This is a genomic window from Citrobacter sp. LJND-P06, from assembly GCF_058188415.1.
In genome coordinates this window covers 2,358,842-2,817,987 of record NZ_CP187317.1, presented here as the reverse complement: position 1 = coordinate 2,817,987, position 459,146 = coordinate 2,358,842, and the positions used below count along the sequence as shown (strand labels likewise).

The following is a 459,146-nucleotide window of genomic DNA, read 5'->3' as shown; positions in this document are numbered from 1 at the left end:
ATTAAAGTTTTAAATGAAAAGTCATTACCCTGCATGGATAAAAAAGACATAAAATGGGCACGAATAGTTTGTGAAAAATTAACTGATGAAGATGAGAATGGTTTAATGAAGATAGCTTGTGCAAAATGATATGGGTAATTTAATTAATTACTCATTATTTAAAATTGAAGTCGGCTACATTATAACCGCCACCGCTATTACAACCCGCAACAAAGACGGTATGTCACGCAGGATCCGATTGGGTTGAGGGGGGATGAAATTTATATGGGTATCCGCTCAATCCGCAGCAATTTGTAGATCCGTTGGGCTTGTGTGTGGAGGACTTATGTATAATTGAGGGTGGCATATTTTTATCTTTCCTTTTAGGTGCTGGCTCAACGGTTCAGACTCAAGAATCTCAACAGATCAATATCGATCAATATGGACGCAAAGTTAGCCCTGAGGCGGATAAGTTAACAAGCGAGCATAAGTCTGGCTTTAATTCCGGTTGGAATTGTACACCAGAGGATCTTAATGACTTACAAAGTGAGAAAAATAGGTTATGTAATCAATCTAGAGCTTGTTCCCCGCAAATGCCAAAAAATGAGCTTTTGAGGAGATGTGAAGTTAATTTGGCATGCGCTTCGGTTAGAAAGCAAATTAATAACCAATGCTTTGGTGGAGGTGATAAATCTCATATGGAAGAAGAAAATAAAGCATATAAAACAGCTTCTGATTGCAGTGGGTTGATAAAATGAAAAAAATAAATTACCTAAATAAAAAAGAAGTATATGATGTACTTCAGAGTGTTTTTCCGATGCAACCAATTCCAGTCTTTTCAGAAGATATGAGAGGATTAAGTGATCCTGAACTAGTGTATGTTTTTTTTCGGGGAGACAATGGGATGAAATTGCAGATAATTTGAACTTAAAAGAGGATTCTTATGCGCTGGAACTTGGCCTTTCATTTATTTCAGAGTGTGATTTTTTCTATTATATACCTCTATACATCTATGCTTCCTTATACAATAAAAATGAATTCTGGGTTTTTGAATCCGATTTTGTTCAACAATATCTATGCCCTGAATACCGAGATTGTGATGATTTTTTAAATTTTATACTTAAATTTTCTGATGCCCAATTATTAATTTTAGCTCAATTCATTGCTTACGAATCAGATATATTGAAATTTTCTTATGCAAGCAAAGCTTGTAGGGATTTTTGGGACAGTTATTTATAGAGAGGAATAACGGTCTATTTGATATTAACGAAGATAGTTCTGAAGGCTTCAATCCTAATGGGATAGACACAAAAACGGTTATGAAAGGTTAAATAATGACTGCTAACTCTGAAACTCGTGGGCGAAAACTGTGCAGATAGTATAGCCAGTTACCGTTTACCGTGCGGGAGTATGCGGGTGTGAAACGTCTGGAAGATAACTTCAGGGCGGGAGTCCTGTCGGAAAGAAGCCGCGACTGGCTGGAGTTTACGAATATCCCTGCCCAGCTTATGGCGATGCAGTTTGACTCGTTGTCGGTGGTTAATAACCGAAAAGTCCATCTTTATCTGTGTGACCACCGGGGACTACCGCTGGCGTTAACCGATGTTAACGGGGAAATTGCGTGGAGCGCAGCGTTTGATGAATGGGGGAATATGCTGCGGGAGGACAATCCCGACAATCTGCAACAGCTTATCCGTCTGCCAGGACAACAGTATGATAAAGAGACGGGGCTGTATTACAACCGGCACCGTTACTATGACCCGTTGCAGGGCCGGTATATCACGCAGGATCCGATTGGGTTAGTGGGGGGATGGAATAAATATAAATACTCATTTAATCCTGTACAAAATATCGATCCCTTGGGATTATGGGTCGGTGTTGATGATGCTGTATTTTCTGGTTTAGGGGCGCTCGTAGGGCTGGCAGGGCAAGGTATTAGTGACTTACTATCTTGTGAATTAAGTGGATGGGAGGATTATGCAGGTTCGGCTATAGGCGGAGCTGCCGGCGGAGAGGCTTTATTATATACTGGCCCTATTGGTGCGGGACTTGCTGCTGGAGCAGCAACTAATGCAAGCAAACAGATTCTGAAGAATATATCAGGCAAGCAATGTGGATATAACTGGCTAAGTTTTGCTACGGACTCTGTTATTGGTGCGGCTACAGGATTTATTCCCGGGATGGGGATTGCGGGTGTTACTGCTGGTCGGGGAAGCTTCAATGCAATATTTAAACAAATGACAACAAAAGCATCACAGGGCATGATTTCATCGATGCAAACCAAGACTGCTGCGAAAATGTTTGTAGGTAGAGCCGTAGATACCGCTTTGGTTCCGGGTACTGCGGCTGGTGCGGCTGGTGGTATTGTTGAATCCAAAGTGCTGGATAAATTGAATACACCAACATGTGAGTGCCAATAATGTGAATATATCAGCAGCACGTTCAACATATGTAGTAATATTTATTGTTTTCGGATGGCCATTTTTAAGTGTTTTAGCTTTGTTATTATTTAAAGGTATAGTGCCCGGCATATTCCCCATGCTATTTATTTCATTTTTATTGATAAGCAGCGCTGTTCTTTGGATTTTTATGTTTAAGATAAAAATAGAGAGCGGAGTAATATTTTACCGTTGTTTGTTTTCTGGGAAAACCTGTATTAGCTTATCAAATATTGATTCGGTAGTGCATAAAACAGGATTTAAAGAATACAGTGAAAGATTTCTACCATTTACTCGTCTGGAGATAAAAGAAAAACAAGGGAGGAAAATGATAATAAATTTAAAAATTTTCGATAAAAATAGTATGCGCTTGTTGGGAAAATATCTTGAAGAGTGCGCTATTAAAAACTTACGTTCCTTTGAACCTCTGAGTGTGGAGAAATCAGACTGAGTGCTGAGACATATCTCTGGCTGAATCCCACCCCCGAAGTCACATGGTATGGCTGGGAGGGTGACAGGCTGACCACCACACAGACAGATGCCACCCGTATCCAGACGGTGTATCTGCCGGGGAGTTTCACGCCGTTAATCCGCACAGAAACCGCGACAGCAGAACGGGCTAAAACCTACCGCCGCACGCTGGCGGAAAAACTCAGCCAGGATGCGGGCATGGTGTTTATGCCGGAACTGGTGGCACTGCTGGATAATCTGGAGCGGGAGCTGAACACGGGCCAGGTCAGCGAACAGAGCCGGCAGTGGCTGGCACAGTGCGGGCTGACGCCGGAGCAGATGAAAAACCAGATGGAGCCGGAATACGTGCCGGTGAGGAAAATCCACCTGTACCACTGCGACCACCGGGGACTACCGCTGGCGTTAACCGATCTTAACGGGGAAATTGCGTGGAGCGCAGCGTTTGATGAATGGGGCAATATGCTGCGGGAGGATAATCCCGACAATCTGCAACAGCTTATCCGTCTGCCAGGACAACAGTATGATAAAGAGACGGGGTTGTATTACAACCGGCATCGTTACTACGATCCGCAACAGGGACGGTATATCACGCAGGATCCGATTGGGTTTAATGGTGGTTTAAACCCATATACCTATCCATTGAATCCATTACGATCAATAGATCCATTGGGTCTGAACAATATCGATATTATTGTCAATAATAATGGAATAGGCCATGTTGGCTTGCATATGGGAACTGGGGAGGATGAATTATTATATGATCCGGGTGGTTCCTACGTTACACCTGCCGGGATACCTTCCGGTAGTGGGGGTGTTTTTGGTGCATCAGATGCTAATTTGAATAATTATTTAAAATATCAATATGCGGATGGTTCTAAAGTCTCTATCTATAGTTTTGAAATAACACCGGAGGAAGATAAAAAAATTAGAGATGCGATAGATCATATGGGAGGATGTGCACCGCTCAAGTGTGCGATATGTTCCAGCAGTGTTTTGCAGGGAATTGGTCCTTTCAAAAAACTAGAAATGGCTATAAGTCCGTGGGGAATGGGAGATGCTATGCGCGATATTCAGCATCCCAGCCCCTTTGGTTCTTTTTTTGTTTCTCCTGCATATTAAAAGGTAACACGAATGAAAATCGGAATGCCTAGTCTAAAAATGTTTATTTTACTCTGTGCATTCATTGTACATCTTACTCTTGTTTATAATTTTTCATTTACAGCGCTCCATCGCTATTTTTGGATTTATATTTTTTTATTTTATATGTTTTTAACTGGTATTTTTATACTGAAGTATGTTTTTTTTCGTAACTCACAGAGTGGTAGGTTTGTTTTTTTTATTCTGGGGCCTTATTTTTCTTCTGTCTTGGCTGATATATTTGTGATGATTATCTATTTTTTTGATTTTTTTACTGGTAATATATTAAATAACCTTATAGGTAGTTTTTTTGTACCTTACATAGCTTTGTGTGCATGGTTTGTGTCTATAGTGTTTTTATTTTATTCGCATATAACTCGATGAGAACGTTTCTCAAAAATATCATACATATAACTTGGCGCAACTATTGCGCCTGCCGGGGCAGCAATATGACGCGAAAAGTGGACTGTCCTATAATCGGCATCGTTACTACGATCCGCAACAGGGACGGTATATCACGCAGGATCCGATTGGGCTTAATGGTGGTTTAAACCCATATACCTATCCATTGAATCCGGTCACAGAGGTAGATCCGCTGGGGTTGTTGGCTTTCGTGATTCCAGCCATACTTGAAGGTGTTAACTGGTTATTCTGGGGGAGTGCTGTCGCGGGTGGTGCTGTGTTGACCACCTCCGGGGATTCGGAAAAATCAAAAACAGAAAATTTGACTAAATGTGAGGAGAACAAACCTTGTCCACCTTGTAAAACGATTAGTGGAAACATAGTACTACGGGGAACTATCGGGTATCGTCATGATTTGGTCCCACCAGGAAAGCCTCATCATCCATATACAGGTGATCATTATAACTTATACAAAGCCAATCAGAATCCCAAGAACTGTCGATGTTTCTGGACCGAAAGTGGTGCTGCTGATGCTGCTAACGATCTTCCACCTCCAGCAGGTTCTATACCTATAGAACCATTTGCCCCTTAAAAGGAACGAATATGAAATATTCTGATGGTAGTAATATTTTACTGGGGGATGTCGTCACTCTTGGAGGAGGAATGACCGGAGTGGTTGTTTGCAATTTTGATAACAAGGAGTTCGCTAAAGGTTTCGATAAAAATGAATGGGGGAATTTTAAAACAGGGATAATGGTGGAGTCTCCACAAGGTGGTCTTGTATATTATGCAGAAGATTGTATTGATTTAACTTTGATAAAGAGAGGTGCGTTACACCTCTCCCATAAAAAACTACGAAATTATAAGTAAAAGAACACAATATTAACCTGTTGTAATGAAGGTAACTTAACTGCTACCAGATAAATTCTGTAATGGGTTTGCTGGGTACAGACTAACGGAAGCGCAGATGCGGGCGCAATTGGAGCCAGTACCAGCCGTAGAACGAACCCGTTCAGTTCACTGCGACCGTCGCGGGTTACCGCTGGTACTGGTGAACGCGGAAGGGGCCACGGTATGGTGCGAGGAGTATGATGAGTGGGATAACCATCTGAATGAAGTGAACCCAGACAACCTGCAGCAGCTTATCCGGCTGCCAAGACAGCAGTATGACGAGGAATCGGGACTACACTATAATCGGCACCGGTACTATGATCCGCAGCTGGGGAGATATATCACGCAGGATCCGATTGGGCTGAGAGGTGGGTGGAATTTATATCAGTATCCAATTGTTCCAATTAATAAAATAGATCCTCTTGGACTAGCTGTATGGGAGGACGCAAAATCTGGAGCATGTACGGAAGGGATATGCCAAATATTTTCACCTTTTACTGGTCCTGATAAATTTTCAAATCCAGATGACGCCGCGTTGGATGCATTAACAAAAATAAATGGAAAATCTATATGTCAGAGTGCCGAATTTGCAGGTTTGGTTTGTAGAGATAGTAATAATAAATATTTTTCTACACCTCCTAAAAAAGGGTTAGAGGATACCTCTTATCCTTTTGATAGCCCTTGTCCAAGCGGCACAAACGCTACCGCCATTTATCACACACATGGTTCAGCTAGTAATGGAAGATATATTGATGAAGAATTTCCTCCTGCTGATAAATCTCTTTCGGCAGGTAAAGGTATTCCGAATTACCTCGGAACACCTGGCGGGTCATTTAAGAAGATAGAATCTAATGGTAACCAATCTATAAATAAATCTGGATTACCAAACCAATGCAGGATACATGCAAACGGGGACATATACTGATGAAAAATATTTTTGTAGTCGCGTTTTTTATTTTTTTTCCATCTATATCTTTTTCTCAAAATACATCACCCATGTGTTTGTCAGAAAGTATCAACAATCAAATGCCCTATTTGATAAATGATAAGATTATGGCGAAAAATTTAGCTGAAATATATGTAAGAGAACGTTATGGAGAGGATAATGCACAACGAGAAAAACCATATATCGTTGAAGATAAATGTGAGTTCTGGAAAGTTAGTGGAAGCATGGAACCAAATGCAACGGGCGGTGTTTTTATAATTGAAATAGATAAGTTAAATGGAAGAATAAGATTATTTGAACATGGGAAGTAGATTTTCTATTATATGCCACTGCGACCATCTCGGTACGCCGTTGGCGTTGATTGACCACAAAGGTGAGATCGACTGGCAGGCTGAATTCGACGAATGGGGCAACCTGCAACGCGAGCATAATCCGCATAACCAGCAACAGCTTATCCGTCTGCCGGGACAACAGTATGATAAAGATACGGGGTTGTATTACAACCAGCACCGTTACTACGATCCGCAACAGGGACGGTATATCACGCAGGATCCGATTGGGCTTAATGGTGGCCTTAACTTGTACCGCTATCCGCTGGATCCAATAAAATATATTGATCCATTGGGACTGAATGAAGCAGCAGGAGCATACGTTGTGAGTCGAGATTTATCAGCTTTAGGTGATCAAGCTAGATCTCGATGGAACCCACTTACACACACATTTACGGTAACTATTGACGATTGTGGAAATATACTTCATACATACAGTTGGGGAAATGATACAAATTTGAAAGATTGGAATTTGGATCAGCCGATTGATTTGAAAGCGGCTAAAGAAGCATTTGGGACTGGTCTGGCTGAGCCAACTGGGGCATCTAGTAGATGCGTAGAAAAAGCGTATGCCCAATTAAATAAAAAGAAAATGAACATATTAATTTATTTATTGCAAGAAATTGTAAGTATGAAACAAATGAATTTTTATTCAAAGCAATGACTATTTGTAAAAATAATAAATGGGGCGCATCTCCATTCGCGCCTAATCCTGGAATCTATGGGTATTCATACTAATGATAAAAATATTATTAATACTTGTGGTGGGTACAGTAATTAGTGTTTTTTCGAAAGGTATCTACGCAAAATTCATTATGCTACCAGACGGTTATGAACGTTTCTTTTATGCCAGAGTGTTTTTTTATCAAGTATTATCGCAGGAGGAACGATAGGATCGTTATTAATTTATAAAATAAGTAACAGAAATATTACTGATAGTATAACTTATGGCGTTATTACATGTTTGGTTATGTTATTCACAATTGGTTTTTTGCTTGTAAATATATATGGGGTGTGGTTTTTTCATATGGTTAAAATATATACATAACGAGCACTGAGAAGCTCGCAGATTAAATCGGTGCGCCATGACCTGGAGCAGTGGACCTTCGCCGACCCGGCGGGTAACCGGACTGCGGCGCGGGATAAATCCCCGGTGTTGCCGGAAGCCTGGCAGGATAACCGTATCACTCAGGACGCTGATTACTTTTATCATTACGACGAACACGGCAGGCTCACGGAAAAAGACGAGCGACGTATCCACCCGCAGGGCAGTCTTTCGCATCTTTACCGCTATGACAACCAGCACCGGCTGGCACATTACCGCCAGATGCAGCAGGGCAACCTGCTGGCGGAAAGTCGCTATATTTACGACCCGCTGGGCCGCCGTGTCGGTAAGCGGGTGTGGAAGAGCCAGACTGAGCGCAGCCTGAAAGGTGAGACGCATCTCTGGCTGAATCCCACCCCCGAAGTCACGTGGTATGGCTGGGAGGGTGACAGGCTGACCACCACACAGACAGATGCCACCCGTATCCAGACGGTGTATCTGCCGGGGAGTTTCACGCCGTTAATCCGCACAGAAACCGCGACAGCAGAACGGGCTAAAACCCACCGACGTACGCTGGCGGAAAAGCTCAGCCAGGATGCGGGTATGGTGTTTATGCCGGAACTGGTGGCACTGCTGGATAATCTGGAGCGGGAGCTGAACTCGGGCCAGGTCAGCGAACAGAGCCGGCAGTGGCTGGCACAGTGCGGGCTGACGCCGGAGCAGATGAAAAACCAGATGGAGCCGGAATACGTGCCGGTGAGGAAAATCCACCTGTACCACTGCGACCACCGGGGACTACCGCTGGCGTTAACCGATGTTAACGCTGATGAATTTATCCTGGTCGTACTCATCAGGCGAAATAAAACCGTACTTTCGTACGAGCTCTTTCTTAAATATGGCGGTGAGGGGGGATTGACTCGCTTTGCTCGCCCTATGGGCAGCCCACTCACTGTGTTCGTGGTCTGTCCAACTGGCTGCGCCAGTTGTCGAACCCCGGTCGGGGCTTCTCATCCCCCCGGCATGTGCAACATGCGAAAAAAAAGCCCGTACTTTCGTACGAGCTCTTTCTCAAATATGGCGGTGAGGGGGGGATTGACTCGCTTTGCTCGCCGTTACTCGGCCCGTCCCTGGGCCTCGCCCCTACGGGGCCAGCGTAACCGCTGTTCAAAATTGCTCCCGGCAATTTTGTGCGGGGCAGCCCACTCACTGTGTTCGTGGTCTGTCCAACTGGCTGCGCCAGTTGTCGAACCCCGGTCGGGGCTTCTCATCCCCCCGGCATGTGCAATATGCGAAAAAAAAGCCCGCACTTTCGTACGAGCTCTTTCTCAAATATGGCGGTGAGGGGGGGATTCGAACCCCCGATACGTTGCCGTATACACACTTTCCAGGCGTGCTCCTTCAGCCACTCGGACACCTCACCATATTGTTGTTCCCGTGTTGCTGGAACGGGCGCTAATGTAAGGAAATACGCCTTTTACGTCAATCACCTTTTCTAAAAAATCGTGCGTTTACACAAACTTCAAGCAACATGAGGCTTAATTAAGCAGAAACTGCTTTTTTTGCCAGCAGGCCTAAATTTGTTATGCTGATGATCCTTATGAAAATGATGATGATAAGTGCGAGTAGATTCCGCATAACAATACGCAGGAGACAGTATGGAGATAATTTTCTATCACCCGACATTCGACACGCCATGGTGGCTGAACGCGCTGGCAAAAGCGATTCCTGGGGCGAACGTTCGCGAATGGAAAGAAGGGGATAACGCCCACGCGGATTATGCGCTGGTATGGCATCCTCCGGTGGAAATGTTGGCAGGTCGAAAGTTAAAAGCCGTATTCGCGCTGGGGGCCGGTGTCGATTCCATTCTGAGTAAGCTGAAAGCACATCCAGAAATGCTGGCGCCGTCCATTCCGTTGTTCCGCCTGGAAGATACGGGAATGGGGTTGCAGATGCAGGAATATGCCGTGAGCCAGGTATTGCACTGGTTCCGTCGTTTTGATGATTATCAGGCGCAGAAGAATGAATCCGTGTGGAGGCCGCTGGCGGAATATTCTCGTGAGGAATTTACTATCGGCATTATGGGGGCGGGCGTGTTAGGCGCGAAAGTCGCCGAAAGTCTACAGGCGTGGGGATTCCCGCTTCGTTGCTGGAGCCGTAGCCGCAAATCCTGGCCTGGTGTGGAAAGTTTTGCGGGTGAAGAGGAACTCGCTGCATTTTTGAGCCAAACCCGGGTGCTGATTAATCTGTTGCCAAATACCGCAGAAACGGTAGGCATTATTGATGGCGGACTGCTGGCGCAGTTGCAGGATGGGGCGTACGTGCTTAACCTGGCGCGTGGTGTTCACGTTAATGAAGACTGTCTGCTGGCGGCGCTGGAGAGTGGTAAACTTAAGGGCGCAATGCTTGATGTGTTCAGTCGTGAACCCTTACCAAAAGAGAGTGCGCTCTGGAAACATCCGCGCGTGGCGATGACGCCGCATATTGCGGCGGTGACGCGACCCGCCGAAGCGGTGAAATATATTTCCCACACCATTTTGCAGCTGGAAAACGGTGAACCCGTGACGGGGCAAGTGGATCGCCAGCGAGGCTACTGATGGAAACCCGGTTAGCGCCGGGTTACGACTAAAAAACGGCGACGATTCCTGCTATCCTTGACGTAAAATGAATACAGGAGGAAGTAATGTATCCCGTTGACCTGCATATGCACACCGTCGCCAGCACCCACGCTTACAGCACTCTGAGTGATTATATCGCGGAAGCCAAACGTAAAGGTATCAAGCTGTTCGCTATTACGGACCATGGCCCGGATATGGCTGATGCCCCGCATCACTGGCATTTTATCAATATGCGTATCTGGCCGCGTCTGGTTGATGGGGTAGGTATTCTGCGTGGCATTGAAGCCAATATTAAAAATATTGAGGGTGAGATTGACTGTACAGGCCCAATGCTCACGTCCCTGGATTTGATCATTGCCGGGTTCCATGAGCCGGTGTTTGCGCCGCACGATAAAGACACCAACACCCAGGCGATGATTGGCACCATGGCCAGTGGTCATGTGCACATTATTAGCCATCCGGGAAATCCCAAATATCCTGTTGATATTACGGCGATCGCACAGGCCGCCGCGAAATATCAGGTCGCACTGGAAATCAACAACTCCTCCTTCTTACATTCGCGTAAAGGCAGTGAAGAGAATTGCCGTGCCGTGGCTGCCGCAGTGCGTGATGCCGGGGGCTGGGTGGCTTTAGGATCTGACTCCCATACGGCGTTCACCTTAGGGGAGTTTGCCGAGTGCCGGAAAATTCTCGACGAGGTGAACTTCCCGGAAGAGCGGGTTCTCAACGTTTCGCCAAAACGGTTGCTGACATTCCTGGAATCGCGTGGTATGGAACCTATCCCGGAATTTGCTGAACTTTAATTGTTAATAACTGGAATACCTAAATGAACGAGTTTTCTATCCTGTGTCGCGTGCTGGGATCGCTGTATTACCGCCAACCACAGGACCCTTTACTGGTTCCGCTGTTTACGCTGATTCGTGAAGGTAAATTGTCAGCCAATTGGCCGCTGGAACAAGATGAGTTGTTGGCCCGGTTACAGAAAAGCTGTGATATGGCGCAACTGGCGGCTGATTATAATGCCTTGTTCGTCGGTGATGAGTGTGCGGTGCCGCCTTATCGTAGTGCATGGGTAGAAGGCGCTGCCGAGTCTGAAGTCCGGGCATTCCTTTCAGCTCGCGGAATGCCTCTGGCAGATACCCCGGCCGATCATATTGGTACGTTGCTGTTGGCGGCATCATGGCTGGAAGATCAGTCCGCTGAAGATGAAAGTGAAGCGCTGGAAACCTTGTTCGTTGAGTATCTGCTCCCCTGGTGCGGAACATTTTTGGGCAAGGTAGAAGCGCATGCAGCGACGCCGTTCTGGCGTACGATGGCGCCGCTGACGCGTGATGCGATCAGCGCAATGTGGGACGAATTGCAGGAAGACGCCGAAGAGTGAATGTGATGTAAATCACCATTTACTGCAAGTCTATTATGTTGCTTGCATAATTTGTGTGCGTGATCGCATTCGGATGCGCTTTTTCTGCTATCATGCGGCCCATGAACATACTTCTCTCCATCGCAATTACAACGGGCATCCTCTCCGGTATCTGGGGATGGGTGGCCGTGTCTCTTGGCTTGCTCAGTTGGGCCGGTTTTCTGGGGTGCACCGCCTATTTTGCGTGCCCTCAGGGCGGTTTGAAAGGGCTGGCGATGTCGGCATGTACGCTATTAAGCGGCATGGTATGGGCACTGGTGATCATTCATGGCAGTGCGCTTGCACCGCATCTTGAGATTGTCGGCTATATCATGACCGGAATTGTCGCGTTTCTGATGTGCATTCAGGCTAAGCAACTGTTGCTCTCCTTTGTTCCGGGAACCTTTATCGGGGCATGTGCGACGTTTGCAGGGCAGGGGGACTGGCGGCTGGTTTTGCCTTCGCTCGCCCTGGGGCTGGTTTTTGGTTACGCGATGAAAAACAGCGGACTCTGGCTGGCTTCCCGCCGGGAGCGAGGCACATCGCAAGCCGTACCCAGCAAGTAAAACAAGCAAATAAAAAAAGCGTGAGGATCTCCTCACGCTTTTTTTTTGCTTTAAGTATCAGGATTCCGGAGGGACTGACAGATGGCGATATTTCACCAGAATGTCGTTCTGACTCTCTGATTTATCCTGCAGATCCCACAAACCGCGATCGATACCGTCATTAATCAGGAAGATAACGCCTGTTTCAATAGCAGACATCAGACATAGCATGACCGGTTCGTTAGAGGTGTAACCAATCTCACCTTCCAGCAAACGTTGATAATCGATGAAGCGGAATACCCCTGCCTGAACTTCATAAGACAGGATGGTCTTGCTGGTGTTTACGGAGGAGAGGATCTCACCGGTACTGACGTTAACCACGCGCAGGTTGACGGCAATTTGATCAAGCTGGTACTGCGTGTCCGCACCAATACCAAAGTACCGGGCGCCCACACCACCTGATTTCACATTACTTTCATAGCCGATGATCGACCCTTCAACCATGATATTTGCCGCAGTCAGAGATTGCAGCGGTATACGGTTGTTGATGGCAACGGTGCCATTTTCTTGCGCTGCGCGAATGATTTTACGTTCGTTCAGCAGGTTTTGCAGTCCCTGACGTTCCAGCGGGACGAACCAACGAGAATCTTTCAGCGCCGTCACCAGCATGGCAGTCGCGCTCTGTGGCACCGCGGTTGAAAAGTTACTTGCCGGATAAGGTTTGAATTGTCCGGTTTCATCCTGGATATTGTAAACCGAGACAAAAATCTTACCTGTCGGCATAGGCAAATGCGTCAAGTCTTTATAACTTTGCGCACGGGGCATTAATGTCGGCTTAGCGGCTTCTTTAGGCGGGGCGGTTAAGCATCCGCTCAGTAAGCATACGGCAACCAAAATCAGTAAGCGCTGCATGATTATTGTCCTTTCGTGGCTGATGCTTAAAAATCGGTTGAATTTGTTTGTAAACCTGACACCTCAATGGTGGAGACTTTACCTGTTTTTCTGTCTGTGACATTCAACTGCAGTTGACCATCGGTATTGGATATATCAATAATGAAATCACTGGTTACCATCCTGCCGGGTTGTCCGGTATTAATATTGGTGAGTAATCCCCCCAGTATTTGTGACTGAATAGCCTGGGTGAAGTTATCTAACGCGGATGGTGTTTCAATCCCAAAGTCGTCATCGAAATCAGGGTCTTTATAGGAGTTCTGCGCCTGGGCGCTGTTTAATAGAAATGCCCCATTATTGGGGTTTCCGCCAAAGTTAGGATTTCGGAACTGGAATGTCATATTGCCAGCCCAACTGAGTGGCGAAATAATCATGAGTATAACTACTGCATGTTTAACACGCATGACAGCCTCCGGACAAAGAATATGTATTAGAATTCATCACGCGCTAAATCACCGGTGCCTAATAGCGTTTGGTCTATTTGCCGGCGATTTAATGCATCCTCAGTTTCTGTTAGTGCGAAGACAACCGTTCGCTCGAAGTCTTGTTTCGTCGGGAATAAAAATGTCTGGAAGATAACGTCCTGGTTTACCGTTATGGTGATCCAACTTCCCCAACGCGCACTAGGTCTTTCATTTATGGTTAAGTTGCCTGTGTATTCACTTTCCCACTTGTCGCTAAAGGCTCGATAAAAATCATGCCCAATAGACGAAACCGTGTGGTCAGTTAACAACCCGGGAATCTCGACTTCAACTGCGTGTAGATTCCCGGCGGCAAGGAATAATTCAGCCGCTACAATCCAGGTCAGATAGCGTTTCATGGCTTTACCGCCTGAGGTTATCGTTTGCCCACGAAACCGCCTGTGTCCGGTTTTTGACTGCTATCTTCTTGAAAAGATTATAAAGGTGCGTCTTGACCGTGTTTTCGCTGATAAACAGCGAACGAGCGATTTCAATATTTGACGCGCCGATACGTAGCTTATTTAGGATCTCTTTTTCGCGGTGTGTAAGAAGTGCCGACTCTGTGCTGTTATAGCGATAGTTTCCTGAATGCGTTATCAGGTAACTGGCCAGTTTCTGCGAAAAGTAGCATTCACCGCGCAAGACCCCTTGCAGTCCGTTTACGACACGCTCTTCATCTTCTGCTGCGTAAAACACGCCATTGATATGAGGCCAGTTTTCGATATCCCTGTACGGATAATCGTCGGGAGTATTCAACAATAATGTTTTTAAATTATTGTTTTTCCGGCTTAAGTTGTCTTGCCAGTAATGGATGAGCTTTTTATCGGCTTCCATCATATCCAGTAAAACAATGCAGCTGGCAGAGATATCATCCAGAGAACGTTGAATATTGTGCAGTTTTCCGGTTAACGCCAGAGATTGCTTTAAGTGTTGCAATAGGGCCGTAGCTTGCAGGGACGGTTTAGTGATCAACAGTAATGTATGACCATGAATACTATGGACTTCATTAAACATGATGCAACCCCACTTTTTTAGTCGCACACCTGACAGCTACCTCTACTAAAATAGAGGCACCAGAAGTACTGACAGATGTTGCACTGCTGTTTGTAGAAATAAATCAGCCCTAATGGGCAAAATATAAAACTAATGGACTACATCTGATTTCAATCTAGTCATTACAAACCTTAAAGCAAGTGTTAAACTTGTAACTAAATGTAAAATTATATATTAATATGTTAATCATAAGGTTTTTTTAAGATTAGATTTGATAAGAAAGTTGTACATTTTGCCGTTATTGCATAGATTTAAAAAATCATACAAATTATATTAACTTATTGATTTTAAATAATTTATGTAATTTTGACTTACGACTTTTTTCATTTTTTATTTTAGAAAAAACGTCCTGGAATCCAGCGATCGTTTTTACGTGCAAAAAAACGCTGCTTGTAACGACTCGCGCTGCCTGGCTTTCTTTTGCGCCCCTGAACCCCATTAAAATGTACAGGGAACGGCATTTTCCTCCTTTGCATAGAAATGCAATGTGTCCTGGCGTTGAAAAATAAAAACGACGGAAATAACAGCGGGATTAGTGGCTAATTAGCACTTTGGTGTGAACCTAAATATCAAAATACCACTCGTGGGTGAGTTATTTAAAATGTTTCCGCAGACATACTCTTCATCGTAACGCGTCGTTAACAAAAAACGCATCGCGTTAACAATAAATTTGATAAGTTTTTTAATTTTTCTTCATGTACGACCAGGTCCAGGGTGACAACATGAAAAACAAATTGTTATTTATGATGTTAACGATACTGGGTGCGCCTGGGATTGCAGCCGCGACAAGTTATGATATGGCAGCGTCAGAATATAACTTTGCGGTAAATGAATTAAGCAAAACTTCATTTAATCAGGCAGCCATTATTGGTCAAGTTGGCACGAATAATAGTGCAAATGTTCGCCAGGACGGCTCAAAACAGTTGTCCGTCGTTTCACAAGAAGGTGGAAATAACCGGGCGAAGGTTGACCAATCAGGAGCTTATAACCTTGCGTATATTGATCAGAAGGGTAACTCTAATGATGCAAGTATATCGCAAGGTTCATATGGTAATACAGCGATGATTATCCAGAAAGGCTCTGGAAATAAAGCAAATATTACTCAATATGGTACGCAAAAAACAGCAGTTGTGGTGCAGAGACAGTCGCAAATGGCTATTCGCGTTATTCAACGTTAATACTATTTGCGACGTTTAAATCAATCCGATGGGGGTTTACCATGAAACTTTTCAAAGTGGCAGCTATTGCAGCAATCGTAGTTTCTGGCAGTGCTCTGGCTGGTGTTGTTCCGCAATTTGGCAGCGGCGGTAATGGTGGTTGGCCTGGACATGGCGACAACGGCCCGAATTCACATTTGAGCATTTACCAGTACGGTGGCGGTAACTCAGCTGTTGCCTTGCAATCTAATGCTAAAAACTCTGATCTGACGATTACTCAGCACGGCGGCGGTAACGGTGCAGATGTTGGTCAGGGTTCTGATGACAGTTCTATCGATCTGCTGCAAAAAGGCCACGGCAACAGCGCGACCCTCGACCAGTGGAACGGCAAAGACTCCACTATGTCTGTTAAACAGTTCGGTGGTGGTAACGGCGCGCTGGTGGATCAGACTGCTTCTGGCTCGGATGTGACCATCAGACAGGTTGGCTTTGGCAACAATGCGACAGCCCATCAGTACTAATACAGAATCTGTATTATAGAAAAACAGGGCGAATGCCCTGTTTTTTTCGGGAGGACATTATGCATACGTTATTACTCCTTGCAGCGCTGACCAACCAAATTACCTTCAACACGACTCAGCAAGGTGAAATATACACCATCATCCCTCAGGTTACGCTGACGCAGCCCTGTATGTGCCAGGTACAAATTGTCTCTATGCGAGAGGGGGTTTCGGGGCAAAGTCGCACACAGCAGAGAAAGACGCTTTCTTTACCCGCGAATCAACCGATTGATTTAACAAAACTGAGTTTAAATATTTCGGCGGGGGACTCCGTTAAAATTGTCGTGACCGTTTCGGACGGACAAACACTGCATTTATCTCAAGAATGGCCGTCCTCTGCGACATCGTCATAATCATTTGATTTATTAATATTAATGATATGGCAGGGGAGCGATTGTTGTTCTATCAATATAAAGAGGCGTCCACACTCCTGGTGTGAACCTCCCTATCAGCGGTAAAGGAAAACACCTAACCCTCAAGGATGAATATTCATTGAGGAGCGTTATCATGTTTTCACATTGGCCCAGGCATTTTCTGATGACGAGCATGACAGCTCTTATTCTGTTCTCCACCCCGACAATGGCTAAGCAAGTAGTACAAGGCGGTATTATTCATTTTCGCGGCGAAATCGTTGAGCCGCCTTGTGATATTTCCGCCAGGCAGCAGCAGGTTTTCCTCTCTTGCGCGCATAATGGCGCGATGCAAACCAACCAGTTTGCCCTCCAGCAGGTGTCGACAGTACCTCAACAGATTCAGCAGATTGCCAACGTGAAAATGCATTATCTTAATGCGCAAAAAAATATGGCGATTGTGAGTATTGAGTACAGATAGGCCGCTAAAACGGTAACAACGCAAACTGCCATTAAAAAGCGCGATTTCATTGAAACCCCTGCTGTACACTTAGAAGATAGACTCAGGTTAGGGGGATTTATGAAATCGCGTGTTCATGTTCTACAGGGTGACATTACGCAGGTGGCTGTCGATGTGATAGTGAATGCCGCAAACTCTTCATTACTGGGGGGCGGGGGCGTTGATGGCGCAATTCATCGTGCCGCAGGGCCGGCACTGCTCGAGGCGTGCAAAAAAGTAAGGCAGCAGATGGGCGAGTGCCCTGCGGGTCATGCGGTTATCACCCTGGCGGGCGATCTCCCCGCTAAAGCTGTGATCCACGCAGTGGGCCCGGTCTGGCAGGGGGGAGAGCACCGTGAAGCAGAGCTGCTGGAAGATGCATATATGAATAGCCTGCAACTGGCGCTGGCCAACGGTTACAACTCCATTGCTTTTCCTGCCATCAGTACCGGTGCGTATGGGTATCCGCGTGCCGCGGCTGCCGAGATTGCCGTGAAAACGGTGTCGAAATTTCTTATCCGTCGCGCCTTGCCCGATCAGGTGTACTTCGTTTGTTATGATGAAGAAAATGCTCACCTGTACTCACGCTTGCTGACTCAACAGGGTGATGAGGAAACCTTCTGAGATGACGCGACTTGAACGAGCGGTCGCGCCTCTTTGTTCAAGCCATCCGGGTGAGTGCGGAATTCTTGCGCTGAGTGATGGCCTGGATGCCTTTGCCGCCCGTTACCGGCTCACTGAAATGGCAGAACGCACCCTGGATGTGCAGTATTACATTTGGGAAAACGACATGTCCGGGCGTTTGCTGTTTTCCGTGTTGTTGGCAGCGGCAAAGCGGGGCGTCCACGTTCGCCTGCTGTTAGATGATAACAACACCCCTGGCCTTGACGATACGCTCCAGTTGCTGGACAACCATCCTAATATTGAAGTCCGCCTGTTTAATCCGTTTTCGTTTCGCACGCTGCGTGTGCTGGGATATTTAACCGATTTCGCGCGGCTGAACCGTCGTATGCACAACAAAAGCTATACGGCGGATGGGGTCATCACGCTGGTCGGCGGGCGAAACATTGGTGATGCCTATTTCGGCGCAGGGGAGGAACCGCTGTTTTCCGACCTTGACGTGATGGCCGTTGGCCCGGTGGTGAAAGAGGTGGCCGATGACTTTGAACGCTATTGGCATTGCGGATCGGTTTCTACCCTGCAAGAGGTGCTGGAACTGCCCGAACGCGAACACCCTCACCACATCGATTTTCCTGAATCCTGGTATAACGACGATATGACTCGCCGTTACTTAAATAAGCTGGAAACCAGCCAGTTTATGTCGCACCTGGATGGCGGTTCGCTGCCGTTGATTTGGGCGAAAACCCGGCTTCTTAGCGACGATCCTTCAAAAGGCGAAGGAAAAGCCCAGCGTCATTCGCTGCTGCCGCAACGATTGTTTGATGTGATGGGCTCTCCGTCAAAGCGTATCGATATTATCTCAGCCTATTTTGTCCCGACCCGCGCCGGTGTTATTCAGCTCCTGCAACTGGTCAGAAAAGGTGTAAAGATAGCGATTCTGACCAATTCTCTGGCGGCGAATGATGTGGCGGTCGTCCATGCGGGGTATGCGCGCTGGCGCAAAAAATTACTTCGCTACGGAATTGAGTTATATGAACTGAAACCGACCAACACGCGTGACACAGCGCTTCACGATCGTGGGTTAACGGGAAATTCTGGCTCCAGCCTGCATGCCAAAACCTTCAGTATTGATGGCAATAAAGTGTTCATCGGCTCGCTTAATTTTGATCCCCGCTCGACGTTGCTGAATACTGAAATGGGATTTGTAATAGAAAGCGAAACCCTGGCGTCGCTGATTCATGAGCGTTTTATACAACGGCAGCGCGATTCCGCCTGGCAACTGCGTCTGGATAAATGGGGGCGCGTCAATTGGGTCGATCGCCAGCAGAGCGAAGAAGTGGTACTAAAAAAAGAACCCGCCACAGGATTCTGGAAGCGGGTTCAGGTGCGACTGGCGTCGTTATTGCCGATTGAATGGCTGCTTTAAACGACATCCCACATCGCGGGAATTAGTTGGCCACCGCATCGTTTTTATCACGTTTAACCGGTGGTTTGCCTGAAAACAAAAATTTCAACAACGGTATCCGTAAATGGATTTCATACAGAATTAACGCAATACCAATAACAAAAATCAGACCGCATAAAAAGCCGACCAGGTTAGATGAAATGTGCGGGGTGATATAGGCCCCGAAAAACAAGGTTAAGGGGTGATGCACCAGGTAGATAAAGAGCGACGCATTAACAAAATAGGTGACGCGAGCCGATTGAAAATTCAGTAAACGGTGCCCCAGAGAAAAGACCACATTCACCATCCACAGCCCCATCACCATGGTAATGACATACTCCGTTTCATACATCCAGGCATCGCCGTTGCCGTAGTGCTGGTTCAGCAGATAGGCCGCAAAAGCAAGGCCTGCGGCGATGGTGCATCCACGCGAAGGCGTCGTGAAGAGCGCTTTCAACTGCGGCGAGATAAACGCCAGCGCGCCCAGCATGAAAAAGGGAACGTAAAACAACGTTTGCATGACGATGAAATTGAACAGACCGTCACTGAGTATGGGCGGATAAAAGATAAGAAGAGTGCGTCTGACGACCGCGTAACCCACACCGAGTAAGAAAAAGATGAAGGTCAGTTTCGGCATGGAAATAGTGGTCATCCAGGTGTTTTCAGCGGTGTTCACACGTTTTTTAATTTGGGTAAATACCCACATGCTCAGCGTCGTTAATACCACCAGTACCAGCAAAAACCAGAGATGAGAAATTAATTCCCAGGCCAGCGCATTATATTTATCGTAAGCCGAGAGGGTGTGCCAGCTATCCGCCTTTCCTTTGACATATTGCAGCATAATAAATTGCGGCAATGTGAGTAGCGGAATAGCGGTCAACATGGGAATTCCCACGCGTTCTACACGCACTTTCCACCAGCGTTTTAAGGGATAACGCAGGAATAACATGTACGAAAAATAACCCGAAATAACAAAAAAGACCTGCATACGAAACGCATGAACAAAGTCATTAAACAGCGTAAGCCACCACGACGGCTCCGCACTGTTCACATGCCATGTATGACCTGAATATATCAGTGAGATATGAAAGGGGATCCCCAACAACATCAGCCAGGCGCGGATGGAGTCAAGAAAGTATTCACGTTGCTGGGGTACTGGATTCATAGATGGACACGCATTCTCAGACTTTTCGTCTTATCCCGAAGACAAATTGGGGTTACATTCGAAGGCAACCCTACACCAAGTCCAACAACCTGTCTCCAGGATAAGCACTGAAAATGAAAATGGGCGTATGAACCTGCTTAATCCATGAGCCAGCGCGCTGAACGATGGCTCGATTCAGTTGTCGGAATGCCTGATTATCCATTAAAATGGATCGGATCGATATAAGCACACAAAGGGGGAAGTGCTTACTTATTATGAAACATAAACTACAAATGATGAAAATGCGTTGGTTGAGTGCGGCCGTCATGTTAACGCTGTACACCTCGTCGAGCTGGGCGTTCAGCATTGATGATGTGGCGAAGCAAGCTCAATCCTTAGCCGGTAAAGGCTATGAGGCGCCGAAAAGTAACTTGCCCTCCGTTTTCCGCGACATGAAATATGCGGATTATCAGCAGATCCAGTTTAATCACGACAAAGCCTACTGGAGCAATCTCAAAACCCCATTCAAGCTCGAGTTCTACCACCAGGGTATGTACTTCGACACGCCGGTCAAGATCAACGAAGTGACCGCGACTGCGGTAAAACGAATTAAATATAGCCCAGATTATTTTAATTTTGGCGATGTGCAGCATGACAAAGACACCGTAAAAGATCTCGGATTTGCCGGGTTCAAAGTGCTGTACCCGATCAACAGCAAAGATAAAAACGATGAAATCGTCAGCATGCTCGGCGCCAGCTATTTTCGTGTGATTGGTGCAGGTCAGGTTTATGGTCTGTCCGCCCGTGGTCTGGCGATCGATACCGCTCTGCCGTCTGGTGAAGAGTTTCCCCGCTTCCGCGAATTCTGGATCGAACGACCCAAACAGACGGACAAACGTCTGACTATTTATGCATTGCTGGACTCTCCGCGTGCGACCGGGGCTTATCGTTTTGTGATAATGCCTGGGCGTGACACCGTGGTGGACGTGCAGTCGAAAGTCTATCTGCGCGACAAAGTCGGCAAGCTGGGCGTTGCGCCATTAACCAGTATGTTCTTGTTTGGGCCCAACCAGCCGTCGCCGGCAACGAACTATCGTCCGGAACTTCACGACTCTAACGGTTTGTCCATTCACGCCGCTAATGGCGAGTGGATTTGGCGTCCGTTGAATAACCCGAAACATCTCGCGGTGAGCAGCTTTGCGATGGAAAATCCGCAAGGGTTTGGCCTGTTGCAGCGTGGCCGCCAGTTCTCTCGTTTTGAAGATTTAAACGACCGCTACGACCTGCGTCCAAGCGCCTGGATCACGCCGAAAGGTGATTGGGGCAAAGGGAAAATCGAACTGGTTGAAATTCCAACCAATGACGAAACCAATGACAACATCGTGGCTTACTGGACGCCGGATCAATTGCCAGAAGCTGGCAAAGAGATGAACTTCAAGTACACCCTGACGTTCAGCCGTGACGAAGACAAACTTCACGCGCCGGATAACGCCTGGGTGCAGCAGACTCGTCGTTCAACCGGGGATGTGAAGCAATCTAACCTGATTCGACAGCCTGACGGCACCATCGCATTTGTCGTGGACTTCGCCGGTACGGACATGAAAAAACTGCCGCAGGATACCCCGGTAACGGCACAAACCAGTATTGGCGATAACGGTGAAATCGTTGACAGCAGCGTGCGCTACAATCCAGTTACCAAAGGATGGCGTTTAATTCTGCGCGTGAAAGTGAAAGATGCGAAGCAACCTACTGAAATGCGTGCTGCATTGGTCAATGTCGATCAGCCGCTGAGCGAAACCTGGAGCTACCAGTTACCTGCCAATGAATAACACTACTGAGTATATTGACGCGCTGCCGCTTTCCGATATTGAGAAAGCGGCGTTGCCGAAAACTGATATCCGCGCCGTACACGAGGCGCTGGATGCTGAGCATCGTACTTACCCCCGAGAAGACGATTCGCCGCAGGGATCGGTTAAAGCGCGCCTGGAGCAGGCCTGGCCGGAGTCGCTGGCTGAAGGGCAACTGATTAAGGATGATGAAGGACGCGAGCAGCTACAGGCAATGCCGAAAGCGACGCGTTCCTCAATGTTTCCCGATCCCTGGCGCACCAACCCCGTGGGACGTTTCTGGGATCGTTTGCGCGGACGCGACGTTACCCCGCGCTATCTTTCCCGTCTGACGAAAGAAGAGCAGGAAAGTGAACAAAAGTGGCGTACCGTCGGCACCATCCGTCGCTACACGCTTTTATTGCTGACCCTGGCGCAAACGGTGGTTGCCACCTGGTATATGAAGACCATTCTTCCTTATCAGGGCTGGGCGTTTATCAACCCTTCCGACATGATCGGGCAAGATCTGCTGGTTTCCTTTATGCAGTTGCTGCCGTACATCCTGCAAACCGGGATCCTGATCCTGTTTGCCGTGTTGTTCTGCTGGGTCTCTGCGGGATTCTGGACAGCGCTGATGGGGTTCCTGCAACTGCTCATCGGTCGTGACAAATACAGTATTTCGGCGTCAACGGTAGGGGACGAACCCCTTAACCCTGAGCACCGTACTGCGTTGATCATGCCTATCTGCAACGAAGACGTTGACCGTGTATTCGCAGGTCTGCGCGCCACGTGGGAGTCGGTTAAAGCAACCGGCAATGCGGAACATTTCGATGTCTACATTCTGAGCGATAGCTACAACCCTGACATCTGCGTGGCAGAGCAAAAAGCGTGGATGGAACTGATTGCAGAAGTGCAGGGCGAGGGGCAGATCTTCTACCGTCGTCGTCGTCGTCGTGTTAAGCGTAAAAGCGGAAACATCGATGATTTCTGCCGTCGCTGGGGCAACCAGTACAGCTATATGGTGGTGCTGGATGCTGACTCGGTAATGACCGGTGAGTGTCTGACCGGACTGGTGCGTTTGATGGAAGCGAACCCGAATGCCGGGATTATCCAGTCTTCGCCGAAAGCCTCCGGGATGGATACCCTGTATGCGCGCTGCCAGCAGTTTGCGACCCGTGTTTATGGGCCGTTGTTTACTGCCGGGCTGCACTTCTGGCAGTTGGGCGAGTCGCATTACTGGGGTCATAACGCCATTATCCGCGTGAAACCGTTTATTGAACATTGCGCACTGGCACCGCTGCCGGGTGAAGGTTCGTTTGCGGGTTCTATCCTCTCTCACGACTTCGTGGAAGCGGCGCTGATGCGTCGTGCAGGGTGGGGCGTCTGGATTGCCTACGACCTGCCGGGATCTTATGAAGAACTCCCGCCAAACCTGCTGGATGAACTCAAGCGGGACCGTCGCTGGTGTCATGGTAACTTGATGAACTTCCGCCTGTTTTTGGTGAAAGGGATGCATCCGGTTCACCGTGCGGTGTTCCTGACCGGGGTGATGTCTTATCTGTCTGCGCCGCTGTGGTTTATGTTCCTTGCGCTCTCAACCGCATTGCAGGTGGTACACGCCTTGACGGAGCCGCAATACTTCCTGCAGCCGCGTCAGTTGTTCCCGGTCTGGCCGCAGTGGCGTCCTGAACTGGCCATCGCCCTGTTTGCCTCCACCATGGTGCTGTTGTTCCTGCCTAAACTGCTGAGTATTTTGCTCATCTGGTGTAAAGGAACAAAAGAGTACGGCGGCTTTATTCGCGTGACGCTGTCGCTGTTGCTGGAGGTGTTATTCTCCGTGCTGCTGGCGCCTGTGCGTATGCTGTTCCATACGGTGTTCGTGGTGAGTGCGTTCCTCGGCTGGGAAGTGGTCTGGAACTCGCCGCAGCGTGATGACGATTCCACCCCGTGGGGCGAAGCCTTTATGCGTCATGGTTCTCAGCTACTGCTGGGCCTGGTGTGGGCTGTCGGCATGGCCTGGCTGGATTTACGTTTTCTGTTCTGGCTGGCACCGATTGTCTTCTCGCTGATCCTGTCACCGTTTGTTTCGGTTATCTCCAGCCGTTCAACGGTGGGTCTGCGAACGAAGCGCTGGAAGCTGTTCCTGATCCCGGAAGAGTACTCACCGCCGCAGGTGCTGGTGGATACTGATAAGTATCTGTCGATGAACCGCAGCCGTTCGCTGGACGATGGTTTCATGCATGCCGTGTTTAACCCGTCATTCAATGCGCTGGCGATGGCGATGGCAACGGCGCGTCACCGTGCGAGCCAGGTGCTGGAGATTGCGCGTGACCGTCATGTGGAACAGGCGCTGAACGAAACGCCTGAGAAACTGAATCGCGACCGCCGTCTGGTGCTGTTGAGTGACCCGGTGACAATGGCGCGTTTACACTACCGCGTCTGGAATTCACCTGAGCGATATTCGTCATGGGTGAATTACTATCAGGGAATTACCCTGAACCCGCAGGCGCTCAGGAAGAAGTAAACGAAGCGAGATAAAAATACCGGCCTGGTGCCGGTATTTTTTTGGACTCAATAAACGATTGATGAGGTATCCGGTGCGAACACTGGCCGTTGGCATCATGGTGCTGTTACTCAGCGGTTGCGGCAGCATTATCAGCAGAACCATTCCCGGTCAGGGGCATGGCAACCAATACTATCCCGGTGTGCAGTGGGATGTTCGGGATTCGGCATGGCGATACGTCACCATTCTCGATCTGCCCTTTTCCCTGGTGTTTGATACGCTGTTGCTGCCGCTGGATATCCACCACGGCGCTTATGAGTAACTAGCGCTCATCCCATTCATCGGCGGCGGTTTGCCCCTCTTCGGTATCAAGTGGCGGTTCAAGCTGGAATTCACCTTCATCCCATTCATGAAGGGTGTTTTCCTCCTGCCACTCCTGTCGAATCTCAATCTCATCATAATCGCCGTCAAAGACACTTTGTGCCGCGTCGCCGCTTAACATGGGCAGACATTCACCTTCTTCACCTTCGTCGGCAAAAAATTCGACCTGCCACATGATGTCGCCATCCTGCAGTATGTATTTTTGCACGTTGAGCTGTTGAACATTCGCTTCATCTTGCTCGAGTCCGGTATCTGCCAGAAATTCTTCACGGGCTGCGTCGATGGCTTCTTCGAGCGTGGCATACATGGTCATCAGTGTCTCCCTTTGATTTGACGAGGTATTCAGGGAAATAATAGCTGATTCTTTGGTTTTGCAAGTATGAATGCGCAAAAATCATTCAGATGTCTGAGATGCGGCATGTTCCTGACACTTACCGGCGTCGTTGCAGGCAGTTCCAGGAATAGAGGGCGTTGAACAGCACCACGCCAGCGGTAACGCAAAATACGGCGCGGAAACCGTAATTTGCTGAGATTGCGGCGCCCATCAGCGGGCCGGTGACATTGCCGATATCGCGAAATGACTGGTTGTAACTGAAGATCCGACCCGCCACCTGGTTCGTTGAGTTATACACCAGCAGCGTCTGGACGGCAGGAAGCAGGGCGCCATCCGCAGCGCCCAGTAAAAAGCGCAGGATCCCGAGTTGCCAGGGGGTTTGTACAAAGGACATTGGGATCAACAGTAACACCGAAAAAACCAGCGCAACGATCAGGATTTTCTCCGGCCCAATTCGGTCGCCAAGTTTACCGAGTCGGGGGGCGCTGAGTAAGGCTGCGACGCCAGGGACTGAAGCAATCATGCCGCTAATAAACGCAATATTGCTGACATTGCCCGCTAACTCACGCACATACAGCGTGAGGATCGGCGCAATAGAGCCGGTGGCAACCTGAATAATCAGGGTGGTGACGAACAGACTCAGCACTAATCGTGGGTTCTTAAGTGAGGCGACGACCTCGCGAAGACGGAGCATCTCTTTTTTACTGACCGGCTGAAAATGTTCGCGAATAAAAAAGAGCGTCAGTAAAAAACAGCAAAACAACACACTGGCGGTCATGAAAAAAACGGGACGTAGACCGTAATGATCCGCCAGCAATCCGCCCGCCAGCGGGCCGAGTAATGCACCGCTGACGCCCCCGGTAGAGAGCGTACCGAGTGCCCAGCCGCTTTTATTGCGGGGAACTTGCGTGGCGATCAGCGCGTTAGCGTTAGGGATAAAGCCACCCAGCAGACCCAACAACGCCCGCAGGACGAGAAACTGCCAGATATTCTGCGCCAGCCCCATAAACACCATCACGACGGCCATCCCCAACGCGGAACGCAGCAGCATGATTTTACGACCTTTACGATCCGCCAGTCCGCCCCAGAAGGGGGAGGCAATGGCGGAAAACAAAAAGGTGATGCTGAACACCAGACCTGACCACATGTTGAGGGCGCTGTGGCCCGTCACGCCGAGTTGTTCGACGTAAAGCGGTAAGAATGGCATCACCAGACTAAATGCTGCCCCGGTTAAAAAACAACCAAGCCAGGCGACGGTGAGATTGCGTTTCCAGTTAATGGGAACATCATCTGAGGGTGACATAGCTTTCCGCAGTGCGAGGCGCGGTGGCGCGTTGATGAATAAAAGTGAGCACGCTAATTATGCGCCTGCATTATGGGCGCTGCAATGGATGGGCGCTTTTAAAGCTAAAAGGCGAGATGTGCAGCCCATGAAGGGCTGCATGTGCCGTTTAATAGCGGGAGGGGACGCCTTCGGGGCGCGTCTTGAAGCGACGATGCAGCCACATATACTGCTCGGGTGCCATCATGATGCACTTCTCAACCACGTTATTCATCCAGGCCGCGGTGGTTTCGGCATTGTCCAGAGGCGGAGAACACTCTGGCGGTAACATAATCAGTTGATACCCTTTGCCGTCAGGTTTACGGCGCGGAACAAAAGGCACCAGACAGGCATTCGACATACGAGAGAGCATCCAGGTTCCGGACGTGGTAGCGGCTTGTTCTACCGCAAAAAAGGGAACAAATACGCTGGATCGCGGGCCGTAGTCATGATCCGGTGCATACCAGACGACTTCCCCTTTTTTCAGCGCTTTGACCATGCCTTTCAGGTCTTTACGGTCAAGCATGGATTTATTGGAGCGCAGACGACCCCAGGTTTGCAGCCAGTCCAGCAGCGGATTGTCGTTGGGGCGATAGACGCCGATACCCGGCTCCTGTAGGCCAAACATACGGGCCCCGATCTCCAGGGTCAGAAAATGCATGCCAACCAGCAAAATCCCGCGCTTTTGCGCCTGAACGTCGCGAATATGTTCCATGCCGATCACTTCAGTCCAGCGGGATATTCGACGATCTGACCAAAACCAGGCCATGCCGGTTTCCATCAATCCCATACCCACGGACTCAAAATTTTTGACCACCATCTGGTGGCGCTCTTGCTCACTCATTTGCGGAAAGCAGAGTTCCAGATTGCGGTACGCCACCCTGGTGCGTTGCTTCATAAATCGTAGCGCCAGATGACCTAATCCGCCGCCCAGTTTGTGGATAATCGGGTAGGGCAGTTGTACAACCAACCAAAGAACGCCTACGCCCAGCCAGGTTAACCAATAACGTGGATGGAGTAATGCGGCGGAGAATTTGGGTAAATTCGTCATGTCTATCCTGTCTATAAACGAACAATTCCCTGTATTGTTGCATTTTTTCGCGCGTAGCAAAAATTTGCGGCTATAGGATGGTGATAAAAACGGCAATTGTTGGTGGTTTTTTAAATGCGAAGCATGAAATGTAGCGCAAAATGTGTGGATGTAAATTGGTGAGGTTTGCTTTATGATGCCGCCCGATTTTCATTTTTTATTAATCGCAGGATACGTACACCATGCCAGTGTTACACAACCGCATATCGAATGATGCGCTCAGAGCCAGGATGCTGGCTGAAACAGAACCGCGTACCACGATCTCCTTCTACAAATATTTCACTATTGCACAACCGCAAAGTACGCGTGATGCGATGTACCAGATGTTCACCGCGTTGAATGTCTTTGGGCGCGTTTATTTGGCTCATGAAGGAATTAACGCGCAAATCAGCGTTCCGCAAAGTCATGTGGAAGCCTTCCGTGAACAACTTTACGCGTTTGACCCCGCACTTGCCGGTCTGCGCCTGAACATTGCGCTGGATGATGACGGTAAATCATTCTGGGTACTGCGTATGAAGGTGCGCGACCGGATTGTGGCCGACGGCATTGAGGATGAAAGCTTTGATGCCAGCGACGTGGGAGACTATTTGAAGGCGGCTGAAGTGAACGCCATGCTGGACGATCCCGACGCGGTGTTCATCGATATGCGTAACCACTACGAATACGAAGTGGGTCATTTTGAGAATGCGCTGGAAATCCCCGCAGACACGTTCCGCGAGCAGTTACCGAAAGCGGTCGAGATGATGCAGGAACACAAAGACAAAAAAATTGTGATGTACTGCACCGGTGGCATTCGCTGTGAAAAAGCCAGCGCCTGGATGAAACATAACGGTTTTAGCAAGGTCTGGCATATTGAAGGCGGCATTATTGAATATGCGCGCCGGGCGCGTGAACAGGGGCTTCCGGTTCGCTTTATCGGGAAGAATTTTGTTTTTGATGAGCGTATGGGAGAGCGAATCTCCGAAAAGGTGATTGCCCATTGCCACCAGTGCGGCGTGCTGTGCGACAGTCATACCAATTGCCGCAACGATGGCTGCCACCTGCTGTTTATTCAGTGTCCTGCCTGCGCTGAGAAATATCAGGGCTGTTGTAGCGATCTCTGTTGTGAAGAGAGTGCGTTACCGGAAGAAGAGCAGCGTCGTCGGCGTGCAGGCCGTGAAAACGGCAATAAAATCTTCAATAAATCACGCGGTCGCCTGAATACCAAACTGGGCATCCCGGATCCGGCAGAATAACGTTTAGCCGGTCTGGGATACATGGCGTGATGCCCGATAAGCGAAGCGCCATCGGGCATCACGCCTCTTTTACTTCTGCTGAACGCCTTCGACCGAGATAATCAAATCGACTTCCTGGGACGCCGGGCCGAGATCGGTAGTGATGTTGAAGTCCTTCAGCTTAATTTTTCCTTCCGCTTCAAAGCCTGCGCGTTTTCCACCCCAGGGATCATCACCCTGACCTATCAGTTTCGCTTCCAGTGTTACCGGTTTGGTCACGCCGTTGAGCGTCAGGTTGCCGGTGATATCCAGCTCATCGCCGTCTTTCTTCACACTGGTAGAGGTGAAGGTCGCCTGTGGGAATTTTGCGACGTTGAGGAAGTCGGCGCTACGCAGATGCTTGTCACGTTCAGCGTGGTGGGTATCAACGCTATTGGTGTTAATCGTCACATTGACTTTATCCGCGGCCGGATTTTTTTCATCGAAGGTGAATGTTCCGTCGAAATCTTTAAAAGAGCCGTATAACCAACTGTAACCCAGATGCTGGATGCGGAAGTTAACGAAGGCATGTTGCCCCGCTTTATCAATCTTATAGTCTGCAGCAACGGCAGTACCGGCGGTGAACAACAACGAGGCGAGAGTGATTCCCAGCAGGCTTTTTTTCATTTTTGAACTCCATAGTCAGATGACGACTTTCCCAACATGCGATTCAGGGTGTCGTCTTTATCGATGAAATGATGTTTGAGGGCCATCAGCCCGTGTAGCAGAGACAAAATCACAACGCCCCAGGCAAGCCACAGGTGCAGACTTCCGGCAAGATCGGCCTGTGCGCCGGCATCGGCAAGGGTGGCCGGGATGTCAAACCAGCCAAACACGCTAATCGGCTCGCCGTCTGCGGTGGAGATCAGATAACCGCTGACCACGATGCTAAACAGCAGAGCATACAAGGTGATATGTCCAAGCGTTGCACCGAGGCGCGTCAGGCGTGAGTAGCTTTTCAGGGCCGCGGGGGGCGGCGAGATAAACCGCCAGATAACCCGGATGACCAGTCCCATCATCAGCAGGATCCCGATGCTTTTATGCAGCTCCGGCGCCTGATGGTACCAGCCGTCGTAATAGCTAAGCGTTACCATCCACAGACCCAATGCGAACATGCCATAGACTACGACGGCTATCAGCCAGTGCAGCGCAGCAGAAATCACGCCATAGCGTTGTGGGGTATTAGTGAATTGCATAGACACACCAATGAATATCTCAAGAGTGAATGAAAATGGCGTGTTGAAGGAATTATTGCAACCAAAAAATAACAATATGAATGATATTTATTTTTGTTTCAATAAATTTGATTTAATCTGAATTTCAACATCAGAACTTTCGAGAGACTGTGCGAAAATTCTCATTGTTTGTGCGGGTTAGTGGGCTTTGCAGTTATTCAAATTATCTAAACTAAATTTAGAGAAATATCAATTTTTGTCAATTTACGTCAATGGTTTCAGCTTAGAAAAACAGGATATAAATAACGTCCATAATGGCCAGCAGCGACCACAAAATAACGTAAAGCATAAAGTGTTCGCGAATATTGTTGACCAGATAATGAAATAAACGAAGCACAGGCGGAAACCCCTTAAAAAGAAATGGCCTCCATACCGAGGCCATTAAGTCATTATTCCGTAAAGCGTGAAAGTCGAAATGGCGTTAGATCAAAGGCAGACGGTTTATCCTGCGCAAAATCAGCCGCAATCTCTCCCAGTACAGAGGCAAACTTGAAACCATGACCGCTGAGTCCGGTGATAATCAGCGTATTCTCGTGCCCTGGCAGGGTGTCGATAATAAAATCTTCATCAGGGGAGTTGTCGTACGTGCAGGAAGCACCGTGCAGACAACAGCCAACGCCCGGCAGAATGGTGCGCAGGAATGGGAAGGCTTCTGAACCATCGCTGGCGACGGCAGCAAACGGTTTACGCTCTTGCGGGGCGTGAATCAACTGGCCGCCATTATGCTTACCGATTTTCAGTTCGTCATTTTCGCCAGGAAAACCGTAATACTGATCGCCATTCGGTAATTCGCCGGTAAATGCCGGGAAGTTATTTTTGATACTGTAGCGACCATCCGCCTGATACCACGCGAACACTTTGCGCACCGGTTGGATAGGCAGTTCGGGGAGCAGGGACTGAACCCAGGTACCGGCGCTGATCAGCGCTTTCTTCGCGTGATATTCCCCGTCGGCGGTCACCACCGTCACGCCGTCATCATGATGATGAATGGCAGAGACAGGGCAGTTAAAGAGTTGCGCGCAGCCGGCTTCTTCTGCGAGGCGAACCCAGGTTTTAATGGCTAATTCACTACGCAGAAACCCGGAATCTGCTTCAAATAACCCGATGTAGTTCTCCGGCACGCGCAGCTCAGGCCAGCGGGCCATCATCGCGGCGGCGTCCAGTTGCTCGACGTTCAACTGCCACTGTTGCGCGCTCTGCGCCACATTGGCCAGAAAGGTGGAATCGGAAGGGCCGAAATTGATAACCCCTGAGCGTACAAAGATGGGATCTTCATTGTGCGTTGACAGTTCGTCCCACAGCGCTTGCGCCCGCAGCACCAGCGGAACGTATTTTTCGCCTTCACCATAGGCGTGGCGAATTAATCGGGTGTCGCCGTGGTGGCTACCCTGCTGATGTGGCGGCATGTGCGCATCGGTCATCAGCACGTTTAAGCCAGCACGCGTGGCGTAATATCCGGCGGCCGCGCCAACGGAACCGCTGCCAATAATGATTAAATCGTAGTTCATCAGCTTCTCTCTGCTATCGCGATAAATGCAGGGTAAATAACTGACCGGCGTTATTCAACCAGGAATTAAAAAAGGCACCGTGAAGGTGCCTTTGAGAGGAGGTTCTCGTCAGGTTAATGACGACGATACTCATTAACCTGGTAATCGCCAGATTCAATTTTGGCGATGCCTGCTTCTAAAATCGAAATAAATTGTCTGGCAACATCAGTGGTTAACCAGAGCGTCTGACCAACTTCAGTTCCTTCCGGGTCAGGGCGATTCGGGGTCTGGTAGTGCAAACGCAGCATCAGCGCATCATAGCTATCAACGGTGCTGATGTCCCACCCTACAAGCGGGTGAGTCTGAATGACTTCATTATTCTTTTCCATCATGCCCCCTAATACGTGTTACTAGACAACGGTTTTCGAGGTTCAATGCGTGTTTTATCTGAAGCAACTTCAGTATATCAATAAATAAGGGTATTCACTGAAAATTTAAAGAGGGGGCAGCATAAATTTCTGCTTTTTAAGAATTAGATGAACAATAAAACAGCATGTAGTTCATGCTTTATTTGCATATTGTGCATTTAAGTTGAGGAAGAGATTAAAAACCGAACAGTTGTGTAAATAAAAAAAGCCGGGGCGACCCGGCAAAATGAAGATTACTGCATATCATTTTTTATTCGTTGATAAACCAGTCATCTGCGCTTTCCCACGTTTCTTGCAGAATTTCGCTGATGCGCGCTTTATCTTCTTTTGTCGCGCCAATGACCGACAAATTGTTAGCGGCGGCATAACGGACAGTGACGTTGCCTTCGTTATCCGGAAAATAGTGGTGAATACGACGGGAGAGTTCACCGGCCAGCGCGTCTATCGCGCCAGCAGGTAAAGGAGAAGTTTTGGCAATAGTGACTTCAATACGCATAATGGCCCCCTGTTGAATATACTGGATATTTATACAGTCAAAGTAGTCCAGTGACAACAGTTGGCCACACTTTTTTTATTTTTTTACCGACCAGCGTACCGTTTCGCCACCCAGGAAAGGCACCAGCGTATCGTCTGTCAGGGCGATGCTTTCCGGGATGTGTTGCTCTTCGCGTACCAGTTCAATGTAAGTATCGTTGACGGGCAAACCATAGAACTGAGGGCCGTTCAGTGAGCAAAATGCTTCAAAGTGTTGTAACGCATTCATCTCCTCAAAGACGGTCGCATAGCTGCCGAGCGCCGTTGGGGCGTTAAAGCAGCCCGCGCAGCCACAACTGCTCTCTTTACGATGACGCGCGTGCGGCGCCGAGTCTGTTCCCAGGAAGGCACGGTGACAACCGCTGGCAACCAGTTCACGCAATGCCTGCTGGTGGACATTGCGTTTGAGGATCGGCAAACAGAACAGGTGCGGGCGAATGCCGCCGACCAGCATGTGGTTGCGGTTAAACATCAAATGTTGGGGCGTAATCGTTGCCGCCAGCAGCTCGTTGCCGTCGCGAACATACTCTGCCGCGTCTTTGGTCGTGATGTGCTCGAAGACCACTTTGAGCGACGTCAGGCGTTGGCGCAATGGCTCCATGACGCTGTCGATAAAGCGAGCCTCACGATCGAAGATGTCGATCTCCGCATGAGTGACTTCGCCGTGAACCAGCAGCGGCATCCCCAGTTTTTCCATGCGCTCAAGAACGGGCATGATAGCGTCGGTGGACGTTACTCCGTGGCTTGAGTTGGTGGTGGCATTGGCCGGGTAGAGTTTTGCGGCGGTGAAAACGCCTTCATGGAATCCGCGTTCAAGTTCATTGGGATCCAGGCTGTCCGTGAGATAGCAGGTCATCAACGGTGTGAAATCATGTCCTTGCGGTACCGCATCAAGAATACGCTGGCGGTACGCGATGGCCGCGTCAACGGTGGTGACGGGCGGCGCCAGGTTAGGCATCACGATCGCGCGACCATAGGTTTCACTGGTGTAGGGCACGACGGTTTTTAACATGTCGCCATCGCGAAGGTGAACGTGCCAGTCGTCTGGGCGGCGGATCTTTAAAACCTGGGATGGTGCTGTCATTAATATGCTCCGGCTGAGGGATGGTCTTTTTGCCGGAAACAAAGGATATGCGGAATCGTTTTCGTTTGCACGAAAAAAAAGGGCGCTAATGCGCCCCCGGAATGTTAATTGGTGAACGGGATGACAATTTCACCCGGTTTCACCTCAATCCCTTTGGCATATTTTTTCGCTAACGCTTCGCCTTCGCTGCTGTCTTCCCGCAGAACATAGGCCGGTTGCTGATTAAAATAATTGCGCAGCGACTGGTTGAGATACGGCATCAGCGTTTGTAATACCGACTGCATTTTCTCCGGCGTGACCGTGACGTCCACCACTTCCATCTCTTGCAGGAAAATAGCGCCTTTCTCTTTGTTAAAGACCGGCAACGCTTTCAACTTCAGTTTCATGGTGGCTTTTTGGTCGCCAAACAATGAGCTCATATCGAGATTCGCATCGCCGGTAAGCGTCACTTTATTGGGCTCTTCCCGACCGATCTGGCTGCTCAGGTTGGAGAGCACAATATGCGCGTCGGCAACGCCGGGTAAGCCAATATCTTTGGAAAAGTTATTCCGTTTCTCCAGTGCCTGGTTAATCTCTTGTTCACTGATCGTGTACTGTGTGAGTTGATTACAGCCAACCAACAGGCCGCTAACCAATAACGCAGCGGCAAAAAAAATCTTTTTCATGGGGTTCCTCAACATGATGCCCGTGTTGTAATCCTGACACAAAGCAGCATGTGGCACCAGCACGCAACGCGCCAGCAGAAAAAACTGAAATAACGGCCGTCCGATGCAACCGCCGTTTTTTTCAGCAGCGAACCGGGCATCTATCAGGCTCCCGGCTCCAGCATTCCGTTCGGGGTGCGTTTATGGCTAAATTGCCATCCCAATGCCAGAAAGGTGATAACGCCGATAATCGCCAGCATGACCCAGGGCAGTTCAGGTTGATCCATGATTTTGCCCATATCGAACAACCAGCCGCCGCCGATATAGCCAATCGCGCCGCCAATGGCGAGCCCAAGACGGCTAAAGCCCATATAGCTGCCGCGCGCCCGCGCATCTGAAAGTGACGCGCTGAGCGTTTCACGGGCGGGTTCCGCAATAATTGAACCGATGTAGAAAATGCAAATCAGCGTGAAGAGTTGCTGCAAATCACTCACCAGTCCAATCGGCAGCATACTGAGCGACATGAATAACAGGCCAGCCATCAACCGGTGTTCGAGACGGAAACGTTTTTCACTCCACCGCGCAATGGGGTAGAGAAGGGTCAGGGACAGGCAGGCTTCAATGGCGTACATCCATTTCACGGCGGCCGGAGATCCTGCGATATCATTGACCATGATGGGTAGCATTAGCATTACCTGAACGGCCAGCATGTAATATCCCGCCAGCGTCAGAACATAGGTGACAAACCGTTTGTCCCGCATCACGCGCCCCATCCCTTCACGGACGGGGGTACGCACGGTGGAAAGCTTCCAGGCCGGGAGTAGCCAGGCGTTGAACGCGGCGCAGAGAATAAACAGCACCGCGCCGGTCGCGCAGACCAGGCGAAAATCGTACTGCAACAGCCAACTGCCCAGTAAGGCGCCAATCACCGCGCCTGCGCTGTCCTGCATCATAAGCAATGAGAAGAAGCGTCCACGCTGTTCCGGGCGGATCAGTTTGACCACCAGCGCGGAGCGTGGCGGATCAAACAGTGTGCCGCCCAGACCGGAAAGGAAGCAGGAAAACCACAACAGCCAGGGATCCTGGGCAATGCCCATGGTGGCGAATCCGGCAGCGCGCATCAGCATACCGGTGACGATCATCGGTTTGGCGCCAAAGCGGTCGGCGATGGCCCCGCCAAATATCCCCAACCCTTGTTGAATAAACTGGCGCAGGCCGAGCGCAATCCCCACCATGACGGCGGCCCATCCCATTTGATCGACGAATCGTATGGAAATCAGCGGGAACACCACAAAAAAGCCCAACACCACCAGCATATTATCGATGAGCAGGAAATATTTACCCAGGTTCCTCGCCTGCGAGACGCGCGACATTTCCCCTCCCGGGAAAAAAAGATGTGCGCCTACTATTCTGCGGTGTTACCGGGGCTTTTCCCACCCTCGCGGGGACAATATTTTTTTATCAAGAGTCCGTCTTGATAGAGAGATTTCATCAAAATGTGTGAATAATCGAAAAAATGGCGATTTGCACTTTTCACAGAGTGCGTGGCCGCAGGTATAGTAACGTTATCAGGGGTGTGAAGACGTTACGGGAAGGAGTGTGTATAGAATGTTTGGCTATCGCAGTAACGTGCCAAAAGTGCGCTTAACAACCGACCGTCTGGTCGTGCGTTTAGTGCATGAGCGTGATGCCTGGCGTCTGGCAGATTATTACGCAGAAAATCGTCATTTTTTAAAACCCTGGGAACCCATCCGCGATGAAAGTCACTGCTTTCCGTCGGGCTGGCAGACGCGGCTGAGCATGATCGCTGAGTTTCATAAACAGGGTACGGCATTCTATTTTGCGCTGCTCGATCCGGACGAAAAAGAAATTATTGGCGTGGCGAATTTTTCCAACGTGGTTCGCGGTTCGTTTCACGCGTGCTATCTGGGCTATTCCATTGCGCAGAAGTGGCAGGGTAAGGGGCTGATGTTCGAAGCCTTAAGCTCGGCAATTCGTTATATGCAACGCACGCAACACATGCACCGGATTATGGCAAATTATATGCCGCACAATAAACGTAGCGGCGATTTACTGGCGCGACTCGGTTTTGAAAAAGAAGGGTACGCAAAAGATTACCTGTTGATTGATGGGCAATGGCGCGATCACGTGCTGACGGCGTTGACAACATCTGAATGGACCCCCGGACGTTAATCCTCTGGACGCGATGGAGAAAGACAATGAAATATGAATTAACCGCCACTGAAGCGCGAGTGATTGGCTGTCTGCTTGAAAAACAGGTGACGACGCCTGAACAATATCCTCTGTCGGTGAACGGCGTGGTGGTGGCCTGTAATCAAAAAACCAACCGTGAACCGGTGATGAACTTATCGGAGCATGAGGTTCAGCAACAGCTCGATAACCTGGTCAAACGCCATTTTCTGCGCACGGTAAGCGGGTTTGGCAATCGCGTCACCAAGTATGAGCAACGCTTTTGCAACTCCGAATTTGGCAATTTAAAGTTGAGTTCGGGTGAAGTCGCCGTCGTGACCACGCTGCTCCTGCGCGGCGCGCAAACGCCGGGTGAACTGCGCAGCCGTGCCTCCCGTATGTATGAATTCAGCGATATGGCAGAAGTGGAAGCCACGCTGGAGAAACTGGCCTCCCGGGAAGATGGCCCGTATGTGGTGCGTCTGGCGCGTGAACCGGGTAAGCGTGAAAGTCGCTATATGCATCTGTTTTGCGGCGAGGTGGATGAACAGGTTGCCCCGGCGGATGAACCGCAGGTGCAGGCGGGGTCTGCCAGTCTGCACGCCCGCGTAGAGGCGCTGGAAAGTGAAGTGGCGGAGCTGAAACAGCGGCTCGACTCGTTGCTGGCGCATCTGGGAGACTAAGGTGAAAAAATTGCGGATTGGCGTGGTAGGGCTGGGCGGGATCGCGCAAAAAGCCTGGCTGCCGGTGCTGGGAACCTCCGGCGACTGGACGCTACAGGGCGCCTGGTCCCCCTCGCGGGACAAAGCATTACGTATTTGCGAAAGCTGGCGGATACCTTACGCCGACTCGCTGGTGAATCTGGCCTCAACCTGTGACGCTGTGTTTGTTCACTCCAGCACCGCCACCCACTACCCGGTGGTCAGCGAATTACTCAATGCCGGGGTACACGTTTGTGTCGACAAACCGCTGGCGGAAAATCTGCGTGATGCCGAGCGGCTGGTCGAACTGGCGGCCCGCAAAAAACTGACGCTGATGGTCGGGTTTAACCGGCGGTTTGCGCCGCTGTACCGCGATTTAAAGGCACAACTCGCAACGGCGACCTCTTTACGCATGGATAAACACCGCACTGACAGCGTAGGGCCACACGATCTGCGTTTTACGCTGCTCGATGATTATCTGCACGTGGTCGACACGGCGCTGTGGCTGGCGGGGGGCGCATCACAACTGAAAAGCGGCACGCTGCTGACCACGGAGGCGGGGGAAATGCTGTACGCCGAGCACCATTTTGCGACGGAACGGATGCAAATCACCACCAGTATGCATCGACGTGCCGGGAGTCAGCGTGAATCCGTACAGGCGGTGACCGACGGGGGTGTTTATGACGTCACAGACATGCGTGAATGGCGTGAAGAGCGTGGGCAGGGCGTGGTGCATAAACCGCTCCCCGGCTGGCAAACCACCTTAGAGCAGCGTGGATTTGCCGGGTGCGCACGTCATTTTATTGAATGCGTGGAAAATCAGACGGTTCCGGAAACCGCCGGTGAACAGGCGATTCTGGCGCAGCGCGTGGTGGAGAAACTGTGGCGTGATGCGATCAGTGAATAGGGTGACGGTTTTTTCAGGCGCTCAGAAAACACAGGGTCTGCAGACCCTGTAACATCTGGCGGTAGTAATTCATCTTAATCCAGGTAGACTATACCCCACTTGATATTACGCCTCTTCCAACGCCTGCTTTGCAGGCGTTTTGCCGTTGAGTCTGGAATTAAACATAGATGAATTTATTAAAATCACTGGCTGCCGTTAGCTCGATGACCATGTTTTCACGTGTGCTCGGTTTTGCGCGTGACGCTATTGTCGCCAGAATTTTTGGTGCCGGGATGGCCACCGATGCCTTCTTTGTGGCATTCAAACTACCCAACCTGTTGCGCCGAATCTTTGCCGAAGGGGCATTTTCCCAGGCGTTTGTGCCGATTCTGGCGGAATATAAAAGCAAACAGGGTGAAGACGCGACCCGGGTTTTTGTTGCCTATGTTTCTGGCTTGCTGACCCTTGCGCTGGCGGTAGTGACCGTGGCGGGTATGCTTGCCGCGCCGTGGGTGATTATGGTCACCGCCCCAGGGTTTGCGAATACGGCAGATAAATTCGCCCTCACCACCCAACTGCTGCAAATTACCTTTCCTTATATCTTGCTTATCTCGCTCGCGTCATTAGCCGGGGCAATCCTCAATACATGGAACCGTTTTTCGATTCCGGCGTTTGCGCCCACCTTTCTGAACGTCAGCATGATCGGCTTCGCGCTGTTTGCGGCGCCGTATTTTGACCCGCCGGTTTTAGCGCTGGCCTGGGCGGTAACGGTTGGCGGTGTTTTACAACTGGTTTATCAACTGCCGCATTTGAAGAAAATCGGCATGCTGGTATTGCCGCGTATTAATTTCCGCGATGCGGGCTCGATGCGTGTGGTGAAACAGATGGGGCCGGCGATCCTCGGGGTCTCCGTAAGCCAGATCTCGCTTATCATCAACACCATTTTCGCCTCGTTTCTGGCGTCCGGTTCGGTCTCCTGGATGTATTACGCTGACCGACTGATGGAATTTCCGTCCGGCGTACTGGGCGTGGCGCTCGGGACGATTCTGCTGCCATCGCTGTCGAAAAGCTTCGCCAGCGGCAATCACGATGAATACAACCGCCTGATGGACTGGGGTTTGCGCCTCTGCTTCCTGCTGGCGTTGCCGAGCGCGGTGGCGCTGGGCATTCTGTCGAAGCCGCTGATCGTATCGCTGTTCCAGTACGGTAAATTCACCGCGATGGATGCGGCGATGACGCAACGGGCGCTGGTGGCCTATTCGGTCGGTTTGATCGGCTTAATTGTGGTGAAAGTGCTGGCGCCCGGATTCTATTCGCGCCAGGACATCAAAACGCCGGTCAAAATTGCCATCGTGACGTTGATTATGACGCAGCTAATGAACCTGGCGTTTATTGGACCGTTGAAACATGCGGGGTTGTCGCTGTCCATTGGTCTGGCGGCGTGTCTGAATGCGTCTCTGCTGTACTGGCAGCTACGTAAGCAAAAGATTTTCACCCCTCAACCGGGCTGGATGTGGTTCCTGACTCGTCTGGTGATTTCCGTGCTGGTGATGTCAGCGGTGTTGGTCGGCATGTTGTCTATTATGCCGGAGTGGTCGCAAGGAACCATGCTGTGGCGGCTGTTACGCTTAATGGCGGTCGTGGTGGCGGGTATCGCGGCCTATTTTGCAGCGCTTGCCATTCTCGGATTTAAAGTGAAAGAGTTTGTTCGCCGGACGGCGTAACAAGTGAAATGATGCCTGATGGCGCAACGCTTATCAGGCCCACATCCCCCAAAGACCGGATTAGGCGGAACGCCGCCAACCGGCCATCAGATAGAGATTTTTTTACCGCCGCGCAGGGAAGAGGATGTCTGACCGTTGGCGCTATACAGCGCCGGTTCCTGATGGGGTTTGAGCACGTCAAGCGCCTGCTGATTGCGGGCGATTTGCCCTTCCAGCAGCCAGCCGTTGTGTCGGTTTTGGTCGCGAAGGTGCTGCGTTTTCTCAGTAATAACCTGCCAGCGCTCGGCAAAATCATCATTCGCGCTTTTCTGCACCGCTTGTTCATGACGACGCTGTTGTTCCAGATAATCCAGGGTAGCCAGCAACGAGCTTTTTTCTTCTGTGATACGTTGTAATTGGCTACCGTTAATCTGACCCGCAGATAAGTGCTGCTGCTCGGCATCCATCACCGTTTTCAGGTCATTGAGGACGGCCGTCATATGATCCAGTATTTCTGACAGACGAGTCATACGTTTATTTACTCTGCAGGTAGCTCTGTGTTTCACGGATCAACGCGTCGGCAATTTTGCCGGTGTCCATTTTGAGTTCACCGTTACGAATCGCTGTTTTCAGTGCTTCGACGCGTTCCATATTGATATCGCTGGAACCTGGCTGCATCAGCTTCGCCTGAGCATCGCTTAACGTCACACTGGCACTCTTCGTCGTCGATGTTTTTTCCTGACGCGTTTTTTGTACCTGCGTGTCGCCGGTGTCGCGCGGTTGGACAGTGCTAACGGGTTTCAAAGGTGAGGTACGGTCAATGCTCATGTTATTTTCCTCATCGAGGGGTTGCGTTGTAGCGACCAGCTATCATCATTTTGTTGATTATTCATATCGGCAGCGACAACAAAATCTTTAACGTATTATAGATTAATAAGAATATTCCCATCAGGGTCGACGGTTCCATTGACCACCTGACCTGACAGCATGCGCACACGCGCATTTTGCGCAACGGCGGCATTGTTCAATGCCTGACCTTCCGCATTGACGCTAAATCCATCGCCGCTGGCGACCACCACCACGCGCTGACCGGCTTTGATTCGCCAGGCCTGGCGCAACTGGGTGAGCTGTACAGGCTGGCCGGGCGCCAGATCGCGCAAACTGACGGCATCCTGAATCTGATTGATATCCAGCACCGTGCGCGGCGGCAACTGATCCAGACGTCCGCGTTTTAGCGTCACGCTTGCTGGGCCCAGTTTTCCGCCCCGGGCGACGGGAACGGCGGCCACGACATAATTGCCGGTCGCCTGGACGTTAACCTGCAGGTAACGTTTTTCATTGCCGCAGCGCGCCAGCACGTTCACATTACCCCATAATTTTGCACTGCCCGGCACACTCAGCGCCGGTTGCTCACACTGTGCCGGTAACGTGGGCGATGTGCGAAGGGTGACGACCACCTCATCGCTAAATCCCACCAGCCGCACCGAAAACCAGTCAGTTAGCTGCGCATTCAGCTCTTGTGCCATCGACAACGGGCTGAAGAGCAGCGCCATCACAGCGATTCCCCGTTTTAACGTTTGCATCGTCATCTCCCGCCTGTGGTAAGCAATGGCAGGATTCTACCTGTGTGCCACCGTCATCAACGCAACAAATAGCGACGCATTTTGCGTTTATTCCGGCGATAACGCGCGCGTGATGGGATTTAAGCTGTCGGCTGAATTTTGTCATTTGCGGGGGAGATATGCTCGACAAGCTCGATGCCGCCTTACGTTTTCAACAAGAAGCGCTCAATTTGCGTGCCCAACGTCAGGAGGTGCTGGCGGCGAATATCGCCAACGCTGATACGCCGGGGTATCAGGCGCGAGACATGGATTTTGCCAGTGAACTCAAAAAAGTGATGGCGCAAGGACGGGCCGAAACCAGCGGTGTTTCACTGGCGCTGACCTCTGCACAACACATTCCGGCCCAGACGCTGGCGTCTCCCTCTGCGGATCTTCTCTACCGTATTCCAGACCAGCCTTCTCTCGATGGTAACACCGTCGATATGGACAGAGAGCGTACGCAGTTTGCCGATAACAGTCTGAAATACCAGATGGGGCTCACCCTAATGAGCAGCCAAATCAAAGGCATGATGAACGTGCTACAGGGAGGAAATTAATCCGTGGCGCTGTTAAACATTTTCGATATTGCGGGCTCGGCGCTGACGGCGCAGTCCAAGCGGCTCAACGTCGCCGCCAGTAACCTGGCGAACGCCGACAGCGTGACCGGGCCAGACGGTCAGCCGTACCGCGCAAAACAGGTCGTTTTTCAGGTTGATGCCGCACCCGGTGCGGCGACGGGCGGTGTGAAGGTGGCGGATGTCATTGAAAGCCAGGCGCCAGACAAACTGGTGTTTGAACCCGGCAACCCGCTGGCCGATGCCAATGGCTACGTCAGGATGCCGAATGTGGATACGGTTGGCGAGATGGTGAACACCATGTCGGCGTCGCGCAGCTATCAGGCAAACGTCGAAGTACTCAACACCGTGAAGAGCATGATGCTTAAAACGCTGACACTTGGCCAGTAAAGGAGGCGCGTATGTCTATTGCCGTCAATATGAATGACCCGACGAACGCGGGCGTCAAATCTGCCAGTAGCGGCAGTTCGTTAACCGGAAGCAATTCCGCCGATCTGCAAAACAGTTTCCTGACCTTGCTGGTGGCGCAGTTGAAAAACCAGGATCCAACGAACCCGATGGAAAACAACGAACTGACCTCGCAGTTGGCGCAGATCAGTACCGTCAGCGGAATCGAAAAATTGAACACCACGCTGGGGGCGATTTCAGGGCAGATCGACAACAGTCAGTCGATGCAGGCCAGCACCCTGATTGGTCACGGGGTGATGATTCCGGGCACCACCATTTTGGCGGGCAAAGGAACCGAAGAAGAGGCCATCACCACCACCACGCCGTTTGGCGTTGAGCTACAGCAACCTGCCGATAAAGTCACCGCCACGATCACCGATAAAGACGGCAAAGTGATTCGCACCATTGATATCGGTGGACTGAAGGCGGGCGTTCACACCTTTACCTGGGACGGGACGCTGACCGACGGCACCACCGCGCCGAACGGTTCCTACAACGTGGCAATCACCGCCAGCAACGGCAGTACGCAACTGGTCGCACAGCCTTTGCAGTTTGCCATGGTACAGGGCGTTATCCGCAACAACGGCGGTAACACGCTGGATTTAGGGACTTACGGAACCACCACACTCGACGAAGTACGGCAGATCATCTAAGCCTTCACACTTATCAGGAGTAAGACATGGCCTTTTCTCAAGCGGTCAGCGGCCTGAACGCTGCAGCCACCAACCTCGATGTCATTGGTAATAACATCGCCAACTCCGCCACCTACGGGTTTAAATCCGGGTCGGCCTCATTTGCCGATATGTTTGCCGGTTCCAAAGTAGGGCTGGGCGTTAAAGTGGCGGGGATCACCCAGGACTTTACCGATGGCACCACCACCAACACCGGCCGTGGCCTGGACGTCGCCATCAGCCAGAACGGTTTTTTCCGGATGGTGGACAGCAACGGATCTGTTTTTTATAGCCGTAACGGCCAGTTTAAGCTCGACGAAAATCGCAACCTGGTCAACATGCAGGGTCTGCAACTGACCGGTTATCCGGCCACCGGCACACCGCCGACGATCCAACAGGGCGCGAATCCGGCACCGATTACCATCCCCAATACGCTGATGGCGGCAAAAACCACCACCTCCGCGTCCATGCAGATAAACCTGAACTCGACCGACAAAGTACCGACCAAAACGCCATTCAGCCCAGGCGATGCGGATTCCTACAACAAAAAAGGCACCGTCACGGTATTCGACAGCCAGGGTAATGCCCATGACATGAACGTCTTCTATGTCAAAAATTCCGACAATACCTGGGAAGTTCATACTCAGGATTCGACGACCGGCGAAGCCGCGAAATCGGCGGGTTTTATGCGCTTTGATGAAAATGGCGTGTTCCAGGGGGTGAGCGCGACGGCGACAGAAGCCGTTCCTGTTCCTCCGGCAACCCCGTGGCCAACGCAGATCAACGTCGCCACCGGCGTGGTGAACGGCGCTCAGCCTGCCAATTTCTCCCTCAGTTTCCTGAACTCCATGCAGCAAAACACCGGCGAGAGCAACATCGTTGCCACCAACCAGAACGGCTACAAGCCGGGCGATCTGGTGAGCTATCAGATTAATGATGATGGCACCGTGGTGGGTAACTACTCCAACGAGCAGAAACAGGTTCTGGGGCAAATCGTACTGGCTAACTTCGCCAATAACGAAGGGCTGGCCTCGCAGGGGGATAACGTCTGGGCCGCTACACAATCTTCGGGTGTTGCACTGCTGGGAACGGCGGGTACCGGTAACTTCGGTAAGTTGACCAACGGCGCGCTGGAAGCCTCTAACGTCGATCTGAGTAAAGAACTGGTGAACATGATTGTCGCCCAGCGTAACTATCAGTCTAACGCGCAGACCATCAAGACCCAGGATCAGATCCTCAACACGCTGGTCAACCTGCGCTAAGCGCCTGACAGGATGGCTTAATGGATCACGCAATTTATACCGCCATGGGGGCGGCCAGTCAGACGCTGAATCAACAGGCGGTGACGGCCAGCAACCTGGCCAATGCCTCAACGCCGGGCTTTCGTGCGCAGCTCACTGCGCTGCGCGCGGTGCCGGTTGAAGGGCTTTCGTTACCGACGCGTACCCTGGTCACGGCCTCTACTCCGGGGGCCGATATGACGCCCGGGCAGATGGATTACACCTCACGCCCGCTGGATGTCGCGCTGCAACAGGACGGCTGGCTGGCCGTACAAACCGCCGACGGCAGCGAAGGGTATACCCGAAACGGCAGTATTCAGGTGAGTCCGACCGGTGAACTGACGATTCAGGGGCACCCGGTGATTGGCGAAGCGGGGCCGATCGCCGTGCCGGAAGGCTCAGAAATTACCATCGCGGCGGATGGCACCATTTCGGCGCTGAATCCTGGCGATCCGCCGAATACGGTGGCACCGGTGGGGCGTCTGAAACTGGTCAAGGCGATGGGCAATGAAGTGCAGCGCGGCGACGACGGCATGTTCCGTCTGACCGCGGCGACACAGGCGACCCGTGGCACGGCGCTACAGGCCGACCCGTCCATTCGTATCATGTCAGGCGTCCTGGAGGGCAGTAACGTCAGTGCCGTCTCCGCCATGAGCGACATGATCGCCAGCGCCCGTCGTTTTGAAATGCAGATGAAAGTGATCAGCAGCGTTGATGACAACGCAGGCCGCGCTAACCAACTGCTGTCGATGAGTTAATACAGGACATTTTATGATCAGTTCATTATGGATCGCCAAAACCGGTCTTGACGCCCAGCAAACCAATATGGATGTGATTGCCAACAATCTGGCAAACGTCAGCACCAATGGTTTTAAGCGTCAGCGCGCGGTGTTTGAAGATCTGCTTTACCAGACGATTCGCCAGCCTGGCGCCCAGTCTTCAGAGCAAACAACATTACCCTCCGGCCTGCAAATCGGTACCGGTGTTCGTCCTGTCGCCACGGAACGTCTGCACAGCCAGGGCAACTTGTCTCAGACCAACAACAGCAAAGACGTCGCCATCAAAGGGCAGGGCTTTTTCCAGGTCATGCTGCCGGATGGCACGTCGGCCTACACCCGTGATGGTTCATTCCAGGTCGATCAAAATGGTCAACTGGTGACGGCGGGCGGTTTTCAGGTTCAGCCTGCGATCACGATTCCTGCGAACTCACTTAGCATCACCATCGGCCGTGACGGCGTGGTGAGCGTGACGCAGCAGGGGCAGGCGGCACCCGTTCAGGTGGGCCAGTTGAACCTGACCACCTTTATGAATGACACCGGTCTGGAAAGCATCGGCGAGAACCTGTACACCGAAACGCAATCCTCGGGCGCGCCAAACGAAAGCACGCCGGGTTTGAACGGTGCGGGTCTGCTGTATCAGGGCTATGTCGAAACCTCCAACGTGAACGTCGCGGAAGAGCTGGTGAATATGATCCAGGTTCAGCGCGCTTACGAAATCAACAGTAAAGCGGTGTCGACGACCGATCAGATGCTGCAGAAACTGACGCAACTCTAACGTGTTGGCCGGCGGGGGAAACCTCGCCGGCACACTGATTTTGAAGATGAAGGCAATGCGAAAATACGCGCTTCACCCTTACCCGATGATGGCCCTGCTGGTGGTTTCACTGACAGGATGCGCCTGGATCCCCGCCACGCCGCTGGTGCAGGGCGCGACGACGGCACAACCCATACCTGGCCCGACGCAGGTGGCGAATGGCTCCATCTTTCAGTCTGCACAACCGGTGAATTACGGCTATCAGCCGCTATTCGAAGACCGACGCCCGCGTAACATTGGCGATACCTTGACGATTGTCTTGCAGGAAAACGTCAGCGCCAGCAAAAGCTCCTCAGCCAATGCCAGCCGCGATGGCAAAACGAATTTTGGCTTCGACACCGTTCCTCGCTATCTGGAAGGATTATTCGGGAACGCGCGTGCAGACGTAGACGCATCCGGCGGAAACTCTTTCAATGGCAAAGGCGGCGCGAACGCCAGCAACACCTTTAGCGGCACGCTGACGGTTACCGTCGATCAGGTGCTGGTGAATGGCAATTTACATGTGGTGGGTGAAAAACAGATAGCCATCAACCAGGGCACTGAATTCATCCGCTTCTCCGGGGTCGTGAATCCACGCACGATCAGCGGCAGCAATAGCGTTCCGTCAACGCAGGTTGCGGATGCACGCATAGAGTATGTCGGTAACGGCTACATAAACGAAGCGCAGAATATGGGTTGGTTGCAGCGTTTCTTCCTTAACTTGTCGCCGATGTAAGCGAGGTTTCCTGTGTTTAAATCTTTTATTGGCGTCGTCCTGTTGCTGGCGATGAGCTTCGCACATGCCGATCGTATCCGCGATTTGACCAGCGTTCAGGGCGTGCGGGAAAACGCGCTGATTGGCTATGGACTGGTGGTCGGGCTGGACGGTACGGGCGACCAGACCACGCAAACCCCGTTCACGACGCAAACGCTCAATAACATGCTCTCTCAGTTGGGCATTACCGTCCCGACCGGGACGAACATGCAGTTGAAAAATGTGGCGGCGGTCATGGTCACCGCCAGTTTCCCGGCGTTTGGTCGCCAGGGGCAGACCGTCGATGTGGTGGTTTCTTCGATGGGCAACGCCAAAAGTCTGCGTGGCGGGACACTGCTAATGACCCCGCTGAAAGGGGTCGATAGTCAGGTCTACGCGCTGGCGCAGGGGAATATTCTGGTCGGTGGCGCCGGGGCGTCTGCCGGAGGCAGCAGCGTCCAGGTGAACCAACTGAATGGCGGGCGTATTACCAATGGCGCAGTGATTGAGCGCGAACTCCCGAGCCAGTTTGGCGCTGGTAATACCCTCAATCTGCAACTCAACAATGAAGATTTCACCCTGGCGCAGCAGATAACCGACACCATCAACCGTTCCCGGGGTTTTGGCAGCGCGACGGCGCTGGATGCGCGTACGATCCAGGTGCGGGTGCCGAGCGGCAACAGTTCTCAGGTGCGTTTCCTCGCCGATATTCAGAATATGGAAGTGAACGTCACGCCGCAGGACGCGAAAGTGGTGATCAACTCGCGGACAGGCTCCGTGGTGATGAACCGCGAAGTGACGCTGGACAGTTGTGCTGTCGCGCAGGGCAACCTGTCAGTGACGGTCAATCGCCAGGCGAATGTCAGCCAGCCGGATACGCCGTTTGGCGGTGGGCAAACGGTCGTCACGCCGCAAACGCAGATCGACCTGCGCCAGAGCGGGGGTTCACTGCAAAGCGTGCGCTCCAGCGCTAACCTGAACAACGTGGTGCGGGCGCTTAACGCCCTGGGCGCGACGCCGATGGATTTGATGTCCATTTTGCAATCGATGCAAAGTGCAGGGTGCTTACGGGCGAAACTGGAAATTATCTGATGATTGGAGAAAGCAAACTGCTGGCCAGCGCAGCCTGGGATGCCCAGTCGCTCAACGATCTGAAGGCCAAAGCCGGGCAGGATCCGGCGGCGAACCTCCGCCCGGTCGCCCGCCAGGTGGAGGGGATGTTTGTGCAGATGATGTTGAAAAGTATGCGGGAAGCGCTGCCGAAAGATGGCGTGTTTAGCAGCGATTCGACACGCCTGTATACCAGCATGTACGACCAGCAAATTGCGCAACAGATGACGGCAGGTAAAGGTCTGGGGTTGGCGGAGATGATGGTCAAACAAATGACCGAAGGGCAGGCTCAGCCTGCCGATGACGCGCCACAGATACCGATGAAGTTCTCACTGGAAACGGTGACCAGCTATCAAAATCAGGCGTTGACGCAACGGGTGCGCAAAGCGATACCGCAAATGCCCGAGAGCCACGATGAACCGCTCTCGGGCGACAGCAAAGCGTTTCTGGCTCAGCTTTCGCTCCCCGCGCGTCTGGCAAGCGAGCAGAGCGGCGTCCCGCATCACCTGATTCTGGCGCAGGCGGCGCTGGAATCCGGGTGGGGGCAACGGCAAATTCGTCGTGAAAATGGAGCGCCCAGTTTTAATATTTTTGGGGTTAAGGCTTCGGGAAGCTGGAAGGGCCCCACCACGGAAATCACCACCACGGAATTTGAAAACGGTGAGGAGAAAAAAGTGAAGGCCCGGTTCCGCGTCTACAGCTCGTATCTGGAAGCGCTGTCGGATTATGTTGGGCTGTTGACCCGTAACCCGCGCTACGCGGGCGTGACGTCAGCATCCAGTGCAGAGCAGGGCGCACAGGCCTTGCAAAATGCGGGATACGCCACTGACCCGCACTATGCGCGCAAACTCACCAGCATGATCCAACAACTGAAGTCGATGAGCGAAAAAGTGAATAAAACGTACAGCACGAATCTCGACAATCTCTTCTAAATAGCTCAAGTCCAGCAAGCCGCTGCCGATAATAACCTGTATTGAAGGATGAAAAGGAATCTCCATGTCCAGCTTGATTAACAACGCCATGAGTGGACTTAACGCGGCCCAGGCTGCGTTAAATACCGCCAGTAACAACATCGCCAGTTATAACGTTGCGGGATATACCCGACAAACCACCATTATGTCGCAAGCGAACAGCACGTTAGGCGCGGGTGGTTGGGTCGGCAATGGCGTGTATGTCTCAGGCGTGCAGCGCGAGTACGACGCGTTTATCACTAATCAGCTACGCGCAGCCGAAAACCAGAGCAGCGGGTTGACCACCCGTTTTGAGCAAATGTCGAAAATCGACAACCTGCTTTCCAGCAAAACCAGCTCAATTTCGACCTCGATGCAGGACTTTTTCACCAGCCTGCAAACGTTAGTCAGCAACGCGGAAGATCCCGCCGCACGTCAGGCGTTGATTGGAAAAGCGAACGGGCTGGTAAACCAGTTTAAGACCACCGATCAATACCTGCGCGATCAGGATAAACAGGTCAACACGGCTATTTCGTCCAGCGTTGAGCAGATCAACAACTATTCGAAACAGATTGCCAGCCTGAATGACCAGATCTCCCGTCTGACTGGCGTGGGGGCAGGGGCATCGCCAAATGACCTTCTTGACCAGCGCGACCAACTGGTGAGCGAGTTAAATAAAATTGTCGGCGTTGAGGTCAGCGTTCAGGATGGCGGCACCTATAACCTGACGATGGCAAACGGATATACTCTGGTACAGGGCAGTAATGCGCGTCAACTCGCAGCAGTACCGTCCAGCGCCGATCCTTCGCGAACCACGGTTGCCTATGTTGATGCGGCGGCCGGAAACATTGAAATTCCAGAGAAACTGCTCAATACCGGATCGCTCGGCGGGCTGATGACGTTCCGTTCTCAGGATCTTGACCAGACCCGCAATACCCTGGGCCAGTTAGCGTTAGCGCTTGCCAGTGAATTTAACACCCAGCATAAAGCGGGTTTTGATGCCAACGGTGATCCCGGTAAAGACTTTTTCGCGATCGGCAATCCTTCGGTTATCGGCAATGCCAAAAATAGCGGTAATGCGGTATTAACAGCGAAAGTGGATGACAGCACAAAAGTGCAGGCCACGGATTATAAAGTGGTGTACGACGGCAGTAAGTGGCAGGTCACGCGTCTTGCGGATAACACCACTTTTGAAGCGAAACCGGATGCCGACGGTAAGCTGGACATTGACGGTCTGAAAGTGACGGTCAGCGGAACGCCGGGGGCGAAAGCCAATGACAGCTTTACGTTAAAGCCGGTCAGTGACGCCATTGTCAACATGAAGGTCATGGTCACCGATGAGTCGAAAATCGCCATGTCCAGCCTCAAGGATTCCGGTCAGAGCGATAACCGTAACGGTCAGGCACTGCTGGATCTGCAAGGCAAAGCTACCGTCGGCAATAAAACCTTTAACGATGCTTACGCCACGCTGGTCAGTGATGTGGGGAATAAAACGTCCACGCTGAAAACCAGTAGCACCACCCAGGGCAATGTGGTGACTCAACTGACAAACCAGCAGCAGTCAATCTCTGGCGTCAATCTTGATGAAGAGTATGGCAACCTGCAACGCTATCAACAGTACTATCTGGCGAATGCGCAAGTCCTGCAAACGGCCAGTTCGATGTTTGATGCACTGATGAACATTCGCTAAAGGAGAGGGGCTTAAATGCGTATTAGTACCCAGATGATGTACCAGCAGAATATGCGTGGCATCACCAATTCCCAGGCCGAATGGATGAAGTACGGCGAACAGATGTCCACCGGCAAGCGGGTGATTAATCCGTCGGATGATCCGATTGCCGCTTCGCAGGCTGTTGTCCTGTCGCAGGCACAGGCGCAGAACAGTCAGTTCACGCTGGCGCGTTCGTTTGCTACGCAGAAAGTGTCGCTGGAAGAGAATGTGTTAAGCCAGGTGACTACGGCGATTCAGAGCGCGCAAGAGAAAATCGTCAGTGCGGGCAACGGTACGTTAAGTGACGATGACCGTGCCTCGCTGGCGACAGACCTGCAAGGGATCCGCGATCAGCTGATGAACCTGGCGAACAGTACCGATGGTAATGGGCGCTATATTTTTGCCGGTTATAAGACTGAAAGCGCGCCGTTTTCCCAGACGGACGGCGCATACCACGGTGGTAGTGAGAGTGTCACTCAACAGGTCGATGCGTCCCGTACGATGGTGATTGGTCACACCGGCGATCAGATTTTTAATAAAATCACCAGTAATGCTGTGCCGGAGCCAGACGGAACTGATTCTGAAACCAGTCTGTTCAAAATGCTGGATAGCGCTATCGACGCGCTGAACACGCCTGTGGCGGGGAATGATGCGGACAGAGATAAAGCGTCGGCGGCGATTGATAAAACCAGCCGGGGCTTAAAAAACTCGCTGAATAACGTACTGACGGTGAGGGCAGAACTGGGAACGCAACTGAAGGAGCTTGATTCACTGGATGCGTTGGGAAGCGATCGCGCGTTAGGCCAGACGCAGCAAATGAGCAACCTGGTCGACGTGGACTGGAATGCAGCAATCTCTTCGTATGTGATGCAACAGGCGGCGCTTCAGGCGTCTTATAAAGCGTTTACCGATATGCAGGGTATGTCGCTGTTTCAGCTTAACCGATAACCTTTTTTAAAACATACCGCGAAACCGGGTATGTTTTATCTGCCCGCTCCATCACCCCGGAGCGGGCTTTTTTTTGCGCCTGATCCAGCATGAATAACGTCGTGATAAGACAAAACCGCGCACGGCGGTTATGCGTCATCCGCAGCGTGAACATTACCGCGCCACGTACCTGACTAGCCGCAGCGACCGAATTAAGGATAAAAAAAAGCCGACCTGAAGGTCGGCTTTCGCGGTGTTGCTTGCTTATTCTATCGGCTGAGGACGCGTCGGTTGCGCAGACGCCTGATGCGTTGCACTGTGACCCCCGGCCGCCCCTTTACCGTCAAAGGCAAACTCAGGACGCTGCCAGTCGCTGTGACGCGGCGCTTCCGGAACATATTCCGGTGCAGGCGCACGGGTCATTGGCGCAGTGGCATGCTGGCGTGCAGGCACAGATTCAACGGCGACAGGCGCTGTCTCTTCAATGACTTCTGCCGCGACAACAGGTGCAATCACCTCGACTTTCGCTTCTTCTTCCACCACAACGGCAGGTTCAGTAACCCCGGCAACCACTTCGGGTTCAGCGACAACGTTCGCAGGTTCGGTGATTACGGTTTCCTGAACCTCTTCCACTGCTTTCGCTTCAGAAATGATCTCTTCGGCAACAGGGACATCCGCTTGTGCGATAACCTGTGGCTGTTCAGCAACGGCCGTCGCGATGACTTCCGGGTGCGTTGTTTCCACAACCGCAGTTTCCACAACCGCAGTTTCTACAACCATGGATTCCACAACAGCAGGCTGCGGCTCGACAGCGACCATTTCGGTCTGAACTGGCGCTTCGACAATCTGCTCGACGGCAACGGCTTGCGGCGCAATCGCGGCGGTTTGGGTGACTACCGGTGCGATCTCTTGTTCACGCTGCTCTTCAACCTGCACATCCTGAGGACGAACAACCGGGTAACGGATCCACACTTTTCCAGAGGCCATTTCCGGAGACGCACAGGCGATGGTCAACGGCATCGGTGACTGAACCGGGTAGCGCTCATCACGGTAGCGACGACGACGTTGGCCGCTGACGCGCAGGTGACGAGGTGAACGACGTGAGCGACGCGGCATACCGTTGTTGTCGCGAGCGTCGGTGTTCTCTTCCTGTTCTGCGGTAACGTCGGCGACAACCGGTAGATCCAGTTTTGCCAGCTCAGTACGTTGAACCGGTGCGGTTTGCTCTACAGCCTGGGTCGCTACATTCTCAACGACCGCAGAAGCCGCGAGTTCGACGTCAACCGCTGCGCTCTCACCGTAACGCACTTTCTGGTTCAACTGGCGCTGTTTACGACGCGGTTGAGGCTGACGAACGCGTTCTTCCTGTTCCGTTTCCTGTACCGGTTGCTCATCAAGGTTGAGTGCTTTAACTTCCTGCTGCGCCTGACGTTTGTCGTCGCTACGACGACGATTACGCTCGCGACGCGGCGCTTGCTGCTCATCACCGGATTTGGCTTTTTCGCTAACGTCATTACCCATCGGCTGACGGTTGTCGCGCGACTCGGCATTTTGCGGCGAAGGCTGACGGCGGTTACGACGGTTCTCTTCGCGGTTTTCACCGCCTTCTGAACGGTCGTTACGATCGCTGCGGTCACCACGATCATTGCGGTTATCACGGCGGTCATTACGATCGCGGCGATTGTTCTGACGCGGCTTGCGGCGATCCTGCTGACGTTCCGGTTTCTCTTCCGCTTTAGGTTCTGCTTGCTCAACCGGTTTCGCTTCTTCACTGCCCGCGAACATGGATTTCAGCGCGCCAAAGAAACGGCTTAACAGACCCGGCTGCGCGGCGGCGGCTGCAACGGTCACTGCGGCGGCTTTCGGCGCAGCGGCTTTAACAACGGTTTCTGTAGGTTCTGGTGCAGGCGGAACTTCTGGCATGGCAAAGGTCGCCAGCGCCGGTTGCTCAGGGCGTTTACGCTCGGCGTACTCTTCTTCAGAAGGTAATGCCATGGCCTCTTCATGCAGTTTCGGCAGCATATAGCTCAGCGTCGGTGTTTCTTCGCCTTTACGGACACGCAGCACGGAGTAGTGCGGAGTTTCCATCTGATCGTTTGGTACGATCACACAGCGAACGCCATCCTGACGCGTTTCAATCGCATTTACCGCGTTACGTTTTTCGTTCAGCAGGTACGAGGCGATCGGCACAGGAACAATCGCGTGTACTTCCTGGGTGTTTTCTTTCAGCGCTTCTTCTTCAATCAAACGCAGAATAGACAGGGACAGCGATTCATTATCACGAACGGTGCCGGTGCCGCTACAGCGTGGGCAAACGTGATGGCTGGATTCACCCAGAGATGGGCTCAGACGCTGGCGGGACATCTCCAGCAGGCCAAAGCGGGAAATATGGCTAATCTGAATACGCGCACGATCCTGGCGTACCGCTTCACGCAGACGGTTTTCAACCGCGCGCTGGTGGCGAACCGGGGTCATATCAATAAAGTCGATAACAATCAGGCCGCCGAGGTCACGCAGACGCAATTGACGAGCGATTTCATCCGCCGCTTCCAGGTTGGTGTTGAACGCAGTCTCTTCGATATCACCGCCGCGCGTGGCGCGAGCTGAGTTGATATCGATAGCGGTTAACGCTTCGGTGCTGTCGATAACGATGGAGCCGCCGGAAGGCAGACGGACTTCACGCTGGAATGCAGATTCGATCTGCGATTCGATCTGGTAGTGGCTAAACAGCGGAATTTCACCGGTGTAGAGCTTAATTTTGCTGCTGAAATCCGGGCGACCCAGCGCTGCGATGTGCTGGCGCGCCAGTTCGAGCACTTTCGGGTTATCGATGAGGATTTCACCGATGTCCTGACGTAAATAGTCACGGAAAGCACGAACGATAACGTTACTTTCCTGGTGGATCAGGAACGGAGCAGGGCGGCTCTCAGCGGCTTTCTGAATCGCTTCCCAGTGTTTAAGACGGAAGCTCAGATCCCACTGCAGCGCTTCGGCAGATTTGCCGACGCCAGCGGTACGCACGATGAGCCCCATGCCATCAGGCAGTTCCAGGCTCGCCAGCGCTTCTTTTAACTCGGTACGATCGTCGCCTTCGATACGACGAGAGATGCCGCCCGCACGCGGGTTGTTCGGCATCAGAACCAGATAGCTCCCCGCCAGACTGATAAATGTCGTCAGTGCAGCACCTTTGTTGCCACGCTCTTCTTTATCAATCTGAACAATAACTTCCTGGCCTTCGCGCAACACATCTTTAATGTTTGGACGACCATGGGCGTTGTAATTGGCGGGGAAATATTCGCGGGCAATTTCTTTTAACGGGAGGAAACCGTGACGTTCAGCGCCGTAATCAACAAAAGCGGCTTCCAGGCTCGGTTCAATACGGGTAATTTTGCCTTTATAGATGTTTGCTTTTTTCTGTTCATGTCCAGGACTTTCGATATCCAGGTCGTACAGACGTTGCCCATCTACAAGGGCGACACGCAACTCTTCCTGCTGAGTTGCGTTGATTAACATTCTTTTCATCGTAACTTACTCATTATTCTTACATTGACGACTAAGCTGCGGGCATAGTAACGCCTTTCCGGGTGTGAACCGATGGCCTCGTGACTATTCGCGTCGCCAACCTCACGGTTGTCGTCTGCTCAAAGAGGCGCAGAGTGTCGGTTGCCTGTATTTCAAACGGAAACACAGCGCAATTATCAGGGGAACAGTCTGGGTATTACTCTCCAGAGAAGATCCTATCTACCGGTAAGGACTGCAACCCGCAGCCCGCTAACTGTCTGAAAGATCAATACGTCTTACGCCATTGCTGCGTTGATGATCGGTCAGACAAAATGGGTTATTCCGTAAAAGTTCTTGTTTTAGCAAGTTTCAACACGGAAACAGCCTCATTATTCCACTGCTAACCTTGTTATAGCAAGATGACTTTTACCATTTATCACCCGGTTACTCACAGTTTTTTCACTTCTGCAGAGTGATTGGTTTAATAACCGCCAAATTGAAGAAGTGGACGGTGAGTGAACGGGTGTAAAAGTAAATATAAGCATAGAAAAATGAGTGGCGCTAATCTCAATGGCTATTTAGAATCGCCCACCATGAAAACAGAGACTCCATCCGTAAAAATGATTGCCATTACAGCAGACGAAGCTGGGCAACGAATCGACAACTTTTTACGCACGCAACTTAAGGGCGTGCCAAAAAGTATGATTTATCGCATTTTGCGTAAAGGCGAAGTGCGGGTGAACAAAAAACGCATCAAACCCGAATATAAGCTGGAAGCCGGTGATGAAGTGCGTATTCCGCCAGTGCGTGTTGCCGAACGTGAAGAAGAGGCGGTTTCGCCGCATCTGCAAAAAGTCGCGGCATTGGCAGATGTCATTCTCTATGAGGATGAGCATATTCTGGTGCTGAATAAACCTTCCGGTACGGCTGTGCATGGCGGAAGCGGGCTCAGCTTCGGGGTGATTGAAGGTTTGCGCGCACTGAGACCAGAAGCGCGTTTCCTGGAACTGGTACACCGCCTTGACCGTGACACTTCCGGCGTATTGCTGGTGGCGAAAAAGCGCTCTGCTTTGCGTTCGCTGCATGAACAGTTGCGCGAAAAGGGAATGCAAAAAGATTACCTGGCGCTGGTGCGCGGTCAGTGGCAGTCGCACGTCAAAACGGTTCAGGCACCTTTATTAAAAAATATTCTGCAAAGCGGTGAGCGCATTGTTCGGGTAAACCAGGAAGGTAAGCCGTCGGAGACACGTTTCAAAGTGGAAGAACGCTACGCGTTTGCTACGCTGGTGCGTTGTAGCCCGGTCACTGGCAGAACTCACCAGATTCGCGTTCACACTCAATATGCCGGACATCCTATCGCATTTGACGATCGTTACGGCGACCGTGAATTTGATAAACAACTGGCGGGAACAGGGTTATCGCGACTCTTTCTCCATGCCGCCGCGCTGAAGTTTACGCATCCCGGCACCGGGGAAGTGTTACGTATCGAAGCGCCGATGGATAACCAACTGAAGCATTGTCTTCAGGTATTACGTAACAAAGCCTAAGGCGCTTTGCTTATCTGGCCTACGGAGTCATCTCTATTCCAGGCCAGATAAGACGCATACGCGTATTATCAGGCAGACCCGCTAGGCCTTCAGCGGGTTCATCTCTTCCCGGCGCAGCATCTGACACAGCGCAATCAACGGTAATCCAATGAGCGTGTTCGGATCTCGTCCCTCTAAGCGCTCGAAAAGCGCGATGCCGAGTCCTTCGCTTTTAAAGCTCCCCGCACAGTGCAATGGGCGTTCCTTGCGCACATAGTCCTCGATTTCCGTTTCGCTCAGATGACGAAAATGGACATCGAAAGGCTCGACTTCCGTTTGCAAGTGACCGGTTGCGGAATGATAAAGCGCAAGCCCGGTATAAAACGTCACAATATTCCCGCTGGCTTTCGCTAATTGCTGTCGTGCATTTTCTTCGGTGAGCGGTTTACCGGTGATTTCACCGTCCAGAACGCAGATCTGATCGGAACCAATGATCAGGTGATTTGGGAAGCGGTGGGCGAGAGATTGGGCTTTTTCTTGTGCCAGACGCAATACCAGATGTCGCGGCGCTTCGCCTAGCTTCGGGGTTTCGTCGACGTCCGGGGCGGCGCATTCGAAGGGAATACACAGCTTTTCAAGCAATGCGCGACGCCAGGGTGACGTTGAAGCGAGAATCAGTTGCGGCATATTTTTTTCCCCAGATATAGCGTAATGATGTGAGCCATTTTAAACTATGCGCCGGGTCGTTCAAGCGAGCCTCAGCGGCTTGTCCTGATTGATTTTAAGACTGTGACTCGCAATGTGTGCGAATTATTGGCAAAAGGCAACCGCACGTTGCCTTTTTCTTTGACTATATGACGTTACAAAGTTAATATGCGCGCCCTATGCAAAAGGTAAAATTACCCCTGACTCTTGATCCGGTTCGTACGGCTCAAAAACGCCTCGATTACGAAGGTATCTTTCCTTCCGATCTGGCAGAGCGCGTCGCCGATTCTGTAGTCAGTGTGGACAGTGATGTGGAATGCTCCATGTCGTTCGTTATCGATAACCAACGTCTCGCCGTTATTACGGGTGATGCGAAGGTTTCGGTTACGCTCGAATGCCAGCGTTGCGGGAAGCCGTTTCCACACCATGTACACACAACGTATTGTTTCAGTCCTGTCCGTTCTGACGAACAAGCTGAAGCACTCCCGGAAGCGTATGAGCCGATTGAGGTTAACGAATTCGGTGAAATCGATCTGCTTGCAATGGTAGAAGATGAAATTATCCTCTCCTTGCCGGTAGTTCCGGTGCATGATTCTGAACACTGTGAAGTGTCCGAGGCGGACATGGTCTTTGGTGAACTGCCTGTTGAAGTGCAAAAACCAAACCCATTTGCCGTATTAGCCAGCTTAAAGCGTAAGTAATTGAGGAGTAAGGTCCATGGCCGTACAACAGAATAAACCAACCCGTTCCAAACGTGGCATGCGTCGTTCTCATGACGCTCTGACCGCAGTCACCAGCCTGTCTGTAGACAAAACTTCTGGTGAGAAACACCTGCGTCACCACATCACTGCCGACGGTTTCTACCGCGGTCGCAAGGTAATCGCTAAGTAATCACGCGTTACTCGACGGATTTCGTATTTCAGGAAACCGGCAAGCGAGAGGATCCCCACTGCACAGGTTACTCTGCCCTGGGGTGAATAAGCGCGGTCAGTGCGCCTGCGGTGTGAATGCCGAAGAGTACAAGCGTGATGAAGCTTAGTGAGGATTTCCCCGTGTAAGCGGGGAAACACCTAACCGGGCGGCGACGATACCTTGACACGTCTAACCCTGGCGTTAGATGTCATGGGGGGAGATTTTGGCCCTTCCGTGACAGTGCCTGCAGCATTGCAGGCACTGAATTCTAATTCGCAACTCACACTTCTTTTAGTCGGGAATCCCGATACCATCACGCCATTACTTGCCAAAGCTGACTTTGAACAACGTTCGCGTCTGCAGATTATTCCTGCACAGTCAGTTATTGCCAGTGATGCCCGGCCTTCGCAAGCGATCCGCGCCAGTCGCGGGAGCTCCATGCGTGTGGCCCTGGAGCTGGTGAAAGAAGGTCGAGCTGAGGCCTGTGTGAGCGCCGGTAATACGGGCGCGCTGATGGGACTGGCGAAATTAATGCTCAAGCCTCTTGAGGGGATTGAGCGTCCGGCGTTGGTGACGGTTTTACCGCATCAGCAAAAGGGCAAAACGGTGGTGCTGGATCTGGGCGCCAACGTGGATTGCGATAGCACGATGTTAGTGCAGTTTGCCATTATGGGCTCCGTTTTAGCGGAGGAGGTGGTTGGCATAACCAACCCCCGAGTGGCGCTACTTAACATCGGCGAAGAAGAAACCAAGGGTCTCGACAGTATTCGGGATGCCTCAGTAGTGCTAAAAACAATCCCTTCCATCAACTACATCGGCTATCTTGAAGCTAATGAATTATTGACGGGAAAAACCGATGTTCTGGTATGTGATGGATTTACAGGTAATGTCACATTAAAGACAATGGAAGGTGTTGTCAGAATGTTTCTCTCACTGCTGAAATCTCAGGGTGAGGGCAAAAAACGGTCGTGGTGGCTGCTGTTATTAAAACGTTGGTTACAAAAAAGCCTAACGAGGCGATTCAGTCACCTCAACCCCGACCAGTATAATGGCGCCTGTCTGTTAGGATTGCGCGGCACGGTGATCAAAAGTCATGGTGCGGCCAATCAGCGAGCATTTGCGGTCGCGATTGAACAGGCAGTGCAGGCGGTGCAGCGACAAGTTCCTCAGCGAATTGCCGCTCGCCTGGAATCTGTATACCCAGCCGGATTCGAATTGCTGGAAGGCGGCAAAAGCGGGAGTTCGCGGACACGCAAGTGATGATGTGGCCGTCTCGCTGTTAACGCACCAGCAGTTTGCATGTGGTGGTATATAACCGAAAAGTGACTGAGCGTACATGTATACGAAGATTATTGGTACTGGCAGCTATCTGCCTGAACAAGTGCGTACTAACGCCGATTTGGAAAAAATGGTCGAGACATCTGATGAGTGGATCGTCGCTCGTACAGGTATCCGTGAACGCCATATTGCTGGGCCAAATGAAACAGTCGCGACGATGGGCTTCACTGCCGCAAACCGCGCACTTGAGATGGCCGGCATTGATAAAGAACAAATTGGTTTGATCGTGGTTGCGACCACATCGTCAACACACGCATTCCCAAGTGCCGCTTGCCAGATTCAGAACATGCTGGGCATTAAAGGTTGTCCGGCGTTTGACGTTGCGGCGGCGTGTGCGGGTTTTACCTATGCCTTAAGCGTTGCCGACCAGTATGTAAAATCGGGTTCCGTAAAACATGCGCTGGTGGTGGGGTCTGATGTTCTGGCTCGCACTTGCGATCCGACCGATCGTGGGACGATCATTATTTTCGGTGATGGCGCTGGCGCGGTTGTTCTGAGCGCATCCGAGGAACCGGGCATCATCTCGACGCATTTACATGCGGACGGACGCTACGGTGAATTGTTGACGCTGCCTAATGCCGATCGCGTGAATCCGGAAAACTCGATTCATCTGACGATGGCGGGTAACGAAGTCTTTAAAGTCGCGGTAACTGAACTGGCGCGCATCGTTGATGAGACGCTGGAAGCCAACGGTCTTTCTCGCTCCGACCTGGATTGGCTGGTGCCACACCAGGCGAACCTTCGCATCATTTCCGCAACGGCGAAGAAGCTGGGGATTGATCCAGACAATCTTGAAGAGAAAGTCGTCATTACGCTTGACCGTCATGGCAATACTTCTGCTGCATCTGTACCGTGCGCGCTCGACGAAGCCGTGCGTGACGGGCGGATCAAAGCCGGTCAGTTGGTATTGCTTGAAGCCTTCGGGGGTGGATTCACCTGGGGCTCCGCGCTGGTTCGTTTCTAGTATAAGGAATTAAACATGACGCAATTTGCTTTTGTGTTCCCTGGTCAGGGTTCTCAAACCGTTGGGATGCTGTCTGATATGGCGGCAGCCTACCCCATCGTAGAAGAAACGTTTGCAGAAGCTTCTGCGGCGCTGGGCTACGACCTGTGGGCGCTGACGCAGCAAGGCCCTGCAGAAGAACTGAATAAAACGTGGCAAACTCAGCCCGCACTGTTGACGGCGTCCGTTGCACTGTATCGCGTATGGCAGCAGCAGGGCGGTAAAGCCCCCGCGCTGATGGCGGGACACAGCCTCGGTGAATACTCTGCGCTGGTCTGTGCTGGCGTCATGAATTTTGCTGATGCGGTTCGTCTGGTTGAACTGCGCGGTAAATTCATGCAGGAAGCAGTCCCGGAAGGGACGGGCGGCATGTCTGCTATTATTGGTCTGGACGATGCTTCCATTGCCAAAGCGTGCGAAGAGTCTGCGCAAGGTCAGGTCGTCTCGCCGGTTAACTTTAACTCGCCGGGTCAGGTGGTTATTGCCGGACATAAAGATGCGGTAGAACGTGCTGGCGCAGCCTGTAAAGCCGCAGGTGCGAAACGTGCACTTCCGTTGCCGGTTAGCGTTCCGTCACACTGTGCGCTGATGAAACCCGCAGCAGAGAAACTGGCTGTTGAGTTAGCGAAAATCACCTTCAACGCGCCGACGGTTCCTGTCGTGAATAACGTTGATGTGAAATGTGAAGCTGATGCTGATGCAATTCGTGATGCACTGGTACGCCAACTGTATAATCCGGTGCAGTGGACGAAGAGCGTAGAATTTATCGCCGCGCAGGGTGTTGAACACCTTTATGAAGTGGGCCCAGGTAAAGTCCTCACTGGTCTGACAAAACGTATTGTTGACACCCTGACAGCCTCGGCACTGAATGAGCCAGCGGCGCTGTCTGCGGCGCTTGAGCAATAAAAGAGGAAAACCATGAGTTTTGAAGGAAAAATCGCGCTGGTTACCGGTGCAAGCCGTGGCATTGGCCGCGCAATTGCTGAAACACTCGTTGCCCGTGGCGCGAAAGTTATCGGTACTGCAACCAGCGAAAGTGGCGCTCAGGCCATTAGCGATTACTTAGGTGCAAACGGTAAAGGTCTGATGTTGAATGTGACCGACCCTGCATCTATTGAATCTGTTCTGGAAAATATTCGCGCAGAATTTGGTGAAGTCGATATCCTGGTTAATAATGCCGGTATCACTCGTGATAATCTGTTGATGCGAATGAAAGATGATGAGTGGAACGATATTATCGAAACCAACCTGTCATCTGTTTTCCGTCTGTCAAAAGCGGTAATGCGCGCTATGATGAAAAAGCGTCATGGTCGTATTATCACTATCGGTTCTGTGGTTGGTACCATGGGAAATGCAGGTCAGGCCAACTACGCTGCGGCGAAAGCGGGTTTGATCGGCTTCAGTAAATCACTGGCGCGTGAAGTTGCGTCCCGTGGTATTACTGTAAACGTTGTTGCTCCGGGCTTTATTGAAACGGACATGACGCGTGCGCTGTCAGATGATCAGCGTGCGGGTATTCTGGCGCAGGTTCCTGCGGGTCGCCTCGGCGGCGCTCAGGAAATCGCCAGTGCGGTTGCATTTTTAGCCTCTGACGAAGCAAGTTACATCACTGGTGAGACTCTGCACGTCAACGGCGGAATGTACATGGTTTAATCACGATGAAAAAGATTTGCGTTATTAGAGCGAATGGCCTCAAAATAACGTAAAATCGTGGTAAGACCTGCCGGGATTTAGTTGCAAATTTTTCAACATTTTATACACTACGAAAACCATCGCGAAAGCGAGTTTTGATAGGAAATTTAAGAGTATGAGCACTATCGAAGAACGCGTTAAGAAAATTATCGGCGAACAGCTGGGCGTTAAGCAGGAAGAAGTAACCAACAATGCTTCCTTCGTTGAAGACCTGGGCGCAGATTCTCTTGACACCGTTGAGCTGGTAATGGCTCTGGAAGAAGAGTTTGATACTGAGATTCCGGACGAAGAAGCTGAGAAAATCACTACCGTTCAGGCTGCCATTGATTACATCAACGGTCACCAGGCGTAAGTGAACATCTCCAGGCGGTCACTCGACCGCCTGAGTTTTATCTTTATTTTGTCCCACTAGAATCATTTTTTCCCTCCCTGGAGGACAACCGTGTCTAAGCGTCGTGTAGTTGTGACCGGACTGGGCATGTTGTCTCCTGTCGGCAATACCGTAGAGTCTACCTGGAAAGCTCTCCTTGCCGGTCAGAGTGGCATCAGCCTGATCGACCATTTCGATACTAGCGCCTATGCAACTAAATTTGCTGGCTTAGTAAAGGATTTTAACTGTGATGACATCCTCTCGCGCAAAGAACAGCGCAAGATGGATGCCTTCATTCAATATGGAATTGTCGCTGGCGCTCAGGCCATGCAGGATTCTGGTCTTGAAGTGACGGAAGAGAACGCAACCCGTATTGGCGCCGCAATCGGCTCCGGTATTGGCGGTCTCGGACTTATCGAAGAAAACCATACCTCACTGGTAAACGGTGGGCCGCGTAAGATCAGCCCGTTCTTCGTCCCGTCGACGATTGTTAACATGGTGGCAGGACACCTGACCATCATGTATGGCCTGCGTGGGCCAAGCATCTCTATCGCTACAGCCTGTACGTCTGGCGTACACAACATCGGTCATGCCGCGCGTATCATTGCATACGGCGACGCAGATGCGATGGTTGCGGGTGGTGCTGAAAAAGCCAGTACCCCGCTTGGCGTGGGTGGTTTTGGCGCGGCTCGTGCGCTGTCTACACGTAATGAAAACCCACAAGCGGCAAGCCGCCCGTGGGATAAAGAACGTGATGGCTTTGTGCTGGGCGACGGTGCAGGCATGGTGGTACTGGAAGAGTACGAACATGCGAAAGCGCGTGGCGCAAAAATTTATGCTGAAGTTGTCGGCTTTGGTATGAGCAGCGATGCTTATCACATGACGTCACCGCCGGAAGATGGCGCAGGCGCGGCGCTGGCGATGGTCAACGCGCTGCGTGATGCCGCACTCGAACCGGGTCAGATTGGCTATGTCAATGCACATGGTACGTCGACGCCGACAGGCGACAAAGCGGAAACCCAGGCCGTGAAATCGGTATTTGGTGATGCGGCGACCCGTGTGATGGTCAGTTCCACCAAATCCATGACTGGCCACTTGCTGGGCGCGGCTGGCGCGGTAGAGTCTATTTTCTCTATCCTGGCGCTGCGCGATCAGGCTGTTCCGCCGACCATTAACCTGGATAATCCAGATGATGGTTGCGATCTGGACTTCGTTCCGCACGAAGCGCGTCAGGTCAGCGGAATGGAGTACGCATTGTGTAACTCCTTCGGCTTTGGCGGTACCAACGGCTCGCTTATCTTTAAAAAGATCTGATGCAATTCAGGCCAGCCAGTGCGCAGGCCTGTTCATTGCAAAGCACCGTTCGGTGATATGACTAGTCCTGATATAGGTTGACACTTTTCAGCCTTAAAACGCCTGATGAACTTCATCGGGCGTTTTGTATTTTAACGACAGATGGGGTCGCCGTGTGTTGTAAATCTCTACCGACTCCCTGACCATCTTTCTCGCCTGCTCAATATCTTCTGGCCTGACGAGAAGATATTCCATTTTTAATATCCCGTTTACCCGTTCCGCCAGCGCATTCTGATAGCAGTCATATCCATCCGTCATCGAGCAGATGACGCCGTAACGTTCATGCAGCGCCTGATATTCTGTTGAACAGTACTGGATACCCCGGTCTGAGTGATGTATCAGTGGGGCTGTTGTACGCCTGCTCACCAGTGCCATTTTGAGTGCGGTGGCCACATGCCGGGTATGCAGACTTTCATGTACATGATATCCCACTATTTTTCGCGACCAGACATCGGTTACCAGACTGACATACGCCGTTCCCTGACGCAGTGGAAGATACGTGATATCCGCGACCCATATCTGTTCCGGATGGCTGGCAACAACCTGATGTTCACCTGACTTCAATAAGTTAGGGTGACAATAAAAGCGATGATGGCTGTTCGTCGTTTTATGATAGGCCCGCTTCGGCATCACCAGTAAATGCGAGCAACGCAGTATCCGGAACAGACGGTCACGGCCAACATACAGCGCCGGGTCTGCTTGTTGTCGCAGCAGATAATGCAATTTACGCGTGCCCAGCCGGGGCTGTTGCAACCGGATGGTCGTCACCTGTTCAATGATGTTCCTGGCCTGAATTTCCCGGCCACGCTCACGCTGCAAAGACTGATACCATGCCTGCCGGCTAATCCCCAGGAACCGGCAGGCACGTGTTACTGTGAGTCCCGGCGTTTGTGTTTGCGTGATAAGACGTCCAACTGCTTTTTTGTCAGAGTCGCTCCGAACTCCGTATTCATAACTTTCACAACCGCTTCAAAAAACTGTGCTTTGATTTCTGATTCAGCGAGTTGCTGCTCGAGTTCTTTAATTCGCTGTTCGGGGGTGAGAGGCATTTTAGGCATGTTAACTCCGCATGCTCTGACAGGAGAGGAGGAACGCCAGTCGAGTTGACCATATTTGCGCAGCCATGCCATGACTGTGTAGCTACCCTGAATACCGTAGCGATCTTGCGCCTGGCGGTAAGTCATTTCACCTTTTTCGACCTGTTCAACAACGGCCAGTTTAAAGGATAGTGGGTAATCGCGTTGTGTGCGTTTAATGTATTGGTTCATCACATTCTCCTCAGTGTGCGAGTTAAATGTGTCAACGCTATTTAGGACGGGTCAATAAAAACAAAAAAGGCTCGCCACGGCGAGCCTTTTTTATTCCGTTTTCTTCCCTTGTCCTGCGTTATCCATCCTGCCAAACTATCCGACCATGCATAAGGAGCCACCATGTTCTTGATTAATGGCCGTGAGCAGGAAACCCTTGCCGCCAGTGACCGGGCGATACAATTCGGCGATGGTTGCTTCACCACGGCGCAAATCGTTGGGGGACGCGTCTCCCTGCTGAATGCGCACCTACAGCGTTTACAGAATGCCTGCGAGAAGCTCCTGATCCCTTTCGGTGAATGGGATCAGTTGCAACGAGAAATGGTGCAACTGGCCGTGGGTCATGAGCGTGGCGTATTGAAAGTGATCATCAGTCGTGGCAGCGGTGGCAGAGGGTATAGCGCTGCGAACTGCACGGCAGCCACCCGGCTTCTTTCAGTTTCTGCCTGGCCTGCCCATTATGATCGTTGGCATCGTGAAGGAATTACCCTGGCGCTAAGCCCGGTTCGTCTGGGACGGAATCCTTATCTCGCCGGCTTAAAACACCTGAACAGGCTGGAGCAGGTGCTAATCCGCTCTCATCTTGAGCAGACGAACGCGGATGAGGCGCTGGTTCTTGACAGTGAGGGATGGGTTACGGAATGCTGTGCCGCGAATCTGTTCTGGCGTATCGGAACCCGGGTGTATACCCCGCGTCTGGACCAGGCCGGAGTGAATGGCATTATGCGACAATTCTGTATTCGTATGTTGGCACAATCGCCTTTCGAGGTTGTCGAAGTGAATGCCAGAGAAGAGGAATTGATGCAGGCTGAAGAGATGGTCGTTTGCAACGCCCTGATGCCTGTGGTTCCCGTGCACGCCTGTGGTGACAGGCTGTTGTCTTCACGCACATTGTATGATTTTTTAGCCCCACGTTGTGAGCACCCGAATTAGCCATGAAAAAATTGTTATACGTTTTCCTTCTGATGCTGGTTGTGCTGGGCATTGCCGCTGGAGTGGGAATGTGGAAAGTTCGCCAACTGGCGGACAGCAAACTGTTAATCAAAGAAGAGACGGTCTTTAGCCTGAAGGCCGGGACGGGCCGCCTGGCGCTGGGGGAGCAGCTTTATGCTGATAAGGTCATCAACCGCCCTCGCGTGTTCCAGTGGTTATTGCGCATTGAGCCAGAGCTCTCACATTTTAAGGCGGGGACGTATCGACTCACGCCTGATATGACCGTCAGGGAGATGCTTATCCTGCTGGAAAGTGGGAAAGAGGCGCAGTTTCCGTTACGCCTGGTTGAAGGGATGCGGCTGAGTGATTACCTCAAACAGCTAAGAGACGCCCCTTATATCAAGCACACCCTGAGCAACGACAAGTATGAGACGGTCGCGCAGGCGCTGAAGCTGGAGAATCCTGAATGGGTGGAAGGTTGGTTCTGGCCAGATACCTGGATGTACACCGCCAACACAACCGACGTCGCGCTACTGAAGCGCGCCCATCAAAAGATGGTCAAAGCCGTTGAAGATGTCTGGAAAGAGCGGTCGGAAGGGTTACCCTATCAAGATCAGAATCAGCTGGTGACCATGGCCTCCATTATCGAAAAAGAGACGGCGGTTGCCAGTGAGCGTGACCAGGTGGCATCGGTGTTTATCAACCGTCTTCGTACGGGGATGCGTCTGCAGACCGATCCGACGGTTATCTATGGGATGGGGGAGCGCTATAATGGCAAACTTTCCCGTGCGGACCTGGAAACCCCGACCGCGTATAACACGTATACTATCTCAGGGTTGCCCCCAGGGCCGATTGCCATGCCCGGTGAGGCATCTTTAAAGGCTGCCGCACACCCGGCTAAAACCCCGTATCTCTATTTTGTGGCCGATGGCAAAGGCGGTCACACATTTAATACCAATCTTGCCGGCCATAACCGGTCAGTGCAGGACTACCTGAAAGCGCTTAAGGAAAAAAATGGGCAGTAATTACATCGTCATCGAAGGACTGGAAGGCGCGGGTAAAACCACGGCGCGAAATGTCGTGGTGGAGACGCTCGAGCAACTGGGTATTCGCGACATGGTTTTTACCCGTGAGCCTGGCGGTACGCAGCTTGCGGAAAAATTAAGAAGCCTGGTGCTGGACATCAAATCGGTCGGCGATGAAGTGATTACAGACAAAGCTGAAGTACTGATGTTTTATGCCGCCCGCGTGCAACTGGTGGAAACGGTGATCAAACCTGCGCTGGCTAAGGGAACCTGGGTGATTGGCGATCGCCACGATCTCTCCACCCAGGCGTACCAGGGCGGAGGTCGCGGTATCGACCAGCGGATGCTGGCGACGCTGCGTGACGCTGTACTGGGGGACTTTCGCCCGAATCTCACGCTCTATCTGGATGTCACCCCCGAAGTCGGTTTAAAACGCGCCCGCGCGCGTGGTGAGCTGGATCGCATTGAGCAGGAGTCTTTTGACTTCTTCAACCGAACCCGTGCCCGTTATCTGGAGCTGGCGGCGCAGGATGCCAGCATTCGCACGATTGATGCGACCCAGACGCTGGAAAAGGTCATGAGTGATATTCGCGCCACCGTCACCGAGTGGGTGAAGGAGCAGGGCGCATGAAATGGTACCCATGGTTACGACCGGACTTTGAAAAACTGGTAGCAAGCTATCAGTCGGGTCGTGGTCACCATGCGCTACTGATTCAGGCACTGCCTGGCATGGGCGACGATGCGCTGATTTATGCCCTGAACCGCTATCTGTTGTGTCAGCGCCCGGAAGGGCATAAAAGCTGCGGACACTGTCGGGGCTGCCAGTTGATGCAGGCTGGAACGCATCCGGATTACTACGCACTGATGCCCGAAAAAGGGAAGAGTACCCTTGGGGTTGACGCCGTCCGTGACATCAGCGAAAAACTGTACGAGCGCTCCCGTCTTGGCGGCGCGAAGGTAGTCTGGATCCCCGATGCGTCATTACTGACAGAGGCTGCCGCCAATGCGCTGTTAAAGACTCTGGAAGAGCCGCCGTCGCAAACCTGGTTCTTCCTCGCCTGTCGGGAACCCGCGCGATTACTGGCCACATTACGCAGCCGTTGCCGACTTCACCACCTGGCGCCCCCGGCAGAAAACTATGCCATTTCCTGGCTTGCACGAGAAGTGACAGCGTCACAAGAGGCGTTGCTCACGGCGCTGCGCCTGAGTGCGGGGTCTCCTGGCGCCGCCTTGACGCTGCTTCAGGAAGAGAGCTGGGCGCATCGCGGTGCGCTCTGCGAGGCGCTGGCTAACACTCTGCAGGCCAACGACTGGTACATCTTGCTCTCTGCTCTGAATCATGAGCAGGCGGCGACCCGTCTACACTGGCTGGCAACCTTACTGATGGATGCCCTGAAGTTCCGCCATGGTGCTTCGTACCTTACCAATGTGGATGTCCAGACGCTGGTTCCGCTGATAGCACAACGGTTATCGGCGGCCCATATTCAGGCAATCCTCAGCGATGTTTGCCATTGCCGCGAGCAACTTATCAATGTGGTCGGGGTAAACCGCGAACTGGTACTGACCGATCTCATTCTCCGTATTGAACATTATCTGCAACCGGGCATCGTGTTGCCCGTTTCCCATCTTTGAGAGAGACATTATGTTTTTAGTCGACTCACACTGCCATTTAGATGGCCTGGATTATCAATCTCTGCATAAGGACGTGGATGACGTGCTGGCGAAAGCCGCCGCACGTGATGTGAAATTTTGCCTGGCGGTGGCAACAACGCTGCCGGGGTATCGTGGAATGCGTGAACTGGTCGGTGACCGCGACAATGTGGTTTTTTCTTGCGGCGTACATCCGTTAAATCAGGATGAAACGTATGATGTCGAAGAGCTACGTCGCTTCGCCGCAGAAGAGGGCGTTGTCGCGATGGGAGAAACCGGGCTGGATTATTTCTACACGCCGGAAACGAAAGTGCGTCAGCAGGAATCTTTCATTCACCATATCCAGATTGGCCGTGAGCTGAATAAGCCGGTCATTGTCCATACCCGCGATGCACGCGCTGACACGCTGGCAATTTTACGCCAGGAAAAGGTGACGGATTGCGGTGGCGTACTACACTGTTTTACAGAGGACAGAGAAACGGCGGGTAAGTTACTGGATCTCGGATTTTATATCTCTTTTTCCGGTATCGTGACGTTTCGTAATGCTGAGCAGTTGCGTGATGCTGCTCGCTATGTGCCGCTGGACAGGCTGTTAGTGGAAACGGATTCGCCATATCTTGCTCCGGTGCCGCATCGTGGTAAAGAGAACCAGCCCGCGATGGTTCGCGATGTTGCAGAGTATATGGCTGTTTTAAAAGGTGTTGCCGTTGAAGAACTGGCGCAGGTAACCACCGATAACTTCTCCCGCCTGTTCCATATCGACGCGTCTCGCCTGCAATCCATCGGCTAACAGAGTTTTTTTTAAGCTCGTAATTAATACGCAAAGCGCGTAGAGTTCACCGCCACAAAATGGGCGGTGAATGGTCAGTTTGAAACATTCAGATACGTGTATCGACAGTATTTGACGATATTGACATGGGCTACAGCTGAAACGTGATAGCCGTCAAACAAAATTGATCTGAATTATTTTACTCTGTGTAATAAATAAAAGGGCACTTAGATGTCCTGTCCACGGCGGGGTTCTCCCCCCTCGCCAATGCGTGAGAACGTAGAAAGCACAAAATACTCAGGAGCACTCTCAATTATGTTTAAGAATGCATTTGCTAACCTGCAAAAGGTCGGTAAATCGCTGATGCTACCGGTATCCGTACTGCCTATCGCAGGTATCCTGCTGGGCGTCGGTTCCGCAAACTTCAGCTGGCTGCCAGCCGTAGTTTCACACGTAATGGCGGAAGCAGGCGGTTCTGTTTTTGCCAATATGCCACTGATCTTTGCTATCGGTGTTGCACTCGGTTTTACTAACAACGACGGCGTATCGGCGCTGGCCTCGGTGGTTGCTTACGGCATCATGGTGAAAACCATGGCTGTGGTAGCGCCGCTGGTTCTGCATTTACCTGCTGAAGAAATCGCAGCAAAACACCTGGCGGATACCGGTGTTCTCGGGGGGATTATCTCCGGTGCGATTGCAGCGTATATGTTCAACCGCTTCTACCGTATCAAGCTGCCTGAGTATCTGGGCTTCTTCGCCGGTAAACGCTTTGTTCCTATTATTTCGGGTCTGGCTGCCATCTTCACCGGTGTCATCCTGTCCTTCATTTGGCCGCCGATCGGTACTGCTATTCAGACGTTCTCTCAATGGGCTGCCTATCAGAACCCGGTGGTTGCGTTCGGTATCTACGGCTTCGTTGAACGCTGCCTGGTGCCATTCGGTCTGCACCACATCTGGAACGTTCCTTTCCAGATGCAAATTGGTGAATACACCAACGCAGCGGGTCAGGTGTTCCACGGCGATATTCCGCGTTATATGGCGGGTGACCCGACTGCAGGTAAACTGTCTGGCGGCTTCCTGTTCAAAATGTACGGTCTGCCGGCGGCTGCGATTGCAATCTGGCATTCTGCTAAACCAGAAAACCGCGCGAAAGTGGGCGGTATCATGATCTCCGCAGCGTTGACCTCGTTCCTGACCGGTATTACCGAGCCGATCGAGTTCTCCTTCATGTTCGTTGCGCCGATCCTGTACGTGATTCATGCGATTCTGGCTGGTCTGGCGTTCCCGATCTGTATCCTGCTGGGTATGCGTGACGGTACTTCCTTCTCTCACGGTCTGATTGACTTCATCGTGCTGAGCGGTAACAGCAGCAAGCTGTGGCTGTTCCCGATTGTGGGTGCTGGTTATGCGATTGTTTACTACACCATTTTCCGTGTACTGATCAAAGCGCTGGATCTGAAAACGCCGGGTCGTGAAGATGCCACCGAAGACAGCAAAGCTGGCGCGACCAGTGAAATGGCTCCGGCTCTGATTGCGGCATTTGGCGGTAAAGATAACATCACCAACCTCGATGCCTGTATCACGCGTCTGCGTGTCAGCGTTGCGGATGTGACGAAAGTGGATCAGGCTGGCCTGAAGAAACTGGGTGCTGCAGGTGTTGTCGTGGCAGGCTCTGGTGTTCAGGCAATTTTCGGTACTAAATCCGATAACCTGAAAACTGAAATGGATGAATACATCCGTAGCCACTAAGCCGTAAGATGTTGGGGAGAACTAAGGCAGCCTTATGGCTGCCTTTTTTACGTCTGACGAAAAAAAGAGAGACTGACGTCCGCGAAGGCGGATTTTTACTTTGTGTGGGGCACGGCGCGCCGCTACACTATCAGCAGATCGACTTTTCGCATTCGCGTCATCAGACACTGGAAAAGCATGGAAACGAAAAAAAATAACATTGAGTACATCCCTGAATTTGAAAAATCATTTCGGCACCCTCGCTATTGGGGAGCCTGGCTGGGCGTCGCCGCGATGGCGGGCATTGCGCTAACGCCAGCGTCAATTCGCGATCCGCTATTAGCCAAACTGGGTCGTTTTGCCGGACGTTTGGGGAAGAGTTCTCGTCGTCGTGCGCTGATCAATTTGTCGCTTTGCTTCCCACAGCGCAGCGAAGCCGAGCGTGAGGCGATTGTCGATGAGATGTTCGAGACAGCGCCTCAGGCAATGGCCATGATGGCCGAGCTGGCGATGCGAGGCCCTGAAAAAGTGCAGAAACGCATCGACTGGCAGGGGCTGGAAATTATCGAAGAACTGCGCCGCAACAACGAGAAAGTGATCTTTCTGGTGCCGCACGGGTGGGGTGTTGATATCCCGGCGATGCTGATGGCATCACAAGGGCAGAAAATGGCGGCCATGTTCCATAATCAGGGCAACCCGGTATTTGACTACGTCTGGAACACCGTACGCCGCCGCTTCGGTGGTCGTTTGCACGCCCGTAATGACGGCATTAAGCCGTTTATCCAGTCAGTTCGCCAGGGATATTGGGGATACTATCTGCCGGATCAGGATCACGGTGCGGAACACAGTGAGTTTGTTGATTTCTTTGCGACATATAAAGCAACCTTGCCGGCTATCGGTCGCTTGATGAAAGTGTGCCGCGCCCGCGTGGTTCCGCTGTTCCCTGTCTATGATGGCAAAACACACCGGTTAACGATTCTGGTGCGCCCGCCGATGGACGATCTCCTGACCGCGGATGACAACACCATCGCCAGAAGAATGAACGAAGAGGTGGAAATCTTCGTGGGGCCGCATCCTGAACAATACACCTGGATCTTAAAACTGCTGAAGACGCGTAAACCGGGTGAAATTCAGCCGTATAAGCGTAAAGATCTTTATCCCATCAAATAAAAAAAAGCCTCTCGTCAGAGAGGCTTTTTACTTTCCGGCGTCGGGAAATTACTCGACGGTCAGAATACGGGTGGTGTTGGTCGAGCCGATGGTGCTCATCACGTCGCCCTGGGTGACGATCACCAGATCGCCGGACACCAGATAGCCTTTGTCACGCAGCAAATTAACCGCTTCGCTCGCTGCCACAACGCCGTCTGCCGCGCTGTCGAAGTGTACCGGCGTAACGCCACGATACAACGAGGTCAGGTTCAGCGTGCGCTCATGACGAGACATTGCGAAAATCGGCAGACCCGAACTGATACGCGAGGTCATCAGTGCAGTACGCCCGGATTCGGTCATGGCGATAATGGCCGTTACCCCTTTCAGGTGGTTTGCGGCATACATTGCCGACATGGCAATGGCTTCTTCGACATTATCGAACTGCACGTCGAGGCGGTGTTTAGAGACGTTAATGCTGGGGATTTTTTCTGCACCCAGACATACGCGTGCCATCGCGGCTACCGTTTCAGCCGGATACTGACCGGCGGCGGTTTCCGCTGACAGCATCACGGCGTCGGTGCCATCCAGCACGGCGTTGGCTACGTCCATAACTTCTGCACGGGTCGGCATCGGGTTGGTTATCATCGACTCCATCATCTGGGTGGCGGTAATCACCGCACGGTTCAGTTGACGGGCGCGACGAATCAGGGCCTTCTGAATACCGACCAGCTCTGGATCGCCAATTTCAACGCCCAGATCGCCGCGAGCCACCATTACAACGTCGGAAGCCAGAATGATGTCATCCATCGCATTCTGGTCGCAAACGGCTTCGGCACGTTCGACTTTGGCGACAATTTTTGCATCGCAGCCAGCATCGCGTGCGAGGCGACGCGCATAGTTCAGATCTTCGCCGCAGCGCGGGAAGGAGACGGCCAGATAATCAACGCCGATTTGCGCGGCAGTGACGATATCCGCTTTGTCTTTTTCGGTCAGCGCTTCGGCAGAGAGGCCACCACCGAGTTTGTTGATGCCTTTGTTGTTGGAGAGTGGGCCGCCGACGGTCACTTCGGTAAAGACTTTCATGCCCTGAACTTCGAGGACTTTGAGCTGTACGCGACCATCGTCCAGTAACAGGATATCGCCAGGAACCACATCAGCGGGCAGGCCTTTGTAATCGATACCGACTTTTTCTTTATCGCCTTCGCCTTTCCCCAGGTTTGCGTCTAACAGGAATTTATCGCCGATATTCAGGAATACTTTGCCTTCTTTGAAGGTCGATACGCGAATTTTTGGTCCCTGGAGATCGCCCAGGATAGCTACATGACGCCCCAGTTTTGCGGCAATCTCACGAACTTTATCAGCGCGTATTTTGTGATCTTCTGGCGATCCGTGAGAGAAGTTCATTCGTACGACGTTCGCACCCGCAGCGATAATTTTCTCAAGGTTGTTATCGCGATCAGTTGCCGGGCCTAACGTGGTAACGATTTTGGTTCTGCGAAGCCTTCTGGACATGTAATACTCCGTTGACTGAAACAACTTGGTGTTGCGTGAACATTGATCCGGATATAACGCCGGATGACGAAAAGAGTGTGCTTGTTTTTGCTTTTAGCGGTCATCGCTCCTTATGAGCAGTTCTTTATCAAAACGCGATTCCTTAAGCGCTTCCTTGACGCGCTTCAAGTTATCTCTGAATTTTGCCCCGCGACGCAAAGTAAATCCGGTTGCCAGCACATCTATCACGGTCAGTTGAGCAAGTCGAGAGACCATAGGCATATAAATGTCAGTATCTTCCGGTACATCAAGTGTAATCGCTAATGTGGCCTCGCGCGCCAGTGGCGTTCCGGCAGAGGTCAGTGCAATCACCATCGCATCGTTTTCTCGCGCCAGTTGCGCCAACTCCACCAGACTTTTGGTTCTGCCCGTGTGCGAAATGAGCACAACCACGTCGTCATCGCTACAATTCATACAGCTCATGCGTTGCAGGACAACATCATCGGAGTATATGACCGGAACGTTGAAGCGGAAAAATTTGTTCATGGCGTCATGTGCCACGGCGGCGGAAGAACCCAGGCCGAAGAAGGAAATTTTCTTCGCTTGCGTCAGCAGGTCGACCGCGCGATTCACCGCAGATTTATCCAGCGACTGGCGGACATGGTCGAGACTGGCCATCGCGGATTCGAAGATTTTTCCCGTGTAGGACTCAACGCTGTCATCTTCATCCACATTGCGATTAACATAGGGCGTGCCATTTGCCAGACTTTGCGCCAGATGCAGTTTAAAATCAGGAAAGCCACGCGTGTCCATGCTGCGACAGAAGCGGTTTACGGTCGGCTCACTGACATTCGCTTCCAGAGCCAGCGTCGCAATACTCGAGTGGATGGCCTGGTCAGGAGAAGCAAGAATAACATCGGCGACTTTGCGTTCTGACTTGCTCAGATGTTCCAGTTTTACCTGGATTTTTTCCAGCATATTCATGATGTAGAAAACTCATGGTGACGACGATTTCTGAGATACAGGAAATCGAGAGGCAATTTTGTTAGATATTACCCCCGGGTGCCCATTAAGGGGGCAAAATGGATAGAATAGTTGTTGTTTTTTTTCATTACATGATCGGCGTCTGATTTTAGCTGTCGGCTACGTGTGTGAAAACGACGACTTTTTTATCCGTTTTGTGGCTGAACATGCCGCAAAATGCCTGACAAGCCGGGATCGCACCGGTGGATAAGTGTTTACGGTTTCCGGAATCACGTAAAAGCAGTACAGTGCACTGTAATAAAATTACAACTATAACCTGGCAGAAGTACCAGGATAGTTAACTGAGGAGAATGACATGGCGGTAACGCAAACAGCCCAGGCATGTGACCTGGTCATTTTCGGCGCGAAAGGCGACCTGGCGCGTCGTAAATTGCTGCCTTCCCTGTATCAACTGGAAAAAGCCGGTCAGATAAACCCGGATACCCGCATTATTGGGGTTGGTCGTGCTGACTGGGATAAAGAAGCCTACACGAAGGTGGTACGCGAAGCGCTCGAAACCTTCATGAAGGAAAAAATTGATGAAGGTTTGTGGGATACCCTGAGTGGTCGCCTGGATTTCTGCAATCTGGATGTCAACGATACCGCGGCCTTTTCCCGTCTGGGGGAGATGCTGGATCAAAAAGCGCGCACCACCATTAACTATTTTGCGATGCCGCCCAGCACCTTTGGCGCTATCTGCAAAGGGTTAGGCGAAGCGAAGCTGAATGCTAAGCCTGCGCGAGTGGTCATGGAAAAACCGCTCGGCACATCACTGGCCACCTCCCGTGAAATCAACGACCAGGTGGGTAACTATTTTGATGAGCGTCAGGTTTACCGTATTGACCACTATCTTGGCAAAGAGACTGTTCTGAACTTACTGGCGCTGCGTTTTGCCAACTCCCTGTTTGTGAATAACTGGGACAATCGCACCATCGATCACGTGGAAATCACCGTGGCGGAAGAGGTGGGTATTGAAGGTCGCTGGGGCTACTTTGACCAGGCCGGTCAGATGCGCGACATGATCCAGAACCACCTGCTGCAAATTCTGTGCATGATCGCCATGTCACCGCCGTCCGATCTGAGCGCTGACAGTATTCGCGATGAAAAAGTGAAAGTGCTGAAATCGTTGCGTCGTATCGACCGTTCGAACGTCCGTGAAAAAACGGTTCGTGGTCAGTACACCACCGGTTTCGCGCAAGGTAAAAAAGTGCCCGGTTATCTGGAAGAAGAGGGGGCGAATAAGAGCAGCAATACCGAAACGTTCGTCGCCATTCGTGTCGATATCGATAACTGGCGCTGGGCGGGCGTGCCGTTTTACCTGCGTACCGGCAAACGACTGCCGACCAAATGTTCTGAAGTGGTCGTCTACTTCAAAACGCCGGAGCTCAACCTGTTCACAGAGTCCTGGCAGGATCTGCCGCAGAACAAATTGACGATCCGTCTGCAGCCGGATGAAGGTGTGGATATCCAGGTGCTCAATAAAGTTCCGGGTCTGGATCATAAACATAACCTGCAGATCACCAAGCTGGATCTGAGCTACTCCGAAACGTTCAACCAGACGCATCTGGCGGATGCCTATGAACGTTTGCTGCTGGAAACCATGCGGGGCATTCAGGCGCTGTTTGTTCGTCGTGACGAAGTGGAAGAAGCATGGAAATGGGTCGACTCCATCACCGAAGCCTGGGCGATGGATAACGACGCGCCGAAGCCTTATCAGGCGGGGACGTGGGGGCCGGTTGCTTCAGTGGCGATGATCACCCGTGATGGCCGTTCCTGGAACGAATTTGAATAAAACTTCATCTACCACGACGGCGTTATTTTACCGGTAACATGATCTAACACAGATTGTAGAATAATTTTTGCACTTTTAAGCCCCGCGTGGATTCACCCGCGGGGCTTTTTTTATTACACTGACTGAAACGATTTTGCCCCTGAGCTACGGCTAACCGGCGTTTCAGCATTGTTTAACCCTGATGAAACACATTGGTAATCCTGCGGCCCGGACAGATAAATTTTAGGAGCCTCTATGAATCCGAATTTGTTACGCGTAACACAACGTATTATCGAACGTTCTCACAAGACACGTTCTGCCTACCTTGCTCGTATTGAGCAGGCGAAAACGTCGACGGTTCACCGCTCCCAACTGGCGTGCGGAAACCTGGCGCACGGATTTGCGGCGTGCCAACCCGACGATAAAGCGTCGCTGAAAAGCATGTTGCGTAACAATATCGCGATCATTACCTCCTATAACGACATGCTGTCTGCGCATCAGCCTTATGAGCATTATCCTGATATTATCCGCAAAGCGCTGCACACGGCGAATGCGATAGGCCAGGTGGCAGGTGGCGTGCCTGCGATGTGCGATGGTGTGACCCAGGGCCAGGACGGAATGGAGCTGTCACTCCTGAGTCGCGAAGTGATTGCCATGTCGGCGGCGGTCGGGCTGTCGCACAACATGTTCGATGGGGCGTTATTCCTCGGCGTGTGCGACAAAATCGTCCCGGGGCTGGCGATGGCGGCGCTCTCGTTTGGTCATCTGCCGTCTATTTTTGTGCCGTCTGGCCCAATGGCCAGTGGCCTGCCAAATAAAGAAAAAGTCCGTATTCGCCAGCTTTATGCCGAAGGAAAGGTTGACCGTATGGCGCTGCTGGAATCCGAAGCCGCTTCTTACCATGCGCCAGGTACCTGCACGTTTTACGGCACCGCCAACACCAACCAAATGGTGGTGGAGTTTATGGGGATGCAATTACCGGGCTCCTCTTTTGTGCATCCCGATGCGCCGCTGCGTGAAGCGCTGACCGAGGCGGCAGCCCGTCAGGTGACACGTTTGACCGGCAACGGCAACGAATGGATGCCAGTCGGCAAAATGATTGACGAAAAAGTGGTGGTCAACGGGATTGTCGCGCTGCTCGCAACGGGCGGTTCAACCAACCACACCATGCACCTGGTGGCGATGGCGCGCGCCGCGGGTATTGTTATCAACTGGGATGACTTCTCCGACCTTTCCGATATCGTCCCGCTGATGGCTCGCCTCTACCCGAATGGCCCGGCGGATATTAACCACTTCCAGGCGGCGGGCGGGGTGCCTGTCCTGATGCGTGAACTGCTGAACGCGGGCTTGCTGCATGAAGATGTCAACACCGTGGCGGGCTTTGGTTTGTCTCGTTATACCCTGGAACCGTGGCTGAACAATGGCGAACTGGACTGGCGTGAAGGGGCGGCGAAGTCGCTTGATAGCAATGTTATCGCCACCTTTGATAAGCCGTTCTCGCACCACGGCGGGACGAAAGTGCTGAGCGGCAACCTGGGACGTGCAGTGATGAAAACCTCTGCGGTACCGGTTGAAAACCAGGTAATTGAAGCGCCAGCCATTGTCTTTGAGAGCCAGCACGACGTATTACCGGCATTTGAGGCTGGATTATTGGATCGTGATTGCGTAGTGGTTGTGCGCCATCAGGGACCAAAAGCGAACGGAATGCCAGAATTGCACAAACTGATGCCGCCACTTGGTGTATTATTGGACCGTTGTTTCAAAATTGCGTTAGTTACCGATGGACGGCTTTCCGGTGCTTCAGGTAAAGTGCCTTCTGCAATCCATGTTACGCCGGAAGCTTACGATGGCGGGTTACTGGCGAAAGTGCGCGATGGCGACATCATTCGTGTGAACGGACAGACAGGTGAGCTGACGTTGCTGGTCGATGAAGCGGAACTTGCCGCTCGCCAGCCTCACATCCCGGATCTGAGCTCATCAAGAGTAGGGACAGGGCGTGAGATGTTCAGCGCGTTGCGCGAAAAACTCTCCGGTGCGGAGCAGGGCGCAACCTGTATCACTTTTTAAAACGAATAATTTTGTAATCAGTCGAGAGAAAAACTCTGATGAAAAACTGGAAAACAAGTGCGGAAGCAATCCTGACCACTGGCCCGGTTGTCCCGGTTATCGTGGTAAATAAACTGGAACACGCGGTGCCGATGGCAAAAGCGCTGGTTGCAGGTGGTGTGCGTGTTCTGGAAGTGACCTTACGTACCGCATGTGCGATGGATGCTATCCGCGCAATTGCCAAAGAAGTACCTGACGCGATTATCGGTGCGGGTACCGTACTGAACCCGCAGCAACTGGCGGAAGTCACTGAAGCTGGCGCGCAGTTCGCTATCAGCCCGGGCCTGACTGAGCCTCTGCTGAAAGCGGCGACCGAAGGGACGATCCCGTTGATCCCGGGTATCAGCACCGTTTCTGAACTGATGCTGGGTATGGACTACGGTCTGAAAGAGTTCAAATTCTTCCCGGCGGAAGCCAACGGCGGCACCAAAGCGCTGCAGGCAATTGCGGGTCCGTTCTCTCAGGTGCGTTTCTGCCCGACTGGCGGTATCTCTCCGGCTAACTACCGTGATTACCTGGCGCTGAAAAGCGTGCTGTGTATCGGGGGTTCCTGGCTGGTTCCGGCTGACGCGCTGGAAGCGGGTGATTACGACCGTATTACTCAACTGGCTCGCGAAGCGGTAGAAGGCGCGAAACAGTAAGTGAATGAAAGGCCCGGTGGTATACCGGGCGTTGACATAACGGGCCATTAGGCCCGTTTTTTTATGCGTTGACTTTTATCTGAGCGGCGGCGTCTTTCGCGCGAGCGATGGCCTCTTCAACGCTCACGCCGGTTGCCAGCGCGACGCCTAAGCGACGGGTGCCGTCGATCTCTGGTTTGCCAAAGAATCGAACCTGCAGACCGGCGCCAACCGCCGCCTGTACATTCTCAAACGTCACATTCTGGCTGGTGAGTTGTGGCAGGACAACGGCCGAGGCGGCAGGGCCATACTGGCGAATCGCGCCAACGGGCAGGCCGAGGAAGGCGCGCACGTGCAACGCAAATTCCGACAGATCCTGAGAGATCATTGTCACCATCCCGGTGTCGTGTGGACGGGGGGACACTTCGCTGAAAATAACCTCGTCGCCGCAAACAAACAGTTCGACACCAAATAAGCCGTGGCCGCCTAACGCCAGCACCACTTTACGGGCAATTTCCTGCGCCCGCTCAAGGGCCAGCGGCGTCATTTGCTGTGGCTGCCAGGATTCGCGGTAATCGCCATCTTCCTGACGGTGGCCGACGGGGGCGCAAAAATGGACACCATCAACGGCGCTGATGGTCAGCAGCGTAATTTCAAAATCGAAATTCACCACCCCTTCGACGATCACCCGGCCCGCACCGGCGCGCCCGCCTTGTTGCGCATACTCCCAGGCCTGCGCCAGTTGTCCGGCAGAGCGAATAAAACTTTGCCCTTTGCCTGAAGAACTCATCACCGGCTTAACGATACAGGGAATACCAATCTCTGCCACGGCGTCACGGAAGGTGGCTTCACTGTCCGCAAAGCGGAACGAGGAGGTCGGTAACGCCAGTTCTTCCGCTGCCAGCCGACGGATCCCCTCACGGTTCATGGTCAGTTGGGTCGCCCGGGCGCAGGGGACGACATTCAGCCCTTCCTGCTCCAGTTTCACCAGCATATCGGTGGCGATCGCTTCAATTTCCGGCACGATATAATGCGGTTTTTCCAGTTCAACCACGCGGCGCAATGCGTCGCCATCCAGCATGTTGATGACATGCGAACGGTGAGCAACGTGCATTGCTGGCGCGTCGGGATAACGATCGACGGAGATCACTTCGACGCCCAAACGCTGGCATTCAATCGCCACTTCCTTACCCAGTTCGCCTGAACCTAACAACATCACCCGCGTCGCTGCCGGACGCAGCGCTGTGCCTAATAACGTCATAAACATATCCCCTGATTTATCCGGGCGCAGTATATACGAAAACGTTTGCGTCTGTCTTTATTGCCAGGTTGATTTCAATGCCGAAAAGTAATATACTGTACAAAAATACAGGTATATTGAGAGGCTGCAAAATGGCGGTTGAAGTTAAATACGTAGTCATTCGGGAAGGTGAGGAGAAGATGTCTTTTACCAGCAAAAAGGAAGCCGATGCATACGACAAAATGCTCGATACAGCAGATTTGCTCGACATGTGGCTTGAACAGTCTCCGGTCGCCCTGGAGGATCAACAACGCGAAGCGCTGTCTCTCTGGCTGGCTGAACAGAAGGATGTGCTGAGTACGATCCTGAAAACCGGCAAATTACCTTCTCCACAGGCCGTCGATAACGCGGCGTCCTCAGAGGAAGATACCCAGGCTGCCTGAATCTGACTTGCGCTCCTGACGTTTTGTACCATGCTTTTCCTGAATCATGTGCTAAGGAGAAAAGTATGAATAAGAGAGGAGCGCTGTTGAGCCTGCTGTTGTTATCCGCCAGCGTATCGGCCTTCGCCGCCAATAATCCCGACAGCAAATCGGTGACGTTTCCGAAGTGTGAAGGTCTGGATGCTGACGGTATCGCCGCGAGCGTAAAGCGTGATTATCAGCAAAACCGCATTGTGCGCTGGACTGATGATCAAAAAACGCTGGGGCAAATCGATCCGGTGGTATGGGTAAATGCGCAGGACATTGTGGGCAAAGAGGGTAAATGGTCAGTGCCGCTGACCGCGCGCGGTAAAAGCGCCGATCTTCACTATCAGGTGAGCGTCGATTGTGGCGCAGGAAAGGCGGAGTACCAATTGCGCTAATCACCGAATTTGCGCATCTTTTGCGGATATAGACACTTCCTGACATCCCCTCGGGTACGCTTGGACGACAAATCGTCTGTACTTGAGGGGGCTACATGGCTAACTGGCTGAACCAATTACAATCTCTTCTCGGGCAAAAAGGGTCTTCGTCATCGTCTTCTGGTGATCAGGGGCTCAGTAAACTGCTGGTGCCTGGTGCGTTAGGCGGCCTGGCGGGGTTACTGGTCGCCAATAAATCGTCTCGCAAACTACTGACCAAATACGGCACCAGCGCGTTGCTGGTGGGCGGCGGCGCTGTCGCCGGCACGGTGTTATGGAATAAGTACAAAGATAAAGTCCGTACGGCGCATCAGGATGAACCGCAGTTTGGCACACAGTGCACACCGCTTGACGTGCGTACCGAACGACTGATTCTGGCGCTGGTCTTTGCGGCGAAAAGCGACGGACATATCGATGCGAAAGAGCGGGTGGCTATTGAACAGCAACTGCGAGAAGCCGGTGTGGAAGAGCAGGGACGCAGACTCATTGAGCACGCCATTGAACAACCGCTCGACCCGCAGCGGCTGGCGCAGGGGATCCGTAATGAAGAAGAGGCGCTGGAAATTTACTTCCTGAGCTGTGCGGCAATCGATATTGACCACTTTATGGAGCGCAGCTACCTCAACGCGCTGGGCGATGCCCTGAAGATCCCGCAGGACGTCCGGGAAGATATTGAGCGGGATTTACAACAACAAAAACAGGCGTTACCGGGTTAATCTACCTTGTGACGTCGCATGTTTCGCTTGCATTGCGCGTAACTTTTGCCACACCTTATAGAGTGTATATTGCAAAAGAACAACGACATGCTACCAAAAGCGCACAAAATTCCTCACGCCATGACCGTGCATGGCGACACCCGTATCGACAACTACTACTGGCTGCGCGACGACTCCCGTGCGCAGCCTGATGTACTGGATTATCTGCATCAGGAAAATGCTTACGGCCACAAGGTCATGGCTTCTCAACAGGCGCTGCAAGAGCGTGTGTTAAAAGAAATTATCGACAGGATCCCCCCTCAGGACGTCTCTGCGCCTTACATTAAGAATGGCTACCGCTACCGGCATCTTTATGAGCCGGGGGGCGAATACGCCATTTACCAGCGACAATCCGCGTTCGCTGAAGAGTGGGATGAATGGGAGACGTTGCTGGACGGCAACCAGCGCGCGGCACACAGCGAGTTTTATACGCTGGGCGGGCTTGCGATTTCCCCCGACAACACCCTTATGGCGCTGGCAGAAGATTATCTTTCCCGCCGCCAGTATGGGATCCGCTTTCGCAACCTGGAAACCGGCAACTGGTATCCGGAACTGCTGGACAATGTTGAGCCGGAACTGGTGTGGGCGAATGATTCACAGACCTTCTATTACGTGCGTAAACACGCCGTCACGCTGCTGCCGTACCAGGTGTGGTGTCACAGCGTTGGAACGCCGACATCCAGCGATGAACTGGTCTACGAAGAACAAGACGATATGTTTTATGTCAGTCTGCATAAAACGACGTCCCGGCATTATGTGGTGATCCAACTCGCCAGCGCGACGACCAGTGAAGTACGCCTGATCGACGCTGAGCTTGCCGACGCTGAACCGTTTGTGTTTTTGCCGCGCCGTAAAGATCATGAATACAGCCTCGATCACTACCAACATGCGTTTTATCTGCGTTCAAATCGGCAGGGTAAAAATTTTGGGCTGTACCGCACGCGTGTTCGTGATGAAAACGCCTGGGAAACGCTGATCCCGCCGCGAGAGGCCATCATGCTGGAAGGGTTCACGCTTTTCACCGACTGGCTGGTGGTGGAAGAACGTCAGCGCGGGTTGACCAGTCTGCGGCAAATAAACCGTAAAACAGGTGAAGTGGTGGGGATAGCGTTTGACGATCCGGCCTATGTGAGTTGGATTGCCTACAACCCGGAACCGGAAACCTCACGCCTGCGCTATGGCTACTCGTCGATGACGACGCCGGATTCGTTATTTGAACTGGATATGGATACCGGTGAACGACGGGTGCTTAAACAGACCAGTGTGCCTGGATTTGACGCGGCGAACTATCGCAGCGAACACGTGTGGGTAACTGCCCGTGACGGCACCGAGGTGCCGGTTTCACTGGTTTACCATCAAAAGCATTTTCGCAGACATCATAACCCGCTGCTGGTGTATGGCTATGGTTCCTACGGCGCCAGTATGGATGCTGATTTCAGCAGCAGTCGACTAAGTCTGCTGGATCGGGGCTTTGTCTACGCCATCGCGCATGTGCGCGGCGGCGGTGAACTGGGGCAACAGTGGTATGAAGACGGTAAGTTTCTGAAAAAAGAAAATACCTTCAACGACTATCTGGACGCCTGTGACGCCTTAGTCAATCTGGGGTACGGTTCGCCTTCATTGTGCTATGGCATGGGGGGAAGCGCAGGGGGAATGCTGATGGGCGTTGCGATTAATGAGCGGCCTGAACTTTTTCACGGCGTGATTGCGCAGGTTCCGTTTGTGGATGTGGTCACCACCATGCTCGACGAGTCGATCCCGTTGACCACCGGAGAGTTTGAAGAGTGGGGCAACCCGCAGGATCCTGAATATTACGCTTACATGAAGCGCTACAGCCCTTACGATAACGTCCGCGCGCAGGGCTACCCGCATCTTCTGGTCACCACCGGCCTGCATGATTCCCAGGTGCAGTACTGGGAGCCTGCCAAATGGGTGGCAAAACTGCGGGAACTCAAAACCGACGAGCGCCTGCTGCTGCTGTGTACGGACATGGATTCCGGCCATGGCGGTAAGTCAGGACGCTTTAAATCGTATGAAGGCGTGGCGCTGGAATTCGCTTTCCTGATTGCGCTGGCACAGGGGACTCTGCCCGGACAGGCCGACGTTTAAGCGTTATCCAGATAGTGTTTTAGCGTTAAACGCAGTTCCGGGCTCATGCTGTCAAGATTGTTGAACAACCAACGCAGATAGCCCGGATCGCGTTGCGCCACTTCAGAAACCGCTTTACCGCGATACTTGCCAAACGTAAAGGTGGTGAGAAGCGCAGGGCGACCGGTGATGTCGGCCATCTGTTCTGCCGACCAGCCTGAGGTGTTGATAATATCGATGAGCAGAGCCGCCGTGATGTAACAGTCATACAGCGCGCGGTGATGGTGAAGCCCCGGCGGTGTCTGCACGCTCAGCTTGCGTGATTTATACAGCGCCATGTTGCTGTATTTAATTCCCGGCCATAACCGACGGGAGAGTTTCATGGTGCAGATCCACTCGCCGGGCATCTCCGGCAAAACGCGACGGTCAAAACTGGCGTTATGCGCGACGTACCATTCACTCCCGTGATAGAGCGGAATAATGTCTTCAATCCACGGTTTGTCAGCCACCATGGCCTCGGTAATGCGGTGGATAGCCATCGCCTGCGGGCTAATGGGGCGGTCAGGACGCACCAGATGGCTCATGGGATTCACTATTTTGCCGTCTACGACGTCAACTGACGCGATCTCAACAATTCCACCCTGCAGGCCACAGGTTTCTGTATCTATAATGCGCAACATGGGAGGCTCCTGACCAAAACGCTTAGCGAAGTGGAATGATATCACCTTGCCAGCCCCGTGCGGTACGCTGACCTGTTAACAATAACGAACCGCGGTCAGCACGGACGATAAGCTGACCGCTTTCGTCCCATAATGCGCTGCTTCCACGCGCATTTGCCATCAAAACGGCAATCGCGAATTGATGCGAAAAGCGCTGTAATCGGGAGGTGGAAGCCTGCAGGTTAGGTTCACTCACGCTTTGACCGGTGGTGAATAGCGAAAACGCCGGATCCATATCCATGCCTTCAGGTTGCTCGTCGACAACGTTGATGGTCTTTAGATGCCGGGCAATACAGGCGCCATGGCTTTGATGAAAGGTTAACGGCGAAGAGAGCCAGGGACTAAACACCGCAATACCTTTAACGAAACGGGAGTGATGCTCCACCGGCAAACCAGTGATGATCGTCATGCGGTAGGTGGCGGCGGCGTGAGTTAAAGGCTGTAATAACGCGCTGTCGGGCGGAGCGGGCAGCGAATCATCCTGATCGGTGCATCCCAGCAGCGACAAGGAAGGAAAGACCAGCAGTTCACATCGATGACTGGCGGCTTTCTCAATAAATTTCAGGTGGTGCGCAACGTGTTCCGCCAGGCTGGTTTGTAGGGGTTCGTACTGTGCTGCGGCGATTTTCCAGTGTGACATAATGACTTCCTTTTCATAGTGTCTACAATCATCCTTAAACCAGGGCTTAAGAATGCTCTTATACTGTAGCAATTGTCATGTAAGGAAGTGTAACGTTATATAAGCTTTATTTAACTTTAGGCTCGTAAGGTAAACGTGAAAGCGAAACGGAGGCCAGACGGTGTGCGATCAGCCGTTCGCGAAACCATCCGCGTAAATGTTCTGGTTGCTCGCGCTCGACAACTTCGGCAACGACCGGCATGTTGTAGCGCTCTTTAAACGCCACACCCGCAGCGGCCAGGTCGACGTTGACCTTATCCATTTCAGCCTGTTCAAGTAGGGCCAGATTTGTTTTCATGCGCTTCTCCTCATCAAGTGCGCGCAAAAGTTACTAACTCCCAGGCGCAATGGCAAGCCACAATTGATGATTCTCGACTCAATCATTATTGAAGGTTATTCTCATAGGGTTAGACATAACAAAAAGGAATATTTGATATGGTTTTTGCTGCACCATCGCTGCGTTATGCATTTATCTTTCTTCTCTCAACGCTGATTGCTCCTGCCGCCTGGGCCCATGCGCATTTGACACACCAGTATCCTGCCGCGAATGCTGTGGTTGACTCGACTTTGCAAACCATTACGCTGAATTTTTCTGAAGGTATTGAACCGGGGTTCAGCGGGATAACGGTAACGGGATCAAAACAGGACATCATTAAAACGCAAAAAGCGAAGCGCAACGAACAGGATCAAAAACAACTGGTCGTCCCGCTTGACCAGCCTCTGAGCCCGGGAACTTACACGGTGGACTGGCATGTCGTCTCGGTGGACGGGCATAAAACCAAAGGGCAATACACCTTTAGCGTGAAGTGACTATGCTGACATTCATCTGGATAGCGCTCAGATTTATCCATTTTACCGCTCTGATGCTGGTGTTCGGCTGTGCGTTGTATAGCGCATGGCTGGCGCCGTTTTCGATACGCCGTTTGATGGCGCGCCGTTTCCTGCGTCTGCAAAAACATGCCGCGACGTGGAGTTTTATCAGCGCTGGGCTGATGTTTATGGTTCAGGGCGGAATCATGGGCTCCGGCTGGCCGGATGTCTTTTCCGTCCCCGTGTGGGGCGCGGTCTTGCAAACGCAATTTGGCGGCGTCTGGCTATGGCAGATTATCCTGGCCTTCGTCACGCTGGGTGTGGTGCTGATTGTGCCGCGTAATTTGCCGCGTTTGCTGCTGATCCTTACGCTGGGCCAACTGCTTTTCCTCGCAGGCGTAGGGCATGCCGCCGTACATCACGGCGTGCTGGGTGGGCTGGTAAAAACAAACTACGCCCTGCACCTGATCTGCGCGGCGGCCTGGTTTGGCGGGCTGCTGCCCGTTATCTACTGTATGCGCATCGCAAGAAGCCGTTGGCGCGAACAGGCCATTGACACCATGATGCGTTTTTCCCGTTATGGGCACGCGTTTGTGGCGGGCGTATTACTGACCGGTATCTTTAATCTCTTGTTTATTACCGGATTTACCGCGCCATGGCATACCGCGTACGGGCAGTTACTGGTGCTAAAAATTGCGCTGGTATTGCTAATGGTGGCAATTGCGCTGACGAATCGGTATGTTCTCGTACCACGGATGCGTGAAGAAAATCACCGCGCAAATCTTTGGTTTATCTGGATGACTCAAATTGAATGGGGAATTGGGGGCGTCGTGTTGGCCATTGTCAGCCTGTTTGCGACCCTGGAACCTTTCTGATGGACAGGCAAAACGTATGAAAAAAATGATTCTTTCTCTGCTGCTACTGGCAAGTTCAGGAGCAGCATTGGCAGCTCCTCAGGTGATCACCGTAAGCCGCTTTGAAGTTGGTAAAGATAAGTGGGCCTTTAACCGTGAAGAAGTGATGCTGACGTGTCGGGCGGGGAATGCCTTGTATGTGATCAACCCCAGCACGCTGGTGCAATACCCGCTCAATGATATCGCGCAGCAGCAGGTAAGCAGCGGAAAAACCAATGCTCAGCCGATTACCATTATTCAGATTGACGATCCTGCGAAGCCTGGCGAAAAAATGAGCCTGGCGCCGTTTATCGAAAGAGCAGAAAAACTCTGTTAATTGTCAGAAATATCTTTCTGATTTCCAATAAAAAACCGCAAGTTTCTCGCAGAAGAACTTGCGGTTTTTACGTTGTAGCGGGTAACAAGCGTCCTTTTTTTCCAGCCACTTTAGCCACGGACTGGAAAACCTGGCGTCGTCATCTATTCTTAAAGGGCAGGGCGACTTAGCCTGCATTAATGCCAACTTTTAGCGCACGGCTCTCTCCCAAGAGCCATTTCCCTGGACCGAATACAGGAATCGTATTCGGTCTCTTTTTATCTGGCTTAAATTTCAGGCGTTTAAGACATCATGTCCGAAAAATCCCGAAATTTTCCCGAATTTCAACATCCGGTCATTTCCCGTTATACCACCCGACATTAACATTAACAATTCATTTACGCCGAAAAAAAACCGATCATCACATCCTCTTTTTTCTGGTATCCAGGTACTTCTCTGTCATTTTCCCGACTGATATCCCCGTTGTTTTTGCGCAAAACCCTTGCCGAATTCATTCTCTTACCGGTGCCCGGCCCGGCTTTATTTCATGATCTGAGAGGTGTTCAGGCTGGCCGCAACAAAAATGCCTGATGGGCCAGCTCTTATGGATTAACGCATCAATAGTTGACGAATAAAGCCCACATGCAGTTTTACACCTACCTGCAAGGCGGCCTCATCCAGTTTAAAGTAGGGATTGTGCAGGCCATGGGTGGCGCCGATAGCCTCATTGCCGCAGCCGATAAACAGAAAGCAGCCTGGCCGTTTCGCCTGATATGACGAAAAATCTTCCCCGCCAAACAGTGGAGTATCAACCTCCTCCAGAGCGTTAGGGCCTAAAGCATCTGCCACCACCTGGCGGGCGATAGCGCACGCATCAGGATGGTTATCGCCGCTGGAAAAACCCCGTGTCCAGGTAATTTTGTGGCTTGCTCCATGGGCCTGGCAGATACCTGCGACGGTCTGTTCCACCAGTTGTGGCACTTTCTCGCGAACCTCGCGGCTATGCGTACGCAGTGTCCCGGCCAGACGCGCACTATCGGGGATCACGTTGTAACTGGCACCGGCCTGGAAAGTGGTGATGCTCAACACCGGCACCGTGAGCGGGTCGATTTTACGCGCGACGATATTCTGTAATGACGTGGCAACTTCGGCGCCAATCACAATAGGGTCGATGCAATAATGCGGTGTCGAACCGTGGCCGCCTTTGCCCTGAATCACGATGTCGAAGTTGTCACAGGCGGCGCTGAAAATCCCCTGCTTCATGTTGACTATCCCGGTTGGAACCGTCGGGAAAACATGCAGCCCGAAAATCATGCTCACATCGTCAAGATACCCGAGATCAACCAGCTCCTGTGCGCCGCCCGGCGGCAACTCCTCCGCATGCTGGAAGATAAAACAGACCGACCCCGTTAATTGCCCCTGCATCTGAGACAACACGCGCGCGGCACCCAACAGCATCGCCGTGTGGGCATCATGACCACAGGCGTGCATCACCCCAGGATTGGTCGAGCAGAACGGCTCGTCATTTTTTTCCTGTAATGGCAGGGCATCGATATCAGCGCGTAATGCATAGCATGGCCCCGCAGCAACACCTTGCAGATACGCGACTACACTCGTTGCTGTCGGACGGCTGATTTTAAGCCCGCCAAAACGCGTAAGCTGCTCCACGATATAGTCGGCCGTTTTATGCTCCTGAAACGACAGCTCCGGGTTGGCGTGGAGATGACGACGCCATGTCAGGACGTCCTGTTCCACGTCAGCGATGAGTTGTTCAGCATTCATTTTCAGATTCCTTCAGGTGAGAGTTGGTGACGTGATTTGCCCGCCAGCGGTAAGACAATTAACCCGGAAACCACCATAGCCATGGCTAAAAAGAGAAAGGTCGTCGTGTAATCACCGCTGAGGGTGACTAAATAGCCGATAACAATCGGCGCGATAAAGCCTCCGAGTGTTCCCCCAGTGTTAATCATGCCCATACCCGCGCCGATAACGTTGGTCTGCAGGCGTTTCATTGGCAGCGTGAAGACGGTGACAAATGAACCCATCAGGAAGATATAACCAATAAACAGGAACACGCTGGAAACCAGTGCCGTTTGACTGATAAATACCAGCCAGATGCACAATGCGCTGAGTAGCGAGCTACAACAGACAAACAGGGGCTCACGTCCTTGCAGATAGCGCCCGACCAGCCAGCCGCTACCGAGTGAGGAAATCCAGATCCCAAGACCACCCGCTGCAACCACCAGACTGGAAGTCCCTATTGGCATCCCTCGTTGCTGAACGAGGAATTTCGGTAACCAGGCCAACAGGCCATAAGCAGGGATGTTGATACAAAAAATAGAGATAAACAGCAGGATTACGATAGGGTTTTTCAATAAGCCCTTATAACTCACCGCGGCTGCCGCGGATTTTTCATCTGCTGTTTTTGGTGGATTTGGCACCAGCAACAAGACGGCTATCATGATGGCGAAGGCGACCAACCCGAGCCCGGAAAATGAGCCACGCCAGCCAAGATGCGCCAGTAAATAGACGGCGATCAGCGGCCCGACGGTCATCGCCAGTCCGGCAGAAGAGAGCAGAATTGATTGGGTAAACGTACGCTGTTCGAGAGGAAAATTTGCGACGACAGCTTTGGCGCACGCCGTTGGATAACCTGAGTGCCCCATACCGGAAAGAAAACGAAAAGTGACCAATAGGCCCAAACTGAAGCCCAGCAAGCCAAAGCACAGAGCAAATCCGCCCAACAATAACAAAGAACAGCAGAGGACTTTCTTAAAACCAATACGATCGTTTAACCAACCTGCGGGAACCTGAAACAACGAGTAGGCGAGGAAAAACATCCCGGTAATATAACCGAGTTGCTCAGGCAGTAAATGAAACTCTTTTTCTATAGGTAGCAGTGCAAAGCCGATAATCGTTTTATCGAGATAAACCACGGCATAACCCATAAACAGCAAAAAAACCATCAACGAACGATTTTTCATCGGATGTATTCCTTTTAATTATCACCCGGAAAACCAATGAATAGGGTGGCGTCTGTTTTTGCGTGACTTGTGTCACTTTATGATGTTGATAACCAGTGCTTGCACCATCGAAATTATCGACTTTATTGAAGGGGCATAAGATACTAATTTTTAATCAGTGATGTTTTTTTCTGATAGGGATCAGAATGCGCTACTTACCAAAGATTCAGCAGTTGAAAGTCTTTCAGCAGGTGATTCGTAGTGGCAGCATTCGAGGGGCTGCGCGGGCGCTTGGGCAATCACAACCGGCGGTGAGTCGGACTATTCGGGAACTGGAACAGGTATTGCAAACCCAGTTAATCATTCGCAGCACTCATGGAATGACACTCACCGAAACGGGGCTGGCCTTTTCGCGCCGTATGCAGTTGATCCTTGAAGAGCTCCAGCGCGCCGCTCATGAAATTCAACAACTCGATCAGCTTAAGCAAGGCAGTGTGGCAATAGGTTGCTCCTCTTTACTTTCCCTCACTGTGTTACCGGCGCTGGTGGATGCGTTTCGCCAATCCTTTTCGCAATCCAATGTATTCATTCATGAAGCACAACTTTCTACGCTGTTACCCGCGTTACGGGAAGGGCGACTGGACTTTGCCGTCGGTACTGTGAGTCCAGAATTGCCGCTCGATGATGTGATCTGTGAGCCACTGTTTAGCGCCAAATTTTGCATTATTTCTCACAAAGATAATCCGTTGTCCCGGTCTTCAACATTCGCTGAGCTGACAGAGGCGAAATGGATATTGCCAAAAACGGATATGGGGTATTACCAACAGGTACAGTTGGAATGGAGTGAACTTTATCAGCATCTGATCACGCCAGCAGTACATACTGACTCATTTATTAGCGGCATGAATATGGTACTGGAGACGGGGTATCTGGTGGTGGTTGCCAGAGCGATGGTGCGCTCAATTTGGTTTCAACAACAACTGGCAATATTGCCGATCGACAATCTGCCGCAGGCACAATATTGCGTTCTCTATTCACAAAAATCGCCCCTTACCAACACCGCCCGCCGTTTTCTCGATCTCTTGCGCGATCATTGCACGCGATATAACTGGTCGTAGCGGCGCAGTAAATCTGCTCACCTCAACAGGGGTGTATGCTCATTAACGAATTACACACCTGTGGTGTAAATGAATGTCCGATTTTGGCTGTGAGTGAGGAGCGGCAACTTCAGGTCTTGTCGCTTATGGAATTGCGCTTACGGGGATCAAATCCCGTGTCCTGCATTCGAAGATCCCTACGCTTATCACCAGTTAATTTATTGGTCAATTTTCCAACGAAACTTCAACCCGTTGCTTAGCTGGATGGTGGGCTCATTTATAAAATTCTCTTCTCATATAACAGAGAATATTAAGAATGAGGAATATTCTATAATACATATATAACAAGTTCATTTAAAATCATACTAATTTATTACATAAAGCAATGACGTCTCTGACTATAATATTGTTAGAGGTGAAAATATGAATACGAACTTATTGCTCTCAATATCAATGGTTCTGCTAATTGTCTCTTACTTTGTTTCTAAAGGAGCAGAAAACAAAAGCAACACATCCATGAAAATCATTCATGGAATTAGTAAGACTGTGTTTTTAACTGGTTGGGCAATGTTCTTTGCAGCAATTATTACTTTGTTTCTACCTGCTTTTCAGACGTTAAGCATTGAACCACTCAATATCAACGATCTTAATAATTATATATCTAAGACAAACGATGTCCTTAAATGGTCATGGGTTTTGACTCTTCTTGCTTGCATGTCAATACTTTTATTTGCATGGCTAACGCAAATGCAAATAAGTAAAGTTATAGTGGAAAAAGAAAAGAAACTATTCAAATACATAAGCATTATAAAAGGTGTGTTTTCTATATTGGCGTTCTTCACATTTGTAGGTGGTGATTTACATGGTCAACTTACCCGTAACATTGAAAAGGCAAATAGCGCTAAAGTTTGGGTACAGGAAGCTCAGTTGCAAGTAGTCAATAAAACAGAAGCATTTATTTTGCGCGAAGTGCTAACTTCCACTATTTCATCACTTTCTCAAGAAAACGCATCCGTTAGTACAACCTTATCTGCTTATAGTCATGTAAGCAAAATAATTACACCACCAATTCATAACCAATCCGCGCCAGAAAAATTCAGTAATCATCAACCCGGAGAGTTACCGGATCTCTCACTGGCACAGATTAAAGAAGTTGAACAAGTGCTTGATAAAGCGAAAACGGAAGGGCAGGAAAAAATTATTGTTGAACAAATTGTTGGCATCTTATATGACAATTCAGTATCCAACCCAATCAAAAACTATCTTTTGGAATCCCAAAATCCAATCATTTCCGGAATTATAAGTGCCATAGCAGATCCGGCTTTATTTAACCCACTAAAAAATAAACTTGCTACAATTGCATTGTCATTTCTGCAAAAAAAAATAGATATGCAAACTGTTTTCCAACAAGCACACGATGAAGGCATCCAGCAAAGCAAAGCAATAGGTATGAATATTGACCCCCATTTTACAGAACCAACATTTGATGAGAAATTTGGAAACGAAGATTGGGATCGAGTTCGTCTTGAAATGGCCAAAGGTGTAGAAAAAGGACTGTCGGGGAAATCAACTGACATACAAAATATGGCGAGAGAAATGGAGGGGCGATTTTTAGAATTCAGGCGTAACATGAAAATATTATACGGAAACTCGACACACAAGAATACTTTACAAGAAGCTGGATTTGTTGATTACCTGAATAAGAACCCGGACTTCGCTGCTTTATGGGGATATGCTGCTATTGCACTTACTCCCAGTAGATTACAAACGGAGTTAGAAGGAATTGCTACTAAAAACATGCCAAAAGATATAATTCCGGAGATAAAATTTTTAGCTAATGACCCTGGTGATGACGCGCAAAAAGCGCTGGGGGAAATTGGTTTATCCTCAGAAATAGTTAAAACACTCAATGACCAGGAACTTATTTCTGCTATCTATTCTGCTCGTGGCGCTCATCCAGTAGATGGATATGAACTTTATTTCAGTGATGTTGCATCTTCTAAAACAGGAGAGGCTATAACTTATTACAAAAGTGAACCGGTTGCTAAAAATGTGGAGAGATTTTGTCCGTATCCTCATTAATTCAATAGTTATATATATTGAATTTAGATAAGGTTTGGAATATCAATTATTTTTTGATTAAAGTGGTATGGGTATATTTAAAATGCTACGGCATTCTTGCTGATGGCTGCTGTGTGTTTTTGATTATCCGTACCAGAAGCGTTTAGCCGCTGAGTTTGCCGCCACGGCGATAAATAGATTAACCCTTCAGAGAAAAAATCATTTCAGCACAAATTGAACGTTCCTTATGCTTCATTCAACAGTAATATCTTAGCGTTTCACATTTCCGCTTTCACTCTGGGTTTGACTGGAATGCGGATATAAGGATGTCGGAGGTTCCGCTTACTGCTACTGAGTTCTGGTACAGGACGTAATCCGACCATACGAAAATGGAGAAGATATGAGTAAACAATATCAGGCGCTCATCATTGGCGCATCTCGGGGAATCGGGCTTGGTCTGAGTCAGGAGTTGCATCAACGGGGATGGGCAGTCTCTGCAACGCGCAGGCAGTATGCTGGAGCAGAAATGTATCCAGCAATAACGTGGCTGACTCTCGATATTAATGATGTGCAGCAAAGCACCGCTTTCGGTCAGTTGCTACAGCAAGGGCAATATGATGTCGTTCTGATTAATGCTGGCGTGCAAGGGCCGCAGCATCAGTCAGTCAGTTCCGCGACGCCAGAAGAGCTTTTGTCGTTGTTTATGACCAATACGTTCTCGCCTATCAGGTTAGCAAATTTAGTGCTTGATGCCGTTAAGCCGGGAACCGGCATCCTGGCTTTCACCAGTTCAATACTTGCCAGCCTGAACGAAAACACGCAGGCTGATTTACCTCTTTACTCGGCAAGTAAATCTGCCCTGAACATGCTGACACGTGCCTTGTTACCGGAGACAGATTCTCGTGGTCTGACGCTTCTGTCACTGCATCCGGGCTGGGTGCAGACAGATTTGGGTGGCGCGCAGGCACCGCTTACGGTTGCAGAAAGCGTGAAGGGATTGGCTAACGTTCTTGAAAGTTATCAAGGAAAAGGTGGTCACCATTTCGTGGACTACACCTCAACGCCGCTGACCTGGTAGCCACAATAAGCCACTTTGCCCATTCAGGAGACAAAACCTGAATGGGTATCTGTATTTTTCAGCCTAAAGCCTGACTGACAAATTCTGCGATAACAGCAAGTTTCCCTAACACACTGTAATAAATTTAATCAGATTAGATTTTATTATCTATTTTGTGTGCCATACAGACTGTTTTATTGATTGCTATCAATAATTATTGTAGCAATTAGTATGCTAATGAATGTGTTATTAATTTAACTTAAGGGTGTCAAAAGGCATGGGGTATAGATTGATTATAACATCGTAAATATATCCGATTTTAAAACAGTTTATAAATATTGTATGCGTGACGTAGAAATGACCAACGAAGGTTTTTATGGTTGGTGGCCGGGGTGTTATTGCATCCTCGCAGGAACAAAGTCCTCCATAACGCCTTGCTGGATACTAAAGAATAAAAAATAGACAGTTGGTGATATATCGTGTCGAATTCAAACTCTCGACTTTATTTATATGCAAAATTATCTCTGGGCATCGGTATCTGCATTATCTTTCTCACAATTGTCGTGATTGTGCAAAACTATCAGAGAAGTGCGCATCAGACCCTCAGCAATTATAGCCAGATGTTGAAAACCCTCGATAACGTTTATCTGCAAGATATGGTGGAGGAAAGTGAACGGCAACTTATAGCCCTGAGCGACAGAGTGGATCGCAATACCATTCATCGTGGTGAGTTCGTACAGGATTCAACCTGGGAAGTCGTGCATCTCATCAAGAAAGAGGCGCATTTTATCTATTTTTATCATGTCACTGACCATCGTCTGGAATGCTACCCTCCGTGGATACCGCCCGCTGATTATGACGCATCCCGACGTCCCTGGTATTCCGTACTGAAAGAGCAGGGGGAAGTCATTCGATGGGTCGGCCCTTATTCTGAATACATTACCGGGCAGAAAGTCCTTACGATTGTTCGTCGCTTTCAGGGCGCAAAGGGTGAAGGCGTGGGCCTCATGATGGTGGATATGTCACTTGACAGGATTAACAAAATTCTGGAAAGGGCATTAGGGAAAAACCCAGGGACTTTGTATCTGCGTAAACGCAATGGCCCCATGATCTCCGTAATAAAACCACAATGGCTGTCGAAAATAGACACGGTAATGAACGCTAAAAATGAGCAGAATATGTTCAGGCTGCTCTATGACGGTATGTTGTTTCACCGGCCGCTCTCCTATGTTGATTGGGATCTTGACCTGTATCTGCCACCGCAGACATTTCTGACCATTCTGTATAAAGAATTAGCGCGTGCGCTATTGCCGCTCGGGGCAATCTGTATTGTCGCCTTATTCGGAATTCGTTCTCTGCTGCGCATAGTCAGAAATGAGATGCGTATTGTGGAAAATGGACTGCGCATCATCGACCGTCAGAATGAACTGAAACCCCAGCGACCGCAGCATGAGGCATGGTTCGTTGACAAAACGCTGACAGAGCTTGAGAGCATTCGGCAACGTTATCACGAATACCATCAGGCGCTGCATATCGATCCGCTCACCGGGATTTTCAACCGGCGGGCGTTTGATAACGTCATGGGAAAATTAAACAGCGGGAATGAGCCATTCGCGTTAGTGCTGATAGATATTGATAATTTTAAGATAGTTAACGATACCTACGGACATCAAACCGGCGACGTGGTTTTACAGCACGTTGCATCCACCATAATGCGTGTTCTTGGGCAGGGTTACCGTATTGGTGGTGACGAGTTCGCCGCCCTGTTGGTAATGGAAAGAGATGAGCTGGCGAAGAATCTTGATCAATTAATTAAGCAGGTCAGAAGTCATTCTCTGGAGGAAACAACGTGCAGAGTGACATTGAGTATCGGTGTGGCAATGGGGCCGGAGAGTCAATTATTTCAAAAAGCGGATGCGGCGCTTTACCATCGTAAGGCTGCCGGGCGAAACGGCTGGACAATGTGAAGCGAGCATTGCGCCTGGTTATGAACAATAGCGATATTTTCTGCCTGAACATCATTCACTATGAGATGTTCAGTCATATGCCTGTGAAACGGTGATGTCGCAAGGCTATCGATTGTGGCGCGCTGCTATTCGTGATGAATTTTTGCCGCGCCCCGACGGGATGTCTTCGCCCTGGGGGCGGAAACTCGCGGAAAAAACGCGTTTTTGCTGTTTTATTCTGTTTCACCACTGGGGTAATAAATACGCTGTCATTTCCTGGCACAAACCTGCGCCACACGCTGTACTCTTTTTAAACTATTCCATACTCCGCCCCTCAATTGTCCTGGTTTTTTCCTCTGGGCGGTGTGTTGTATGGGGGAGGAGGAGAGATGAAACGGCCTGAAAATGTCTACCTGCGCATTGAGGGAAAACGGTGGCGGCACGTCTGGATAGTGGGCGATCTCCACGGATGCTTCGCCTTGCTGATGACCAAATTACGCGAATGCCATTTTGATCCCTGGCAGGATCTGCTGGTCTCGGTGGGCGATGTTATCGATCGTGGGCCAGACAGCCTGGGCTGCCTCCGGTTACTGCGCAAAAACTGGATGGTGGCGATCAGAGGGAACCATGAGCAAATGGCGATGGATGCGCTGAAATCAGAAGAGCCTTCGTTATGGTCGATGAATGGCGGGGTCTGGTTTAAGGCGTTGCCGACCTTACAGCAGGCACAGGCAAGGCGCGCGCTGGAAGATTGCTGTGAGCTGCCCTGGATTCTGGAGCTACATTGCCAGAATGGCACGCACATTGTGGCGCATGCTGATTATCCGAATGATGAATACCAGTGGCAAAAGCCTGTCGACTTACACGAGGTATTATGGAGCCGAACGCGTCTGAGTGAACGACTGGCGGGACGCGGTGGCGGTATTTCAGGCGCAGATCACTTCTGGTTTGGTCATACCCCGTTACGTCATCGCCTGGATATGGACAACCTGCACTATATTGATACCGGTGCCGTGTTCGGTGGAGAACTGACGTTGGTTCAGTTGCAGTAATCAGAAATCGCTGTATTTCTGGGCCGGCAGCCAGAATCCATCGATGAAGTCTTCTATCGGGAAGCAGCCACCATGGCGAATTCGCTGATCGTCCATTGAGTACAGGCACTGTTGCTCAGTATTGTAGACATCCACCACGATATCCTCGCAACCGCCATCCAGGTAGCAAACAAAAAGTACCAGTGCGAACATTCCATCCTCAAATTGTATTGCCGTACCGTTAGTGTAGGAGAGGTTATCGTCACAGGGAAAGGGAGAAATAAATAACCCGTCTGGCGACGGGTTCTTTTTGAGTCAGGCAAGACGCATGACCCAGGCATCGGAATGGCGATCGTAGCGGGTACGGAATAGAACAGAATGTTCTCCATTGAGGAGGGCGGGGATGCTGATTTCGTCGTCCCAGGCATCCAGTTGCATACACAAATCGGGATCGGATTTACACGGAATGGTTAACGTTCGATCCCCCGGTGATTCACCGTGTAACTCACCGTCATCAATTTCAAAAGCGCCAATACGCACACTGGTTTTCATCATTTGCTCTCCGTTGAAATACGCTGATTGTGGTACGACCAGTTCGATCGCCCAATTTTCAGCGTAGTCAACGACGGCAAAAGCGCCAGTTAAAAAGTGCGTTATTTTTATGCGCCCTCAGGCATTACCGCTAAACAACTTACCGTCGCGCACCAGTTCGCGGGGATAGCTATTTTTCAGGCGCGAGCCAATGCGTTTTGCCAGACCTATCGGCTGATGCTGGAAAGTCACCAGAACATCGTCGGTGGCAGGAGAGGTTTGCGGATAAACATCGCGACCGCGATACCACTCTTCTGCTTCTTGCGGCGAAAGTTCAAAGGCATTTTTGTGCTCAGGGTCGGCCAGCGCAATAACCGCTTCGTGTTGCCAGCGGAACCCTTTGTTATGGGTTTCCGCTAATTTCAGGCCGAGTCGCGAGAAGCGCACTTTGCCAATCATCCCTTCGACAGCCGCCGGGAAAAGCCAGATCTCTTTGTCACGTTGCCAGAGGCGCAGGTTTTCATCCCATTGCAGGCCGCTGGCGCTGGCCGCCTGGGTAATCTGTGCCGATTCGCGACCTTTCACCGGCGTAAATGGGAAATTGCCGACTTTATATTTTGGCGCGGGTAACGCAGGGATAGCCTGCGTTTTGCGTAAACGCGCAACGAAGAAGCCTTCACAGTCAAAAATCTGTGGGAAGACATGCAGAAAACCTTCTGGCGTCAATGCCCGCGTTGCATCAGGAAATAGGTCATCTAACGGGAGGAATTCAACCGCGTCCGGCCAGGTCTCTTTTAGCCACAGACAGACGGCTTCGTTTTCATCGCGATTGAGCGTGCAGGTGGAATAAACCAGCGTTCCGCCGGGGCGCAACGCGTGGAATGCACTCTCAATCAACTCGCGCTGGGTGGCGGCGATGTCAAGGTTACTCTCAATAGACCAATTTTTGAGCGCATCAGGATCTTTACGTACTACGCCTTCGCCTGAACAGGGGGCGTCCAGCAAAATGGCATCAAACATTTCTGGCAGTGCGGCACCGAACACGCGACCGTCAAAATGGGTCAGCGCGACGTTACTGATCCCGCAGCGACTAATATTCGCATGCAGCACTTTGACGCGGCTGGCAGAAAACTCATTAGCCAGAATCGCGCCCTGGTTATGCATTCTGGCGGCGATTTGTGTGGTTTTAGAACCTGGAGCGGCAGCGACATCCATGACCCGCTGTGGGCTATTTCCGTCGGCAAACAGTGCCGCGACCGGCAGCATTGAGCTGGCTTCCTGAATATAAAACAGACCGCTTAAATGCTCCGCCGTGCTGCCGAGCGGCAGTGACTCTTCATCATCACGCTCTATCCAAAAACCTTCCTCACACCAGGGGACGGGCGTCAGCGACCAGCCGTAAGGGGCCGTCAGCTCGAGAAACGCAGAGACGGAGATTTTCAGGGTGTTGACGCGAATGCTGCGGCGTAGCGGACGCTGGCAGGCGGCAAGAAAATCATCAAAACAGAGTGTGGACGGCATTATCTCACGCATTTGCGTCAGAAAATCATCAGGAAAATAAACGGCGTGTTGAGCCACAAGAATATACCACCGGCAGTAAAACAGGCGCGCAGTGTAGCACAAACGCTCCGGCGCGGGCACGCCGGAGCTCTGCGGTTAACGCGGGAGCGCGGTTCCCCATTCGCGCCACTCTTTGGGCTCGACTTCCAGCAGCAGGAAGTGTTTGCCTGCCTGTGCTTTAGGCGCCAGCGGCGTGCCTGGCGGGGTGGCGAACGCGATACCGCCACGAACGAACTGATTGAAGGTGCCTGTTTTCACGACCCCGCCGGTCAGACCAAAATCGAGGCTGTAGCCGGACGCCAGCCAGAACACGGAGTTGTTGCGCACGAGGTGCTGATAACGCTGGCTGATGCGCATAGCAATCATCACGCGGTCAGACAGTGTTCCTAAGGTCATTCCCGTCACCGTACCCACTTCAATCCCCCGGAACAGAACCGGCGTACCGATGTTCAGCGAACCGGCTTCAGGGGCTTCAACCACGATGCTCAGGCCATCAAGATAACGAGAATCCGTAATGGTGGTTTCCTGTAGCTCGAATTCGCGACGTGGGTTGCCGCGTCCCGGTTCAACGTTGATGTAAGGCTGCAAAATCGTATCCAGATGCTCGACGCCCGCGGCAGAGATTTGCGGGGTGATCACCGAGAAACGGGTGCCGCCCCGGGCGAAGGTTTGCACGTACTCTGGGTAGAGTACCGCTTTGGCCTGAACTTCATTGCGCGCAGTAATTAACTCCAGCGTCTGAATCTGTCCTATGTCGATGCCGAGGTAACGAATCGGCATACCGGCGGCGAGTTTTCCCGCGTCGAAGGCGTGTAAGGTGATTTGGCCGCCGACCGCGCGAGCTGCGGTTTCCGACGCATACAGGATCCGTTTGTCGCCTTTACGCTGGCTGGCGCTGGCGCCGCTCAAGTTATCGAAGCTGATAGCTCCTTTTAGCGCACGGGAGAGCGGGGAGGCTTGCACGGTAAGGCCGCTGCCATTGAGCTGAACTTTCGCGCCGCCCTCGGCCCAGAACACGCTGTTGCTGGTCAGCAAATTGCGGTATTCAGGTTTAATATGCAGATCAATGTCAAAGGCATTGGCGCGCGGACGCACGGTGATCACTTCACCCACGTCAAATTTACGGTACAGCACGACGGAGCCAGCCTGTACATCCGGGAGTGTTTCAGCGCTGAGGCTGACGGTGGTTGTCGGCAAGTCGCTCAGGCTATTTTCGACGGCTTTTTCCAGATTAGCGAACAGCGGATAACTCTCCTTCATTTCGCCTTTGGTGCCGGGCAAAATACGAATGCCGCCGCTTATCCATTCACTGGCGCTGGCGCCGAGAAACTCAATGCCGTCCAGACCGACTTTGACATCGACGCGGCTATTGACCACGAATTTGCTGTCGCCCTGAACCAAAGAGCGATGTTGTGGATCGATAGCGACAATAAAGGTAACGCCTTTACTGGTGAGTTTACGCTCAATGACCTGACCCACCTGTACCCCATGCAGAATAAGCGGCTGTCCGGCATCAATGCCGTAGCTTTCCGGTGCGGTGAGGGTAAAGGTCAGCACATTTTGCTCATGAAGCAGGGCTTGTTCGCCCGGCACCACCACAAACGCGCTACGCGGCTCGCCTTCACCGGGCACCAGTTCGAAGGTTTTTCCGGTGAGTAACGCACTGAGGTTGGCATCGCTGAGCGAGAGTTTCGGGTTACGTAACTCGATGCGTGTCGAATCGCGCAGCAGCGTCACAACGCCAGGATCCACCGTCATTTCACCGGTCACTTTACCCTCAGGGTTGAGATGCAGTTTGGTTAACTGACCCACTTCCAGCCCCTGATACATCAGCGGCGTCGAACCGGCCTTCAGACCGTCGCCGCTGGGCAACTCAAGTTTTACCAGCACGCCACGTTGACTGTGCGCGAGATCCTGGTACAACCCGAAAGCATCGTCCTGCGCGGCGGGTTGAGAGTTGTCCGGGGAGTCAAACGCGATAGCGCCGTTCACCAGCGCCGCCAGACTTTCCAGTTTCACTTTTGCGCCGCTGAGACTGATATCGGCATTCACCCCCGAGACATTCCAGAAACGGCTGCCTTTTTTCACCAGATTAGTGAAGCGTCGTTCAATCAGCACATCAATGGTGACCCCCTGTTTGTTGGGGTTGATGGCGTAGTCATAGACGCGTCCCACGGGAATTTTACGAAAATAGACCAGCGCACCGCTGTTGAGCGAACCGAGATCCGGTGCCTGAAGATGGATCATTAACTCGCCGTTGTTCAGGCGATATTTCGGTTGTGTATCCAGCGCCACAAAGTGATCGCTGGGTTCACCTTTTCCTGGCATCATGCCGATATAGTTGCCGCCGACCAGCGCGTCCAGGCCGGAAACGCCCGCCAGCGACGCTTTAGGCGTGACCAGCCAGAACTGCGTATCTTCACGCAGTGCATCTTTCATGTCGGCCTTGATACTGACGCGAACTTTGATTTTGCGCAGGTCTTTGCTCAGATTGATATCCTGCACCGTGCCGACTTCAACCCCTTGATAACGCACGGGGGTTCGGCCAGGAACGATGCCATCCGCCGACATAAAATCGATGGTGACAGTGTTACCGCGATCTTCATAACTTCCCCATACCAGCCATCCGGCGATCATCAGGGCAATGAGCGGCAGCAGCCAGAAGGGCGAAATACGGCGTTTTGTTTTAATCTGCGCTTCCGTCGGCGAAGCGGGCGTTTCCTGACTCATGTGCATCCCAAAGTAAGCGGCTATCCAGCCATTCGACTGAAAGAATAGTCAATATTACCGCTGCACCGAAGTAGAGCGCAGCCGGTCCCATAGTAAAAGCCAGTATCTGATCGCGATTAATCAGAGACATCGTTAATGAAATAACAAAGAGATCCAGCATCGACCAGCGACCAATCCAGGTGACCAGACGCAGAAGCCGAATACGCGTTTGCAGCCCCAGCACAGAGTTGAAATGGATACTGGTCAACAGTGTAAACATCACAATGATTTTGGTAAATGGCACCAGAATACTGGCGATAAAGACCACGGCGGCCACCGCAACATTGCTGTTAGCCAGTGACATAATACCTGAAAAAATAGTGTCTTCCTGACGCCCGCCATTGACATAAATGACTGAAATGGGCATCAGGTTGGCCGGTAGCAAAAAGACGATAGAGGCTAATAACGCGGCCCAACATTTTTGAATGCTTTGATTTCTGCGCAACCGCAGTGGGATATGACAGCGAGGGCAACGCCCACGGGGATCGGGGTAGCCCGTAAAATGACAGCCAAGACAAACGCGAAGTTTTTCATCGGGGCGCCGGGCGGGTTTCTGCGGGTAAAAGCGTTCCCATAACTGCTCAACATTGAGGTGGGATAAGGTTAGAATACTGAGGAGAACCAGTGCGATGAAGGCCGTCAGCCCGACACCGGGCAGCAAAAAAGCATAATCCTGCACTTTAATCGATGCCACCGCGATACCGACCAGGTAGATGTCGAGCATGACCCACTCTTTTAACCTTTCCAGCATTAACAGCACCGGACGCAGGTTCATCCCCAGAATGTTGCCAAACCACAGGTAGGCGATAGACGTCACCAGCACCAGCGGCGCACCAGCGACGCAAAAGAGCACCATCGCGCCGGTTATCGGGTCGCCCTGTTTTGTCATCTGCCAGATACCCTGCATGACGTTGGCGTCAATACGCACCCCGAGCAAATAGATATGCAGCAGCGGTTCGCCCCAGGCAAAAGGCATCAGCAGCAGCATTGTGATGGCCATTGCCGCCAGTCGTGTCAACGACCAGTCGCGTCCGTCGCGGATTTTGGCCTGACAGCGCGGACAATACGCGCTCTGGTACGAGCGCATTTTGGGCAGGCTGAACAGCAGGTCGCACTGAGGGCAGCGTTGATAATGTGCTCGGGGCAATGCCTCGCCGATGGATCTGACCGCTAATTTTTTCGTTGGCGTGATAGGTGGAGTTTTAAGAGCCATGTATCGCGAATCAAAGTGTTAGATTTATGTAATCTTAACTCATGACGGGAATGATCTTGAGCATTAACGCATTTAATGCTTATTTTAATAGGCTGCAATATAAAGTAAGACAACCAAGTGATTATAAAATGAACAAAACAGAGTTATACACGGATCTTAATCGCGACTTTCAGGCATTAATGGCAGGTGAAACAAGTTTTCTGGCAACGCTCGCAAACACAAGCGCATTGTTGTATGAACGACTTTCAGACGTGAATTGGGCGGGGTTTTATCTGCTTGAAAACGACACGCTTGTATTAGGGCCGTTCCAGGGGAAAATCGCCTGCGTGCGTATTCCTGTTGGGCGCGGCGTCTGTGGCACGGCAGTCGCGCAGAACCGCGTTCAGCGTATCGAAGATGTTCATGCCTTTGACGGGCATATCGCGTGCGATGCTGCCAGCAACGCCGAAATCGTACTTCCGCTGACGGTAGGGAATCGGACTTTAGGGGTGCTGGACATTGATAGCACGGCATTTGGTCGCTTCACTGAAGAAGACGAACAGGGTCTGCGTCAGCTTGTCGCTCAGCTTGAAGCTGTGCTTGCAATGACGGATTACAAAAAATTCTTTGCGGCCGACGCAGGATAATCAACGGATAACGTAGCAATTACTGATGACGTCATTATAATGACGCCTGTTCATGCCTGCGGCTAGTTGGCTACGTCCGTTGTAATCAGGAAATTTCATGGAAAATCAACCTAAGTTGAATAGTAGTAAAGAAGTTATCGCATTTTTGGCCGAACGTTTTCCTCACTGTTTTAGTGCGGAAGGCGAAGCGCGCCCGCTGAAAATTGGCATTTTTCAGGATCTGGTAGAGCGCGTTGAGGGCGAAATGAACCTTAGCAAGACGCAACTTCGCTCCGCTTTACGTCTTTACACTTCAAGCTGGCGTTACCTCTACGGTGTGAAACCGGGTGCAACGCGTGTCGATCTCGACGGCAACCCTTGCGGTGAGCTGGATGAGCAGCACGTTGAGCATGCACGTAAGCAGCTTGAAGAGGCAAAAGCTCGCGTTCAGACGCAGCGCGCAGAACAGCAAGCGAAAAAACGCGAAGCTGCCGCTGCTGCAGGCGAAAAAGAAGGCGCCCCGCGTCGCGAACGTAAGCCGCGTCCTGCACCACGCCGCAAAGAAGGCGCTGAACCTAAAGTTCGCGCTGAGAAACCGGCAGCGAAAGCACCTCGTGCACCTCGCGAAGAGCAGCACACCCCGGTTTCTGACATTTCAGTCCTGACGGTAGGGCAGTCTCTGAAGGTGAAAGCAGGTAATAATGCGATGGATGCCACCGTATTAGAAATCACCAAAGATGGCGTCCGTGTACAGCTGAATTCGGGTATGTCTTTGATTGTACGCGCAGAACACCTGGTGTTCTGAAACGGAGGCCAGGCCGGGCATGAACACTTTTTTTAGGCTTACCGCGTTAGCTGGCCTGCTTGCAATAGCAGGCCAGTCATTTGCTGTGGACGACATTACGCGTGCCGATCAAATTCCTGTACTGAAGGAAGAAACACAGCATGCGACAGTGAGTGAACGTGTGACGTCTCGTTTCACACGTTCCCACTATCGTCAGTTCGATCTGGATCAGTCGTTTTCGGCGAAAATATTCGATCGTTATCTGAATTTACTCGACTTCAGCCACAATGTGCTGTTGGCGAGCGATGTCGAGCAGTTTGCTAAAAAGAAAACCGTGCTGGGCGATGAGCTGCGCTCGGGCAAGCTGGATGTCTTCTACGATCTCTATAATCTGGCGCAAAAACGTCGATTTGAGCGTTATCAGTATGCGTTAAGCGTACTGGAACGTCCGATGGATTTCACCGGTACCGATACGTTTAACCTTGATCGCAGCAAAGCTCCCTGGCCGAAGAATGAAGCTGAACTGAATGCGCTGTGGGATGGCAAAGTAAAATTTGACGAGCTGAGCCTGAAGTTAACGGGCAAGACCGACAAAGAAATTCGTGAGACGCTGACGCGTCGCTACAAATTTGCCATTCGCCGTCTGGCGCAGACCAACAGCGAAGACGTGTTCTCGCTGGCAATGACCGCTTTCGCGCGCGAAATCGATCCACACACCAATTACCTTTCCCCGCGTAACACCGAACAGTTTAATACCGAAATGAGCCTGTCTCTGGAAGGTATTGGCGCTGTGCTGCAAATGGATGATGATTACACGGTCATCAACTCCATGGTGGCCGGTGGGCCGGCAGCGAAAAGCAAAGCTATCAGCGTTGGCGATCGCATTGTGGGCGTCGGCCAGAACGGTAAAGGCATGGTGGATGTGATTGGCTGGCGTCTGGATGATGTCGTTGCGCTGATCAAAGGGCCGAAGGGCAGTAAAGTTCGCCTTGAAATCCTGCCTGCTGGCAAAGGCACGAAGACCCGAATTGTGACGCTGACGCGTGAACGTATTCGCCTTGAAGACCGTGCCGTCAAGATGTCGGTGAAAACCGTCGGCAAAGAAAAAGTGGGCGTGCTGGATATTCCAGGTTTCTATGTTGGCCTGACGGATGATGTCAAAGTTCAACTGCAGAAACTGGAAAAACAGAACGTGAGCAGTATCGTTATCGATCTGCGTACCAACGGCGGCGGCGCGCTGACAGAAGCGGTTTCGCTCTCTGGCTTGTTTATCCCTTCTGGCCCGGTTGTGCAGGTGCGTGACAACAATGGTAAGGTTCGCGAAGACAGCGACACCGACGGTGTTGTCTACTACAAAGGCCCGCTGGTGGTGTTAGTCGACCGCTTTAGCGCATCCGCATCTGAAATTTTTGCCGCGGCAATGCAGGATTATGGGCGTGCGCTGATTGTGGGTGAACCCACCTTCGGGAAAGGCACCGTGCAGCAGTACCGTTCACTGAATCGCATTTACGACCAGATGCTGCGTCCGGAATGGCCTGCGTTGGGTTCGGTGCAATACACAATCCAGAAGTTCTATCGTGTCAATGGCGGTAGTACTCAGCGTAAAGGTGTTACACCGGATATCCTCATGCCGACAGGTAATGAAGAGACTGAAACCGGCGAGAAGTTCGAAGATAACGCGTTGCCGTGGGACAGTGTTGATGCGGCAACCTATGTGAAGTCAGAGGATTTAACGCCATTCGGCCCGGAATTGCTCAAGGAACACACTGCGCGTATCGCCAGCGATCCTGAATTCCAGTACATCATGAAGGATATTGCCCGTTACAACGCCATGAAAGATAAACGCAACATCGCGTCTCTCAATTTTGCGCAACGTGAAAAAGAGAATAACGAAGATGATGCAATGCGCCTGGCGCGTGTCAACGACCGCTTTAAACGCGAAGGCAAACCACCGCTGAAGAACCTGGACGATCTGCCGAAGGATTACCAGGAGCCCGATCCGTATCTTGATGAGACGGTGAAGATAGCGCTGGACCTGGCCCATCTTGAGAAAGAGAAGCCTGCGGAGCAACCCGCAGTCACGCAATAACCTGAACAGGCACAAGAAATTGTGCCTGTTTTTTTTAACATATGTGGGTGGCCGTCAGACTATAGCTATCAAATGTAAAGTTGTGTCTTTCTGGTGACTTACCGCCCATTGATGCTTGAAAATAGCGATAAGACCCATACGATGTGGGTAATCGCATAGTGCGTTTTGTTAAGTTGAGGTTAAAAGAAGATTATGATGCGAATCGCGCTCTTCCTGCTGACGAACCTGGCCGTGATGGTCGTTTTCGGGCTGGTGCTGAGCCTGACGGGGATACAGTCGAGCAGCGTGCAAGGTCTGCTGATCATGGCGCTGCTGTTTGGTTTTGGTGGTTCCTTCATTTCGCTGCTGATGTCCAAATGGATGGCGCTGAAATCCGTTGGTGGAGAGGTCATCGAGCAACCACGTAATGAAAGAGAACGCTGGCTGATGAATACGGTCGCGACGCAGGCCCGCCAGGCGGGGATTGCTATGCCGCAGGTGGCTATCTACCATGCGCCAGACATCAATGCGTTTGCTACCGGTGCTCGCCGTGATGCGTCTTTGGTCGCCGTAAGCTCGGGTTTGCTGCAAAACATGAGCCCGGACGAAGCTGAAGCCGTTATTGCGCATGAGATAAGCCATATTGCGAATGGTGATATGGTGACGATGACCCTGATTCAGGGGATTGTGAACACGTTTGTTATCTTTATCTCACGTATTATTGCGCAGATTGCCGCAGGCTTTTTGGGCGGTAACCGTGAAGAAGAAGGTGAGGGCGGTAATGGTAATCCGTTGATCTACTTCGCTGTTGCGACAGTGCTGGAGCTGGTCTTTGGTATTCTGGCGAGCATTATCACCATGTGGTTCTCTCGTCACCGTGAATTCCATGCCGATGCCGGTTCGGCGAAACTGGTCGGTCGCGAAAAAATGATTGCCGCGTTGCAGCGTCTGAAAACCAGCTATGAGCCGCAGGAAGCCAGCAGCATGATGGCATTCTGTATCAACGGTAAGTCTAAATCGCTGAGCGAATTGTTCATGACGCACCCACCGCTGGATAAGCGTATTGAAGCGCTGCGCAGCGGCGAATATCTGAAGTAACCGACATCAGTATGCCGGGGAGCTAAACACGCTCTGCGTAAAATCTGACTGTTAAAAAGCGCGTCTGATGACGCGCTTTTTTATGCGCCAGCCCGGGGTTGTGTGATCCGTAAACCACTCACAATGGCCGCCAGCGTAGCCATAATACCGGCAACTATCAGCGCGATGTGGGTTTCGCCATCGCCGAACAGGTTCAGCATAAGCGCCACCAGTGCGGCCCCCGAACTTTGCCCCAGTAAACGTGCCGTTCCCAGCATCCCACTCGCACCGCCGCTACGTTCGCGGGGGGCTGAGGTAATGATCGTATGGTTATTGGGCGACTGGAATAAACCGAAACCGGCACCGCACAGGATCATCGGCCAGATAATACTGATGTCAGAGGGGGAGGTCGGCAACAATACCAGGGAAAATAGGCCTGCCGCCATCACCGCCAACCCCAATGCACCCAGCAGACCCGCGTGTACCTTTTCGATCAAGTAACCGGCAAGCGGCGCCATCACCATGGTGGCTAGCGGCCAGGGCGTTAACAACAGGCCGGTTTCCACTTCGCTTCGGCCTAAAACGGTTTGCAGGTAAAAAGGCAGGGACACCAGGGCGAGCATTTGCGCGCAGAATGAACAAATCGAGGTGCCAATAGAGAGGGAAAAGAGTGGGATTCGCAGCAAGTCTACCGGCAGTAAAGGAACCGGAAGCGAGAGCTGGCGGCGGATAAAGAAAAAACCGACAACAAGCATGATGGCTGCCTCGGCACCGATTAACAGGAGTGACTGCCCCTGGGCGAATCCACTCAGTGCTGTGATCAGCAGTCCAAACGTTAAGGCGTTCATCACGGCGCTCGGCAGGTCAAAGCGCGGTTTCTTACTGCGTGAGGCGTTGGGCGGCAAAAAGCGCATTGCCAGTAGCAATGCCAGAATGCCTAACGGAACGTTAATCAGAAATAACCACTGCCACGACGCGACTGAGAGGATGGCGGCAGCCAGCGTGGGGCCTGCCGCTGATGATACCGCGACGATGAATGAGTTAATGCCCATTCCCCGTCCAAGTTGGCGCTGGGGAAATATAAGGCGAATGAGCGCGGTGTTGACACTCATCAGCGCCGCCCCGCCAAATCCCTGGGCGACGCGCGCCATCGTCAGCATTTGCAATGAGTCAGACAAGGCACAAAACAGCGATGCCAGCAGGAAAATAACTAACCCGCATTTGTATATTCGTCGATAACCAAACATATCCCCCAAAAATGATAGAGAGAGCAGGGACACCACAATGGCAATTTGGTAGGCGTTAACCACCCAGATAGAACTGGCGGGTGAAGCCTGAAGGTCGGTGGCTATCGTTGGGAGCGCGACGTTCGCAATTGCACCGTCGAGGACTGCCATCGAAATACCAATAACGATGGTGAGAATGGCACCGTACCGTTGAGGAACGGGCAATCCATCTGTCTGGCATTTTTCCATATGAATTCAGAGTCTTTTGGGGATTATGATCAGAGTAATTATTTTAGCATTGATATTCAGGGCTTATGTCGCAGAATTGTCACTAAGTGAGCAAAGATGGATTGCGGGCAATGTAACGGGAAATTATAATAAAAAATTGTTCTGATTTTTATAAAACACTCGCAATGAGGTGATAAATGGCTATCGCAGATCTGGATAAACAACCTGATTCTGTATCTTCCGTGCTGAAGGTGTTTGGCATTTTACAGGCGCTGGGGGAAGAGCGCGAAATTGGTATTACCGAGTTGTCGCAACGTGTCATGATGTCGAAAAGCACCGTTTATCGCTTTTTGCAGACCATGAAGACGCTGGGATATGTGGCTCAGGAAGGCGAATCAGAAAAATATTCACTGACCCTGAAACTGTTCGAATTAGGCGCACGTGCGTTACAGAATGTTGATCTGATCCGTAGCGCTGATATTCAAATGCGTGAGCTTTCGCGTCTGACGAAAGAGACAGTACACCTCGGTGCGCTGGACGAAGACAGTATCGTTTACATTCACAAAATTGATTCTATGTACAATCTGCGTATGTACTCGCGGGTTGGACGTCGTAACCCGCTGTACAGTACCGCGATTGGTAAAGTGCTGTTGGCCTGGCGCGATCGTGATGAAGTCAAACAGATTATGGAAGGGGTTGAGTATAAACGCAGCACTGACCGTACTATAACTTCTACTGATGAATTGCTGACATTGCTGGATAAAGTCCGCGAACAGGGTTATGGCGAAGATAACGAAGAGCAGGAAGAAGGTTTACGCTGTATTGGCGTACCGGTATTCGATCGCTTCGGGGTTGTCATTGCGGGTCTGAGTATCTCCTTCCCGACGCTGCGCTTCTCAGAAGAGCGTTTGCACGAGTATGTTGCCATGCTGCACACGGCGGCACGCAAGATCTCCGAACAAATGGGCTATAACGACTACCCGTTCTAAGTCGCGATCGCTTCCTGATATTAAAAGCCAGACAGCACAGACAGGTGGCTGGCTTTTAATATATGACGTAACCGTTTACCGCTGGGATCTTTTCACGAGTAGAGAAGTACATATTAGTGAAGCTTAATTGGATGAACAAAAAATAAATAAGGCATAACAGGGTTATGCCCTGGTGAAATATTCGACAAACAGATTTAGTTATTATCAACCACAACCGTACTTTTTCGTAATACAGGGCAATCTGTCAGACCGATAATACCGCTATTAGTGTGAATATACTGTGCCGTGCTGGTGCCCCGGGCGGTCAGATAGTGGCATTGCAAGCCCAGACCCGCCGCATTCTCCTGACTCCCAATCAAAATCCCATAACCGCTGAGGAGTAAACCTATCCATACCAGAGCAAGCAAGACAATCGCGCGAATGATCAAACGCATTACAACCTCTTTTTCTTTTTTCGTTATAATAAGAGTAGCCTCTACATCTGCTGATACAAGTGAATCATTCCTAAAAATACATAATGCCGCTACAGTTAGCCCCGGTTTAGGTAACGCATGGTAATTTAGAGTCATAAGATGTGGATTCGGAGAACGGAGTGAAAAAGTTTCGGTGGGTATTCCTGATAATTGGCGTGCTGGTTTGCCTGCTGCTTTGGGCGCAGGTGTTCAACATCATGTGCGATCAGGATGTACAATTTTTCAGCGGTATTTGTGCCATCAATAAATTTATTCCCTGGTGACCGCATTTTTACAATAGGTGATTACCTTCTCGTGAGCTGTAACCCTATACCTGTTGAGATTGAAAAATAAACTGATCAGGTATCATCAGGTCTGTGGTGGTGAAAAATGAGGCCGTGCCGATAATTGAGCCCCGGTGGGAGTAGACAGACCTGGCGGCACCAGGGATGGCGGCCACCTTCAGCGTATCATTCAATACAACTGATGAATAAACGGTCTTAGTGCAGGAATTTTGCCGTCTTCTACTCACTCAGGCACAACGCCATTTAAATTTTTGAAAGAGCAGTCGTACAAATCTGTACTCATATAAATGCCCACCCCCATATAGGTTACAGTTGTTGTGTAGCAGTGCTAAAATGCCCCGTCTACATTGAGGTGGTAAAATGAACGAAGTTCTGAACTCTGGCGCGCTGACTTTCGCGTCTTTAATGGTATCGGTGGTGGTTCTGGTTGTTGGACTTGTTTTATGGTTTTTCGTCAACCGCGCAAGCTCGCGCACCAATGAGCAGATCGAATTGCTCGAATCCTTGTTAGACCAGCAAAAACGTCAAAATGCGTTGTTGCGCCGTCTGTGTGAAGCAAATGAACCAGAAAAAGCGGCTGAGGCGACCCCTGCAGCAAATGCGCAGAAAGAGGACGATGACTTCATCCGTCTGGTAGCGGAAAGGTAACCAGAGTGACAGGATGCGAGTTTGTCAGTACAACCTGTGGACACGCCATCCTGTCATCCTTCGCGAGGACGCACCGTTCTGGTGCAAGTGCGCATTTTGAGTATCGTCTGCTCTAGAGCCCGCCAGCGTAATATTTTATCGAACAATGAATATCTTATCCCTCCCTGGATTAATTAATGTTCTTCTCTACGACTAATATATGATTATGCTTTTTTTGTGATGGCGATCGTTTTTATTATTAACGAAACGTTTCTCTCACTTTTTTTGTGCATTGTCATCGTACCTTCATTATTTTGGTGCATAACGTCGTCGGAGAATGTTGGCGCATTAATCCATTCAAAAATCAGTCATTCCTATCTGTTTTTTTTCAATTAATGTGTTTTTGTTATGTGACAATTTATGCATTACAAAGCATAAAAAGTGATATCTGTCACTTGTGGCGATAAGTTAATCAACTTGCCTGGAACAACCGAAGTTATTGAGCTATGGTAGAAAAGCATCTGTTCTGACTGCGGTCTGTCAGCGCAGACGCAGAGAGGCGAAAATATATCTTCAGCGGATTTAGCGCATAACTGTGCAGTCGCGCTTTGCCGTCTTTCGGGATTTGTGCGACTGATCGAGACACGTTTAAAAATGGCTTGCCATATTTTACGTTGTATGTGATAACACGGCTTGGGTTAAACGAGGTACAGTTCTGTTTATGTGTGGCATTTTCAGTAAAGAAGTCCTGAGTAAAAACGTTGTCGTTGAATACCGCTTCTCTGCCGAACCTTATATTAGTGCCTCAAGCAGTAATGTCTCAGTTTTATCTATGTTATGCCTGCGGGCGAAGAAAACAATCTAAGGAATTTTGCAAATGGCAAAGATTAAAGGTCAAGTTAAGTGGTTCAACGAGTCTAAAGGTTTTGGTTTCATTACTCCGGCTGATGGCAGCAAAGACGTGTTTGTACACTTCTCCGCTATCCAGGGTAATGGCTTCAAAACTCTGGCTGAAGGCCAGAACGTTGAGTTCGAAATTCAGGACGGCCAGAAAGGTCCGGCTGCTGTTAACGTAACAGCTATCTGATCGACACCACTGATTTGAAGCGTTCAGGCGCATCAACCTCAGATATAAAGCCTCGCAAATGCGGGGCTTTTTAATTCAACTTGCGTCAAAACATTTCTGAATGCCCTCCTGTTTGCGCTTTGTTGCAAAACCGCGAAGTTCGTAGCATTGTTTTTCCCGTTTCCCCTCACTATTTTTCGTTAAATCAATCACCTGAAAAGTAAGTTTGCTGGAGAGCAGGTGAAAAAGAAAAGTGACGGCGCTGTGGCTAATTTTACCCCCGTGCGTTTCGCGCTGCTTTGCGCGGCAATAGTGGTCAGTATGGGGTTATTACTCGGGCGCCTTGCGTGGTTGCAAATTGTCACGCCGACCAACCTGGTCAGACAAGAGGATATGCGCTCGCTACGTGAAGTCACGACGGCATCTGTGCGCGGGATGATTACGGACAGGGAAGGGCGTCCGCTGGCCGTCAGCGTGCCGGTGAATGCTGTCTGGGCCGATCCTAAAACCATCATCAGCAAGGGCGGTGTGGGATATAACGAACGCTGGCAAGCATTGGCAAGTACGCTGCATCTGTCGTTAAGTACGCTGGCAAAGCGCGTTAACAGTAATCCGGCAGGGCGATTTATCTATCTGGCGCGCCAGGTGTCCCCGCAACAAGCACAATGGATAGACAAACTTAACCTTGCGGGGATCAATCTGCGCGAAGAATCACGTCGATTTTATCCTGCCGGACATGTTGCGGCTAACCTGATTGGTTTTACCAATATAGACGGACAGGGGATTGAAGGGGTTGAGAAAAGTTTTAATTCGCAATTAACGGGAAAACCGGGCTCGCGTCTTGTCCGTAAAGACAAGTTTGGCCACGTGATTGAGAACATCACGGAAGTCACGTCTATTCCGGCGCACGAGTTGCAACTCAGTATTGATGAGCGTTTGCAGACCGTGACGGAAGATGCTTTAGACAATGCCGTCACCTGGAACAAAGCGGAGTCGGGCGCCGCGGTGCTGGTCAGCGTCGCCACCGGCGAAATTCTCGCGATGGCAAGCTTCCCGGATTTTAACCCGAACAATCGCGAAGGGGCGGTGCTGGACGATTTTCGAAATCGAGCCATTAGCGATACCTTCGAACCCGGCTCGACCGTCAAACCGTTAGTGATCATGACGGCGCTAAAGCAGGGGATTGTGCAGCCAGACAGCGTGATCGACACGCATCCGTTTATTCTTGATGGTCATCGTATCCGTGACGTGGGCTTCTACCCTGAGCTCTCTTTAACCGGCATTTTGCAAAAATCGAGTGACACGGGGGTTTCGCATCTCTCACTCGCGATGCCGGTTCAGCAATTGCTCGATACCTATAAACGCTTCGGATTTGGTACGCCAACAGGTCTGGGATTAACCGGGGAGAGTCGCGGTTTGCTGCCTCAACGCCGTTACTGGAGCTCCCTCGACCGGGCAACCTTCGCTTTCGGTTATGGTCTGATGGTGACGCCGCTACAACTGGCGCATGTTTACGCGACGATCGGCAGCTTTGGTATTTATCGGCCGCTCTCCATCACCCGTATCGATCCCCCGGTGATGGGCACCCGGGTGATGTCGGAAAGCCTGGTTCACGAAGTGGAACATATGATGGAGAGCGTTGCGTTGCCTGGCGGCGGGGGAACCAAAGCGGCGGTGAGAGATTATCGTGTCGCGGTGAAAACCGGCACGGCGAAAAAAATTGGCGATGATGGAAAGTACATCGACAAATATGTGGCCTACACGGCGGGCGTCGCTCCGGCGAGCGCCCCGAAATTTGCGCTGGTGGTGGTTATCAACGATCCGCAGAATGGCGCTTATTATGGCGGGGCGGTTTCGGCTCCGGTCTTTAGCCAGATTATGGGCGACGTATTACGCCTCGAAAACGTTAAGCCTGATGGTATGCCCGCCGACTCAGACCATTTGCTGGTCATGCACGGCAACCGTGCGCCGTCGCCTGCACACGAAGAGCGCCGGGTTACATGGCCTGCGGGCCAGCATTCAGGGCGTTAGCGCGCGTTGTTTTGCAACGTGAATTACTGAGAGTATATTTTCCCGGGGCGCAATTCGCGTTACACTTGCGCCCCGAAGTTTTCAGCCGGAGTTGTCATGTCGTTTTCTTGTCCTCTTTGCCACCAGCCTCTTGCGCAAGTACAAAACAGTTTTATCTGTCCGCAACGACATCAGTTTGACGTGGCGAAAGAAGGATATGTCAACTTACTGCCGGTGCAGCATAAACGCTCGCGTGACCCCGGTGACAGTGCGGAAATGATGCAGGCGCGCCGGGCGTTTCTTGACGCCGGGCATTATCAGCCGCTGCGTGACGCTATCGTCACTATCCTCAATGAACGTTTACTTCCCCATGCGACGTCGGTTCTCGATATTGGCTGCGGCGAAGGGTATTACACCCATGCGTTTGCCGATGCGCAGCCAGGCATTACCGTGTTTGGGCTGGATGTGGCGAAAGTGGCGATTAAGTCTGCGGCAAAGCGTTATCCGCAGGTGACGTTCTGCGTTGCCTCGAGTCACCGTCTGCCATTTGCTGATGCGTCAATGGATGCCATCATCAGGATATACGCGCCGTGCAAAGCAGAAGAGTTAGCCAGAGTTGTCAAACCGGGTGGGTGGGTTATCACCGCAACGCCGGGGCCACGCCATTTAATGGAACTCAAGGGGCTGATTTATGATGAGATTCGACTGCATGCGCCGCACACGGAGCAGATCGACGGGTTTACGTTACAGCAAAGCGTGGCGTTGAACTATCCGATGAGCCTTAGCGGCAGTGAGGCTGTGGCGTTGTTACAGATGACGCCTTTCGCATGGCGGGCAAAACCCGAGGTGTGGGAAGGGCTGTCAGCCAGGAAAGTATTTGACTGCCAGACCGATTTCAGTCTTCACCTCTGGCAGCGCGACAGTTAGCCGTAAAAATGGGCCCAGAGGATCTGGGCGCCAATGCCAATCAGCACGATCCCGCCTAAAATTTCAGCGCGTTTGCCCAGCATTGGGCCAATGAATCGGCCGATCATCATTCCCAGCGTCGACATGCAAAGCGTCGCGCAGCCAATGGCCAGCGCCGTCGCAATGATATTTACCTGCAGGAAGGCTAAACCGACCCCCACAGCCATGGCATCCAGACTGGTGGCAATGGCTGTTGTTACTAACAGCCAAAAGCTGTGACGGCGCAGGGGCTCTGCGTCTTCGTCATCGCTATCACGAAAGCCTTCAATGATCATACGCCCGCCGAGGAAAATCAGCAGCAGGAAGGCTATCCAGTGGTTCCATTCGAGAACGAATTTACTCGCCAGCATCCCCATGCCCCAGCCAATCAGCGGGGTCAGCGTTTCGACAGCGCCAAAAATAAGGCCGGTGCGCAGTGCTTCGGAGAATTTGGGTTTATGCAGGGTGGCACCTTTACCAATCGACGCAGCGAAGGCGTCCATCGACATGCCAAAAGCGAGAAGAATTGTAGCGGTAACATGCATGATAGCGTCCTGACCGGGGTTTCCATAAAACACATCACCGCCCCCAGCAAACATGCCCCTGACGCGCATCTGTAAATACAGAATTCGCATTTTGGTGGCATAGCAGTTGATGTGCATATGGTCTCGCCTGACTGAGTGTGTTCAGTCCGTACGCGCCACGTTTTTCAACGAGTATGTTGACACGTACATTTCCGGAGTCTGGAAATCGGCTACTCCCCAAATGACGGCGCAACCTTAACATATTTTGAGAATATAAAACAACAATGAGGAATTAATATTTGACTTCTAACTGAAAACGATTTTCATTTAGATTTAAATATCAATGAAAGGTTAAGAGGAATAATAATTTTAGCTATTAAAATATAGCCTGAGCTATGTTTTTCGTTGGTTGATATACCGGGATATAGTTCAGGCTATATTATTAACTCATTGAGCAGAAACGAGAAGTTTATATATTCTTTCCAGATCGTCTATATTTCGTACGCGCACCAGTAATCGGCGTTGTTCTAATTGCATAACCAGCACGCCATCCTCGGATAAATTCATTTCTTTAACCCGGTTATATTCTATCCACGCATTGGCGAAGAAGAAGCCTTTTGGCTTAAAGATGATTTTGGGCGCCCGGATCCAGAACAGATACACCCCCATTAATACCAAACCACATAATAACCATGTGGTGGTTTGTGGCCCGTGGCTGGTGGCGTTGTTATAGATAAGAATGAGGACCAGGCCAATAAAGATGACACTGTCCACACGACTGCGACGCAACAGGGGAACAGAAAGCAGGGTAGAGCCGTGACGGCGGGGCATGATGAACTGATCGTAAAGGGCAAATGCCAGCAACACGGCAATAAAGAGAACCAGCACCAGGTCCGTGATTGTCATGAATCCTCCAAATAAAAAACCGGGGGCAGGCCCCCGGTAAAGTACCACGTTATTACAGACCCAACAGACCTACAGAGTAACCTGCGATACCGATGACGAAGAAGCCAACGATGATCCACAGGGCGTTTACTTTTTTACGCAGCAGCCACATACAGGCGAAGGTCAGCAGCAGCGGCACCAGACCCGGCATCAACTGGTCAAGGATGGTCTGCACGGTGGTCACGCGGGTTTGTCCATCCTGACCGGTGATGGTCGACACCACCAGCGGGATGTTGACGTGCGTCCACTTGTTAACCAGCGCCCCCATGACAAACAGGCCGAGAATTGACGCCCCCTCAGTCAGTTTCTGCAGGAAACCGCCGCCCATATCAGAAACGATATCGACACCTTTACGATAACCGTAGGCCACGCCGTAGTAACGGGTTGCCAGACGTACGGCGTTGAACAGGATGAAGAACAGCAGAGGGCCGAGCAGGCTACCGCTCATCGCAATACCGGCACCCAGCGCGGCAAACACCGGACGCACCGTTCCCCAGAAGATCGGGTCGCCGACGCCCGCTAACGGCCCCATCAGACCGACTTTGATACCGTTGATGGCACCATCGTCAATCTCCGCGCCGTTAGCGCGTTGTTCTTCCATTGCCAGCGTAACGCCCAGTACCGGAGCCGCCACGTAAGGATGGGTGTTAAAGAACTCCAGGTGACGTTTAATCGCTTGTTTGCGCTCGTCGTTGTTCTCAGGATACAAACGGCGGATGGCCGGTATCATCGAGAAGCAGAAGCCCAGCGCCTGCATACGTTCGAAGTTCCATGAACCCTGAAACAGGTTAGAACGAATGAACACGCCACGAATGTCACTCTGAGTGAGTTTTTTCTCGGTAGTTGTTTTAGTCATATCAACCATTTCGCTCACCTGCTAGTCCAGTTCATTATCGAGAGAGTTATCACCAGCAGCCTGAGCTGGCGCACCCGCTACGCGGTTATATTTCGGGCTCAACTGAATGTAGAGGATGGCCATAACTGCGCCAATCACACCCAGAGCGACCAGGTTGAAGTTAGTAAATGCGGCGGTCACAAAGCCGAGGTAGAAGAACGGCATCAGGTAGCCCGCACGCATCATGTTGATGACCATTGCGTAACCGACGACGACGATCATACCGCCCGCAATATTCAGACCACCGGTAACAACTTCCGGAATCGCATTAAGCATGCTCTGCACTTCACTGGTACCGACAGAGATAGCCACGATAACGGCCGGAATGGCGATACGCATTGCTTGCAGGAACAGGGAAGAGACGTGGATCCAGGACAGCGCCGTGAGGTTGCCGTTTTCGGCTGCCTTATCCGCTGCGTGCTGGAATGCCACGGTGATAGTACGCACGATGATGGTCAGAACCTGGCCTGCCGCTGCTAGCGGAATAGCCAGCGCGATACCCGCACCAATGCTTTGGTGACCGGCGATAACCAGAACGGTTGAAATAATGGACGCCAGTGCGGCATCGGGTGCAACGGCAGCACCGATGTTCATCCAGCCCAGAGCGATCATTTCCAGGGTACCACCGATGATAATACCGGTTTTCATATCCCCGAGAACGGCGCCGATCAGCGTACAGGCTATCAGCGGACGGTGGAACTGAAATTCATCAAGTACCGACTCCATACCCGCGATACATGCGACGATGAACACCAGCACAATCTGAAGAGTGGTAATCTCCATTGTACTTCTCCTATTGCTATACAGACTTAAGTGTGAAAGCTAATTAATGATGACGGGTTACTTCGCCACTTTGGCGATCAAGTCCATCATTTTCAGTTTCTGATCGGTGGACACTTTACGAACTTCAAGTTCGATACCGCGTTCGTTGAGTTTTTTGAAAGCGACGATATCTTTCTCATCGACGGAAACTGCATTGTTAACCTGCGTTTTGCCCTGGCGGAAGGCCATACCGCCAATGTTCACGGAGGTGATTTTCACGCCACCTTCGACGATACGCTCCACATCAGTAGGATTGGTGAACAACAGCATGACGCGATTGCCGGCGTATTTCGGGTTGTTGTAGACGCGAATCATCTTCTCGACATCGACAACGTGTGCCGTTACGCCCGGAGGTGCGACTTGTGTTAACAGGGTTTTACGAACGTTATCCGCAGCCACTTCATCGCTTACCACGATAATGCGGGTCACGTTAGTCTCTTTGGTCCAGCGCGTTGCCACCTGGCCGTGGATAAGACGGTCATCAATACGGGCCAGGCCGATGGTCATATAATCATCAGGCCCCATGGGTTTCGCCGATGCGACGGTTTTGGGTGCTGTTGCAACCGGAGCGGGCACTGCTTTTTCAACCGGTTTTGCTTTCAGCGCTTTCACACCTTCACGTCCGGTTTCAACTGCCACAGCAACTAATTCGTCAAAGCTCGGGTTGTCATCACGGGCCATAAACGTTTCCACCAACATGGGAATGTTAACGCCTGCGACAACTTCATAATGCTCTTTGTCAACGACAATGCGGCTGGCAGCGTTAAACGGACTGCCTCCCCATGTATCGACGAGAAATAGCACGCCTTTACTGGTATCGAGTTTTGCCAACTGAGCGTTGTACTTTTCGATAAGCGTCTCGGCATTTTCGCCTGGAACGAAATCGATCCAGCCGACATTTTCCTGCTCGCCTAACAGCATTTCGGCTGTTTTAAGCAACTGCTCTGCAGCCCAACCATGTGTGCCTATCACAATAGCAATGGTCACTTGCTACCTCCTTTATTATTGTTAACACATCGACGCAAAATGTAGTTTGAATCGCCGTCCGCAATCGAATCGATTCAGATAAGGGTTACAATAGAAAACTGCTGATTTTCGGGAATTATTTTAGTTATCGAAAAAAATATTTTATGTGATGGATGTCCGTAATTTGGGTTTCGGTTACGAGAAATTTCGTGGTGTAAAATATCTCGGTCACATCTCTTTGCAAAGGACCGTAAATCTTTGCCAAAAAGATATTGTCTCTGTTATGTTTATGATCTGTTTCATTTCTAAGGAGTATAGGGCAGTAGCCCGATGTATGGATCGTCACCGACGTCATTTCACCTTCAGGTCGCTTTGCGCCTGCCATTCTGGCAACGTTTGCCACAATCTGAATTTGCACATTGCTTTATCGCCTGAGATGTTCAGCGCGCCGTCTGGCTATTCCTTAAGCAGGAGCTTGTCATGGAATTCTTAATGGACCCCTCAATTTGGGTGGGGCTGCTCACGCTTGTTGTTCTCGAAATTGTTCTGGGTATTGATAACCTGGTCTTTATCGCGATTCTGGCTGACAAACTGCCACCAAAGCAGCGCGATAAAGCACGTCTCATCGGTTTGTCACTGGCGCTATTCATGCGTCTTGCGTTGCTGTCCATCATTTCGTGGATGGTGACCTTAACCAAACCGCTCTTTACCGTTTGGGATCTCACCTTCTCGGGGCGTGACCTGATCATGCTGCTTGGGGGGATATTCTTGCTGTTTAAAGCCACCACGGAACTCCATGAAAGGCTGGAAAATCGCGAGCATGATTCCGGGCACGGTAAAGGCTATGCCAGTTTTTGGGTGGTAGTTACGCAGATTGTGATTCTGGATGCGGTCTTCTCGCTGGATGCGGTCATTACCGCTGTCGGTATGGTTAACCACCTGCCAGTGATGATGGCGGCCGTGGTCATTGCGATGGCGGTGATGCTGCTGGCCTCTAAACCGCTGACACGTTTCGTGAACCAACATCCGACGGTGGTCGTGCTCTGTCTGAGCTTCCTGCTGATGATTGGTTTGAGTCTGGTGGCTGAAGGTTTCGGCTTCCACATTCCGAAAGGGTATCTGTACGCGGCGATTGGCTTCTCGATTATTATTGAGCTGTTTAACCAAATTGCCCGACGTAATTTTATTCGCCATCAGTCGACGTTACCGCTGCGTGCGCGTACCGCTGACGCGATTCTGCGCTTAATGGGCGGAAAACGGCAGGCGAATGTGCAGAGTGAATCGGATATTCCGGCGGTGGTTCCCGTTCTGGAAGGCGCCTTTGCCGATGAAGAGCGTTACATGATTAACGGCGTGTTGACGCTGGCGTCGCGCTCATTACGCGGCATTATGACGCCACGCGGTGAGATTAGCTGGGTTGATGCGAGTCTGAGCGTGGACGAAATCCGCGAGCAATTGCTCTCTTCTCCGCACAGTTTGTTCCCGGTGTGCCGTGGCGAGCTTGATGAAATTATCGGTATCGTCCGTGCGAAAGAACTGCTGGTGGCCCTGGAAGAGGGCGTCGATGTTGCGGCCATTGCCTCCGCATCGCCGGCCATTGTGGTTCCGGAAACGTTAGACCCGATCAACCTGTTGGGCGTATTGCGTCGTGCTCGCGGTAGCTTTGTTATCGTCACCAACGAATTTGGCGTTGTGCAGGGACTGGTGACGCCGCTGGACGTTCTGGAAGCGATTGCCGGTGAGTTCCCGGATGCGGATGAAACACCGGAAATCATTACCGACGCGGACGGTTGGCTGGTGAAAGGTGGCACCGATCTCCATGCGCTACAACAGGCGCTGGCGGTCGATAATCTGGTGGACGATGACGATGAAATCGCCACGGTCGCGGGACTGGTTATTGCGGTAAACGGCCATATTCCACGCGTGGGCGATGTGATTGAGGTCGCGCCATTGAGCATTACGATTGTCGAAGCCAATGACTATCGGGTTGATCTGGTTCGCATTGTTAAAGAGCAACCCGCGCATGACGAAGATGAATAAACAGGGTTAACGGAACGGTATGGCGGGCATCATATGCCCGTTATGCTGGGCGGGCGGCGGTGAGCTGCCCGCCAGCCACTGTGGAAAATCACGTAATGGCATCGGTTTCGCATACAGATATCCTTGCAGTATATGTACGCCGTGTCGGCGAAGATGCTGCGCCTGCGCGGGTGTTTCTACCCCTTCCGCCACCAGTTCGATATTCAACCGCTGTCCGAGGGCAATGATGATATCGGTCACGGTCGAATTCACCGCATCGGTGCCGATAGCGCCGGTAAACGACTTATCTATCTTCAGTACGTCCGGCCGCAGTTTTTCCAGCCACGACAGTGAGCTGTTTCCCGTCCCAAAATCATCAATCGCGAGTTTGACACCTTTACGGTGAAGTTCGCGAACCATGCGATAGTCCACATCAAGCAACGCATCCCGCTCCGTGAGTTCAAGAACGAGTTTCTGAATGGGTTGCGCTTTAAACCAGTAGTGGTTGAGATCTTTTAACAATAGGCCATGCCGAAAGTGGCTGGCCGCCACATTGATCCCGATGTGAAACTGGCTACTCATCGGAAAAAAATGCCGCTGGCGAACCGTCTCCGCAATCACGTAGCGGGTTAGTGGGGCAATGAGATGGTGCTCTTCGGCAATCGGAATAAACACATCCGGAGAGATCCAACCCTGTCGGGGATTATTCCAGCGCAGCAGAATTTCTACGCCAATACATTGCTGTGTACGGGCGTTCACTAACGGCTGACAAAAAAGCTCAAACTCTCGCCCGGCAAGGGCCAGATTGATCTCCCAGGAGAAACTCATTCTGTTGGCGGTCGCCAGCCACGTGAGATACCCCACCAACAGACTCAGCATCATGGCGAGCGGGAGCTGAGAAGGGAGATGCTTTAGCGCCAGCTCTTCCGCCCCAGGGCCGGTCGCGCTAATGGTGAACGGAAAAGCGGGTGAGGAAAGCTGGTAACGTTGTTCGCCATTGAGCGGAGGTAACGTGTCGACAACCCCTCTGCCGTAAAGGAAGTGGCGATTGCCAACCGACAAACTCGCGCTGGTGATTTGCGGCTGTTCGGGTTCAAGAAGCATATCCGCCAGCAAATCAATGTTCACTATCATCAGTACCCCGTCTTTGCCGCTGGAGGATGACGGATACCACTGGATAAGAATAGGACTGCCCTTAATCAGCGAGCGGTCGATGGAGAGAAGCAGTAAAGGCTCGGGCGTCGGAAGGTTGGTATGCAGGTGGCTGACCGGCACATTGCGATAGCCGAAGATACTGGAGCAGTACAACACGCCCCCCTGAACCAGACCAATGGAACGAACCGTTTGCAGTTTGGCCGCCTGTTTACGCAGCGCTAAATGGGTGACGGAGCAGGGCAGGCCAATCAACGGCAACATCACATCGCGGCCGGACTTGAGGGGCCGCAGGACATCATCCAGCGCGCTAACCGCATGACTGGCGAACGACACGGTACGATGATGATTAAAATTTCGCTCCGACATAAAGCGGACGCATAACGTCAGGATGAGCGTGGTCAGCGCACAAATCGTGCAAACAATGAAACGGTTACGACGGTATTTTTTAATGATCCGTTGAGCTGTTTGCATGCGAGCTGCCCGATAAGCCGTTGGCAACAAAAGCCAACCGCGACAGAGCAAGTGTAGTGGGGAAAATTACCGTAGACGAGGGCGATGCGTAAAATTCGCCCATCCGTTGCAGATGGGCGAGGTTCAGGTATTAGTCACACTGCACTTTGATGGCCAGTCCACCACGCGACGTTTCACGGTACTTGGCGTTCATGTCTTTGCCCGTTTCGTACATGGTTTCGATGACTTTATCCAGCGAGACACGCGGTGCGCTGGTACGACGCATTGCCATACGCGCGGCGTTGATCGCTTTTACCGAGGCAATCGCGTTACGTTCGATACACGGTACTTGCACCTGACCTGCAACCGGATCGCAGGTTAAGCCCAAGTTGTGTTCCATACCGATTTCGGCTGCCACGCAGACTTGCTCCGGGCTGGCGCCCAGCAGCTCCGCCAGACCCGCAGCGGCCATGGAGCAGGCCACGCCAACTTCACCCTGGCAGCCGACTTCAGCACCAGAAATAGAGGCGTTCATTTTATACAGTGCGCCGATAGCGCCAGCGGCCATAAAGTAACGGGTATAGATGTCCGGGCTGACTGACTCAATAAAATGATCATAATACGCCAGCACCGCAGGGACGATACCGCAGGCGCCGTTGGTTGGTGCTGTCACCACCCGACCACCCGCCGCGTTCTCTTCGTTAACGGCAAGGGCGAACATGTTCACCCAATCGATAACATTCATTGGATCGCTGGAGAGCTTGTCGCTGGAAACCAGCATCCGGCGTAACGCCGACGCACGGCGCGGAACGCGCAGCGGGCCAGGCAGAATACCTTCGGTGTTCATGCCGCGATCGATACAGGCTTGCATGGTCTGCCAGACATTGGCGAAATACTCTTCAATCTCTTTCTTGCTGTGCAGCGCCAGTTCGTTTTGCATCACCATGCCAGAAAGCGACAGGCCGGTGCTGTTGCAATATTCCAGCATTTCGGTGGCTGATTTGAACGGATAAGGCACGCTCACATCACCCGTTGCGTCCTGACCAAAATGCTCTTCATCAACGATAAAACCGCCGCCGATGGAATAATACGTTTTGCTGTAGATGACGGTTTCGCCGTTCCACGCATGGATCTGCATTCCGTTCTCATGCAATGACAGATTGTCATTATGAAAACGCATCCCGTTATCGTGCGGGAAATCCACTTCATGCCGACCCTGAGCCAGCAACAGGCGTCCGCGCGTTTCAACGTCGCGGATAAAACCCGGGATGCTATCAATATCAACGGTGGCAGGTTCGTTCCCCGCCAGACCCATAATAATGGCGATATCCGTGTGGTGACCTTTACCCGTTAATGACAGTGAGCCGTATACATCCACGGCGACACGGGTAACGCTATCCAATAATCCTTTTTCGACCAGGTCATCGACGAACTGTTTACCCGCCTTCATAGGCCCTACAGTATGGGAGGATGAGGGACCAATCCCTACCTTAAACATGTCGAATAGACTAATCACGATAATACTCCTGACAGGGTAACTGGGGGTTCCAGTAACGATGTAATAACTTTGCATAGTGTAAGAGGGAATAGGCCTATCAGCTTAACTATTCACATGAATTAAACTAATAGGTAACCTTGCTTTTACTAATATTGGGCGTGGAGTTTCAAGTCGTGTTGGGTACGTGTAAAGTTAAGTATAGTCAGGGTCTCATGCCAATTTGCAGCGCCAGCTCACGAATAATTCCGGCCGTCATGCCCCAGACGAAATAATGCTCATACCACGAAAGCCAGACGCGATGAGAGTCCCCGCGACGATACACATCCAGTGGATGATATCGCCTGAGTTGCAGCGCTTGCGCCAGCGGCATTTCAAACACGGCAGACACTTCATCTTCACTGGCGTGGTAATGAAGATCGGGTGGGATGATGCCCACGACGGGCGTCACCCGAAACCCGGTAACGCTGTCCACCGGAGGGAGTACCCCAATCACCTCAACGACCTCAGGCGGGATAGCGACCTCTTCGTGGGCTTCGCGCAGCGCAGCGGCGATAAGTGACGCATCGCTACTGTCTACCGCGCCGCCGGGAAAGGCCACCTGACCGGCGTGTTTACGCAGATGAACCGAGCGCTGGGTGAGCAGCAGTCCAGGCTGGGGGCGACGAACGACGGGGATCAGTACGGCGGCCTGACGGTTATTCAGCGTTTCACGATTCACCTCTGGGCGTAAAAGTTGAAACCGTGATAAAAAATCATCGAGCGTCAGGCTGCTGTTATCCACGTCTTAGTTCTCCAGTTGATGCAAAATACGATTCACTTTATCAAACGTTTCCTGATATTCCGCCGCTTCCTGGCTGTCCGCCACAATCCCGCCGCCTGCGGAACACGACAGTTTTCCCTGGGTCGCGCTCAGGGTGCGAATGGTGATGCTGGTATCCATATTGCCGCAAACGCTGAGATACCCGATGCTGCCGCACCAGGCATTGCGTCGCTGGGGCTCCAGCTCATCAATAATTTCCATCGCGCGGACTTTCGGCGCGCCGGTGATCGAACCGCCAGGGAAGGCGGCACGCAGCAGATCGGTGGCGTGCAGGTGGTCGGGCAATTGTGCGGTGATGGTACTGACCAGATGGTGTACCGCCGGAAACGGCTCAACGACAAACAGTTCGGGTACCCTGACAGACCCCGGCACGGCGACGCGGCCAATATCATTACGCATCAGATCGACAATCATCAGGTTTTCCGCCCGGTCTTTCGGTGAGCTGGCGAGTTTTTGCGCCTGCTGGCGATCATCGTGCGGATCTTCCAGACGCGGAAGCGTCCCTTTAATCGGTCGGGTCTGAATGTGTCCGTTCGCGAGTTGAATAAATCGTTCGGGCGAAAGGCTCAAAATTGCGCCATCTTCCAGACGTAAAAAGGCGCTGAAGGGGGCGCGGTTGGCCTGATTGAGGCGCACAAACGCTTGCCATTCGTCGCCCTGATAGTCCGCCTGAAAACGCTGGGCAAGATTCACCTGATAGCAGTCGCCGCTGTGCAGATAGGCCTGCACCTGGCGAAATTTTTCACCATACTGCGCGCGTGTCATGTTTGACTGCCAGGCGGAGGTTAATCTGAACGGCTCATGCACTGGTGCCTGTTGGCTTTCCAGCCAGTCGAGTCTTGCGAGTGCGTTCGAATGGCTGAGCAGCGACACGGTCTGTTTTTGGTTATCGACAATCAGCGCCCAGTCGTAAATTCCCACCGCCATATCCGGCAACGTGATATCGTGTTGAGCGATATCGGGCAGCGATTCAAAACGGCGCCCCAGATCGTAGCCAAAAAGCCCCAGAGCTCCCCCCTGAAACGGCAAATCGTCACTGTGCGATGGGGTCATCGCCAGAGATGCCAGCGCTGTCTGCACAACGTTCAGCGGATCATCCGTCGTTGTGGTGCAGTGATGCGCATCGCAGACCCGTGTTTTTTCTCCCTGTGTGACCAGCGTCGTGATGGGATCGGCCACCAAAATGTCAAAGCGGTTATGCGGATGATCCGCGTGACCAGAATGCAGAAGCATGGCCCAGGGGGTATGACTCAGCGGCGTAAAATAGTGTTCAGCGGCGTCCTGACGCCAGGGTAACTGAATTACAGCGGGAGATAACGTCTTCATCTGTCCTGACTCGTGACTACTCTACTGGCTATGTGCCGGGTAGCATGAAATAATTAGCGTTAACAATTTAGCAGGAGTTCATCATGTTTGCAGGTTTACCTTCACTCACGCACGATCAGCAGCAAAAAGCGGTAGAACGCATTCAGGAACTGATGTCACAAGGAATGAGCAGCGGGGAGGCGATTACGCTGGTAGCACAGGAGTTACGCGCCACCCATACCGGCGAGCGGATCGTGGCGCGTTTTGAGGATGAAGACGAATAACGCAGGCTTAGACAGCCGCGATAATTTTAATCTCAACCTTATATTTCGGGTTCATTAACCCAGCCTGTACCGTGCAACGTACAGGCGCATGTCCGGCAACAACCCAGGCGTCCCAGGCTTTGTTCATCGCCGCGAAATCACTTTTATCGGTAATAAAAATGGTCGCATCCAGAATGCGCGCTTTATTGCTGCCTTGCTTTTCCAGTACGGCATCGATTTGTGCCAGGGTATTGGCCGTCTGCTCGAACGCGTCAGCGTCCAGGTTCTCAGGTACGCCGGTGTAGTACAGGGTATTATTGTGGATAACAACATCAGACCAACGGTCTTCGGCATCAATACGGACAATAGTCATCAATTACTCCTCGTTAGCGTTTAGATTCCATTTTTACGCGGCAAGACTGCCACATTGTTATGCCGTCGTCACCTCTTCAACTGGCGAAAGATCCTCTGGCCTGACATAATCCCTGTTCAAATGAACAGGGGGTAGTGTGTCGGACGATTTTGCCGTAGACGGTCAGTTAGCGAAAGCGATAGCGGGTTTTAAGCCGCGCGAACCACAGCGACAAATGGCCGTTGCCGTGGCCCATGCGATTGAAACCTCGTCCCCTCTGGTCGTTGAAGCCGGGACAGGCACAGGGAAAACCTACGCCTATCTTGCGCCTGCGCTGCGCGCCAAAAAGAAAGTGATTATTTCAACGGGCTCGAAAGCGTTGCAGGATCAGCTCTACAGTCGCGATCTCCCGACCGTAGCAAACGCCCTGAAGTTCAGCGGTAAACTGGCGCTGCTGAAAGGGCGCTCAAACTACTTGTGTCTGGAGCGTCTCGAACAGCAGGCGCTGGCCGGCGGTGACTTGCCGGTGCAAATTTTGAGCGATGTCATCTTACTGCGTTCCTGGTCCAATCAAACCCTTGATGGCGACATCAGTACCTGCGTCAGCGTGGCGGAAGACTCCCAGGCCTGGCCGCTGGTCACCAGCACCAACGACAACTGTCTGGGCAGCGATTGCCCGCTCTACAAAGAGTGCTTTGTGGTCAAAGCGCGTAAAAAAGCGATGGATGCCGATGTCGTGGTGGTCAACCACCATCTTTTTTTGGCTGACATGGTGGTGAAAGAGAGCGGTTTTGGTGAACTGATCCCCGAAGCGGAGGTGATGATCTTCGACGAAGCCCATCAGCTTCCCGACATCGCCAGCCAGTACTTTGGTCAGTCACTTTCCAGCCGACAGCTTCTTGATCTGGCAAAAGATTTTACCATTGCGTATCGCACGGAACTCAAAGACACCCAACAACTGCAAAAATGCGCTGACCGTCTTGCCCAGTGCGCGCAAGATTTCCGTTTGCAATTAGGCGAACCGGGCTATCGCGGGAACCTGCGCGAGCTTCTTGCCGATCAGCGTGTTCAGCGGGCTTTTCTGTTGCTCGATGACACGCTCGAACTGTGTTACGACGTGGCGAAACTCTCTCTGGGGCGCTCGGCGCTTCTGGACGCCGCCTTCGAGCGAGCCACGCTGTATCGCACCCGCCTCAAACGTCTGAAAGAGATCAATCAGCCAGGCTACAGCTACTGGTATGAATGTACGTCGCGTCATTTTACCCTGGCGCTGACGCCGCTGAGCGTGGCGGATAAATTCAAAGAGGTGATGGCGCAGAAACCCGGTAGCTGGATTTTTACCTCAGCGACCCTGTCGGTGAATGACGATCTCCACCACTTTACGGCGCGACTGGGGATTGAAGCGGCAGAATCCATGCTGCTTCCCAGTCCGTTTGATTACACGCAGCAGGCGCTGCTGTTAGTGCCGCGAAACCTGCCGCAGACCAACCAACCCGGCGCAGCGCGCCAGTTAGCCGCAATGCTAAGGCCCATCATTGAAGCGAACAACGGGCGCTGCTTTATGCTGTGTACCTCGCACGCCATGATGCGCGACCTTGCCGAACAGTTCCGCGCCACCATGACCCTGCCGGTGCTGCTGCAAGGCGAAACCAGCAAAGGTCAACTGTTGCAACAGTTCGTCAGCGCGGGCAACGCGCTGCTGGTGGCGACCAGCAGTTTCTGGGAAGGCGTCGATGTGCGCGGCGATACCTTGTCGCTGGTGATTATCGACAAGCTGCCGTTTACCTCACCGGATGACCCGTTACTCAAAGCGCGAATGGAAGACTGTCGACTGCGCGGCGGCGATCCTTTCGATGAGGTTCAGTTACCGGATGCGGTGATCACCCTGAAGCAGGGGGTGGGGCGTCTAATCCGTGACGCTGACGACCGTGGCGTGCTGGTGATTTGTGATAACCGGCTCGTGATGCGCCCCTATGGCGCAACGTTCCTTGCCAGTCTCCCGCCTGCGCCGCGTACCCGGGATATTGCTCGCGCCGTCAGGTTTCTTGCCCTCCCATCGGTTAAGTAATTTGTTACGGAGTATGGTAAGATACGCGCCATTTTATTGATCTAAGCACGAAGACCCATGCGAATTCTGGCTATCGATACCGCCACAGAAGCCTGTTCTGTTGCCCTGTGGAATGACGGTAATATCAATGCTCAATTTGAGCTTTGCCCACGAGAACACACCCAACGAATCTTGCCGATGGTTCAGGATATCCTGGCTACCAGCGGCACAACGCTTGCCGACGTTAACGCGCTGGCCTTTGGCCGCGGGCCGGGGAGTTTTACCGGCGTGCGTATTGGTATCGGTATTGCGCAAGGTCTGGCGCTGGGGGCTTCTCTTCCGATGATCGGTGTCTCGACGCTGGCAACAATGGCGCAGGGCGCCTGGCGTAAAACCGGCGCGACCCGCGTTCTGGCGGCGATTGACGCCCGGATGGGCGAAGTCTACTGGGCGGAATATCAGCGCGACGAAAATGGCGTATGGCACGGCGAAGACACCGAAGCGGTGTTAAAACCGGACGCGGTTATCGCACGATTAAAACAACTTTCCGGCGAGTGGGCCACGGTTGGCACGGGCTGGCCTGCATGGCCTGAACTGGCAAACGAGAGCGGTCTGGCGCTGCGTGATGGCGACGTCTTGCTGCCAGCGGCAGAAGATATGCTGCCGTTAGCCAGTCAAATGCTGGCGGCAGGAAAAACCGTCGCCGTTGAACATGCCGAACCGGTTTATTTGCGTAACAACGTGGCGTGGAAGAAACTTCCCGGTAAAGAATGAATCTCAGTAGTATTAGTCTGATGCAGTGATATGCGCTGAGAAAAAGGAGTCGCATTATGGCGGTTCACAAACAGATTGTTAAAGGAATGCTGGCGGCAGCCGTTGCGCTTATGCTGAGTGGCTGCGTCACCGTTCCGGATGCCATCAAAGGGTCGAGTCCCACGCCGCAACAGGATCTGGCGCGGGTGATGAGCGCGCCGCAACTGTATGTCGGCCAGGAAGCGCGTTTTGGCGGCAAAGTGGTGGACGTGCAAAACCAGCAGGGGAAAACCCGTCTGGAAATCGCCACGGTGTCTCTGGATAGCGGCGCGCGACCGGCGCTGGGCGAAGTATCACGCGGGCGCATTCTGGCAGACGTGAACGGGTTCCTTGACCCGGTTGATTTTCGCGGTCAACTGGTCACCGTCGTCGGCCCGATCAGCGGGACGGTTGACGGTAAAATTGGTAAAACCCCGTACAAATATATGCTGATGAATGTGACGGGTTTTAAGCGCTGGCGGGTTACGCAACAGGTTATGATGCCGCCTCAGCCGATTGATCCGTGGTTTTACGGCGCTCGCGCCAGACACTATGGCTATGGTTACGGCTATGGTTATGGCGGATGGTATAACCCCGGCCCCGTCCAGGTTCAGACGATAGTAACAGAGTAACTTATTGTTTTGTCGATAAAAGAAACAGCGGCTCGTCCGCTGTTTCTGCATTAATACGGATAGAAGAAAAATAAATAGTGACGCGCTTCGCAACCTTTCAGTTGAGTAATTAATAAACTGGTACGCTGAGTTAATATTATGTTAACGGCTTGTTTATTTACTGGGGTTGTGATGACGACGAACACGCATTTTAGAGGTGATGTTTTGAAGAAGGTTTGGCTTAACCGTTATCCCGCAGATGTCCCCGCGGAGATCAATCCTGACCGTTATCAATCCCTGGTGGAACTGTTTGAACAGGCTTCGGCGCGCTACGCCGATCAGCCTGCGTTCGTCAATATGGGGGAGGTGATGACCTTCCGCAAACTCGAAGAGCGTAGCCGGGCATTTTCGGCGTATTTGCAGCAGGGGCTCGGGCTTAAAAAGGGCGATCGTGTCGCGCTGATGATGCCGAACCTGTTGCAGTACCCTGTCGCACTGTTTGGCATCCTGCGCGCCGGGATGATCGTGGTCAACGTCAATCCCCTGTATACTCCGCGTGAACTGGAACATCAGCTCAACGACAGTGGCGCGACGGCCATCGTGATTGTCTCCAACTTTGCCCATACGCTGGAAAAAGTGGTTGAGAAAACGGCGGTAAAACACGTGATCCTGACCCGTATGGGCGATCAGCTCTCAACGGCGAAAGGCACGCTGGTTAACTTCGTGGTGAAATACATTAAGCGTCTGGTGCCGAAGTACCATCTGCCGGATGCGATTTCATTTCGTAGCGCGTTACAAAACGGCTATCGCATGCAATATGTGAAGCCTGAGGTGGTGCCTGAAGATCTGGCATTCCTGCAGTACACCGGCGGTACGACCGGGGTGGCGAAAGGGGCGATGCTGACGCACCGCAATATGCTGGCAAACCTCGAACAGGTACATGCCACCTACGGGCCGCTGTTACATCCAGGCAAAGAATTGGTGGTCACCGCGCTGCCGCTGTATCACATCTTCGCTCTGACCATGAACTGCCTGCTGTTCATTGAGCTGGGCGGACAAAACCTGCTGATCACCAACCCGCGTGATATCCCAGGCCTGGTCAAAGAGCTGGCGAAATACCCGTTCACCGCCATGACGGGCGTGAACACGCTGTTTAATGCCTTGTTGAATAACAAAGAGTTCCAGCAGCTCGATTTTTCTACGTTGCATCTGTCGGCGGGGGGCGGAATGCCCGTCCAGCAAGCCGTAGCGGAGCGCTGGGTGAAGCTGACCGGGCAATACCTGCTGGAAGGCTACGGACTGACCGAATGTTCACCGCTGGTGAGCGTTAACCCGCATGATATCGACTATCACAGCGGCAGCATCGGCTTACCGGTTCCCTCCACCGAGGTCAAACTGGTCGACGATGATGACAACGAAGTGCCGCCGGGAGAGCCGGGCGAGCTGTGCATCAAAGGGCCACAGGTGATGCTGGGTTACTGGCAGCGTCCCGACGCGACGGATGAAATCGTCAAAGGGGGCTGGTTGCATACCGGCGATATCGCGGTGATGGATGACGAAGGATTCCTGCGCATCGTTGACCGCAAAAAAGACATGATTCTGGTCTCCGGCTTCAACGTCTATCCGAACGAGATTGAAGACGTGGTCATGCAGCATCCTGGCGTTCAGGAAGTGGCAGCGGTGGGCGTACCGTCCGGCAGCAGCGGCGAGGCGGTGAAGATTTTTGTGGTGAAAAAAGACGCGTCCCTCACCGATGAGGCGTTGGTCACTTTCTGCCGTCGCCATCTGACGGGCTACAAAGTGCCTAAGCTGGTGGAATTCCGTGACGAGTTGCCAAAATCTAACGTCGGAAAAATTTTGCGACGAGAATTGCGTGACGAAGCGCGTGGCAAAGTAGACAATAAGGCATGAGCTTTAAATGAGTCGCCAGACGCCGGTTAAGCCGGCGTTTTTTTTGGCGCAAACCTAAGAGAACACGATTTGAATTACCAAATGATCACCACGGACGACGCGCTGGCAACCCTGTGCGAAGCGGTTCGTGCGTTTAAGGCCATTGCCCTGGACACTGAATTTGTCCGCACGCGCACCTATTATCCGCAACTGGGTCTTATCCAGTTGTTTGATGGCGAACACGTTGCGCTGATTGATCCGCACGGGATCACCGACTGGTCGCCGCTGCGCGCCATTTTACGCGATACCACTATCACCAAATATCTGCATGCGGGCAGCGAAGATCTGGAAGTGTTTCTGAACACCTTTGGAGAACTGCCGCAGCCGCTGATCGACACGCAAATCCTCGCCGCATTTTGTGGGCGTCCTCTGTCATGGGGATTTGCGTCCATGGTGGAAGAGTATACCGGCGTCGCGCTGGACAAGAGTGAATCCCGTACCGACTGGCTGGCCAGACCGCTAACGGAACGTCAGTGTGAATACGCGGCGGCCGATGTCTGGTATCTATTACCGATCACCGCAAAACTGATGGCGGAAACGCAAGAGAGCGGTTGGTTACCTGCCGCGCTGGACGAGTGTCGTTTGATGCAGCAACGCCGTCAGGAGATCCTCGCGCCTGAAGACGCCTGGCGTGAAATTACCAACGCCTGGCAGTTGCGTACCCGTCAACTGGCCTGTCTGCAATTACTGGCCGACTGGCGCTTGCGTAAAGCGCGTGAGCGCGATCTGGCAGTCAATTTTGTGGTGCGCGAAGAACATCTGTGGGCTGTTGCCCGCTATATGCCAGGCAGTCTGGGGGAACTCGACGGTCTTGGACTTTCCGGCAGTGAAATTCGTTTTCACGGTAAGACGCTGATTTCGCTGGTGGCACAAGCGCAGGCGCTCCCGGAAGAGAGTCTTCCGCAACCCTTGCTCAACCTGATGGATATGCCGGGCTACCGCAAGGCATTCAAAGCCATCAAGGCGCTGGTTGCCGACGTCAGTGCGACACATAATCTCAGCGCCGAGCTGCTTGCATCCCGCCGCCAGATAAACCAGTTGCTCAACTGGCACTGGAAGCTAAAACCGCAGGCGACGTTACCGGAGCTGATTTCCGGATGGCGCGCGGAGCTGATGGCCGAACCGCTCAACCGTCTGCTGCAAGAGTATCCCCGCTAAGCCAGACGAAAACGGGAGCCAGGCGCTCTAATGCCAATAAGTTAAGCACTGGCACACCGAAAGGGCTGAGGTATTTATCCCGAAGAAGCAACACGCTGGTTTTGCGAAGGGTTCCGTTCACCTTATGTTCTTCGCTTCTCTGGCATTTCATGTCCCGTGAACGGGCTAAGGGTGCTATCGCCGCACCCTTAGCAATCCCGGCTCCCGGCAGGAAAATTGCCGCTTCGCGGTCCCCTCCGTTTATTCCTCCAGGCTACCGGGTCGGGCGCGAGGTAACGTCCCTGTAAAACGCGCCCTGAACCCGCATCCCGGCGGGTTCCCCCGGCCTTACGAAAACACGTCGGCAATTTTCGGCCGGACTCTCCCCACACCTGACCACCGGAGTTTTTGGTTAAACAGCTAAACAGAAATCACTGAAAGTCAGAATGCGAAAGCGACACCACAGTCCGGCTGAAAATCGATGAGACGTTGACGGCTGACCGGGGCCGCCCGCAGGGATGCGGGCGGAGGGGACGGCCTGCAGGGATGCAGGCTCGACCCCGACCCGAAAGGCAGACGGAATAAGGCGAATATATCGCGAAGCGACGATTTTCCCGCCGGGAGCCAGGGTTGCAAGGGAGGCGGCGGTGAGCCTCCCTTGCACGTTCACGGGTAGGGTGGTTTCAGAGAAGCAGTGGACATAGGGTGAACGGAACCCTTCGTCAGAGTGACAGGTTCTACCTAATTTCTTAACTGACCAGCATTAGAGCCAGGTGCTCCCGTTATTCGACCGCGAGATCATAAGTCCAGCACCAGCCGCTTACCTTTGGCGCGTGAGCAGCAGATAAGCATACTTTGCTGGCTGGCTTTTTCATCGTCACTGTAATACTGATCCCGGTGATCGGCTTCCCCTTCGAGAATCGCCGTTTCACATGTGCCGCACACTCCTTCACGACACAAACACTCCACCTTCGCCGCTTTGTTATTTTCGATAACCTGTAAAATCGTCATCTCTTCGGGAACCACAAACTCGCGTCCCGAACGGGCCAGCACGAGGGTAAAGGCATCGCCCGCCTTATCTTCAATAGCAAATTGTTCAAAATGCAGAGCATCATTGTCGATGCCGAGTGCGGCAGCCTCACGTCTTACGGCGTCGTTAAGCGCCGCCGGGCCGCAGGTATAGATATGGGTACCCGGTTCAACATCCGCCAGCAGACGCGCCAGTTCCAGCCGCGTGCCTTCTGACGAAAGGTGCAGATGAATACGGGAGGCATTGATGTGCTGAGATAACTCACTGTGAAACGCACAGCTTTCCCGGCTGTGGGCACAGTAATGGAGCTGCCACTGCGCCTGGCGTTGTTCCAGTTCGGGTATCTGAGAGAGGAATGGGGTGATCCCAATCCCTCCGGCGATCAGCAGATGTTTTTTCGCCTGGGGTGCGAGAGCGAAGAGATTCTTCGGCGTGGAAACAGTGAGCGTGTCACCGGCTTTTACCTGTTGATGCAGATAGCGGGAGCCCCCCCTGGAGTCCTCCTCCCGCCGCACGGCAATTTGCCAGTGAGAGGTATCCAGCGGGGAACTCATCAGCGAATAGGCATTGCTGTAGAGCTGATCGCCCTCGCGCATTTGCACAATAATATGACTACCGCCGCTGAAGGCGGGTAACGCGTCGCCCGAGGCGGCAACTAAGGTAAAACGCTTTACATGCGCGGTGAGGGTGTCAACCTGACTCACCCGCACCTGATGCATTTGATATTCAGACATCGCAGCACTCCCTTAAAAATCAGCCCGACGCTGCGCATTGATGACAGCGCCGGGACGAGTCATCGTTATAGCCCCTGGCAGAGGTATTTCATCTCCAGGTAATCTTCAATCCCGTATTCTGACCCTTCGCGCCCCAGCCCCGACTGTTTGACGCCGCCAAACGGCGCGACTTCATTGGAGATGAGGCCGGTATTGATCCCCACCATCCCGTACTCAAGCTGTTCTGATACGCGCCAGATTCGTGCGGCATCATTGGTGTAGAAATACGACGCCAGACCATAAATGGTGTCATTTGCCTGACGGATAACATCCTGTTCATCGTCGAATTTCACCAGTGCGGCTACCGGGCCAAAGATCTCTTCCTGTAACAGTTGAGAGCCGGGCTGCACGTTGCCTATCACCGTGGGGGTAAAGAAATTGCCGCCTGCCGCATGACGCTGGCCACCGGTTAACAGCGTGGCGCCACGGGTCAACGCGTCGTCGAGCAGCGACTGCACTTTTTGCACGGCATCATTGTTGATCAACGGCCCGGTCTGTACGCCAGGCTGACTGCCGTCGCCCACCCGCAGCGCCGCAACTCTGGCGACGAACTTCTCGCAAAACGCGTCGTAAATGGCGTGATGGATATAAAAACGGTTTACGCAAACGCAGGTTTGCCCGGCATTACGGAATTTGGCGACCAGCGCGCCTTCTACGGCTTTATCGAGACAGGCATCGTCAAAGACGATAAACGGCGCGTTGCCGCCCAATTCCAGCGACACCTTTTTAATGCTGTCGGCACACTGGCGCATCAGGACGCGGCCCACTTCGGTTGACCCGGTGAAGGAGAGTTTGCGCACGCGCTCATCACCGGTGAATACCGCCCCAATATCGCGGGATTTACCGGTCACGACATTGATAACACCGGCCGGGATCCCCGCCTGTCGCGCCAGTTCCGCCAGCGCCAGCGCGGTGAATGGCGTTTCATTCGCCGGTTTGAGCACCATCGTACAACCTGCGGCGAGCGCAGGCCCGGCTTTGCGGGTGATCATCGCCGCAGGGAAGTTCCACGGCGTGATGGCGGCACAAACGCCAATTCCCTGGCGGATCACCATCAACCGTTTATCAGCGGATGGGGAGGGGATAACGTCGCCGTTGGTGCGTTTTCCCTGCTCGGCAAACCACTCGATAAACGACGCGGCGTAGGCAATTTCCCCTTCAGCCTCCGCCAGCGGTTTGCCTTGCTCAGCGGTCATGATCTGCGCAAGCGCAGAGGTGTTGTCGAGGATCAGACGATGCCAGGCTTTGAGTAACATACCGCGCTGAGCGGCAGTCATCGCCCGCCAGGCGGGTAAAGCCTGTGCGGCGGCGTCAACCGCCTGACGCGCTTCCTCTGCGCCCATATTGGGGATTTTCCCCAACGTCGCGCCCGTTGCCGGGTTCGTCACCGTCAGCGTGGCGTCATCATCGGCATCTTGCCAGACGCCAGCAATGAACGCTTGTTGACGAAAAAGTGAAGACTGAAATACGGACATGGCTCTCTCCCTGCATGATTAATTCTGAAACACCTGGGCGACCAGATTATGGAAATGGGCGATACCGTGCTCGGAAATTCCGCTCCCGCTGGCATCCGCCATAATGCGCCCCTGACCGCGATAGCCGCGTGATTTCAGCCCTTTCTGTACGCTTTCCACCAGGCGTAAATCTTCCGGGCGGAACACGTCGCGATACCATTCGATCAGTGACTTCTGCTCATCCGTTAATTCTTCGTTGGTAAAGTAGATATCGTAGTTTTGCAGGGTGGTTTCCGCATCAACCGGGAATTCATAGATAACCGTCATCATCCCCTTGATAGGGGTGACATTGAGCATGGTGCAGGGCCACAGCCAGAAGCCGTGGAAGGCGGCATCCACACCCTCTTCGAATTTGAATGACTGCTCGGAAGGTTTGGCGAAACCGTATTGCAGCGTCCAGTTGCCATGCATGGTATGCCAGTAACGATCCACCTGTACGGAATCAGAGAAGCCAGGGTGTGCCGGGCCGCAGTGGTAGCACTCCAGATAGTTGTCGACGATATTCTTCCAGTTTGCCGGGGTGCGGGTGGTAAAACGGGCCGCGAGTTTCAGGTCATGAACCTCCGGGCACGCCTCCACCACTTTTGCCGCCAGGCCCGGTAACTGCTCCTCAACGCTGGGCGCATTCGGGTCCATGTTGATAAAGACAAAACCGGCATACTCTTCAAGACGAACCGGGGTGAGGTGGGCCTTTTCGCTGTCGAAATTGGCGACGTTTTCGCAGTTACGGGCGTGCGCAAGATTGCCATCCAGTTTGAAAGCCCAGGCATGGTACGGGCAGGTAATCACGTTTTTCGCTTTCCCTTCGCCGCTCAGTAACTGATGACCGCGATGCGGGCAGACGTTATAGAAAGCGCGCAGAATATTGTCGCGACCGCGCACCAGGACGATATTTTCACCGATGATCTCACGGGTCACATAATCATTCGGCTTCGCCAGTTCGCTACTGTGCGCGACGCAAATCCAGCTTTTGGCAAACACGTTCTCTTTTTCATGTTCGAATGCCTGCTGGTCGGTGTAAAAGCGTGCCGGAATGGTCCAGGCATCCTGCGGGTTTGCACAAAAGTTGTCAGGCAAAACAAATTCAGGGCTCAGATTGCTCATAGGGTTACCTTTTATTTTTTGTCAGTAAGAGGATGTTGGCTCGTGGCGCTCAGTGGTCGCCTTTGAGTATTGTCCCGGCGGGCAGCGTGGGCGTTGATACGGGCGCGCTCTCCTGCGTTTCGGGAAGACTGCTTTCAATTTGATGGGCAGGGACGTGGGCATAGTCCTGCTTTAACCAGCGAATAAAGCCAAAGACCTTCACCAGTAAGATGGCGAGGAACGGAAGCGCTGTCAGTACCACGGTAGTTTTCATTGTTTCCAGCGAGGCACCGGTAAACAAAATTGACAGCGGAATCAGGGTAATGACCACACACCAGAAGAGACGCAGCCCACGTTCAGGATCTTCACCTTCCTGCAGGTTTCGCGTGCTGGTTGCCGCCATGGTATAGGCCACCGCATCCATGTGGGAGGCGAGGAAAATAATCATCACCGCCAGATACGCCGCCAGGAACAGCTTACCGGCCGGGAGTGACATCAGGACTTGCTGCACGGCGGTTTCGCCACCCAGCGTTTGCATAATCTGCGGAACGTTGATCACACCGTTAATAAACTGATGGATGGCATAACTTTCCATCACGCCGAAGAAGAACCAGCAGCCGACGGTGCTGCCGAGGATCAGCGCCCAGATGACCTCTTTAATCTTACGACCACGCGACACGCGGGTCACGAACATCGCTACGCCCGGGGTATAAGAGATCCACCACAGCCAGTAAAACACAGTCCAGTTGCGGGTAAACGAACCGTCGCCAAGTGGGTCAGTGAACAGACTCATTTGCAGGAAATTCTGCGTGGTCAGGCCAATGGCGTTGATGATGCTGTTGGTAATAAACTCCGTTGGGCCAACGATAAGCACCAGCAGCGGCAGCAAAAATGCGCCCCAGCCGACCATTTTGCTCAAACGTTGCAGGCCATTGTTGATGCCAATCCAGGAGCTAAGGCAGAAAATACCGCCGGAAAGCAGGATAACGAAAGCCTGCACCGTGAAGTTATCCGGTAATCCGGTCAGCGCAGACAACCCGCGAGTAAAGGTGGCGGCGGTGACGACCAGAGAGATGGTCAATGCGCCGACGGTGGCAATCAGGAACATCAGGTCAACCAGACGGCCCCAGACGCCTTGCGGGTGCACGCCGGTGATGGCGGCAATAATCCCCGAGAGGCTTAACCCTTTGTTTTTACGCACATGAAAATGGTAGGCCATGATTAATGAGGCCAGGGTATAAGTTGCCCACGCGCTGATCCCCCAGTGGAAGAAGGAGTAGGGGATGCTAAATTCGAGGGCTTTTTGCGAGTTCGGTGCGATATTCAGACCCGGAGTCTGGTAGTAATACGCCCATTCCGCCACGCCCCAGTAGAGCGTGGAAGAACCTAATCCGGCGCAAATAAACATGAATAACCAGGAAAGGGTGCTGTACTCCGGTTTTCCTTCCCCCAGGCGAATATTGCCGTATTTACTGGTCGCCAGATAAATGACCAGTCCCATTGCCAATAGCACCAGAACCTGAACCGCGGAACCGAGCATCCGGGTAACGCCGTTAAAAATAGTGTTTGCTGCTTGCGCAGACTGTTGGGGGAAGAGGCTTAATGTTGCTGCGATAAAAAGGATGGCCAGTAAGCTGATGGCGATCAGCGGCACATCTTTTTTCTTTTTTACATTGCTCAACATGGGTGATCTCCTGGGCGTCGTCGCCCGTATTTGGCATTGGCCTGTTGTTGTAATCACGCTGTAGGGTCAAGACTTGTTACTGCTGAATTAACAATTTAATTATTTGGCTGTTACATGAATTAAACAATTAGCGGATGCGTGAAGCAATAAAACACGGAACGGAAATAATAAAAGGTGAAATGACGCAGGAATTTACCGGGGAGAATGAATAAAAAAAGCCGCGTCAGTGACGCGGCTCTTATTCTGTGGTTTGACCTCAACGCAGGATAGCCTGACAAATGGCGTCACCCACCTGTTGCGTGGAGGCAACGCCTTTCATATCGGGCGTTTTAGGCCCGCTGGCAATCACCTGCTCAATGGCCGCCAGAATGGCATTGTGTGCATTATGGAAACGCTCATCACCATTACCGAGGAAATCCAGCATCATGGCGCCAGCCCAAATGGTCGCAATGGGGTTGGCGATGTTTTTACCGTAGATGTCCGGTGCTGAACCGTGTACCGGCTCGAACAATGACGGGAACGTGCGCTCAGGATTAAGGTTGGCAGAGGGCGCAATGCCGATGGTTCCGGTACAGGCCGGGCCCAGATCGGACAAGATATCGCCGAACAGGTTAGAGGCGACCACCACGTCAAAGCGTTCTGGCTGTAAAACGAAGCGGGCGCACAGTACATCGATGTGCTGCTTATCCCAGCGGATCTGCGGGTATTGCGTGGCCATCGCCTCAACGCGTTCATCCCAGTACGGCATGCTGATGGCAAGACCGTTAGATTTGGTGGCGGAGGTGAGCGTTTTGCGTGGGCGACTTTGCGCCAGCTCAAAGGCGTAACGCAGAATACGATCCACACCGCGACGGGTAAACACCGACTCCTGGATAACCAGTTCATGCTCCGTCCCGGCGTTGACGCGTCCGCCCAGCGAAGAGTATTCGCCTTCGGTATTTTCGCGCACCACGTAAAAATCAATATCCCCCGCCTGTTTTCCGGCCAGTGGACACGGAACCCCCGGGAAGAGACGTACCGGGCGCAGATTGACGTACTGATCAAACTCGCGGCGAAACTTCAGCAGTGAGCCCCACAATGAGACGTGGTCAGGCACCGTTTCTGGCCAGCCGACGGCGCCAAAATAGATGGCATCATAGGACTTAAGTTGCTCGTGCCAGTCATCAGGCATCATTTTTCCGTGATGGGTATAGTACTCACAACTGGCCCATTCGATCGGCTCAAAGCTCAGCGACAAGTCCCAGCGCTCAGCGGCGGCCTGCAAGACGCGAATACCTTCAGGCAGAACTTCTTTACCAATACCGTCTCCGGGAATAGCGGCAATACGATAGGATTTCTTCATACCAGCTCTCACTTATCAGCAACCAAAATTGACTTCCCCTTTATCCTATAATTGACTGATTGATAGTTAATCCCCCTAACTGGTGAAACATAAAACACAGATCATGAATAATCTGCCGCTGCTAAATGATTTACGCGTCTTTATGCTGGTTGCCCGTCGTGCCGGATTTGCCGCCGTGGCGGAAGAGCTGGGCGTTTCCCCTGCCTTTATCAGCAAGCGCGTCGCGCTGCTGGAACAGACGCTGAACGTCGTGTTATTACACCGAACCACCCGACGGGTCACCATCACCGAAGAGGGGGAGCGCATCTACGAATGGGCGCAGCGCATTTTGCAGGATGTGGATCAGATGATGGATGAACTGTCCGACGTGCGGCAGGTGCCGCAGGGTATGCTACGGGTAATCAGCAGTTTTGGTTTTGGACGTCGGGTTGTCGCCCCGGCGCTCTCTGCACTTGCAAAACAGTATCCGCAACTGGAAGTGCGCTTTGATGTTGAAGATCGGCTGGTGGATCTGGTCAATGAAGGGGTCGACCTCGATATTCGCATCGGGGATGATATTGCCCCGAATTTGATTGCCCGCAAACTGGCCACCAACTATCGGGTTTTATGCGCATCGCCAGAATTTCTGACGCAGCACGGTACGCCGAAACAACTTTCTGAGCTGGCAACCTATCCATGTCTGGTCATTAAGGAGCGCGATCATCCGTTTGGGATATGGCAATTGCGTAACAAAGAGGGCGTACACTCGATCAAAGTGACCGGCGCGTTGTCATCCAACCACGGCGAGATTGTGCATCAGTGGTGTCTGGATGGGCAGGGGATTGCGCTGCGTTCATGGTGGGATGTGTGCGACAACATTGCCAGTGGTCATCTGGTTCACGTGCTGCCGGAGTATTATCAGCCCGCCAATATCTGGGCTGTTTATGTTTCTCGTCTGGCGACTTCGGCAAAAATCCGTATTACGGTCGAGTTTTTACGCGGTTATTTTCAGGAGCGTTATCCAAAGTTTAAACTGGAATAAACGTGTCATGCTGAGTTTTTGGCTGGCTATCGAAAATAAAAAAGGCAGAGTTATCTGCCTTCTATAATACATGCGCTATTTGTGCAGAGTGTTATCGGGACTCTTCTGCTTCAGGTAACGTCACGTTAAGTTCGAGGATAGAAATATCGCCGTCTTTTTGTTCAAGCTGCACGGTGACCATTTCCGGATCTATTTGCACATATTTGCAGATAACCTCGAGAATATCCTTTCTCAACTGCGGTAAATAATGCGGCTCGGCGTCACTGCGACGGCGCTCCGCGACAATAATTTGCAGTCGCTCTTTTGCGATGTTAGCTGTACTCTTTTTCCGCGAGAGAAAAAAATCCAGTAATGCCATAACTTATCCTCCGAACAGGCGTTTGAGGAAACCTTTCTTCTCTTCTTCAATGAAGCGGAAAGGACGATCTTCTCCCAACAGACGTTCCACAGTATCTGCATATGCTTTGCCTGCATCCGCGTTGATATCGAGGATGACCGGCTCGCCCTGGTTAGATGCGCGTAATACGGATTGATCTTCCGGAATGACGCCCACCAGTTTGATACGCAGGATCTCAAGCACGTCTTCCATGCTGAGCATATCGCCTTTGTTGACGCGGCCAGGGTTGTAGCGCGTTAACAGCAGGTGTTCTTTGATAGGATCTTCACCATTCTCTGCACGACGTGATTTTGAGGCCAGAATGCCCAGAATACGGTCAGAGTCACGTACCGAGGAGACTTCCGGGTTGGTGGTGATAATCGCTTCATCGGCAAAATAGAGCGCCATCAGCGCGCCGGTTTCGATACCTGCCGGAGAGTCGCAGACGATGAAATCAAAATCCATCGTTTTCAGATCATCAAGCACTTTCGCGACGCCTTCACGGGTCAGTGCATCTTTATCGCGGGTTTGTGATGCCGGAAGAATGAAGAGATTTTCAGTCCGTTTATCTTTGATTAACGCCTGATTGAGTGACGCATCGCCCTGAATCACGTTCACGAAATCGTAAACGACGCGACGTTCACATCCCATGATCAGGTCGAGGTTACGCAGGCCGATATCAAAATCAATAACGACAGTTTTCTTTCCCTTCTGGGCCAAACCTGTAGCGATGGCCGCGCTGGAGGTGGTCTTGCCAACGCCCCCTTTACCCGAAGTAACAACAATAATGCGTGCCATAGAAATTCCTTGTTAAAAGGGATCAATTCAACGGTTGAACTGTCAAAGCGTTCTCTGCGAGCTGCAGACGAGCCGCTTTGCCATAGAATTCTGCTGGGATTTTATCACTCAGCCAATAAACACCTGCGATAGACACCAGTTCTGCCGTCAGATGTGTACAAAAAATTTGCGCTTCCCGATCGCCGTTTGCGCCTGCCAGCGCACGGCCTCTCATCATACCGTAAACGTGAATATTGCCGTCGGCAATCAACTCCGCGCCAGCACTGACGTGACTTGTAACAATCAGATCACATTGTGGAGCATAAATACGCTGGCCGGAACGAACCGGTACATCAATTAATCGCGTTTTTGTGATAGGAGTAACGTTTTGCGGTGGGGGAATGGGCGCAGCGACTTCAACGGGAGCAGAACGAACCACTTTCTCTTTACCCTCGGTCAGTAAAGGGAGGCCCATCCCGTCGATTTCCGCTTTCAGTCGGGCATCTTTGCATCCGCTAACCCCGACAATACGCAGACCGGTGGACGCAACGACCTTTTGTAGAACCGGCCAGTTTACCGGGCTTTCAAGACCGCTGACATTAACCACGACAGGAGCATGTTTTAAAAAAGCAGGTGCCTGCGCGATTTTGTCTTCTAACGCCTGACGAATAACCTCGGGTTCTGCTTCATGCAAATGAACCACTGATAAGGTGAAGCTACTGCCTTTAAGCTCGATTGGCGTGTTTGACATCCTGGCCTTACTCAATTTGCTATTTATCATCTCCAGTGCGGAGCGATATTCCGAAGTCCAGAAGGCATGTTATAGTCAGTATTATATTGAGGCAAGTCGCCATCCCGTTAATTCAGAGTAAAATGTATGTTTTGTGTGATCTACAGAAGTACTAAGCGCGATCAGACCTATTTATATGTCGAAAAAAAAGACGATTTCTCACGGGTTCCTGAAGAACTGCTGAAGGGATTCGGTCAGCCCCAACTGGCGATGATCCTGCCGCTCGATGGGCGTAAAAAACTCGCTAACGCCGATCTTGATAAAGTAAAACAGGCGCTTGCTGAACAGGGCTATTATTTACAACTGCCGCCGCCGCCGGAAAATTTGCTGAAACAGCATCTCTCGGTCGCCGGAGAAAATAAATCAGACGCTAAACGTTAAACTGTATCCGGCCGCGTCATGCCTCGTCGATGCAGTTCCTGAAGTCCACGATTACGTTAGGGGAAAATAATGTATCAACACCATAATTGGCAAGGTGCTCTGCTTGATTACCCGGTGAGTAAAGTGGTTTGCGTAGGCAGCAATTATGCAAAGCATATTAAGGAGATGGGCAGCGCGACGCCGGAAGAACCGGTACTTTTCATCAAACCAGAAACCGCATTGTGTGATCTGCGCCAGCCGCTGGCGATCCCTGCAAACATGGGGTCTGTACATCACGAAGTCGAACTGGCGGTATTGATTGGCGCGACGCTACGGCAGGCGACGGAAGATCATGTGCGTAAAGCCATTGCCGGTTATGGTGTCGCCCTTGACCTCACGTTGCGTGATATTCAGGGGAAAATGAAAAAGGCCGGGCAACCCTGGGAGAAAGCGAAGGGATTTGATAACTCATGCCCGCTGTCCGGGTTTATTCCGGTGACCGAGTTCAAGGATGACCCGCAGAACACCATGCTCAGCCTGAGCATTAACGGCGAAATGCGTCAGCATGGCACGACGGCGGATATGATCCACCCGATTATTCCGCTGATTGCCTATATGAGTAAATTTTTCACGCTGAAAGCCGGTGATGTGGTGCTGACCGGCACGCCGGAAGGGGTGGGGCCGTTACTCAGTGGTGATGAACTGACCGTCAGTTTTAATGGTCAAACGCTGAGCACCCGGGTGTTGTAATCTCTGCTTGCCGCCTTTTTGGGCGGCAAAACTTGCATCAGCCTGCCAGACTGGTTATAAGGTGCAGCTTTATTGCAATGGCGGATACCCGAATGAACGACTTACCCTTCTGGCAACGTAAATCCCTGGACGACATGACCGATGCTGAGTGGGAGTCGTTATGCGATGGCTGTGGTCAATGCTGTTTGCATAAATTAATGGATGAAGACACGGATGAAATTTATTTCACCAACGTCGCCTGCCGTCAGCTCAACATCAAAACCTGCCAGTGTCGTAACTACGAACGTCGTTTCGAGTACGAACCTGATTGCATCAAACTTACCCGCGACAATCTCCCGACCTTTGAATGGTTACCGATGACCTGCGCCTATCGGTTACTGGCTGAAGGAAAGGGTCTACCAGACTGGCACCCGCTGGTGGCTGGTTCAAAATCCGCCATGCACGGTGAGCGTATTTCTGTGCGCCATATTGCGGTGAAAGAGTCCGACGTTGTGGACTGGCAGGATCATATCCTCAACAAACCCGAATGGGCACAGTGAGTCGTTGAAATAAAAGGTATTGCTGCTTACTCGTTTGGTGCGGCAATAAAATTTGGGTTTACTCCAGCACGTAATGCTCTGTACCCAACTGTGTGTCCCGATTGCGTTGATTTTCTCGCTTTGACGACTCCCCGCCTGCATTGGGCGAGGAGCGACAGGTCACGGGTTAATCATCCGTAACGGTCAGTCAGGGTCTGAGCGAATACATTTTATTTGTTTTGCTTACTCTTGCCTTTGCCCTTTGTGGAGTCAGCGTCATGGTGCTCGACCTTGACGTTATAGTCATCATCGTCATCATATTTGTTCTTGTTTTTGTCGTGCCCCTTACCGGGGTTATTGTCGCCGTGGACGCTGCTGTTCCCTTTGTTCTTGCCGCTACAACCGTCGCTGGTGACTTTGACGCCGCCGATTGTGACTGATGAGCACTCATTCTTGTGCTTATTTTTCCACTCATTGATCTCGTCTTCTCGATCCATACTGACCCGAATACCATCGGAATTGATGCTGACGTCTGCCAGGGCAGGCGCTGTCATCAGTAGGGAGAGTAGCAGTGCAGTATTTTTCATTAATAACCTCAAATAATGGGCTCATGCATAGCGCATAAGCCTGTTCAGACAGACATCATGGATAAATAAAAACGCGTACCTTGTTGTTCTCAAACAGCGGTACGCGTGGCGATTTGCCGATAATTGCCCAGCAATGCACGTGGGTCAAGGCAGCACAGCACGATCGGCAACTTCCTCCTGGCCGGTCACTCAACGTACGCGCATTTTTTACTGCTGCCGGGCCTCAACAAACCCGAACGGACACAGTGAGTACCTGAAGTAAAAGGCATTTTCCTTTACCCGTTAGCCCGTATAATAAAGCCATTATTAATTGTTTAATGAGGCGCAATGAAGCTCCGGATCTATTACGTATTCTGCGCAATAACGGCACTTATTCTGCTCGGTGGGCAGTCATTTTTCGGTATTCTGCTAATTACGCCGCGAGAGGTGGGAGGGACGCTATTTGGCGGAATATTTTTGGTTCTGATCTGTTTAGGTGGCTGGCTGCTGACCACCGCCGGTTTGGCCGCGACCATCCTGGCCCGTTTCGCAGGGGCAAGAGTGGCGTTATTGTGCGCCAGCGCTATTCAGGTGATTGCCGGTCTCTGGTCACTGTTCAACTATCCGGATGATGCAGGCGGCAATCTCATCTTCAGTCCTGCGCCAAATGAAATTTACGGGATGATAGCCGTTGTCGGGTTGCTGTTATTCATCAGCGTTTACCTGATTGCACAGAGGCGTCTGCGGCCCAATAACGCCCGGTTTTAACGGTCATATTTTGTGGCAATTTATTTTCATAGCGGATTGAAGAAGTAAGAGAAAAATGGCAAAAGCCAGCACTTTCAATCAAGCAAAAGAATGTGTCTTAAACCTATAATTTTAGAACGTCGTATAGGCGTGATGAATATTTTAGAGGGTTGATAATGAAGAAGTTTGCGTTGATGCTGCTGGCTGCCACCTCCTTGATGACCATTGTTCCTGCGCAGGCTGAAACCCAGCAGGCTGGTCAGCGCCGTGATGCCAGGGAAGTTCGCCAGGATACGCGTCAGGTTTCCCGTGAAATTAAGCAAGAATGCCGCGATGGCGTTGTCGGTAATGCCGATTGCCGCCAGGATCATCGCCAGAACAAACAGGAAGGGCGCGAGAAGGCTCGCGATATCAAGTACTAATCGATGTGTAAGAAAACCCGACCTCAGTCGGGTTGAATATTATCTTGCCCAGTTTGTTTGAGCATTTATCGCTGATCCTGAGATGATGTCCGTTGTCATCACACTCAGCGCTCCCGAAAGAGCGTGATGTTATCGACCGAACAGATCGCGCTTTTTAGGCTTAAACGGCTGGGCAATGACCACCAGAACGGCCACGACGAGATACGCGGCAAAAATCCCCAACAGCCACTGCGGCATTTCCAGCGTTAAAAACTCCCACTGACGCTGTGCGCAATCACCAGAAGCGACGAACACCTGCGGCAGCCATTTGTCCAGCGGCAGCCAGCTCGGGAAGCGCGCCATAAAATCACAGGTCAAGAAGGGCGAAGGGTGAAGTTGGATCATGGTGTGTTCATACGCCAGCTGTAAGCCGCGCCATGCGCTGTAAATCCAAATCACCAGTGCCACATAGCGTAACGGCGATTTTGGCGCAATCGCGCCAACCAGACCCGCGCCCATAATGCCGAATAACGCGCAACGTTCATAAATGCACAGGACGCAAGGCTTAAGCAGCATGACATGCTGGAACCACAGCGCCACCATTTCGAGCGCCAGGGCGGTTAACGCCATCAGTAACCATGCGCCCCGACCCCGGGAGCACTGGTTCAAAAATCGTAACATAATAATTTCCCTGCAACATGCGTAGAGTCGGCAGTGTAAACCAATTCAATTTTGACGCCACTAGCGGAAAATGAAATAAAGTGTAATTGGATAATTATCATGCAAAAAGTGAAACCGAGCAGTGATTTGCTCGGTTTAATGTTATTAAAGTGTAGCCAGCCAGCCTAATTGCGTCATCCATTCTGTTACTGGTGTTAACGTATATTCAATGCAGAATAAACCGACCAGGGTCAGTACTATCGTATACGGTAACGCCATCCAGACCATCCGACCGTAGGAAAGACGAATGAGGGGAGCCAGTGCCGAGGTCAGCAGGAACAAAAATGCCGCCTGACCATTCGGTGTCGCAACGGAAGGCAGGTTGGTGCCGGTATTAATGGCGACGGCCAGCAACTCATACTGATTTAAGCTAACAATGCCACTTTCCATTGCCGCTTTGGCTTCGTTGATATAAATCGTTCCCACAAAGACGTTATCGGAAATAGAAGACAGCAGACCGTTGAAAAGATAGAACAGCCTTAATTGCGTATGCTCAGGCGCCTGTAAAACGAACTGAATAATCGGGGCGAACAGGTGCTGGTCGATAATGACCGCGACCACGGCAAAGAACACGGTCAGCAGCGCGGTAAACGGCAGCGACTCGGTGAACGCTTTACCAATGGCATGTTCATCGGTGACGCCGGTCAGTGAGGTCGCCAGGATAATGACCGACAGACCAATTAATCCCACTTCCGCCAGATGTAATGCCAGTGCGATAACCAGCCAGATACCGATAATGGTTTGCACAATCAGGTTCAGCTTATCCTGACGAGTACGCTGTTTGCGGCTTTGATCGTCAAACTCTTGCAGGATGCCGCGCACTTTTTCTGGCAAGGTTTCGCCGTAGCCAAACCAGCGCATTTTCTCTACCAGTGCGCAGGTTAATAAACCGCAAAAGAGTACCGGTACGGTGACGGGCGACATGCGCAGGAAGAAGTCACCAAAATGCCAGCCTGCGGCTTTCGCGATGATCAGGTTTTGCGGTTCGCCCACCATGGTCATCACGCCGCCTAATGCGGTGCCTACGCCTGCGTGCATCATCAAACTACGCAGGAATCCGCGAAACTGTTCCAGCACGGTTTTGTAGTGTTGGTCGATGTGACTGTCGTCAAGCAGGTCGTTATCTTCCCCACGCGCCGAGGCGACACGGTGATAAATACCGTAAAAACCGACGGCAACGCTGATCACCACGGCGACCACGGTTAAGGCGTCGAGGAAGGCCGAGAGGAACGCCGCCGCAAGACAAAAGGCGAGCGACAGGATGGTTTTAGAGCGGATGTTGAGGAGCAACCGGGTAAAAATGAACAGCAGAAGCTGCTTCATAAAATAGATACCCGCCACCATGAACATCAGCAGTAACAGTACCTCAAGATTGGCGGCAATCTCCTCACGGACGTGTGAGGCGCTGGTCATACCGATGATTACGGCTTCGATCGCCAGTAATCCACCGGGCAGCAGCGGGTAGCATTTCAGCGCCATTGCCAGCGTAAAAATAAACTCAGCGACCAACAACCACCCAGCAACAAACGGGTTGATGATGAATATCAGTGGGTTGACGATTAAGAAGATAATGAGTGCGAGTTTATACCAGTCTGGTGACTGGCCTAAGAAGTTGCGCCATAACGCGCGCCCCCAGGAGATCTCCATGCAGTTTCCCTTACCGTGAAATATGAAATAGCGTTTTTATGTAAGGCGCAAAGCTTACGGGCAGGGGCGCGTGCAGGCAAGTCCTTGTGCAAAGAGTGTGGTGTCGGGAAATGCAGAAAATGAAGCCTTGATCCCTTTTTTCTTTATTATGTCTGCTATCAGCCATGAAACCCGTCTGGTATGATGAGTACAACTATGTTTTGCTGTGTAATGGAAATCTCACTATGGTCATTAAGGCGCAGAGCCCGGCGGGTTTCGCGGAAGAGTACATTATTGAAAGTATCTGGAATAACCGCTTCCCACCTGGCACTATTTTGCCTGCAGAACGTGAACTCTCCGAGCTTATCGGGGTAACGCGTACCACATTACGTGAAGTGTTGCAGCGCCTGGCGCGAGACGGTTGGTTGACCATTCAGCACGGCAAACCGACAAAGGTGAATAATTTCTGGGAAACCTCCGGGCTCAATATTCTTGAGACGCTCGCGCGACTCGATCATGAGAGTGTCCCGCAGTTGATCGATAATTTGTTGTCGGTGCGTACCAACATTTCCACGATCTTTATTCGCACCGCGCTTCGTCAACACCCGGAGAAAGCACAAGAAGTGCTGGCGACGGCAAATGAAGTGGCCGATCACGCCGATGCGTTTTCCGATCTGGACTACAACATTTTCCGTGGTCTGGCATTTGCCTCCGGTAACCCCATTTACGGTCTGATTATTAATGGGATGAAAGGGTTGTACACCCGTATTGGTCGTCACTATTTCGCGAATCCTGAAGCGCGCAGCCTGGCGCTGGCGTTTTACCACAAGCTGTCAACGTTGTGTGAGCAGGGAGCTCACGATCAGGTTTATGAAACGGTGCGTCGCTACGGTCATGACAGTGGTGAAATCTGGCATCGTATGCAGAAAAATCTGCCCGGTGATTTAGCGATTCAGGGCCGCTAAGCGGCTCCCCGAATCATCGGCGAAAAGAGTAACCGGCCCCTTCATGATGAAGGGGCCTTTTTTTTACAGACTGTTCATGCGCGCAGGGCAACGCTCCAGAAGCTCGACGCTTCCGTCCTCATTTTGCTGTTCCAGCATCACATCAAATCCCCATAACCGATGCACATGTTTCAGAACCTCTTTACGCCCCTTGTCCAGCGGCGCGCGGTTGTGCGGAATGTAACGCAATGTCAGAGAGCGATCGCCCCGCAGGTCAACATTCCAGACCTGAATATTCGGCTCCAGATTGCTCAGGTTGTACTGCGATGAAAGACGATTGCGAATTTCGCGATACCCCTCTTCATTGTGAATCGCCGAAATCTCCAGGTAATTGTGTCTGTCGTCGTCCAGCACGGTGAACAGGCGGAAATCACGCATCACTTTGGGCGACAGGAACTGACTGATAAAGCTCTCGTCTTTAAAGTCGCGCATCGCAAAATGGAGCGTTTCCAGCCAGTCGGAACCCGCGATGTCCGGGAACCAGTATTTATCCTCTTCGGTGGGTGACTGACAAATGCGTTTGATATCCTGGAACATGGCAAAGCCGAGCGCATAGGGGTTAATCCCGCTATACCACGGACTGTTGTACGGCGGCTGGAACACCACGTTGGTATGGCTGTGCAAAAATTCCAGCATAAACCGTTCGGTCACTTTGCCCTCATCGTACAGATGATTGAGGATGGTGTAATGCCAGAAGGTCGCCCAGCCTTCGTTCATCACCTGTGTCTGTTTCTGCGGGTAGAAATACTGGCTCACTTTACGCACGATGCGCAGGATCTCTCGCTGCCAGGATTCGAGCAGCGGGGCGTTTTTCTCCATAAAGTAGAGCAGGTTTTCCTGTGGCTCAGACGGATAACGGCGCGCCTCGGCGATGGTTTTCTCTTCTTCGCGTTTCGGCAGGGTGCGCCACAGCATATTGACCTGACTTTGCAGATACTCTTCGCGGCTCTTCTGCCGGGCTTTCTCTTCCTGTAAGGAGATTTTTTGCGGTCGTTTGTAACGGTCGACGCCGTAATTCATCAGTGCGTGGCAGGAGTCGAGCAATTTTTCCACCTCATCCACGCCGTAGCGCTCTTCGCATTCGGTAATGTATTTCCGCGCGAAAATCAGGTAGTCGACAATCGAACTGGCATCCGTCCAACTGCGGAACAGATAGTTGTTTTTGAAAAACGAGTTGTGCCCGTAGCAGGCGTGCGCCATCACCAGCGCCTGCATGGTGATGGTGTTCTCTTCCATTAAATAGGCAATACACGGGTTAGAGTTAATCACGATTTCATAGGCTAACCCTTGCTGACCATGTTTATACAGTCGCTCGGTTTCGATAAATTTTTTGCCAAACGACCAGTGAGGGTAGTTGATCGGCATGCCGACGCTGGAGTAGGCATCCATCATCTGTTCGGAGGTGATCACCTCGATTTGGTGCGGGTAGGTGTCCAGCCTGTAGAGTTTCGCCACGCGGTCTATTTCCGCCAGATAGATATCCAGCAGATCAAACGTCCAGTCGGGTCCATCGCTCAAACGTGTGGTGTCCTTATTCATGGAATCAATCGTAGCCATTCGCGCACCCTCATTGTTAGCGGCGCTCTCTGTCTGGAGCACCTCATCTCAAGCATAGAACACCGTGTTAAAAAGCGTGCTGGTGAGGAAAATTTTTCTTTGCGATTTCACGTTATTGGGATGCCGTATAACGCAGGTGTCACAGCATTTTATGCTGGATAAAAATGACGCGCAGCAGGAGATCCCAAACCAGCAATATGCCTGACATAAGAGACATATGTGAGGTACGTCACCATAAAAAAGCCATATGTTGAATAATATTTTCATCTGAGTTATCAAGATGTAATTAGATGATTGTTCTTTTACCTACTGTTAACGGAGTGGCTATGCGAGTTGTCATACTGGGAAGTGGCGTTGTCGGCGTGACCAGCGCCTGGTATCTGAGTCAGGCTGGACATGACGTGACCGTCATTGACCGCGAACCCGGCCCGGCGCTGGAAACCAGTGCTGCGAATGCGGGGCAAATCTCCCCGGGGTATGCGGCGCCGTGGGCGGCACCCGGTGTTCCATTGAAGGCAATTAAATGGATGTTCCAGCGGCACGCACCGTTGGCCGTTCGCCTTGACGGGACGCAATTTCAACTTAAATGGATGTGGCAAATGTTGCGTAACTGTGACACAAGCCATTACATGGAAAACAAAGGACGCATGGTACGTCTGGCGGAATACAGCCGTGACTGTCTGAAAGCGTTGCGCGCATCAACCGGCATTCAGTATGAAGGCCGTCAGGGCGGAACTCTGCAACTGTTCCGCACCGAGCAGCAGTACGACAACGCGACCCGCGATATTGCCGTACTCGAAGACGCAGGCGTTCCGTATCAGTTGCTGGAGTCCAGCCGCCTGGCGGAAGTCGAACCGGCACTGGCGGAAGTGGCGCACAAGCTGACCGGTGGCCTGCGGTTACCGAATGATGAAACCGGCGATTGCCAGCTATTTACCCAACAACTGGCGCTGATGGCGGAGCAGGCGGGCGTGAAATTCCGTTTCAACACGCCGGTGGAAAAGTTGCTTTATGAGGGCGAGCAGATTTATGGCGTGAAGTGCGGCGAGGAAATTATTAAGGCCGATGCGTATGTGATGGCGTTTGGCTCTTACTCGACGGCGATGCTGAAAGGGATTGTCGATATTCCTGTTTATCCGCTAAAAGGCTATTCGCTGACCATTCCGGTGGCGCAGGAGGATGGCGCGCCGGTGTCTACGATCCTTGATGAAACCTACAAAATTGCGATTACCCGTTTTGATAACCGCATCCGTGTGGGCGGGATGGCGGAAATAGTGGGCTTTAATACCGAACTGCTGCAACCGCGTCGCGAAACCCTGGAGATGGTCGTACGCGATCTCTTCCCACGCGGCGGGCATGTTGAACAGGCTACGTTCTGGACTGGGCTGCGACCGATGACGCCAGACGGTACGCCAGTCGTCGGGCGTACCCACTTCAAAAATCTGTGGCTGAACACCGGACACGGCACGCTGGGGTGGACGATGGCCTGTGGCTCGGGGCAATTGCTGAGCGACATTCTTTCCGGGCGGACGCCGGCTATCCCTTACGATGACCTGAGCGTTGCGCGTTACCAGCCGGGATTTACCCCCTCACGTCCACGACATTTGCATGGCGCACATAGCTAATAAGGAATCCGGATGACTCGTCCTATACTGGCCAGCCTTGACCTGCAGGCGATGAAACAAAACCTGGGGATTGCGCGCCAGGCAGCACCGAACTCCCGTATCTGGTCGGTGGTAAAGGCCAATGCGTATGGGCATGGCATTGATCGCGTCTGGTCGGCTCTGGGCGCGACCGACGGCTTTGCCTTGCTCAATCTGGAGGAAGCGGTCACCCTGCGGGAACGCGGCTGGAAAGGGCCGATACTGATGCTGGAAGGTTTTTTCCACGCAGAGGATCTGGCGTTGTACGACAAATATCGTCTGACGACCAGCGTACACAGCAACTGGCAGTTGAAGGCGCTACAGAATGCCCGATTAAACGCGCCGCTGGATGTCTATCTGAAGGTCAATACCGGCATGAACCGCCTGGGGTTTCTGCCGGAAAGAGTGCAAACCGTCTGGCAGCAACTGCGTGCGTTGCCGAATGTCGGCGAAATGACGCTGATGTCGCACTTTGCGGATGCCGAGCATCCGGACGGCATCCGTGACGCCATGGCCCGGGTATCTCAGGCCACGGAAGGACTGGAGTGCCGTCGCTCGTTGTCCAACTCGGCGGCCACGCTCTGGCATCCTGAGGCGCATTGTGACTGGGTGCGCCCGGGTATCATTCTGTATGGCGCGTCGCCGTCAGGAGAGTGGCAGGATATCGCCAATACCGGGCTGAAGCCGGTGATGACCCTTCGCAGCGAAATCATTGGCGTACAGACCCTGAAAGCAGGCGATCGGGTGGGGTATGGCGGGCGTTATACCGCCCGTGGCGAACAGCGCATCGGTATTGTCGCTGCCGGTTATGCGGACGGCTATCCGCGCCATGCGCCGAGCGGAACCCCCGTTCTTGTCGACGGTGTACGCACGGGAACGGTGGGGACGGTATCAATGGATATGCTGGCGGTGGATCTCACGCCGTGTCCGCAGGCGGGGATTGGCACACCGGTGGAGTTGTGGGGCAAAGAGATAAAAATTGACGACGTTGCCAGTGCGGCAGGCACGGTGGGCTATGAGTTAATGTGCGCGTTAGCGCTACGTGTACCGGTTGTGACGGTGTAACGTTTCGTGCCGCCGGATGACGATGCTGAGGCGTATCATCCGGCCTATCACCAGATGCCCGTTGCCGGATTAGCGTTAGCGACATCCGGCAACGGGTTCTGTTATTCCGCTTCATCCTCCGCGACACGCACACCGACCTTCAGTACCGCATTGTCTTCTTTTTCCGCCACTGTCCAGATCATGCCAGCAAACTCCACCTGGTCACCCACCACCGGGGCGGCGCCAAGCAATTGCTGAACAATTTCACCCAGCGTCTGCTGCTTATCGCGGTACTCTGTGCCATCGTCCAGCCCGTAAATCAGCGCCACATCAGCATATTTGGCGCTGGCTTCCAGAATAAAGTCGCCGAAGAAGCGCTGATCCAACGCCACGGGCGGCGACTCGCTGAACAGTTTCCCCAATGCGGGCAGGTCACGCTCGCGGCCAATCACGCACAGAACGTCGCCTTCACGCAGGCGAGTACTGCCGGTTGGATGAAACAGGGCATTATCGCGAAACAGGGCGGCAATGCGGGTATCCTCTGGCATGTGCAGATCGCGCAGCGCCGCGCCAACGCACCATTTGTCGGCGCTAAGCTGATAAACAAACTGCTCCCAGGGGTTTTCCGGGTGGATGTCCAGCCCCATGCGAGAGACGGGCCAACCGACAGGGGGAACCACCACTTTGGCTTTTTTGGCCGCCCAGGCGAGCGACGTGCCCTGAAGCAGCAGGGAGATCAGCACCACGAAGAACGCGACATTAAAGAACAACCGCGCATTCTCCAGTCCGGCCATCATCGGGAAGACCGCGAGGATAATCGGCACCGCCCCCCGCAGGCCAACCCAACTGATGAACGTCCGCTCGCGCAGATTAAAGCCGCGAAAGGGCAGCAGCCCGGCGAAGACCGACAACGGGCGGGCAACGAAAATCATCCAGGCCGACAATAGCAACGCCGGAACGGCAATCGGTAGCAGATCCGAAGGATTGACGAGCAGCCCCAGCACCAGGAACATGGCGATTTGCGCCAGCCAGGCGAGGCCGTCAAAGTTTTGCAGGATCCCAAACCGGTTGCGAATCGGGCGATTGCCGAGCAGGAATCCACACAGGTACACCGCCAGTATGCCGCTGCCTTCCAGCGCGGTGGTGACGGCGAAAATCAGGATCCCGCCGCTGAGCGCCAGCAGAGGATACAGACCGGTGGGCAGCGATATGCGGTTAATCATCTGTAAAAGCAGGTAGCCGCCGCCTAAGCCGAGCATAATCCCCAGGCCAAACTGTTGGATAATATGGACTGCAAACATCCAGCTCAGACTCGTCTCATGATTCTGGATCATCGCAATCAGCGTAATGGTCAGAAACACCGCCATCGGATCGTTACTTCCGGACTCGATCTCCAGCGTAGACCCCACACGTTCGTTTAGCCCTTTACCGCCCAGCAATGAAAATACCGCCGCCGCATCCGTTGAGCCAACAATAGCGCCAATCAGCAGCCCTTCGATGAGATCAAGGTGAAACAGCCATGCCGCCATCATTCCGGTTAATCCGGAGGTGATAAGAACCCCCACGGTGGCCAGCGATAAGGCCGGCCCCAGCGCAACGCGAAAAGAGCTGGCCTGTGTGCGCATCCCGCCATCCAGCAAAATGATCGCCAGCGCAAGGTTACTGACCATGTAAGCAAACGGGTAGTTATCAAAGGGGATACCGCCCACGCCGTCCACGCCTGCGAGCATACCGATAGCGAGAAAAATAACCAGAATAGGGATGCCGAGGCGGGATGAGAATGAACTTAATAAAATACTGCAGGTTACGAGAACTGAACCCAAAATAAACAGACTAATGATTGCTGCGGCATCCAACGTTCGGTTACTCCTGAATTACGCTGTTTCTTAATAATAAACCCTAACACAAAAACGACAGAAACAGCGCTTTGCTGAAAGCCTGACGGGTCAGGCTCTGCGCTTTCGGACCGATTTTTTACGATTTGAGTACAGGGTGACCCGATATCGTGAGTTGGGTCGTTTCTTTTGTATTTTTCAGTACCGCGTGTGCGCCTAATGGCAGGGTCACGGTGCGTTGCTCATGACCAAAATCCAGACCCGTCATCAGCGGCACGGACAGACGTGAGCGCAAAAAGGCGTATACCGCGTCGAGGCTGTAACCCGCATCATACTCGTTTGGCGTACTGCCGCTAAAGCTGCCCAGCACTATCGCGTTTTGCCGATTTAAAATACCGGCATCAAGCAGTTGCAACAGCATACGCTCAACGCGGAAGGGATGCTCATTAATGTCTTCCAGCACCAGGATGCCGTTTTCAATTTTCGGCATCCACGGTGTGCCGATGAGCGAAATCAACATCGCCAGATTGCCGCCCCACAGCGTTCCTTCGGTCTGACAGGCTGGCCCCAGGCCTTGCCACTCCACGGTATATTGCGCGTTGCGTAGCGCGAGCCAGAAATGGTATTCCGTGAAGGCGTTCATCTCTTCAGCGCCAAAGTTGGCCGCCAGCATCGGGCCGCTAAAGGTGATGACATTGCCCTGGGCGAGTAAACCAGACTGAATGGCGGTAAAGTCGCTGTGCCCGCAGATCAGTAACGGGTTGTGCTGCTGTCGGGCTGTCAGGGCTTGCCAGTCAATGTTCTCCAGCAAACGGCTGGCGCCATAACCGCCACGCACCGGCATCACAATCGTATCGGCCGTGGTCAGGCTGGCGAGGGAATTAACGTCGTCCAGCCGTTCTGCTTCCGTTCCGGCAAAGCGCTGTTCACGGCGATGGATGACGGCGGCGTTATTTACCTGATGCCCCGTTTCCCTAAGACGCGTAAGCCCGCGTAATGCGGCTTGTTGGTTGATGCAGTAGCCCGATGGCGCAATTAAATGAAACAAAGACATGGCAATTCCTTGCTGACAATAGAATGCAAATGTATATCATGCCGCATATATTAGAACGTTTTGCCGGATAGCGCTTTGCTTATCCGGCCTGCTGAAGTTTCAGCGTAACGTTGTGTTGTTGTCACCTCAACGATGGATTCCGGCGAAAAGGATAGACGAAGTGAAATTGAGATGGTTTGCATTTTTAATCGTGTTACTGGCGGGTTGTAGTTCAAAGCAGGATTATAAAAATCCGCCCTGGAATGCGGAAGTTCCGGTCAAACGCGCGATGCAATGGATGCCGATCAGCGAAAAAGCCGGTGCGGCCTGGGGCGTGGACCCGAAGCTTATCACTGCGATTATCGCGATTGAGTCCGGCGGTAATCCTAATGCGGTCAGTAAATCGAATGCCGTAGGATTGATGCAGTTGAAAGCCTCTACCTCCGGGCGGGATGTCTATCGCCGGATGGGGTGGAGCGGCGAGCCGTCGACCAGCGAGTTGAAAAACCCGGAACGTAATATCTCCATGGGCGCCGCCTATTTGAGTATTCTGGAAAACGGGCCGCTGGCCGGCATCGAAGATCCGCAGGTGATGCAATACGCGCTGGTGGTTTCCTACGCGAACGGGGCTGGCGCGCTGCTGCGTACCTTCTCCTCTGACCGGAAAAAAGCTGTCAGCAAGATCAACGATCTTGACCCTGATGAGTTTATCGACCATGTTGCCGATAACCATCCTGCGCCACAGGCACCGCGCTACATCTGGAAACTTCAGCAAGCGCTGAATGCCATGTAACCGGGACTGATGTTACTCGCGCACTTTATTCGCTTTTTCCCGCGCTTCGCGCTCCAGCGAAAAGATAATCCGCTGTAATTGCCGCTCCACCGCCGGGCTGACGTTAAGAAAACGCAGACTCAGGCGGGGAGTGGTGATTGTTTCATTTTTCCCGTCGATCACTTTACGCTCGCTAATCGAGATGAGCTGCGCGTCAAAATGGAAAATGCCCCATTCGCCCATGTTGAGTTCAATCTGAGAAAATCGCATTCCCTCTTTTAACCCTTCGGGTTTCGCGCCTTCCAGCAGTGCACCCATGCCCCCGAGAGAGAGATCGAATAAGCGAAAACGCAGCGTGCTGTTGTCCGGCATTTTTGCTGAGCAGATGTAGGGAGGATGCAGCGGGGCGCAGATACGGAAATATTCGCGTCGTTGTACGAACCACAGCGCGGGCGGTAGCGCAGTGATAAATGCCGGAAGCTGTTGGTATTCACCGCTCTGCAACTGCGGTAGCGTAAATTCGACTTTTGCGCCCTGAGTTTCGGCGGTAATGGTGATGTGTCTGGCGCGCTGAGCCGCGAGGTTTTCATTCTCCTGACTGCCGAAATCCATCACCAGACTCTCCGGGCTGACCGCGAGAATTTTGCTGATGAACTGGCCTCCTGACCACGAAATGCGCAACGGAACCTGATGTTTATTGAGATCACGAAGAACGCCTAACACCGCCAATGGATTTTGTTTCAGGAACTGCTCATGGTAATGACTCACGCCTAATGACTCCTGGATACCTGACAGACTGTCGTCAGTTATCGGCATCGCGCGACAGAACTTAATACAAATGGGTGAAATTTTTTTTCAAACTGAACGAATTAAGGCGGCGTCCAAAAGCGCAGAATCGTGGCTTGCCTATACTTAGGGTGCGAGTGCAAGAACGTCTTGCGCATGCGTTCACTGGAAAGAGGGCCTGAAAATGGGAATTATTGCCTGGATTGTTTTTGGTCTGATTGCAGGTGTTATCGCCAAACTGATCATGCCGGGCCGTGATGGTGGAGGTTTTATCCTGACCTGCATTCTCGGTATCGTGGGTGCGGTTGTCGGTGGATGGTTGGCGACCATGTTTGGTATTGGCGGCAGTATCAGTGGATTCAATTTTAATAGTTTCCTGGTGGCCGTCGTTGGTGCGATTCTTGTGCTGGGCGTCTTTCGACTCCTGCGGCGAAATTAACAGAACGGCTCCTGCGGGGGCCGTTTTTCTTTCTGCTGGTTCCATAACTACGTGAATGTAAAGGGGGAGGTATCGCTTGATTTGTTAATGAAAATGCGAATAATTGTCATTCCATTTTTCATATAATAATTCACCCATGAAAACCACCCGTTGTTTTACATTGCGCGCACTCTCTGGATGTATCACCCTGGCACTGACACTCCCGTCTTATGCCGAAGAATCAACCATTGTCGTGACAGCCGCCGGTCAGGAGAGTCTGCTGCCCGCCTGGACCAACAGTGCCACCAAGTCGGCTGTGCCGGAAAGCAAAACGCCGCAGGTCATTAACACCATCGACAGTAAAGAGATCGCGCAGCGCCACGCGAACTCGGTGAATGAGATCCTACGCTACGCACCGGGCGTTTCTACGGAGGTACGGGGCAGTACTTCGTACATGAGCGAGTACAAAATTCGGGGCTTTACGGTCGAGCAGGAGTACTACAACGGCTTACAGCTCCCCTATAACGTGACCGGTAATACCAAAGCGCGGATCGATCCTCTGCTGATTGAAAGCGTGGATATTCTGAAAGGTCCGGCATCGGTGCTTTATGGGAATGGATCGCCCGGCGGGCTGGTTAACATCCAGGGGAAAAAGCCGCAAGCGGAACAAAAAACGGAAATGGGCTTGACGACCGGAACCCGCAATTTGAAAGAAGGTTATCTGGACTCGACCGGGCAAATCAACGACAGCGACTGGAACTACCGACTGCTGGGCAAAGCGACGGAAGGCGACGATCAGCCGCACACCACCCGTTATGAAAACTATCTTGTCGCGCCGTCAGTGACCTGGCAGCCGGATAATAAAACGCGCCTGACCATCGATGCGCTGGCGCAGAACACGCCGTCGTTGTCGCCTTCCAACCCGCTGCCCATTGCCTATTTGCGCTCAGGTTATGCCGATTCCCGGGACTATGCCGGGGATGAGTGGAGTGGCTTCAAACAGCGGCAATGGATGCTGGGATACAGTTTTGAACACCAGTTTGACAGCGGCTGGGGCTTTACGCAGAAAGCCCGCTATTTTGATGTCGATACCCATCAGCGCAGCGTCTACTCAACCGGGAATGGCACGAATCCGGTGTGGGAGTTAAATCGTTTTGCCTACACTACCGATGAAGATTTGAAGAGTTTTAATATCGACAACCAGGTGACCAAAACCTTTGCGCTGGGTGACTGGAAACACCATTTGCTGGCGGGTTTTGACTACCAAAAACTCGACAGCCATTACTTGTATCGTTATGCCAGCAATACGCCGGGGATCGATATGCGCGATCCGAATTATGATCAAATTCACAGCGATGAACTCGGGCTTTATACCGCGCAGAAAAACCGACTTTCCTACCAGCAGAATGGCTACTATTTGCAGGATCAGGTGGAATTTGGCGGGCTGAATCTGCTGGCGAGCGTGCGGTATGACGACTACCGTTCCACGACCACGGATGATATGCAAAATGGCGAGAAAACATGGATCTCGCAGGATCGCGTCACCAAACGTCTTGGCGCGCTGTACGCCTTCGAAAATGGTATTTCCCCGTTCATCAGCTATTCCGAAGGTTTCAAACCGATTTCGCCACAAGGCACATTGACGGGAAAAGATGTGAAGCCGACCACCAGCAAGCAGGTGGAGGGCGGGGTGAAATACCTGCTGGCAGAATATGCCACCACGCTTACCGCCTCGGTGTTTAACATTCGCCAGAAAAACGTCCTTTCCGCCACGCCAACCTGGGATTACCGTCAGACCGGCGAGATAGAGTCGAAAGGGGCTGAGGTGTCTGTCGTGAGCCGCCCGGCGGATAACATCACGCTGATCGCCAACTACGCCTATACCCATGCCATCAATACCGAAGATGAGACTTACGAAGGTAAACGCCCGACGCAGGTACCCGAAAATGCGTTTAACCTGTGGGGCGACTACACCTTTGATGAGACGGTTCTGCGAGGGCTGAACATTGGTGCCGGGGCGCGTTATACCGGGCCGATGGAGATCTCGCCGGATAACAAAGGGGGCAAACTTGGCGGCACCACACAGTACGATATGGCCGTATCGTATCGTCTGGGAGAAGCGCTGCCGTCGCTGACTGGCGTCACGTTGAAAGCCAGCGCGCAGAACATCACCAACAAAGAAACTTTTAGCTGTTATGACAGCACCAACTGCTGGATCGGGCGCGATCGCACGGTTCAGGTCGGCGCGAGCTACAGTTTCTGATAAAAGCTGACCCGGCGTTCTGCCGGGTCAGTTCATCCTGTTTACGGATTTCAGGGCGTGGTCTGTTTTTGTGGCGCAGGCGCAGCGGCGTCTGCCGGTGTCGGGCGCGTTGCGGGGACGTTGTCGCACGGTTTTTCTTTCGGGCAGATAATATCGAGCATTTTCAGGGTCACGCCGTTAGTCCAGCCAAACCCATCCTGTAGCGGATACTCACCGCCGCCGCCACCCGTCCCGGTGCTGCTGACATCATACTTCTCGACCAGCTTTTTCTCGCGCTCCCAGGTGTGTTGAACATTGGTCAGAAAACGCCAACTGACATCCATGGCAACTGTATCCTGACCATAATTCTGCAACCCTTCGGTCGCGACCCACTGTAACGGCGCCCAACCATTGGGCGCATCCCACTGTTGTCCGCTTTTTACCGAGGTTGTGGCAAGGCCGCCAGGTTGCAGTAAATGCGCCTGGGTTGCCGCCGCCACTTTACTGGCCCGATCGTTGGCCGCGGCATTCACATACAGCGGGAACAGCGTCGCCGCCGTCAGTTGATTACGGACTTTCTTGCTCTTCAGATCGTAGTCAGCGTACCACCCCTCTTTGGCATTCCACAGATGGTCTTCGATCCCTTTTTGTCTCGCACTGGCGAGGGTTTCGTACTGGCTGGCTTTGGCATCGTCACCGGCGGCTTTACTGGCGCGGGCGAGAATTTTTTCCATTTTATACAGCAGCGCATTGAGGTCGACAGGGACGATACTGGTGGTGCGGGTGGTACTGAGTTGTTGCGGATCATCCATCCAGCGTGAGCTAAAATCCCAGCCGGAGGCGGCCGCCGCTCGCAGGTCACGATAAATTTCCGTGGCTGGGCGATTCGGGTTGCTCTTCGCGGTGGCGATGTCTTCTACCCAGGATTCCGGACGCGGCGTGTCACGCTCATCCCAGTAACGGTTCAACACCGTGCCATCGTCAAGTTTGACCACCCGCTTATGTTGTTGCCCCGGCTGAAGAGACTCTGCGCCTTCCATCCACCAGGCATACTCTTTTTGCAACTGCGGCAGATATTTTTTCAGGGCATCATCGCCTTCATGTTGCGCCAGCAACTCCACCATAAATGCGAAGAAGGGGGGTTGTGAACGGCTTAAATAATAGCTGCGGTTGCCGTTGGGAATATGCCCCCAACTGTCAATTTCGTAGCCGAAATTGGCGACCATATTCGCCACGTTATCCCAGTGGTCGCTTTCAGCCAGTCCCAGCATCGTGAAATAACTATCCCAGTAATAGATCTCCCGAAAGCGCCCGCCGGGCACGACATAAGGTTCAGGCAGCGGCAGCAAAGAGTCCCATTTCCCCGCGCTTTTTGTCGAGCGGGTCAACACCGGCCACAGCCCGTCAATATGTTCACGCAGTGATTGTCCGTCCGGAGGAACGTATTTTTCCCCCTCTTTGGGCAGCGTAAAATTCACGTCGACAAAATGGCGTAAATCAAAGCCAGACTGACTTTTTTGCATACGATAATCGGCAAGGATCGTCAGGGGATCGCTGTTGGGAACGGCGTCGGCAAACGTTTTCTGATCGGGGAATAGTTTGGCGGTCTGCACATCATTGAATAGCGGGCCTAGCAGAATATCCGGGGGTTGCGGCAGACTGTCATTCTGTTCTTGTGCGTGAACAGACAGCGAGGCGAGCGTCAGAAACGTCCCCGTCAGGGCCAGTTTAATCATGAAAGACAGCCGGCCTGGTTGGTGAATAGCTGGGGTTATCATTGAGGTTCCTCCTTAGCGGTGTGCCTGAGTTAACGGCATTTACCTTGAGAAAACCTTAGTCCACGATTGCCCTCTGCGCGTGATTGAACCGACATTTTGGGAACTCACGGGCATTTCTCGCCGTAGGGCATGACATGAATAGCGCGGCCTTTTCCGGGCAAGGACGCGCTATTTATGGGGTTACTCTGAGCGCAGAATACGGCGGTTGGCGAGATCCAGCGTGATCGTATCTCCGGTCTTCAGCGTACTGACTGACTCACCCTGCTGACAAAGCCAGCCGATGCCCATCTCACGGGCGATGAGCGCGGAGTGCGACATCTCGCTGCCGGCACTCAGACCGATCCCTTTCACGCATTGCGGGTCGAACAGCACCACGGTGGACGGGAAAATATTGTCTGCGAGCACAACCGTCGGGCGAGTGAAGAGGGGCATTTGTGCCTTTATGCCACTCAGATGCTGAAGCGAACGGTGGAGCAGATCGTCAATGTCGATGTAACGCGCCTGCAAATAGGCATCGTCAAGATGTTGATACTGCTCTCTGAGGTCGTTCAGTACACGTTGCCACGCCGCTTCTGCGCTATAGTGCTGATGAAGAATGAACTCGCTGGCCATGTCATACAGTTCCGGGTCGTCCAGCAACGTGTGGTGCCCGGAGAAAATAGCGGCCAGATCCGCGGAGTATTTTTCTTCCGCCAGCGCCGTCAATGCGCTGAGGTCGTCGAGCGTAATCCGGATGGCGGCGCGAAGACGCTGCTGTTCATACTGCACAGAGGCGGTCGTGCTACTGGCGATGTCTGGCAGGACGGGCGCATAGCAAAACGCGGTGCCGGTCACCGGATCGGGTAACGGGTGCGTCGGATCGCCAGACCCGCTCTCTTCCAGCGCATCGCCAAAATTCTCAGCGGCAAGCTGTTTGAACGCCGCCAGCGCCTCGTCTGCCTGTTCCCCTTTGGCAATCAGCCGCAGGGTGTCGTTACTGCGTATTTGCAGCAGGGCGATTTGATTCAGGCTATCTGGCGTGACGCATTTACCGTTTTTTTCCAGCAGCATGTCGGCGTTAAAGCCCGACAGGGTGGCGACCAGCCGTGAAGCGGGTCTTACGTGGAGTCCGTGACGATTTTTGATGACGACGGCAAGCGAACGCGCTTCACTGTCGTGGACGGAGAATGCCGTCGTGGGGTTGTTTGCTTCGAACGGCGAGGGTAAACCCAGTTGCTCACGTTTGGCGTCAAGGGCGTTCATGGCGTCACTAATGACTTTATCGATACCGGCGCCTGTTGCTGCGCTCACGGTCGCCGCGAGCGTTCCCTCAACCAGCGGCGCGGCACACAGACGCACTTTCGCCGCAATAGCCGGATCGAGTAAATCCAGCGCCGTTTCTGCGCTCAACAGCGCGCTGCCAATATCCATCATCACCAGCACGTGGTCTGTGTCAGCCACGGACTCAATGGCTTCCATCACTTTGATGGGGTCGGTGCCAATGGGGTTTTGCGGGTCATCAATACCCGCAGCAACCGCGAGTTTGCAGCTTCCCCCCATCAACATCTGTCGGGCTAACTCCCCAACGCCTTCGCCCAGTTGGGCGCTATGAGAGACAATGACCAGGTTTACCATCGTATTCCCCTTACTCTCTGGCGGCGGTCGCCAGACATTGCATCATAAACATGACGGAAGTCGCTCCCGGATCCTGGTGACCGATACTGCGTTCGCCAAGGTAGCTGGCGCGACCTTTGCGCGCCTGCATGGCGATGGTGCTTTGCGCCGCCGCTTGTGCCTGATGATGGGCGGCCTCCAGCGCTGCCGGTACGGACAGCGCCTGTTCGCAAGAGTGGCGCAAGGATTCCACTACCGGTAGCCAGACATCGCACATCGTTTTATCACCCGGTTCGGCTTTGCCCCGGCTGACCACTCCCTCAGCGCCCTCGCGCACCATTGCATAGACCTCGTCGAGAGTCAGACTTTGATGAGCCTGAGTCACCTGAGCGGCGCGAATGAAAAAGGTGCCAAACAGTGGGCCGCTGGCCCCCCCGACGCTGGAGAGCAGCACCATGCCGGTATTTTTCAAAATGAAACCGATATCTTTGTCGGCAATCGCGGGTAATTTTTCGACCACTTTGCTGAATCCGCGATGCATGTTTAAACCGTGGTCAGCATCGCCAATTTCTCTGTCGAGCCCGGTGAGAAAATCCCTCTCTTTGGTGAAGATTTCACCGCACAGGTAGAGCCAGTTAACAATTTGCGTTCTGTTGAGCGACATAAAAAATCTCCTTATTTACCCCAGTTGAGGGCCGGGGTATGTACCGGGGCATCCCATAATGCCAGCGTCTCATCGTCCACTTTTAAGAGGGTGATGGAAAATCCGACCATATCCAGGGAGGTGCAGTACGATCCGATCAGATTGCGTTCGATGCGAATGCCCGCGTCCTGACAACGGTTTTCGAGTCGGTTATAGACCCCGAATAGCTCGGATAACGGCGTCGCGCCAAGATTGTTGACCAACGCAATCACGCGATCGCCGCGTTGCAGCGGTTGCTTGGCCTGTTTGTCTTCTTGCCATACGCCCTGAACGGGATCCCAGTGGCGTAACGTACGGCTGTAGGCACCGTTTTCCAGCAAGGTGTCGAACATTTCATCGACGGTTTTATCGAGAGAGGTGAAAGCCCGACGGTCAATACCCGGTTCGCCGTGAATACCCACGCCAAACTCCATCTCATTATCCTGCAAGGTAAACGAGGGTTTCCCGGCGGCAGGCACCGTACATGCACTCAGCGCGATGCCAATGGAGTGGCCGAGGTTGTTGAGTTTACGTCCCAGTTCTGCGCAGGCTTCCAGCGAATCACCGCGTTCTGCCGCCGCCCCGACCAGTTTTTCAATCAAAACTGTGTTTGCCACTCCCCGGCGACCGGCGGTATAGAGGCTGTCTTTGACCGCCACATCATCATCAATGACGACGGTCGTTACCTTCACACCACTGTCGTGCAGAAGCTCGGTGGCCGTTTCAAAATTAAGAATGTCGCCGGTGTAATTTTTGATAATCAGCAGAACACCTTCACCGCCGTCGATACGCATCGCGCATTCAAACATTTTGTCCGGCGTCGGAGAGGTGAAAATTTCACCCGGGCAGGCGCCGGAAAGCATCCCCTGACCAATGTAGCCGCAGTGCATGGGTTCATGTCCGCTACCGCCGCCCGACAGCAGCGCCACTTTTCCTTGCACAGGGGCGTCTGAACGGGTGACATACACCGGGTCTTGATGCAGCGTCAGTGTAGGAAAGGCTTTTGCCATACCGGCCAGTTGTTCATTCAGGACATCTTCGACACGGTTAATCAATTTTTTCATTTTTTGTGCTCCGTAGGTCGTCATGAGATGGCTGCGCAAGGGGACGCATTGCAGGCATCTGAGTGGGTGTATCGGTTATGGACAACGACACGGCGACCACATGCTGCCGATACGATCATTGTGCCGTAGCGACGCGAAAAGAAAATTCCACAAATAAATGTTTCAATACGGAACATATATTTCTGTTTATGTTTCATAATGGAACGCGAAGATGAATTTTTCGGCAAAAATGAGAGATTCAACCCTCTTTGCCGCCGCTAAAGGCGAAAAAGGTTCCCGGTCACCGGGACGTGGAAAGGTGCGCCTGGGCGCGCGGAGAAAACATGGCGACTCTACATCAAACCGACGACAACGCCGTTTCTGGCGTTCTTAGCGCCTCGTGGCAACGCTGCAGCACAATGATGCAGCGGGAGCCCTGGGTAGCGCCGCATCAGGCACAGGGGCTGACGTTTGACTCTATTTGCCGGCGAAAGACCGCACTGCTGGCGTTGGGGCAAGCGGCGCTGGAGGATGCCTGGGAATACATGTCTCCCCGGGGATGTGGGCTATTCATTCTTGATGAGTCGGCCTGCATTCTGAGTCGCTGCGGCGATCCGTTCACGCTGCAACAGCTTGGCGAACTGGGGTTTAACAACGGCGCCTACTGTGCGGAAAGTCTTATTGGCACCTGTGCGCTCTCTCTGGCGTCTGCGCTTGGACAGCCGATTCAAACGTCTGGCGAACAACATTTCAAACGGATGCTGTCTGGCTGGAGTTTCTTCGCCACGCCTATTTTTGATAACCACGGTCGCCAGTCGGGTTCCATCGCCTTGTGTTGTCCCGTTGGGCAGGAGGCGGCGTCCGATCTGCCGCTGACGCTGGCGATAGCGCGTGAAGTGGGCAATTCGCTGCTGACCGACAACCTGCTGACCGAGTCTAATCGCCATCTGAATCAGCTATACGGCCTGCTCGAAGGGATGGTCGACGGCGTGATGGCCTGGAATGAGCAGGGAACGCTGCAATTTCTGAATGCGCAGGCCGCGCGATTACTGCATCTGGATGCCCAGTCGAGCCAGGGAAAAACAATCACTGAGCTGGTCACGCTGCCTGCCGTTTTACAGCGTGCAATCCGGCAAATGCGCCAGCTTAACCATGTCGAAGTCACGTTTGAAAGTCAGCATCAATTTGTGGATGCGGTCATCACCCTGAAACCGATTATTGAGGCTCAGGGGGCCAGTTTTATTCTGCTGCTCCATCCTGTCGAACAGATGCGTCAGTTGATGACCAGCCAATTGGGAAAAGTGAGCCACACCTTTGCACAGATGCCGGGCGACGATCCTGATACCCGACGCTTACTGCATTTTGGGCGTCAGGCCGCGCGGGGGCGCTTCCCGGTGCTACTTTGCGGGGAGGAAGGGGTCGGCAAAGAACAGCTCAGCCAGGCTATTCATAATGAAAGCGAGCGTGCGGAAGGCCCCTATATTGCAGTGAACTGTCAGTTGTATGCCGATACCGTCCTCGGACAGGGCGATAGCGATGGCGCGACGGAGGGCGGGCGTTTAAGTCGTCTGGAGCTGGCCAACGGCGGTACGCTGTTTCTGGAGAAAATTGAATATCTGGAGCCGGAGTTGCAATCGGCGCTTCTGCAGGTTTTCAAGCAAGGGGTATTAACGCGTCTTGATGCCCGCAGGCTGATTCCTGTCGATGTGAAAGTCATCGCCTCTACGACGCTGGATCTCGCGTTGCTGGTGGAACAAAACCGCTTTAGTCGCCAGCTTTACTACGCGTTACATGCCTTTGAAATCACCATTCCGCCGCTTCGAATGCGGCGAAACAGTATTCCAGCGCTGGTGCGTAATACACTGGCGCGTCTTGAGAAACGTTTCTCAACGCGCCTGAAGATAGAAGATGATGCGATGGCGCAACTGGTGGAGTGCGCCTGGCCGGGGAATGATTTTGAGTTGCTCAGCGTTATCGAAAACATCGCCATGAGTTGCGACAACGGGCATATCCGGTTGAGCCATTTACCGGAACATCTTTTCACCGAACGCGTCGAAGAGGGCGGCACGCGCCTCTCAACCCACCTGACCTTTGCCGGTATTGAGAAAGACGCCATTATTCATGCGGCACAGGTTACCGGCGGTCGTGTACAGGAGATGTCCGGCATCTTGAACATTGGGCGTACAACGCTATGGCGTAAGCTAAAGCAGTACAACATTGATGTCAGCCAGTTTAAGCGCCGTCGTCAGGACTCGCGTTGAGGGGGAACGTGGCGGGGCATGGATAACTGAATATGTTGTGACTTCAACGGGTTCATTCACTGGTAGCATAAGTCGCTTGATTTGATCGGCAAATACAACGTACTGTTTATATGTACAGTATTTATTGGTTTGGCCGTGATGAATGATATTTTTTCCTGTGAACGTAATGCCATCATTACGTTACCTCTGTTTCTGGAGCGTGTTTCATGCGGGTTTCCCAGCCCGGCGCAAGACTATGTTGAGGACAGTCTCGATCTTAATACCCTGGTGGTGAAGCATCCGGGGGCAACGTACTTCGTCAGGGTCAGCGGTGACTCGATGGTGGGCGCCGGTATCAGCGATGGCGATCTACTGGTGGTTGACCGTTCGTTGACGGCGACGCATGGCGATATTGTGGTGGCAGCCGTGGCGGGGGAGTTTACCGTGAAGGAGCTACGCACGCGGCCCCGTCTTCAGCTCGTTCCCCACAACCCGCATTATTCCCCCATCGTGTTGCAGAGCGAGGAAGAGCTGCAACTCTTTGGCGTTGTAACCTTTACCTTGAAATCACACCGACATGTTCGCGCTGGTTGATGTAAACAGTTTCTATGCGTCTTGTGAGACGGTCTTTCGACCGGATCTCGAGGGAAAACCGGTGGTGGTGGTTTCAAATAACGACGGATGCATTATTTCGCGATCGGCACAGGCAAAAGCGCTCGGCATAAAAATGGGAGCGCCTTATTTCAAAGTGAAAGATGAATTACGGCGTCAGAACGTCGCGGTTTTTAGCTCAAATTATGCGCTTTATGCCGATCTCAGCCACCGTGTGATGCTGACGCTGGCAGAAATGGCACCGTCGATAGAGGTCTATTCGATTGATGAAGCATTTATCGATCTGTCAGGCATCGGGCGTGGCTATTCACTCGAGGTGTTTGGGCGCCAGATTCGTCATCAGATACGAAAGAACACGGGATTGACCGTTGGCGTCGGCATTGCGCAGACCAAAACGCTGGCAAAAGTCGCCAATTTTGCAGCGAAAACATGGCAAAAGACCGGCGGCGTGGTCGATCTCTCAGACACGTTGCGTCAGCGAAAACTTCTCGCGCACGTCCCAGTTGAAGAGGTCTGGGGGATTGGACGGCGTACCAGTAAGAAACTCAACGCGATGGGCATTACGTCGGCGCTGCAATTGGCTGACAGCTCTCTCTGGGTGATGCGTAAACACTTCAGCGTGGTGACGGAACGTACCGTGCGTGAACTGCGCGGGGAATCCTGCCTGGCATTTGATGAGTTTGCCCCCACCAAACAGCAGATTATTTGTAGCCGGTCATTCGGCCACCGCATTACCCAGTACGACGAGATGCATCAGGCGATCTGTATGTACGCTGAGCGTGCGGCGGAAAAACTGCGGGCAGAACGGCAGTACTGCTGCGCTATCAGCGTCTTTATGCGAACCAGCCCGCATGCCGAAAATGAGGTATTTTACGCGCCGCAGGCGTGTGGTCAGTTAACGATTCCGTCTCAGGATACCCGCGACATTATTCGCGTTGCCAGCAGTGCGCTGGACAGGATCTGGAAAGACGGTTTTCGCTATATGAAAGCAGGCGTCATGCTCAGTGATTTTTTCAGCCAGGGGATTGCTCAGCTAAACTTGTTTGATGAAAACGCCCCACACCCCAACAGTGAGAAATTAATGACGGTGCTGGATAACCTCAACAGCAAAAAGGGGAGAGGCACCCTCTATTTTGCCGGGCAGGGAGTGCAGCAGCAATGGCAAATGAAGCGGGAAATGCTCTCCCCACGCTATACCACGCGGTTTTCAGATCTACCAGTGGTGAAATAATCTGCAATATTGCCTGTTTTGCGGAGTAATGCACTGGGTATGCAAGGGTGCCCTGATTTTCCTTTCCATCATCAGGCGCATTCGTTAGCATATTGTTTTGCAGCCAGGCGTATCTGTTTTTTTCAGGAAGAGGTTAACGTGTTCGCAGAGTATGGAGTTCTCAATTACTGGACGTATCTGGTCGGGGCAATTTTTATCGTTCTGGTACCCGGCCCTAATACATTTTTTGTGCTGAAAAATAGCGTTGGGCGTGGGATAAAAGGTGGCTATCTCGCGGCAAGCGGTGTGTTTATTGGCGATGCGGTGCTGATGTTTCTCGCTTACGCCGGCGTTGCGACGATGATCAAAACGACGCCGGTGCTGTTTAGTATTGTTCGCTATCTCGGCGCATTGTATCTGCTTTATCTTGGCGCAAAGATGCTCTACGCGACGCTGAAATCAAAAGAAAACGCGTCGGCTGGCGAGGATGTTCCTTTTGGTGCGATTTTTAAACGCGCCTTAGTTCTGAGCCTGACCAACCCAAAAGCGATCCTGTTTTACGTGTCGTTCTTCGTGCAATTTATTGATGTGAACGCGCCGCATACGGGACTGTCATTTTTGATTCTGGCCATCTCGCTGGAAGTGGTGAGCTTCTTCTACCTGAGCTTCCTGATTATTTCGGGGGCGTTTGTGACGCAATATATTCGGACTAAAAAGAAACTGGCGAAAGTCGGCAATTCTCTGATTGGTTTGATTTTCGTCGGCTTTGCCGCGCGTCTGGCAACGCTGCAGTCGTAATACCGACAGGCCCGTTTATTCTGACGGGCCTCTGTTTTCTCCTCCGTAAATCAAGATACCACCCTGGTGTATAACCCTTTAAAATAACCAATAAATGGTATTTTAAATGCATATTTTGAGGAGTAACCTTCTTATAGCAGCGATGAATGACAATACGCTGCGTTGTTGATGGAAAGAGGGAAGACAATGCTTCAAATTCCACAGAATCATATTCACACACGCGCCACGCCATTCTGGAACAAAGAGACAGCACCCGCCGGAATTTTCGAACGCCACCTTGATAAAGGAACCCGACCGGGCGTGTATCCCCGTTTGTCGGTCATGCAGGGGGCGGTCAAATATCTCGGATATGCCGATGAACACAGTCCCGAGCCAGAAAAGGTGATGATTATTGAAGCCGGTCAGTTTGGCGTTTTTCCACCGGAAAAGTGGCATAACATCGAAGTGATGAGTGACGACACTTACTTTAACATCGATTTTTTCGTTGCCCCGGAAGTGTTACTGGAAAGCGCAAACCAACGGAAAGTCATTCGTACCGGGAAGGAGTAAATCATGGGTAAAGCAACGTATACCGTGACGGTGACCAACAACAGTAATGGCGTCTCGGTCGATTATGAAACCGAAGCGCCGATGACCTTACTGGTGCCGGATATCGCCGCAGAAGTCGTCAAAGACCTGGTCAATACCGTGCGTTCATACGACACGGAAAATGAACATGATGTTTGCGGCTGGTAACTCAGCCCGCTAACGAAAGCGCAACGCTTTCAATCCTCTAAGCCGCATAGCGTGATAATCGCGCTATGCGGCTTTTTTGTTAACGGGCTGGCAGACTAGCTTACCCGCTGACATCAGCAGAAATAAAATATTAAGAAAACCTTAAGAATATGGCATAGATTGCTAATGAATGAATATTCATAAAACTTATGATTCAGGTATCGAAAGCGGAACAGACAAAAATACTTATGAAACTTGATACCCGAATCACCTCGATAACGGTGCTGCTTGTACTGGCCGCGATGGTTATCCCCTTCACTGCAGACTGGCATTTTCCCCTATTCGATGGCGTCGTGGTGACGTGGATTGAAAATGGACAAGCGCTATGGTTGCTGTTTGGCGCGTTGTTTACCGCCTGGTATATCAAGCCACTCTCTCGCCCGGAAGGGGCAAAACAGTTTTGGCTCTGGGCCGTTGTATGGTGGCTGGTACTGCTGGGGCGAAGCACCAGTTGGGGACGCGCTTATTTCCCGGACGAGCCCAGAATCATCTTCAGGGTTATCTCGGTGATATTGATCGCCGCACTCGCACTGCCGGTATTTTTCTCGAAAACGCTGCGTCACGAAATTGTGCGTCGACTGCGTGAAGAGCCGTTCCCGTTGTGGTTGTTTGTCATCACCGCCGCGACGTTTTTGATTTCCGACGCCGTAGAGCATCATCGTTTGCTGGCGCCCGTTTTCCTGCACGACCTGCACTATGCCGATCTGATTGAAGAACTGTATGAGTTGCCGTTTATGCTGGGATTATTTCTGATTACGCTGGGGTTTATGCAGCGGGAGAGAGCGGGTGAGTATGCCACGTCCCGGGTCGGTGATGTGCAGTTTGCGAAATAGCGCATTAGCCAATGCAGAAAGCCTGAGTCCGCAAAGACGGACTCAGGCGAGATAATGACGTTTACGCGATGGCCTCACAGAGACGCGATTTCATCGCCGTGTAAGCGTCTACAGCATAGTTTTCCGCCCAGCGCTGATCGGCAATCGGCTCAATTTTCACGGCGCAGTACTTTGTTTCTGGCGTTTTTGAAATGGGATCCAGGTTATCCTGAGTCAGCTCATTACAGGCGCCAATCCACCATTGATACGTCATGTAGACTGCGCCACGGTTAATACGATCGGAGACGTCGGCACGGCTGATAACCTTGCCGCGACGAGAACTGACCCAGACCAGATCGCGGTGACGAATCCCCAGCTTTTGTGCATCAAGCCCGTTGATTTGCACATTCCCCGGTTCATCAGCCAGCGCCTGTAAAGCCGCGCAGTTACCGGTCATGGAACGGCAGGAGTAGTGCCCGACCTCACGCACAGTGCACAGCACCATCGGGAAATCCTCATCCGGCACTTCAGCAGGTGCGCGCCACGGGGCGGCAAACAGCTTGCCTTTCCCGCTGGGCGTATCAAATTTACTGTGCAGATAAAGATACGGGGTGCCGGGGTGATCAAGGTCAGGACACGGCCACTGAATATGCCCCATGTCGCCCATTTTTTCGTACGTCACACCGTAGAATAACGGACATAACTCGCGCATCTCGTCCCAGATTTGCTGATTATTTTCATACTTCATGGGGTAGCCCATGGCGGTGGCGAGCAGGCTGATGATTTCCCAGTCACGCTTCACATCTCCAGTCGGCTCAATGGCTTTTTCAAAACGCTGGAAACCACGATCGGCGCAGGTAAAGACGCCCCCGTGTTCACCCCACGAGGTGGCGGGCAGGATCACATCCGCCGCTTCTGCTGTTTTGGTCATGAAGATATCCTGCACCACGACAAAATCCAGCGCGTCGAAGCCTGAACGTACCAGCCCGAGATCGGCCTCTGTCTGCAGCGGGTCTTCCCCCATGATGTAGTAAGCTTTGACTTTACCTTCGAGCGCCAGATGAGGCACCTCAGTAATCCGCGTGCCGACTCTATCGTCCATCAGCGCGGCATCAATGCCCCAGGCGCGCGCAAATTTCTCTCTGACTGCGGGATCCGTCACGTCCTGATAACCGGGGAATTGATTGGGCAATACGCCCATATCACACGCCCCCTGCACGTTATTCTGACCGCGTACCGGCCCGACGCCGACATGAGGACGCCCCAGGTTTCCGGTCAGCAAGGCCAGGCTCGACAGACCGCGAACGACGTCAACAGCCTGACCAAACTGCGTTACGCCCATTCCCCACATCACCGTCGCCGAAGGGGCAGCGGCGAATGTACGCATCGCCTGACGTACCTGTTGAGCAGGGACGCCGGTTAAATGTTCGACGGATTCTGGCGCAAAATCCTTCACGGTTTGCCAGTAAGCATCGAACCCTTCGGTGTGTTTTAACACATACTCCCTGTCATAAAGTTGCTCATCAATCAGGACATAACCAAAGGCGTTGACCAGTGCCATATTGCAGCCGTTGTTTAACTGCAGATGCTGATCGGCAATACGGGCCGTTTCAATGCGTCTTGGATCGCACACGATAATTTTGGCGCCGTTCTGGCGCGCTTTAATAACCCGGCGCGCCACGATCGGGTGAGAGTCGGCGCAGTTGTAGCCAAAAATGAGCAGGCATTTGGAGTTTTCAATATCGCTGATCGCGTTGCTCATTGCGCCGTTGCCCAGCGTCTCCTGCAAACCGGCAACGGAAGGGCCGTGGCACACGCGAGCGCAACAATCGACATTGTTGGTATTCAGCACGGCGCGGGCAAATTTCTGCATGACGTAGTTCGTCTCATTCCCTGTCCCGCGGGAAGAACCGGTGGTCATGATGGCGCGAGGGCCAAAGGCCGCTTTAATTTCTGACAAACGCGTTGCGGTGTAGCGGATGGCTTCATCCCAACTGACGGGGGTGAGTTTGCCGCCTTTTTCATAGCGAATCATTGGGCGGGTCAGACGCGGCGTCAGAAGACGTGTGTCGTTAAGAAAATCCCAACCGTAAAATCCTTTCAGGCAGAGCTGATTCTGATTCGTTACACCTTCTGCACCTTCGGCGCGGATGATTTTGTTATTTTCAACAACAAGCGTGAGCTTGCACCCGGCCCCGCAATAAGGGCACACACTGGTGATTTTTTTCATCAATAACAGACCTGTTAAATGCTGAAATAGCGCGAATTGAAGAAGAAGTCAGCGCATTACAGGCGATGGACTTCGTTTTGTCGTAGCGACAGGGGAAGCTAAGCATAAATTGTGCCAAAACCAGAAATCCAGAGACGACGGGGCTTTGCTGAGAAAACGTGTGAGAAATGACAGGCGAATCGACAGAAATGACGGGCAGATGTCAAAAAAAAGCCCGCACTCGTTGAGGCGGGCAAAACATACTGGAAGCAATGTGAGCAATGTCGTACCAAATACCTGAGTTGTTTACTCAACTATTTAGTAATGAGAAAGATAATCTTTATCATCTAACATTTCAACCCTGTCTTTTATGCGTGTTTATTTGATCGAATAACGGGAGAACGTGAAATAATGAAAGGTGATGGTGATCACAAATTTCAATTTTCTGTCCATGTGCTATTCTTTTTAGCAGCGAATTAATCGCTAACGTAAAAACATAAGTGAGGAAAGAATGGGCATTATTTCATGGATTATCTTTGGGCTTATTGCAGGTATTCTGGCGAAGTGGATTATGCCTGGTAAGGATGGCGGTGGTTTCTTTATGACGATCATTCTCGGGGTCGTCGGTGCCGTGGTTGGGGGATGGATCAGCACACTTCTCGGATTTGGCAAAGTTGACGGTTTCAACTTTGGCAGTTTTGCCGTCGCCATTATTGGTGCCATTGTTGTTCTGTTTATCTACAGAAAAATCAAAAGCTAAGCGAAGCGTATCGCAAGATAAAAAGGCTACCGACGGTGGCCTTTATTATTTCTCATGACCGCCGTTACCACCAACCCAGCGCCGTTCCCAGTAGCGCAATAATGGCCACGCCGATCATGATAAGCGTTGTTTTTTTCACCGTTACGCTCCGGGGGCTGCATAGCCACCAATAAAAAACCACGCTAAGAAAATAACCGCTGTAATAAAAATGACGACAGGAAAAACAATACCCAATCTCATGCTACCACCTGATTGTGTTATTTGATGACGCGCCAGAATAGCAGGGCTCAGTGCGTGACAAAAGGTGTTTTATCTTTGCGCTTTTTATCCTGATACATGGCGCTATCCGCCGCGCGAAGGGCACTGTCAACGTCCGTCTCACGAGGATTGATTTCAATAACGCCAAGGCTGGCGCCAGGGTAAAACAGAACCTCGCCCTCGACCTGGTATTCCCCACGAATCTGTTGTTGCAGGCGCTCTTTTAACGTTTGCAGACTGAGGTCATTTTCATCGGCAAGACACACGGCCAGAAACTCATCGCCGCCCAAACGGCCAATAATGTCGTGTTCACTGCGCCAGTCGGTCAGGCGCTGGCCGACCTGGATTAAAAACTGGTCGCCAGCTTCGTGCCCATAGCGATCGTTGATCTGTTTAAAATGATCCAGATCGATATACGCCACAATGACATTGCGATTCAGATGGCGGGCCAGAGAAAAAAGCGTGTCCATATTCTCAAAAATGGCCCGTCGGTTTGGTAAGCGGGTAAGTGCGTCAGTATACGAGTACGCGATAAGCGCCGCATTGGCCGCTTGCAGTTGCGAAACCAGAGACTCTTTCTGAATATACTGGGCGATAAGCCCGGCAAACAGATGCAGTACCTGTTCTCCACGGTGACTCAATTTATGTTGCTGCTTACTGGTGGCGCACAGCGTGCCGTAAAACGTGCCATCCGGAAGATGAACCGGCGTACTTAAAAACGTGGTGATTTCCAGCGCCTGGGCGGCGGTGCAATCCGGCCAGCGCTCCGGGACGTTATCACTGTAAAAACAGTTATCGTCTATTGCACGTTTACACAACGTTTCATCCCAGGGCACGGATAACCCTTCAGGAATGTGCATCTGCTTGCTGTTACGGGCATACAAGATGTGTTGCAAACGGGCGTCGAGATCGACCTTTGTCAGATAGGTCGATTCCATCTCGGTCACCATCTCCAGCATCTCCAGAAGTTGCCGAACCAGGCTTTCCAGAGACTGTTCGGTGGCGAGTGATTGCGAGACGCGGGCAAGGATCATATCTGGCATGACGCGAAGGTTCTCCCTGATTGGTAGCACAGTGTGCTGAAAATTTCTGCTTTGCTGGCATGGTAGAGTATCACTTTGATAAATGAAATATATCTGTTCTGCCAGAAAATGAGTAACAGGGAAAAGACGCCAATAAAACATGGAGATGCCTTATCAGACGGGTTACCCTGTGTGAATATTGCGTTAATGGGAGTTTATATGAAATTCGTTCTTGCTGTGCTGCCATGTATTCTGGGACTGGCTGCATGCTCATCGCCAACACTGCCTGATGCTCCAAAACCTCCTCAGATCGGGATGGCGAATCCCGCTTCGGTCTATTGCGAACAAAAAGGTGGGACGCTCATGCCGGTACAGACCCCACAAGGCGCGCGGGCAGATTGCAAACTGCCGGGCGGGGAAGTCATTGATGAGTGGGCGCTCTGGCGCAGAGATCATCCAGCCAATAAATGAGAGCATTAAAAACCGCGTAACCACTCGGCCAACACCAGAGCGTGATTTTGCCCGGTGTTTTTCGCTGAATACAGCAACGTAAGCGTTTGCTGGCGGGCAATGTTCGCCAGTCGCTGCCCTTCCTGCGTATGGTGCGCCAGTTCTGCGCGGTATAGTTCTGAAAAGTGTGTGAAGTCTATCGCTTCAGAGTGAAAGGCTTTACGCAATTCGGTCGACGGCGTCAGGGCTTTATCCCACTCATCACACGCAAGATCGGTTTTTTTGATCCCGCGTGGCCATAACCTGTCGACAAGGACGCGATACCCGTCGCGTTGATCTACCGGGTCATATACGCGTTTGCACTGAATCTTCATGTTTTCCCTCTCATCCATTTGGCGGGTTAACCCATCCCTATGATTACCATAAAGCAGGACTGACGTCATCGCGAACACAAAGTACCTGGCGTCGACGCCCCCTAAATTAAGGGATTGTGATTACCGCAAAAGATCGGTAGTTTGAGATTCCTTATGTGCTCTCTCATTGTCCTGGCATAAGGAACTCCTCATGGAATTCTCCCCTGTTAAAGATACGCTACGCATCGCGCTGGTGGGTGATTACAACCCAGAGATCGTGGCGCATCAGGCTATTCCCCTGGCGATTGATGACGCCGCCGCTGTGCTGGAGCTCATCGCCGACTACGACTGGCTGACGACGTCTGATATTGGCAGCGCTGAAGATCTGGTGGGTTACGATGCGATTTGGGTTGTGCCTGGCAGCCCGTATCAGAATACAGAAGGCGCGTTGACTGCTATTCGCTATGCGCGGGAAAACAGCATTCCTTTTCTCGGAACCTGTGGCGGCTTTCAGCATGCCATTCTGGAGTATGCGCGTAATGTTGTGGGCTGGCGCGATGCCGCACACGCGGAAACCGACACGTCAGGTCGGATGGTGATTGCGCCATTGGCCTGTTCTCTGGTGGAAAAAACCGAGGCTATCGAACTGCGGGCGAATACGCTGATTGCCAAAGCGTATGGGCAAAAGGTTATCTCTGAGGGATACCACTGCAATTACGGCGTGTCTGAAGAATTTACCGCCGAACTGGAACGTGGCGATCTGCGGGTGACCGGCTGGGATGACGCCGGCGAAGTTCGCGCGATTGAACTGGTAACGCATCCGTTTTTTGTCGGCACGCTCTTTCAACATGAACGTGGTGCGCTGACCGGCAAACCGGTGCCGCTGGTACAGGCGATGCTGCGGGTCGCTCGAGGTTAAATAAAAGGGCAGGTTATGACACCTGCCCGCAACGTTATTGTGTGGCGATCTCCCGGTTTCTCCCGGCGCAGAGTCCGAACACAGCCATCACCAGAGATAACACCGCCACTACCATCAGCGGAATGTGCCAGTCTCCGCGGGCGTCGTGAATTTTTCCCATCAACGGCGGGCCGCACGCCGCGAGCAAATAACCGACCGACTGCGCCATGCCCGAAAGCGCGGCCGCCTGGTGCGCGGAACTGGCACGCAGGCCGATAAAGGTCAGTCCGAGGATCATCGTCGCCCCGGAGCCAAACCCGTACAGCAGCGTCCACAGCACGGCTTGTCCCGGCATTAGCCAGATTCCGGCGGTACCCATCGCGCACATTAACGACACCCCGGCGGCAATACTGCGTTGATCGTTAAACCGGTGCAGAATCAGGGGGATCAGGAGCCCTGGTGCGGCGGTCGCCAGTTGCAACAGACCGTGAACAGAGCCCGCCTGCGATTCGCTGTAACCCTGGCTTATCAAAATCGCAGGCAGCCAGCCGATTATCACATAATAAATCAGCGAGTTAATGCCCAGAAACAGCGTGACCTGCCAGGCAAGGGCAGAACGCCAGATCCCGCGGGTATGCAACGCCCGGGAGGTACTCAGACTGGCCTGAGCGGTATTGCGCCACTGAGGTAGCCAGAGGAGAAAGGCCAGTAACGGGAAGGCCATCAGCATGAGTAGCGCGCCGCGCCAGCCAAAGCCGTGTAGCGCCAACGGTACAACCAGTGCAGATCCTATCGCGGCAGCAGCCCCCATCGTCAGCGAATAGGCGCCGGTCAGTTTTGCCACATGCTGCGAGAAATCGCGCTTGATAAGGCCTGGCAACAGCACATTACCAAGGGCGATACCGCAACCGATGATCGCCGTTCCGCCATATAAAAAGCCGGGTGAGGGAAGTGAACGTACGGCGATCCCAAGGCAGATCAGCAGCATGGCGGCAAACAGGCTGCGCTCCATCCCATATCGGCGAGCGATCGGCGCCGCCAGCGGCGAAACCAGCGCAAAGGCCAGTAACGGCAAGGTGGTCAGGAGGCCGGTTTGGGCCGTCGTCAGTCCGTAATCAGCACGGATAGCCTCCAGCAGCGGCGCTGCACCGGTAAACGTAACGCGCAGCGTGGTGGCAATCATCAGGATACCGGCAATCAGTAAGGCCGTATTTTTGCCGCGTAATGCAGGTGAAAGGGTCATTGTTTTCTCATCGTGTCAGGCGAGGCGCTACCTTACCGTTTTTACAGCTTGGATGAATCAAGCTAAAATGACAGATTATCGCTAAAATCGGACAATCTGATGATAGGTTTGAGACTGGATGGCTATGAGCCCGATCTTCACCACGATATCGCCGTCGCGTTTTGTATCCGCGCCAAAGAAGACGAACTTTTCAGCCCGTTGCATCAGCACCGCAAGGGGCAACTGATCCTCGCCCAGCATGGCGCGATCACCTGCGAAGTTGAAAATGCGATGTGGATGGTGCCGCCGCAGTACGCCGTCTGGATACCCGGTGGAATCGCGCACAGCAACCATGTTACTGCCGGGGCCGAGCTGTGCTTTTTGTTTATTGAGCCGCAGGCGGTAAACATGCCGGAACGCTGCTGCACGTTGAAAATCGCCCCGCTGTGCCGGGAGCTTATCCTGGCGCTGGCCGACAGATCGGATCTTCAGCGTACAGAACCGGGCACACAGCGACTGACGCAGGTGCTGTTCGATGAGCTTCCGCAGCAGCCCCAGGAGCAGATGCAACTGCCGGTCTCCGGGCATCCGAAAATTCGCCGAATGGTGGCAACGATGGCGCGTGAGCCCGCCCGATGGCAGACGCTGGGGCAGTGGGCTAATGAGTTTGCGATGAGCGAACGTAATCTTGCGCGACTGGTGGTGAAGGAGACAGGACTCAGCTTTCGTCGCTGGCGTCATCAGTTACAGCTTATCCTGGCGCTGCAGGCGCTGATTGACGGCAAGAGCGTTCAGCAGGTGGCGCAAACGCTGGGTTATGACTCCACGACGGCGTTTATCACCATGTTTAAAAAAGGCCTGGGACAAACACCAGGCCGCTATCTGACGGGATTAACTACTGCTTCCCAACGATCAGCGAAACCAGTCCCGCCGCAATAAGCGGCCCCACCGGCACGCCGCGAAACAGCGCGACGCCGAGCACGGTTCCCACCAGCAGGCCAGCGACAAGCTGTGGCTGGCTGCCCATCAGCGTTACGCCGCGCCCGCCTAACCAGGAGACAACGACACCCACCGCAATGGCGACCAGGGATTTCCAGTTTACAAAGGAGTGAATCAGCGTGGAGGGGGGAAGTGTTCCGCTGGCGATGGGGGCCATAACGCCAATCGTCAGAATAATAATCCCCACTGTGAGACCCTGTTTCTCAATCCACGGGAAAAAGGTATTCAGCGGGGTGACGCGAACGATAATCAGCACCAGAATTGAAACGGCGACAGTGGTGTTATGGCTAACAAAGCCGAGAGCCGCCAGTCCGAGCAGGATCAGCAGAGTGACATCAAACATCGGGGTTTCCTTGCCAAAAAAAGATAAGCCTGTTTACTGTACGCGTAAATGCGTAGCTGAAAAGGCTTTTTTTGTTGCCTGGTGTTTTTTTTAGGCGAATGCCCGAGGTCGTTTTTTAAACAGAAGAGGCTGTCATTACAGTGTCATCTATTTGCTCTATCAATAACAAGTGCGTTGTCATATTCGTCACCACGGGGTGAAACCATGAACGATCACATGTTTATTGAGACGCTGCTCATTACCTCTTCTTTTTTGGCCATCGCCGTTGTTCTTGTGATTTCAGTGCTGGTTCTCGAAAGAAGCCATTAACTCACGATGACATGCGACGGAATGTGACCAGCTCGGGTTGGGCGATGCGAAGATAATCTTCGGTCTTCAGGATGACGGATTTATCCAGCACGCCTGCGTTAAACGCGACCTCGCTAAAACGCTCGAACAGCAGCGGATCGGCGACCAGTTTCAGCTTAGGATGAAAGCTGAAAGGGGGGATCGCGCCAAATACGCAGCCGGTCAGTTCATCCACTTCTGCCGGGCTGGCAAGGGAGGCGCGCAAACCGCCCAGATGGGTTGCCAGTTGCGCGAGGTCGGCCTGCTGATCGGCGGAAAGAATAGCCAGTACGTGCTGGTTGACGCCATTGCCTTTCACTTTGCAGACCAGCGCTTTTGCACCCTGACCCAACGCCGTACCGCGGATTTCAGAAACCGCTTCACATTTGCCCACGGGCTCATGGCTGACCTCGCGCCAGCTCGCCCCCTCTTGTGATAATAAGGCAATCAACCGCTGATGCGTCGCGGTGCCTTTAACAACTTCGGTCATGTTTACTCCTGACTTCGCAGAGAAAAATCAACGCAAAAAGACTATCACGAACGATCCCGTTTTTGTTGCTTGTTGAGGTAGAGTTGCGCATCAGAAGCCTGATAGGCAACATCAATGGTGTCATTCGCCTGCATGGTATACATTCCCCAGGAAAAGCTGATCGTTCTTTCGTCGGCGATGATTTGCAGATTTGTCGCGATCCGCATCGGGAGTGCGTTCGCGGCGTCTGCCGCATAATCGATAAGAATAATGCAGAATTCATCACCGCCAAGACGAATGGCGTAATCGCTTTTACGAATTGATGCTTCAATGGACTTTGCGAGGGTAGTAATCGTCCGGTCACCTTCCTGATGCCCTTGCGTATCGTTGATCATTTTCAATTTGTCGCAATCAATGGCGATAAATGTCACGGGCGTACCTGATTTCACCAGGCGCTGTAAACGTAGCTCAAGGGTGGGCGTTAATATTTTTCGATTATAGAGCCCCGTCATGGCATCGCTGATATTGTCACGCGTGACGTTGTGATACAGGCGGAAATGCATTCTGACCATATTCAGTAGCAGTGCGGTGGCCAACAGGTAGAAGGCAAAAAGCTTCCAGGAAGAGACGACAAAATACATTAAATCGAGGGACAGCGTGACACGCATTCCACCCGGCATGTTATGAACATGGTGAACATACGGGAAAAGATCGCTTTCACTTTGGTGAATGTCGATGGTGTTTCCTGATTCGATATCTGCCAGCGTCACATTCAGATAACGCCAGACCAGAGGGCGGTCATCAGTATAAAAAATATTCTTCAGGTTATCCTGGTTAATGTCTACCATCACCATGCCTTTCAACTTTCCGGATAAATAGACCGGGGTTAAAAAACTCATCACTTTCTTTTGCGCGAGATCGTCATGATAGATGCTGGAAATAACCGTGCGGCCGCTAAACAAATTATCGAGGTCTTTCCGGTCAATGCCTAATGTTGAATTTTGCAGCAAAGACCAGTGATGCATCGAAAATTGTCGTGAATTGACCAGATCGTAAAAATAAATGTAGTGATTTTCCAGGTCGAAATAATAACGGAATTTATATTCCAGCGTTCCCAGTCCCAGGTTGAAATCCACGTGCTGGCGATTGACGTTCACTGCCTGGTCGAAGGCCGGGAGCAAGAACACGTCATCAAGTTTATCCGTGCAGCGATCGGTCGCCGTCTGCAAAGTGCCGTGTAGCGCCGGGTAATTGTGCGCCGTGAGGTTGAGCCCGTGCGTACCGTTGAGGGTTTCAAAGGCATCGCAAAAAGCGTTTTTCTGTTCTGCCATAACCGGTTTTTCAGGTGAGGCGAACGTACGCATTAAATGCGCGGAAATACTCTGATTTTTATATTTGTCATACAGAAAAGAGGAGTCTGCTTTCTCGATGATGTACCGCATATAGGCGTTCATCGCCTTGTTACTGGCAATCAACTCGTACACCAGGAAAGAAGAAGTCAGGACGATGACGCTTGCGTAGATAAAGTGCCTGAGCGCTTTATGATGCAATTTCATGGTAATGCCCCTCCCTCCTTGCTGAACAGAAACCGCAGATTATCGCACAATGTCCGTTTGTACTCATATTGCAGAAGGTGCGAATTATACACATGAACAGGGGGTGAGACAGCGATAATGAGGAAATAGGCGAAAAAGTACGTAGGCAATGGCCATACTTATGTATGACCATAATTAAAACAGTTCACTCAGGTGTGATGGATCACCACTTGATTACGGCCATTGTTTTTGGCTTCATAGAGCGCTTTGTCAGCCTGAACCATGATGTCCGAAGCGCTGTATTCGGATGTGGTCGCAAAAAAAGCGCCGATGCTTATTGTCATCGGTTCAGGGACATTATAAATGTTATTTTCTCCGGTGAGTATTTCAACATTCTTACGGATTTTTTCAGCAATGGTTCTGGCCTGGCTTATAGTCGTGTTATAAAGCATGATGCCAAATTCCTCTCCGCCCAGGCGGGCCAGCAGATCTTCTGAACGAATGCTTTGTTGTACAATATTAACAATTGAGATGATCACCCGATCTCCCACCACATGTCCCCATCGATCATTGATCCTTTTGAAATGATCAATATCGAGAAACAAAAGACAAAAGCATGTTTTGTTCTTAGTGTTTAATCGTAACTCGAGTTCATTAAAGAAATAGCGGCGATTATAGATATTAGTCATTACATCATGAACGGCCAGTTTGTTTGTGAAGTGTAGCTCCTTAAATATGTTATGAATGAGAATTGAGATGATGAAAAGCTTACTGGCGACTTCGATTCCCCGACTGATATACCAGACAGTATAGTTATAATCATCCAGAGCCAGCAGTAATAAATTACAACATATTGCTGAAAGGCACAGCAGAGCAATGTAGGGCCAGAGATCAGATGCCAGTCGGGTTTGGGTGATGATAAAGAAAAGTAAGAATGACCAAAGGCATATAATTATTTTAAGGTAATTAGCGCCCCATGTTACGGGTTCATTTTTTCTGGAGTAATCGACAATAAACCAGCAATAATCTGGATTATAACTGCTCAGGTTATGGGCAAGCACAGGAAAGAAGAAGAAAGGGAGCAGCGACATTAACAGAACGGCGGTTTTTTTCTTGTTATCGGTTTGGTCTACGTTATTGATGTCTGAGCAGAACAGCGCCAGAGAGAGTAAGAATATAAAGCTTAATTGTCGAAAGAGATAAAATATTGAGATGTCATTCGATTTTATCTGAATTAATGCGCTCTCGATAATCGGTTCCTTGATGATAAATATTGTTTCTACAAAATACACCAGGCTGCTCAGGAATGCTAAGCTCATAATGAGAGTTGAAAAATGACGGCTATTGGCAAAGTACTTTAAAATCATAAAAATGAAAATTATCGCGTTCAAGAAAAATAGCGCCACGACAACAATAAGATAATTTAATTGCGGTATTGATTTTACGCTGGAATTTTCCTGATACAGCATTGTCATACAAAATAAGATAACGAAAAGTAGCAGGGTGAATAAAAGAATGCTCCGTGCATTTATTTTATGCTTTTCCATAAAACAACTCTTGATGGCAATCGATTGTGATGTGGGAGGATTCTATTGATGATAAAAATGTTCAGTGTTGATTGCGATCAACTATTTTCGTTCAGGATAGAGACTATTCTCTGATAAAACGGAAAAGATAAACACCTGATGTAATTTTTTCCGAATGATAACGTAAGTAATAAATAATGCAGATATTTTGGAATTAACGGACTTGATTATCAACTCAGTGGTTATTGAGTGCGCAAGTATAATAGTTGCCATCAGAAATCAGCCAGTGGCGTTAACCGCTGGCTGATGGCGAATGATTAATCTCTGTTAGTGGCACCTTGCTTATGAAAAAGCTCGCGGAATACCGGATAAATATCATCCTGATCGCGAATATGCTGCATCGCAAAGTTTTCGAAAGTGGTTTGCAGATGCTCATATTCCCGCCACAGGGTCTGGTGAGCTCGACGGGTAATCTCGATATAGCTGTAATAGCGTACGACCGGCAGCAGTTTTTTCGCCAGAATTTCGTGACACAACGGCGAATCATCCGCCCAGTTATCGCCATCGGACGCTTGTGCCGCATAAATATTCCATTGCGCGGGATCGTAACGATCCTTCACCACATCATCCATTAATTTCAGGGCGCTGGAGACAATGGTGCCGCCCGTTTCCTGAGAATAGAAAAACTCATGCTCATCCACTTCTTTGGCCTGAGTATGGTGGCGGATATACACCACCTCAACGTTCTTATATGTCCGGCTTAAAAACAGATACAGCAGAATATAAAAACGCTTGGCCATGTCTTTGGTGGCCTGATCCATGGAGCCTGACACGTCCATCAGACAGAACATCACCGCCTGGCTGGAAGGGTCAGGGCGTTTTTCATAGTTCTTGTAACGGAGATCAAAGGTGTCGATAAACGGCACGCGCGCAATTTTTTCCCGCAACTCGGCAATTTCTTTGCGCAGTCGCTCTTCTTCAAGCAACTGTACCGGCTCGCTTTTGCTGATGGTTTCCAGCGCGTCTTCCAGTTCATGCAATTCTCTGCGTTTACCGGCGGTCATTGCCGTGCGGCGCGCCAGAGAGTTTTGCAACGATCGCACCACGCTAATGTTGGCCGGAACACCGTTAGAGGTAAAACCCGCCCGGTGTGTTTTATACTCGGTTAACTGGCGTTGTTGGTTTTTCTTCAGGTTCGGCAGGGCTAAATCTTCAAAGAGCAGATCCAGATATTCGTCTTTTGAAATCTGGAAGACGAATTCATCCTGGCCTTCACCGTCCTGACTGGCCTGGCCTTGTCCGCTTCCTGAGCCACCGCCGCCGCCCTGAGGACGTTCAATACGGTCATTTTGCACAAAATGATCGTTACCCGGGTGTACGCGATGGCGCAGACCGCCACGCCCCTGATGAAACATTGGTTCGCTGATATCTTCTGTGGGAATGGAGACGGACTCACCGCTCTCCACGTCGGTGACCGAACGCTTGTTAATGGCCTCGGAGATCGACTGTTTAATTTGCCCTTTGTAACGGCGTAAGAAGCGCTGGCGATTCACAGTGCTTTTATTCTTCCCATTCAGGCGCCGGTCTATAAACCAGGTCATATGCCCCCCGTACTGCCAACTTTTCGCAGTGTGTGCATAGTGCCGGATGGCGCATACGCTCATCCGGCCTACGCCGCATGTTGCTGTAGGCCCGGTAAGCGCAACGCCACCGGGCTGGTTTTATGACGATTTACGTACGCGCAAATACCATTCGCACAGCAGACGCACCTGCTTGCGGGTATAGCCTTTTTCCATCATACGGTCGACAAAATCGTCGTGTTTCTTCTGCTCATCTGTTGAGGTTTTGGCGTTGAATGAAATCACCGGCAACAACTCTTCGGTGTTCGAGAACATTTTTTTCTCAATCACGGTGCGCAGTTTCTCGTAACTGGTCCAGTTCGGGTTGCGACCGCTGTTATGCGCGCGAGCACGCAGAACAAAGTTGACTATCTCGTTACGGAAATCTTTCGGGTTGCTGATGCCCGCCGGTTTTTCGATTTTTTCCAGCTCTGAGTTCAGCGACTCGCGATCGAACAACTGACCGGTATCCGGGTCGCGATACTCCTGATCCTGAATCCAGAAATCCGCATAAGTGACATAACGGTCAAAAATGTTCTGCCCATATTCGGAGTAGGATTCGAGATAAGCGGTCTGGATCTCTTTGCCGATAAACTCAGCATATTTCGGGATCAGATAGCCTTTGAGGAACTCAAGGTAACGCTCTGCCTGCTCCTGTGGGAACTGCTCACGCTCGATCTGCTGTTCGAGGACGTAGAACAGATGCACCGGGTTGGCCGCCACTTCAACGTGATCAAAGTTAAAGACACGGGAGAGGATCTTAAACGCGAAACGCGTTGACAGACCGTTCATCCCTTCATCGACACCCGCGTAATCACGATACTCCTGGTAGGATTTCGCTTTCGGGTCGGTATCTTTCAGGCTCTCGCCGTCGTAGACGCGCATTTTCGAGTAGACGCTCGAGTTCTCTGGCTCTTTCAGTCGGGAAAGGATCGAGAAGCGCGACAGGGTTTCGAGTGTTCCCGGTGCGCAAGGCGCATGCGTTAACTCACTGTGATTGAGCAATTTCTCGTAGATTTTGATCTCTTCAGAAATGCGCAGGCAATACGGCACCTTCACGATATACACACGGTCGAGGAAGGCTTCGTTATTTTTGTTGTTGCGGAACGTCACCCATTCGGATTCGTTCGAGTGGGCAAGGATAATACCGTTAAAGGGCAGGGCAGAAATGCCTTCTGTCCCGTTGTAGTTGCCTTCCTGGGTCGCCGTCAGCAGAGGATGCAGCACTTTAATCGGCGCTTTGAACATCTCGACGAATTCCATAATCCCCTGGTTGGCGCGGCACAATGCGCCGGAGTAACCGTAGGCATCAGGATCGTTTTGCGCATGGTGTTCGAGTTTACGAATGTCCACCTTGCCGACCAGCGCGGAGATATCCTGGTTGTTTTCATCACCCGGTTCTGTTTTGGCGATAGCGATTTGTTCAAGAATCGACGGCCACACTTTCACCACGCGGAATTTCGTGATGTCGCCACCGAAGTCGTGCAGGCGTTTCGCCGCCCACGGCGACATGATGGTGCCAAGATAACGACGTGGAATGCCGTACTCTTTTTCGAGAATTTGCGCATCTTCCTGCGGATTAAACAGGCATAACGGGTGATCGTTTACCGGGCTGCGTTCACCGTTTGCGCTCAGGATATAAATCGGTACCAGCTGCATCAAAGACTTCAGTCTTTCCGCAAGCGAGGATTTACCGCCCCCTACAGGCCCCAACAGATACAGGATCTGTTTCTTCTCTTCCAGCCCCTGCGCCGCGTGTTTCAGATAAGAGACAATCTGTTCAATCGCGTCTTCCATGCCATAAAACTCTTCAAATGCGGGATAACGAGCAATCACCCGGTTTGAAAAGAGTCGAGAAAGTCGGGGTTCCTGGGCAGTATCGACCATAATGGGCTCACCAATGGCCATCAATAGCCGCTCTGCCGCGTTGGCATAAGCACTGCGATCTTGCCGACAAGTGGTAAGAAACTCCTGCAGTGTGAACTCTTCGTCCTTGGCAGCTTCATAGCGCTGGCGATAGTGATCGAATATATTCATGGTATGCCGTCCTTTCGTTTTTTAGCACATGTTAAGAGCCGTTCATATGAATAGTAGAGGCCCCCGGAAGAGGTAAACAGAACGACGCCTCTGCTGTCTCTTGTTGTAAAAAACAGCAACTCTCATGCCAAATTGGCGGCCAAGAGATCAACGTGCCCGGTGATACACCTTCTTAAAATTAAGCGTAGATGGCATTTGCAAAACTTGCCTGTGCGCTTAAATGAATTTCAATGGCATATCAATAACTCATCCACAAAAAATGCATATTTAATGTAAAGATAAAGGATGAAAATCACGCAGAATTCATCGGACTGAAAATGAAATGTCATCTGCTGCTGAAAAATTAGTCGGTTACATTTTGTGAGTAATAAGTAAAATAGTTGGGCTGAAACGTATTGGCGGTTACACTTTTGCTGCTAAACATTTGAATAAGGAATTATGGATTGTGACCAAACTCAAACTTCTGGCACTTGGCGTGCTTATCGCAGCGACGACGAATGTCGCACAAGCTGAAAGCAACCTGACGTTGGGCGCAGGTGTTGGTGTGGTTGAGCACCCCTATAAAGATTACGATACCGACGTATATCCGGTTCCAGTCATCACCTATGAAAGTGAAAATTTCTGGTTCCGTGGTCTGGGTGGTGGATACTACCTGTGGAATGACAACACCGATAAATTGTCGATTACCGCGTACTGGTCTCCGATGTATTTCAAACCGGAAGACAGCGACAATCACCAACTTCGCCAGCTCGACAAACGTAAAAGCACCATGATGGCAGGGCTGTCTTACGTTCATAACACGCAGTATGGCTACCTGCGCACCACGCTTGCGGGTGACACGCTGGATAACAGCAACGGCATCGTGTGGGATCTGGCCTGGCTGTACCGTTATACCCATGGCGGTTTGACATTAACGCCGGGTATCGGTGTGGAATGGAACAGCGAAAACCAGAACGAGTACTACTATGGCGTCTCGGGCAAAGAGTCTTCGCACAGTGGTCTGCGTAGCTACGACCCGAGTGATAGCTGGAACCCGTACCTGGAAATTAGCGCCAACTACAATTTCCTCGGTAACTGGAGCGTGTACGGTACTGCGCGCTATACCCATTTGTCGGATGAAATTAGCGACAGCCCGATGGTGGACAAATCCTGGAGCGGCCTGATCTCAACCGGGGTTACCTACAAGTTCTGATTGTGCAATATTACAGTGCATTTTGTGCATCAAAACAGGGCGCTCGCGCCCTGTTTTGCATTACGGTAGTGCATAACACGGGAGGATGCGATGACAGAAAAACAGGTTAGTTTTAGTGGCCTGGTCACACTCCCTGCTATAGGGCAGGGAACCTGGTATATGGGGGAAAAACCCCATCATCGACGGGACGAAGTTAATGCACTGCGTGCGGGCATTGATTTGGGGTTAATGCTTATCGACACCGCAGAGATGTACGCTGACGGAGCGGCAGAAGAAGTGGTCGGCGAAGCGCTGACAGGACGGCGTGATAAGGTCTTTCTGGTGTCGAAAGTGTACCCGTGGAATGCCGGAGGGCAAAAAGCCATCACCGCATGTGAAGGCAGTCTGCGCCGCCTGAATACCGATTACCTCGACCTCTATTTATTACACTGGTCAGGCAGCTATTCCTTTGCCGAGACGGTCGCGGCGATGGAAAAACTGGTCGCCCAGGGAAAAATCCGCCGCTGGGGCGTTTCTAATCTCGATACTGACGCGATGCAGGCGTTATGGCAGGTCGCTGGTGGGACGCAGTGCGCCACCAATCAGGTTCTGTATCATCTGGCCTCCCGTGGGATTGAGTATGACCTGCTGCCCTGGTGTCAGCAGCATCAGATGCCGGTGATGGCTTACAGCCCGCTGGCGCAAGCCGGACGGTTGCGTAGCGGCTTATTGAACAATCCCATCATTAATGAGATTGCCCATGCTCACCGTGCGAGCGCGGCGCAAATCCTGCTGGCGTGGGTCATTCGTCATCAGGGCGTGATGGCGATTCCAAAAGCGGCAAGCGTTGAGCATGTTCAGGAAAACGCGGCGGCGCTGAATATTACCCTTTCAGCCAGTGAACTGGCCGCACTCGATAACGCGTATCCGGCCCCGAAGGGGAAAACCGCGCTGGATATGGTGTGACGATGCCGGATGTTATTTTCGTAGGCCTGATAAGGCGTTAGCCGCCACCTGGCATTGTTTGCCGGATGGCGATGCTCACGCATCTTTTCCGGCCTACAGAAACCCCGGCATCAATGATCACTTAGCGTTTGGCGACGCGAAGGGTCTGTGCCAGACGAGACGGTTTCTCTTCGGTGGTCTTTTGCTGCGCGGTAGCGTACGCCGTTTCAACGCAAACAAACGTCTTGTAGCCCTCATCCGGCATATCACCCATACTCACGGACAACGCCGGGCCCGGGTTCCAGCCTACCACGTTGAGGTGGTGATGGTGCACGACGTCAATCGTGCGATTGAGCGCATCATCGTGAATAACGCTGCAGGCCTGCGGATTCAGGTACACACGGTCAGTTCTGTCCGGGAACGTTTGCACGCCGTCAGCCAGCACATCTTCTTTGGCATCGTTAACTTTATCGATAAAGCGATCGCCAAGACCACTCACTTTCACTGCCGCAATATCACCGACGTTAAAATAGGTGTGCAGCGCGGACGTCGTTTCAAACTCGCCGTGGGCTTCCAGCTCAATCTCGCAGGTTTTCCCCAGTTTAAAACGGGCTAGCAGCGTAAAGTCATGCGGCCAGTACTTGCGGGTGGCGTCGCTGTTTTGCAGTTCAAAGGTCAGAACCACGCCGCTTTCATCTTCGTTGTGTGCTTTTAGCGTCCACGGCAGGTTGCGGGCAAAGCCGTGAGCAGGCAGGCCAGCCTGTGCCGCCGGGCCAAACCACGGCCAGCAAATCGGCACGCCGCCGCGCAACGCGGTGCCTGTTTTAAACGGCGTAATGTTACTTAACCACAGAACTTCGTCTTCACCCGCCGGTTTCCAGGATAGCAGGTGCGCGCCCTGTAATGCGAAAGACGCTTTTACCTGCGCGTGGTCGACAACGATCACCTCCAGCTCATCAAGCTGGCGGCGGGAGAGGACAGGGGTAATATGTTCGATTATTGGCAAAGCAAAAATTTTATTGATCATCACGTAATCCTTTCTCTTCAGGCAAAAAAAAGAGCGACCGAAGTCGCTCTCTTACAGATTACTGTTTCATCTCAACTTATTTGGAGATGTGAGCAATCAGATCCAGAACTTTGTTGGAGTAGCCGGTTTCGTTGTCGTACCAGGATACCAGTTTCACGAAGTTGTCGTTCAGTGCGATACCTGCTTTAGCATCGAACACGGAAGTGCAAACTTCACCGTTGAAATCGGTAGATACAACGTCGTCTTCGGTGTAACCCAGAACGCCTTTCATCGGGCCTTCAGAAGCCGCTTTGATTGCTTTCTTAATGTCTTCGTAAGAAGCCGCTTTTTCCAGACGAACGGTCAGGTCAACAACGGATACGTTCGGGGTAGGAACGCGGAACGCCATACCCGTGATTTTACCGTTCAGCTCTGGCAGTACAACGCCTACAGCTTTAGCAGCACCGGTAGAAGAAGGGATGATGTTCTGAGCCGCGCCACGGCCGCCGCGCCAGTCTTTGTGAGACGGGCCGTCAACAGTTTTCTGAGTAGCGGTGGTTGCGTGAACGGTGGTCATCAGGCCTTCAACGATACCGAAGTTGTCGTTGATAACTTTAGCCAGCGGAGCCAGGCAGTTGGTGGTGCAGGATGCGTTGGAAACGATGTCCTGGCCAGCATATTTGTCAAAGTTAGCGCCTTTAACAAACATTGGGGTTTTGTCTTTGGACGGGCCAGTCAGAACCACTTTTTTCGCGCCAGCAGTGATGTGCTTACGAGCGGTTTCGTCAGTCAGGAACAGACCAGTAGCTTCAGCAACTACGTCAACACCAACTTCGTCCCATTTCAGGTTAGCCGGATCACGTTCAGCGGTAACACGGATTTTTTTACCGTTAACGATCAGATGACCGTCTTTCACTTCAACGGTACCGTTGAAACGGCCGTGAGTGGAGTCATATTTCAGCATGTAAGCCATGTATTCAGCGTCTAACAGGTCGTTGATTGCAACGATCTCGATGTCAGAACGTTCCTGAGCAGCACGGAAAACAATGCGACCGATGCGGCCAAAACCGTTGATACCTACTTTGATAGTCATATATTCCACCAGCTATTTGTTAGTGAATAAAAGGTTGCCTGTAAAATTACAAAAACCTTACGCAGCGTCAAGCGGAATCGTGTCAATCATTGCGACAAATCAATCCTGTGAACAAGCTTTGCACGACTGACTCGCCTCACTCTTCCTTTGGGCTTGAAACCACGTGGGGGCGGCGCCCCGAATTTTAAAGGGCAACTCAGATAAAAATGTGATTGCGATCACGAATCACGAGCTGCCATTTCGCCAGGATCAAGTTTAGAACAAAAGTTCGTACTGAGGTGTTAATGTTTTGTTAGAATCGGTTGCGTGATGTGAGTATATCTACAGCGAGATGCGAGTAAATGGCTAACCAACCCTCTCCGGAAGAACTGAAAAAAAATTTGTCGGAAATGCAATTTTACGTGACGCAAAATCACGGTACAGAACCGCCGTTTACCGGGCGTTTGCTGCATAACAAGCGGGGTGGGGCCTATCATTGCCTGGTCTGCGATGCTGCGTTATTTCACTCCCAGACGAAGTTTGATTCTGGCTGTGGCTGGCCCAGTTTTTATGAGCCGGTCAGCGAAGAGTCAATTCGTTACATTAAAGATAATTCTCATGGGATGCAGCGTATTGAAATCCGTTGCGGGAACTGTGATGCGCACCTGGGACATGTCTTCCCGGACGGCCCGCAGCCAACCGGCGAGCGTTATTGCGTCAATTCAGCCTCATTAAGCTTTACCGATGATGAAAATGGCGAATACATTAAAGGCTGAAAAAACGATTCAGCAAATTATTCCATAGGAGCGGACTTACTCATGAACCTTGATGAGATGATCGACAGCATGACGCCAGACGTTTATCAGCGGTTATCCACCGCGGTTGAACTGGGGAAATGGCCGGATGGCGTCGCGCTGACGCCAGAACAAAAAGAGAACAGTCTGCAACTGGTGATGCTGTGGCAGGCGCGTTACAACACCGACGCACAGCATATGACGATTGACACCAATGGTCAGATGGTGATGAAGAGTAAGCAGCAGTTGAAAGCCGATTTCGGCATTGTACCGCCGCCGATAGCGACGCTGAAGGTACAGTAAACGGTGTTTGCCGGATGGCATTATCGCGCGTCCGGCAACATTCCCCTCACTGCTGCGTCTCTTCCCAGTCTTCCAGGGTATACAGCGTTGCGCCTGCGCCCGACATCTCCATAAACGCCTGTGTGCTGTCCTGCGGCTGAATATTTACCCCACGGCAGCCATCGGTGATAACGCTGACTGTATAGCCCAACTGTAACGCATCCAGCACGCTAAACTTCACACAGTAGTCGGTTGCCAGCCCCATGATGATCAGCGCCTCTATGCCGTTGTCACGAAGCCAGGCGTCTAAGGCCGTTTTCTGGCGACGGCCGTTATCATAAAAAGCACTGTAGCTGTCAACCAACGGGTTTTCACCCTTATGGAAAATGGCCGTAATGGCGCGTTGATTGAGCAGGGGGTGGAGCGCCGCACCGTCGCTGTTTTGCACACAGTGATCGGGCCAGAAGGTCTGCGGTAAACCATCGAGCATACCCTGACTGTACGGCTGCGCCTGATGCTGGCTGGCAAAACTCCCGTGCCTGGTGGGGTGCCAGTCCTGACTGGCGATCACGGCATCTCCCCGGGCAGCACACCAGGCAATCAGTTGGTTGGCAACCTCTACCGTACTGTCGCCTTCAGGAACCGCCAGTGCGCCACCGGCACAAAAATCATTTTGCAAATCGACCAGTAACAAGGCCCGGTTTGTCATTTCGTCCTCCTGAGGGCGACTCAGTCGTCCGGCGTCAGTTCACCGCGAAGGTTCTGCGTCATCGCGGTGCGAATGGTTTGTGTGTCTACGCCCTGGCTCAGCAAATAATGCAGTTTAGTCAGCGTCGCTTCAACGGTCATGTCGGCACCGCCAATAACCCCGGCGTGCGCCAGCGCGTTACCCGTGGCGTAACCGCCCATGTTCACTTTGCCGGACATACATTGCGTAAGATTGACGACAACAATACCCCGCGAGCTGGCCTCTTCCAGTTCTTTCAGAAACTCTTTGTTTTGCGGCGCATTACCCACACCGTAAGAACGCAGAATCAGCGCTTTTACCGGCTGGCGCAGGAAGTTACGCACCACATCGGCGGAAATTCCCGGATAAATAGTCACCACGCCAATCGGCTGCGGGGTGATCGGATGCACCAGCAATTCGCCTTCGCCGTGCGGTGCGGGTGGTGTTCCCAGCCGACGAATATGGATCCCGGCTTCCAGCAGCGGCTGTAGGTTCGGGGATGCAAAGGCATCAAAGCCGTCTGCGTGCGCTTTAGTGGTGCGATTCCCGCGAAACAGGCGATTATTGAAAAAGAGCGTCACTTCGTTGATAGGGTAATTCGCCGCAATATACAGCGCATTCAGCAGATTGATTTGCCCATCTGAACGCAGCTCCGCAAGCGGGATTTGTGACCCTGTCACTATGACCGGTTTGCCCAGATTCTCCAGCATGAAGGAGAGTGCAGAGGCGGTAAACGCCATGGTGTCGGTGCCGTGCAAAATGACAAAACCATCGTATTCGTCGTAATGCGCTTTGATGTCTTCGGCAATATGCTGCCAGTCTTCCGGCGTCATATCGGAGGAATCCATCAGGGGGGCGTATTCATGAATGGTGAAGTCGGGCATTTCTGGGCGATGGAACTCGGGCATCAGCGCCAGTTGACGTTGAAGATGGCCGGAAACAGGAATGTAGCCTTGTGCGGAACGCTGCATACCAATGGTACCGCCAGTGTAAGCAACGTAAATCGATTTCTTCTGCATGATATTTTCTTCTGGAAAATAAAAACCCCTCTTCATGCGAAGAGGGGTTAATGGTTAGCGAACGTTCGCGCAGGTTAAACAGAACGCATAACGGTTTTGTGGATCATTAAACGCCGCCAGTTTGTCGCTCTCGGCTTTTACTACGTTTGCCGCAGAGACCAGCGGGGCGGGCAGCATCGCCTGAATCGCTTCTGGCAGCACTGCGCGAACCGAACCTGACATGCTGTCCATGACCAAATCAAAGAAGGTCGGATCGTCCTGATAGTAATCAATATGCCATTGCTTGAGTTTGGCCAGTTCAGCGGCTTTGGCGACCGCATCGTCAAAGTCGCCCAGGCTGTCGACCAGACCGTTGGCTTTCGCATCTTGTCCGGTCCAGACATGGCCCTGCGCAATCTTATCAATTTGCTCCGGCGTGGTCTTACGTGCATCCGCCACCAGCGTGATAAAGCGCTTGTAACCGTTCTCAATACTCAGTTGGATCATCTGCTGCACTTCCGGCGGCAGGGCTTTGGTCATCGACATATCCGCCAGCGGGGAGGTGGAGACGCCGTCAGTATGGACGCCGATAGAATCCAGACTGTTTTCAACGGTATTGATAACCCCAAAGATACCGATAGAACCGGTCAGGGTGCTGGGGTTGGCCACAATATAACTGGCAGGGGTTGAGATCCAATAACCGCCGGAAGCGGCCATGCCACCCATAGAAACCACCACTGGCTTACCGGCCGCTTTCGCTGCCGCCAGTTCTGCACGGATAACTTCGGAGGCGCTGACGCTACCGCCAGGGCTGTTGACGCGCAAGACGATCGCTTTCACTTTAGGATCCAGACGCGCATCGCGGATCTGCGAGGCCGTGGTGTCGCCACCGACATTCCCCGGAGTCTCCTCGCCATCCATGATTGCGCCATTCGCGAAGACCACGCCAATGCTGTCGCCGGTATCAGAAGGGGGATTCAGCGAGTAATCGTAATAGCTGATGGCGCGGTAATTATTCTCCTTTTTGCTCCAGCCAAACTGTTTGGTCATCGCTTTTTCAACGTCGGCGCTGGAAGCCAGCGCATCCACCAGTTTGTTATCCAGCGCGTATTTCGCCGTGTCGCCATCCACTTTGCTCAAACCGTCGAGCATGGCCTGCGCGCCGGGGAATACCTGCTGGGCAGGGATCTGACGGTTTGCGGCAACCGTATTCAGGTAGTTTTGCCACAGTTCGCCAATCCAGCGGCTGTCCGCTTCGCGCGCTGCCGGAGACATATCATCACGAATAAACGGTTCAACGGCGGATTTATAGGTGCCGACGCGGAAAACGTGCGTGGAGACTTTCAGCTTATCCAGCAGGGATTTGTAATACAGGCCATTGGTGGCAAACCCGTGCAGATCGACGGCGCCTTGCGGTGAGAGCCAAATTTTATTGGCGAAACTTGCCAGGTAATACTGTCCCTGCGTGTAGTTATCGCCTACGGCAAAGACCGGTTTACCGCTGTCGCGGAACTCGCGCAGCGCCTTACCGATATACTGCATGGAAGGTTGATCCGCCCCGGCGAAATTTTTCAGATCCATCACAATGCCGGTAATATTACGGTCGTCCTTCGCCTGACGAATCGTATTGACGATATCAAACAGCGAGTTTTCCTGCAGTCGGTCAGAACTTGCGCCAAAAAACTGGCGACCCAGAATGCCCAGGCGGTTGGTAGTGGAGGGTTTATCGACGATCACGCCGGAAATATCCAACAGCAGCGCGCCACGCGCCGTTTGCTCGCTGGTATGACTGCTGCTGACCTGCATCCAGATGCCGACACCGACCAACACCAGCAGAATAAAGAACAGGTTAAGCACCAGTTCACGGACGAAATTCAGCAGTCGCCACGTCCATTTAAAAAATCCGGCAATAAATCGCCACAGGGTTCGCATGTATACTCCCTAACCAAAGAAACACAACGCCACTCTCGCCGTACCAGGAGAAAGCGCTAAGATGAGGCTATCGTAATGACCCAACCGGCTCTTGTCAGCAGGAATCACTGCCTGTGCTGTAACAAAATCTGCTCTCGTGTTAATTTTGTGAATTAACATCATTGCTGGAGTTAACTAAATGGATGCACTCGAATTACTTGTTAACCGCCGTAGCGCCTCTCGTCTGGCTGAACCGGCACCCGCCGGTGAACAACTGCAAAACATTCTGCGGGCAGGTATGCGCGCACCGGATCATAAATCTCTGCAACCCTGGCGTTTTTTTGTGATTGAAGGCGAAGGGCGCGAACGTTTTAGCGCCACGCTGGAGAACGCCGCCATCGCGGAAGACGGAGATGAAAAAGCGGTAGAGAAAGCCCGTTCCGCGCCGTTTCGTGCACCGCTGATCATTGCCGTGGTGGCGAAGTGCGAAGAGAACCATAAAGTGCCGGTCTGGGAACAACAGATGTCAGCGGGCTGTGCGGTGATGGCGATGCAGATGGCGGCGATCGCGCAAGGCTTCAATGGGATCTGGCGCAGTGGCGCATTAACGGAAAGCCCGGTCGTGCGCGATGCGTTTCAGTGCCGGGCGCAGGATAAAATTGTGGGATTCCTCTATTTAGGGACGCCGCAACTGAAAGCCTCGACGAGCATTAACCTGCCGGATCCGACCCCCTTCGTCCGTTATTTTTAAGATATTCGACGAAACTGTCTGGATTGTGAGCAAAGACGCCGGAATTCAGACAGTCACTCTTATCACATCACCGAATGAGCGTTACCATAGCTGGATTGCAATGACAGGAGATGTCCATGAGCGAGCAAACTATTCGTTTAACGCAATACAGCCACGGAGCCGGTTGCGGTTGTAAAATTTCCCCTAAAGTGCTGGAAACCATCCTGCACAGCGAGCAGGCGAAGTTTGTCGACCCGAACCTGCTTGTGGGTAACGAAACCCGCGATGATGCGGCGGTGTACGATCTGGGTAATGGCACCAGTATTATCAGTACCACTGACTTCTTTATGCCTATCGTCGATAACCCGTTCGATTTTGGTCGCATTGCGGCGACTAACGCCATTAGCGATATTTTTGCGATGGGCGGCAAACCGATTATGGCGATTGCGATTTTGGGGTGGCCTATCAATACGCTGTCCCCGGAAATTGCCCGGGAAGTCACGGAAGGTGGGCGTTTTGCCTGCAAACAGGCCGGAATTGCGCTGGCGGGCGGTCACTCCATTGATGCGCCGGAGCCGATTTTTGGCCTGGCCGTTACCGGCGTCGTGCCTACTGAGCGCGTGAAAAAGAACAGTACCGCGCAGGCCGGGTGTAAGCTATTTCTCACCAAACCGCTGGGGATTGGCGTATTGACCACCGCAGAGAAAAAATCACTGCTGAAGCCGGAACATCAGGGGCTGGCGACGGAAGTGATGTGCCAAATGAATATTGCGGGCGCCGCGTTCGCCAATATCGACGGCGTGAAGGCGATGACCGATGTGACCGGTTTTGGTTTGCTGGGGCACTTAAGCGAGATGTGCCAGGGCGCAGGGGTGCAGGCGCAAATTGATTATCAGGATGTGCCAAAACTGCCGGGCGTTGAGGAATATATTCAACTGGGCGCGGTGCCCGGCGGCACCGAGCGCAACTATGCGAGCTACGGGCATTTGATGGGCGAGATGCCGCACGCGGTACGATCTCTGTTGTGCGATCCGCAAACCTCCGGTGGACTGTTGTTGGCGGTGACGCCAGAGTCTGAAGCGGAAGTCAAAGCGACCGCCGCAGAGTTTGGTATCGATCTGACCGCCATTGGTGAGCTGGTTGAAGCCCGTGGCGGACGCGCCATGGTCGAGATCCGTTAAGTCGATGCGGTTGTATATTGCCGAAAAACCGAGTCTGGCCCGCGCCATTGCGGACGTGCTGCCAAAGCCGCACCGCAAAGGCGATGGTTTTATCGAATGTGGCAATGGACAAGTGGTGACCTGGTGTATCGGTCACCTGCTTGAACAAGCGCAGCCCGACGCCTATGACAGCCGTTATGCGCGCTGGAGTTTAGCCGATCTTCCGATAGTGCCGGAAAAATGGCAGTTGCAGCCGCGTCCTTCCGTGACCAAACAGCTCAACGTCATCAAACGGTTCCTGCATGACGCCAGCGAGGTTATTCACGCGGGAGACCCCGATCGCGAAGGGCAGTTGCTGGTGGATGAAGTGCTGGATTACCTGCAACTGGCGCCGGAAAAACGCCATCAGGTGCAACGGTGTTTGATAAACGATCTCAATCCGCAGGCGGTCGAACGGGCGATTGAGCGTCTGCGTTCCAATAGCGAGTTTGTACCGCTGTGCGTCTCGGCGCTGGCGCGTGCGCGTGCGGACTGGCTTTACGGTATCAACATGACGCGGGCGTATACCATTCTGGGGCGCAACGCCGGTTATCAGGGCGTCCTCTCGGTGGGGCGCGTACAGACGCCGGTTCTCGGGCTGGTGGTGCGCCGCGATGAAGAGATCGAAAATTTCATCGCCAAAGATTTCTTTGAGGTGAAGGCGCATATCGTGACGCCGGCCGATGAGCGGTTTACCGCCCTCTGGCAACCCAGCGAAGCCTGCGAACCGTATCAGGACGAAGAAGGGCGTTTACTTCATCGCCCGCTGGCGGAACACGTGGTAAACCGTATCAACGGGCAGCCCGCGGTGGTCACCAGTTATAACGATAAACGGGAATCAGAATCTGCACCGCTGCCGTTTTCACTCTCCGCCTTGCAGATTGAAGCCGCCAAACGCTTTGGCCTGAGCGCGCAGAATGTGCTCGATATTTGCCAGAAGCTGTATGAAACCCACAAGCTTATTACCTACCCACGTTCTGATTGTCGCTATCTGCCGGAAGAACATTTTGCCGGACGTCATGCGGTGCTGAACGCCATCAGCGTCCATGCGCCGGATCTGCTGCCGCAGCCTGCGGTCAACCCGGATACCCGTAATCGCTGCTGGGATGACAAAAAAGTCGATGCGCACCACGCCATCATTCCGACCGCGCGCAGCTCATCAATCTCGCTGAACGACAACGAAGCGAAAGTCTACAACCTGGTTGCGCGCCAGTATTTGATGCAGTTCTGCCCGGATGCGGTGTTCCGCAAGTGCGTGATTGAACTGGACATTGCGAAGGGCAAATTTATTGCCAAAGCCCGGTTCCTGGCGGAAGCGGGATGGCGCACGCTGCTGGGCAATAAAGAACGTGATGAAGAGAACGACGGCACGCCGTTGCCGGTGGTTGCGAAAGACGATGAACTCTTGTGCGAAAAAGGCGAAGTAGTCGAACGTCAGACTCAACCGCCGCGCCACTTTACGGATGCGACCTTGCTTTCGGCAATGACCGGTATCGCTCGCTTTGTGCAGGACAAAGATCTGAAAAAGATCCTGCGTGCAACCGACGGTCTCGGCACCGAGGCGACCCGTGCCGGTATTATTGAATTACTGTTTAAACGCGGTTTTCTGACCAAAAAAGGGCGCTACATTCACTCTACCGATGCCGGAAAAGCGTTGTTTCACTCGCTGCCGGAAATGGCGACCCGACCCGATATGACGGCGCACTGGGAGTCTATCCTGACGCAAATCAGTGAGAAACAGTGTCGTTATCAGGACTTTATGCAGCCACTGGTCGGCACGCTGTTTCAGTTGATCGATCAGGCGAAGCGTACCCCGGTAAGACGCTTTCGGGGAATTGTTGCCCCCGGCGGCGGCGAGAAGAAAAAGTCTGCGCCGCGTAAACGCCCGGCGAAAAAAAGCCCGCCATCAGCAGAGGCGGGCCAGTAACAATGTGTCGGCGTAGGCCGGATAAGGCAGTTATGCCGCCATCCGGCAAGGTCTGATGGTCAGACCGACAGAACGTTAAACCACGCCCTGCGCCAGCATCGCGTCAGCCACTTTGACGAAGCCCGCAATGTTTGCGCCACGAACATAGTTGGTATGTTTATTTTCACCGCCGTACTCCACGCACGCGTGGTGAATATCCAGCATGATGTGGTGCAGACGTGCATCCACTTTTTCTGCCTTCCAGCTTAAACGCGCGGCGTTTTGCGCCATCTCCAGCCCGGAGGTCGCGACGCCGCCTGCGTTAGCCGCTTTGCCCGGCGCGAACAGTACACCCGCTTCCAGGAACAGATCGGTGGCTTCGATGGTGGTCGGCATATTTGCGCCTTCCGCCACCGCTTTCACGCCATTGGCGATAAGCTGGCGAGCGGCATCGACATCCAGCTCATTTTGCGTTGCGCATGGCAGGGCGATATCGACCGGAACTGCCCACGGCTGCTTGCCTTCCAGATAGGTCAGGCCAAACTCGCGCGCGTAGTCGGCGACGCGACCATCACGACTGTCTTTAATTGCGCACAGGCGCGCCAGTTTTTCTTTGGTGAAGCCGCTTTCATCAACGACGGTGCCGCTGGAGTCGGAGGCGGTGACCACACGCGCGCCAAACTCCATCGCTTTTTCAATGGCAAATTGCGCCACGTTGCCGGAGCCGGAAACCGCCACACGCATCCCTTCAAATCCAAGACCGTGGCGTTTGAGCATCGCTTCGGTGAAGTAGACCAGGCCATAACCGGTCGCTTCCGGGCGGATCAAGCTGCCGCCGAAGGAGAGGCCTTTGCCGGTAAAGACACAGGCACTATTGTTGGAGAGTTTGCGCATCATGCCGGCCATAAAGCCCACTTCACGCCCACCCACGCCGATATCACCGGCGGGTACATCGGTATCCGGCCCCAAATGACGATACAGCTCGGTCATCAGCGCCTGGCAGAAACGCATCACTTCGCCTTCACTTTTCCCTTTCGGGTCAAAATCGCTACCGCCTTTACCACCGCCCATCGGCAGTGTGGTCAGGGCATTTTTAAAGGTTTGCTCAAAGCCGAGGAATTTCAGAATCGACAGGTTAACCGAAGGGTGGAAGCGCATCCCGCCCTTATAGGGGCCGATCGCTGCGTTGAACTGTACGCGCCAGGCGCGGTTTACCTGAACCTGATTGCGGTCGTCCAGCCAGACGACGCGAAACTGGATCACGCGTTCCGGTTCAACCAGACGTTCCAGCAACGACATTTGACGATAACGGGGATTTTGCTCAAGGAAAGGCCACAGGGTGGTCATCACTTCACGAACGGCCTGCGCGAACTCGGTTTGATTCGGGTCGCGCTTTTGAACATGGTTGAGAAACGACTCCAGCGAACATGTCTGATCCATAGATTTAAAAACCTCTTATATTTTAATGTGGTTGTAATTGTGTTTTTTGTGAATAGGTGTTTGCAGATTTTGAATATAACATCAGCGATGTGACGCTAAGCAAGAAAAAAATCGTCGTGCTAAGCAAATTAATAACGAGACGGGTGTCATTACCAAAAGCGATGGTCAGAGGGCTAAAGTTTCTGCCATTGACGACCGTTATAATGGAAGACGAATTCAACTTTAAAGGAATGACCATGCGCCGTTTATTGATGGCCGCTGTTGCAGTGGCGCTTATGCCTTTCGCTGTACAGGCAAATGACCGTTATCGCCCGGATATCGACGTCAACGTGCCGCCGGAGGTCTTCAGCTCCAGCGGACAACGCCCGCAGCCCTGCAATCAGTGCTGCATCTACCAGGACCAAAATTATTCAGAAGGGGCCGTCATCAAAGCCGACGGCGTGTTGTTGCAGTGTCAACGTGACGAGAAAACCCTCAGTACGAATCCGCTGGTCTGGCGTCGCGTAAAACCCTGAATGCCTCTAATAGCGGAATGTCGGCCGGGGCGAGCGGATAATTAAGCGCATCTTCAGGCGAACACCAGAGAAGACGCTGGTGTTCATGGGCGCGCAACGAACCGCTAAAGTCCGGCACATGCCAGGCATGCAAATGAATTAACCGACCAGACACTTCACGCTGATGGCTGGCAATGTACTGCCCAACCACCGCGTCGATCCCCAGTTCTTCCCTGAGTTCGCGTGCCAGTGCCTGTGGCTGGCTTTCACCGGACTCGACTTTGCCACCGGCAAATTCCCACATTCCGGGCTGGTCGGCGTGTTCCGGGCGCTGAGCCAGTAAAATTTTGCCATCACGTTCAATGATAGCGGCAACGACGTCGAGAGATTTCATTATATTCAACACTGTCTGACGAGAGAAAATGCCATAATATCCGCAGTTTTACCGAATCTGAAGACCTTTACACTTACGGGAGCGCTTGTGCTTGATCGCTATCTTCATCCTGGAATTAAACCTCTCCTGCATCGGTGCGCCAGCGTCCTGGATAAACCGGCGATAACGCCAGACGGACTGACGTTGCTTGGATTTGCTATCGGGGTGTTGGCCTTGCCGTTTCTGGCATTAGGCTGGTATCTGGCCGCGCTGGTCGCAATTGTGTTGAACCGGTTTCTGGATGGTCTGGACGGCGCATTAGCCCGACGTCGGGGACTGACGGATGCGGGCGGATTTCTCGACATCTCGCTCGATTTTCTCTTTTACGCGCTGGTTCCGTTTGGCTTTATTCTTGCTGCGCCGGAGCAAAATGCGCTGGCCGGTGGTTGGCTGTTGTTTGCGTTTATCGGCACGGGCAGCAGCTTTTTGGCCTTTGCCGCGCTGGCGGCGAAACATCAGATTGATAATCCCGGCTATGCGCACAAATCGTTTTACTACCTGGGAGGACTGACGGAAGGGACAGAGACGATTCTGCTGTTTGTGCTGAGTTGCTTATTCCCGGCGTATTTTTCGTGGTTTGCGTGGGTATTCGGTGTGCTGTGCTGGATGACGACCTTTACGCGGATTTGCAGTGGCTACCTGACGCTGAAATCCCTTCAGCGTGCCGGATAAGCCGTGTTACCGGATGGCGCTACGTTTATCCGGTTAAACAACGTAGCGCCATCCGGCATTCACGATTTAGTTGCTGCTGTCCGGGCCACGCTCGCCGGTAGCGACCGGATTTTTCGGGTCGCTGCTCCACTCGTACCAGCCGCCGTCATAGACGGAGACGTTTTTCCAGCCCATCGCGCGGGCATAGATAAACGTTTCTGAGGCGCGCCAGCCGGTGCCGCAGTAGAAGGAAACCTGCTGATCCGGCAAGATATTCCACTGCTTCCACATGGCGGCGATATCGTCTGCGCTACGCATGGTGCCATCCGGGTTGTGGAAATCTTCCATGTGCGTAGAGTCGCTTCCCGCATGGCCCCAACGCGCACCGGCAATCTCGCCTTTCGGTTTGATGTAATTGTACCCGCTGGTGGTGCCAATAAACTCAGGCCACGAACGAATGCTGACCAGTGAAGCATCCTGGCGATGCAGCAGGGCGCGCGCCTGTTCCATATTCAGCATCAGTTGCGGTTGTGCCGGAATGGTGACGCCGAAATCAGGTTCCGCCTTCACCTTCGGCGGTGTGCCGCGTTCTACCGGCAGGCCTGAATCAGACCAGCTTTGCCAGCCGCCATCGAGCACGCGAACATCCTTCACCCCGGCATAGAGCATGATCTGCGCGACACGCGCTGCCGCGTAGACGTCGCGACCATACAGGACAACCGTCGTATCGTGGCGGATGCCATGTTTCGCCAGCATCGCTTTAAGCTGAGCATCGGACACTTTGTTCCACAGCGGCTCGCTTTCCACTTCGTTGGTATCGATGTAACCGGCGCCAGGAATGTGGCTCATCAGGTAGAATTTCGGCGCGCCCCAGCCCGCTTCGAGGACTTTCCAGTCGCCGGCCGGTTTTGCCGTTACGGACTTCTGTTGCTGAAGACTGTGCAGCCACTGCGGGTAGACCAGTTGTTCAAAATGCGGCAGTCGTTGCAGGCGGGAAGGCTGCTGCAATGCGTCGCTGAGAGTGGAAATCTGGTGTAAACCGGCTTTTTGCAAACGCGATTTGACGGCCTGCATATCGGTTTCATTACCGTACAGCGCCACCGGGGTATCGGTTTTTAACTGATGCGTCTGGAGCCAGGCGGTGAGCTGCTCATCGTTCATTTTATCGAGCCAGCTCGCGGAGAGATTTAGCGCGGAGGGTTCGTGCCCTGAGGGGCCGTTGAGCGACTGTGGCCAGCCGTTGTAGAACGCGCTTTGACGCGTATCAATGGCAGCGCCCTGTTTTTGTTGCAACTGGTGAAGGGTGAGCGCCTGCGACATTTCAGCAGCCTGCGAAGAAGCGCAAGCGAGCCCTAAAGCCAGTGCCAGCGCGGTCATTTGAGAAACACGTTTCATCGAATAGCCCGACATTGAAATAAGAGGGCACTATTCTCTGCCCGCCGCGAGGCAAAAACTTTGCGTTAACGCAGTTTGTGCGCACATTCACGCCCAGTCAGCCATTTGTAACACCACGCCGCCCGGAGGAATATCCTGCACATCATGACTGACCTGCACCACGGGAATTCCCTGCTGGCGTACTTCAGCAAATACCCACTGGCGAAAGGCTTCGCGAAGTTCCGTATCCAGGCGGCTGAACGGCTCATCCAGCAACAGCGCCTGAGGTTGCGCCAGTAGCGCACGCAGCAGGGCAACGCGCGCCCGCTGCCCGCCGGACAACGAGGCCGGGTCACGGTGATAAAACCCCTCCAGCCCGGCACGTTCAAGGGCTTGCTGAACGGCCTCTCGCCGCGCTGAACCTTTCAACCTGGCGGGGATTGCCAGCAGCAGGTTTTGCCCGACGCTAAAGTGATCGAACAACAAGGCATCCTGAAACAGAATGCCGATTTGTCGCTCTGCGGTGGGTAAACCATCGATGCGCCGCGTATCAAGCCACAGCTCGCCACTCGCCTGAAAATGCGAAGACATTGCCCCCACCATCCAGGCGAGCAGGGTTGATTTACCACAGCCAGACGGCCCCATCAAAGTGACAATGTCACCTTTATCGACAGCGAAATTCATCTGTTTTAGCAGTGGCACCTGTCCCACATGCAGTGAGAGATGGCGAACAGCGAGCATTAGCGGAGTCCTTGTCGTGAATAGCCAATCCACTTTGAAATGAACGCGGTGAGCGCGAAAACCAGCAATGGGAGCAATAGCTGCCATAACGCCTGAGCTGCCAGGATTGCGTTGCTGCCGCCGCTACTGAGCGCGACCGCTTCGGTGGTGAGTGTCGGATAGCGACCGGCACCCAGCCAAAGTCCTGGCATATATTGGGCGATACTGACGGAGAATCCTACCGAAAAGGCCAGCAGCACCGGACGCACCACTAACGGACATTTAACGCAGCAGAATATCTTACCTTTTGTCCAGCCCAGCGTTTGCGCCACCAGTATCAGGCGTGGGTCGATGCGTTGCCAGGCCGGACGCAGCGCAAACAGCATCCACGGGAGCACCCACAGCAGATGTCCCCAGATAACGGTGGCGTACCGACCGTCCAGGCCCAGTCGCAGCGCGAGGGTATATTGCCCGGTCACCAGCGGCAGCGCCGGTAGAATAATCGGCAACCAGAGCCAGCGATGGCCGCGTGTGGGGCCCCATTCCAGCCATAAAAGAATCACGATGAGTCCGATGGCGCTGGCGGCCAGTCCCAGATACAGACTGTTGAGTAACGCCTCAGGGTTGACGGACGCAGGGTGAGCGATTAGTGCCAGCAGCAGGGCGCACAGTACGCCCGTTAACGGCAGCATCACCGAAAATGTTTTACCTGCTCGCGTTGATGAACGGCGGTGACGCACGCCGCTGATCGCGGGGAGGGTGCGCTGCCAGCCGCGCCAGAGCAGATAACCTGTCAGCGCGAAGGCCATGAGCAGTCCCACCAGCAGCAAACTGGCCAGCGCGCCTTTAATCTGTTGTTCGCTGTCTCCCTGACTTAACCATTGCCAGCTTAACACTGCCAGCGTAGGAGGATTGCCTGGCCCGAGAATGATCGCCACGTCAACCACCGAGAGGGACCAGGCGACAACCGCCAGCATCACCGCGCCCAGCGCAGGCGCCACGGAAGGTAACAGCAACCGGTTCAGACACTGCAGACGGCTGTAACCCAGCGTATCCAGTACGATAACCTGTTGGGAAAGCTGTTTTTCACTCAGCAGTGCCGCCAGGATCCACAGGATAAAGGCGCTCTCTTTCACCGCCAGGGTTACACCAAGCCCGATACCATAGCGATCCAATTGCGGCGAGAAAGAAGGGAATATCCGGTACAGCCACCCGCCTTCGGCAAACAACAGCAGCGCGCTGGTGGCAAAGGCCACATGCGGGATCGCCAGCAGCCACGGCAGACGTGCGCACAGACGCAGCCATTTAGCACCCGGCCAGAGGGCGACAATCACCGTCAGAGCGATCGTCAGTGCGCCGACCGTGGCAATCGTCACCGAGGTCAGCGTTGCCAGCAGTGCCTGTGATAGCTGCGGGTCGGCAAACAACGCCAGCCAGTGTTTAACGGACAGCGCGGGACTGATGAGCGCGAACGCGGCGGGAACCAGCGGCGAATAGATAGCCGCCATGGCGCACCAGAGCAGCGAGATTAACGCGTACCGTATCGGCGTAGCCATTCTCGTTCCAGCGCGTTTACCCATGCGGCATGGGGTTCAGGTAGCACGGCGGGTAATCCTTGTGGGACTCGCGATTGCAGGACGTTACGTTGGGCATCCGGGAGCTTTTTCGGATCCAGCACCGAAGGGTCGCCCCAGATGGCGGGGTCGGCTTTGCGTAACTGCGCCTCAGGGGAGAGCAGAAAATTAGCGACCACCTTCGCACCTGCGCTGGCGCGGGCATTCGCCGGGATCGTGACGAAATGCACGTTGCCTATCATGCCCTGAGAAAAGCCAAAACTGTAGGCCGTTGCGGGGAGTTCGCCGCTGGCGATTTTTTGCGACGCATGGGCAGGATTAAAGGTCATGGAGAGACTCAGCACACCGGCATTGAGCAGGGCGTCGAGACGGGCAGGCGATGGCGGAAAATCGGCCCCCTTACGCCATAACCAGGGATGCAGTGCGTCGAGATAGTGCCAGAGTGGCGCGCTAACGTCAGCAAACGTGGCGCTATCCGGGGGGATTTTCAGGGCATCTGGCTGGGTGGTCAGCGTAATCAGTAACTGTTCCAGAAAAGCGGTGCCGGTAAAGTCCGGTGGGCGCGGATAGGTCACGCTACCCGGATGCGTTTTGGCAAATTCCAGCAGTGCCTGCGGGGTTTTGGGGGGAGTGGGCGTCGTCGCGCTGTTGGCAATAAAGGTGAGCTGCGCGCCACCCCAGGGCGATTCAGCGCCTTCAGTGGGAATGGCAAAGTCTTCGCTTACCGGCTGTTGTATATCCACGAATCGCCAGTTTGGCAGCGTTTGCGCCCATCCGGTTTGCAGCAGTCCAGCCTCTTTCAGCGTTCGGAAGTTTTCGCCATTCACCCACAGTAAATCCACCGAACCGCCGGTTTTACGCCCGGCGGCAGACTCCGTCTGGATGCGTTTAACGGCATCGGCGGCATCGGCCAGACGGACAATGTTGAGGTTGATGGCGTAATGGGTTTTCATTTCGCCGCTCACCCAGTCGAGATACTGATTGACGGCATTATCGCCGCCCCAGGCATTGAACCAGACGGCCTGTCCTTTCGCCTCATCTTTGATCTGCTGCCAGTCGAGGGCATACGTGGTCTGGGAAAAGAGCGACAGGATCCCCAATAACCATACACAATGGCGCATATTTTCCCCTTATTATTCGGATTTCGCGTCTGATGACGGCCCGCCCGGGAGGCGACACAGCCCCTGCGCGGGAATGTCCATTGACGAGTTAAAACGCGCCGATAAATTTTGTAGGCCGATCAGCGCCGTCAGTTCCGTTAGCGCCTGCGCGTCAAAGTGAGCGGTCAGCGTGCTGCGCAGGGCGTCATCGACGCGAGGTGGCGTCATGCTGGCGGCTTCAGCATACTCGAGCGCCAGACGTTCTGACTCACTAAACAGCGGACTTTGCCGCCAGTCGCTGACGGCCAGCAGTTTGTCCGTACTGCCTGTGCGTTCCGCGATTTTCATGTTGGTGATATCGACACAAAATTCGCACAGGCACATTTGCGCAATGCGGGCGCTGACTAAGGCACGTAACACGGGGTCAAGCGGCGAGCGTTTGCGCTCCAGATACCCCACAAACATAGAAACCAGATAGAAGATAAAGGGAATACGCCCCCACCAGCGGATCGGGCTGAGCACTTCGCCGTAATGGCGGCGGTGCAGCCACGCCTGGGGACGTAAAATCAACGGGATTTTGTTCAGCGGCGGCAACCCCATCAGGAACTCCTCTTTTGACGTTCGCTATAGAATTTTCGGGCAGCAAAGACCACCACCGTCAGCGCGAACAGAATAAACAGTCCGGTCACGAACCAGAATGTCCCGCCGGTTAACAGGCTTCCTGCCCACGAATAGACAATGGTTGCCGGTAGCTGACCCAGCCCCGTCGCGATGAAAAAATGACGAAAGCGGATCGACGTCAGACCGGCGGCGTAACTGATTGGATCGAATGGGACAAAAGGCAGCAGACGACAGATCAGAATAGTATGTTTGCCGTAACGCGCAAAAAAACCGTCCATGCTTTCCAGCACGGCTTTGCCGGTTAATTTCTCGACAACGCGACGGCCCATCACCCTGGCGATGAAAAAACAGAGGGCAGCGCCTGCCATTGCGCTTGTCCAGGAGAGCAGGCCTCCCCAGAAGGCACCGAACAGCGACGCATTGGCAAAGGTAATCAGAAACGCCGGTAGCGGGGCGGCAATGGCCTGCAAGATCATCAAAATGAATGAAACTACCGCCGCCTGGGCGCCGTACGATTGAATAAAACGTTCGATGCCCTGTTGGTCAAGGGCGGCAAAGGCCGCGATACTGTGATTAATAAACGCATGAACGCCGGGAATCAGCGCCCATGCGCACAGTAAGGCAATCAACAGGAGGAGGATTCCGCTGCGGTAGTACCAGAGAATACGCGTTTTATTATCCATCATCCTTTACCTGCTAACGTCGTCGGCGACGTTGAATGTTACGGTAGCCTGCGTGCCGTCCGGCGGCAATATTGCGGCGTTACCTGTAAATTTTACGTTGCCGCGTCGGTTTTTTGACAGCAACCGCTCTATCCTTGCGGATGATTCGATGAGCAGGTCGGTGGGCTGCCCGGCGTTTCGCCTACGTGCAAATCAACCTGTTTATGTCGGGCATATCGTTTGGCAAGCTGAATCAACATAAATAACGACAGACCCGCCAGACAGAGTTTCACTATAAAGAGTGTCGAGATCCCTTCGCGGGCGAGTTCACTGGCCATCAGGGTATATATCAACAGTCCCGGTAAGGTAGTCAGGGCGGAAATAAGCGTAAAAGGCCAGAATGAGATAGCGGTCAGGCCGTAAGCATAATTTTGAATATTATAGGGAAATAACGGAATCAAACGCGTCAGGATTAAAAAATCAGTACCATTGCGGGCGATCCCTTTCTCTATTGCCTGAAATACGGGCGTGTGGCCAACGTATTTCAACAGCAGATCTCTGCCCAACCAGCGGGCAAGCAGAAAAGACAGTGCGGAGGCCAGGGTTGCCGCCACCAGAGAAATCAGCGTTCCCCAGAGGGGGCCAAATACCACACCGCCAACAATGACCAGTACGCTGCCGGGCATCAGGCAGAGCGTGGCAATAATAAAGAACAGAATATACAGAATGTAACCAAGCGCGCCGCTTTGGTGAACGATTTCTTGCAGATGGGGTAAATTAACAACGACATCAAAGAATCCGAATGAATGAATAGCGTAAACCACAATGCCAAATAACAGACAGGCGATCGGTAATTTACACTCGGCTTTCATCGCGGCGATTTCCTATATCAAGACTTGATAATAGAGAGTTTGGTAGGGAAACAAAAAACGAGGCTGACAGTATAATAAACGGCAGTAAGTCACAAATTCTTACTGCCGTTTTGTTGATTTTACTCAACATTTATCACGTCCTGGCCCACGTTGCCGTCAGGACGTCAGCATGTTTTATTCGCGAAAGGTGGCCCAGATTGGCGCGTGATCGGAGGGTTTTTCCATGCTGCGGATTTCATAGTCAATGCCCGTTTCTACGCAACGTTCGGCCAGTGGATTGCTCGCTAACAGAAGGTCTATGCGCAGGCCACGGTTATCGTCAAACCCTTTCGAGCGGTAATCAAACCACGAGAATTTGTCGACGGTTTCTGGATTTGCCTGGCGGAAGGTGTCAACCAGACCCCAGTTCATCAGCCTTGCCATCCACTCGCGCTCTTCCGGCAGGAAGGAACACTTACCGGTGCGCAGCCAGCGTTTGCGGTTCTCTTCACCAATACCAATGTCCAGATCGGACGGGCTGATATTCATATCGCCCATGATCAGCACCGGATTCTCTTGTTTCAGTTCTGTTTCCAGATAGTTTTGCAGGTTCTGGTAAAACTGCGCTTTTGCCGGGAATTTCAACGGGTGGTCGCGGCTTTCGCCCTGAGGGAAATAACCGTTAATGACGGTGATATTCCCCAGCGGAGAGGGAATTTCCGCCATGATAATCCGGCGTTGTGCTTCTTCATCGTCTTGCGGGAAACCGCGACGCACGGAAATCGGTGTCTCTTTGGTCAGCAGCGCTACGCCGTAATGGCCTTTTTGCCCATGATAGAAAACGTTGTAGCCCAGTTTTGCCACCTCTTCGAGAGGGAACATGTCATCGTGAACTTTTGTCTCCTGTAAGCCAATAACATCCGGTTGGTGTTTTTCGACAATGGCTGCCAGTTGATGAGGGCGGGCTCGCAGGCCGTTGATATTAAAAGAGACAAATTTCATAGTTGCTGCCACTTTGTAAGGTGAATAGTGCAAGGATGTTAGCAGAAATTAGGCTAACTGACTGCCACTTGTCGCGAGATTACGGCGATGGGTGCGAATGGTCTTAACAATGGCGCAAAAAATGCACTGTTTTAGGGCGCGCTGCGTCAGAATGAGGCAGTCATTTCCGATAAATTTCGTATACGATCACAATTCCAGAATTATATTTCGCAACTGAATAATATTGCGTTTTTTCCTCTCCATACTCACCGGATACGCAAACATATTCACTTTTTATGCAATTAAAGTGAATATCGTTGGGTCATAACCGGTTGATTTTCCGTTCTCATCTCCCGTTTATGCATTTTTAGCACTGGCTGGCACGAACTCTGCAATCTACATTTACAGCGCAAACACTCATATTAATTAACATATAAGTAACTTTTAATTTACCTAAGAGGTCGCTATGTCTCTGTCAGTTACGCGTGAAAACTTTGATGAATGGATGATGCCCGTATACGCACCCGCACCGTTTATTCCGGTTCGTGGAGAGGGCTCGCGCTTGTGGGATCAGCAGGGTAAAGAGTATATCGACTTCGCAGGGGGGATTGCGGTTAACGCGTTGGGACATGCGCATCCGGCATTGCGCGAGGCATTGAACGAACAGGCGGCAAAATTCTGGCATACCGGCAATGGCTACACCAATGAACCGGTGCTGAGACTGGCAAAACAGTTGATTGATGCCACCTTTGCCGAACGTGTTTTCTTCTGTAACTCAGGGGCAGAAGCGAACGAAGCGGCATTAAAACTGGCGCGTAAGTACGCCCATGATCATTTTGGCAGCCATAAAAGTGGGATCGTCGCGTTCAAGAATGCATTCCACGGGCGGACGCTGTTCACGGTCACCGCAGGCGGACAGCCGGCCTACTCGCAGGATTTTGCGCCGCTGCCGCCGGACATTCGTCACGCTGTGTATAACGATCTCAATTCGGCCAGTGAACTGATCGACGACACCACCTGTGCGGTGATTGTGGAGCCGATGCAGGGTGAAGGCGGTGTGCTGCCGGCGACAAAAGAATTTTTGCAGGGGCTTCGCGAACTGTGCGAACGCCACAATGCATTGCTGATTTTTGATGAAGTACAAACCGGTGTGGGGCGTACGGGCGAACTCTATGCCTATATGCATTACGGCGTGACGCCGGATCTGCTGACCACCGCGAAAGCGCTTGGCGGCGGTTTCCCCATCGGTGCGTTGTTGACCACCCAGCGGTGTGCCAGCGTGATGACGGTGGGCACCCATGGCACCACCTACGGCGGTAATCCGCTGGCGTCGGCGGTGGCCGGAAAATTACTGGAAATCGTCAATACTCCGGAGATGCTCAATGGCGTCAAGCAGCGTCACGACTGGTTTGTTGAACGTCTGAATACCCTCAATGCCCGTTTTGGGTTGTTCAGTGAAATCCGGGGACTGGGATTGCTGATCGGGTGTGTGCTGACGGCTGAATATGCCGGAAAAGCTAAACTGATCTCACAGGAAGCGGCAAACGTCGGCGTCATGGTGCTGATTGCGGGCGGCAACGTGGTGCGTTTCGCCCCTGCGCTTAACGTCAGCGCAGAAGAAGTCTCTACCGGGTTGGATCGCTTTTCCCTGGCCTGCGAACGTATTAAAGCAGGGGGTTCATCATGATGGTTATCCGTCCCGTCGAACAAGCGGACATTACCGCGCTGATGGCGCTTGCCGCGAAAACCGGCGGCGGTCTGACCTCGTTACCGGCGAATGAAGAGACGCTGATTGCGCGAATCGATCGCGCGATAAAAACCTGGCAGGGTGAATTACCCAAAAGCGAGCAGGGCTACGTGTTTGTGCTGGAAGAGAGTGAAACCGGCGCGGTGGCGGGCATTTGTGCCATTGAAGTGGCGGTGGGGCTGAACGACCCCTGGTATAACTACCGGGTCGGGACGCTGGTACACGCGTCGAAAGAGTTGAATGTTTACAACGCATTGCCAACGCTTTTTCTCAGCAATGACCATACCGGCAGCAGCGAACTGTGTACGCTGTTTCTCGACCCGGACTGGCGCAAAGAGGGGAACGGGTATCTGCTCTCGAAGTCGCGGTTTATGTTCATGGCGGCCTTTCGCGACAAGTTCAACGAGAAAGTGGTCGCTGAAATGCGCGGCGTGATCGACGAGCACGGTTATTCGCCTTTCTGGCAAAGCCTTGGGAAACGCTTTTTCTCGATGGAGTTTAGCCGGGCCGATTTTCTGTGCGGTACAGGGCAGAAAGCGTTTATTGCCGAACTGATGCCCAAACATCCTATTTATACCCACTTTCTCTCAGATGAGGCGCAGGCGGTGATCGGCGAGGTGCATCCGCAGACCGCACCCGCGCGTGCGGTGCTCGAGAAAGAAGGTTTCCGCTACCGGAACTATATCGATATTTTTGACGGTGGCCCGACGCTGGAATGCGATATTGATCGCGTACGTGCGATCCGCAAAAGCCGACTGGTGGAGGTTGTTGAAGGACAGCCTGCGCAGGGGGAATTTCCGGCTTGCCTGGTCGCCAATGAAAACTACCACCATTTTCGCGCCACCCTGATACGTACCGACCCGGACACACAGCGTCTGGTGCTGACCGCCGCGCAATTAGATGCGCTGAAATGCCACGCCGGAGATAAGGTTCGTCTGGTGCGCCTGTGCGCTGAGGAGAAAACAGTATGACGCTATGGATTAACGGCGACTGGATAACCGGTCAGGGAGAACATCGCATCAAAACTAACCCGGTGACCGGGGATGTCCTCTGGCAGGGCAATGATGCCGATGCGACGCAGGTTTTACAGGCCAACCGCGCGGCGCGGGCGGCGTTCCCCGGCTGGGCGAAACGCGCATTCAATGAGCGACAGGCGGTGGTGGAAAAATTTGCGGCGTTACTGGAGAGCAACAAAGCGGAGCTCACGACGATTATTGCCCGCGAAACCGGTAAGCCCCGCTGGGAGGCGGTGACGGAAGTGACGGCAATGATCAACAAAATTGCCATTTCAGTGAAGGCCTACCACACCCGCACCGGCGAACAGCACAGTGAACTGCCGGATGGCGCGGCGACATTGCGCCATCGTCCGCATGGCGTTCTGGCGGTGTTTGGCCCGTACAACTTTCCCGGACATTTGCCGAACGGCCATATCGTTCCGGCACTGCTGGCGGGGAATACGTTGATTTTTAAACCCAGCGAGTTAACGCCGTGGACGGGTGAAGCCGTCATGCGCCTGTGGGAACAGGCCGGTTTGCCGCCTGGCGTGCTGAATATGCTGCAGGGCGGGCGCGAAACCGGACAGGCGCTGAGCGCGCTGGACGACATTGATGGACTGCTTTTCACCGGTAGCGCGAACACCGGTTATCAACTGCACCGCCAGCTCTCCGGCCAACCGGAAAAAATCCTCGCGCTGGAAATGGGCGGCAACAATCCGCTGATCGTTGAAGAACCCGTGGATATTGACGCGGCAGTACATCTGACCATTCAGTCGGCGTTTGTCACTGCCGGGCAGCGTTGTACCTGCGCGCGTCGCCTGTTGGTGAAAAAAGGGAATTTGGGTGATGCGTTCCTGGCGCGTTTGGTCGAGGTCAGCCAACGGCTGACGCCCGGGGGATGGGACGACGAACCTCAGCCCTTTATGGGGGGATTGATCTCCAGTCAGGCAGCGCGCCACGTTTATGACGCGTGGCAAAAATGTGAATCGCTGGGCGGGACTACGCTGTTGGCGCCGCGGCTGCTGAAAGAAGGCGCATCGCTGATTTCACCGGGCATTATCGAGATGACCGATGTAGCAAACGTGCCGGACGAAGAGGTGTTTGGCCCGCTGCTTGGGGTCTGGCGCTATGACGATTTTGACGAGGCGATTCGGCTGGCGAATAACACCCGCTTTGGCTTGTCGTGCGGTCTGGTCTCGCCGGATCGTGAACAGTTCGAGCAACTGTTACTCGAGGCGCGGGCCGGGATCGTCAATTGGAATAAGCCGTTGACCGGGGCCGCCAGTACCGCACCGTTTGGCGGTGTTGGCGCATCGGGCAATCACCGGGCGAGCGCCTGGTACGCGGCGGATTATTGTGCCTGGCCGATGGCAAGTCTTGAGTCACCGGCATTAACCTTACCCACCTCGCTCAGCCCCGGACTCGATTTTTCTCATGAGGAGCCGGTATGAAAGCGCATGAAGTCAATTTCGATGGGCTGGTCGGTCTGACGCACCATTATGCCGGTCTGTCATTCGGCAATGAGGCGTCGACCCGTCATCGTTTTCAGGTGTCAAACCCACGGCTGGCGGCAAAGCAGGGGCTATTAAAGATGAAGGCGCTGGCGGACGCCGGATTTATGCAGGCGGTGATCCCGCCCCATGAACGTCCGTATCTTCCCGTACTCCGTCAGTTGGGGTTTACCGGCAGTGACGAACAGGTGCTTGAAAAAGTGGCGCGCCAGGCGCCGCAATGGCTCTCCAGCGCCAGTTCGGCTTCACCGATGTGGGTGGCGAATGCGGCGACTGTGTGCCCTTCGGCAGATGCGCTGGATGGTAAAGTGCATTTCACCGTCGCCAATCTGAACAATAAATTTCATCGTTCTCTGGAAGCACCGACCACCGAATCATTATTACGGGCGATATTCCGTGATGAGCAGTTTTTTTCCGTTCACAACGCGCTGCCTCAGGTCGCGCTGCTGGGCGATGAAGGGGCGGCGAATCATAATCGACTGGGTGGCGATTACGGAGAGCCAGGCGTGCAACTGTTTGTTTATGGCTGTGAAGGGGGGAATACCTTACGGCCAGCGCGCTATCCGGCACGGCAAACGCGTGAGGCCAGCGACGCCGTAGCGCGGCTAAATCAGGTTAATCCCCGGCAGGCTATTTTTGCGCAACAGAATCCGGACGTTATCGATCTTGGCGTTTTTCATAACGATGTGATTGCGGTGTCTAACAGGCAGGTGCTGTTTTGCCATCAGCAGGCGTTCGTGAACCAGGGCGAATTAATGAACCGGCTGCGCTCATGCGTGGCCGACTTTACGCCGATAGAGGTCGCGTCGTCTGACGTCACGGTACAGGATGCGGTTGCCACCTATCTGTTCAACAGTCAGCTATTAAGTCGTGAAGACGGCAGCATGATGCTGATTTTACCGCAGGAATGTCGTGACCATGCGGGGGTATGGCATTACCTGAATGGACTGCTTGATGCTGACAACCCGATAAGTGACCTGCGGGTCTTTGATTTACGTGAAAGTATGTCGAATGGCGGGGGGCCAGCCTGTTTACGTTTGCGCGTGGTATTAACGCCAGGGGAACAGCGGGCGGTAAATCCGTCGGTGATGATGAACGATACGCTCTTTGCGACGCTGAATCAGTGGGTGGATCGCTACTACCGCGACCGCCTGACCGCCGCCGATCTTGCCGATCCGCAGTTGCTGCGTGAAGGGCGGGAAGCGCTGGATACGCTGACGCAGTTGCTTAACCTGGGGTCGGTCTATCCCTTCCAGCAATCAGGGGTAAATAATGGATAACTTTCTTGCGCTGACGCTGGCGGGAAAACCGCCCGATGTCAGAGAGGGGGAAGCCTTCGGTTTTCGCTGGCGCTGGTTAGGTCACGGATTGCTGGAGCTCACGCCAGAAACGCCCGTGGATCGCGCGCTGGTGCTTTCTGCGGGGATTCATGGCAACGAAACGGCGCCGGTGGAGATGCTGGATGCGCTGCTTTCGGCGCTCTTTCAGGGGCGACAGACGCTGCGCTGGCGACTGCTGGTGGTGCTGGGAAATCCGCTGGCGCTCTCGACGGGGAAACGGTATTGCCACAGCGACATGAACCGGATGTTTGGCGGGCGATGGCAGGAATTTACGGAGAGTGAAGAAACGGAGCGTACCCGCGCGCTGGAGCAGTGTCTGGAGAATTTTTTTGCGGGCGGCAGTGAACGGTTACGCTGGCATCTCGATCTGCATACCGCGATTCGCGGCTCTTATCACGTCCGGTTTGGCGTATTGCCCCAGCGTTCAATTCCCTGGGAGGAGACGTTTCTTAGCTGGCTTGGCGCGGCAGGTCTGGAGGCGCTGGTGTTCCATCAGGCACCGGGAGGCACGTTTACGCATTTTAGTTGTGAGCATTTTGGCGCGCTGTCCTGCACGCTGGAACTCGGCAAGGCGCTGCCATTTGGCCACAATGATCTCACGTTGTTTGCGCCCACCGCACAGGCGTTAGCGTCATTACTGGCCGGTAATCTCGTTATCGCAGGGGATTTCTCTGTGGCACGCTATCGTGTGGTGTCGCAAATTACGCGCCGCAGCGACGCGTTTGTCCTGCATATGGATAATCAGACGCTGAACTTTACGCCCTTTAAGGAAGGAACGTTATTGGCACAGGATGGCGAAGAGCGTGTGATCGCCACCCATGACGTTGAATATGTTCTCTTTCCCAATCCCAATGTGGCTTTTGGTTTACGCGCCGGATTGATGCTGGAAAAACTGCGTTAGCCCTATTTACCCTCAGGCGTTCACCTGAGGGAATTATCAGCTTCAGATCGCCTGTTGCATAATTACGGATTATTCCTGGATAACTGCTTTATTAATCACCACTGTTCCGGTATAGTTTTTCATAATCCCTTCAAAATCAGCGTTTTGTAATTATTTATTTCAACTCTCCACGATTTATTCTTTTTTTCTTCATAATTGGCGAAAAACTGTTTTTTACACTTTCATTGTTTTACCGTTGCTCTGACTTATTGACGAATAAGCCAGTAAAGTGAATCTCGTCAACACGGCACAGCCTCATTAGGAATGCCGTAAAAATAACTGAAAGGAAGGATAAAGATTATGCGTAAATTAACTGCACTGTTAGTTGCCTCTGGACTGGCGCTGGGCGCTGCAAACCTGGCGCACGCTGCTGACACTTCCAGCGCGGCCACCACTGACGCAAAACCGATGATGCACCATAAAGGTAATTTCGGCCCGCATCACGATATGATGTTTAAAGACCTGAACCTGACCGATGCGCAGAAACAGCAGGTTCGCGAAATCATGAAAGGCCAGCGTGATCAGATGAAACGTCCGCCGCTGGAAGAACGCCGCGCGATGCATGACATCATTGCCAGCGACACCTTCGATAAAGCCAAAGCCCAGGCGCAGATTGCCAAAATGGAAGAGCAGCGTCAGGCGAACATGCTGGCGCACATGGAAACCCAGAACAAGATCTACAACATTCTGACCCCGGAACAGAAAAAACAGTTTAATGCTAATTTTGAGAAGCGTCTGACAGAACGTCCGGCGCATGAAGGTAAAATGCCTGCATCTGCCGAGTAATCTCGCAGTCAACCTTCAAGACCGCCGGCCCTGTTCACAACACGTTTTTACGAGGTGGACAGGGTCGGCGGTTTTTCTTTATTTCTCGCTAAGGTAAATCCTCACTGCTGCCGATAACGATACCGTGCATGAATATGGCGCACCGCATCTTTCAGGAGTGACGATGGAATACTTTGATATCCGTAAAATGCCGGTAAACCTCTGGCGTAATGGGGCGGGTGAAACGCGAGAAATTTGCTGTTTTCCACCGGCGACGCGTGATTTTCACTGGCGTGCGAGCATTGCCTCCATTGCCGGAAACGGTGAGTTTGCGCTTTTCCCCGGCGTGGAGCGCGTGATTACGCTGCTGGAAGGGGGCGAAGTGACTCTGGACGGCGGCAATACCTTTATCCACACGCTGAAACAGCATCAGCCGTTTACCTTTGCGGGCGAACATGCGGTGAAAGCGAAACTGACGGAGGGGAAAATGTCGATGGATTTCAATATTATGACCCGCCGTGATTGCTGCCAGGCGAACGTCAGAGTTGCCGACCGCTCCTTTACGACATTTGGCTCACGCGGCGGTGTGGTGTTTGTCATTAGCGGGGCCTGGCAGTTGGGCGAAAAATTACTCACTGCCGATCAAGGGGCCTGCTGGGATGATGGGCGTCATACGCTGCGGTTGTTGAAATCTGAGGGGAAACTGCTGTTTAGCGAGATAACCTGGCTGGCAGGTCATGCGCCCGCGTCGGTGCAATAATTTCACATTGAGCTGCGGGCAATGGCAGGCCGAATAGAGGACGCGCTATCCGGCCTGACGTGACGGTCAGCGGTCGCTTTTTTTCCAGAAATCATCAAAAACGGTAATCGGCGTACGGCGCTTGTGCTCCGTCTTCAAATACCAGCCTTCAATAATTTTTGCCGTTTCAGCCGCCAGCGTTTTTCCTTCCAGATAATCATCAATATTGTCATAGGTGACGCCTAACGCGGCTTCATCGGGAAGCGAAGGGCGATCGTCTTCGAGATCGGCGGTAGGCGCTTTCTTATATAAATGCTCAGGACAACCCAGGGCGGCAAGCAGTTGTTTCCCCTGACGCTTATTCAGACGAAAAATAGGGTTGATATCGGTACCGCCGTCACCGTACTTGGTGAAGAACCCGGTCAGTGCTTCTGCTGCATGATCGGTTCCCACCACCACGCCGCTGGTCATCCCGGCGATGCTGTACTGGGCTTTCATCCGTTCACGGGCTTTCTCGTTGCCGCGGACAAAATCACTTAACTCAATACCCGCTTCACGCAACGCCTGTTCGCTGGCCAGCACGGCGCCTTTGATATTGACGGTCAATACGCGGTCAGGCTGAATAAAGGTGATGGCATCCTGGCAGTCTTGTTCATCAGCCTGTACGCCATATGGCAGACGCACGGCAATAAATTGCAGAGCCGTATTCCCCGTTTCTTCCCGTAGTTCCGTGATTGCCATCTGGCATAATTTACCGGTTAACGTTGAGTCCTGACCACCGCTGATCCCCAGCACCAGCGACTTCAAAAAGGGGTAGGTGCTCAGATAGGATTTTAGAAAATCCACGCTGCGACGAATTTCTTCTTCGGCATTAATGTGCGGTTTTGCGCCAAGCGCCTGGATAATCTTTTGCTGCAGAGTCATTCAACCCCTCCGAAACGATCAAAGTAATCACGATGTGATAAAGCTAACGCTTTGCTGTGCAAACGACAAGGCTCACTGGCGCGAGTGGCGCAATTTGCGGCGTAAAAAGAGAACATTTGGCCTAAAGAGAATTTTCCGAAACAACTATCGTAACAAGAGTAAGCTTGAAAAATGGTTTGATGTATTCCAGGCTTATATAACACGCTGATAAACAAGAGGACGGAAAATGAACATGAAAATGGCAGGAATTCTAAGCGCAGCGGCTGTAATGACGATGTTGGCAGGGTGTACGGCATATGATCGTACCAAAGACCAATTTGTCCAACCCGTCGTCAAAGATGTGAAGAAAGGCATGAGCCGGGCGCAGGTTGCACAAATTGCCGGGAAACCTTCTTCTGAAGTGAGCATGACCCATGCTCGTGGTAGTTGCCAGACATATATTCTGGGTCAACGGGATGGTAAAACAGAAAGCTATTTTGTTGCGCTGGATGACACCGGGCATGTCGTTAACTCGGGTTACCAGACCTGTGCAGAGTATGACACCGACCCGCAGACAGGCAAGTAGTCCCCCCTGTCTGGTGCCTGAGCATCTGAGAGAACCGGCCATTGCGCCGGTTTTTTTATGGTGACGATAATCTTATTTATTATCGCGAATTATTTGCCCAAAATGTGAGGGCAGTCATAACACAAGGTCAATGAGAGACAATTTGTTAGGTCAATGAAATACCATCCCCAGGTTCGATACCGTATACTCATTTCAGCCACCTAAAAAAGTAATTTCGGTTACGCAAGTTACCCAGGGCATGGATGCAGGTTAAGGCTTGCGCAATGTCTGGCTGACAGATAATCGCACATGAGGAACGTTTTTATGGAAAAGAAACACATTTATCTGTTTTGTTCTGCCGGCATGTCGACATCGTTACTGGTATCGAAAATGCGTGCTCAGGCTGAGAAATACGAAGTTCCGGTCATTATTGAAGCATTTCCTGAAACACTGGCCGGAGAAAAGGGACCTGTCGCAGATGTCGTTTTATTAGGTCCGCAAATTGCTTATATGCTGCCTGAAATTCAGCGTCAGTTACCAGGCAAACCTGTAGAAGTAATTGACTCGCTGCTGTATGGCAAAGTCGATGGTTTAGGCGTGCTTAAGGCTGCTGTTGCAGCAATTAAAAAAGCCGCTGCAAATTAATTTTAAATTTTCCCGTCAAAGAGTAATTTCATATACACATGTGCCGTAAATCTTTGCGGCCTTTAAGGGTATTTTTCTATGAGTATAGCCATTGCATCGCTTGAAAAGGTACTCCTTCCCTTTGCAGTTAAAATAGGAAAACAACCGCATATTAATGCGATCAAAAACGGTTTTATTAAGATTATGCCGTTGACCCTCGCAGGGGCAATGTTCGTTCTTATTAATAACGTATTTTTAAGTTTTGGCGAAGGCTCTTTCTTTTATTCGATGGGCGTGCGTCTGGACGCATCAACCATTGAGACTTTAAATAGTTTTAAATCCATCGGCGGTAGCGTTTACAACGGTACGCTGGGAATAATGTCGCTGGTGGCGCCGTTTTTTATTGGTATGGCGCTGGGCGAAGAACGTAAAGTTGACCCAATGGCCGCGGGATTGCTGGCGGTCGCTGCTTTTATGACAGTCACGCCTTATAGCGTAGGTGAAGCCTATGCGGTCGGCGCGAACTGGCTGGGCGGCGCTAACGTTATTTCCGGTATTATTATCGGTATCGTTGTCGCTGAGATGTTCACCTTTATTGTTCGCCGTAACTGGGTTATTCGTTTGCCCGATAGCGTGCCGGGTTCCGTATCACGCTCTTTCTCCGCGTTGATTCCTGGTTTTATTATTCTGTCCATCATGGGCATTATCTCCTGGGCTCTGGCGCACTGGGGAACCAACTTCCACCAGATGATTCTGGACACCATCTCCACTCCGTTGGCTTCGCTGGGCAGCGTCGTGGGCTGGGCGTATGTGGTCTTTAATACGCTGTTATGGTTCTTTGGTATCCACGGCTCGCTGGCGCTTTCCGCGCTTGAAGGCGGGATCATGACGCCGTGGGCGCTGGAAAACGTCTCTCTGTATCAACAGTACGGTTCCGTCGATGCCGCGATCGCTGCTGGACACACTTTCCACCTGTGGGCGAAGCCGATGCTGGACTCGTTTGTTCTGCTGGGCGGGTCGGGTGCGACGTTAGGTCTGATTATCGCCATCTTTATCGCGTCTCGCCGTGCTGACCATCGTCAGGTTGCGAAACTGGCGCTGCCAGCGGGTATCTTCCAGATTAACGAACCAATTCTGTTTGGTTTGCCGATTATCCTGAACCCGGTGATGTTTATTCCCTTTGTTTTGGTTCAGCCGATACTGGCGGCGATCACGGTTACGGCATATTACATGGGGATTATCCCGCCGGTAACCAACATTGCCCCCTGGACGATGCCAACCGGTTTAGGCGCATTCTTTAACACCAATGGCAACGTTGCCGCCTTACTGCTGGCTCTGTTTAACTTAGGCGTATCAACGCTGGTTTATCTGCCATTCGTGATAATTTCCAATAAAGCGCAAAACGTGATTGAGGAAGAAGAAAGCGAAGAAGAGATTGCCAACGCACTGAAATTCTAAATCAAATTCTAAATTGAGTCCGGCATGGTACGCCATGCCGGGACACACCAGAGGACGGATTATGATCGATCTCGACAATATCGTGGATACGCAGTCAGAAGCGGAAGAACTTGAAGAAGTAGTAATGGGGCTTATCATCAACTCTGGGCAGGCTCGCAGCCTGGCATACGCCGCGCTTAAGCAGGCAAAGCAGGGTGATTTTGACGCCGCAAAAGCGATGATGGAGCAGTCACGCATGGCGCTCAATGAAGCGCATCTGGTGCAGACGAAACTGATTGAAGGCGATCAGGGTGAAGGTAAAATGAAAGTCAGTCTGGTTCTGGTACATGCGCAAGACCATCTGATGACATCAATGCTGGCGCGTGAACTGGTCACTGAGTTGATAGAGCTTCACGAGAAGTTGAAATAGCGAGGGGTAATATGATGCAGCTACAGGTTAACGCTCCGGAAATTGCGACCGCTTTTGAGCAGCAGCTTTTTAACGGCAAAAATTTCCATGTGTTTATCTACAACAAAACTGAGAGCATCAGTGGGCTGCACCAGCATGATTACTATGAGTTTACCCTGGTATTAACCGGTCGCTATTATCAGGAAATCAACGGCAAACGGGTGTTACTGGAGCGTGGAGACTTTGTTTTTATCCCTCTGGGGTCGCACCATCAAAGTTTTTACGAATTTGGCGCCACGCGTATTCTGAATGTCGGCATCAGTAAACGTTTTTTTGAACAGCATTATCACCCTTTATTACCGTTTTGTTTTGTAGCATCGCAGGTGTATCGGGCTAACAGCGCCTTTCTCACCTATATCGAAACAGTGATTGCGTCGCTCAACTTTCGTGATAACGAACTGGATGAGTTTATAGAAGTGGTCACCTTCTATATCATTAATCGGTTACGGCACCACCGGGAAGAGCAGGTGATTGGCGATATTCCACAATGGCTTAAAGTCACCGTGGAGGGGATGCACGACAAAACACAGTTTGGCGAAAGTGCGCTGGAAAATATGGTATACCTGTCCGCAAAATCCCAGGAATACCTGACCCGTGCGACCCAGCGTTATTACAGCAAAACGCCGATGCAGATTATTAATGAAATCCGTATCAATTTTGCGAAAAAACAACTGGAAATGACCAACTATTCGGTAACCGATATCGCTTACGAAGCGGGATACAGTAGCCCAAGCCTGTTCATTAAAACCTTTAAAAAACTGACGTCATTTACGCCAAATAGCTACCGAAAAAGATTGACTGAAATAAATCAATAACGATTTATTTATTTGTCTCAATTATTTTAAAGCTTGCCCGAAAATAATGCCGGGACGCCATGCGACTGTCCCGTATTTGGGCGAAGCATAATACACGCCAGTGTTTTAACACTGAAGGGAGATATTATGAGCCAGAAATTAAAGATCGTCACCATTGGTGGCGGGAGCAGCTACACCCCTGAATTACTTGAAGGATTTATTAAACGTTATCACGAATTACCGGTTTCCGAATTATGGTTGGTCGATGTAGAAGGCGGCAAAGAGAAACTGGATATCATTTTCGATCTTTGCCAGCGCATGATCGACAAAGCTGGCGTACCGATGAAGCTGTTTAAGACTCTCGATCGCCGTGACGCGTTAAAAGGGGCTGACTTTGTCACGACCCAGTTGCGTGTGGGTCAACTGAAAGCCCGCGAACTGGATGAGCGTATTCCACTCAGTCAGGGATATCTTGGTCAGGAGACTAACGGTGCTGGCGGTTTGTTCAAGGGGCTGCGTACCATTCCGGTTATTTTTGACATCATCAACGATGTGGAAGAACTCTGCCCGAATGCGTGGGTGATTAACTTTACCAACCCGGCAGGAATGGTGACTGAAGCCGTTTATCGCCACACCAGCTTCAAGAAATTTATTGGCGTGTGCAATATTCCGGTCGGCATGAAGATGTTTATTAATGACGTGCTGAGATTATCGGAAGACGACGATCTGTCTATTGACCTGTTTGGTTTGAACCACATGGTCTTTATTAAAGATGTGCTGGTGAACGGGAAATCACGGTTTGCCGAACTTCTGGACGGCGTCGCCTCCGGTGAGTTGAAAGCGTCAACGGTGAAAAATATTTTCGACCTGCCGTTTAGCGAAGGGTTAATTCGTTCTCTGAATCTGCTGCCGTGCTCTTATCTGCTGTATTACTTCAAACAGAAAGAGATGCTGGCCATTGAATTAGGTGAATATTATAAAGGCGGCGCTCGCGCGCAGGTTGTACAAAAAGTGGAGAAACAACTTTTTGACCTTTATAAGAATCCAGAACTTAACGTGAAGCCGAAAGAGCTTGAGCAACGTGGCGGGGCGTATTACTCCGACGCCGCCTGTGAAGTGATTAACGCAATCTATAATGACAAGCAGACTGAACATTATGTCAACATCCCGCATCATGGGCATGTCGATAATATTCCGGCTGACTGGGCGGTGGAAATGACCTGTACGTTAGGGCGCAATGGCGCAACGCCACATCCGCGTATTACGCATTTTGACGAGAAAGTGCTGGGTCTTATCTATACCATTAAAGGGTTTGAAGTCGCGGCAAGTAAGGCGGCGCTGAGCGGTGAATTTAATGATGTTTTGCTGGCGCTTAACCTAAGCCCGCTGGTGCATTCTGACCGTGATGCGGAGAGCCTGGCGCGCGAACTGATTCTGGCGCATGAAAAGTGGCTGCCTCATTTTGCGGACTGTATTGAAAAGCTCAAAGAACACTAACAGAGGTTGGCTATGGAACGCTTATTGATTGTGAATGCGGATGATTTTGGTCTGAGCAAAGGGCAAAACTACGGCATTGTGGAGAGTTTTCGTCATGGCGTGGTCACCTCCACGACCGCGCTGGTCAATGGTGACGCTATCGATCATGCCGTTCAACTTAGCCGCGACGTCCCTGAGCTTGCGGTGGGGATGCATTTTGTTCTGACGCTGGGGAAACCGTTAACACAGATGCCAGGGCTTGCCCGTGATGGCCGTCTGGGGAAATGGATCTGGCAGATGGCAGAAGAAGACGACTTGCCGCTGGACGAAATTTCGCATGAACTGGAATGTCAGTATCAGCGTTTTATAGAACTGTTTGGCAAAGCGCCAACGCATCTGGATAGCCATCACCATGTCCATATGTTCCCGCAGATTTTCCCGCGGGTGGCGCATTTTGCCGCACAACAGGGTGTTGCATTGCGTATCGATCGCCAGACGATATTTAAAGATACCGATTTGCCGATGGCGCTGAGAAGCCCGCAAGGGTTTAGTAGCGAGTTTTATGGTGAGGCGATTTCAGAATCACTTTTTTTGCAGGTGCTTGACGCTTCAGCAGGAAGAGGTGAGTCATCACTTGAAGTCATGTGTCATCCGGCCTTTGTCGACAATACACTTCGTCAGAGCGCCTATTGTTACCCCCGCTTGACTGAGCTTGATGTGCTTACGTCCCCGTCATTGAAAAATGCCATTGCGGAACGTGGGTATCGTCTCGGCAGTTTTCTTGATGTATAGAGCCTGAGTTTGCGGCGCGATAAGGCGCCGCTTTTTTTTATTTCACCCATGCTTTATGTTTGCTGCCCGCGATTTCCCCTTCAACTTTCCCACCCGCGATCGCCACGATGCGTGTCACCGCACACGCAGGACAGGACGCCGGGGGGCAAAATCGGCTAAGATAGTGTTTTTGTGATTTTTTGAATTTGCCTTTAGTGAAACAACTGATGATGAAACCTCTTCGCCAACAAAATCGCCCGGTGATCAGCTATGTTCCACGCGTAGAGCCTGCGCCGCCGGATCACGCGATAAAAATGGAGTCATTTCGTGACGTGTGGATTATGCGTGGAAAATACGTCGCATTTGTCTTAATCGGGGAGTCGTTTCAGCGCTCGCCTGCGTTTACCGTGCCGGAGTCGGCGCAGCGCTGGGCAAATCAGATCCGCCAGGAAAATGAGCTGGCGGAATAAGGGGATATAAAAAAACCGCCTGTAGGAGATACAGGCGGTTTTTTCACATCATCAGAGTGGATTAGTGATGAGCCAGTTCGGCATCATCCTCGCTGTCCAGAATGGTTTTATCGGTTTGCTTCAGCCATTGACTGGTCAGAGTACCGGCCGTCATTGAGCCACTGACATTCAGCGCAGTACGCCCCATATCGATCAGCGGTTCGACGGAAATCAACAGGGCAACCAGCGTGACCGGCAGCCCCATGGCGGGCAGAACGATCAGCGCGGCGAACGTCGCACCGCCACCCACACCCGCAACACCCGCAGAGCTTACGGTGACGATACCCACCAGCGTGGCAATCCAGACAGGATCCAGCGGGTTAATTCCAACGGTAGGCGCCACCATGACAGCCAGCATTGCCGGGTACAGACCCGCACAGCCGTTCTGACCAATTGTCGCACCAAAAGAGGCCGCAAAGCTGGCGATAGATTCCGGTATGCCCAGACGACGCGTTTGCGCTTCAACGTTCAACGGAATTGACGCGGCGCTGGAACGGCTGGTGAAGGCAAAGGTCAGGACGGGCCACACTTTGCGGAAATACTTCAGCGGGCTGACGCCGTTGACGCCCAGCAGTACGCCATGTACCGCAAACATAATCGCCAGGCCAAGATAGGACGCCACCACAAAGCTTCCCAACTTGATGATGTCCTGCAGGTTAGAACCCGCCACGACTTTGGTCATCAGCGCCAGCACGCCATAAGGCGTTAACTGCATAACCAGACGCACCAGTTTCATTACCCAGCTTTGCAGGGTATCGATGGCGGTTAACACGCGCTCGCCCTTCGGCGCGTCATCTTTCAGCAGTTTCAGCGCCGCAACACCGAGGAACGCGGCGAAAATGACCACGCTGATGATCGACGTCGGGTTCGCCCCGGTCAGGTCGGCAAACGGGTTTTTCGGGATGAATGACAACACCAGTTGCGGTACGCTGAGGTCGGCCACTTTGCCCACATAGTTGGTTTCAATCGCCGTCAGACGCGCGGTTTCTGCACCACCCTGTACCAGACCTTCCGCAGTCAGACCAAACAAATTGGTCACCAGTACCCCCACCAGTGCGGCAATCAGCGTGGTGAACAGCAAGGTGCCGATGGTCAGAAAACTGATTTTTCCCAGTTGAGAGGCGTTGTGTAAACGCGCTACCGCACTCAGGATCGAGGCGAAGACCAGCGGCATAACAATCATTTGCAGCAGTTGCACATAGCCGTTACCGACAATGTTGAACCACTGAACTGAATCTTTTAAGACCTGACTGTCAGACCCGTAAATCGTATGCAGGGCAAGGCCAAAGACCACGCCCATGACCAGACCCACCAGTACTTTCTTTGCCAGACTCCACTGTTTGTGACGGGCTTGCGCCAGCACAAACAGCAGCACAACGAACACCACGATGTTCGCAATTAATGGAAAATTCATCCCCGTTCTCCTGATCTTCTTATTTGTATCGCTTCGTTTCAGCGATTCTGTTGCCGCAAGATTAGCAGAACTGTGAGTTGCCTCTTATATTCAAATGGAATTGTTTATGCCAAAAACGACAGTTGCGTCGATTTACTAATCGATTTGGTGATTTATAAAACGGTTGAACTGGAATTGCAGCGTATTAATCATATGCGAAGACCAGCGTACAGCACTGTTTTCGGGGATTGTCTGCGGCATCCACACGGCCCAGGCAAACAGCGCCATGCAGAGAAAACGCTCCAGTTGGTTGCCTTTTTGCGGAACCAGTATTGGCAGACGGAAGCGCCAGCGACACGGCCAGAGCAGAGGGACGCCCGCCGGGGTTAGCATGTCGGCCAGAATATGGCTTAAGTAACCCAGCACCATGCCCTGCAGGGCATCGGCCGGGATTATCCAGCTTTCGGGGACTTTCAAATAAAACGTCGTCAGCAGCGCGAAGACCGCCAACAGACTGTGGGTAAACCCTCGATGGCCAAAGGCCCTGGCAATCGGTTTGGAGATCCATTTTAACCGCTGCCCGAGCAATGATTTTGGATGATCAATATCCGGCAACAGGCAGGTCAGAATTGCTGAAGGGACAATATGCCACCAGTCGCCCTGCGCAAGCACGGGCGTAAGCTCGGCATTTTTGGCAAATACCGCACAGGCAATTGAAAAAAGGAGGTGGCCTTCCGCCGTCATGATAGAACCCATTAAACTGTCAATTCATACAGTATAGGGTTTTTGTACAGTAGGCGGAAGAGGTGACGTTGTAACCCTATGTCACAAACGTGGTGATTAGCGTGCCAGCCAGCCACCGTCAACGGCAAGGGTATAGCCGTTGATGTAGGCAGACGCGTCTGATGCGAGAAAAACCACCGGGCCTTTCAGGTCGTCAGGCGTTCCCCAACGTCCGGCCGGAATGCGATCGACGATTTCTTTGCTGCGCCCGGCATCATCGCGCAACTGCTGCGTATTGTTTGTGGCCATATAACCCGGTGCGATGGCATTGACGTTGATCTGATGTGGCGCCCATTCATTGGCCAACAGGCGGGTAAGACCCAGCACACCGCTTTTAGACGCGGTATAAGAGGGGACACGGATCCCACCCTGGAAAGAGAGCATGGAGGCAATATTGATGATTTTGCCACCGTGGCCTTGCTGTAAAAACTGGCGTGCGACGGCTTGTGAAAGAAAGAAGACCGATTTGAGATTCAGGTTCATCACGTCATCCCAGTCTTTTTCGCTGAAAGAGAGCGCATCGTCGCGGCGAATCGTCCCGGCGTTATTGACCAGAATATCCACCCGCCCGAATGTCGCTACCGTCTGGCTAACGATATCAGCGATAGCACTTTGCTCGCTCAGGTCGGCCTGAATCGTCATAAATTGCCTGCCCAGCGCTGCAATTTTCGCTGCCGTCTCGTGGGGGATCTTGCGGTTCACACCCACGATGTTGCAGCCTGCCTCGGCAAGCGCGACGGCCATACCTTGACCCAGCCCGGTATCGCAACCGGTGACGATTGCTGTTTTTCCCGTCAGATTAAACGCATCCAAAATCATACTTACCTCGGCTACCCATGTTTATCAGCGATAACGAATGAAAGAAGAATAGAAGAGGATGCGGAGGAATACAATAAAAATGAAACGCTGTTTTAAAAAGCAGAAGGAGGGGCAATGCACGATTGCCCCTGACGGTTAGCCCCGTAAATGGGCGGCCGTAAGACAGGATAAAGAGGTCAGCTTCACGTCGGCGAGGGCAAAACGTGCATCGTGTTGACCCTCTTCAGCGGGAACGACGATGGAGCGCATACGTGCGGCTTTCGACGCCACCATGCCGTTGACAGAATCCTCCAGCGCGACACAGGCTAAGGGGTCGATGCCCAGTTTGGTTGCGCAGTCGATGTAAACCTGCGGGTGCGGCTTGCTGTAGGGAAGTTTTTCCGCTGAGGCGAGGGCGTCGAAACTGTCGCGCAGATCAAACATAGTCAGGACTTTTTCCAGCATATGCAGCGGGGACGCTGACGCCAGCCCGACCAACAATCCCTGAGATTTGCACAGCGCAACGGCCTCACGTACGCCAGGCAGCAGTGGGCGTGTTTCCTCTACCAGTGAAATCGCCCGCGCGATGACCCGGTCAGTGACTTCCTGACGGTCAGCGCCTTTCCAGGGCTGCTGTGCGTACCACAGGTCGACAACCATATCGATACGTAAACCCAGGGTGTCCGGAAGTTCATGGCGGCGGGCGATATCTACGCCTAAACTTGCCATCACATCCAGTTCGGCCTGATCCCATAGCGGCTCGGAATCGATCAGTAATCCATCCATATCAAAAATTGCAGCAAGAATATGACGCGGGGTTGACATCACAACTTCTCCTGTTGAGATTAAAACGTAGGGTAATGAGCGTTCATTATGGAAGCTACCGTATCATACCGTCTTTAAAGAACGGGCGAAAATAGTTATCAGCAGGTAGACTTAAGGCCAAAACGGCGCGTCTTTACCAAGGGGAACTCATGACGTATCAACAAGCTGGACGCATTGCTATCTTAAAAAGGATTCTGGGATGGGTGATTTTCATCCCTGCGCTGATTTCTACGCTGGTGTCGGTATTGAAATTTATGTACGCCCGCAGCGAGAAGCAAGAGGGGATTAATGCAGTGATGCTCGATTTTGCCCACGTGATGATCGACATGATGCGCGTTAATACTCCGTTTCTGAACCTGTTCTGGTACAACTCACCGACGCCGGATTTTCAAAATAGTCTCAATGTGATGTTCTGGCTGATTTTCGTCTTGATCTTCATCGGCCTTGCGTTGCAGGACTCTGGCGCCAGAATGAGCCGTCAGGCGCGTTTTCTTCGTGAAGGCGTTGAGGACCAGTTGATTCTGGAGAAAGCCAAAGGTGAGGAAGGGATCTCGCGTGAGCAGATAGAGTCGCGTATCGTCGTGCCGCATCACACCATCTTTCTGCAGTTTTTCCCGCTGTACATCCTGCCAGTGATTATTATCGTGCTCGGCTACGTCTTCTTTTCTCTGCTGGGATTTGTTGGGTAAAAATAATACCGGATGGTGACGAAAGCCCCATCCGGTCAGGGGGAGCGTGGTTGTGTGCCCGATAAGCGTTGCGCCATCGGGCATACGCCCTACGCAGCCAACAGTCTGTCCATGGCTTTTTGCGCAATCACCAGGTGCTGACCACCAAACAATCTCGCCCGGTTTAGCAATGTATACAGCTGATAGACAGCCTGGCGATCCAGAAAATCTACCGGTAATGGGGAAACTGACTGGTAGCCATCATAGATCTGCGGAGGTTGATCGGTATGCAGCGGCAGCATCGCCAGATCGCACTCTCTGTCACCCCAGTAGCAGGCAGGGTCAAAGATATAAGGCCCATTTGGACCCAGCGCACAGTTTGCAGACCACAGATCGCCATGTAAAAGTGAGGGCTGTGGTTGGTGCGAGGAGAGTCGCTGTTGAATATGTTCAACAATAGCGTCGATGTTACCGAACGCTATTCCTTTTTCTGCAGCCAACTCTAGCTGCCAACCGATACGTTGTTCTGCGAAAAAGGTCGACCAGCGTCGTTGCCATGCGTTGGGTTGCGGCGTGGTAGAAAGTGCATTATCGAAATCAAGACCAAATTGCGGTTGTTCGCTCCATGCGTGTAAATGGGCGAGTTGTTGACCCAGAATAAACGCATTATGGGCATCCAGCGGACGGGGTGGGAGATAATCCATTACCAGGAAACTGTAGTCTCGGTCTGAACCGACGGCCCACACTTTTGGCACCGTAACGGTTTTACTGCGAGAGAGCAATTCCAGTTGGTCAGCTTCGGCCGTAAAGCCCGGAAGGAGTTCTCTTTCATCACACTTAACGAAAAAATCACGTCCCGCGTAGCGTAAATGCCATGCGGCATGGATCTCTCCGCCAGGCAGTTCATTACGCAGTTCGATTTCGCCTTCACCTAATTGCTCGCTTAAAAGACGACTGATAGCCTGCCACATGATGTCTCTCCCCATGTTGTCTGCCAGATCATAAGGTTAGCGCATAAATGCGGTAAAAAAACACGAACTGACGCACACCTGAGACGCGTCGTCGCGGTAATGGCACTTATTGTTTGTCTTTTCGCCACTCCTCCCATGTGGAAACGGAAATTCCAGGTTTATTGCCTAACGCACTTTCAGCCAGCCCTGCGGTGAGTGCCGTCACCTCTTCTTTACTCAGTGCGCTAATCAGACCAAAGGTGTTTGTGCCCAGCTCATGTACGTTTCCGTCTTCATCGGTCAGGGTCAGCAAGAAACCACCGCGTGTAAGGTGGTTATTAAGCTCATTGATTTCCGTTAAGGAGTGCTCATGAAACGTTACGGTTACGACGTAACGGGTGATATCACCACCGGCCATAATTCACCTCTTTGTAATCACATGACTTTTCAGCATAGACGGAGAATCACTATGCTGACAGGTTTGTCGGCGAATCCCCTCACAATTAAGGAGAGGAAAGCCGTTAAGATTGCGTCAGATACGCATAAATCTTTTGGGTATCCTCAGCGGAGCACAAACGCGTTCCCTGATTGAGGGTCGCTGCGCTCCCTGCGGCAACACCGAACCGCACCATATCTTCCAGAGACGCATCCTCAGCCAGTTTCAGCGTCATGGCGCCAACCATGCTGTCACCCGCACCCACGGTGCTTTGACTTTTCACCGGCGGAGGGACGACCTGAACGCAACTGTCGGCGTCGACCGCCAGCGCACCTTGTGGGCCCAGAGAAACAACAACCCGATGCGCTTTACCGCTTTGCACAATCTCCCGGGCCGCATTACGCACGTCATCAGGTTGGGTGAGTTCACGGTTGACCAGCGCGCTCAGTTCTTTTTGGTTGGGTTTAACCAGTTCAATATTGCCGATATCTAAGGCTGCGCGGAGGGCGTCGCCGGAACTGTCAACAATGCAGCGAATGCCTTGTTTCTGCGCCGCCGATATCAACTGCGTGAGTTTTTCAAGCTTAACGCCGGGCGGTAAACTGCCGCTGATAACGAGCAACGCGCCTGATTCAATTTCGAGAACCTGTTCTTCAAGCAGTTGAAATTCTTTGTCGCTCAGCGATGCCCCGGGCATCACGAAGCGATATTGCTCGCCGCTGGAGCCGACATGGACATGCAAATTCTGGCGGGTCCAGTCTTTGGCGTCGACGGTTGCGACGGGAACATGTTCATCGGCCAATAGGGCGACCAGGTGTTCGCCGGTGGCACCGCCCGCGGGGAAAATCGCGGTGGCGGTACCGCCAAGATGTGAAATTGCACGGGCAACGTTGATACCGCCGCCGCCGGGCTCAAAAACCGGTGACGTGCAGCGGAGCTTCCCTTCGGGGTAGATTTGCGGAGTGAGTGTTGCGCTATCGAGAGAGGGCGCAAGTGTTAACGTATAGATACGTACCATCATTACCTCCTGTTAGGCTGAATTCAGTCTGGCACCGAACGCCTGGAAAGTGAAGTAATTAACGGTATGATTTATTGGCTATTTATTCAAAATTTGCGCTATGTGTAGATATAAATAATTTATTGATTCAGGAACGCCCTTATTCAAAAAATGAAATAAGAATTCATTGCTATGTTATTCGAGCCTTTTTATAATTTGTTACCTTTCCGGCGATCGCTTGTCTTTGATCCCTAAGAAGGTTTCCGGGACCGTCATGGTCTCTTTTTTTGTTGTACGGACTCTTTATAAATGAAGCTTTTGAAGACAGTACCCGCTGCATTAATGCTGGCGGGTGGCGTCGTTGCGTCAATGCATGCCGCCGCCGATGATTCCGTTTTTACTGTCATGGATGATCCCACCACCGCGAAGAAACCTTTTGAAGGTAACCTGAATGCGGGATACCTTGCTCAGTCAGGCAATACCCAAAGTTCTTCCTTAACGGCAGATACCACCATGACCTGGTACGGTCAAACCACCGCATGGTCACTGTGGGGGAATGCCAGCAACACCTCGTCGAATGATGAGCGTTCTTCAGAAAAATATGCTGTAGGCGGGCGTAGCCGTTTTAACACCACCGATTATGATTATCTGTTTGGCCAGGCGAGTTGGCTTACCGACCGCTACAACGGCTACCACGAGCGTGATATTGGGACGGCAGGGTATGGTCGGCAGTTTCTCAATGGCCCGGTACACAGTTTCCGTTTTGAATTCGGCCCCGGCGTTCGTTATGACGAACGCACGGATGATACGACGGAAACTCAGCCACTCGGTTATGCGTCGGGCGCTTACGCCTGGCAGATGACGGATACCACTAAATTTACGCAGGGCGTGTCAGTGTTTGGGGCGGATGACACCACGCTCAACTCGGAGACGGCGCTCGATGTCGCCATCAATGAACATTTCGGCTTAAAGGTTGCGTATAATGTAACCTGGAACTCCGAACCGCCGGAAACCGCGCCAGAGCATACGGATCGCCGTACGGTAGTCTCTTTGGGTTATAAGATGTAAATATGCGCCGGGTCGTTTACAGGCGATCCGGCCGTTTTATAATGCGACGTTATATTTTATTCTTTGCAGAAATTAATTTTAGTCATCGCTGGCGAAGTCATATAAACGCATACTGGCGTTTTATTATTGCGCAGGGAATATACAACGCTTAACGTTCCGTCCTTATTCTGAAGGTTAGCCCCAGATCATCGCCGCCCAGCGTAACAGAAGCATCGCACCACAAATGGCAATCAACACGACCACCATCTTCCAGTGTTTTTTCGCAAAGCGGTTCGTCGGCATTATCCTTTTCCTGTTAAATTCAAACTGATTTTCTTAGTGTAACAAAGTCGCGGCAAGTCAGTGAGTTGATTTACATCATAGAGATCAGTGTGATTGCGGCTTTGAACGACCGTCAATGCCGTGTACACTGTCAAACGGTGTTATCAAAAAGCGGATGTAGGTTACGGTATCGCCACGTGGGTGGTGCGTGACATATTTCGCAGAGTGAAGCGGGAATCAGTCCATAACTTTTTGATAAATTTAACGTTGAAACTTTGTATGTGATCTTTCGTGTGGGTCACCACTGCAAATAAGGATATAACATGCCTGTTATTACTCTTCCTGATGGCAGCCAACGCCATTACGACCACGCTGTAAGCCCCATGGATGTTGCGCTGGACATCGGTCCAGGACTGGCGAAAGCCACCATTGCTGGCCGTGTAAATGGCGAGCTGGTTGATGCTTCCGACCTGATTGAGCATGATGCGAAGCTCTCCATCATCACCGCCAAGGATGAAGAAGGTCTTGAGATCATTCGTCACTCCTGTGCGCACCTGTTAGGGCACGCGATCAAACAACTTTGGCCGAATACCAAAATGGCTATCGGTCCGGTTGTCGACAACGGTTTTTACTATGACATTGATCTTGACCGTACGTTAACCCAGGAAGATGTCGACGCGCTCGAGAAGCGGATGCACGAGCTCGCTGAGAAAAACTACGACGTCATTAAGAAAAAAGTCAGCTGGCACGAAGCGCGTGAAACCTTCGTGAAGCGTGGCGAGACGTATAAAATCTCTATTCTTGATGAAAACATTGCTCATGATGATAAGCCCGGCTTGTATCATCATGAAGAATATGTCGATATGTGCCGCGGTCCGCACGTGCCGAACATGCGTTTCTGCCATCACTTCAAACTGATGAAAACTGCAGGCGCATACTGGCGTGGCGACAGCAACAATAAGATGCTGCAGCGTATTTATGGTACTGCATGGGCCGATAAAAAAGCCCTGAGCGCCTACCTGCAACGTCTGGAAGAAGCGGCCAAACGCGACCACCGTAAAATCGGTAAGCAGCTTGACCTGTACCATATGCAGGAAGAAGCGCCGGGTATGGTGTTCTGGCACAATGACGGCTGGACTATTTTCCGTGAACTGGAAGTTTTTGTTCGTTCAAAACTGAAAGAGTACCAGTATCAGGAAGTGAAAGGCCCGTTCATGATGGACCGTGTTCTGTGGGAAAAAACAGGGCACTGGGACAACTATAAAGATGCGATGTTCACCACCTCTTCCGAGAACCGTGAATACTGCATCAAACCGATGAACTGTCCGGGTCACGTTCAGATCTTCAATCAGGGTCTGAAATCCTACCGCGATCTGCCGCTGCGTATGGCGGAGTTCGGTAGCTGTCACCGTAACGAACCTTCAGGTGCGCTACACGGTCTGATGCGTGTACGCGGCTTCACGCAGGATGATGCACATATCTTCTGTACTGAAGAGCAGATCCGTGATGAAGTGAACGCCTGCATTCGTATGGTCTACGATATGTATAGCACTTTTGGCTTCGAGAAGATCGTCGTCAAACTGTCCACTCGCCCCGAAAAACGTATCGGTAGCGATGAAATGTGGGATCGTGCTGAAGCGGACTTAGCGGTTGCGCTGGAAGAAAACAACATCCCGTTTGAATTCCAACTGGGTGAAGGCGCGTTCTACGGTCCGAAAATTGAATTTACCCTGTATGACTGCCTCGATCGTGCATGGCAGTGCGGTACTGTACAGTTAGACTTCTCTCTGCCGTCTCGTTTAAGCGCCTCTTATGTTGGCGAAAACAACGAACGTCAGGTACCGGTTATGATTCACCGCGCAATTCTTGGGTCGATGGAACGTTTCATCGGTATCCTGACTGAAGAGTTCGCTGGCTTCTTCCCGACCTGGCTTGCGCCGGTTCAGGTTGTGGTCATGAATATTACCGATTCACAGTCTGAATACGTTAACGAATTAACGCAGAAACTACAAAATGCGGGTATTCGTGTAAAAGCAGACTTGAGAAATGAGAAGATAGGCTTTAAAATCCGCGAGCACACTTTACGTCGTGTCCCTTACATGTTGGTCTGTGGCGACAAAGAGGTAGAAGCAGGCAAAGTTGCCGTGCGTACCCGTCGTGGCAAAGACTTGGGCAGCCTGGACGTAAATGAAGTTATCGAGAAGCTGCAACAAGAGATTCGCAGCCGCAGTCTTCAACAACTGGAGGAATAAGGTATTAAAGGCGGAAAACGAGTTCAAACGGCACGTCCGAATCGTATCAATGGCGAGATTCGCGCCCTGGAAGTTCGCTTAACAGGTCTGGAAGGCGAAGCTTTGGGTATTGTGAGTCTGAGAGAAGCTATCGAAAAAGCTGAAGAAGCTGGAGTAGATTTAGTTGAAATCAGCCCTAACGCCGAACCGCCAGTTTGTCGTATTATGGACTACGGCAAGTTCCTTTATGAAAAGAGTAAGTCTTCTAAGGAACAGAAGAAGAAACAAAAAGTTATCCAGGTTAAGGAAATTAAATTCCGTCCTGGCACCGACGATGGCGATTACCAGGTAAAACTCCGCAGCCTGGTACGCTTTCTGGAAGATGGCGATAAGGCTAAGATCACGCTGCGTTTCCGCGGTCGTGAGATGGCCCACCAACAGATCGGTATGGAAGTGCTTACGCGCGTCCGTGACGATCTGAGTGAACTGGCAGTAGTCGAATCCTTCCCTACGAAGATCGAAGGCCGCCAGATGATCATGGTGCTCGCTCCTAAGAAGAAACAGTAAGGCCTTCAAGTAGCAATGTCTGTGGAGCCTGCGGGTTCCACAGCCGTTGCTCGCCTACGTTTCGTTTATTAACAATGCGAAGTGGAAGTTATTAAAATGCCAAAAATTAAGACCGTACGCGGTGCTGCTAAGCGCTTCAAAAAAACCGGTGGTGGTGGATTTAAGCGTAAGCACGCAAACCTGCGTCATATTCTGACCAAAAAATCGACTAAGCGTAAACGTCACCTGCGTCCAAAAGGCCTTGTTTCTAAAGGCGATCTGGGTCTGGTAATCGCGTGCCTGCCGTACGCATAAGCCGTTAACGTTTAACTTTTTTCACTAAGAATATAGATACAGGAGAGCACATATGGCTCGCGTAAAACGTGGTGTAATGGCACGTGCACGTCACAAGAAGATCATGAAACAAGCCAAAGGCTACTACGGTGCGCGTTCTCGCGTATACCGCGTTGCCTTCCAGGCTGTTATCAAAGCCGGCCAGTATGCTTACCGTGACCGTCGTCAACGTAAGCGTCAGTTCCGTCAACTGTGGATTGCGCGTATCAACGCAGCAGCACGTCAGAACGGTATTTCTTACAGCAAATTCATCAACGGCCTGAAAAAAGCCTCTGTTGAAATTGACCGTAAGATCCTGGCTGACATCGCAGTATTCGACAAATTAGCGTTCACCGCTCTGGTCGAAAAAGCGAAAGCAGCTCTGGCATAAGCCAGTGAAAAGAGGGAGCCTGGCTCCCTCTCTTTTATTTGTAGTGCAATCAATCAGTTGACAATTTACCCGTAACCCTTTTCAATAAAGGTCTTCCGGTTTTAGCCAACAAGGTAACGCAAGCATGAATGCTGCTATTTTCCGTTTCTTTTTTTACTTTAGCACCTGACTTCAGGAGGCTAGCGCGTGAGAAATGAAACGGAAAACAGCGCCAGAAAGCCTCCCCAGTGGAGGCTTTTTTTGTATCTAAAATTGCGCGATCTATTTCAAGTAGCAGGCGTACAGACTGCAACTCGAAATAGTTAGAGCAAAAATAACGACCACAAACGGTGTCTTCACCGACACAATGAGGAAAACCATGTCACATCTCGCAGAGCTGGTTGCCAGTGCAAAGGCAGCCATTAACCAGGCGTCAGATGTTGCCGCGTTAGACAATGTACGCGTCGAATATTTGGGCAAGAAAGGGCATTTAACCCTTCAGATGACGACCCTGCGTGAACTGCCGCCAGAAGAGCGCCCGGCCGCTGGTGCGGTTATCAACGAAGCGAAAGAGCAGGTGCAGCAAGCGCTGAACGCACGTAAGGCTGATTTAGAGAATGCTGCGCTGAACGCGCGTCTGGCCGAAGAAACGATTGACGTTTCTCTGCCGGGTCGTCGTATCGAAAACGGCGGTCTGCATCCGGTGACCCGTACTATCGATCGTATTGAAAGTTTCTTTGGCGAGCTTGGTTTTACCGTGGCGACAGGCCCGGAAATCGAAGACGACTATCACAACTTCGATGCGCTGAATATTCCAGGCCATCACCCGGCCCGCGCAGACCACGACACATTCTGGTTTGATGCGACTCGTCTGCTGCGTACGCAGACCTCTGGCGTTCAGATTCGTACCATGAAAGACCAGCAGCCGCCGATTCGTATCATCGCGCCGGGTCGCGTGTATCGTAACGATTACGATCAGACACACACACCGATGTTCCATCAGATGGAAGGGCTGATTGTTGATACCAACATCAGCTTTACCAACCTGAAAGGCACGCTGCACGACTTCCTGCGTAACTTCTTTGAAGAAGATCTGCAGATCCGTTTCCGTCCTTCTTACTTCCCGTTCACTGAGCCTTCTGCAGAAGTGGATGTGATGGGCAAAAATGGCAAATGGCTGGAAGTGCTGGGTTGCGGCATGGTACATCCGAACGTACTGCGTAATGTCGGCATCGACCCGGAAATTTACTCTGGCTTCGCCTTTGGTATGGGCATGGAACGTCTGACGATGCTGCGTTATGGCGTGACTGACCTGCGTTCATTCTTCGAAAACGATCTGCGTTTCCTCAAACAGTTTAAATAAAGGCAGGAATAAATAATGAAATTCAGTGAACTGTGGTTACGCGAATGGGTAAACCCGGCTATCGATAGCGATGCGCTGTCGAACCAAATCACCATGGCGGGTCTGGAAGTTGATGGTGTTGATCCGGTTGCCGGGGAGTTTAACGGCGTGGTTGTGGGCGAAGTGGTGGAGTGCGGTCAGCACCCTAACGCCGACAAGCTGCGCGTAACGAAAGTCAATGTGGGTGGTGAACGCCTGCTGGATATCGTCTGCGGCGCGCCAAACTGCCGCCAGGGGCTGCGTGTCGCAGTGGCGACAATTGGTGCCGTATTGCCGGGCGATTTTAAAATTAAAGCGGCTAAGCTGCGCGGTGAGCCGTCGGAAGGGATGCTGTGCTCCTTCTCTGAGCTGGGCATTTCCGACGATCACAATGGCATCATTGAACTGCCTGCGGATGCGCCGATTGGTACTGACATCCGTGAATACCTGAAACTCAATGATAACACCATCGAGATCAGCGTGACGCCAAACCGTGCCGACTGTTTAGGTATTATCGGTGTCGCTCGCGACGTCGCTGTGCTGAACCAGGCGCCGCTGGTTGAGCCGGAAATCGCGCCGGTTGTGGCGACGATCAATGATACGCTGCCTATCGCAGTAGACGCGCCAGAAGCCTGTCCGCGCTACCTGGGTCGCGTGGTCAAAGGTATCAACGTTAAAGCGCCAACGCCGCTGTGGATGAAAGAGAAACTGCGTCGTTGTGGTATCCGTTCTATTGATGCTGTGGTTGACGTGACCAACTACGTGCTGCTTGAACTGGGCCAGCCAATGCACGCATTTGACAAAGACCGCATCGAAGGCGGGATTGTCGTGCGTATGGCGAAAGAGGGTGAATCTCTGGTGCTACTCGATGGCACCGAAGCCAAACTGAACGCTGAAACGCTGGTCATTGCCGACCATCAGAAAGCGCTGGCAATGGGCGGTATCTTCGGTGGCGAACACTCTGGTGTTAACGACGAAACGCAAAATGTGCTGCTGGAATGCGCATTCTTCAACCCGCTCTCTATTACCGGGCGCGCACGCCGTTATGGCCTGCACACTGACGCATCTCACCGCTATGAGCGCGGCGTGGATCCGGCTTTGCAGCACAAAGCCATGGAACGTGCGACCCGTCTGCTGATTGACATTTGTGGTGGTGAAGCTGGCCCGGTCATTGACGTCACCCATGAAGCGACGTTGCCGAAGCGTGCGACCATTACCCTGCGTCGCAGCAAACTGGATCGCCTGATCGGTCATCACGTTGCCGATGAGCAAGTGAGCGATATTCTGCGTCGTCTGGGCTGTGAAGTGACTGAAGGTCAGGACGAGTGGAAAGCGGTTGCACCGAGCTGGCGCTTCGATATGGAGATTGAAGAAGATCTGGTCGAAGAAGTGGCGCGCGTGTACGGCTATAACAATATCCCGGATGAGCCTGTTCAGGCGGGTCTGATCATGGGGACGCATCGTGAAGCCAATCTGTCACTGAAGCGCGTCAAAACGATGCTGAATGACAAAGGCTATCAGGAAGTGATCACCTATAGCTTTGTTGATCCTAAAGTACAGCAATTGATTCACCCGGGTGTTGAAGCGCTGCTGCTGCCAAGCCCAATCTCTGTAGAAATGTCAGCAATGCGCCTGTCTCTGTGGACTGGCTTACTGGCGACCGTTGTCTATAACCAGAACCGTCAGCAGAATCGCGTACGCATTTTCGAAAGCGGTCTGCGTTTTGTTCCTGATACTCAGGCGAACCTGGGCATCCGTCAGGACTTAATGCTGGCAGGGGTAATTTGCGGTAACCGTCACGATGAGCACTGGAACCTGGCAAAAGAGACCGTTGATTTCTATGATCTGAAGGGCGACCTGGAATCCGTGCTGGACCTGACCGGTAAACTTGCAGACGTACAGTTCAAAGCAGAAGCCAATCCGGCACTGCATCCTGGACAGTCCGCAGCGATTTATCTGAAAGGTGAACGTATTGGTTTTATTGGGGTTGTTCATCCTGAGCTGGAACGTAAACTGGATCTCAACGGTCGCACTCTGGTGTTTGAACTGGAGTGGAATAAGCTCGCAGACCGCGTGGTGCCTCAGGCGGGAGAGATTTCTCGCTTCCCGGCTAACCGCCGCGATATCGCGGTTGTGGTCGCAGAAAACGTTCCTGCAGCAGATATTTTATCTGAGTGTAAGAAAGTTGGCGTAAATCAGGTAGTTGGCGTAAACTTATTTGACGTGTACCGCGGTAAGGGTGTTGCGGAGGGTTATAAGAGCCTCGCTATCAGCCTGATCCTTCAGGATACCAGCCGTACACTCGAAGAAGAGGAGATTGCCGCTACCGTCGCCAAATGTGTAGAGGCATTAAAAGAGCGATTCCAGGCATCATTGAGGGATTGAACCTATGGCGCTTACAAAAGCTGAAATGTCAGAATATCTGTTTGATAAGCTTGGGCTTAGCAAGCGGGATGCCAAAGAACTGGTCGAACTGTTTTTCGAAGAGATCCGTCGTGCTCTGGAAAACGGTGAGCAGGTAAAACTCTCTGGTTTTGGTAACTTCGATCTGCGTGATAAGAATCAACGTCCGGGCCGTAACCCGAAAACGGGCGAAGATATTCCCATTACAGCAAGGCGCGTGGTGACCTTCAGACCCGGACAGAAGTTAAAGAGTCGGGTTGAAAACGCAACGCCCAAAGAAGAGTAATTTTAACTAACTAAAAAGGCCGCTTTTGCGGCCTTTTTTCTTTTCACTGCTGCATAAGCACCGTAAAATCAAGATCATCCCTTTTCAGCAGAATGGAAAATATGCTGACTTTTGCCCGCCAACAACAGCGACGACATGTGCGCTGGATACTGAGTCTGACGGCGCTAACGCTGCTGGCAGCCGCTGTAAGTTTATGTGCCGGAGAACAGTGGATAGGTCCTGGTGAGTGGTTTGGAACCCGTGGCGACCTGTTTGTCTGGCAAATTCGACTGCCACGGACGCTGGCTGTTTTGCTGGTCGGGGCCGCACTGGCACTCTCCGGCGCGGTGATGCAGGCACTCTTTGAAAACCCACTTGCAGAGCCGGGACTGCTTGGCGTCTCCAACGGCGCTGGCGTGGGGCTGATTGCGGCCGTGCTGTTAGGGCAGGGTAAGCTTCCGGGTTGGGCGTTAGGGCTATGCGCTATTGCAGGCGCACTCATTATCACGCTAATTCTACTGCGTTTTGCACGTCGTCATCTTTCGACCAGTCGCTTACTGCTTGCCGGTGTCGCGTTGGGCATAATTTGCAGTGCGCTGATGACGTGGGCTATCTATTTTTCCACCTCTTTTGACCTGCGCCAGTTGATGTACTGGATGATGGGTGGCTTCGGCGGTGTTGACTGGCAACAGGGCTGGTTGATGATCGCATTGATTCCGGTTCTGATCTGGATTTGCTGCCAGTCGCAGCCGATGAATATGTTGGCATTGGGCGAAACGTCTGCCCGCCAGCTTGGGTTGCCTTTATGGTTCTGGCGCAATCTTCTGGTGGTGGCGACAGGATGGATGGTTGGCGTAAGCGTGGCGCTGGCCGGGGCAATCGGTTTTATCGGTTTGGTTATTCCTCATATCTTGCGTTTATGCGGGTTAACTGACCATCGTGTCTTATTGCCTGCTTGTGCGCTGGCGGGCGCGATTGCGTTGTTGACGGCGGATGTGGTTGCCCGACTGGCGCTCGCCTCCGCAGAACTTCCTATAGGCGTGGTAACGGCCACGTTGGGGGCGCCTGTCTTCATCTGGTTACTATTAAAAGCAGGACGTTAAATACAAAGATCATCGCTGTTCGGTCTATGATTAGAAACTGATGTTGTTCAATACTCATTCGTCTGTTACCCGGGAGACGTTATGCAAAAGACCATTCTCAACACTCAAGTGACAAGCATCGACGGCGAGGAGATCTCGCTGGCGAAATATGCCGGAAATGTATTGCTGATCGTTAACGTGGCGTCAAAATGCGGTTTAACGCCGCAGTATGAACAACTGGAAAACCTGCAAAAAACCTGGGGCGAACGTGGATTTGCCGTGTTGGGTTTTCCGTGCAACCAGTTCCTCGGGCAGGAACCGGGCAGCGAAGATGAGATAAAAACGTACTGCGCCACCACCTGGGGCGTGACGTTCCCGATGTTCAGCAAAATTGACGTCAATGGCGACGACCGCCACCCGTTGTACCAAAAATTGGTCGCTGCCGCGCCTGCGGCCGTTGCCCCACAGGGGAGCGGTTTTTATGAGCGGATGGTGAGTAAAGGGCGTGCGCCGTTGTATCCTGACGATATTTTGTGGAACTTTGAGAAATTTTTAGTGAGCCGGGATGGTCATGTTGTGCAGCGTTTTTCACCCGACATGACGCCTGACGATCCCATTGTCATGGAAAGTATCAAACTGGCGTTGGAGAAATAATGTCTCCGTTGATGCAGTTACAGGATGTGGCTGAAAGCTCCCGGCTTGGTCCACTTTCAGGTTCGATCAAAGCCGGTGAAATATTGCATCTTGTTGGGCCTAACGGGGCGGGGAAAAGCACACTTTTGGCGCGGATGGCGGGCTTGACCAGCGGTGCCGGAACCGTCGTATTTGGCGGTACGGCTCTGGAATCCTGGCCTGCCGCACAGCTTGCCCAACATCGCGCCTACCTTGCGCAACAGCAAAATCCTCCGTTTGCCATGCCTGTCTGGCATTATCTGACGCTTCATCAGCACGATAAAACACGAACCGATTTGCTGAAAGAGGTGGCAGAGGCGCTCGGATTGGGCGATAAACTGGAACGGGGCACGAATCAACTCTCCGGCGGCGAGTGGCAACGTGTCCGTCTTGCGGCGGTGATGCTGCAAATTTCACCGGACTCTAATCCTCACGGGCAATTATTGCTTCTGGACGAACCGATGAACAGTCTGGATGTTGCGCAACAAAACGCGCTGGACCGATTGCTCAGTCGGCTTTGCCTTCAGGGAATTGCTGTCGTGATGAGCAGCCATGATCTTAACCACACGTTACGCCATGCGCATCAGGCGTGGTTGTTGAAACGTGGGGCGTTGATTGCCTGTGGGCCGCGTGAAGAGGTGCTGACGCCGCCCAATTTAGCCCGCGCTTATGGGTTAAACTTCCGGCGGCTTGATGTGGAAGGACACAGAATGCTCATATCAACCACTTAAGTTAAATGGTTTCTTGAAAATAAGGCGCTTTCCACGCTATATAGATATAAAAATAAAAAAGAGGATTCGTCCTGAATGCGTTTTTGGTTACTTCTTATCGCAGCACTGGTGTTAGCTGGGTGTAGCAGCCATCGCGCTCCTGCACCAAATGCCAGACTTTCGGATTCCATTACGGTGATCGCGGGTCTTAATGATCAGTTACAGAACTGGCGAGGGACACCGTATCGTTATGGCGGAATGAGCCGTAGCGGCGTGGACTGCTCAGGGTTTGTTTTGATGACGATGCGCGATCAGTTCTCTCTGCAACTGCCGCGAGACACCCGACAACAGTCCAAAATTGGTACGGAAATCGATAAAGATGATCTCCTGCCCGGAGATCTGGTTTTCTTTAAAACCGGTTCGGGTGAGAGTGGTTTGCATGTCGGCATCTATGACACCAATAATCAATTTATCCATGCGTCGACCAGTAGAGGGGTGATGCGTTCGTCTCTCGACAATGTCTACTGGCGCAAAAATTTTTGGCAGGCCCGACGAATTTAATCATGCGGATGACAAGGTTTTCCTGCCTTATCATCCGTATTTATAAATGGAGTTTTGCGATTAATGACATAAGGCTGGTTTCCTGATAACCATACTATTCATGAAAGTAATGTGGTTAGCGTAAATTCACGCAAACCTAATGAAAAAGTGTAAAACTGGATATTGGTTTATAATCAGGATAAGCTAAAAAAAGGACCCGGTTTACCGGATAAAAAGGAAAAAATGAAAGCACCCCCATTAGTCTCTGAAATGAAGTCGTTTTCCATCCGTTGTTACAGGATGCCGGATTACACCCAAACAGCGGGGCTGGCAAAATGATTGTTTCACTGGATAATTCCTATCACTCCGATCTCTGGTTTCTGCCCGCACGGAGTGTAAAAGGGGATCTTGTCGGTTTAGAAATCATTGCAAACTTTGTCAGTGACGATGGCTCTGTACGTATGCCGACAGAGCTGGTCATGCCCCGGTTGTCGGCAGAAGAACAGCGCTGTTTATTCGACGAAAAACTCTCACTTATTGAAACGTGCCAACATTTTTTTATTCAACAAAAATTGAATGCCTGGATTAAATTAACGCCAGCAGTGGTTGACGCATTAATATATGACGATGCGTTTAACGCGCGTGTTAAGCGATTTTCATTTCTTGAATTAATGATTAATGAAAATTACCCTGAATTAAATCGTGGAAAAGAAAATCCAAAACTGGCGAAATTAGCGGCGCACTTTCCACTCATACTGGCTAATTTTGGTGCCGGTGATTCTTCGATGAAAGCCATTTTTGACGGTCTTTTCAAACGGGTTGCGCTGGATAAAAGTTTTGTTCAGCACAGAGCGATGAGCATTTCATTTGAACCGTTTATGCAGGCTATTGTTTCGCAAATATCATCCTGTTGTGATTCCGTTATAATTGCGGGTATCGATACTGAAGAGATAAAGACACGCGTAGCCCCTTTAGGTTTCAGCGTATTGCAGGGCTGTTTGTGGCCAGCCGTATCGGTCGGCCAGATTATGTCTCTGGTACAGCGATAACCCTTCTATTTGCTGGTGTTTAAGACGGTAGTAACCGACTACACTACAAACAGGAGGCCCTATGACCCTGTCTTTTACCGCCCGCTGGCGCGATGAGTTGCCGGCAACGTATACCGCTCTTTCCCCAACTCCCCTGAGCAATGCCCGTGTGATTTGGCATAATGATGCTTTGGCCCAACAGCTTGATATTCCAGCCACACTTTTTGATGTTGAACGTGGGGCGGGTGTCTGGGGTGGTGAATCTTTACTTCCCGGTATGTCGCCTCTGGCCCAGGTTTACAGCGGACATCAGTTTGGTGTCTGGGCAGGACAACTTGGTGACGGACGCGGCATTCTGCTGGGAGAACAACTCCTGCCGGATGGCACGACGCTTGACTGGCATCTGAAAGGTGCGGGGTTAACCCCGTATTCGCGTATGGGTGATGGGCGAGCGGTACTGCGCTCAACAATCAGAGAGAGTCTGGCCAGTGAGGCGATGCATTACCTGGGGATCCCAACAACCCGGGCGCTGTCGATTGTAACCAGCGATTCCCCGGTTTACCGTGAAACGCCGGAAACCGGTGCAATGCTGATGCGCCTGGCGCAAAGCCATATGCGTTTCGGCCATTTCGAACACTTCTATTATCGCCGTGAACCTGAAAAAGTGCGCCAACTGGCCGACTTTGCGATTCGCCACTACTGGCCTCATTTGCAGGATGACGACGATAAATACACGCTCTGGTTTCGGGATGTGGTATCGCGCACGGCCGCGCTTATTGCTGCCTGGCAGACCGTGGGATTCGCCCATGGCGTGATGAATACCGACAATATGTCTATCCTGGGATTGACGATCGATTATGGTCCGTTTGGTTTTCTGGATGATTATCAGCCGGGGCTAATTTGCAATCATTCCGACCACCAGGGACGCTACAGTTTTGATAACCAACCCGCTGTGGGGCTCTGGAACTTACAACGACTGGCACAGACGCTTTCTCCGTTCATACCGGTTGAGACGCTCAATGATGCGCTGGATGGCTATCAACTGGCCCTGCTGACGCGCTACGGCCAGCGGATGCGGCAAAAGCTGGGGTTCTTTAGCGAACAGAAAGACGATAATGCGTTGCTCAATGCCCTGTTCAGCCTGATGGCGCGTGAGGGAAGCGACTATACCCGGACATTCAGAATGTTGAGCCAGACAGAGCAGCAAAGCGCGGCATCTCCGCTGCGGGATGAGTTTGTTGACCGTGCCGCCTTTGACGCGTGGTTCATGCAGTATCGTGCTCGCCTGCAACGGGAACAGGTTGATGATGCATTGCGTCAGCAACACATGCAGCGCGCCAACCCTGCGGTGGTACTGCGTAACTGGCTGGCCCAGCGTGCTATCGAGAATGCGGAACGTGGGGATACGCGCGAATTGCACCAACTGCATCAGGTACTGCGCACACCGTTTACCGACAGAGATGATGACTATGTCAGCCGTCCTCCCGACTGGGGAAAACGGCTGGAAGTCAGTTGCTCAAGCTAGAACAGCTTATTTGGTCAGGAGAAGCTTACCGGCGTTCGTTTTACGCAGCAGATACTCCTGACCATCATGATCGATGATCACTTTTCCTTGTGGGCCTAATAACGTCTGACTGCTGATCCGTCGCTCGATATCGTTGGGGGGAGGGACGCTGCTCTTTTCCTTAGAATGCGGTGACTCGGTGCGATCCATACGTGACATAGCGTTCTTTAATAAAAATCAATTTAACAATGATTATTATTATCAATAATATGGGCGGTAACGGCAAGTGTTAAATGGGCTGTTACGTGATGATGCGAAGCGAAGAGGGTGAAAAGCCAGATGAGAAAGGAAACGCCCATCCCCGAAGGAATGGGCCGTACATCAAAAACGGTACTCCACGGCGGAGGCTAATTTTTCCAGTAACAGTTCGGTGTCTTCCCAGTTCAGGCAAGGGTCGGTAATTGACTGACCGTACACCAGCGGCTGACCGCTAACGATTTTTTGCGTGCCTTCACGCAAGAAACTTTCGGCCATGACCCCGGCAATCGCGGTGGAACCATTACGAATTTGCTGGCAAACGTCATCACACACGTCCAATTGGCGGCGGTGCTGCTTTTGGCAATTGCCGTGACTAAAGTCCACCACCAGATGTTCCGGGAGATTAAACTCGTGCAAGGTATCGCAGGCGGCAGCAATATCTTCAGCGTGGTAATTGGGCTTTTTACCGCCACGCATAATGATATGACCATAGGGGTTGCCGCTGGTCTGATAAATGGTCATCTGCCCGGATTTATCCGGTGAGAGGAACATATGACTGGCGCGGGAGGCGCGAATGGCGTCGACGGCAATGCGCGTGTTGCCATCCGTACCGTTTTTAAATCCAACCGGGCAGGAGAGTGCGGAAGCCATTTCACGGTGGATCTGACTTTCTGTGGTTCGTGCGCCAATGGCTCCCCAACTGATCAGGTCGGCGATAAACTGACCCGTCACCATATCGAGAAATTCAGTCGCTGTCGGTACGCCTAATTCATTGACTTTCAGCAGTAATTTTCGTGCCAGTTCAATGCCGTGGTTGACACGGTAGCTGCCGTTTAGATCAGGATCGGAAATTAAGCCTTTCCAGCCAACGACGGTGCGCGGCTTTTCAAAATAGGTGCGCATGACGATTTCCAGGCGCGCCTGATGTTTTGCACGTAGCGTTTGCAAACGACTGGCGTAATCCATTGCTGCATCAAGATCGTGAATTGAGCAAGGGCCAATGATCACCAGCAGGCGGGGATCTTCACCATTCAATATCTTTTCAATCCGGCGTCGCGAGTCGGTCACGTGGCTTGCAACAGCGGACGATACGGGATGTCGTAGCGCCAATTCGGCGGGGGTGACAAGACTGTCTATACGCGCAGTACGGAGTTCGTCGGTTCTGTTCATTACATCTCTCAGAAATTTGTTGCTTCAACGGCAGGACTACCGGGAAGTGATGGGCATCACGATAAACCAATCCCTGCTGATTTCAAGTGCGAGGCGTGTCACACCTCGCAAGCGATAAGAGATGATAACCAAAATTGAATCATTGTACTAGCCTATTAGTACATTCGGCGATTCAATCCCATAATGTCGAGAATTTTAGTCGCAATTTCCTCTACCGAGTAATTGGTACTGTTCAACCACGGGATCTGGTTTTTACGATACAGCGCTTCAACTTCCGCCACTTCCATCCGACACTGACGCAGTGAGGCATAACGACTGTTTTCACGGCGTTCTTCGCGAATGGCTGCCAGACGTTCCGCCTCAATCGTCAGACCAAAAAGTTTGTGCTGGAGAGGTTTCAGAGAGGCGGGTAAAACCAGATTATCCATATCATCAGCAATAAAGGGGTAGTTTGCCGCCCGGATGCCAAACTGCATTGCCAGATACAGACTGGTCGGGGTTTTTCCACAACGTGAGACGCCCAACAGGATCACCTGCGCCTGATCGAGGTTGCGCAACGAAATGCCATCATCATGCGCGAGGGTGTAGTCAATGGCGGCGATACGCGCGTCATACTTATTGAGATTGCCGGGATTAAGACCGTGGGTGCGATGGGCAATCGGGGTGGGGTCGAGCTTCATTTCTTGCTGCAGCGGGGCAACCAGCGCCTGCACAATATCCTGACAAAAACCAGCGCTTTGCAAAATGATCGCGCGAATTTCAGGCAGTACAATAGAGTAGAACACCAGCGGGCGCACGCCAGTTTGCTGAAAGATGGCGTCGATCTGGTCTTTGACCGCCCTGGCGCGGCTCTCATTTTCGACAAACGGCAGCGTGATGCTACTGATCGTCACGGGAAACTGCGACATGACAGCATGTCCCAGCACTTCGGCAGTGATGGCCGTACCATCAGAAATATAAAAAACATGACGATCAACAACATTATCCATTTTGTTCATCCTGAAGAGCCCACATAATTCTCTGAAAGCATAAATTAAAAAAAGACAGAAGCGTATAACTCAGATCTTATTTTATAAAATGAAACGCTATTTTTATATTTACTGAAAAGTACATTTCATTTTTTGGAACTGATGTTTATACCAGCAGTTTTTAGGGGGATCGCCCGTACTCTGTGGCTTTGCGCAAATGCGGAAACAATCTGAAAAGAGAAAAAATATATTTGCTTGAACGATTCACCGTTTTTTTCGGCGGGTTAAATATGCCAAGATAAATACGCAATAATGTGTTTCCTAAACTCGTTCATTTATCAAAAGGATTGTTCGATGTCCAACAATGGCTCGTCACCGCTGGTGCTTTGGTATAACCAACTCGGCATGAATGATGTAGACAGAGTTGGGGGCAAAAATGCCTCCCTGGGTGAAATGATTACTAACCTCTCCGGTATGGGTGTTTCAGTACCGAATGGGTTTGCGACAACTGCCGATGCGTTTGACCAATTTCTGGATCAAAGCGGCGTAAACCAGCGCATTTATGAACTGCTGGACAAAACGGATATTGACGATGTCACTGCGCTGGCGAAAGCCGGGGCGCAGATCCGCCAGTGGATTATCGACACTCCTTTCCAGCCTGAGCTGGAAAATGCCATCCGCGATGCGTACGCGCAGCTTTCTGCGGATGATGCTCACGCCTCGTTTGCGGTGCGTTCTTCCGCAACGGCAGAAGATATGCCAGACGCATCATTTGCGGGCCAGCAGGAGACCTTCCTCAACGTGCAGGGGTTTGATGCTGTGCTGGTGGCGGTGAAACATGTCTTCGCGTCGTTGTTTAACGATCGTGCGATTTCTTACCGTGTGCATCAGGGTTATGACCACCGCGGCGTTGCGCTCTCTGCGGGCGTTCAGCGCATGGTGCGTTCAGATCTCGCCTCGTCCGGCGTGATGTTCTCCATTGATACGGAGTCGGGTTTCGACCAGGTCGTCTTCATTACTTCAGCCTGGGGTCTGGGCGAGATGGTGGTGCAGGGCGCGGTTAACCCGGACGAGTTCTATGTGCACAAACCGACGTTGGCGGCAAACCGTCCCTCCATTGTTCGTCGCACGATGGGTTCGAAAAAAATCCGTATGGTCTATGCGCCGACCCAGGAGCACGGAAAGCAGGTCAAAATTGAAGATGTGCCGCAGGAACAACGCGACATTTTCTCGCTGACCAACGAGGAAGTACAAGAACTGGCGAAACAAGCGGTGCAGATCGAGAAACATTACGGTCGCCCGATGGACATCGAATGGGCAAAAGACGGTCACACCGGCAAATTGTTCATTGTCCAGGCGCGCCCGGAAACTGTTCGCTCACGCGGTCAGGTGATGGAGCGTTACACGCTGCATGCCCAGGGCAAAATTGTTGCGGAAGGCCGTGCCATTGGCCACCGTATCGGCGCGGGCACCGTGAAGGTCATTCAGGACATCAGCGAGATGAACCGTATCGAGCCGGGCGATGTGCTGGTCACTGACATGACCGACCCGGACTGGGAACCGATCATGAAGAAAGCCGCGGCGATTGTGACTAACCGTGGCGGTCGTACCTGTCATGCGGCGATCATCGCGCGTGAGCTGGGGATCCCGGCAGTGGTGGGTTGTGGCGATGCGACTGAACGCATGAAAGATGGCGATAAAGTCACCGTCTCCTGCTCTGAAGGCGACACCGGTTATGTGTATGCTGATTTGCTCGACTTTAGCGTGAAAAGCTCCAGCGTTGAAACCATGCCGGATCTGCCGTTGAAGATCATGATGAACGTCGGCAACCCGGATCGCGCGTTTGACTTTGCCTGTTTGCCGAACGAAGGTGTTGGCCTGGCGCGTCTCGAATTTATCATCAACCGTATGATCGGCGTGCACCCTCGTGCGCTGCTGGAGTTTGATGACCAGGACGTGAAGCTGCAAAACGAAATCCGCGAAATGATGAAAGGTTTCGATTCGCCGCGTGAGTTCTACGTTGGCCGTTTGACGGAAGGCATCGCGACGCTGGGCGCTGCATTTTTCCCGAAACGCGTCATCGTGCGTCTCTCTGATTTTAAATCGAACGAATACGCCAACCTGGTGGGCGGCGAACGTTATGAGCCAGAAGAAGAGAACCCGATGCTGGGCTTCCGTGGCGCTGGCCGTTATGTTTCGGATAGCTTCCGTGACTGTTTCGCGCTTGAATGTGATGCGGTTAAACGCGTGCGCAATGACATGGGGCTGACCAACGTTGAAATCATGATCCCGTTTGTACGTACGGTTGATCAGGCGAAAGCGGTGGTAGAAGAGCTGGCGCGCCAGGGACTGAAACGCGGTGAAAACGGACTGAAGCTCATCATGATGTGTGAGATCCCGTCCAACGCCTTGCTGGCAGAGCAGTTCCTCGAGTACTTTGATGGTTTCTCGATCGGCTCCAACGACATGACACAGCTCACGCTGGGTCTTGACCGTGACTCCGGTGTTGTTTCTGCACTGTTCGATGAACGTAACGATGCGGTCAAAGCACTGCTGTCGATGGCGATTCGTGCAGCGAAGAAACAAGGGAAGTACGTGGGCATTTGCGGTCAGGGCCCGTCCGACCACGAAGACTTTGCCGCGTGGCTGATGGAAGAGGGGATCGACAGTCTTTCGTTGAACCCGGACACCGTTGTGCAAACCTGGCTGAGCCTGGCGGAACTGAAGAAGTAATGTCACGCCGGATGGCGTTCTAAACGCGAGATCTGGCCTACGGGAAGCAGCGAACGTAGGCCGGATAAGACGCGTTAGTGTCGCCATCCGGCAATCTATACCTCAGCGTATTCAACGCGTAAACGCTGAATGATATCCTCGCGTAACAAGAACTTTTGAATCTTACCGGATGCTGTTCTGGGTAATTTATCGATAACGACGATATGTTCCGGATATTTGTATTTGGCTACCCGCTTACGGCTAAAAAAGGCGACGACTTCTTCCAGCGAAAGCGAGTGGTGCGGCGCTTTTAATACCACATAAGCGCACGACCGTTCTCCTAAGCGCTCATCTGGCATGGCGACGACGCAGGCATCATGAATTCGGGGGTGTTGCAACAGAATATCTTCGACCTCGCGACTGCTAATGTTTTCGCCCCCACGTACGATAATGTCTTTCTTGCGTCCGGTTATCTTTATGTAACCTGATTCGTCCATTCGACAGAGATCGCCGCTGTAGTACCATCCCTCGTTATCCAGTGCGCGGGCGGTCAGTTCCGGTTCGTCGAGATACCCCATAAACACGTTCGGCCCGCGCGAAGCCTCTTCGCCCTCAGCACCTGGCGGTAATGTGTTACGTGCGTCATCCACAACTTTGATCTCCACACCGTCGGCAGCATAGCCGTCGGTGTTCATCATTCGTGAGAGCGGATCGTCCAGATTTACGACCGCATGCGGCGAGCTTTCCGTCGAACCATAGACGCTAAGCAGTTTTATGCCGAGCTGCTGGCAGTCGCGTGCAACTTTCTTCGGAATGGTTGTGCCGCCACATAAAAAGAAACGTAGCGAGGAGAGATCGGCGGGTTGCTGTTCGACTGTACACAGCAGGTCGTAGACAAACGGCGTGGCTCCCAGAACGCAGGTACAGCGTTGTTGTTCCAGTAAAGTAAGACATTCCGTCGGGGTGAAAATGTCTAACAACACACTGCGTGCGCCAATCAGAAATGGTGCCGTCACGCCATGTAAAAAGCCGGTGGCATGACCCAATGGGGCTGGCATCAGAAACACATCCAGCCAGGTCAGATTGAGGCGGGCGCAGTAGGCACGTTCGCTGGCGAGGATATTGTTATGAGTGAGCATGACGCCCTTTGGCATACCTTCGGTGCCGGACGTAAACAGTACGGCGGCCAGCGCGTCACCGTGAACCTTAACGCAGTCTGTCAGTGGTGCATTGTCGTTAATCAACTGACTCAGGGCAAGAGAGGTGGTGGCAGGAGCCCGTTTATCAACGCCGACTATCTGGTTCAGATGGGGTAACTGGTTTTGCAAGGGGAGAATCAAGTCGACAGGACGAGTCTGTTTGAAAACGGTGGGGGCAAAGAACATTTTCGCCTGACATTTGTTCAATACCCACACCAGCTCGGCTTCACGCCAGGAAGGTAGCAGTGGTACGGAAACGGCGCCTGTCTTCAGACAAGCCAGGTAGATAACGGTAAATTCGCACCAGCCAGGAAGCTGAAATGCGACGCGATTGCCGGGTTGGATTCCGTTGTTGAGCATCCAGGTGGCCAGACAGCTTGCTGCATAGTCAAGTGCGGCATAGGTGTAAGACGTACCGTGATTATCAACTACGGCGACTTTATCTGGCACAGCCAGAACGGTCTGCTGCCAGTAGTCTCCGAGCGAAGCATCGCCCCAAAAGCCAAGCTTACGGTAGGAATCCCGGCGCTCGGTGTTAAACGTTAATGTGACACTCATTGGCTGTTCTCAGTTGATTCTGGTGGCGGATCTTGTCGGATGGCCGCTGGCCTTATCCGACCTACATACTGCAAATTTTGTAGACCGGATAAGACAACCTCGCACCGCTATCCGGCAGAACAATTCATCAGCCGTAGCGGAAATCAATACCAAAGGTGCCGGCCGGGTATTCCCATTTTTCAAGAATGGTATCGCCGCAGAGTACCCGGCAGGTTCCGCACTCCAGGCAGCCTGCTGAATCGAAATGTATGTTACCTGCATCGTCCTGTTTGTAGAGACCAGCGGGACAAGCGTTCAGTAATTTACGAAATTCCTTACTGTCCGGGTGGGGTGTCAGAACGATGTGTGGATGACCCTCATCAACATGAAATTTATTGACGCCCAATTTGACGTCGACATTAACGCGATTCTCCTGGCTCATAGTGCCGTCGCTCCTTTGATGCCATCTTTCAGTAAATTCATCAGCCCTACCTGTTTCGCATGGGACAGAATCATCTTGCGGATCGGTTGATTCGGGCGACCATCAACGGTGAACATCTCGTTCATGATGTCTGCCGCCATACGCGGATACTGAGTAAACAGGCGAGGGTTTTCCATCAGTGCCGGGATCTTGCGAAAATGCTGCATGTCTCGCATCACACAACTCTGCTCCAGCGCGCTTTTGTACTCCGACAGTGTGCGGGCAGAGAAATCCTGTCGTTCTTTTGCGGCGATCGCCGTTTTCGCTGCGGCTTCCGCAGAGGCGATGGCTAAATCCATTCCGCGAACCGTGTAACCCAGGTTGAGACAGAATCCGGCGGCATCGCCGACAATCATCACACCGTCATTGACCAGTTGTGGCACCATCGCGAGTCCACCTTCCGGCACCATGTGTGCCGAGTATTCCAGCAGCTTGCCACCCTGAATCAGCGGGCGAATGGAGGGATGCTGTTTAAAATCTTCCAGCATCTGCGGGACGCTTTTCTGCGCATGAGCCATATCACCGAGCCCACATACCAGACCGAGAGAGAGAGAATCACGATTGGTATAGAGAAAACCGCCGCCCATCAGGCCATTTGAGGGAGAACCGGCAAACAGCCAGGCTGCGCCTTCATCACCTGACAGATTAAAGCGATCTTCGATTTGCGTGGGGGAGAGGGCAATCAACTCTTTGACACCGACGGCATAGTGGTGGGCTGATGATGCGGGAACCATACCCAGCGAGCGGCCCAGCATCGAATTAACACCATCGGCCAGAATGACAATATTGGCTTCAAGAATATCGTCACCGGCTTGCACGCCAGTCACCTGGTTTCCTTCCCGGATCAGCGAATCAACGCGAACGCCGGGAATAAATTGCGCGCCAGCCAGTTCGGCTTGTTCCATTAGCCAGGGATCAAGTCGATTGCGCAACACGGTATAAGAGGTCTGCGATGGGATCTCTGGATGTTCGCGATGGTAATCGAGAGTGACGGCGCTATCCCCGGTCATAAACGAAATTTTCTCACGGGTGACTTTGCGTTCAATGGGAGCCTGCTGGGCAAACCCTGGCATGATACTTTCGAGACTGTGGGCATAGAGGCGACCCCCAGTCATATTTTTACTGCCCGCACTGTTTCCGCGCTCAATGATCAGCACATCCAGTCCGGCTTTCGCCATCACGTATGCCGCCACCGTTCCTGCCACGCCAGCGCCGACCACAATGGCGTCAAATTTTTCATCCGACATGCTTTATGCTCCCTTCCCGCTGTGCGTACAGCGGGATCTGTGGGTAAAAGGTGAGGGTTAACGCAATTTTTCTATCAGGGCAGGGATGACCTTGTAGATATCGCCTACCAGTCCATAATCGGCGTAGTTAAAAATCGGCGCGTTTTTATCTTTGTTGATAGCAATAATCACTTTGGCTCCGTTACCGCCTACCATATGCTGGATCTGTCCAGAGATACCCAGCGCCAGGTACAGGTCAGATTTCAGCAGTACGCCGGACACGCCGATGTAACGTTCGCGTTCCATCCAGTTTTCACCTTCGGCAATCGGACGCGAACAACCGACTTCAGCCCCCAGCACGGTGGCCAGTTCTCTCACCATATTGAGATCGTCTTGCGCGACCAGACCACGTCCGACGCCCACCACGCGCTTTGCTTTGCTGAGATCAACGCTGCTAAGTGTTTTCGTTCGCCGTTCCAGGCAGAGAATCTCATGGCGTGGTGAGATATACGCAGCGCTTACGATAGGGCAGTCATAAGTCGGATTGGCTTCGATGGGTTCCATCACTCCGGGCGCGAGAGTGATAATGGCAACTGTGCTGTTTAGCTTCTCCCGACCAAATGCCAGCCCACCGTACATACGGTGTTGAGCAGACAGGTCAGGCTCGAGGCTCACCGTGGTGGCATCGTTGACCATTGCGGCATCCAGCAGCACGCTCAAACGAGCCCCCAGCGCTTTGCATCGTTTGGTGGCGGCCATTAGCAGCAGACCATCCCCTTTCTCTTTGATTTGTGCGGCAAGGGTTTCGGCGTAATTTTCGACTCGCTGCAGACCGGAATGTTTCTCCAGAACGATGATGCCGTCAGGGGCGAAGGACTTAATGCGGTCTATCTGTTCAGTACCCAGAACAATGGCATAGACCTGCTGGCCCCATAAACGGGCCCCCGCCATCAGTTCCGCGTAGCGTTCCACGTTATCGCTAAAGACCCAGACGTTGTTTAATTGGCTCATGATGATTTCTCCGTGGGGCTTAGTTCAGGGCTTTTTTCAGGTGTTCTGCAAGTTCAGCGATAGCTTCGGGTGTATCACTGTCCAGAATAATGTGCTTGCGCGCGGTCTGTGGCGGTACGATGATTCCGGTGAGTTCTGCCGTCAGCGTGGACTGACTCCAGCCAATATCGCTTGCCTGCCACTGATTAATGGTTTTTTTGCCTGCACCCAGGATGGCTTTCATTGAGGGGATGCGAGGGGTGTTGATATCCGACGTCACACAAAGAACAGCGGGTAGCGGCAGCTCAATGACTTCAACATCCTCCTCCAGCGTACGTTCTACGATAAGGTGATTGCCGTGGCGTTGGATGTTGCTTACCGCATTAATAACCGGTAGTTGCAGGATTTCACCCACCAACAGACCGACTTGCTGGGCGTAGAGGTCGCCAGAACCTTCGCCGAACAGTATCAGATCAAAGCCAATCTTCTGTGCCGTAGCGGCCAGCACCTGAGCGGTATCCTTCGGTAAGGCGTGTTCCAGCTTCGCATCCTGCACCATATACAGTGCATGTGGTCCCCGGGAGAGGACATCTTTACGAACTTTCGAGTTTTGCAGCAGCGATCCTCCCACCGTTAGTGCGGCGATTTCATCGTCATCAGCAGCCAATTGTGCCGCCGCTTCAATGGCATTGAGATCGAACTGGCTGATTTTAGCGTCGGCATTGTCAAAACTGAGGGCATGTTCGGGAGTAACTACAATGTCCTGTTCTTCAGGCACCAGCTTAAAGCAGGTAATTATTTTCATGGCATCTCCTGTGAGTCACATGCTGAGGATGGCATCGGGTGCCGTCATCGGCGGATAGTAAAAATTGACTGGAGTTAGTGTGCGATAGACGCAGGACTTTTTTCGAGGGAGCAATCTGTTTTCATCGCCAGGAATCTTGCAAAAAAAATGAGAACAGTACTGCAAAAGTAAAGCCAGCCAGATAATTAAGGCTGAATGAATGTGTTATCTTGCATGCTAAGCAAACAATCTTGTTTTGCCGTCGTTTATTGCAGTTGTATAACCTCCATTCTCGCTTTATTTTATCCTCATTATATTGTTCTGGATTTCTATCTTCGTGTGGAGGTTGTCATGTATCAACGATGTTTTGATAACGCAATGGAACCCCTTTTTGACCAGGGTAAGACACCGCGATTTTCTCGCTTTGTCATCAGCGATGATCCCAAATGGGAGTCTGGGCATCATGTTCATGATAATGAGACGGAATTGATTTATGTCAAAAAAGGAGTCGCCAAATTCATTATTGATTCGTCACTCTATGTCGCTCATGAGGATGATATTGTGGTGATTGAACGTGGGCGGTTACATGCTGTCACCTCCGATGTTAACTCGCCTGCCACCACGTTCACCTGTGCGCTACACGGCTTTCGTTTCCAGGATTGGGAGGAAAACCAGTTGTTGCAAACACATTCATGTCCGGTGGTTTCCATCGGTCAGGGAAAAGAGGTGATCAAAAGTATTTTTAATGAACTCAGCGTGGTATTACCGCAAAGTAAACACGGTTCGGCGACCTCAGTTTGTGACGCTTTTGCTTATGCACTGACGGTTTTATTCTATGAAAACTTTAAAAATGCTTACCGTTCAGAACAGGGACATATTAAAAAAGATGTTTTGATTAAAGATATTCTTGTTTATCTCAATAACAACTACCGGGAAAAAATTACGCTCGATCAGTTATCAAAAAAATTTCGTGCCAGCGTCAGTTATATTTGTCATGAATTCACTAAGGAATATCATATTTCCCCGATTAACTATGTTATTCAGCGGCGGATGACGGAAGCGAAGTTTGCTTTGACCAATACTGACTCTTCGCTGGCAGAAATATCATGGCGAGTAGGATATGAAAATGTCGATCATTTCGCCAAATTGTTTCTGCGTCATGTTGGTTGTTCCCCGAGTGATTACCGTAAACAGTTTAAAAATAGTCTGGCTGAACAGGTGTGTCTGCTGTCTGAAGCTTCATGATTAACGACGTATTATCCACTGGTTTTCTGTAGGCCCGGACAGCGTAGCACTACCGGGAAAATGACCGGATAACAGCGTAAGCGTGTTATCCGGTCTACAAATAAGTATTTACTTGTTCTGATAATCCTTCAGGATCTGACGACCTGCGACGTAAATCATGATCTCATCGGTACCGCCGCCAATACGTTCGCAGCGTACGTCGCGCCAGAAACGGGAAACGCGGGCGTCGTCGGTGTAACCCAGTCCCCCCATAATCTGAATGGCATCATCAATCACTTCCATTGCAGTACGGGCGCAATACAGTTTCGCCAACGCGGCGCTCGTGCGCAATGACTGCTCCTGGTCTGCTTGCCATGCCACCTTCAGAACCATGTTGCGCATGTTGTCGATTTTAATCGCCATCAGCGCCAGTTTTTCCTGGATCATCTGGTTATGGCCAATCGGTTTACCAAATGCAATGCGTTGATTGGCATAGCGGGCTGCGTCCTCAAAGGCGCACTCAGCAAAACCCGTACTGCGTGCTGCATTGATTAGGCGTTCCATTTCAAAGTTGTACATCACATTGAGGAAACCCATACCTTCTTCGCCGACCATGTCGCTTTCATCCACCTCAACGTTGTCGAGATAGACTTCGCAAGTACTTAGCATGTGCCAGCCTATTTTGTGCAGCGGGTTAACTTTAATTCCTGGTTTATTGGATTCCACCCACCAGAGAGTAAAGGCTTTCTTTGGATCTTTGGGTTCAGGATCTCGAGCCAGCACCAGCATATAGGGGTACTCTTTTGCTCCGGTAATAAACGTTTTCTGGCCGTTCAGGTAAACTTTACCGTCTTTGCGGGTGTAGCTGGTGGTGGCGCTGTTGTTGTCGGAGCCAGCGCCAGGTTCAGTTAATGCCAGCGCATAGGCCGGGTCGCCGGTTTCCAGCGTACTTTCTGCCGTTTTACGCAACTGTTCGGGGGTGCCGAAGCGACGCATACTGTGAATACACTGGCCGTTGGTGATCAGAAATGCGGGTGCGCCACATTTTGATACTTCCATCAACGCCAACATCTGTGTGACGTAATCCGCCGGAATGCCGCCAAACTCTTCCGGTACCCCCAGCATTGAAATCCCGTTTTCAGCAAGGGCGCGCATAAATTCTCGGGGATAGGTGCCGGTCTGATCGCAGGTACGGAAATACTCCTCCGGGAAATTAGTGGTGATCAATTCGCGAATACTGGCAAGTAGCAGTTCCTGCTCTTCGGTTAAAGAAAAGTCCATCATTTTACTCCTTTTAATTGGCCGCTTCAGGCAACACAAAACCCATGGTGGCATCGATAAATAATCTTTCGTCCATCAGTTTGAGGTCAGGGGAAATCACAGGGGAAAATTCCATTTTTTCGAGAATATCTTTTTCCAGATCCACGCCTGGTGCGATCTCTATTAAATGGAGTCCGTCTTCTTTAAGCGTAAACACCGCACGCTCGGTGATATACCGAACGTCAAGTCCACGCTCAAGGGCAATTTTGCCGCTGAAGGTGATTTCCGGCAGTTCGTCGATAAATTTCTTAACCCGGCCTTCCTGTACGATATTTAATTTACCGTCAGTAATTTCAGTTTTCAGACTGCCCGCGGTTAACGTGCCGCAGAAGACGATTTTCTTCGAGGTTGCGCTGATGTCTATAAAGCCGCCGGTCCCCATGATTTTTCCGTTGAATTTGTGCACGCCGACGTTACCGTGCTTATCCACTTCCGCGAAGCTGAGATAACAGACATCCAGACCACCACCGTGGTAGAAATCAAACTGCGAGGTCATATCAAGAATAGCGCGGGTATTAACGTTGGCGCCAAATGCGACGCCCTGAGAAGTGATCCCGCCTACAGGGCCAGTTTCTACGGTCAGGACAAAGTCATCCGCACAGCCCTCTTCACGGGCAACCAGCCCAATACCATCGGCAATACCGACGCCGACGTTGCCCACAGCACCTTTACGCATCTCAAACAATGCGCGACGGGCCACCAGCTTGCGTTGGTTCAGGGGGAGGGGGAGTTGAGTGCTGTCATCAAGGGTGAAGTCACCTGAAATAAAACGGTTAACCGGGGCACCACCGTAGAGTTGCGTTTGGCCAGGATCAACCACCACGATATCCACCAGATAGCCCGGAATACGCACCGATTTAGGATGCAGGGTGGCCTTCTTGACCATCTTTTGTACCTGCATCATCACGATGCCGCCGTTGTTGTGTACCGCCTGAGCAAGTACAAGGGCGTCCAGATACATCACCTCATCTTCAAAAGAGGCATAGCCCTCACTATCACAGGTGGTAGCGCGAATAAACGCAACATCAGGCGTGATAGCTTTGTAATAGAGGTACTCTTTGTTATCTATCTCAACCAGCTTAATCAGATCCTCGGTGGTAACTTCATTGAGCTTGCCACCTTGTTGGCGGGGGTCGACAAACGTGCCAATACCGATGTCGCTGAGAATACCGGGCTGGTGGGCTGCTGCGGCGCGCAGCGTTTGGGTTAAAACCCCCTGAGGGTAGTTATATGCGGCAATTTTATTCTGTTCCGCTAAATCGGAAATACGCGGTGACTGGCCCCAGTGTCCGCACAGCGCCCATTTGACCAGTCCTTCTTGTGCCAGTGGACTAATACCGCGATCGCCGCGATCGCCAAGCCCTGTTGGGCTGATAATGGATAAATCACGTGGAGTCTGCGTTTGTTTATATTTATCGGCTAATGCTGTAATTAAAGTGGTGGCTTCCAGAATTCCGCCCCCGGCGCCCAAAATACAGAGCGTAGCTTGATCTTTAATATAGTGAACCGCTTCCTGCGCAGAGAGTACAGGTACACGGCCATCAATGCGTGGTGGTCTTTCAGGTTTCATAATAACTCCTGGAAATACCTGGCCGAATGCTTACGTAGCTCAATTCAGACGTACGCATCCGCTGAATATTCATAGTGAATATTCATTTCAGGTCATTATTTTATTTGTGGCGGGAGAGTTTAATTCCCGCCATAATTTAGCTTATTAAGCCTGATGTAATATTGTTAATACTGAACGCAGATCGCTAACGGAAATTTGCCCAGGCGCAGAGGCTTTTTTTACCGCACCGAAAGTTGCCGCCGAACCAAATACTTCACCAGCCAAACGTGAGATCACACCCGTTTTTGACATTGACATGGTAATCACCGGACGGTCAGCGTACTGTTCCTGCATCTTCAACGTTGCAGAAAGCAGCGTCAGCACATCGCTACGATTTTCAGGCATCAGGGCGATTTTGGGTATATCGGCACCCAACTCCTGCATTTTGCGCAGACGCTGAATAATTTCGTCTGCGGCCGGTGTTTTGTGAAAATCATGGTTGGACATGATCACTTTAACGTTCTTGCTGTGTGCGTAGGCAACCGTCGCTTTGACCAGTTCATCGCCTGTAAACAACTCAAGATCAATCATATCGACCAGCCCGCTGTCGACCGCTGCGCGATTGAGTGCAATATAAGAATCCGTCGAAATTGCCTGTTCACCACCTTCTTTCGCACTGCGGAAGGTAAATAGCAGAGGAGTCTGCGGCATCACATCCCGGATGGCGCGGGTAGCTTCAAGAACGGCATCAATAGATGCCACATTGGAAAAATGGTCCACACGCCATTCCAGAATGTCGAAATCGGCGTCGCGATAAGCCATTACTTCCGATTTGACACTGGCGATATCTTTTCCCATCAGCGACACGATGATTTTGGGAGCACCTTCGCCAATGACGAGGTTTTTCACGGTTACGGTTTTCATTTAATACCTTTTGTTATTCACAGATCCTGGCCTGTCAGGCCGTAAACCCCATCGCCTGTTTAACGTATTCCAGCGGAAAATCTTTGCCGGTCCACAGTTTGAACTGTTCAGCTCCTTGCCACAACAACATGCCGTACCCATCTATTGTTTTGCAACCGGCTTGTTGTGCCTGCTGCAGTAACTTTGTCATGTGCGGGTTGTAGACGCATTCTGTCACCAGCAGTTCTGGGCGCAGCAGGCTAACGTCGCTGACAATGGAGTCGTTTTCAAGCGGTTTCATCCCCACTTTGGTTCCGTTAGTCAGGATATCGGCGCTGGCAAGGGCTGCTGCGAATGCCTGCTGATCGGCGAGGTCGAACACCGTGACCACGCAATCAGTATTCTCGTTAACGCGTTGGGCGAAATCGAGCGCCTTCTGGAAGAATTCGTCATTGCGGTTAAACAACTTGATCTCTTTGATACCTTCAATGGCGGCCTGTGCGCCAATAGCGGTAGATGCGCCACCGGCACCCAGTAATACCATGGTTTTACCCTTGATATCGAACCCACTCTCTTTGATAGCACGAATGTGACCCGTGCCATCGGTATTGTACCCACGCAGATAACCGTCATCATTCACGATAGTATTGATAGCACCAACCAATTTTGCCGCTGGAGTCAGTTCATCAACAAACGCGCACGCCAGTTGTTTATTGGGCATAGAAACCCCGGTACCGCGCATCTTTAACGCTTTTAGCCCTTCAATTGCCCCTGCGAAACTGGTGTTATCCACTTCAAATGCCATGTAGGTAAAAGGTAGCCCTGCTTTTTCCAGCGCTTTATTTTGCATTTCAGGTGAGAGGCTGTGTCTGATGGGATAGGCCATCAGACCAATCAATTCATATTTAGCAGTTACATCCATAATAGTACTCCTCAATATATTGGCTGATCGGGTTTATTGAAAATAGCGTTCGCCCAGTCGTATATCGTTCTGCGGAATATTAAATACGCGGTAATAACGTATGAAAACGACAATGGCGGTGATGAATGCAAGTAGTGCAAAGACAAAATCCAGTAGAATGATGTACTGCAAGCCGATTGTGGAGAGATAGCCGGTAATCAGCGGGATAATAAAGTTGGCGACGCCGCCCATCATCATATAAACGCTGGTGACTTTTGCTTTGCTCTTCGGGAAGAATTCGGACATAACCGAAACACCCAGTTGTAAAATACCGCCTGCGGCAGAAAAACCGATAGCAAAGGCGCCGGCGTTACAAACCAGCGGTGACGGGTAGAGATAGATGATGGCTGCGGTTATGGTTGCCAGTCCGGCGTTGAAGACGTTCGCCCAAATTGGGCGGATCATTTTCTTTAATAGCACAGCGAAGATAAATACACAGACCAGTGACCCCATACTGTAGTAGGTGATGGTTTTCAGGGCATCGGCTTCCGCCATCCCAGCGAAGGCCATGGCGTATTTAGGCATCCAGACGACGATGACATAAAAAGTAGAAAAAGCCGCCACACCAAAGAGTACGGAAGCCACGCCTTCCAGCCATACCAGTGGTTTGCTGTTCATCTGAGGCAGTTCTTTAGCCACATTGGCGTCCACCAACTGACCTGGAAATTGGCTTCTGAGCAGCATCAGGGTTATCAGACCAAACAAAATACCCGGGATGATGACGCCGTAGCCGTACCAGATATTATTGAGCAGCATGTAGCTGACAATCATCGGGTAAAGCATCTGCCCAAAAGAGACCATTGCCTTGACCAGGATTACGGCAGAGCCAGACGCTTTAGGGAAACACTCCATCAGGGCAGGATAGCCACCCGTGTCGAGTGCTGAGTTGGCAACCCCGACGCAGACGGCGAGAACAAATGCCACCATCAGATTTGGGCTGGCGGGAATACCAAAGAAAAAGAGCATATACAAAACAATGCCCAATAAAATGATAGCGCGTCGACCGAATTTATCTGACAGTACCCCAAAAAATAGAATGCTGATCAGACGACCAAGTCCAATGCCAGAAATTAAATAAGCGATCCCGGCATTATCTGTCGAGAATTTTTCCGCAAGCGATGTCATGTTTTGCGCCAGTGTAATGACGCTAATGCCATGGAGGAAATAACTAAGATAGATACAAATGACAGCCAGGATAAATGGCGTGTTGAAAACTTTGCTCTGAGACATTTTTCACGGCTCCTTGCTTGTTTAAATATATTTTGTTTTATTCAGTATGGTTTGGATTATGAGCAATATACTGTTTGCTGACGACCATGACCACATAGCATACCGTTTTAATTACTAAGTATATTGCATGCCAAAACGTGAAATATATTCCTTCCTACCGTCATTTTGCTGATGAGGATAAAATGCACCAAACTATTTTGCAGTAAGGTATAACAATATTGCTTCTGGGGCGTTTCCTATTCAACTGGCTGCGAAACAGCCATCTGGGTTTTTGATTCAATATGACTGCGATAACCAATAAAAATCGCCAGCAAAAAACCCACTGCGGCAATGCCGGTATCAAACCACATAATGTCGGCGATGCTTCTTTCCGAAAGGTGTGCGGTAACCAGTGGAATAGTGAAGGTGGCAATACTGCCCGCACTGTAGTAAATGCCGGTTGCTTTTCCTTTGGCATGTGGAAAGCGCGCAGCCATCAGCGTGAGGCCAATTTGCACCACGCCGCCTGCGGATGAAAACCCGATAACAAATGCGAATACCATAACCACGTACATACTGGGATACAGGCAGACCACTAACAATGCGATAAATGAGATAAAGGTATACAACATCAGTAAGGTGGTGGAACGCACGGTTTTACGCACCAGCGGAGCAGTAATAAATACGCAGAGCAGTGAACCGCAGGTATAGATACTTAACAGTTTGATCGACAGCGTGTAAGGCATTCCGGCGACAAATTGACCATATTGAGACAACCATTGACTGACCAGGTAAAACGTCGCCATAGAGACATAGCCATAGAGGGTGTAACTGGTCAGGTCGATCAGTGAGCAGCGATGGTTACGTGCCGCTGCATCGGTAGTCACACTCTGAACGGGACGTACTTTACGGCCAGGGTGCGGAGGAAAAGCACAGCGAAATAAAAACAGACCGTTCAGGATCATGATGGCTGCTGCAATGATAAACGACCAACCGAACCAGAGATCAGCCCAGACCAGCAGACTGATGATCATGGGGAGAAAAAACTGCCCCGCTGACACGAACGCTTTTATCAGGATATTGGCTGTGCTTGGTGAGGAGGGAAATGCTTCCATCAGGCTGGGGTAAGTACCCGCATCGAGAAAACTGTTCGCCATTCCTGCTAAAAAGCCAAAAGCATAGGCAATGATAATGTTATTGGTATTCAAAATTCCAAAGAAAAACACCAAATAGAAAGTCATTCCCAGGATAATAAAGGGTCTTCTGCCGAATCTGTCAGATAATAGACCGGCACAAAATAAGACGCTTAAGCGACCGATACCCAATGAGGAAATGACGACTGAAACACCTGCGGCATTGGTTTGCCAAAGTTGTTCGAGCGAGGACATGTTGAGACTCATTAGAATGACTCCCATACCATGCACCAGATAATTAAAGTACAACCCCATCGCCGTAGAGAGGTAGGTGTTTTTCATAATGTTGGCCCAGCGAATTGGCTAAAAATTCCCCTGGTGCAGGTCAATGTACCTGTACCATAAAACTACGATGTATCAAATTATTAGATGTTGTTCAGGGTAATTAGCCTGATGCTGATTTTTCACCCACCTAGCACAGGCGTTCCAAATTATGGGCATAAAGTTCGATTGCAACCGACTGATAAATTTTCCAGTCCAGAAAATCACCGTCACGGTAAACTGTCTGAAAATCAGCCAAATCAACGAAAAAACGCATCGTGTTGTTGCCTATTCTATTATTGATTTTATCAATGATGGCATTGATACGTAAATTTCGTTCTCTACGCATCTCAAGTAATTTTTCAATAATTGGAGTAGGGGGAACGCATTCTCCTTTTTCCCACTGTTGCCAGGTTGTAATATTATAATCAGGTGCAATCCATCTTACACTTTCCTCAATGGTTAGCGCAAAAATTTGCCGTAATGCCTGTAGTTCAAAAGCGTTCATCATTTAATGGCTTCTTTTTTAGAAACAATAAACCATAAATAACATTATTGCCCTGATTTCGACTTGAAGAGAGTCACAGTATTTTGTGCAACATTGTTTGTTGCAAATATGTGAGGGTGAATATACATAAGGTTATTTTTACAATAGCGCCGAAGTGTTTTTGGTCACAATACCAAAAAATTATTATTGCAATTTTAATCCAGTTATATCCATACCGATTCGTTTCTCAATATTGGCCTATGGCTGAAGGTGCACATAGCAAGAGGCATTAGAGTCCGGCATAAAGGAGGCCAGATTTGATTATGTCACCGGTGTAAGGTTCTACCTGGCTGAAGATAGGGGATTGCAAGGGTGGCTCAGGTGAGGAAAGGCGCATGCAAAGGCATAAAAAAAAGCCCATCGTGGGAGATGGGCAAAGACTACACACAGCAATTCATTGTTTCACTCAGGGGATGTCCATGCTTATAAATCAATGTGTTGATCTATAACCTTGAGCTAATAGTAGGCATAGGGATTTTTTGCGTCGATCAGATTCGTCTCAATAGTTTAAAAGCTGTAAAGAATTTGCGACACAAAGAAGGGTAAACAGAAAGATTCAGCAACAATATTGTGTAATCAAGGGGTTGATTGATTAGTAACGCTAAAGTATTTGGCGTTTCGGACTCTCCAGACTGCCCGTCGACGCGTTGTTAACGGGCAGGCCTTCGGTACGGTTTTGCCAGATAAATACACGCCGGCAAAACCGCACATTTACGAACTACTTGCGGGGTTCTGTAGGTTCAGCCAGTGCTTCCAGAACACTGTCTGATGCATCATCAGGAAGCGGCGCTTCATTCACCCATGCGGAGAACAGACGCCAGGAGACGGCTAACAGCACCGGACCAATGAACAGACCGATCATGCCAAACGCAATTAATCCACCGATAACCCCAGAAAGGATCAGAATCAACGGTAAATCAGCGCCCATGCGAATGAGCATTGGGCGAATCACGTTATCCAGCGTACCGACCACACAGCTCCACACCAGCAGCACGGTGCCCCAGGTGTTGTCGCCTGTCCAGTAGAGCCAGATGATGGAGGGAATCAGTACCGGCAGAGGCCCCAGTTGCACCAGGCAGGAGAGGATCATCAGCACGCTCAGCAGCGTGGCATAAGGCACGCCGGAGATAGCCAGACCAACACCACCGAGAACCGCCTGCACCAGTGCAGTAACGACGACACCCAGCGCTACAGCGCGAATGGCTTGCGCAGCCAGCACAACGGCTGCATCGCCACGTTTTGCGGCCAGTCGGCTGGCAAAGTGGCGAACCCCTAAAGCAACCTGCTCACCGCGCCAGAACAGCAGGGCGCTAAACAACAGCATCAGGCCACAGTGCACCATAAAACGACCAATATGGGCGGCCTGACCGACAAACCAGGTGGTCGTGGTGCCAATATAAGGCCGGATTTTGGCCATAATCCCCGAGCCGCCCATATCCAGCAGGTTGTGCCAGGCGGCATACAATTTGCTCCCGACCAGCGGAATGCTGTTCAGCCAGGCGAGGTCGGGTAACGTCATGTCACCCGCGCTCATGGCGTGGATCAGCGGACCGCTGCCGTCGACGATGCTGTTAACCAACAGCGCAATGGGGATAACAAACAGCAAAACCAACAGGAGCGTCATCACCAGAACAGCGAGAGAACGGCGGCCCCACAGCAGTTTTTGCAGGAGAAGCAACACAGGCCAGGTGGCAATCACCACGGTACCTGCCCAGGCAAAGCCCAGGATAAAGGGTTGTACAATCCATAGACATGCCACAATCATGATGGCCAAAAACAGCACCGATAGCAGCACTTGCGCAATATCCTTGGGCTGACGAATGTTTACCATAAATACTTTTCACCTTTTTTGTACGTCAGAATGTTGACGTGATCTGAACACGCGAATCACTCGTATACAATAATGAGCAATTTCAGCGGTTTTTGACAGGGTGATTCTGCCTGTAATTCTGCTGAGCGCATATGAAAAAAATGTGATACAACAAATAGTGCAACACGCAAACGATTAGGCGCCGCTCCGTAAGGCTATTTTATTTACCGTTGTGAAGCTGAACAGTCTCTCACTGGCTGTAAAGTAGCCATTATCAGGACAGGCCCAGAGTCCACAACACAGACCGCAGGAAAGGGTCAATAATGATTCCACAAATTTCTCAGGCACCTGGCGTCGTTCAGCTGGTGCTCAATTTTTTGCAGGCACTGGAACAGCAAGGGTTTACGGGGGATACGGCGACCAGTTACGCCGATCGCCTCACAATGTCGACAGATAACAGTATCTATCAACTGCTGCCGGATGCAGTTCTTTTCCCCCGTTCAACGGCAGATGTGGCGCTGGTCGCCCGTCTGGCGGCAGAACCGCGATTCACCTCTCTTGTCTTTACCCCCCGCGGCGGCGGCACTGGCACCAACGGCCAGGCGCTGAATCAGGGCATTATCGTTGATATGTCGCGTTACATGAGCCGTATCATTGAGATTAACCCGGAAGAAGGGTGGGTACGGGTAGAAGCCGGTGTTATCAAAGATCAGTTGAACCAGTATCTGAAACCGTATGGCTATTTCTTTGCCCCGGAGTTGTCGACCAGTAACCGGGCGACGCTGGGGGGGATGATTAATACCGATGCATCCGGCCAGGGATCGCTGGTGTACGGCAAAACGTCCGACCATGTCCTTGGCGTGCGGGCCGTGCTTCTGGGGGGCGACATTCTCGACACCCAGGCACTTCCCGTCGAGCTTGCTGAGACGCTGGGTAAAAGCAATACGACGATAGGGCGTATTTACCATACGGTCTATCAGCGCTGTCGTGAAAACCGTCAGTTGATTATCGATAAATTCCCGAAACTGAACCGGTTTTTAACGGGCTACGATTTACGTCATGTCTTTAATGATGAGATGACGGAGTTCGATTTAACGCGCATCCTGACGGGTTCTGAAGGAACACTTGCCTTCATTACCGAAGCGCGTCTGGATATCACCCCACTGCCTAACGTTCGCCGTCTGGTGAATGTGAAATATGACTCTTTCGATTCTGCGCTCCGCAATGCGTCGTTTATGGTTGAGGCGCGGGCGCTGTCGGTTGAAACCGTCGATTCTAAAGTGCTCAACCTCGCGCGGGAGGACATTGTCTGGCATTCCGTCAGTGAACTTATCACCGATGTGCCGGATAAAGAGATGTTGGGTCTGAACATCGTCGAATTTGCGGGGGATGACGAGGCGTTGATTGACGCGCAGATAGCGGCGCTGTGCGAGCGACTCGATGACTTGATTGCCCGGCAGCAGGCTGGCGTGATCGGCTGGCAGCTTTGTACTGAGCTGGCGGGTGTCGAGCGTATCTACGCGATGCGTAAAAAAGCGGTGGGTTTGTTGGGCAATGCGAAAGGTGCGGCAAAACCGATTCCTTTTGCCGAAGATACCTGCGTACCGCCAGAACATCTTGCTGATTACATTGCCGAATTCCGTGCTTTGCTCGACAGCCATGGTCTGAGCTATGGCATGTTCGGTCACGTTGACGCTGGCGTGTTGCACGTTCGACCTGCACTGGATATGTGCGACCCACAGCAAGAGATACTGATGAAGCAAATCTCTGACGACGTGGTGGCGCTGACGGCAAAATATGGCGGTCTGTTATGGGGCGAACACGGGAAAGGTTTCCGCGCCGAGTACAGCCCGGCATTTTTTGGCGAGCAACTGTACAGTGAACTGCGCAACGTGAAAGCGGCGTTCGACCCGCAAAACCGACTCAACCCTGGGAAGATTTGCCCGCCTGCGGGCGTTGATGCGCCGATGATGAAAGTGGATGCCGTGAAGCGCGGCACCTACGATCGCCAGATCCCGTTAGCGGTGAGACAAGAGTGGCGTGGGGCGATGGAGTGCAACGGCAACGGGCTGTGCTTTAACTTTGATGCCAAAAGCCCGATGTGTCCGTCGATGAAAATCAGTCTTAACCGTATCCACTCCCCGAAAGGGCGCGCAACGCTGGTACGCGAATGGTTACGCCTGTTGGCCGACCGCGGTATTGATCCGGTTAAACTAGAACACGACCTGCCGGAAAAACACGCCAGTTTGCGTACATTGATTGCCCGCACCCGAAACAGTTGGCATGCCCGCAAGGGCGAGTACGATTTCTCGCATGAAGTGAAAGAGGCGATGTCCGGGTGTCTGGCCTGTAAAGCCTGTTCCACGCAATGTCCGATCAAAATCGACGTACCGGAATTCCGTTCGCGTTTCCTGCAGCTCTATCACACGCGCTATCTGCGTCCTTTGCGCGATCATCTGGTGGCGACAGTGGAAACCTATGCGCCGTTGATGGCCCGGGCACCCAAAACGTTCAACTTCTTTATTAATCAACCCATTGTGCGGTCACTTTCCAAAAAACACATTGGGATGGTCGATTTGCCGCTGCTTTCTACGCCGTCACTCCAGCAACACATGGTCGGGCATCGCAGCGCCAATATGACGCTGGAACAGCTTGAGTTGTTAAGTTTCGAGCAAAAATCCCGCACGGTGCTGGTGGTGCAGGATCCATTCACCAGTTATTACGACGCGCAGGTGGTGGCAGACTTCGTCCGACTGGTGGAAAAACTGGGATTGCAGCCGGTGCTGCTGCCTTTCTCGCCGAATGGCAAAGCTCAGCACATCAAAGGCTTCCTCAAACGTTTTGCCAAAACCGCGAAGAAGACGTCAGAGTTTCTCAATCGCGTGGCCGCGTTGGGGATACCGATGGTGGGCGTCGATCCGGCGCTGGTGCTGTGCTATCGCGATGAATATAACCTGGCGCTGGGCGAACAGCGGGGCGATTTCCACGTACAACTGGTTCATGAATGGCTGCCAAAGGTACTCGAGCCAATACAGCCGTTGGCAGTGAGCGGTGAACCCTGGTATTTCTTCGGCCATTGTACCGAAGTGACGGCCTTACCCGGCGCGCCAGCGCAGTGGGGGGCTATTTTTGCCCAATTTGGCGCCAGACTGGAAAATGTCAGCGTCGGGTGCTGCGGGATGGCGGGTACCTATGGGCACGAAGTCAAAAATCATGAGAACTCGCTGGGGATCTACGAGCTTTCATGGCGTCAGGCGATGCAGCGACTGCCGCGCAACCGCTGTCTGGCGACCGGTTATTCCTGCCGGAGTCAGGTCAAGCGTGTTGAAGGCACCGGCGTTCGCCATCCACTACAGGCATTGTTGGAGATTATTGGATGATCTGGAAACGTGAAGTTTCTCTCGACGCGCTTAATGCGATGGGAGAAGGAAACATGGTCGGACTGCTGGATATCCGATTTGAGCATATTGGCGATGATACGCTGGAGGCGACAATGCCTGTGGATCGTCGGACAAAACAGCCTTTTGGCCTGTTGCACGGTGGGGCGTCCGTCGTGCTGGCTGAAAGTATCGGCTCGGTTGCTGGCTACTTGTGTACCCAGGGCGAACAAAGAGTGGTGGGGCTGGAGGTGAACGCCAACCACATTCGTTCCGCTCGCGAAGGGCGCGTGAGGGGCGTGTGCAAAGCGCTGCATACGGGCTCGCGTCATCAGGTCTGGCAAATTGAGATCTTTGATGAACAGGGACGCCTGTGTTGTACTTCACGTCTGACAACGGCTATTTTGTGACAATGTCACTTTAATTATCCGCCTGATTTTGCTTTTGGTCGTAATGTGCACAGTAGAAAGTGATATACTGTGCACGTTTTGAACAAAAGTGAGGATGATATGTCTACCCAATTAGACCCAAGCCAACTGGCCATTGAATTTATTCGCCGCGATAAAACCGAACTTTCCCCCGCGCAGTATCTGAAACGTTTGAAACAACTCGAGCTGGAATTTACCGATTTACTCGCGCTTTCCTCTACTGAGCTTAAAGAAGAAATTTATTTTGCCTGGCGCCTGGGCGTGCATTGATGCCAGACCGCCTGAAAGACGACGGCCTGTAATGCTAAACAGAAAGCCCCGACACGCTCCCGCCGGGGTTATTTTTTATCTGCTCACCACACCATCTCACCGCTGTTGACCTTCGCACTCAATTCAAGAGAACTCTCATCCGCCAACCCCGGCCAGGCGGCTTTTAACGCCTGAATCACGTACGCCGATCCCTTTTTTGCCTCCAGCGCTTTTTCGAAGGACTGCAGATAATCTTGCGTGAAACGGATTGCGCTATCGCCCGCCGGACGTTCGCCAATATAGTGTCCAGGGATCACCTGATCCGGCTTCAGGCTTTGCATTTCAGCGAGGCTGTCGCGCCATGCCGCACGCTGTTTCGCCGATTGCGTATCCGCCGTCCAGACGTGAATGCCGGAAGCAATGCCCGTGCCGCCCAGAATGGTGCGGTTCGCAGGGATCCAGATATAGGCGGCGTAATCATTCGGATGGCGCAGTTCCAGCGTTTCACCATCGAGGGTGAAACGGGTGTCGTGCGTGACCGTTGGCACCGTCACCGCTGTTGGCGCACCGTCTTTCATTTGTGGGCCCCAGAACGCCAGTTTGGCGTCTTTTGTTGCGCGAATATGGTCAACCACGCGAGGCGTCGCCAGGATCTTCACCTCTGGAAAGGCGCTGACCAGCGGTTGTAGACCAAAGTAAAAATCCGGATCGCCGGAGGTAATCACGATGGCTTTCAGTTTTTTGCCCTTTGCCTGAATCATCTTTACCAGTTTTTCGCCGTCTTTGATGTTGAATTGCGCATCAAACAAGATGGCCTCTTTCGGGCCGGAAACCAGCGTAGAAGAAACCGGAAAAAGACCGTTTTCCTGCGGGTTATAAACATCAAGTTGAAGCGGGGCGGCGAGTAACGGCGATGCGGAAAATGACAGCAGCAGTGCCAGCGTTTTAATGTTCATAACAGGGATCCTTATGCAGATGATGTTGTTTTATTTACGCGATGTATTTTAAGCAAATCTCGATCTGTTAAAATTCCTCTATCAGGACATGCTTAGTTTCGTAAAACGATCAGATGAGGCTGGAATGGACAGAGTGATGGCGGCAACGGTGTTTAATCATATCTGCGATCTGGGCAGCCTGAGCGCCGCATCCCGCGCGCTGGGGATCTCAAGACCGATGGTGAGTCGCTATCTGGATGAAATGGAAAAATGGGCGGGCGCCAGACTGATCCATCGTTCATCGCGGCGGTTAACAATTACCCCCGCCGGGGAAGAGGCGCTGGTGAAAACACGCACGCTGGCAAGGTTATCCCTTGATATTGCGGGGGGCACCGGGCGCGAAATTCCTTCCGGAATATTACGCGTTGCTTGTGCGCATTTTACGGCAACCCATGTTCTGGCTCCAATTCTGCCTGACTTTTTAGCGCGTTACCCGGAACTGCGCATTGAGGTTGAAATCAATAATCAACCGGTGAGTCTGGTGGGCGAACGCATTGATGTGGCGATCCGTATTACCGACAATCCTGAACCCGGGACGATAGCTCGCCGACTGGGCGACTGTGAATCCGTCCTTTGCGCTTCACCTGATTATCTGCGCCAGCACGGAACCCCACAGACGCTTGAGGATCTGGCGCATCATAACTGCCTCTATTACAGCGGATTTGCCGGGAAATCCTGGCATTTTCTGAACGCTCAGGGCGAGGCCTTATCGGTGGCTATCAAAGGAAATTTAAGTGCCGGGATCTCCTCGCTCTTATGTGAGGCCGCGCAGGCGGGCATGGGCATTGCGCTGGTGCCGGAAAAAGAGGCTCGCCCGGGGTTAGCACAGGGCGGGTTAATTCGGCTTTTAGGGCAACTGGAGCCACGGCGGCTTGCGGTGTATGGCATGTATCTTTCCCGCGATCATCAGCCGGCAGCATTACGTTTGCTGCTGGACGCGGTGCAGTCCACGATGAGATAAATCTGATTATCGGAGCGATTCAGATGATTATTTGAGCGTCCAGGTGCTTAATATGGCTCATAAATAAAACAAACCGCAATTTGTGTTAAAAAGCCACCGCGATGTTATGAGAGGATTCTTATGCCCCTTCAAGAGCTAAGCCAGAAATGAGTGCCGGAGATAAGCGCCGGATGGGGAAGGCGAACGGTCAGCGCTGTACCGCAGCGCTGACCGTTCGTTGGTCATTTCCTCACTGTTTGCCGTTTCTCTCTTTTTCAACCCTCTTCTTTTAATCTGTTTGCCGACGGTCGCCGTCGAACGCGTCATACCTGTTGTTCCTTCTATTCAGCACGATTCACCATGATGGTAGCTCCGCTACACCAACAGCGTGCCAGTTGCGGCTATTTTATAAATAGGCATTTCCTATACATCTTTTCTGATTTGACCTGCCAGAACGATAACCTCTCTTTTATTCATTATTAATCAAAGCATTGAACAAAATCATCGTTCCCTGTGATCCCGCGTAGCAGGGTCTATGCTTAGTTAACGTAGCCAAAAAGGGCGATTTAACCGAATGCCCCTGCGGATGAGGGGTTGAAGTGATAATCATTATCACTAACATGATGTTATGCCCTGGTGGCTTATGACATGAGGTGAACCTATGGAATTGCATTCAGGAACATTTAACCCGGACGACTTTACCTGGCGCGGATTGACGTTAACGCCCGCCGCGGCAGCGCATATTCGCGAGCTGGTTGATAAGCAACCGGGTATGCAGGGTGTGCGTTTAGGCGTGAAGCAAACCGGGTGTGCAGGGTTTGGCTATGTGCTGGCGACGGTCAGTGAACCGCACAATGACGATCTGCTGTTCGAATTCGATGGCGCGAAACTGTATGTGCCGTTGCAGGCAATGCCGTTTATCGACGGAACGGAAGTCGATTTTGTGCGTGAAGGATTAAATCAAATATTCAAATTTCACAACCCGAAAGCGCAGAATGAATGTGGCTGCGGCGAAAGCTTTGGGGTATAGGCGGTACTATGTCTCGTAATACTGAAGCGACCGACGATGTCAAAACCTGGACGGGCGGGCACCTCAACTATAAAGAGGGGTTCTTCACCCAGTTGCAAACTGACGAGCTGGAAAAAGGCATTAATGAAGAGGTGGTGCGCGCTATTTCTGCAAAACGCCATGAGCCGGAATGGATGCTCGAATTTCGCCTCAATGCGTTTCGCGCGTGGCTTGAAATGGAGGAGCCGCACTGGCTTAAAGCGCATTACGACAAACTGAATTATCAGGAATACAGCTATTACTCGGCCCCCTCGTGCGGAAACTGCGACGACACCTGCGCCTCTGAACCCGGGGCGGTACAGCAGACAGGGCCGAATGCCTTTTTAAGCAAAGAGGTGGAGGATGCTTTCGCCCAGCTAGGCGTGCCGGTGCATGAAGGGAGCAATGTGGCGGTGGATGCCATTTTCGACTCCGTTTCTGTGGCCACCACCTACCGTGAAAAACTGGCGGAACAGGGCATCATCTTCTGCTCTTTTGGCGAAGCGATTCACGACCATCCTGAACTGGTAAGGAAATACCTCGGGACTGTGGTTCCGGGGAATGACAACTTTTTTGCGGCGCTTAACGCTGCCGTGGCGTCCGATGGCACCTTTATCTATGTGCCGAAAGGTGTGCGCTGCCCGATGGAGCTTTCCACCTATTTCCGTATTAATGCGGAAAAAACCGGCCAGTTTGAACGCACTATTCTGGTGGCGGAGGAAGGGAGCTACGTGAGCTATATCGAAGGGTGCTCTGCGCCGGTTCGCGACAGCTATCAACTTCATGCGGCAGTGGTCGAAGTGATCATCCACAAAGACGCGGAAGTGAAATACTCGACGGTACAAAACTGGTTCCCCGGCGATAACAACACCGGCGGTATTCTGAACTTTGTGACCAAGCGTGCGCTGTGCGAAGGGGAAAATAGCAAGATGTCGTGGACCCAGTCGGAAACCGGCTCGGCCATTACCTGGAAATACCCGAGCTGCATTCTGCGCGGCGACAACTCCATCGGTGAATTCTACTCCGTCGCATTAACCAGCGGTTATCAGCAGGCGGATACCGGCACCAAAATGATCCACATCGGTAAAAATACCCGCTCAACCATTATCTCGAAAGGGATCTCCGCAGGGCATAGCCAGAACAGTTATCGCGGGTTGGTGAAGATCATGCCAACCGCGACCAACGCGCGAAACTTTACCCAGTGTGACTCGATGCTTATCGGTACGGACTGCGGCGCGCATACCTTCCCGTATGTTGAATGCCGAAATAACAGCGCCCAACTGGAGCACGAGGCGACCACCTCGCGCATTGGTGAAGACCAGTTGTTTTACTGTCTGCAACGCGGGATCAGCGAAGAAGATGCCATCTCCATGATCGTCAACGGTTTCTGTAAGGATGTCTTCTCCGAATTGCCGCTGGAGTTTGCGGTTGAAGCGCAAAAATTGCTGGCGATTAGCCTTGAACACAGCGTTGGATAAGGAAAGCTCATGTTAAGCATTAAAGATTTACAGGTCAGTGTTGAAGATAACGCGATCCTGCGGGGCGTGAATCTTGAGATCCGCCCCGGAGAGGTGCACGCCATTATGGGGCCTAATGGTTCCGGAAAGAGCACCTTATCCGCTACGCTTGCCGGTCGTGAAGATTATGAAGTCACTCAGGGGACGGTCGAATTTAAAGGAAAAGATCTTCTCGAACTGTCGCCGGAGGCAAGGGCGGGTGAAGGGATTTTCATGGCATTCCAGTATCCGGTGGAGATCCCCGGCGTCAGTAACCAGTTCTTTCTGCAAACCGCGCTCAATGCGGTGCGCAGTTACCGGGGAGAAGAGTCCCTCGATCGCTTTGATTTTCAGGATCTGATGGAAGAAAAAATGGCGCTCCTGAAGATGCCGGAAGATTTGTTAACACGCTCCGTGAACGTCGGTTTCTCGGGGGGTGAGAAAAAGCGTAATGACATTTTGCAGATGGCCGTACTGGAGCCGGAACTGTGCATCCTTGATGAGTCTGATTCCGGGCTGGATATTGATGCGCTAAAAATTGTCGCTGATGGGGTCAACGCCCTGCGTGACGGGAAACGCGCGTTCATTATTGTCACTCACTATCAGCGTATTCTCGACTATATCAAGCCCGACTACGTTCACGTTTTGTATCAGGGGCGGATTGTGAAGTCCGGTGATTTCACTCTGGTCAAACAACTGGAGGAGCAGGGATATGGCTGGCTTAGTGAACAGCAGTAGCGTGCTGCAACAATGGCATCGCCTGTTTGAAGCGCAGGGAGAATCGCGCTCAGAACATGCCCAGCTGCATCTGCAACAAATGCTGCGTCTGGGGTTGCCGACGCGTAAGCAAGAGAACTGGAAATACACACCGCTTGAAGGATTGACCAACAGCACGTTTGTCAGCCGCGTTGCTGAGATAACCTCGGCTCAATGCGAGGCGCTGGCATTAGGCATTGATGCTATTCGCCTGGTGTTCGTTGATGGTCAATTTAGCTCATTGCTTAGCGACAGCACAGAAGGCAGCGGCTTTGAGGTCACGTTCAATGATGACCCGCAAACCTGGGTTGCGCCGATTCAGCCGGATGTGTTCCTGCATTTGACCGAAAGTCTCGCCCAGCGCGGCAGCCATATTCGCGTGAAACGCCATCAACGGCCAGTGAAACCCCTGCTGCTGATGCATATCACGCAAGGCGTGGAGGGTGATGACGTGAATACCGCACATTATCGCCATCACCTTGATCTGGGCGAAGGTGCAGAGGCTACGATTATTGAGCACTATGTCAGCCTCGATGACGCGCGTCATTTCACCGGGGCGCGCTTAACGATGAACGTCGGTGCGAATGCGCATCTGCACCACATCAAGCTGGTGTTTGAAAACCCGGCGAGCCACCACTTTGCCCACAACGATCTTCGGCTGGCGGGCGATGCCACGGCGCACAGTCACAGCTTCCTGCTAGGCGATGCCGTGCTGCGCCACAATACCAGTACGCAGCTTAACGGCGAAAATACCACCCTTCGGATCAACAGTCTGGCGATGCCGGTGAAAAATGAAGTGTGCGATACCCGAACCTGGCTGGAACACAACAAGGGCTACTGCAACAGCCGTCAGTTGCATAAAACCATCGTCAGCGATAAAGGCAGGGCCGTCTTTAATGGCGTGATTACCGTGGCGCAGCACGCGATCAAAACCGACGGACAGATGACCAATAACAACTTGCTGCTGGGCAAACTCGCTGAAGTCGATACGAAGCCGCAATTAGAAATTTATGCCGATGATGTGAAGTGCAGTCACGGGGCAACGGTAGGACGTATCGATAATGAGCAGATGTTCTATTTACGCTCGCGGGGTATTGGGCAGCAGGATGCGCAACAGATGATCCTTTATGCATTTGCCGCAGAGCTGACGGAAGTTCTCGGTGATGATGTGCTTAAACAACAGGTGCTGGCGCGAATAGGTCTTCGCCTGCCGGGAGGCGTAGCATGAGTTTCTCCATCGAAAAAGTACGGGCGGACTTTCCTGTCCTGACGCGTGAGGTCAATGGCATGCCGTTGGCCTATCTGGACAGCGCGGCAAGTGCGCAAAAGCCCAATCAGGTTATTGATGCCGAGGCCGAATTTTATCGACACGGCTATGCGGCGGTTCACCGTGGTATTCACACGTTGAGTGCGCAGGCCACGGAAAGAATGGAAAACGTACGTAAGCAGGCGTCGCTGTTTATTAATGCCCGATCCGCCGAAGAATTAGTGTTTGTTCGCGGCACAACGGAAGGCATTAACCTGGTGGCTAACAGTTGGGGAAACAGCCATATACGCGCAGGCGACAACATTATTATCAGCGAGATGGAACACCACGCCAACATCGTGCCGTGGCAGATGCTCTGTTCGCGCGTCGGGGCGGAACTGCGGGTGATCCCGCTAAACCAGGACGGCACGTTGCAACTGGATGTGCTGGACACCCTGTTTGACGACAAAACGCAGTTACTGGCGATTACGCACGTCTCCAATGTGCTGGGGACGGAGAATCCATTGCCGGAAATGATTGCGCTCGCCCATCAGTACGGTGCGAAAGTGCTGGTGGATGGCGCGCAGGCGGTGATGCATCACAAGGTCGATGTGCAGGCGCTGGACTGCGATTTCTATGTCTTTTCCGGGCATAAATTGTATGGGCCGACGGGCATCGGCGTGTTGTATGTCAAAGAGGCGCTGTTGCAGGAAATGCCGCCGTGGGAAGGCGGAGGGTCGATGATCGCCACTGTTAGCCTAACGCAGGGAACCACCTGGGCGAAAGCCCCCTGGCGTTTTGAGGCGGGTACGCCAAATACCGGCGGCATCGTCGGACTCGGTGCGGCAATAGAGTATGTTTCAGCGCTGGGGCTCGCGAACATCAGCGAGTATGAACAGAATTTAATGCACTATGCGCTGGAGCAACTGGCTGATGTGCCGGAACTGACGTTGTACGGCCCGGACAATCGGCTTGGCGTTATCGCATTCAATCTCGGTAAACATCACGCCTATGATGTGGGGAGTTTTCTGGATAACTACGGCATTGCTGTGCGTACCGGGCATCATTGTGCGATGCCGCTGATGGCGTTCTATCGCGTTCCTGCCATGTGTCGGGCGTCTCTGGCAATGTATAACACCCATGAAGAAGTGGATCGTCTGGCGACAGGACTGACACGTATTCACCGTCTGCTGGGGTAACAGGGAGACGCTATGGCTGCGCTACCGGATAAAGAAAAATTGTTGCGTAATTTTCAGCGTTGCGCTAATTGGGAAGAGAAGTATCTGTACATCATTGAATTGGGACAGCGTCTGCCGGAATTAACAGAGCAGGATCGTAACCCGGAAAACAGCATTCAAGGGTGTCAGAGTCAGGTATGGATCGTTATGCGTCAGAATGCTGAAGGCATTATTGAGTTGCAGGGCGACAGTGATGCGGCAATTGTGAAGGGGCTTATCGGCGTTGTGTTCATTTTGTACGACCAGATGACCGCCCAGGATATTGTGAATTTTGATGTGCGACCGTGGTTTGAAAAAATGGCGCTTGCACAGCATTTGACACCTTCCCGTTCGCAGGGGCTGGAGGCAATGATCCGCGCTATCCGCACCAAAGCCGTCACTATTGGCTAAACTCAATACACAGCTTTCATCCTGTTAGGCAAGGCGATGCTTTGCCTTGTCGGACGTTCAGCCTTCTGGCTCATAGCCAGTGAATACAGGAGTTTGGGTATGAAACGCGTGTCTCTCATTACTATTACACTTTTTGGCGCTTACAGCGCCTTACAGGCAGCCTGGGCGGTGGATTATCCATTACCGCCAGCAGGAAGTCGTCTGGTTGGGCAAAATCAAACGTACACCGTTCAGGAAGGCGATAAGAATTTACAGGCGATTGCCCGGCGTTTCGATACCGCCGCGATGCTGATCCTGGAAGCGAATAACACCATTGCTCCCGTTCCTAAAGCCGGAACGCTGATTACCATCCCCTCTCAATTGTTATTACCGGATGCTCCGCGCGAAGGCATTATTGTGAATCTGGCGGAACTGCGGCTCTACTATTATCCGCCAGGTGAGAACCTGGTACAGGTGTTCCCGATAGGTATTGGTTTGCAGGGGCTTGAAACGCCGGTGATGGAAACCCGTGTCGGCCAAAAGATCCCTAACCCGACATGGACACCGACGCCAGGCATCCGTAAGCGTTCTCTGGAGCGTGGTATTACGCTGCCGCCCGTGGTTCCTGCCGGGCCCAATAACCCGTTGGGACGCTATGCGCTGCGTCTGGCGCATGGTCACGGCGAGTATCTCATTCATGGCACCAGTGCGCCGGACAGCGTCGGTCTGCGGGTGAGCTCCGGTTGCATCCGTATGAATGCGCCTGACATTAAGGCCTTATTCGCTCAGGTCAGAACAGGAACGCCGGTCAAGGTTATCAACGAACCGGTGAAATACTCCGTTGAGCCTAACGGTATACGTTATGTTGAAGTTCATCGGCCACTGTCGCCGGAAGAAGAACAAAACGTACAGACCATGCCCTATGTGCTGCCAGCGGGTTTTAGCCAGTTCAAAGCAGACAAGAACGTGGATCATGGGCTGGTAGAGAAAGCGTTGTATCGTCGTGCGGGATATCCTGTGGCCGTCAGTGCCAGTCAGACGTCGGTTGCGAGTAATGTCTCAACGGTTGACTCTGCGCAGAACGGGAAAGCGGGGAATGATACGGGGCAGCGTGTGACGCAGTAACAGGGAAGGATGAGTAACAGACAAAAAAATGGCGCACAATGTGCGCCATTTTTATTACACAGGTACTATTACTTACGGTATTTAGTAGCCTGGTTGTCCAGACGCTGGTTAGCGCGAGCTGCGTCGTCTTTAGCAGCCTGAACGTCGGAACGCATTGCGTTCACGTCGTTGCTCAGCTGGTCAACTTTAGCGTTCAGAGTCTGAACGTCAGAAGACAGCTGATCGATTTTAGCGTTGCTGGAGCAACCTGCCAGCAGAGTAGAACCCAGGATTACCGCGCCCAGTACCAGTTTAGTACGATTCATTATTAATACCCTCTAGATTGAGTTAATCTCCATGTAGCGTTACAAGTATTACACAAAGCTTTTTAGGTTGAGAATATTTTTTTGATGTTAATGCACTTATTTTTGATCGTTCGCTCAAAGAAGCACCGAAATGAGCAAAATCATCTAAAAAACCGAGTGAAAACAGAATGCTTCCATCGGATTCATCTTAGATAATCAGTAATTAGATAGCGAAATCCGATTTGATTTTTTATTAATAGTAGCTATTGATAAAATAAAAAAAGCGCCACAAGGGCGCTTTTTAAACAAATTAATTCACACAGGAATTATTACAGCACGTGAACAGATGCCGTGTTGGTGGTGCCGCTTGGTACCAGTGCACCGGAAACCATGACCACAACATCGCCTTTCTGTGCCAGACCACGGTCAACCAGCTCCAGAGCCACTTCTTTACCCAGACGATAGAAATCATCCGTAGAAGCAATTTCTTTCACCAGGTGTGGGATAACCCCTTTGCTCAGCACCAGTTGACGCGCGGTGGTTTCATTGGTGGTCAGCGCCAGGATGGTCGCATCCGGGAAGTATTTACGCACTGCACGTGCAGATTTACCGCCACGGGTCGCAACAACGATCAGCGGAGCTTCCAGTTTTTCTGCGGTTTCGACTGCGCCACGGCACACTGCTTCAGTGATACGCAGTTTACGGCTGTCGTTATTGTAGTCCAGACGGCTGGTCATTACGCGGTCGGTACGTTCGCAGATGGTCGCCATGATGGAGACGGCTTCCAGCGGGTATTTACCTTTTGCGGATTCGCCAGACAGCATAACTGCGTCGGTACCGTCGAGGATGGCGTTAGCCACGTCGCCTGCTTCTGCGCGGGTTGGGCGTGGGTTTTTGATCATGGAGTCCAGCATCTGCGTTGCCGTGATAACCACTTTACGCGCGCGGACACATTTCTCGATCATCATCTTCTGCGCGAAGATCACTTCTTCAACCGGGATTTCTACACCCAGATCGCCACGAGCAACCATGATGCCGTCAGACGCTTCGAGGATTTCGTCGAAGTTGTTCAGGCCTTCCTGGTTTTCGATTTTGGAGATGATCTGGATCTTCTCGCCGCCGTGCGCTTTCAGGTGCTCACGGATTTCAACGACGTCGGAACGCTTACGGATGAAGGACGCGGCAACGAAGTCAACGCCTTGCTCACAACCGAAGATCAGATCCTGTTTGTCTTTCTCAGCCAGTGCTGGCAGTGCGATAGAAACGCCCGGCAGGTTTACACCTTTGTTTTCACCCAGGTCGCCATTGTTCAGAACTTTACAGATAACGTTGTTACCTTCGATCGCGGTCACTTCCATGCCGATCAGACCATCGTCAACCAGAACGGTGTTGCCTACGCTCAGGTCAGTGGTGAAACCTTCGTAAGTCACTGCAACGATTTCGTTGTTACCGACCACGGTTTTGTCGGTGGTGAACGTGAAGGTCTGGCCCGCTTTCAGAGAAACATCGTTACCGCCTTCCAGCTTAATGGTACGGATTTCCGGACCTTTCGTGTCGAGCAGGATAGCGGCTTTTTTGCCGGTTTTGCTCATCACGTTGCGCAAGTTCTGGATACGCTGACCATGCTCTGCATAATCGCCGTGAGAGAAGTTCAGACGCATGACGTTCATGCCCGCGTCCAGCATTTTGCTTAACATCTCTTCAGATTCGGTTTTCGGGCCGATGGTGCAAACAATTTTCGTCTTTTTCATGACAGTCTTAGTCTTTAAGTTGAGAAGGATATGGAAATCTGGCTTCGGGGGCGCACGGCCAAGAAGCTAAACCTGTGTTGCGAAAGTGGTGATACATCGCTCTAAGGATAGGTGACATCGAAGGAGCGTGCAGAAGAATGTGTGCTCGTGTTTCAGCCCAACGGGAAGGGGGTAATGTTAGTCGTTGAGTTTTATAGTGCAATCTGCTGAAACCATTCAAGAGACAATTGGCGCGCATTATACGCTGAAGTTTATCCAAAAGGAAAATGAAAACAGGGTTTCAAAAATCTTCTGTGCAAATTCACAACAAATTGTTATTAGGGCGTTAATACCCGCGTCAAGACTGACCCTCCAGGAGGCGAAAGTGTTGCGCAACAGGGGCAATCTTATGCTTTAGCATTACAAAAATAGTGCTAAAGCCTGAATTTACGCTCGCACGATGACAGTTATTCCCTGAAGTTATAACAAATTCTTTTTTAATCATTTTAAAGCGTATCAGCTCTGATTACACTCATTTGGACATCCATACTGCTAAACAGCGAAAGGCACTGGCAGGATAACCATCAGCAGCAGCGGATACGATAACGATATGATCGCGTTGAAAAATATTTCGAAAGTGTTTACGCCCGGCAACCATACGATCACCGCCGTGGATAACGTCAATTTGACGGTTGAACAGGGGCAAATTTACGGAATCATCGGCTACAGCGGTGCCGGAAAAAGCACGCTGATTCGGTTACTCAATGGGCTTGAAAAACCGACTGCTGGCAGCGTCACCATCAATGGGCAGGTTATCTCCCAGGCGAAAGGGGAATCCCTGCGCCAGGCACGGCTAAAAATCAGCATGGTGTTTCAGCACTTTAATCTGCTGTGGTCGCGCACTGTCAGCGAAAACATTGCCTTCTCGATGCAAATTGCCGGCGCGCCAAAGGCGAAGATCAACACCCGGGTAGCGGAATTGATTGAGCTTGTCGGCTTAACCGGACGCGAAAACGCGTACCCGTCGCAATTGAGCGGCGGGCAAAAACAGCGCGTGGGCATTGCGCGGGCTCTGGCAAATCGTCCGGATGTGTTGTTGTGCGATGAAGCCACGTCGGCACTGGATCCACAAACCACCGATCAAATTCTCGATCTGTTACTCGATATCAACCGTCGTTTCCAACTGACGATTGTGCTGATTACCCATGAAATGCACGTGGTACGCAAAATCTGCGATCGCGTGGCGGTGATGGAGAATGGTCGGGTTGTGGAAGAAGGGGATGTGTTGACCGTTTTTACCCATCCGCAGCAGCCCATCACCCGACAGTTTGTCCGTCAGGTCAACCAGTATGCCGAGGACGATGCCTTTAACCCTTTGCTGGCGAGTGAATTAGGCGGCTCGGTAATTAAGTTGACCTTTACCGGTCACAGCACGCATCAACCGGTAGTCGGGGAACTGACCCTGCGCTACGGCCTGCCTTTCAATATTTTGCACGGCAAGATGACGCAAACCGCGCATGGCGTGTTTGGGGAACTGTGGTTGCATGTCGTGGCAACCGAAGAGCAACTGAACAATATACTGGCGGATCTGGGGCGCAGTGGGATCGAAAGCGAGGTGATTCAACATGGCTGAGACGCTGTTTCCTCACCTCCGGTGGGAGCAACTGTGGGCGGCAACCCAGGAAACGCTCTACATGACTGCGCTTTCAGGGGCTGCCACCTTTGCGCTTGGCATCGTTCTGGGGCTGGCGTTATTCCTGACCGCCCGCGGCGGGCTGTACCCACATCGCGCGCTCTATAGTGCTATCTCCCTTGTGGTGAACGTGTTTCGCTCTATTCCGTTCATCATATTGATTGTACTACTGATTCCATTCACTAAATCATTAGTGGGGACCATTCTTGGCGCCAACGCGGCGCTTCCCGCGCTGATCGTCGGTGCAGCGCCTTTTTATGCGCGTCTGGTGGAGATAGCACTTCGCGAGGTCGACAAGGGGGTGATTGAGGCCACGCGCGCAATGGGCGCTCGTCCAGCCACGCTTATTTTTCGGGTTTTACTGCCTGAGTCATCACCTGCGTTAGTGTCCGGGATCACCGTGACGCTGATTGCGCTGGTTAGCTATAGCGCGATGGCAGGAGTGATTGGCGCGGGCGGCTTAGGGAATCTGGCCTATCTGGAGGGATTCCAGCGCAACCACAGCGACGTCACGCTGGTGGCGACGGTGGCCATTTTGCTCATCGTCTTCATCATCCAGTTCTGCGGCGATGTGATCACATCACTGCTCGATAAACGCTAATAAAATAGGGAAACCTGCATCATGAAAAAAACACTGACATTACTCGCCGTCGCAACCTTAAGCGCCCTGAGCTTTGCCTCCTGGGCAGATACCCTGACCGTTGGCGCGTCTAACGTTCCACATGCTGAAATTCTCGAGCAGGCGAAACCTATCCTCGCCAAACAGGGGATCGAACTGAAGATCCAACCTTTCCAGGATTACATCCTGCCCAATACGGCCCTGGCCGGGCGCGAGATTGATGCGAACTACTTCCAGCATATTCCGTATCTGAACAGTGTTCTGAAGGATCATGCAGGGGATAAAACCTATGATTTTGTCAGCGCAGGGGCGATTCATATTGAGCCTATCGGCATTTACTCAAAGAAATTCAAATCGCTGAAAGACCTGCCGGAAGGCGGCAAAATTATCATGCGTGATGCGGTTTCTGAAGAGGGGCGCATCCTGTCGATTTTTGAAAAAGAAGGGGTGATCACACTGAAGCCAGGCGTGGATAAAGTGTCTGCCCGCATCAGCGACATTGTTGATAATCCTAAGAAACTGAAGTTCCTGCCAAACGTTGAAGCGGCGCTGTTACCGCAAATGTATAACAATGATGAAGGCGACGCGGTGGTCATCAACGCTAACTATGCGATTGATGCCGGTCTGGATCCGGTACACGATCCGATTGCGGTGGAAAGTGGCGAAAATAACCCGTACGCCAACATCATTACCGTGCATCGCGGCGATGAGAAGAAGAAGGATATTGTGGCGCTGGTTGACGTGCTGCACTCTCAGGCGATTCAGGACTGGATCCGCACCAAATATAAAGGCGCGGTGATCCCGGTCAATAACTGACAGATTCTGTACCGGGCGGCGATCTCGCCACCCGGCACACGGATCACACCCGCTCAATTTTCGCCGGTAATCCCTGGCGAACCGCCGCGCCCGACACCCAGTCCAGCCAGGTATTACTCACCTCGCGGGTCGGGTCGGCGAATCCTAAATCATTCAGGTTAATACCCGATTTTATTTGTGCATCAAACGGCATCGGTTCACCGTCCAGAGTATGCTGTGCCGCCCCCATTTCCCGGTGTCCATAGCCATGTTCGATGGCGATAACACCCGGCATTACCCCACTGAGCAGACTGATTTGCGCCTCCACTTCGCCGCCGGGTGTGGTAATACGTGCAATGTCGCCATGGGTGAGGCCATAACGCTCGCCGTCCTGCGGATTGAGCGCCACCAGATTGGTCGGTTTGAGGTGGCGTAAACGCGGGATCACTGCTGATGCGCTCGCCATCGTATTGGACTTAAAGGAAATCAGCTTAAGCGGCCATTGTTTTGCGGGGAACAGTTCATCCACCGAACGTCCGTCCGACAGCCTCGACGGATACCATGCCGGGCAGCCGCTGTAGCGTTCACCCGTAATGGCGTGACGATGTGCGGCAACGCTCGCATTCCAGATTTGCAGCGGTTTTTCCCAGGCGTTGCCGAGCCGATTATCCACCCGACCGCTTTTTTCCGGTGCAAAACGACCGCCGCGTGAGTAAACAAAGGCAACGCGGCGCACTTCATCGGCTTTCAGCGTCTGTTCAATGACCGGCAAAATACGCGTTACGCCAGTCAGCGTGACATCGTCCTGATTGGCCTCGGCCACCGGCGATTTGCCCATAAACGCAATATTGGCGGCGACGCGAAGGTAGTAATCTTCTGCGCGATCCAGCGGGTAGTGGTTGCCCTGCGTATCGGTCAGCGCATTGTCACCAAATCCAGGCAGGTGAAGCCGTTTCGCCACCGCGATACAGAACGATTCCATCGAAACAGGCTGCCCGTCTGCCGCGCGGTGGGTGGCTGGCGGAACAATCGGCCAGCGAGCCGTCGTGGCTTTACTGGCGACCCCCGCCCACGGCGCGCTGAATCCCCAACTTTCAAAGTTGTGGGTATCCGGCACGATATAATCCGCCAGCGCCGTCGTCTCATTCATAAACGCATCAATCGCGATAAACAACGGCAGATGTTGAGGATCTTTGAGCTTCTCTTCGGCGACCGCCCGCAACCCTGGAATGCCATAGAACGGGTTGGTCATATTGGAAATCCAGGCTTTCAGCGGATAGGGATAACCTTCCAGCGCCGAGCTGAGTAATTCGGTGAGTTGGCCCGCCACGAACGGATACCACGGCGCTTTCGCCGGGAAGGGGGATTTCCCGTCAGCCACTTTGTCGCGGTACTCTTCGGAGGATTCATAGGCGGTTTTGCTACGGGCGATACTCAGACCTTTCGGCTTCACCTTGCCGGGAAAACTGTCCATGTTGTAGCGGGGGCCATCGGTTGCGCCATTGAATTTACCGCCGCCGACAAATACGCCGCCTTCGAGACTGAGGTTGCCAATCAACGCATTGAGCATCATTACGGCCCAGGCATTGTAAAATCCATTGCCCGCCATCATTCCGCCATGGGTAATCACGGCCGCTTTACGGCCATGACCGGTGAAGGCGTCTGCCATGGCGACCATGTTTTCTGGTGAAACCCCACACTGCTGGCTGTACTCGCTGAGCGTCATTTTTTCTGCGGACTCTTTCAGACACTGAAACCCGCTTTTCACCGTCACGCTACGACCGTCCGCCAGCGTGACCTGGCGGGTGACAAACAGTTGGGCTTGCTGACACGCCGTAGCCGCGACCATTTCGCCCGACTCATTGACAACCACCGGATCGGCACTGCCCTCAGAACTCAGGTGCGCCAGGGTCAGATGCTGTCCGGCAAGGGTTGGGATCTCATCGGTTATCACCAGATGTGAGGCGTTAGTCCAGCTTTTCTCGCCAGCCTGTTGCATGGCCGCCGCGCTGGGGAGCGCGAGATAGGCAGCGTTATAGCGTTGATTTTCGATTATCCAGCGGATCATGCCCATTGCCAGCGCCGAGTCGCTGCCCGGCAAAATGGACTGCCAGTGTCCGCGAGCGTCGGCCTGCACGGTGGTTAATGGCAGTGCCGGAGAGACGACCACATAGCGAAAATCATTGCGTAAGCGGGCGCTGGCAAGTTGTCTGGCCTGGCGTTTAAACGGGTTGCCGGACTGCGCTGGCGAAGTGCCCATAAAGAGGGCGAATTCGACGTTTTCCCAGTCCGGTTTTACGTGGGTGTTTTTATCCAGATCGCCCATCAGCGCGCCAGAACCCGCCCGGTACGCCAGGCCACAGTACGCGCCGTGGGCACCGAAATTTTTACTGCCGAAGCTATTCAGGGCAAAGCGGCGCAGGAAGGTGTCGCGCCCATCATCGCTGGTGTTGGTCACCAGCAGTTGATTACTTTTCGGGCCAAAGCCGGGGTGCTGCGGATCAATGGGCGTGTCCGGGGCGTGAAGAGCGCGCAGGCCCTCGACGTGTCCTTCGCCGAACAGATCGCCCCCCTCGACAACCTCCTCGATCAACTGTTCAAAACTGATGCGTTGCCATTTCCCTTCTCCCCGTTTACCAACACGTTTCATCGGCACCAGGATGCGTAGCGGGCTGTATAAACCTTCGAGCAACGTGGCGCCACGGGCGCAGGCGGTGGAACGGGCGTCGAGGCCATTTTCTCCGGCCAGTTGTTCCATTGCCGTTGCAAATGGGACGGCGGCGTCAATATGGTGTTCATGCGAAAGCGGGTGATACGGATTGCCCGCAATACGCAGCACTTTACCCTGCCGGGTGTCGACCCGAACTCGCACGCCGCACTGTGTCCAGCAACCGAAACATTGCGTCATGGCGATCACCTGATGCGGATTTTGCTGCCAGTGCGGCGCAGCCTGCGCTTCGGGGATCAGCGCATTGCCGAAGATCCGATCGCGGGTAATTTTGCCGGAGGTGCCATTTAGCAGACCGTCAATCGCGCGTTTTGCCACATCCCGGTAACTGAGGCCGAAAGTCACCATACCGCCCACGGCAAGACCCACTTTAAGCCACTGACGACGGGTTAAATTAGCCATGTTGTAATCTCCTGGTGAGCACGTTAAGCACCTCACGAACAATGATGATAAGCGCAATCCACAAACCAAAAGTCCCGACGATGGCCAGCCAGCCGTCGGTTCCTCCTGGCAGCGAATACGGGTTAAATTGCGCGTTAAATTTGGGGATGGTCTGTACCTGAATCAGCAGCGTCCAGCGCATTAGCCAGCACAGCGCCATTGCGCTTAACGCCAGGCTGACGCGCCATGTGCGCGATAAGGGTTTACGCATTGCGACGACGCACACGGTGAGCGCGAAAAGCCATAAGGCGACCCAGCCAATGGCGTAATGCCGGGCGGAAGGTGATACGTCGAGCCACTGGCGAAGCGCGACGCCAGACAGCGTGTCACTGCTCACCCATATCACCACGACGAGCGCCAGCGCCAGCAGCATCCAGAACTGTCCTCCTGCGAGGCGTCGCTGTAATCGCGGGTCGCGGTGATTGGCGACGACCAATAGCGCGAAGAAAGCCTGAAAGGCGCTGAAAAGCATCGCCACCGAAAAGGCGTAGCTAAACCAGACCGGACGAGCCTGCACCACAGACACTTCCCGCCCGGTATAAATCAGTAATCCCACGGCAGACAACGCGCTGGCCAGCGCCAGCCATTTCGTGAGGCGGTAACGTTTGTCGGTTAACCGTTTGATGTGCTGCGCGACAAACCAGAGTCCCAGAAACCCCGTGAACAGCGGCAGAAAGACGGCGCCCCAGGGCATCCAGGACCAGGGCGTAGGATATGCATAAAAATGCCAGACGCGGGCGGTCTGGTGGAGATCGGCGGTGAGCGCCAACGGCGCGGTGATGGCGCAGGTCAGGGCAATCAACAGCGTCAAATTCTCCAGAGAGGCGCTGTCGTCAGGCTTACGCCAGTGCAGATAGCAGGCAAACAGTGCCGCGCAGGTGGCGATGCCAATAAAAAAGAAATATTGCACAGCCCATGGCAGCCAACTCACTTCCTGCGGCCGGGTCAGCACCTCTTCGATAAACAGTGAATGCGACATTTATACCTCCTGCCAGAGGGCGGGTTGTGCGTGGCCCATCAACGGCGTGACGAACGCGTCATCCAGGCCCAGGTAGAATACGTGCGGCAAGGTGCCGTTTTCCGGTTTCAGCACCTTGATAGCAGCGTGGTGAGTGTGAAGCATCTGCGCGATCCGGCTGTCTGGATCGTTGATATCCCCGATGATCCGGGCGCCGCCGACGCAGGATTCAACACAGGCGGGAAGCAATCCAGCCTCAAGCCGGTGCGTACAGAACGTACATTTATCCGCAGTTTGCGTCTCATGATTGATAAACCGGGCGTCATAGGGACACGCCTGCACGCAGTAAGCGCAACCGACGCAGCGGGTGTTATCCACCACCACAATGCCATCTTCCCGCTGAAAGGTGGCCTGCACCGGGCAGACGGGGACGCAGGGCGGGTTATCACAATGGTTACACAGGCGGGGGAGCAGTACGTTAGTGACGTTTTGCTCACCTTCCAGCCTGACCTGATATTGGTTGACGTGGGTACGAAACGCCCCCTGCGGCGTCTGGTTTTCAATCGCGCAACTGACGGTACAGGCCTGACAACCAATACAGCGCCGCAGATCGACAAGCATCGCATAACGGTGTTGCGCCGATCCTTCACGTCGCTCCGGTGAGAAGGGAAATTTTGCCTCGGCCAGGGGAGTCAGAGAGGCGCCGGCGGTCAGGACGCCGAGATGCTGGAGAAACTGCCGTTTGCTGCTGTCCATATTTTCTCCCGTCACGCTGCAACCACTAAACATTGGTCATGCCGTTGATTTGCGTGTTATGTATAAAGAATCTTGATGATTTACAGTGTAAAAATCGCGGCGGGGGCAGCTCTATTGTGGTTAACCACATACCCGGCTTGTTGTTGATCTAAAACAACATAAATGACAGGGATTCTTGGGTGAAAGGCAAAGTGGCGATGTACCTGACGGTGCTGGCATCCGTCTGGGTATTAACAAATCCCGCATGGGCGGGGACGTGGAATATCGGCGTTCTGGCGATGCGAGGGGAAGATTCAACGCGCAATCACTGGCAACCGCTGGTGACGATGCTGAATCAGCAACTGCCTGACGAACAATTCCATATTCAACCGCTCGACTTGCACCAAATGCAGGAGGCGGTGAATCGCGGAACGATTCAGTTTGTGATTACGAACCCGGCGCAGTTTGTGCAGCTCAATAGCCATGCCCCGTTACGCTGGCTGGCTTCGCTGCGTTCGTTGCGTGGGAGCAAAACGGCAGGAAATGTCATTGGCAGCGTGATCCTGACCCGGCGTGACAGCGGTATCAACGGCGTTCACGATTTGATCGGTAAAACGGTGGGCGCCATTGATGCCCAGGCCTTCGGCGGGTATTTGCTGGGCTATAAAGCCCTCAGCGATGCGGGGCTGCGCCCGGAACGCGATTTGCAGTTACGTTTTACCGGTTTTCCCGGCGATGCGGTGGTGTATCTGTTACGAGAAAAAGCGGTGCAGGCCGCGATTGTACCGGTGTGTCTGTTGGAAAAAATGGACCAGGAGGGGCTTATCCACAAAGACGATTTTGTGGCGGTACTTAACCATCCCGCGTCGATCCCCTGTTTAACCAGCACACCGCTTTATCCTGACTGGTCGTTTGCGGCTCTGTCGTCCGTCAGTAATACCCTTGCGGATAGCGTCACCCGGGCGTTATTCAACGCCCCGGAATCCGCCCCGTATCACTGGGGCGCGCCAGCCTCTACCAGCCAGGTTGAAGCCTTGCTGCGCGAGGTGCGCCAGCATCCACAACAGCGACGTTTATGGCTGGAGGTAAAAAGTTGGCTCATTCAGCATCAGACGGTGATGGGGGGCGCGGCACTTATCCTCTTCCTGCTTACCCTGAATTACATCTGGGTCATGCTGTTGGTTCGACGGCGGGGAAAGCAACTGGAACGTAATAATGTGCTGCTGCATCAACAAGAGCAGGCACTCGAAACGGCAAGACAAATGAGTATTCTCGGCGAAATGACCTCCGGGTTCGCCCACGAGATTAACCAGCCGCTTTCGGCGATCCGTCATTATGCCGAAGGGTGCCTGATTCGGTTACGTAAACAGGATCCGCAACACCCGCTGCTACCTGCGCTGGAACATATCGACAGCCAGGCCCAGCGTGGCGCGGATACGTTGCGCAATTTGCGCCACTGGGTTAGCCAGGCAAGGGGAAATCCGGTTCTCACCGAAGAGTGGAAGGATACCGGCATTCGCGATGCCATTTCCCACGTCTGGCAGTTGTTGCGCATGTCGCAGCATTTCCCGACGGTAACGCTACACGCTAATGTCGATCCCGCACTGACGCTCACGCTGCCGCCGATGCTCCTTGAACAGGTTCTGGCGAATCTTATCCTCAATGCCGCCCAGGCGGGCGCGACGACGGTGTGGCTGGAGGCGGAAGGGGGCAACAACGCGATCGATATTCTGTTGCGGGACAATGCGGGAGGCATCGACGACACGGTACTTCATCAGGCTTTTCAGCCCTTCGTCACCACCCGCAAAGAAGGAATGGGCCTGGGGCTCGTTATCTGCCAGCGGCTGGTACGTTACGGGCAGGGAGACATTAGCATTTCAAACCAGACATCGCCTGATGGTCAGACGGGGGCGGTGGTTATCTTGCATTTCAGAAAAAATGAGGGAGAGCGTGGCGATGGCGATCATTCATCTGCTGGATGATGATGTGGCAGTGACAGACGCATGTGCCTTTTTACTGGAGAGTTTAGGGTATGAAGTCCGTTGCTGGAACGAGGGCGGCCATTTTTTAGCGCAGGCGGATTTACGACAAACCGGTGTGCTGTTGCTGGATATGCGGATGCCGGAGCTGGATGGTCAGAGCGTGCATGAAGCGATGCGCCAGCGAGGCAGTACGCTGGCCGTCGTGTTTCTTACCGGGCATGGGGATGTCCCGATGGCAGTGGAGCAGATGAAGCGCGGGGCGGTCGATTTCCTGCAAAAGCCGGTGTCTGCCGTCCCCCTCCAGACGGCGCTGGAACATGCGCTGGTGGTTTCTGCGTCGGCGTATGCGCGACAGTCCATCATCCACTGTTATCAACAACTCACGCCAAAAGAGGGCGAGCTGGCGGCGCTGGTCGCAAAAGGGTTGATGAATCGCGAAATCGCCAGCGTGATGAATATTGCGGTTCGCACCGTGGAGGTTCACCGCGCCAGGGTCATGGAAAAAATGCAGGCCGGGAGCCTGGCGGAACTTGTTAACCGCCTGCAACAGGTGCTGTAAATCGATAACTTTGCAATAGTTTCATTCTTTATTTATTTGATTTTCATTGGATTTTGTCTATTTCAACAGAGTGATATATGCTGTTGGCTAATGCTGGCAACGAGTAAAACATGATGGGAAATCCAGGCAAAGAAGACGAGCTGTACCGGGAAATGTGCAGGGTAGTAGGCAAAGTGGTGCTGGAAATGCGTGACCTGGGGCAAGAACCGAAACACGTCGTGATTGCTGGCGTGTTAAGAACGGCGTTAGCGAATCAGCGTATCGTGCGCAGCGACCTGGAAAAACAGGCGATGGAAACGGTCATCAGGGCATTAACAGGCTAATCGGATAAGGAGATGGGCGATATCTTTCGCCATCTCTGATTCTTTATATTTGGGTCACTATCTCCATATGAAAATACGGTTTCTTTCATTAATAGAAATAATCGTTATATGATTAATTATATATCGCAGGAGGCATATTATTATATCTGCGAGACTTGTCACAAACATATGAAATAGAATTGAATAAATATTGCTCATTCATTTAATGATAATAAATATCACTTCGCATTTAATATTTCCCTTCCGTTTTTTAATTGATAACGATCAAAGTTATACCTGCTGAATAACCACATTATCTTTATGCCTAACCCTAAAGGATTAGTTCGTTGGCATTTAATCCTCTTTTACAAGATCCGGTTACGGCAAAAACACCAGGTGTTGGAGGCAACATTAGAGGCTCTGTTTTTTGCATAATTACAAATGGCCTGGGAGATGTTGTCAGCACTGCGTTTGCAAAGAGGATGCAAAATAAATGAACCAGGTTGATCGTCCACTTTTAGATTTCGGTTTAACGCGGCTTGAATTTTTGCGTATATCAGGAAAAGGGCTGGCGGGATTAACGATTGCGCCTGCGTTGTTGTCACTCTTTGGCTGCAAGCAGGAAGATATAGACAGTGGCACAGTAGGACTGATAAATACGCCGAAAGGCGTTCTGGTCACCCAGCGAGCCCGCTGTACGGGATGTCATCGTTGCGAAATTTCCTGTACCAATTATAACGATGGCGCGGTGGGAACGTTCTTTTCTCGCATTAAGATCCATCGTAATTACTTCTTTGGCGATGCTGGCGTCGGCTCCGGCGGCGGCTTGTACGGTGATTTGAACTATACCCCTGATACCTGCCGTCAGTGCAAAGATCCGCAATGTATGAAGGTGTGTCCCATCGGCGCCATTACCTGGCAGCAGGAAGAAGGCTGTATTGTCGTTGATCATAAGCGGTGCATTGGTTGCAGCGCATGTACGACCGCTTGCCCCTGGATGATGGCCACCGTAAACACCGAAACCAAAAAGTCCTCAAAGTGTGTTTTATGTGGCGAATGCGCCAATGCTTGCCCGACCGGGGCATTAAAAATAATTGAGTGGAAAGAGATTACTGTTTGATTGATCTCAGGTGGAAACGCAATGCGTCATCCTCCTTTAATAAATCCAGTTTTGCAAAAAGTGCGAGATGACGGTGAGCGATAATCACGCCATTGAATTATCTTGCAAAGGAAAAAATTATGGCTAACGGTTGGACTGGTAATATTTTGCGGGTCAATCTCAGTACGGGTGAAATAACTCTTGAAGATTCCAGCAAATTTAAAAAATTCGTCGGCGGAATGGGCTTTGGTTATAAAATCATGTATGACGAAGTCCCGCCAGGCACAAAACCTTTTGATGAAGGTAATAAACTGGTATTCGCCACCGGCCCGTTGACAGGGTCTGGAGCGCCGTGCAGTTCTCGCGTCAATATCACCTCGCTTTCCACCTTTACCAAAGGCAATCTGGTTGTAGATGCGCATATGGGCGGCTTTTTTGCGGCCCAAATGAAATTTGCGGGTTATGACGCCATTATTATTGAAGGTAAGGCGGCGTCGCCCGTCTGGCTTAACATTAAAGACGACAAAGTCAGTCTGGAGAAAGCCGATTTTCTCTGGGGCAAAGGAACGCGCGCCACGACGGAAGAGATCTGTCGGATGACCAGTCCTGAAACCTGCGTGACGGCTATCGGTCAGGCCGGTGAAAACCTTGTTCCGCTCTCCTGTATGCTTAACAGCCGTAACCACAGTGGCGGGGCGGGAACCGGGGCGGTGATGGGGTCGAAAAACCTGAAAGCGATTGCGGTTGAGGGCACCAAAGGGGTCAATATTGCCGATCGCAAAGAGATGAAACGGCTCAATGACTATATGATGACCGAGCTGATTGGTTCCAATAACAACCATGTCGTACCCAGTACACCGCAGGCATGGGCCGAATATTCCTCTCCGGCTTCACGCTGGAATGCGCGTAAAGGCTTGTATTGGGGCGCGGCAGAAGGCGGCCCCATTGAGACGGGCGAAATACCGCCGGGCAACCAGAACACCGTCGGCTTTCGTACCTGTAAATCGGTTTTTGATCTCGGGCCCGCAGCCGAAAAATACACGGTGAAAATGAGCGGATGCCACTCATGTCCGATTCGCTGTATGACCCAGCTCAATATTCCCCGGGTAAAAGATTTTGGTGTGCCGAGCACCGGGGGAAACACCTGCGTGGCGAACTTTGTCCATACCACGATCTTCCCGCACGGCCCGAAAGACTTTGACGACAAAGATGACGGGCGTGTTATTGGTAATCTGATTGGCTTAAACCTGTTTGATGATTACGGTATCTGGTGTAACTACGGGCAATTGCACCGGGATTTCACTTACTGCTACAGCAAAGGGGTCTTCAAGCGCGTTCTTCCTGCCGACGAGTACGCCGAAATTCGTTGGGACCAGTTAGAAGCCGGCGATCCTAATTTCATCAAAGATTTCTATTACCGACTGGCGCATCGCGTTGGTGAACTCAGCCATCTTGCTGATGGTTCTTATGCCATCGCTGAGCGCTGGAATCTGGGTGAGGAATACTGGGCTTACGATAAAAACAAACTCTGGTCGCCGTTTGGTTTTCCTGTGCATCACGCCAACGAAGCTTCAGCACAGGTGGGGGCGATCACCAACTGCATGTTTAACCGCGACTGTATGACGCACACCCACATCAACTTCATTGGTTCCGGTTTACCGCTGAAATTGCAACGGGAAGTGGCGGGCGAGTTGTTTGGTTCCGAAGACGCCTACGACGAAACCAAAAACTACACGCCTGTCAATGCGGCCAAAATCAAATACGCCAAATGGACACTGCTCAAAGTCTGTCTGCATAACGCGGTCACGCTGTGTAACTGGGTTTGGCCAATGACGGTATCACCGCTCAAAAGTCGCAATTATCGCGGCGATCTGGACCTGGAGGCTAAGTTCTTTCAGGCCGTAACCGGCGATGAAACGACCCAGGCAAGCCTGGATCTCGCCGCTGAGCGTATCTTTACGCTGCACCGTGCCTACACGGTCAAGCTGATGCAAACCAAAGATATGCGTAATGAACACGATCTCATCTGTTCCTGGGTGTTCGACAAAGATCCGAAAATCCCCGTGTTCACCGAAGGGACAGACAAAATGGATCGCGAGGATATGCGCCTTTCTCTGACGCTTTTCTACCAGGAAATGGGCTGGGATCCTGAGTTGGGATGTCCGACCCGCGAAACCCTGAATCGACTCGGGCTTGAAGACGTTGCAGCCGATCTGGCCGCGCAGAATCTGTTGCCTGCGTAGAAAGGAACGTGAGATGAGCCATGTAGATAGCGCTTCAGTCCAGGATGTTCCAGAGATCGACGTCGAAAAACGCCAGTGGTTTCATGCGTTACGTCCTCAGGAAGCGCAAGGCGATACACCGGCACAAGCGGCGGATCCCGTAGAGATTGTGGCGGATTTTATCCGCCAACATTCGGCATCGGGAAATCTGGTGGCGCGTAGTCTGTTTACGCGCCCACCCTATTTGTTGACCGAAGAGGATCTCGATCCTCTGCTGGAGAGTTTACGCCAGGGCGATAGGGGAGCGGATATTACCTGCGTGAAGGGGAGTCAGGATGAGTACTACTACAGCACGCAGACGATGACCGCAAACTATGCCGACATGTGTGTGCAGGTGGTCGAAAGGGATATCTGCCGCGCAGTTGCCGAGGCGGTACGCTTTGATTGTCGGACGTATCCCCGTCCTTACAAAGTCGCCATGCTGGAACAACCGCCGTACCGCTTTGAACCGCAAGAGATAGAGGCGGCGCTGGCGACGATGGACGTTCATCCGGACTATGCGGATATACGCCGCGTGGAATCGTCAAACGCAGAGCCTTATCTGTTTAGCGAGCGTTTTATGAGCTACGGAAAAGCCTATGGCTTATGTGAATGGCTTGAGGTTGAGCAGTATCAGAACCCCTGATTTTTCAGGTAGATGTCATGGAATGTGTGGACTGTCTCTGTCACAGCATTAGAGGATAACCCGATGTCCTTCACTCGACGAAAATTTGTTATTGGCATGGGAACGGTGATCTTTTTCACCGGCCCTGGCCAAAAGGTAGTAGCCGGCACGAAACAAACCAAAGACGTGCGCTACGCCATGATTCATGACGAATCACTGTGTAATGGCTGTAATTTATGCGCACGCGCGTGCCGTAAAACGAACCACGTTCCCCCGCAGGGGAGCCGTTTGTCGATCGCGCATATCCCGGTGTCAGATAACGAAAATGAAACGCTCTATCACTATTTTCGTCAGTCTTGCCAGCACTGCGAGAATGCGCCCTGTATTGACGTTTGTCCGACCGGGGCTTCCTGGCGAGACGAAAACGGTATTGTGCGGGTAGACGCCTCCCGCTGCATTGGATGCAGTTACTGTATCGGCGCATGCCCCTATCAGGTTCGTTATCTCAACCCACAGACCAAAGTGGCAGATAAGTGCGATTTCTGTGCTGAAAGCCGTCTGGCGAAAGGCTTTCCTCCCATTTGTGTCAATGCCTGCCCAGAGCATGCGCTGATTTTTGGGCGCGAAGACAGTCCAGAAATTCAGGCATGGCTGCGGGAAAACAAATACTACGAGCATCAGCTTCCAGGCGCAGGCAAACCCCATCTGTATCGCCGGTTCGGTCAACATTTGATTAAAAAGGAAAATGTATGAACGCGTCGCAGAATGCCGAACAGTTTCACATGCAGCTCGCCCACTATGTCCCCCTGTTTTCAGCGGAATACTGGCCTGTCTGGTTGGTTATTGCCGGTTTGATGCTGGTGGCGATGGGGTTAGTGCTGGCGTTGCACGCCATGTTACGTTTTCGATCGGTGAATCAGAAGGCGGCGAGTCACGGAGAGAAAGTCTATTTGTACTCAAAAGCGGTCAGGCTATGGCATTGGTCTAATGCGTTGTTATTTCTGTTGCTGTTGGTCAGCGGCCTGATTAATCATTTCACCCTCGCCAGCCCGTCGGCGATCAAAAGTCTGCTGGCGGTGCATGAAGTCTGTGGCTTCCTGCTGCTGATCTGCTGGATTGGATTTGTGTTGATAAACCTGGTGGGCGGCAACGGTCATCATTACATTATTCAGCGCCAGGGGTGGGTCGGCCGTGCGCTTCGACAGACGCGTTTCTATCTGTTCGGCATTATGCAGGGCGAATCACACCCGTTTCCGGCAAGCGTACGTTCGAAGTTTAACCCGCTGCAGCAGGCTGCCTATGTCGGCGTCATGTATGGATTACTGCCACTGCTGTTGATAAGCGGTTTATTATCGCTTTACCCTCAGGTCGTCGGCGATCTGTTCCCGGGCGTTCGTTACTGGCTGTTGCAGGCGCATTTTGCGTTATCCATCGTCAGTCTGTTTTTCATTTTTGGTCATCTCTATTTATGCACAACAGGCCGCACGCCGGGCGAAACCTTCAAGTGCATGGTAGATGGCTACCACCGGCATTGACCGATGGTGATTACGCGTAGGGATTTGCGGGCCTGGCGTGTCGGGCCCGTAATGTATCGATGGTTTATTCGTCGTTTTCCTGATGGCGGAAGTTACGCCGACGTGCATCGCACACTCCAGTTCGACGGTTATGCTGATTGGGCAAACAGTCTGGTGGAATATGCATGGACAAAATGGCTGAGTGAAGAGAGCTTTGTGCGTCAGGATATTCGTACCATGGATTTTTTGGCGAATGCCCTGACTCCGCCGAATGCCATTTTTCCTCATGATGCAGAAAGTGTTGCGCCCTGCTTTAGCCAATTGTCCACGGTAAAAAATAAAGAGCAGCTGGCGAATGCGGAGAACAGCGCACAGATCTGCAGTGCCGGTGATAACGTTCGCTTAGGCTGTGCCGGAGACAATGTAAAAGTGGCCAGCGCAGGAACCCACAGTTATATCGGCAGTACCGGGGACAATGGCTGGCTGAGCAGTGCCGGGTATGCCACACAGATCGCCAGCGCGGGTTATGGCGTTCGTATTGGGAGTGTGGGATATAACGCCCATATTGGCAGTTCAGGCGATCGTGCCCGTGTGGTGGTGGCGGGAAATTCAACCCGCGTTAGCAGCGCCGGAAATAGCACCCGCATCGCCAATACGGGAATGCGTGTGCGCGTCAGTACGCTCGGCAGCCGAAGCAATATCGCCAGTGCTGGCGATCTTTCGCACATTACCTGCTTTGGTGAACAGCCCAAAATAGCCAATAGCGGTGATAACGTTCATATTGTTGCCAGTGGTGAACATGCGGTTATCGCCAGTGTAGGGCATGTGGATTCCATCATTCTTGGCCCCGGAGGATGCGCCGCGTTGGCCTATCACGATGGGATTCGCACACGTTTTGCCGTTGCCATTGAAGGGGAAAACAATATTCAGGCTGGGGTGAAATACCGACTCGATGAACACCATCAGTTTGTGGCGTGTTGAGTCAGTCTGGGGAGCCGATACAGGTCGACTACGGCCAAATAATCATGCCGAGATGATTTTCAAAGACACGGTTATTCCCCAGCCACAGGGCTGAATTGTTAGCTATTCGGGGGGACACCTCAATAGGGCAAGAAGGAAGAAATGGCATTAAAAACCGGCGCGTAGCCGGTTTAACTATTAGATTTTGCAGGCGTCGCCGCAGTCATCATCGGCCACAATCGCTTGCGCTTTTTTGTCTGCATCATCAAGACGCTCTGCATTACGCTCTTCCGCTTCTTCCAGCCCGTTAAAGACCAGATTATCGAGATCAATTTCCATCCGCTACCTGCTTCATTTCTGTGTTCGTCAGCCTCTGATTATATTTCAGAAAGGGCATAATCAACAAACAAAGTACACGTTGTTACTGAGCGACAGGCCCGTCAGTTTAACCGGAGCTGGTTCTGCCACCTACACTCGCCACGCGATTCTGCCGGAGGATAGGGCGGTTTGGATCTCGAGCGGCCTCGGGCTGGCCTACTCGAGAACAATTTTCACTTTGGGTTTTGACAGCAGAATTTTGACCAGTTCGGTGAAGGGAACAGGCTTATAGAAATAGTACCCTTGCAGGAAAGTAATGTTATTTTGGTTCAGATAGTCAAGTTGCTCCTTCGTTTCGACACCTTCAGCGACAATGCGTAATGACAGTTTACGCGCCAGATCCAGAACACAATCTAAGATCCGGGTTGAATCTGGATGGGCGTTCACCCGACCAACAAAGCTTTGATCGATCTTAATATAATCAATATGCAGATCATGAAGATAGGAAAGCCCAGAGTAGCCCGTGCCGAAATCATCCAGCGCAATCACAAAGCCATTTGCATGAAGGATATTCAGTCTCTGAACAAGATTTTCATCCACGTGTAAGGGTTCTCGTTCGGTGACTTCAAGAACCAGATGGAGACCACTGTGCTTAAAACCGTCCCTGTATTTCAGACACTCCTCAACAAATGTGGGGGAGGTGATATGGGAAGCGCTAAAGTTAATTCCGACATGAAAACCTTCAGGTAACTTACTGGCGATGGCGTTCATATGGGTCACGACCTGTGCCATCAGGCTTTCAGTCAGCGGTATTATCAGACCCGATTTTTCAGCCACCGGGATAAATGAAGCTGGAGAGATATATCCGACCCTCGGGTGTTTCCATCTGGCAAGCACTTCAACACCCCGCAGCGTTCCCTCCCGACCATTGACGATCGGCTGGTAAAATGGAACGATTTCACCGCGGGCAATCGCCCTGCGTAGCGTTTCTTCGGGAGTGGTATTTTTGTTCAGATACTTCTCAAGAACGTAAGCGGCTGCGCAGGAAATCAGCAGGATGAAAATCAGGATACCCAGGCCTTTGGAGACGATTCTGGGCAAACTGAACAGGGGTGGCTGATTGTAAATGATACTGTAGCGATACTTTGTTGAGTCAACCCGTCCGGCAAGTTGCTGACTTCCGGTTATTGGCGCGATATCGCCTGACGGGCCGATGGTGCTATCTCCTACGCGTAACAAATACGTTACGCCCTTCAAAGGCGCATTCAGTGCCCCACGGATATGTTGATCGCTGATAGTGATCAGAATACGGCTTGCGGCAAAATGAGTCTGGAATAACAGTACCGGAAGCCCATTGACCGTATCTTTTGCCGGAGCAAGCTGCAAATTGGTATCAGGCATGCTGGGAATACGAGTCAGCAATACGCGGTTTCCCGGCAGTGATGAACACCATACTTTCCCTTGCTTGATGATAAGGATTGTTCGTAGATGAGGTTTAAGCGCGGCCTCGGTGCCGAGTTGATACTGTTCTTCCAGGTTGCATCCCTTCATCGCAGTATTCATCGCTGTTTTGGTCGCCAGAGACGCCTCTTCGAGAATATTACTGATATTTTTTGATGCGTATCTGGCCCCTGCAAGGCTGTCAGCGGTAGAAGAATACCAAAGCTGAATATTCAGAATAGAAACGCCGATAATAAAAAGGCACACCGCAACGATTATTGGAATAAGTGTATTGCGCATTATCGTGTCCTTGGAAGAGAGGCATTATATCTTCATGATCAACATGCACTTTCTCAAATTTGATTATACAGAGAGAATGATATATTGAATTGGAAATAGCTATGGGCCGCATCACATTTTGTCTACAAAATAGTAACACATTCGGTTTTATCGCAAATGTAACCGTAACAGAATGCCATCGCGTTGCGAAAACGCCATCGTTTAGCCCTATTACTGAAACGTGATAACGTCGAATTAAATAAATTATTTAAAATTAAAGAGATGAAGTCACGGCAGGGTGACTCTCTGTGCGTGTCGGTACCCCGTGTTGTTTACAACGCAGGTACCGGCACGACGGTCAGGATGACACCACGTCAGACGCTTATCGACGGGGGAACTCATTCGTGGATTCTGCGAAAATGCCCCGGCGTAATCCGGTATTCACGTTTGAATGCCCGGGTAAAACTTTGCTGGCAGTTATAATGGTACTTGATAGCGACGTCTAATATCGGCGTCGTACCGCCTCGCAACTCCTGTGCAGCCATTCCGAGCCGACGTTTTCTGACGTAATCACCCAGCGTATTTTCCGTCTCCTGTTTGAACAATGCCTGTAGATATCTCTTCGAATATCCAGATTTTTCAGAGATATCGTCCAGGGATAACGGTTCCTCAAGATGAGCATCAATCCAGGTCAAAAGTGCCGCGATATAGTGCTGTTTGTTCATGATGGTGTCCTGCACAAAACTAGTGATCAAGGTAGAGGTAATGCGTCCAACTGGTCATGCGTAACAGTATTTTTCGCATGACCGCGACATGGGTGAAGCGGTCGGAATAGACAGCGACCTGCGCACCGATCCCATCAGGTAATTGTGATAGCTCAACCGCTGGTTCAAGTTCGAGAGTGGCTAACACTTCATTATTACCCGCGCTTGTACTGAGCGTCTGAAGCGTCCCTGATGCCTGATATCCACCATCTGGCGTAACAGGGATCACGGATTTCAGTCTGGCCTGGAAGACCTGACCCGGAAGCGCATTGAACACCACTTCAGCCATATCCCCACGTTTGAGTCGCAGCAGGGCATTCTGGCGAAAGGATGCAACAATCAATTTCTGTTGCGCCGGAATAAAGACCATCACCGGGCGAAGCGGCAGCGCTGCCGCATAAGTCCCCGGACGGATCAAAACCTGAGTGGCGTATCCATCACTCGGTGCTCTGACGGTGGTTTGTTCCAGATCGTAACGTGCCTCCGCAACTTGCGCCTTCAGGCTTGCGACCTGAGACTGGTCGCCGTTAATTTTACTCTTCAGCAACTGTTGGATCTGGGCTTCCTTTGCCTGAGCGGCTTTAAGGCTGGCTTCTTGTCCCAGAAATGCTTGCCTCGCGGTATCGATATCTCGTTCTGAGAAGGGATTCACCCGGGCCTGGCTTCCTTTCATATAGCGAGAATAGTCCTGGCTGCTTTGATCACGCTCGGCGCGAACTTTACGGGTAAAGGCCTGGGCTTCTTCTAATTCCGATTGCAGTGCTGCCGTTTCGTGCTCGGCGGTAACGGTATCCGCCAGAAGTTTATCCAGTCGCGCCTGATAGCGTGACGGATCGATCTGAAACAGAATATCGCCCTTGTTTTGGGGGGCATTTGGTTTATTCGTTACAGATATCACCTGACCGCTAACCTGCGGCACAACCGGAATTGAAATTACCGCTTTTTGAGCATTGTCAGTATAAGGGTGGTTATAATTCATGAGCAAAATAAGCCCGCTCACCAAAAATATGCCACCAAGTACTGCGGTGGGAACACTCCATTTATTAACCGGGATGTTAAATACTTTAAATATAACCCATGATATGGCGGCATAGGTCATTACAATCAGCAAATCCATACTCTTTCACCATTACGGGTTAATCAATAACATCGCCAGTTGTGGCGACATTTTAATCATGATAAGCATCAGGCAAAAATACAAAACCAGAAAAACAATGACGATATTAGCGAAATACATGTTTTATTCTCTCTGCCGTATGGCGTTTTCCATCTTCTCGATTCGTTGAAGTAGAACGGCCATATCTGTATTTTCAGCCTGTGATTTTCCCTGCATGCCCCATCCACGATCCTCTCGGTACAATGTTGCCCAAATCCATAAAAAGGGCCAAATGACATGGAGAGTAAAAAGACTCACCCAACCTGCGACATGGATTGCATCTGCATGTGGATGGTTTCTTTTTTTGGCAATCTCATAAGGTATGTCGTGTATTATGATGATGGCGTAAAAACAAATGACACACACCAGTATTAACATACCTAAAGCAACATAATTAAGCATTTACTCACCCCAGATAACCATAATGGATTCACTCCTTGGCTTGTTTTTAAAACTAGCTTATTGACAGAACATTCATGGAACATACACTGCGGATGGTTCTTTTATATTCCGTATGCATGCCAGTAACTTTCTATCGATGGATGACATCGTACCAGTGAGATTATTATTTAAAAATGCCAATGATTTTATTAAGATCTTTTTTGTTATTTTTAATTAATTCCGGATTGATTATTAACAATGATTATACAAATATGATAATTAATATAAAAGTCAAATAAACTCAATCAGTTGCGTATGTTTTAATAAGGTTCTTATGTTTTTTGTATGTTAGTTTTAAGTTGGGAATATGTAGTTCTTGAACATTTGCTATAATTTATGAGTTCTTAATAAGCAATTTTATTGGTTTGCAATGCTAAGGCGACAGGCTATGTCTCAAAAAATTCTTCTGAATGGTAATGTTCATTTTGATCAGCACAACAATGTGCTTGTTGTGCTGAATGAGAACAATCGCGTTATTAAGCTAAATCAGCCAGTCAGCCGCTGCTTAGGTATACTGATCGCGCAATATCCCGCGGTTGTCAAGCAAGCCGATCTTTTTCATTATATCTGGGGTAATGAAGCCAGCCAGATCCCCGCTAACGCGTTATATCAGAATATCTCACTGCTGCGCCGAAGCCTGGCAAGCGCCTCACCAGCCCTGTCTGATGTCGTTATCACGGTTCCCAGAGCGGGTTTTAGATTAAGTGCAGAAGTGCAGATAACCACGGATACTGCATTGAATGAGGAGGTCAGTGCGGCAAATATTTCCTCCGGGAACGCGCACGGTTTACCTGAAGAGCCGCCCTCAAAAGAGATTAATAAACCAAAATCGGCACCAGGTATTGCGCTCTACATTATCTGTGCCTTTGCGGCCAGCTTCGTACTTATCTGGACTTATCTGCATACTTCAGAGGAAGATAGCCGCAGTTTATTTGATACCTACACGCTGGCCACTGAGCGTAATGGATGCAAGATTTATGCGTATCCCGACTTCGTGCAAAATAATCAGGCCGAATTCAACGATTATTTCAGGAAGTTTAACATCACCTGTAAGGTACTGACGCGAGCCTATCTTTCAGTAAACACTCCGCGAACACGCGTATCGGTTATTTACTGTAATGACATTCTTGCCAGAGCGAAAACATGCGTCACTCATATTTACTGGAATGATTCTAAATGAAAAAAAATCTAACTTACTCATTAACGATTTTTTCAGTGCTGGTGTTGGCTGGTATCGCTCTTATTCAGTCCATGCATAACGAAACGGACATTAACTGTCAGTCGAGAACGATTCTGCATGATGGGCAAAATGTTCTGACCATGAAGTCGGTTTTACATATCAGTAAGAATGATAATTTTTTTGATGTGTTTCTGACATTCCGCCAACAGGGTTCAGCAGAGGAAAATTTCCACCGGGTTGTTAACTTTAATTATGATAAGGACAAGGATATCTATCAGATGTTTTCTGATGTCACAAACGACAACACAATGAATCGGGACGTACGCAACAAACTGAATGATATGTTGCCTGATTTTTTTCTGATGCCGCAGCGCGGAATCAGGTTAAAAATAAACCGTCTGAAAAATGGGAACTATACGATCCTGAATGACAGACTCCCCGTTTTCTTGTGTATGCCCGTCGCTAACTAACCCCTTCGTTGATAATGGGAAGCAGGCTATGGGGAAGGGTATCCAGAGGTAAGGGGAGGTTACAACCGTTCTGAAGGGGTTGAGGCAACAAGCATTACACAGAGAGCGGAGATGCTATGGCGCTACTTTCTATAAAAAGCGATTTTGTAAAAACAGACAATGGTGGAAATGCGTTGCTTTCGCGAGTAATACAGAATGGGTCTTTAAGAAAAGGGAGTGAAATCTTAAGGGAGATACGAAAATGCAGAGAGCACCAGATCACAAAACTATGAAATGGTGCGTCCGAGTGGACTCGAACCACCGACCCCCACCATGTCAAGGTGGTGCTCTAACCAACTGAGCTACGGACGCAAATGGTGCGTTCAATTGGACTCGAACCAACGACCCCCACCATGTCAAGGTGGTGCTCTAACCAACTGAGCTATGAACGCAACGTTGTAGGTGACAACGGGGACGAATATTAGCGGCAGAGTTAGAATGAGGCAAGAGGGAAATGGTAATTTTCTTTCTGAATTCACTCGATCGCAGAGTATTTAAACAAGTTGATTATATTTTGTTGATATTGCAGCGTGTTTTTTACGCATTGTGCCTATTTTGGCCTGGGAGGGACTGGCGAATTATCCGGGATGTGGGGTTGGGTCGCTAACCCTCAGCGTGTGCTCCCGAGGTACAGGGGCTCGCGCTGAGGAGACAGATATGCTTGAGTAAACCCTGAATGCGGGTTAATTCAGCGTTGCACTGTGTTGTTGTTCCTGACCTTTTTCACTCAGCAACCGGGTTGCCAGAACACCAGACATCATTGAGCCATTCACATTGAGGGCAGTCCTTGCCATATCGACGACAGGTTCTATCGCAATAAAGATACCGACCAGCGCCACCGGGAAGTTTAGCGTTGAAAGAACGATCAGTGATGCAAATGTGCCACCGCCACCCACACCGGCGACGCCAATCGATCCCAACGCGATCGCGGGAAGCAAGGTTGCCAGGAAATGAAGAGATAACGGATCGACCCCCATTGTTGGCGCAATCATCGCCACCATAATGGCAGGATAAATGCCCGCGCACCCGTTTTGTCCCATACTGGAGCCGAAGGACGCCGCAATATTGGCAATCGTATTCGGTACGCCATATTTTTCTTGTGCGGATATCGCCAGAGGAATTGATGCAGCGCTACTGCGTGAGACAAAGGCAAAGGTGAGCACGGGCCAAACGGTTTTAAAGTAGTGAATGGGATTTTTACCACTCAGCACCAGTAAAATAGCGTGAACGATAAACATCATTGCCACAGCCAGATAACACGCGGCAATAAATCCCAGCAGGCTGGTAAATTGTGAAAACTGATATGTCGAAAATACGTTAGCCATTAATGCCATGACCCCATAGGGCGTCAGTACAATAACGATACGCACCATCTTCATTACCCAAATCTGTAGGGCATTAATACCCGCACTTAATTTTTTACCTTCTTCGGGAGCGTCTTTTTTGACTTTTAACAGCGCGACACCGGCCAGAAGGGTAAAAATGACGATACCAATGACGGAAACGCTTCTTGCCCCGGTAAGGTCGAGGAATATATTGGTGGGGATTAATGATGTCATTAACTGAGGTAATGATACCGCCGCCGTTTTGTTGACATCCTCCGCCGTTAACGTCGATTGCATATGGCCAAAGGCGCTGGCATCCAGTCCCAGCGTGTATGCTGTAAACAGCCCCACGAATCCGGCGATCATCACCAGGCACAACATGCAGGCGACGATGGTCAAAGACATCTTACCGATACCGGCATTGTTTTCGAGTTTGTTAATCGCAGAAAGAATGGAGATAAAAATCAGTGGAATTGCGACGAGCTTTAATAGGTTGACGTATCCATTTCCGATAATGCTATACCACTCAATAATGGTTTTGCTGTTTTCGGTAGTCATAAAATGGAGAGATATGCCGATGGCGGCGCCCAAAAAAATAGCAATGAAGACAGATCGGGAAAGGGATTGACTCTTCTGATCTATTTTAAATACACCCCATGAACAGATCAAAAAAAGCGCAACATAGGCGAGCGTGGTGAACATATTTTAAGCCTCTTGCCTCATTCAGCACCTGAAATGCCGGAAAGAGTTTGTTTCAGTGAGTAAATCTATGTCTTAAACAAGCCATAGAACCGGGCAAGATTATAAAGAGGTATGCCCTCTAAATGCACACAAAAATTGTGGAGTGGCAGTGATTTATGGGTAGGTGGTGAATATTAAGGCAACAACGGGGAAGGGTATTTGACCATCGCCAGCAGAATATAAGAAAAAAGCCCACCCATTACCGGGTGGGCGACTTGATACGGGGTAAATATTAGAACTGGTAAACCAGGCCTAAAGCAACGACGTCATCAGTTGCGATATCGTTACGGGAATAGAAGCTGTCGTCTTCATCCAGCAGGTTGATTTTGTAATCAACATAGGTGGACATGTTTTTGTTGAAGTAGTAAGTCGCACCGATATCAGCATATTTCACCAGATCTTTATCGTTGTCCGTACCGACCAGGTCTTTACCTTTAGACATCAGGAAAGAAACGGCCGGACGTAAACCGAAGTCGAACTGATATTGTGCAGTCACTTCAAAGTTCTGCGTTTTGTTGGCGATAGTATCAGAACGGCCACCATACGGCGTCATATTGCGGGTTTCAGAATACATGGTGGCCAGATAGATGTTGTTAGCATCATATTTCAGGCCAGTCGTCCATGCATCCGCTTTGTCGCCACCTGCGGTTGAATGGTTAACCTGCTCATTAGTACGATCGGAAGAGGTATATGCCGCACCGAAGCTGACGCCCATCCCCAGATCATACGTAGAGGAGATACCGAACCCGTCGCCGTTGGAATTTTTCACATTACGGTCGCCGCCATTGGCGGTACCTTCCTGGGTCGTACCGTCGAAGTAGACTTCGTCTGTGACCTGGTTTTCGTTAGCGCCCTGGTACTGCAGGGCAAAGCTCAGACCATCAACTAACCCGAAGAAGTTGTTATTACGGTAAGTTGCCACGCCATTCGCACGACCGGTCATGAAGTTGTCAGCTTTGGTATAGGAGTCACCGCCGAACTCTGGCAGCATATCGGTCCAGCCTTCAACGTCGTAGAGAACGCCGTAGTTACGACCGTAGTCGAATGAACCGTAATCACCGAATTTTAAACCGGCAAACGCCAGACGGGTGAAGCTGTTGCCATGGTCGCTTTCGGTGCTGTTGGCGTTTACCTGATACTCCCACTGACCGAAACCCGTCAGTTGGTCAGTGATCTGCGTTTCACCTTTGAAACCTAAACGCATATAAGTCTGGTCACCATCAGAGTTGGTGTCATCAGAGAAGTAATGCAAACCATCGACTTTGCCATAGAGATCTAACTTGTTACCGTCTTTGTTATAAACTTCAGCAGCGTGAACTGCACCAGCCGCCATCAGGGCTGGAATGACGATAGCCAATACTTTTCTTTTCATTTTATCCCTCAAATACAGAATTTATTTTTAGAAGATGGAACTAATTGCGATTCCTTGAATCAGGGACATCCTAAGCTGAATCTTAATAGTTCAGCAATTCCTAACTATTTATTAGTTGTTATTAGTTAATACAGCCGTAACTAACGGAAACACTCATTCATGGTGTGAATGAAATAATATTTCACATCAGTTTTGTGTATTTGTTTTAAATACCTAAATCGTTATAATTAGCGAGCCGTAGACCTGTGCGGCTCTTTTTATCGATAGTTTTGTGACTCAAATATGAGTTTTTAATTTATTTATTAAATCTATGATGAGAGGAATGAATATGTACCTGCGTGATATTCTACCTACGCAGTAGTACATTTATTCATCTATTGGATGCCGAACACACAATGTGTGTTCGGTTTTTTTTTAGGTGGGCATTGTGTATTTATCGCGCAGCGCGATGCAAAATAACCGTAGACGGTTGGCGTTGCAGGTATCGCATACGCAGCATCATAAGAATGGCTGCAGAGGTCAGACCGATAATAAAGCCTATCCAGAAGCCCGCCGGCCCCATACGGTCAACGACCAGGTCGGTTAACGCCAGGATATACCCGCTGGGCAACCCCAACACCCAATACGCGGTGAAGGTGATAAAAAAGATGGATCGCGTGTCTTTATAGCCACGTAAAATACCGCTGCCAATGACCTGAATGGAGTCGGAGATCTGATAAATCGCTGCCAGCAGCATTAACTGTGCCGCCAGCGCAACGACTGCCGGATTATCGTTATAGAGCAGGGCGATATGCTCTCGCAGTGTGACCGTGAAAATTGCCGTCATCATCGCCATGCAGACACCGACACCCAAACCGGTTCTGGCTGCGGTCTGCGCATCCAGTGTTGATCCCTGACCCAGACGATACCCCACCCGAATCGTCACCGCCGCTGCCAACGACATTGGCAGTACAAACATCAACGAACTGAAGTTGAGTGCAATCTGGTGACCCGCCACATCGACGATACCCAGTGGCGATACTAACAACGCCACCACGGCAAAGAGGGTCACTTCGAAGAACAGGGCTAATGCTATCGGCAGACCTAACTGGACTAACCGTTTCACCACGGCGGTGTCGGGTTTACTGAATCCTGGTTCATTACGAATATCGCGCATCGAACGTGCGCGCCTGATGTAGGAAACCATCGCGATAAACATCACCCAATACACCGCGGCGGTCGCAACACCACAGCCAACACCGCCCAGTTCCGGCATGCCAAAATGGCCGTAAATGAAGATGTAGTTAACCGGAATATTGACCAGCAGTCCGAGGAATCCCATGACCATGCCGGGCTTGGTTTTGGCTAATCCTTCGCACTGGTTACGCGCCACCTGGAAAAACAGATATCCTGGCGCTCCCCACAGCAGGGCGCGCAGATAACCGACGGCTTTATCGGCCAACGCCGGATCAATATTATGCATGGAGCGGATGATATACCCGGCGTTCCACAGCACGACCATGATGAGGACGGAGACACTCCCCGCCAGCCAGAATCCCTGGCGCACCTGATGGGCGATACGATCACGGCGTCCGGAACCATTTAACTGCGCAATGACGGGGGTCATCGCCAGCAGCAGGCCATGGCCGAACAGAATGGCCGGTAACCAAATGGATGTGCCAATGGCGACAGCCGCCATGTCTGTGGCGCTGTATCCACCGGCCATCACGGTATCAACAAACCCCATTGCGGTTTGGGCGATTTGCGCGAGAATCACCGGTATTGCCAGAGCTAATAACTGACGCGCTTCACTGATATACTTTTGCACGTATACACCTTGTTTTTTGTTGTTATTTGAGAGACCAGAAAAGCCGCCTTGATTGGCAGCAAGAAGAAGATGCAGGGGAATTTGCAGTCTATTGTAGCGGGGAATGTGTAATTCTCCAGTGAAAAAACAGGTGTGAGCGGCACTTTGCTGGCAACCTGAATTTTCACCTGCTATTGTGCTGGGCAGAGATTTTCAAACTGATTTCAGGAGTTGCAGGTATGTTTACGGGTATTGTGCAGGGCACCGCCAGAGTGGTGTCGATTGATGAAAAACCGAATTTTCGCACTCATGTAGTGGAATTACCTGAACACATGCTGGATGCGCTGGAGACGGGCGCGTCGGTGGCGCATAACGGTTGTTGTCTGACCGTGACCGAAATCAAGGGTAATCAGATCAGTTTCGATTTGATGAAAGAGACCTTACGTATTACGAATTTAGGTGAGCTGAACGTCGGCGATCTGGTGAATGTTGAACGCGCCGCCAAATTCAGTGATGAGATTGGTGGGCATTTAATGTCGGGTCATATTATGACCACCGCCGAGATCTCAAAAATTCTGACCTCAGAAAATAACCGTCAGATTTGGTTCAAAATACAGGATCCGCAGTTGATGAAATATATTCTGTACAAAGGATATATCGGCATCGATGGCATCAGCCTGACCGTTGGAGAAGTCACCGCAACGCGTTTTTGTGTTCACCTTATTCCAGAAACGCTTGAACGCACTACGCTGGGCAAGAAAAAGCTGGGCGCTCGCGTGAATATCGAAATCGATCCGCAAACCCAGGCGGTTATCGATACGGTTGAGCGCGTATTAGCGGCCCGCGACAGTGCCGCGAATAAGCTGGCGAATGACGCCTAAAAGATAAAAGTGGCCCCCGCAGAATTCGGGGGCTGCTCTGTTAGCGGGGAACGCGCAGACCGTGTTCAACACCGCGTGAAAAAACGACCTGCCAGAGTTGAATATCGCGGGCGCGAAATGCACCAGCGCAGGCATTCAAATAATAACTGAACATCCGCTTAAAACGCTCGCTGTAATTCTCTGCGATGTCAGGCCAGGCTTTAATAAAGCGTGAATGCCACGACATCAGCGTTGTATCATAATCGGCGCCAAAATTGTGCCAGTCCTCCATCACAAAATGCGGCTCGCTGGCGTTAGCAATCTGACGTACGGAAGGTAAGCAACCGTTCGGGAAGATATATTTATTGATCCACGGGTCGACATTGTTGTCGGTCTTTTTAGAGCCGATGGTATGAAGCAGAAACAGGCCGTCAGATTTTAAATTACGGTCAACCACCTCAAAGTAGGTGTCGTAGTTTTTGGGGCCGACATGTTCAAACATACCTACCGAGACAATACGATCGAACTGATCCTGTAAGTCGCGATAATCTTGCAGCAGAATGGAGACATCGAGTCCTTCGCAGCGCTGCTGCGCCATTTTCTGCTGCTCTGCCGAAATGGTCACGCCAACCACGCTGACCGCGTAATTGGCCGCCATATATTGCGATAATCCGCCCCAGCCGCAGCCGATATCCAGCACACGCATACCCGGTTTAAGCTGCAATTTTTCACAAATCATTTTTAGCTTCGCCTGCTGGGCAGATTCCAGAGTATCGGCCTCTTTCCAGTAGGCGCAGGAATATTGCATGTACGGGTCAAGCATCCGGCTGAAAAGATCATTACCAAGATCGTAATGCTCTTTGCCGACTATCCAGGCGCGTTTTTTACTTTGCAGGTTGAACAGGCGTGCGCCTGCGATGCGAAGTGTATCTTTGAAATGGTGAGGAAGTTGATTTTCGAGGCCTGCGCGCAAAACTTTATTGAAGAAAATATCCAGTCGCTCGCACTCCCACCAGCCATCCATGTAACTTTCACCTAAACCCAGCGAACCTTCCTGCAATACGCGTTTGAAAAAATCGGGGTTTTTGACTTGAATATCCGCCGGGGCAGGGCCGTTGATAGCAACGCCTGCACGGCTCAGTAATTCGTTGGTGATACGGTACCAGTCATCATCCGGTACACTGACTTCTTCTATACACGATGAACTCATAGTTTCTCCATCACGGGTCGTGATCAGAACCTTAAAACAGCGTAGACGCTTTTTGGCTTTGTGAGAAATCTCACGGAAAAAGTCCGCGAGCCTATAATCCGACGTAGAACAGAGGAAGGGAGAACCCTTGCCGAAAAGACCATTCCCTGGTTAAACGGGAGCGCTCCGGCTCCCGTTAGAACGTAATATTTATCGTATTTTTGTAACAACCGAAAATGAGTATAGGCCTCTATTTTCGGTGAAACAACCCAAAAATGTTAGCGAGCTAATGAGTGGCTGTTATCGCTATTTTTAGTACGAATCGTTGTGTGCCATCTCAGAGTGCGTGGTGTGGTGCGTGGACTCACTCGCCTGCGACTGCATCCAATAGCCTAATCCTGCAAGCGCAACGGTTGATAACATGACGCTGGTGGTCGTCAGCAACGGCGTGCTGATTAACCACGAGACGACCAGACTGGCGAAGAAACAGAGACCCAACTGCAGTGTATTCTGCAATGCGGCGGCACGCCCGGTGGCTTGGGGGAATGGACGCAATGCCTGAGCCACAACAATAGGGTAAATTGCGCCGTTGGCGATAGCCATGACACAGAAGGGGATCAGAATTTCGGTCAACGATACAGCGTTAATAAAACTGGTCGCCCAGGTCGCAACGACGCTCAATGCGAAGATGGCCAGTAACCAGGGTAACAGTTGTTGACCCTGCCATTTTTGTAACGCTGCACGGCAACCGTACCCACCAATCAGGAAGGCGATGGTTTGCGGAACATAACTAAGACCAATCACTGCGGGGCTATAACCCATTTCGCTAAGGATGAACGGCGAACCGGTTAACCATGCAAAGAAGCTGGCGGAACAGGCCGCGTAAATCAGCACGTTCCCGCGATAGGCTTTTGAACGCAGCAGGGTGGTGAACGTCAATTTATCCTGGCTATCGTTACGTGCTTTAGCGGTGGGTTTTAAACGCAGGGCTGGCAACATCAGGATCAGCGTAATCACAAACAGCGTGGCGAAAATGGCCTGCCAGGAAAAATGCGCGAGGATCCAGCTCCCTAACAACGGCGCAAGTGCAGGCGACAACCCGACCAGGGGCATGATGGTGGCAAAAATACGGTTAACTTTTTGCGAAGGATAGTAATCGGTTACCAGCGCCTGCCAGACAACGGTGGCAGCACACACGCCAATAGCCTGAATAAAGCGCAGCACCAGTAAGCCTGTTGCACTTTCTACCCACAGCATACCCAGACTTCCGAAGGCGAAGATGGACAAACCGAGCAATAATATAGGCTTACGGCCATAACGATCGGACAGCGGCCCCCAGGCAAGCTGGGCGATGGCGAACCCGGCTAAGAACAGGCTCAGACTGGCGCTGACGGCAGAGGCCGGTGTTTGCAGATCGGCCTGAATGGCAGCAAAAGCAGGTAAGTACATGTCTGTTGCCAGAAAACCCAGTACGCTGAGACCCGCCAGCCAGACTAAAAACCCTTTTCCCGGTTGCATAATACATTCTCTTTTTTTATCAGTAAGACATGGCCGCAGAGTGTAGGGAGTGAAATTCCTGTTGTGAAACGCTAATATTTGTCTACTGAGTTCAAAATTTTTGTAGGCAGAATATGTGGTCAGAATATTCCCTTGAAGTTGTTGATGCTGTCGCGCGCAATGGCAGCTTCAGTTCCGCCGCCCAGGAGCTGCATCGCGTGCCTTCTGCAGTCAGCTACACCGTACGTCAACTGGAAGAGTGGCTGGCGGTGCCCTTGTTTGAACGACGCCATCGGGATGTGGAATTGACGCCCGCGGGTGCCTGGTTTTTAAAAGAAGGTCGCTCTGTTATCAAAAAAATGCAGATCACCCGCCAGCAGTGCCAACAAATTGCTAACGGCTGGCGAGGACAGCTCTCCATCGCGGTGGACAATATTGTGCGGGCAGATCGCACCCGGCAGATGATTGTCGATTTCTACCGTCATTTTGATGATGTTGAGCTGATTGTTTCTCAGGAAGTGTTCAACGGCGTCTGGGATGCGCTGTCCGACGGACGCGTGGAACTGGCGATTGGGGCGACGCAGGCTATCCCCGTCGGTGGGCGCTATACCTTTCGCGATATGGGAATGTTGAGCTGGAGCTGTGTGGTGGCACGTCATCATCCTCTGGCGACGATGCCCGGCCCTTTGAGTGATGATACGTTGCGCAACTGGCCGTCGCTGGTTCGTGAAGACACCTCACGGACACTGCCTAAACGTATTACCTGGCTGCTGGATAACCAAAAACGGGTGATCGTACCGGATTGGGAGTCGTCAGCGACCTGCCTTTCCGCCGGGTTATGTGTCGGTATGGTGCCTACGCATTTTGCAAAACCGTGGATCGACAGCGGCAAATGGGTCGCATTAACCCTGGAGAATCCATTCCCGGATGCGGCATGTTGCCTGACCTGGCAGCAAAATGACACCTCGCCCGCATTAGCCTGGCTGCTGGAGTATTTAGGTGACAGTGAAACGCTGAATAAAGAGTGGCTGCGAGAACCTGAAGAGGTTCCCGCAGGGGAGGCTTAACGACGATAGTCGCGGAACGGACCATCAGCAACCGAACGACGTTCGATCAGTCGCGGGTGGACTTCAATAGACTGCGACTCTTCACGCTTGTTGACGATTCGGTCTAACAACATATTAAAGGCCGTTTCGCCCAGTGAGTCTTTCGGCTGGTGAATCGTGGTCAGTGCGGGGGTGAAATAGCGCGCGTTGCGCACATTGTCATAACCGATCACCGAAATATCTTGCGGTACGCGCAAACCCATTTCGTCGGCAGCGCACAGCGCCCCCATTGCCATGATGTCACCACCGCAGAATACCGCTGTGGGGCGATGGGTCTGAGAGAGGATCTGCTGCATTGCACGATAACCAGACTCGGGTTCAAAATCGCCCTGAACTATCCAGTTTTCCGGCACTTTTATCAGCGCTTCGTCCATCGCCTTCATAAAGCCCGCCAGGCGGCCAGCACCCGTGTTACGTTCCATTGGGCCAGGAATGACGCCAATCTCACGATGACCGCGCTCGACCAGATAACGACCGGCCATATAACCGCCTTCGAACGCGTTATCAATGACCGTATCGGTAAAGTCAGCTTTCGCTTCGCCCCAATCCATAACCACCATAGGAATATGGCGATACTCTTCAAGCATGGAGAGCAGGGACTCCGGGTATTCCGAACACATGACCAGCAGACCATCCACACGCTTTTGCGCCATCATGGAAAGGTAGGCCCGTTGTTTTTCGAGATTATTCCAGGCATTGCCAAGAATCAGGGTGTAGCCTTTCTGGAAGCAGTTTTTCTCAACGGCTTCAATAATCTCAGCGAAATAAGCGGCTTCACTGCTAGTTGCCAGCAGGCCGATAGATTTGGTGTGATTCACCTTCAGGCTGCGGGCGACGGCACTCGGGGAGTAGTGCAATTCTTTGATAGCAGCCCAGACAGCATTGCGCGTCTCTTCTGCGACAAAACGCGTCTTGTTAATTACATGTGATACGGTTGTAGTGGAAACGTTTGCTCGCTTCGCTACATCTTTAATTGTTGCCATTACATTTCACTCCAGACCATATCCAAACTCCTGAAAATACTGTAGGTAAACGTTTGCCTCTACACACCCTTATCGCAACATCAGGGTTGCGGCACGCCGGGAAAACGACACGAAACGTCAGGAGGGGGTCAATGGCCGGTACACTAATCAAGTAAGCGTGGAATTTTGTCTGATCTTGACGAAAAGGGGAAGAGTTAAAAGTGGTTATCAATATAAATCCTGGGAGATTTTTACATCCAAGTGTGTAAAAATGCGCAATATCACTTTTTGTGTGGGAATAAAAAGGAGCAAATTTGATGAGCACCGATCTGAAGTTTTCATTAGTAACCACTATTATTGTTCTGGGCTTGATCGTCGCGGGTGGTCTGACCGCCGCACTGCACTGATTTACCGTGAGGGAGCGTGCTCTCCCTCATTTCGTTACCCCTTCATTGTTACTCAATCAGCAAAAGTCTTTTGCCATTCTGTTAACTTTATTATTTTTGTGATTGATGTCATGCTTTTGGCTCTTATCGGGTGTCGCTTCGCGGCACGGTCAGCGGAGTCGACGTATGAAAATCAATTACCCCTTACTGGCGCTTGCGATTGGCGCATTTGGTATTGGAACCACGGAATTCTCTCCAATGGGGCTGTTGCCCGTCATTGCGCATGGCGTGAATGTCTCTATTCCCGCCGCCGGGATGCTCATTAGCGCTTATGCGGTGGGCGTGATGGTGGGCGCGCCGTTGATGACCCTGCTGCTTTCACACCGGGCTCGTCGTAATGCGTTGATTTTTCTGATGGCCATTTTTACGCTGGGCAACGTCCTGTCGGCCATTGCGCCGGATTACACCACCTTGATGCTATCGCGCATTTTGACCAGCCTAAATCATGGCGCGTTTTTCGGATTGGGTTCGGTCGTGGCGGCCAGCGTGGTGCCGAAACATAAACAGGCCAGCGCCGTGGCGACGATGTTTATGGGGCTGACCATTGCAAACATCGGCGGCGTACCTGCCGCTACATGGCTTGGGGAAACCATTGGCTGGCGGATGTCCTTTTTAGCAACGGCCGGGCTGGGGGTGATTGCGATGCTCAGTTTATTCTTCTCTCTGCCGAAAGGGGGAGCAGGGGAACGCCCCGATGTGCGTAAAGAACTGGCGGTCTTATTACGTCCGCAGGTGCTTTCTGCGCTGCTCACCACTGTGCTGGGGGCGGGGGCAATGTTTACCCTCTACACCTATATTTCCCCCGTTCTGCAAAACATCGCCCATGCTACGCCGGCATTTGTCACCGCCATGTTAGTTCTGATCGGCGTCGGATTTTCGATCGGCAACTATTTAGGCGGCAAACTGGCCGATCGTTCCGTCAACGGTACGCTGAAAGGTTTCTTACTGCTGCTGATGGTTATCATGCTGGCGATTCCTTTCCTGGCGCGCAATGACCTGGGCGCTGCGTTCAGTATGGTCGTGTGGGGCGCGGCAACATTTGCCGTCGTACCGCCTTTGCAGATGCGCGTGATGCGTGTTGCCAGTGAGGCGCCGGGGTTGTCTTCATCGGTGAATATTGGGGCATTTAATCTTGGGAATGCGTTAGGCGCGGCGGCAGGTGGCGCGGTGATTTCCGGCGGTCTGGGATATAGCTTTGTTCCGGTGATGGGCGCCATTGTGGCAGGGCTGGCGTTATTGCTGGTCTTTGTTTCAGCGAGAAGGCAACCTGAAACGGCATATGTCGCCAACTAAACGACTGAGTTGAAAATAAAAACGCAGAAGGTTTCCCTTCTGCGTTGTCGTATTTACGCCGCGAAGTTCTTCGCAACGAATTCCCAGTTTACCAGCGCCCAGAAATGCTCCAGGTAGCCAGGACGGGCATTACGGTAGTCGATGTAGTAAGCATGTTCCCACACGTCAACGGTCATCAGCGGGGTGGCATCCGTGGTCAGCGGAGTACCCGCGTTGGACGTAGAAACGATAGCCAGTTTGCCATCAGTCCCTTTTACCAGCCAGGTCCAGCCGGAACCGAAGTTTTTAATTGCAGCATCGGTGAACTGTGCTTTGAACTCAGCAAAGCTACCGAAGGACGCAGCGATAGCGTCAGCCAGTTTACCGGTTGGTTCACCGCCCGCGTTCGGGGCCAGGCAGTTCCAGTAGAACGTGTGGTTCCAGACCTGGGCTGCGTTATTGAATACGCCACCTTCTGAACTACGGACGATCTCTTCCAGCGATTTACCTTCAAAGGCGGTACCTTTGATCAGGTTATTAAGATTCGTTACATAGGTTTGGTGATGTTTGCCGTAGTGATATTCCAGCGTCTCAGCGGAAATGTGAGGTGCCAGGGCGTCTTTGGCATACGGTAATGCAGGTAATTCGAACGACATTGCTTCTCTCCTTATTATTAATATGGGTACGTACAATAGCCATAAAGTACGTAAGGATAGGGTAGCAAATTGAAAGGTGATGCAAAAGAAGAACTTACCCTGTTGCGTAACAAACAGGGTAAGAAATTAACGAATGGTTTTTGGCGTCATGACGCGGCGGGCGCCGACATAGTGGCGTTGCCAGTAATCTTCGCTCAATGAGGTTATCTGAATTTCCTGCCCTGAACGGGGGGACTGGATAAATTTACCATTGCCGACATACACGCCGACGTGATCCGCGGTACCGCGCCCCTGGGTTCGGAAGAAGACCAGATCGCCATTCATCAGTTCATCACGCTCAATCGGTGAGGCATCGCGAAGGTGGTACATTTCATTGGCTGTACGCGGAATACGGAACTTCACCAGATCTTTATAGGCGTAATAGACCAGACCGCTGCAATCAAAACCGGTGCGTGGCGACGTGCCGCCCCAGTGATACGGTTTGCCAATCTGATTCATCAATGTGGACATCGCCGTTTTGGTCGCTTTCTGTACTCTGACCTTATGTGCATCAGCAAGCGAAACTGGCGCGGTTTCTTTCACCTTCACGCAATGGGGCTTGCGGCCTTTGCGTGGCGTGCACTTTTCGCTCCAGGTGACGGCGGCTGTTTTTGCTGTTGTGGAGGAGACGCGGCGATGTGCGGTTTTGGTGGTTTTTGCGGGCGTGGTGGTGCGTTTTTTGGCCGAAGAGACCGTTTTTACGCTGGTTTTGTTAACGGTTTTTTTGACGGTTTTCTGACTGGTTTTGGTTGTTTTTTTACTGGCCGTCGCGTTCTTATGTTTATCTGCCGTTTTCGTTACATGAGAAACCGCAGGCGTCTCCCTGGTTTGCCGGGAAGCATTAGCCGGGGATGTGAAAGAGAGTGTCGAAAAAAGCAAAGCACAGAGCGTGATCGAAATCCGGTTTATTCGCGCCACTGAGCAGTCCTCTGGTTAATGCAGGCGGCTATCATGCCTGCGTGTGATTTACAAAACCTGTCGATTCTAATCTATAAAAGCACAGAAAGTTAATCGCTTTTATCATTTAAAACCTCGTTTCGTAAGCGACTGCAAAAAAAATCGACAGCGCGGACTAAAAATGGTCAGCGGAGAGTCCTGGGTGTGTTGTTTCACAGGATAAGGAATATAGAGAATGCAACTTATCGCACCAGGGGATAAAATAATAAAGCGTAATGAAAATGTTATTTTCCGTTGCCAGTCTGACCCGCTACAATGTCAGACTACTGCCGTAAAAGAAGTTAAAGGAAGCAAGACAATGAGCACCACTATCGAAAAAATCCAGCGCCAGATCGCTGAAAACCCGATTCTCCTGTACATGAAAGGTTCTCCAAAACTGCCTAGCTGTGGTTTCTCCGCACAGGCTGTCCAGGCGTTGTCTGCCTGTGGCGAGCGTTTTGCCTATGTTGATATCCTGCAGAACCCGGATATTCGCGCGGAATTACCGAAATATGCAAACTGGCCAACCTTCCCGCAACTGTGGGTTGATGGTGAACTGGTTGGCGGCTGTGATATTTTGATCGAAATGTATCAGCGCGGTGAGTTGCAGCAACTGATTAAAGAAACTGCGGCGAAATACAAAACCGAAGAACCTGATGCTGAGTAATCAGCAGAAATAAAAAAAGCGACCATTCATTGGTCGCTTTTTTATGGGCGTTGACCCGTCCTAAATAGCGTTGACACATTTAACTCGCACACTGAGGAGAATGTGATGAACCAATACATTAAACGCACACAACGCGATTACCCACTATCCTTTAAACTGGCCGTTGTTGAACAGGTCGAAAAAGGTGAAATGACTTACCGCCAGGCGCAAGATCGCTACGGTATTCAGGGTAGCTACACAGTCATGGCATGGCTGCGCAAATATGGTCAACTCGACTGGCGTTCCTCCTCTCCTGTCAGAGCATGCGGAGTTAACATGCCTAAAATGCCTCTCACCCCCGAACAGCGAATTAAAGAACTCGAGCAGCAACTCGCTGAATCAGAAATCAAAGCACAGTTTTTTGAAGCGGTTGTGAAAGTTATGAATACGGAGTTCGGAGCGACTCTGACAAAAAAGCAGTTGGACGTCTTATCACGCAAACACAAACGCCGGGACTCACAGTAACACGTGCCTGCCGGTTCCTGGGGATTAGCCGGCAGGCATGGTATCAGTCTTTGCAGCGTGAGCGTGGCCGGGAAATTCAGGCCAGGAACATCATTGAACAGGTGACGACCATCCGGTTGCAACAGCCCCGGCTGGGCACGCGTAAATTGCATTATCTGCTGCGACAACAAGCAGACCCGGCGCTGTATGTTGGCCGTGACCGTCTGTTCCGGATACTGCGTTGCTCGCATTTACTGGTGATGCCGAAGCGGGCCTATCATAAAACGACGAACAGCCATCATCGCTTTTATTGTCACCCTAACTTATTGAAGTCAGGTGAACATCAGGTTGTTGCCAGCCATCCGGAACAGATATGGGTCGCGGATATCACGTATCTTCCACTGCGTCAGGGAACGGCGTATGTCAGTCTGGTAACCGATGTCTGGTCGCGAAAAATAGTGGGATATCATGTACATGAAAGTCTGCATACCCGGCATGTGGCCACCGCACTCAAAATGGCACTGGTGAGCAGGCGTACAACAGCCCCACTGATACATCACTCAGACCGGGGTATCCAGTACTGTTCAACAGAATATCAGGCGCTGCATGAACGTTACGGCGTCATCTGCTCGATGACGGATGGATATGACTGCTATCAGAATGCGCTGGCGGAACGGGTAAACGGGATATTAAAAATGGAATATCTTCTCGTCAGGCCAGAAGATATTGAGCAGGCGAGAAAGATGGTCAGGGAGTCGGTAGAGATTTACAACACACGGCGACCCCATCTGTCGTTAAAATACAAAACGCCCGATGAAGTTCATCAGGCGTTTTAAGGCTGAAAAGTGTCAACCTATATCAGGACTAGTCACGTTACCCGTCCTGAATAAAATGATTACGCGTCTTCCGGTAGCGGTAGCGGCCACCCGCCAAGGCGTTTCCAGCGGTTCACAATTTCGCAAAACAGGATTGCAGTGCGTTCGGTGTCATAGAGCGCGGAGTGCGCCTGGGCGCCATCAAACTCCATACCTGCCGCCAGACAGGCTTTTGACAATACGGTTTGCCCCAGCGCCAGACCGCTGAGTGCCGCGGTATCGAAGGTCACGAAAGGATGGAACGGATTACGCTTCAACGATGCGCGTTCCGCTGCGGCCATCATAAAGCCGTGGTCGAAGGTGGCATTGTGGGCAACCATGATGGCCCGGTTGCAACCGCTGTCTTTAATGCCTTTGCGCACCATTTTGAATATTGCGTGCAACGCGTCGTACTCGCTGACGGCGCCGCGCAGTGGATTCGACGGATCGATGCCGTTAAAGGCCAGCGCCTCAGGCTGTAAGTTTGCCCCTTCAAACGGTTCGACATGAAAATGCAGCGTCGTGTCCGGCATCAACCAGCCTTGTTCATCCATTTTCAGTGTGATGGCGGCGATCTCAAGCAGCGCATCGGTTTTGGCGTTAAACCCGGCCGTTTCGACATCTATTACGACAGGATAAAAACCACGAAAACGGTCACACAGACCGGAAAGTTGAGCGTTATCGGACATCAGGGTCTCTTAATACAGAAAAATTGCAGCGCGCATTATGCCAAATTTTGTGCCGGGATGCAGTAAAACAACGGGCGCAGGGGTCTGCACCCGGAAGGAAATCAGTTGCCCAGACCGCGACCTGCGTCTTTCTCTTCGATCAGTTCGATTTTGTAACCGTCCGGATCTTCAACAAACGCAATCACCGTGCTGCCGCCTTTGACCGGGCCTGCTTCACGGGTGACGTTGCCGCCATTTTGGCGAATGCGCTCGCAGGCTTCGGCGGCGTTATCCACACTCAGGGCGATATGACCGTACGCGGTACCCAGCTCATACTTGCCGACGCCCCAGTTATAGGTCAGCTCAATCACCGCTTCATCACGTTCTTCACCGTAACCGACGAATGCCAGAGAATATTTGTATTCGGTGTTTTCGCTGGTGCGCAGCAGTTTCATGCCCAGCACGTTGGTGTAAAAATCAATGGAGCGTTGCAGATCGCCGACGCGCAACATGGTATGAAGTAAACGCATTGTGGTTCCCCTTTAAAATGGTCAATACATTCAAAATGTTGTTTTAGTATAGCGGCGATTTTACGCCGCTATCAATGAAGGAATACAGAAGGTGGGATCAGAGAGTAGGGTAGTCGGTATAGCCTTCCGCGCCACCGCCATAAAAACTCTCACTGCGCTGTGGGTTGAGTTCGGCTTTACGTTGCAGACGCGCAACCAGATCCGGGTTGGCAATATAGGCACGACCAAATGCCACCGCATCGATCAACCCTTTGGCGATCAGATCCTCGGCTTTTTCCGGGGTGTATGCGCCAGCGCCGATAATTGGGCCATGGAAGCGTTCACGTACTTTACGACGGAATTCTTCGGTATAAGGTTGACCGCCCGCCCAGTCCGGTTCGGACATGTGCAGATACGCAATGCCGCGTTTGCCCAGTTCTTCAATCAGATACAGCGCGTCGGCTTCTTCGTTCGGGCCGTTATCCACATTCTGGAAAGAACCTATTGGTGACACGCGAATACCAATGCGGTCTGCGCCCCATTCCTGAATACCGGCATCCACCACTTCCAGAACCAGACGCGCACGGTTTTCAACGCTGCCGCCGTATTGATCGGTACGGTGGTTTGAGGAAGGGGAAAGGAACTGATGCAACAGATAACCGTGGGCTGAATGCAGTTCAACCAGATCGAAACCGGCTTCACGCGCGTTCGCAATCGCCTGGCGGAAATCGTTCACGATGCCCGGAATTTCGTCGGTTTCCAGCGCGCGCGGCATAGAGGTATCTACGCGGGTCGCATGACCATTCTCATCGCGCAGAGAAGTACGGGTATTCGCGATGATCGCGGAAGCGGAAACAGGCGCCTGACCATTTGGCTGCAGGCTGTTGTGAGAGATACGCCCGGTGTGCCAAAGTTGCACGGCAATATGCCCCTGTTCTGCGTGAACACCGGCAGTGATTTTTTTCCATGCGGCAATCTGTTCCGGGCTGTGCAGCCCTGGTGCGCCAGCGTAACCCTTCGCCTGGGCAGAGATCTGGGTCGCTTCGGAGATGATAAGCCCCGAACTTGCGCGTTGACGATAATACTCCGCCATTAACGGTGTCGGAATATCACCCGGCTCAATGCTGCGCAAACGGGTAAGAGGGGCCATAAATACGCGGTTTGCGGCGGTAATGGCACCGACTTTCAGTGGGGTAAATAATTTTTCGGATGACATGGTGGATGACTCCTGAATAGACCGGTCGTCTAGTGATGAAGTAAATAAAAACGCCTGTTAAACGGCAGGCGTTGCAACAATGGTTTTTACATGTGCCAGCGCGCTTTCCAGCGGGGTGGCACTACGAGAAATTTTGGCCTGCAGATTCGCCCCTAACCACAGGGCATACAGCACCTGCGCCTGTTGCAGAGGTTCCCCGGCAAACGACAAACAGTGACTTTCACGCCCTTTTTCCAGCGCCTGCGCCAGCAGCGCAGTAATGTGCCGTGCGCCTTTGTCCATCGCGGTACGCATATCTTCCGAAAGGTCGCACACCTCAGCGGAAAGTTTAACGGTTAAACAACCGCTAATACTGCCTTGCTGGCAAAACTGGTTCAGGGTTTCCTGATAGTACGTCAGAACCCGATCGCGATAATTACCCGCGCCGGATTCTAGGAGCGTTGCCAGACGCAGATGGTACGCCGCATAGTGACGTTCGAGCATCGCGACGCCAAACGCTTCTTTAGAGCGAAAATAGTGATAAAACGAACCCTTCGGCACTTCGGCGGTTTTTAGCAGCTCGCTCAACCCCATTCCGGTGAAGCCTTTCTGCATGCAAAGCTTTTCGCCTGTTGCCAGAAGATGTTCGCGTGTGTCATGTTCAGTCTGTTTGTTCATGGGAAAAGAGTGTAATAGACCAGTCGGTCTAATGCAACAGAAGTTGCCAGAATTTCAGTTAGCGTCTTCAATTGTCATAGAGATATCATCCTTCAGGCGGTGCGCCGCAACATGAAGTATGGGGTGCAGAGCTACCTTAATTAAGGAGGGGATGTGGCTGAGCAGTTGGAGTTTTTTCCCGTCCAGAGCCCGTGTCGCGGCATCTGTCAGTCGGATGATCGTGGGTTTTGTCGTGGATGTCTGCGCAGCCGTGATGAGCGCTTTAACTGGCAAAATATGAGCGATGCCGAAAAACAAGAGGTGCTGCGTTTATGCCGTCAGCGCCTGATGCGCAGATTGCGTGCAAACAAACCCGATCCGCAGGAAGAACCGCAACAACCTTCACTCTTTTAAAAGCGTAATTGCGTATACTCAACACCTGTCTATTGATGAGGAAGCTGTTATGGTTCAGCGTGTCACGATTGCGCCGCAAGGCCCGGAGTTTTCCCGCTTCGTTATGGGCTACTGGCGTTTGATGGACTGGAATATGTCCGCGCGTCAGTTGGTCAGTTTCATTGAAGAGCATCTTGAATTAGGCGTTACCACGGTTGACCATGCGGATATTTATGGTGGTTACCAGTGTGAAGCGGCATTTGGCGAGGCCATGAAGCTGGCGCCGCATCTGCGCGAACGCATGCAAATTGTCACTAAGTGCGGTATTGCGACTACTGCGCGGGCAGAAAATACGCTCGGCCATTACATTACCGATAGCGCACATATTATTGCCAGCGCGGAACAGTCGCTGAAAAATCTGGCAACCGACCATCTTGACCTGCTGTTGATTCATCGCCCCGATCCGTTGATGGACGCCGATGATGTCGCAGAAGCGTTTAAACAATTGCACAAAAGTGGAAAGGTCAGCCACTTTGGGGTGTCGAACTTCACGCCAGCACAGTTCACGTTGTTGCAGTCACGCCTGCCGTTCACCCTCGCCACTAACCAGGTGGAAATCTCGCCAGTTCACCAGCCTCTGTTACTGGATGGTACGCTCGATCAGCTCCAGCAACTGCGTATTCGCCCAATGGCCTGGTCCTGCCTCGGCGGCGGGCGCTTGTTTAATGATGAGCAATTCCAGCCGCTGCGTAATGAACTTGCCACGATTGCGGAAGAACTCAATGCGCAATCCATCGAGCAGGTGGTGTATGCGTGGATTTTGCGACTGCCTTCGCAGCCATTGCCCATTATCGGCTCCGGGAAAATTGAGCGGGTGCGTTCGGCGATTGAAGCAGAGTCATTGAATATGACGCGCCAGCAATGGTTCCGTATCCGCAAAGCCGCTCTCGGTTACGACGTGCCATAACCCACATACGGACTTTACGCTCAAGATTATTTCGCTGGTTTACACTTAACGGGGAGATAAATTGACGGAGGTTCTATGAAACGTGTGAGTCTGGCAATGTTGACGCTGTTGGTTTGTGCGGGTGCGCAGGCCAACAGTGAAAAAGTGGACATGAATCTGGTGACATCGCAAGGCGTCGGGCAAGCGATTGGCACGGTTACTATCACAGAAACCGATAAAGGCCTGCAATTTACCCCCGATCTTAACGCGTTACCTGCGGGAGAACATGGTTTTCACGTCCATTCCAACGGGAGCTGCGAGCCCGCGATGAAAGAGGGTAAAGCCTCCGCCGCGGAGTCCGCAGGAGGACATCTCGATCCCCATAAAACCGGCAAACATGAAGGCCCCGGTGGCGCAGGCCATATGGGTGACTTGCCCCTGCTGGTGGTGAAGAGCGACGGTACGGCGACAACGCCGGTTGTTGCCCCGCGACTCACATCCCTCGATGACGTTAAACACAAGGCGCTGATTGTCCATGCTGGCGGCGATAACATGTCCGATCAACCAAAACCGCTGGGCGGTGGCGGGGCGCGTTATGCCTGTGGCGTTATCAAATAATCAGGATGTCAGCGTACCCTGCGGTGGCGCTTGTTCAAGTTGCGAAAGTGAGCAGTGAAGTCGCCAGATAAGCGCCGCCAGTTCTTGTGCCGCGGGCTGATGATGGTGCGAAAGCGTGTCGCAGATGCGCTGCAATTCCTGCAACGTGGTGGCGAGTGGGCGTTGTTGAACGCCGCGCTCGCTCATCACGTCATGCAATAACGCGATGCAAATATCTCTCACCCGCGAAAGTGGATCTGAACGTGCCTCCCAGGCGCGTAACTGCCAGACAACGTGCGAACAGTTCAGCAACACCACTCCCCACCGTAATAACCACCGTCGCGCTAACGCATCCTGACTGTTACTGAGTTGGCTAACGTGATGATACGTCAGGGATTCAAACTCATTCTCGCTCAGCGAGGGGTAACGACTGAGCTGATCCACAAAATCCCGGCGTAATGCGCGAATGTGACGTCGGCTTTTCCTGGCGTCTGAGCCGGGGCGTAGAATGGCGAACGCCAGCCAGGAGAGGGCAACGCCGGCTATCTTGGCGGTGTTGTCGTTTAAAAAGTCAGCCAGATCATAAACTGGCGGGTTAGTGACGGCGATAAACGACCCCATAAACACAATGAGCTGCCCCCAAAGCCCCGCCAGTTTTGGCATCTGTAACTTCAGTAACTGCATCGTCGCCAGCAGCGGGAACAGGAACAACAGGAACTGCCAGAGATCGGTGATTTGTACCATCAGCCCAAATTTGACGACGAAACTGAACAGCGACAACAGAATAAGCGTGCGCATCAGCAGAGAGAGCGATTTGAATGGGGTCGCAACGGCAGAATAGAGTACGCAACTGATGGCCGCCAGCGTTAACGCGCCAGAGCCGGACTCCCATTGCGCGCCAATGCTCCACGCGCCAATCACCATCAATGTGCAAAACGTCCGCAGGCCACTCCAGATGGCTTCCGCGTTATCGGTGTGACGGGCAAGTCCAGGGCTGCGCTTCACGCTTATTTGCTCAACCGGCGCGCCATTTTCCAGCAAATTTAAGCGATAGCTGCTTTGTAAGTAGACCCGGCAGAAATACCGTAACCGTTGCCAGAATGCGACGTGCCGATAGTCCTGGTTGTCCAGTGGGCGCAATGGGGCAATAATCCGCGCCACGGTGTAGCTGTCTGTCTGCGGTTTAGCGAGCGTGACCAGCAGTTGCTCAATCACATCCGGGAGATGTGCCGGTGGATTGGGCCAGTTGAGTAGCATTCTGCGAAGGCTTGAGATGACGCTGGTCAGACGTAGTTGCTGGTGCAGCAGTGAATTGAGCAAGGCATTCTGCTGACGAAAACGATAATGGCTCCAGAAGGCCTGGATGCGTAATAAATTCATCGTCAGGATTTGACCAATCACCCCTTCGTGGGCGGAACGAATAGCGTCCGTTGTCTCGGGCCGCCAGAGTTGACTGGCATGTTCCAGTAATCGCGCATGCATGTTTTTTAACGCGGTGAGCAATGTGGTGCCGTCAGACGTACTGGGCAAGATCATCATCATTGTCGCCCCACACAGGATCCCTACAATCACTTCACACACGCGAGCCTGAGCAATATCCCATAACTGGGTTATCTCGCTAATGTTGACCATCGGAAAGGCGATGATTGCCGCCGTATAGCCTGCTAACTGAAACGCATAGGCCACGTTGTTGGTGAAGTGCGCGCAGGCCCAGGTACAAAAGCCAATCCAGGCGGCCATACTCAGCAAAAAGAGCCAGGGCTCGTTGAGGGTATGTCCCGCCAGGATCAGGGCCGCGGTTGCGCCAAGTAAACTCCCGGCGATACGCCCGAGGCTTTTGCTGATAACGCCACCTACTGTCGGAAAACTCACTACCGCAGCAGAGGTCATCGCCCAGTAGGGTTCATCCAGGTTCAGATAATAGGCAAACGTCAGTGCAAGACACATGGCAATGGTGTTGCGTAAGGCATATCGCCATTGCCCCGATGTTGCTTTAAACCAGGGGGCGTTTTGCAACACCTGTTGAAGGCGTTTCATTAGCGCTGACCAGCAATCGCCACGCTACAGGTGGTGCCCGACACCAGCGTGACGTCATGCGGCAACGCGTTAAATTCAATACGTACAGGGACGCGCTGCGCCAGGCGAACCCACGGAACATTGGGCTTGATATCAGGCACCAGCCCGGAATCGCTTTCCACACTTTGGTCGTAAATGGCCCGGCCAATGCTGGATACGTGACCCTGTAACTTTATATTGCCGCTGTACAATGTAATGTGTGCCGGAGCGCCTTCACGGATATGGCGTAATTTGGTTTCCTCAAAATAGCCGATCACATAAAATGAGTGACTGTCGACAAGCGCAAACAGGGGCTTGCCGGTGGTGGCATAATCGCCCGTGCGGGTCGATAGATTGGTTACCCACCCGGCGACCGGGGCTTTGACTTCCGTTTGGGTGAGTTGCCACTGCGCCTGATTCAGGGTTGCTCTGGCGACGTCAACACTGGCCTGCATGGCTTTAACGTTGAGATTCGCCGTGTCCATATCTTCGGCGGAGATATAGTTTTGGGATAAATGCCGACGGCGATTTGCCTCATTATTGGCTTTTGCCAGGTCGGACTGCGCTTTCGCGAGCTGTGCCTGTGCGTTAAGTTCAGCAATATGGAACGGGGTCTTGTCGATAGTGAAGAGAAGATCGCCTGCATTGACGAACTGGTTATCTTTCACATTGAGTTGAATTATGCTTCCGGAGACCTGAGGCGTCACGCTCACTTGTTCTGCCCGGACTTTACCATCACGCGTCCACGGCGACTGCATATAATAATTCCACAGCCACCACCCGGCCAGCACGGCGATAACAGCAACCCCAATGGTTGAAAAGTATTTAATGGTTTTCAGGGACATAATCACCACACAATCAGTAAGATAAGGCTCAGGCAGACGCAAAGTGTGAAAAGAGAAAGGTCCATCAACATGGGATGCCAGATTTCACCTGAGTAAATCCAGTCGCGCAACAGGCGATGGAAAATCAACCAGATAACAAATCCCAGCGCGAACGCTTTGAACAGGGGAGGAAAATACACTGATGCGCCGAACACCAGATCTTGTAAGGGCAATCCTGTTGCGTTGAACATGAATGTCACAAGCACTATTCCTTTGCATTAGAAAGCGTGGTTTTACATTGAGTATAGAGTGGGGCAACGCACGTCTTTCTCGCATAATGTCTGAAAAAATGTCTACCCGTATGCAAATTTAGCAATACATTTGTTTTGAGAATATAAATGCTGCACACTATTCTAAAATCAGTATAATAACTTAGCAAGCTAATTATAAGGAGATGAAATTGGAATCGCCACTAGGTTCTGATCTGGCACGGTTGGTGCGCATTTGGCGTGCTCTGATTGACCATCGCCTGAAACCTCTGGAGTTGACGCAGACACACTGGGTAACGCTGCACAACATTCATCAATTGCCGCCTGAGCAGTCGCAAATTCAACTGGCGAAAGCGATCGGCATTGAGCAGCCTTCACTGGTTCGTACGTTAGATCAGCTCGAAGAGAAAGGGTTAATTTCGCGACAGACGTGCCCAAGCGATCGTCGCGCAAAACGTATAAAACTCACGGAAAAAGCCACGCCGCTGATTACCGAGATGGAAGCGGTGATTGATAAGACCCGTGGGGAGATTCTGGAAGGGATTTCTCAGCAGGAAATTGACATTTTAATCAAGCTGGTTGCCAAACTTGAGCACAACATTATCGAGTTGCAGTCGCAGGATTAACCGGAAAGACGTATGTGTGACCCGGCAGGCCACACATACTCGTCTTACGTCAGGCGGTATCAGCGCTCCGGTTAGCGCGGAGAAACGGTAACCTGGCTACCGTTGCTGGCCAGTACAACGCGCTGACCTGCAGAGAACGTGGTACTGCCTTGTTTCTGAACAACCATAATGGTGTTGCCGTCATCTTTACGGATTTCCAGCTCCACACCCTGCGTTTTGTTGATAGCACCCTGTACACTCTGACCTGCAACGCCACCGGCTACTGCACCTGCCGCGGTTGCCAGAGAGCGTCCGGTACCGCCGCCGACGGTGTTACCGATGAAACCACCCAATACCGCACCGCCGATAGCACCGATGACATTCGAATCATCACCACCCTGAATTTGAACCGGACGAGCATTCACAATAGTCCCATACGTGACATTCTGAACTTGTTTTGCTTCAGATGCGGTATAGACATCCCCGGAAAGGCTATCGGTGTTCGTACAGCCCGCCAAAGACAACCCCATCATTGAAACGATCAGCACACGTTTAATCATTTATAAATCTCCTGTTCACCACGAAACGCTACTTAAGCATCCCTCATGGTTAAATTATATGGCATTTGTGAGCCTAAGGTCACATGTTCTACTGGAACATTGTGAAAATCATAATCAGAATTGGGTTAACCAAGTATAAACGGATGACTCGCGAGATTTATCAGAATACAGATTCATCGTGCGGAAAGCGCGCTCAAAATTCGGCAGTGAAGCGTGGCATTGACCGGTATATTATGGTTGAGTGCGAAAAGTGAAATCCATGCCAAAAAGGAAAATATATGAAATCGGGCCGTTTTATTGGTGTTATGTCCGGGACCAGTCTTGACGGTGTCGATGTTGTGCTGGCGGCAATAGACGAAAATATGGTGGCTCAACAGGCGAGTCTGAGTTGGCCGATTCCTGTTCATCTGAAACAGGCCATACTGGATATTTGCCAGGGGCAGCAACTCACGCTTTCCCAATTTGGTCAATTGGATACACAGCTCGGACAACTTTTTGCCGAGGCCGTCAACGCGATGCTGGTACAGCAAAATCTGAAGCCTAAGGACATTATTGCTATCGGCTGCCATGGGCAGACCGTGTGGCATGAGCCTGGTGGGATTGCGCCGCATACCTTGCAAATTGGCGATAACAACCAGATTGTGGCGCGTACCGGAATAACGGTGGTGGGTGATTTTCGGCGTCGTGACATTGCGCTGGGCGGTCAGGGCGCACCGTTGGTTCCCGCATTTCATCAGGCACTGCTGGCGCATCCCACAGAAAGACGCATGGTGCTGAATATTGGGGGCATCGCCAATTTGTCGCTGCTCATCCCCGAACAACCGGTTCGCGGCTATGACACGGGGCCGGGGAATATGCTCATGGATGCGTGGATCTGGCGGCAGTGTGGCAAACCCTATGACAAAGACGCGCAGTGGGCGAGCGAGGGCCATGTTATCCTCCCATTGCTACAGAATATGCTGAGCGACCCGTATTTTTCGCTGCCGGCGCCGAAGAGTACCGGGCGTGAGTATTTCAACTACGGCTGGATAGAACGCCACCTCTCATTATTTCCGGGTCTTCAGCCTCGCGATGTGCAGGCGACGCTGGCGGAACTGACGGCGGTAACGATCTCAGAGCAAGTTTTGCTGAGCGGTGGTTGCGAGCGGTTAATGGTCTGCGGCGGCGGCAGCCGTAACCCGTTGCTGATGGCGCGTCTGGCGGGATTATTGCCAGGAACTGAAGTGACCAGTACCGATGACGCGGGGATCAGCGGCGATGATATGGAAGCGCTTGCCTTTGCCTGGCTTGCCTGGCGAACGCTCGCTGGACTCCCTGGAAACCTGCCTTCAGTGACGGGCGCCTCAGAATCGAGCGTATTGGGCGCTATTTTCCCTGCAAATCCACGATCTCAGAGTTAACTGAATTTTTCTTCGACCGTATGCCGTTACACTGAGGATGTTAAGGAGGGTGTTTTACCCTCCGGGACCAGGAAAGTCGTCAGGATACGTCTATGAAAAAACTCTTACTCGTTTGTCTGCCCATGCTGCTCACCGGTTGTAGCGTCTACAATCAATTCGTTGAGCGTATGCAAACAGATACGCTGGAATACCAGTGTGATGAAAAACCGCTCACCGTCAAATTGAACAATACCCGACAAGAGGTGAGCTTTATCTACGATAATAAACTGCAAACCCTCACGCAGGGCGTGTCTGCATCAGGTGCTCGCTATACGGATGGCATTTACGTCTTCTGGTCAAAAGGCGACAGTGCTACGGTCTACAAACGTGACAGAATTGTGCTAAATAACTGCCAGTTACAAAACCCGAAGCGTTGAGATTTTCAGCAGGGCGGCGCACAATAGCGCCACCCACTGACAATCCGTAGCGAACATCATGTCTGATAACGACGAATTGCAGCAAATCGCGCATTTGCGCCGTGAATACACCAAAGGTGGCCTGCGTCGCCACGATCTTCCCGCCGAACCATTACCCCTTTTTGAGCGCTGGCTGGGTCAGGCATGCGAAGCCAGACTGGCAGATCCGACGGCGATGGTGGTGGCGACCGTTGATGAAAATGGTCAACCCTATCAACGTATCGTGTTACTCAAGCATTACGACGAAAAAGGGATGGTGTTTTATACCAACCTCGGTAGCCGTAAGGCGCATCAACTCGAAAACAATCCGCGCATCAGTCTGTTGTTCCCGTGGCACATGCTGGAACGTCAGGTCATGGTGATTGGTAAAGCGGAACGCCTGTCCACGCTTGAAGTGGTGAAGTATTTTCACAGTCGCCCGCGTGACAGCCAGATTGGCGCCTGGGTTTCTAAACAGTCGAGCCGTATCTCCGCGCGTGGCATCCTCGAAAGCAAGTTCCTTGAACTGAAGCAGAAATTCCAGCAGGGCGACGTGCCGCTGCCCAGTTTCTGGGGCGGTTTTCGCGTCAGCATAGAGCAAATGGAATTCTGGCAGGGTGGCGAACACCGTCTGCATGACCGCTTTTTGTACCAACGCGAAAACAACGGGTGGAAAATCGACAGGCTTGCTCCTTAAAGATGCAAATTTCTTGTTTTAAGCGCTGGTACTCCTGATTCCGGCGCTTTATTCTATGTTTCTTTCGCATCAGGCGAAAAGTCGTGTACCGGCAAAGGTGCAGTCGTTTTATACATGGAGATTTTGATGGCAAGCAGTAACTTGATTAAACAATTGCAAGAGCGGGGGCTGGTAGCCCAGGTGACGGACGAGGAAGCGTTAGCAGAGCGACTGGCGCAAGGCCCGATCGCGCTCTATTGCGGCTTCGATCCTACCGCTGACAGCTTGCATTTGGGGCATCTCGTTCCATTGTTATGCCTGAAACGCTTCCAGCAAGCAGGCCACAAGCCTGTCGCACTGGTAGGTGGCGCGACCGGTCTGATTGGCGACCCGAGCTTTAAAGCCGCTGAGCGTAAACTGAACACCGAAGATACGGTTCAGGAGTGGGTTGATAAAATCCGCAAACAGGTTGCTCCGTTCCTCGATTTCGATTGTGGCGACAACGCTGCAATTGCTGCGAACAACTACGACTGGTTTGGCGGCATGAACGTGCTGACTTTCCTGCGTGACATCGGCAAACACTTCTCCGTTAATCAGATGATCAACAAAGAAGCGGTTAAGCAGCGTCTGAACCGCGACGATCAGGGCATCTCCTTTACCGAGTTCTCCTATAACCTGCTGCAGGGTTATGACTTTGCCTGCCTGAACAAACTGCACGGCGTTGCGCTGCAGATTGGCGGTTCTGACCAGTGGGGTAACATCACGTCCGGTATCGATTTGACGCGTCGTCTGCACCAGAATCAGGTCTTTGGTCTGACGGTTCCGTTGATCACCAAAGCCGACGGCACCAAATTTGGTAAAACCGAAGGCGGCGCGGTCTGGCTGGATCCGAAGAAAACCAGCCCGTACAAGTTCTACCAGTTCTGGATCAACACCGCAGATGCTGACGTGTATCGCTTCCTGAAGTTCTTCACCTTTATGGACATTGAAGAGATCAATGCCCTCGAAGAAGAAGACAAAAACAGCGGTAAGGCACCGCGTGCTCAGTATGTTCTGGCCGAGCAGGTGACGCGTCTGGTTCATGGTGAAGAAGGTCTGGTCGCCGCTAAACGCATCACCGAAAGCCTGTTCAACGGCACGCTGAGTGCGCTGAGCGAAGCTGATTTCGAACAGCTGGCGCAGGATGGCGTACCGATGGTTGAGATGGAAAAGGGTGCCGATCTGATGCAGGCGTTGGTGGATTCTGAACTGCAACCGTCTCGCGGTCAGGCGCGTAAAACGATTGCCTCGAATGCCGTCACCATCAATGGCGAAAAACAATCCGATCCTGAATATTTCTTCAACGATGCGGATCGTTTGTTTGGTCGCTATACCTTATTGCGCCGTGGCAAAAAGAACTACTGTCTGATTTGCTGGAAGTAACGCATTAAGTAACAGGGAGTGAGAAATCACTCCCTTATTTTTAATGTTCAGGTAAAAAAATGAAGAATATCCTCGCCATCCAGTCTCACGTCGTTTTTGGCCACGCGGGTAACAGTGCAGCAGAATTTCCGATGCGTCGTCTTGGCGCGAATGTCTGGCCGCTCAACACCGTTCAATTTTCGAATCACACCCAATACGGTAAATGGACAGGCTGCGTCATGCCACCCAGCCATTTGACCGAAATTGTGCAGGGCATCGCCGAGATTGATCAGCTACAGAAGTGCGACGCCGTACTCAGCGGCTACCTTGGCTCAGCAGAGCAGGGTGAGCATATCCTGGGGATTGTTCGCCAGGTTAAGGCCGCGAATCCGCAGGCGAAGTATTTCTGCGATCCGGTGATGGGGCATCCTGAAAAAGGGTGTATCGTTGCTCCTGGCGTGGCGGAATTCCATGTTCGTCATGCGCTTCCGGCGAGTGACATCATTGCGCCGAATCTGGTTGAGCTGGAAATTCTCTGTGAACATGCCGTACATAATGTTGAAGAAGCCGTGCAGGCCGCCCGTGAGTTGATTGCGATGGGGCCGGAGATCGTGCTGGTGAAACATCTGGCGCGCGCAGGCTACAGCGCGGACCGCTTTGAAATGCTGCTGGTGACCCGCCATGAAGCGTGGCATATCAGTCGTCCATTAGTGGATTTCGGCGCTCGCCAGCCGGTAGGCGTCGGCGATGTGACCAGCGGCTTACTGTTAGTCAAATTGTTGCAGGGCGCGACCCTACAGGAAGCGCTTGAGCATGTGACGGCGGCAGTCTATGAAATTATGATCGCCACCAAAAGTATGCAGGAGTATGAGTTGCAGGTCGTTGCGGCACAGGATTGTATCGCGAAGCCGGAACACTACTTTAGCGCAACCCAGCTCTGACGTAATGCCCGATGGCGCTATCGCTTATCGGGCCGACAGTCAGTCCGTATTGTTGGCCGGGTAAGCGAAACGCCACCCGGCTCTGACAATCGTTAATTCAATCCTTCTGCTTTAAGCGCCGCCTTGACGGTTGGGCGGTCTGCGACCCGCGCCATATAGGCGTCAATGTGTGTTAACCCTTCCAGATTGAGCTTAACGGCTCGCGCCCAGCGCAGCACGGTGAACAGATAAGCATCTGCAACGGTGAAACGCGGCCCGCAAATCCATTGCTCATCTTTTAGAACGTCATTCACGTAGTGCAGTTTTTTCTCCAGCAGGGCGCGAACTGTCGGTTTGTACTCTTCCGGGGTGTCCGGGCGGAACAGCGGCGTAAAGCCTTTATGCAGCTCTGTCGCAATGTAGTTAAGCCATTCCAGCGTTCTGTAGCGCGCAATACTGCTGGTGGGCGCCAGTAGCTGACGATCGGGGACGGTGTCGGCAAGGTATTGCATAATGGCGACCCCTTCAGTCAGCAGTGTGCCGTCGTCCAGCAGGAGTGCAGGAACCTGTCCTTTTGGATTCACCGCGAAATAATCATCGCCGTTTTCCAGACGTTTTTTAATCAGATCAACGCTATCCAGCGTGAAATCTTTACCGCTCTCGCGAAGGGTGATGTGGGAAGCAAGAGAGCAGGCGCCCGGTTTGTAGAACAATTTCATCGGTAACTCCTTTTTGCTGAGGTTTAACCAATGGTAGTGCTACGGCGGCTAAAAAAAAAGCCGCTAACGTAACGTTAGCGGCCTTAAAATCAGTTTCCCTGAAAATTACGCAGTCGCAGCTTTAGCGGCTTTTTCGCGTACATCGTCGTCCTGAGTCATGCGGTTCAGTTTTGGTGCTGTCAGCAGCATCAGAACAGCGATAACCGCAGTAGCGATACCAATCTGCAGGAACACACGACCATAGACTTCCAGAGACATCAGCGGGTCGGTCACGTTTTCCGGCACCGCCATCATGTTAGCGACATAACCACCGATGATGTTTGCACCAGCGGTCGTCAGGAACCAGCTACCCATGATGAAGCCCATCAGACGCTGTGGAACCAGTTGTGCGACCATCGCCAGACCCAGACCAGAAATCATCAGCTCACCGATACTCTGTAAGCCGTAGCACATGATCAGCCAGTTAACGGACACGATACCGGCTTCGTTAGCGAATTTCGCGCCGACGGGCAGGATCAGGAACGCACCGGAGCACAGCACCATACCGATAGCAAACTTGGTAGGCATCGGCAGGGTATCACCCATCTTGTTGTAGATAGCGGCCAGAATCGGGCTACCGATAATGATCCAGAACGGGTTCAGCGCCTGATACTGCTCTGGTTCGAACGCGATACCCAGGATGGAGTGTTCAACGTTACGAATAGCAAAGAAGTTCAGAGACGTCGGCATCTGGCTGTACAGCACGAAGAAGATGATGGCTTCAAGCATCAGAATGAAGGCAACAATCATTTTACGACGCGCGGCACCTTTCATCGCGAAGGCTTCTTTACCGAAGATAAAGACGATGCCCAGTGCGATAACGCCCAGCGCCATACGTGCGATCTGCTGGTTGTGCAGCAACCAGGTTGCAATCGCGACCAGCGCGATAACGCCCAGAATGGTCAGCAGCAGATGACGGAAGTTGATTGGCTCAAAGTCAGGCTTGGAACCGTACTGTTTAACCCAACGCTGGCAGAAGGCGAAGTTAACAACCGTGATCAGCATCCCGACAACGCTCAGCGCAAATGCTGTGCTCCAGCCGTAGCGAGCTGCCAGCCATGGCGTTGCCAGCATGGAGAAGAATGAACCGATATTGACGGACATATAGTACATGGTGAATGCACCGTCCAGACGCGGGTCATCTTTCGCATAGCAGGTTGAAAGCAGAGAAGACGGGTTCGCTTTGAACAGGCCGTTACCGACCGCAATGGCCGCCATACCCATATAAACGATACCAGCGTCGTGACCAGACCATGCTACCAGAGCATAACCAATAGCCAATACGACAGCACCCAACATAATGACACGCTTGGTGCCCAATACTTTATCACCTAACCAGCCACCGATGGCGACCAGTCCATAAACCAGGGCGCTAAAGGAGGAGAAGAGGGTGATGGAATCAGCTTCTGACATACCCAGTTGTTTGACCAGGTAGACGGCCATAATTCCTTGCAGGCCGTAATAACCGAAACGCTCCCATAACTCGATAGAGAAAATGAGATAGAACGCTTTAGGCTGTTTGAATGCGTTCAAACTCACGCTTTCAGTTGGTTTATTGTTTGCAGTAGACACTTTTACCTCTTTTTTTACATCCCATATTAACGGGGGAGTTCAGGTACGTGATGAGTCAAGTTCATCCGTCCGATTGTTATAGTGGGAGGGGAAACGGCAAGTAATGTTCACTATCTTGCCCTGTCAGACAAGGGGTTTGTAATGATCTGTTACATTTAACTTATCTGGTGGAATCCTCGGTCGCACGAAATGTTATGTAGCGTTAAATTTTTTCTATTCAAGAAAGGCAGTTTATTACTCTACAGGGAGGGGTGAAAATCCCCATGGTGGCGATATGTTCTACTCTATAAGGTTTTTCGTAGTGAAATAGGCCATTATCTGAAAAATAGCCAGTGTAATGTTTTGTAGTGAAAAGAGGGTGTCGGGCCATCTGATTGTGGCTTTAACGAAATGTGGCAAAAAAATTCACATTGAGTTATCAAAGTGATCTGGATCACGTATGAATAGAAATTTCCGCTATCAAAAAAACGATTAACCTGGTGGAGTGTTTAATAGCCAGCATATTCCGTTGGAAAGGCTTTCGGACCTGGTATCATTGTCGGTGAATGACGGCGTTCCGAGGGTGTAACAAAACGTTATGAATGTAAGGAGGATGGGCATCCTCCATGTCGCTCAGATATCGACTTTCTCTTTAAATTCACAGAGATCTTCAATAATGCAGGAACCGCAGCGAGGTTTCCGGGCGATACAGGTGTAACGTCCGTGAAGGATCAACCAGTGGTGGCAATCAACTTTAAATTCCGCCGGAACCACCTTGAGCAGCTTTTCTTCAACCTGCTCCACATTCTTGCCCGGCGCAAACTGGGTTCGATTGCAGACGCGGAAAATATGCGTGTCGACGGCAATGGTTGGCCAGCCAAAGGCGGTATTGAGTACCACATTGGCGGTTTTACGTCCTACCCCTGGCAACGCTTCCAGTGCGGCGCGGTCTTCAGGAACGTCACCGTTATGTTGCTCCAGCAAAATCCGACAGGTTTTGATGACGTTCTCGGCTTTGCTGTTGAACAGGCCAATCGTCTTGATATAGGACTTAACGCCCTCGACGCCGAGCGCCAGCATCGCCGCAGGTGTGTTGGCAACAGGGTAGAGCTTCGCCGTCGCTTTGTTCACGCTCACGTCCGTGGCCTGCGCGGAGAGCAAAACGGCGATCAGCAGTTCAAACGGCGACGTAAAATTTAGCTCTGTAGTGGGGTGCGGATTGTTGTCGCGAAGACGCGTCAGGATTTCCAGACGTTTCGTTTTGTTCATGAGACATTCCCTGTTTCGCCCGCCGGCGCATCTGCCGCAACGGCTGCGGCCCGACGTTTTTTCATCTTCTCATCAATAAGGTATTTCACGGCCAGCATGAGCCCCAGACCGATAAACGCGCCCGGCGGCAACATGGCTAACAGGAACGGTGAGTCGGTATGGAAAATTTCTACCCGCAACACTTTTGCCCAACTGCCGAGCAGACCGTCCGCACCGTCAAACAAGGTTCCATTGCCGATGATCTCGCGCAGTGAACCGAGCACGAACATCGCGCAGGTGGCGCCCATCCCGATAGAAAAGCCGTCAAGCGCTGACAGCGCCGGGCCTTTTCTGGCCGCAAACGCCTCTGCACGGCCTACCACAATGCAGTTCGTCACAATCAGAGGGATAAAAATCCCCAGCGACTGGTACAAGCCAAACGCATAAGCATTGATCAGCATTTGTACTGCGCTGACCACGGATGCAATGATCATCACGTAGATAGGGATGCGGATCTCCGCGGGTGTCCAGCGACGGAGTGCCGAAATCGTCAGGTTGGTGAGTGTCAGCACAAGCGTCGTGGCAAGACCTAAACCGAGCGCATTGGTGGCGGTTGAGGTGACTGCCAGCAGAGGGCACATACCGAGTAACTGCACGAGGGCGGAGTTATTTTTCCAGAGTCCCTGAACAATGACGTCTTTAATTTCGCTCATGGTTTATTCTCCACAGGCGGTGAGTTGGGGAAGTTGCGCAGGAAGCGTTTGCGCATACAGACCTGCACGTTTCACTGCATTAACAACCGCTCGCGGCGTAATGGTCGCGCCGGTGAACTGGTCAAAATCGCCGCCATCTTTTTTTACCGCCCAGTGTGCGTCATGTTCTCCGCCGATGCTCTTGCCCGCAAAGTGGGTTATCCAGTCGGAGAGACGCAATTCGATTTTGTCGCCCAGACCAGGCGTTTCGTGGTGCTCTGTCACCCGCGTGCCGAGAACCGTACCGTTGAAATCGGCACCGACTAACAGCCGAATTGCGCCGGAGTATCCATCGGGCGCCGTTGCCTCAAGAATTGCTGCAACAGGCGTATCGTCCATGCGGGCGATATAAACACGATGCGAGCCTTTCCCTAATGCCGGGCTGTTGACGACAAAGCAGCTATTCTGCAGATTATTATTGTAGCGGTCTGCCGGAATAACCTGATCAAACAATACTTTTTGCTGCAACGCTGCCTGCTCATCAATCGTTGTTTTTGTCATCATATTGATGGCGGCGGTCAGTCCTGTCGAACCCGCTGCAAACAGCGCCAGCGTGATGCCGTGTTTACGAATTGTTTTCAGCATGGTTTATCCTTTTCGATGACCGTACACGCGAGGACGGGTGTAATAGTCGATCAGGGGAACGGTGATGTTTGCCAGCAGAACGGCAAAAGCCACACCATCGGGATAACCGCCAAAACTGCGGATTAGCCAAACTAACAAACCGGCCAGCGCGCCAAAAATCAACCGGCCACGATTTGTCGTTGAGGCCGTCACCGGATCGGTCAATATAAAGAATGCGCCCAGCATGGTCGCGCCAGAGAGCAGATGTAACTGTGGTGATGCCAGTGACTGAGGTGAAAAAAGCCAGCCTAACGAAGCGCAAAGGGCAAGCGTCAGCAAGAAACTGACGGGAATGTGCCATTTGATTGCCTTCGTCCACAGCAGCCATACGCCGCCAGCCAGCCAGGCCAGATTCACCCATTGCCAGCCAGCGCCCGCCAACATTCCGCTGTAGATGGGGTATTGCATGATCTGCTCAACAGAGTGACCCGCATGGAGCGATGTTTTAAAGGTATCCAGCGGTGTGGCCTGGCTGATGCCATCAATACCCATCCGCAGTGTGTTCATATCACCGCCAGCGGTGGTATGCCCGGTGAAAATCACCTGTAGCGCATCGGAAAAACCGGGAACAGACGCAGCGATTTCGTGCGGAGGCAACCAACTGGTCATCTGTACCGGAAACGAGATCAGCAGCACCACATAGCCAATCATCGCCGGGTTAAACGGGTTTTGCCCAAGGCCGCCGTACAGTTGTTTGGCGATAATGACGGCAAACACTGTCCCTAACACCACCATCCACCAAGGGGCGAGCGGCGGAATACTCACCGCCAACAGTAACCCCGTAAGCAGGGCGGAGTTGTCTTTTAATATCGAGGCGACAGGCTGTTTACGTAGCTGGAGCACGGTGGCTTCGGCAATCAGCGCGCTGGCCGAGGCCAGGATTATCTGGAACAACGTCCCCCAACCGAAAAACCACAACTGCGCGGCAATCCCCGGCAATGCGGCGATAAGCACCAGCAGCATGATTCGCGATGTCTGGCGCTGGTTATGGGTATAAGGGGAGCTTGCGATTCTGAATACCATTTATTCCTCGTTAACAACCTGCTGCTGTGCGGCTTTTTTTGCCTGAGCGCGGGCAATCGCGGCTGCGATGGCGGCTTTGCGTGGATCGATGGGCTCGGCAGGTTCACTGACTGCCTGTTGTTCCTGCTTACGGGCTTTCGCACGGGCAATGGCCGCGTCGACGGCGGCTTTGCGTGGATCGACGGGCTCGGCAGGTTCACTGACCGCCTGTTGTTCCTGCTTACGGGCTTTCGCACGGGCAATGGCCGCGTCGACGGCGGCTTTGCGCGGATCGACAGGCTCGGCAGGTTCACTGGCCGTCTGCTGTTCCAGCTTACGCGCTTTCGCACGGGCAATCGCCGCGTCGACGGCGGCTTTGCGCGGATCGACAGGCTCGGCAGGTTCACTGGCCGTTTGTTGTTCCTGCTTACGGGCTTTCGCGCGGGCAATGGCCGCGTCGACGGCGGCTTTGCGCGGATCGACGGGCTCGGCGGGTTCACTGTCTGCCTGTTGTTCCTGCTTACGGGCTTTCGCGCGGGCAATCGCTGCTTCGATGGCGGCTTTGCGCGGATCGGCGTCAGTACGGCTCTCTTCGCTATTGCCGTTTTCAGCCTGTTTTGCCCTGGCCTGCGCTTTACGCGCTTCGCGCGCGGCAATCACCGCACTGTTGTCAGGTTTCGCCCCCGCCTGAATCACCACCGGTTGCATTGCCTGGGTTTGCTTTTCTTTGACGCGAGCCAGCGCGGCGGCAATGGCATCATGATCTTTCGCGGCAGGTTGTACAGCGGCGCTTTTGTGCCGCTCAAGACGTGCGGCTTTCTCACGCTCAAGTCGCGCCTGTCGGGCTTCGAAACGTGCTTTCGCTTCGGCGGCACGTTTTTCTTCCTGACTGATGGCGTAGAGTTCGGCTTTTTCCTGTCGGAAGTACTGTACCAACGGAATATTGCTCGGGCACACCCAGGCGCAGGCACCGCATTCGATGCAGTCCGCCAGATTGTGCGCCGTCGCTTTGTCGTGCTGCTGACCTTTGCTAAACCAGTACAACTGTTGAGGCAGCAGATCGGCCGGACACGCATCGGCACAGGCGCTACAACGGATACAGCCTTTTTCTTCCTGCGGTTCGCCCATTTCAGTGGCCGATGGTGCAAGGAGACAGTTGGTGATTTTCACGACCGGAACATCCAGCCACGGCAGGGTGAAGCCCATCAGTGGCCCCCCCATAATCACCATCTGATCGGCGGAAGGGCAAAAACCGGCATCCTCGAGGAGGTGGCGAACCGGGGTACCCAGTCTCGCCCAGACGTTGCCAGGGCGGCTCACCGCCTCGCCAGTCAACGTTACGACGCGCTCGGTTAATGGTTCACCATCAATAACCGCACGTTTGACGGCATACGCGGTGCCGACGTTTTGCATCAACACGCCGATATCGGAGGATCGGCCGCCATGTGGAACCTGCTTACCGGTCAAAATTTGTGTGAGCTGTTTTGCGCCGCCGGAGGGGTATTTCGTCGGGATAACGCGCAGCGAAATGTCGTGCGCGTCAGCCAGCACTGCCCGCAACATGGAAATGGCCTGCGGTTTGTTATCTTCAATGCCAATCAAAATCTCACGCGGTTGCAGAATGTGCGCGAGAATGCGGATACCTTCGACCACCTGGGCGGCGCAGTCCTGCATCAGGCGATCGTCTGCCGTAATATAGGGTTCGCATTCCGCAGCATTGATGATAAGCGTTTCTATCTTGTCGCCGCCGCCTTGTAACTTCACGCCGGTCGGGAATCCCGCGCCGCCGAGTCCGGCAACGCCGTACTGGTGAATACGGGTGATCAGTTCTTCACGGCGATGAGAACGGTAATCCGCCCAGCCCTCGCGTTCAATCCAGCTATCTTCGCCATCAGCATCGATAATGACGCTGAGTTCTGCCAGGGCGGAAGGATGCGCGGTGGAATGGGGGGCAATGGCAACGACGGTACCGGAGGTTGGCGCATGAACCGGTAGCATTTTTCCGCGCCCAAGGGTCAACGGTTGTCCGCGTAACACGCGATCGCCCACGCTGACGCACAGTTCACCTTCGGCGCCAATGTGTTGTTTTAACGGAATAACGAAACGCGGCGCCAGCGGAACCTGGCGCAGGGGCGTACCGTTTGACTGGGTTTTCATTTCCGGCGGATGTATGCCGCCGTCAAAATCCCAGATTTTATTTTTTCTGAAGGCAGAGAATAACTTAAGCATGTTGTTCCACGGGAATGATACGAACGGGAATGGTGTTCAAATCCCACTTCCAACTGTCAGGCGTTTCAGCCACCGGACGTAATTCGATGCACTGGGTCGGGCAAGGGTCGACACACAGATTGCAGCCGGTACAGAGATCGCTGATAACCGTGTGCATCGCTCGGGTGGCGCCTACAATGGCATCTACCGGGCAGGCCTGAATACATTTCGTGCAGCCGATGCAGTTGTTTTCATCAATGACGGCCAGCATGCGAACCGGGGTGAGTTCCTGTTCATCCCCGTCAATAGGCTGCGGGTCTACATTCAGTAATTCCGCAATTTTGAGCATCACGGCTTCACCGCCAGGGGCGCAGCGGTTTATTTTCTCACCTTCGCTGCCAATCGCCTCTGCATAAGGGCGACAGCCAGGATAGCCGCATTGCCCACACTGGCTTTGCGGCAGAATTTCGTCAATTTTCTCAACAACCGGATCATCTTCAACCGCGAAACGGCGGGAGGCATAACCCAGAATGGCGCCAAACGCCAAACCCAGCAGGCTCACGGCGGCAACGGCAATCCAGATAGCATTCATTACAACTTCACCAAACCACTAAAGCCCATAAAGGCTAATGACATTAAACCTGCGGTGATCAGCGCTATCGCGTTGCCACGGAAGGGGGCAGGAACGTCTGCCACAGCGAGGCGTTCACGAATCGCGGCGAATAACACCATGACCAGAGAGAAGCCGACGGCCGCGGAAAAACCGTACAGCGCCGACTGCAGAAAATTATGACCGAGGTTGATGTTGAGCAACGCCACGCCTAACACCGCGCAGTTGGTGGTGATAAGCGGCAGGAAGATCCCCAACAGACGATACAATGCTGGACTGGTTTTACGTACCACCATCTCAGTAAATTGCACAACCACGGCAATGACTAAAATAAACGCCAGCGTGCGCAGATAGATGAGATCGAGCGGGATAAGAATCCAGGTGTCGATCAACCAGGCGCATATCGACGCAAGCGTCATCACAAATGTGGTAGCAAGCCCCATGCCCATCGCGGTTTCCAGCTTTTTGGAAACGCCCATAAATGGACAAAGGCCCAGAAACTTAACCAGTACAAAGTTGTTGACCAGCACAGTTCCGACAAAGAGCAGCAGGTAATCAGTCATTTTTCGGCCTGAAATAAAAAAGCCGCCCATTATCTGTCAATCTACAGCAGGCGACAACAGGTTAACTGTAAGGTTATTACGGGTTCACAAACGTGGCTTTTACGCGCGCTGAACGTTTGAAATAGGGCGCCATCAGGGCTGCCGCCAGTAACGGAAACAACAACTGACGAACGGCAAACGCATCAGGCACTGGCGAAAACGCAAACGCTTTGATGGCCAGTAATACGGATATCAGCAGCCAGAGAATATAGTGCTTAGGCACACATTGTCTGCGCTTGAAGAAGGCAATCGTCAGCCACAGCGTGTAATACCACATCGCAATCGCAGTCAAAAATGAAATGCCCCAGAGTACTAAGTTGCCCGTTTCTTGCGCACTCAGCGCTTTTAACGTTTGCGGATTCGCAAGCGCGGTAACGTAAAGCAACAGTGCCAGTGATGCGCTCAATAGCGCAACTAATAGCCAGGCTAACGGGCCAAGCAACCAGCCTCCGATTCGTTGTGCCGGTGTTGTGGTCATATCTTCTCCAGATTTGCTGGCGCTAACAGGCATACCCTCTATTTTGGGGCGATTATTATAAATCATTTAACGACGAGCGCTACTCTCTTCGTTATTGCACGTAATGCCAGACGGATTTTGGCACCTGACCGATATCAAACAGTCGTCCACCGGAGATCAATTCCGCACGACGATGGTCGGCGGCACGGTACATATTGATAATCTCCCGATCGTCGGTCAGCGTGTAGTTCAGATGGTCGAACAATTTTTCCAGACTTTCGAGTGAACTGATTTTACGGAATTTTAATAGATAATCCTGGACAGTCATAAATAGGGATCCATATTAAAAAAATAACACTAACGGAGTAGTAAATATGAAAATACACAACCAGGCGCAGGGAAAGTTAAGCGACACGTGTTTTTCAAAATAAGATAGTTCTGACGTATAAACAGGCGGGCGCAATTAAGCACCCGCCGGAAGGGTAACGCGCTTCATTAAAACAGGCAATAAGCGTCGGGTCAGGACGCGGTACATTTATCCATTTTTGATAAATTAACGGCGGATTCACGGGATGACCAAACGGTAAACATCCTCGCGTCTTGCGGTGTTCGGCGTCTGATCCCGGCGACGTTTATTTTTTCCCAACGGTGGCGGTAGGTTCTGGCGGTTGATAATTGTCGATATGACTGGCCACACCCAAAAGAATGACGGAGACCACAAGAACAACCCAGCCTGTTAATTCAATAAGACGGTTCATTACTGACGACATTTGCTTTGATTTATCCATAAACACAGGATGCAAATGTTACCCATCAACATTTAAGACAGCAAGTTCATCGGGAACGATTTCAACGACTTTTTCACATCAAGTTTAGGTAAAGTGGCATTTGTTTGACTTAAGTTAAGTTATGGCCTTTGTCGTTGTAAGGCCATTAAACTATTGTGAGTGGTTATTGGATAGTGTGAAATGTGAATGTTCTGTAATGAGAGGCAATAACATGAGTGACAACATCCGTGTAGGGTTAATCGGTTACGGTTATGCCAGCAAAACTTTCCATGCACCTTTGATCGTAGGGACGCCTGGACTTGAGCTGGCGGCGGTTTCCAGTAGTGATGAAACAAAAGTGAAGGTTGACTGGCCTTCTGTGGCGGTTGTCTCTGATCCTAAACAGCTTTTCAACGATCCGACTATCGACCTTATTGTTATTCCCACCCCGAACGACACGCACTTCCCGCTGGCAAAAGCGGCGCTGGAAGCGGGAAAACATGTCGTGGTGGACAAACCGTTTACCGTGACACTGTCACAAGCACGCGAGCTGGATTCATTAGCCCGCAGTCTGGGACGGGTGCTTTCCGTTTTCCACAACCGACGCTGGGACAGCGATTTCCTGACGCTGAAGGCGCTGCTGGCTGATGGCGTGCTGGGCGAGGTGGCATATTTTGAATCTCACTTTGACCGTTTTCGCCCGCAGGTTCGCGATCGCTGGCGGGAACAGGGCGGGCCGGGCAGCGGTATTTGGTATGATCTGGCGCCGCATTTGCTCGATCAGGCCATTAATCTGTTCGGCTTACCTGTCAGCATGACGGTCGATCTCGCGCAACTGCGTCCGGGCGCGCAGTCTACTGATTACTTCCATGCCGTGCTGGCCTACCCGCAGCGCCGGGTCGTTCTGCATGGCACGATGCTGGCGGCGGCGGAGTCGGCGCGCTACATCGTGCACGGTTCGCGCGCAAGCTTTGTGAAATATGGTCTTGATCCGCAAGAAGAGCGCCTGAAAAATGGCGAGCGTCTGCCACAGGAGGACTGGGGCTACGACATGCGTGACGGTGTATTAACGCGTGTTGAGGGCGAAGAACGTGTGGAAGAAACCTGGCTGACCGTTCCGGGTAACTATCCGGCGTATTACGCCGGTATCCGCGATGCGCTGAACGGTAACGGAGAAAATCCGGTTCCGGCAAGTCAGGCCATTCAAATTATGGAGCTGATTGAACTGGGTATTGAATCAGCGAAACACCGCGCAACGTTGAGCCTTACCTGATTTTCTCCCATTTCGGCAATGCCGGATAAGCGCTAACACTGTTTGTTTAAGACCAGGATAGCCGGGGAAACACCGGGTTTGGCGCCCCTCCGGGAACCTAATCCCGGTGTTTCCCCTCATTCATCGGCTTAAGTGAACGGTGTCAGGATAAGCGCGACTTATCCGGCAACGATACGCTTACGCCGCAGCCACTTTTTCACGCAGTGCGCGTTTTTCCGCGTCACTCAGGAAAGCCATTTCCAGGCCGTTGATTTGCGCCTGGCGAATCTGCTCACGCGACAGACCTGCCGCAGGCGCCGCGACGGTGTATTCGTGAATAATGTCTACCCCTTGCACGGCGGGATCATCGGTATTGAGGCTTGCCATCACGCCGTGCTCAAGGAACGTTTTCAGCGGGTGTACGGCGAGCGAGGCGACGGTGCTGGTCTGAATATTGGAGGTCAGACACGATTCAATACCGATACGCTGCTCCGCCAGAAAATCCATTAACGCGCGATCTTCAACGGCTTTTACGCCATGCCCAATTCGCTCAGCGCCCAGTTCACGGATAGCCTGCCAGATACTCTCCGGGCCGGCCGCTTCGCCTGCGTGGACGGTAATATGCCAGCCAGCGTCACGTGCGCGATTAAAGTGCGACAGGAACAAGCTGCCGGGGAATCCGAGTTCGTCGCCAGCCAAATCGAGGGCGGTGATCCTGTCACGGTGGGTCAGCAATGCTTCAAGCTCCTGCAAACATGCCGCTTCACCGAATGTGCGGCTCATGATGCCTATCAGTCGTACTTCAACACCGAACGCCCGGCTGCCTTCCTGCACGCCAGCGATGACCGCTTCGACCACGCCCGCTACCGGGAGTTGATGCGCCATTGCCATGTAACCCGGTGAAAAACGCAGTTCAACATAATGCAACCCGTTACGTGCGGCATCTTCCACGTTCTCGTAGGCCACGCGACGACAGGCATCCAGCGAGGCCAGCACTTTCACACCCCAGTCCAGTTTGGACAGGAAGCTGACCAGGTCAGGCTCTGTCGAGGTTATCTGCACATGCGGGATCAGGGTTTCAAGTGTTTGAGCAGGGAGGGTCAAATTAAACTGGCGGCCAAGATCAAGAATAGTTTGGGCACGAATGTTGCCATCAAGGTGGCGATGAACATCAGTTAACGGAAGGGAAGTATCAATCATGGTCGCACTCATTTTTTGAATATAAAAGTGCTCGCTATTATAAAAACAAACGGGGGGTAAAATCTATGTTGCGCAATGATTAATTTCATTGCGCAACCAGAGTTAGCGTATGGCCCGAATCGCGTTGATCAAACCGGTGACGCCTTTTTCAAGTTTGACGCGGGGACAACCGGCGTTCAGTCGCACAAATCCCCGGCCTTCCTGACCGTAAGTATAGCCCGGCATAATGGCGACCTTTTCCTGATAAATCAGCGCATCCTGCAATGCTTTATCATCAATGTTTAACGGACGAAGATCGATCCACGCCAGATAGGTGGATTGCGGCGCCTGCCAGTTCAGTTCCGGAAATGCCGTATTCAGTGACTGCGCAATAAAGTCCAGGTTTTCTCTGAGGTAGTCGCGTAGCGCATCGAGCCACTCCGCGCCGTCCTGGTAGGCGGCAATGTGCGCGGTAAGCGCCAGTACTGCCGGTGAAGACAAACCATCGCGGCCTTTCAGGGCGCTCAGGTAGTGATCCCGACTACTTTCATCTTCGATAAGCCCGTATGCCCCGGTTAATGCCGGGATATTGAAACTCTTGGAACCGGAGGTCAGCAGCGCCCAGTGACCGCGCGCCACGTTGCTCCAGGGGATGTGAGGTTGTTCTCCCCACACCATATCCATATGAATCTCATCAGAAATAACCCGAACACCGTGACGATGACAAAGCGCTGCCATGCTCTCCAGTTCATCACGAGTCCAGACTTTGCCCGTGGGATTCTGTGGGCTGCACAACAGCAGGATCTTGCACTCAGGGCGAGCGAGTACAGCCTCGAGCTTCGCCATGTCGCAGAACCAGTCGTTTCCACGTTTTTCCAGTTCAACAGGCACAACGGTGCGTTGGTTCCCCTCAATGGCTTTATAAAAAGCATCATAAGCCGGGGTATGGATGACCACGCCTTCGCCCACATTGGACCACTGGCGGATCAACTCAGACACCATATAGATAACGGAGGGGCCGTACACCACCGATTGAGGGTCAATCGGGGTCTGGTGGCGCGTCAAAAACCAATGGCTAATGGCGCCTAAAAATTCCTCGTTTTTCCACCGACTGTACCCCAGAACCCCGTGTGTCAGGCGCTGATTCAGCGACTCAAGAATGCAGGGGGCAGTGGCGAAATCCATATCCGAGATGGTAAACGGCAGCAGATCGGCGCAACCAAAACGGTCGGCGACATAATCCCACTGCGTACACCAGGTTCCGTGCCTGTCGACGACCTTCGAAAAATCGAACATATCGCTATCCTTATGCCTGAACGGTGTTCATCAGACTGGCCATTTCGTCTTTAACAGACTGTACCTGCGGGCCAATGACCACCTGTAAATTGTGCTGGTTGAGCTGTACCACGCCGATGGCACGATTGTCTTTCAGCGCCTGTACATTCACCAGCGACATGTCCTTAACCGACAAACGTAAACGTGTAATGCAGTTATCCAGGTTGACGATATTGTCACTGCCACCCAGCGCGGCGAGGATGGCCGGAACGTTATAGCCGGATTTTCCTGGCGCACCGGCCACCACTTTCTCAATATTGCTGGCAATTTCCGTATCGCGACCCGGCGTCTTCAGATTAAAGCGGGTAATGGCGAAGCGGAAAATCACGTAGTAGACCGCAAACCAGATGGCGGCCACCACCGGCACCAGATACCACTTCGTTGAGAGGCCATGCAGAATACCGAACACCACAAAGTCGATGATGTTGCCGTCAGTGTTACCGATAGTGACGCCCAGAATCGCCATAACGGTGAAGCCGAGGCCAGTCAGCAGGGCATGAATCACATACAACACGGGAGCGACAAACAGGAACAGGAATTCCAGCGGTTCTGTCGTTCCGCCGACGACGCAGGCGATCAGACCTGAAATCAGCAGCCCTTTAATTTTGTGACGATTTTCCGGACGGGCGCAGTGATACATGGCCAGTGCCGCGCCTGGCAGACCGCCGAGGAAAGCCGGCATTTTACCCTGAGACAGGAAGCGGGTCGCGCTTTCAGAGAAACCGTGAGTGGTCGGGCAGCTCAGTTGTGCCTGGAAAATAGTCAATGCGCCACTGACGCTATGGCCACAAACGTCCTGCGTGCCGCCCGCTTCGGTGAAGCGAATCAAGGCCACCAGAATATGGTGCAGGCCAAACGGCAGCAACAGGCGTTCGCCGGTACCAAAAATCATCGGGCCGAAATCACCGGCACTGTTAATGATGTGTCCCAGCCCGCTGATACCCATCGCGAAGACAGGCCACACCAGCGGGATAACCAGGCCGACAAGTCCCATCACCACGGAGGAGATGATCGGAACAAAACGGGTGCCGCCAAAGAAGGCCAGCGCGTCCGGCAGACGGATGTTATGAAAACGCTCATGCAGCATCCAGACAATAATACCGGCGATAACCGCGCCGAGGATCCCGGTGTCGATCGACTGGATCCCCAAAATGTTCTGTACGTTGTTGGCTTTCAGAATCGCCGCGTCGGTGGTCGGCAGGATCCCTTTCGCGGTTAACCAGAAGTTCACGGCAAGGTTCATCACGGCATAGCCGACGAATCCGGCAAAGGCGGCAACGCCTTTGTTTTCGCGCGCCAGTCCGAGCGGGATGGCGATACAGAACATCACCGGCAGGAAACTGAACGCAAAGGAGCCGACTTTACTCATCCAGGTAAACAGGGCCTGTAGCACAGGATTCCCCAACGCCGGGATCAGCGTGATAACGTCATGGCTGCTCAGAGAGCTACCGATGCCCAGCATGATCCCGCAGAAAGAGAGCAGGGCCACGGGCAACATAAACGTTTTCCCCAGTTGCTGAAAAAACTCCCATAAGGTTATTTTTGGCGTTGTTCTCGTCGTCATCTAACGATTCCTTGTGAAAAGAAAGCTCTGTTTTAGGTTTGTGGGACGAGAAGATAAAACGTTTTACCTAATTTTAGTGCGGCGTAAATCACATTACCGAACGATAATAAAGCGTATAAATATAAGTAATTGATAAAACGTTTTATCTCTATCCGGTCAAGGCACGGGTAGATCACGTTTTCGGGGGAGTTTTCAGTTTTCATGGCCATAGCCAAAAAAATTACTATCCATGATGTTGCGCTGGCAGCAGGCGTCTCAGTCAGTACCGTTTCCCTGGTTCTTAGCGGCAAAGGCCGCATTTCGTCGGCCACCGGCGAACGGGTGAATGCGGCAATTGAACAGCTCGGGTTTGTTCGCAACCGTCAGGCTTCGGCGCTGCGTGGCGGGCAGAGTGGCGTCATTGGCTTGATTGTGCGTGACCTGTCGGCCTCTTTTTATGCAGAACTGACCGCCGGGTTGACGGAAGCGCTGGAGTCGCAGGGGCGGATGGTTTTTCTTCTTCACGGCGGGCAGGACGGCGAACAGCTAACGCAGCGTTTTTCTATGTTACTCAATCAGGGCGTCGATGGCGTGGTGATTGCCGGCGCGGCGGGCAGCAGCGATACCTTGCGACAACGCGCCGAGGAGAAAGGGATCCCGGTGGTGTTTGCTTCACGCGCCAGTTACCTTGATGAAGTGGATACGGTTCGCCCCGATAACATGCAGGCGGCGCAGTTGCTGACCGAACATCTCATTCGTCATGGGCATCAGCGCATTGCATGGCTCGGGGGGCAAAGTTCATCGCTGACCCGGGCTGAGCGCGTTGGCGGCTATTGCGCAACCCTCTTAAAATTCGGTTTGCCGTTTCACAGCGACTGGGTGCTGGAATGTGTTTCCAGCCAGAAGCAGGCAGCCGAAGCGATCGCCGCCTTGCTGCGTCACAACCCGACCATCAGCGCGGTGGTCTGCTACAACGAAACTATCGCGATGGGCGCGTGGTTTGGGTTGATGCGGGCAGGTCGTCAAAGTGGCGAAAGCGGCGTGGATCGCTATTTTGATCAGCAAATTTCGTTGGCGGCGTTTGCCGATGTTGCGGAACATGCGCTGGACGATTTGCCCATTGTCTGGGCCAGTACCCCGGCTCGCGAGATAGGGTATACCCTGGCGGAGCGTATTTTGCAGAAGATCGGTCACGAAGAGAGCGTGTCGCGTAGTCAGACCATTTCGGCCCGACTTATCACGCAGAAGTAAGCGTCCTGGCGCAACGGCTGACCCCGTCGCTGAAGGAATTGCCCGATGAACATCATGTCATCGGGCACACTGCGTTTGAAACATTACGGCTGCGGTGTAGCAGGCGCTTGTGGAACAGGCAGCGTTGGCACGCCGAACATCCCCACAAACTCATCTAACGGCATTTTTTGCCCGTTAAGCGTCACCTGACCGTTGGCGTACTGCAGGCTGGTGGCAATGGTATTATCCTGCATCGTCGTGATACGGAACATTTGTCCCATCGCGGCGAGACCTTTTACCTGTTGATTTGCCATACTGGCCGCTTCTTCCTGCTGATAGCCTTCAAGCTTTGCGACCTGCGTCATGAACTCAACGGCCATATCCACCGGGATCGTCAGTTTACCCTCAAGGGATTTGACCGAACGGTCCAGCTCCTGCGCCAGGCTTTGCGGCTCAGCGGTGGTGGTTGTCGGATCTTTCAGGAAAAGAGATAAATTCAGCGCAGTTTCACCTTTGGCGTTTTTCCAGCTCAATGGTGCGACGGTTATCACCGGTTCGCCTTTCAACAGCAGCGGCAGGGCGGTGAAAAACGCTTCAGTCACTTTTTGCTGATAAAGCTCAGGATCTTGCGCCACGTCTGGCTGTGCCAACAGCGCTTGTGTTTGCGCGTTATACTGCTTACTAAACTGGTGCCAGGCTTCAGCATTAATCTGGCCTGCTTTCAACGTCAGTTGACCGCTTCCCAAATCCTGCCCCTGAACTTTAAGACTCTTAAGCGCGTAATCCAGTTGGCTGTTGATGGTTTTACCATCCGGCGTCAGTTCGGATTTCCCGCTGATGTTCATGCCTTCCAGCACCGACATCTCTTTACCTTCGACGGAGATTGCCAGTTTTTCGACCGACAACTGCTGGTTGCCAATGCGCCCGCCAAAACTGGCGACGCTGCTGGCGCCGTCGGTTTTCAGGTTATTAAAGGTGATTTGTACTTTCTGGTTGTATTCATTGACGGCATCAACCAGTCCGCTTTTCGCTTCACCCGTCAGAGAAATGATGCTCCCATCCTGGTCTGCATCGAGCTGGAATTCCCCTCCGCTGAATGCCACTTTCTCGCCTTCATTTTCATAGTTCAACGGCATGATAGCGATATTGGAGCGCGTGTCGCCGCTGTAGGCGATGCGGGAGTTAATTTCGAACGGTGACTCACCTTTGGCGAAATCAAACAACGGTTTACTAAACGCGTTGTTCACCAGAGTGGTTTTTACTGAGGCCATTGAAGGGACAAGATTCAGCGTCTTCAACTGGGCGAACGGGAAGGGGCCGTGATCGACCGCTTCATTCACCACCAGACTTTGGTCTGGTTTCATCCATGGACTCTCTTTGCCCGCGATGGGTTTTACCACCAACTGCAACTGGCTGCTAAATACGCCGCGCTGGTAGTTCTGATAACTGAGTTCGATGTTTGCTTCAGGTGAATTCAGTTTAAGTTGGGTATTCGCCTCAGAAATCATCCCGGAAAGATGCGTTTCCAGTTTCTTCCCTGTGTACCAGGCGCCACCCGTCCAGACGATGCCAAGTGCAACGATGACTCCCGCAGCTACCAGCGATTTTTTCATATTGATTATCCATAAAATGAAACCAGGCGGGAGAATCCGCCTGGATAAGTTAAAAGCCACTTACTAGCTTAGCAAGAGTTGTTAAAAAATTCAGTATGTTGCTAAAGCTTGTTATAAACCCTGGCTAAACGGCCCACGCCGCTGGCAAAAACCGGAGATTCTTGTGCGCCGATAAAGGCCGATTCCCCTGGTTTAAGCACCAGCCGCTGTTCGCCTTTGCTCAGTAGCGCTTCACCCTCAACGCAGAACAGAATCGCCGCGCTTTGCTGGGCGATTGCCGTTTCCTGCGCAGACAAGTCATGCAGGGAAAACGCAAAATCATCCACCGGAATAGGGAAGTCCAGTTCCGCACCGTTTTTGACCGGGGTGGTCAGCAGTTGCGACGCGGGCTTTGCCACAAACTGAACGTTGGCGACAAGTTCCGGGATATCAATGTATTTTGGTGTTAATCCGGCACGCAGCACGTTGTCGGAATTCGCCATAACTTCCAGCGCCACGCCCTGCAGGTACGCATGCGGAGTTTCGGCAAACAGGAACATGGCTTCGCCAGGGTTCAGTTTGACCACATTCAGCAGCAGCGGTGAAAAAAGGCCGCTGTCATCCGGGTAAAACTCAGAGATAACACGGATAGTCTGCCACGGCTCGCCTTGCTGGCTGTTCAGTGCGGCTTTTAACACCGCCAGCGCGCGGGATTTTTCTTCACCCTTCATATTGAGCAGGCTGGCAAAGAGTTGGCTCAGGCGTTCCGCGTCAGGCGCTTGCAGGAAGTGCGCAATGGCCGGGTGTGCGCCGGAAACAGGCTGTAGCAGGGAGACAATTTCGGAAAACTCACGAAACGCATTCATCGCCAAAAATGGCGTCAGGGCGAAAACCAGCTCAGGTTTGTGGTTCGGATCTTTATAGTTGCGCTCTGCGGCATCCATCGGGATACCCGCAGCATTCTCTTTCGCAAATCCGAGTTCCGAATTGTGTTTGTTCGGGTGTACCTGAATGGAGAGCGGCTGAGCGGCGCACAGCACTTTAAACAGGAACGGCAGCTCACCAAAGCGGTTGGCGACCGCATCGCCAAGCAGTGCAGATTTGTTGCTGTCGATAACGTCGCGTAATGAGACGGTCTGACCGTTAGCATCCTGAACGTTAGAGCTGCTTTTCGGGTGCGCCCCCATCCAGAGTTCAGCCATCGGCTGCTGAGACGGATTGGCGAGCCCATAGAGTTCTGTTAACGCAGTTTTACTTCCCCAGGCATAGTTTTGCACTGAGTTGATGAGTTTTTGCATTATCAAGCCTTGTCTAAATGTGGAGATTAATGGGTGTATTAAAGCAAGAAACCCTGTGGAAGTAACCTCCGCACGTAAAAAGTCGTCCTTGTCTCAGTTTTTGTTAAAAAAATGTGTAGGATAGGTGAATTGTTTTTTAGCAGGGCTTTGGAAAATCTGCCCAGAATCTAAACAGACCGAGCTGTAAGTGAGAGTACAATGTCAAACAAACCCTTCCATTATCAGGATCCTTTTCCCCTCCAAAAGGATGACACCGAATATTATCTACTGACCAGTGAGCATGTTTCCGTTGCCGAGTTTGCCGGGCAGGAAGTGCTTAAGGTAGATCCACAAGCCTTAACCCTCGTCGCCCGACAGGCATTCCATGATGCCTCTTTTATGTTGCGTCCCGCGCACCAGCAACAGGTGGCTGATATTCTGCATGACCCGGATGCCAGCGAAAACGACAAGTATGTTGCGCTGCAATTCTTGCGTAACTCCGACATCGCGGCGAAAGGTGTTTTGCCCACCTGCCAGGATACCGGCACGGCGATTATCGTCGGTAAAAAAGGCCAACGTGTCTGGACGGGTGGCGGCGATGAAGCCGCGCTTGCCCGCGGTGTCTATAACACCTACATCGAAGATAACCTGCGCTATTCGCAAAACGCCGCGCTGGATATGTACAAAGAGGTCAATACCGGCACCAACCTGCCTGCACAGATTGATCTCTACAGCGTCGATGGCGACGAGTATAAATTCCTCTGTATCGCCAAAGGCGGCGGGTCGGCGAACAAAACCTATCTGTATCAGGAAACCAAAGCCCTGTTATCACCTGGAAAATTGAAAAATTACCTGGTCGATAAGATGCGCACGCTGGGGACGGCGGCTTGCCCTCCGTACCACATCGCCTTTGTGATTGGCGGCACCTCGGCGGAAGCGACGCTGAAAACCGTCAAACTGGCGTCGGCAAAATATTATGACGAGCTGCCAACCGAAGGTAACGAGCACGGCCAGGCGTTTCGTGATGTCGAACTGGAAAAAGAGCTGCTAATCGAAGCGCAAAATCTTGGGCTGGGCGCGCAGTTTGGCGGGAAATATTTCGCACATGACATCCGGGTAATTCGTTTACCGCGTCACGGTGCATCATGTCCGGTGGGGATGGGCGTTTCCTGCTCTGCGGATCGCAACATCAAGGCGAAGATCAACCGTAAAGGTATCTGGGTAGAAAAACTCGAACATAACCCGGGGAAATACATCCCGGAAGCGTTACGTCAGGCCGGTGAAGGTGAGGCGGTCCGGATCGACCTTAATCGCCCGATGAAGGCTATCCTTGAGCAACTGTCTCAGTATCCGGTATCGACGCGTTTATCGTTGAACGGCACCATTATTGTGGGGCGCGATATTGCTCACGCGAAGCTGAAAGAGCGACTCGATAACGGTGAAGGTTTGCCGCAGTACGTGAAAGACCATCCTATCTACTACGCCGGCCCGGCGAAAACGCCGGAAGGGTATGCCTCGGGTTCGCTTGGCCCAACCACCGCAGGACGTATGGATTCCTATGTGGATCAGCTCCAGTCGGCTGGTGGCAGTATGATCATGCTGGCGAAAGGCAACCGCAGCCAACAGGTCACCGATGCCTGTCATAAACACGGTGGTTTCTATCTTGGCAGTATTGGCGGCCCGGCGGCGGTACTGGCTCAGGGCAGTATTAAGAGCCTGGAGTGTGTGGAATATCCTGAACTGGGGATGGAAGCTATCTGGAAAATCGAAGTCGAAGATTTCCCGGCTTTTATTCTTGTCGATGATAAAGGCAACGATTTCTTCCAACAGATTCAAACGTCGCAGTGCGCACGCTGCGTTAAGTAACGTCAGCCGCCCTTCGGGGCGGTTTTTTTTACCGCACAAACCACCAAATGGTGGTGCCGATTTCGTTGATACTTATAAGATTGCAAGCAAGTGGGCCATGTCGAAACATAACCTAATCAAATGATTGTATAAGGAGCAGGTCATGGTAACGGTACGCCGCGAGAAAGATTCGATGGGCGCGATTGATGTCCCGGCAGACAAGCTCTGGGGCGCGCAAACCCAGCGTTCGCTGGAGCATTTTCGTATTTCTACGGAGAAAATGCCCGTCTCACTGATCCACGCGCTGGCGCTGACCAAACGCGCAGCGGCAAAGGTCAACGAAGATTTAGGATTACTGTCGGCAGAAAAAGCCTCTGCTATCAGGCAGGCGGCAGATGAAGTGCTGGCTGACAAACATGCTGATGAGTTCCCGCTGGCTATCTGGCAGACCGGGTCGGGAACCCAGAGCAATATGAACATGAACGAGGTGCTGGCAAACCGCGCCAGCGAGCTGCTGGGCGGCGTTCGCGGCATGGAACGTAAAGTGCATCCGAATGATGACGTCAATAAAAGTCAGAGTTCGAACGACGTTTTCCCGACGGCGATGCATGTCGCTGCGTTGCTGGCGCTGCGTAATCAACTGATCCCACAGTTGAAGGTGTTGACCAAAACGCTCACTGAAAAATCCCACGCTTTTGCGGATATTGTCAAAATTGGTCGTACACACCTGCAAGATGCAACACCGCTGACGCTCGGACAGGAGATCTCGGGATGGGTGGCGATGCTGGAACACAATCTCAACCACATTGAAAATAGCTTGCCGCACGTTGCGGAACTGGCGCTGGGCGGAACGGCCGTGGGAACCGGGCTGAATACCCATCCAGAGTATGCCCGCCGCGTGGCGGATGAACTGGCGGTCAGTACCGGTGCGCCGTTTGTCACTGCGCCGAACAAATTTGAAGCGCTGGCGACCTGTGATGCACTGGTTCATGCGCACGGTGCGTTAAAGGGGCTGGCGGCGTCGTTGATGAAAATTGCCAACGATGTACGCTGGCTGGCGTCAGGCCCACGCTGTGGGATTGGCGAGATTGAGATCCCAGAAAATGAACCGGGAAGTTCGATAATGCCTGGAAAAGTGAACCCGACCCAGTGCGAAGCGCTGACCATGCTGTGTTGCCAGGTGATGGGCAATGATGTGGCGGTGAATATGGGCGGGGCATCGGGCAATTTTGAGCTTAACGTCTATCGTCCGATGGTGATTCATAACTTTCTGCAATCTGTTCGCTTGCTGGCAGACGGTATGGAGAGTTTTAACGCGCATTGTGCCGTGGGGATCGAGCCGAATCGTGGGCGTATCAACCAGTTACTCAACGAATCGCTGATGCTGGTGACGGCGCTCAATACGCATATCGGCTATGACAAAGCCGCAGAAATCGCCAAAAAAGCGCATAAAGAAGGGCTGACGTTGAAAGCATCAGCCCTGGCGTTAGGCTATCTGACGGAAGCGGAGTTCGACAGTTGGGTTCGCCCGGAATTGATGGTCGGCAGTATGAAACCGGGCCATTAATCCGCCACATACAGGTGCAGCCGTGGGATTATCAATCGTAACGGCTGTGCCTGTGGTTTAAAACGGTGCTGAATATTTTCAGCATCGTAGTTTAACAATTCACCAATATCCGGTACGCCAGCACCGTTATCCGTATTAATCAACGCGATAAGCGGTGTCGGACAGGCATGCTGAACCTGCTTTTGCTGCCCTTTATACCAGACTCTGGCGATAGGCTGTACTTTCACCGGTCGTTTAATCTTCAGTCTGGCGTGTTGCCCCAGGGCGGCGATATCCTGATATTCGCGCTCCAGTTTGGTCTGCCACTCTTCGCGGGTCCACGGATAAACGCTACGCGGCGAACTCAGACTCTTTTCCAGTTGCGCCAGCACATCATCACGGCGCAAATTCTTGATGATATGTTTGTTTGCCCAGCCAAACCGCAGGGTGGCCGGATCCCGAATAACCGTCAGTGTGCGGTAAGCATTCAGCGTAATAAGCCCAGGCAAATGCCGGTGCACCCACTCGAAACGTGCATTTGGCGCAAGGGCGGATTCGACCGTCACAAGATGTTCAAAGGTGGTTTTTAACTGGTTGATGCGTTGTATCTGGTTTTCGAACATCGCCTGCGTGGCATGGTTAACCTGATAACAGAGCACCCCCGGCAGACGTACGGCGGCTTTGCTGCTGCGGTTTTCAGACTGTTGCTGGATAAACAGGTGACGGTAATGGCGCAATGCCAGCGCTTCGGCTTCTTTCCCCAGATGCTGTTTAACGTCGATGGTTTCCAGTGGTGAATGTTCGGCCTCTTTTGTCACTTCTGGCAGAGAAAAGACGCGCGCCATCAGCAGGGTATGCTGCTCAAGATTTTCCGTCAGGGCTGCCAGTTCTTGCTCAATCTGGCGAAAGGTTCCATTCAGGCGTTCAACGAGATCGTAACGGGCCATATGTTCACCATTTTAGTTACAACATACTTTTTATATATCACATCATTCCACGCCTGACCACCGTGCGATTAAGGCCTGACAGAGGGGAAATCGACGATATCGTGCCAGACCGGCCAGTTGAAACTAAACTGTGCGCCGCCCAACGTGCTTTCCGCACAGTTCACACTGCCGCCCATCGCCAGCGCAATAGAGTGCACGATAGCTAATCCGAGTCCACAACCGCCGGTAGCGCGATCCCGGCTGGGGTCCAGGCGTACGAACGGCTCAAAGATGCGTTCACGCGCATCGGGGGCGATACCCGGCCCATCATCCTCAACGAGCAGGGTGGCGTGATTGCCCGCTAACAACAGGCTGATATGCACGGTGGAATGGCAATAGCGCAAGGCATTGTTGAGCAGGTTATCCAGTACGCGCTCCATCAGTCGCATATCCAGCGCGCCGTAATCGCCTGATACCAGGTGGCTCAGATGGACTTCACGTTCAGGATTGACGCTTTGCACATCGTCAAGATGGGCAGTCAGCCAGGCGGGGAGATCGGGGACGGTGAGCTTTAATTCATTTTGCGGCCGATCGAGGCGAGCGTAGGTCAGTAATTCCTCAATCAACGCCTCCAGTTGACCAATATCGCGATTAAGCGCCAGCGACTCTTGTTCGCTCAGGTTGTCGCTCATCTCCAGGCGATAGCGCAGACGCACAAGCGGAGTGCGAAGCTCGTGGGCAATGCCATCGATAAGCTGTTTCTTGCTGGCAATAAGGGCGTTGATGTTGTCCGCCATTTGGTTAAAGGCGATCCCCAGCCGTTCGAAACTGGAGCCCGTGTCAAAATGGAGCCGCTCGGTGAGATGCCCCTCGCCGAAGCGTTGCGCTGCGGATTCCAGCCTTAACATCTCCTGCCAGTGTGGCCGCATCCAGATAAAAACCGGAAAGGCGAGGGAGATAGCGATAAAGGCCATCAACGCCATGTCCAGCAAACGCATTTGATGCAGAAAATAGAGATACGGCACCGGCCCCACGGCCAGCACGTAGTGGCTGCGCGGGATACGCTGAATAAACGTGTATTGATCGTCAAGCGCGACGATATCGCCTTCCCGCAGTCGCTGAGTTGTGACGCCATCCAGCTTGAATTTAGCCAGCGGTTCGACACGCAGATCGAACGAGAGATTGAGGTCCATCTCTTTAAGGGTTTTTCCCCAATCGCTGGGAGGAATTTCGCGCAGTTCGCTACGCATAAGGTACAGCGAACTTTTCATCAAATCGTCGAGAGATTGCTTGCCCGCGCGCTCGGCCGTGAATTTATAAACCAAACCCACCAGCAAGGTCATGACCAGAAAGCAGACAAACAGTAACAGATAAAACTGCACAAACAGCTTTTTCATGATAATTTACCGGAAGTTCAATACGTTAGCTAGTTCGCCTTGACCCCTGGGGGCATGTGGGGGGCATGACGATATCCACTTATACGCTGGTTCAGAAATGCAATCTGATCGCCGTCAAGCGCGCTTATCCAGGCAGAGTACACTGTATAAACCATTTCTGCATTCTCATGGCCCATTTGGCTCGCGATAAATGCAGGATTGGCGCCAGCAGAGAGCATCCAGCAGGCGTATGTGTGACGTGTTTGATACAGACGGTGACGTAGGTTTGTCCTACGAACGGCAACATTCCAGATCGAATTAATGGAGATCGCAGAATAATGTGCAATTAGCTTACTCCGCAGTGCTCGCGGCATAAAACCAAAATGCAGATTCTGGGTTTCACTTCTTCCAAATTCTCTATGCCCGCTCCTCGCTCATAACCGATGTCATGCCACGAGCCTGTCTGCTAAGTGCCAGGAGCGGACATTGGAAATGTATATCGGTCTATAGCATTTTTTAAATCACCCATCAGGACTGTGTTAGAAAAATTACTTTTGATCGAATGCAAAATAGATTCAGATTAGTGACATTGGCACACTATTCATCATTGTCTAATGACCAATCCACATAAGTTATGATATATAAAAACAAAAAATTTAGGCCTGTGTTATTTACCGCCATGCAGATCTATTGTCTTAACAAATTCTTTAGATGTGTGTTTAAAAACATCAACATCCATTTTTTTTATTCTTGTCTTTTTCTAATAACTCAATAACCCTTTTGTAAATGTAAATTTTAAAGTTCGGGTTGTTATGTATGCCTTCAAATTTTTTAACGCCAGAAAAACCCATCAGTATATTTGAGCATAACTCTTGCACACCAAATGATGACTTGTGACTTTGATATTTTGACGCAAGAGTTGCATTAACGCTAAGTTTCAACTTTTGCGGGTTATCAGTATCAACAAGACTTATTATATCGTCTAGGATGTCTCTCCATTCCCTTTTGTCAGAACATACAAACCCTACATTATCAAATGAGTAAGTGTGCATGAATCTATCTAATAGATTGAAATTTTCGTATTGAAATGGGATGTTTATATTTTCATTTATTGAATCCTGGCTTAGATGCTCCTTTAAGAAGTCAAACGATGGGCTTACACAATTTTTGGGTTTGTATATTTTAATTATGTTATCAAAGCAATCTGTTTCGACGCATATAATTGGCTTCTTGATGACGTTAAAAATCTTTATTAATGCAGCATCCCGAGATACACCGCTGTCATTAATAATTTTGTTAATGAATGATTCAGCGGTTACTGCATTTTCACATTCACACACGACCCAATCCGTAGGCATTAGTAATTCAGCTGCGAATCTGTTGGCTTCACCTTCCATTTCTCTGTATTCAAATTCACCTTGAGTTAAGTCACTTTCATCAGACAAAATAGTGCCTGTGTGCCATGGGATGATTACGTGGCCGAGTTCATGAGCTAATGTGAATTTCTTCCTGGTTTTTACCTGTTCTGAATTAATAAGGATTGATGGAGTGGCACTACCTCCTAAACCAATAGTAATCCCATCCCCAGCAATAGGGAAATGGGTCTCTTCAACATCAGCATATAAAGAGACTAAAGCTAAAAGATCAAAAGGCGGTTTTAATTTGTGTCTTTTTATTAGACGCGCCGCTAATTTTTCTTCAGGTTTAATCATGCTTTACCAATCTTTTTTAACCAGTTTTCAATTTTTTTAGCTTCCAACGAATTTTTTGCTCTAGCTGCCATTGCTAGTTGTTCGAAGTTTTGCCCCGCATCTAAAGTACTATTATTTTTATGAGCTTTTATGATAAAAGGCAGTATTGACGGTTTAGTGGCCCAAAGCGAGTATTCATTCATATTCATACCCAGAAATTCGTTTAATTCCTGATCTTGTCCAGCTTTTCCGTCATGCCACATTTCAACGTAATCGTCGATCTCAAAATCGAACACTTCGCCTTTTATACACAAATCAATGAAATTCATCTGCAGCTCCTAGTTTTGTTTAGATATTCTGCGTCCGCGAACAGCAGGTTTAATTATAATTCCCGTAGCTGGGTCCGCGACCCCCAAATGTCTTCCATTTTTATCGAAAACTTCAATTTCTCCATGAAGGGAATCCCATGTGTAGTAAACTGGTTCAGTAGTATCTTTGTAAACTTTTCGCCCACCATCGATGCCAGCCACCCTAAGACCGTCCAATATGGATGGTCGTGGTCTCGGTAATCCCCCCAAAGCATTCTCCTCAACAAATACGCATTTTCAATCAGTTATACTAGGTAACCAAAAAATAGGCAACTTGCTACACAAAAGCCACTTCACAGGAAGGTAAATCGTTTTTACGACGGTACTGTTACCATGGCGGTGTTCAATCTCTTAAGTGAACTTCCGCTCCTCGCTCATAGCAGACCTTCAGCTCAGTCAGTTCTTCCGCTTCGTGCTGTGAGCGAACAGGGGAAAGCTCTGGAAGGTAGTGTCAGAGTTGTATCGCCATACTTAGCTTTCCAGTTTTAACCGCTGGCTTTAGAGATACTGGTTTCACGGCAGACATCCTTAGCGGTCCGTCCGGCCTCGAAGGACTTCAGAACGGCAATGATCAGGTGATTCAGTGAATCGGATCTTACGCAAAGCGATCTCCTCAGGGGACATAATCAGTATGCCGGAAGATCTCTAAAAGTGGATGGCGCGGGTTTCAGGCATACTTACCACTACACATTGAACGTCAAGAATTTTCCAACTGATGACAGTGCAAACGTCATCCGACATGCGGTTCCGCAGCCAGATCCCGCGCACCACGCGGGCTAGAGCCTCTCGGTGGCATCCAACGCCTCTGGATGACATATAAAAGTGCGTACGCGCTTTACTGAATCTTCCGATAAAATCTATCGTCATCGAACAAACCAAACTCGCTCTGATGAGGTTCGGCAGCTGTCATTTCGTGACAGAACCCCCGGTGCGACGCAGCCACAAGAACAAGAAGGCGATCGGCATGACCCCAATGCGAGATGTCTGGTAATCAGAGTCTTTGAAATATAAGGCTTTCAATAACACATAGGTCTTCCTCATTGTTAAATTTGCAACAATGCTGCTGGTTCATTAACCAGTACGGCATGTCGCTGGCTGCCTGTCGACGGGAGTATACGGGGGTGGGAATCAGAGTGAGGTTTCGCTGGGGCGGGCTTTTTTAGGCCGGGGAGAATGTCAATTACCAATCGCCAAAATTGCAGAGGTGCGAGACAGGATGCTTGTGATGGGCATGCAGTTATTGTGACTCCAGAGCAATGGAATGCAATCCGGACAGGGTGAATGCGATTTTGCGGGATTTCAAATGCGATTAGCTACATTCAGGCAGGAGAAAAACCATGCAAGAGAAAAACGACACTTTGCACTTCAGGAAGCATCTGCCTGAATTGACCATCGCCGTGGCGACGGCTCTGTTCTCGGTGTCTGCACTGGCATTCGACTTCAATTTCGACAACCCGGATCTGAACGCCCACTGGAACAACACCGTAAGGCTCAATTTGGGTAAGCGAATAGGCGGGCAAGATCAGGCTATCACGCACAGCCCCAACAGCAACGATGGAGATCTAAACTTCGGCAAGGGTGCTATGGTTACCGAGCGCCTTAATCTATTAAGCGAACTCCAGCTGGATTACCAAACGAAGATGGGGTTTCGCGTCAGTGGTTCGGCCTGGTACGACCCGGCCTACAGCAATCCAGAGAGTAATAATAATACACCGAACACTTTGGTGGACGGTAAGCCGACTGCCGGCGCTCTCAGCCCGTACACTAAACGCTTTTCGGAAGGCCCATCTGGCCAGTTGCTGGAAGCTTACGTCTATCGTACTTTCGAGTTCGGCCAGCAAAAACTCAACCTCAGTGTGGGTAAAAGCCTGCAGTCATGGGGGAATAGCTTGTTTGCTCCGCTGCATGGAATCAACTACGGCCAGTTTCCGATTGATCTCGGAATGATGTTTGGTTCACCACTTAGCGAGCGTACTGAAATATTTCTCCCACGTAACCAGGTGACTGCTGATTACGTGGTCTCCTCCACCTGGTCGTTCGGCGCAGAATATTTCCTTGACTGGCAGCACGTACGCTTTCCTGAGTCCGGTTCGTACATGGGCATGTATGACCTTGCGTTAGACGGCGGTGAAACAGTATATCTGCCCAACGGTAAGCTCGCTACGCATGGCGATGATGTGACACCAAATAAGGTCGGAGACTTTGGTTTGAATGTGAAGTGGAGCCCTGATTGGTTCGGAGGTACGATGGGGCTGTTCTTTCGCCGCACCGCAGATCAGTTGCCGGATACGGTAGTGTTCAACCAGAAAACCAATCAATACGCCATTACCTATGCGAGCGATATCGACATCTACGGCTTTAGCCTGTCCAAAGACATTGCCGGAGTGAAAATCGGTCTGGATTTGAGCTACCGCCGAAACATGCCTCTGAATAGCCAGCAAGTCCTCACGGTGTCGCCAGCTAAAGCAGGCACGCCTGGTTTCATCGGCGCGATGCCACAGGATGGTCAAACCGGTGGGGCGATTGGCAACACCTTTCATACCGTGTTGAACGGGGTGAATGGAATCGGAAAAACGCCTTTCTTCGATAGCGCTACGGTAGTGGCCGAACTGGCTTGGGATCGCTTACTATCGGTGACCGAGGGATATGCGCAATATCGTGGTAATCCTGCGTATACCGGCATCGATAAGTCTACTCGTGATTTCTTTAGTTTGAACCTGAACTTTATGCCAACCTGGGATCAGGTGTACCCTGGGATTGACCTGGCAATGCCATTGACATATGCCGTCGGCCTCAAAGGCGAATCTGCCGTCCCACTAGGGGGCAATGCGCACACGGGCAATTATTCTATTGGTCTTAGCGCGATGGTGCAGTCCAGGTATCAGATTGAATTGAAATACACCGATTTCTTCGGCCCATTCGTGACGACACCGAGCGGGACGATCTCCTCGTATGCTGGCCTGACGAGCTTACTTAGTGATCGTGAGACCCTGTGGCTAACCTCCAGGGTCAAGTTCTAAACGACAGACTTGACTCAGGCTGACTTATTTCCAGCATGCATAATTATCTGGTGGATTCATCACCGCAAGGCTACGTCCGGTCTTTGTGCGGCCCAGCCCACGGAACCAGAACACTCATGCGTGCAAGAAGACGGGATTTACGGGAAGAATAGTGTTAAATGGCAGGCATGGAAGGCCATGATAAAGAAAGCGTTATATTCTAATAAGCGACGATTAAATCACCACGACCCACGCCGAGTGCCCCGGGAACAACGGGCAATATCTTCGTCGAACGGGTTCTGCTCTGAGGATTCCGACATGACCACTTTTCATCAACTGACTGCCACCAGCCTGCGTGGCCAGCTCATCTCTATGGCCGACTACGCGGGTAAACTGGTTCTGGTGGTTAACACCGCCAGTCATTGTGGCTTCACGCCACAATACGCGGGCCTTGAAGCGCTCTACAAGAAGTACGCCGCCCAGGGACTGGTGGTGCTCGGTTTCCCTTGCAACCAGTTCGGTAAGCAGGAACCCGGCGGCGCCGACGAAATCGCTCAGACCTGTTACATTAACTACGGTGTGAGCTTCCCGATGTTCGAGAAAGTGGAGGTCAACGGCGCCGCTACGCACCCGGTGTTTTGTTACCTGAAAGCAGAATTACCCGGTGTGCTGGGGGGGCGAATCAAGTGGAACTTCACTAAGTTCCTGATCGGACGCGACGGCAAACCGATCACGCGTTTTGCACCGTTCACCACCCCAGAGAAAATGGAAGCCGCAATCCTTGCTGCACTTAAAATCTAAGTATTCCTGTCATTCGAGCCATTACCGTTTAGAGAGATCCCGACAAACGGATGATAGCCGTGCGAGGTTAACGTCACAACCAGAAAACCTTCTTTGGTGCCAAATGTGACGTTGTCACGTTCAATCGTGCTGCGCATCTTCCCAGGCATGGGGAGCAAACAAATAGCCTTTGTTGCGAACCGTTTTAATTCGGTAGGGCTCAGTGGCGCTATCCTGCAATTTTTTCCGCAGACGGGAAATTGCCACGTCCACACTGCGATCCAGACCGTCATAACTGACGCCCCGCAGGTTTTTCAACAACGCATCGCGATCCATTATTTTCCCTGCATGCGTTGCCAGCTCCCACAGAAGCTCAAAATCTGCTGTGGAAAGTGAAACCTGCTCGCCGGATAACACCACCGTACGGTTAATAGGGTCGATGGCGAGGGTGCCAAAACGTAGCGTTTTATGCGGCGCGACGATGGCGTCCTGGATGCCTTTCGTATGGGCTGACTGTTCGCTCTGACGTAGATGTAAACGCAGGCGAGCCAGCAGCACGGCAGGCGGCGTGGTTTTCAGAATGTAGTCGCAGGCGCCCATTTCCAGCGCCAGGATATGATTCATATCGCTATCCAGCGAGGTGAGCAAAACGATGGGGCCATGCCAGCGCTCGCGCAGGTCGCGGCAGATGGTCATGCCGTCTTTGCCCGGTAGCATGATGTCCAACAACACCAGATCGGGTTGCGTTCGCAGAATAACCTCTTCAGCCCGGTCGCCCCGAGGCTCAACCACGACCTCAATATCATGCCGGGCCAGATAGGCGGCAATCAGCGAGCCGACTTCGGGTTCATCTTCGACAAATACGATGGTGTTCATATCATTCATTATGAATATAAAACGACAACATACACCGCCGCTGTTTTCGCTGCTATTAATCTTTTCTAAACGAGATCGCTTCCGTTATGCTAGAGGCTGATGTTATCGATGTGTTAAGGCAGAGGCATGGGACTTGTTTTAAAAGCCGCGCTGGGTGCGCTGGTGGTAGTGTTGATCGGTGTGCTGGCAAAAACAAAAAATTATTATATCGCCGGGTTAATCCCTCTGTTTCCTACGTTTGCGCTTATAGCACACTATATTGTGGCCAGTGAGCGCGGGGTAGAGGCGTTACGTACGACCATCGTGTTTAGTATGTGGTCGATCATTCCCTATTTTGTGTATCTGGTTTCATTGTGGTACTTCACCGGTTTTATGCGCCTACCTGTCGCCCTTGGTGGCTCGGTCGTGTGCTGGGGGGGAAGCGCCTGGTTGCTGATCGTTTGTTGGGTCAAGCTGCATTAACGTAGGTGGCGTCCACCATCAACGGCAAAACTACGTCCCGTGACAAAGTTGCTGGTGAGCAGGTAATCCACGACGTCGATGACCTCTTTTTCACCTGGCGCTGTTTTCATCAGCGATTTATCCAGCGCCCGCTCGCGGTACGCCGCATCATCGCCTTCGTTGAATAAAATGAGTGAAGGGGCAATGGCGTTAACCTTGACGTCCGGGGCCAGTTTTCGGGCAAATGAGCGGGTCATGTTGTCCAGCGCCGCTTTACTGGCCGCGTAGGCAATGTGCTTGTCGCTGCCGCGCTCCACAACGTAATCGGTGAAGTGAATAATGTCGCTGGCGGCATGTCCGCGACCGACTAACAGGCTTTCTAACGCGTGGTTGAGCAGGTAGGGGGTATTGACGTGGATCTGCATCATCGCTGACAACACATCACAGAGCGGCGTATCGGGCGTTTCTGGCTTCCAGGCGCTGGCATTATGCAGAATCGCACGCAATCCGTCAGTCTGTGCTTTAACCTCTTCAGCAAAAGACAGCACACGTTCATCGGTTGAAAAATCGGCCTGAATGCATACCGCGCCGGCCTTTTGCAAATGCTCAATGGCTGGATAGCGCGTCCTGTAACTCACAATGACGGGCTGTTGTTGATTCAGAAAGTGCCACGCGAGGGCGAGGCCGATACGACGGCCTCCACCGGTGATAAGAATTGGCAAGGACGGATGCTTACCCATCGTAATCTCCTTTTGGTATCAAACGATGGGGCGATTCTTACCCCACCAACATCCACGTCGCTGGAACCGCAGCCATTAACAGCAGGCCAATCAGGACGATTTCCTGACGGTTTAACACATTATCATGCGTATGTGTTTTGCGGGCGTAGAGGAAAACCAGCAGCCCTGGTGCATATAGCACTACCGACAGCAACAGATGCATGGGGCCGGACGCGTACAACAACCATAAACCATAAATACAGGCACCGACACCCACGGCCTGGTGAAGAGGACGGGTGGCAATCTTCAACAAGAAGGCGCCGACCAAAAAGTAAGGCACCAAAATCATCTCTGAAGCAATGGTCAGCAGCGTGTTGTAATCGGAACCGGTGAGCCAAATCAGAACCAGACAAACCTGAACTGAGATATTGGTTAACCACAGAGACGCTGACGGTGCGCCCTGAGCGTTCTGGCGCGCAAAAATACGCGGGAATGCTTTGTGCGTTGAGGCCAGGAAAGGCACTTCCGCCGCCATAATCGTCCAGCTCAGGTAGGCACCGCACACCGAGACAATCAGCCCCGCAGCGATAATAATTTCGCCCCATGGCCCCATCATTTTGACCATCAGACCGGCCATGGACGGGTTACGAATCTCCGCCAGTTCCGGGCGGGCAACCACGCCGAGAGAGAGCAGAGTTACCAGCAGATAAACGCCCAACGCGGAGATGACGGCCAGCAGCGTGGCGCGCCCAACGTCGCGTTTGTTTCTGGCGCGCGCGGAAACGACGACCGCGCCTTCCACGCCAATAAACACCCACAGCGTTATCAGCATGGTGTTTTTCACCTGCTCCCAGACCGGAACGCCCAATGCCAGCCCGGTAAAATCGAGACGGAAGGTGTCGAGCTTAAACAACATGAACGCCAGGATCACAAACAGTCCGAGCGGCAGGAGTTTTGCCAGTGTGGCGACCAGATTAATGCTTGCCGCCGTTTGCACGCCGCGCAGCACGAGAAAGTGAACCACCCACAGCAGCACGGATGCGCCGATAATAGACTGCCAGGTATTGCCGTCGCCAAAAAGGCGCAGCTCAGGCGTATCGGTAAAGAAGCTGAGGGCCGAAAAGACAATCACCAGATAGGAGACGTTGGCGATAACCGCGCATAGCCAGTACCCCCACGCGGAGCAGAAACCAATCAGCTCGCCAAAGCCTTCACGGGCGTAGGTGAAGATCCCGCCATCAAGGTCGGGTCGAATACGCGTCAGGATAAGCATGGCAAAGGCCAGCAGTAAAATGCCTGCGCCGGTGATACCCCAACCAATCAACAATGCCGCCGGACTGGCAACTGCCGCCATGTTTTGCGGCAGACTGAAAACACCTGCGCCAAGCATTGAGCTTAGTACCAGCGCGGTGAGCGCGCTCAGACCCAGTTTCTTTTCCATCGCTATCCAGTTGTAAAAACGAGAGTGGGAGAATAATTATTTTGCAAAAATGCATAAAAATAGTGAAAGCAACTCAAGGCGCGGGATTTTACGGAGAGAAGAGAGCGCATGCAATAATCATGGGAAGATTTATGATTAAAAATACTAAAGGCGGCAAAAAGCCGCCTTATTTTGCTACTGATGCACCTTATTTATACAAATCGGCGCTGATGGTCATGTTGTTACCACGCTCTTGCCACTGGCGAGTGATGTGGTAGTACTTGGCACCTTTTTTCGCGGCACGTTTAGCAACCTGATACGAGACTTCCGTCATGTTGCCGTAGTTACCGGTGAACTTGATGCTGTCGTAAGGCACCATCATGGCGGCCGTCGCTTTGTTCAGCTCTTCGACTTTCGTTCCGTCTGGAAGCGTGACAGTGTAACGTCCACCTTTGGTTGATTGCGTTTCGAAGAAGCGACCCACATCGGCGCTCGGCGCAGCGGTTGCTGCAACGCCTGGGATTTCAACTTTCTTCGCTGCCTCACCGCCCTCGGCCAGTGCTGCGCGTCCCGCTTCAGAATCAGCCGGAATCACGTCAGTGCTCTGAATCACACGTTTTTTCGCATCCTCTTTGTAGAGGAACGCGGTGATACGCTGATTACCGCCCTGGTTGGCGTCAATCTGGCGAACGATAAAGAAGGCGTAAGCGTCTTTCTGTTTTGCCGCTTTGGTGATCGCGTCATTGACTTCCGGTTGGTTACGGAAGAAACCTTGCACTGTTACAGTGTCGTACGGTTCCAGTGCAACAGCCTGATCTTTTGGTAATTCGACAATGCCGTTAATCACGCGATTTTTGGAGGCTTCTGCTTTTTCAGCATCAGTTTTATAGAGGTCGGCCACGACACGCCAGTTACCGCCACTGCCATAGTCAGATGTATCAACAACATAAAAAGAGGCTGCACCTTCTTTATCTGCACGGCGGGATGCAGCATTCACCGCATCGCTAATGGCATTAAAACGACCGGTGACCACGATACGGTCGTAAGGTTTCAGTGCTGCCGCTTGCTCCGGCGTCAGTTCTGTCGCTGCATTTACTGAAAAAGCAGTCGCAGAAAGAAGTGCGGACGCCAGGAGAGTGTTCTTAAGCTTCATAAAAATAATCCTTCGCCTTGCGCAAACCAGGTACTGGTATTGTTATTGACTAGAAACGTGGCTGATTATTGCATTTAATTCCTGCCAATGTCTGCGTCATTTTTCACTCAACGTGTCACGTGACATTACAAAGCCGGTCACATCCCATGATATGTCTAAAAAACAGGCTTTTAAGCGCTAAATCTAATGAAGTCGATGAATTGCATAAGTTAATTTAATGTTAAATGTATGTTTGTGGGTGGCGCTAAATCATGTTTTGCCGCTCCGCTTGAGCGGATTATCGGCCTTTGAGCGCTATTTCAAGGTTATTCTCCCTGTCTGCAAGCTGAATCGTTCATCTTTTGCGAATTTAACAATAAATACTGTTTTTTGGCGCTAGATCACAGGCGCTATTTTCAGTAGGTTATAAAGAGTTTGTTACTGTTTTATTTTGCAGAGGTAACGCTTACCTCTTCCGCAAGTGTGCGTATGCATCTTGCGATCACTGACAAACCATCATCAAAAAAAACGATGGAAGGGAATATTATGCGAATTGGCATACCAAAAGAGCGGTTTACCAATGAAACCCGTATCGCCGCGACGCCGAAAACGGTTGAGCAACTGCTGAAACTGGGTTTTACCGTCGCGATTGAAAGCGGCGCTGGTCAACTGGCAAGTTTTGACGACAAGGCGTTTGTGCAAGCAGGCGCTGAAATTGTGGATGGAAATGCGGTTTGGCAGTCAGAGATAATCCTGAAGGTCAACGCGCCAGAAGATGAAGAAATTCCGTTGCTGAATGCCGGGACGACGCTTGTCAGTTTTATCTGGCCTGCGCAGAACCCGGAATTAATGCAAAAACTTGCCGAGCGTAATGTCACCGTCATGGCGATGGATTCCGTGCCGCGTATCTCGCGTGCGCAGTCTCTCGATGCCCTGAGTTCAATGGCGAACATTGCCGGTTATCGCGCTATCGTTGAGGCCGCGCATGAATTTGGCCGCTTCTTTACCGGACAGATAACCGCGGCAGGTAAGGTTCCTCCGGCAAAAGTGATGGTGATTGGCGCAGGCGTCGCGGGTCTTGCGGCGATTGGCGCGGCAAACAGCCTTGGGGCGATCGTTCGCGCATTCGATACCCGTCCGGAGGTCAAAGAGCAGGTTCAGAGTATGGGCGCTGAATTCCTCGAGCTGGATTTTAAAGAGGATGCAGGCAGCGGCGATGGCTACGCCAAAGTCATGTCTGAAGCGTTTATCAAAGCGGAAATGGCGCTCTTTGCGGCGCAGGCCAAAGAGGTCGACATTATCGTCACCACGGCGCTTATTCCGGGTAAACCCGCGCCGAAACTGATCACCCGCGAAATGGTTGACTCCATGAAAGCCGGGAGTGTGATTGTCGACCTGGCCGCGCAAAACGGCGGCAACTGTGAATACACCGTGCCAAACCAGATAACGACCACCGAAAATGGCGTGAAAGTGATTGGGTATACCGATCTGCCGGGTCGCCTGCCGACGCAGTCTTCCCAGTTGTATGGCACTAACCTTGTCAATCTGCTCAAGCTGTTGTGCAAAGAAAAAGACGGTAATGTCACCGTTGATTTCGACGATGTGGTGATTCGTGGCGTCACGGTTGTTCGCGATGGCGAAATCACCTGGCCGGCACCACCAATCCAGGTTTCTGCCCAACCGCAGGCGGCGGCAAAAGCGGCTCCTGCACCGAAAGAACCCGCAAAACCGGCTTCGCCGTGGCGTAAATTCGCCTTTATGGCCCTGGCAATTATCCTCTTCGGCTGGCTGGCGGATGTGGCGCCGAAAGAGTTCCTCGGTCACTTTACGGTGTTCGCGCTTTCCTGCGTGGTGGGATACTACGTGGTCTGGAACGTCTCGCACGCGCTGCATACCCCATTGATGTCGGTCACTAACGCCATCTCGGGGATCATTGTGGTGGGGGCATTGTTGCAAATCGGCCAGGGCGGCTGGGTGAGCTTCCTGAGCTTTATTGCGGTGCTTATCGCCAGTATTAATATTTTCGGTGGCTTCACCGTGACTCAGCGCATGCTGAAAATGTTCCGGAAAAACTAAGGGGTAACACATGTCTGGAGGATTAGTTACAGCTGCATACATTGTTGCCGCGATCCTGTTTATTTTCAGTCTGGCGGGGCTTTCAAAACATGAAACCTCCCAGCAGGGTAATAACTTTGGTATCGCCGGGATGGCGATTGCGCTGATTGCCACGATTTTTGGCCCGGATACTGGCAACGTTGCCTGGATTCTGGTGGCGATGATCATCGGCGGCGCGATTGGTATTCGTCTGGCGAAGAAAGTTGAAATGACCGAAATGCCGGAGCTGGTGGCAATTCTGCACAGCTTCGTCGGTCTGGCTGCCGTGCTGGTTGGCTTTAACAGCTACCTGTACCACGAAGCCGGTCTGGAGCCGATTCTGGTGAACATTCACCTGACGGAAGTGTTCCTCGGTATCTTTATTGGTGCAGTCACTTTCACCGGTTCTGTTGTCGCGTTTGGCAAATTGCGTGGGAAGATCTCTTCCAAACCGCTGATGTTACCGAACCGCCACAAAATGAACCTGGCGGCGCTGGTTGTCTCCTTCCTGCTGATGGTGCTCTTCGTGCGTACTGAAAGCGTCGGCTTACAGGTTCTCGCGTTGTTGGTGATGACCATTATTGCCCTCGCATTCGGTTGGCACTTAGTGGCGTCGATCGGCGGCGCGGACATGCCGGTGGTGGTTTCCATGCTGAACTCCTACTCAGGATGGGCGGCGGCGGCAGCGGGCTTTATGCTGAGTAACGATCTGCTGATTGTAACCGGCGCGCTGGTCGGTTCTTCGGGTGCAATTCTGTCTTACATTATGTGTAAGGCGATGAACCGCTCGTTTATCAGTGTGATCGCCGGTGGTTTCGGGACTGATGGTTCTTCAACCGGTTCGGATGAAGAAGTGGGTGAACACCGCGAAATCAATGCGGAAGACACCGCTGACATGCTGAAAAACTCCCATTCGGTGATCATCACCCCAGGCTACGGCATGGCGGTGGCGCAGGCACAGTATCCGGTGGCGGAAATCACCGAGAAGCTGCGTGCGCGCGGTATCAAAGTGCGTTTCGGTATCCATCCGGTGGCAGGGCGTTTGCCAGGCCACATGAACGTACTGCTGGCAGAAGCCAAAGTGCCGTACGACATCGTGCTGGAAATGGATGAAATCAACGACGATTTCACCGACACCGACACCGTGCTGGTGATTGGCGCGAACGACACCGTTAACCCGGCGGCGCTCGACGACCCGCGTAGCCCGATCGCCGGTATGCCCGTGCTGGAAGTGTGGAAAGCGCAGAACGTTATCGTCTTCAAGCGCTCTATGAACACCGGCTACGCAGGCGTGCAGAACCCGCTGTTCTTTAAAGAAAACACCCACATGCTGTTTGGTGATGCCAAAGCCAGCGTGGATGCCATTCTGAAAGCGCTTTAAAGAGAGTTGCCATCCGGCAATGAAGTGAACGGCCTCTGCGGAGGCCGTTTTTTATATCAGGCTTTGTTGAGGTCGCTGAGCAAAACCGCAATGCTCTGACCGCCCGTTGTTTGCTCAAGGGCAATTTTAACGACGATGGTCAGCGGCACCGAGAGCAGCATACCCACGGGGCCGAGCAGCCATCCCCAAAAAATCAATGACAGAAAAACCACCAGCGTCGAAAGGCCTAATCCACGTCCCATGATCCGGGGTTCAAGGATGTTACCGAACACCAGGTTAATCGCCAGATATCCCGCCAGCACGACAAGTGCGTCGTAAAATCCGCTGAACACCAGTACCTGAGCGATAGGTGGAATCGCTGCCAGAACCGAGCCAATATTAGGGATATAGTTCAGCGCAAATGCCAGCAGTCCCCATACGAAAGCAAAACGCACATCCAGAGCCGCCAACATTCCCCATGCGACCAGACCCGTGACAATGCTGATGGCGGTCTTCAGCACCAGATAATGCGAAACGCTGTCGATCGCGCGCTGAATGGCGGCCATCCCCTCTGCAGGGTTTGCCATCATCTGTTTTAGCTTGCCGGGCAGTTGTGGCACTTCCAGGAGCATAAAGACGACGGTTAACAGGAGTAAAAAGATAGACGACATGGCGTTAGAGAGTTGGGTCAGCAGGTTAGTGACCAGCGTCATGGCCGCGTTAGGGTTGATATATTTCGCCAGTTCATCCACAGAAACGCCAATTCCTGCACGTTGTAGCCACGGTTCAATGCTTTTCAGGGGGATAATCAGCGATGAACGGTACTGCGGCAGCGTTCGTGCGAGCTCATTTAATGAGGTTCCCAGATACGCCAGCAGAAGCACCATCGCCATCACAATGATGACAACCAGTAATGACACCGCCAGCACACGGGGGATGCGAAATTTGACCATCCGTTGTACTACCGGGTTTAAAACAACGGCAATAAATAACGCTAAAATAAAGGGGACAATGATATCCGCCGCAATACGAATTCCCACGAGAATGATGACTAACATTGCCAGCATAATCACTATTTTTAGGCCATTAAACGTGATGATTGGTTTTGCCATGCTAATTCCTGAATTCTGCTTCCTGGTGTTTATAATAATGTGATTCGGGTCGAACTGCGCTACCAAAAATCGAAGGATTGAGGTAAAGAAGTGAAAAGGTTTTGAGTTAAATCTACAGCTGTGGTACAAATCAGGCGTGTTTAACTACCGAGGACAATTATCATCCGCGATGACGAGAAGCAACACTGCGGATAATTGTAATATTATGGACAATATGTTCAGGACGTTTTTTTCTACATCGACACACCTTCGTACTTCTTCTACCTTCCTGCTTGCTGGTGAGCAGCTCTGGCGCAACGCGCTTTAGTCCCATTCTTCTGCCTGAGCTGGCGCGACGCGCTGAGCTATCTGATTTTATTTTGGTTTGCTGCATGCAGCAGATCCGCAGGACTATATTCTCAAGCAGGAGAAGTATCATGTTTTACTGGATTTTATTAGCACTGGCAATTGCGACCGAAATTACCGGAACGTTGTCGATGAAATGGGCGAGTGTTAGCCATGGCAACACTGGTTTTATTTTGATGCTGGTAATGATCACCCTCTCGTATATTTTTCTCTCGTTTGCCGTTAAAAAAATAGCCCTTGGCGTCGCCTATGCCTTGTGGGAAGGGATCGGTATTTTATTTATTACGCTGTTTAGTGTGCTGTTATTTGATGAAGCGTTGTCAGCGATGAAAATCGCGGGTCTGGCGACCCTGGTACTCGGCATTGTGCTGATCAAATCCGGTACGCGAAAGCCCGCCAAAACGGTGAAAACGGCGAAAGCGGTGAAAGGGGTGACCCATGCAACAGTTTGAATGGGTACACGGCGCCTGGCTGGCAGCCGCCATTGTGCTGGAAATTGTCGCTAACGTCTTTCTGAAATTCTCTGACGGTTTTCGGCGTAAAATTTACGGTATATTGTCTCTCGCCGCCGTCCTGGCCGCGTTTAGTGCGCTGTCTCAGGCCGTAGAAGGTATTGACCTTTCCGTGGCGTACGCGTTGTGGGGCGGGTTTGGTATTGCTGCCACGCTGGCGGCGGGGTGGGTGCTTTTTGGTCAACGTCTGAATAACAAAGGCTGGGTCGGTGTAGTACTGCTGTTGGCCGGTATGATAATGATAAAACTCGCCTGATGTGATCGCTGCCTGAAAGAATCAGGCAGCGAAATTCTCCGGCTGTAGTACGCTATAAATACTACAATTAGTCAGGCGACGGGCGAGGGATCCGGATGGCAAATTTGTTGCACTGGCGTAATATTCCTACAGCGAAAACGCTGTTTGTTATGATTTTTATGGCCGGGATAGGTCTGATAATCTCGGTCGTGGCTCTGCTTTATCTTTCCCTTCATCTGATCACCACCAAAACTAACGAAATTGACGACCGCCGCACGGCACTGTCGGTGCAAGGGGCGGTGCAAACCTCGGTGAATCGCGTATGGTCGCTGGTGCTGGACAATGCCGTCTGGGACGAAGCGGTCAAAGAGGCATATCGACCCACGTTAGACACCGCATGGTTATCTAAAACCTGGGGTTCAGGCCTTAAGATCAATAACCTGTATGACGGCACGTTTATCCTCGACGAGCACTTTCACGTTTTATGGGGCGCATTTCGCGGTAAGCCGTTTACGGAAGATAACCTCCGTTTTTTTGGCCGGGGTATGCAGTTCCTGATCGACCAACATGCTCAGCCTCTCGCCAGCGAAAAAAACATTTATGCCGGAATAACCCGCACCCGGGAAGGCGTTGCCTTTGTCGGTATCGGGTTGATCCGCCCGATGGCGGAAGGATTTCCCGTTCAGGGAAGCGAACGTCGGTACCTGGTCATTACCCGCCATCTCAACCCAGAGATCCTGAGCGGACTGGGTAAAACCTTTCAGATAGAAGACCTCGCCTATACGACTGAACCCTCGGTGGGGCCCAGCATACCGCTGAAAAGCTCGGCCGGAGAGGTACTTGGCTACCTTAGCTGGCAGGCGCGTCTACCCGGAGTGCAGGCAGCGCAGGCAGCGTCAAGTGATATTACGCAGATAGTCATGCTGGCCGCGGCGTTAATTCTGCTCTTTATTCTGTTGAGCAGCGTTGGACTTTATAAACTGGCAAAAGGTGAGCAGCAGGCAAGACGCATTGCCCGTATTGACTGGTTAAGTCATTTGCCAAACCGCCGCGCTTTAATTGAAAAGCTGGAGCACTCCAGGTTAAGCGGCGAGCCGGGAACGAAAAGCGTGGTCTTTATCGATCTGGATGGGTTTAAAGACGTCAATGATATTTACGGTCATCACGTTGGCGATCAACTGATTGTCACCATTGCCCAAACGCTGAGAGATAAAATCCCGCCGGAAGGGATGCTGGCGCGCATGGGCGGGGATGAATTTGCCATGATGGTTGGCGGTGCGCGCGCGGAAGAAAGCGCGGCGGCATTTGCGGGCAGTGTTCTGGATTATCTCAATACGCCCATTAGCCTGGGGGAAAGAACTATCCACATTGGCGCCAGCATTGGTATTGCGAGTGGCTCGCTGGTGGAGATTACCAGTTCAGAACTGTTCCGCCGGGCGGATATCGCGATGTATCACTCCAAAAGTACCGGCAAGGGGCGAATTACGCATTACGATTCTGAATTAAACAGCGTTCGGGAACGTGAAATCGTTATCGAAAATGACATTCGCCTCGGCCTGGAAAGAGAAGAGTTCGATATCTGGTATCAGCCTATTGTTGATGCCCGGTCGCAAATAATGATTGGGGTGGAGGCGCTGGCTCGCTGGCATCGCCGACCTGCTGGCGAATTAAAACCGGATGAGTTTATCCGCATTGCTGAAACCAGCGGCTTGATCTACCGGCTCGGTCAATTTGTATTGCGCCGCGCCTGTTTTGATCTCCAGCCGCTGAGTGACCTTAAACTGTCGGTGAATATTTCTCCCGCCCAGTTCCGCGACCCGGATTTTGAGAACAAAGTGGCGGGCGTGCTTCAGGAAACTGGGTTTCCGGCGGGGCGTTTACAGCTGGAAGTCACCGAAACCTATGTGCTGGAAAGCCCGGAACGGGCGCGCGCCGCTATCGCAAATTTAAAATCACTGGGTACGGCGGTGGCGCTGGATGATTTCGGCACCGGATATTCGAGCATCGGTTATTTACGCCGCTTTAATTTCGACACCATTAAGATTGATAAATCGCTGGCAGGCCTGGTGGATGATGACGATCAGGCGTCAGCGCTGGTGAGCGGCACCATCCGTATTGCCAGTGCGCTCGGGATGGCGGTCATTGCCGAAGGCGTGGAGACAGAAAAACAGATGAAGCTGCTGCGTCTTGCCGGATGTGACCAGCTTCAGGGTTTTTACTTTAGCCAGCCGATGCCGATCGAATCGCTGTTACAGCTTCGCCAGCAACGACATTGCTAAGTTATTGCTGAGCCAGCGCGTCCAGTTTGTCACGAAACCCCGTGACGGAGAGTGCGCGGTTATCTGCCCGCCAGCGGTCTTTGGCCGCCGGGGCGGAGCTTTGCACGCCAATCAACTGCCAACCCGCATCGGTCTTCAGCATCAATGGCGAACCGCTGTCGCCAGGCAACGTATCGCACTGATGAGAGAGAACCGACGTTTGCGCCCAGCCGGTGACCAGACAATCCTGGTGTGTATACAGCGCATCAATATGATCTTCCGGATATCCCGACTGCGTCACTTTACGATCGGTGGTCTTCAGCGCTGCGGTTAACGCCGCTTTGTCGCCTTCAAATAAGGGCAGTGGCGTAATGCCGGAAGGCGGGTAGCGTAACACCACCAGACCGAAGTCCCAGGATGCCGCCGCAGGGGGAACAATCCAGCCATCACCGTCCGGTTTCAGCCGCTTACCCAGTGAAGGATCGACCCGTCCTTCAATCCCGTGAATTTCGTAGCGCCAGAGTCCCTTCTTCGACACAAAACGTAAGGCGATGGCTTTATCCGGCTTACCTTTCGGTGGAATGAGCAAACAGTGTCCCGCCGTCAGCGCCAGATGTGGTGAGATGAGCGTAGCGGTACAGAGGTTACCGCTGGCGGTCTCCAGTTGCCCAATCGCATCCCAGGGCGGTTGGGTTGGGTCAGCGACCTGAACGCGATCATCTTGACCAAAAAATAGTGTTTTGACTTCAGGGGTATCCGTGGCAGTCGTATTAACCTCATCCGCATGAGTCACGACAGGAGAAAGACAAACTGAAGCCAGTAATACGGCAATGGTTTTCTGCATATCACACTCTGTGTGGGTAATTATGATTATAAAAAGCAAACCCTCAGTAAATACTATAGACGGGACGGCAGAAAAGTGGGAGTAAAATCAGATGACTACATCAGGAAAGATAAAAATGCGTGGCGATAAGTGCACATAAAATAAGTGCGATAAGAATGAACTCAAAACGGTAACGAGGCACCTTATCACCCTCCAAAAGGACGGCGCTAAATCAGAACAATTTAGCGCCGTGTGTCATGGCGCGGGGGAGCGCCATTGAACCTGGATGAATCTTACGCAGCCGGTTGAGCGGCCGGTTTAGTCGTTTCGTGTTTCACCGGTTTTTTGGTGGATTTTTTAGCCGCCTGCGCTTTTTGCTCTGGCGCTTTTTGTTCTACCGCCGGTTTGGTTGCAGACTTTTTGGTGTGCTTTTTAGCGGCCTGCGCTTTCTGTTCTGGCGCTTTCTGGGTAGCAGCGGCTTTGTGATGTTTTTTGTGATGTGTGGTGGTCGCGGAAGCCGATTTGGTGGCCGCTGGTGCGGTGGTGGAGGTTGCGGTTTCGGCAGCAAATGCAGCGGAAGACAGACCCATAGCAGCGGCAACAACCAGAGCTAATACTTTTTTCATTTTAATACCCTCGATTTTGTTTTTCATTCAACCCCACTGCGGGGCCGTTGAAATCACTATATCGCTGTAAATTCAGGGCTTCCGTGAGTCATTGGTATCGGCGTGTAACGATATGTACAAGATGGGGGATACGCGGTAGAGAAGCCCGATAAGCCTGCGCTATCGGGCATTCTGGTTTAGCGAGGCAATGACAAATAACGTGATTCAAGGTGTTCGCGGAAGTACCGGCTACTGAGGGGTTCTCCGGTGGCCTGGGTAATGAGCTGTGCGGTGGTGTACCGGCTCCCGTGTTGCCAGATGTTTTGCCGCAGCCAGTCGAACAGGGCGGTGAAGTTGCCCTCGGCGATGTGGGCGTTCAGATTCGGTAACGCCCGGCTTGCGGCGCTGAACAACTGCGCGGCGTACATCGCGCCCAGCGTATAGGACGGGAAGTAGCCGAACCCGCCATCGGTCCAGTGAATATCCTGCATGCAACCGTCGCGATAATTCCCTTCAGTTGACAGTCCCAGCCAGGCCTGCATTTTTTCATTCCACAGCGCCGGTATGTCGTCAACGTCGATGTCGCCGTTGATCAGCGCCCGCTCAATTTCATAGCGTAAAATCACGTGCGCAGGGTAGCTGACTTCATCGGCATCTACGCGGATGAATCCCGGTTTCACCTGCTGATTCCAGGCCATAAAGTTAGCCTCATCAAAGGCTGGCTGATCGCCAAAGTGGCGTTTAACCGCCGGGATCAACTGCCTGAGGAATCCCTGACTGCGGCCCAGTTGCATTTCAAAAAACAGACTCTGGGATTCATGGAGAGCGGTCGAACGTGCTAGCGCGATGGGCTGTCCTGGCCAGTCACGCGGCAGGTTTTGCTCGTAGCGCGCGTGTCCCGTCTCGTGGATGACGCCAAACAGCGCGCTGAGCAGTTCGTTTTCATCGTAACGTGTGGTGATCCGCACATCTTCCGGGACACCACCGCAGAAAGGGTGGGCGCTAATGTCCAGACGTCCACCGTTGAAATCAAAACCCAGCAACGCCATGGTTTCCAGCCCCAGTTCGCGCTGAACCGACGTTGGGAAAGGCCCCACCGGTGCCACAAGCGGGCGCTCGGATTGTTTGGCGACGGCCTTATTCAGCAGGTCAGGAAGCCAGCTTTTCACATCCGCAAACAGCACATCCAGTTGCGCGCTGGTCATATCCGGTTCAAAGACATCCAGTAGCGCATCGTAGGGCGTGCAGCCTTTGGCTTGCGCGCGTAAACGTGCCTCTTCACGGCTGTATTTCACCACCTCTTTGAGGTTTTGCGAAAACCCTTGCCAGTCATTGGCCGGACGCTGAGTGCGCCAGGCATGTTCACAGCGGCTTCCCGCCAGGGATTTGGCCTCAACGAGCGACTCAGGCAGCAGTGACGCCTGATGGTGAAGGCGTGTCATTTCACGCAGGTTTGCACGTTCAATCTCGTCGAGATCCTCTTGCCCGGCAGCGGAAATCCACTTTGCCACGGCGGGATCGGTAATGATTTGATGCTCCAGAACGCTCAGTTCCGCCAGCGCTTCGCCTCTGGCGCGGCTTCCTCCGGGAGGCATCATGGCAAACATATCCCAACTGGCGATGGCAGAGAGATGGGAAAAACGGGATAAACGCAAAAAGGTGCGGGTGAGTTGTTGATAGTTTTTATTGTCCATGTATCCTCTTCGGCGGAGTGTGCTGGTCATGACTCCTACCATAATAGGGCGTTTTATTTACTGGTACCTCTTTTTAGTCTGCGAAGTGGTAACATCGCCCTCGAAAATAAAAACAAACGCATACAGCATTATGAATCCGATCATTTGGGTTGTATTTGCTCTTCTGGCACTGGACGCCATCAGGGAAATGGTGGGGGCATCCTCCATCCTGGGAATGTGGTAGTTGGGTGTTAGTCGAGACAGGAAGAATACCCGGGCATGGCGTTTTATACCTTGCGTGATGCCCGGGGTTCTTATTGTCAGGCGTGTAATCGATGGTGCAAGCGCGCGCCGACCAGAATCGCCAGTACCAGCATCAGCGCAATAAACCCGCCAACGCCGTTCCAGCCGTAGTTATGCCAGAATATGCCGCCGAGCGTCCCGGCAACGCTGGAGCCTACGTAATAGCTAAAGAGATAAAGCGACGATGCCTGGCCTTTCGCCCGTCGCGCGCGAGGGCCAATCCAACTGCTCGCGACAGAGTGCGCGGCAAAAAAACCGGCAGAAAAAAGCAGCATACCGGCAAAGATCAGCCATAAAGGGCTGAATAACGTCATTAACAGACCAGCCAGCATCACCCCCGTCGAAAATAACATTACCGGCCCGCGGCCATAGCGGGTGGTCATGGCACCGGCTTTTGGCGAGCTCCATGTCCCCGTGAGGTAAGCAACGGAAAGCAGCCCGACAACGGCCTGGCTCAGTTCCCAGGGGGAGAGCATCAACCGGTAGCCGATATAGTTAAACAGGGTGACAAACGACCCCATCAACAAAAAGCCTTCGGCGAACAGTAACGGCAAACCCCGGTCACGCCAGTGCAGACGAAAGTTAATGAACAGCGTTTTAGGCCGCAGCGACGTGGGACGGAAATGACGGGACTCCGGCAATATTTTCCAGAACATTAATGCCGAGGCGAGCGCAAAACAGCCAATCGCCGCCAGCGCAATTCGCCAGTTGAAAAAATCGGTAAAGACCCCGCTGATCAGGCGTCCACTCATTCCGCCAATGGAGTTGCCACTAATGTACAGCCCCATCGAAAACGCCACAAAACTGGGGTGAATTTCTTCGCTCAGGTAGGTCATTCCCACCGCCGCAACGCCGCTCAATGACAACCCAATCAAGGCCCGCATAAAAAGGATGCCATGCCAACTGGTCATCATGGTGGACAATAACGTACAGCAGGAGGCGAGAAGCAGTGCGGTCACCATCACCGGTTTGCGACCGATGGCATCAGAAAGCGGGCCGGTAAACAGCAAACCGATGGCCAGCATGGCGGTCGAGATAGACAGCGAGATACTGCTGCTGGCGGGCGATACGCCAAACTCATGGGACAGCACAGGCAAAATCGGCTGTACGCAATAGAGCAGGGCGAATGTCGCCAGTCCGGCAGAAAAAAGCGCCAGTGTGACGCGCATAAACGGGGAGGTGCCGCGTTTTATAAATTGATTTGGCTGGGAAATAATCTGTTCATCAACATCGCTTGCCGGGGCGGTATCGACAATAGTAGTACGGCTCACGTGAAATCCTTGCTTAGCATCCCCGTAGTTTAGGTGACGGGCATGACCACCTGAAAAACTGACTCATTAAGCCTTTTCGCGCCATTTGGGTCTGGGATTATGTACACCCTCATCCAGACTGGCTGCAACACTACGCTTGCAGAATCAGACTTAAGAGTAGGAAAATCAAAATATTCTGTCTAATATATTAATAATCTCAAATAATACTTTTAAAATATGAATATTGAGCTGCGTCACTTACGCTATTTTGTGGCGGTTGCGGAAGAACTGCATTTTGGTCGTGCCGCCGCCCGTCTTAATATTTCGCAACCGCCGCTGAGCCAACAGATTCAGATCCTTGAGCAGCAGGTTGGGGCGCGGCTGTTGGCGCGAACTAATCGCAGCGTGGCGTTGACCGCCGCCGGGAGGCAGTTTTTGGCCGACAGTCGGCAAATTCTGGGGCTGGTCAATGAGGCGGCGGCGCGGGCTGAGCGTCTGCATCAGGGAGAGGCGGGCGAATTACGCATCGGTTTCACTTCGTCTGCGCCCTTTATTAAAGCGGTTTCCGATACCCTTTCCGGGTTTCGTCTGGAATTTCCTGATGTCCATATGCAGACCCGTGAAATGAATACCCGTGAGCAGATTGCGCCGTTGAGTGAAGGGGCGCTGGACATGGGATTGCTGCGTAATACGCAGCTTCCGGATACGCTGAACCGGGAGGTGATACTGCATGAACCGCTGATGGCGATGATCCCGCGTGAGCATCATCTGGCGCAAAAGCCGGTGGTGACGCTGGCCGAGTTGGCAAAAGAGCCGTTTGTCTTTTTTGATCCCCACGTTGGCACGGGTCTGTACGACGATATCCTCGGGCTGATGCGTCGTTATAATCTGACGCCGGTCATTACCCAGGAGGTCGGGGAGGCCATGACCATCATCGGACTGGTGGCGGCAGGGCTGGGCGTTTCGATTCTGCCCGCCTCCTTTAAACGTGTGCAGCTTGATGAAATGTGCTGGATACCGATCGCTGAAGCCGATGCCGTGTCGGAAATGTGGCTGGTCTGGCCGAAACACCATGAGCAAAGTCATGCCGCGCAGAGGTTTCGTCATCAGTTGTTATCCGCAGTCAGTCGTGCTTAATTTAGTTTAAAAAGCGGTAAAAATGTGCGGCAAATCACACGGCTACGTAAAAATTTGACGGCAAGTGTTGAAGTCCTTCACCATAGCCTACAGATTATTTCGGAGCGCGAAAATAAAGGGAGTCAGAGGTGGTTGCTGATAGTCAGCCTGGGCATATCGATCAAATCAAGCAGACCAACGCGGGCGCGGTATATCGCCTGATTGATCAGCTCGGACCGGTATCGCGTATTGATCTTTCTCGCCTTGCGCAATTGGCGCCTGCCAGTATTACAAAAATTGTCCGCGAAATGCTTGAAGCGCATTTGGTACAGGAACTGGAGATCAAAGAAGCGGGTAGCCGTGGTCGTCCTGCCGTTGGGCTGGTGGTGGAAACTGAGGCCTGGCACTACCTGTCTATTCGCATCAGTCGCGGAGAGATTTTCCTCGCCTTGCGCGACCTGAGCAGCAAGCTGGTTGTGGAGGAGTGTCTTGAACTTCCCCTTATTGCCGACCTTCCGCTGCTTGATCGCATCATCATGCTGGTCGATCAGTTTTTTATCCGCCATCAACAGCAGCTTGAGCGGTTAACCTCTATCGCCGTCACGATGCCGGGCATTATTGATACTGAGAATGGCATTGTTCACCGGATGCCGTTTTATGACGATGTCAAAGAGATGGCGCTGGGTGAAACGCTGGTGAAGCATACCGGCGTACCGGTCTATATTCAGCATGATATCAGTGCCTGGACGATGGCCGAGGCGCTTTTTGGCGCCTCACGCGGCGCGCGTGATGTCATTCAGGTGGTGATTGATCACAACGTGGGGGCGGGCGTCATCACTGATGGTCATTTGCTGCATGCGGGGAGCAGTAGCCTGGTTGAGATCGGTCATACCCAGGTGGATCCTTACGGTAAACGCTGCTATTGCGGTAATCACGGTTGTCTGGAAACCATTGCCAGCGTGGACAGCGTCCTCGAACTGGCGCAATTACGCCTCAATCAGTCGATGAGTTCTACGCTGCACGGTCAGCCATTAACGGTGGATTCACTGTGTCAGGCCGCCCTCGAAGGGGACTTACTGGCGAAGGATATCATCAGCGGCGTCGGAAGCCATGTGGGGCGTATTCTGGCCATCATGGTGAATTTATTTAACCCGCAAAAAATCCTGATCGGTTCTCCGTTAAGCAAAGCAGCGGATATTCTTTTCCCCGCCATTGCCGACAGCATTCGCCAGCAAGCGCTCCCGGCGTACAGTAAAAACATTGCCGTTGAGAGCACGCAGTTTTCAAATCAGGGAACGATGGCGGGCGCGGCGTTAGTAAAAGACGCGATGTATAACGGCTCTTTGTTGATTCGTCTATTACAGGGTTAACATTTTTTCACTGTCGTACGAAAAATTGCGCTATCTCAAGCCGATCCCCCTTGTCATACCTTAGACTTTCTCCACTGTATTATTTTCCTGACTTATATTTTTGAAGCATAACGGTGGAGTTAGTGATGCTGAAGCGTTTCTTTATTACAGGTACAGACACTTCTGTTGGGAAGACAGTGGTTTCCCGCGCATTACTACAAGCGTTAGCGTCAGGGGGTAAAACTGTCGCGGGTTACAAACCGGTCGCCAAAGGAAGCAAAGAGACCCCTGAAGGGTTGCGCAACAAAGATGCGCTGGTGCTGCAAAGCGTCTCTTCGATTGAATTACCTTATGAAGCCATCAACCCGATTGCGTTAAGCGAAGATGAAAGTAGCGTGGCGCACAGCGGCCCCATCAATTACACCTTGCTGTCCAATGGGTTGGCGAGTCTGAGTGAAAAGGTGGATCACGTTGTTGTGGAAGGCACCGGAGGGTGGCGGAGTCTGATGAATGACCTTCGTCCATTATCCGAGTGGGTCGTGCAGGAGCAACTGCCGGTACTGATGGTGGTGGGGATCCAGGAAGGCTGCATCAATCATGCGCTGTTGACGGCGCAGGCCATTGCCAATGATGGACTGCCTTTAATGGGATGGGTCGCGAACCGTATCAACCCAGGCCTTGCGCATTATGCAGGGATCATTGATGTACTCGGTAAAAAAATCCCTGCGCCTTTGATTGGCGAACTGCCGTATCTTCCTCGCGCAGAGCAGCGTGAACTCGGGCAGTACATCCGCATGTCAATGCTTGGCAGCGTGCTGTCGGTAAATCGAGTCGTGGCGTAACGTTCGCGATAATACCGACGCGATTACGCACGCCATCAGCAGCCCGGGGAGTAAACGATATTCCCCGGTCATTTCACAAATCATCAGCGTAGACATTATCGGCGCATGCGTGGTGGCCGCCAGTAACGTCGCCATCCCCGTTAATCCCAGCAGAATCGCTATTTCATCCGTGCCGGGGATCCCGATCCCCCACAGGCGACCAAACAGCATACCGATTGACAGACCGACGAACAGGGTCGGCGTAAACACGCCGCCAGGTGCGCCGGAACCGCTACTGGCGAGCACGGCCAGCAATTTACAGATGAAGATCCCGGCAATCACGGAAAGCAGCGGCGGGGATAACAAAAAAGATTGCACTACGCTATAGCCATTTCCCCAGACGGTTGGCGTCAACAGAGAAAGCAACCCGACCGCCAGTCCCCCCAATGCCAGTTGCCAGGGCGGCGTTAGCTGAAGCCGTAAAAAAACATGATGAGTTGCGGTCATTGACCACGTCAGTAACGGACCGCAGAGCCCGGCGACCAGCCCTATACTGATAATCAGGGCGTATTCCCGCACATGCAGGTCGAGTGACAGGTGAACCGTATAGAGCAGCGCGCTGCTGTCGTTGAGTACGTGGGTGGTTAGCAACGCGACAACGGCAGAGATCACCACCGGCCCCAGTGATGCCAGCATTAATGTGCCGAAGAGAACTTCTGCGATGAACAGACTTCCGGCCAGCGGTGCATGATAAGCGCTCGCCATACCCGCTGCGGCACCGCAGGCTATCCAGAGCTTCCATTCTTCACGGGGCGCAAAACGTTGCGCCAATGCGGAGGCGGCCAGCGCGGCCAGCAATACCATGGCACCTTCACGCCCAATGGCGCTCCCCGTGGCAACCACTAACAACGACGCCAGCGATTTCACCAGGCTGGAACGGTAATCAAAGGGGTCATCCGTCTGCAAGGCTTCCATGTAATCCGTAGGCGCGTGCGGGCGTTGCTGATTCATTTTTTGCCAGCCCCACAGCAGGGCTCCGGCAACGAACCCACCGAGGGCGGGGGTGAGTAAACGCCTTAGCGGCGAAAGACCCGCTGCCGCATTGACCAGACTCCCGGTGTCATTACTCAAAAATAGCTTTTCGAGGAGCAGCATCGCATGGCGAAATCCGCTCACCGCCAGCGCAGCAAAAATACCGATCAATGCGGCGAGCCATAAACGGCGAAACAGAGTGCGAAGATCGGGGTAAGCAGGTAAACGATGCATGAATAATCGCAGTGTGATGTGATTTTGATAACGGTAGTGTGCGGTGAAATGCGAAAAGAAGCAAAACCGTCCGTGTCAATTGCCGTTGTTAGCGGGACATTAACGCTTACCGACCCGCAGAGTCGATAAACGTTAACGACGCCTGTTATCTTAGCGGAACAGCGGTTTTACCGCGACGGGGATCAACAACTGTGACTGCCAGTTGGCCAACGTATGCTGCGCCAGTTGGCCTAATGCCTGGTAAAATGGATGGTTGGCATTCTCAATGAAAACCGCCAGAAAACGGCTCGACCAGGGAAGCAGATGCCAGGCCAGAAGCTGTTCGCATTCTGTGTGGCGGTCATTCTCCGCGAGCCAGGCGGCCAGCAACAGAAGGGAGCCAAAATGATCTTCGGGTTCATTTTGCTGCATCTCAAACTGGATGCCGTTATCTCGCATCCACTGGCGTAACGCCAGCGTGGAGTCGCCAAAGAGCACGCTTTCTCTGTCTAACCAGACCGATCCCCAGGGCGGTGAAGGCAGCGCCCACGGGCCAACAAATAACCGCTGCCAGGCTTCAGTCAGCGATTCATCGCACTCAGCCTGAAAAGAGGTCACCAGCGGCGTTAACAGCGTCTGAGAAAGCGGCCACTGCGCCTGCCAGCCCTCAGAGGTTAATGCGTGAACCAGCGGGGTGGCTTCGCTACTTTCGGGTGCGTAGTAAAACAGGGCGCCAAGCACCCGCGCCGCCATCGGGAATTCGTTAGATTGTGAAATTGAGGTCATGCAAAACGTCCTAAAAGGTGCGGGTTTCCCCGCACGAGTTTATTAACCTGTAACCGTCATGCCGGGCGTTCTAAATCCGGTGGGTCAGTAACCGCAGTTTAGCCAGGGTTTTGCGGCATTTTAGCGGGAATCGCCACCCACAACCAGAATTTGCTCCCGGGCAGAAACCCAACGCGTCGCTGAAACGCCCGCGGCGACGCAGTGACGGGACTCAGACTTTCTCGATTTCCACCAGATTGGTGTGCTGCGGATTCCCTTTTGCCAGTGGTGAAGGACGCTGCGTGGTTAACGTGTTAACGCACGCGCCGTGGTCGACTTTATCGCCTGACATATCGGCGTCATGCCAGGCCCCCTGACCCATGGCGCTTACCCCTGGCAGAATGCGCGGCGTAACCTTCGCGGGAATACGAAGCTCACCGCGATCGTTAAACACGCGCACCATATCGCCGTTGGCAATGCCGCGTTTTTGAGCGTCTATCGGATTGATCCAGACTTCTTGTCGGCAGGCAGCTTTCAGAACGTCAATGTTTCCGTAGCTGGAATGCGTTCTGGATTTATAATGAAAACCAAAGAGTTGAAGCGGGAATGTGCTCCGTTTAGGGTCGTCCCACCCTTCGAACGTGGAGGCATAAATCGGCAGTGGGCTGATGACGTCGCCTTTATCCAGTTCCCAGGTGTTGGCAAGGGTTGCCAGCCTGCTGGAGTAGATTTCGATTTTTCCCGACGGGGTTTTGAGCGGGTTCGCCAGCGGGTCTTCTCGGAATTTTTTATAGGCGACGTAATGACCGTTCGGGTCTTTACGTTTATAAATCCCCATTTCCTTTAAGTCGTCATAGGCGGGAAGCGCTGGGTCTTTTTCCAGCATTTTGGCATACAAATAGTACAGCCATTGCTCCTGTGTTCGCCCTTCGGTGAACCGCTGATGAATATCCGCGCCAAGGCGCTTTGCCACTTCGCTCATAATCCAGTAGATCGGCTTACGTTCAAATTTAGGCGCGGTGGTCGGCTGGATAAATATTAAATACCCCATATTACCGGCCGACTCGTTGGGAATAATGTCTTCCTGCTCGACGGTCATCAGGTCTGGCAGCAGGATGTCGGCATACTTCGCCGAAGAAGTCATAAAGTTATCTATCACGACGATCATTTCGCATTTCGAGTCATCCTGCAAAATCTCGTGCGTTTTATTGATATCCGAGTGTTGGTTGGTAATGGTGTTGCCAGCATAGTTCCAGATAAATTTAATCGGTACGTCCAGCTTCTCTTTGCCACGCACGCCGTCACGTAAGGCTGTCATCTCCGGGCCGCGGACGATGGCGTCTGTCCAGCTAAAACAGGAAATTTGCGTTTTAACCGGATTGTCCGGCAGCGGCATGCGTTCAATCGTGATGGTGTATGTGGATTCGCGCGCACCGCTGTTGCCTCCGTGGATCCCCACGTTGCCGGTCAGAATCGGCAGCATGGCAATCGCGCGTGAGGTTAACTCACCATTCGCCTGGCGCTGAGGGCCCCATCCCTGGCAAATATAGGCCGGTTTGGTGGCGCCAATTTCACGGGCGAGTTTCACAATGCGATCGACCGGGATGCCGGTAATATGCGATGCCCACTGCGGCGTTTTGGCGGTGGCGTCTTCGCCCTGACCCAAAATGTAAGCTTTGTAATGCCCATTGGCTGGCGCATCAGCGGGGAGTGTTTTTTCATCGTAGCCGACGCAACAGGCGTCAAGGAAGGGCTGATCGACAAGATTTTCAGTGATCAACACCCAGGCGATTCCGGCGACCAGCGCCGCGTCTGTACCCGGACGGATGGGGATCCACTCGTCTTCACGACCCGCTGCCGTATCGGTGTAACGGGGATCAATAACGATCATCCTGGCATTTGAACGCGCCCGGGCTTGCTCAAGAAAGTAGGTAACACCGCCACCGCTCATCCGGGTTTCAGCAGGGTTATTACCAAACATCACCACCAGCCTGGTGTTTTCAATATCTGAGATACTGTTGCCGTCATTTGAGCCGTAGGTATACGGCATGGCGGCGGCGATTTGCGCCGTGCTGTAGGTGCCATAGTGGCTAAGAAAACCGCCATAACAGTTCATCAGACGGGCCACGAGCGAGGCATAAGGCGAGGAGCGCGTAATATTGCCGCCGACGATGCCGGAGGAGTAGTTGATATACACGGCTTCATTGCCGTATTTGTCGACGGTGTTTTTGAGGCTATGACTAATCGTATCAAGCGCCTCTTGCCAACTGATCCGCTCAAACTTTCCTTCACCTCGTTTGCCCACGCGTTTCATTGGGTAATTGAGGCGATCCGGGTGATTAATACGTCGACGAATAGAGCGTCCGCGCAAACAGGCGCGTACCTGATGATCGCCGTAAACATCGTCGCCCGTGTTGTCGGTCTCAACCCGCCAGACTTCATTATCCCTGACGTGAAGGCGCAGAGCGCAACGGCTGCCACAGTTTACTGAGCAGGCTCCCCAGACGACTTTATCGTCCTCCGGCTGCATTGCTTTTTGCACACCTGCCGCCGCAGTACGGACTCCGAAGGGTAACGCGAGGCCACCTGCGGCGAGCGCCAGTGAGCCAATGGCTGTGGATTTCACCAACGTTCTGCGGCTAATGCCTCCCTGGTGCTCAATTCTGGACATCACTCACTCCATTATCGCAATCGTTATATAAATTGTTTTATACGGGAATTAGTATCCTGCTAATGATGCAATGAGTTTACCCTTGCTTTATGAAGGGGTATTAATCCATATCAATATAAGGGATGCCCTCCGGGAGCGGAGGGCGAGCGGGGGATCACTGGGGTTCGACGGCGTGTCCGTCCTGAGCCGGAGTGCTATTTGCAGGGGCGTTTCCGCTACTCGTGCGGGTATAGAGGATTTTGTGGGTGTCGTTTGCACAATGCCCCACAACCTGCGAATCAGGCTGATCGGCCTGATCGTTCGGCACGATATTTAAGGTAAAACTCGATTCTGCCACCCCGTTGTTGATGATCCGTTGCGCTATATCGCTTTTGACTCTTTCGCACGATTCCGGTGCAGCCATGACCCACGGGGACGCGCTCACCAATAATAAGACGGCAATTCCTCTGGTTAGGTTCATCATTCACTCCTTCTATAGAAAACGATAAATAAAGCATAGCATTTGTAGTATACCCCTCTCTATTTGAACGCAACCCGTTGAAGGTTCTTAAAAATAGCGCCACTCCCCAAATGATCTCCAAAGCGATACCGCCCGTGCACCCCCATTATTATTGCAACGGGTGCGCCCTGACTGCGCACAAAAAACAACCGCCGTTGGTATACTTTGAGAGCGACCATGCGCGTATTCAATCTAAGGAGGTGCGCAATGGACATAGCAGAAGTGAAATCATTCGGGACGCCAGATGAAGTTCGCGAATTTCCGAATGGACGACTGGAACTCCTGAATATAGGGGGAGCGATAGTCGGTCGTGCGGTTCTGGAGCCCGGCTGGCGTTGGGCGACATCCGTGCAGCCCATCGTCGGAACGAAGAGTTGTGAAGCGCCTCATTTTCAGTATCACGTTGCCGGGGTGCTGCGGGTAAAAATGGACGATGGCTCTGAATTCGATTGTCTGCCTGGTAATTTGTCACGCATTCCTCCCGGTCACGATGCCTGGGTGGTGGGGGATGAACCGGTGGTCATTGTTGACTTTCAGGGAATGGTCGACTGGGCCAAACATAAAGAGGGTGGCTGTACTGACTCGCCATAAAGCAAAAAAGACCAGTACGATGATCATCATTCATCATCGTGTAGAGGGCCCATTCTTCGGCGTGGGCCTTTTCTTTGTGGACAAAACTATGGTGTAACCCTCTGTATTTGCTAATATGATTGAGAATCTTCCCTGTAACGCGGTGAATAATGTGACGAAGACGGCGATCCTGAGTTTTCTGTGTGTGATGGTTGCTGGATGTGACAACGCAACAAGTCTGGTTTCGTACACGCCGGAAATGGCCAGCTTTTCCAATGAATTTGATTTTGATCCGTTACGTGGCCCGGTAAAAGATTTCAGCCAGACGTTGATGAATGATAAAGGCGAAGTGGCGAAACGGGTCAGTGGCACGTTATCGCAGGAAGGTTGCTTTGATACGCTTGAACTTCACGATGTGGAAAACAATACCGGACTGGCATTAGTGCTGGACGCCAATTTTTACCGCGATGCCGAAACGCTGGAAAAAAGGGTGCGCTTGCAGGGGAAATGCCAACTGGCGGAATTACCTTCGGCAGGGGTTGTCTGGGATACCGATGATAACGGTTTCGTCGTTAGCGCAGCGGGCAAAGAGATGAACGTGCAGTACCGCTACGACGCCGATGGATATCCGTTGGGGAAAACCACGGTCACCAAAGACAGTACATTGTCGGTCAGTTCTAAACCGTCTGCGGACCCGCTAAAAAAAATGGATTATACCGCCGTGACTCTGCTTAACGACCAGCCGGTGGGGAATGTGAAGCAAACCTGCGACTATGACGCCCACGCCAACCCTGTCAACTGCCAGCTTATTATTGTCGATGAAAGCGTTAAACCAGCAGTTGAGCGGAGTTACACCATTAAAAATACCATTGAGTATTACTAAACCGCACTTACTGCGCGGTGGGTTTTAGCAGATTAGACGCTGGCGTTTTGTGTTGCGCCAAATACTGCTGCTGGAAGATACACATCCGAATGGTATTGCGGTATTCGCCATTGATAAAAAACTCATGAATTAATTCACCTTCTATCATAAAACCTAATTTGCGATAGATGTGAATCGCTTTCTCGTTTTCTTTATCGACGATCAAGTACAGCTTGTAGAGATTGAGTACGGTAAAACCGTAATCCATCGCCAGTTTTGCTGCGCGAGAGGCCAGACCTTTCCCCTGATAATCCGGAGAAATGATGATTTGAAATTCGGCCCGACGATGCACATGGTTAATTTCGACCAGTTCAACCAGACCGACTTTCTCGCCGTTGCATTCCACGACAAAGCGGCGTTCGCTCTGGTCGTGAATGTGTTTGTCATACAGATCTGACAGCTCGACAAAGGCTTCATAGGGTTCTTCAAACCAGTAACGCATCACGCTGGCGTTATTGTCGAGCTGGTGTACGAAGCGTAAATCTTCGCGCTCAAGCGGGCGTAATTTGACACTCTGGGCGCTTGTCATACAGTATCCTTACATTCCTTCGTGAACGTCTATTTTAGGGTGCAACAGTGCGGCCGGTGCGACGATCCAGGCAGCGAAGGGTATTCGGTTCCCAGTACGCATTGATATTCGCGCTTTGTTCACATTTATCGCGCTTATCAAATGCCGCGTCAGCTTTGTCCCACTCTTTTTCTGTGCGCGTATTCACTTTATTGCGCAGATTACGCGTGTCGTTCCACTGCTCTTTTTCCATCGTGGCCTGTTGACGGCTTTGTGCGCTGTCTCCGGATTCAATCACCAGTTTGCTGGTTTCTGCCATTGCACAAGTAGTGTACATGACGGCACCCAGCGTAAGCATTGCCGTCAGGCACAGGCGTTTGCTAAGTGTTTTGTTCATGGTTAGTTCCTTTAAATGAATGGGCTAAAAGCGATTTAATGCGTCCAAATTCTACACTATTTCGGCGCGCAGGGCATACCCGCCTTAAGGGCATGGATACGCTGAGGATATTCTGACGTATCATGGTTAACTCCACGGTCACTCAATACCCATAATGCTAAAAACTACGCTGCTCTTTTTTGTTACGGCGCTCTGCGAAATTATCGGCTGCTTTTTACCCTGGCTCTGGCTTAAGCGGGGCGCAACGGCCTGGCTGCTGGTTCCGGCGGGCGTTTCACTGGCGCTGTTTGTCTGGTTGCTGACATTGCATCCGGCAGCCAGCGGGCGAGTCTATGCGGCTTATGGCGGTGTCTATGTCTGCACGGCCTTGCTATGGCTGCGTTTTGTCAACGGCATAAAGCTCAGTGTGTATGACTGGTCAGGCGCCGCGATAGCGCTGTGTGGCATGTTGATCATCGTGGCGGGCTGGGGGCGCGTTTAAGCCCCCCATTTTTGTGATGAGCGAGTGATTTTTTGATCGATATACTTGTATGGTAGTAGCTCAGCCGGCTAAATTCCCTGCATCACACAAGAGATGTAAGGAATAAAAATGAAAATTGTAGCGGCTGAAGTCTTTGTCACCTGTCCGGGGCGTAACTTTGTTACGCTGAAAATTACGACGGAAGACGGTATTACCGGTCTTGGCGATGCCACGCTCAATGGTCGTGAGTTGTCGGTCGCATCGTATCTGAAAGATCATCTTTGCCCTCAGTTGATTGGTCGTGACGCACACCGGATCGAAGATATCTGGCAGTTCTTTTATAAAGGCGCCTACTGGCGTCGTGGCCCGGTCACGATGTCGGCCATTTCTGCTGTTGATATGGCGCTGTGGGACATTAAAGCAAAAGCCGCCAACATGCCGCTGTATCAGTTACTGGGCGGCGCTTCTCGCGAAGGCGTGATGGTGTATTGCCACACTACGGGGCATTCGGTCGATGATGTGCTGGAAGATTATGCGCGTCATAAAGAGATGGGGTTTAAAGCGATTCGCGTGCAGTGCGGCGTGCCGGGTATGAAAACCACCTATGGTATGGCGAAAGGGAAAGGGCTGGCTTACGAGCCTGCGACAAAAGGGCAGTGGCCGGAAGAGCAACTGTGGTCAACCGAGAAATACCTCGACTTTACCCCCAAACTGTTTGACGCCGTACGCAGCAAATTTGGTTTTGATGAGCACTTACTGCACGACATGCACCACCGCCTGACGCCCATTGAAGCGGCGCGTTTTGGTAAGAGCATTGAAGAGCACCGCCTGTTCTGGATGGAAGATCCTACGCCTGCGGAGAACCAGGAATGTTTCCGCCTGATTCGCCAGCATACGGTCACGCCTATCGCGGTCGGCGAAGTCTTTAACAGCATCTGGGATTGTAAACAGCTAATTGAAGAGCAACTGATCGACTACATCCGTACCACGATTACGCACGCAGGCGGCATCACCGGTATGCGGCGTATCGCTGATTTTGCTTCGCTGTATCAGGTTCGCACCGGTTCACACGGCCCCTCCGATCTCTCGCCGGTGTGTATGGCGGCGGCGCTGCACTTTGACCTGTGGGTGCCGAACTTTGGGGTTCAGGAATACATGGGATATTCCGAGCAAATGCTGGAAGTCTTCCCGCATAACTGGACGTTTGATAACGGTTATATGCACCCTGGCGATAAACCGGGTCTGGGCATTGAGTTTGATGAAAAACTGGCGGCGAAATATCCCTACGAACCGGCCTGTTTACCTGTGGCGCGCCTGGAAGATGGCACGTTGTGGAACTGGTAATTAAAAAGGAAATAATTACTGATCCTAAAAAACAAATGGAATCCTACATAAAAGGGAAATTTGTTTGATCTCCATAATCTTCAACTATTTTAGTTGGCGTTAATTCATTAATTACGTTTAGTTTCCGGAGGCCATTATGGAACAAACTTTAATAAAAGATACAATAATTGAAAAGCCCGCAAGAATACGACGCATTCAGACTGTGACATTAGTGCTTCTCTTCATTGCTGGTATCGTCAATTTCTTAGACCGCTCATCTTTAAGTGTGGCAGGGGAAGCTATTCGCGGCGAACTCGGTTTATCGGCAACGGAATTTGGTGTTTTGCTTTCCGCATTTTCACTGTCTTACGGGTTATCACAGCTACCATCAGGTATTCTTCTGGATCGCTTTGGCCCGCGGATTGTCTTGGGCGCCGGATTGATTTTCTGGTCGTTAATGCAGGCCGCAACAGGAGTTGTGAACTCGTTCAGTCATTTCATTATGCTGCGTATTGGCCTTGGCATTGGTGAAGCACCTTTTATGCCTGCTGGTGTTAAATCAATAACTGACTGGTATGTGCAAAAAGAACGGGGAACTGCACTAGGTATTTTTAATTCATCAACGGTGATTGGTCAGGCTATTGCACCGCCGGCACTGGTTGTGATGCAGCTTGCCTGGGGTTGGCGTACGATGTTTGTAGTTATTGGTCTTGCGGGAATTATTGTTGGGATATGCTGGTATATGTGGTACCGCAACCGAGCACAGTTTGCATTACAAAATAATGAGAGAGAATATTTATCCGTTCCGGTTATCGAGCGTCCAAAGCTTGTTTTCAGCGAATGGTTGTCGTTATTCAAATCACGTACTACCTGGGGAATGATTCTCGGATTTTCTGGTGTTAACTACACGGGTTGGCTATATATCGCCTGGCTACCCGGTTATTTACAGGCAGAACAGGGTTTTAGCCTGGCAAAAACGGGATGGGTTGCAGCGATTCCATTTTTGGCAGCGGCAGTGGGCATGTGGACAAATGGCATTATTGTTGATGCTCTGGCAAAACGTGGTTATGACCTCGCGAAAACACGTAAGACAGCCATTGTAATCGGTTTAATGCTTTCTGCGTTGGGTACGCTTTTGGTGGTACAGTCAACAACGCCAACACAGGCTGTTGCATTTATTTCAATGGCGCTGTTTTGCGTACACTTCGCAGGTACTTCGGCCTGGGGTCTGGTACAGGTACTTGTTTCTGAAACGAAAGTTGCATCTGTTGCTGCGATTCAGAACTTTGGCAGCTTCATATTTGCTTCCTTTGCACCGATTGTAACGGGGTGGGTTGTTGATACTACTCACTCATTCAATCTGGCATTAATTATTGCCGCATGTGTGACATTTACTGGAGCACTTTGCTACTTCTTTATTGTTCGTGATCGTATCGAGTGAGCCTTTGGGCTGTCTGCTGAGGCAGACAGCCTTCCTTCCTTGAAGTCTGTAGGTCAAAATGTAGCCACAGTGCTTCATGTCATAATTGGCGTATTAGATGATTAAAATACGTCCTGTCACACAGCTTAAAAATCATGTCATACCAATTGCCAATAAATTAACTCAAATCAAAAACACGCCAAAATAACTCGTTAATCTAGTATGGTAATCAACGTTCTCTACAGTGAGTCAGAAAGATGCAAAACAATCTATTAACCGCTAAGGCAATACTCCCTACCTATGATCGCACCAAACTGGTGTCGCGTATTGTTCATCTGGGGTTTGGTGCGTTTCACCGTGCGCACCAGGGCGTCTACACCGATATTCTGGCCGCAGAGCACAACAGTGACTGGGGATATTGTGAAGTCAATCTGATTGGCGGTGAGCAGCAAATTGCCGACCTGAAACAACAAGATAACCTGTATACCGTGGCAGAAATGTCGGCAGATGCGTGGACTGCAAGAGTTGTCGGCGTGGTGAAAACGGCTCTGCATGCCCAGGTTGATGGTCTGGACGCTGTACTGGCCGCGCTGTGTGAGCCGCAGGTTGCCATTGTTTCCCTGACGATTACTGAGAAAGGGTATTGTCATTCTCCGGCGACCGGGCAACTGATGCTGGATCACCCGATGATCGCCGCCGATCTGCAAAACCCACAGCAGCCTAAATCCGCGGCAGGGGTCATCGTTGAAGCGCTGGCGCGCCGTAAAGCGGCAGGTTTGCCGGCATTCACCGTGATGTCCTGCGATAACATGCCTGAGAACGGTCATGTGATGCGTAATGTGGTAACCGCGTATGCCGGTGCCGTTAATGCTGAACTGGCGCAGTGGATTGAACACAACGTCACGTTCCCTTCCACGATGGTTGACCGAATTGTGCCTGCCGTCACCCCGGATACGCTGGACAAAATTGAACAGTTAACCGGTGTGCGCGACCCGGCGGGTGTGGCGTGCGAGCCGTTCCGTCAGTGGGTGATTGAAGACAATTTTACCGCAGGGCGTCCTGAATGGGAAAAAGCCGGTGCCGAACTGGTGGCCGATGTCATCCCGTTTGAAGAGATGAAACTGCGGATGCTCAACGGTAGCCACTCTTTCCTGGCATATCTTGGCTATCTGGCAGGTTATCAGCATATCAATGAGTGTATGGGCGACGAAAATTACCGTCTCGCAGCGCGTGCGTTGATGTTGCAGGAACAGGCGCCGACCCTGAAAGTGACTGGGGTCGATCTCAAACGTTACGCCGACTTACTGATTGAACGCTACAGCAACCCGGCGCTGCGTCATCGTACCTGGCAGATTGCGATGGACGGTAGCCAGAAACTGCCTCAGCGTATGCTGGATTCTGTGCGTTGGCATCTGGCGCATAACAGCAGCTTTGATTTGCTGGCGCTGGGCGTTGCAGGTTGGATGCGCTATGTCGGGGGTGTGGACGAGCAGGGCAATGCGATTGAGGTCAACGATCCGCTGCTTCCTGTCATTCAGAAAGCGGTTCGGGAGAGTCAGGAAGGTGAAAGCCGCGTTCAGGCGTTGCTGGGCATTGATGCTATCTTCGGCAATGAGCTGCCGCATGAAGGACTGTTTACCCGCAAAGTGACGCAAGCGTATCTGTCTTTGTTGGCTGATGGTGCGAAGGCGACCGTTGCGGAATACGCCGCGAAACAGAAATAACGCTGTAGAAATGGATATGTAGCCGGGAATAGCGATGTCGCTTCCCGGCAGTCACATCATCGTTATGCCGCCTGGGGCGGCATTGACACCCTTAGTTCATGCCGAGACGAATCAGTTCGATGGGCGCAAACTTACCCTCGCAACCTTCAACTTGCACGGTTTTCCCGCGGCGGATCTGTGCTGCATCAAGGCCATCGGTATCAATTGAGGTAATTTTCCCCGTATGTCCTGTGCCGCTAATCATGACCCGGCTGCCAGTGGTGATTGCGTTACGGTTACGATCGTATGTCATCATGGTGTTTTCTCCTTTCTAACTTACCGTCAAAGCCCGTGGGCTTTTAGTCCCACGTAACGGGCGTCATATAAATACGCCTCTTGCGAAGGATTTTTTTTGTTTTTGATCAAGCTCACGGCTTTTTGGGTAAGAATGTGCGGGGAGAAAAAGAGGAGAGGGAATTCACCCCGAGTGGGGTGAGTGTGTGAATTATTCTTCGCTAAACCAGTCGCTGTTTTCCTGGCGAATAAGCTGTACGGACTCACCAATTTCCTGCAAGTGGACGGTCATCGCGCGTTCAACGGCATCAGCGTCATGCTTCTCAAGTGCGGCAAAAATATCATGATGTTGTCTGAGCAGCATTTCAGGCGGCGACACGTGATCCAGACTCATATAGCGCACCCGGTCAATGGTCGCTTTAATATTCTCAATGGTGTCCCAGGCCAACTGGCAATCGGCGATAGTCGCCAGTTTCTGGTGAAACTCATCATCAAGCAGGAAGAAATCATTAAGCTGTTTACGATCAATCGCAATACGCTGCTGATGCAGGTTCTGCTCCAGTTGATAGCACTGGCTGTCCGTCATCATTGACGCAGCGCGACGGGCAACCGCGCACTCTATCGCCTGACGGACAAAACACCCATTCTGCACCTGCGATAATGAAATTTTGTTCACATAGCTACCGCGCTGCGGACGGATTTGGATCAGCCCGTTTTCCGCCAGCTTGATAAACGCTTCCCGCACCGGCTGGCGTGAAACATTAAAGCGGACAGAAACTTCTTTTTCAGAAAGCGGTGTGCCAGGTGCAATCAGGCACTGCACGATGTCACGACGAAGAATGCGGTATATCTGCTGATTTACCGGCTGTGTAGGGTTGAGTTGCGTTTCGACGGTCATGTGCTCTTACTTTTTAGAGAGTTAACCCAATTATTCTATCATTGATTTGCCGTGGGCTATACCCGGCCAGAGGCCGGGTAACGCAATTAGTTTCGATGAATACTCAGTCCGGCAAAGGATTGTGTCACAGGCATCATTTCCAGAGTATTGATGTTGACGTGAGCAGGCAACGTAGCAACCCACCAAACGGATTCGGCCACATCTTCTGGTGTTAATGCCGTTGTGTTTTCATAGGCTTTGCCCGCTTTCGCATCGTCGCCTTTGAAGCGAACGTTTGAGAACTCGGTTCCACCGACCAGCCCCGGTTCAATGTCTGTGACGCGAACCGCAGTACCGTGTAAGTCGGTGCGCAAATTTAGACTGAACTGACGAACAAATGCCTTGGTGGCGCCATAGACGTTGCCACCCGCGTACGGCCAGTTGCCCGCCGTAGAGCCAATGTTGATGATATGGCCACGATTACGCTCAACCATGCCCGGCAGCACGGCGCGAGTCATATAAATCAGGCCCTTATTGTTGGTATCGATCATGGTTTCCCAGTCGTCAACGTTGGCTTTATGCGCAGGTTCAAGCCCGAGCGCCAGCCCGGCGTTGTTGACCAGAATATCAATATTGCGCCAGTTGGCAGGGAGCGAGTCCAGCATTTGTTCAATGGCTGCGCGATTACGCACATCCAGTTGTGCCGTTAGCAGGTTCTCTCCCAGCTCATCTTTTAACTCCTGAAGGCGTTCCTGGCGGCGGCCTGTGGCAATCACTTTATGACCATTCGCAATAAAACGACGTGTAATGCACTCACCAAAGCCTGCCGTTGCACCGGTAACTAAAACGATCATCTCACTGTTCCTCAACGCTTTTTGTGTTGTACTACCATAGCACGCGATATCTGTTAGGGGGTAATCCTGGTTAACGAGATTGCGGTCATTTCCAGGGAGGCCTACTCTATTCAAGAAATCGTTTTCGGGAGTGAAAGATGTCGTTAACAAATCCATTCTTAAGTAACAGTGTGTTGCCGTATCAGGCCCCGCGTTTTGATCTGATTGAAGACCGCCATTACCGTCCCGCCTTTGATGAAGGAATGCGGCAAAAACGCGCAGAAATCGATGCGATTGTACACAACCCCGAGGCTGCGGATTTTTCCAATACCTGCATCGCGCTGGAGCAAAGCGGAGCGTTACTGACGCGCGTCACCAGCGTATTTTTCGCCATGACGGCAGCGCATACCAACGATGAATTGCAGCGTCTTGATGAGGCGTTTTCCGGCGAACTCGCCGCGCTGGCGAATGATATCTACCTAAACAGCGCCCTGTTTGCGCGCGTGGATGCCGTCTGGCAACAGCGTCAGACACTGAAACTTGATGCAGAATCCTTACGGCTGCTGGAGGTCATTCATCAGCGATTCGTCCTGTCCGGGGCGCAACTCAGTGATGCCGATAAGGACAAACTGAAACGACTGAACACCGAGTCAGCGACGCTGACCAGTCAGTTTAACCAACGATTGCTGGCGGCGAACAAATCGGGTGGGCTGGTGGTGGATTCGGTTGACTCGCTGGAAGGCTTAAGTGCTGAAGAGATAGCCCTCGCAGCACAAGCCGCCACAGAGAAGGGGCTTTCGGCGCGTTGGTTAATTCCTTTGCTTAACACCACGCAACAACCGGCGCTCGCCGCGCTGCGCGACCGACAGACGCGGGAGAATCTCTTTAAGGCGGCGTGGCAGCGGGCAGAAAAAAATGACGCCAATGACACGCGCGCCATTGTGCAGCGTCTGGTGGAAATACGCACTCAGCAGGCCAAACTATTGGGTTTTGCCCATTATGCAGCGTGGAAAATTGCCGATCAGATGGCGAAAACGCCCGAAGCCGCACTGGCGTTTATGCGGGCTATTGTTCCCGCTGCGCGTCAGCGTGCGCTTGATGAACAGGCGGAGATCCAGAAAATCATTGATCAACAGCCGGGTGGATCCGCGGTGCAGCCTTGGGACTGGGCATTCTATGCCGAGCAGGTGCGGCGCGAGAAATTCGCGTTAGATGAAACGCAGCTCAGGCCGTACTTCGCTTTAGACACGGTTCTGAACGAGGGCGTTTTCTGGGCGGCAAACCAACTGTTTGGCATCAAATTTATTGAGCGTTTTGATATCCCGGTGTACCACCCTGATGTTCGTGTCTGGGAAATATTCGACAGCGACGGCGTGGGACTGGCGTTGTTTTACGGTGATTTCTTCGCGCGTGAGTCAAAAAGCGGCGGCGCCTGGATGGGCAACTTCGTTGAACAATCAACGCTCAATGAAACCAGACCGATCATTTACAACGTCTGTAACTACCAAAAACCGTCCGCAGGACAACCGGCGTTATTGCTCTGGGATGATGTGATCACGTTGTTCCATGAGTTCGGACATACGCTGCATGGGCTGTTCGCAACCCAGCGTTACGCGACCCTTTCCGGAACCAATACGCCACGTGACTTTGTTGAGTTCCCGTCGCAGATAAACGAACACTGGGCGAGCCATCCTGCTGTTTTTGCGCGTTACGCCCGACATGTTGAAACGGGGGAAAAAATGCCGGATGCGCTGCAAGATAAAATGCGCAAGGCGAGCCTGTTCAATAAAGGCTACGACATGACAGAGTTACTGAGCGCCGCTTTACTGGATATGCGCTGGCATACCCTGTCGGCGGACGCCCCTGTACCCGATGTGGACAGTTTTGAACCGCAGGCGTTAGCGGCGGAGGAGATAGATCTTCACGCCGTACCGCCGCGATACCGCAGCAGTTATTTCGCCCATATTTTTGGCGGCGGTTATGCGGCGGGGTATTACGCCTATCTCTGGACGCAAATGCTGGCAGATGATGGCTACCAGTGGTTTGTCGAACAGGGCGGATTAACGCGTGAAAATGGTCAGCGCTTTCGGGAGGTGATTTTGTCACGGGGCAATAGCACTGATTTAGCTCAGCTTTATCGCCAGTGGTGCGGCCACGATCCGCAAATCGAACCGATGTTGTTGAACCGTGGGTTAAACGGATAAGGCATTTTTTTGCCTGAAAAAGAACCGGGTGCGATGCCCGGTTTTCCATCATGACGTTCGTTATCGGGCAAATTGACGGGAAGCAATAACGCACAGAATGACACCCAGCGTTATGAGTAGCATAAGAGGACTGACGGTTTCATGCAGGAGGGTGGCCGACAGACCAAGGCCAAAAAAGGGCTGGAGAAGTTGTAGCTGACCGACAGCGGAAATACCGCCAATCGCCAGTCCCTTGTACCAGAAAATAAAGCCTATCAACATACTGAAGAGAGAGACATATCCCAGCGCAATCCAGGCTGAAGCGCCTACGTTACTGAAAGTATCAGGCATCGTAATAAGGGATGCTGCCAGCATAAAAGGCAGCGAAAGAATCAATGCCCAACTGATAACCTGCCATCCCCCCAGAACGCGGGTCAGTTTTGCACCTTCAGCGTACCCCAGGCCGCAGGCAACGACGGCCGCAAGCATTAGAAGATCAGCAGTCACTGAACCCGACGCGTTCTTTGAGAGCGCAAAGCCAATCACCAGCAGGCTGCCGATAACCGAGAAGATCCAGAATGCCGGTCTGGGACGTTCACCACCACGCAGAACCCCAAAGATAGCGGTCATAAGAGGCAGAAGCCCTAAAAATACAATGGAATGCGCTGAGGTTACATGTTTCAGTGCCATCGCGGTCAGGAGAGGGAATCCAATGACAACGGTGAGTGACACGATGAGCAGCGGCGCAATTTGCGAGGCGTGTGGGCGTTTTTCCCGTAAACCGACAATCAGCATTATCGCCAGCATGCCGGCAATGGATGCTCGCAGGAACGTAAGGAATAGGGGGTCAAAATTAAGTACGGCAACCCGTGTGGCCGGCAACGAACCGCTGAAAATCACGACGCCCAGCAACCCATTTAGCCAGCCCGACACCGAGCCCGTTTTATGTATCACTGAATTAACCATAATTTCCTCACTTTATACATTTTGCCCACAGTCTTGAGCGTTCGTGAGGCGGATGGTAATCTTGCAAATCTAATACAATCAAATTATTGTCATGGATACATTTGGTGAAAGCGCGTTATAAAGCCATTGTGGATAGATTTGCGAATATGATCCGAAACGGGGATATTTCGGGCGGTACCCGTTTGATGACGCACAGGGAACTCTCGGCGCAGGAACATATTTCCCTGGCTACGGCAACGAGGGTATATAGCGAACTGGAAGCAATGGGCCTGGTCAGCGGGGAAACCGGGCGGGGAACGTTTGTTAGAGAAATTTCACTGCCATATGGCCACGGCGTTGATCAACATGCTGTGGCGACGGACGTTCTTGACCTCAACTTCAACTATCCGGCTTTACCCGGTCAGGGGGAGCTGTTGCGTGACGCACTCAGACAGGTATCTGCGGTCGGCGATCTTGAATCGCATCTGCGCTATCAACCTCATGCTGGCAGACCGTCTGAACGCGAAATTATCGCCGGTCATCTTTCATGCCACGGGTTCCAGCCCACAGCAGACAATGTCGTCGTCGTTAATGGCGCACAACACGGTCTGACCGTGACGGTCATGGGGCTGTTAAGACCCGGAGATGTTGTGGCAGTGGATGCGCTCACCTATCCGGGATTTAAAGCGCTGGCCGAACTGTACCATCTTGAGCTTCTCGCTATTCCCTATCATGCCAATGGCCCAGATCTGACCGCCCTCAGGCAGCTTTGCCAGAAACGAAATGTCCGGGCGGTTTACACTATGCCGACGCTGCATAACCCCCTGGGTTGGGTGCTTACTCAAAGCCAACGCACCGAGCTGGCTAAAATAGCCCGCACCCATGACCTGATCATTATTGAGGACGCGGCCTACGCGTATCTGATAAGCAGGACACCACCTCCCATGGCGTTTTTTGCTCCTGAGCGTACCGTGTACGTCACGGGTTTTTCGAAGAATGTGGCGACAGGCCTTAGAGTGGGCGCTGTTATCTGCCCCGAAGCATACCGGCCAGCTCTGGAGAGGGCGGTTCGCGCGACAACCTGGAATACGCCTTCCGTCATGACCACCCTGGTATGTAACTGGATTCAGGATGGAACAGTCGCTCGTTTCGAAAAACTTAAAAGACGTGACGCACGCCAGCGGCAATCTGTGCTGAGGGAAACCTTAGGCGATATCCCTTGCACAACACATCCTGTGTCGTACTTTGCCTGGCTTCCTCTTCCGGACGAATCACGTGCGGATCGGGTCGTAAAAGATCTGATGAACAGCAATATTTCGGTTTCTGCGGCTGACCCTTTCAGTACCTCGTCCACGACGCCCCAGGCGATTAGAATCGCACTGGGCTCGGTGAGCATTCCTGATTTGCGTAAAGCTCTCGAAAAGATCCGTGATGCCATTGAATTAGAACAGTGCCGTTAGCGAAATGAAGATGATGAGCATTGATGACAGCAAAACCCTGGCTAACGTCCGCTTCACGCCGAACGTTACCCAAAGAGTTCGAGAGGCAGGTTTCAAGATAATCCCCGTCAGGAGGGTTGGCGAAAACAACGGCAGGTAAACAAATCCACCATGGCCATAACGAACGCCAGCACCAGGAACATGATCCCCACCGGTATCAGAATAGACTCGTGCAGAACGCCGTTACCATCAACATACGCGGCGCGATCGCCAACGTGCATCAAGCCCACGGACAGCACCGCTAACAACAGCCACACCCAGCGCAGCGGCCTCATGGTTTGAAGTCCAGGGCTATGCCTTTCTGCCCTTGCAGCTCTTTCGGCACGGGCGGGAACCTCGATACCCTCACCGCCGCGATTGCGGCCTGGCAAAGTGCTGGATCACCACCTTCGGACTGTGCGCCCATAACCAGGCTGTCAGGCTGCAGGAAGAGACGAATGGTGCAGACCTTGCCCGCGTACTGCTCCACGTCGTACATCTTGCTTTCGAGCTCAGCTTTTACAGCCTGCGCCCAGTCGCTGATTGTCGGCGGCACTTCACGGTGATTCGCCTTAGTTTTAGCGTACCGACCACCAGTTTTAACCGGATTTTTCACACATCCGGCTGCCAGCATGGCTATGGCGAACGGTGTAATCAAATGTCTCATGTTTTCCCTATCTCGCCAGCTCAATTGTATAGCCCGTCTGTATTGCATCGACAAACGCCCGCGCCATTTCAGCCGCACTCAGAGAATCAAGCCCCTCAGCCTCAAAACGCGCCTTATACTTTGGAATAAAGCTACTGGTGTCATCTGCTGATTTGCGGATCTCTGCATCAGGCATACCCCACTCACGCATTTTCAGCGCCATGTCCTGCCCACCCGTGCAGGCCTGCCCGATCAGCCCAGCGATAAGAGCGCGGTCGGTGATCTGGACGGTCTTTTCCAGGGCGATGGTCTGCTGCTCGCCCTGCTGACGGCAAAAGTCCGACGGCGGCTTGCTGAATGCGGCCTCCATCACCCGTTGACCTTCCACATAAGCTTGTTCTGCGGTTTTCGGCGCAGTGGCGCTGTAGGTCGGTTGGGCGTGAGCCTTCGCCATTTCTTTACCCATGTAGCCGCCGACTAACTTCGCCACAATGACCGCCACAACAGCATAGCCAATGCGCTTAACAATCTTGTTCATGATGCTCTCTGATGAATGGCCAGCCACACTTGGCGGCTGGCGCTGGGGTTATTTGTTGATGCTGGCGCTGATGATCACGCCTTTTTTCGTGACGGTCTTAACAACATCATTCGTTGACGCGTTAAACCAGATGCCCGGATCCGTTTGCTGGAATCCTGCTGCTTTCAGCGCGGAGGCGGCGGTGTTCGCGTCCTCACCCAGCAAATCCTCACCCAGCGCACGCAGGCGTGCGGCGTGCCCGTCGTCGGTTTTTGGTTTGGCGGTGGCGCGGTTTTGTGCAGCGGTTTTGTGGATGTCACAAGAGCCGTCAGCTTCCGTTACTTGCGTGCAGCCAGAGCGCTCCAACTGGGCGCGGTATTTCGCGTTAATTGCGTGTGCCGGTGATGCTGCCAGGATGGCCAGCGCTACAGTGGTGACGATAATTGTTTTTTTCATATGCTATCTCATTAACTTATTTTTATTGCGCCAGATGCGATACCTGGCGGGGCGTTCTTACCAGTGACCAATGTTGCGGGAACCAGACTGAGCAGAACCGCCGCCGACGTGGTTGCCACCGCCCAGGCCGTTGGCGCTGCGGCTATTTGCTGCGTTGTTTGCACCGTTACCCGTGCCACCGTGACCGTTTGAGCGGTTGTTGTGGTCGTGACCGCCCTTGCGGGGCGTTGGGCTGAATGCGCTGGTGAAACCTACTGCCACCTGCGTATCACCCGGCAAAGTGTTCGCTGGAACCGTCTTACCATTGAACGTAACGGGTGCTTTACCCAGTGATGATGCGGGTACGTTGATCATGCTGTTCGTGCCAGGACGCATAGATGCGCCGTAATAAGCTGGCTGCTGTTGAGGTGCGTTGTACTGCGCTACCGCCTGCGGATTAACAGCGTTAGGGTTCTGGTAGCTCTGCGGGGGAGCAACAGTTGCAGGGCGCTTTGATGTGCCGGAATATGCTGGTGTCTGCTGTGGTGGGCTGGTTTGTGGCGTCAGGTTCGGATTTCCCTTAACCCCATAGTTCTGCAACTGCGCCGGGGTTGTTGGTGATGGTGCTGCATCGTGTGCAGCCTGTGCTGCTGCGCCGTTCAGATCTGCTGCTGCCTGAGCGCGAGCCGCACTAAACGCCGCTGCCGTGTGTTCTGCGTCAACTGTCGCGCCGTCTTTGCCGTTTACGAAAGATACAGAACCAACGGATGCCTGTGTGCTGCTGGCCATGCGGTCGGCGTGCTGGAAACCAGCCTGAGCCTGAGATAAATCAGCCGCATTTGAAACGAAAGAGGCCGCGACAGTAATTGCCAGAATAGTTTTAATGGCTTTCATTTGAAATATAATTCCTGTTGCCCGAAACCGTCGGGGCGGCACGTATTAATAACGTGGGGTGTTAATTAAAATATGGTATTTAGTTAATAATTAAATATCGACGGTCGGTTTATTCGATTCGCGTACTTCTTTGAATATCCAGCGCCAGAATAAAACACTTAGAGGTGCAATGATTACGGGCGTGATAAACATGTTTGGTGACTTTTCCCAAAACACGGAAGCAATATCGCCAAATTCACGGCTGTATTTATCAGCGAAGAAATTAATAACCACCAGTAGAGAGACAGCACCCAACGCCCAGCCTACACACGTTGCCTTAAGGTAGTTGAATTGCAGCATACGGCCTGTGGCGTACTGCCAGTTGAACCAGATGCCGCCCAGCACGATAGCGAACAACATAAAGTTGGTTGAGCTGTCATATGCGGTCATTGATGCCAAATAATTGAGAATACCCAGCCCCAACATAATAGTGAGGATAACGCCTTTATACGTTTTCATTTGAAACCCAGTTTGATGATATATGTTAATAAATAAATTTATTTGTAGAGTAATTTGGTAATTACGCGTTATGTAACCAATGTAGACATTTATATTTACCACCCATCAGTATTTCGATAAGTGACGTGAATGATTTTCACGAATTGATTCACCGTGCTTATTTTTAAGAACACATTAAGCTAAATTTTGTGAACCAGTTCAAGATATAAACATACATAATTTATGCGTGTTACAGATTATTTCACTGGGTCTCGCTGCCCTAAGCAGGAGGAGCAGGTTAGTGGATTGTCGGTTGGTTCGCGCCGCGAATCTCTTCAATGTTGGCGGTGGCGTGGTTCAGTTGCCGCCAATGAGCGGCCTGGATTTTCTAAACGGCTCGACCGGATGGAAAATGGTGATTTGCAGATTGTCACCACACTTGACTGTCTGGGACGCAATGCAATTGATATCAGAAAAAAGGTGGAATAACTGGTTTTCAGTTATTCGTGTTCATTGCCTGGCCTTGGGCGGGGGATCTGACCAGTCCGGCAGGAAAAATGACCATGAAGACCATTTCTGCTGTGCCGGAATTTGAAAGAGATTTGCTGTTTGAGTATACGCACTCTGGCATTGCGCGAGCAAAAGCAGCCGAAAAACGGTTTGGACGTACTTCAGAATTTGAGGAAAAAAAGCAACTTACGGTGATTTCAAGGGTTAACGCCGGAATAAGTATCAGCGCCATTGCGCGGTAATTTAATACTCCCCGACAAGCCATACTCCGGGTAAAGGCAGGGCAGCAATAATTCTGAGTGTAAATACAGCTCAAAGCCCTTTAGCTGGGCGGGCGGCTGCGTGCCAAAAGCGGAAGTTGCTTAATCGGTCTATGTTAATCAACGGGGAGCAGGTCAGGCAAAATTCAGTGTGCCACGACATCATCCTCAGCATGGTATTGATGCTGGCTTCAGCCTGAAAGGGCGGGTGCTGCTGGTGGCTTGCCACTTCATAAAGCAGTGGCTGCAATATAATCTACTATTGCAGCCACATAGCGGTTATCCGTGCTTAATCATCACATGACGCACCACGGTGTAATCTTCCAGCCCGTACATCGACATATCCTTGCCGTACCCGGAGAGTTTCTGCCCGCCGTGGGGCATTTCGCTGACCAGCATAAAGTGGGTATTCACCCAGGTGCAACCATACTGCAGGCGGGCGCTGAGGCGATGGGCGCGGCCCACGTCCTGGGTCCAGACCGATGATGCCAGGCCGTACTGGGAGTCATTTGCCCACGCCAGTACTTGCTCTTCGTCGTCGAATTCCGTGACGCTGACCACCGGGCCAAACACTTCGCGCTGGATGATTTCATCGCCTTGCTTCGCCCCGGCCAGTAGGGTTGGCTGGAAGTAATAGCCTTTGCCGTCAGCTTTGTTACCGCCGGTCACTACCCGAATGTGCGGCAGGGCTTTGGCGCGTTCCACCGCCTCGCTGACACGTGTCAGATGGGCGGCGGAACTGACCGGGCCAAGCTCGGTGGTTTCATCGTCTGGGGCGCCCATTTTCAGGCTGGCCACGGCGACACCCAGTTTTTCGAGCAGCGTGTTATAGACCTCTTTTTGCGCATAGATCCGGCAGGCCGCTGTGCAGTCCTGCCCGGCATTGTAGAAGCCAAAGGTGCGCACACCTTCCACCACCGCATCGATATCCGCATCGTTAAAGACGATCACAGGTGCTTTCCCCCCCAGCTCCATATGAGTGCGCTTAATCGACGACGCGGTGTGCGCAATAATATGCTCGCCAGTAGCGATAGAGCCGGTCAGTGACACCATGCGCACTTTTTCATGGCCCGTCAGCGGGTCACCCACGGTTTTACCGCGCCCAAAGAGCACGTTCACCACCCCGGCAGGGAAGATATCTTTCGCCAGTTCGGCCAGTTTCAGTGCCGTCAGCGGGGTGATTTCCGAGGGTTTGAGAACGATGCAGTTACCCGCCGCCAGCGCCGGGCCCAGCTTCCAGGCGGCCATCATCAACGGGTAGTTCCACGGGGCGATCGAGGCCACCACACCCACCGGGTCGCGGCGGATCATCGAGGTGTGACCTTCCATGTACTCCCCGGCGGCAAGGCCGTTCAGACAACGGGTTGCACCGGCGAAAAAGCGGAAGACATCGGCGATGGCCGGGATCTCATCGTTAAGCACGCAGTGCAGCGGTTTGCCGCAGTTTTGCGATTCCAGTCGGGCAAAGGTTTCGGCATTCTGTTCAATCACATCAGCCAGCTTCAGCAGGCACTCGGCACGCGCTTTTGGCGTAGTCTGCCCCCACTGCTGAAACGCACGATCGGCAGCCTGCACGGCGGCATCCACCTGGGCTGGGGAGGCTTCGGCAATCTCCACCAGCACCTCGCCGGTTGCGGGGTTATACACGGGCTGCAGTTCACCTTCACCCACTACCAGTTCGCCATTTATCAATAAGTTGTGTTGCATAGCCGACTCCATTAGTGATCGTTGTTATGTTCTGAGTTAGTTACAGAGATTGTTCTGCGTTCAGTCGTTTCGCATGTTCAATGGCATCGTTTTCCGGGGCGTTTGAACGCCCGAACGGTCGCGCCAGCACCATGTACACCAGCCCGGATACCACCACCACCGACAGCCCAACCAGCACCGTCCAGCGGTCGATAAAACTGCTGCTCTCGGCAGGTTGCGCCAGCAGCCAGATCCCGCACAGGCCATAGGCCAGCGCCAGCACGTTAACCAGCATTCCCCAGCCACCCACGCTCCACTCACCGGCAGGTTTCCAGCCTTTCAGGCGCTGACGCAGGGCAGCCAGTACCACCATCTGGAAGGAGATATAGATTCCGATAACCGCAAAGGCGGTGATGCGCGCGAGGTTGTCCGGCTGGAAATAGACCCACACGCAGATGGTCACCGGCAGCAGACAGCTAACGATCATCGCGTTGTCTGGCACGCTGTTTTTCGACAGTTTCGACATCCAGGTGCTACCCGGTAGCATCTGGTCGCGGGAGAAGGAGAAGATCAGGCGGCTTAACGCAGCTTGCAGCGACAAAATGCACGACAACATGGCAATCACCGCGATGATGATAAACACCGTGGCACCGGTTTCACCGAGGGCTTCATTGAGGATTGCCGGGATTGGATCGGTGATTTTGCCGTTGACGATGTTCATCAGGTTCGGCGACGCCAGCAGGTAACCGAGGATCGACACCATCGCCGAAATGGCGCCAAACACGATGCTGAGGATCATCGCAATTGGGATTTTTTTGCTCGGGTTTTTCACCTCTTCCGCCACGTTGCCGCAGGCTTCAAAACCGAAGAACATGAACAGGCCGATCAGCGCCGCCGCCATAAATGCGGGCTGGTAGCTGCCGTCTTTCGCCAGCACGCCCATGGAGTCAAACAGCACCGAGAACGGCTGCGCGCGATGGAACAGCAGCAGATAAATCCCCAGCGCAATCACGCTGACGATTTCACACCAGAAGCCAATACGGGCGACCCGCGCGAGGTTTTTGGTGCCCGACATGTTCACCACCATCATCAGCAGCAACAGCACCACTGAGGTGATCAGCATGTTGCCTGCCGAGGTCGCAAAACCGAACAGCGAGCCCACGAAGGTGGCGGTATATTCCGCTACCGAGGTGATGGTTACGACCAACGCCCACAGATAAATCCAGGCGGCGATCCACGCATATTTTTTGCCCCACAGGCGACGAGCCCACGGGTAAAGCCCCCCGGTAATCGGGTATTGCGAGGCCACTTCACCAAACACCAGCGCCACGAGAAGCTGACCGCAGGCCACGATTGGGATCCACCAGACTGCCGGTGGCCCTGCCAGCGTCACCGCCAGCGCAAACAGGGAATAGACCGCCGTTAGCGGCGAGAGGTAGGTGAACCCGAGCGAAAAGTTAGAGATGAGTCCGATGGAGCGGTTAAATTGCGGTTTATTATCACTATGAATTTCTTCATTTTTCTTGCCAGAAGTCTGTTCCATACGTTTTTCTCTGTGTTGTTGATGTGTCGCAGGTAACACGGATCAAGGTATAGAGGAGCGCCAGGAGGTCGTACAGTCTCGCTGTCGTGATTTGTTAATATTTGTGAGTATATGTCACGTTTTTGTTACTATTTTTCTGGTTTTTCCGTGAGGCTTATCACGCTATCGCCTTTGCATCGCCAGAAAACCGCGTTTTTTGCTCCCTTTTTTGCTTGTTTTTTACGACCGCGTCACAAAATTTAAACAATTTGGGCGATATATGCCCATTTCTAAAAAATGTAGATATTTTTAATTTATGGCTGCGAAATGCACGGCTCTGTCTCCTGAAGACTTTCTGAGAGGATTGATTCTGATGATTGCCCTTACTGCCGTAAAACGGCCTGACGATGCGTTATCCCGTACTATCGCTGGTTTCAGTATCGCGCCATCCGGTGCAGTCTCCGCGTCTGCTGGAACTCACGTTCTGTGCAGAGGTCACGCAGCGCTACCAGACGCATCAGTAAGGGTTCACCGGCAAAGGAATTGAGCGGGTGTATGATTTTGTCCGGGTGCGATGCCCGGTTTTTTATGCGGTTTTACATTAACGCCCAGGACTTACGTTGACGCTCTTTTAGGGTAATGTGTCATCTCCTGCATCCTGCTGAAGAGACTTTGCATGCTGAACGGTCTGAATCACATAACAATCGCTGTAAGTGATGTTTCAAGAAGTTTTGATTTTTACGTCAATACACTTGATTTTATACCTAAGGCCAGATGGTCCAGTGGGGCTTACCTTTGCCTGGGTAATCTGTGGTTGTGTCTTTCTGCTGATTCAGTTGCTTCACAGGAGGATTACACTCACTACGCATTCAGCATCCGTAGTAAAGACTTCGATGTGTTTGCTCAACACCTGAAATCATCGGGCGTTACAGAGTGGAAAACAAATAAGAGTGAAGGGAAATCTATCTATTTTTTGGATCCTGATGGACATAAGCTGGAAATACATGACGGCGATTTGGAGAGTCGCCTCAGCGAATGCAAGAAGCATCCTTATGAAAAAATGGAATTTTTCTAGTATCGTAACATTGAGCGCAACAAGGATGTTTTGAAAAATCGGCGTGAATCTCAGTGGTTAATTCAGACACTTACGAAGCTGTTTCGCTCATAACTGACCGTGGTTCCTGCTGCTGACGGTTTGGTGCCAGGTGTGGACGTTAGTGACATTCCTGTGTTCTATAAACCGGGGCGTGCTTTATACAGACATCCCCCAACGCGACAGGTATTAATGATGCGTTTTTATATACTCCACAAAAGCCTGAAATGCTGCGGAAGCATATTTTCGGTTGGAATAATAAAGATAGAAGCCGGGACGTTCTGTCAGCCAATCCTCAAGTAACGAAACGAGTTTGCGACTGCGTATATGGGGTTCAGCCATTTCATACAACACGTAGCTGACACCTGCGCCATTCAGTGCGAGACTTAGTGCAACATCGAGGTCATTTACCTCAAGCATTCCCTTCACATTAATCTCAATGCGCTCGTTATCCTGACCAAATTGCCACTGATAGCTACGCCCACCGGGATAGCGAAACTGGATGCAGGCGTGATCCAGAAGCTCCTGAGGCTGCTTTGGGCTGCCATGTGTTTGGAGGTATTCTGGGCTTGCCACAACGGCGTAACGAACAGGCTGACCAAGTGGGATAGAAATCATGTCTTTTTCGATGATATCACTCAGCCTCACTCCGGCGTCGTATTCACTACTCACAATATCAACCAGATTATCATCCTGAATGATTTCCACTCTGACGTCGGGATAGTCCTTATTAAACCCAGCGACCAAAGGGGCGAGTCGGTAACGCCCCCCCAGCCTGACCGCGTTAATGCGGAGTGTGCCTATGGGGGTGGCACGATAATCATTTATTGCTTCAATGGCATCCATCGCATGATTGAAAAGTGGGGAAAGCGATTCAAATAATTTATGCCCGGCATCCGTCAGAGACACGCTGCGAGTCGTGCGATTAAATAATCGTATCTTTAATCGTTCCTCAAGCTGGCGGATCGAATGACTCATTGCCGAAGATGTCACGCCTGCGGCTTCTGCCGCCAACCGGAAACTACGAAAAGTGGCGACTGCGATAAAGGGTTCAAAATCGGAAATTTTCACATTCATTGCTGATTTAAACTCACTAACCCATAAAAATTAATGAGCTTAATTAAAGTCGATTTGTGTTCTAAAGTCACCTCATCAGCAACGCTTAAATGAGGAAACATGATGAATTTCAACCTGACACAGCAGATTTTTATTGCCGGCGGCTATGGGATGATAGGCAGTAATCTGGCCACCCAACTGCGGGCGCGTTTTCCGGACGCGAAATTAATCCTGGCTGGCCGCTCGCCGCAAAATGGCGAAAAACTTGCGGCCCAGTTGGGAAACGCCATGACTGTTTGTCTTGATTTGATGAGCGGGGAGCTTCCGCCGCTGGTATCGACTTCACAGCTTATTATCAGCGCCGTACCCGATCCAAAACATACGTTAGGTGAATACGCCATTCGCAACAATATTGCTTTTATTGATATTACTGTAGGAACCGCCGACGGCTATGCACCACTGCTGAACATGGCGATGTTCCATCATGCGACTTCGCCGATCGTACCATTAGGGTACTATGAGGCGGGAATGTTTTTACCGCTGGTTGATAAACTTGCCCGCCAGTTTAGTTCTGTTAAACGTGTACGGCTGACCGCATTGCACGACCCGGAAGATCCTATCGGTCAAGTCACTGAAAAAGAGCTTAATCAGGCGATAGCGCCTGCATTTGTACGGGAAGAGGGTATTTGGGGTTATACCGCTGAGCAGAGTAACATTTGCCTTATCAGTGGTGAATGTGTCGAGACTACGCCATTTGGTATTCTGGATGTTAGCGCGATTGCGGCAATGACACGTGCTGACAATATCAGGCTGGATGTCGCCGTGGGGACTTCAGAGGGGAAGAGAAATGCCACTCAAGCGTCGGTAGAACTGTATGTTGATATACAGGGTGTTAATGGTTCAGGCGCTTCAGAGTCCAAACGAATTATCGCTTCCGACCCACAAGGGCAGGCGCATTTCACAGCCCTTGGCGTTACCATCGTCATCGAAGCGCTACTCAAAAGCCCATTGACCGGGTTTATATTGCCTGAGCAAATAATGGATCAAGAGGCGGCGCTCACCGCGATGCAGGCTGCTGGTGTCGTATTGATGACGGCCTGACCTTGTCTCGCGGCAACAGTACGGATTTGGAACAGCGCTATTCGGCGCGGCGAGGGCAGGAGCCGCGTATTGAACCGATGCAGCTTCATCGCGGGTGACGTCAGTTGTTGTTATTCTGCATGATCGGGGGAATACCCAAACATGCATCCCGGTGACTCCACAAGCATATTATTACTGATATGAATTTCGAAATTATCGAGTAATTGACTGGTGAATAATTTGAGCGAAAATCGAACTGTTCATTTTTCTATATACCCCTTCATTAATTCGAATTGTCGTGCAAGTAAGCAGAAAGATGACGGATATTGCCTGGGATTTTTATTACTGGTTTAGGATTATCTACTTTTTTTTGTTTGGCTTTTGTTTAAAATCATAGTGTTGTGAATGACCCCGCTCTACGGTGGGGTTTCTATGACTAAATTGACAAAAATATGCTTTTCTATCGTTAGAATCTATAACATCAAGGATGTGTGAGTGGGGAGAAACGATGATTAAAAAAACCGCCGAAATAGATGTAATTTTACTAAGTCTGAATGAATCAATTGATTCCCACTATAAGTGGCTGGTCAAAATGTTTCGCTGTGTGGCTTCGGGTGATATAACTCAGCCAGAAATTACGCATGTAGATTCACATCACTTGTGCGCATTTGGTCAATGGTTGAATAATCACCCAGCGCGTGACGCCGAAGAGACAGGATATCTCTATCAGATAGATGTAGCACATACCAAAATGCATGACAGTGGTCGTGTATTGCTGTTGGCGATTGTTGAAAAAAGATGGCTGCCAGAACATTTTGAGCATTTTCAGGACGCATTATTAGCGTTCACTGCCGCAGTGACAGACTACAAAATATACCTGCTTAATATCCGGAGTAATATGGATATATTGACGGGATTACCGGGGCGACGTGTTCTGGATGAGTCTTTTGACCGCCAGCTAATTGATGCCAGCCCCTCTAATTTATATCTGTTTTTATTGGATATCGATCGCTTCAAATCTGTGAATGACACCTATGGGCATCTGGTTGGCGATGTGGTGTTGCGGACACTGGCGTCGAATCTTTCGGCGTGGACCCGGCATGACGAAACGGCGTACCGCTATGGTGGTGAAGAATTCATTATTATCATCAGAGCAAAGACCGACGACATGGCGTGTCAGGCCGGAATGCGTATCTGTCACTTGATCGCCGAAAACAGCATTCATTATCCTGGCGGCGAGATTAACATTACGGTGACCGGTGGTATCACCCGGGCGCAACCAGGGGAGCCTCTGGATGTGGTACTGGGGCGCTCGGACAGGGCGATGTATGAGGGTAAGCAAACGGGCCGAAATCGTTGCATGTTTATGGATGAGCAGCAGAAAATCACCCGGATTATCGGTCGCGAACCTGTTTACCCGGCATTTAAAAAAACAGGCTGTTGGCTGAACTAACGCGTCATTAACGCTGCTAAGATCGATTTTACTGACTTAGTTCCGCATTGTTTAACGTTCATTGAGATTGTCAGTGATAAGGTGCATGCGATCCGTTGTCTTCGCAGGGAGTTGCCAGATAACGTACAAAGCAAAATACAAATCTATCCATGCAAGCATTGACCGCTGGTTTATCCGGCGGTTTTTTTTGCCCGTTATTCAGATAAAAAAAGGCCCCTTGTGCAGTGATGCAACAAGGGGCCATGTCGGCGAGTCGTTATCTCCGTTCATTAGTCATCCCATTTGTGGCTGAAGTACGCGGCCAGAAAACCGGAAAATAAAATAATTCCCAGTACAGCCATAAAAACATTCATATTACCCAGCATAGTATGCCTCCTGTTTTGATGTGTTTCCTCGTCTACCTCTATTTCATTTCGTTGATATCAATCTTATCAGCACGAACTTAAACAAAAGATGAATTGGGTGATTATTTCAAATTAAGCGTAAATTTATTCACTGCCGATGGCTCGAAATATGAAAAAGGGTAACCAAAATGGCGATGCGGGGAACGTTAAGGTGGGGCATTCTTTATCAGGAGGAGGCGACATGACCGCGCAGGCACGACGCCTGCACGGTGGTTGGTGATTTAACAGGTTACCGGTTGCTGCCAGGGTTTAACGCGCATACCTTTGAGCATCATCACCCATGCCAGCCCAATGGCGACAATCAGTACCGCAAACAGCGACCAGGCAGGAAGCGTGGTTAAAATAATGCCGCTGGCTAACGGGTTAAAGGCCGCCCCCAGCCAGCCAAGCGACTGCGCTGAGAAGTAGCTTGCTTTCATGCCCGCCGGGGCAATATTGTCGATCAACATATATTCCCCCGGCGCGTAGATCACTTCACCGAGGGTAAAGACCGCGGCAGAAACGCCCCACAGGATCAGGTTGTTTCCTGAGAACATAAAACCCACCAGCCCAATCATAAAGCACAGGGTGCCTGCTGCCATCAGCGGGCGGATATTCGTGGTACTGAGCCTGCGCCCGAGGGCATATTGCAGGCTGACCACCATGGCGGCGTTCACCGGTAACACCACGGCGACGACCTTCTCGGCAAAATCCCCGTCAGCGACGACCATCACGTACTGGGAGATACAGGATGAAAACGCGCCGCCCACGAACGAAGCGAGAAACGCGGAGAGGGTAAACCAGAGCAATGCTTTGTCGCGCAGCAGCACCGACGGCGACCACACGGAGGTGTTTATACCGTCGACAGGGGTTATTGACCGCGTGACCCAAGTCTGAATAAAAACCAACGGGAAGGCCGAACAGACGGCCGCCAGCCAGAATGGCAGGTTAATGCTTTGCATCACCAGCAGGGTGCCGAGCGGCGGCCCAATGGTCCAGCCTATGTTGAGCACGGTGTAGTTGAGCGAAAAAATTTTGGTTTTCGCGGTGGCCGAGAGGTTATCGGCAAACCAGGCTTTCAGCACGGTGGCGAAAACGGAATAGGCGCAGTTGATCAGCGCAAACAGCAGTACCACCAGGGTGACGCTATGCACCAGCGGGATCGCGATAAACCCGAAGGCAAACGCGCAAATCGCCGCCAGCATGTAGCGTTTTTTATCGAATTTGTCCGCCAGAATGCCGAAGCCAAGACTGAAGATCACGCCGATGGTCAGCGCCACCGTCATGGCATAGCCAATCAAGTCGACACCCAGCGCATACTGGCGATTCAGATAAATGGTCATGAACGGTAGCGTGGCGCCGCGACCAATGGTGAGCAATAGCGATGAGGCGAGTAATGCAAGGGTTGACCGTCTCAGAGTGATGTTCATTTTCCTGCCTGACAATGCGTGTTGTTTTGTTTTTTTTAACTATCAGAAAGGAATAGCACGGCAAAATTGTGATGTATAGCTTATAAGTTGTCCGAAAATGCCACATATGGCCTACCTGAATTAATGATCTGTTGCAGGAGAACGATTTCCGCTAAGTTAACTTGTTTACAAAAATTTAATAATTGCAGAGGTCAGGGGATGTCGCGTAAAGACGGGCTGTTGGCATTATTGGTCGTGGTGGTGTGGGGACTGAATTTTGTCGTCATCAAAGTGGGATTGCACAATATGCCGCCCCTGATGCTGGCGGGATTACGCTTCCTGCTGGTGGCGTTCCCGGCGATTTTCTTTGTTGCCCGCCCTAAAGTCCCGCTTAAGCTTCTGCTGGGTTACGGTCTGACGATTAGCTTTGGGCAGTTTGCTTTTCTGTTTTGCGCCATCAACTTCGGGATGCCCGCCGGACTGGCATCGCTGGTTTTACAGGCACAGGCCTTTTTCACCATTGTTCTGGGGGCGTTTGCATTTGGCGAGCGTTTACAGGGAAAACAGGTAGCGGGTATTGCGCTGGCAATTTTTGGCGTGCTGGTGCTGATTGAGGCCAGCTTCAACGGGCAACATGTGGCGATGACCGGATTTATGCTCACTCTGGCCGCCGCGCTCAGTTGGGCCTGCGGGAATATCTTTAATAAAAAGATTATGCAGCATGCGCAGCGTCCGGCCGTTATGTCTCTGGTGGTCTGGAGCGCGTTAATCCCGATAATTCCGTTTTTCCTCGCGTCGCTGTGGTTGGATGGCTCCGATCGTATGATGCAAAGCCTGGTCAGCCTTGATACCACGACGGTCTTATCGCTGGTCTATCTTGCCCTCGTTGCCACCATTGTCGGGTACGGGATTTGGGGCACGCTGTTGGGGCGTTATGAAACCTGGCGCGTGGCGCCGTTATCTCTGTTAGTGCCGGTGGTTGGGCTGGCCAGTGCCGCCGTGCTGTTGGATGAAACGTTGAGCGGGCTGCAATTAGTCGGCGCAGTGCTGATTATGGCGGGGCTGTATATCAATGTGTTCGGTTTTCGTTTCCGCAAACCGGCACCGGCGAGAGGGTAAAAAAAAGCCCCGCAGTGACGGGGCAAAACGAATTAGAGGTCATACCGATTGTAATAGGGTACGCCTAACTCGTCGGACTTATCGCTACCCGCCCCCATGTGATTGAAATCGAAAGGGGATTGATCGTGCGCAGTGGGTATTACCATCACATCGCGATTCGTTTGTGTTGTGGGCTGGGCAGTTTGTTCCGCAACACTCTGGCCGGAGACCACAAGCAACAGAGCCAGCATTGCAGAAGACAAAAATTTCATGATTTCCTCGATTACGTCGTTAACAGGCGATTATCAATGACACTGATTGAGTGGCAGCAAATACCGGGATTCGCCGCGCATATTGGTCATGCGGAACTTATGCGGCGGCACATCAAAATAGTTTTTGAACGTCCGGGTCAGTGTTTGCTGTGACTCAAAGCCGTAACGCTCAGCCAGGTACAAAATTGGCTCGTTACTTTCTTTTAATTTCTGGGCTATCTCGGTCATTTTGCGGCTGCGGATGTATTGACCTAATGAATGGCCGGTTTCTTTTTTAAACATCCGTTGCAGGTGCCATTTGGAGTAACCTGAACGCTCTGACACCTTTTCCAGTGAGAGCGGCGATTCCAGGTTATCTTCGATCCAGTCCAAAATGCTATGAATGGTGATAGCGTCAGTGTTGCGTCTGGACATCGTCATACCTCTTTCTGTTTACGGCAGGATTTTCTTGAGTAAATGCTCAAGTGTTGCCACTTCATCCGCCGATAAGTTTTTTGTTAGTTCCTGGTGCAGGTCTTGTCCTACTAATTGATGACATTGCTCACAAATTGTCGCGCCGTGTTCGGTGAGTTTCACCAGCACGCCGCGTTTATCGTTGGGGTTTGGCAGTCTTTCGATCCAGCCTTTACAGACCAGGCGGTCAAGCATGCGCGTCAATGCGCCAAGATCAACAGACAGCACTTTCTTAAGCTCAACCGGGGTAATACACACCGCGCAACGGATGGAACACAGCACCTTAAACTGCGAGGCGGTGATATCCAGCGGTGACAGATAGTCGTTTAGCAAACGATCTTTTTTCTGATTTACCATGTAGATCAAGCGGCCAAGTGGAATGATTTCATTGAAAAGGTCACTGGTGCTTTTCACGATGGTTGCCCCGGCAAGTAGTTAGTCACGGAAGATACTATTGCCCAGGCAAGTATAAGTCAAATGAATGAATAGTGTGATCACACGATTTGCTAAAACGGTTCATTACGCTGACGTTTTAGCATTTAATAACTTAATGATAATTACAGATTATAGATGTGATGGGAAAATGAATGCTTACATCGCTGAAATGGCGGTCAGCGCTAATTTGAACTTATACTTGCCGCTAACTGAAGAGCGACTGGAGAAGAGATTACCAATGATAGAATTGTTTAAAGCGATAGGGCTGGGTCTGGTTGTTCTGCTGCCGCTCGCTAACCCACTGACTACCGTGGCGCTGTTCCTCGGACTTGCTGGCAACATGAACAGCGCAGAGCGTAACCATCAGTCGCTGATGGCGTCGATTTACGTGTTCGCGATTATGATGGTGGCGTATTACGCCGGTCAGTTAGTCATGAATACCTTTGGCATTTCAATTCCGGGGCTACGGATTGCGGGTGGATTAATTGTCGCGTTTATCGGTTTTCGAATGCTCTTTCCACAGCAGAAAGCGCACGAGTCGCCGGAAGCGAAAAGCAAATCTGAGGAGATGGAAGACGAACCGTCGGCCAATATTGCTTTCGTGCCACTGGCAATGCCAAGTACGGCGGGGCCGGGTACGATCGCCATGATCATCAGTTCTGCCTCAACCGTGCGTGATGGTTCCGATTTTCCGGGCTGGGTTATTGCTGTCGCGCCACCGCTGATCTTTGCTATTGTCGGGCTCATTCTGTGGGGCAGCCTGCGCAGTTCAGGGGCAATTATGCGTCTGGTCGGCAAAGGGGGAATTGAAGCGATTTCGCGTTTGATGGGCTTCCTGCTGGTCTGTATGGGCGTACAGTTTATCATCAACGGTATTCTGGAAATTATTAAAACCTATCACTAACCTCTACGGCCCGGCGCAAAAACGTCGGGCCTTGTCTTTCCTGTTACTGCGATTGCGGCTGTTCTTCCAGCGAGACAGGCCAGCGGCGAAATATAATCACAGACCAGACTAACGCGATGGCAGCCGGTACGACCCCAACGTAGCCGATGGCAGACATCGACCAGTGTAAACTCACCTGATTACCCACCAGCGCGCCCGCACCAATCCCGATATTAAAGATGCCGGAGAACAACGCCATCGCGACATCGGTGGCATCCGGCGCCAGCGCCAGCACTTTCACCTGCATTCCCAGACCGATAACCATGATGGCAATCCCCCAGAAGATGCTCAACATCGCCAGGTCTGTTTCGCTGTCGGCGGCAGAACGCAGCAGGAGCAGACACCCCACCAGCAGAACAATGGCAGCGGTAATGAGCGAGGAGGCATGTCGGTTGCCCAACTTTCCAAACACCACGCTGCCGACGATCCCAGCGCCGCCGAGAATAAGCAACAGCACGGTGGCAAAGTTGGCGCTCAACCCGGCCACGGTTTGCACAAACGGCTCGATATAGCTGTATGCCGTGTAATGGGCGGTCACCACAATCACGGTCAACAGATAAAGACTCATCAGCGCAGGGCGGCGAAACAGCAACGGCAGGCTTTTAAGCGAACCTGAATGCTCGCTGGGTAAGGTGGGCAGGAGCTTGAACAGACACACCAGCGTGACCAGCGCGCCCATGCCGATAGCCAGGAAGGTGGTACGCCAGCCAAAATATTGCCCAACGATGCGTCCGATAGGAATTCCGAGCACCATCGCCAGCGCGGTACCGGTGGCTATCAGACTTAGCGCCTGTGCGCGTTTACCGGCAGGGGCCAGACGGATGGCGAGCGAGGCGGTGATCGACCAGAAAATAGCGTGCGCAAAGGCGATGCCGATGCGGCTGATCAACAGCACGGTAAAATTCCACGCCAGAAACGACAGCACATGGCTGGCGATAAACAGCACAAACAAACAGATCAGCAGCTTGCGTCGTTCCACCTGACTTGTCAGCAGCATAAAGGGAAGCGACATCAGCGCCACAACCCAGGCGTAGATAGTCAGCATAATCCCGACCTGTGCAGTCTGCATATGAAAGCTTTGCGCAATATCAGAGAGCAAGCCGACGGGGACAAACTCGGTGGTATTGAAGATAAAAGCTGCAATAGCAAGCGTAACGACCCGTAGCCACGCGACTTTACGGGAAACAATGCGTGTTGACATAAAAAGTAACTGGGCTGGTTGCGAGAAGGTGAGGTCAGGATCTTAAAACGTTTGCTGTCGAAAATACAATCACTTTGTGATTAATATCACATTTTTTAGTTACTAAAAAGTAACATCACGGACTGAGCGGTTTGTGTACGCGCCTGTGGTTGTGACGTTGTCACAAATTGGCTTGCTCTCTGTCCGGATAACACCGGCATAAGGCGATGCTATGCCCGCGTTTGAAGTGGCAGCAGTTCCATAAAGGCTTCAAGTTGTCGGGTCATTGCCCCGCGTCGCCAAACCAGCCAGGTATTCAGCCAGCGCCACGCCTCGGTTAACGGCCACGCATCGACCTGATGATGTCCGGGCATACTTTCTAGCATGGTGCGAGGAATCAACGCGATACCCGCCCCGGCAATCACGCATGCCAGCATCCCATGATAGGACTCCATTTCGTGAATCGTACCCGGTGTGGCGCGATCGGCATGAAACCAGCTTTCAAAATGGCGACGATAGGAGCAGTTCGCACGAAACGCGTAAATATTACTGCCGTTAACATCACTGGCGCGGTGCACGGCGCGGTGACCGCACGGGGTGACAATCATCATCTCTTCACGGTAGACAGGCATCCCTTCAAGACCCGGGTGAGTAATGGGGCCATCCACAAAGGCGGCATTCAGTTTACCCTCCAGCACGCCCTCCAGCATGGTGCCGGAAGGCCCGGTGGATAAGGCAAACTGGATCTTAGGATAGCGCTGGTTATATTCGGCGAGCGTAGCGGGAATACGCACGGCTGCTGTACTTTCCAGCGCGCCGAGGGAGAACAGTCCTTGCGGTTCATCACCGGCAACCACCATCCGCGCTTCATCGACCAGCGCCAGGATCTGCTGGCTATAACGCAAAAAGTTATGGCCTGCCGGAGAAAGCCTCAGACGTTGATTCTCGCGAATAAACAAATCCACCCCGAGATCGGCCTCCAACTGGCGAATGCGTGTGGTGAGGTTAGAGGGAACACGATGCACCTTCGCGGCGGCCTGAGTAATGCTGCCCGTCAGGGCGACAGCATTGAACATTTCCAGTTGCGTCAGATCCATGGCTTTCTCTTTTTGTGAATGGTGTGGTTAATATTATTCAATTTTCAGAAAGAGTAAACGGGGTCATGATATCGCCATTCCCTGTGATAAGAGAGAACCCTATGAACCCGACATCAGCGACACATGCAATTTCAGTGAACCCGGCAACGGGAGAGCATTTGACGGTTATGCCCTGGAGTAGCGACAGCGAAATCGAGCAGGCCCTCAGCCTGGCCGCCAGCGGTTTTGCGGCCTGGAAGCGCACGACGGTCGCGCACCGGGCGCAGACATTGCGCGATGTCGGGCAGGCATTGCGGCTGCGGGCTGAAGAGATGGCGCAATGCATCACGCGTGAGATGGGCAAACCGATCGCTCAGGCGCGCGGCGAAGTGGCAAAATCCGCCAGCCTGTGCGACTGGTACGCAGAGCATGGCCCTGCAATGCTTAACCCGGAGCCGACGCAGGTGGAAAATCAGCAAGCGGTGATTGAGTATCGCCCGCTGGGAACCATTCTGGCGGTGATGCCGTGGAACTTTCCGCTCTGGCAGGTGCTGCGTGGGGCGATCCCTATCCTGTTGGCGGGTAATGGCTATCTGTTAAAACATGCCCCGAACGTGACCGGATGCGCCAGGCTGATTGCCGATATTTTTGCTGACGCAGGAATACCAAAAGGTGTTTACGGCTGGCTCAACGCCAGCAATGCGGGCGTCAGCCAGATGATTAATGATCCGCGTATTGCGGCGGTCACGGTCACCGGCAGCGTTCGTGCTGGCGCCGCGATTGGCGCACAGGCGGGGGCGGCGCTGAAAAAGTGCGTGCTGGAACTGGGCGGTTCGGACCCCTTTATTGTGTTGAATGATGCCGATATGGATCTGGCGGTGAAAGCGGCCGTCGCGGGCCGTTATCAAAATACCGGGCAGGTTTGTGCTGCTGCGAAACGTTTTATTGTCGAAGAAGGCATTGCTCGCGAGTTTACCGAACGCTTCGTCGCGGCGGCGGCCGCCTTGAAAATGGGCAACCCGGTTGATGAGGAAAACAATCTCGGGCCGATGGCGCGCTTTGATTTGCGTGATGAACTCCATCAACAGGTGATGACGTCGGTCGCAGAAGGTGCGCGTTTATTGCTGGGCGGGGAAAAAGTCGCCGGGGAAGGCAACTACTATCCGGCGACGGTTCTGGGTGATGTTACCCCTGAAATGACGGCATTTCGCCAGGAGCTATTTGGCCCGGTAGCGGCAATCACGGTGGCGAAGAGTGCCGGACATGCCTTACAGCTTGCCAATGACAGTGATTTTGGCCTGTCGGCGACGATTTTCACCGCTGATGAAACGCGTGCGCTGGAAATGGCCAGCCAACTGGAATGCGGCGGGGTGTTTATCAATGGCTATAGCGCCAGCGATGCGCGGGTGGCATTTGGCGGCGTGAAGAAAAGCGGTTTTGGCCGCGAGCTTTCCCATTTTGGGTTGCATGAGTTTTGTAACGTCCAGACGGTCTGGAAAAACCGCGTCTGATGCCGAAAGCGCCTCGCCGGAGGCGCGATTGTCTCTCCCGGCCTGACGTCGCATATTCAGCTCTGTTATACTCGCAGACCTATTCAGACCTGCGGGCAAGGAGCACATTGTGGCCAGGGCCATGGACAATTCAGTATTAGAGACCATTCTGGCGCAGGTTCGCCCGTTAATTGGTCAGGGAAAAGTTGCCGACTATATTCCTGCGTTAGCCTCCGTCGACGGCGCCAAATTGGGTATCGCCATTTGTACCGTTGATGGGCAACACTACCAGGCCGGTGATTCGCAGGAACGCTTTTCCATTCAGTCTATTTCGAAGGTGCTGAGTCTGGCAGTGGCCATGCGTCACTATCAGGAAGATGAGATCTGGCAACGGGTGGGAAAAGACCCCTCGGGTTCGCCTTTCAATTCGCTGGTGCAACTGGAAATGGAACAGGGCATTCCGCGTAATCCCTTTATTAACGCCGGCGCGTTGGTTATCTGCGACATGTTGCAAGGGCGGTTGAGCGCCCCGCGTCAGCGTATGCTGGAGGTGGTGCGGGTTCTGAGCGGCGTTCCCGATATTGTTTATGATGCCACCGTGGCCCGTTCGGAGTTCGAGCATTCGGCGCGCAATGCGGCGATTGCCTGGCTGATGAAATCATTCGGTAATTTTCAGCATGATGTCCCGACGGTTTTGCAGAATTATTTCCACTACTGCGCGCTGAAAATGAATTGTGTTGAACTGGCCCGCACGTTTGTTTTTCTGGCGAATCAGGGACACGCGTTTCATCTTAACGATCCTGTGGTGACGCCGATGCAGGCCCGACAAATTAACGCGCTGATGGCAACCAGCGGAATGTATCAGAACGCCGGAGAATTTGCCTGGCGAGTCGGGCTGCCTGCGAAATCGGGCGTTGGCGGCGGCATTGTTGCGATTGTGCCGCATGAAATGGCGATTGCGGTCTGGAGTCCTGAGCTGGATGCCGCCGGAAACTCGCTGGCAGGTATCGCCGTGCTTGAGCAACTGACTCAACAATTAGGACGCTCGGTCTACTGATGAACGTGCCAGACTCACTGTTTACCCGGCTGTCTCGTTCAACATTTCGCGCCCGGTTTCATCTTGGCGCGAAGGAGAGACAGTATTGCTGGGATAAAGGGGCGCAGCTCATCGATCAACACGCGGCAGACTTTGTGGCAAAACGACTGGCTCCGGCGATGCCTGTCAATGATGGCAAACAAACGCCCATGCGCGGTCATCCGGTTTTTATTGCTCAGCATGCCACCGCAACCTGTTGTCGCGGCTGTCTGGAAAAATGGCACCAAATCCCTCAGGGGCAACCGCTCAGCGAGGAACAGCAACAGTATGTTGTGGCGGTTATTCATCATTGGTTAGTTATCCAGATGAATCAGCCATAACAAAATAAGTTTGCTGGCGTGCCGATAACAACCACAAAATAACGCATGACAACATTGTGGTTTAAAAAGTGACAATTCCTTTTTTAACAATTTAAAGTGATACATCCTTCGTGGGTGAGTCACTTTTGCAAATAAATCATGCTATGCTTATTTAGTATACACTCGTCATGTCGAAATAATTGCTCGCAGCAATTATATGGATAGATATTTAATGCACGCACTTTTCACCTCTTCATTTCGCCTGTTTCGGGAAGATAATCCGTTACGTAATGCTTTCGCCCTTTTTATGGTCACCACGCTATTTTATTTTCTCGGCGCACAATTGCGTCTCGTTGAGGAGTTGTCGCTGTTCTGGCCTCTCAACGGCGTGATGGCAGGGGTGTTTGCCCGTTACGTCTGGCTTAACCGTCTTCATTATTATGCAGTATGTTATGTTGCCATGCTGGCTTATGACGCGATAACGACCGAATGGGGAGTGGTGTCGCTCATCATTAACTTATCGAATATGGTTTTTATTATTACCTTCGCTCAACTGGTATTACGGGATAAACGACGGGGTAAAAATACGCATGAACCGATAAGTGCCTTGCGTCTGTTTAATTATTGCCTGTTTGCTGCTTTGCTGTGTGCGTTATTCGGCGCAACAGGGTCGATTAGCATTGACAGCCAATCATTCTGGCCGCTGTTTGCCGACTGGTTTAGCGAACAATTCTCCACTGGCGTATTGATTATACCCTGTATGCTGACGCTCTCTCTGCCAGGGTCATTATCTCGTTTTAAACCGGAACAGATAATGCCGGTTGTGGCGTTAATGGTTTCTGTTGCGGCCTCGGTACTTATTGGTGGAGCAGGGAGTCTGGCTTTTCCGCTGCCCGCGCTTATCTGGTGTGCGGTTCGTTATCCTACGCCGATCACCTGTCTGTTGACCTTTATGACCGGGGCGGTTGAGATAATCCTGGTGGCCAATTCGATTATCAATATCTCTGTGGCTTCACCGCTTTCCGCGCCGCATATGTTCTCAGCACGCCTGGGGATCGCCACCATGGCGATTTGCCCGGTGATGGTCGCTGTCAGCGTGTCGGCAATCAATTCACTGATAAGACAAGTCTCTTTACGGGCCGATTTCGACTATTTAACGCGGGTATATTCCCGTTCTGGTTTATTTGAAGCACTTAAAAAGCAGGAACAACAGAAACCGCAACACGTGACGGTAATGCTGCTGGATATCGATTATTTCAAACAGATTAATGACAATTTCGGCCATGAGTGCGGCGATCAGGTGTTAAGCGCCTTTGCCCGACACGTGCAAAAAATTGTCGGCGACAAAGGTCTTTTGGCCCGAATGGGGGGCGAAGAATTTGCCGTGGTAGCCTCTTCTGTGGATAGCGATGAAGGAATACAACTGGCGGAAAAAATCCGTAAAGCGGTTGAGTTACAGCCTTTTAGCTGGCAGCAGCAAACCCTTTATCTGACCGTGAGTATCGGTTTGGGTAACGGAAGAACCGAATCACGCGCTTTAGCTGACCTGTTTAATACCCTTATCGTTGAAGCCGACGAATGTTTATATCGCTCGAAAAAAGAGGGGCGTAACCGAACCAGCGCCAGATCTGACAACGCAGAAATTGTGCCCGGCAATGATGCTGTGTAGGTGAATCATAACCCAATCCTATGGTTGTGGCGCTTGTAGAGCAAAAGGGAACAGTGCAGGGTAGAGCAGTCAATCAAGGAGACTCTATGGCTGCCACTTTTTCCTTTTTTATCCTCGACGCTGAGCGTATCCGTAACAGAATCAATGAACTGAGCGATGTGCTTGAGGATTGCGTCAATCAGGGCGCGTCCGTCAGTTTTGTATTGCCCTTTGGTCGTGAAAAATCCCTCCCTTTCTGGACGAACGTCGCGCAGGCGGTTGCGGGTGGCGAGCGCATTGTTCTGGCGGCTGAAAATGCCGCGGGGGTGATCGTCGGTACGGTACAACTCCTGCTGGATCAACCTGAAAATCAACCGCACCGTGCCGACGTGGCTAAACTGTTGGTTCACTCGTCCGCGCGCCGGGGTGGGGTCGCCAGGTGCTTAATGGAAATGCTGGAAAACTGCGCAAAGCAACAGCATAAATCGTTGCTGGTGCTGGATACCGCAACGGGAAGCAAGGCCGAGTTGTTCTACCAAAATTGCGACTGGCAGAAAGCCGGGGAGATACCCGATTACGCGCAGATGCCAGACGGAAGGCTGACGGGCACCACGGTTTTCTACAAAACCCTGTGATTTGTGTTTGAGAGTTGATCAAAACAGGGTTTCATTGTATTAAAGTTTGCTAACCTGTTCTACCAATTCAATCAGGTTGTATGACTAATCCAAAAGGGAACCCATTGTGAAAACTCTAAACCGTCGCGATTTTCCTGGCGCCCATTATCCTGAGCGTATCATTCAGTTTGGCGAGGGGAACTTCCTGCGTGCCTTTGTTGACTGGCAAGTTGATCTGCTGAACGAGCATACCGATTTGAATGCCGGCGTGGTGATTGTCCGCCCCATCGAAAGTGCATTCCCTCCGTCACTCAGTACGCAAGACGGTCTTTACACCACCATCATTCGCGGTTTGAACGAAAATGGCGACGCAGTCAGCGATGCCCGCCTGATCCGCTCGGTGAACCGTGAAATCAGCGTGTATGGCGAATATGATGAGTTCCTGAAACTGGCGCATAATCCTGATATCCGCTTTGTGTTCTCTAACACGACTGAAGCCGGGATCAGCTACCACGCGGGGGATAAATTCGACGACGCGCCTGCGGTAAGTTATCCGGCGAAACTGACCCGACTGCTGTTTGAACGCTACACGCACTTTGCCGGGGCGGCTGATAAAGGCTGGATAATCATTCCGTGCGAGCTGATTGACTACAATGGCGATGCGTTACGAGAACTGGTTCAACGCTACGCAAAAGAGTGGGCGCTTCCTGAAGCATTCTTGCTGTGGTTGGATCAGGCAAACGCCTTCTGCTCGACGCTGGTGGACCGTATCGTGACCGGTTACCCGCGTGATGAAGTGGCACAACTTGAAGAATCGCTGGGTTACCATGATGCGTTTCTCGACACCGCTGAACATTTCTACCTGTTCGTGATCCAGGGGCCTAAGTCACTGGCGTCGGAGTTACGTCTTGATAAATACCCGCTGAATATCCTGATCGTTGATGACATCAAGCCTTACAAAGAGCGCAAGGTTGCCATTCTGAATGGCGCGCATACGGCTCTGGTTCCGGTGGCATTCCAGGCCGGTCTGGATACCGTTGGCGAAGCGATGAACGATGCTGAGATTTGCGCTTTTGTCGAAAAAGCCATTTATGAAGAAATTATCCCGGTACTCGATCTTCCGCGTGATGAGCTGGAGTCTTTTGCGAGCTCGGTGACAGGGCGTTTTCGTAACCCGTACATCAAGCATCAACTCCTTTCTATCGCCCTGAATGGCATGACGAAATTCCGCACCCGAATCTTGCCTCAGTTGCTGGCAGGGCAGCAGGTCGAGGGAAGATTACCCGCACGTCTGACGTTTGCGCTGGCCGCGCTGATTGCGTTTTATCGCGCAGAACGTCACGGGGAGTCTTATCCGGTTCAGGACGATGCGCACTGGCTCGAACGCTACCCGCAGTTGTGGAATCAGCATCGTGACGGCGTTCTCAGTACGCATGAGCTGGTCAATACCGTGCTGGCGGTGGAAGAACACTGGGAACAAGACCTGACTCAGGTCTCCGGTCTGGTCGAGCAGGTCAGTGCCAATCTGGATGCCATCCTGACGAAAGGGATGCGCGACGCGGTGAAACCACTGTGCTAATGACGCCTCGCTAAAAGGTTAACCCGGTTGCGGCCGGGTTTTTTAATAACCCAGAATTAGTTACAACATACAGTGATGTTTTATTTTACTCAGCAGGTTTGCAGCACCTGTGCTGCAGGCGTCTGCCAGTAAGAAAAGGGGGCTCACTCCCTTTTTAGAGATGCTTGCAACATTGATCGCGATCACGTTTAATGTTCCCGCTTTCCCATTTTCCGAAGATAATCATGATTGTTCGACCTCAACAGCACTGGCTACGTCAGATTTTCGTCTGGCACGGCTCCGTTTTATCCAAAATCTTCTCCCGACTGCTACTGAATTTCATACTCTCTATCGCGGTGATCATCATGCTGCCGTGGTATACGATGCTGGGTATCAAATTTACCCTTGCGCCTTTCAGTATTCTCGGTGTTGCCATCGCCATATTTTTGGGTTTTCGCAACAATGCCTGCTATGCGCGTTACGTGGAGGCCCGGCATCTGTGGGGGCAGTTGATGATTGCTTCCCGCTCATTACTGCGTGAAGTGAAAACCACGTTGCCAGACGATCGTGAATTAGGGCAGTTTGTCCGTTTGCAGATAGCCTTTGCTCACTGTTTACGCATGACGCTACGCCGACAACCGCAGGCAGAGCCGTTGGCGAAATACCTCAGTACCGAGGATCTGCAGCGCGTCTTTGCTTCCCATTCACCGGCAAACCGCATATTACTGTTGATGGGGGAGTGGCTGGCGGTTCGTCGGCGGGAAGGACAACTGTCTGATATATTATTTCACAGTTTAAACAATAGGTTAAATGATATGTCGGCGGTGCTGGCTGGCTGTGAACGCATCGCGAATACGCCCATTCCTTTTGCGTACACGCTCATTTTGCATCGCACAGTGTATCTGTTTTGTATTATGTTGCCTTTCGCTTTGGTGATGGATTTGCACTATATGACGCCGTTTATTTCAGTGCTGATTTCCTATACGTTTATTTCACTCGATACGCTGGCCGAAGAGCTTGAAGATCCGTTTGGCACTGAAAATAACGATCTGCCGCTGGATGCCATTTGCAATGCCATCGAAATTGATTTGTTGCAAATGAACGATGAGGCAACCATTCCGGTCAAACACATCCCCGACCGCCATTATCAACTGACGTAAATTCTGCTTCAACAGCTTCATCAAAACAGCCGGTTAAGAGAGCAACGGTGGGCGCATCATCAATTGCGCCTATCGAGCTTCCGCAGCAGGGGCAAAAGGCTCGGCTGGAGAATTCAGATGAGCGCCACGTCGCCGGTTTACCGCCTTTCCCCGTCCACTGGACATCCTGAACATCAAATTCTACCCAGCCGACGCTGTGCGCTCCCGTGTGCTTTTGACAGAGCGTACATGAACAGGTGTGAAGATTTCTGGGCGAACGGGCGCTAATACGGATAAAACCGCAGAGGCAACCGCCGGTGTACACTTTTGTCATCGCCCATCTCCTGAAACTTGCGTCTCAAAACACTACCAGATGATCTGTTGAGCAACCAGTCTTCAATGGAAAAAAGGAGAGGAGCGTTCAAACATACTGATTGCTAACACTATTTAACGCTACCTGAAAGGAATTCGGGATTGATGGTTGCCCGTAGTTCATTTATTGTGATTCCGTTCAATTAAGACATGATGTCTGAGAGGGCGTCATACCTCATTCACTTTTTACCGATCATTGAGCAGAAACCATGACATCAGCGAATTTCTATCCAATTGGCACTCCCGGACAGCCCTGGGGAGAATCTGAGCGCGAGCAATGGCGTAAGAACCAGTTACCGTCACGGTCCTATGACGATGTGTTAAGTCAAATCCGAGCGCTTGGCAACGACTATAAGATTGTTAAATACGGTGAAATAACCTGTGCCAGTGATACCTATGCCTTAATGGCGCTGCGCAGCGTTGATTGGGATGACTCTTTACCGGCGGCGCTCATCACCGGCGGCGTACACGGCTATGAAACCAGCGGCGTATTGGGCGCACTGCGATTTTTACAAGAACATGGGCAAGAATATAAAGGCAAAATGAATCTGTTGGTTGCGCCTTGTGTCAGTCCGTGGGCGTTTGAGCGAATTTCACGCTGGAACTATCATCTCATCGATCCAAACAGAAGTTTCTACGCTGAAGGTAAAGCGGAAGAGTCCCAGGCACTGATGTCACTGGTTGCGCCGCTGCGGAAACAATTTCGGGTGCATATCGATCTCCATGAGACAACCGATAGCGACGAGAGTGAATTCCGACCGGCACTCGCGGCCAGGGACGGCAAGCAATATATTCCGGACATCGTCCCGGATGGATTTTATCTGGTCAGCGACGAAGAAAACTCTCAGCTCGATTTCCAACGGGCGATCATCGCCGCCGTTGAGAAAGTGACCCACATAGCGCCTTCCGATGCAGAAGGAAAGATGCTGGGATTTCGGGTCGCGAGTCCAGGGGTCGTTGAATATCCGAATAGTCACTACCATCTTTGTGCAACCATGACCGGTGCTCGCTATACCACGACTACTGAAGTGTACCCGGACAGCGAAAAAACAAATCCGGAAGAGTGCATCATTGCCCAGGTCGAAGCGGTAAAAGCGGCGCTGAACTTTGCGCTGGCGCATTAAAGATATATCGGAATTCTAAAACGAATAGAGCAGCCTGGAATGGCTGCTCTAAAGACAAGAACATCCTGTCATGTGAAAAAATTCAGTTAAGGACGATATCATGAAGAATTGCGTGGTTTTATTCGTTGCCGCAGTGTCTTTTCCTCTGGCGGCGCAAGAAAATATCAACACAATAAAACCCACTGCTTTTGTTGCACTGAAAAAAGGCAGTGAGCAGTACACGGGTGTATGTAAGGCCGCTATAAACCGTTGCGGGGAAGAAACAAAGGTCTGGAAGGCAAAAGGTCGGGAAGATGTTTTTTACTTAATTGACCCTGGGCTTGAGATGACAAAAATCCGCAAAGAAAATGGCGATTACATCAAGGAAGGACAATGGACGTTCGACAATAAAAATAACGATGAAAATGAGAAGAGTGAAGACCTGATAAAAGATAAGACATATATCTATCCGGCTTTATATCCTTTGAGTAAAACAAAGCAGGCCATTGCGTTAGTGACGAAGTGGCAGGCATTGTATTCTGGTGGTAGCCGTGAAGAGGAATATGCAGACTTTATCATGCTTAATGATGATGGCTCATCTCAGGCGGCCTTTAAAGACGTCCTTTTTTCATCAAAGGCGATGATCAGGGCCTGTTTTACCGCAGAAGAATATGCCAAAACCTCACACTGTCATGATGAAGACTGGGCGCTTCTGAACCTGAAGTTTATTGATGAGGGTAACGCGTTTTACGCATGGAAATTTATTACTAAATCATACGCCTGGCCCGCATTTGTTGAAAAAGCCCCCACTCAGCCAAAGATAACGGAACGTGTTGCCTCTCCGTTCCAGTAGAGACGCTTTTTGCTAAAAATGGGCGGTGTGAAATGTCGCTAGAACGGTCTATTTTTAGCCGCTAATTTATCTTTATTTATGGGCGTTTTACCCGGTTTTACCGCTGCACCTTCTAAATATTTTTTGTAAAAGCAGTCTTGTGTGAAATGTACCGTCATTCGTTCAGGGTTGATAATCATAATCCCTTGATCAAAAAGACGATGTAAGCCAACGGAAAGCATTATTCCATTATCAATAGAATTATCATAATAATCACTATGTGTCTGAATATGAGCCGCTTCTATCGCAATAGTATCGCCGGTGATCGCGCAACGATGATGGTAATTCAAACTTATCGCTTTACGAAAAGCCGTCTGATCTGCGGTATCACGTCCCGTCGTGCTAATCTCTACTTTTTCGCCTCTGATATTAGTTATCGTCGCGGAAGATCGTAAAACGGGTTCAGTAGTGGTATGAGTTTTTCCCACTTCTGGATCGATGACAAACGTTTCAACCTTATTATTATGATCTTCTATGAGCGCCAGTGATCTCGTTTCATCTTTAGCCAGCGCGTAAGCGTCTCCGGTCGTCATCGTACGGATGGCTAATTGATAGGCCTCTACGTTATAGTAAGGACGGTCATCAACGGCTAATTGTTTGCGTAATGCCGCCTTAAGCTCCTCGTCACTCTTACGCTTTTTTTGTTCGCCAACCATCAATGTAAACACGTCTTGCTTATGGTCTCTTAGTTCTTTATCAAACGGAGATTTAATACGGCTAACAATAGGGGGTCTGTCTGAATACTTGCCATGCTTTTTATCTCTTTGGTGCGCACGCAAAGCCATCGTAGAACGAAATGACTTACCGCAGACTTCGCAATCAAGGAGAGAAGGGCGATTATTATCAGGCGCGTCGTCGCTATGATAATTTTTGATATGCAGGGCTAACGTTGCGGCTAAACGAAAGTCTGCACCACACATGTCGCAGTAATGGCGGTCTTTTCTTTTGTTCTTTTTGTTCACAGGGATCTTACTCAATACGAGAGGCGAAGGTTTCTCTACCCCGAGTATACATCCATATTCGCGATGAGGCACAATGTCCAGATAGAGAGACGTTGCTGTCATCATTACGAGAAGATGATAAGGAAATGGTCAATGCTCAAAGAAAACTTCAATGAACTGCAAATTTTTCTGGTGGTGGCAAGAGAGCGGAGTTTTACCAAAGCAGCCGCTAAGCTTGGCGTTTCGCAGTCAGCGTTGAGCCATGCGATGAAAGCGCTCGAAGAACGTTTACATATCCGTCTGTTAACACGAACCACCCGAAGCGTTGCGCCAACGGAAGCCGGAGAGCGAATTATTGCCTGTCTGGAGCCACGAATCGCCGAACTTGAACAAGAGTTCGAGGCGCTTGTTCAACTGAACGGAACCCCCTCAGGCAATATCCGCTTATCCGCCGGTGAACATGCCGCGCGGAGTCTGGTATGGCCAAAGCTGAAATCCTTCCTCAGAGAATACCCGGAAATCAATGTCGAATTGGTGGTTGATAATAGTTTTGTTGATGTTGTCGAAGGGCGTTTTGATGCCGGGGTTCGTCTTGGCGAAAGCGTTGATAAGGATATGATTGCGGTAAAAATTGGGCCGGATATGCGAATGGCCGTGGTCGGCGCACCGGCTTATTTTGCCGCAAACCCAGCACCTGAAACGCCACATGAATTACAACATCATCGGTGCATCAATATGCGCTTGCCAACGGCCGGCGGGCTTTATCATTGGGAATTCGAGAGGGAAGGGAAGCCGCTGCGCGTCAGGGTTGAAGGGCAACTGACGCTTAATTTGTTGTCAGAACGCATTGATGCGGCGTTATCCGGATTTGGTCTTGCCTGTGTCCCTGAGGATATGATTCAGGAGCATGTAAAATCAGGAGAACTTATTCAGGTGCTGCGGGCGTGGTGCCCGTTATTTCCCGGATACTACCTTTACTATCCCAACCGGAAACAGCATCCGCCAGCTTTTGCACTGATGATCGACGCGCTGCGGTATTCTGAATAATGGGTCTGCAGCGCTTCGCAGACCCGCTTGCGTTTAACGATCTACACGCGCCTGATGCTCCGGGGAATAACGATGGCCGACGATATTCACCGTTTCAAGCGCCTGGGTTATCCGCTGTAAATCATCCTGAGTAAGAAGAATGTCTGCGGCACCCAGGTTCTCCTCCAGGCGGTGCAGTTTGGTGGTGCCTGGGATGGGGACAATCCACGGTTTTTGTGCCAGCAGCCAGGCGAGGGCAATTTGCGCAGACGTTACCCCTTTTTCAGCCGCCAGTTTGCCCAGTAATACGACCAGTTTTTCATTCGCTTCCAGCGCTTGTGCGGCAAAACGCGGCACCTGGCTTCGGTAATCATCCTGACCAAACGTGGTTCCTGCGGTGATGGCCCCCGTCAGGAAACCTTTGCCTAACGGACTGAATGGCACGAAACCAATACCCAACTCTTCCAGTAACGGCAGGATTTCCTGTTCAGGTTCACGCCACCACATTGAATATTCGCTTTGCACAGCGGTAACCGGTTGGACGGCATGTGCCCGCCGAATAGTCTGCACGCCCGCTTCGGAAAGACCGAAATGTTTGACCTTACCTTCAGCAATCAGATCCTTCACCGTTCCCGCAACATCTTCAATGGGAACATTAGGATCGACGCGGTGCTGGTACAGCAGATCAATAACGTCTGTTTTGAGGCGGCGCAGTGATCCCTCCACGGCCTGGCGAATATGCTCCGGACGGCTGTTCAAAATTTGCTGCTTGTTGTCATCGCCAAAAGTGAAACCAAATTTAGTCGCGATAACGACGCGATCGCGAAACGGTTTTAAGGCTTCACCGACCACATCTTCGTTTTGATAGGGGCCATACACTTCGGCGGTGTCGAAGAAAGTGACGCCACGTTCAACCGCGGCACGAATGAGTTCGATAGCCTGACGGGGATCTGTCGCCGGGCCGTAGCCGTGACTGAGCCCCATGCAGCCAAGACCCAGCGTTGACACCTCGAGCCCGGATTTACCCAAATAACGTTTTTGCATTTAACATATACCTCTTGTTCGTGGCTTAAACGTCGAGTTTTCGGCCTGTTAACCATTCCACCATCGCAGGATCGCGGTGAGAGAAAAAGGCGCTGGTTGCGGTATCAAGGGCCGCAATTTGCAGCATATCCTGCGAACTGAGTTCAAAATCGAGAATGTTGATGTTCTCTTCCATGCGTTCTTTTCGCACCGATTTCGCCAGTGAAACGATGCCACGCTGGAAGATCCACCGCAGGACAACCTGGCCCACACTTTTGCCATACTTCTGACCGATCGCCGCTAATGCGGGATGCTGGAAAAGACCATTCTTACCTTCAGCAAAAGGGGCCCAGGCTTCCGGCTGAATGCCGCGGCTTTGCATCCACGGGACGGCATGTAACTGCTGATTGAAAGGGTTTACTTCAATCTGATTGACGGCGGGGACGACGTTGTTGAAAGCGATAAGGTCGGCAAGTCTGTCCGGATGGAAGTTACTTACGCCAATCGCGCGAATTTTCCCTGCCTGTTGCAATTCTTCCATGGCACGCCAGGCACCGTGGACGTCACCGTAAGGCTGGTGAATCAGATACAAGTCAACGTAATCAAGTTGAAGTCGATTCAGAGAACGTTCGAACTGTGCTTTAGCGCCTTCGTAATGGGTATCCTGTAACCAAAGTTTGGTGGTGACAAAAAGTTCTCTGCGTGAAATGCCGCTACGTTTCAGCGCGTTCCCAACCTGGATTTCATTCTGGTAGGAAGCGGCAGTATCAATAAGGCGATAACCCGTTTCGATAGCCTCGATAACGGCGCGTTCACACTCGGCGGCATCTGTCATCTGAAACACACCAAAACCCAGCAGGGGCATTTCAATACCGTTATTCAGTTTTACCGTTTGCATGACGTTATCCTTTAGCTGTTGTCGGGGAAAAGCATAGCGCAGAGTGATTTATTTGATTAGATGGGGTAATAAACTAGGGTTTATTAGTAACACTCATTAATTCGTCGAAATCTGACGAGAGGAGAAGTGCAGAAACGAAGATGGCTAACAAGCGTTGAAATGATATGGGTTGACGCGTTTTAAGCGAAAACCTGATGCCTTGTAAAACAGAGCACATCAGCGCAGGTGTATATGAATATGCGTACCAGAACGTTCACAGCCGAGATGGTCATCATCTGCCAATTGAATTGAAAAGAATGAAGGTTGCAGATGCAGACACCAAGAAGATGATTGGATGAAACGTACAATTGAAAATTTGAGTATGACCAAACCAGCGCGCAGCGAACGTGATGTTCGACAACGCCGCCGTGGAGAAAGTCATCATGACAAGCAAGCCAGCTTGTTGGTATTGGTGCTGAAGAAAGCGCGTTCAAAGGCTATCAGCGACCAGGACAATCATAACCACAAAACCCTGGATTCGGCATGATTCTATGTTAGTGCGCATAATGTATATTATGTTAAATAGATTATTACGATCGGTAACGTCATATACCGTCTCCACAACCATCCACAAAACCACCTCCACCTTCTGATAAATCAAAACGTTAGTGATTGTGGCTCCCTCTCGTTTCTTGCGTTAGGTGCAGAGTACATTTTCTTCATATCCATAGGGATCCTGATGAACATGGAAATTCTGTTGCAACGTCGTGATCACAGGTTTGTCCCTGTCTACTTGCCGCTACGAAATCGCTGTGTGTCACTAGTACAACTTTATAAATTTCTTAATCGACACCATGTCGACGCGAACGACTTCATTATCATCAGACATCTTTATGCTACCTCGCTGCTTAACGTTATCGTAGAATAATTTCAGATCTCCAAACAGTCCCATCTACAATCTGGCTTTCTGGGAAAACAATGAACAGCTATTTTGACTTTAATGCGCCGACGCTGGCACAACTGGATCCACTGCCCTTCTTTATTCGCAATGAAGCAACGGAAAAATACCTGGATGACCGACAGTTGACGATGGAGCGAAGCCACTGCCTGTCTGTCCATCTGTTTTGCCGTAAACTTGAAAAACGAGTTGAGGAATTCAATAGCAACCATTTTTTTCGCAGCCAGTTGGTCAACTTTTTGGAATCAGGTGAGGCTCAATTTATTTATGAATTACAGAAACAATGGCCTGCGGATGAATACCTGAAACGATTGACAACACATCTTCACCAGCTCAAAAAGCAGCTTGTCATTATTCAGATCTACCCGGTTTATACCCGACTGAATCACTTGATTAATAATCTTAAATTGTCGCTGGAAGAGGTCGATTATGATTTATCACGGCTCAGTGTTAGCCAGCCATTCTGGGTAATCGCGACGGCAAGTTATGGTAAAATTTTGATAAATCAACAACATACTATTGTTCTGGTCGATCAGCTAGAGCATTTGTCCAAGGAGAAACTCGCGCCAGGTAGTATCCTTTTTATCACTGTACCGATCTCAAATGACAATATTGAGTCGTTGTTTGCGCATCATCGCCCTCTAATTATCGCCTTTCGCAGCGAAACCGGCATGATTCAAATCGATGAACCAATACATTCTCTGCACAGATCGGCGTTTGCTATCCGGTGTGCTGCCGTCAATATCATGAAAAAAAAGCCTATGAGCACAGAAACGGAACAGCTTATGCCAGTGATTATTGAGGAAATGGATGCGCTGGAGTTACTGTTTGAAGAATACGCCAAAAGTCTGCGTTACCATCGCGAGCAGAACCATAAGATTCGTTATATATATGAAAAAATTAAACGCGTTCAGCTTAAAGTGATGCATCTGCGTTTTGAGCACAGAATGGATGTCCGCAAGCTCGGGTTCGATTTAGAGCGACTAGCAGATCACTTCAACAATTTAGATCAAAAGTGCGCGGCAATCATACGCCTTCCCCAAACCATTATGCAGGGTATCCACAATATAACTACCAACAGCAATCTCTATCGTGTCGACAACGAGCACCTGTTTAATGAAAACAATCTGACCGCTGCGTTGTTGACCTGGTTGAAGGCCAGCCTATCGCACCAGAGTTTTTCTGTCTTTCAGGAGGAGCCGATTGCTAATGGCAGAAGTGATATTTCTATTCATACCGGGCGACAACGGATCAGTGTCATTGAATCCAAGTTGGTGAAGGCACGCGACAAAGCCTCTGACATTCAGTCCAAAATCAAAGAAGGTATTTTTCAGCTCTATATCAAATATTCCGATGCGGTTGCACAGTCGTTAACCATGCCACCGGAAATGTATTTTGTGCTGTTTTGTTTTAACCCCAACTACCGGGGAATTCGCGACAACATCGCCGCCGCATTAGAAGCGCTTACCGGAGAACACAGTCGGCTGACGTTAACGCGCCTGGCGGATCCCAGCAACCTCTGCTTCCGTTTTCGTCTGCAAGAATCAGGTGGACAGTTCGCAGATAAGATCGTCGATATCAATTTGGTTATCGCCGCGCTACGTACCCAGGACAACCTCGATGATAAGCATGGGAAATACCGACGCTGACACAATGATGTTTTCTTCACGGTTGTTGCTGCACCTTCCTGCCAGTTGTACAAATAGCACCAACTGAGGAGAACATTGGGTGGGTAAAACAGCAGCAACCGCAGGACAAGCAACCTATTGATAAGTGACACTTAGCGTGGCGAACGCGTTAGCCGTTCCTGGTTTCACAGTATCTTTGGTTTGATAATAGCGCGCGGTGAGCGGAAAAGTTTCAACACCCACTGCGGAGGATTTCAGCAACAGGAGCTGGTTTAATTCAAGTGGGGCGCCATTATAGAGTAGTTGAACGCCAACGCCATCGGCTGTGCCATCGCTACCCTGCCCGCTTAGCTCCAGCACGGAGGACAAAGAAGCATCCGGGTTTTGCGTTCCCTGTAAGGTAATATTCACATTTGTGTCCGCATCACAGGTTAGCGATAAATCAGCCCCTGCCGAACCCACTACGCTCCCCGTTCGGGTAAAATTATCTGCAGTGACATCCCCCAGTTTGAACGTCATCGCATTGCCATTCGTCGTACATTTTACAACATCGACATTAATGTTCGCCGGGAAATTAACGTTGGGGAAATTCTGTACTGCGGCATTGGTGCTGGTTGCCCCTGAATAGAATATTTCTCCTGAGAGGGTGCCTGAGGATACCGTTGCGGCGGTTTTGTAGAACTCCACAAAAACATCCGTATATTGAATGTCACTCTTTATATCGTACTTCCAACTCCCACCATAAATATTGATATATCCCGATGCGGGATTACCGTTGAAATTATTTGCCGCCTCACTGATTTTCACCTTAAAGCCCAGGCCTGGAATATTCGACGCGATAATATGGTCGGATGACACCGTCTTATGGCTCCAGTACCATAAATATTGAGTTGCTGTATAATTATCATCACAGGAAATTGCCATTCGCATGATCTTTCCACTCCAGACAAGACCACCCACAGGCATATCTTTTTGGATTTTGAGCGTTGAGGGAAACCCAGATGCTACCGTGTCGCCAACGTTTGTACAGACTGGAACTCCGGCATAGACGTTATTAAGTGAAAAAATGACAATGGCCGCCAGAATCAGATTCAGGGCGATACTTTTATAATTCATCGTTATGCCTCAGCATAAATAAGAGGTTATTGATACTCGAAGGTGACTGTCATCGCCGCGCTGATTGTTCCCCCCGAAACCTGACCTGTTGAGGTGTAAACTCGCGCCCGCATATGATAGGTAAAATTGCCCTGGCTGATGGTGCCCGTTGACGTGGCACCGTTGCCCAGCTTTTCGCCTCCCGTTCCCTGCACCTGAATTGCAATATTCTGCGCATCTCCGTTATTTTTATACATATCAGACGGATTCTCGGTGTCCGGGTCGCCGCTGAACGTTGCAGTGACCGTTGTTGTTCCCGGCGGGCATGAGACAAGTGCTATGTCGAAAGGTACCCAGGGTGTGGTGTCTCCTGCCCTTTGCAGCGACAGACTTGTTAAGTCATCACCTAAGTTAACGGTCTGTACAACATTATCCTCCTGGATTTTACAGGGGGCGGCAATCACATTACCGGTGACATTAATATTGACGGTATCCGCAGCATCGGCTACTGAATTGACAATTAAGCCGATGAGTAGCGTTGATAGAAAAAATGTTATTTTACTCATTCATTTTCACTTTATAACAGCATTAAATATGACGTCACCAGGCCAAATTACTGGCAGAGCGAATTGATTATTTTCACGCTTCCTGCATCTCGACTTTCTTTCTCGGAATACAGCGCCGAGCAGTGCTGATCAGCCTGATCGCCCCACTTTATTTTCAGGATGTCACCATCTTCCATTCCCGTGGAATAGACCTGACCGTTATCGCCGACAATAAATGTGTGTTCGCCGTTGCGGCTTAATGTCGCAATCGCGCCAAACGGTACGGGGTGTCCGTTTGCCTGCATCAGGTTCATCAGAACTCGCATACCGGTATTGGCGACGTAGTTTGCGCGAACAACAGCTCCTCGTGTTGGAACCACGGACTGACTGGTCAACTCCAGTTCAACATTATCTGGCATGGTGTCCGGGCGCAGCGAAATATCATTTTTGCGATAGGGCGTGAGATTATTGGCCGTGGTATAGCCGCGGAAATCGGTTTTCACACCAACCTGATTCTGCACATAAACTCCGGCGGCTCCCGGCGCACTCACCAGCACGTTTGTCTCACCCAGCGGTTGTGAAAACGTCAGACCGTTTGCGTGGGCGATAACGCCCCCCTGCAATCCGTAGCTGATCCGTTTGCTATTTTTATCATAGGCATAACTGGTGGTGGCTTCAGCGTACGATCCTTTATAGTCACCGTTCAGGTTCCCGGTGACGTTGCGATTCGTCGTGTCATAGCCTTGCTGTATTCCCCAGTTCAGCTCATTGTTTGAGAGCGCGACGCCGCTGATCCCAACAGAATGCGTGCTGCCATTATTCTTGCTGGCATTCATGCTGTAATTCACCCAGCTATTGGACAAGAGCGAGTCTAATGGAATACTGATATTCAGTGAGACTTGCTGATCTTTATCGTAACTTCCCGAATCACCTTGTTGCCCTGCACTGCCATTTTTGCTGTAGGTATACGTCAGGCTCCAGGATACGCTGTGCCAGTTGTTGTTATAGCCCAGGCTGTACGACGCCATACTTTTATCTGAGTTCCAGTAGCTTTCCTTTACTGCACTGACCGTCAGCGATCCAAGGCCGGGGCTGAGAGCCTGGTTCATTGTCAGTTCCATGCGATTACGACGTCTATCCTGCAATGCGGAACTGTCGCCGTAAGAGTCGAGAACTTCTTGCATGCCATAATAGCCATTGGTGGAATAGCGATATCCGGCGATAGCAAAATCCGTTCCGGTAGTGGCGAAGTTTTTACTGTAACGAATACGCCATGACTGCCCGGTTGAGTCTTGCTGACCGTGAGGTTTTGACCATGCCTGAGTGACGTCGGCGGAAACAGCCCCGACTTCGCCCATGTTGATGCCCATACCACCTGCCACAGAGTGATATTTATCAGATTGCTGCGCACCGCCATAAACGGTCAATCCATAGGGTAAACCATAGATTCCAGTGATTTGCCCGAGAGGCGTTTTGGCCACACTACTGTTATAGGAGCGATACTGGCCTGCCGTGGCGGAATACTTAAACCGCCCTTCGCGCTGCAAAACAGGTAAGGACGCAAAGGCAACCGTAAAATGTTGCTCGCTGCCATCAGCCTCTTTGACCGTGACCTCCAGGTCGCCCGCGCCGCCGGTCGGATACATATCCGTAATCTCAAATGAGCCGGGAGCGACATAACTCTGATAGATGACATAGCCATTTTGCCGGATAACGACCTGTGCATTCGTCCGCGCAATGCCTCGAACCACAGGCGCGTATCCTTTTTGTGAGTCAGGGATCATATCGTCGTCAGAGGCCAACTGTGCCCCGCGAAACGGCAGGCTATCAAATACATCAGACGGGGATGAACTGTCGCCCGCCGTCAGTTGCGCACGCAGGGGTATCACGTCGCGTTGAAGGTAGGTGTAAACCGTATCCCAGCGATCCTGGCCGTTGCTGTCGCGGTTCCAGGTCGTGTAATTTCGCAGGCGCCATGGCCCGATGTTCAGTCCTGGTCGCAAATTGGCGTACTGGCTGTTCGTCGAGCTGCCATTGCTGGTGCTGTTATCGCCGCTCAGGCTGTAGTTAAGTAACGCCGCTGTAATCCCCTCATCCCATTTTTCCGGTGGGACAAAACCGTGTACCTGCGCAGACATCGCCGCCTGGGGAATGCGGATCGCTAAACGTTGCGCGCTGAACTGAAAATCCGCCGCGGCCTGAGGAATGACGCTGAGATCGGCACACTCCCCCTTTGCCATCAATTCACTGAATTGCCCGGTTTTCACCCCCCATGCCTCAAGCATCTCGGCGCTCAGACACGGGACTAATATCTCGTCACCCTTCGCATTTTTCCCGGCGATAAAGGTGATATCACGGGTATCTACACTCTGTTCATTCAAAAAAATTTCAACACGATAGGTGCCTGGAATTTGCGAACCACTTTCGAATGCAGAGAGATCAATCTTTTTGTTTCCAGGATTATCCAGCTCAAGTAACTCTGGATTAAAATAGTCCCGTGCCATTGCCAAATGAGATATTGATGTTAACGAAATAAAAATAATATAAACCAGTCGAATCGGTTTCAACGATACGACCTGTAATGAGTTATTCATAACGTCTCTATTCCACCCGCAATATATCCGGGGTTCATGGATTTATATACTCGCGTGGTGAACCTCACCCGTCCCACCAAAATCATTAATGATTTTGTAGGTCACATCCCCTCCATTAATTCCCTGAGGTAACGTAAATTGAGCAGTCGACCCAGGGAGCACATACGTGACATTGTCAACTTTCTTGCCACTCACAGAAATACCGTTAAAATTGATGATGTATCGACCAGGGTTCGTCACCTGAATTTGGTTTCCTGATTTATTCCAGTGCAGTTGTTCCGCTTCTTTTTCAAGTGAAACCTCTACCAGGCTTGCCGGGCGATATATTAACTTTATCTTTGTTTTAATGGCTATCTGTAGTGTATTGGCTTTCTGTTCGGTAGAGGGGATGGCTTTTATATTTAACCAGAATAAAGATTCTTTATCCTGAGGAAGTGCATCAGTCAGAACAATGCGCTCGACATTTTTTTGCCCCCCATCCAGACGATAAAGTGGTGGGGTAATAATAAAGTGATTTTTCTCAGTGCCACCATTTTGCGTTTCCACCCAGGACTGAATGAGATAGGGAACTGTATCCGGGTTATTGACCGCGATAGCGGCCTCTTTTTTCGCCCCATCATACACCACGCGCGTTCCTTCGACGGCGACGCCTGCAATTGCGGTCGTCGCACAGGCAGAGAAAGAAATAGCAGAAATGAATAACTTACTGAGAAAACGCATTGATACCTCGATAAAAGGGCCAACAATGACCCTTGCAGGAAATTAGTTGTATATTATAGAGAAGTTTGTTGAGCCATTTGCATCACCACCTGTAATCGTTAAAGATGTTGATTTATATTGCGCGTAAAAATCCAGATTATTTGTACCCGCGACCAGCGGATAGCTGTAACCATTCGTGCCATACAGCGGCAGATCGGCTTTATCTGCGGTCATGAGATTAATAGCAACGCCTGCTGCTTTACCGGTACCGGTATCAATCGCCAATAATGTTGCGTCTGTATTATCTGTCGCACCTTCGAATCTCAACGTTGCGGCGGTGACAGTGTCCGGGCAATTGATTAATTTCACTGTGAATGGAACCGGAACGGTTTTGGCACCCACTGCCAGAAATTCAGATTTGCCATACTCTCCCAGCGGTACTGTTTGATTTTGCGAACCGATATCGACTTCGCATGCTTCCTCTTTTATTACCCCAGTGAACTTAACCGTTCCTGATGTCGCGAACGAATTAGTTACCACCAGCGTGGTAGCGGCCGCTATTAAAATCCTTAACAGATTTTTTTTCATTTCCATTTCCTTATTGTTTGGTGAGTGAACATAATATTATTTGATGGATTCAAATTAATATTGTTTGATGAGAAAGAAGTTTATTTCAGTAAGGCACGGGTCACAATTTAAAACAAATATAATCATAGACTTTGTCTGTAACAAAAAACCAACAACCAGGGGCGGGTTTTATTGCGGAAGTGGTGAATAAATTGTTATTTTAGAAGTCTAAAATTAGCGTGTTTTTATACTAAAACCTGCTTTCTCACAGGGATAACAGAAGGTTGCATCTTCATTTTTTTTTGGTTAGTTTGGCTTCAGTCGCTAAAGACAAGCAAAACTGTGCTGATAGCTACCTATACTAAGAAAAACTGCACCATTATTGAAGGTTCTACTATGTCTGAACGTTTACCTGTTTCAATGATCACCCCCCCGTCACCTTATTCTAAAGAATTGGTAGAAAAATTATTACCTTACGCTGAACTAAAACGCATCGCTGCCCGAAAGCGTCTGTTTATTAGCGTCGGGCAGAATTATTATTGCTATCTGGTTGTCAGCGGGAAGGTGACTTTGCATCGCAACGATGACGATCTGGTGCTGGCAACGTTGAGTTCCCCCTCTCTGGTGGGTATTGGTAATCTGGCGACCCATTCCATGAACGGGTATTTAAAGATGCTGACCCCCTGCGATATCGGCGTGATCCCCCTCGATAATGCCCGTAAAATTATTCAGAAACACGATCTCTGGGAACTGCTGGCCATGCATATGATGGTGGTCACCAACAAACTCTACGCCTCCAGCAAGAACCTGACAGCACCGACCGCCTACGACATTATTAAGGCTCAACTTAATGAGCTCATGAGTGAAAATCAAAATTTACGTAACACGGTTACGGCTGAAAATTACATCCGTGACAGAACCAATCTGTCCCGAAGCGGGATTATGCGGATCTTGTCCGAACTGAAAGAGGGAGGCTATATCGAAATCAACAGAGGTATTCTGATCAATGTGAATAAATTGCCTGCCAAATTTTGACCGCTCAGGTCGCGATTTTATCTTTGCGATAATGCATAGATTTACGTAAATGAAAATATCGCACACTGCGTAAACTCTGCCTTTTCCGCATCATATTTCCCCCGTTAAAACCGACACCAGCAACGCGATATAATGCCTGGATTGTTTGCCGATAACCCGACTTTCTTGTACCCTTCTTTTGCACTCCTGATGACACACAACAGAAACCGGATTTTTCATAATGACCGCTCACTTTTCTAACGATCCTTTGCATGGCGTGACGCTTGAAATGCAAGTTAATGCACTTGTTGCGCGTTATGGCTGGGTTAAGCTGGCTCAACTGATCAACATCAACTGCTTTAAGAATGACCCCAGTGTCAAATCGAGTTTAAAATTTTTGCGCCGTACGCCGTGGGCCCGCGCGGAAGTTGAAGCGCTATATCTTGATTCTCTGAATGATGAAGAGCCTGAAGTAAAGGATGAACCTGCTTTTAATCCGTGGACTGAGGGGCGCAGTAATAAGGATTAATCCCCTGCTCTGCCAGTCCGTCTGTATGCCGCACGCTTCGTATTGACTTACGTTCGAATAATACGAGAATGACCTTCTCACGTGATCATCGGAAAACTGGCATACATGGATATCTGCTCTCGTCGCCTCCAGCTTATGGCTAAAAAGTCATTCTCACTTATCGCAATGGCTCTTTTACTTTCCAGTTGTTCCTCAGAACCTCCCGTTTCGCTTGTCACGCCGTCAACACCGGTCACGCCGGGTAAATCTCAACAGAGCCAGCAACCCATGCGCGGTATCTGGTTGGCAACGGTTTCTCGTCTTGACTGGCCGCCGGTGTCATCTGTCAATGTGAGTGATACAACCCGTCGGGTTCAACTGCAGCAAAAAGCGCTAACCGATAAGCTGGATCAGTTGAAAAGCATTGGTATCAATACCGTATTTTTCCAGGTTAAGCCCGACGGTACGGCGCTCTGGCCTTCGGAGATTTTGCCCTGGTCAGATCTCATGACCGGTACCATCGGTGAAAATCCGGGGTATGATCCGCTGCAATTTATGCTTGATGAAGCGCATAAACGCGGCATGAAAGTGCATGCATGGTTTAATCCGTATCGCGTTTCCACCAACACGAAGTCGTCGACCGTCGCCGAACTGAACAGCACGGTGTCGCAACGCCCTTCCAGCGTTTTTGTGTCGCACCGTGACTGGATCCGAACCGCGGGCGATCGTTTTGTCCTCGACCCGGGTATCCCGGAGGCGCGTGACTGGATAACCCGCATTGTCGCTGAAGTCGTCTCGCGTTATCCGGTCGATGGCGTGCAGTTTGATGACTACTTCTATACAGAGTCTCCAGGTTCCACGCTCAATGATAACGAAACCTTCCGAAAATACGGCGGCGCATTCGCATCGAAAGCGGACTGGCGTCGGCACAATACGCAATTGCTGATAGAACAGGTTTCGCGAACCATTAACACGCTAAAACCTGACGTCGAATTTGGGGTGAGTCCGGCCGGCGTATGGCGTAATCGCTCACACGATCCTGCCGGTTCCGACACGCGAGGCGCCGCTGCCTACGATGAATCTTTTGCGGACACGCGTCGCTGGGTTCAGCAAGGATTACTCGATTACATCGCCCCGCAAATTTACTGGCCTTTTTCGCGCAGCGCGGCCCGTTATGATGTGCTGGCAAAATGGTGGGCCGATGTCGTGAAGCCGACCAACACGCGGCTCTATATCGGAATTGCCCTGTATAAAGTGGGCGAGCCGTCCAAAAATGAACCGGACTGGATGATCAATGGCGGCGTGCCTGAGCTTAAAAAGCAGCTTGATTTGAATGAATCGGTGCCACAAATTAGCGGCACTATCTTGTTCAGAGAAGACTATCTCAACCAGCCGCAAACGCAGCAGGCGGTCAACTATCTGAGAAGTCGCTGGGGCAGTTAACGAGCCCTCCCTTCCCTGTAATTAACGCCTGGCAACGTGCAGCAGCAGATTGCACGTTGTCGGGTTTAGCTATATTTCACTTTCCTGACGGGCATAGAGATACGCCGTTGCTCTGGAAATACCAAGATGCTGAGCGATGGTTTCCATCGATTTTTTCACCTCCAAAAGACCGTCTTTACGTAATTCCTGAATAACGGCTTTGCGGTCAGCAACGTTGAGCGCACGTGCCGTGGTCGCACGTTTGGCGGCGTAACTGTCGATACGCTGGCGGATCGCCTCCGATCCTGTCGGTTCTATATGTTCCTGTACGGCGGTATTTTCGATCTCGGTGAAACGCGCTAACGCACTTTGCATCCCCCGAAAAAGCGTCATGTCCACGTTCAGACACAGGGCCGCGACGTACTGGCCGTCATTATCTTTAATGCCAATCGACGTGCTTTTCACCGGGCGGCCATCGGCAAATTGATTCGCGTAGTTCGCCACAATGTTGGGAAAATCCGGCGAGGCAATACGTGCTAGCCCCAACTCGGTTGCAGGCTGTCCTGCTTCTCTGCCGGATAAGTTGTTATGGATCGCGAGAATTGCATGTTCGGGATTTTTAAGATCGTGCACAACAACTTCGCAGAAGGGCGAAAAGGTTTCACTGAGTCCTTTTGCAATGATATCAAGTTGACCTAACAGTGAATTTTCCTCGGGTTTAGACATTTTCTCTCCTGCGAACGACGCAATATTTCCGGTGCAGTCTAAAGAAAAAGGATATCTGCTGCCAGATATCCTCGCGTATTTAGCCCGCCAGAAACTCGCTATAACGGCTGATATCGACGTTACCACCGCTGATAATGACCCCCACCCGTTTCCCGCGTAACCGTTCTTTATTGGCCCGTGCCGCCGCAAATCCTAAGCAGCCGGTCGGCTCAACCACCATTTTCATTCGCTCGGCGAAAAAGATCATTGAGTCAATAAGTTCCTGATCGGAAACCGTAAGAATATCATCGACGTGTTTCTGAATGAGCGGAAACGTATACTGCCCAAGGTGCTGGGTTTGCGCGCCGTCGGCAATGGTTTTAGGGGTATCAATGTGGACGATGTTGCCGCTGCGAAATGACTGCTGTCCGTCATTGCCCGCTTCTGGCTCGACGCCATAAATTTTGCACTCTGGCGACAAATGCCGTGCGGCCAGCGCTGAACCGGAAAGCAATCCGCCGCCGCCGAGACACACATACAGCACATCGAGCGGGCCGACCTCTTCGATCAACTCTTTGGCGGCGGTACCCTGTCCGGCAATCACATGTGGGTGATCATAGGGCGGGATGAGCGTCAGTCCGTGTTTTGTCGCCAGATCCCGGCCAATCTGCTCGCGGTCTTCGGTATAACGATTGTAGACAACCACATTGCCGCCGTACCCTTTCGTCGCCGCCACTTTTGCCGCAGGTGCATCGTGCGGCATGACAATTGTCGCCGGGATGTTTAATAGCTTTGCCGCCAGCGCAATGGCCTGGGCGTGATTACCGGAAGAAAACGTGACGACGCCAGCCGCGCGCTGTTGTGGCGTAAACTGGCTGAGGGCGTTCATCGCACCACGAAACTTAAATGCGCCCATACGCTGGTAGTTTTCACACTTAAAAAATACTTCCGCCGAAAACGCATCATTCACCGTACGGGACGTCAGCACCGGCGTGCGGTTGGCATAGCCTTCGATGCGCTGCGTTGCAGCAACCACATCGTTATACTCAGGGAATTGCAGTGAAGTCATATCATTAACTCCGAATAGTTCAGGAAGAAGAACGAGCAAGGGCAACGGCTTCAACTTCTACGGCAAATCCATAATGAAGCGCATCAACGCCCGCCACCACGCGAGCAGGTTTAAACTCTCCCAGCCATTGTGCGTAAATCTGATTGAACAAGGGCCATTGCGAGACATCGGTGACATAGATTCTGACCGACACCAGTGAGGCGCGGTCTGTTCCTGCCGCGGCGAGGCAGGCATCGAGGTTCGCCAGCACCTGATGCACCTGCTCCTCGAACGAGGCGGCGGGATTGATTTCACCTGCTGCGGTAACGGGTAATTGACCCGAGACAAACACAAAACCTCCGGCGGTGCAGGTGTGCGAGTAGTGGCCTGCAGGGCTCACGCCGGACGTCATGTTTCTGAGGATAATGTCGGAAGACATACGTACTCTCCGTATCGGTTATAAGACAAAGCGTCTAATTTAATACTT

General features: G+C 51.8%; 452 protein-coding genes, 3 tRNA genes, 1 other RNA gene, 12 pseudogenes and 1 other annotated feature (1 of these 469 cut by a window edge). Of the genes and pseudogenes, 244 read left to right on the top strand and 224 right to left on the bottom strand.

All coding sequences use genetic code 11. The annotated features are described in order from the left end of the window. The 12 genes and pseudogenes from ACO7SM_RS13570 to ACO7SM_RS13515 form a co-directional block, all read left to right on the top strand. Positions 1–129, top strand: partial view of a hypothetical protein gene (locus tag ACO7SM_RS13570; protein ID WP_490467972.1) — the 3' portion only. It extends 231 nt beyond the left edge of the window; the window shows 129 of its 360 coding nt (coding positions 232–360); its start codon lies off the left edge, out of view; its stop codon occupies positions 127–129. Positions 130–168: 39 nt separating this feature from the next. After that, a pseudogene (locus ACO7SM_RS13565) lies at positions 169–311 on the top strand (RHS repeat-associated core domain-containing protein); the annotation flags it as partial. A gap of 3 nt (positions 312–314) precedes the next feature. Next, positions 315–737 carry a hypothetical protein gene (locus tag ACO7SM_RS13560; protein WP_490467971.1) on the top strand — a complete coding sequence of 141 codons (423 nt, stop codon included), beginning with the start codon at positions 315–317 and terminating at the stop codon, positions 735–737. A gap of 666 nt (positions 738–1,403) precedes the next feature. Next, positions 1,404–1,847: pseudogene (locus ACO7SM_RS13555) on the top strand (RHS repeat-associated core domain-containing protein); the annotation flags it as partial. A 538-nt stretch (positions 1,848–2,385) separates the two neighbouring features. Next, the gene (locus ACO7SM_RS13550) at positions 2,386–2,868 is read left to right on the top strand and encodes a hypothetical protein (RefSeq protein ID WP_490467970.1); all 483 of its coding nucleotides are present in this window, start codon (positions 2,386–2,388) and stop codon (positions 2,866–2,868) included. Positions 2,869–2,879: 11 nt separating this feature from the next. Further along, positions 2,880–3,566, top strand: a pseudogene (locus ACO7SM_RS13545) (RHS repeat-associated core domain-containing protein); the annotation flags it as partial. A gap of 874 nt (positions 3,567–4,440) precedes the next feature. Next, positions 4,441–4,632, top strand: a pseudogene (locus ACO7SM_RS13540) (RHS repeat-associated core domain-containing protein); the annotation flags it as partial. Positions 4,633–5,030: 398 nt separating this feature from the next. After that, a complete protein-coding gene (locus ACO7SM_RS13535) occupies positions 5,031–5,297 on the top strand; it encodes a hypothetical protein (protein WP_490467969.1) in 267 nt (88 codons plus the stop codon). A gap of 82 nt (positions 5,298–5,379) precedes the next feature. Beyond that, positions 5,380–6,243 (top strand): annotated as a pseudogene (locus ACO7SM_RS13530) (DUF4329 domain-containing protein); the annotation flags it as partial. Next, positions 6,243–6,575, top strand: a complete 333-nt coding sequence (locus ACO7SM_RS13525) for an NTF2 fold immunity protein (RefSeq protein ID WP_490467968.1) — start codon at positions 6,243–6,245, stop codon at positions 6,573–6,575. The pseudogene ACO7SM_RS13530 and the gene ACO7SM_RS13525, both read left to right, overlap by 1 nt. 16 nt (positions 6,576–6,591) lie before the next feature. Next, a pseudogene (locus ACO7SM_RS13520) lies at positions 6,592–6,901 on the top strand (RHS repeat-associated core domain-containing protein); the annotation flags it as partial. Between the two features lie 803 nt (positions 6,902–7,704). Next, positions 7,705–8,448: pseudogene (locus ACO7SM_RS13515) on the top strand (type IV secretion protein Rhs); the annotation flags it as partial. 522 nt (positions 8,449–8,970) lie between these two features. Here the strand turns inward: ACO7SM_RS13515 and ACO7SM_RS13510 are convergent. After that, positions 8,971–9,058 (bottom strand) — tRNA-Ser (locus tag ACO7SM_RS13510). A 235-nt stretch (positions 9,059–9,293) separates the two neighbouring features. On the opposite strand from ACO7SM_RS13510, the gene ghrA reads away from it, so the two are divergent. The 4 genes from ghrA (at position 9,294) to ACO7SM_RS13490 (ending at position 12,218) form a co-directional block, all read left to right on the top strand. Further along, positions 9,294–10,232, top strand: a complete 939-nt coding sequence (gene ghrA / locus ACO7SM_RS13505; protein WP_490467967.1) for a glyoxylate/hydroxypyruvate reductase GhrA — start codon at positions 9,294–9,296, stop codon at positions 10,230–10,232. 86 nt (positions 10,233–10,318) lie between these two features. After that, on the top strand, positions 10,319–11,056 hold the full coding sequence (locus ACO7SM_RS13500; protein ID WP_490467966.1) for a phosphatase: 738 nt from the start codon (positions 10,319–10,321) through the stop codon (positions 11,054–11,056). A gap of 23 nt (positions 11,057–11,079) precedes the next feature. Beyond that, complete coding sequence (locus tag ACO7SM_RS13495; protein WP_490467965.1) at positions 11,080–11,634, top strand: TorD/DmsD family molecular chaperone; 555 nt, start codon at positions 11,080–11,082, stop codon at positions 11,632–11,634. Between the two features lie 101 nt (positions 11,635–11,735). After that, on the top strand, positions 11,736–12,218 hold the full coding sequence (locus ACO7SM_RS13490) for a DUF1097 domain-containing protein (protein WP_490467964.1): 483 nt from the start codon (positions 11,736–11,738) through the stop codon (positions 12,216–12,218). A gap of 57 nt (positions 12,219–12,275) precedes the next feature. On the opposite strand, the gene csgG is transcribed toward ACO7SM_RS13490, so the two are convergent. The 4 genes from csgG to csgD are packed head-to-tail and all read right to left on the bottom strand — an operon-like array spanning position 12,276 to position 14,623. Next, complete coding sequence (csgG, locus tag ACO7SM_RS13485) at positions 12,276–13,109, bottom strand: curli production assembly/transport protein CsgG (protein WP_490467963.1); 834 nt, start codon at positions 13,107–13,109, stop codon at positions 12,276–12,278. Between the two features lie 26 nt (positions 13,110–13,135). Then, positions 13,136–13,552 (bottom strand): curli production assembly/transport protein CsgF, encoded by a 417-nt coding sequence (gene csgF / locus ACO7SM_RS13480; RefSeq protein ID WP_490467962.1) that lies wholly within the window; start codon positions 13,550–13,552, stop codon positions 13,136–13,138. Positions 13,553–13,578: 26 nt separating this feature from the next. Continuing rightward, positions 13,579–13,968 (bottom strand): curli production assembly/transport protein CsgE, encoded by a 390-nt coding sequence (gene csgE / locus ACO7SM_RS13475; RefSeq protein ID WP_490467961.1) that lies wholly within the window; start codon positions 13,966–13,968, stop codon positions 13,579–13,581. 4 nt (positions 13,969–13,972) lie between these two features. After that, complete coding sequence (gene csgD / locus ACO7SM_RS13470) at positions 13,973–14,623, bottom strand: biofilm master transcriptional regulator CsgD (protein WP_192611845.1); 651 nt, start codon at positions 14,621–14,623, stop codon at positions 13,973–13,975. Positions 14,624–15,384: 761 nt separating this feature from the next. Here csgD and csgB point away from each other — a divergent pair. The 6 genes from csgB (at position 15,385) to ACO7SM_RS13440 (ending at position 19,275) form a co-directional block, all read left to right on the top strand. Continuing rightward, the gene (gene csgB / locus ACO7SM_RS13465; RefSeq protein WP_490467960.1) at positions 15,385–15,840 is read left to right on the top strand and encodes a curli minor subunit CsgB; all 456 of its coding nucleotides are present in this window, start codon (positions 15,385–15,387) and stop codon (positions 15,838–15,840) included. Positions 15,841–15,881: 41 nt separating this feature from the next. Continuing rightward, a complete protein-coding gene (csgA, locus tag ACO7SM_RS13460) occupies positions 15,882–16,340 on the top strand; it encodes a curli major subunit CsgA (protein WP_490467959.1) in 459 nt (152 codons plus the stop codon). A 59-nt stretch (positions 16,341–16,399) separates the two neighbouring features. Further along, positions 16,400–16,732: a curli assembly chaperone CsgC gene (gene csgC / locus ACO7SM_RS13455; protein WP_490467958.1), complete on the top strand. Its 333-nt coding sequence runs from the start codon at positions 16,400–16,402 to the stop codon at positions 16,730–16,732. 193 nt (positions 16,733–16,925) lie between these two features. Beyond that, positions 16,926–17,210, top strand: coding sequence for a YmdA family protein (locus ACO7SM_RS13450; RefSeq protein ID WP_490467957.1), 285 nt, complete (start codon positions 16,926–16,928; stop codon positions 17,208–17,210). Positions 17,211–17,309: 99 nt separating this feature from the next. Beyond that, the gene (gene ymdB, locus ACO7SM_RS13445; RefSeq protein ID WP_490467956.1) at positions 17,310–17,852 is read left to right on the top strand and encodes an O-acetyl-ADP-ribose deacetylase; all 543 of its coding nucleotides are present in this window, start codon (positions 17,310–17,312) and stop codon (positions 17,850–17,852) included. Beyond that, a complete protein-coding gene (locus ACO7SM_RS13440) occupies positions 17,836–19,275 on the top strand; it encodes a phospholipase D family protein (RefSeq protein ID WP_490467955.1) in 1,440 nt (479 codons plus the stop codon). The genes ymdB and ACO7SM_RS13440 overlap by 17 nt, the downstream gene beginning before the upstream one ends. 22 nt (positions 19,276–19,297) lie before the next feature. On the opposite strand, the gene mdoC is transcribed toward ACO7SM_RS13440, so the two are convergent. Then, positions 19,298–20,458 (bottom strand): glucans biosynthesis protein MdoC, encoded by a 1,161-nt coding sequence (gene mdoC, locus ACO7SM_RS13435; RefSeq protein ID WP_490467954.1) that lies wholly within the window; start codon positions 20,456–20,458, stop codon positions 19,298–19,300. Positions 20,459–20,730: 272 nt separating this feature from the next. Here mdoC and mdoG point away from each other — a divergent pair, with 272 nt between their 5' ends. From mdoG to ACO7SM_RS13420, 3 genes are all read left to right on the top strand, one after another. Next, on the top strand, positions 20,731–22,266 hold the full coding sequence (gene mdoG, locus ACO7SM_RS13430; protein ID WP_490467953.1) for a glucans biosynthesis protein MdoG: 1,536 nt from the start codon (positions 20,731–20,733) through the stop codon (positions 22,264–22,266). Beyond that, complete coding sequence (gene mdoH, locus ACO7SM_RS13425) at positions 22,259–24,787, top strand: glucans biosynthesis glucosyltransferase MdoH (protein ID WP_490467952.1); 2,529 nt, start codon at positions 22,259–22,261, stop codon at positions 24,785–24,787. The genes mdoG and mdoH overlap by 8 nt, the downstream gene beginning before the upstream one ends. A gap of 61 nt (positions 24,788–24,848) precedes the next feature. Continuing rightward, entirely contained in the window at positions 24,849–25,088 is a 240-nt protein-coding gene (locus ACO7SM_RS13420) for a YceK/YidQ family lipoprotein (protein WP_490467951.1), read from the top strand. Here ACO7SM_RS13420 and ACO7SM_RS13415 read toward each other — a convergent pair whose 3' ends face one another. From ACO7SM_RS13415 to ACO7SM_RS13405, 3 genes are all read right to left on the bottom strand, one after another. Then, the gene (locus ACO7SM_RS13415; RefSeq protein WP_490467950.1) at positions 25,089–25,460 is read right to left on the bottom strand and encodes a MysB family protein; all 372 of its coding nucleotides are present in this window, start codon (positions 25,458–25,460) and stop codon (positions 25,089–25,091) included. It abuts the gene before it with no gap. 118 nt (positions 25,461–25,578) lie between these two features. Then, a complete protein-coding gene (mdtG, locus tag ACO7SM_RS13410; RefSeq protein ID WP_490467949.1) occupies positions 25,579–26,784 on the bottom strand; it encodes a multidrug efflux MFS transporter MdtG in 1,206 nt (401 codons plus the stop codon). A 148-nt stretch (positions 26,785–26,932) separates the two neighbouring features. Next, entirely contained in the window at positions 26,933–27,853 is a 921-nt protein-coding gene (locus ACO7SM_RS13405; RefSeq protein WP_490467948.1) for a Kdo(2)-lipid IV(A) acyltransferase, read from the bottom strand. A gap of 221 nt (positions 27,854–28,074) precedes the next feature. Between ACO7SM_RS13405 and trhO the strand changes: the two genes are divergently transcribed. Beyond that, positions 28,075–29,127 (top strand): oxygen-dependent tRNA uridine(34) hydroxylase TrhO, encoded by a 1,053-nt coding sequence (gene trhO / locus ACO7SM_RS13400; RefSeq protein WP_490467947.1) that lies wholly within the window; start codon positions 28,075–28,077, stop codon positions 29,125–29,127. A gap of 69 nt (positions 29,128–29,196) precedes the next feature. Here trhO and ACO7SM_RS13395 read toward each other — a convergent pair whose 3' ends face one another. From ACO7SM_RS13395 to mdtH, 9 genes are all read right to left on the bottom strand, one after another. Further along, on the bottom strand, positions 29,197–29,772 hold the full coding sequence (locus ACO7SM_RS13395; RefSeq protein WP_490467946.1) for a YceI family protein: 576 nt from the start codon (positions 29,770–29,772) through the stop codon (positions 29,197–29,199). Continuing rightward, a complete protein-coding gene (locus tag ACO7SM_RS13390; protein ID WP_490467945.1) occupies positions 29,769–30,341 on the bottom strand; it encodes a cytochrome b in 573 nt (190 codons plus the stop codon). Before ACO7SM_RS13390 ends, ACO7SM_RS13395 begins: the two co-directional genes overlap by 4 nt. Before the next feature lie 262 nt (positions 30,342–30,603). Continuing rightward, positions 30,604–30,717 carry a YceO family protein gene (locus tag ACO7SM_RS13385; protein ID WP_162380555.1) on the bottom strand — a complete coding sequence of 38 codons (114 nt, stop codon included), beginning with the start codon at positions 30,715–30,717 and terminating at the stop codon, positions 30,604–30,606. Positions 30,718–30,769: 52 nt separating this feature from the next. Continuing rightward, positions 30,770–31,888, bottom strand: a complete 1,119-nt coding sequence (solA, locus tag ACO7SM_RS13380) for an N-methyl-L-tryptophan oxidase (protein ID WP_490467944.1) — start codon at positions 31,886–31,888, stop codon at positions 30,770–30,772. A gap of 113 nt (positions 31,889–32,001) precedes the next feature. Then, a complete protein-coding gene (gene bssS, locus ACO7SM_RS13375) occupies positions 32,002–32,256 on the bottom strand; it encodes a biofilm formation regulator BssS (RefSeq protein ID WP_490467943.1) in 255 nt (84 codons plus the stop codon). A gap of 289 nt (positions 32,257–32,545) precedes the next feature. Then, the gene (dinI, locus tag ACO7SM_RS13370; protein WP_203358182.1) at positions 32,546–32,791 is read right to left on the bottom strand and encodes a DNA damage-inducible protein I; all 246 of its coding nucleotides are present in this window, start codon (positions 32,789–32,791) and stop codon (positions 32,546–32,548) included. Positions 32,792–32,866: 75 nt separating this feature from the next. Continuing rightward, positions 32,867–33,913, bottom strand: a complete 1,047-nt coding sequence (gene pyrC / locus ACO7SM_RS13365) for a dihydroorotase (RefSeq protein ID WP_490467942.1) — start codon at positions 33,911–33,913, stop codon at positions 32,867–32,869. Positions 33,914–34,017: 104 nt separating this feature from the next. After that, positions 34,018–34,578 (bottom strand): lipoprotein, encoded by a 561-nt coding sequence (locus ACO7SM_RS13360; protein WP_490467941.1) that lies wholly within the window; start codon positions 34,576–34,578, stop codon positions 34,018–34,020. 143 nt (positions 34,579–34,721) lie between these two features. Continuing rightward, the gene (mdtH, locus tag ACO7SM_RS13355; protein WP_490467940.1) at positions 34,722–35,930 is read right to left on the bottom strand and encodes a multidrug efflux MFS transporter MdtH; all 1,209 of its coding nucleotides are present in this window, start codon (positions 35,928–35,930) and stop codon (positions 34,722–34,724) included. A gap of 235 nt (positions 35,931–36,165) precedes the next feature. On the opposite strand from mdtH, the gene rimJ reads away from it, so the two are divergent. The 4 genes from rimJ to murJ all read left to right on the top strand — a co-directional run bounded on the left by rimJ (position 36,166) and on the right by murJ (position 40,058). Next, positions 36,166–36,750: a ribosomal protein S5-alanine N-acetyltransferase gene (gene rimJ / locus ACO7SM_RS13350; protein WP_490467939.1), complete on the top strand. Its 585-nt coding sequence runs from the start codon at positions 36,166–36,168 to the stop codon at positions 36,748–36,750. Between the two features lie 26 nt (positions 36,751–36,776). Beyond that, positions 36,777–37,430, top strand: coding sequence for a YceH family protein (locus tag ACO7SM_RS13345; protein ID WP_490467938.1), 654 nt, complete (start codon positions 36,777–36,779; stop codon positions 37,428–37,430). Between the two features lies 1 nt (position 37,431). Next, positions 37,432–38,355, top strand: coding sequence for a Gfo/Idh/MocA family protein (locus ACO7SM_RS13340; RefSeq protein WP_490467937.1), 924 nt, complete (start codon positions 37,432–37,434; stop codon positions 38,353–38,355). A 167-nt stretch (positions 38,356–38,522) separates the two neighbouring features. Then, the gene (gene murJ, locus ACO7SM_RS13335) at positions 38,523–40,058 is read left to right on the top strand and encodes a murein biosynthesis integral membrane protein MurJ (RefSeq protein ID WP_490467936.1); all 1,536 of its coding nucleotides are present in this window, start codon (positions 38,523–38,525) and stop codon (positions 40,056–40,058) included. An 86-nt stretch (positions 40,059–40,144) separates the two neighbouring features. Here the strand turns inward: murJ and flgN are convergent, their stop codons facing one another. The 3 genes from flgN to flgA form a co-directional block, all read right to left on the bottom strand. Then, positions 40,145–40,567: a flagella biosynthesis chaperone FlgN gene (flgN, locus tag ACO7SM_RS13330; protein WP_490467935.1), complete on the bottom strand. Its 423-nt coding sequence runs from the start codon at positions 40,565–40,567 to the stop codon at positions 40,145–40,147. Positions 40,568–40,571: 4 nt separating this feature from the next. Further along, a complete protein-coding gene (gene flgM, locus ACO7SM_RS13325) occupies positions 40,572–40,865 on the bottom strand; it encodes a flagellar biosynthesis anti-sigma factor FlgM (RefSeq protein WP_203358174.1) in 294 nt (97 codons plus the stop codon). 95 nt (positions 40,866–40,960) lie between these two features. Continuing rightward, positions 40,961–41,620, bottom strand: coding sequence for a flagellar basal body P-ring formation chaperone FlgA (flgA, locus tag ACO7SM_RS13320; RefSeq protein ID WP_490467934.1), 660 nt, complete (start codon positions 41,618–41,620; stop codon positions 40,961–40,963). Between the two features lie 158 nt (positions 41,621–41,778). Here flgA and flgB point away from each other — a divergent pair, with 158 nt between their 5' ends. The 11 genes from flgB to flgL all read left to right on the top strand — a co-directional run bounded on the left by flgB (position 41,779) and on the right by flgL (position 51,656). Further along, a complete protein-coding gene (flgB, locus tag ACO7SM_RS13315) occupies positions 41,779–42,195 on the top strand; it encodes a flagellar basal body rod protein FlgB (RefSeq protein WP_271444555.1) in 417 nt (138 codons plus the stop codon). A 3-nt stretch (positions 42,196–42,198) separates the two neighbouring features. After that, positions 42,199–42,603, top strand: coding sequence for a flagellar basal body rod protein FlgC (gene flgC / locus ACO7SM_RS13310; protein WP_490467933.1), 405 nt, complete (start codon positions 42,199–42,201; stop codon positions 42,601–42,603). An 11-nt stretch (positions 42,604–42,614) separates the two neighbouring features. Then, a complete protein-coding gene (gene flgD, locus ACO7SM_RS13305) occupies positions 42,615–43,313 on the top strand; it encodes a flagellar hook assembly protein FlgD (RefSeq protein ID WP_490467932.1) in 699 nt (232 codons plus the stop codon). Between the two features lie 26 nt (positions 43,314–43,339). Then, complete coding sequence (flgE, locus tag ACO7SM_RS13300) at positions 43,340–44,593, top strand: flagellar hook protein FlgE (protein ID WP_490467931.1); 1,254 nt, start codon at positions 43,340–43,342, stop codon at positions 44,591–44,593. Positions 44,594–44,613: 20 nt separating this feature from the next. Next, positions 44,614–45,369: a flagellar basal body rod protein FlgF gene (locus ACO7SM_RS13295; protein ID WP_490467930.1), complete on the top strand. Its 756-nt coding sequence runs from the start codon at positions 44,614–44,616 to the stop codon at positions 45,367–45,369. Between the two features lie 13 nt (positions 45,370–45,382). Next, on the top strand, positions 45,383–46,165 hold the full coding sequence (gene flgG / locus ACO7SM_RS13290) for a flagellar basal-body rod protein FlgG (RefSeq protein ID WP_162378993.1): 783 nt from the start codon (positions 45,383–45,385) through the stop codon (positions 46,163–46,165). A 55-nt stretch (positions 46,166–46,220) separates the two neighbouring features. Further along, a complete protein-coding gene (flgH, locus tag ACO7SM_RS13285) occupies positions 46,221–46,919 on the top strand; it encodes a flagellar basal body L-ring protein FlgH (RefSeq protein ID WP_162378992.1) in 699 nt (232 codons plus the stop codon). 51 nt (positions 46,920–46,970) lie between these two features. Further along, a complete protein-coding gene (gene flgI, locus ACO7SM_RS13280; protein WP_490470949.1) occupies positions 46,971–48,029 on the top strand; it encodes a flagellar basal body P-ring protein FlgI in 1,059 nt (352 codons plus the stop codon). Then, positions 48,029–48,979, top strand: coding sequence for a flagellar assembly peptidoglycan hydrolase FlgJ (gene flgJ, locus ACO7SM_RS13275; protein ID WP_490467929.1), 951 nt, complete (start codon positions 48,029–48,031; stop codon positions 48,977–48,979). Before flgI ends, flgJ begins: the two co-directional genes overlap by 1 nt. A 64-nt stretch (positions 48,980–49,043) precedes the next feature. After that, positions 49,044–50,687 carry a flagellar hook-associated protein FlgK gene (gene flgK, locus ACO7SM_RS13270; protein ID WP_490467928.1) on the top strand — a complete coding sequence of 548 codons (1,644 nt, stop codon included), beginning with the start codon at positions 49,044–49,046 and terminating at the stop codon, positions 50,685–50,687. Between the two features lie 15 nt (positions 50,688–50,702). Then, positions 50,703–51,656, top strand: a complete 954-nt coding sequence (gene flgL / locus ACO7SM_RS13265; RefSeq protein ID WP_490467927.1) for a flagellar hook-associated protein FlgL — start codon at positions 50,703–50,705, stop codon at positions 51,654–51,656. 243 nt (positions 51,657–51,899) lie between these two features. On the opposite strand, the gene rne is transcribed toward flgL, so the two are convergent. Next, a complete protein-coding gene (gene rne, locus ACO7SM_RS13260; protein WP_490467926.1) occupies positions 51,900–55,157 on the bottom strand; it encodes a ribonuclease E in 3,258 nt (1,085 codons plus the stop codon). A 572-nt stretch (positions 55,158–55,729) separates the two neighbouring features. Here rne and rluC point away from each other — a divergent pair. After that, complete coding sequence (gene rluC, locus ACO7SM_RS13255) at positions 55,730–56,683, top strand: 23S rRNA pseudouridine(955/2504/2580) synthase RluC (protein ID WP_192611882.1); 954 nt, start codon at positions 55,730–55,732, stop codon at positions 56,681–56,683. 81 nt (positions 56,684–56,764) lie between these two features. Here the strand turns inward: rluC and ACO7SM_RS13250 are convergent, their stop codons facing one another. Then, positions 56,765–57,349: a Maf family protein gene (locus ACO7SM_RS13250; protein ID WP_490467925.1), complete on the bottom strand. Its 585-nt coding sequence runs from the start codon at positions 57,347–57,349 to the stop codon at positions 56,765–56,767. Between the two features lie 197 nt (positions 57,350–57,546). On the opposite strand from ACO7SM_RS13250, the gene yceD reads away from it, so the two are divergent. The 8 genes from yceD (at position 57,547) to fabF (ending at position 63,996) form a co-directional block, all read left to right on the top strand. After that, entirely contained in the window at positions 57,547–58,068 is a 522-nt protein-coding gene (gene yceD, locus ACO7SM_RS13245; RefSeq protein ID WP_490467924.1) for a 23S rRNA accumulation protein YceD, read from the top strand. A gap of 16 nt (positions 58,069–58,084) precedes the next feature. Then, positions 58,085–58,258 (top strand): 50S ribosomal protein L32, encoded by a 174-nt coding sequence (rpmF, locus tag ACO7SM_RS13240; protein ID WP_000290724.1) that lies wholly within the window; start codon positions 58,085–58,087, stop codon positions 58,256–58,258. A 201-nt stretch (positions 58,259–58,459) separates the two neighbouring features. Further along, on the top strand, positions 58,460–59,539 hold the full coding sequence (plsX, locus tag ACO7SM_RS13235; protein ID WP_490467923.1) for a phosphate acyltransferase PlsX: 1,080 nt from the start codon (positions 58,460–58,462) through the stop codon (positions 59,537–59,539). A gap of 76 nt (positions 59,540–59,615) precedes the next feature. Further along, entirely contained in the window at positions 59,616–60,581 is a 966-nt protein-coding gene (locus tag ACO7SM_RS13230) for a beta-ketoacyl-ACP synthase III (RefSeq protein ID WP_192611886.1), read from the top strand. A 15-nt stretch (positions 60,582–60,596) separates the two neighbouring features. Then, positions 60,597–61,526 carry an ACP S-malonyltransferase gene (gene fabD / locus ACO7SM_RS13225; protein ID WP_490467922.1) on the top strand — a complete coding sequence of 310 codons (930 nt, stop codon included), beginning with the start codon at positions 60,597–60,599 and terminating at the stop codon, positions 61,524–61,526. Positions 61,527–61,538: 12 nt separating this feature from the next. Beyond that, positions 61,539–62,273 carry a 3-oxoacyl-ACP reductase FabG gene (gene fabG / locus ACO7SM_RS13220; RefSeq protein WP_003036255.1) on the top strand — a complete coding sequence of 245 codons (735 nt, stop codon included), beginning with the start codon at positions 61,539–61,541 and terminating at the stop codon, positions 62,271–62,273. Between the two features lie 154 nt (positions 62,274–62,427). Continuing rightward, entirely contained in the window at positions 62,428–62,664 is a 237-nt protein-coding gene (acpP, locus tag ACO7SM_RS13215; protein WP_000103754.1) for an acyl carrier protein, read from the top strand. A gap of 90 nt (positions 62,665–62,754) precedes the next feature. Further along, positions 62,755–63,996 carry a beta-ketoacyl-ACP synthase II gene (fabF, locus tag ACO7SM_RS13210; RefSeq protein WP_490467921.1) on the top strand — a complete coding sequence of 414 codons (1,242 nt, stop codon included), beginning with the start codon at positions 62,755–62,757 and terminating at the stop codon, positions 63,994–63,996. A gap of 93 nt (positions 63,997–64,089) precedes the next feature. Here the strand turns inward: fabF and ACO7SM_RS13205 are convergent. Further along, a protein-coding gene (locus ACO7SM_RS13205; protein WP_490467723.1) for an IS3 family transposase occupies positions 64,090–65,303 on the bottom strand; the annotation gives its coding sequence in 2 pieces (ribosomal slippage) (positions 64,090–64,961 and positions 64,961–65,303; 1,215 coding nt in all). A gap of 162 nt (positions 65,304–65,465) precedes the next feature. Between ACO7SM_RS13205 and pabC the strand changes: the two genes are divergently transcribed. The 7 genes from pabC (at position 65,466) to lpxM (ending at position 72,617) form a co-directional block, all read left to right on the top strand. Continuing rightward, complete coding sequence (pabC, locus tag ACO7SM_RS13200) at positions 65,466–66,275, top strand: aminodeoxychorismate lyase (protein ID WP_490467920.1); 810 nt, start codon at positions 65,466–65,468, stop codon at positions 66,273–66,275. A 2-nt stretch (positions 66,276–66,277) separates the two neighbouring features. Beyond that, the gene (yceG, locus tag ACO7SM_RS13195) at positions 66,278–67,300 is read left to right on the top strand and encodes a cell division protein YceG (protein WP_490467919.1); all 1,023 of its coding nucleotides are present in this window, start codon (positions 66,278–66,280) and stop codon (positions 67,298–67,300) included. Then, the gene (gene tmk, locus ACO7SM_RS13190) at positions 67,290–67,931 is read left to right on the top strand and encodes a dTMP kinase (RefSeq protein ID WP_490467918.1); all 642 of its coding nucleotides are present in this window, start codon (positions 67,290–67,292) and stop codon (positions 67,929–67,931) included. Before yceG ends, tmk begins: the two co-directional genes overlap by 11 nt. Continuing rightward, a complete protein-coding gene (gene holB, locus ACO7SM_RS13185) occupies positions 67,928–68,932 on the top strand; it encodes a DNA polymerase III subunit delta' (RefSeq protein WP_490467917.1) in 1,005 nt (334 codons plus the stop codon). The genes tmk and holB overlap by 4 nt, the downstream gene beginning before the upstream one ends. A 10-nt stretch (positions 68,933–68,942) precedes the next feature. Beyond that, positions 68,943–69,740, top strand: a complete 798-nt coding sequence (locus ACO7SM_RS13180) for a metal-dependent hydrolase (protein WP_490467916.1) — start codon at positions 68,943–68,945, stop codon at positions 69,738–69,740. 294 nt (positions 69,741–70,034) lie between these two features. Further along, entirely contained in the window at positions 70,035–71,468 is a 1,434-nt protein-coding gene (gene ptsG, locus ACO7SM_RS13175; protein ID WP_162378877.1) for a PTS glucose transporter subunit IIBC, read from the top strand. A 177-nt stretch (positions 71,469–71,645) separates the two neighbouring features. After that, on the top strand, positions 71,646–72,617 hold the full coding sequence (gene lpxM, locus ACO7SM_RS13170) for a lauroyl-Kdo(2)-lipid IV(A) myristoyltransferase (RefSeq protein WP_490467915.1): 972 nt from the start codon (positions 71,646–71,648) through the stop codon (positions 72,615–72,617). Positions 72,618–72,665: 48 nt separating this feature from the next. Here the strand turns inward: lpxM and pyk are convergent, their stop codons facing one another. Both pyk and ACO7SM_RS13160 read right to left on the bottom strand, forming a co-directional pair. Further along, complete coding sequence (gene pyk / locus ACO7SM_RS13165) at positions 72,666–74,108, bottom strand: pyruvate kinase (protein WP_490467914.1); 1,443 nt, start codon at positions 74,106–74,108, stop codon at positions 72,666–72,668. A gap of 93 nt (positions 74,109–74,201) precedes the next feature. Continuing rightward, a complete protein-coding gene (locus ACO7SM_RS13160) occupies positions 74,202–75,071 on the bottom strand; it encodes a MurR/RpiR family transcriptional regulator (RefSeq protein WP_490467913.1) in 870 nt (289 codons plus the stop codon). A gap of 355 nt (positions 75,072–75,426) precedes the next feature. Between ACO7SM_RS13160 and zwf the strand changes: the two genes are divergently transcribed. The 3 genes from zwf to kdgA all read left to right on the top strand — a co-directional run bounded on the left by zwf (position 75,427) and on the right by kdgA (position 79,628). Beyond that, positions 75,427–76,902: a glucose-6-phosphate dehydrogenase gene (gene zwf, locus ACO7SM_RS13155; RefSeq protein ID WP_490467912.1), complete on the top strand. Its 1,476-nt coding sequence runs from the start codon at positions 75,427–75,429 to the stop codon at positions 76,900–76,902. 234 nt (positions 76,903–77,136) lie between these two features. Then, positions 77,137–78,948: a phosphogluconate dehydratase gene (gene edd, locus ACO7SM_RS13150; RefSeq protein WP_490467911.1), complete on the top strand. Its 1,812-nt coding sequence runs from the start codon at positions 77,137–77,139 to the stop codon at positions 78,946–78,948. Between the two features lie 38 nt (positions 78,949–78,986). Next, positions 78,987–79,628 (top strand): bifunctional 4-hydroxy-2-oxoglutarate aldolase/2-dehydro-3-deoxy-phosphogluconate aldolase, encoded by a 642-nt coding sequence (kdgA, locus tag ACO7SM_RS13145; RefSeq protein WP_162383794.1) that lies wholly within the window; start codon positions 78,987–78,989, stop codon positions 79,626–79,628. A 61-nt stretch (positions 79,629–79,689) separates the two neighbouring features. Here kdgA and purT read toward each other — a convergent pair whose 3' ends face one another. Further along, positions 79,690–80,868, bottom strand: coding sequence for a formate-dependent phosphoribosylglycinamide formyltransferase (gene purT / locus ACO7SM_RS13140; protein WP_490467910.1), 1,179 nt, complete (start codon positions 80,866–80,868; stop codon positions 79,690–79,692). Between the two features lie 131 nt (positions 80,869–80,999). Between purT and yebG the strand changes: the two genes are divergently transcribed. The 4 genes from yebG to ptrB all read left to right on the top strand — a co-directional run bounded on the left by yebG (position 81,000) and on the right by ptrB (position 84,615). After that, positions 81,000–81,290, top strand: a complete 291-nt coding sequence (gene yebG, locus ACO7SM_RS13135) for a DNA damage-inducible protein YebG (RefSeq protein ID WP_490467909.1) — start codon at positions 81,000–81,002, stop codon at positions 81,288–81,290. 65 nt (positions 81,291–81,355) lie between these two features. Continuing rightward, positions 81,356–81,712 carry a protein YebF gene (yebF, locus tag ACO7SM_RS13130; protein WP_490467908.1) on the top strand — a complete coding sequence of 119 codons (357 nt, stop codon included), beginning with the start codon at positions 81,356–81,358 and terminating at the stop codon, positions 81,710–81,712. A gap of 95 nt (positions 81,713–81,807) precedes the next feature. Then, positions 81,808–82,467, top strand: a complete 660-nt coding sequence (locus ACO7SM_RS13125) for a tellurite resistance TerB family protein (RefSeq protein ID WP_490467907.1) — start codon at positions 81,808–81,810, stop codon at positions 82,465–82,467. 87 nt (positions 82,468–82,554) lie between these two features. Further along, the gene (gene ptrB / locus ACO7SM_RS13120) at positions 82,555–84,615 is read left to right on the top strand and encodes an oligopeptidase B (protein ID WP_490470948.1); all 2,061 of its coding nucleotides are present in this window, start codon (positions 82,555–82,557) and stop codon (positions 84,613–84,615) included. Here ptrB and exoX read toward each other — a convergent pair. From exoX to ACO7SM_RS13105, 3 genes are all read right to left on the bottom strand, one after another. Beyond that, positions 84,612–85,274 (bottom strand): exodeoxyribonuclease X, encoded by a 663-nt coding sequence (gene exoX, locus ACO7SM_RS13115; protein ID WP_490467906.1) that lies wholly within the window; start codon positions 85,272–85,274, stop codon positions 84,612–84,614. The two genes, ptrB and exoX, sit on opposite strands and share 4 nt — an antisense overlap. A gap of 22 nt (positions 85,275–85,296) precedes the next feature. Beyond that, a complete protein-coding gene (locus ACO7SM_RS13110) occupies positions 85,297–85,953 on the bottom strand; it encodes a nitrilase-related carbon-nitrogen hydrolase (RefSeq protein ID WP_490467905.1) in 657 nt (218 codons plus the stop codon). A 106-nt stretch (positions 85,954–86,059) separates the two neighbouring features. Beyond that, entirely contained in the window at positions 86,060–86,290 is a 231-nt protein-coding gene (locus ACO7SM_RS13105; protein WP_162383786.1) for a DNA polymerase III subunit theta, read from the bottom strand. 137 nt (positions 86,291–86,427) lie between these two features. On the opposite strand from ACO7SM_RS13105, the gene yobA reads away from it, so the two are divergent. Genes yobA through ACO7SM_RS13090 form a run of 3 tightly spaced genes read left to right on the top strand, consistent with a single transcriptional unit; the run spans position 86,428 to position 88,032 of the window. After that, the gene (yobA, locus tag ACO7SM_RS13100) at positions 86,428–86,802 is read left to right on the top strand and encodes a CopC domain-containing protein YobA (protein WP_490467904.1); all 375 of its coding nucleotides are present in this window, start codon (positions 86,428–86,430) and stop codon (positions 86,800–86,802) included. A 2-nt stretch (positions 86,803–86,804) separates the two neighbouring features. Further along, positions 86,805–87,677: a copper homeostasis membrane protein CopD gene (gene copD / locus ACO7SM_RS13095; RefSeq protein ID WP_490467903.1), complete on the top strand. Its 873-nt coding sequence runs from the start codon at positions 86,805–86,807 to the stop codon at positions 87,675–87,677. A 16-nt stretch (positions 87,678–87,693) separates the two neighbouring features. Then, positions 87,694–88,032: a YebY family protein gene (locus ACO7SM_RS13090; protein WP_490467902.1), complete on the top strand. Its 339-nt coding sequence runs from the start codon at positions 87,694–87,696 to the stop codon at positions 88,030–88,032. Between the two features lie 588 nt (positions 88,033–88,620). Here ACO7SM_RS13090 and ACO7SM_RS13085 read toward each other — a convergent pair. Continuing rightward, positions 88,621–89,793, bottom strand: coding sequence for an amidohydrolase (locus ACO7SM_RS13085; protein WP_490467901.1), 1,173 nt, complete (start codon positions 89,791–89,793; stop codon positions 88,621–88,623). 2 nt (positions 89,794–89,795) lie between these two features. Next, positions 89,796–90,995 carry an MFS transporter gene (locus ACO7SM_RS13080; RefSeq protein WP_490467900.1) on the bottom strand — a complete coding sequence of 400 codons (1,200 nt, stop codon included), beginning with the start codon at positions 90,993–90,995 and terminating at the stop codon, positions 89,796–89,798. Between the two features lie 185 nt (positions 90,996–91,180). Between ACO7SM_RS13080 and ACO7SM_RS13075 the strand changes: the two genes are divergently transcribed. From ACO7SM_RS13075 to pphA, 5 genes are all read left to right on the top strand, one after another. Then, positions 91,181–92,092 (top strand): LysR substrate-binding domain-containing protein, encoded by a 912-nt coding sequence (locus tag ACO7SM_RS13075; RefSeq protein WP_490467899.1) that lies wholly within the window; start codon positions 91,181–91,183, stop codon positions 92,090–92,092. A gap of 402 nt (positions 92,093–92,494) precedes the next feature. Beyond that, complete coding sequence (locus tag ACO7SM_RS13070) at positions 92,495–94,153, top strand: hypothetical protein (protein WP_490467898.1); 1,659 nt, start codon at positions 92,495–92,497, stop codon at positions 94,151–94,153. A gap of 379 nt (positions 94,154–94,532) precedes the next feature. Further along, a complete protein-coding gene (locus ACO7SM_RS13065) occupies positions 94,533–95,210 on the top strand; it encodes an SDR family oxidoreductase (RefSeq protein ID WP_490467897.1) in 678 nt (225 codons plus the stop codon). 599 nt (positions 95,211–95,809) lie between these two features. Continuing rightward, positions 95,810–97,156, top strand: a complete 1,347-nt coding sequence (locus ACO7SM_RS13060) for a sensor domain-containing diguanylate cyclase (RefSeq protein ID WP_490467896.1) — start codon at positions 95,810–95,812, stop codon at positions 97,154–97,156. Positions 97,157–97,524: 368 nt separating this feature from the next. Next, positions 97,525–98,187, top strand: coding sequence for a protein-serine/threonine phosphatase (pphA, locus tag ACO7SM_RS13055; RefSeq protein WP_490467895.1), 663 nt, complete (start codon positions 97,525–97,527; stop codon positions 98,185–98,187). Here pphA and ACO7SM_RS13050 read toward each other — a convergent pair whose 3' ends face one another. The 5 genes from ACO7SM_RS13050 to yebS form a co-directional block, all read right to left on the bottom strand. Continuing rightward, positions 98,188–98,379: a YdfD/YebW family protein gene (locus ACO7SM_RS13050; protein WP_192611918.1), complete on the bottom strand. Its 192-nt coding sequence runs from the start codon at positions 98,377–98,379 to the stop codon at positions 98,188–98,190. Between the two features lie 102 nt (positions 98,380–98,481). Next, positions 98,482–98,718, bottom strand: a complete 237-nt coding sequence (locus ACO7SM_RS13045; protein ID WP_490470947.1) for a DUF1480 family protein — start codon at positions 98,716–98,718, stop codon at positions 98,482–98,484. A gap of 117 nt (positions 98,719–98,835) precedes the next feature. Further along, the gene (gene rsmF, locus ACO7SM_RS13040; protein WP_490467894.1) at positions 98,836–100,275 is read right to left on the bottom strand and encodes a 16S rRNA (cytosine(1407)-C(5))-methyltransferase RsmF; all 1,440 of its coding nucleotides are present in this window, start codon (positions 100,273–100,275) and stop codon (positions 98,836–98,838) included. A gap of 78 nt (positions 100,276–100,353) precedes the next feature. Continuing rightward, entirely contained in the window at positions 100,354–102,987 is a 2,634-nt protein-coding gene (locus ACO7SM_RS13035; RefSeq protein WP_490467893.1) for a PqiB family protein, read from the bottom strand. After that, positions 102,944–104,239 (bottom strand): membrane integrity lipid transport subunit YebS, encoded by a 1,296-nt coding sequence (yebS, locus tag ACO7SM_RS13030; RefSeq protein ID WP_490467892.1) that lies wholly within the window; start codon positions 104,237–104,239, stop codon positions 102,944–102,946. Before yebS ends, ACO7SM_RS13035 begins: the two co-directional genes overlap by 44 nt. A gap of 128 nt (positions 104,240–104,367) precedes the next feature. On the opposite strand from yebS, the gene ACO7SM_RS13025 reads away from it, so the two are divergent. From ACO7SM_RS13025 to htpX, 4 genes are all read left to right on the top strand, one after another. Continuing rightward, the gene (locus ACO7SM_RS13025; RefSeq protein ID WP_490470946.1) at positions 104,368–104,865 is read left to right on the top strand and encodes a GAF domain-containing protein; all 498 of its coding nucleotides are present in this window, start codon (positions 104,368–104,370) and stop codon (positions 104,863–104,865) included. Between the two features lie 97 nt (positions 104,866–104,962). Continuing rightward, entirely contained in the window at positions 104,963–105,649 is a 687-nt protein-coding gene (proQ, locus tag ACO7SM_RS13020) for an RNA chaperone ProQ (protein ID WP_490467891.1), read from the top strand. A gap of 19 nt (positions 105,650–105,668) precedes the next feature. Continuing rightward, entirely contained in the window at positions 105,669–107,717 is a 2,049-nt protein-coding gene (gene prc, locus ACO7SM_RS13015; RefSeq protein WP_490467890.1) for a carboxy terminal-processing peptidase, read from the top strand. Positions 107,718–107,909: 192 nt separating this feature from the next. Continuing rightward, the gene (htpX, locus tag ACO7SM_RS13010; RefSeq protein WP_192611924.1) at positions 107,910–108,794 is read left to right on the top strand and encodes a protease HtpX; all 885 of its coding nucleotides are present in this window, start codon (positions 107,910–107,912) and stop codon (positions 108,792–108,794) included. Positions 108,795–108,874: 80 nt separating this feature from the next. On the opposite strand, the gene ACO7SM_RS13005 is transcribed toward htpX, so the two are convergent. Next, the gene (locus tag ACO7SM_RS13005) at positions 108,875–110,248 is read right to left on the bottom strand and encodes an MFS transporter (RefSeq protein WP_490467889.1); all 1,374 of its coding nucleotides are present in this window, start codon (positions 110,246–110,248) and stop codon (positions 108,875–108,877) included. Positions 110,249–110,424: 176 nt separating this feature from the next. On the opposite strand from ACO7SM_RS13005, the gene kdgR reads away from it, so the two are divergent. Then, positions 110,425–111,216 (top strand): DNA-binding transcriptional regulator KdgR, encoded by a 792-nt coding sequence (gene kdgR / locus ACO7SM_RS13000; protein ID WP_490467888.1) that lies wholly within the window; start codon positions 110,425–110,427, stop codon positions 111,214–111,216. Positions 111,217–111,410: 194 nt separating this feature from the next. On the opposite strand, the gene ACO7SM_RS12995 is transcribed toward kdgR, so the two are convergent. Then, positions 111,411–111,650: a YobH family protein gene (locus ACO7SM_RS12995; RefSeq protein WP_203358115.1), complete on the bottom strand. Its 240-nt coding sequence runs from the start codon at positions 111,648–111,650 to the stop codon at positions 111,411–111,413. A 158-nt stretch (positions 111,651–111,808) separates the two neighbouring features. Between ACO7SM_RS12995 and mgrB the strand changes: the two genes are divergently transcribed. The 6 genes from mgrB (at position 111,809) to rlmA (ending at position 116,603) form a co-directional block, all read left to right on the top strand. Then, positions 111,809–111,952, top strand: a complete 144-nt coding sequence (gene mgrB, locus ACO7SM_RS12990) for a PhoP/PhoQ regulatory lipoprotein MgrB (protein ID WP_162379727.1) — start codon at positions 111,809–111,811, stop codon at positions 111,950–111,952. Between the two features lie 381 nt (positions 111,953–112,333). Then, positions 112,334–112,621, top strand: a complete 288-nt coding sequence (locus ACO7SM_RS12985) for a YebO family protein (RefSeq protein ID WP_490467887.1) — start codon at positions 112,334–112,336, stop codon at positions 112,619–112,621. Positions 112,622–113,321: 700 nt separating this feature from the next. Then, positions 113,322–113,465, top strand: a complete 144-nt coding sequence (locus ACO7SM_RS12980) for a DUF2627 domain-containing protein (RefSeq protein WP_192611929.1) — start codon at positions 113,322–113,324, stop codon at positions 113,463–113,465. Between the two features lie 12 nt (positions 113,466–113,477). Then, positions 113,478–113,687, top strand: a complete 210-nt coding sequence (cspE, locus tag ACO7SM_RS12975) for a transcription antiterminator/RNA stability regulator CspE (protein ID WP_001062678.1) — start codon at positions 113,478–113,480, stop codon at positions 113,685–113,687. A gap of 219 nt (positions 113,688–113,906) precedes the next feature. After that, positions 113,907–115,697, top strand: a complete 1,791-nt coding sequence (gene ftsI / locus ACO7SM_RS12970) for a peptidoglycan glycosyltransferase FtsI (protein ID WP_490467886.1) — start codon at positions 113,907–113,909, stop codon at positions 115,695–115,697. Positions 115,698–115,793: 96 nt separating this feature from the next. Continuing rightward, positions 115,794–116,603: a 23S rRNA (guanine(745)-N(1))-methyltransferase gene (gene rlmA / locus ACO7SM_RS12965; RefSeq protein ID WP_490467885.1), complete on the top strand. Its 810-nt coding sequence runs from the start codon at positions 115,794–115,796 to the stop codon at positions 116,601–116,603. On the opposite strand, the gene mntP is transcribed toward rlmA, so the two are convergent. From mntP to manX, 5 genes are all read right to left on the bottom strand, one after another. Next, positions 116,600–117,166 (bottom strand): manganese efflux pump MntP, encoded by a 567-nt coding sequence (gene mntP, locus ACO7SM_RS12960; RefSeq protein ID WP_490470945.1) that lies wholly within the window; start codon positions 117,164–117,166, stop codon positions 116,600–116,602. The genes rlmA and mntP overlap by 4 nt on opposite strands. Positions 117,167–117,592: 426 nt before the next feature. Further along, the gene (locus ACO7SM_RS12955) at positions 117,593–118,051 is read right to left on the bottom strand and encodes a DUF986 family protein (protein ID WP_490467884.1); all 459 of its coding nucleotides are present in this window, start codon (positions 118,049–118,051) and stop codon (positions 117,593–117,595) included. 52 nt (positions 118,052–118,103) lie between these two features. Further along, positions 118,104–118,955: a PTS mannose transporter subunit IID gene (locus ACO7SM_RS12950; protein WP_203358109.1), complete on the bottom strand. Its 852-nt coding sequence runs from the start codon at positions 118,953–118,955 to the stop codon at positions 118,104–118,106. A gap of 12 nt (positions 118,956–118,967) precedes the next feature. Next, positions 118,968–119,768, bottom strand: coding sequence for a PTS mannose transporter subunit IIC (gene manY, locus ACO7SM_RS12945; RefSeq protein ID WP_162379735.1), 801 nt, complete (start codon positions 119,766–119,768; stop codon positions 118,968–118,970). A gap of 57 nt (positions 119,769–119,825) precedes the next feature. Then, a complete protein-coding gene (gene manX / locus ACO7SM_RS12940) occupies positions 119,826–120,794 on the bottom strand; it encodes a PTS mannose transporter subunit IIAB (RefSeq protein ID WP_490467883.1) in 969 nt (322 codons plus the stop codon). A gap of 148 nt (positions 120,795–120,942) precedes the next feature. Between manX and ACO7SM_RS12935 the strand changes: the two genes are divergently transcribed. Next, positions 120,943–121,266 carry a protein YoaL gene (locus tag ACO7SM_RS12935; RefSeq protein ID WP_490470944.1) on the top strand — a complete coding sequence of 108 codons (324 nt, stop codon included), beginning with the start codon at positions 120,943–120,945 and terminating at the stop codon, positions 121,264–121,266. Further along, positions 121,254–122,813 (top strand): CNNM family cation transport protein YoaE, encoded by a 1,560-nt coding sequence (yoaE, locus tag ACO7SM_RS12930; protein WP_203358107.1) that lies wholly within the window; start codon positions 121,254–121,256, stop codon positions 122,811–122,813. Before ACO7SM_RS12935 ends, yoaE begins: the two co-directional genes overlap by 13 nt. A gap of 6 nt (positions 122,814–122,819) precedes the next feature. On the opposite strand, the gene ACO7SM_RS12925 is transcribed toward yoaE, so the two are convergent. The 4 genes from ACO7SM_RS12925 to pabB all read right to left on the bottom strand — a co-directional run bounded on the left by ACO7SM_RS12925 (position 122,820) and on the right by pabB (position 128,041). After that, positions 122,820–124,418 carry an EAL domain-containing protein gene (locus tag ACO7SM_RS12925; protein WP_490467882.1) on the bottom strand — a complete coding sequence of 533 codons (1,599 nt, stop codon included), beginning with the start codon at positions 124,416–124,418 and terminating at the stop codon, positions 122,820–122,822. A 130-nt stretch (positions 124,419–124,548) separates the two neighbouring features. Beyond that, positions 124,549–125,913, bottom strand: a complete 1,365-nt coding sequence (gene sdaA / locus ACO7SM_RS12920; RefSeq protein ID WP_490467881.1) for an L-serine ammonia-lyase — start codon at positions 125,911–125,913, stop codon at positions 124,549–124,551. Between the two features lie 184 nt (positions 125,914–126,097). Further along, on the bottom strand, positions 126,098–126,676 hold the full coding sequence (locus tag ACO7SM_RS12915) for a CoA pyrophosphatase (RefSeq protein ID WP_490467880.1): 579 nt from the start codon (positions 126,674–126,676) through the stop codon (positions 126,098–126,100). Positions 126,677–126,679: 3 nt separating this feature from the next. Then, positions 126,680–128,041 carry an aminodeoxychorismate synthase component 1 gene (gene pabB / locus ACO7SM_RS12910; protein WP_490467879.1) on the bottom strand — a complete coding sequence of 454 codons (1,362 nt, stop codon included), beginning with the start codon at positions 128,039–128,041 and terminating at the stop codon, positions 126,680–126,682. A gap of 83 nt (positions 128,042–128,124) precedes the next feature. Here pabB and ACO7SM_RS12905 point away from each other — a divergent pair, with 83 nt between their 5' ends. Further along, positions 128,125–128,304: a YoaH family protein gene (locus ACO7SM_RS12905; RefSeq protein ID WP_490467878.1), complete on the top strand. Its 180-nt coding sequence runs from the start codon at positions 128,125–128,127 to the stop codon at positions 128,302–128,304. Between the two features lie 7 nt (positions 128,305–128,311). Here ACO7SM_RS12905 and ACO7SM_RS12900 read toward each other — a convergent pair whose 3' ends face one another. After that, positions 128,312–128,656: a RidA family protein gene (locus ACO7SM_RS12900; RefSeq protein WP_192611942.1), complete on the bottom strand. Its 345-nt coding sequence runs from the start codon at positions 128,654–128,656 to the stop codon at positions 128,312–128,314. Between the two features lie 136 nt (positions 128,657–128,792). Between ACO7SM_RS12900 and yoaA the strand changes: the two genes are divergently transcribed. From yoaA to rnd, 5 genes are all read left to right on the top strand, one after another. Continuing rightward, complete coding sequence (gene yoaA / locus ACO7SM_RS12895) at positions 128,793–130,703, top strand: DNA repair helicase YoaA (protein WP_490467877.1); 1,911 nt, start codon at positions 128,793–128,795, stop codon at positions 130,701–130,703. A gap of 57 nt (positions 130,704–130,760) precedes the next feature. Further along, positions 130,761–131,456 (top strand): tRNA (adenosine(37)-N6)-threonylcarbamoyltransferase complex dimerization subunit type 1 TsaB, encoded by a 696-nt coding sequence (tsaB, locus tag ACO7SM_RS12890; protein WP_490467876.1) that lies wholly within the window; start codon positions 130,761–130,763, stop codon positions 131,454–131,456. Between the two features lie 56 nt (positions 131,457–131,512). After that, entirely contained in the window at positions 131,513–132,106 is a 594-nt protein-coding gene (locus ACO7SM_RS12885; protein WP_490467875.1) for a Slp family lipoprotein, read from the top strand. A gap of 204 nt (positions 132,107–132,310) precedes the next feature. Further along, positions 132,311–133,996, top strand: a complete 1,686-nt coding sequence (gene fadD / locus ACO7SM_RS12880; RefSeq protein ID WP_490467874.1) for a long-chain-fatty-acid--CoA ligase FadD — start codon at positions 132,311–132,313, stop codon at positions 133,994–133,996. An 81-nt stretch (positions 133,997–134,077) separates the two neighbouring features. After that, positions 134,078–135,193 (top strand): ribonuclease D, encoded by a 1,116-nt coding sequence (gene rnd / locus ACO7SM_RS12875; protein ID WP_490470943.1) that lies wholly within the window; start codon positions 134,078–134,080, stop codon positions 135,191–135,193. A 777-nt stretch (positions 135,194–135,970) separates the two neighbouring features. Here the strand turns inward: rnd and ACO7SM_RS12870 are convergent. The 5 genes from ACO7SM_RS12870 to ACO7SM_RS12850 form a co-directional block, all read right to left on the bottom strand. Next, complete coding sequence (locus tag ACO7SM_RS12870; RefSeq protein WP_490467873.1) at positions 135,971–136,936, bottom strand: PDR/VanB family oxidoreductase; 966 nt, start codon at positions 136,934–136,936, stop codon at positions 135,971–135,973. A 65-nt stretch (positions 136,937–137,001) separates the two neighbouring features. Continuing rightward, on the bottom strand, positions 137,002–138,450 hold the full coding sequence (locus ACO7SM_RS12865) for an NAD-dependent succinate-semialdehyde dehydrogenase (protein ID WP_490467872.1): 1,449 nt from the start codon (positions 138,448–138,450) through the stop codon (positions 137,002–137,004). 18 nt (positions 138,451–138,468) lie between these two features. After that, a complete protein-coding gene (gene yeaW / locus ACO7SM_RS12860; protein WP_490467871.1) occupies positions 138,469–139,593 on the bottom strand; it encodes a carnitine monooxygenase, oxygenase subunit YeaW in 1,125 nt (374 codons plus the stop codon). Between the two features lie 49 nt (positions 139,594–139,642). Beyond that, positions 139,643–141,256 carry a BCCT family transporter gene (locus ACO7SM_RS12855; protein WP_490467870.1) on the bottom strand — a complete coding sequence of 538 codons (1,614 nt, stop codon included), beginning with the start codon at positions 141,254–141,256 and terminating at the stop codon, positions 139,643–139,645. A 256-nt stretch (positions 141,257–141,512) separates the two neighbouring features. Beyond that, positions 141,513–142,598 (bottom strand): tartrate dehydrogenase, encoded by a 1,086-nt coding sequence (locus ACO7SM_RS12850; protein WP_490467869.1) that lies wholly within the window; start codon positions 142,596–142,598, stop codon positions 141,513–141,515. A gap of 103 nt (positions 142,599–142,701) precedes the next feature. On the opposite strand from ACO7SM_RS12850, the gene ACO7SM_RS12845 reads away from it, so the two are divergent. Next, positions 142,702–143,619, top strand: a complete 918-nt coding sequence (locus tag ACO7SM_RS12845) for a LysR substrate-binding domain-containing protein (protein ID WP_192611952.1) — start codon at positions 142,702–142,704, stop codon at positions 143,617–143,619. Between the two features lie 91 nt (positions 143,620–143,710). Here ACO7SM_RS12845 and minE read toward each other — a convergent pair whose 3' ends face one another. Genes minE through minC form a run of 3 tightly spaced genes read right to left on the bottom strand, consistent with a single transcriptional unit; the run spans position 143,711 to position 145,523 of the window. Next, positions 143,711–143,977 (bottom strand): cell division topological specificity factor MinE, encoded by a 267-nt coding sequence (gene minE, locus ACO7SM_RS12840; protein WP_003859937.1) that lies wholly within the window; start codon positions 143,975–143,977, stop codon positions 143,711–143,713. A 3-nt stretch (positions 143,978–143,980) separates the two neighbouring features. After that, complete coding sequence (minD, locus tag ACO7SM_RS12835; RefSeq protein WP_192611953.1) at positions 143,981–144,793, bottom strand: septum site-determining protein MinD; 813 nt, start codon at positions 144,791–144,793, stop codon at positions 143,981–143,983. A 22-nt stretch (positions 144,794–144,815) separates the two neighbouring features. After that, positions 144,816–145,523 carry a septum site-determining protein MinC gene (minC, locus tag ACO7SM_RS12830; RefSeq protein ID WP_490467868.1) on the bottom strand — a complete coding sequence of 236 codons (708 nt, stop codon included), beginning with the start codon at positions 145,521–145,523 and terminating at the stop codon, positions 144,816–144,818. A gap of 126 nt (positions 145,524–145,649) precedes the next feature. On the opposite strand from minC, the gene ACO7SM_RS12825 reads away from it, so the two are divergent. The 3 genes from ACO7SM_RS12825 to ycgN all read left to right on the top strand — a co-directional run bounded on the left by ACO7SM_RS12825 (position 145,650) and on the right by ycgN (position 147,211). Then, positions 145,650–145,943, top strand: coding sequence for a YcgL domain-containing protein (locus ACO7SM_RS12825; protein ID WP_192611955.1), 294 nt, complete (start codon positions 145,650–145,652; stop codon positions 145,941–145,943). 69 nt (positions 145,944–146,012) lie between these two features. Then, positions 146,013–146,672 (top strand): fumarylacetoacetate hydrolase family protein, encoded by a 660-nt coding sequence (locus ACO7SM_RS12820; protein WP_490467867.1) that lies wholly within the window; start codon positions 146,013–146,015, stop codon positions 146,670–146,672. Between the two features lie 92 nt (positions 146,673–146,764). Beyond that, positions 146,765–147,211 (top strand): cysteine cluster protein YcgN, encoded by a 447-nt coding sequence (gene ycgN, locus ACO7SM_RS12815; RefSeq protein WP_490467866.1) that lies wholly within the window; start codon positions 146,765–146,767, stop codon positions 147,209–147,211. Between the two features lie 209 nt (positions 147,212–147,420). On the opposite strand, the gene ACO7SM_RS12810 is transcribed toward ycgN, so the two are convergent. Continuing rightward, entirely contained in the window at positions 147,421–147,777 is a 357-nt protein-coding gene (locus tag ACO7SM_RS12810) for a hypothetical protein (protein ID WP_490467865.1), read from the bottom strand. A 327-nt stretch (positions 147,778–148,104) separates the two neighbouring features. Between ACO7SM_RS12810 and ACO7SM_RS12805 the strand changes: the two genes are divergently transcribed. Both ACO7SM_RS12805 and ACO7SM_RS12800 read left to right on the top strand, forming a co-directional pair. Continuing rightward, positions 148,105–148,524, top strand: a complete 420-nt coding sequence (locus tag ACO7SM_RS12805) for a hypothetical protein (protein WP_490467864.1) — start codon at positions 148,105–148,107, stop codon at positions 148,522–148,524. 155 nt (positions 148,525–148,679) lie between these two features. After that, positions 148,680–148,925: a hypothetical protein gene (locus tag ACO7SM_RS12800; protein WP_490467863.1), complete on the top strand. Its 246-nt coding sequence runs from the start codon at positions 148,680–148,682 to the stop codon at positions 148,923–148,925. 129 nt (positions 148,926–149,054) lie between these two features. Here ACO7SM_RS12800 and dsbB read toward each other — a convergent pair whose 3' ends face one another. Continuing rightward, on the bottom strand, positions 149,055–149,585 hold the full coding sequence (dsbB, locus tag ACO7SM_RS12795) for a disulfide bond formation protein DsbB (protein ID WP_490467862.1): 531 nt from the start codon (positions 149,583–149,585) through the stop codon (positions 149,055–149,057). A 144-nt stretch (positions 149,586–149,729) separates the two neighbouring features. Then, positions 149,730–151,271 carry a Na(+)/H(+) antiporter NhaB gene (gene nhaB / locus ACO7SM_RS12790; RefSeq protein WP_203358085.1) on the bottom strand — a complete coding sequence of 514 codons (1,542 nt, stop codon included), beginning with the start codon at positions 151,269–151,271 and terminating at the stop codon, positions 149,730–149,732. 224 nt (positions 151,272–151,495) lie between these two features. On the opposite strand from nhaB, the gene fadR reads away from it, so the two are divergent. Further along, positions 151,496–152,215, top strand: a complete 720-nt coding sequence (fadR, locus tag ACO7SM_RS12785; protein ID WP_490467861.1) for a fatty acid metabolism transcriptional regulator FadR — start codon at positions 151,496–151,498, stop codon at positions 152,213–152,215. A gap of 63 nt (positions 152,216–152,278) precedes the next feature. On the opposite strand, the gene ACO7SM_RS12780 is transcribed toward fadR, so the two are convergent. Beyond that, positions 152,279–153,811, bottom strand: a complete 1,533-nt coding sequence (locus tag ACO7SM_RS12780) for a SpoVR family protein (protein ID WP_490467860.1) — start codon at positions 153,809–153,811, stop codon at positions 152,279–152,281. A gap of 326 nt (positions 153,812–154,137) precedes the next feature. On the opposite strand from ACO7SM_RS12780, the gene dadA reads away from it, so the two are divergent. The 3 genes and pseudogenes from dadA to ACO7SM_RS12765 form a co-directional block, all read left to right on the top strand. Further along, the gene (gene dadA, locus ACO7SM_RS12775) at positions 154,138–155,436 is read left to right on the top strand and encodes a D-amino acid dehydrogenase (protein WP_490467859.1); all 1,299 of its coding nucleotides are present in this window, start codon (positions 154,138–154,140) and stop codon (positions 155,434–155,436) included. A 12-nt stretch (positions 155,437–155,448) separates the two neighbouring features. Next, entirely contained in the window at positions 155,449–156,519 is a 1,071-nt protein-coding gene (dadX, locus tag ACO7SM_RS12770; protein ID WP_490467858.1) for a catabolic alanine racemase DadX, read from the top strand. A gap of 68 nt (positions 156,520–156,587) precedes the next feature. Then, positions 156,588–156,683 (top strand): annotated as a pseudogene (locus ACO7SM_RS12765) (hypothetical protein); the annotation flags it as partial. Between the two features lie 3 nt (positions 156,684–156,686). Here ACO7SM_RS12765 and ACO7SM_RS12760 read toward each other — a convergent pair. Both ACO7SM_RS12760 and ldcA read right to left on the bottom strand, forming a co-directional pair. Beyond that, positions 156,687–158,321 (bottom strand): annotated as a pseudogene (locus tag ACO7SM_RS12760) (potassium/proton antiporter); the annotation flags it as partial. A 151-nt stretch (positions 158,322–158,472) separates the two neighbouring features. Further along, positions 158,473–159,387 carry a muramoyltetrapeptide carboxypeptidase gene (gene ldcA / locus ACO7SM_RS12755; protein WP_490467857.1) on the bottom strand — a complete coding sequence of 305 codons (915 nt, stop codon included), beginning with the start codon at positions 159,385–159,387 and terminating at the stop codon, positions 158,473–158,475. Positions 159,388–159,547: 160 nt separating this feature from the next. Here ldcA and emtA point away from each other — a divergent pair, with 160 nt between their 5' ends. Then, entirely contained in the window at positions 159,548–160,159 is a 612-nt protein-coding gene (gene emtA, locus ACO7SM_RS12750) for a membrane-bound lytic murein transglycosylase EmtA (protein ID WP_490467856.1), read from the top strand. Positions 160,160–160,171: 12 nt separating this feature from the next. On the opposite strand, the gene ycgR is transcribed toward emtA, so the two are convergent. Then, positions 160,172–160,906: a flagellar brake protein YcgR gene (gene ycgR, locus ACO7SM_RS12745; RefSeq protein WP_490467855.1), complete on the bottom strand. Its 735-nt coding sequence runs from the start codon at positions 160,904–160,906 to the stop codon at positions 160,172–160,174. A gap of 202 nt (positions 160,907–161,108) precedes the next feature. Here ycgR and ACO7SM_RS12740 point away from each other — a divergent pair, with 202 nt between their 5' ends. Next, positions 161,109–161,363: a GlsB/YeaQ/YmgE family stress response membrane protein gene (locus ACO7SM_RS12740; RefSeq protein ID WP_490467854.1), complete on the top strand. Its 255-nt coding sequence runs from the start codon at positions 161,109–161,111 to the stop codon at positions 161,361–161,363. A 136-nt stretch (positions 161,364–161,499) separates the two neighbouring features. Next, on the top strand, positions 161,500–163,605 hold the full coding sequence (locus ACO7SM_RS12735) for a TonB-dependent siderophore receptor (RefSeq protein ID WP_490467853.1): 2,106 nt from the start codon (positions 161,500–161,502) through the stop codon (positions 163,603–163,605). Positions 163,606–163,655: 50 nt separating this feature from the next. Here the strand turns inward: ACO7SM_RS12735 and ACO7SM_RS12730 are convergent, their stop codons facing one another. The 4 genes from ACO7SM_RS12730 to dhaK form a co-directional block, all read right to left on the bottom strand. Continuing rightward, entirely contained in the window at positions 163,656–165,362 is a 1,707-nt protein-coding gene (locus ACO7SM_RS12730) for an alpha,alpha-trehalase (RefSeq protein WP_490467852.1), read from the bottom strand. Positions 165,363–165,542: 180 nt separating this feature from the next. Next, positions 165,543–166,976, bottom strand: coding sequence for a dihydroxyacetone kinase phosphoryl donor subunit DhaM (gene dhaM, locus ACO7SM_RS12725; protein WP_490467851.1), 1,434 nt, complete (start codon positions 166,974–166,976; stop codon positions 165,543–165,545). A 10-nt stretch (positions 166,977–166,986) separates the two neighbouring features. Continuing rightward, on the bottom strand, positions 166,987–167,619 hold the full coding sequence (gene dhaL, locus ACO7SM_RS12720; RefSeq protein WP_490467850.1) for a dihydroxyacetone kinase subunit DhaL: 633 nt from the start codon (positions 167,617–167,619) through the stop codon (positions 166,987–166,989). Between the two features lie 11 nt (positions 167,620–167,630). Next, complete coding sequence (gene dhaK, locus ACO7SM_RS12715; protein WP_490467849.1) at positions 167,631–168,701, bottom strand: dihydroxyacetone kinase subunit DhaK; 1,071 nt, start codon at positions 168,699–168,701, stop codon at positions 167,631–167,633. A 323-nt stretch (positions 168,702–169,024) separates the two neighbouring features. Between dhaK and dhaR the strand changes: the two genes are divergently transcribed. The 7 genes from dhaR (at position 169,025) to ACO7SM_RS12680 (ending at position 175,147) form a co-directional block, all read left to right on the top strand. Next, positions 169,025–170,941, top strand: coding sequence for a dihydroxyacetone kinase operon transcriptional regulator DhaR (gene dhaR, locus ACO7SM_RS12710; RefSeq protein ID WP_490467848.1), 1,917 nt, complete (start codon positions 169,025–169,027; stop codon positions 170,939–170,941). Positions 170,942–171,079: 138 nt separating this feature from the next. After that, positions 171,080–171,514, top strand: coding sequence for a translesion error-prone DNA polymerase V autoproteolytic subunit (gene umuD, locus ACO7SM_RS12705; RefSeq protein WP_490470942.1), 435 nt, complete (start codon positions 171,080–171,082; stop codon positions 171,512–171,514). Then, complete coding sequence (gene umuC, locus ACO7SM_RS12700) at positions 171,498–172,763, top strand: translesion error-prone DNA polymerase V subunit UmuC (protein WP_490467847.1); 1,266 nt, start codon at positions 171,498–171,500, stop codon at positions 172,761–172,763. The genes umuD and umuC overlap by 17 nt, the downstream gene beginning before the upstream one ends. A gap of 138 nt (positions 172,764–172,901) precedes the next feature. Further along, on the top strand, positions 172,902–173,540 hold the full coding sequence (gene leuE, locus ACO7SM_RS12695) for a leucine efflux protein LeuE (RefSeq protein WP_490467846.1): 639 nt from the start codon (positions 172,902–172,904) through the stop codon (positions 173,538–173,540). Positions 173,541–173,726: 186 nt separating this feature from the next. Next, on the top strand, positions 173,727–174,089 hold the full coding sequence (gene yeaR, locus ACO7SM_RS12690; protein WP_192611980.1) for a DUF1971 domain-containing protein YeaR: 363 nt from the start codon (positions 173,727–173,729) through the stop codon (positions 174,087–174,089). Between the two features lie 3 nt (positions 174,090–174,092). Continuing rightward, on the top strand, positions 174,093–174,275 hold the full coding sequence (locus tag ACO7SM_RS12685; protein ID WP_490467845.1) for a DUF1869 domain-containing protein: 183 nt from the start codon (positions 174,093–174,095) through the stop codon (positions 174,273–174,275). A gap of 227 nt (positions 174,276–174,502) precedes the next feature. After that, complete coding sequence (locus ACO7SM_RS12680; protein ID WP_490467844.1) at positions 174,503–175,147, top strand: hypothetical protein; 645 nt, start codon at positions 174,503–174,505, stop codon at positions 175,145–175,147. Positions 175,148–175,208: 61 nt separating this feature from the next. Here the strand turns inward: ACO7SM_RS12680 and fdhF are convergent, their stop codons facing one another. Then, the gene (gene fdhF, locus ACO7SM_RS12675) at positions 175,209–177,356 is read right to left on the bottom strand and encodes a formate dehydrogenase subunit alpha (protein ID WP_490467843.1); all 2,148 of its coding nucleotides are present in this window, start codon (positions 177,354–177,356) and stop codon (positions 175,209–175,211) included. Between the two features lie 490 nt (positions 177,357–177,846). Here fdhF and ACO7SM_RS12670 point away from each other — a divergent pair, with 490 nt between their 5' ends. Continuing rightward, complete coding sequence (locus ACO7SM_RS12670; protein WP_490467842.1) at positions 177,847–178,095, top strand: GlsB/YeaQ/YmgE family stress response membrane protein; 249 nt, start codon at positions 177,847–177,849, stop codon at positions 178,093–178,095. A 141-nt stretch (positions 178,096–178,236) separates the two neighbouring features. On the opposite strand, the gene ACO7SM_RS12665 is transcribed toward ACO7SM_RS12670, so the two are convergent. Both ACO7SM_RS12665 and ACO7SM_RS12660 read right to left on the bottom strand, forming a co-directional pair. Further along, the gene (locus ACO7SM_RS12665) at positions 178,237–178,335 is read right to left on the bottom strand and encodes a YoaK family small membrane protein (protein ID WP_192611983.1); all 99 of its coding nucleotides are present in this window, start codon (positions 178,333–178,335) and stop codon (positions 178,237–178,239) included. Positions 178,336–178,382: 47 nt separating this feature from the next. Then, complete coding sequence (locus ACO7SM_RS12660; protein WP_490467841.1) at positions 178,383–179,396, bottom strand: sensor domain-containing diguanylate cyclase; 1,014 nt, start codon at positions 179,394–179,396, stop codon at positions 178,383–178,385. A 198-nt stretch (positions 179,397–179,594) separates the two neighbouring features. Between ACO7SM_RS12660 and ACO7SM_RS12655 the strand changes: the two genes are divergently transcribed. Continuing rightward, positions 179,595–179,846: a putative hemolysin gene (locus ACO7SM_RS12655; protein ID WP_490467840.1), complete on the top strand. Its 252-nt coding sequence runs from the start codon at positions 179,595–179,597 to the stop codon at positions 179,844–179,846. A gap of 5 nt (positions 179,847–179,851) precedes the next feature. On the opposite strand, the gene ACO7SM_RS12650 is transcribed toward ACO7SM_RS12655, so the two are convergent. After that, the gene (locus ACO7SM_RS12650; protein WP_490467839.1) at positions 179,852–180,199 is read right to left on the bottom strand and encodes a DUF488 domain-containing protein; all 348 of its coding nucleotides are present in this window, start codon (positions 180,197–180,199) and stop codon (positions 179,852–179,854) included. 190 nt (positions 180,200–180,389) lie between these two features. On the opposite strand from ACO7SM_RS12650, the gene ACO7SM_RS12645 reads away from it, so the two are divergent. Then, entirely contained in the window at positions 180,390–181,097 is a 708-nt protein-coding gene (locus tag ACO7SM_RS12645) for a CTP synthase C-terminal region-related (seleno)protein (protein ID WP_490467838.1), read from the top strand. A 34-nt stretch (positions 181,098–181,131) separates the two neighbouring features. Here ACO7SM_RS12645 and ACO7SM_RS12640 read toward each other — a convergent pair whose 3' ends face one another. After that, the gene (locus tag ACO7SM_RS12640; protein WP_490467837.1) at positions 181,132–182,319 is read right to left on the bottom strand and encodes a CynX/NimT family MFS transporter; all 1,188 of its coding nucleotides are present in this window, start codon (positions 182,317–182,319) and stop codon (positions 181,132–181,134) included. 99 nt (positions 182,320–182,418) lie between these two features. Between ACO7SM_RS12640 and ACO7SM_RS12635 the strand changes: the two genes are divergently transcribed. Next, positions 182,419–183,237, top strand: a complete 819-nt coding sequence (locus ACO7SM_RS12635; protein ID WP_490467836.1) for an AraC family transcriptional regulator — start codon at positions 182,419–182,421, stop codon at positions 183,235–183,237. On the opposite strand, the gene ACO7SM_RS12630 is transcribed toward ACO7SM_RS12635, so the two are convergent. Further along, positions 183,194–183,640, bottom strand: coding sequence for a DUF441 domain-containing protein (locus ACO7SM_RS12630; protein WP_042308914.1), 447 nt, complete (start codon positions 183,638–183,640; stop codon positions 183,194–183,196). The two genes, ACO7SM_RS12635 and ACO7SM_RS12630, sit on opposite strands and share 44 nt — an antisense overlap. Before the next feature lie 204 nt (positions 183,641–183,844). Here ACO7SM_RS12630 and yoaI point away from each other — a divergent pair, with 204 nt between their 5' ends. Continuing rightward, complete coding sequence (yoaI, locus tag ACO7SM_RS12625) at positions 183,845–183,949, top strand: small membrane protein YoaI (RefSeq protein ID WP_490467835.1); 105 nt, start codon at positions 183,845–183,847, stop codon at positions 183,947–183,949. Between the two features lies 1 nt (position 183,950). On the opposite strand, the gene ACO7SM_RS12620 is transcribed toward yoaI, so the two are convergent. From ACO7SM_RS12620 to yeaG, 5 genes are all read right to left on the bottom strand, one after another. Continuing rightward, positions 183,951–184,457 carry a YbaK/prolyl-tRNA synthetase associated domain-containing protein gene (locus tag ACO7SM_RS12620; protein WP_490467834.1) on the bottom strand — a complete coding sequence of 169 codons (507 nt, stop codon included), beginning with the start codon at positions 184,455–184,457 and terminating at the stop codon, positions 183,951–183,953. Positions 184,458–184,501: 44 nt separating this feature from the next. Further along, a complete protein-coding gene (gene dgcJ, locus ACO7SM_RS12615) occupies positions 184,502–185,992 on the bottom strand; it encodes a diguanylate cyclase DgcJ (RefSeq protein ID WP_490467833.1) in 1,491 nt (496 codons plus the stop codon). 188 nt (positions 185,993–186,180) lie between these two features. Then, the gene (locus ACO7SM_RS12610) at positions 186,181–187,518 is read right to left on the bottom strand and encodes a sensor domain-containing diguanylate cyclase (protein WP_490467832.1); all 1,338 of its coding nucleotides are present in this window, start codon (positions 187,516–187,518) and stop codon (positions 186,181–186,183) included. A gap of 296 nt (positions 187,519–187,814) precedes the next feature. Beyond that, positions 187,815–189,098, bottom strand: coding sequence for a YeaH/YhbH family protein (locus ACO7SM_RS12605; RefSeq protein ID WP_490467831.1), 1,284 nt, complete (start codon positions 189,096–189,098; stop codon positions 187,815–187,817). A gap of 120 nt (positions 189,099–189,218) precedes the next feature. Beyond that, on the bottom strand, positions 189,219–191,153 hold the full coding sequence (yeaG, locus tag ACO7SM_RS12600) for a protein kinase YeaG (protein WP_203358053.1): 1,935 nt from the start codon (positions 191,151–191,153) through the stop codon (positions 189,219–189,221). A 445-nt stretch (positions 191,154–191,598) separates the two neighbouring features. Between yeaG and ACO7SM_RS12595 the strand changes: the two genes are divergently transcribed. Next, positions 191,599–192,345 (top strand): MipA/OmpV family protein, encoded by a 747-nt coding sequence (locus tag ACO7SM_RS12595; protein ID WP_490467830.1) that lies wholly within the window; start codon positions 191,599–191,601, stop codon positions 192,343–192,345. Positions 192,346–192,435: 90 nt separating this feature from the next. After that, positions 192,436–193,290, top strand: coding sequence for an aldo/keto reductase (locus ACO7SM_RS12590; RefSeq protein ID WP_490467829.1), 855 nt, complete (start codon positions 192,436–192,438; stop codon positions 193,288–193,290). A 121-nt stretch (positions 193,291–193,411) separates the two neighbouring features. Here the strand turns inward: ACO7SM_RS12590 and ACO7SM_RS12585 are convergent, their stop codons facing one another. Together ACO7SM_RS12585 and gapA are read right to left on the bottom strand one after the other, a co-directional pair. Beyond that, positions 193,412–194,296, bottom strand: coding sequence for a D-hexose-6-phosphate mutarotase (locus ACO7SM_RS12585; RefSeq protein ID WP_490467828.1), 885 nt, complete (start codon positions 194,294–194,296; stop codon positions 193,412–193,414). A 76-nt stretch (positions 194,297–194,372) separates the two neighbouring features. Further along, positions 194,373–195,368 (bottom strand): glyceraldehyde-3-phosphate dehydrogenase, encoded by a 996-nt coding sequence (gene gapA, locus ACO7SM_RS12580; RefSeq protein ID WP_203358049.1) that lies wholly within the window; start codon positions 195,366–195,368, stop codon positions 194,373–194,375. A 341-nt stretch (positions 195,369–195,709) separates the two neighbouring features. Between gapA and msrB the strand changes: the two genes are divergently transcribed. Further along, positions 195,710–196,123, top strand: a complete 414-nt coding sequence (gene msrB / locus ACO7SM_RS12575; RefSeq protein WP_490467827.1) for a peptide-methionine (R)-S-oxide reductase MsrB — start codon at positions 195,710–195,712, stop codon at positions 196,121–196,123. Between the two features lie 42 nt (positions 196,124–196,165). After that, positions 196,166–196,444, top strand: coding sequence for a YeaC family protein (locus ACO7SM_RS12570; RefSeq protein WP_490467826.1), 279 nt, complete (start codon positions 196,166–196,168; stop codon positions 196,442–196,444). Positions 196,445–196,490: 46 nt separating this feature from the next. Here the strand turns inward: ACO7SM_RS12570 and pncA are convergent, their stop codons facing one another. From pncA to sppA, 3 genes are read right to left on the bottom strand one after another with little or no spacing between them, the layout of a single operon-like run. Next, positions 196,491–197,132, bottom strand: coding sequence for a bifunctional nicotinamidase/pyrazinamidase (gene pncA / locus ACO7SM_RS12565; RefSeq protein WP_490467825.1), 642 nt, complete (start codon positions 197,130–197,132; stop codon positions 196,491–196,493). A gap of 20 nt (positions 197,133–197,152) precedes the next feature. Further along, the gene (gene ansA, locus ACO7SM_RS12560; protein WP_490467824.1) at positions 197,153–198,169 is read right to left on the bottom strand and encodes an asparaginase; all 1,017 of its coding nucleotides are present in this window, start codon (positions 198,167–198,169) and stop codon (positions 197,153–197,155) included. 54 nt (positions 198,170–198,223) lie between these two features. Next, positions 198,224–200,080: a signal peptide peptidase SppA gene (gene sppA, locus ACO7SM_RS12555; RefSeq protein ID WP_490467823.1), complete on the bottom strand. Its 1,857-nt coding sequence runs from the start codon at positions 200,078–200,080 to the stop codon at positions 198,224–198,226. A gap of 178 nt (positions 200,081–200,258) precedes the next feature. On the opposite strand from sppA, the gene ACO7SM_RS12550 reads away from it, so the two are divergent. From ACO7SM_RS12550 to topB, 3 genes are all read left to right on the top strand, one after another. Further along, entirely contained in the window at positions 200,259–200,810 is a 552-nt protein-coding gene (locus ACO7SM_RS12550) for an NAD(P)H nitroreductase (protein WP_490467822.1), read from the top strand. A gap of 116 nt (positions 200,811–200,926) precedes the next feature. Then, entirely contained in the window at positions 200,927–201,970 is a 1,044-nt protein-coding gene (gene selD, locus ACO7SM_RS12545; RefSeq protein ID WP_490467821.1) for a selenide, water dikinase SelD, read from the top strand. Between the two features lie 4 nt (positions 201,971–201,974). After that, positions 201,975–203,915: a DNA topoisomerase III gene (gene topB / locus ACO7SM_RS12540; protein ID WP_490467820.1), complete on the top strand. Its 1,941-nt coding sequence runs from the start codon at positions 201,975–201,977 to the stop codon at positions 203,913–203,915. 75 nt (positions 203,916–203,990) lie between these two features. Here topB and gdhA read toward each other — a convergent pair whose 3' ends face one another. Then, a complete protein-coding gene (gdhA, locus tag ACO7SM_RS12535) occupies positions 203,991–205,334 on the bottom strand; it encodes an NADP-specific glutamate dehydrogenase (RefSeq protein ID WP_490467819.1) in 1,344 nt (447 codons plus the stop codon). A gap of 236 nt (positions 205,335–205,570) precedes the next feature. On the opposite strand from gdhA, the gene ACO7SM_RS12530 reads away from it, so the two are divergent. Then, the gene (locus ACO7SM_RS12530; protein ID WP_192612007.1) at positions 205,571–205,849 is read left to right on the top strand and encodes a YnjH family protein; all 279 of its coding nucleotides are present in this window, start codon (positions 205,571–205,573) and stop codon (positions 205,847–205,849) included. On the opposite strand, the gene ACO7SM_RS12525 is transcribed toward ACO7SM_RS12530, so the two are convergent. After that, on the bottom strand, positions 205,809–206,222 hold the full coding sequence (locus tag ACO7SM_RS12525; RefSeq protein ID WP_490467818.1) for a pyrimidine (deoxy)nucleoside triphosphate diphosphatase: 414 nt from the start codon (positions 206,220–206,222) through the stop codon (positions 205,809–205,811). The genes ACO7SM_RS12530 and ACO7SM_RS12525 overlap by 41 nt on opposite strands. An 87-nt stretch (positions 206,223–206,309) precedes the next feature. Here ACO7SM_RS12525 and ACO7SM_RS12520 point away from each other — a divergent pair, with 87 nt between their 5' ends. Continuing rightward, positions 206,310–206,933 (top strand): CDP-alcohol phosphatidyltransferase family protein, encoded by a 624-nt coding sequence (locus tag ACO7SM_RS12520; RefSeq protein WP_490467817.1) that lies wholly within the window; start codon positions 206,310–206,312, stop codon positions 206,931–206,933. A gap of 66 nt (positions 206,934–206,999) precedes the next feature. Here the strand turns inward: ACO7SM_RS12520 and ACO7SM_RS12515 are convergent, their stop codons facing one another. The 8 genes from ACO7SM_RS12515 to xthA all read right to left on the bottom strand — a co-directional run bounded on the left by ACO7SM_RS12515 (position 207,000) and on the right by xthA (position 214,816). Further along, entirely contained in the window at positions 207,000–208,307 is a 1,308-nt protein-coding gene (locus ACO7SM_RS12515) for a rhodanese-like domain-containing protein (protein ID WP_490467816.1), read from the bottom strand. 87 nt (positions 208,308–208,394) lie between these two features. Further along, entirely contained in the window at positions 208,395–209,027 is a 633-nt protein-coding gene (locus tag ACO7SM_RS12510; protein WP_490467815.1) for an ATP-binding cassette domain-containing protein, read from the bottom strand. Then, the gene (locus ACO7SM_RS12505; RefSeq protein ID WP_490467814.1) at positions 209,027–210,562 is read right to left on the bottom strand and encodes an ABC transporter permease family protein; all 1,536 of its coding nucleotides are present in this window, start codon (positions 210,560–210,562) and stop codon (positions 209,027–209,029) included. Before ACO7SM_RS12505 ends, ACO7SM_RS12510 begins: the two co-directional genes overlap by 1 nt. Next, the gene (locus tag ACO7SM_RS12500) at positions 210,535–211,701 is read right to left on the bottom strand and encodes an ABC transporter substrate-binding protein (protein WP_490467813.1); all 1,167 of its coding nucleotides are present in this window, start codon (positions 211,699–211,701) and stop codon (positions 210,535–210,537) included. The genes ACO7SM_RS12505 and ACO7SM_RS12500 overlap by 28 nt, the downstream gene beginning before the upstream one ends. Positions 211,702–211,713: 12 nt before the next feature. Next, positions 211,714–212,280 (bottom strand): carboxymuconolactone decarboxylase family protein, encoded by a 567-nt coding sequence (locus ACO7SM_RS12495; protein ID WP_301699128.1) that lies wholly within the window; start codon positions 212,278–212,280, stop codon positions 211,714–211,716. Next, on the bottom strand, positions 212,280–212,987 hold the full coding sequence (locus tag ACO7SM_RS12490) for a TVP38/TMEM64 family protein (protein WP_490467812.1): 708 nt from the start codon (positions 212,985–212,987) through the stop codon (positions 212,280–212,282). Before ACO7SM_RS12490 ends, ACO7SM_RS12495 begins: the two co-directional genes overlap by 1 nt. Before the next feature lie 125 nt (positions 212,988–213,112). Continuing rightward, positions 213,113–213,835: a TVP38/TMEM64 family protein gene (locus ACO7SM_RS12485; protein ID WP_490467811.1), complete on the bottom strand. Its 723-nt coding sequence runs from the start codon at positions 213,833–213,835 to the stop codon at positions 213,113–213,115. A 174-nt stretch (positions 213,836–214,009) separates the two neighbouring features. Continuing rightward, positions 214,010–214,816 carry an exodeoxyribonuclease III gene (xthA, locus tag ACO7SM_RS12480; RefSeq protein ID WP_490467810.1) on the bottom strand — a complete coding sequence of 269 codons (807 nt, stop codon included), beginning with the start codon at positions 214,814–214,816 and terminating at the stop codon, positions 214,010–214,012. Between the two features lie 445 nt (positions 214,817–215,261). On the opposite strand from xthA, the gene astC reads away from it, so the two are divergent. The 7 genes from astC to ves all read left to right on the top strand — a co-directional run bounded on the left by astC (position 215,262) and on the right by ves (position 222,853). Further along, positions 215,262–216,482 carry a succinylornithine/acetylornithine transaminase gene (astC, locus tag ACO7SM_RS12475; protein ID WP_490467809.1) on the top strand — a complete coding sequence of 407 codons (1,221 nt, stop codon included), beginning with the start codon at positions 215,262–215,264 and terminating at the stop codon, positions 216,480–216,482. Then, positions 216,479–217,513 carry an arginine N-succinyltransferase gene (gene astA, locus ACO7SM_RS12470; RefSeq protein ID WP_490467808.1) on the top strand — a complete coding sequence of 345 codons (1,035 nt, stop codon included), beginning with the start codon at positions 216,479–216,481 and terminating at the stop codon, positions 217,511–217,513. The genes astC and astA overlap by 4 nt, the downstream gene beginning before the upstream one ends. Next, positions 217,510–218,988 carry a succinylglutamate-semialdehyde dehydrogenase gene (gene astD, locus ACO7SM_RS12465; RefSeq protein ID WP_490467807.1) on the top strand — a complete coding sequence of 493 codons (1,479 nt, stop codon included), beginning with the start codon at positions 217,510–217,512 and terminating at the stop codon, positions 218,986–218,988. Before astA ends, astD begins: the two co-directional genes overlap by 4 nt. Further along, positions 218,985–220,328: an N-succinylarginine dihydrolase gene (gene astB, locus ACO7SM_RS12460; RefSeq protein ID WP_490467806.1), complete on the top strand. Its 1,344-nt coding sequence runs from the start codon at positions 218,985–218,987 to the stop codon at positions 220,326–220,328. The genes astD and astB overlap by 4 nt, the downstream gene beginning before the upstream one ends. Beyond that, entirely contained in the window at positions 220,321–221,289 is a 969-nt protein-coding gene (gene astE / locus ACO7SM_RS12455) for a succinylglutamate desuccinylase (protein ID WP_490467805.1), read from the top strand. The genes astB and astE overlap by 8 nt, the downstream gene beginning before the upstream one ends. 339 nt (positions 221,290–221,628) lie before the next feature. After that, positions 221,629–222,114, top strand: a complete 486-nt coding sequence (spy, locus tag ACO7SM_RS12450; protein WP_490467804.1) for an ATP-independent periplasmic protein-refolding chaperone Spy — start codon at positions 221,629–221,631, stop codon at positions 222,112–222,114. A 163-nt stretch (positions 222,115–222,277) separates the two neighbouring features. Then, positions 222,278–222,853, top strand: coding sequence for an environmental stress-induced protein Ves (gene ves, locus ACO7SM_RS12445; RefSeq protein ID WP_490467803.1), 576 nt, complete (start codon positions 222,278–222,280; stop codon positions 222,851–222,853). Between the two features lie 66 nt (positions 222,854–222,919). Here the strand turns inward: ves and nadE are convergent, their stop codons facing one another. Next, positions 222,920–223,756: an NAD(+) synthase gene (gene nadE / locus ACO7SM_RS12440; RefSeq protein ID WP_490467802.1), complete on the bottom strand. Its 837-nt coding sequence runs from the start codon at positions 223,754–223,756 to the stop codon at positions 222,920–222,922. Positions 223,757–223,982: 226 nt separating this feature from the next. Here nadE and osmE point away from each other — a divergent pair, with 226 nt between their 5' ends. From osmE to cedA, 8 genes are all read left to right on the top strand, one after another. Beyond that, on the top strand, positions 223,983–224,321 hold the full coding sequence (osmE, locus tag ACO7SM_RS12435; protein WP_490467801.1) for an osmotically-inducible lipoprotein OsmE: 339 nt from the start codon (positions 223,983–223,985) through the stop codon (positions 224,319–224,321). A 303-nt stretch (positions 224,322–224,624) separates the two neighbouring features. Beyond that, the gene (gene chbB, locus ACO7SM_RS12430) at positions 224,625–224,945 is read left to right on the top strand and encodes a PTS N,N'-diacetylchitobiose transporter subunit IIB (RefSeq protein ID WP_490467800.1); all 321 of its coding nucleotides are present in this window, start codon (positions 224,625–224,627) and stop codon (positions 224,943–224,945) included. A gap of 78 nt (positions 224,946–225,023) precedes the next feature. Then, entirely contained in the window at positions 225,024–226,382 is a 1,359-nt protein-coding gene (gene chbC / locus ACO7SM_RS12425; protein WP_490467799.1) for a PTS N,N'-diacetylchitobiose transporter subunit IIC, read from the top strand. 61 nt (positions 226,383–226,443) lie between these two features. Further along, a complete protein-coding gene (gene chbA / locus ACO7SM_RS12420; RefSeq protein WP_490467798.1) occupies positions 226,444–226,791 on the top strand; it encodes a PTS N,N'-diacetylchitobiose transporter subunit IIA in 348 nt (115 codons plus the stop codon). Positions 226,792–226,802: 11 nt separating this feature from the next. Then, positions 226,803–227,645 carry a transcriptional regulator ChbR gene (gene chbR / locus ACO7SM_RS12415; protein ID WP_490467797.1) on the top strand — a complete coding sequence of 281 codons (843 nt, stop codon included), beginning with the start codon at positions 226,803–226,805 and terminating at the stop codon, positions 227,643–227,645. Between the two features lie 126 nt (positions 227,646–227,771). Next, a complete protein-coding gene (locus ACO7SM_RS12410; protein WP_490467796.1) occupies positions 227,772–229,121 on the top strand; it encodes a 6-phospho-beta-glucosidase in 1,350 nt (449 codons plus the stop codon). Between the two features lie 12 nt (positions 229,122–229,133). Beyond that, positions 229,134–229,892 (top strand): chitin disaccharide deacetylase, encoded by a 759-nt coding sequence (gene chbG, locus ACO7SM_RS12405; RefSeq protein WP_490467795.1) that lies wholly within the window; start codon positions 229,134–229,136, stop codon positions 229,890–229,892. 206 nt (positions 229,893–230,098) lie between these two features. Then, positions 230,099–230,341, top strand: a complete 243-nt coding sequence (cedA, locus tag ACO7SM_RS12400; RefSeq protein WP_490467794.1) for a cell division activator CedA — start codon at positions 230,099–230,101, stop codon at positions 230,339–230,341. Between the two features lie 61 nt (positions 230,342–230,402). Here cedA and tcyP read toward each other — a convergent pair whose 3' ends face one another. The 4 genes from tcyP to hxpB form a co-directional block, all read right to left on the bottom strand. Then, the gene (tcyP, locus tag ACO7SM_RS12395) at positions 230,403–231,794 is read right to left on the bottom strand and encodes a cystine/sulfocysteine:cation symporter (protein ID WP_490467793.1); all 1,392 of its coding nucleotides are present in this window, start codon (positions 231,792–231,794) and stop codon (positions 230,403–230,405) included. Between the two features lie 135 nt (positions 231,795–231,929). Continuing rightward, on the bottom strand, positions 231,930–232,517 hold the full coding sequence (locus tag ACO7SM_RS12390; RefSeq protein ID WP_203358013.1) for a metal-dependent hydrolase: 588 nt from the start codon (positions 232,515–232,517) through the stop codon (positions 231,930–231,932). A gap of 96 nt (positions 232,518–232,613) precedes the next feature. Further along, the gene (gene kduD / locus ACO7SM_RS12385; protein ID WP_490467792.1) at positions 232,614–233,375 is read right to left on the bottom strand and encodes a 2-dehydro-3-deoxy-D-gluconate 5-dehydrogenase KduD; all 762 of its coding nucleotides are present in this window, start codon (positions 233,373–233,375) and stop codon (positions 232,614–232,616) included. 135 nt (positions 233,376–233,510) lie between these two features. Then, positions 233,511–234,179, bottom strand: a complete 669-nt coding sequence (gene hxpB, locus ACO7SM_RS12380; protein ID WP_490467791.1) for a hexitol phosphatase HxpB — start codon at positions 234,177–234,179, stop codon at positions 233,511–233,513. 149 nt (positions 234,180–234,328) lie between these two features. Between hxpB and ACO7SM_RS12375 the strand changes: the two genes are divergently transcribed. Next, a complete protein-coding gene (locus tag ACO7SM_RS12375; RefSeq protein WP_490467790.1) occupies positions 234,329–234,868 on the top strand; it encodes a YniB family protein in 540 nt (179 codons plus the stop codon). 89 nt (positions 234,869–234,957) lie between these two features. Here ACO7SM_RS12375 and ACO7SM_RS12370 read toward each other — a convergent pair whose 3' ends face one another. From ACO7SM_RS12370 to pfkB, 3 genes are all read right to left on the bottom strand, one after another. Then, positions 234,958–235,818, bottom strand: a complete 861-nt coding sequence (locus ACO7SM_RS12370) for a fructosamine kinase family protein (protein WP_490467789.1) — start codon at positions 235,816–235,818, stop codon at positions 234,958–234,960. 106 nt (positions 235,819–235,924) lie between these two features. Then, the gene (gene ghoS / locus ACO7SM_RS12365; protein ID WP_490467788.1) at positions 235,925–236,215 is read right to left on the bottom strand and encodes a type V toxin-antitoxin system endoribonuclease antitoxin GhoS; all 291 of its coding nucleotides are present in this window, start codon (positions 236,213–236,215) and stop codon (positions 235,925–235,927) included. Positions 236,216–236,318: 103 nt separating this feature from the next. After that, positions 236,319–237,251 carry a 6-phosphofructokinase II gene (gene pfkB / locus ACO7SM_RS12360; RefSeq protein WP_490470941.1) on the bottom strand — a complete coding sequence of 311 codons (933 nt, stop codon included), beginning with the start codon at positions 237,249–237,251 and terminating at the stop codon, positions 236,319–236,321. A 288-nt stretch (positions 237,252–237,539) separates the two neighbouring features. Between pfkB and ACO7SM_RS12355 the strand changes: the two genes are divergently transcribed. Next, positions 237,540–238,298 (top strand): DUF481 domain-containing protein, encoded by a 759-nt coding sequence (locus ACO7SM_RS12355; RefSeq protein WP_490467787.1) that lies wholly within the window; start codon positions 237,540–237,542, stop codon positions 238,296–238,298. A gap of 174 nt (positions 238,299–238,472) precedes the next feature. Here ACO7SM_RS12355 and yniD read toward each other — a convergent pair whose 3' ends face one another. Continuing rightward, positions 238,473–238,580, bottom strand: a complete 108-nt coding sequence (yniD, locus tag ACO7SM_RS12350; protein WP_162379854.1) for a small membrane protein YniD — start codon at positions 238,578–238,580, stop codon at positions 238,473–238,475. Positions 238,581–238,882: 302 nt separating this feature from the next. Here yniD and thrS point away from each other — a divergent pair, with 302 nt between their 5' ends. The 14 genes from thrS (at position 238,883) to selO (ending at position 251,645) form a co-directional block, all read left to right on the top strand. Then, positions 238,883–240,811 (top strand): threonine--tRNA ligase, encoded by a 1,929-nt coding sequence (thrS, locus tag ACO7SM_RS12345; RefSeq protein ID WP_490467786.1) that lies wholly within the window; start codon positions 238,883–238,885, stop codon positions 240,809–240,811. A 3-nt stretch (positions 240,812–240,814) separates the two neighbouring features. Further along, a complete protein-coding gene (infC, locus tag ACO7SM_RS12340) occupies positions 240,815–241,357 on the top strand; it encodes a translation initiation factor IF-3 (RefSeq protein ID WP_071828920.1) in 543 nt (180 codons plus the stop codon). Between the two features lie 96 nt (positions 241,358–241,453). Continuing rightward, on the top strand, positions 241,454–241,651 hold the full coding sequence (gene rpmI / locus ACO7SM_RS12335) for a 50S ribosomal protein L35 (protein WP_003030583.1): 198 nt from the start codon (positions 241,454–241,456) through the stop codon (positions 241,649–241,651). Positions 241,652–241,703: 52 nt separating this feature from the next. After that, positions 241,704–242,060: a 50S ribosomal protein L20 gene (gene rplT / locus ACO7SM_RS12330; protein ID WP_192612043.1), complete on the top strand. Its 357-nt coding sequence runs from the start codon at positions 241,704–241,706 to the stop codon at positions 242,058–242,060. Positions 242,061–242,179: 119 nt separating this feature from the next. Continuing rightward, positions 242,180–242,304: a sequence feature (Phe leader region), on the top strand. Continuing rightward, positions 242,185–242,229, top strand: coding sequence for a pheST operon leader peptide PheM (gene pheM, locus ACO7SM_RS12325; RefSeq protein WP_001386830.1), 45 nt, complete (start codon positions 242,185–242,187; stop codon positions 242,227–242,229). It overlaps the preceding feature by 45 nt. A gap of 114 nt (positions 242,305–242,418) precedes the next feature. Then, positions 242,419–243,402 (top strand): phenylalanine--tRNA ligase subunit alpha, encoded by a 984-nt coding sequence (gene pheS / locus ACO7SM_RS12320; protein WP_192612044.1) that lies wholly within the window; start codon positions 242,419–242,421, stop codon positions 243,400–243,402. A 15-nt stretch (positions 243,403–243,417) separates the two neighbouring features. After that, a complete protein-coding gene (pheT, locus tag ACO7SM_RS12315) occupies positions 243,418–245,805 on the top strand; it encodes a phenylalanine--tRNA ligase subunit beta (protein WP_490467785.1) in 2,388 nt (795 codons plus the stop codon). A 4-nt stretch (positions 245,806–245,809) separates the two neighbouring features. Then, a complete protein-coding gene (gene ihfA / locus ACO7SM_RS12310) occupies positions 245,810–246,109 on the top strand; it encodes an integration host factor subunit alpha (protein ID WP_003030571.1) in 300 nt (99 codons plus the stop codon). 101 nt (positions 246,110–246,210) lie between these two features. After that, positions 246,211–247,191 (top strand): vitamin B12 ABC transporter permease BtuC, encoded by a 981-nt coding sequence (gene btuC / locus ACO7SM_RS12305; protein WP_192612046.1) that lies wholly within the window; start codon positions 246,211–246,213, stop codon positions 247,189–247,191. Positions 247,192–247,272: 81 nt separating this feature from the next. Continuing rightward, positions 247,273–247,824, top strand: a complete 552-nt coding sequence (locus tag ACO7SM_RS12300) for a glutathione peroxidase (RefSeq protein WP_490467784.1) — start codon at positions 247,273–247,275, stop codon at positions 247,822–247,824. Then, on the top strand, positions 247,824–248,573 hold the full coding sequence (gene btuD / locus ACO7SM_RS12295) for a vitamin B12 ABC transporter ATP-binding protein BtuD (protein WP_490467783.1): 750 nt from the start codon (positions 247,824–247,826) through the stop codon (positions 248,571–248,573). Before ACO7SM_RS12300 ends, btuD begins: the two co-directional genes overlap by 1 nt. A gap of 75 nt (positions 248,574–248,648) precedes the next feature. Beyond that, complete coding sequence (locus ACO7SM_RS12290) at positions 248,649–249,113, top strand: C40 family peptidase (RefSeq protein WP_490467782.1); 465 nt, start codon at positions 248,649–248,651, stop codon at positions 249,111–249,113. Positions 249,114–249,427: 314 nt separating this feature from the next. Then, positions 249,428–250,141 (top strand): EAL domain-containing protein, encoded by a 714-nt coding sequence (locus ACO7SM_RS12285; protein WP_490467781.1) that lies wholly within the window; start codon positions 249,428–249,430, stop codon positions 250,139–250,141. A gap of 61 nt (positions 250,142–250,202) precedes the next feature. Beyond that, positions 250,203–251,645, top strand: coding sequence for a protein adenylyltransferase SelO (gene selO, locus ACO7SM_RS12280; RefSeq protein WP_490467780.1), 1,443 nt, complete (start codon positions 250,203–250,205; stop codon positions 251,643–251,645). A 6-nt stretch (positions 251,646–251,651) separates the two neighbouring features. Here the strand turns inward: selO and hemP are convergent, their stop codons facing one another. The 3 genes from hemP to ppsR all read right to left on the bottom strand — a co-directional run bounded on the left by hemP (position 251,652) and on the right by ppsR (position 254,041). Further along, entirely contained in the window at positions 251,652–251,843 is a 192-nt protein-coding gene (gene hemP / locus ACO7SM_RS12275) for a hemin uptake protein HemP (protein ID WP_490467779.1), read from the bottom strand. A 162-nt stretch (positions 251,844–252,005) separates the two neighbouring features. Further along, entirely contained in the window at positions 252,006–253,052 is a 1,047-nt protein-coding gene (aroH, locus tag ACO7SM_RS12270) for a 3-deoxy-7-phosphoheptulonate synthase AroH (RefSeq protein WP_490467778.1), read from the bottom strand. 155 nt (positions 253,053–253,207) lie between these two features. Then, complete coding sequence (gene ppsR / locus ACO7SM_RS12265; protein ID WP_490467777.1) at positions 253,208–254,041, bottom strand: posphoenolpyruvate synthetase regulatory kinase/phosphorylase PpsR; 834 nt, start codon at positions 254,039–254,041, stop codon at positions 253,208–253,210. A gap of 333 nt (positions 254,042–254,374) precedes the next feature. On the opposite strand from ppsR, the gene ppsA reads away from it, so the two are divergent. After that, entirely contained in the window at positions 254,375–256,753 is a 2,379-nt protein-coding gene (gene ppsA, locus ACO7SM_RS12260; protein WP_490467776.1) for a phosphoenolpyruvate synthase, read from the top strand. Between the two features lie 95 nt (positions 256,754–256,848). On the opposite strand, the gene fadK is transcribed toward ppsA, so the two are convergent. The 5 genes from fadK to ACO7SM_RS12235 form a co-directional block, all read right to left on the bottom strand. Next, positions 256,849–258,489, bottom strand: coding sequence for a medium-chain fatty-acid--CoA ligase (fadK, locus tag ACO7SM_RS12255; RefSeq protein WP_490467775.1), 1,641 nt, complete (start codon positions 258,487–258,489; stop codon positions 256,849–256,851). A gap of 127 nt (positions 258,490–258,616) precedes the next feature. After that, entirely contained in the window at positions 258,617–258,910 is a 294-nt protein-coding gene (locus tag ACO7SM_RS12250) for a ferredoxin family protein (protein WP_490467774.1), read from the bottom strand. Then, positions 258,907–260,196 carry an FAD-dependent oxidoreductase gene (locus ACO7SM_RS12245; RefSeq protein WP_490467773.1) on the bottom strand — a complete coding sequence of 430 codons (1,290 nt, stop codon included), beginning with the start codon at positions 260,194–260,196 and terminating at the stop codon, positions 258,907–258,909. The genes ACO7SM_RS12250 and ACO7SM_RS12245 overlap by 4 nt, the downstream gene beginning before the upstream one ends. Before the next feature lie 57 nt (positions 260,197–260,253). Continuing rightward, positions 260,254–261,186: an electron transfer flavoprotein subunit alpha gene (locus ACO7SM_RS12240; RefSeq protein WP_490467772.1), complete on the bottom strand. Its 933-nt coding sequence runs from the start codon at positions 261,184–261,186 to the stop codon at positions 260,254–260,256. 19 nt (positions 261,187–261,205) lie between these two features. Then, positions 261,206–261,970 carry an electron transfer flavoprotein gene (locus ACO7SM_RS12235; RefSeq protein ID WP_490467771.1) on the bottom strand — a complete coding sequence of 255 codons (765 nt, stop codon included), beginning with the start codon at positions 261,968–261,970 and terminating at the stop codon, positions 261,206–261,208. Between the two features lie 330 nt (positions 261,971–262,300). On the opposite strand from ACO7SM_RS12235, the gene ACO7SM_RS12230 reads away from it, so the two are divergent. Then, positions 262,301–263,194, top strand: coding sequence for an AraC family transcriptional regulator (locus ACO7SM_RS12230; protein ID WP_490467770.1), 894 nt, complete (start codon positions 262,301–262,303; stop codon positions 263,192–263,194). Between the two features lie 108 nt (positions 263,195–263,302). Here the strand turns inward: ACO7SM_RS12230 and ACO7SM_RS12225 are convergent, their stop codons facing one another. The 9 genes from ACO7SM_RS12225 to ydiK all read right to left on the bottom strand — a co-directional run bounded on the left by ACO7SM_RS12225 (position 263,303) and on the right by ydiK (position 272,947). Beyond that, the gene (locus ACO7SM_RS12225; protein ID WP_490470940.1) at positions 263,303–264,454 is read right to left on the bottom strand and encodes an acyl-CoA dehydrogenase; all 1,152 of its coding nucleotides are present in this window, start codon (positions 264,452–264,454) and stop codon (positions 263,303–263,305) included. 13 nt (positions 264,455–264,467) lie between these two features. Then, entirely contained in the window at positions 264,468–266,063 is a 1,596-nt protein-coding gene (locus tag ACO7SM_RS12220) for an acyl CoA:acetate/3-ketoacid CoA transferase (protein WP_490467769.1), read from the bottom strand. Positions 266,064–266,207: 144 nt separating this feature from the next. Further along, positions 266,208–266,966 (bottom strand): type I 3-dehydroquinate dehydratase, encoded by a 759-nt coding sequence (aroD, locus tag ACO7SM_RS12215; protein WP_490467768.1) that lies wholly within the window; start codon positions 266,964–266,966, stop codon positions 266,208–266,210. 34 nt (positions 266,967–267,000) lie between these two features. Beyond that, on the bottom strand, positions 267,001–267,867 hold the full coding sequence (gene ydiB, locus ACO7SM_RS12210) for a quinate/shikimate dehydrogenase (protein WP_490467767.1): 867 nt from the start codon (positions 267,865–267,867) through the stop codon (positions 267,001–267,003). A gap of 33 nt (positions 267,868–267,900) precedes the next feature. Then, a complete protein-coding gene (locus tag ACO7SM_RS12205; protein WP_490467766.1) occupies positions 267,901–269,136 on the bottom strand; it encodes an MFS transporter in 1,236 nt (411 codons plus the stop codon). A gap of 236 nt (positions 269,137–269,372) precedes the next feature. Beyond that, positions 269,373–270,590, bottom strand: coding sequence for an MFS transporter (locus ACO7SM_RS12200; protein ID WP_490467765.1), 1,218 nt, complete (start codon positions 270,588–270,590; stop codon positions 269,373–269,375). Between the two features lie 130 nt (positions 270,591–270,720). Further along, the gene (locus ACO7SM_RS12195) at positions 270,721–271,077 is read right to left on the bottom strand and encodes a YdiL family protein (RefSeq protein WP_490470939.1); all 357 of its coding nucleotides are present in this window, start codon (positions 271,075–271,077) and stop codon (positions 270,721–270,723) included. Positions 271,078–271,461: 384 nt separating this feature from the next. Continuing rightward, positions 271,462–271,569: antisense sRNA RprA (gene rprA, locus ACO7SM_RS12190), an RNA gene on the bottom strand. Between the two features lie 265 nt (positions 271,570–271,834). Further along, a complete protein-coding gene (gene ydiK, locus ACO7SM_RS12185; protein ID WP_490467764.1) occupies positions 271,835–272,947 on the bottom strand; it encodes an AI-2E family transporter YdiK in 1,113 nt (370 codons plus the stop codon). 302 nt (positions 272,948–273,249) lie between these two features. Between ydiK and ydiJ the strand changes: the two genes are divergently transcribed. The 3 genes from ydiJ (at position 273,250) to ACO7SM_RS12170 (ending at position 277,001) form a co-directional block, all read left to right on the top strand. Next, the gene (gene ydiJ / locus ACO7SM_RS12180; RefSeq protein ID WP_490467763.1) at positions 273,250–276,306 is read left to right on the top strand and encodes a D-2-hydroxyglutarate dehydrogenase YdiJ; all 3,057 of its coding nucleotides are present in this window, start codon (positions 273,250–273,252) and stop codon (positions 276,304–276,306) included. After that, positions 276,303–276,713, top strand: coding sequence for a 1,4-dihydroxy-2-naphthoyl-CoA hydrolase (menI, locus tag ACO7SM_RS12175; RefSeq protein ID WP_490467762.1), 411 nt, complete (start codon positions 276,303–276,305; stop codon positions 276,711–276,713). Before ydiJ ends, menI begins: the two co-directional genes overlap by 4 nt. 99 nt (positions 276,714–276,812) lie before the next feature. After that, the gene (locus ACO7SM_RS12170; RefSeq protein ID WP_490467761.1) at positions 276,813–277,001 is read left to right on the top strand and encodes a YdiH family protein; all 189 of its coding nucleotides are present in this window, start codon (positions 276,813–276,815) and stop codon (positions 276,999–277,001) included. A gap of 83 nt (positions 277,002–277,084) precedes the next feature. Here the strand turns inward: ACO7SM_RS12170 and ACO7SM_RS12165 are convergent, their stop codons facing one another. Further along, positions 277,085–277,936, bottom strand: a complete 852-nt coding sequence (locus ACO7SM_RS12165) for a Vmh family MBL fold metallo-hydrolase (protein ID WP_490467760.1) — start codon at positions 277,934–277,936, stop codon at positions 277,085–277,087. A 124-nt stretch (positions 277,937–278,060) separates the two neighbouring features. Between ACO7SM_RS12165 and ACO7SM_RS12160 the strand changes: the two genes are divergently transcribed. The 8 genes from ACO7SM_RS12160 (at position 278,061) to ldtE (ending at position 286,193) form a co-directional block, all read left to right on the top strand. Beyond that, positions 278,061–278,936 carry a LysR family transcriptional regulator gene (locus ACO7SM_RS12160; RefSeq protein WP_490467759.1) on the top strand — a complete coding sequence of 292 codons (876 nt, stop codon included), beginning with the start codon at positions 278,061–278,063 and terminating at the stop codon, positions 278,934–278,936. A gap of 640 nt (positions 278,937–279,576) precedes the next feature. Further along, positions 279,577–279,945 (top strand): Fe-S cluster assembly scaffold SufA, encoded by a 369-nt coding sequence (sufA, locus tag ACO7SM_RS12155; protein WP_490467758.1) that lies wholly within the window; start codon positions 279,577–279,579, stop codon positions 279,943–279,945. Between the two features lie 8 nt (positions 279,946–279,953). Then, positions 279,954–281,441, top strand: coding sequence for a Fe-S cluster assembly protein SufB (gene sufB / locus ACO7SM_RS12150; protein WP_490467757.1), 1,488 nt, complete (start codon positions 279,954–279,956; stop codon positions 281,439–281,441). Between the two features lie 9 nt (positions 281,442–281,450). After that, positions 281,451–282,197, top strand: coding sequence for a Fe-S cluster assembly ATPase SufC (gene sufC / locus ACO7SM_RS12145; RefSeq protein WP_490467756.1), 747 nt, complete (start codon positions 281,451–281,453; stop codon positions 282,195–282,197). Continuing rightward, on the top strand, positions 282,172–283,443 hold the full coding sequence (gene sufD / locus ACO7SM_RS12140; protein WP_490467755.1) for a Fe-S cluster assembly protein SufD: 1,272 nt from the start codon (positions 282,172–282,174) through the stop codon (positions 283,441–283,443). The genes sufC and sufD overlap by 26 nt, the downstream gene beginning before the upstream one ends. Further along, positions 283,440–284,660: a cysteine desulfurase SufS gene (sufS, locus tag ACO7SM_RS12135; RefSeq protein ID WP_490467754.1), complete on the top strand. Its 1,221-nt coding sequence runs from the start codon at positions 283,440–283,442 to the stop codon at positions 284,658–284,660. Before sufD ends, sufS begins: the two co-directional genes overlap by 4 nt. A gap of 12 nt (positions 284,661–284,672) precedes the next feature. Further along, positions 284,673–285,089: a cysteine desulfuration protein SufE gene (gene sufE / locus ACO7SM_RS12130; protein WP_490467753.1), complete on the top strand. Its 417-nt coding sequence runs from the start codon at positions 284,673–284,675 to the stop codon at positions 285,087–285,089. 99 nt (positions 285,090–285,188) lie between these two features. Further along, the gene (ldtE, locus tag ACO7SM_RS12125) at positions 285,189–286,193 is read left to right on the top strand and encodes a L,D-transpeptidase LdtE (RefSeq protein WP_490467752.1); all 1,005 of its coding nucleotides are present in this window, start codon (positions 285,189–285,191) and stop codon (positions 286,191–286,193) included. Positions 286,194–286,261: 68 nt separating this feature from the next. Here ldtE and lpp read toward each other — a convergent pair whose 3' ends face one another. From lpp to ynhH, 3 genes are all read right to left on the bottom strand, one after another. Then, positions 286,262–286,498, bottom strand: coding sequence for a murein lipoprotein Lpp (gene lpp, locus ACO7SM_RS12120; protein WP_001082307.1), 237 nt, complete (start codon positions 286,496–286,498; stop codon positions 286,262–286,264). A 308-nt stretch (positions 286,499–286,806) separates the two neighbouring features. After that, positions 286,807–288,228 (bottom strand): pyruvate kinase PykF, encoded by a 1,422-nt coding sequence (pykF, locus tag ACO7SM_RS12115; protein WP_203357981.1) that lies wholly within the window; start codon positions 288,226–288,228, stop codon positions 286,807–286,809. A gap of 7 nt (positions 288,229–288,235) precedes the next feature. Next, positions 288,236–288,466 carry a protein YnhH gene (gene ynhH / locus ACO7SM_RS12110; RefSeq protein ID WP_490467751.1) on the bottom strand — a complete coding sequence of 77 codons (231 nt, stop codon included), beginning with the start codon at positions 288,464–288,466 and terminating at the stop codon, positions 288,236–288,238. A gap of 351 nt (positions 288,467–288,817) precedes the next feature. On the opposite strand from ynhH, the gene ACO7SM_RS12105 reads away from it, so the two are divergent. From ACO7SM_RS12105 to ACO7SM_RS12095, 3 genes are read left to right on the top strand one after another with little or no spacing between them, the layout of a single operon-like run. After that, entirely contained in the window at positions 288,818–289,840 is a 1,023-nt protein-coding gene (locus ACO7SM_RS12105; RefSeq protein ID WP_490467750.1) for a methionine ABC transporter ATP-binding protein, read from the top strand. Further along, positions 289,833–290,501 (top strand): methionine ABC transporter permease, encoded by a 669-nt coding sequence (locus ACO7SM_RS12100; protein ID WP_490467749.1) that lies wholly within the window; start codon positions 289,833–289,835, stop codon positions 290,499–290,501. Before ACO7SM_RS12105 ends, ACO7SM_RS12100 begins: the two co-directional genes overlap by 8 nt. 21 nt (positions 290,502–290,522) lie before the next feature. Then, the gene (locus ACO7SM_RS12095; protein ID WP_490467748.1) at positions 290,523–291,335 is read left to right on the top strand and encodes a MetQ/NlpA family ABC transporter substrate-binding protein; all 813 of its coding nucleotides are present in this window, start codon (positions 290,523–290,525) and stop codon (positions 291,333–291,335) included. 43 nt (positions 291,336–291,378) lie between these two features. Here the strand turns inward: ACO7SM_RS12095 and ttrA are convergent, their stop codons facing one another. From ttrA to ttrB, 3 genes are read right to left on the bottom strand one after another with little or no spacing between them, the layout of a single operon-like run. Then, complete coding sequence (ttrA, locus tag ACO7SM_RS12090) at positions 291,379–294,444, bottom strand: tetrathionate reductase subunit TtrA (protein WP_490467747.1); 3,066 nt, start codon at positions 294,442–294,444, stop codon at positions 291,379–291,381. Beyond that, complete coding sequence (gene ttrC / locus ACO7SM_RS12085) at positions 294,437–295,462, bottom strand: tetrathionate reductase subunit TtrC (protein WP_490467746.1); 1,026 nt, start codon at positions 295,460–295,462, stop codon at positions 294,437–294,439. The genes ttrA and ttrC overlap by 8 nt, the downstream gene beginning before the upstream one ends. Next, positions 295,463–296,197: a tetrathionate reductase subunit TtrB gene (gene ttrB / locus ACO7SM_RS12080; protein ID WP_490467745.1), complete on the bottom strand. Its 735-nt coding sequence runs from the start codon at positions 296,195–296,197 to the stop codon at positions 295,463–295,465. It lies immediately after the preceding gene. A gap of 197 nt (positions 296,198–296,394) precedes the next feature. On the opposite strand from ttrB, the gene ttrS reads away from it, so the two are divergent. The 9 genes from ttrS to ACO7SM_RS12035 all read left to right on the top strand — a co-directional run bounded on the left by ttrS (position 296,395) and on the right by ACO7SM_RS12035 (position 305,499). After that, positions 296,395–298,158, top strand: a complete 1,764-nt coding sequence (gene ttrS / locus ACO7SM_RS12075; RefSeq protein WP_490470938.1) for a tetrathionate respiration histidine kinase TtrS — start codon at positions 296,395–296,397, stop codon at positions 298,156–298,158. Then, positions 298,133–298,717 (top strand): tetrathionate respiration response regulator TtrR, encoded by a 585-nt coding sequence (gene ttrR, locus ACO7SM_RS12070; RefSeq protein WP_490467744.1) that lies wholly within the window; start codon positions 298,133–298,135, stop codon positions 298,715–298,717. The genes ttrS and ttrR overlap by 26 nt, the downstream gene beginning before the upstream one ends. A 113-nt stretch (positions 298,718–298,830) precedes the next feature. Then, complete coding sequence (gene fumD, locus ACO7SM_RS12065) at positions 298,831–299,040, top strand: fumarate hydratase FumD (RefSeq protein WP_490470937.1); 210 nt, start codon at positions 298,831–298,833, stop codon at positions 299,038–299,040. Between the two features lie 472 nt (positions 299,041–299,512). Next, positions 299,513–300,139, top strand: a complete 627-nt coding sequence (locus tag ACO7SM_RS12060) for a ferredoxin-like protein (RefSeq protein ID WP_192612078.1) — start codon at positions 299,513–299,515, stop codon at positions 300,137–300,139. A 119-nt stretch (positions 300,140–300,258) separates the two neighbouring features. Beyond that, positions 300,259–302,361 (top strand): aldehyde ferredoxin oxidoreductase, encoded by a 2,103-nt coding sequence (locus tag ACO7SM_RS12055; RefSeq protein ID WP_490467743.1) that lies wholly within the window; start codon positions 300,259–300,261, stop codon positions 302,359–302,361. 13 nt (positions 302,362–302,374) lie between these two features. Beyond that, positions 302,375–303,025, top strand: coding sequence for a YdhW family putative oxidoreductase system protein (locus tag ACO7SM_RS12050; RefSeq protein WP_490467742.1), 651 nt, complete (start codon positions 302,375–302,377; stop codon positions 303,023–303,025). Positions 303,026–303,088: 63 nt separating this feature from the next. Beyond that, positions 303,089–303,757 (top strand): 4Fe-4S dicluster domain-containing protein, encoded by a 669-nt coding sequence (locus ACO7SM_RS12045; protein WP_490467741.1) that lies wholly within the window; start codon positions 303,089–303,091, stop codon positions 303,755–303,757. Beyond that, the gene (gene phsC / locus ACO7SM_RS12040; RefSeq protein WP_490467740.1) at positions 303,754–304,539 is read left to right on the top strand and encodes a thiosulfate reductase cytochrome B subunit; all 786 of its coding nucleotides are present in this window, start codon (positions 303,754–303,756) and stop codon (positions 304,537–304,539) included. The genes ACO7SM_RS12045 and phsC overlap by 4 nt, the downstream gene beginning before the upstream one ends. A gap of 3 nt (positions 304,540–304,542) precedes the next feature. Beyond that, a complete protein-coding gene (locus tag ACO7SM_RS12035) occupies positions 304,543–305,499 on the top strand; it encodes a YdhT family protein (protein ID WP_490467739.1) in 957 nt (318 codons plus the stop codon). A gap of 177 nt (positions 305,500–305,676) precedes the next feature. Here ACO7SM_RS12035 and ACO7SM_RS12030 read toward each other — a convergent pair whose 3' ends face one another. The 5 genes from ACO7SM_RS12030 to ACO7SM_RS12010 all read right to left on the bottom strand — a co-directional run bounded on the left by ACO7SM_RS12030 (position 305,677) and on the right by ACO7SM_RS12010 (position 309,837). Continuing rightward, the gene (locus tag ACO7SM_RS12030; RefSeq protein WP_101737839.1) at positions 305,677–305,817 is read right to left on the bottom strand and encodes a hypothetical protein; all 141 of its coding nucleotides are present in this window, start codon (positions 305,815–305,817) and stop codon (positions 305,677–305,679) included. 195 nt (positions 305,818–306,012) lie between these two features. Next, positions 306,013–307,536: a cyclic diguanylate phosphodiesterase gene (locus ACO7SM_RS12025; protein ID WP_490467738.1), complete on the bottom strand. Its 1,524-nt coding sequence runs from the start codon at positions 307,534–307,536 to the stop codon at positions 306,013–306,015. A 377-nt stretch (positions 307,537–307,913) separates the two neighbouring features. Further along, positions 307,914–308,240, bottom strand: coding sequence for a helix-turn-helix domain-containing protein (locus ACO7SM_RS12020; RefSeq protein ID WP_490467737.1), 327 nt, complete (start codon positions 308,238–308,240; stop codon positions 307,914–307,916). A gap of 19 nt (positions 308,241–308,259) precedes the next feature. Continuing rightward, on the bottom strand, positions 308,260–309,396 hold the full coding sequence (locus ACO7SM_RS12015; protein ID WP_490467736.1) for an HlyD family secretion protein: 1,137 nt from the start codon (positions 309,394–309,396) through the stop codon (positions 308,260–308,262). 123 nt (positions 309,397–309,519) lie between these two features. Beyond that, positions 309,520–309,837: a DUF3302 domain-containing protein gene (locus tag ACO7SM_RS12010; protein ID WP_490467735.1), complete on the bottom strand. Its 318-nt coding sequence runs from the start codon at positions 309,835–309,837 to the stop codon at positions 309,520–309,522. Positions 309,838–310,264: 427 nt separating this feature from the next. Between ACO7SM_RS12010 and ACO7SM_RS12005 the strand changes: the two genes are divergently transcribed. After that, positions 310,265–311,056, top strand: a complete 792-nt coding sequence (locus ACO7SM_RS12005; protein ID WP_490467734.1) for a winged helix-turn-helix domain-containing protein — start codon at positions 310,265–310,267, stop codon at positions 311,054–311,056. Then, on the top strand, positions 311,053–311,526 hold the full coding sequence (locus ACO7SM_RS12000) for a YqeJ family protein (RefSeq protein WP_490467733.1): 474 nt from the start codon (positions 311,053–311,055) through the stop codon (positions 311,524–311,526). Before ACO7SM_RS12005 ends, ACO7SM_RS12000 begins: the two co-directional genes overlap by 4 nt. 274 nt (positions 311,527–311,800) lie before the next feature. Here the strand turns inward: ACO7SM_RS12000 and ACO7SM_RS11995 are convergent. The 5 genes from ACO7SM_RS11995 to mdtK all read right to left on the bottom strand — a co-directional run bounded on the left by ACO7SM_RS11995 (position 311,801) and on the right by mdtK (position 316,810). Next, positions 311,801–311,877 (bottom strand) — tRNA-Val (locus ACO7SM_RS11995). A gap of 3 nt (positions 311,878–311,880) precedes the next feature. After that, positions 311,881–311,957, bottom strand: a tRNA-Val gene (locus ACO7SM_RS11990). A gap of 291 nt (positions 311,958–312,248) precedes the next feature. Further along, on the bottom strand, positions 312,249–313,592 hold the full coding sequence (locus ACO7SM_RS11985) for a cation:dicarboxylate symporter family transporter (RefSeq protein ID WP_490467732.1): 1,344 nt from the start codon (positions 313,590–313,592) through the stop codon (positions 312,249–312,251). A gap of 271 nt (positions 313,593–313,863) precedes the next feature. Then, positions 313,864–315,003 carry a porin OmpC gene (gene ompC / locus ACO7SM_RS11980; protein ID WP_490467731.1) on the bottom strand — a complete coding sequence of 380 codons (1,140 nt, stop codon included), beginning with the start codon at positions 315,001–315,003 and terminating at the stop codon, positions 313,864–313,866. Between the two features lie 433 nt (positions 315,004–315,436). After that, positions 315,437–316,810: an MdtK family multidrug efflux MATE transporter gene (gene mdtK / locus ACO7SM_RS11975; RefSeq protein ID WP_490467730.1), complete on the bottom strand. Its 1,374-nt coding sequence runs from the start codon at positions 316,808–316,810 to the stop codon at positions 315,437–315,439. Between the two features lie 218 nt (positions 316,811–317,028). Between mdtK and ACO7SM_RS11970 the strand changes: the two genes are divergently transcribed. Then, entirely contained in the window at positions 317,029–317,670 is a 642-nt protein-coding gene (locus tag ACO7SM_RS11970; RefSeq protein ID WP_490467729.1) for a riboflavin synthase subunit alpha, read from the top strand. 40 nt (positions 317,671–317,710) lie between these two features. On the opposite strand, the gene cfa is transcribed toward ACO7SM_RS11970, so the two are convergent. Both cfa and punC read right to left on the bottom strand, forming a co-directional pair. Then, entirely contained in the window at positions 317,711–318,859 is a 1,149-nt protein-coding gene (gene cfa, locus ACO7SM_RS11965) for a cyclopropane fatty acyl phospholipid synthase (protein WP_490467728.1), read from the bottom strand. 291 nt (positions 318,860–319,150) lie between these two features. Further along, complete coding sequence (gene punC, locus ACO7SM_RS11960; protein ID WP_490467727.1) at positions 319,151–320,356, bottom strand: purine nucleoside transporter PunC; 1,206 nt, start codon at positions 320,354–320,356, stop codon at positions 319,151–319,153. A gap of 113 nt (positions 320,357–320,469) precedes the next feature. Here punC and punR point away from each other — a divergent pair, with 113 nt between their 5' ends. After that, the gene (gene punR, locus ACO7SM_RS11955) at positions 320,470–321,402 is read left to right on the top strand and encodes a DNA-binding transcriptional activator PunR (RefSeq protein ID WP_490467726.1); all 933 of its coding nucleotides are present in this window, start codon (positions 320,470–320,472) and stop codon (positions 321,400–321,402) included. Here the strand turns inward: punR and purR are convergent. Beyond that, positions 321,399–322,424 (bottom strand): HTH-type transcriptional repressor PurR, encoded by a 1,026-nt coding sequence (purR, locus tag ACO7SM_RS11950; RefSeq protein WP_203357959.1) that lies wholly within the window; start codon positions 322,422–322,424, stop codon positions 321,399–321,401. The two genes, punR and purR, sit on opposite strands and share 4 nt — an antisense overlap. A gap of 296 nt (positions 322,425–322,720) precedes the next feature. Between purR and cydH the strand changes: the two genes are divergently transcribed. Beyond that, positions 322,721–322,810: a cytochrome bd-I accessory subunit CydH gene (cydH, locus tag ACO7SM_RS11945; protein ID WP_003029209.1), complete on the top strand. Its 90-nt coding sequence runs from the start codon at positions 322,721–322,723 to the stop codon at positions 322,808–322,810. A gap of 165 nt (positions 322,811–322,975) precedes the next feature. Further along, positions 322,976–324,142, top strand: coding sequence for an MFS transporter (locus ACO7SM_RS11940; RefSeq protein WP_192612094.1), 1,167 nt, complete (start codon positions 322,976–322,978; stop codon positions 324,140–324,142). Between the two features lie 53 nt (positions 324,143–324,195). Here ACO7SM_RS11940 and sodB read toward each other — a convergent pair whose 3' ends face one another. Together sodB and ACO7SM_RS11930 are read right to left on the bottom strand one after the other, a co-directional pair. Then, on the bottom strand, positions 324,196–324,777 hold the full coding sequence (sodB, locus tag ACO7SM_RS11935; RefSeq protein WP_490467725.1) for a superoxide dismutase [Fe]: 582 nt from the start codon (positions 324,775–324,777) through the stop codon (positions 324,196–324,198). 126 nt (positions 324,778–324,903) lie between these two features. Beyond that, a complete protein-coding gene (locus ACO7SM_RS11930; protein ID WP_490467724.1) occupies positions 324,904–325,734 on the bottom strand; it encodes a C40 family peptidase in 831 nt (276 codons plus the stop codon). Positions 325,735–326,071: 337 nt separating this feature from the next. Between ACO7SM_RS11930 and grxD the strand changes: the two genes are divergently transcribed. Further along, on the top strand, positions 326,072–326,419 hold the full coding sequence (gene grxD / locus ACO7SM_RS11925) for a monothiol glutaredoxin 4 (RefSeq protein WP_003832760.1): 348 nt from the start codon (positions 326,072–326,074) through the stop codon (positions 326,417–326,419). A 105-nt stretch (positions 326,420–326,524) separates the two neighbouring features. After that, positions 326,525–327,738, top strand: a protein-coding gene (locus ACO7SM_RS11920) for an IS3 family transposase (protein ID WP_490467723.1) whose coding sequence is annotated in 2 segments (ribosomal slippage) — positions 326,525–326,867 and positions 326,867–327,738 — 1,215 coding nt in all. Because the reading frame shifts where the segments join, the coding sequence is not laid out codon by codon here. A 59-nt stretch (positions 327,739–327,797) separates the two neighbouring features. On the opposite strand, the gene rnt is transcribed toward ACO7SM_RS11920, so the two are convergent. The 4 genes from rnt to ACO7SM_RS11900 form a co-directional block, all read right to left on the bottom strand. Then, a complete protein-coding gene (gene rnt, locus ACO7SM_RS11915) occupies positions 327,798–328,445 on the bottom strand; it encodes a ribonuclease T (RefSeq protein WP_490467722.1) in 648 nt (215 codons plus the stop codon). Positions 328,446–328,546: 101 nt separating this feature from the next. Then, on the bottom strand, positions 328,547–328,954 hold the full coding sequence (gene gloA, locus ACO7SM_RS11910; RefSeq protein ID WP_490467721.1) for a lactoylglutathione lyase: 408 nt from the start codon (positions 328,952–328,954) through the stop codon (positions 328,547–328,549). Between the two features lie 97 nt (positions 328,955–329,051). Beyond that, positions 329,052–330,149, bottom strand: a complete 1,098-nt coding sequence (locus ACO7SM_RS11905; RefSeq protein WP_490467720.1) for an alkene reductase — start codon at positions 330,147–330,149, stop codon at positions 329,052–329,054. Positions 330,150–330,206: 57 nt separating this feature from the next. Beyond that, complete coding sequence (locus tag ACO7SM_RS11900) at positions 330,207–330,806, bottom strand: TetR/AcrR family transcriptional regulator (protein WP_490467719.1); 600 nt, start codon at positions 330,804–330,806, stop codon at positions 330,207–330,209. 153 nt (positions 330,807–330,959) lie between these two features. Between ACO7SM_RS11900 and ACO7SM_RS11895 the strand changes: the two genes are divergently transcribed. The 3 genes from ACO7SM_RS11895 to sodC all read left to right on the top strand — a co-directional run bounded on the left by ACO7SM_RS11895 (position 330,960) and on the right by sodC (position 332,742). Beyond that, on the top strand, positions 330,960–331,199 hold the full coding sequence (locus ACO7SM_RS11895) for a DUF1289 domain-containing protein (protein WP_192612101.1): 240 nt from the start codon (positions 330,960–330,962) through the stop codon (positions 331,197–331,199). 49 nt (positions 331,200–331,248) lie between these two features. Next, positions 331,249–332,145, top strand: a complete 897-nt coding sequence (locus ACO7SM_RS11890) for an aldo/keto reductase (protein ID WP_490467718.1) — start codon at positions 331,249–331,251, stop codon at positions 332,143–332,145. A 75-nt stretch (positions 332,146–332,220) separates the two neighbouring features. After that, positions 332,221–332,742 carry a superoxide dismutase [Cu-Zn] SodC gene (gene sodC / locus ACO7SM_RS11885; protein ID WP_490467717.1) on the top strand — a complete coding sequence of 174 codons (522 nt, stop codon included), beginning with the start codon at positions 332,221–332,223 and terminating at the stop codon, positions 332,740–332,742. On the opposite strand, the pseudogene ACO7SM_RS11880 reads toward sodC, so the two are convergent. The 3 genes and pseudogenes from ACO7SM_RS11880 to ACO7SM_RS11870 form a co-directional block, all read right to left on the bottom strand. Beyond that, positions 332,718–334,758: pseudogene (locus ACO7SM_RS11880) on the bottom strand (FUSC family protein). The gene sodC and the pseudogene ACO7SM_RS11880 sit on opposite strands and share 25 nt — an antisense overlap. Further along, positions 334,758–335,621 carry an efflux RND transporter periplasmic adaptor subunit gene (locus ACO7SM_RS11875; protein ID WP_490467716.1) on the bottom strand — a complete coding sequence of 288 codons (864 nt, stop codon included), beginning with the start codon at positions 335,619–335,621 and terminating at the stop codon, positions 334,758–334,760. Before ACO7SM_RS11875 ends, ACO7SM_RS11880 begins: the two are co-directional and overlap by 1 nt. Positions 335,622–335,623: 2 nt before the next feature. After that, a complete protein-coding gene (locus tag ACO7SM_RS11870) occupies positions 335,624–335,860 on the bottom strand; it encodes a DUF1656 domain-containing protein (RefSeq protein WP_490467715.1) in 237 nt (78 codons plus the stop codon). 194 nt (positions 335,861–336,054) lie between these two features. Here ACO7SM_RS11870 and slyA point away from each other — a divergent pair, with 194 nt between their 5' ends. Beyond that, positions 336,055–336,495 (top strand): transcriptional regulator SlyA, encoded by a 441-nt coding sequence (gene slyA, locus ACO7SM_RS11865; RefSeq protein WP_490467714.1) that lies wholly within the window; start codon positions 336,055–336,057, stop codon positions 336,493–336,495. Between the two features lie 71 nt (positions 336,496–336,566). On the opposite strand, the gene slyB is transcribed toward slyA, so the two are convergent. Beyond that, positions 336,567–337,034 carry an outer membrane lipoprotein SlyB gene (slyB, locus tag ACO7SM_RS11860; RefSeq protein WP_162380421.1) on the bottom strand — a complete coding sequence of 156 codons (468 nt, stop codon included), beginning with the start codon at positions 337,032–337,034 and terminating at the stop codon, positions 336,567–336,569. A gap of 278 nt (positions 337,035–337,312) precedes the next feature. Here slyB and anmK point away from each other — a divergent pair, with 278 nt between their 5' ends. The 5 genes from anmK to pdxY all read left to right on the top strand — a co-directional run bounded on the left by anmK (position 337,313) and on the right by pdxY (position 341,886). After that, positions 337,313–338,434, top strand: coding sequence for an anhydro-N-acetylmuramic acid kinase (gene anmK, locus ACO7SM_RS11855; RefSeq protein ID WP_490467713.1), 1,122 nt, complete (start codon positions 337,313–337,315; stop codon positions 338,432–338,434). Between the two features lie 92 nt (positions 338,435–338,526). After that, complete coding sequence (gene mliC / locus ACO7SM_RS11850; RefSeq protein ID WP_490467712.1) at positions 338,527–338,850, top strand: C-type lysozyme inhibitor; 324 nt, start codon at positions 338,527–338,529, stop codon at positions 338,848–338,850. A 58-nt stretch (positions 338,851–338,908) separates the two neighbouring features. Further along, on the top strand, positions 338,909–339,565 hold the full coding sequence (pdxH, locus tag ACO7SM_RS11845; RefSeq protein WP_490467711.1) for a pyridoxamine 5'-phosphate oxidase: 657 nt from the start codon (positions 338,909–338,911) through the stop codon (positions 339,563–339,565). A gap of 126 nt (positions 339,566–339,691) precedes the next feature. Beyond that, positions 339,692–340,966: a tyrosine--tRNA ligase gene (gene tyrS / locus ACO7SM_RS11840; RefSeq protein WP_203357939.1), complete on the top strand. Its 1,275-nt coding sequence runs from the start codon at positions 339,692–339,694 to the stop codon at positions 340,964–340,966. Between the two features lie 59 nt (positions 340,967–341,025). Continuing rightward, positions 341,026–341,886, top strand: coding sequence for a pyridoxal kinase PdxY (gene pdxY, locus ACO7SM_RS11835; RefSeq protein ID WP_490467710.1), 861 nt, complete (start codon positions 341,026–341,028; stop codon positions 341,884–341,886). Between the two features lie 92 nt (positions 341,887–341,978). Here pdxY and gstA read toward each other — a convergent pair whose 3' ends face one another. The 12 genes from gstA to blr all read right to left on the bottom strand — a co-directional run bounded on the left by gstA (position 341,979) and on the right by blr (position 352,435). Next, the gene (gene gstA, locus ACO7SM_RS11830) at positions 341,979–342,584 is read right to left on the bottom strand and encodes a glutathione transferase GstA (RefSeq protein ID WP_490467709.1); all 606 of its coding nucleotides are present in this window, start codon (positions 342,582–342,584) and stop codon (positions 341,979–341,981) included. 105 nt (positions 342,585–342,689) lie between these two features. Further along, positions 342,690–344,195 (bottom strand): dipeptide/tripeptide permease DtpA, encoded by a 1,506-nt coding sequence (gene dtpA / locus ACO7SM_RS11825; protein WP_490467708.1) that lies wholly within the window; start codon positions 344,193–344,195, stop codon positions 342,690–342,692. A 612-nt stretch (positions 344,196–344,807) separates the two neighbouring features. Continuing rightward, positions 344,808–345,443: an endonuclease III gene (gene nth, locus ACO7SM_RS11820; protein WP_490467707.1), complete on the bottom strand. Its 636-nt coding sequence runs from the start codon at positions 345,441–345,443 to the stop codon at positions 344,808–344,810. Next, entirely contained in the window at positions 345,440–346,135 is a 696-nt protein-coding gene (gene rsxE / locus ACO7SM_RS11815) for an electron transport complex subunit RsxE (RefSeq protein WP_490467706.1), read from the bottom strand. Before rsxE ends, nth begins: the two co-directional genes overlap by 4 nt. Before the next feature lie 3 nt (positions 346,136–346,138). Continuing rightward, positions 346,139–346,759, bottom strand: coding sequence for an electron transport complex subunit RsxG (rsxG, locus tag ACO7SM_RS11810; RefSeq protein WP_490467705.1), 621 nt, complete (start codon positions 346,757–346,759; stop codon positions 346,139–346,141). A gap of 3 nt (positions 346,760–346,762) precedes the next feature. Then, positions 346,763–347,821: an electron transport complex subunit RsxD gene (gene rsxD / locus ACO7SM_RS11805; RefSeq protein WP_490467704.1), complete on the bottom strand. Its 1,059-nt coding sequence runs from the start codon at positions 347,819–347,821 to the stop codon at positions 346,763–346,765. After that, positions 347,822–350,029: an electron transport complex subunit RsxC gene (gene rsxC / locus ACO7SM_RS11800; RefSeq protein WP_490467703.1), complete on the bottom strand. Its 2,208-nt coding sequence runs from the start codon at positions 350,027–350,029 to the stop codon at positions 347,822–347,824. It lies immediately after the preceding gene. Beyond that, positions 350,022–350,600 carry an electron transport complex subunit RsxB gene (gene rsxB, locus ACO7SM_RS11795; protein ID WP_490467702.1) on the bottom strand — a complete coding sequence of 193 codons (579 nt, stop codon included), beginning with the start codon at positions 350,598–350,600 and terminating at the stop codon, positions 350,022–350,024. Before rsxB ends, rsxC begins: the two co-directional genes overlap by 8 nt. Further along, positions 350,600–351,181: an electron transport complex subunit RsxA gene (rsxA, locus tag ACO7SM_RS11790; protein ID WP_005121199.1), complete on the bottom strand. Its 582-nt coding sequence runs from the start codon at positions 351,179–351,181 to the stop codon at positions 350,600–350,602. Before rsxA ends, rsxB begins: the two co-directional genes overlap by 1 nt. A 76-nt stretch (positions 351,182–351,257) precedes the next feature. Further along, positions 351,258–351,698 carry a DUF2569 domain-containing protein gene (locus ACO7SM_RS11785; RefSeq protein ID WP_490467701.1) on the bottom strand — a complete coding sequence of 147 codons (441 nt, stop codon included), beginning with the start codon at positions 351,696–351,698 and terminating at the stop codon, positions 351,258–351,260. Positions 351,699–351,789: 91 nt separating this feature from the next. Further along, a complete protein-coding gene (gene ydgT, locus ACO7SM_RS11780) occupies positions 351,790–352,005 on the bottom strand; it encodes a transcription modulator YdgT (protein ID WP_490467700.1) in 216 nt (71 codons plus the stop codon). A gap of 304 nt (positions 352,006–352,309) precedes the next feature. Continuing rightward, positions 352,310–352,435, bottom strand: a complete 126-nt coding sequence (gene blr / locus ACO7SM_RS11775) for a division septum protein Blr (protein WP_203361281.1) — start codon at positions 352,433–352,435, stop codon at positions 352,310–352,312. A 241-nt stretch (positions 352,436–352,676) separates the two neighbouring features. Here blr and ACO7SM_RS11770 point away from each other — a divergent pair, with 241 nt between their 5' ends. Next, positions 352,677–353,717, top strand: a complete 1,041-nt coding sequence (locus ACO7SM_RS11770) for an oxidoreductase (protein ID WP_490467699.1) — start codon at positions 352,677–352,679, stop codon at positions 353,715–353,717. Positions 353,718–353,894: 177 nt separating this feature from the next. On the opposite strand, the gene add is transcribed toward ACO7SM_RS11770, so the two are convergent. The 3 genes from add to malX all read right to left on the bottom strand — a co-directional run bounded on the left by add (position 353,895) and on the right by malX (position 357,774). Beyond that, a complete protein-coding gene (gene add, locus ACO7SM_RS11765) occupies positions 353,895–354,896 on the bottom strand; it encodes an adenosine deaminase (protein ID WP_490467698.1) in 1,002 nt (333 codons plus the stop codon). Positions 354,897–354,998: 102 nt separating this feature from the next. After that, positions 354,999–356,171: a MalY/PatB family protein gene (locus tag ACO7SM_RS11760; RefSeq protein WP_490467697.1), complete on the bottom strand. Its 1,173-nt coding sequence runs from the start codon at positions 356,169–356,171 to the stop codon at positions 354,999–355,001. 10 nt (positions 356,172–356,181) lie between these two features. Next, positions 356,182–357,774 (bottom strand): maltose/glucose-specific PTS transporter subunit IIBC, encoded by a 1,593-nt coding sequence (malX, locus tag ACO7SM_RS11755; RefSeq protein ID WP_301699197.1) that lies wholly within the window; start codon positions 357,772–357,774, stop codon positions 356,182–356,184. A 201-nt stretch (positions 357,775–357,975) separates the two neighbouring features. On the opposite strand from malX, the gene ACO7SM_RS11750 reads away from it, so the two are divergent. Beyond that, a complete protein-coding gene (locus ACO7SM_RS11750; protein WP_490467696.1) occupies positions 357,976–359,004 on the top strand; it encodes a Mal regulon transcriptional regulator MalI in 1,029 nt (342 codons plus the stop codon). An 83-nt stretch (positions 359,005–359,087) separates the two neighbouring features. Here the strand turns inward: ACO7SM_RS11750 and ACO7SM_RS11745 are convergent, their stop codons facing one another. Next, positions 359,088–360,596, bottom strand: a complete 1,509-nt coding sequence (locus tag ACO7SM_RS11745) for a YdgA family protein (RefSeq protein WP_490467695.1) — start codon at positions 360,594–360,596, stop codon at positions 359,088–359,090. A 101-nt stretch (positions 360,597–360,697) separates the two neighbouring features. Next, on the bottom strand, positions 360,698–361,873 hold the full coding sequence (gene manA, locus ACO7SM_RS11740) for a mannose-6-phosphate isomerase (RefSeq protein ID WP_490467694.1): 1,176 nt from the start codon (positions 361,871–361,873) through the stop codon (positions 360,698–360,700). Positions 361,874–362,071: 198 nt separating this feature from the next. On the opposite strand from manA, the gene fumB reads away from it, so the two are divergent. After that, positions 362,072–363,718: a class I fumarate hydratase gene (fumB, locus tag ACO7SM_RS11735; RefSeq protein ID WP_490467693.1), complete on the top strand. Its 1,647-nt coding sequence runs from the start codon at positions 362,072–362,074 to the stop codon at positions 363,716–363,718. A gap of 142 nt (positions 363,719–363,860) precedes the next feature. Beyond that, positions 363,861–365,264: a class II fumarate hydratase gene (gene fumC / locus ACO7SM_RS11730; RefSeq protein WP_490467692.1), complete on the top strand. Its 1,404-nt coding sequence runs from the start codon at positions 363,861–363,863 to the stop codon at positions 365,262–365,264. Here fumC and tus read toward each other — a convergent pair. The 7 genes and pseudogenes from tus to ACO7SM_RS11695 form a co-directional block, all read right to left on the bottom strand. Then, positions 365,261–366,190 (bottom strand): DNA replication terminus site-binding protein, encoded by a 930-nt coding sequence (tus, locus tag ACO7SM_RS11725; RefSeq protein ID WP_490467691.1) that lies wholly within the window; start codon positions 366,188–366,190, stop codon positions 365,261–365,263. The two genes, fumC and tus, sit on opposite strands and share 4 nt — an antisense overlap. A gap of 68 nt (positions 366,191–366,258) precedes the next feature. Continuing rightward, the gene (gene rstB, locus ACO7SM_RS11720) at positions 366,259–367,566 is read right to left on the bottom strand and encodes a two-component system sensor histidine kinase RstB (RefSeq protein ID WP_490467690.1); all 1,308 of its coding nucleotides are present in this window, start codon (positions 367,564–367,566) and stop codon (positions 366,259–366,261) included. Between the two features lie 29 nt (positions 367,567–367,595). Beyond that, a complete protein-coding gene (locus ACO7SM_RS11715; RefSeq protein WP_490467689.1) occupies positions 367,596–367,919 on the bottom strand; it encodes a tyrosine-type recombinase/integrase in 324 nt (107 codons plus the stop codon). Positions 367,920–368,273: 354 nt separating this feature from the next. Next, a complete protein-coding gene (locus tag ACO7SM_RS11710) occupies positions 368,274–369,257 on the bottom strand; it encodes an ImmA/IrrE family metallo-endopeptidase (protein WP_490467688.1) in 984 nt (327 codons plus the stop codon). After that, a complete protein-coding gene (locus ACO7SM_RS11705; protein WP_191928062.1) occupies positions 369,254–369,565 on the bottom strand; it encodes a hypothetical protein in 312 nt (103 codons plus the stop codon). Before ACO7SM_RS11705 ends, ACO7SM_RS11710 begins: the two co-directional genes overlap by 4 nt. A gap of 9 nt (positions 369,566–369,574) precedes the next feature. After that, positions 369,575–369,766 carry a colicin E3/pyocin S6 family cytotoxin gene (locus ACO7SM_RS11700; RefSeq protein WP_490467687.1) on the bottom strand — a complete coding sequence of 64 codons (192 nt, stop codon included), beginning with the start codon at positions 369,764–369,766 and terminating at the stop codon, positions 369,575–369,577. A gap of 326 nt (positions 369,767–370,092) precedes the next feature. Further along, positions 370,093–370,207: pseudogene (locus ACO7SM_RS11695) on the bottom strand (transposase); the annotation flags it as partial. A gap of 734 nt (positions 370,208–370,941) precedes the next feature. On the opposite strand from ACO7SM_RS11695, the gene ACO7SM_RS11690 reads away from it, so the two are divergent. Further along, complete coding sequence (locus ACO7SM_RS11690; RefSeq protein ID WP_490467686.1) at positions 370,942–372,624, top strand: DUF1302 domain-containing protein; 1,683 nt, start codon at positions 370,942–370,944, stop codon at positions 372,622–372,624. A gap of 297 nt (positions 372,625–372,921) precedes the next feature. After that, positions 372,922–373,404: a glutathione peroxidase gene (locus tag ACO7SM_RS11685; RefSeq protein ID WP_490467685.1), complete on the top strand. Its 483-nt coding sequence runs from the start codon at positions 372,922–372,924 to the stop codon at positions 373,402–373,404. Here ACO7SM_RS11685 and ACO7SM_RS11680 read toward each other — a convergent pair. Together ACO7SM_RS11680 and rstA are read right to left on the bottom strand one after the other, a co-directional pair. After that, a complete protein-coding gene (locus ACO7SM_RS11680) occupies positions 373,401–373,541 on the bottom strand; it encodes a hypothetical protein (protein WP_490467684.1) in 141 nt (46 codons plus the stop codon). The two genes, ACO7SM_RS11685 and ACO7SM_RS11680, sit on opposite strands and share 4 nt — an antisense overlap. Beyond that, positions 373,525–374,259: a two-component system response regulator RstA gene (gene rstA / locus ACO7SM_RS11675; RefSeq protein ID WP_490467683.1), complete on the bottom strand. Its 735-nt coding sequence runs from the start codon at positions 374,257–374,259 to the stop codon at positions 373,525–373,527. The genes ACO7SM_RS11680 and rstA overlap by 17 nt, the downstream gene beginning before the upstream one ends. A gap of 126 nt (positions 374,260–374,385) precedes the next feature. On the opposite strand from rstA, the gene ACO7SM_RS11670 reads away from it, so the two are divergent. Next, entirely contained in the window at positions 374,386–374,721 is a 336-nt protein-coding gene (locus tag ACO7SM_RS11670) for a GlpM family protein (RefSeq protein WP_490467682.1), read from the top strand. On the opposite strand, the gene folM is transcribed toward ACO7SM_RS11670, so the two are convergent. The 3 genes from folM to ydgH all read right to left on the bottom strand — a co-directional run bounded on the left by folM (position 374,718) and on the right by ydgH (position 377,992). Continuing rightward, on the bottom strand, positions 374,718–375,440 hold the full coding sequence (gene folM, locus ACO7SM_RS11665) for a dihydromonapterin reductase (RefSeq protein ID WP_490467681.1): 723 nt from the start codon (positions 375,438–375,440) through the stop codon (positions 374,718–374,720). The two genes, ACO7SM_RS11670 and folM, sit on opposite strands and share 4 nt — an antisense overlap. Positions 375,441–375,477: 37 nt before the next feature. Further along, positions 375,478–376,860: an amino acid permease gene (locus ACO7SM_RS11660; protein ID WP_490467680.1), complete on the bottom strand. Its 1,383-nt coding sequence runs from the start codon at positions 376,858–376,860 to the stop codon at positions 375,478–375,480. 187 nt (positions 376,861–377,047) lie between these two features. Continuing rightward, positions 377,048–377,992 carry a DUF1471 family protein YdgH gene (ydgH, locus tag ACO7SM_RS11655; protein WP_490467679.1) on the bottom strand — a complete coding sequence of 315 codons (945 nt, stop codon included), beginning with the start codon at positions 377,990–377,992 and terminating at the stop codon, positions 377,048–377,050. A gap of 525 nt (positions 377,993–378,517) precedes the next feature. On the opposite strand from ydgH, the gene pntA reads away from it, so the two are divergent. Both pntA and pntB read left to right on the top strand, forming a co-directional pair. After that, entirely contained in the window at positions 378,518–380,047 is a 1,530-nt protein-coding gene (gene pntA / locus ACO7SM_RS11650) for a Re/Si-specific NAD(P)(+) transhydrogenase subunit alpha (RefSeq protein WP_490467678.1), read from the top strand. Between the two features lie 10 nt (positions 380,048–380,057). Next, positions 380,058–381,446 (top strand): Re/Si-specific NAD(P)(+) transhydrogenase subunit beta, encoded by a 1,389-nt coding sequence (gene pntB, locus ACO7SM_RS11645; RefSeq protein WP_490467677.1) that lies wholly within the window; start codon positions 380,058–380,060, stop codon positions 381,444–381,446. Between the two features lie 56 nt (positions 381,447–381,502). On the opposite strand, the gene ACO7SM_RS11640 is transcribed toward pntB, so the two are convergent. Then, positions 381,503–382,537, bottom strand: coding sequence for an AI-2E family transporter (locus ACO7SM_RS11640; RefSeq protein ID WP_490467676.1), 1,035 nt, complete (start codon positions 382,535–382,537; stop codon positions 381,503–381,505). A 136-nt stretch (positions 382,538–382,673) separates the two neighbouring features. On the opposite strand from ACO7SM_RS11640, the gene ACO7SM_RS11635 reads away from it, so the two are divergent. The 4 genes from ACO7SM_RS11635 (at position 382,674) to ACO7SM_RS11620 (ending at position 385,908) form a co-directional block, all read left to right on the top strand. Next, entirely contained in the window at positions 382,674–382,844 is a 171-nt protein-coding gene (locus tag ACO7SM_RS11635; protein ID WP_442870747.1) for a protein YdgV, read from the top strand. Positions 382,845–382,950: 106 nt separating this feature from the next. Then, positions 382,951–383,334, top strand: a complete 384-nt coding sequence (mdtJ, locus tag ACO7SM_RS11630) for a multidrug/spermidine efflux SMR transporter subunit MdtJ (RefSeq protein ID WP_490470936.1) — start codon at positions 382,951–382,953, stop codon at positions 383,332–383,334. Next, positions 383,321–383,650: a multidrug/spermidine efflux SMR transporter subunit MdtI gene (mdtI, locus tag ACO7SM_RS11625; RefSeq protein ID WP_490467675.1), complete on the top strand. Its 330-nt coding sequence runs from the start codon at positions 383,321–383,323 to the stop codon at positions 383,648–383,650. Before mdtJ ends, mdtI begins: the two co-directional genes overlap by 14 nt. 95 nt (positions 383,651–383,745) lie before the next feature. Further along, positions 383,746–385,908 carry a bifunctional diguanylate cyclase/phosphodiesterase gene (locus ACO7SM_RS11620; protein ID WP_490467674.1) on the top strand — a complete coding sequence of 721 codons (2,163 nt, stop codon included), beginning with the start codon at positions 383,746–383,748 and terminating at the stop codon, positions 385,906–385,908. 1 nt (position 385,909) lies between these two features. Here the strand turns inward: ACO7SM_RS11620 and ACO7SM_RS11615 are convergent, their stop codons facing one another. From ACO7SM_RS11615 to ACO7SM_RS11600, 4 genes are all read right to left on the bottom strand, one after another. Then, a complete protein-coding gene (locus ACO7SM_RS11615) occupies positions 385,910–386,731 on the bottom strand; it encodes a trypsin-like serine peptidase (RefSeq protein WP_490467673.1) in 822 nt (273 codons plus the stop codon). A gap of 100 nt (positions 386,732–386,831) precedes the next feature. Beyond that, on the bottom strand, positions 386,832–386,912 hold the full coding sequence (ydgU, locus tag ACO7SM_RS11610; protein ID WP_192614343.1) for a small membrane protein YdgU: 81 nt from the start codon (positions 386,910–386,912) through the stop codon (positions 386,832–386,834). Between the two features lie 91 nt (positions 386,913–387,003). Beyond that, a complete protein-coding gene (asr, locus tag ACO7SM_RS11605; RefSeq protein ID WP_490467672.1) occupies positions 387,004–387,336 on the bottom strand; it encodes an acid resistance repetitive basic protein Asr in 333 nt (110 codons plus the stop codon). A gap of 176 nt (positions 387,337–387,512) precedes the next feature. Further along, positions 387,513–389,009, bottom strand: coding sequence for a carboxypeptidase M32 (locus tag ACO7SM_RS11600; RefSeq protein WP_490467671.1), 1,497 nt, complete (start codon positions 389,007–389,009; stop codon positions 387,513–387,515). On the opposite strand from ACO7SM_RS11600, the gene ACO7SM_RS11595 reads away from it, so the two are divergent. After that, positions 389,008–389,232, top strand: coding sequence for a KPN_01571 family protein (locus tag ACO7SM_RS11595; RefSeq protein ID WP_490470935.1), 225 nt, complete (start codon positions 389,008–389,010; stop codon positions 389,230–389,232). The genes ACO7SM_RS11600 and ACO7SM_RS11595 overlap by 2 nt on opposite strands. A gap of 76 nt (positions 389,233–389,308) precedes the next feature. Here the strand turns inward: ACO7SM_RS11595 and ACO7SM_RS11590 are convergent, their stop codons facing one another. Continuing rightward, positions 389,309–390,562 carry an MFS transporter gene (locus ACO7SM_RS11590; RefSeq protein WP_490467670.1) on the bottom strand — a complete coding sequence of 418 codons (1,254 nt, stop codon included), beginning with the start codon at positions 390,560–390,562 and terminating at the stop codon, positions 389,309–389,311. A 216-nt stretch (positions 390,563–390,778) separates the two neighbouring features. On the opposite strand from ACO7SM_RS11590, the gene ACO7SM_RS11585 reads away from it, so the two are divergent. The 3 genes from ACO7SM_RS11585 (at position 390,779) to bioD (ending at position 393,848) form a co-directional block, all read left to right on the top strand. Next, positions 390,779–391,678, top strand: a complete 900-nt coding sequence (locus ACO7SM_RS11585) for a LysR family transcriptional regulator (protein ID WP_490467669.1) — start codon at positions 390,779–390,781, stop codon at positions 391,676–391,678. A 128-nt stretch (positions 391,679–391,806) separates the two neighbouring features. Continuing rightward, entirely contained in the window at positions 391,807–393,027 is a 1,221-nt protein-coding gene (mlc, locus tag ACO7SM_RS11580; protein ID WP_490467668.1) for a sugar metabolism global transcriptional regulator Mlc, read from the top strand. 125 nt (positions 393,028–393,152) lie between these two features. After that, positions 393,153–393,848, top strand: a complete 696-nt coding sequence (gene bioD, locus ACO7SM_RS11575) for a dethiobiotin synthase (protein WP_490467667.1) — start codon at positions 393,153–393,155, stop codon at positions 393,846–393,848. Here the strand turns inward: bioD and clcB are convergent. The 4 genes from clcB to ACO7SM_RS11555 all read right to left on the bottom strand — a co-directional run bounded on the left by clcB (position 393,804) and on the right by ACO7SM_RS11555 (position 398,968). Next, complete coding sequence (clcB, locus tag ACO7SM_RS11570; RefSeq protein WP_490467666.1) at positions 393,804–395,093, bottom strand: voltage-gated ClC-type chloride channel ClcB; 1,290 nt, start codon at positions 395,091–395,093, stop codon at positions 393,804–393,806. The genes bioD and clcB overlap by 45 nt on opposite strands. 150 nt (positions 395,094–395,243) lie before the next feature. Next, a complete protein-coding gene (dmsD, locus tag ACO7SM_RS11565; protein ID WP_490467665.1) occupies positions 395,244–395,858 on the bottom strand; it encodes a Tat proofreading chaperone DmsD in 615 nt (204 codons plus the stop codon). A gap of 211 nt (positions 395,859–396,069) precedes the next feature. Beyond that, complete coding sequence (ynfE, locus tag ACO7SM_RS11560; protein ID WP_490467664.1) at positions 396,070–398,508, bottom strand: selenate/tellurate reductase subunit YnfE; 2,439 nt, start codon at positions 398,506–398,508, stop codon at positions 396,070–396,072. A gap of 154 nt (positions 398,509–398,662) precedes the next feature. Then, on the bottom strand, positions 398,663–398,968 hold the full coding sequence (locus tag ACO7SM_RS11555; RefSeq protein WP_490470934.1) for a DUF1161 domain-containing protein: 306 nt from the start codon (positions 398,966–398,968) through the stop codon (positions 398,663–398,665). A 246-nt stretch (positions 398,969–399,214) separates the two neighbouring features. On the opposite strand from ACO7SM_RS11555, the gene ACO7SM_RS11550 reads away from it, so the two are divergent. Next, complete coding sequence (locus ACO7SM_RS11550) at positions 399,215–399,598, top strand: cupin domain-containing protein (protein WP_490467663.1); 384 nt, start codon at positions 399,215–399,217, stop codon at positions 399,596–399,598. A 187-nt stretch (positions 399,599–399,785) separates the two neighbouring features. After that, positions 399,786–400,460 carry a YnfC family lipoprotein gene (locus tag ACO7SM_RS11545; protein ID WP_490470933.1) on the top strand — a complete coding sequence of 225 codons (675 nt, stop codon included), beginning with the start codon at positions 399,786–399,788 and terminating at the stop codon, positions 400,458–400,460. A gap of 7 nt (positions 400,461–400,467) precedes the next feature. On the opposite strand, the gene speG is transcribed toward ACO7SM_RS11545, so the two are convergent. Further along, positions 400,468–401,028, bottom strand: coding sequence for a spermidine N1-acetyltransferase (gene speG / locus ACO7SM_RS11540; protein ID WP_490467662.1), 561 nt, complete (start codon positions 401,026–401,028; stop codon positions 400,468–400,470). A 34-nt stretch (positions 401,029–401,062) separates the two neighbouring features. Next, a complete protein-coding gene (locus tag ACO7SM_RS11535; protein ID WP_301696793.1) occupies positions 401,063–401,404 on the bottom strand; it encodes a DUF1283 family protein in 342 nt (113 codons plus the stop codon). A gap of 154 nt (positions 401,405–401,558) precedes the next feature. On the opposite strand from ACO7SM_RS11535, the gene ACO7SM_RS11530 reads away from it, so the two are divergent. From ACO7SM_RS11530 to ACO7SM_RS11515, 4 genes are all read left to right on the top strand, one after another. After that, positions 401,559–401,885, top strand: coding sequence for a YnfA family protein (locus tag ACO7SM_RS11530; protein ID WP_490467661.1), 327 nt, complete (start codon positions 401,559–401,561; stop codon positions 401,883–401,885). Between the two features lie 108 nt (positions 401,886–401,993). Further along, on the top strand, positions 401,994–403,208 hold the full coding sequence (gene rspA / locus ACO7SM_RS11525; RefSeq protein WP_490467660.1) for a starvation-sensing protein RspA: 1,215 nt from the start codon (positions 401,994–401,996) through the stop codon (positions 403,206–403,208). Between the two features lie 136 nt (positions 403,209–403,344). Next, the gene (locus ACO7SM_RS11520) at positions 403,345–404,628 is read left to right on the top strand and encodes an MFS transporter (RefSeq protein ID WP_490467659.1); all 1,284 of its coding nucleotides are present in this window, start codon (positions 403,345–403,347) and stop codon (positions 404,626–404,628) included. Between the two features lie 236 nt (positions 404,629–404,864). Then, on the top strand, positions 404,865–406,331 hold the full coding sequence (locus ACO7SM_RS11515; protein WP_490467658.1) for a mannitol dehydrogenase family protein: 1,467 nt from the start codon (positions 404,865–404,867) through the stop codon (positions 406,329–406,331). A gap of 91 nt (positions 406,332–406,422) precedes the next feature. Here the strand turns inward: ACO7SM_RS11515 and ydfZ are convergent, their stop codons facing one another. From ydfZ to ydfG, 3 genes are all read right to left on the bottom strand, one after another. Continuing rightward, positions 406,423–406,626 (bottom strand): putative selenium delivery protein YdfZ, encoded by a 204-nt coding sequence (ydfZ, locus tag ACO7SM_RS11510; protein ID WP_203357887.1) that lies wholly within the window; start codon positions 406,624–406,626, stop codon positions 406,423–406,425. Positions 406,627–406,815: 189 nt separating this feature from the next. Further along, positions 406,816–407,502: a GntR family transcriptional regulator gene (locus ACO7SM_RS11505; RefSeq protein ID WP_490467657.1), complete on the bottom strand. Its 687-nt coding sequence runs from the start codon at positions 407,500–407,502 to the stop codon at positions 406,816–406,818. A gap of 86 nt (positions 407,503–407,588) precedes the next feature. Continuing rightward, positions 407,589–408,335 (bottom strand): bifunctional NADP-dependent 3-hydroxy acid dehydrogenase/3-hydroxypropionate dehydrogenase YdfG, encoded by a 747-nt coding sequence (ydfG, locus tag ACO7SM_RS11500; protein ID WP_490467656.1) that lies wholly within the window; start codon positions 408,333–408,335, stop codon positions 407,589–407,591. Between the two features lie 137 nt (positions 408,336–408,472). On the opposite strand from ydfG, the gene dcp reads away from it, so the two are divergent. Continuing rightward, positions 408,473–410,518, top strand: a complete 2,046-nt coding sequence (dcp, locus tag ACO7SM_RS11495) for a peptidyl-dipeptidase Dcp (protein ID WP_490467655.1) — start codon at positions 408,473–408,475, stop codon at positions 410,516–410,518. 60 nt (positions 410,519–410,578) lie between these two features. On the opposite strand, the gene ACO7SM_RS11490 is transcribed toward dcp, so the two are convergent. Further along, on the bottom strand, positions 410,579–411,463 hold the full coding sequence (locus ACO7SM_RS11490; protein WP_490467654.1) for a DMT family transporter: 885 nt from the start codon (positions 411,461–411,463) through the stop codon (positions 410,579–410,581). 104 nt (positions 411,464–411,567) lie between these two features. On the opposite strand from ACO7SM_RS11490, the gene ACO7SM_RS11485 reads away from it, so the two are divergent. Next, entirely contained in the window at positions 411,568–412,902 is a 1,335-nt protein-coding gene (locus tag ACO7SM_RS11485) for an aminotransferase-like domain-containing protein (RefSeq protein ID WP_490467653.1), read from the top strand. A gap of 107 nt (positions 412,903–413,009) precedes the next feature. On the opposite strand, the gene ACO7SM_RS11480 is transcribed toward ACO7SM_RS11485, so the two are convergent. From ACO7SM_RS11480 to ACO7SM_RS11455, 6 genes are all read right to left on the bottom strand, one after another. Then, positions 413,010–413,216: a DUF3955 domain-containing protein gene (locus ACO7SM_RS11480; RefSeq protein WP_490467652.1), complete on the bottom strand. Its 207-nt coding sequence runs from the start codon at positions 413,214–413,216 to the stop codon at positions 413,010–413,012. Continuing rightward, positions 413,213–413,587, bottom strand: a complete 375-nt coding sequence (tolA, locus tag ACO7SM_RS11475) for a cell envelope integrity protein TolA (protein WP_490467651.1) — start codon at positions 413,585–413,587, stop codon at positions 413,213–413,215. The genes ACO7SM_RS11480 and tolA overlap by 4 nt, the downstream gene beginning before the upstream one ends. Before the next feature lie 7 nt (positions 413,588–413,594). After that, positions 413,595–414,104, bottom strand: coding sequence for a hypothetical protein (locus ACO7SM_RS11470; RefSeq protein ID WP_490467650.1), 510 nt, complete (start codon positions 414,102–414,104; stop codon positions 413,595–413,597). A gap of 48 nt (positions 414,105–414,152) precedes the next feature. Beyond that, positions 414,153–414,539 carry a hypothetical protein gene (locus ACO7SM_RS11465; protein ID WP_490467649.1) on the bottom strand — a complete coding sequence of 129 codons (387 nt, stop codon included), beginning with the start codon at positions 414,537–414,539 and terminating at the stop codon, positions 414,153–414,155. A 57-nt stretch (positions 414,540–414,596) separates the two neighbouring features. Continuing rightward, a complete protein-coding gene (locus tag ACO7SM_RS11460) occupies positions 414,597–415,412 on the bottom strand; it encodes a hypothetical protein (RefSeq protein ID WP_490467648.1) in 816 nt (271 codons plus the stop codon). Between the two features lie 90 nt (positions 415,413–415,502). Then, on the bottom strand, positions 415,503–415,910 hold the full coding sequence (locus ACO7SM_RS11455) for a hypothetical protein (RefSeq protein WP_490467647.1): 408 nt from the start codon (positions 415,908–415,910) through the stop codon (positions 415,503–415,505). Positions 415,911–416,132: 222 nt separating this feature from the next. Here ACO7SM_RS11455 and ACO7SM_RS11450 point away from each other — a divergent pair. Further along, positions 416,133–416,641: pseudogene (locus ACO7SM_RS11450) on the top strand (recombinase family protein). Between the two features lie 297 nt (positions 416,642–416,938). Here ACO7SM_RS11450 and patD read toward each other — a convergent pair. Both patD and ACO7SM_RS11440 read right to left on the bottom strand, forming a co-directional pair. Further along, positions 416,939–418,366, bottom strand: coding sequence for an aminobutyraldehyde dehydrogenase (gene patD / locus ACO7SM_RS11445; protein WP_490467646.1), 1,428 nt, complete (start codon positions 418,364–418,366; stop codon positions 416,939–416,941). Positions 418,367–418,406: 40 nt separating this feature from the next. Then, positions 418,407–419,888 carry an APC family permease gene (locus ACO7SM_RS11440; RefSeq protein ID WP_490467645.1) on the bottom strand — a complete coding sequence of 494 codons (1,482 nt, stop codon included), beginning with the start codon at positions 419,886–419,888 and terminating at the stop codon, positions 418,407–418,409. 655 nt (positions 419,889–420,543) lie between these two features. Here ACO7SM_RS11440 and fos point away from each other — a divergent pair. Beyond that, positions 420,544–420,942, top strand: coding sequence for a fosfomycin resistance glutathione transferase (fos, locus tag ACO7SM_RS11435; RefSeq protein WP_490467644.1), 399 nt, complete (start codon positions 420,544–420,546; stop codon positions 420,940–420,942). 207 nt (positions 420,943–421,149) lie between these two features. Here fos and ACO7SM_RS11430 read toward each other — a convergent pair whose 3' ends face one another. Continuing rightward, a complete protein-coding gene (locus tag ACO7SM_RS11430) occupies positions 421,150–422,037 on the bottom strand; it encodes a LysR family transcriptional regulator (RefSeq protein ID WP_490467643.1) in 888 nt (295 codons plus the stop codon). A gap of 99 nt (positions 422,038–422,136) precedes the next feature. Between ACO7SM_RS11430 and ACO7SM_RS11425 the strand changes: the two genes are divergently transcribed. Together ACO7SM_RS11425 and ACO7SM_RS11420 are read left to right on the top strand one after the other, a co-directional pair. Further along, on the top strand, positions 422,137–423,117 hold the full coding sequence (locus tag ACO7SM_RS11425) for a hypothetical protein (protein WP_490467642.1): 981 nt from the start codon (positions 422,137–422,139) through the stop codon (positions 423,115–423,117). Positions 423,118–423,604: 487 nt separating this feature from the next. Continuing rightward, positions 423,605–424,549 (top strand): diguanylate cyclase, encoded by a 945-nt coding sequence (locus ACO7SM_RS11420; protein ID WP_490467641.1) that lies wholly within the window; start codon positions 423,605–423,607, stop codon positions 424,547–424,549. Positions 424,550–424,747: 198 nt separating this feature from the next. On the opposite strand, the gene ACO7SM_RS11415 is transcribed toward ACO7SM_RS11420, so the two are convergent. The 3 genes from ACO7SM_RS11415 to ydeE form a co-directional block, all read right to left on the bottom strand. Next, a complete protein-coding gene (locus ACO7SM_RS11415; protein ID WP_490470932.1) occupies positions 424,748–424,819 on the bottom strand; it encodes a hypothetical protein in 72 nt (23 codons plus the stop codon). Further along, a complete protein-coding gene (gene mgtS, locus ACO7SM_RS11410; RefSeq protein ID WP_000901367.1) occupies positions 424,819–424,914 on the bottom strand; it encodes a protein MgtS in 96 nt (31 codons plus the stop codon). Before mgtS ends, ACO7SM_RS11415 begins: the two co-directional genes overlap by 1 nt. 260 nt (positions 424,915–425,174) lie before the next feature. Beyond that, positions 425,175–426,362, bottom strand: coding sequence for an efflux MFS transporter YdeE (gene ydeE, locus ACO7SM_RS11405; RefSeq protein ID WP_490467640.1), 1,188 nt, complete (start codon positions 426,360–426,362; stop codon positions 425,175–425,177). Positions 426,363–426,560: 198 nt separating this feature from the next. Between ydeE and eamA the strand changes: the two genes are divergently transcribed. Beyond that, positions 426,561–427,460, top strand: a complete 900-nt coding sequence (gene eamA, locus ACO7SM_RS11400; RefSeq protein ID WP_490467639.1) for an O-acetylserine/cysteine exporter — start codon at positions 426,561–426,563, stop codon at positions 427,458–427,460. Between the two features lie 32 nt (positions 427,461–427,492). Here eamA and marB read toward each other — a convergent pair whose 3' ends face one another. The 3 genes from marB to marR are packed head-to-tail and all read right to left on the bottom strand — an operon-like array spanning position 427,493 to position 428,578. Beyond that, positions 427,493–427,711 carry a multiple antibiotic resistance protein MarB gene (gene marB, locus ACO7SM_RS11395; protein ID WP_276291795.1) on the bottom strand — a complete coding sequence of 73 codons (219 nt, stop codon included), beginning with the start codon at positions 427,709–427,711 and terminating at the stop codon, positions 427,493–427,495. Between the two features lie 33 nt (positions 427,712–427,744). Beyond that, positions 427,745–428,125, bottom strand: coding sequence for an MDR efflux pump AcrAB transcriptional activator MarA (gene marA, locus ACO7SM_RS11390; RefSeq protein ID WP_490470931.1), 381 nt, complete (start codon positions 428,123–428,125; stop codon positions 427,745–427,747). 18 nt (positions 428,126–428,143) lie between these two features. After that, the gene (gene marR / locus ACO7SM_RS11385; RefSeq protein ID WP_490467638.1) at positions 428,144–428,578 is read right to left on the bottom strand and encodes a multiple antibiotic resistance transcriptional regulator MarR; all 435 of its coding nucleotides are present in this window, start codon (positions 428,576–428,578) and stop codon (positions 428,144–428,146) included. A 259-nt stretch (positions 428,579–428,837) separates the two neighbouring features. Between marR and ACO7SM_RS11380 the strand changes: the two genes are divergently transcribed. Beyond that, positions 428,838–429,503: a MarC family NAAT transporter gene (locus tag ACO7SM_RS11380; RefSeq protein WP_490467637.1), complete on the top strand. Its 666-nt coding sequence runs from the start codon at positions 428,838–428,840 to the stop codon at positions 429,501–429,503. 43 nt (positions 429,504–429,546) lie between these two features. On the opposite strand, the gene ACO7SM_RS11375 is transcribed toward ACO7SM_RS11380, so the two are convergent. Continuing rightward, the gene (locus ACO7SM_RS11375) at positions 429,547–430,743 is read right to left on the bottom strand and encodes a sugar transporter (RefSeq protein ID WP_490467636.1); all 1,197 of its coding nucleotides are present in this window, start codon (positions 430,741–430,743) and stop codon (positions 429,547–429,549) included. Positions 430,744–430,952: 209 nt separating this feature from the next. Next, complete coding sequence (gene ptrR, locus ACO7SM_RS11370) at positions 430,953–431,819, bottom strand: putrescine utilization regulator PtrR (RefSeq protein WP_490467635.1); 867 nt, start codon at positions 431,817–431,819, stop codon at positions 430,953–430,955. Between the two features lie 101 nt (positions 431,820–431,920). Between ptrR and sad the strand changes: the two genes are divergently transcribed. The 7 genes from sad (at position 431,921) to ACO7SM_RS11335 (ending at position 439,663) form a co-directional block, all read left to right on the top strand. Next, a complete protein-coding gene (sad, locus tag ACO7SM_RS11365; protein WP_490467634.1) occupies positions 431,921–433,309 on the top strand; it encodes a succinate-semialdehyde dehydrogenase in 1,389 nt (462 codons plus the stop codon). Positions 433,310–433,418: 109 nt separating this feature from the next. Next, positions 433,419–434,345: a glutaminase B gene (gene glsB / locus ACO7SM_RS11360; protein WP_490467633.1), complete on the top strand. Its 927-nt coding sequence runs from the start codon at positions 433,419–433,421 to the stop codon at positions 434,343–434,345. Beyond that, on the top strand, positions 434,345–434,704 hold the full coding sequence (locus tag ACO7SM_RS11355) for a DUF4186 domain-containing protein (protein WP_490467632.1): 360 nt from the start codon (positions 434,345–434,347) through the stop codon (positions 434,702–434,704). The genes glsB and ACO7SM_RS11355 overlap by 1 nt, the downstream gene beginning before the upstream one ends. Before the next feature lie 211 nt (positions 434,705–434,915). Continuing rightward, a complete protein-coding gene (locus ACO7SM_RS11350; RefSeq protein WP_490467631.1) occupies positions 434,916–436,352 on the top strand; it encodes a sensor domain-containing diguanylate cyclase in 1,437 nt (478 codons plus the stop codon). Between the two features lie 86 nt (positions 436,353–436,438). Continuing rightward, positions 436,439–436,966: a GNAT family N-acetyltransferase gene (locus ACO7SM_RS11345; RefSeq protein ID WP_490467630.1), complete on the top strand. Its 528-nt coding sequence runs from the start codon at positions 436,439–436,441 to the stop codon at positions 436,964–436,966. A gap of 106 nt (positions 436,967–437,072) precedes the next feature. Further along, a complete protein-coding gene (locus ACO7SM_RS11340; RefSeq protein ID WP_490467629.1) occupies positions 437,073–438,524 on the top strand; it encodes a tagaturonate reductase in 1,452 nt (483 codons plus the stop codon). Between the two features lie 224 nt (positions 438,525–438,748). Next, positions 438,749–439,663, top strand: coding sequence for a bestrophin family protein (locus ACO7SM_RS11335; protein ID WP_304521073.1), 915 nt, complete (start codon positions 438,749–438,751; stop codon positions 439,661–439,663). Here the strand turns inward: ACO7SM_RS11335 and ACO7SM_RS11330 are convergent. Continuing rightward, entirely contained in the window at positions 439,626–439,976 is a 351-nt protein-coding gene (locus tag ACO7SM_RS11330; protein WP_490467628.1) for a GFA family protein, read from the bottom strand. The two genes, ACO7SM_RS11335 and ACO7SM_RS11330, sit on opposite strands and share 38 nt — an antisense overlap. A gap of 247 nt (positions 439,977–440,223) precedes the next feature. On the opposite strand from ACO7SM_RS11330, the gene ACO7SM_RS11325 reads away from it, so the two are divergent. Together ACO7SM_RS11325 and ACO7SM_RS11320 are read left to right on the top strand one after the other, a co-directional pair. Then, the gene (locus ACO7SM_RS11325) at positions 440,224–441,138 is read left to right on the top strand and encodes a M14 family metallopeptidase (protein WP_490467627.1); all 915 of its coding nucleotides are present in this window, start codon (positions 440,224–440,226) and stop codon (positions 441,136–441,138) included. A 100-nt stretch (positions 441,139–441,238) separates the two neighbouring features. Next, positions 441,239–441,970: a hypothetical protein gene (locus ACO7SM_RS11320; protein WP_490467626.1), complete on the top strand. Its 732-nt coding sequence runs from the start codon at positions 441,239–441,241 to the stop codon at positions 441,968–441,970. 38 nt (positions 441,971–442,008) lie between these two features. Here ACO7SM_RS11320 and ACO7SM_RS11315 read toward each other — a convergent pair whose 3' ends face one another. Continuing rightward, the gene (locus ACO7SM_RS11315; protein WP_490467625.1) at positions 442,009–442,971 is read right to left on the bottom strand and encodes an HNH endonuclease; all 963 of its coding nucleotides are present in this window, start codon (positions 442,969–442,971) and stop codon (positions 442,009–442,011) included. A 132-nt stretch (positions 442,972–443,103) separates the two neighbouring features. On the opposite strand from ACO7SM_RS11315, the gene ACO7SM_RS11310 reads away from it, so the two are divergent. Then, on the top strand, positions 443,104–443,997 hold the full coding sequence (locus ACO7SM_RS11310; RefSeq protein ID WP_490467624.1) for a LysR family transcriptional regulator: 894 nt from the start codon (positions 443,104–443,106) through the stop codon (positions 443,995–443,997). Positions 443,998–444,030: 33 nt separating this feature from the next. Here ACO7SM_RS11310 and ACO7SM_RS11305 read toward each other — a convergent pair whose 3' ends face one another. Together ACO7SM_RS11305 and ACO7SM_RS11300 are read right to left on the bottom strand one after the other, a co-directional pair. Next, positions 444,031–445,020, bottom strand: coding sequence for an aldo/keto reductase (locus ACO7SM_RS11305; protein WP_490467623.1), 990 nt, complete (start codon positions 445,018–445,020; stop codon positions 444,031–444,033). A gap of 25 nt (positions 445,021–445,045) precedes the next feature. Continuing rightward, positions 445,046–445,897, bottom strand: a complete 852-nt coding sequence (locus tag ACO7SM_RS11300; protein ID WP_490467622.1) for an aldo/keto reductase — start codon at positions 445,895–445,897, stop codon at positions 445,046–445,048. A gap of 334 nt (positions 445,898–446,231) precedes the next feature. On the opposite strand from ACO7SM_RS11300, the gene ACO7SM_RS11295 reads away from it, so the two are divergent. Together ACO7SM_RS11295 and ACO7SM_RS11290 are read left to right on the top strand one after the other, a co-directional pair. Beyond that, a complete protein-coding gene (locus ACO7SM_RS11295; protein ID WP_490467621.1) occupies positions 446,232–446,423 on the top strand; it encodes a hypothetical protein in 192 nt (63 codons plus the stop codon). Positions 446,424–446,854: 431 nt separating this feature from the next. Next, on the top strand, positions 446,855–448,483 hold the full coding sequence (locus ACO7SM_RS11290; protein ID WP_490467620.1) for a hypothetical protein: 1,629 nt from the start codon (positions 446,855–446,857) through the stop codon (positions 448,481–448,483). 114 nt (positions 448,484–448,597) lie between these two features. Here ACO7SM_RS11290 and ACO7SM_RS11285 read toward each other — a convergent pair whose 3' ends face one another. From ACO7SM_RS11285 to ACO7SM_RS11265, 5 genes are read right to left on the bottom strand one after another with little or no spacing between them, the layout of a single operon-like run. Continuing rightward, a complete protein-coding gene (locus tag ACO7SM_RS11285; RefSeq protein WP_490467619.1) occupies positions 448,598–449,578 on the bottom strand; it encodes a fimbrial protein in 981 nt (326 codons plus the stop codon). Between the two features lie 26 nt (positions 449,579–449,604). Beyond that, complete coding sequence (locus ACO7SM_RS11280) at positions 449,605–450,123, bottom strand: fimbrial protein (protein ID WP_490467618.1); 519 nt, start codon at positions 450,121–450,123, stop codon at positions 449,605–449,607. 47 nt (positions 450,124–450,170) lie between these two features. Then, positions 450,171–452,696, bottom strand: a complete 2,526-nt coding sequence (locus ACO7SM_RS11275; RefSeq protein ID WP_490467617.1) for a fimbria/pilus outer membrane usher protein — start codon at positions 452,694–452,696, stop codon at positions 450,171–450,173. Between the two features lie 42 nt (positions 452,697–452,738). After that, a complete protein-coding gene (locus ACO7SM_RS11270) occupies positions 452,739–453,416 on the bottom strand; it encodes a fimbrial biogenesis chaperone (RefSeq protein WP_490467616.1) in 678 nt (225 codons plus the stop codon). 42 nt (positions 453,417–453,458) lie between these two features. Further along, entirely contained in the window at positions 453,459–453,983 is a 525-nt protein-coding gene (locus ACO7SM_RS11265; RefSeq protein WP_490467615.1) for a fimbrial protein, read from the bottom strand. A gap of 375 nt (positions 453,984–454,358) precedes the next feature. Here ACO7SM_RS11265 and ACO7SM_RS11260 point away from each other — a divergent pair, with 375 nt between their 5' ends. From ACO7SM_RS11260 to ACO7SM_RS11250, 3 genes are all read left to right on the top strand, one after another. Beyond that, positions 454,359–454,997: a winged helix-turn-helix transcriptional regulator gene (locus ACO7SM_RS11260; RefSeq protein WP_490467614.1), complete on the top strand. Its 639-nt coding sequence runs from the start codon at positions 454,359–454,361 to the stop codon at positions 454,995–454,997. 220 nt (positions 454,998–455,217) lie between these two features. Next, the gene (locus tag ACO7SM_RS11255) at positions 455,218–455,505 is read left to right on the top strand and encodes a VF530 family protein (RefSeq protein ID WP_490467613.1); all 288 of its coding nucleotides are present in this window, start codon (positions 455,218–455,220) and stop codon (positions 455,503–455,505) included. Between the two features lie 105 nt (positions 455,506–455,610). Next, positions 455,611–456,927, top strand: a complete 1,317-nt coding sequence (locus tag ACO7SM_RS11250) for a glycoside hydrolase family 10-like protein (protein ID WP_490470930.1) — start codon at positions 455,611–455,613, stop codon at positions 456,925–456,927. Between the two features lie 69 nt (positions 456,928–456,996). Here the strand turns inward: ACO7SM_RS11250 and ACO7SM_RS11245 are convergent, their stop codons facing one another. From ACO7SM_RS11245 to ACO7SM_RS11235, 3 genes are all read right to left on the bottom strand, one after another. Then, positions 456,997–457,632 carry a helix-turn-helix transcriptional regulator gene (locus ACO7SM_RS11245; protein WP_490467612.1) on the bottom strand — a complete coding sequence of 212 codons (636 nt, stop codon included), beginning with the start codon at positions 457,630–457,632 and terminating at the stop codon, positions 456,997–456,999. A 79-nt stretch (positions 457,633–457,711) separates the two neighbouring features. Continuing rightward, on the bottom strand, positions 457,712–458,680 hold the full coding sequence (locus tag ACO7SM_RS11240) for a threo-3-hydroxy-L-aspartate ammonia-lyase (RefSeq protein ID WP_490467611.1): 969 nt from the start codon (positions 458,678–458,680) through the stop codon (positions 457,712–457,714). 19 nt (positions 458,681–458,699) lie between these two features. Then, on the bottom strand, positions 458,700–459,098 hold the full coding sequence (locus ACO7SM_RS11235; RefSeq protein WP_192612199.1) for a RidA family protein: 399 nt from the start codon (positions 459,096–459,098) through the stop codon (positions 458,700–458,702). Positions 459,099–459,146: the final 48 nt, after the last annotated feature.

Bases quoted from the DNA above. Each gene is read 5' to 3' on its own strand.
- dhaR (WP_490467848.1), top strand. From the start codon at position 169,025: ATGGCGACTCTACATCAAACCGACGACAACGCCGTTTCTGGCGTTCTT.
- ACO7SM_RS11235 (WP_192612199.1), bottom strand. From the start codon at position 459,098: ATGTCTTCCGACATTATCCTCAGAAACATGACGTCCGGCGTGAGCCCT.
- ACO7SM_RS11480 (WP_490467652.1), bottom strand. From the start codon at position 413,216: ATGAGGCCGCTGCGCTGGGTGTGGCTGTTGTTAGCGGTGCTGTCCGTG.
- ACO7SM_RS12245 (WP_490467773.1), bottom strand. From the start codon at position 260,196: ATGTCGGATGAAAAATTTGACGCCATTGTGGTCGGCGCTGGCGTGGCA.
- ACO7SM_RS11595 (WP_490470935.1), top strand. From the start codon at position 389,008: ATGTATCCTCTTCGGCGGAGTGTGCTGGTCATGACTCCTACCATAATA.
- ACO7SM_RS12900 (WP_192611942.1), bottom strand. From the start codon at position 128,656: ATGACTATTGTCCGTATTGATGCCGAAGACCGTTGGTCTGATGTTGTT.
- ACO7SM_RS12390 (WP_203358013.1), bottom strand. From the start codon at position 232,517: ATGACGGCGGAAGGCCACCTCCTTTTTTCAATTGCCTGTGCGGTATTT.
- minE (WP_003859937.1), bottom strand. From the start codon at position 143,977: ATGGCATTACTGGATTTTTTTCTCTCGCGGAAAAAGAGTACAGCTAAC.
- ACO7SM_RS11250 (WP_490470930.1), top strand. From the start codon at position 455,611: ATGGATATCTGCTCTCGTCGCCTCCAGCTTATGGCTAAAAAGTCATTC.
- sodC (WP_490467717.1), top strand. From the start codon at position 332,221: ATGAAACGTGTGAGTCTGGCAATGTTGACGCTGTTGGTTTGTGCGGGT.
- kdgR (WP_490467888.1), top strand. From the start codon at position 110,425: ATGGCTATCGCAGATCTGGATAAACAACCTGATTCTGTATCTTCCGTG.
- slyA (WP_490467714.1), top strand. From the start codon at position 336,055: ATGAAATTGGAATCGCCACTAGGTTCTGATCTGGCACGGTTGGTGCGC.
- ACO7SM_RS12630 (WP_042308914.1), bottom strand. From the start codon at position 183,640: ATGTTTGATGTCACTCTGCTGATCCTGCTCGGACTGGCGGCTCTCGGC.
- ymdB (WP_490467956.1), top strand. From the start codon at position 17,310: ATGAAATCGCGTGTTCATGTTCTACAGGGTGACATTACGCAGGTGGCT.
- folM (WP_490467681.1), bottom strand. From the start codon at position 375,440: ATGGGTAAGCATCCGTCCTTGCCAATTCTTATCACCGGTGGAGGCCGT.
- dadX (WP_490467858.1), top strand. From the start codon at position 155,449: ATGACTCGTCCTATACTGGCCAGCCTTGACCTGCAGGCGATGAAACAA.
- nadE (WP_490467802.1), bottom strand. From the start codon at position 223,756: ATGACTCTGCAGCAAAAGATTATCCAGGCGCTTGGCGCAAAACCGCAC.
- flgL (WP_490467927.1), top strand. From the start codon at position 50,703: ATGCGTATTAGTACCCAGATGATGTACCAGCAGAATATGCGTGGCATC.
- ACO7SM_RS13035 (WP_490467893.1), bottom strand. From the start codon at position 102,987: ATGAGTCAGGAAACGCCCGCTTCGCCGACGGAAGCGCAGATTAAAACA.
- rimJ (WP_490467939.1), top strand. From the start codon at position 36,166: ATGTTTGGCTATCGCAGTAACGTGCCAAAAGTGCGCTTAACAACCGAC.
- ACO7SM_RS13105 (WP_162383786.1), bottom strand. From the start codon at position 86,290: ATGAAAACAAATCTGGCCCTACTTGAACAGGCTGAAATGGATAAGGTC.
- ynhH (WP_490467751.1), bottom strand. From the start codon at position 288,466: ATGCGCGCCAATTGTCTCTTGAATGGTTTCAGCAGATTGCACTATAAA.
- ACO7SM_RS12250 (WP_490467774.1), bottom strand. From the start codon at position 258,910: ATGAGCCAGGAGAATCGCGTTAATGTCGACGTCAAATTGGGCGTCAAT.
- flgK (WP_490467928.1), top strand. From the start codon at position 49,044: ATGTCCAGCTTGATTAACAACGCCATGAGTGGACTTAACGCGGCCCAG.
- gdhA (WP_490467819.1), bottom strand. From the start codon at position 205,334: ATGGATCAGACATGTTCGCTGGAGTCGTTTCTCAACCATGTTCAAAAG.
- ACO7SM_RS12825 (WP_192611955.1), top strand. From the start codon at position 145,650: ATGTTTTGTGTGATCTACAGAAGTACTAAGCGCGATCAGACCTATTTA.
- speG (WP_490467662.1), bottom strand. From the start codon at position 401,028: ATGACAAGCGCCCAGAGTGTCAAATTACGCCCGCTTGAGCGCGAAGAT.
- ACO7SM_RS13110 (WP_490467905.1), bottom strand. From the start codon at position 85,953: ATGTCACACTGGAAAATCGCCGCAGCACAGTACGAACCCCTACAAACC.
- ACO7SM_RS11295 (WP_490467621.1), top strand. From the start codon at position 446,232: ATGAAACGTACAATTGAAAATTTGAGTATGACCAAACCAGCGCGCAGC.
- proQ (WP_490467891.1), top strand. From the start codon at position 104,963: ATGGAAAATCAACCTAAGTTGAATAGTAGTAAAGAAGTTATCGCATTT.
- ppsA (WP_490467776.1), top strand. From the start codon at position 254,375: ATGTCCAACAATGGCTCGTCACCGCTGGTGCTTTGGTATAACCAACTC.
- ACO7SM_RS11770 (WP_490467699.1), top strand. From the start codon at position 352,677: ATGAGTGACAACATCCGTGTAGGGTTAATCGGTTACGGTTATGCCAGC.
- flgJ (WP_490467929.1), top strand. From the start codon at position 48,029: ATGATTGGAGAAAGCAAACTGCTGGCCAGCGCAGCCTGGGATGCCCAG.
- ACO7SM_RS11490 (WP_490467654.1), bottom strand. From the start codon at position 411,463: ATGGTTAATTCAGTGATACATAAAACGGGCTCGGTGTCGGGCTGGCTA.
- ACO7SM_RS12905 (WP_490467878.1), top strand. From the start codon at position 128,125: ATGTTTGCAGGTTTACCTTCACTCACGCACGATCAGCAGCAAAAAGCG.
- ACO7SM_RS12355 (WP_490467787.1), top strand. From the start codon at position 237,540: ATGAAGCTTTTGAAGACAGTACCCGCTGCATTAATGCTGGCGGGTGGC.
- yoaI (WP_490467835.1), top strand. From the start codon at position 183,845: ATGAACGATCACATGTTTATTGAGACGCTGCTCATTACCTCTTCTTTT.
- ACO7SM_RS12810 (WP_490467865.1), bottom strand. From the start codon at position 147,777: ATGAAAAATACTGCACTGCTACTCTCCCTACTGATGACAGCGCCTGCC.
- manY (WP_162379735.1), bottom strand. From the start codon at position 119,768: ATGGAGATTACCACTCTTCAGATTGTGCTGGTGTTCATCGTCGCATGT.
- flgH (WP_162378992.1), top strand. From the start codon at position 46,221: ATGCGAAAATACGCGCTTCACCCTTACCCGATGATGGCCCTGCTGGTG.
- pntA (WP_490467678.1), top strand. From the start codon at position 378,518: ATGCGAATTGGCATACCAAAAGAGCGGTTTACCAATGAAACCCGTATC.
- tolA (WP_490467651.1), bottom strand. From the start codon at position 413,587: ATGAGACATTTGATTACACCGTTCGCCATAGCCATGCTGGCAGCCGGA.
- rne (WP_490467926.1), bottom strand. From the start codon at position 55,157: ATGAAAAGAATGTTAATCAACGCAACTCAGCAGGAAGAGTTGCGTGTC.
- cedA (WP_490467794.1), top strand. From the start codon at position 230,099: ATGATGAAACCTCTTCGCCAACAAAATCGCCCGGTGATCAGCTATGTT.
- ACO7SM_RS12950 (WP_203358109.1), bottom strand. From the start codon at position 118,955: ATGGTTGATATGACTAAAACAACTACCGAGAAAAAACTCACTCAGAGT.
- ACO7SM_RS12235 (WP_490467771.1), bottom strand. From the start codon at position 261,970: ATGAAAATAATTACCTGCTTTAAGCTGGTGCCTGAAGAACAGGACATT.
- fadK (WP_490467775.1), bottom strand. From the start codon at position 258,489: ATGAGTGTCACATTAACGTTTAACACCGAGCGCCGGGATTCCTACCGT.
- ACO7SM_RS12805 (WP_490467864.1), top strand. From the start codon at position 148,105: ATGAAGCTCCGGATCTATTACGTATTCTGCGCAATAACGGCACTTATT.
- ACO7SM_RS13525 (WP_490467968.1), top strand. From the start codon at position 6,243: ATGAAAAATATTTTTGTAGTCGCGTTTTTTATTTTTTTTCCATCTATA.
- ACO7SM_RS12240 (WP_490467772.1), bottom strand. From the start codon at position 261,186: ATGAGCCAATTAAACAACGTCTGGGTCTTTAGCGATAACGTGGAACGC.
- rsxA (WP_005121199.1), bottom strand. From the start codon at position 351,181: ATGACTGATTACCTGCTGCTCTTTGTCGGAACTGTGCTGGTCAACAAC.
- ACO7SM_RS12885 (WP_490467875.1), top strand. From the start codon at position 131,513: ATGGCGGTTCACAAACAGATTGTTAAAGGAATGCTGGCGGCAGCCGTT.
- ACO7SM_RS13390 (WP_490467945.1), bottom strand. From the start codon at position 30,341: ATGCAATTCACTAATACCCCACAACGCTATGGCGTGATTTCTGCTGCG.
- ACO7SM_RS12640 (WP_490467837.1), bottom strand. From the start codon at position 182,319: ATGACCCTTTCACCTGCATTACGCGGCAAAAATACGGCCTTACTGATT.
- ACO7SM_RS12060 (WP_192612078.1), top strand. From the start codon at position 299,513: ATGAACCAGGTTGATCGTCCACTTTTAGATTTCGGTTTAACGCGGCTT.
- pdxY (WP_490467710.1), top strand. From the start codon at position 341,026: ATGAAGAATATCCTCGCCATCCAGTCTCACGTCGTTTTTGGCCACGCG.
- rspA (WP_490467660.1), top strand. From the start codon at position 401,994: ATGAAAATTGTAGCGGCTGAAGTCTTTGTCACCTGTCCGGGGCGTAAC.
- pfkB (WP_490470941.1), bottom strand. From the start codon at position 237,251: ATGGTACGTATCTATACGTTAACACTTGCGCCCTCTCTCGATAGCGCA.
- ACO7SM_RS12510 (WP_490467815.1), bottom strand. From the start codon at position 209,027: ATGCTCGCTGTTCGCCATCTCTCACTGCATGTGGGACAGGTGCCACTG.
- ACO7SM_RS12740 (WP_490467854.1), top strand. From the start codon at position 161,109: ATGGGAATTATTGCCTGGATTGTTTTTGGTCTGATTGCAGGTGTTATC.
- ACO7SM_RS11440 (WP_490467645.1), bottom strand. From the start codon at position 419,888: ATGGAACAGACTTCTGGCAAGAAAAATGAAGAAATTCATAGTGATAAT.
- cspE (WP_001062678.1), top strand. From the start codon at position 113,478: ATGGCAAAGATTAAAGGTCAAGTTAAGTGGTTCAACGAGTCTAAAGGT.
- aroD (WP_490467768.1), bottom strand. From the start codon at position 266,966: ATGAAAACCGTAACCGTGAAAAACCTCGTCATTGGCGAAGGTGCTCCC.
- rstB (WP_490467690.1), bottom strand. From the start codon at position 367,566: ATGAAAAAGCTGTTTGTGCAGTTTTATCTGTTACTGTTTGTCTGCTTT.
- hxpB (WP_490467791.1), bottom strand. From the start codon at position 234,179: ATGTCAACCCCGCGTCATATTCTTGCTGCAATTTTTGATATGGATGGA.
- acpP (WP_000103754.1), top strand. From the start codon at position 62,428: ATGAGCACTATCGAAGAACGCGTTAAGAAAATTATCGGCGAACAGCTG.
- ACO7SM_RS11265 (WP_490467615.1), bottom strand. From the start codon at position 453,983: ATGAAAAAAAATCTGTTAAGGATTTTAATAGCGGCCGCTACCACGCTG.
- mdoH (WP_490467952.1), top strand. From the start codon at position 22,259: ATGAATAACACTACTGAGTATATTGACGCGCTGCCGCTTTCCGATATT.
- ACO7SM_RS13230 (WP_192611886.1), top strand. From the start codon at position 59,616: ATGTATACGAAGATTATTGGTACTGGCAGCTATCTGCCTGAACAAGTG.
- ACO7SM_RS12010 (WP_490467735.1), bottom strand. From the start codon at position 309,837: ATGCTTAATTATGTTGCTTTAGGTATGTTAATACTGGTGTGTGTCATT.
- mdoG (WP_490467953.1), top strand. From the start codon at position 20,731: ATGATGAAAATGCGTTGGTTGAGTGCGGCCGTCATGTTAACGCTGTAC.
- ACO7SM_RS11335 (WP_304521073.1), top strand. From the start codon at position 438,749: ATGATTGTTCGACCTCAACAGCACTGGCTACGTCAGATTTTCGTCTGG.
- ACO7SM_RS12780 (WP_490467860.1), bottom strand. From the start codon at position 153,811: ATGGCTACGATTGATTCCATGAATAAGGACACCACACGTTTGAGCGAT.
- ACO7SM_RS11530 (WP_490467661.1), top strand. From the start codon at position 401,559: ATGCTAAAAACTACGCTGCTCTTTTTTGTTACGGCGCTCTGCGAAATT.
- flgG (WP_162378993.1), top strand. From the start codon at position 45,383: ATGATCAGTTCATTATGGATCGCCAAAACCGGTCTTGACGCCCAGCAA.
- ACO7SM_RS13180 (WP_490467916.1), top strand. From the start codon at position 68,943: ATGTTTTTAGTCGACTCACACTGCCATTTAGATGGCCTGGATTATCAA.
- fabG (WP_003036255.1), top strand. From the start codon at position 61,539: ATGAGTTTTGAAGGAAAAATCGCGCTGGTTACCGGTGCAAGCCGTGGC.
- ACO7SM_RS12605 (WP_490467831.1), bottom strand. From the start codon at position 189,098: ATGACCTGGTTTATAGACCGGCGCCTGAATGGGAAGAATAAAAGCACT.
- ACO7SM_RS12165 (WP_490467760.1), bottom strand. From the start codon at position 277,936: ATGAACATTAAAACGCTGGCACTGCTGCTGTCATTTTCCGCATCGCCG.
- rsxD (WP_490467704.1), bottom strand. From the start codon at position 347,821: ATGGTATTCAGAATCGCAAGCTCCCCTTATACCCATAACCAGCGCCAG.
- ACO7SM_RS12485 (WP_490467811.1), bottom strand. From the start codon at position 213,835: ATGAAAGCCGAGTGTAAATTACCGATCGCCTGTCTGTTATTTGGCATT.
- ACO7SM_RS13490 (WP_490467964.1), top strand. From the start codon at position 11,736: ATGAACATACTTCTCTCCATCGCAATTACAACGGGCATCCTCTCCGGT.
- yeaG (WP_203358053.1), bottom strand. From the start codon at position 191,153: ATGAATATATTCGATCACTATCGCCAGCGCTATGAAGCTGCCAAGGAC.
- yobA (WP_490467904.1), top strand. From the start codon at position 86,428: ATGGTTTTTGCTGCACCATCGCTGCGTTATGCATTTATCTTTCTTCTC.
- umuC (WP_490467847.1), top strand. From the start codon at position 171,498: ATGTTCGCGCTGGTTGATGTAAACAGTTTCTATGCGTCTTGTGAGACG.
- copD (WP_490467903.1), top strand. From the start codon at position 86,805: ATGCTGACATTCATCTGGATAGCGCTCAGATTTATCCATTTTACCGCT.
- ACO7SM_RS13090 (WP_490467902.1), top strand. From the start codon at position 87,694: ATGAAAAAAATGATTCTTTCTCTGCTGCTACTGGCAAGTTCAGGAGCA.
- ACO7SM_RS12500 (WP_490467813.1), bottom strand. From the start codon at position 211,701: ATGCGCCATTGTGTATGGTTATTGGGGATCCTGTCGCTCTTTTCCCAG.
- ACO7SM_RS11890 (WP_490467718.1), top strand. From the start codon at position 331,249: ATGGTTCAGCGTGTCACGATTGCGCCGCAAGGCCCGGAGTTTTCCCGC.
- ACO7SM_RS12525 (WP_490467818.1), bottom strand. From the start codon at position 206,222: ATGAAATCTCTCGACGTCGTTGCCGCTATCATTGAACGTGATGGCAAA.
- fumC (WP_490467692.1), top strand. From the start codon at position 363,861: ATGGTAACGGTACGCCGCGAGAAAGATTCGATGGGCGCGATTGATGTC.
- ACO7SM_RS12200 (WP_490467765.1), bottom strand. From the start codon at position 270,590: ATGAAAAACACCTACCTCTCTACGGCGATGGGGTTGTACTTTAATTAT.
- ACO7SM_RS12735 (WP_490467853.1), top strand. From the start codon at position 161,500: ATGAAAACCACCCGTTGTTTTACATTGCGCGCACTCTCTGGATGTATC.
- xthA (WP_490467810.1), bottom strand. From the start codon at position 214,816: ATGAAATTTGTCTCTTTTAATATCAACGGCCTGCGAGCCCGCCCTCAT.
- ACO7SM_RS12680 (WP_490467844.1), top strand. From the start codon at position 174,503: ATGAAACTTGATACCCGAATCACCTCGATAACGGTGCTGCTTGTACTG.
- marA (WP_490470931.1), bottom strand. From the start codon at position 428,125: ATGTCCAGACGCAACACTGACGCTATCACCATTCATAGCATTTTGGAC.
- gloA (WP_490467721.1), bottom strand. From the start codon at position 328,954: ATGCGTTTACTTCATACCATGTTGCGCGTCGGCGATCTGCAACGCTCC.
- ACO7SM_RS13065 (WP_490467897.1), top strand. From the start codon at position 94,533: ATGAGTAAACAATATCAGGCGCTCATCATTGGCGCATCTCGGGGAATC.
- mdtI (WP_490467675.1), top strand. From the start codon at position 383,321: ATGCAACAGTTTGAATGGGTACACGGCGCCTGGCTGGCAGCCGCCATT.
- fadR (WP_490467861.1), top strand. From the start codon at position 151,496: ATGGTCATTAAGGCGCAGAGCCCGGCGGGTTTCGCGGAAGAGTACATT.
- ACO7SM_RS11660 (WP_490467680.1), bottom strand. From the start codon at position 376,860: ATGGAAAAGAAACTGGGTCTGAGCGCGCTCACCGCGCTGGTACTAAGC.
- dcp (WP_490467655.1), top strand. From the start codon at position 408,473: ATGTCGTTAACAAATCCATTCTTAAGTAACAGTGTGTTGCCGTATCAG.
- ACO7SM_RS13005 (WP_490467889.1), bottom strand. From the start codon at position 110,248: ATGGAAAAATGCCAGACAGATGGATTGCCCGTTCCTCAACGGTACGGT.
- htpX (WP_192611924.1), top strand. From the start codon at position 107,910: ATGATGCGAATCGCGCTCTTCCTGCTGACGAACCTGGCCGTGATGGTC.
- ACO7SM_RS11350 (WP_490467631.1), top strand. From the start codon at position 434,916: ATGCACGCACTTTTCACCTCTTCATTTCGCCTGTTTCGGGAAGATAAT.
- minC (WP_490467868.1), bottom strand. From the start codon at position 145,523: ATGTCAAACACGCCAATCGAGCTTAAAGGCAGTAGCTTCACCTTATCA.
- dadA (WP_490467859.1), top strand. From the start codon at position 154,138: ATGCGAGTTGTCATACTGGGAAGTGGCGTTGTCGGCGTGACCAGCGCC.
- yebF (WP_490467908.1), top strand. From the start codon at position 81,356: ATGAATAAGAGAGGAGCGCTGTTGAGCCTGCTGTTGTTATCCGCCAGC.
- ACO7SM_RS11615 (WP_490467673.1), bottom strand. From the start codon at position 386,731: ATGCAGAAAACCATTGCCGTATTACTGGCTTCAGTTTGTCTTTCTCCT.
- purR (WP_203357959.1), bottom strand. From the start codon at position 322,424: ATGGCAACAATTAAAGATGTAGCGAAGCGAGCAAACGTTTCCACTACA.
- rsxG (WP_490467705.1), bottom strand. From the start codon at position 346,759: ATGCTGAAAACAATTCGTAAACACGGCATCACGCTGGCGCTGTTTGCA.
- ACO7SM_RS12995 (WP_203358115.1), bottom strand. From the start codon at position 111,650: ATGCGTTTGATCATTCGCGCGATTGTCTTGCTTGCTCTGGTATGGATA.
- clcB (WP_490467666.1), bottom strand. From the start codon at position 395,093: ATGCATCGTTTACCTGCTTACCCCGATCTTCGCACTCTGTTTCGCCGT.
- btuC (WP_192612046.1), top strand. From the start codon at position 246,211: ATGCTGACTTTTGCCCGCCAACAACAGCGACGACATGTGCGCTGGATA.
- pabB (WP_490467879.1), bottom strand. From the start codon at position 128,041: ATGAAGACGTTATCTCCCGCTGTAATTCAGTTACCCTGGCGTCAGGAC.
- fdhF (WP_490467843.1), bottom strand. From the start codon at position 177,356: ATGAAAAAAATCACCAGTGTGTGCCCTTATTGCGGGGCCGGGTGCAAG.
- rpmF (WP_000290724.1), top strand. From the start codon at position 58,085: ATGGCCGTACAACAGAATAAACCAACCCGTTCCAAACGTGGCATGCGT.
- patD (WP_490467646.1), bottom strand. From the start codon at position 418,366: ATGCAACACAACTTATTGATAAATGGCGAACTGGTAGTGGGTGAAGGT.
- ACO7SM_RS12730 (WP_490467852.1), bottom strand. From the start codon at position 165,362: ATGATAACCCCAGCTATTCACCAACCAGGCCGGCTGTCTTTCATGATT.
- flgE (WP_490467931.1), top strand. From the start codon at position 43,340: ATGGCCTTTTCTCAAGCGGTCAGCGGCCTGAACGCTGCAGCCACCAAC.
- ACO7SM_RS12590 (WP_490467829.1), top strand. From the start codon at position 192,436: ATGACAGAAAAACAGGTTAGTTTTAGTGGCCTGGTCACACTCCCTGCT.
- astD (WP_490467807.1), top strand. From the start codon at position 217,510: ATGACGCTATGGATTAACGGCGACTGGATAACCGGTCAGGGAGAACAT.
- blr (WP_203361281.1), bottom strand. From the start codon at position 352,435: ATGAACCGTCTTATTGAATTAACAGGCTGGGTTGTTCTTGTGGTCTCC.
- ACO7SM_RS11640 (WP_490467676.1), bottom strand. From the start codon at position 382,537: ATGGCAAAACCAATCATCACGTTTAATGGCCTAAAAATAGTGATTATG.
- solA (WP_490467944.1), bottom strand. From the start codon at position 31,888: ATGAACTACGATTTAATCATTATTGGCAGCGGTTCCGTTGGCGCGGCC.
- kdgA (WP_162383794.1), top strand. From the start codon at position 78,987: ATGAAAAACTGGAAAACAAGTGCGGAAGCAATCCTGACCACTGGCCCG.
- mliC (WP_490467712.1), top strand. From the start codon at position 338,527: ATGAAAAAACTCTTACTCGTTTGTCTGCCCATGCTGCTCACCGGTTGT.
- chbA (WP_490467798.1), top strand. From the start codon at position 226,444: ATGATCGATCTCGACAATATCGTGGATACGCAGTCAGAAGCGGAAGAA.
- tsaB (WP_490467876.1), top strand. From the start codon at position 130,761: ATGCGAATTCTGGCTATCGATACCGCCACAGAAGCCTGTTCTGTTGCC.
- mdtG (WP_490467949.1), bottom strand. From the start codon at position 26,784: ATGTCACCCTCAGATGATGTTCCCATTAACTGGAAACGCAATCTCACC.
- ACO7SM_RS12105 (WP_490467750.1), top strand. From the start codon at position 288,818: ATGATCGCGTTGAAAAATATTTCGAAAGTGTTTACGCCCGGCAACCAT.
- murJ (WP_490467936.1), top strand. From the start codon at position 38,523: ATGAATTTATTAAAATCACTGGCTGCCGTTAGCTCGATGACCATGTTT.
- ttrC (WP_490467746.1), bottom strand. From the start codon at position 295,462: ATGTCGCATTCACTGTTTATCGAAGAGGTGCTGACCCGGCCGCAGGAA.
- ttrB (WP_490467745.1), bottom strand. From the start codon at position 296,197: ATGGACAGCAGCAAACGGCAGTTTCTCCAGCATCTCGGCGTCCTGACC.
- csgD (WP_192611845.1), bottom strand. From the start codon at position 14,623: ATGTTTAATGAAGTCCATAGTATTCATGGTCATACATTACTGTTGATC.
- ACO7SM_RS11545 (WP_490470933.1), top strand. From the start codon at position 399,786: ATGGTTGCTGGATGTGACAACGCAACAAGTCTGGTTTCGTACACGCCG.
- ACO7SM_RS11275 (WP_490467617.1), bottom strand. From the start codon at position 452,696: ATGAATAACTCATTACAGGTCGTATCGTTGAAACCGATTCGACTGGTT.
- ACO7SM_RS11260 (WP_490467614.1), top strand. From the start codon at position 454,359: ATGTCTGAACGTTTACCTGTTTCAATGATCACCCCCCCGTCACCTTAT.
- ihfA (WP_003030571.1), top strand. From the start codon at position 245,810: ATGGCGCTTACAAAAGCTGAAATGTCAGAATATCTGTTTGATAAGCTT.
- sodB (WP_490467725.1), bottom strand. From the start codon at position 324,777: ATGTCGTTCGAATTACCTGCATTACCGTATGCCAAAGACGCCCTGGCA.
- astC (WP_490467809.1), top strand. From the start codon at position 215,262: ATGTCTCTGTCAGTTACGCGTGAAAACTTTGATGAATGGATGATGCCC.
- yebS (WP_490467892.1), bottom strand. From the start codon at position 104,239: ATGGCTCTTAAAACTCCACCTATCACGCCAACGAAAAAATTAGCGGTC.
- ACO7SM_RS12955 (WP_490467884.1), bottom strand. From the start codon at position 118,051: ATGACAATCACGGACCTGGTGCTGGTTCTCTTTATTGCCGTGTTGCTG.
- selO (WP_490467780.1), top strand. From the start codon at position 250,203: ATGACCCTGTCTTTTACCGCCCGCTGGCGCGATGAGTTGCCGGCAACG.
- sufB (WP_490467757.1), top strand. From the start codon at position 279,954: ATGTCTCGTAATACTGAAGCGACCGACGATGTCAAAACCTGGACGGGC.
- ACO7SM_RS12005 (WP_490467734.1), top strand. From the start codon at position 310,265: ATGTCTCAAAAAATTCTTCTGAATGGTAATGTTCATTTTGATCAGCAC.
- astB (WP_490467806.1), top strand. From the start codon at position 218,985: ATGAAAGCGCATGAAGTCAATTTCGATGGGCTGGTCGGTCTGACGCAC.
- ACO7SM_RS12050 (WP_490467742.1), top strand. From the start codon at position 302,375: ATGAGCCATGTAGATAGCGCTTCAGTCCAGGATGTTCCAGAGATCGAC.
- ACO7SM_RS11430 (WP_490467643.1), bottom strand. From the start codon at position 422,037: ATGAATGTGAAAATTTCCGATTTTGAACCCTTTATCGCAGTCGCCACT.
- ACO7SM_RS12195 (WP_490470939.1), bottom strand. From the start codon at position 271,077: ATGAACGCTTTTGAACTACAGGCATTACGGCAAATTTTTGCGCTAACC.
- ACO7SM_RS11320 (WP_490467626.1), top strand. From the start codon at position 441,239: ATGAAGAATTGCGTGGTTTTATTCGTTGCCGCAGTGTCTTTTCCTCTG.
- ACO7SM_RS13295 (WP_490467930.1), top strand. From the start codon at position 44,614: ATGGATCACGCAATTTATACCGCCATGGGGGCGGCCAGTCAGACGCTG.
- ACO7SM_RS11330 (WP_490467628.1), bottom strand. From the start codon at position 439,976: ATGACAAAAGTGTACACCGGCGGTTGCCTCTGCGGTTTTATCCGTATT.
- ghoS (WP_490467788.1), bottom strand. From the start codon at position 236,215: ATGGCCGGTGGTGATATCACCCGTTACGTCGTAACCGTAACGTTTCAT.
- ACO7SM_RS11585 (WP_490467669.1), top strand. From the start codon at position 390,779: ATGAATATTGAGCTGCGTCACTTACGCTATTTTGTGGCGGTTGCGGAA.
- ACO7SM_RS12100 (WP_490467749.1), top strand. From the start codon at position 289,833: ATGGCTGAGACGCTGTTTCCTCACCTCCGGTGGGAGCAACTGTGGGCG.
- ACO7SM_RS11555 (WP_490470934.1), bottom strand. From the start codon at position 398,968: ATGAACCTAACCAGAGGAATTGCCGTCTTATTATTGGTGAGCGCGTCC.
- ACO7SM_RS11745 (WP_490467695.1), bottom strand. From the start codon at position 360,596: ATGAAAAAATCGCTGGTAGCTGCGGGAGTCATCGTTGCACTTGGCATC.
- flgI (WP_490470949.1), top strand. From the start codon at position 46,971: ATGAGCTTCGCACATGCCGATCGTATCCGCGATTTGACCAGCGTTCAG.
- msrB (WP_490467827.1), top strand. From the start codon at position 195,710: ATGGCTAACCAACCCTCTCCGGAAGAACTGAAAAAAAATTTGTCGGAA.
- flgA (WP_490467934.1), bottom strand. From the start codon at position 41,620: ATGCAAACGTTAAAACGGGGAATCGCTGTGATGGCGCTGCTCTTCAGC.
- malX (WP_301699197.1), bottom strand. From the start codon at position 357,774: ATGACGACGAGAACAACGCCAAAAATAACCTTATGGGAGTTTTTTCAG.
- ACO7SM_RS11270 (WP_490467616.1), bottom strand. From the start codon at position 453,416: ATGCGTTTTCTCAGTAAGTTATTCATTTCTGCTATTTCTTTCTCTGCC.
- ACO7SM_RS12290 (WP_490467782.1), top strand. From the start codon at position 248,649: ATGCGTTTTTGGTTACTTCTTATCGCAGCACTGGTGTTAGCTGGGTGT.
- chbC (WP_490467799.1), top strand. From the start codon at position 225,024: ATGAGTATAGCCATTGCATCGCTTGAAAAGGTACTCCTTCCCTTTGCA.
- rpmI (WP_003030583.1), top strand. From the start codon at position 241,454: ATGCCAAAAATTAAGACCGTACGCGGTGCTGCTAAGCGCTTCAAAAAA.
- ldtE (WP_490467752.1), top strand. From the start codon at position 285,189: ATGAAACGCGTGTCTCTCATTACTATTACACTTTTTGGCGCTTACAGC.
- ptrR (WP_490467635.1), bottom strand. From the start codon at position 431,819: ATGGATCTGACGCAACTGGAAATGTTCAATGCTGTCGCCCTGACGGGC.
- umuD (WP_490470942.1), top strand. From the start codon at position 171,080: ATGAATGATATTTTTTCCTGTGAACGTAATGCCATCATTACGTTACCT.
- exoX (WP_490467906.1), bottom strand. From the start codon at position 85,274: ATGTTGCGCATTATAGATACAGAAACCTGTGGCCTGCAGGGTGGAATT.
- flgN (WP_490467935.1), bottom strand. From the start codon at position 40,567: ATGACTCGTCTGTCAGAAATACTGGATCATATGACGGCCGTCCTCAAT.
- spy (WP_490467804.1), top strand. From the start codon at position 221,629: ATGCGTAAATTAACTGCACTGTTAGTTGCCTCTGGACTGGCGCTGGGC.
- ACO7SM_RS12655 (WP_490467840.1), top strand. From the start codon at position 179,595: ATGAAATTCGTTCTTGCTGTGCTGCCATGTATTCTGGGACTGGCTGCA.
- ACO7SM_RS12850 (WP_490467869.1), bottom strand. From the start codon at position 142,598: ATGAAGAAATCCTATCGTATTGCCGCTATTCCCGGAGACGGTATTGGT.
- btuD (WP_490467783.1), top strand. From the start codon at position 247,824: ATGTCTCCGTTGATGCAGTTACAGGATGTGGCTGAAAGCTCCCGGCTT.
- ydiK (WP_490467764.1), bottom strand. From the start codon at position 272,947: ATGGTAAACATTCGTCAGCCCAAGGATATTGCGCAAGTGCTGCTATCG.
- ACO7SM_RS11940 (WP_192612094.1), top strand. From the start codon at position 322,976: ATGAAAATCAATTACCCCTTACTGGCGCTTGCGATTGGCGCATTTGGT.
- aroH (WP_490467778.1), bottom strand. From the start codon at position 253,052: ATGAACAGAACCGACGAACTCCGTACTGCGCGTATAGACAGTCTTGTC.
- pyrC (WP_490467942.1), bottom strand. From the start codon at position 33,913: ATGACAGCACCATCCCAGGTTTTAAAGATCCGCCGCCCAGACGACTGG.
- ACO7SM_RS12045 (WP_490467741.1), top strand. From the start codon at position 303,089: ATGTCCTTCACTCGACGAAAATTTGTTATTGGCATGGGAACGGTGATC.
- ACO7SM_RS11425 (WP_490467642.1), top strand. From the start codon at position 422,137: ATGATGAATTTCAACCTGACACAGCAGATTTTTATTGCCGGCGGCTAT.
- fos (WP_490467644.1), top strand. From the start codon at position 420,544: ATGCTGAACGGTCTGAATCACATAACAATCGCTGTAAGTGATGTTTCA.
- pheS (WP_192612044.1), top strand. From the start codon at position 242,419: ATGTCACATCTCGCAGAGCTGGTTGCCAGTGCAAAGGCAGCCATTAAC.
- topB (WP_490467820.1), top strand. From the start codon at position 201,975: ATGCGGTTGTATATTGCCGAAAAACCGAGTCTGGCCCGCGCCATTGCG.
- ACO7SM_RS13415 (WP_490467950.1), bottom strand. From the start codon at position 25,460: ATGACCATGTATGCCACGCTCGAAGAAGCCATCGACGCAGCCCGTGAA.
- ACO7SM_RS12490 (WP_490467812.1), bottom strand. From the start codon at position 212,987: ATGATGGATAATAAAACGCGTATTCTCTGGTACTACCGCAGCGGAATC.
- punR (WP_490467726.1), top strand. From the start codon at position 320,470: ATGTGGTCAGAATATTCCCTTGAAGTTGTTGATGCTGTCGCGCGCAAT.
- ACO7SM_RS13395 (WP_490467946.1), bottom strand. From the start codon at position 29,772: ATGAAAAAAAGCCTGCTGGGAATCACTCTCGCCTCGTTGTTGTTCACC.
- dmsD (WP_490467665.1), bottom strand. From the start codon at position 395,858: ATGACCTCAATTTCACAATCTAACGAATTCCCGATGGCGGCGCGGGTG.
- pphA (WP_490467895.1), top strand. From the start codon at position 97,525: ATGAAACGGCCTGAAAATGTCTACCTGCGCATTGAGGGAAAACGGTGG.
- dhaL (WP_490467850.1), bottom strand. From the start codon at position 167,619: ATGTCGCTCAACAGAACGCAAATTGTTAACTGGCTCTACCTGTGCGGT.
- menI (WP_490467762.1), top strand. From the start codon at position 276,303: ATGATCTGGAAACGTGAAGTTTCTCTCGACGCGCTTAATGCGATGGGA.
- ACO7SM_RS13360 (WP_490467941.1), bottom strand. From the start codon at position 34,578: ATGAAAAAGATTTTTTTTGCCGCTGCGTTATTGGTTAGCGGCCTGTTG.
- hemP (WP_490467779.1), bottom strand. From the start codon at position 251,843: ATGTCACGTATGGATCGCACCGAGTCACCGCATTCTAAGGAAAAGAGC.
- pabC (WP_490467920.1), top strand. From the start codon at position 65,466: ATGTTCTTGATTAATGGCCGTGAGCAGGAAACCCTTGCCGCCAGTGAC.
- ompC (WP_490467731.1), bottom strand. From the start codon at position 315,003: ATGAAAAGAAAAGTATTGGCTATCGTCATTCCAGCCCTGATGGCGGCT.
- ACO7SM_RS11985 (WP_490467732.1), bottom strand. From the start codon at position 313,592: ATGTTCACCACGCTCGCCTATGTTGCGCTTTTTTTGATCTGTTCATGG.
- ACO7SM_RS13070 (WP_490467898.1), top strand. From the start codon at position 92,495: ATGAATACGAACTTATTGCTCTCAATATCAATGGTTCTGCTAATTGTC.
- fabD (WP_490467922.1), top strand. From the start codon at position 60,597: ATGACGCAATTTGCTTTTGTGTTCCCTGGTCAGGGTTCTCAAACCGTT.
- ACO7SM_RS12025 (WP_490467738.1), bottom strand. From the start codon at position 307,536: ATGCGCAATACACTTATTCCAATAATCGTTGCGGTGTGCCTTTTTATT.
- ACO7SM_RS12375 (WP_490467790.1), top strand. From the start codon at position 234,329: ATGACGTATCAACAAGCTGGACGCATTGCTATCTTAAAAAGGATTCTG.
- lpxM (WP_490467915.1), top strand. From the start codon at position 71,646: ATGGAAACGAAAAAAAATAACATTGAGTACATCCCTGAATTTGAAAAA.
- ACO7SM_RS12095 (WP_490467748.1), top strand. From the start codon at position 290,523: ATGAAAAAAACACTGACATTACTCGCCGTCGCAACCTTAAGCGCCCTG.
- ACO7SM_RS12645 (WP_490467838.1), top strand. From the start codon at position 180,390: ATGGAATTCTCCCCTGTTAAAGATACGCTACGCATCGCGCTGGTGGGT.
- ACO7SM_RS13500 (WP_490467966.1), top strand. From the start codon at position 10,319: ATGTATCCCGTTGACCTGCATATGCACACCGTCGCCAGCACCCACGCT.
- ACO7SM_RS12935 (WP_490470944.1), top strand. From the start codon at position 120,943: ATGGATGTCCGTAATTTGGGTTTCGGTTACGAGAAATTTCGTGGTGTA.
- chbR (WP_490467797.1), top strand. From the start codon at position 226,803: ATGATGCAGCTACAGGTTAACGCTCCGGAAATTGCGACCGCTTTTGAG.
- selD (WP_490467821.1), top strand. From the start codon at position 200,927: ATGAGCGAGCAAACTATTCGTTTAACGCAATACAGCCACGGAGCCGGT.
- ptrB (WP_490470948.1), top strand. From the start codon at position 82,555: ATGCTACCAAAAGCGCACAAAATTCCTCACGCCATGACCGTGCATGGC.
- punC (WP_490467727.1), bottom strand. From the start codon at position 320,356: ATGCAACCGGGAAAAGGGTTTTTAGTCTGGCTGGCGGGTCTCAGCGTA.
- ACO7SM_RS13045 (WP_490470947.1), bottom strand. From the start codon at position 98,718: ATGAAAACCAGTGTGCGTATTGGCGCTTTTGAAATTGATGACGGTGAG.
- asr (WP_490467672.1), bottom strand. From the start codon at position 387,336: ATGAAAAAAGTATTAGCTCTGGTTGTTGCCGCTGCTATGGGTCTGTCT.
- edd (WP_490467911.1), top strand. From the start codon at position 77,137: ATGAATCCGAATTTGTTACGCGTAACACAACGTATTATCGAACGTTCT.
- rnd (WP_490470943.1), top strand. From the start codon at position 134,078: ATGATCACCACGGACGACGCGCTGGCAACCCTGTGCGAAGCGGTTCGT.
- ACO7SM_RS11285 (WP_490467619.1), bottom strand. From the start codon at position 449,578: ATGAATTATAAAAGTATCGCCCTGAATCTGATTCTGGCGGCCATTGTC.
- ACO7SM_RS13125 (WP_490467907.1), top strand. From the start codon at position 81,808: ATGGCTAACTGGCTGAACCAATTACAATCTCTTCTCGGGCAAAAAGGG.
- ACO7SM_RS11710 (WP_490467688.1), bottom strand. From the start codon at position 369,257: ATGATTAAACCTGAAGAAAAATTAGCGGCGCGTCTAATAAAAAGACAC.
- grxD (WP_003832760.1), top strand. From the start codon at position 326,072: ATGAGCACCACTATCGAAAAAATCCAGCGCCAGATCGCTGAAAACCCG.
- tus (WP_490467691.1), bottom strand. From the start codon at position 366,190: ATGGCCCGTTACGATCTCGTTGAACGCCTGAATGGAACCTTTCGCCAG.
- cydH (WP_003029209.1), top strand. From the start codon at position 322,721: ATGAGCACCGATCTGAAGTTTTCATTAGTAACCACTATTATTGTTCTG.
- ACO7SM_RS12925 (WP_490467882.1), bottom strand. From the start codon at position 124,418: ATGCAAACAGCTCAACGGATCATTAAAAAATACCGTCGTAACCGTTTC.
- ACO7SM_RS11255 (WP_490467613.1), top strand. From the start codon at position 455,218: ATGACCGCTCACTTTTCTAACGATCCTTTGCATGGCGTGACGCTTGAA.
- add (WP_490467698.1), bottom strand. From the start codon at position 354,896: ATGATTGATACTTCCCTTCCGTTAACTGATGTTCATCGCCACCTTGAT.
- rstA (WP_490467683.1), bottom strand. From the start codon at position 374,259: ATGAACACCATCGTATTTGTCGAAGATGAACCCGAAGTCGGCTCGCTG.
- marB (WP_276291795.1), bottom strand. From the start codon at position 427,711: ATGAAATTTTTGTCTTCTGCAATGCTGGCTCTGTTGCTTGTGGTCTCC.
- pncA (WP_490467825.1), bottom strand. From the start codon at position 197,132: ATGACAAACCGGGCCTTGTTACTGGTCGATTTGCAAAATGATTTTTGT.
- ACO7SM_RS11465 (WP_490467649.1), bottom strand. From the start codon at position 414,539: ATGAAAAAAACAATTATCGTCACCACTGTAGCGCTGGCCATCCTGGCA.
- ACO7SM_RS11750 (WP_490467696.1), top strand. From the start codon at position 357,976: ATGGCCATAGCCAAAAAAATTACTATCCATGATGTTGCGCTGGCAGCA.
- csgF (WP_490467962.1), bottom strand. From the start codon at position 13,552: ATGCGTGTTAAACATGCAGTAGTTATACTCATGATTATTTCGCCACTC.
- ACO7SM_RS13085 (WP_490467901.1), bottom strand. From the start codon at position 89,793: ATGAATGCTGAACAACTCATCGCTGACGTGGAACAGGACGTCCTGACA.
- tcyP (WP_490467793.1), bottom strand. From the start codon at position 231,794: ATGAATTTTCCATTAATTGCGAACATCGTGGTGTTCGTTGTGCTGCTG.
- ttrA (WP_490467747.1), bottom strand. From the start codon at position 294,444: ATGGCTAATTTAACCCGTCGTCAGTGGCTTAAAGTGGGTCTTGCCGTG.
- ACO7SM_RS13025 (WP_490470946.1), top strand. From the start codon at position 104,368: ATGAACAAAACAGAGTTATACACGGATCTTAATCGCGACTTTCAGGCA.
- ACO7SM_RS12800 (WP_490467863.1), top strand. From the start codon at position 148,680: ATGAAGAAGTTTGCGTTGATGCTGCTGGCTGCCACCTCCTTGATGACC.
- ynfE (WP_490467664.1), bottom strand. From the start codon at position 398,508: ATGTCCAGAATTGAGCACCAGGGAGGCATTAGCCGCAGAACGTTGGTG.
- ACO7SM_RS13160 (WP_490467913.1), bottom strand. From the start codon at position 75,071: ATGAATATGCTGGAAAAAATCCAGGTAAAACTGGAACATCTGAGCAAG.
- ACO7SM_RS11420 (WP_490467641.1), top strand. From the start codon at position 423,605: ATGATTAAAAAAACCGCCGAAATAGATGTAATTTTACTAAGTCTGAAT.
- ACO7SM_RS12685 (WP_490467845.1), top strand. From the start codon at position 174,093: ATGGGTAAAGCAACGTATACCGTGACGGTGACCAACAACAGTAATGGC.
- dsbB (WP_490467862.1), bottom strand. From the start codon at position 149,585: ATGTTACGATTTTTGAACCAGTGCTCCCGGGGTCGGGGCGCATGGTTA.
- ACO7SM_RS11600 (WP_490467671.1), bottom strand. From the start codon at position 389,009: ATGGACAATAAAAACTATCAACAACTCACCCGCACCTTTTTGCGTTTA.
- rnt (WP_490467722.1), bottom strand. From the start codon at position 328,445: ATGTCCGATAACGCTCAACTTTCCGGTCTGTGTGACCGTTTTCGTGGT.
- dgcJ (WP_490467833.1), bottom strand. From the start codon at position 185,992: ATGAAATTGCATCATAAAGCGCTCAGGCACTTTATCTACGCAAGCGTC.
- trhO (WP_490467947.1), top strand. From the start codon at position 28,075: ATGCCAGTGTTACACAACCGCATATCGAATGATGCGCTCAGAGCCAGG.
- fumD (WP_490470937.1), top strand. From the start codon at position 298,831: ATGGGAAATCCAGGCAAAGAAGACGAGCTGTACCGGGAAATGTGCAGG.
- ACO7SM_RS12055 (WP_490467743.1), top strand. From the start codon at position 300,259: ATGGCTAACGGTTGGACTGGTAATATTTTGCGGGTCAATCTCAGTACG.
- rsxB (WP_490467702.1), bottom strand. From the start codon at position 350,600: ATGAATGCTATCTGGATTGCCGTTGCCGCCGTGAGCCTGCTGGGTTTG.
- holB (WP_490467917.1), top strand. From the start codon at position 67,928: ATGAAATGGTACCCATGGTTACGACCGGACTTTGAAAAACTGGTAGCA.
- rsxC (WP_490467703.1), bottom strand. From the start codon at position 350,029: ATGCTTAAGTTATTCTCTGCCTTCAGAAAAAATAAAATCTGGGATTTT.
- anmK (WP_490467713.1), top strand. From the start codon at position 337,313: ATGAAATCGGGCCGTTTTATTGGTGTTATGTCCGGGACCAGTCTTGAC.
- ACO7SM_RS13050 (WP_192611918.1), bottom strand. From the start codon at position 98,379: ATGTTCGCACTGGTACTTTTTGTTTGCTACCTGGATGGCGGTTGCGAG.
- ACO7SM_RS12530 (WP_192612007.1), top strand. From the start codon at position 205,571: ATGCGCCGTTTATTGATGGCCGCTGTTGCAGTGGCGCTTATGCCTTTC.
- sufE (WP_490467753.1), top strand. From the start codon at position 284,673: ATGGCTGCGCTACCGGATAAAGAAAAATTGTTGCGTAATTTTCAGCGT.
- flgM (WP_203358174.1), bottom strand. From the start codon at position 40,865: ATGAGCATTGACCGTACCTCACCTTTGAAACCCGTTAGCACTGTCCAA.
- mgtS (WP_000901367.1), bottom strand. From the start codon at position 424,914: ATGCTGGGTAATATGAATGTTTTTATGGCTGTACTGGGAATTATTTTA.
- ydiB (WP_490467767.1), bottom strand. From the start codon at position 267,867: ATGGATGTAACTGCTAAATATGAATTGATTGGTCTGATGGCCTATCCC.
- csgA (WP_490467959.1), top strand. From the start codon at position 15,882: ATGAAACTTTTCAAAGTGGCAGCTATTGCAGCAATCGTAGTTTCTGGC.
- ydgH (WP_490467679.1), bottom strand. From the start codon at position 377,992: ATGAAGCTTAAGAACACTCTCCTGGCGTCCGCACTTCTTTCTGCGACT.
- thrS (WP_490467786.1), top strand. From the start codon at position 238,883: ATGCCTGTTATTACTCTTCCTGATGGCAGCCAACGCCATTACGACCAC.
- ACO7SM_RS11240 (WP_490467611.1), bottom strand. From the start codon at position 458,680: ATGACTTCACTGCAATTCCCTGAGTATAACGATGTGGTTGCTGCAACG.
- ACO7SM_RS12230 (WP_490467770.1), top strand. From the start codon at position 262,301: ATGTATCAACGATGTTTTGATAACGCAATGGAACCCCTTTTTGACCAG.
- ttrS (WP_490470938.1), top strand. From the start codon at position 296,395: ATGTACCTGACGGTGCTGGCATCCGTCTGGGTATTAACAAATCCCGCA.
- csgG (WP_490467963.1), bottom strand. From the start codon at position 13,109: ATGCAGCGCTTACTGATTTTGGTTGCCGTATGCTTACTGAGCGGATGC.
- ACO7SM_RS11460 (WP_490467648.1), bottom strand. From the start codon at position 415,412: ATGAAAGCCATTAAAACTATTCTGGCAATTACTGTCGCGGCCTCTTTC.
- rsxE (WP_490467706.1), bottom strand. From the start codon at position 346,135: ATGAGCGAAATTAAAGACGTCATTGTTCAGGGACTCTGGAAAAATAAC.
- ACO7SM_RS12370 (WP_490467789.1), bottom strand. From the start codon at position 235,818: ATGTGGCAGGCTATCAGTCGTCTTTTAAGCGAGCAATTAGGTGAAGGC.
- gstA (WP_490467709.1), bottom strand. From the start codon at position 342,584: ATGAAATTGTTCTACAAACCGGGCGCCTGCTCTCTTGCTTCCCACATC.
- ACO7SM_RS12980 (WP_192611929.1), top strand. From the start codon at position 113,322: ATGTGTGGCATTTTCAGTAAAGAAGTCCTGAGTAAAAACGTTGTCGTT.
- ACO7SM_RS12865 (WP_490467872.1), bottom strand. From the start codon at position 138,450: ATGTCCGTATTTCAGTCTTCACTTTTTCGTCAACAAGCGTTCATTGCT.
- ACO7SM_RS11455 (WP_490467647.1), bottom strand. From the start codon at position 415,910: ATGAAAACGTATAAAGGCGTTATCCTCACTATTATGTTGGGGCTGGGT.
- ACO7SM_RS13345 (WP_490467938.1), top strand. From the start codon at position 36,777: ATGAAATATGAATTAACCGCCACTGAAGCGCGAGTGATTGGCTGTCTG.
- ACO7SM_RS11550 (WP_490467663.1), top strand. From the start codon at position 399,215: ATGGACATAGCAGAAGTGAAATCATTCGGGACGCCAGATGAAGTTCGC.
- yoaE (WP_203358107.1), top strand. From the start codon at position 121,254: ATGGAATTCTTAATGGACCCCTCAATTTGGGTGGGGCTGCTCACGCTT.
- ACO7SM_RS11680 (WP_490467684.1), bottom strand. From the start codon at position 373,541: ATGCGCAGCACGATTGAACGTGACAACGTCACATTTGGCACCAAAGAA.
- bioD (WP_490467667.1), top strand. From the start codon at position 393,153: ATGCTGAAGCGTTTCTTTATTACAGGTACAGACACTTCTGTTGGGAAG.
- ACO7SM_RS12620 (WP_490467834.1), bottom strand. From the start codon at position 184,457: ATGACCGAAGTTGTTAAAGGCACCGCGACGCATCAGCGGTTGATTGCC.
- ACO7SM_RS11290 (WP_490467620.1), top strand. From the start codon at position 446,855: ATGAACAGCTATTTTGACTTTAATGCGCCGACGCTGGCACAACTGGAT.
- zwf (WP_490467912.1), top strand. From the start codon at position 75,427: ATGGCGGTAACGCAAACAGCCCAGGCATGTGACCTGGTCATTTTCGGC.
- ACO7SM_RS12205 (WP_490467766.1), bottom strand. From the start codon at position 269,136: ATGTCTCAGAGCAAAGTTTTCAACACGCCATTTATCCTGGCTGTCATT.
- ycgN (WP_490467866.1), top strand. From the start codon at position 146,765: ATGAACGACTTACCCTTCTGGCAACGTAAATCCCTGGACGACATGACC.
- ves (WP_490467803.1), top strand. From the start codon at position 222,278: ATGGAATACTTTGATATCCGTAAAATGCCGGTAAACCTCTGGCGTAAT.
- eamA (WP_490467639.1), top strand. From the start codon at position 426,561: ATGTCGCGTAAAGACGGGCTGTTGGCATTATTGGTCGTGGTGGTGTGG.
- phsC (WP_490467740.1), top strand. From the start codon at position 303,754: ATGAACGCGTCGCAGAATGCCGAACAGTTTCACATGCAGCTCGCCCAC.
- ansA (WP_490467824.1), bottom strand. From the start codon at position 198,169: ATGCAGAAGAAATCGATTTACGTTGCTTACACTGGCGGTACCATTGGT.
- flgB (WP_271444555.1), top strand. From the start codon at position 41,779: ATGCTCGACAAGCTCGATGCCGCCTTACGTTTTCAACAAGAAGCGCTC.
- mdtH (WP_490467940.1), bottom strand. From the start codon at position 35,930: ATGTCGCGCGTCTCGCAGGCGAGGAACCTGGGTAAATATTTCCTGCTC.
- prc (WP_490467890.1), top strand. From the start codon at position 105,669: ATGAACACTTTTTTTAGGCTTACCGCGTTAGCTGGCCTGCTTGCAATA.
- pdxH (WP_490467711.1), top strand. From the start codon at position 338,909: ATGTCTGATAACGACGAATTGCAGCAAATCGCGCATTTGCGCCGTGAA.
- ACO7SM_RS12820 (WP_490467867.1), top strand. From the start codon at position 146,013: ATGTATCAACACCATAATTGGCAAGGTGCTCTGCTTGATTACCCGGTG.
- bssS (WP_490467943.1), bottom strand. From the start codon at position 32,256: ATGGAAAAGAATAATGAAGTCATTCAGACTCACCCGCTTGTAGGGTGG.
- ACO7SM_RS11375 (WP_490467636.1), bottom strand. From the start codon at position 430,743: ATGTCAACACGCATTGTTTCCCGTAAAGTCGCGTGGCTACGGGTCGTT.
- chbG (WP_490467795.1), top strand. From the start codon at position 229,134: ATGGAACGCTTATTGATTGTGAATGCGGATGATTTTGGTCTGAGCAAA.
- sufD (WP_490467755.1), top strand. From the start codon at position 282,172: ATGGCTGGCTTAGTGAACAGCAGTAGCGTGCTGCAACAATGGCATCGC.
- ACO7SM_RS13075 (WP_490467899.1), top strand. From the start codon at position 91,181: ATGCGCTACTTACCAAAGATTCAGCAGTTGAAAGTCTTTCAGCAGGTG.
- ACO7SM_RS11670 (WP_490467682.1), top strand. From the start codon at position 374,386: ATGGGACTTGTTTTAAAAGCCGCGCTGGGTGCGCTGGTGGTAGTGTTG.
- ACO7SM_RS11280 (WP_490467618.1), bottom strand. From the start codon at position 450,123: ATGAGTAAAATAACATTTTTTCTATCAACGCTACTCATCGGCTTAATT.
- ACO7SM_RS13495 (WP_490467965.1), top strand. From the start codon at position 11,080: ATGAACGAGTTTTCTATCCTGTGTCGCGTGCTGGGATCGCTGTATTAC.
- yceD (WP_490467924.1), top strand. From the start codon at position 57,547: ATGCAAAAGGTAAAATTACCCCTGACTCTTGATCCGGTTCGTACGGCT.
- ACO7SM_RS12020 (WP_490467737.1), bottom strand. From the start codon at position 308,240: ATGAACAAACAGCACTATATCGCGGCACTTTTGACCTGGATTGATGCT.
- yebG (WP_490467909.1), top strand. From the start codon at position 81,000: ATGGCGGTTGAAGTTAAATACGTAGTCATTCGGGAAGGTGAGGAGAAG.
- ACO7SM_RS11900 (WP_490467719.1), bottom strand. From the start codon at position 330,806: ATGAACAAACAGACTGAACATGACACACGCGAACATCTTCTGGCAACA.
- pheT (WP_490467785.1), top strand. From the start codon at position 243,418: ATGAAATTCAGTGAACTGTGGTTACGCGAATGGGTAAACCCGGCTATC.
- ACO7SM_RS11520 (WP_490467659.1), top strand. From the start codon at position 403,345: ATGGAACAAACTTTAATAAAAGATACAATAATTGAAAAGCCCGCAAGA.
- ACO7SM_RS11325 (WP_490467627.1), top strand. From the start codon at position 440,224: ATGACATCAGCGAATTTCTATCCAATTGGCACTCCCGGACAGCCCTGG.
- gapA (WP_203358049.1), bottom strand. From the start codon at position 195,368: ATGACTATCAAAGTAGGTATCAACGGTTTTGGCCGCATCGGTCGCATT.
- ACO7SM_RS11515 (WP_490467658.1), top strand. From the start codon at position 404,865: ATGCAAAACAATCTATTAACCGCTAAGGCAATACTCCCTACCTATGAT.
- ACO7SM_RS12610 (WP_490467832.1), bottom strand. From the start codon at position 187,518: ATGGAAAAGCATAAAATAAATGCACGGAGCATTCTTTTATTCACCCTG.
- ghrA (WP_490467967.1), top strand. From the start codon at position 9,294: ATGGAGATAATTTTCTATCACCCGACATTCGACACGCCATGGTGGCTG.
- ACO7SM_RS13405 (WP_490467948.1), bottom strand. From the start codon at position 27,853: ATGACGAATTTACCCAAATTCTCCGCCGCATTACTCCATCCACGTTAT.
- tyrS (WP_203357939.1), top strand. From the start codon at position 339,692: ATGGCAAGCAGTAACTTGATTAAACAATTGCAAGAGCGGGGGCTGGTA.
- ACO7SM_RS11245 (WP_490467612.1), bottom strand. From the start codon at position 457,632: ATGTCTAAACCCGAGGAAAATTCACTGTTAGGTCAACTTGATATCATT.
- rlmA (WP_490467885.1), top strand. From the start codon at position 115,794: ATGTCGTTTTCTTGTCCTCTTTGCCACCAGCCTCTTGCGCAAGTACAA.
- ACO7SM_RS13420 (WP_490467951.1), top strand. From the start codon at position 24,849: ATGAGGTATCCGGTGCGAACACTGGCCGTTGGCATCATGGTGCTGTTA.
- ACO7SM_RS12670 (WP_490467842.1), top strand. From the start codon at position 177,847: ATGGGCATTATTTCATGGATTATCTTTGGGCTTATTGCAGGTATTCTG.
- sufC (WP_490467756.1), top strand. From the start codon at position 281,451: ATGTTAAGCATTAAAGATTTACAGGTCAGTGTTGAAGATAACGCGATC.
- ydfG (WP_490467656.1), bottom strand. From the start codon at position 408,335: ATGATCGTTTTAGTTACCGGTGCAACGGCAGGCTTTGGTGAGTGCATT.
- ACO7SM_RS12015 (WP_490467736.1), bottom strand. From the start codon at position 309,396: ATGGATTTGCTGATTGTAATGACCTATGCCGCCATATCATGGGTTATA.
- mdoC (WP_490467954.1), bottom strand. From the start codon at position 20,458: ATGAATCCAGTACCCCAGCAACGTGAATACTTTCTTGACTCCATCCGC.
- flgD (WP_490467932.1), top strand. From the start codon at position 42,615: ATGTCTATTGCCGTCAATATGAATGACCCGACGAACGCGGGCGTCAAA.
- cfa (WP_490467728.1), bottom strand. From the start codon at position 318,859: ATGAGTTCATCGTGTATAGAAGAAGTCAGTGTACCGGATGATGACTGG.
- chbB (WP_490467800.1), top strand. From the start codon at position 224,625: ATGGAAAAGAAACACATTTATCTGTTTTGTTCTGCCGGCATGTCGACA.
- ACO7SM_RS11300 (WP_490467622.1), bottom strand. From the start codon at position 445,897: ATGCAAACGGTAAAACTGAATAACGGTATTGAAATGCCCCTGCTGGGT.
- tmk (WP_490467918.1), top strand. From the start codon at position 67,290: ATGGGCAGTAATTACATCGTCATCGAAGGACTGGAAGGCGCGGGTAAA.
- ACO7SM_RS11355 (WP_490467632.1), top strand. From the start codon at position 434,345: ATGAACGTGCCAGACTCACTGTTTACCCGGCTGTCTCGTTCAACATTT.
- astE (WP_490467805.1), top strand. From the start codon at position 220,321: ATGGATAACTTTCTTGCGCTGACGCTGGCGGGAAAACCGCCCGATGTC.
- minD (WP_192611953.1), bottom strand. From the start codon at position 144,793: ATGGCACGCATTATTGTTGTTACTTCGGGTAAAGGGGGCGTTGGCAAG.
- ACO7SM_RS12870 (WP_490467873.1), bottom strand. From the start codon at position 136,936: ATGTCTGAATATCAAATGCATCAGGTGCGGGTGAGTCAGGTTGACACC.
- yeaW (WP_490467871.1), bottom strand. From the start codon at position 139,593: ATGAGCAATCTGAGCCCTGAATTTGTTTTGCCTGACAACTTTTGTGCA.
- ACO7SM_RS11685 (WP_490467685.1), top strand. From the start codon at position 372,922: ATGACCACTTTTCATCAACTGACTGCCACCAGCCTGCGTGGCCAGCTC.
- ACO7SM_RS12410 (WP_490467796.1), top strand. From the start codon at position 227,772: ATGAGCCAGAAATTAAAGATCGTCACCATTGGTGGCGGGAGCAGCTAC.
- ttrR (WP_490467744.1), top strand. From the start codon at position 298,133: ATGGCGATCATTCATCTGCTGGATGATGATGTGGCAGTGACAGACGCA.
- ACO7SM_RS12225 (WP_490470940.1), bottom strand. From the start codon at position 264,454: ATGGACTTTTCTTTAACCGAAGAGCAGGAACTGCTACTTGCCAGTATT.
- ACO7SM_RS12845 (WP_192611952.1), top strand. From the start codon at position 142,702: ATGAATAATCTGCCGCTGCTAAATGATTTACGCGTCTTTATGCTGGTT.
- ACO7SM_RS11470 (WP_490467650.1), bottom strand. From the start codon at position 414,104: ATGAACAAGATTGTTAAGCGCATTGGCTATGCTGTTGTGGCGGTCATT.
- sppA (WP_490467823.1), bottom strand. From the start codon at position 200,080: ATGCGAACCCTGTGGCGATTTATTGCCGGATTTTTTAAATGGACGTGG.
- ACO7SM_RS12550 (WP_490467822.1), top strand. From the start codon at position 200,259: ATGGATGCACTCGAATTACTTGTTAACCGCCGTAGCGCCTCTCGTCTG.
- ACO7SM_RS11305 (WP_490467623.1), bottom strand. From the start codon at position 445,020: ATGCAAAAACGTTATTTGGGTAAATCCGGGCTCGAGGTGTCAACGCTG.
- nhaB (WP_203358085.1), bottom strand. From the start codon at position 151,271: ATGGAGATCTCCTGGGGGCGCGCGTTATGGCGCAACTTCTTAGGCCAG.
- purT (WP_490467910.1), bottom strand. From the start codon at position 80,868: ATGACGTTATTAGGCACAGCGCTGCGTCCGGCAGCGACGCGGGTGATG.
- ACO7SM_RS12030 (WP_101737839.1), bottom strand. From the start codon at position 305,817: ATGGAAATTGATCTCGATAATCTGGTCTTTAACGGGCTGGAAGAAGCG.
- ACO7SM_RS12035 (WP_490467739.1), top strand. From the start codon at position 304,543: ATGGTGATTACGCGTAGGGATTTGCGGGCCTGGCGTGTCGGGCCCGTA.
- dhaM (WP_490467851.1), bottom strand. From the start codon at position 166,976: ATGGTAAACCTGGTCATTGTCTCTCATAGCGCCCAACTGGGCGAAGGC.
- ACO7SM_RS13060 (WP_490467896.1), top strand. From the start codon at position 95,810: ATGTTGAAAACCCTCGATAACGTTTATCTGCAAGATATGGTGGAGGAA.
- pyk (WP_490467914.1), bottom strand. From the start codon at position 74,108: ATGTCCAGAAGGCTTCGCAGAACCAAAATCGTTACCACGTTAGGCCCG.
- nth (WP_490467707.1), bottom strand. From the start codon at position 345,443: ATGAACAAAACGAAACGTCTGGAAATCCTGACGCGTCTTCGCGACAAC.
- rplT (WP_192612043.1), top strand. From the start codon at position 241,704: ATGGCTCGCGTAAAACGTGGTGTAATGGCACGTGCACGTCACAAGAAG.
- ACO7SM_RS13440 (WP_490467955.1), top strand. From the start codon at position 17,836: ATGAGGAAACCTTCTGAGATGACGCGACTTGAACGAGCGGTCGCGCCT.
- ACO7SM_RS11905 (WP_490467720.1), bottom strand. From the start codon at position 330,149: ATGTCATCCGAAAAATTATTTACCCCACTGAAAGTCGGTGCCATTACC.
- ACO7SM_RS11380 (WP_490467637.1), top strand. From the start codon at position 428,838: ATGATAGAATTGTTTAAAGCGATAGGGCTGGGTCTGGTTGTTCTGCTG.
- sad (WP_490467634.1), top strand. From the start codon at position 431,921: ATGAACCCGACATCAGCGACACATGCAATTTCAGTGAACCCGGCAACG.
- csgE (WP_490467961.1), bottom strand. From the start codon at position 13,968: ATGAAACGCTATCTGACCTGGATTGTAGCGGCTGAATTATTCCTTGCC.
- slyB (WP_162380421.1), bottom strand. From the start codon at position 337,034: ATGATTAAACGTGTGCTGATCGTTTCAATGATGGGGTTGTCTTTGGCG.
- ACO7SM_RS11620 (WP_490467674.1), top strand. From the start codon at position 383,746: ATGGCAAATTTGTTGCACTGGCGTAATATTCCTACAGCGAAAACGCTG.
- sufS (WP_490467754.1), top strand. From the start codon at position 283,440: ATGAGTTTCTCCATCGAAAAAGTACGGGCGGACTTTCCTGTCCTGACG.
- ACO7SM_RS12585 (WP_490467828.1), bottom strand. From the start codon at position 194,296: ATGATCAATAAAATTTTTGCTTTGCCAATAATCGAACATATTACCCCT.
- ACO7SM_RS12170 (WP_490467761.1), top strand. From the start codon at position 276,813: ATGTCTACCCAATTAGACCCAAGCCAACTGGCCATTGAATTTATTCGC.
- ACO7SM_RS11690 (WP_490467686.1), top strand. From the start codon at position 370,942: ATGCAAGAGAAAAACGACACTTTGCACTTCAGGAAGCATCTGCCTGAA.
- ydfZ (WP_203357887.1), bottom strand. From the start codon at position 406,626: ATGATGACATACGATCGTAACCGTAACGCAATCACCACTGGCAGCCGG.
- ACO7SM_RS13535 (WP_490467969.1), top strand. From the start codon at position 5,031: ATGAAATATTCTGATGGTAGTAATATTTTACTGGGGGATGTCGTCACT.
- osmE (WP_490467801.1), top strand. From the start codon at position 223,983: ATGAACATGAAAATGGCAGGAATTCTAAGCGCAGCGGCTGTAATGACG.
- dinI (WP_203358182.1), bottom strand. From the start codon at position 32,791: ATGCGTATTGAAGTCACTATTGCCAAAACTTCTCCTTTACCTGCTGGC.
- rluC (WP_192611882.1), top strand. From the start codon at position 55,730: ATGAAAACAGAGACTCCATCCGTAAAAATGATTGCCATTACAGCAGAC.
- ldcA (WP_490467857.1), bottom strand. From the start codon at position 159,387: ATGTCTTTGTTTCATTTAATTGCGCCATCGGGCTACTGCATCAACCAA.
- ACO7SM_RS11310 (WP_490467624.1), top strand. From the start codon at position 443,104: ATGCTCAAAGAAAACTTCAATGAACTGCAAATTTTTCTGGTGGTGGCA.
- manA (WP_490467694.1), bottom strand. From the start codon at position 361,873: ATGCAAAAACTCATCAACTCAGTGCAAAACTATGCCTGGGGAAGTAAA.
- ACO7SM_RS12660 (WP_490467841.1), bottom strand. From the start codon at position 179,396: ATGCCAGATATGATCCTTGCCCGCGTCTCGCAATCACTCGCCACCGAA.
- mntP (WP_490470945.1), bottom strand. From the start codon at position 117,166: ATGCATGTTACCGCTACAATTCTTCTCGCTTTTGGCATGTCGATGGAC.
- ACO7SM_RS11785 (WP_490467701.1), bottom strand. From the start codon at position 351,698: ATGACCACAACACCGGCACAACGAATCGGAGGCTGGTTGCTTGGCCCG.
- ACO7SM_RS12000 (WP_490467733.1), top strand. From the start codon at position 311,053: ATGAAAAAAAATCTAACTTACTCATTAACGATTTTTTCAGTGCTGGTG.
- csgB (WP_490467960.1), top strand. From the start codon at position 15,385: ATGAAAAACAAATTGTTATTTATGATGTTAACGATACTGGGTGCGCCT.
- ACO7SM_RS11760 (WP_490467697.1), bottom strand. From the start codon at position 356,171: ATGTTCGATTTTTCGAAGGTCGTCGACAGGCACGGAACCTGGTGTACG.
- ACO7SM_RS11345 (WP_490467630.1), top strand. From the start codon at position 436,439: ATGGCTGCCACTTTTTCCTTTTTTATCCTCGACGCTGAGCGTATCCGT.
- ACO7SM_RS13450 (WP_490467957.1), top strand. From the start codon at position 16,926: ATGACAGCTCTTATTCTGTTCTCCACCCCGACAATGGCTAAGCAAGTA.
- yeaR (WP_192611980.1), top strand. From the start codon at position 173,727: ATGCTTCAAATTCCACAGAATCATATTCACACACGCGCCACGCCATTC.
- ACO7SM_RS12650 (WP_490467839.1), bottom strand. From the start codon at position 180,199: ATGAAGATTCAGTGCAAACGCGTATATGACCCGGTAGATCAACGCGAC.
- fumB (WP_490467693.1), top strand. From the start codon at position 362,072: ATGTCAAACAAACCCTTCCATTATCAGGATCCTTTTCCCCTCCAAAAG.
- ydiJ (WP_490467763.1), top strand. From the start codon at position 273,250: ATGATTCCACAAATTTCTCAGGCACCTGGCGTCGTTCAGCTGGTGCTC.
- ACO7SM_RS12855 (WP_490467870.1), bottom strand. From the start codon at position 141,256: ATGTTGAGCAATGTAAAAAAGAAAAAAGATGTGCCGCTGATCGCCATC.
- astA (WP_490467808.1), top strand. From the start codon at position 216,479: ATGATGGTTATCCGTCCCGTCGAACAAGCGGACATTACCGCGCTGATG.
- csgC (WP_490467958.1), top strand. From the start codon at position 16,400: ATGCATACGTTATTACTCCTTGCAGCGCTGACCAACCAAATTACCTTC.
- ACO7SM_RS13080 (WP_490467900.1), bottom strand. From the start codon at position 90,995: ATGAAAAATCGTTCGTTGATGGTTTTTTTGCTGTTTATGGGTTATGCC.
- ACO7SM_RS12300 (WP_490467784.1), top strand. From the start codon at position 247,273: ATGCAAAAGACCATTCTCAACACTCAAGTGACAAGCATCGACGGCGAG.
- ptsG (WP_162378877.1), top strand. From the start codon at position 70,035: ATGTTTAAGAATGCATTTGCTAACCTGCAAAAGGTCGGTAAATCGCTG.
- ACO7SM_RS12285 (WP_490467781.1), top strand. From the start codon at position 249,428: ATGATTGTTTCACTGGATAATTCCTATCACTCCGATCTCTGGTTTCTG.
- ACO7SM_RS12505 (WP_490467814.1), bottom strand. From the start codon at position 210,562: ATGGCTACGCCGATACGGTACGCGTTAATCTCGCTGCTCTGGTGCGCC.
- ydeE (WP_490467640.1), bottom strand. From the start codon at position 426,362: ATGAACATCACTCTGAGACGGTCAACCCTTGCATTACTCGCCTCATCG.
- ACO7SM_RS12635 (WP_490467836.1), top strand. From the start codon at position 182,419: ATGATAGGTTTGAGACTGGATGGCTATGAGCCCGATCTTCACCACGAT.
- kduD (WP_490467792.1), bottom strand. From the start codon at position 233,375: ATGATTTTGGATGCGTTTAATCTGACGGGAAAAACAGCAATCGTCACC.
- ACO7SM_RS13250 (WP_490467925.1), bottom strand. From the start codon at position 57,349: ATGCCGCAACTGATTCTCGCTTCAACGTCACCCTGGCGTCGCGCATTG.
- ACO7SM_RS12495 (WP_301699128.1), bottom strand. From the start codon at position 212,280: ATGGGGTTGCCGCCGCTGAACAAAATCCCGTTGATTTTACGTCCCCAG.
- ACO7SM_RS12220 (WP_490467769.1), bottom strand. From the start codon at position 266,063: ATGAAACCTGAAAGACCACCACGCATTGATGGCCGTGTACCTGTACTC.
- lpp (WP_001082307.1), bottom strand. From the start codon at position 286,498: ATGAATCGTACTAAACTGGTACTGGGCGCGGTAATCCTGGGTTCTACT.
- ACO7SM_RS11875 (WP_490467716.1), bottom strand. From the start codon at position 335,621: ATGTCCCTGAAAACCATTAAATACTTTTCAACCATTGGGGTTGCTGTT.
- pntB (WP_490467677.1), top strand. From the start codon at position 380,058: ATGTCTGGAGGATTAGTTACAGCTGCATACATTGTTGCCGCGATCCTG.
- ACO7SM_RS12665 (WP_192611983.1), bottom strand. From the start codon at position 178,335: ATGAGATTGGGTATTGTTTTTCCTGTCGTCATTTTTATTACAGCGGTT.
- ACO7SM_RS12985 (WP_490467887.1), top strand. From the start codon at position 112,334: ATGAACGAAGTTCTGAACTCTGGCGCGCTGACTTTCGCGTCTTTAATG.
- ACO7SM_RS12515 (WP_490467816.1), bottom strand. From the start codon at position 208,307: ATGAAACGTGTTTCTCAAATGACCGCGCTGGCACTGGCTTTAGGGCTC.
- yniD (WP_162379854.1), bottom strand. From the start codon at position 238,580: ATGCCGACGAACCGCTTTGCGAAAAAACACTGGAAGATGGTGGTCGTG.
- ACO7SM_RS11970 (WP_490467729.1), top strand. From the start codon at position 317,029: ATGTTTACGGGTATTGTGCAGGGCACCGCCAGAGTGGTGTCGATTGAT.
- ACO7SM_RS11715 (WP_490467689.1), bottom strand. From the start codon at position 367,919: ATGCCGCGAGCACTGCGGAGTAAGCTAATTGCACATTATTCTGCGATC.
- ACO7SM_RS11705 (WP_191928062.1), bottom strand. From the start codon at position 369,565: ATGAATTTCATTGATTTGTGTATAAAAGGCGAAGTGTTCGATTTTGAG.
- ACO7SM_RS11535 (WP_301696793.1), bottom strand. From the start codon at position 401,404: ATGAACAAAACACTTAGCAAACGCCTGTGCCTGACGGCAATGCTTACG.
- sufA (WP_490467758.1), top strand. From the start codon at position 279,577: ATGGAATTGCATTCAGGAACATTTAACCCGGACGACTTTACCTGGCGC.
- ACO7SM_RS12160 (WP_490467759.1), top strand. From the start codon at position 278,061: ATGGACAGAGTGATGGCGGCAACGGTGTTTAATCATATCTGCGATCTG.
- ACO7SM_RS11505 (WP_490467657.1), bottom strand. From the start codon at position 407,502: ATGACCGTCGAAACGCAACTCAACCCTACACAGCCGGTAAATCAGCAG.
- yceG (WP_490467919.1), top strand. From the start codon at position 66,278: ATGAAAAAATTGTTATACGTTTTCCTTCTGATGCTGGTTGTGCTGGGC.
- dhaK (WP_490467849.1), bottom strand. From the start codon at position 168,701: ATGAAAAAATTGATTAACCGTGTCGAAGATGTCCTGAATGAACAACTG.
- pykF (WP_203357981.1), bottom strand. From the start codon at position 288,228: ATGAAAAAGACGAAAATTGTTTGCACCATCGGCCCGAAAACCGAATCT.
- ppsR (WP_490467777.1), bottom strand. From the start codon at position 254,041: ATGGATAATGTTGTTGATCGTCATGTTTTTTATATTTCTGATGGTACG.
- ydgT (WP_490467700.1), bottom strand. From the start codon at position 352,005: ATGACTGTCCAGGATTATCTATTAAAATTCCGTAAAATCAGTTCACTC.
- ACO7SM_RS12570 (WP_490467826.1), top strand. From the start codon at position 196,166: ATGAACCTTGATGAGATGATCGACAGCATGACGCCAGACGTTTATCAG.